This is a genomic window from Paraburkholderia sp. EG287B (genome assembly GCF_040965595.1).
Classification (GTDB): domain Bacteria; phylum Pseudomonadota; class Gammaproteobacteria; order Burkholderiales; family Burkholderiaceae; genus Paraburkholderia.
In genome coordinates this window covers 1-461,373 of the sequence record NZ_JBFRCG010000003.1, presented here as the reverse complement: position 1 = coordinate 461,373, position 461,373 = coordinate 1, and the positions used below count along the sequence as shown (strand labels likewise).

General features: G+C 64.9%; 389 protein-coding genes and 9 pseudogenes (1 of these 398 only partly in view). 214 read left to right on the top strand and 184 right to left on the bottom strand.

Annotation, left to right across the window (positions count from 1 at the left end; genetic code table 11):
• The 6 genes from AB4Y40_RS07320 to AB4Y40_RS07295 all read left to right on the top strand — a co-directional run.
• A protein-coding gene (locus AB4Y40_RS07320) for a toluene monooxygenase (protein ID WP_368687076.1) crosses the window boundary here: on the top strand, positions 1-1,263 show its 3' portion. The gene continues 243 nt to the left of window position 1, outside the view; the window shows 1,263 of its 1,506 coding nt (coding positions 244-1,506); the start codon falls outside the window, past its left edge; its stop codon occupies positions 1,261-1,263.
• 1 nt (position 1,264) lies between these two features.
• Positions 1,265-1,555 (top strand): toluene-4-monooxygenase system B family protein, encoded by a 291-nt coding sequence (locus AB4Y40_RS07315; protein ID WP_368687075.1) that lies wholly within the window; start codon positions 1,265-1,267, stop codon positions 1,553-1,555.
• A gap of 12 nt (positions 1,556-1,567) precedes the next feature.
• Positions 1,568-1,855: an MmoB/DmpM family protein gene (locus AB4Y40_RS07310; protein ID WP_368687074.1), complete on the top strand. Its 288-nt coding sequence runs from the start codon at positions 1,568-1,570 to the stop codon at positions 1,853-1,855.
• Between the two features lie 45 nt (positions 1,856-1,900).
• Entirely contained in the window at positions 1,901-3,928 is a 2,028-nt protein-coding gene (locus AB4Y40_RS07305; protein WP_368687073.1) for an AraC family transcriptional regulator N-terminal domain-containing protein, read from the top strand.
• Positions 3,928-4,251, top strand: coding sequence for a Rieske (2Fe-2S) protein (locus AB4Y40_RS07300; RefSeq protein ID WP_368687072.1), 324 nt, complete (start codon positions 3,928-3,930; stop codon positions 4,249-4,251). Before AB4Y40_RS07305 ends, AB4Y40_RS07300 begins: the two co-directional genes overlap by 1 nt.
• 310 nt (positions 4,252-4,561) lie before the next feature.
• Positions 4,562-6,109 (top strand): winged helix-turn-helix domain-containing protein, encoded by a 1,548-nt coding sequence (locus AB4Y40_RS07295; protein WP_368687071.1) that lies wholly within the window; start codon positions 4,562-4,564, stop codon positions 6,107-6,109.
• Here the strand turns inward: AB4Y40_RS07295 and AB4Y40_RS07290 are convergent.
• Positions 6,094-6,279 (bottom strand): hypothetical protein, encoded by a 186-nt coding sequence (locus AB4Y40_RS07290; protein ID WP_368687070.1) that lies wholly within the window; start codon positions 6,277-6,279, stop codon positions 6,094-6,096. The genes AB4Y40_RS07295 and AB4Y40_RS07290 overlap by 16 nt on opposite strands.
• 130 nt (positions 6,280-6,409) lie before the next feature.
• On the bottom strand, positions 6,410-6,601 hold the full coding sequence (locus AB4Y40_RS07285; RefSeq protein WP_368687069.1) for a hypothetical protein: 192 nt from the start codon (positions 6,599-6,601) through the stop codon (positions 6,410-6,412).
• 213 nt (positions 6,602-6,814) lie between these two features.
• On the opposite strand from AB4Y40_RS07285, the gene AB4Y40_RS07280 reads away from it, so the two are divergent.
• Entirely contained in the window at positions 6,815-7,609 is a 795-nt protein-coding gene (locus AB4Y40_RS07280; RefSeq protein ID WP_368687068.1) for an SDR family NAD(P)-dependent oxidoreductase, read from the top strand.
• Between the two features lie 27 nt (positions 7,610-7,636).
• On the opposite strand, the gene AB4Y40_RS07275 is transcribed toward AB4Y40_RS07280, so the two are convergent.
• The gene (locus AB4Y40_RS07275; protein WP_368687067.1) at positions 7,637-8,110 is read right to left on the bottom strand and encodes a hypothetical protein; all 474 of its coding nucleotides are present in this window, start codon (positions 8,108-8,110) and stop codon (positions 7,637-7,639) included.
• Between the two features lie 260 nt (positions 8,111-8,370).
• Here AB4Y40_RS07275 and AB4Y40_RS07270 point away from each other — a divergent pair, with 260 nt between their 5' ends.
• Positions 8,371-9,591: an MFS transporter gene (locus tag AB4Y40_RS07270; protein ID WP_368687066.1), complete on the top strand. Its 1,221-nt coding sequence runs from the start codon at positions 8,371-8,373 to the stop codon at positions 9,589-9,591.
• A gap of 29 nt (positions 9,592-9,620) precedes the next feature.
• On the opposite strand, the gene AB4Y40_RS07265 is transcribed toward AB4Y40_RS07270, so the two are convergent.
• Positions 9,621-10,010 (bottom strand): response regulator transcription factor, encoded by a 390-nt coding sequence (locus AB4Y40_RS07265; protein ID WP_368687065.1) that lies wholly within the window; start codon positions 10,008-10,010, stop codon positions 9,621-9,623.
• A 253-nt stretch (positions 10,011-10,263) separates the two neighbouring features.
• Between AB4Y40_RS07265 and AB4Y40_RS07260 the strand changes: the two genes are divergently transcribed.
• The 4 genes from AB4Y40_RS07260 to AB4Y40_RS07245 all read left to right on the top strand — a co-directional run bounded on the left by AB4Y40_RS07260 (position 10,264) and on the right by AB4Y40_RS07245 (position 13,408).
• Positions 10,264-10,935: a response regulator transcription factor gene (locus AB4Y40_RS07260; RefSeq protein WP_368687064.1), complete on the top strand. Its 672-nt coding sequence runs from the start codon at positions 10,264-10,266 to the stop codon at positions 10,933-10,935.
• A gap of 191 nt (positions 10,936-11,126) precedes the next feature.
• Positions 11,127-12,143 (top strand): aldo/keto reductase, encoded by a 1,017-nt coding sequence (locus AB4Y40_RS07255; RefSeq protein ID WP_368687063.1) that lies wholly within the window; start codon positions 11,127-11,129, stop codon positions 12,141-12,143.
• Between the two features lie 9 nt (positions 12,144-12,152).
• Entirely contained in the window at positions 12,153-12,572 is a 420-nt protein-coding gene (locus AB4Y40_RS07250; protein ID WP_368687062.1) for an SRPBCC family protein, read from the top strand.
• 155 nt (positions 12,573-12,727) lie between these two features.
• Positions 12,728-13,408 carry a response regulator transcription factor gene (locus AB4Y40_RS07245; protein WP_368687061.1) on the top strand — a complete coding sequence of 227 codons (681 nt, stop codon included), beginning with the start codon at positions 12,728-12,730 and terminating at the stop codon, positions 13,406-13,408.
• Between the two features lie 51 nt (positions 13,409-13,459).
• Here AB4Y40_RS07245 and AB4Y40_RS07240 read toward each other — a convergent pair whose 3' ends face one another.
• On the bottom strand, positions 13,460-13,810 hold the full coding sequence (locus tag AB4Y40_RS07240; protein ID WP_368687060.1) for a BON domain-containing protein: 351 nt from the start codon (positions 13,808-13,810) through the stop codon (positions 13,460-13,462).
• 334 nt (positions 13,811-14,144) lie between these two features.
• Between AB4Y40_RS07240 and AB4Y40_RS07235 the strand changes: the two genes are divergently transcribed.
• Both AB4Y40_RS07235 and AB4Y40_RS07230 read left to right on the top strand, forming a co-directional pair.
• The gene (locus tag AB4Y40_RS07235) at positions 14,145-14,927 is read left to right on the top strand and encodes an enoyl-CoA hydratase/isomerase family protein (protein WP_368687059.1); all 783 of its coding nucleotides are present in this window, start codon (positions 14,145-14,147) and stop codon (positions 14,925-14,927) included.
• Between the two features lie 44 nt (positions 14,928-14,971).
• Positions 14,972-15,271 carry a putative quinol monooxygenase gene (locus AB4Y40_RS07230; RefSeq protein WP_368687058.1) on the top strand — a complete coding sequence of 100 codons (300 nt, stop codon included), beginning with the start codon at positions 14,972-14,974 and terminating at the stop codon, positions 15,269-15,271.
• A gap of 28 nt (positions 15,272-15,299) precedes the next feature.
• On the opposite strand, the gene AB4Y40_RS07225 is transcribed toward AB4Y40_RS07230, so the two are convergent.
• Entirely contained in the window at positions 15,300-16,406 is a 1,107-nt protein-coding gene (locus tag AB4Y40_RS07225) for an NADH:flavin oxidoreductase/NADH oxidase (RefSeq protein WP_368687057.1), read from the bottom strand.
• A 553-nt stretch (positions 16,407-16,959) separates the two neighbouring features.
• Here AB4Y40_RS07225 and AB4Y40_RS07220 point away from each other — a divergent pair.
• The 5 genes from AB4Y40_RS07220 (at position 16,960) to AB4Y40_RS07200 (ending at position 24,579) form a co-directional block, all read left to right on the top strand.
• Positions 16,960-17,865: a LysR family transcriptional regulator gene (locus AB4Y40_RS07220; protein ID WP_368687056.1), complete on the top strand. Its 906-nt coding sequence runs from the start codon at positions 16,960-16,962 to the stop codon at positions 17,863-17,865.
• A gap of 14 nt (positions 17,866-17,879) precedes the next feature.
• Positions 17,880-19,343 (top strand): mechanosensitive ion channel domain-containing protein, encoded by a 1,464-nt coding sequence (locus AB4Y40_RS07215; RefSeq protein ID WP_368687055.1) that lies wholly within the window; start codon positions 17,880-17,882, stop codon positions 19,341-19,343.
• A gap of 135 nt (positions 19,344-19,478) precedes the next feature.
• Positions 19,479-19,898, top strand: coding sequence for a heme-binding protein (locus tag AB4Y40_RS07210; protein ID WP_368687054.1), 420 nt, complete (start codon positions 19,479-19,481; stop codon positions 19,896-19,898).
• A 25-nt stretch (positions 19,899-19,923) separates the two neighbouring features.
• Complete coding sequence (locus tag AB4Y40_RS07205; protein ID WP_368687053.1) at positions 19,924-21,645, top strand: FAD-dependent oxidoreductase; 1,722 nt, start codon at positions 19,924-19,926, stop codon at positions 21,643-21,645.
• 48 nt (positions 21,646-21,693) lie between these two features.
• The gene (locus tag AB4Y40_RS07200) at positions 21,694-24,579 is read left to right on the top strand and encodes a winged helix-turn-helix domain-containing protein (RefSeq protein ID WP_368687052.1); all 2,886 of its coding nucleotides are present in this window, start codon (positions 21,694-21,696) and stop codon (positions 24,577-24,579) included.
• Positions 24,580-24,605: 26 nt separating this feature from the next.
• Here the strand turns inward: AB4Y40_RS07200 and AB4Y40_RS07195 are convergent, their stop codons facing one another.
• The gene (locus AB4Y40_RS07195) at positions 24,606-25,538 is read right to left on the bottom strand and encodes a helix-turn-helix domain-containing protein (RefSeq protein ID WP_368687051.1); all 933 of its coding nucleotides are present in this window, start codon (positions 25,536-25,538) and stop codon (positions 24,606-24,608) included.
• Positions 25,539-25,776: 238 nt separating this feature from the next.
• Between AB4Y40_RS07195 and fdnG the strand changes: the two are divergent.
• The 3 genes and pseudogenes from fdnG (at position 25,777) to AB4Y40_RS07180 (ending at position 30,414) form a co-directional block, all read left to right on the top strand.
• Positions 25,777-28,844: pseudogene (gene fdnG, locus AB4Y40_RS07190) on the top strand (formate dehydrogenase-N subunit alpha).
• A gap of 9 nt (positions 28,845-28,853) precedes the next feature.
• Positions 28,854-29,777 (top strand): formate dehydrogenase subunit beta, encoded by a 924-nt coding sequence (fdxH, locus tag AB4Y40_RS07185; RefSeq protein WP_368687050.1) that lies wholly within the window; start codon positions 28,854-28,856, stop codon positions 29,775-29,777.
• Entirely contained in the window at positions 29,764-30,414 is a 651-nt protein-coding gene (locus AB4Y40_RS07180; protein ID WP_368687049.1) for a formate dehydrogenase subunit gamma, read from the top strand. The genes fdxH and AB4Y40_RS07180 overlap by 14 nt, the downstream gene beginning before the upstream one ends.
• 18 nt (positions 30,415-30,432) lie before the next feature.
• On the opposite strand, the gene AB4Y40_RS07175 is transcribed toward AB4Y40_RS07180, so the two are convergent.
• The 4 genes from AB4Y40_RS07175 to AB4Y40_RS07160 form a co-directional block, all read right to left on the bottom strand.
• Positions 30,433-30,573, bottom strand: a complete 141-nt coding sequence (locus tag AB4Y40_RS07175; protein WP_368687048.1) for a hypothetical protein — start codon at positions 30,571-30,573, stop codon at positions 30,433-30,435.
• Positions 30,574-30,587: 14 nt separating this feature from the next.
• The gene (gene cydB / locus AB4Y40_RS07170; protein WP_368687047.1) at positions 30,588-31,586 is read right to left on the bottom strand and encodes a cytochrome d ubiquinol oxidase subunit II; all 999 of its coding nucleotides are present in this window, start codon (positions 31,584-31,586) and stop codon (positions 30,588-30,590) included.
• 42 nt (positions 31,587-31,628) lie between these two features.
• Positions 31,629-33,023, bottom strand: a complete 1,395-nt coding sequence (locus tag AB4Y40_RS07165) for a cytochrome ubiquinol oxidase subunit I (RefSeq protein WP_368687046.1) — start codon at positions 33,021-33,023, stop codon at positions 31,629-31,631.
• A 216-nt stretch (positions 33,024-33,239) separates the two neighbouring features.
• On the bottom strand, positions 33,240-33,611 hold the full coding sequence (locus tag AB4Y40_RS07160) for a response regulator transcription factor (protein ID WP_368687045.1): 372 nt from the start codon (positions 33,609-33,611) through the stop codon (positions 33,240-33,242).
• A 408-nt stretch (positions 33,612-34,019) separates the two neighbouring features.
• Here AB4Y40_RS07160 and AB4Y40_RS07155 point away from each other — a divergent pair, with 408 nt between their 5' ends.
• The 10 genes from AB4Y40_RS07155 (at position 34,020) to AB4Y40_RS07110 (ending at position 51,065) form a co-directional block, all read left to right on the top strand.
• Positions 34,020-34,496 (top strand): DUF3331 domain-containing protein, encoded by a 477-nt coding sequence (locus AB4Y40_RS07155; RefSeq protein WP_368687044.1) that lies wholly within the window; start codon positions 34,020-34,022, stop codon positions 34,494-34,496.
• Between the two features lie 230 nt (positions 34,497-34,726).
• Positions 34,727-36,880 carry an FUSC family protein gene (locus AB4Y40_RS07150; protein ID WP_368687043.1) on the top strand — a complete coding sequence of 718 codons (2,154 nt, stop codon included), beginning with the start codon at positions 34,727-34,729 and terminating at the stop codon, positions 36,878-36,880.
• Positions 36,877-38,379 carry an efflux transporter outer membrane subunit gene (locus AB4Y40_RS07145; RefSeq protein WP_368687042.1) on the top strand — a complete coding sequence of 501 codons (1,503 nt, stop codon included), beginning with the start codon at positions 36,877-36,879 and terminating at the stop codon, positions 38,377-38,379. Before AB4Y40_RS07150 ends, AB4Y40_RS07145 begins: the two co-directional genes overlap by 4 nt.
• On the top strand, positions 38,363-38,566 hold the full coding sequence (locus tag AB4Y40_RS07140) for a DUF1656 domain-containing protein (RefSeq protein ID WP_368687041.1): 204 nt from the start codon (positions 38,363-38,365) through the stop codon (positions 38,564-38,566). The genes AB4Y40_RS07145 and AB4Y40_RS07140 overlap by 17 nt, the downstream gene beginning before the upstream one ends.
• Before the next feature lie 42 nt (positions 38,567-38,608).
• Positions 38,609-39,571 (top strand): biotin/lipoyl-binding protein, encoded by a 963-nt coding sequence (locus AB4Y40_RS07135; protein ID WP_368687040.1) that lies wholly within the window; start codon positions 38,609-38,611, stop codon positions 39,569-39,571.
• Between the two features lie 128 nt (positions 39,572-39,699).
• Positions 39,700-41,133 (top strand): aldehyde dehydrogenase family protein, encoded by a 1,434-nt coding sequence (locus tag AB4Y40_RS07130; protein WP_368687039.1) that lies wholly within the window; start codon positions 39,700-39,702, stop codon positions 41,131-41,133.
• Positions 41,134-41,178: 45 nt separating this feature from the next.
• The gene (locus tag AB4Y40_RS07125) at positions 41,179-41,655 is read left to right on the top strand and encodes a (2Fe-2S)-binding protein (RefSeq protein ID WP_368687038.1); all 477 of its coding nucleotides are present in this window, start codon (positions 41,179-41,181) and stop codon (positions 41,653-41,655) included.
• Positions 41,636-43,873, top strand: coding sequence for a molybdopterin cofactor-binding domain-containing protein (locus AB4Y40_RS07120; RefSeq protein WP_368687037.1), 2,238 nt, complete (start codon positions 41,636-41,638; stop codon positions 43,871-43,873). Before AB4Y40_RS07125 ends, AB4Y40_RS07120 begins: the two co-directional genes overlap by 20 nt.
• Positions 43,874-43,946: 73 nt before the next feature.
• The gene (locus tag AB4Y40_RS07115) at positions 43,947-45,179 is read left to right on the top strand and encodes a cytochrome c (protein ID WP_368687120.1); all 1,233 of its coding nucleotides are present in this window, start codon (positions 43,947-43,949) and stop codon (positions 45,177-45,179) included.
• 348 nt (positions 45,180-45,527) lie between these two features.
• Positions 45,528-51,065 carry an AAA family ATPase gene (locus AB4Y40_RS07110; protein WP_368687036.1) on the top strand — a complete coding sequence of 1,846 codons (5,538 nt, stop codon included), beginning with the start codon at positions 45,528-45,530 and terminating at the stop codon, positions 51,063-51,065.
• Between the two features lie 32 nt (positions 51,066-51,097).
• On the opposite strand, the gene AB4Y40_RS07105 is transcribed toward AB4Y40_RS07110, so the two are convergent.
• Positions 51,098-51,694, bottom strand: coding sequence for a cytochrome b (locus AB4Y40_RS07105; protein ID WP_368687035.1), 597 nt, complete (start codon positions 51,692-51,694; stop codon positions 51,098-51,100).
• Positions 51,691-52,752 carry a catalase family peroxidase gene (locus AB4Y40_RS07100; RefSeq protein ID WP_368687034.1) on the bottom strand — a complete coding sequence of 354 codons (1,062 nt, stop codon included), beginning with the start codon at positions 52,750-52,752 and terminating at the stop codon, positions 51,691-51,693. Before AB4Y40_RS07100 ends, AB4Y40_RS07105 begins: the two co-directional genes overlap by 4 nt.
• 230 nt (positions 52,753-52,982) lie before the next feature.
• Between AB4Y40_RS07100 and AB4Y40_RS07095 the strand changes: the two genes are divergently transcribed.
• On the top strand, positions 52,983-53,360 hold the full coding sequence (locus AB4Y40_RS07095; protein WP_368687033.1) for a BON domain-containing protein: 378 nt from the start codon (positions 52,983-52,985) through the stop codon (positions 53,358-53,360).
• A 105-nt stretch (positions 53,361-53,465) separates the two neighbouring features.
• On the opposite strand, the gene AB4Y40_RS07090 is transcribed toward AB4Y40_RS07095, so the two are convergent.
• Positions 53,466-54,155, bottom strand: a complete 690-nt coding sequence (locus AB4Y40_RS07090) for a type 1 glutamine amidotransferase domain-containing protein (protein ID WP_368687032.1) — start codon at positions 54,153-54,155, stop codon at positions 53,466-53,468.
• A gap of 121 nt (positions 54,156-54,276) precedes the next feature.
• On the bottom strand, positions 54,277-54,912 hold the full coding sequence (locus AB4Y40_RS07085) for an SDR family oxidoreductase (RefSeq protein ID WP_368687031.1): 636 nt from the start codon (positions 54,910-54,912) through the stop codon (positions 54,277-54,279).
• A gap of 188 nt (positions 54,913-55,100) precedes the next feature.
• Between AB4Y40_RS07085 and AB4Y40_RS07080 the strand changes: the two genes are divergently transcribed.
• The gene (locus AB4Y40_RS07080) at positions 55,101-55,370 is read left to right on the top strand and encodes a hypothetical protein (protein ID WP_368687030.1); all 270 of its coding nucleotides are present in this window, start codon (positions 55,101-55,103) and stop codon (positions 55,368-55,370) included.
• Positions 55,371-55,423: 53 nt separating this feature from the next.
• A complete protein-coding gene (katG, locus tag AB4Y40_RS07075) occupies positions 55,424-57,688 on the top strand; it encodes a catalase/peroxidase HPI (RefSeq protein WP_368687029.1) in 2,265 nt (754 codons plus the stop codon).
• Positions 57,689-57,728: 40 nt separating this feature from the next.
• Here the strand turns inward: katG and AB4Y40_RS07070 are convergent, their stop codons facing one another.
• From AB4Y40_RS07070 to AB4Y40_RS07055, 4 genes are read right to left on the bottom strand one after another with little or no spacing between them, the layout of a single operon-like run.
• Positions 57,729-58,892 carry a response regulator gene (locus AB4Y40_RS07070; protein ID WP_368687028.1) on the bottom strand — a complete coding sequence of 388 codons (1,164 nt, stop codon included), beginning with the start codon at positions 58,890-58,892 and terminating at the stop codon, positions 57,729-57,731.
• Positions 58,880-61,879: a PAS domain S-box protein gene (locus AB4Y40_RS07065; protein WP_368687027.1), complete on the bottom strand. Its 3,000-nt coding sequence runs from the start codon at positions 61,877-61,879 to the stop codon at positions 58,880-58,882. Before AB4Y40_RS07065 ends, AB4Y40_RS07070 begins: the two co-directional genes overlap by 13 nt.
• A 12-nt stretch (positions 61,880-61,891) precedes the next feature.
• Positions 61,892-66,892 carry an AAA family ATPase gene (locus tag AB4Y40_RS07060; protein ID WP_368687026.1) on the bottom strand — a complete coding sequence of 1,667 codons (5,001 nt, stop codon included), beginning with the start codon at positions 66,890-66,892 and terminating at the stop codon, positions 61,892-61,894.
• Positions 66,893-66,921: 29 nt separating this feature from the next.
• Positions 66,922-67,602, bottom strand: a complete 681-nt coding sequence (locus tag AB4Y40_RS07055) for a response regulator transcription factor (RefSeq protein ID WP_368687025.1) — start codon at positions 67,600-67,602, stop codon at positions 66,922-66,924.
• A gap of 445 nt (positions 67,603-68,047) precedes the next feature.
• Between AB4Y40_RS07055 and AB4Y40_RS07050 the strand changes: the two genes are divergently transcribed.
• From AB4Y40_RS07050 to AB4Y40_RS07010, 9 genes are all read left to right on the top strand, one after another.
• Positions 68,048-69,502: a winged helix-turn-helix domain-containing protein gene (locus AB4Y40_RS07050; protein WP_368687024.1), complete on the top strand. Its 1,455-nt coding sequence runs from the start codon at positions 68,048-68,050 to the stop codon at positions 69,500-69,502.
• 51 nt (positions 69,503-69,553) lie between these two features.
• On the top strand, positions 69,554-71,101 hold the full coding sequence (locus tag AB4Y40_RS07045) for an ATP-binding protein (RefSeq protein WP_368687023.1): 1,548 nt from the start codon (positions 69,554-69,556) through the stop codon (positions 71,099-71,101).
• 150 nt (positions 71,102-71,251) lie between these two features.
• Positions 71,252-72,682 (top strand): NAD-dependent succinate-semialdehyde dehydrogenase, encoded by a 1,431-nt coding sequence (locus tag AB4Y40_RS07040; RefSeq protein WP_368687022.1) that lies wholly within the window; start codon positions 71,252-71,254, stop codon positions 72,680-72,682.
• Between the two features lie 264 nt (positions 72,683-72,946).
• Positions 72,947-73,753: an alpha/beta fold hydrolase gene (locus AB4Y40_RS07035; protein WP_368687119.1), complete on the top strand. Its 807-nt coding sequence runs from the start codon at positions 72,947-72,949 to the stop codon at positions 73,751-73,753.
• A 171-nt stretch (positions 73,754-73,924) separates the two neighbouring features.
• The gene (locus AB4Y40_RS07030; RefSeq protein WP_368687021.1) at positions 73,925-74,818 is read left to right on the top strand and encodes a LysR family transcriptional regulator; all 894 of its coding nucleotides are present in this window, start codon (positions 73,925-73,927) and stop codon (positions 74,816-74,818) included.
• A gap of 344 nt (positions 74,819-75,162) precedes the next feature.
• Complete coding sequence (locus tag AB4Y40_RS07025) at positions 75,163-76,011, top strand: oxidoreductase (protein WP_368687020.1); 849 nt, start codon at positions 75,163-75,165, stop codon at positions 76,009-76,011.
• 198 nt (positions 76,012-76,209) lie between these two features.
• Positions 76,210-77,715, top strand: coding sequence for a class II fumarate hydratase (locus tag AB4Y40_RS07020; RefSeq protein ID WP_368687019.1), 1,506 nt, complete (start codon positions 76,210-76,212; stop codon positions 77,713-77,715).
• A gap of 208 nt (positions 77,716-77,923) precedes the next feature.
• Entirely contained in the window at positions 77,924-79,936 is a 2,013-nt protein-coding gene (locus AB4Y40_RS07015) for an FUSC family protein (RefSeq protein ID WP_368687018.1), read from the top strand.
• Between the two features lie 110 nt (positions 79,937-80,046).
• The gene (locus AB4Y40_RS07010; protein ID WP_368687017.1) at positions 80,047-80,799 is read left to right on the top strand and encodes a phosphate/phosphite/phosphonate ABC transporter substrate-binding protein; all 753 of its coding nucleotides are present in this window, start codon (positions 80,047-80,049) and stop codon (positions 80,797-80,799) included.
• 43 nt (positions 80,800-80,842) lie between these two features.
• Here the strand turns inward: AB4Y40_RS07010 and AB4Y40_RS07005 are convergent, their stop codons facing one another.
• Positions 80,843-81,565, bottom strand: coding sequence for an enoyl-CoA hydratase/isomerase family protein (locus AB4Y40_RS07005; protein ID WP_368687016.1), 723 nt, complete (start codon positions 81,563-81,565; stop codon positions 80,843-80,845).
• 505 nt (positions 81,566-82,070) lie between these two features.
• Here AB4Y40_RS07005 and AB4Y40_RS07000 point away from each other — a divergent pair.
• The 7 genes from AB4Y40_RS07000 (at position 82,071) to AB4Y40_RS06970 (ending at position 90,535) form a co-directional block, all read left to right on the top strand.
• Positions 82,071-83,954, top strand: coding sequence for an ABC transporter permease subunit (locus AB4Y40_RS07000; protein WP_368687015.1), 1,884 nt, complete (start codon positions 82,071-82,073; stop codon positions 83,952-83,954).
• A 62-nt stretch (positions 83,955-84,016) separates the two neighbouring features.
• Complete coding sequence (locus AB4Y40_RS06995; RefSeq protein WP_368687014.1) at positions 84,017-85,300, top strand: sugar ABC transporter substrate-binding protein; 1,284 nt, start codon at positions 84,017-84,019, stop codon at positions 85,298-85,300.
• A 43-nt stretch (positions 85,301-85,343) separates the two neighbouring features.
• Positions 85,344-86,780 (top strand): alpha-glucosidase/alpha-galactosidase, encoded by a 1,437-nt coding sequence (locus AB4Y40_RS06990; RefSeq protein WP_368687013.1) that lies wholly within the window; start codon positions 85,344-85,346, stop codon positions 86,778-86,780.
• 64 nt (positions 86,781-86,844) lie between these two features.
• Positions 86,845-87,912, top strand: a complete 1,068-nt coding sequence (locus AB4Y40_RS06985) for a LacI family DNA-binding transcriptional regulator (RefSeq protein WP_368687012.1) — start codon at positions 86,845-86,847, stop codon at positions 87,910-87,912.
• 532 nt (positions 87,913-88,444) lie between these two features.
• Positions 88,445-89,212: an H-NS family nucleoid-associated regulatory protein gene (locus AB4Y40_RS06980; protein WP_368687011.1), complete on the top strand. Its 768-nt coding sequence runs from the start codon at positions 88,445-88,447 to the stop codon at positions 89,210-89,212.
• Positions 89,213-89,283: 71 nt separating this feature from the next.
• Complete coding sequence (locus AB4Y40_RS06975) at positions 89,284-89,928, top strand: DUF429 domain-containing protein (RefSeq protein WP_368687010.1); 645 nt, start codon at positions 89,284-89,286, stop codon at positions 89,926-89,928.
• A gap of 91 nt (positions 89,929-90,019) precedes the next feature.
• Complete coding sequence (locus AB4Y40_RS06970) at positions 90,020-90,535, top strand: gamma-glutamylcyclotransferase family protein (protein WP_368687009.1); 516 nt, start codon at positions 90,020-90,022, stop codon at positions 90,533-90,535.
• A 35-nt stretch (positions 90,536-90,570) separates the two neighbouring features.
• Here AB4Y40_RS06970 and AB4Y40_RS06965 read toward each other — a convergent pair whose 3' ends face one another.
• Both AB4Y40_RS06965 and AB4Y40_RS06960 read right to left on the bottom strand, forming a co-directional pair.
• Positions 90,571-90,756, bottom strand: coding sequence for a hypothetical protein (locus AB4Y40_RS06965; protein WP_368687008.1), 186 nt, complete (start codon positions 90,754-90,756; stop codon positions 90,571-90,573).
• A 248-nt stretch (positions 90,757-91,004) separates the two neighbouring features.
• Complete coding sequence (locus AB4Y40_RS06960; protein ID WP_368687007.1) at positions 91,005-91,790, bottom strand: IclR family transcriptional regulator; 786 nt, start codon at positions 91,788-91,790, stop codon at positions 91,005-91,007.
• 188 nt (positions 91,791-91,978) lie between these two features.
• Between AB4Y40_RS06960 and AB4Y40_RS06955 the strand changes: the two genes are divergently transcribed.
• From AB4Y40_RS06955 to AB4Y40_RS06925, 7 genes are all read left to right on the top strand, one after another.
• Entirely contained in the window at positions 91,979-93,262 is a 1,284-nt protein-coding gene (locus AB4Y40_RS06955; RefSeq protein WP_368687118.1) for an MFS transporter, read from the top strand.
• Positions 93,263-93,266: 4 nt separating this feature from the next.
• A complete protein-coding gene (locus tag AB4Y40_RS06950; RefSeq protein WP_368687006.1) occupies positions 93,267-93,713 on the top strand; it encodes a type II 3-dehydroquinate dehydratase in 447 nt (148 codons plus the stop codon).
• Positions 93,714-93,854: 141 nt separating this feature from the next.
• Positions 93,855-94,715 carry a MurR/RpiR family transcriptional regulator gene (locus tag AB4Y40_RS06945; RefSeq protein ID WP_368687005.1) on the top strand — a complete coding sequence of 287 codons (861 nt, stop codon included), beginning with the start codon at positions 93,855-93,857 and terminating at the stop codon, positions 94,713-94,715.
• A gap of 201 nt (positions 94,716-94,916) precedes the next feature.
• Positions 94,917-95,996 carry a C45 family autoproteolytic acyltransferase/hydolase gene (locus AB4Y40_RS06940; RefSeq protein ID WP_368687004.1) on the top strand — a complete coding sequence of 360 codons (1,080 nt, stop codon included), beginning with the start codon at positions 94,917-94,919 and terminating at the stop codon, positions 95,994-95,996.
• Between the two features lie 28 nt (positions 95,997-96,024).
• Entirely contained in the window at positions 96,025-97,371 is a 1,347-nt protein-coding gene (locus AB4Y40_RS06935; protein ID WP_368687003.1) for an aspartate aminotransferase family protein, read from the top strand.
• 100 nt (positions 97,372-97,471) lie between these two features.
• A complete protein-coding gene (locus tag AB4Y40_RS06930; RefSeq protein WP_368687002.1) occupies positions 97,472-98,038 on the top strand; it encodes a carboxymuconolactone decarboxylase family protein in 567 nt (188 codons plus the stop codon).
• Positions 98,039-98,655: 617 nt separating this feature from the next.
• Positions 98,656-98,943, top strand: a complete 288-nt coding sequence (locus AB4Y40_RS06925; protein WP_368687001.1) for a YodC family protein — start codon at positions 98,656-98,658, stop codon at positions 98,941-98,943.
• A gap of 116 nt (positions 98,944-99,059) precedes the next feature.
• Here the strand turns inward: AB4Y40_RS06925 and AB4Y40_RS06920 are convergent, their stop codons facing one another.
• Complete coding sequence (locus AB4Y40_RS06920) at positions 99,060-99,692, bottom strand: LysE family translocator (protein ID WP_368687000.1); 633 nt, start codon at positions 99,690-99,692, stop codon at positions 99,060-99,062.
• A 201-nt stretch (positions 99,693-99,893) separates the two neighbouring features.
• Complete coding sequence (locus tag AB4Y40_RS06915) at positions 99,894-100,214, bottom strand: superinfection immunity protein (protein WP_342920880.1); 321 nt, start codon at positions 100,212-100,214, stop codon at positions 99,894-99,896.
• Positions 100,215-100,385: 171 nt separating this feature from the next.
• Here AB4Y40_RS06915 and AB4Y40_RS06910 point away from each other — a divergent pair, with 171 nt between their 5' ends.
• Positions 100,386-101,846: a M20 family metallopeptidase gene (locus tag AB4Y40_RS06910; protein WP_368686999.1), complete on the top strand. Its 1,461-nt coding sequence runs from the start codon at positions 100,386-100,388 to the stop codon at positions 101,844-101,846.
• A gap of 15 nt (positions 101,847-101,861) precedes the next feature.
• Here the strand turns inward: AB4Y40_RS06910 and AB4Y40_RS06905 are convergent, their stop codons facing one another.
• Entirely contained in the window at positions 101,862-102,347 is a 486-nt protein-coding gene (locus tag AB4Y40_RS06905; protein WP_342920878.1) for a Cd(II)/Pb(II)-responsive transcriptional regulator, read from the bottom strand.
• An 82-nt stretch (positions 102,348-102,429) separates the two neighbouring features.
• Here AB4Y40_RS06905 and AB4Y40_RS06900 point away from each other — a divergent pair, with 82 nt between their 5' ends.
• Positions 102,430-104,991, top strand: coding sequence for a heavy metal translocating P-type ATPase (locus AB4Y40_RS06900; RefSeq protein ID WP_368686998.1), 2,562 nt, complete (start codon positions 102,430-102,432; stop codon positions 104,989-104,991).
• A gap of 33 nt (positions 104,992-105,024) precedes the next feature.
• On the opposite strand, the gene AB4Y40_RS06895 is transcribed toward AB4Y40_RS06900, so the two are convergent.
• Complete coding sequence (locus tag AB4Y40_RS06895) at positions 105,025-109,623, bottom strand: DEAD/DEAH box helicase (RefSeq protein ID WP_368686997.1); 4,599 nt, start codon at positions 109,621-109,623, stop codon at positions 105,025-105,027.
• Between the two features lie 242 nt (positions 109,624-109,865).
• On the opposite strand from AB4Y40_RS06895, the gene AB4Y40_RS06890 reads away from it, so the two are divergent.
• Positions 109,866-110,918, top strand: a complete 1,053-nt coding sequence (locus AB4Y40_RS06890) for an aldo/keto reductase (RefSeq protein WP_368686996.1) — start codon at positions 109,866-109,868, stop codon at positions 110,916-110,918.
• A gap of 96 nt (positions 110,919-111,014) precedes the next feature.
• Here AB4Y40_RS06890 and AB4Y40_RS06885 read toward each other — a convergent pair whose 3' ends face one another.
• Entirely contained in the window at positions 111,015-111,362 is a 348-nt protein-coding gene (locus AB4Y40_RS06885) for a BON domain-containing protein (protein ID WP_368686995.1), read from the bottom strand.
• 338 nt (positions 111,363-111,700) lie between these two features.
• Between AB4Y40_RS06885 and AB4Y40_RS06880 the strand changes: the two genes are divergently transcribed.
• Positions 111,701-113,233 carry an RNA polymerase factor sigma-54 gene (locus AB4Y40_RS06880; protein WP_368686994.1) on the top strand — a complete coding sequence of 511 codons (1,533 nt, stop codon included), beginning with the start codon at positions 111,701-111,703 and terminating at the stop codon, positions 113,231-113,233.
• A gap of 183 nt (positions 113,234-113,416) precedes the next feature.
• A pseudogene (locus AB4Y40_RS06875) lies at positions 113,417-113,944 on the top strand (TetR/AcrR family transcriptional regulator); the annotation flags it as partial.
• 41 nt (positions 113,945-113,985) lie between these two features.
• On the opposite strand, the gene AB4Y40_RS06870 reads toward AB4Y40_RS06875, so the two are convergent.
• Both AB4Y40_RS06870 and AB4Y40_RS06865 read right to left on the bottom strand, forming a co-directional pair.
• The gene (locus tag AB4Y40_RS06870; RefSeq protein WP_368686993.1) at positions 113,986-115,272 is read right to left on the bottom strand and encodes a cation:proton antiporter; all 1,287 of its coding nucleotides are present in this window, start codon (positions 115,270-115,272) and stop codon (positions 113,986-113,988) included.
• 177 nt (positions 115,273-115,449) lie between these two features.
• Positions 115,450-116,277 carry a DUF72 domain-containing protein gene (locus AB4Y40_RS06865; protein WP_368686992.1) on the bottom strand — a complete coding sequence of 276 codons (828 nt, stop codon included), beginning with the start codon at positions 116,275-116,277 and terminating at the stop codon, positions 115,450-115,452.
• 184 nt (positions 116,278-116,461) lie between these two features.
• On the opposite strand from AB4Y40_RS06865, the gene AB4Y40_RS06860 reads away from it, so the two are divergent.
• Positions 116,462-116,866, top strand: coding sequence for a transposase (locus AB4Y40_RS06860; RefSeq protein WP_342920871.1), 405 nt, complete (start codon positions 116,462-116,464; stop codon positions 116,864-116,866).
• Positions 116,867-116,914: 48 nt separating this feature from the next.
• Here the strand turns inward: AB4Y40_RS06860 and AB4Y40_RS06855 are convergent, their stop codons facing one another.
• Positions 116,915-118,588 (bottom strand): AAA family ATPase, encoded by a 1,674-nt coding sequence (locus AB4Y40_RS06855; RefSeq protein ID WP_368687117.1) that lies wholly within the window; start codon positions 118,586-118,588, stop codon positions 116,915-116,917.
• Between the two features lie 204 nt (positions 118,589-118,792).
• Here AB4Y40_RS06855 and AB4Y40_RS06850 point away from each other — a divergent pair, with 204 nt between their 5' ends.
• A complete protein-coding gene (locus tag AB4Y40_RS06850; RefSeq protein ID WP_368686991.1) occupies positions 118,793-119,770 on the top strand; it encodes an acetyltransferase in 978 nt (325 codons plus the stop codon).
• A 16-nt stretch (positions 119,771-119,786) separates the two neighbouring features.
• On the opposite strand, the gene AB4Y40_RS06845 is transcribed toward AB4Y40_RS06850, so the two are convergent.
• Positions 119,787-122,222 carry a phosphoketolase gene (locus AB4Y40_RS06845; protein WP_368686990.1) on the bottom strand — a complete coding sequence of 812 codons (2,436 nt, stop codon included), beginning with the start codon at positions 122,220-122,222 and terminating at the stop codon, positions 119,787-119,789.
• Positions 122,223-122,548: 326 nt separating this feature from the next.
• On the opposite strand from AB4Y40_RS06845, the gene AB4Y40_RS06840 reads away from it, so the two are divergent.
• The 8 genes from AB4Y40_RS06840 to AB4Y40_RS06805 all read left to right on the top strand — a co-directional run bounded on the left by AB4Y40_RS06840 (position 122,549) and on the right by AB4Y40_RS06805 (position 128,514).
• Positions 122,549-123,535 carry a zinc-dependent alcohol dehydrogenase family protein gene (locus tag AB4Y40_RS06840; protein ID WP_368686989.1) on the top strand — a complete coding sequence of 329 codons (987 nt, stop codon included), beginning with the start codon at positions 122,549-122,551 and terminating at the stop codon, positions 123,533-123,535.
• A gap of 155 nt (positions 123,536-123,690) precedes the next feature.
• Complete coding sequence (locus AB4Y40_RS06835; protein WP_368686988.1) at positions 123,691-124,152, top strand: universal stress protein; 462 nt, start codon at positions 123,691-123,693, stop codon at positions 124,150-124,152.
• A gap of 389 nt (positions 124,153-124,541) precedes the next feature.
• Positions 124,542-125,093 (top strand): hypothetical protein, encoded by a 552-nt coding sequence (locus AB4Y40_RS06830; protein ID WP_368686987.1) that lies wholly within the window; start codon positions 124,542-124,544, stop codon positions 125,091-125,093.
• Positions 125,083-125,829 carry an acetoacetyl-CoA reductase gene (gene phbB / locus AB4Y40_RS06825; protein ID WP_368686986.1) on the top strand — a complete coding sequence of 249 codons (747 nt, stop codon included), beginning with the start codon at positions 125,083-125,085 and terminating at the stop codon, positions 125,827-125,829. The genes AB4Y40_RS06830 and phbB overlap by 11 nt, the downstream gene beginning before the upstream one ends.
• A 252-nt stretch (positions 125,830-126,081) precedes the next feature.
• Positions 126,082-126,513: an Hsp20/alpha crystallin family protein gene (locus AB4Y40_RS06820; RefSeq protein WP_368686985.1), complete on the top strand. Its 432-nt coding sequence runs from the start codon at positions 126,082-126,084 to the stop codon at positions 126,511-126,513.
• A gap of 236 nt (positions 126,514-126,749) precedes the next feature.
• Entirely contained in the window at positions 126,750-126,962 is a 213-nt protein-coding gene (locus AB4Y40_RS06815; protein WP_368686984.1) for a hypothetical protein, read from the top strand.
• Positions 126,963-127,120: 158 nt separating this feature from the next.
• Entirely contained in the window at positions 127,121-127,282 is a 162-nt protein-coding gene (locus AB4Y40_RS06810; RefSeq protein ID WP_368686983.1) for a hypothetical protein, read from the top strand.
• Positions 127,283-127,524: 242 nt separating this feature from the next.
• Positions 127,525-128,514 (top strand): hypothetical protein, encoded by a 990-nt coding sequence (locus tag AB4Y40_RS06805; RefSeq protein ID WP_368686982.1) that lies wholly within the window; start codon positions 127,525-127,527, stop codon positions 128,512-128,514.
• A gap of 68 nt (positions 128,515-128,582) precedes the next feature.
• On the opposite strand, the gene AB4Y40_RS06800 is transcribed toward AB4Y40_RS06805, so the two are convergent.
• Positions 128,583-129,401, bottom strand: a complete 819-nt coding sequence (locus AB4Y40_RS06800; RefSeq protein ID WP_368686981.1) for an SH3 domain-containing protein — start codon at positions 129,399-129,401, stop codon at positions 128,583-128,585.
• Between the two features lie 281 nt (positions 129,402-129,682).
• On the opposite strand from AB4Y40_RS06800, the gene AB4Y40_RS06795 reads away from it, so the two are divergent.
• Complete coding sequence (locus AB4Y40_RS06795; protein ID WP_133186864.1) at positions 129,683-131,005, top strand: TIGR00366 family protein; 1,323 nt, start codon at positions 129,683-129,685, stop codon at positions 131,003-131,005.
• Between the two features lie 40 nt (positions 131,006-131,045).
• Here the strand turns inward: AB4Y40_RS06795 and AB4Y40_RS06790 are convergent, their stop codons facing one another.
• Positions 131,046-131,417, bottom strand: coding sequence for a DUF488 domain-containing protein (locus AB4Y40_RS06790; protein WP_368687116.1), 372 nt, complete (start codon positions 131,415-131,417; stop codon positions 131,046-131,048).
• A gap of 42 nt (positions 131,418-131,459) precedes the next feature.
• A pseudogene (locus tag AB4Y40_RS06785) lies at positions 131,460-132,059 on the bottom strand (uracil-DNA glycosylase family protein); the annotation flags it as partial.
• Positions 132,060-132,270: 211 nt separating this feature from the next.
• Between AB4Y40_RS06785 and AB4Y40_RS06780 the strand changes: the two are divergent.
• From AB4Y40_RS06780 to dld, 5 genes are all read left to right on the top strand, one after another.
• Positions 132,271-133,329 carry a patatin-like phospholipase family protein gene (locus AB4Y40_RS06780; RefSeq protein ID WP_368686980.1) on the top strand — a complete coding sequence of 353 codons (1,059 nt, stop codon included), beginning with the start codon at positions 132,271-132,273 and terminating at the stop codon, positions 133,327-133,329.
• Complete coding sequence (locus tag AB4Y40_RS06775) at positions 133,326-134,813, top strand: GntP family permease (protein ID WP_368686979.1); 1,488 nt, start codon at positions 133,326-133,328, stop codon at positions 134,811-134,813. The genes AB4Y40_RS06780 and AB4Y40_RS06775 overlap by 4 nt, the downstream gene beginning before the upstream one ends.
• Before the next feature lie 91 nt (positions 134,814-134,904).
• Entirely contained in the window at positions 134,905-136,449 is a 1,545-nt protein-coding gene (hpnR, locus tag AB4Y40_RS06770; RefSeq protein ID WP_368686978.1) for a hopanoid C-3 methylase HpnR, read from the top strand.
• 116 nt (positions 136,450-136,565) lie between these two features.
• Positions 136,566-137,465 carry a LysR substrate-binding domain-containing protein gene (locus tag AB4Y40_RS06765; RefSeq protein WP_368686977.1) on the top strand — a complete coding sequence of 300 codons (900 nt, stop codon included), beginning with the start codon at positions 136,566-136,568 and terminating at the stop codon, positions 137,463-137,465.
• A gap of 124 nt (positions 137,466-137,589) precedes the next feature.
• Positions 137,590-139,332 carry a D-lactate dehydrogenase gene (gene dld / locus AB4Y40_RS06760; RefSeq protein WP_368686976.1) on the top strand — a complete coding sequence of 581 codons (1,743 nt, stop codon included), beginning with the start codon at positions 137,590-137,592 and terminating at the stop codon, positions 139,330-139,332.
• Positions 139,333-139,409: 77 nt separating this feature from the next.
• Here dld and AB4Y40_RS06755 read toward each other — a convergent pair whose 3' ends face one another.
• The 5 genes from AB4Y40_RS06755 to AB4Y40_RS06735 all read right to left on the bottom strand — a co-directional run bounded on the left by AB4Y40_RS06755 (position 139,410) and on the right by AB4Y40_RS06735 (position 143,877).
• The gene (locus AB4Y40_RS06755; RefSeq protein ID WP_368686975.1) at positions 139,410-140,177 is read right to left on the bottom strand and encodes a DUF4410 domain-containing protein; all 768 of its coding nucleotides are present in this window, start codon (positions 140,175-140,177) and stop codon (positions 139,410-139,412) included.
• Positions 140,178-140,362: 185 nt separating this feature from the next.
• On the bottom strand, positions 140,363-141,760 hold the full coding sequence (locus tag AB4Y40_RS06750) for an ATP-binding protein (protein WP_368686974.1): 1,398 nt from the start codon (positions 141,758-141,760) through the stop codon (positions 140,363-140,365).
• Positions 141,760-142,473 (bottom strand): response regulator, encoded by a 714-nt coding sequence (locus AB4Y40_RS06745; protein ID WP_342920852.1) that lies wholly within the window; start codon positions 142,471-142,473, stop codon positions 141,760-141,762. The genes AB4Y40_RS06750 and AB4Y40_RS06745 overlap by 1 nt, the downstream gene beginning before the upstream one ends.
• Positions 142,474-142,489: 16 nt before the next feature.
• Positions 142,490-142,795, bottom strand: a complete 306-nt coding sequence (locus AB4Y40_RS06740) for a hypothetical protein (RefSeq protein WP_028203600.1) — start codon at positions 142,793-142,795, stop codon at positions 142,490-142,492.
• Between the two features lie 101 nt (positions 142,796-142,896).
• Positions 142,897-143,877 carry a hypothetical protein gene (locus AB4Y40_RS06735; protein ID WP_368686973.1) on the bottom strand — a complete coding sequence of 327 codons (981 nt, stop codon included), beginning with the start codon at positions 143,875-143,877 and terminating at the stop codon, positions 142,897-142,899.
• A 332-nt stretch (positions 143,878-144,209) separates the two neighbouring features.
• Here AB4Y40_RS06735 and AB4Y40_RS06730 point away from each other — a divergent pair, with 332 nt between their 5' ends.
• The gene (locus tag AB4Y40_RS06730) at positions 144,210-145,151 is read left to right on the top strand and encodes a sterol desaturase family protein (protein WP_368686972.1); all 942 of its coding nucleotides are present in this window, start codon (positions 144,210-144,212) and stop codon (positions 145,149-145,151) included.
• A 101-nt stretch (positions 145,152-145,252) separates the two neighbouring features.
• Positions 145,253-145,963, top strand: coding sequence for an SDR family NAD(P)-dependent oxidoreductase (locus AB4Y40_RS06725; protein ID WP_368686971.1), 711 nt, complete (start codon positions 145,253-145,255; stop codon positions 145,961-145,963).
• A gap of 99 nt (positions 145,964-146,062) precedes the next feature.
• On the opposite strand, the gene AB4Y40_RS06720 is transcribed toward AB4Y40_RS06725, so the two are convergent.
• The 4 genes from AB4Y40_RS06720 to AB4Y40_RS06705 all read right to left on the bottom strand — a co-directional run bounded on the left by AB4Y40_RS06720 (position 146,063) and on the right by AB4Y40_RS06705 (position 151,039).
• Positions 146,063-146,434, bottom strand: a complete 372-nt coding sequence (locus tag AB4Y40_RS06720; protein ID WP_368686970.1) for a lipoprotein — start codon at positions 146,432-146,434, stop codon at positions 146,063-146,065.
• A 116-nt stretch (positions 146,435-146,550) separates the two neighbouring features.
• A complete protein-coding gene (locus AB4Y40_RS06715) occupies positions 146,551-148,068 on the bottom strand; it encodes a PepSY-associated TM helix domain-containing protein (protein ID WP_368686969.1) in 1,518 nt (505 codons plus the stop codon).
• Positions 148,069-148,169: 101 nt separating this feature from the next.
• Positions 148,170-150,566: a TonB-dependent receptor gene (locus AB4Y40_RS06710; protein WP_368686968.1), complete on the bottom strand. Its 2,397-nt coding sequence runs from the start codon at positions 150,564-150,566 to the stop codon at positions 148,170-148,172.
• Positions 150,567-150,667: 101 nt separating this feature from the next.
• Positions 150,668-151,039, bottom strand: coding sequence for a DUF2946 domain-containing protein (locus tag AB4Y40_RS06705; protein ID WP_368686967.1), 372 nt, complete (start codon positions 151,037-151,039; stop codon positions 150,668-150,670).
• Between the two features lie 374 nt (positions 151,040-151,413).
• Here AB4Y40_RS06705 and AB4Y40_RS06700 point away from each other — a divergent pair, with 374 nt between their 5' ends.
• Both AB4Y40_RS06700 and AB4Y40_RS06695 read left to right on the top strand, forming a co-directional pair.
• Entirely contained in the window at positions 151,414-152,004 is a 591-nt protein-coding gene (locus AB4Y40_RS06700) for a YSC84-related protein (RefSeq protein ID WP_368686966.1), read from the top strand.
• Between the two features lie 48 nt (positions 152,005-152,052).
• Positions 152,053-152,490 carry an acyl-CoA thioesterase gene (locus AB4Y40_RS06695; protein ID WP_368686965.1) on the top strand — a complete coding sequence of 146 codons (438 nt, stop codon included), beginning with the start codon at positions 152,053-152,055 and terminating at the stop codon, positions 152,488-152,490.
• Positions 152,491-152,514: 24 nt separating this feature from the next.
• Here AB4Y40_RS06695 and surE read toward each other — a convergent pair whose 3' ends face one another.
• Positions 152,515-153,303, bottom strand: coding sequence for a 5'/3'-nucleotidase SurE (gene surE / locus AB4Y40_RS06690; protein ID WP_368686964.1), 789 nt, complete (start codon positions 153,301-153,303; stop codon positions 152,515-152,517).
• A 174-nt stretch (positions 153,304-153,477) separates the two neighbouring features.
• Here surE and ydiK point away from each other — a divergent pair, with 174 nt between their 5' ends.
• Entirely contained in the window at positions 153,478-154,560 is a 1,083-nt protein-coding gene (ydiK, locus tag AB4Y40_RS06685; RefSeq protein ID WP_342920906.1) for an AI-2E family transporter YdiK, read from the top strand.
• Between the two features lie 200 nt (positions 154,561-154,760).
• On the top strand, positions 154,761-157,451 hold the full coding sequence (locus AB4Y40_RS06680; RefSeq protein ID WP_368686963.1) for an ATP-dependent Clp protease ATP-binding subunit: 2,691 nt from the start codon (positions 154,761-154,763) through the stop codon (positions 157,449-157,451).
• Between the two features lie 37 nt (positions 157,452-157,488).
• On the opposite strand, the gene AB4Y40_RS06675 is transcribed toward AB4Y40_RS06680, so the two are convergent.
• The 9 genes from AB4Y40_RS06675 to AB4Y40_RS06635 all read right to left on the bottom strand — a co-directional run bounded on the left by AB4Y40_RS06675 (position 157,489) and on the right by AB4Y40_RS06635 (position 167,158).
• Positions 157,489-158,724, bottom strand: a complete 1,236-nt coding sequence (locus AB4Y40_RS06675; protein ID WP_368686962.1) for a type II toxin-antitoxin system HipA family toxin — start codon at positions 158,722-158,724, stop codon at positions 157,489-157,491.
• Positions 158,721-158,999 carry a helix-turn-helix domain-containing protein gene (locus tag AB4Y40_RS06670; protein WP_368686961.1) on the bottom strand — a complete coding sequence of 93 codons (279 nt, stop codon included), beginning with the start codon at positions 158,997-158,999 and terminating at the stop codon, positions 158,721-158,723. Before AB4Y40_RS06670 ends, AB4Y40_RS06675 begins: the two co-directional genes overlap by 4 nt.
• Positions 159,000-159,217: 218 nt before the next feature.
• Complete coding sequence (locus AB4Y40_RS06665; protein ID WP_368686960.1) at positions 159,218-160,855, bottom strand: AMP-binding protein; 1,638 nt, start codon at positions 160,853-160,855, stop codon at positions 159,218-159,220.
• A gap of 63 nt (positions 160,856-160,918) precedes the next feature.
• On the bottom strand, positions 160,919-161,335 hold the full coding sequence (locus AB4Y40_RS06660; RefSeq protein ID WP_368686959.1) for a RidA family protein: 417 nt from the start codon (positions 161,333-161,335) through the stop codon (positions 160,919-160,921).
• A 41-nt stretch (positions 161,336-161,376) separates the two neighbouring features.
• Positions 161,377-162,564: an acyl-CoA dehydrogenase family protein gene (locus AB4Y40_RS06655; protein WP_368686958.1), complete on the bottom strand. Its 1,188-nt coding sequence runs from the start codon at positions 162,562-162,564 to the stop codon at positions 161,377-161,379.
• Position 162,565: 1 nt separating this feature from the next.
• On the bottom strand, positions 162,566-163,420 hold the full coding sequence (locus AB4Y40_RS06650; RefSeq protein ID WP_368686957.1) for an enoyl-CoA hydratase family protein: 855 nt from the start codon (positions 163,418-163,420) through the stop codon (positions 162,566-162,568).
• Positions 163,421-163,455: 35 nt separating this feature from the next.
• Entirely contained in the window at positions 163,456-164,019 is a 564-nt protein-coding gene (locus tag AB4Y40_RS06645) for a MarR family winged helix-turn-helix transcriptional regulator (RefSeq protein WP_368686956.1), read from the bottom strand.
• A complete protein-coding gene (locus AB4Y40_RS06640; protein ID WP_368686955.1) occupies positions 164,016-164,795 on the bottom strand; it encodes an SDR family NAD(P)-dependent oxidoreductase in 780 nt (259 codons plus the stop codon). Before AB4Y40_RS06640 ends, AB4Y40_RS06645 begins: the two co-directional genes overlap by 4 nt.
• A 2-nt stretch (positions 164,796-164,797) precedes the next feature.
• Positions 164,798-167,158: a bifunctional salicylyl-CoA 5-hydroxylase/oxidoreductase gene (locus AB4Y40_RS06635; RefSeq protein WP_368686954.1), complete on the bottom strand. Its 2,361-nt coding sequence runs from the start codon at positions 167,156-167,158 to the stop codon at positions 164,798-164,800.
• A 572-nt stretch (positions 167,159-167,730) separates the two neighbouring features.
• Between AB4Y40_RS06635 and AB4Y40_RS06630 the strand changes: the two genes are divergently transcribed.
• Complete coding sequence (locus AB4Y40_RS06630) at positions 167,731-168,819, top strand: OpgC domain-containing protein (protein ID WP_368686953.1); 1,089 nt, start codon at positions 167,731-167,733, stop codon at positions 168,817-168,819.
• A gap of 33 nt (positions 168,820-168,852) precedes the next feature.
• Here AB4Y40_RS06630 and AB4Y40_RS06625 read toward each other — a convergent pair whose 3' ends face one another.
• The gene (locus AB4Y40_RS06625; protein ID WP_368686952.1) at positions 168,853-169,629 is read right to left on the bottom strand and encodes an SDR family oxidoreductase; all 777 of its coding nucleotides are present in this window, start codon (positions 169,627-169,629) and stop codon (positions 168,853-168,855) included.
• 211 nt (positions 169,630-169,840) lie between these two features.
• On the opposite strand from AB4Y40_RS06625, the gene AB4Y40_RS06620 reads away from it, so the two are divergent.
• Positions 169,841-170,803 (top strand): ProQ/FINO family protein, encoded by a 963-nt coding sequence (locus AB4Y40_RS06620; protein ID WP_368686951.1) that lies wholly within the window; start codon positions 169,841-169,843, stop codon positions 170,801-170,803.
• A 216-nt stretch (positions 170,804-171,019) separates the two neighbouring features.
• Here the strand turns inward: AB4Y40_RS06620 and AB4Y40_RS06615 are convergent, their stop codons facing one another.
• The 3 genes from AB4Y40_RS06615 to AB4Y40_RS06605 all read right to left on the bottom strand — a co-directional run bounded on the left by AB4Y40_RS06615 (position 171,020) and on the right by AB4Y40_RS06605 (position 174,394).
• Positions 171,020-171,757 carry a transglycosylase SLT domain-containing protein gene (locus AB4Y40_RS06615; RefSeq protein ID WP_368686950.1) on the bottom strand — a complete coding sequence of 246 codons (738 nt, stop codon included), beginning with the start codon at positions 171,755-171,757 and terminating at the stop codon, positions 171,020-171,022.
• A 148-nt stretch (positions 171,758-171,905) separates the two neighbouring features.
• A complete protein-coding gene (locus tag AB4Y40_RS06610) occupies positions 171,906-172,802 on the bottom strand; it encodes a fructose bisphosphate aldolase (protein ID WP_368686949.1) in 897 nt (298 codons plus the stop codon).
• Between the two features lie 197 nt (positions 172,803-172,999).
• Positions 173,000-174,394, bottom strand: a complete 1,395-nt coding sequence (locus tag AB4Y40_RS06605) for a PLP-dependent aminotransferase family protein (RefSeq protein WP_368686948.1) — start codon at positions 174,392-174,394, stop codon at positions 173,000-173,002.
• Between the two features lie 171 nt (positions 174,395-174,565).
• Between AB4Y40_RS06605 and cyoA the strand changes: the two genes are divergently transcribed.
• From cyoA to AB4Y40_RS06580, 5 genes are all read left to right on the top strand, one after another.
• Entirely contained in the window at positions 174,566-175,588 is a 1,023-nt protein-coding gene (gene cyoA / locus AB4Y40_RS06600; protein WP_368686947.1) for a ubiquinol oxidase subunit II, read from the top strand.
• A 7-nt stretch (positions 175,589-175,595) separates the two neighbouring features.
• On the top strand, positions 175,596-177,605 hold the full coding sequence (cyoB, locus tag AB4Y40_RS06595; protein WP_368686946.1) for a cytochrome o ubiquinol oxidase subunit I: 2,010 nt from the start codon (positions 175,596-175,598) through the stop codon (positions 177,603-177,605).
• A 3-nt stretch (positions 177,606-177,608) separates the two neighbouring features.
• Positions 177,609-178,214 (top strand): cytochrome o ubiquinol oxidase subunit III, encoded by a 606-nt coding sequence (gene cyoC / locus AB4Y40_RS06590; RefSeq protein WP_368686945.1) that lies wholly within the window; start codon positions 177,609-177,611, stop codon positions 178,212-178,214.
• Entirely contained in the window at positions 178,211-178,585 is a 375-nt protein-coding gene (gene cyoD / locus AB4Y40_RS06585) for a cytochrome o ubiquinol oxidase subunit IV (protein ID WP_368686944.1), read from the top strand. The genes cyoC and cyoD overlap by 4 nt, the downstream gene beginning before the upstream one ends.
• A gap of 107 nt (positions 178,586-178,692) precedes the next feature.
• Positions 178,693-178,890 carry a CsbD family protein gene (locus tag AB4Y40_RS06580; protein ID WP_368686943.1) on the top strand — a complete coding sequence of 66 codons (198 nt, stop codon included), beginning with the start codon at positions 178,693-178,695 and terminating at the stop codon, positions 178,888-178,890.
• Between the two features lie 89 nt (positions 178,891-178,979).
• On the opposite strand, the gene AB4Y40_RS06575 is transcribed toward AB4Y40_RS06580, so the two are convergent.
• Positions 178,980-179,450, bottom strand: coding sequence for a PaaI family thioesterase (locus AB4Y40_RS06575; protein ID WP_368686942.1), 471 nt, complete (start codon positions 179,448-179,450; stop codon positions 178,980-178,982).
• Positions 179,451-179,466: 16 nt separating this feature from the next.
• Entirely contained in the window at positions 179,467-182,211 is a 2,745-nt protein-coding gene (locus AB4Y40_RS06570) for a LuxR C-terminal-related transcriptional regulator (RefSeq protein WP_368686941.1), read from the bottom strand.
• A 352-nt stretch (positions 182,212-182,563) separates the two neighbouring features.
• Between AB4Y40_RS06570 and AB4Y40_RS06565 the strand changes: the two genes are divergently transcribed.
• The 15 genes from AB4Y40_RS06565 to AB4Y40_RS06495 all read left to right on the top strand — a co-directional run bounded on the left by AB4Y40_RS06565 (position 182,564) and on the right by AB4Y40_RS06495 (position 199,135).
• Positions 182,564-184,120, top strand: a complete 1,557-nt coding sequence (locus AB4Y40_RS06565; RefSeq protein ID WP_368686940.1) for a long-chain-fatty-acid--CoA ligase — start codon at positions 182,564-182,566, stop codon at positions 184,118-184,120.
• 62 nt (positions 184,121-184,182) lie between these two features.
• Positions 184,183-185,367 (top strand): lipid-transfer protein, encoded by a 1,185-nt coding sequence (locus AB4Y40_RS06560; protein ID WP_368686939.1) that lies wholly within the window; start codon positions 184,183-184,185, stop codon positions 185,365-185,367.
• 14 nt (positions 185,368-185,381) lie between these two features.
• Positions 185,382-185,828, top strand: a complete 447-nt coding sequence (locus tag AB4Y40_RS06555; RefSeq protein ID WP_368686938.1) for a MaoC family dehydratase N-terminal domain-containing protein — start codon at positions 185,382-185,384, stop codon at positions 185,826-185,828.
• Positions 185,829-185,847: 19 nt separating this feature from the next.
• A complete protein-coding gene (locus AB4Y40_RS06550) occupies positions 185,848-186,264 on the top strand; it encodes a MaoC family dehydratase (protein ID WP_368686937.1) in 417 nt (138 codons plus the stop codon).
• A 32-nt stretch (positions 186,265-186,296) separates the two neighbouring features.
• On the top strand, positions 186,297-187,127 hold the full coding sequence (locus tag AB4Y40_RS06545; protein WP_368686936.1) for an SDR family NAD(P)-dependent oxidoreductase: 831 nt from the start codon (positions 186,297-186,299) through the stop codon (positions 187,125-187,127).
• 28 nt (positions 187,128-187,155) lie between these two features.
• Entirely contained in the window at positions 187,156-188,304 is a 1,149-nt protein-coding gene (locus tag AB4Y40_RS06540) for an acyl-CoA dehydrogenase family protein (RefSeq protein ID WP_368686935.1), read from the top strand.
• 22 nt (positions 188,305-188,326) lie between these two features.
• On the top strand, positions 188,327-189,523 hold the full coding sequence (locus AB4Y40_RS06535; protein ID WP_368686934.1) for an acyl-CoA dehydrogenase family protein: 1,197 nt from the start codon (positions 188,327-188,329) through the stop codon (positions 189,521-189,523).
• Positions 189,524-189,532: 9 nt separating this feature from the next.
• Complete coding sequence (locus tag AB4Y40_RS06530; protein ID WP_368686933.1) at positions 189,533-190,666, top strand: acyl-CoA dehydrogenase family protein; 1,134 nt, start codon at positions 189,533-189,535, stop codon at positions 190,664-190,666.
• Positions 190,667-190,729: 63 nt separating this feature from the next.
• Complete coding sequence (locus AB4Y40_RS06525; protein ID WP_368686932.1) at positions 190,730-191,518, top strand: enoyl-CoA hydratase/isomerase family protein; 789 nt, start codon at positions 190,730-190,732, stop codon at positions 191,516-191,518.
• A 179-nt stretch (positions 191,519-191,697) separates the two neighbouring features.
• Positions 191,698-192,594 (top strand): TauD/TfdA dioxygenase family protein, encoded by an 897-nt coding sequence (locus AB4Y40_RS06520; protein WP_368686931.1) that lies wholly within the window; start codon positions 191,698-191,700, stop codon positions 192,592-192,594.
• Between the two features lie 48 nt (positions 192,595-192,642).
• Positions 192,643-194,073 carry an aldehyde dehydrogenase family protein gene (locus tag AB4Y40_RS06515; protein ID WP_368686930.1) on the top strand — a complete coding sequence of 477 codons (1,431 nt, stop codon included), beginning with the start codon at positions 192,643-192,645 and terminating at the stop codon, positions 194,071-194,073.
• A complete protein-coding gene (locus tag AB4Y40_RS06510; RefSeq protein ID WP_368686929.1) occupies positions 194,070-195,725 on the top strand; it encodes a GMC family oxidoreductase in 1,656 nt (551 codons plus the stop codon). The genes AB4Y40_RS06515 and AB4Y40_RS06510 overlap by 4 nt, the downstream gene beginning before the upstream one ends.
• A gap of 91 nt (positions 195,726-195,816) precedes the next feature.
• Positions 195,817-197,100, top strand: a complete 1,284-nt coding sequence (locus tag AB4Y40_RS06505; RefSeq protein ID WP_368686928.1) for an MFS transporter — start codon at positions 195,817-195,819, stop codon at positions 197,098-197,100.
• A 112-nt stretch (positions 197,101-197,212) separates the two neighbouring features.
• Positions 197,213-198,334 carry a porin gene (locus AB4Y40_RS06500; RefSeq protein ID WP_368686927.1) on the top strand — a complete coding sequence of 374 codons (1,122 nt, stop codon included), beginning with the start codon at positions 197,213-197,215 and terminating at the stop codon, positions 198,332-198,334.
• Between the two features lie 183 nt (positions 198,335-198,517).
• Positions 198,518-199,135, top strand: coding sequence for a histidine phosphatase family protein (locus AB4Y40_RS06495; protein ID WP_368686926.1), 618 nt, complete (start codon positions 198,518-198,520; stop codon positions 199,133-199,135).
• A gap of 20 nt (positions 199,136-199,155) precedes the next feature.
• Here AB4Y40_RS06495 and AB4Y40_RS06490 read toward each other — a convergent pair whose 3' ends face one another.
• Positions 199,156-200,235, bottom strand: a complete 1,080-nt coding sequence (locus AB4Y40_RS06490) for a serine hydrolase (RefSeq protein ID WP_368686925.1) — start codon at positions 200,233-200,235, stop codon at positions 199,156-199,158.
• A 207-nt stretch (positions 200,236-200,442) separates the two neighbouring features.
• Between AB4Y40_RS06490 and AB4Y40_RS06485 the strand changes: the two genes are divergently transcribed.
• The 10 genes from AB4Y40_RS06485 (at position 200,443) to AB4Y40_RS06440 (ending at position 210,669) form a co-directional block, all read left to right on the top strand.
• Entirely contained in the window at positions 200,443-201,123 is a 681-nt protein-coding gene (locus tag AB4Y40_RS06485) for a MarC family protein (protein WP_368686924.1), read from the top strand.
• Positions 201,124-201,249: 126 nt separating this feature from the next.
• Entirely contained in the window at positions 201,250-201,963 is a 714-nt protein-coding gene (locus AB4Y40_RS06480; protein WP_368686923.1) for a GntR family transcriptional regulator, read from the top strand.
• Positions 201,964-201,999: 36 nt separating this feature from the next.
• Positions 202,000-203,259: an S-methyl-5-thioribose kinase gene (mtnK, locus tag AB4Y40_RS06475; protein WP_368686922.1), complete on the top strand. Its 1,260-nt coding sequence runs from the start codon at positions 202,000-202,002 to the stop codon at positions 203,257-203,259.
• 60 nt (positions 203,260-203,319) lie between these two features.
• Positions 203,320-204,396, top strand: coding sequence for an S-methyl-5-thioribose-1-phosphate isomerase (mtnA, locus tag AB4Y40_RS06470; protein ID WP_368686921.1), 1,077 nt, complete (start codon positions 203,320-203,322; stop codon positions 204,394-204,396).
• A gap of 71 nt (positions 204,397-204,467) precedes the next feature.
• Complete coding sequence (locus tag AB4Y40_RS06465; RefSeq protein WP_368687115.1) at positions 204,468-205,103, top strand: class II aldolase/adducin family protein; 636 nt, start codon at positions 204,468-204,470, stop codon at positions 205,101-205,103.
• A gap of 124 nt (positions 205,104-205,227) precedes the next feature.
• A complete protein-coding gene (locus AB4Y40_RS06460; RefSeq protein WP_368686920.1) occupies positions 205,228-206,343 on the top strand; it encodes a sugar ABC transporter substrate-binding protein in 1,116 nt (371 codons plus the stop codon).
• An 82-nt stretch (positions 206,344-206,425) separates the two neighbouring features.
• On the top strand, positions 206,426-207,964 hold the full coding sequence (locus tag AB4Y40_RS06455; protein ID WP_368687114.1) for a sugar ABC transporter ATP-binding protein: 1,539 nt from the start codon (positions 206,426-206,428) through the stop codon (positions 207,962-207,964).
• Entirely contained in the window at positions 207,961-208,965 is a 1,005-nt protein-coding gene (locus AB4Y40_RS06450) for an ABC transporter permease (RefSeq protein WP_368686919.1), read from the top strand. The genes AB4Y40_RS06455 and AB4Y40_RS06450 overlap by 4 nt, the downstream gene beginning before the upstream one ends.
• A gap of 58 nt (positions 208,966-209,023) precedes the next feature.
• Positions 209,024-210,052 (top strand): dihydroxyacetone kinase subunit DhaK, encoded by a 1,029-nt coding sequence (locus tag AB4Y40_RS06445; RefSeq protein WP_368686918.1) that lies wholly within the window; start codon positions 209,024-209,026, stop codon positions 210,050-210,052.
• Positions 210,049-210,669, top strand: a complete 621-nt coding sequence (locus AB4Y40_RS06440) for a DAK2 domain-containing protein (protein WP_368686917.1) — start codon at positions 210,049-210,051, stop codon at positions 210,667-210,669. Before AB4Y40_RS06445 ends, AB4Y40_RS06440 begins: the two co-directional genes overlap by 4 nt.
• 10 nt (positions 210,670-210,679) lie before the next feature.
• Here the strand turns inward: AB4Y40_RS06440 and chrA are convergent, their stop codons facing one another.
• Entirely contained in the window at positions 210,680-211,915 is a 1,236-nt protein-coding gene (gene chrA, locus AB4Y40_RS06435) for a chromate efflux transporter (protein WP_368686916.1), read from the bottom strand.
• Positions 211,916-212,242: 327 nt separating this feature from the next.
• Here chrA and bfr point away from each other — a divergent pair, with 327 nt between their 5' ends.
• The 3 genes and pseudogenes from bfr to AB4Y40_RS06420 all read left to right on the top strand — a co-directional run bounded on the left by bfr (position 212,243) and on the right by AB4Y40_RS06420 (position 214,881).
• Complete coding sequence (gene bfr / locus AB4Y40_RS06430) at positions 212,243-212,719, top strand: bacterioferritin (RefSeq protein ID WP_368686915.1); 477 nt, start codon at positions 212,243-212,245, stop codon at positions 212,717-212,719.
• A gap of 141 nt (positions 212,720-212,860) precedes the next feature.
• A pseudogene (locus AB4Y40_RS06425) lies at positions 212,861-213,022 on the top strand (LysR family transcriptional regulator); the annotation flags it as partial.
• Between the two features lie 242 nt (positions 213,023-213,264).
• Positions 213,265-214,881 (top strand): hypothetical protein, encoded by a 1,617-nt coding sequence (locus AB4Y40_RS06420; RefSeq protein ID WP_368686914.1) that lies wholly within the window; start codon positions 213,265-213,267, stop codon positions 214,879-214,881.
• Between the two features lie 123 nt (positions 214,882-215,004).
• On the opposite strand, the gene AB4Y40_RS06415 is transcribed toward AB4Y40_RS06420, so the two are convergent.
• Positions 215,005-215,625 carry an FMN-dependent NADH-azoreductase gene (locus AB4Y40_RS06415; RefSeq protein WP_368686913.1) on the bottom strand — a complete coding sequence of 207 codons (621 nt, stop codon included), beginning with the start codon at positions 215,623-215,625 and terminating at the stop codon, positions 215,005-215,007.
• Positions 215,626-215,734: 109 nt separating this feature from the next.
• Here AB4Y40_RS06415 and AB4Y40_RS06410 point away from each other — a divergent pair, with 109 nt between their 5' ends.
• Positions 215,735-216,169 carry a winged helix-turn-helix transcriptional regulator gene (locus AB4Y40_RS06410; RefSeq protein ID WP_368686912.1) on the top strand — a complete coding sequence of 145 codons (435 nt, stop codon included), beginning with the start codon at positions 215,735-215,737 and terminating at the stop codon, positions 216,167-216,169.
• A gap of 13 nt (positions 216,170-216,182) precedes the next feature.
• Here the strand turns inward: AB4Y40_RS06410 and AB4Y40_RS06405 are convergent, their stop codons facing one another.
• On the bottom strand, positions 216,183-216,581 hold the full coding sequence (locus tag AB4Y40_RS06405; RefSeq protein WP_368687113.1) for a nuclear transport factor 2 family protein: 399 nt from the start codon (positions 216,579-216,581) through the stop codon (positions 216,183-216,185).
• A gap of 81 nt (positions 216,582-216,662) precedes the next feature.
• On the opposite strand from AB4Y40_RS06405, the gene AB4Y40_RS06400 reads away from it, so the two are divergent.
• The gene (locus AB4Y40_RS06400; RefSeq protein ID WP_368686911.1) at positions 216,663-217,622 is read left to right on the top strand and encodes a LysR substrate-binding domain-containing protein; all 960 of its coding nucleotides are present in this window, start codon (positions 216,663-216,665) and stop codon (positions 217,620-217,622) included.
• Positions 217,623-217,659: 37 nt separating this feature from the next.
• Here AB4Y40_RS06400 and AB4Y40_RS06395 read toward each other — a convergent pair whose 3' ends face one another.
• A complete protein-coding gene (locus tag AB4Y40_RS06395) occupies positions 217,660-219,366 on the bottom strand; it encodes a phage integrase family protein (protein ID WP_368686910.1) in 1,707 nt (568 codons plus the stop codon).
• Positions 219,367-219,695: 329 nt separating this feature from the next.
• On the opposite strand from AB4Y40_RS06395, the gene AB4Y40_RS06390 reads away from it, so the two are divergent.
• Positions 219,696-220,880, top strand: coding sequence for a porin (locus AB4Y40_RS06390; protein ID WP_368686909.1), 1,185 nt, complete (start codon positions 219,696-219,698; stop codon positions 220,878-220,880).
• 16 nt (positions 220,881-220,896) lie between these two features.
• Here AB4Y40_RS06390 and AB4Y40_RS06385 read toward each other — a convergent pair whose 3' ends face one another.
• Positions 220,897-221,940, bottom strand: a complete 1,044-nt coding sequence (locus AB4Y40_RS06385) for a LacI family DNA-binding transcriptional regulator (RefSeq protein WP_368686908.1) — start codon at positions 221,938-221,940, stop codon at positions 220,897-220,899.
• Between the two features lie 415 nt (positions 221,941-222,355).
• Here AB4Y40_RS06385 and AB4Y40_RS06380 point away from each other — a divergent pair, with 415 nt between their 5' ends.
• From AB4Y40_RS06380 to AB4Y40_RS06325, 12 genes are all read left to right on the top strand, one after another.
• Positions 222,356-223,270, top strand: coding sequence for a LysR family transcriptional regulator (locus AB4Y40_RS06380; protein ID WP_368686907.1), 915 nt, complete (start codon positions 222,356-222,358; stop codon positions 223,268-223,270).
• Between the two features lie 142 nt (positions 223,271-223,412).
• A complete protein-coding gene (locus tag AB4Y40_RS06375; RefSeq protein WP_368686906.1) occupies positions 223,413-224,336 on the top strand; it encodes an intradiol ring-cleavage dioxygenase in 924 nt (307 codons plus the stop codon).
• Positions 224,337-224,414: 78 nt separating this feature from the next.
• Complete coding sequence (locus tag AB4Y40_RS06370) at positions 224,415-225,296, top strand: sugar phosphate isomerase/epimerase family protein (protein ID WP_368686905.1); 882 nt, start codon at positions 224,415-224,417, stop codon at positions 225,294-225,296.
• Positions 225,297-225,346: 50 nt separating this feature from the next.
• Entirely contained in the window at positions 225,347-226,339 is a 993-nt protein-coding gene (iolG, locus tag AB4Y40_RS06365; RefSeq protein ID WP_368686904.1) for an inositol 2-dehydrogenase, read from the top strand.
• A 24-nt stretch (positions 226,340-226,363) separates the two neighbouring features.
• Positions 226,364-227,452 carry a Gfo/Idh/MocA family protein gene (locus AB4Y40_RS06360; protein WP_368686903.1) on the top strand — a complete coding sequence of 363 codons (1,089 nt, stop codon included), beginning with the start codon at positions 226,364-226,366 and terminating at the stop codon, positions 227,450-227,452.
• Positions 227,453-227,537: 85 nt separating this feature from the next.
• Positions 227,538-228,608, top strand: a complete 1,071-nt coding sequence (gene chvE, locus AB4Y40_RS06355) for a multiple monosaccharide ABC transporter substrate-binding protein (RefSeq protein WP_368686902.1) — start codon at positions 227,538-227,540, stop codon at positions 228,606-228,608.
• Positions 228,609-228,702: 94 nt separating this feature from the next.
• Entirely contained in the window at positions 228,703-230,232 is a 1,530-nt protein-coding gene (gene mmsA, locus AB4Y40_RS06350) for a multiple monosaccharide ABC transporter ATP-binding protein (RefSeq protein ID WP_368686901.1), read from the top strand.
• 1 nt (position 230,233) lies between these two features.
• On the top strand, positions 230,234-231,442 hold the full coding sequence (gene mmsB / locus AB4Y40_RS06345; RefSeq protein ID WP_368686900.1) for a multiple monosaccharide ABC transporter permease: 1,209 nt from the start codon (positions 230,234-230,236) through the stop codon (positions 231,440-231,442).
• 88 nt (positions 231,443-231,530) lie between these two features.
• A complete protein-coding gene (locus AB4Y40_RS06340; RefSeq protein ID WP_368686899.1) occupies positions 231,531-231,827 on the top strand; it encodes a Dabb family protein in 297 nt (98 codons plus the stop codon).
• Positions 231,828-231,864: 37 nt separating this feature from the next.
• On the top strand, positions 231,865-232,926 hold the full coding sequence (locus AB4Y40_RS06335) for a maleylacetate reductase (RefSeq protein ID WP_368686898.1): 1,062 nt from the start codon (positions 231,865-231,867) through the stop codon (positions 232,924-232,926).
• 168 nt (positions 232,927-233,094) lie between these two features.
• Positions 233,095-233,310 carry a hypothetical protein gene (locus AB4Y40_RS06330; protein WP_368686897.1) on the top strand — a complete coding sequence of 72 codons (216 nt, stop codon included), beginning with the start codon at positions 233,095-233,097 and terminating at the stop codon, positions 233,308-233,310.
• A gap of 157 nt (positions 233,311-233,467) precedes the next feature.
• The gene (locus AB4Y40_RS06325) at positions 233,468-233,653 is read left to right on the top strand and encodes a hypothetical protein (RefSeq protein WP_368686896.1); all 186 of its coding nucleotides are present in this window, start codon (positions 233,468-233,470) and stop codon (positions 233,651-233,653) included.
• 65 nt (positions 233,654-233,718) lie between these two features.
• Here the strand turns inward: AB4Y40_RS06325 and AB4Y40_RS06320 are convergent, their stop codons facing one another.
• Complete coding sequence (locus AB4Y40_RS06320) at positions 233,719-234,321, bottom strand: phosphatase PAP2 family protein (RefSeq protein ID WP_368686895.1); 603 nt, start codon at positions 234,319-234,321, stop codon at positions 233,719-233,721.
• Between the two features lie 321 nt (positions 234,322-234,642).
• On the opposite strand from AB4Y40_RS06320, the gene bktB reads away from it, so the two are divergent.
• Complete coding sequence (bktB, locus tag AB4Y40_RS06315; protein WP_368686894.1) at positions 234,643-235,830, top strand: beta-ketothiolase BktB; 1,188 nt, start codon at positions 234,643-234,645, stop codon at positions 235,828-235,830.
• Between the two features lie 34 nt (positions 235,831-235,864).
• Positions 235,865-236,716, top strand: a complete 852-nt coding sequence (locus AB4Y40_RS06310) for a 3-hydroxybutyryl-CoA dehydrogenase (protein WP_368686893.1) — start codon at positions 235,865-235,867, stop codon at positions 236,714-236,716.
• A gap of 303 nt (positions 236,717-237,019) precedes the next feature.
• Here AB4Y40_RS06310 and AB4Y40_RS06305 read toward each other — a convergent pair whose 3' ends face one another.
• The 3 genes from AB4Y40_RS06305 to AB4Y40_RS06295 are packed head-to-tail and all read right to left on the bottom strand — an operon-like array spanning position 237,020 to position 243,031.
• Entirely contained in the window at positions 237,020-238,513 is a 1,494-nt protein-coding gene (locus AB4Y40_RS06305; RefSeq protein ID WP_368686892.1) for an efflux transporter outer membrane subunit, read from the bottom strand.
• A 1-nt stretch (position 238,514) separates the two neighbouring features.
• A complete protein-coding gene (locus tag AB4Y40_RS06300) occupies positions 238,515-241,733 on the bottom strand; it encodes an efflux RND transporter permease subunit (RefSeq protein ID WP_368686891.1) in 3,219 nt (1,072 codons plus the stop codon).
• 11 nt (positions 241,734-241,744) lie between these two features.
• The gene (locus AB4Y40_RS06295; RefSeq protein WP_368686890.1) at positions 241,745-243,031 is read right to left on the bottom strand and encodes an efflux RND transporter periplasmic adaptor subunit; all 1,287 of its coding nucleotides are present in this window, start codon (positions 243,029-243,031) and stop codon (positions 241,745-241,747) included.
• An 882-nt stretch (positions 243,032-243,913) separates the two neighbouring features.
• On the opposite strand from AB4Y40_RS06295, the gene AB4Y40_RS06290 reads away from it, so the two are divergent.
• Genes AB4Y40_RS06290 through AB4Y40_RS06270 form a run of 5 tightly spaced genes read left to right on the top strand, consistent with a single transcriptional unit; the run spans position 243,914 to position 248,852 of the window.
• Positions 243,914-244,891: a LysR family transcriptional regulator gene (locus tag AB4Y40_RS06290; RefSeq protein WP_368686889.1), complete on the top strand. Its 978-nt coding sequence runs from the start codon at positions 243,914-243,916 to the stop codon at positions 244,889-244,891.
• Complete coding sequence (locus AB4Y40_RS06285) at positions 244,891-246,360, top strand: NAD(P)-binding domain-containing protein (protein ID WP_368686888.1); 1,470 nt, start codon at positions 244,891-244,893, stop codon at positions 246,358-246,360. Before AB4Y40_RS06290 ends, AB4Y40_RS06285 begins: the two co-directional genes overlap by 1 nt.
• Before the next feature lie 32 nt (positions 246,361-246,392).
• Complete coding sequence (locus tag AB4Y40_RS06280; RefSeq protein WP_368686887.1) at positions 246,393-246,905, top strand: CMD domain-containing protein; 513 nt, start codon at positions 246,393-246,395, stop codon at positions 246,903-246,905.
• On the top strand, positions 246,902-247,501 hold the full coding sequence (locus AB4Y40_RS06275; protein ID WP_368686886.1) for a peroxidase-related enzyme: 600 nt from the start codon (positions 246,902-246,904) through the stop codon (positions 247,499-247,501). The genes AB4Y40_RS06280 and AB4Y40_RS06275 overlap by 4 nt, the downstream gene beginning before the upstream one ends.
• Positions 247,502-247,547: 46 nt before the next feature.
• On the top strand, positions 247,548-248,852 hold the full coding sequence (locus AB4Y40_RS06270) for an MFS transporter (RefSeq protein ID WP_368686885.1): 1,305 nt from the start codon (positions 247,548-247,550) through the stop codon (positions 248,850-248,852).
• A 78-nt stretch (positions 248,853-248,930) separates the two neighbouring features.
• Here the strand turns inward: AB4Y40_RS06270 and AB4Y40_RS06265 are convergent.
• From AB4Y40_RS06265 to AB4Y40_RS06245, 5 genes and pseudogenes are all read right to left on the bottom strand, one after another.
• Positions 248,931-249,272 (bottom strand): annotated as a pseudogene (locus AB4Y40_RS06265) (septal ring lytic transglycosylase RlpA family protein); the annotation flags it as partial.
• Positions 249,273-249,593: 321 nt separating this feature from the next.
• Positions 249,594-249,899 (bottom strand): DUF4148 domain-containing protein, encoded by a 306-nt coding sequence (locus AB4Y40_RS06260; protein WP_368686884.1) that lies wholly within the window; start codon positions 249,897-249,899, stop codon positions 249,594-249,596.
• Positions 249,900-250,003: 104 nt separating this feature from the next.
• Positions 250,004-250,252: a hypothetical protein gene (locus AB4Y40_RS06255; protein ID WP_368686883.1), complete on the bottom strand. Its 249-nt coding sequence runs from the start codon at positions 250,250-250,252 to the stop codon at positions 250,004-250,006.
• A 55-nt stretch (positions 250,253-250,307) separates the two neighbouring features.
• The gene (locus tag AB4Y40_RS06250) at positions 250,308-250,508 is read right to left on the bottom strand and encodes a hypothetical protein (RefSeq protein ID WP_368686882.1); all 201 of its coding nucleotides are present in this window, start codon (positions 250,506-250,508) and stop codon (positions 250,308-250,310) included.
• 321 nt (positions 250,509-250,829) lie between these two features.
• Positions 250,830-252,413 (bottom strand): tetratricopeptide repeat protein, encoded by a 1,584-nt coding sequence (locus tag AB4Y40_RS06245; protein WP_368686881.1) that lies wholly within the window; start codon positions 252,411-252,413, stop codon positions 250,830-250,832.
• A 451-nt stretch (positions 252,414-252,864) separates the two neighbouring features.
• Between AB4Y40_RS06245 and AB4Y40_RS06240 the strand changes: the two genes are divergently transcribed.
• Entirely contained in the window at positions 252,865-253,998 is a 1,134-nt protein-coding gene (locus AB4Y40_RS06240; RefSeq protein ID WP_368686880.1) for a porin, read from the top strand.
• Here the strand turns inward: AB4Y40_RS06240 and AB4Y40_RS06235 are convergent.
• The 6 genes from AB4Y40_RS06235 to AB4Y40_RS06210 form a co-directional block, all read right to left on the bottom strand.
• Positions 253,928-254,371: a zinc-ribbon domain-containing protein gene (locus AB4Y40_RS06235; RefSeq protein ID WP_368686879.1), complete on the bottom strand. Its 444-nt coding sequence runs from the start codon at positions 254,369-254,371 to the stop codon at positions 253,928-253,930. The two genes, AB4Y40_RS06240 and AB4Y40_RS06235, sit on opposite strands and share 71 nt — an antisense overlap.
• Before the next feature lie 50 nt (positions 254,372-254,421).
• A complete protein-coding gene (locus AB4Y40_RS06230) occupies positions 254,422-255,147 on the bottom strand; it encodes a haloacid dehalogenase type II (RefSeq protein WP_368686878.1) in 726 nt (241 codons plus the stop codon).
• Between the two features lie 133 nt (positions 255,148-255,280).
• Entirely contained in the window at positions 255,281-256,993 is a 1,713-nt protein-coding gene (locus tag AB4Y40_RS06225) for a dipeptide ABC transporter ATP-binding protein (RefSeq protein ID WP_368686877.1), read from the bottom strand.
• Between the two features lie 9 nt (positions 256,994-257,002).
• Entirely contained in the window at positions 257,003-257,980 is a 978-nt protein-coding gene (locus AB4Y40_RS06220) for an ABC transporter permease (RefSeq protein WP_368686876.1), read from the bottom strand.
• Positions 257,981-257,993: 13 nt separating this feature from the next.
• Positions 257,994-258,974, bottom strand: a complete 981-nt coding sequence (locus tag AB4Y40_RS06215; protein WP_368687112.1) for an ABC transporter permease — start codon at positions 258,972-258,974, stop codon at positions 257,994-257,996.
• A 32-nt stretch (positions 258,975-259,006) separates the two neighbouring features.
• On the bottom strand, positions 259,007-260,608 hold the full coding sequence (locus AB4Y40_RS06210; protein WP_368686875.1) for an ABC transporter substrate-binding protein: 1,602 nt from the start codon (positions 260,606-260,608) through the stop codon (positions 259,007-259,009).
• Positions 260,609-260,918: 310 nt separating this feature from the next.
• Here AB4Y40_RS06210 and AB4Y40_RS06205 point away from each other — a divergent pair, with 310 nt between their 5' ends.
• Complete coding sequence (locus tag AB4Y40_RS06205; protein ID WP_368687111.1) at positions 260,919-262,103, top strand: LLM class flavin-dependent oxidoreductase; 1,185 nt, start codon at positions 260,919-260,921, stop codon at positions 262,101-262,103.
• Positions 262,104-262,147: 44 nt separating this feature from the next.
• Here the strand turns inward: AB4Y40_RS06205 and AB4Y40_RS06200 are convergent, their stop codons facing one another.
• The gene (locus tag AB4Y40_RS06200; protein ID WP_368686874.1) at positions 262,148-263,500 is read right to left on the bottom strand and encodes an LLM class flavin-dependent oxidoreductase; all 1,353 of its coding nucleotides are present in this window, start codon (positions 263,498-263,500) and stop codon (positions 262,148-262,150) included.
• Between the two features lie 28 nt (positions 263,501-263,528).
• On the bottom strand, positions 263,529-264,764 hold the full coding sequence (locus AB4Y40_RS06195; RefSeq protein ID WP_368686873.1) for an acyl-CoA dehydrogenase family protein: 1,236 nt from the start codon (positions 264,762-264,764) through the stop codon (positions 263,529-263,531).
• A 322-nt stretch (positions 264,765-265,086) separates the two neighbouring features.
• Here AB4Y40_RS06195 and AB4Y40_RS06190 point away from each other — a divergent pair, with 322 nt between their 5' ends.
• Genes AB4Y40_RS06190 through AB4Y40_RS06175 form a run of 4 tightly spaced genes read left to right on the top strand, consistent with a single transcriptional unit; the run spans position 265,087 to position 270,125 of the window.
• Positions 265,087-266,151 carry an ABC transporter substrate-binding protein gene (locus AB4Y40_RS06190; protein ID WP_368686872.1) on the top strand — a complete coding sequence of 355 codons (1,065 nt, stop codon included), beginning with the start codon at positions 265,087-265,089 and terminating at the stop codon, positions 266,149-266,151.
• 56 nt (positions 266,152-266,207) lie between these two features.
• Positions 266,208-267,803 (top strand): ABC transporter substrate-binding protein, encoded by a 1,596-nt coding sequence (locus AB4Y40_RS06185; protein WP_368686871.1) that lies wholly within the window; start codon positions 266,208-266,210, stop codon positions 267,801-267,803.
• Positions 267,804-267,845: 42 nt separating this feature from the next.
• On the top strand, positions 267,846-268,910 hold the full coding sequence (locus AB4Y40_RS06180; protein WP_368687110.1) for an aldo/keto reductase: 1,065 nt from the start codon (positions 267,846-267,848) through the stop codon (positions 268,908-268,910).
• 18 nt (positions 268,911-268,928) lie between these two features.
• The gene (locus AB4Y40_RS06175; protein WP_368686870.1) at positions 268,929-270,125 is read left to right on the top strand and encodes an acyl-CoA dehydrogenase family protein; all 1,197 of its coding nucleotides are present in this window, start codon (positions 268,929-268,931) and stop codon (positions 270,123-270,125) included.
• A 57-nt stretch (positions 270,126-270,182) separates the two neighbouring features.
• Here the strand turns inward: AB4Y40_RS06175 and AB4Y40_RS06170 are convergent, their stop codons facing one another.
• Positions 270,183-271,145 (bottom strand): sulfonate ABC transporter substrate-binding protein, encoded by a 963-nt coding sequence (locus AB4Y40_RS06170; RefSeq protein ID WP_368686869.1) that lies wholly within the window; start codon positions 271,143-271,145, stop codon positions 270,183-270,185.
• 217 nt (positions 271,146-271,362) lie between these two features.
• Here AB4Y40_RS06170 and AB4Y40_RS06165 point away from each other — a divergent pair.
• The 4 genes and pseudogenes from AB4Y40_RS06165 to AB4Y40_RS06150 all read left to right on the top strand — a co-directional run.
• Positions 271,363-271,968 (top strand): annotated as a pseudogene (locus tag AB4Y40_RS06165) (MetQ/NlpA family ABC transporter substrate-binding protein); the annotation flags it as partial.
• A 62-nt stretch (positions 271,969-272,030) separates the two neighbouring features.
• Entirely contained in the window at positions 272,031-273,260 is a 1,230-nt protein-coding gene (locus AB4Y40_RS06160; protein ID WP_368686868.1) for a porin, read from the top strand.
• A gap of 141 nt (positions 273,261-273,401) precedes the next feature.
• On the top strand, positions 273,402-274,577 hold the full coding sequence (locus tag AB4Y40_RS06155) for a fumarylacetoacetate hydrolase family protein (protein ID WP_368686867.1): 1,176 nt from the start codon (positions 273,402-273,404) through the stop codon (positions 274,575-274,577).
• 17 nt (positions 274,578-274,594) lie between these two features.
• Positions 274,595-276,040, top strand: coding sequence for an aldehyde dehydrogenase (NADP(+)) (locus AB4Y40_RS06150; RefSeq protein ID WP_368686866.1), 1,446 nt, complete (start codon positions 274,595-274,597; stop codon positions 276,038-276,040).
• Between the two features lie 89 nt (positions 276,041-276,129).
• Here the strand turns inward: AB4Y40_RS06150 and AB4Y40_RS06145 are convergent, their stop codons facing one another.
• From AB4Y40_RS06145 to AB4Y40_RS06095, 11 genes are all read right to left on the bottom strand, one after another.
• Positions 276,130-277,503, bottom strand: a complete 1,374-nt coding sequence (locus AB4Y40_RS06145) for an MFS transporter (protein ID WP_368686865.1) — start codon at positions 277,501-277,503, stop codon at positions 276,130-276,132.
• 38 nt (positions 277,504-277,541) lie between these two features.
• Entirely contained in the window at positions 277,542-279,002 is a 1,461-nt protein-coding gene (locus AB4Y40_RS06140) for an NAD-dependent succinate-semialdehyde dehydrogenase (RefSeq protein WP_368686864.1), read from the bottom strand.
• Between the two features lie 79 nt (positions 279,003-279,081).
• Positions 279,082-279,789, bottom strand: a complete 708-nt coding sequence (locus AB4Y40_RS06135; protein ID WP_368686863.1) for a GntR family transcriptional regulator — start codon at positions 279,787-279,789, stop codon at positions 279,082-279,084.
• 11 nt (positions 279,790-279,800) lie between these two features.
• Complete coding sequence (locus AB4Y40_RS06130) at positions 279,801-280,889, bottom strand: ABC transporter ATP-binding protein (protein ID WP_368686862.1); 1,089 nt, start codon at positions 280,887-280,889, stop codon at positions 279,801-279,803.
• Between the two features lie 16 nt (positions 280,890-280,905).
• Positions 280,906-281,700, bottom strand: a complete 795-nt coding sequence (locus AB4Y40_RS06125; RefSeq protein ID WP_368686861.1) for an ABC transporter permease — start codon at positions 281,698-281,700, stop codon at positions 280,906-280,908.
• Position 281,701: 1 nt separating this feature from the next.
• A complete protein-coding gene (locus AB4Y40_RS06120) occupies positions 281,702-282,586 on the bottom strand; it encodes an ABC transporter permease (protein ID WP_368686860.1) in 885 nt (294 codons plus the stop codon).
• 40 nt (positions 282,587-282,626) lie between these two features.
• Positions 282,627-283,658, bottom strand: a complete 1,032-nt coding sequence (locus tag AB4Y40_RS06115; protein ID WP_368686859.1) for an ABC transporter substrate-binding protein — start codon at positions 283,656-283,658, stop codon at positions 282,627-282,629.
• 93 nt (positions 283,659-283,751) lie between these two features.
• Positions 283,752-284,720, bottom strand: a complete 969-nt coding sequence (locus tag AB4Y40_RS06110) for a flavin reductase family protein (RefSeq protein WP_368686858.1) — start codon at positions 284,718-284,720, stop codon at positions 283,752-283,754.
• Positions 284,713-285,603 (bottom strand): alpha/beta fold hydrolase, encoded by an 891-nt coding sequence (locus tag AB4Y40_RS06105; protein ID WP_368686857.1) that lies wholly within the window; start codon positions 285,601-285,603, stop codon positions 284,713-284,715. Before AB4Y40_RS06105 ends, AB4Y40_RS06110 begins: the two co-directional genes overlap by 8 nt.
• 246 nt (positions 285,604-285,849) lie before the next feature.
• Positions 285,850-286,536 carry a GntR family transcriptional regulator gene (locus AB4Y40_RS06100; protein ID WP_254354726.1) on the bottom strand — a complete coding sequence of 229 codons (687 nt, stop codon included), beginning with the start codon at positions 286,534-286,536 and terminating at the stop codon, positions 285,850-285,852.
• A 138-nt stretch (positions 286,537-286,674) separates the two neighbouring features.
• Positions 286,675-286,965 (bottom strand): DUF1330 domain-containing protein, encoded by a 291-nt coding sequence (locus AB4Y40_RS06095; RefSeq protein ID WP_368686856.1) that lies wholly within the window; start codon positions 286,963-286,965, stop codon positions 286,675-286,677.
• 156 nt (positions 286,966-287,121) lie between these two features.
• On the opposite strand from AB4Y40_RS06095, the gene AB4Y40_RS06090 reads away from it, so the two are divergent.
• The 6 genes from AB4Y40_RS06090 to AB4Y40_RS06065 all read left to right on the top strand — a co-directional run bounded on the left by AB4Y40_RS06090 (position 287,122) and on the right by AB4Y40_RS06065 (position 293,520).
• A complete protein-coding gene (locus AB4Y40_RS06090) occupies positions 287,122-287,724 on the top strand; it encodes an amino acid synthesis family protein (RefSeq protein WP_368686855.1) in 603 nt (200 codons plus the stop codon).
• On the top strand, positions 287,693-288,511 hold the full coding sequence (locus AB4Y40_RS06085) for an alpha/beta fold hydrolase (protein ID WP_368686854.1): 819 nt from the start codon (positions 287,693-287,695) through the stop codon (positions 288,509-288,511). The genes AB4Y40_RS06090 and AB4Y40_RS06085 overlap by 32 nt, the downstream gene beginning before the upstream one ends.
• Position 288,512: 1 nt before the next feature.
• On the top strand, positions 288,513-289,472 hold the full coding sequence (locus tag AB4Y40_RS06080; RefSeq protein ID WP_368686853.1) for a flavin reductase: 960 nt from the start codon (positions 288,513-288,515) through the stop codon (positions 289,470-289,472).
• An 11-nt stretch (positions 289,473-289,483) separates the two neighbouring features.
• Positions 289,484-290,521, top strand: a complete 1,038-nt coding sequence (locus AB4Y40_RS06075; protein ID WP_368686852.1) for an LLM class flavin-dependent oxidoreductase — start codon at positions 289,484-289,486, stop codon at positions 290,519-290,521.
• A 12-nt stretch (positions 290,522-290,533) separates the two neighbouring features.
• Entirely contained in the window at positions 290,534-292,003 is a 1,470-nt protein-coding gene (locus AB4Y40_RS06070) for an aldehyde dehydrogenase (RefSeq protein ID WP_368686851.1), read from the top strand.
• 104 nt (positions 292,004-292,107) lie between these two features.
• Complete coding sequence (locus AB4Y40_RS06065) at positions 292,108-293,520, top strand: cytosine permease (protein WP_368686850.1); 1,413 nt, start codon at positions 292,108-292,110, stop codon at positions 293,518-293,520.
• An 81-nt stretch (positions 293,521-293,601) separates the two neighbouring features.
• Here the strand turns inward: AB4Y40_RS06065 and AB4Y40_RS06060 are convergent, their stop codons facing one another.
• The 4 genes from AB4Y40_RS06060 to AB4Y40_RS06045 all read right to left on the bottom strand — a co-directional run bounded on the left by AB4Y40_RS06060 (position 293,602) and on the right by AB4Y40_RS06045 (position 298,082).
• Positions 293,602-294,543 carry an ABC transporter substrate-binding protein gene (locus AB4Y40_RS06060; RefSeq protein WP_368686849.1) on the bottom strand — a complete coding sequence of 314 codons (942 nt, stop codon included), beginning with the start codon at positions 294,541-294,543 and terminating at the stop codon, positions 293,602-293,604.
• A gap of 91 nt (positions 294,544-294,634) precedes the next feature.
• A complete protein-coding gene (locus AB4Y40_RS06055; RefSeq protein ID WP_368686848.1) occupies positions 294,635-295,663 on the bottom strand; it encodes an ABC transporter permease in 1,029 nt (342 codons plus the stop codon).
• A 19-nt stretch (positions 295,664-295,682) separates the two neighbouring features.
• Positions 295,683-297,194 carry a sugar ABC transporter ATP-binding protein gene (locus tag AB4Y40_RS06050; RefSeq protein ID WP_368686847.1) on the bottom strand — a complete coding sequence of 504 codons (1,512 nt, stop codon included), beginning with the start codon at positions 297,192-297,194 and terminating at the stop codon, positions 295,683-295,685.
• A gap of 126 nt (positions 297,195-297,320) precedes the next feature.
• A complete protein-coding gene (locus AB4Y40_RS06045; protein ID WP_324158346.1) occupies positions 297,321-298,082 on the bottom strand; it encodes a GntR family transcriptional regulator in 762 nt (253 codons plus the stop codon).
• Positions 298,083-298,168: 86 nt separating this feature from the next.
• On the opposite strand from AB4Y40_RS06045, the gene AB4Y40_RS06040 reads away from it, so the two are divergent.
• Entirely contained in the window at positions 298,169-299,467 is a 1,299-nt protein-coding gene (locus AB4Y40_RS06040) for an L-fuconate dehydratase (RefSeq protein ID WP_368686846.1), read from the top strand.
• Positions 299,468-299,594: 127 nt separating this feature from the next.
• On the opposite strand, the gene tssA is transcribed toward AB4Y40_RS06040, so the two are convergent.
• The 5 genes from tssA to AB4Y40_RS06015 all read right to left on the bottom strand — a co-directional run bounded on the left by tssA (position 299,595) and on the right by AB4Y40_RS06015 (position 307,665).
• Positions 299,595-300,710, bottom strand: a complete 1,116-nt coding sequence (gene tssA / locus AB4Y40_RS06035) for a type VI secretion system protein TssA (RefSeq protein ID WP_368686845.1) — start codon at positions 300,708-300,710, stop codon at positions 299,595-299,597.
• Positions 300,707-304,642: a type VI secretion system protein gene (locus AB4Y40_RS06030; RefSeq protein WP_368686844.1), complete on the bottom strand. Its 3,936-nt coding sequence runs from the start codon at positions 304,640-304,642 to the stop codon at positions 300,707-300,709. The genes tssA and AB4Y40_RS06030 overlap by 4 nt, the downstream gene beginning before the upstream one ends.
• Positions 304,639-305,709, bottom strand: a complete 1,071-nt coding sequence (locus AB4Y40_RS06025; RefSeq protein WP_368686843.1) for a DotU family type IV/VI secretion system protein — start codon at positions 305,707-305,709, stop codon at positions 304,639-304,641. The genes AB4Y40_RS06030 and AB4Y40_RS06025 overlap by 4 nt, the downstream gene beginning before the upstream one ends.
• Entirely contained in the window at positions 305,702-307,069 is a 1,368-nt protein-coding gene (gene tssK / locus AB4Y40_RS06020; protein ID WP_368686842.1) for a type VI secretion system baseplate subunit TssK, read from the bottom strand. The genes AB4Y40_RS06025 and tssK overlap by 8 nt, the downstream gene beginning before the upstream one ends.
• A gap of 101 nt (positions 307,070-307,170) precedes the next feature.
• Complete coding sequence (locus tag AB4Y40_RS06015; RefSeq protein ID WP_368686841.1) at positions 307,171-307,665, bottom strand: hypothetical protein; 495 nt, start codon at positions 307,663-307,665, stop codon at positions 307,171-307,173.
• A 548-nt stretch (positions 307,666-308,213) separates the two neighbouring features.
• Here AB4Y40_RS06015 and tssB point away from each other — a divergent pair.
• The 11 genes from tssB to AB4Y40_RS05960 all read left to right on the top strand — a co-directional run bounded on the left by tssB (position 308,214) and on the right by AB4Y40_RS05960 (position 321,781).
• A complete protein-coding gene (gene tssB / locus AB4Y40_RS06010) occupies positions 308,214-308,789 on the top strand; it encodes a type VI secretion system contractile sheath small subunit (RefSeq protein ID WP_342925147.1) in 576 nt (191 codons plus the stop codon).
• Positions 308,790-308,810: 21 nt separating this feature from the next.
• The gene (gene tssC, locus AB4Y40_RS06005; protein WP_069267983.1) at positions 308,811-310,286 is read left to right on the top strand and encodes a type VI secretion system contractile sheath large subunit; all 1,476 of its coding nucleotides are present in this window, start codon (positions 308,811-308,813) and stop codon (positions 310,284-310,286) included.
• A gap of 133 nt (positions 310,287-310,419) precedes the next feature.
• Complete coding sequence (locus tag AB4Y40_RS06000) at positions 310,420-310,926, top strand: Hcp family type VI secretion system effector (RefSeq protein ID WP_342925146.1); 507 nt, start codon at positions 310,420-310,422, stop codon at positions 310,924-310,926.
• 12 nt (positions 310,927-310,938) lie between these two features.
• Positions 310,939-311,433, top strand: coding sequence for a type VI secretion system baseplate subunit TssE (gene tssE, locus AB4Y40_RS05995; RefSeq protein ID WP_368686840.1), 495 nt, complete (start codon positions 310,939-310,941; stop codon positions 311,431-311,433).
• Positions 311,417-313,204 carry a type VI secretion system baseplate subunit TssF gene (gene tssF / locus AB4Y40_RS05990; RefSeq protein ID WP_368686839.1) on the top strand — a complete coding sequence of 596 codons (1,788 nt, stop codon included), beginning with the start codon at positions 311,417-311,419 and terminating at the stop codon, positions 313,202-313,204. The genes tssE and tssF overlap by 17 nt, the downstream gene beginning before the upstream one ends.
• The gene (gene tssG / locus AB4Y40_RS05985; protein WP_368686838.1) at positions 313,168-314,289 is read left to right on the top strand and encodes a type VI secretion system baseplate subunit TssG; all 1,122 of its coding nucleotides are present in this window, start codon (positions 313,168-313,170) and stop codon (positions 314,287-314,289) included. Before tssF ends, tssG begins: the two co-directional genes overlap by 37 nt.
• Positions 314,286-316,952 (top strand): type VI secretion system ATPase TssH, encoded by a 2,667-nt coding sequence (gene tssH / locus AB4Y40_RS05980; RefSeq protein WP_368686837.1) that lies wholly within the window; start codon positions 314,286-314,288, stop codon positions 316,950-316,952. The genes tssG and tssH overlap by 4 nt, the downstream gene beginning before the upstream one ends.
• A 49-nt stretch (positions 316,953-317,001) precedes the next feature.
• A complete protein-coding gene (locus AB4Y40_RS05975) occupies positions 317,002-318,990 on the top strand; it encodes a type VI secretion system Vgr family protein (protein ID WP_368686836.1) in 1,989 nt (662 codons plus the stop codon).
• Positions 318,991-318,997: 7 nt separating this feature from the next.
• Positions 318,998-319,543, top strand: coding sequence for a toxin-antitoxin system YwqK family antitoxin (locus AB4Y40_RS05970; RefSeq protein WP_368686835.1), 546 nt, complete (start codon positions 318,998-319,000; stop codon positions 319,541-319,543).
• A gap of 33 nt (positions 319,544-319,576) precedes the next feature.
• On the top strand, positions 319,577-319,972 hold the full coding sequence (locus AB4Y40_RS05965) for a DUF4280 domain-containing protein (protein WP_368686834.1): 396 nt from the start codon (positions 319,577-319,579) through the stop codon (positions 319,970-319,972).
• A 237-nt stretch (positions 319,973-320,209) separates the two neighbouring features.
• The gene (locus AB4Y40_RS05960) at positions 320,210-321,781 is read left to right on the top strand and encodes an alpha/beta hydrolase family protein (RefSeq protein WP_368686833.1); all 1,572 of its coding nucleotides are present in this window, start codon (positions 320,210-320,212) and stop codon (positions 321,779-321,781) included.
• A gap of 195 nt (positions 321,782-321,976) precedes the next feature.
• Here AB4Y40_RS05960 and AB4Y40_RS05955 read toward each other — a convergent pair whose 3' ends face one another.
• Entirely contained in the window at positions 321,977-323,434 is a 1,458-nt protein-coding gene (locus AB4Y40_RS05955) for a Bd3614 family nucleic acid deaminase (RefSeq protein WP_368686832.1), read from the bottom strand.
• A 405-nt stretch (positions 323,435-323,839) separates the two neighbouring features.
• Between AB4Y40_RS05955 and AB4Y40_RS05950 the strand changes: the two genes are divergently transcribed.
• The 3 genes from AB4Y40_RS05950 to AB4Y40_RS05940 all read left to right on the top strand — a co-directional run bounded on the left by AB4Y40_RS05950 (position 323,840) and on the right by AB4Y40_RS05940 (position 325,383).
• A complete protein-coding gene (locus tag AB4Y40_RS05950) occupies positions 323,840-324,256 on the top strand; it encodes a hypothetical protein (RefSeq protein WP_368686831.1) in 417 nt (138 codons plus the stop codon).
• Positions 324,253-324,822, top strand: coding sequence for a MerR family transcriptional regulator (locus AB4Y40_RS05945; RefSeq protein WP_368686830.1), 570 nt, complete (start codon positions 324,253-324,255; stop codon positions 324,820-324,822). The genes AB4Y40_RS05950 and AB4Y40_RS05945 overlap by 4 nt, the downstream gene beginning before the upstream one ends.
• A gap of 141 nt (positions 324,823-324,963) precedes the next feature.
• Positions 324,964-325,383 (top strand): ester cyclase, encoded by a 420-nt coding sequence (locus AB4Y40_RS05940; protein ID WP_368686829.1) that lies wholly within the window; start codon positions 324,964-324,966, stop codon positions 325,381-325,383.
• Between the two features lie 70 nt (positions 325,384-325,453).
• Here the strand turns inward: AB4Y40_RS05940 and AB4Y40_RS05935 are convergent, their stop codons facing one another.
• Entirely contained in the window at positions 325,454-326,722 is a 1,269-nt protein-coding gene (locus tag AB4Y40_RS05935) for an NAD(P)/FAD-dependent oxidoreductase (protein ID WP_368686828.1), read from the bottom strand.
• Between the two features lie 182 nt (positions 326,723-326,904).
• Between AB4Y40_RS05935 and AB4Y40_RS05930 the strand changes: the two genes are divergently transcribed.
• Complete coding sequence (locus tag AB4Y40_RS05930) at positions 326,905-327,642, top strand: class I SAM-dependent methyltransferase (protein WP_368686827.1); 738 nt, start codon at positions 326,905-326,907, stop codon at positions 327,640-327,642.
• 52 nt (positions 327,643-327,694) lie between these two features.
• Here AB4Y40_RS05930 and AB4Y40_RS05925 read toward each other — a convergent pair whose 3' ends face one another.
• The 18 genes from AB4Y40_RS05925 to AB4Y40_RS05840 form a co-directional block, all read right to left on the bottom strand.
• Complete coding sequence (locus tag AB4Y40_RS05925) at positions 327,695-328,135, bottom strand: excinuclease ABC subunit A (protein ID WP_368686826.1); 441 nt, start codon at positions 328,133-328,135, stop codon at positions 327,695-327,697.
• Between the two features lie 17 nt (positions 328,136-328,152).
• On the bottom strand, positions 328,153-328,608 hold the full coding sequence (locus AB4Y40_RS05920; protein WP_368686825.1) for a signal peptidase: 456 nt from the start codon (positions 328,606-328,608) through the stop codon (positions 328,153-328,155).
• A 35-nt stretch (positions 328,609-328,643) separates the two neighbouring features.
• A complete protein-coding gene (locus AB4Y40_RS05915) occupies positions 328,644-329,888 on the bottom strand; it encodes a beta-ketoacyl synthase N-terminal-like domain-containing protein (RefSeq protein WP_368686824.1) in 1,245 nt (414 codons plus the stop codon).
• 2 nt (positions 329,889-329,890) lie between these two features.
• Complete coding sequence (locus AB4Y40_RS05910) at positions 329,891-331,117, bottom strand: beta-ketoacyl-ACP synthase (protein ID WP_368686823.1); 1,227 nt, start codon at positions 331,115-331,117, stop codon at positions 329,891-329,893.
• Positions 331,117-331,842 (bottom strand): 3-ketoacyl-ACP reductase FabG2, encoded by a 726-nt coding sequence (locus AB4Y40_RS05905; RefSeq protein ID WP_368686822.1) that lies wholly within the window; start codon positions 331,840-331,842, stop codon positions 331,117-331,119. Before AB4Y40_RS05905 ends, AB4Y40_RS05910 begins: the two co-directional genes overlap by 1 nt.
• Entirely contained in the window at positions 331,839-332,324 is a 486-nt protein-coding gene (locus tag AB4Y40_RS05900) for a hotdog family protein (RefSeq protein ID WP_368686821.1), read from the bottom strand. The genes AB4Y40_RS05905 and AB4Y40_RS05900 overlap by 4 nt, the downstream gene beginning before the upstream one ends.
• Before the next feature lie 9 nt (positions 332,325-332,333).
• On the bottom strand, positions 332,334-333,515 hold the full coding sequence (locus AB4Y40_RS05895; RefSeq protein ID WP_368687109.1) for a beta-ketoacyl-[acyl-carrier-protein] synthase family protein: 1,182 nt from the start codon (positions 333,513-333,515) through the stop codon (positions 332,334-332,336).
• Complete coding sequence (locus AB4Y40_RS05890; RefSeq protein ID WP_368686820.1) at positions 333,512-335,923, bottom strand: MMPL family transporter; 2,412 nt, start codon at positions 335,921-335,923, stop codon at positions 333,512-333,514. Before AB4Y40_RS05890 ends, AB4Y40_RS05895 begins: the two co-directional genes overlap by 4 nt.
• Positions 335,923-336,609, bottom strand: coding sequence for an outer membrane lipoprotein carrier protein LolA (locus AB4Y40_RS05885; RefSeq protein ID WP_368686819.1), 687 nt, complete (start codon positions 336,607-336,609; stop codon positions 335,923-335,925). Before AB4Y40_RS05885 ends, AB4Y40_RS05890 begins: the two co-directional genes overlap by 1 nt.
• Positions 336,597-337,037, bottom strand: coding sequence for an acyl-CoA thioesterase (locus AB4Y40_RS05880; RefSeq protein ID WP_368686818.1), 441 nt, complete (start codon positions 337,035-337,037; stop codon positions 336,597-336,599). Before AB4Y40_RS05880 ends, AB4Y40_RS05885 begins: the two co-directional genes overlap by 13 nt.
• Positions 337,034-338,611, bottom strand: a complete 1,578-nt coding sequence (hutH, locus tag AB4Y40_RS05875; RefSeq protein ID WP_368686817.1) for a histidine ammonia-lyase — start codon at positions 338,609-338,611, stop codon at positions 337,034-337,036. Before hutH (AB4Y40_RS05875) ends, AB4Y40_RS05880 begins: the two co-directional genes overlap by 4 nt.
• Positions 338,598-340,307, bottom strand: a complete 1,710-nt coding sequence (locus tag AB4Y40_RS05870) for a glycosyltransferase (RefSeq protein WP_368686816.1) — start codon at positions 340,305-340,307, stop codon at positions 338,598-338,600. Before AB4Y40_RS05870 ends, hutH (AB4Y40_RS05875) begins: the two co-directional genes overlap by 14 nt.
• The gene (locus AB4Y40_RS05865; protein WP_368686815.1) at positions 340,304-342,019 is read right to left on the bottom strand and encodes an AMP-binding protein; all 1,716 of its coding nucleotides are present in this window, start codon (positions 342,017-342,019) and stop codon (positions 340,304-340,306) included. Before AB4Y40_RS05865 ends, AB4Y40_RS05870 begins: the two co-directional genes overlap by 4 nt.
• On the bottom strand, positions 342,016-342,615 hold the full coding sequence (locus AB4Y40_RS05860; RefSeq protein WP_368687108.1) for a hypothetical protein: 600 nt from the start codon (positions 342,613-342,615) through the stop codon (positions 342,016-342,018). Before AB4Y40_RS05860 ends, AB4Y40_RS05865 begins: the two co-directional genes overlap by 4 nt.
• 65 nt (positions 342,616-342,680) lie before the next feature.
• Positions 342,681-342,932, bottom strand: a complete 252-nt coding sequence (locus tag AB4Y40_RS05855) for an acyl carrier protein (RefSeq protein WP_028208535.1) — start codon at positions 342,930-342,932, stop codon at positions 342,681-342,683.
• Positions 342,933-342,935: 3 nt separating this feature from the next.
• Positions 342,936-343,235: a phosphopantetheine-binding protein gene (locus AB4Y40_RS05850; protein ID WP_028212563.1), complete on the bottom strand. Its 300-nt coding sequence runs from the start codon at positions 343,233-343,235 to the stop codon at positions 342,936-342,938.
• Positions 343,210-344,004, bottom strand: coding sequence for a lysophospholipid acyltransferase family protein (locus tag AB4Y40_RS05845; RefSeq protein WP_368686814.1), 795 nt, complete (start codon positions 344,002-344,004; stop codon positions 343,210-343,212). The genes AB4Y40_RS05850 and AB4Y40_RS05845 overlap by 26 nt, the downstream gene beginning before the upstream one ends.
• Positions 343,988-344,689, bottom strand: a complete 702-nt coding sequence (locus tag AB4Y40_RS05840; protein WP_368686813.1) for a beta-ketoacyl synthase chain length factor — start codon at positions 344,687-344,689, stop codon at positions 343,988-343,990. Before AB4Y40_RS05840 ends, AB4Y40_RS05845 begins: the two co-directional genes overlap by 17 nt.
• 420 nt (positions 344,690-345,109) lie before the next feature.
• Between AB4Y40_RS05840 and AB4Y40_RS05835 the strand changes: the two genes are divergently transcribed.
• Positions 345,110-345,709: a LysE family translocator gene (locus AB4Y40_RS05835; RefSeq protein WP_368686812.1), complete on the top strand. Its 600-nt coding sequence runs from the start codon at positions 345,110-345,112 to the stop codon at positions 345,707-345,709.
• Between the two features lie 10 nt (positions 345,710-345,719).
• Here the strand turns inward: AB4Y40_RS05835 and AB4Y40_RS05830 are convergent, their stop codons facing one another.
• Positions 345,720-346,238, bottom strand: a complete 519-nt coding sequence (locus AB4Y40_RS05830; RefSeq protein ID WP_368686811.1) for a hypothetical protein — start codon at positions 346,236-346,238, stop codon at positions 345,720-345,722.
• Between the two features lie 250 nt (positions 346,239-346,488).
• On the opposite strand from AB4Y40_RS05830, the gene purU reads away from it, so the two are divergent.
• Positions 346,489-347,370 (top strand): formyltetrahydrofolate deformylase, encoded by an 882-nt coding sequence (purU, locus tag AB4Y40_RS05825; RefSeq protein WP_368686810.1) that lies wholly within the window; start codon positions 346,489-346,491, stop codon positions 347,368-347,370.
• A gap of 16 nt (positions 347,371-347,386) precedes the next feature.
• On the opposite strand, the gene AB4Y40_RS05820 is transcribed toward purU, so the two are convergent.
• Positions 347,387-347,647, bottom strand: a complete 261-nt coding sequence (locus AB4Y40_RS05820) for a hypothetical protein (RefSeq protein WP_368686809.1) — start codon at positions 347,645-347,647, stop codon at positions 347,387-347,389.
• Positions 347,648-347,883: 236 nt separating this feature from the next.
• On the opposite strand from AB4Y40_RS05820, the gene AB4Y40_RS05815 reads away from it, so the two are divergent.
• Positions 347,884-348,993 (top strand): GlxA family transcriptional regulator, encoded by a 1,110-nt coding sequence (locus AB4Y40_RS05815; RefSeq protein ID WP_368686808.1) that lies wholly within the window; start codon positions 347,884-347,886, stop codon positions 348,991-348,993.
• Between the two features lie 40 nt (positions 348,994-349,033).
• Here the strand turns inward: AB4Y40_RS05815 and AB4Y40_RS05810 are convergent, their stop codons facing one another.
• The 13 genes from AB4Y40_RS05810 to AB4Y40_RS05750 all read right to left on the bottom strand — a co-directional run bounded on the left by AB4Y40_RS05810 (position 349,034) and on the right by AB4Y40_RS05750 (position 364,781).
• Complete coding sequence (locus tag AB4Y40_RS05810) at positions 349,034-350,026, bottom strand: GlxA family transcriptional regulator (RefSeq protein ID WP_368686807.1); 993 nt, start codon at positions 350,024-350,026, stop codon at positions 349,034-349,036.
• Positions 350,027-350,070: 44 nt separating this feature from the next.
• Entirely contained in the window at positions 350,071-350,967 is an 897-nt protein-coding gene (choW, locus tag AB4Y40_RS05805) for a choline ABC transporter permease subunit (RefSeq protein WP_368686806.1), read from the bottom strand.
• Positions 350,960-352,132 carry a glycine betaine/L-proline ABC transporter ATP-binding protein gene (locus tag AB4Y40_RS05800; protein WP_368686805.1) on the bottom strand — a complete coding sequence of 391 codons (1,173 nt, stop codon included), beginning with the start codon at positions 352,130-352,132 and terminating at the stop codon, positions 350,960-350,962. The genes choW and AB4Y40_RS05800 overlap by 8 nt, the downstream gene beginning before the upstream one ends.
• A 229-nt stretch (positions 352,133-352,361) precedes the next feature.
• Positions 352,362-353,222: a glycine betaine ABC transporter substrate-binding protein gene (locus AB4Y40_RS05795; RefSeq protein ID WP_368686804.1), complete on the bottom strand. Its 861-nt coding sequence runs from the start codon at positions 353,220-353,222 to the stop codon at positions 352,362-352,364.
• Between the two features lie 112 nt (positions 353,223-353,334).
• On the bottom strand, positions 353,335-354,480 hold the full coding sequence (locus tag AB4Y40_RS05790; RefSeq protein WP_368686803.1) for a 2Fe-2S iron-sulfur cluster-binding protein: 1,146 nt from the start codon (positions 354,478-354,480) through the stop codon (positions 353,335-353,337).
• 35 nt (positions 354,481-354,515) lie between these two features.
• Positions 354,516-355,757, bottom strand: a complete 1,242-nt coding sequence (locus AB4Y40_RS05785) for an aromatic ring-hydroxylating dioxygenase subunit alpha (protein ID WP_368686802.1) — start codon at positions 355,755-355,757, stop codon at positions 354,516-354,518.
• 49 nt (positions 355,758-355,806) lie between these two features.
• A complete protein-coding gene (locus tag AB4Y40_RS05780) occupies positions 355,807-356,619 on the bottom strand; it encodes an electron transfer flavoprotein subunit beta/FixA family protein (protein WP_368686801.1) in 813 nt (270 codons plus the stop codon).
• Positions 356,616-357,785 (bottom strand): FAD-binding protein, encoded by a 1,170-nt coding sequence (locus AB4Y40_RS05775; RefSeq protein WP_368686800.1) that lies wholly within the window; start codon positions 357,783-357,785, stop codon positions 356,616-356,618. The genes AB4Y40_RS05780 and AB4Y40_RS05775 overlap by 4 nt, the downstream gene beginning before the upstream one ends.
• 4 nt (positions 357,786-357,789) lie before the next feature.
• The gene (locus AB4Y40_RS05770; protein WP_368686799.1) at positions 357,790-359,718 is read right to left on the bottom strand and encodes a (Fe-S)-binding protein; all 1,929 of its coding nucleotides are present in this window, start codon (positions 359,716-359,718) and stop codon (positions 357,790-357,792) included.
• A 3-nt stretch (positions 359,719-359,721) separates the two neighbouring features.
• Complete coding sequence (locus tag AB4Y40_RS05765) at positions 359,722-361,785, bottom strand: FAD-dependent oxidoreductase (RefSeq protein WP_368686798.1); 2,064 nt, start codon at positions 361,783-361,785, stop codon at positions 359,722-359,724.
• 63 nt (positions 361,786-361,848) lie between these two features.
• The gene (locus AB4Y40_RS05760) at positions 361,849-362,382 is read right to left on the bottom strand and encodes a DUF5943 domain-containing protein (RefSeq protein ID WP_368686797.1); all 534 of its coding nucleotides are present in this window, start codon (positions 362,380-362,382) and stop codon (positions 361,849-361,851) included.
• A 93-nt stretch (positions 362,383-362,475) separates the two neighbouring features.
• Positions 362,476-363,447, bottom strand: coding sequence for a dipeptidase (locus AB4Y40_RS05755; protein WP_368686796.1), 972 nt, complete (start codon positions 363,445-363,447; stop codon positions 362,476-362,478).
• 50 nt (positions 363,448-363,497) lie between these two features.
• The gene (locus AB4Y40_RS05750; protein WP_368686795.1) at positions 363,498-364,781 is read right to left on the bottom strand and encodes a serine hydroxymethyltransferase; all 1,284 of its coding nucleotides are present in this window, start codon (positions 364,779-364,781) and stop codon (positions 363,498-363,500) included.
• 455 nt (positions 364,782-365,236) lie between these two features.
• On the opposite strand from AB4Y40_RS05750, the gene AB4Y40_RS05745 reads away from it, so the two are divergent.
• Positions 365,237-366,265, top strand: coding sequence for a GlxA family transcriptional regulator (locus AB4Y40_RS05745; protein ID WP_368686794.1), 1,029 nt, complete (start codon positions 365,237-365,239; stop codon positions 366,263-366,265).
• A 571-nt stretch (positions 366,266-366,836) separates the two neighbouring features.
• Here AB4Y40_RS05745 and fdhA read toward each other — a convergent pair.
• The 8 genes from fdhA to AB4Y40_RS05705 form a co-directional block, all read right to left on the bottom strand.
• On the bottom strand, positions 366,837-368,033 hold the full coding sequence (fdhA, locus tag AB4Y40_RS05740) for a formaldehyde dehydrogenase, glutathione-independent (protein WP_368686793.1): 1,197 nt from the start codon (positions 368,031-368,033) through the stop codon (positions 366,837-366,839).
• Between the two features lie 175 nt (positions 368,034-368,208).
• Entirely contained in the window at positions 368,209-368,706 is a 498-nt protein-coding gene (locus AB4Y40_RS05735; protein ID WP_368686792.1) for a dihydroneopterin aldolase, read from the bottom strand.
• Positions 368,703-369,338 (bottom strand): sarcosine oxidase subunit gamma, encoded by a 636-nt coding sequence (locus AB4Y40_RS05730; protein ID WP_368686791.1) that lies wholly within the window; start codon positions 369,336-369,338, stop codon positions 368,703-368,705. Before AB4Y40_RS05730 ends, AB4Y40_RS05735 begins: the two co-directional genes overlap by 4 nt.
• Positions 369,328-372,336 (bottom strand): sarcosine oxidase subunit alpha family protein, encoded by a 3,009-nt coding sequence (locus tag AB4Y40_RS05725; protein WP_368686790.1) that lies wholly within the window; start codon positions 372,334-372,336, stop codon positions 369,328-369,330. The genes AB4Y40_RS05730 and AB4Y40_RS05725 overlap by 11 nt, the downstream gene beginning before the upstream one ends.
• Positions 372,333-372,635: a sarcosine oxidase subunit delta gene (locus tag AB4Y40_RS05720; protein ID WP_368686789.1), complete on the bottom strand. Its 303-nt coding sequence runs from the start codon at positions 372,633-372,635 to the stop codon at positions 372,333-372,335. The genes AB4Y40_RS05725 and AB4Y40_RS05720 overlap by 4 nt, the downstream gene beginning before the upstream one ends.
• A gap of 68 nt (positions 372,636-372,703) precedes the next feature.
• The gene (locus tag AB4Y40_RS05715; RefSeq protein ID WP_042260300.1) at positions 372,704-373,948 is read right to left on the bottom strand and encodes a sarcosine oxidase subunit beta family protein; all 1,245 of its coding nucleotides are present in this window, start codon (positions 373,946-373,948) and stop codon (positions 372,704-372,706) included.
• Positions 373,949-373,986: 38 nt separating this feature from the next.
• Positions 373,987-375,372 carry an L-serine ammonia-lyase gene (locus AB4Y40_RS05710; RefSeq protein WP_368686788.1) on the bottom strand — a complete coding sequence of 462 codons (1,386 nt, stop codon included), beginning with the start codon at positions 375,370-375,372 and terminating at the stop codon, positions 373,987-373,989.
• Between the two features lie 203 nt (positions 375,373-375,575).
• Complete coding sequence (locus tag AB4Y40_RS05705) at positions 375,576-376,718, bottom strand: porin (protein WP_368686787.1); 1,143 nt, start codon at positions 376,716-376,718, stop codon at positions 375,576-375,578.
• Positions 376,719-377,064: 346 nt separating this feature from the next.
• On the opposite strand from AB4Y40_RS05705, the gene betI reads away from it, so the two are divergent.
• Genes betI through betA form a run of 3 tightly spaced genes read left to right on the top strand, consistent with a single transcriptional unit; the run spans position 377,065 to position 380,913 of the window.
• A complete protein-coding gene (gene betI / locus AB4Y40_RS05700; RefSeq protein WP_368686786.1) occupies positions 377,065-377,679 on the top strand; it encodes a transcriptional regulator BetI in 615 nt (204 codons plus the stop codon).
• 19 nt (positions 377,680-377,698) lie between these two features.
• Complete coding sequence (betB, locus tag AB4Y40_RS05695; protein WP_368686785.1) at positions 377,699-379,168, top strand: betaine-aldehyde dehydrogenase; 1,470 nt, start codon at positions 377,699-377,701, stop codon at positions 379,166-379,168.
• Between the two features lie 11 nt (positions 379,169-379,179).
• On the top strand, positions 379,180-380,913 hold the full coding sequence (gene betA, locus AB4Y40_RS05690) for a choline dehydrogenase (protein ID WP_368686784.1): 1,734 nt from the start codon (positions 379,180-379,182) through the stop codon (positions 380,911-380,913).
• Positions 380,914-381,096: 183 nt separating this feature from the next.
• Here betA and AB4Y40_RS05685 read toward each other — a convergent pair.
• The 3 genes and pseudogenes from AB4Y40_RS05685 to AB4Y40_RS05675 all read right to left on the bottom strand — a co-directional run.
• Positions 381,097-382,668, bottom strand: a pseudogene (locus tag AB4Y40_RS05685) (APC family permease); the annotation flags it as partial.
• Positions 382,669-382,842: 174 nt separating this feature from the next.
• Positions 382,843-383,724: pseudogene (locus AB4Y40_RS05680) on the bottom strand (choline ABC transporter substrate-binding protein); the annotation flags it as partial.
• A gap of 317 nt (positions 383,725-384,041) precedes the next feature.
• Positions 384,042-384,950: a LysR family transcriptional regulator gene (locus AB4Y40_RS05675; RefSeq protein WP_368686783.1), complete on the bottom strand. Its 909-nt coding sequence runs from the start codon at positions 384,948-384,950 to the stop codon at positions 384,042-384,044.
• A 150-nt stretch (positions 384,951-385,100) separates the two neighbouring features.
• On the opposite strand from AB4Y40_RS05675, the gene metE reads away from it, so the two are divergent.
• Positions 385,101-387,395, top strand: coding sequence for a 5-methyltetrahydropteroyltriglutamate--homocysteine S-methyltransferase (gene metE / locus AB4Y40_RS05670; RefSeq protein WP_368686782.1), 2,295 nt, complete (start codon positions 385,101-385,103; stop codon positions 387,393-387,395).
• A gap of 71 nt (positions 387,396-387,466) precedes the next feature.
• Here the strand turns inward: metE and AB4Y40_RS05665 are convergent, their stop codons facing one another.
• Both AB4Y40_RS05665 and AB4Y40_RS05660 read right to left on the bottom strand, forming a co-directional pair.
• Entirely contained in the window at positions 387,467-389,140 is a 1,674-nt protein-coding gene (locus AB4Y40_RS05665) for a class I adenylate-forming enzyme family protein (protein ID WP_368686781.1), read from the bottom strand.
• Between the two features lie 10 nt (positions 389,141-389,150).
• Positions 389,151-390,479, bottom strand: coding sequence for an MFS transporter (locus tag AB4Y40_RS05660; protein ID WP_368686780.1), 1,329 nt, complete (start codon positions 390,477-390,479; stop codon positions 389,151-389,153).
• 409 nt (positions 390,480-390,888) lie between these two features.
• Between AB4Y40_RS05660 and AB4Y40_RS05655 the strand changes: the two genes are divergently transcribed.
• The gene (locus AB4Y40_RS05655; protein WP_133184567.1) at positions 390,889-391,458 is read left to right on the top strand and encodes a DUF4142 domain-containing protein; all 570 of its coding nucleotides are present in this window, start codon (positions 390,889-390,891) and stop codon (positions 391,456-391,458) included.
• 54 nt (positions 391,459-391,512) lie between these two features.
• Here AB4Y40_RS05655 and AB4Y40_RS05650 read toward each other — a convergent pair whose 3' ends face one another.
• Positions 391,513-392,112, bottom strand: coding sequence for a TMEM175 family protein (locus AB4Y40_RS05650; protein ID WP_342923474.1), 600 nt, complete (start codon positions 392,110-392,112; stop codon positions 391,513-391,515).
• A gap of 174 nt (positions 392,113-392,286) precedes the next feature.
• On the opposite strand from AB4Y40_RS05650, the gene AB4Y40_RS05645 reads away from it, so the two are divergent.
• Positions 392,287-392,982: a cytochrome b/b6 domain-containing protein gene (locus AB4Y40_RS05645; RefSeq protein ID WP_368686779.1), complete on the top strand. Its 696-nt coding sequence runs from the start codon at positions 392,287-392,289 to the stop codon at positions 392,980-392,982.
• Between the two features lie 91 nt (positions 392,983-393,073).
• Entirely contained in the window at positions 393,074-393,325 is a 252-nt protein-coding gene (locus AB4Y40_RS05640) for an H-NS family nucleoid-associated regulatory protein (protein WP_368686778.1), read from the top strand.
• A gap of 108 nt (positions 393,326-393,433) precedes the next feature.
• Here the strand turns inward: AB4Y40_RS05640 and kdgD are convergent, their stop codons facing one another.
• The 4 genes from kdgD to AB4Y40_RS05620 form a co-directional block, all read right to left on the bottom strand.
• Positions 393,434-394,351, bottom strand: a complete 918-nt coding sequence (gene kdgD / locus AB4Y40_RS05635) for a 5-dehydro-4-deoxyglucarate dehydratase (RefSeq protein ID WP_368686777.1) — start codon at positions 394,349-394,351, stop codon at positions 393,434-393,436.
• A 51-nt stretch (positions 394,352-394,402) separates the two neighbouring features.
• Positions 394,403-395,752, bottom strand: coding sequence for a glucarate dehydratase (gudD, locus tag AB4Y40_RS05630; protein ID WP_368686776.1), 1,350 nt, complete (start codon positions 395,750-395,752; stop codon positions 394,403-394,405).
• Positions 395,753-395,817: 65 nt separating this feature from the next.
• Complete coding sequence (locus AB4Y40_RS05625; RefSeq protein WP_368686775.1) at positions 395,818-396,906, bottom strand: lactonase family protein; 1,089 nt, start codon at positions 396,904-396,906, stop codon at positions 395,818-395,820.
• 39 nt (positions 396,907-396,945) lie between these two features.
• Complete coding sequence (locus AB4Y40_RS05620; RefSeq protein WP_368686774.1) at positions 396,946-398,277, bottom strand: MFS transporter; 1,332 nt, start codon at positions 398,275-398,277, stop codon at positions 396,946-396,948.
• A gap of 269 nt (positions 398,278-398,546) precedes the next feature.
• Here AB4Y40_RS05620 and AB4Y40_RS05615 point away from each other — a divergent pair, with 269 nt between their 5' ends.
• Positions 398,547-400,130, top strand: coding sequence for an aldehyde dehydrogenase (NADP(+)) (locus AB4Y40_RS05615; protein ID WP_368686773.1), 1,584 nt, complete (start codon positions 398,547-398,549; stop codon positions 400,128-400,130).
• An 87-nt stretch (positions 400,131-400,217) separates the two neighbouring features.
• Here the strand turns inward: AB4Y40_RS05615 and AB4Y40_RS05610 are convergent, their stop codons facing one another.
• The gene (locus AB4Y40_RS05610) at positions 400,218-400,958 is read right to left on the bottom strand and encodes a FadR/GntR family transcriptional regulator (protein ID WP_368686772.1); all 741 of its coding nucleotides are present in this window, start codon (positions 400,956-400,958) and stop codon (positions 400,218-400,220) included.
• Between the two features lie 527 nt (positions 400,959-401,485).
• Between AB4Y40_RS05610 and AB4Y40_RS05605 the strand changes: the two genes are divergently transcribed.
• The 8 genes from AB4Y40_RS05605 to AB4Y40_RS05570 all read left to right on the top strand — a co-directional run bounded on the left by AB4Y40_RS05605 (position 401,486) and on the right by AB4Y40_RS05570 (position 407,528).
• Positions 401,486-402,091: a cytochrome c gene (locus AB4Y40_RS05605; RefSeq protein WP_368687107.1), complete on the top strand. Its 606-nt coding sequence runs from the start codon at positions 401,486-401,488 to the stop codon at positions 402,089-402,091.
• Positions 402,092-402,185: 94 nt separating this feature from the next.
• Positions 402,186-403,469: a cytochrome c gene (locus tag AB4Y40_RS05600; protein ID WP_368687106.1), complete on the top strand. Its 1,284-nt coding sequence runs from the start codon at positions 402,186-402,188 to the stop codon at positions 403,467-403,469.
• A gap of 7 nt (positions 403,470-403,476) precedes the next feature.
• The gene (locus AB4Y40_RS05595; RefSeq protein ID WP_368686771.1) at positions 403,477-403,659 is read left to right on the top strand and encodes a hypothetical protein; all 183 of its coding nucleotides are present in this window, start codon (positions 403,477-403,479) and stop codon (positions 403,657-403,659) included.
• A 28-nt stretch (positions 403,660-403,687) separates the two neighbouring features.
• Entirely contained in the window at positions 403,688-404,263 is a 576-nt protein-coding gene (locus AB4Y40_RS05590; protein WP_368686770.1) for a cytochrome C oxidase subunit II, read from the top strand.
• Complete coding sequence (locus tag AB4Y40_RS05585; RefSeq protein ID WP_368686769.1) at positions 404,253-405,878, top strand: cbb3-type cytochrome c oxidase subunit I; 1,626 nt, start codon at positions 404,253-404,255, stop codon at positions 405,876-405,878. Before AB4Y40_RS05590 ends, AB4Y40_RS05585 begins: the two co-directional genes overlap by 11 nt.
• On the top strand, positions 405,875-406,672 hold the full coding sequence (locus tag AB4Y40_RS05580) for a cytochrome c (protein ID WP_368686768.1): 798 nt from the start codon (positions 405,875-405,877) through the stop codon (positions 406,670-406,672). The genes AB4Y40_RS05585 and AB4Y40_RS05580 overlap by 4 nt, the downstream gene beginning before the upstream one ends.
• A gap of 79 nt (positions 406,673-406,751) precedes the next feature.
• Entirely contained in the window at positions 406,752-407,180 is a 429-nt protein-coding gene (locus tag AB4Y40_RS05575; RefSeq protein WP_042260258.1) for an OsmC family protein, read from the top strand.
• Between the two features lie 9 nt (positions 407,181-407,189).
• On the top strand, positions 407,190-407,528 hold the full coding sequence (locus AB4Y40_RS05570) for a cupin domain-containing protein (protein WP_254315481.1): 339 nt from the start codon (positions 407,190-407,192) through the stop codon (positions 407,526-407,528).
• A 93-nt stretch (positions 407,529-407,621) separates the two neighbouring features.
• Here AB4Y40_RS05570 and AB4Y40_RS05565 read toward each other — a convergent pair whose 3' ends face one another.
• The gene (locus AB4Y40_RS05565; protein ID WP_368686767.1) at positions 407,622-409,055 is read right to left on the bottom strand and encodes a cytochrome-c peroxidase; all 1,434 of its coding nucleotides are present in this window, start codon (positions 409,053-409,055) and stop codon (positions 407,622-407,624) included.
• Between the two features lie 618 nt (positions 409,056-409,673).
• Here AB4Y40_RS05565 and AB4Y40_RS05560 point away from each other — a divergent pair.
• A complete protein-coding gene (locus AB4Y40_RS05560; protein ID WP_368686766.1) occupies positions 409,674-409,931 on the top strand; it encodes a hypothetical protein in 258 nt (85 codons plus the stop codon).
• Positions 409,932-410,037: 106 nt separating this feature from the next.
• On the opposite strand, the gene AB4Y40_RS05555 is transcribed toward AB4Y40_RS05560, so the two are convergent.
• The 3 genes from AB4Y40_RS05555 to AB4Y40_RS05545 all read right to left on the bottom strand — a co-directional run bounded on the left by AB4Y40_RS05555 (position 410,038) and on the right by AB4Y40_RS05545 (position 413,514).
• Complete coding sequence (locus tag AB4Y40_RS05555; RefSeq protein WP_368686765.1) at positions 410,038-411,372, bottom strand: multidrug efflux MFS transporter; 1,335 nt, start codon at positions 411,370-411,372, stop codon at positions 410,038-410,040.
• A gap of 179 nt (positions 411,373-411,551) precedes the next feature.
• Positions 411,552-411,956 carry a DUF302 domain-containing protein gene (locus AB4Y40_RS05550; RefSeq protein ID WP_368686764.1) on the bottom strand — a complete coding sequence of 135 codons (405 nt, stop codon included), beginning with the start codon at positions 411,954-411,956 and terminating at the stop codon, positions 411,552-411,554.
• A 106-nt stretch (positions 411,957-412,062) separates the two neighbouring features.
• Entirely contained in the window at positions 412,063-413,514 is a 1,452-nt protein-coding gene (locus AB4Y40_RS05545) for an MFS transporter (RefSeq protein WP_368686763.1), read from the bottom strand.
• A gap of 142 nt (positions 413,515-413,656) precedes the next feature.
• Here AB4Y40_RS05545 and AB4Y40_RS05540 point away from each other — a divergent pair, with 142 nt between their 5' ends.
• Positions 413,657-414,391 (top strand): ArsR/SmtB family transcription factor, encoded by a 735-nt coding sequence (locus AB4Y40_RS05540; protein WP_368686762.1) that lies wholly within the window; start codon positions 413,657-413,659, stop codon positions 414,389-414,391.
• Positions 414,392-414,405: 14 nt separating this feature from the next.
• Here the strand turns inward: AB4Y40_RS05540 and AB4Y40_RS05535 are convergent.
• Positions 414,406-414,609 (bottom strand): annotated as a pseudogene (locus AB4Y40_RS05535) (amidohydrolase); the annotation flags it as partial.
• A 366-nt stretch (positions 414,610-414,975) separates the two neighbouring features.
• Here AB4Y40_RS05535 and AB4Y40_RS05530 point away from each other — a divergent pair.
• From AB4Y40_RS05530 to hutC, 6 genes are all read left to right on the top strand, one after another.
• On the top strand, positions 414,976-415,827 hold the full coding sequence (locus AB4Y40_RS05530; protein ID WP_368686761.1) for a transporter substrate-binding domain-containing protein: 852 nt from the start codon (positions 414,976-414,978) through the stop codon (positions 415,825-415,827).
• A 71-nt stretch (positions 415,828-415,898) separates the two neighbouring features.
• Positions 415,899-416,630 carry an ABC transporter permease gene (locus AB4Y40_RS05525; RefSeq protein WP_368686760.1) on the top strand — a complete coding sequence of 244 codons (732 nt, stop codon included), beginning with the start codon at positions 415,899-415,901 and terminating at the stop codon, positions 416,628-416,630.
• A 17-nt stretch (positions 416,631-416,647) separates the two neighbouring features.
• The gene (locus AB4Y40_RS05520) at positions 416,648-417,394 is read left to right on the top strand and encodes an ABC transporter permease (protein ID WP_368686759.1); all 747 of its coding nucleotides are present in this window, start codon (positions 416,648-416,650) and stop codon (positions 417,392-417,394) included.
• Between the two features lie 25 nt (positions 417,395-417,419).
• On the top strand, positions 417,420-418,211 hold the full coding sequence (locus AB4Y40_RS05515) for an ABC transporter ATP-binding protein (protein ID WP_368686758.1): 792 nt from the start codon (positions 417,420-417,422) through the stop codon (positions 418,209-418,211).
• Between the two features lie 19 nt (positions 418,212-418,230).
• Positions 418,231-419,844, top strand: coding sequence for a histidine ammonia-lyase (hutH, locus tag AB4Y40_RS05510; RefSeq protein ID WP_368686757.1), 1,614 nt, complete (start codon positions 418,231-418,233; stop codon positions 419,842-419,844).
• Between the two features lie 13 nt (positions 419,845-419,857).
• Positions 419,858-420,607: a histidine utilization repressor gene (hutC, locus tag AB4Y40_RS05505; protein WP_368686756.1), complete on the top strand. Its 750-nt coding sequence runs from the start codon at positions 419,858-419,860 to the stop codon at positions 420,605-420,607.
• A 116-nt stretch (positions 420,608-420,723) separates the two neighbouring features.
• Here the strand turns inward: hutC and AB4Y40_RS05500 are convergent, their stop codons facing one another.
• Positions 420,724-421,845, bottom strand: a complete 1,122-nt coding sequence (locus AB4Y40_RS05500; RefSeq protein ID WP_368686755.1) for a 4-hydroxyphenylpyruvate dioxygenase family protein — start codon at positions 421,843-421,845, stop codon at positions 420,724-420,726.
• 326 nt (positions 421,846-422,171) lie between these two features.
• On the opposite strand from AB4Y40_RS05500, the gene shiA reads away from it, so the two are divergent.
• Complete coding sequence (shiA, locus tag AB4Y40_RS05495) at positions 422,172-423,485, top strand: shikimate transporter (protein ID WP_368686754.1); 1,314 nt, start codon at positions 422,172-422,174, stop codon at positions 423,483-423,485.
• A 97-nt stretch (positions 423,486-423,582) separates the two neighbouring features.
• On the top strand, positions 423,583-424,353 hold the full coding sequence (locus AB4Y40_RS05490) for an IclR family transcriptional regulator C-terminal domain-containing protein (RefSeq protein ID WP_133184545.1): 771 nt from the start codon (positions 423,583-423,585) through the stop codon (positions 424,351-424,353).
• Between the two features lie 20 nt (positions 424,354-424,373).
• On the opposite strand, the gene AB4Y40_RS05485 is transcribed toward AB4Y40_RS05490, so the two are convergent.
• The 4 genes from AB4Y40_RS05485 to AB4Y40_RS05470 all read right to left on the bottom strand — a co-directional run bounded on the left by AB4Y40_RS05485 (position 424,374) and on the right by AB4Y40_RS05470 (position 428,747).
• Positions 424,374-425,225 (bottom strand): mechanosensitive ion channel family protein, encoded by an 852-nt coding sequence (locus AB4Y40_RS05485; RefSeq protein WP_368686753.1) that lies wholly within the window; start codon positions 425,223-425,225, stop codon positions 424,374-424,376.
• Positions 425,226-425,413: 188 nt separating this feature from the next.
• On the bottom strand, positions 425,414-426,775 hold the full coding sequence (gene arcA, locus AB4Y40_RS05480) for an arginine deiminase (protein ID WP_368686752.1): 1,362 nt from the start codon (positions 426,773-426,775) through the stop codon (positions 425,414-425,416).
• Between the two features lie 21 nt (positions 426,776-426,796).
• Complete coding sequence (locus tag AB4Y40_RS05475) at positions 426,797-428,221, bottom strand: basic amino acid/polyamine antiporter (protein WP_368686751.1); 1,425 nt, start codon at positions 428,219-428,221, stop codon at positions 426,797-426,799.
• A 64-nt stretch (positions 428,222-428,285) separates the two neighbouring features.
• A complete protein-coding gene (locus AB4Y40_RS05470; RefSeq protein ID WP_324159259.1) occupies positions 428,286-428,747 on the bottom strand; it encodes a hypothetical protein in 462 nt (153 codons plus the stop codon).
• 294 nt (positions 428,748-429,041) lie between these two features.
• Here AB4Y40_RS05470 and AB4Y40_RS05465 point away from each other — a divergent pair, with 294 nt between their 5' ends.
• Together AB4Y40_RS05465 and AB4Y40_RS05460 are read left to right on the top strand one after the other, a co-directional pair.
• A complete protein-coding gene (locus AB4Y40_RS05465; protein WP_368686750.1) occupies positions 429,042-430,457 on the top strand; it encodes a basic amino acid/polyamine antiporter in 1,416 nt (471 codons plus the stop codon).
• An 89-nt stretch (positions 430,458-430,546) separates the two neighbouring features.
• Positions 430,547-431,503, top strand: a complete 957-nt coding sequence (locus tag AB4Y40_RS05460) for a cation diffusion facilitator family transporter (protein WP_368686749.1) — start codon at positions 430,547-430,549, stop codon at positions 431,501-431,503.
• Between the two features lie 97 nt (positions 431,504-431,600).
• Here the strand turns inward: AB4Y40_RS05460 and AB4Y40_RS05455 are convergent, their stop codons facing one another.
• From AB4Y40_RS05455 to AB4Y40_RS05395, 13 genes are all read right to left on the bottom strand, one after another.
• A complete protein-coding gene (locus AB4Y40_RS05455) occupies positions 431,601-432,383 on the bottom strand; it encodes a hypothetical protein (RefSeq protein WP_368687105.1) in 783 nt (260 codons plus the stop codon).
• A gap of 209 nt (positions 432,384-432,592) precedes the next feature.
• Positions 432,593-434,164 (bottom strand): alpha/beta hydrolase, encoded by a 1,572-nt coding sequence (locus AB4Y40_RS05450; protein ID WP_368687104.1) that lies wholly within the window; start codon positions 434,162-434,164, stop codon positions 432,593-432,595.
• A 114-nt stretch (positions 434,165-434,278) separates the two neighbouring features.
• Positions 434,279-435,745, bottom strand: coding sequence for an efflux transporter outer membrane subunit (locus AB4Y40_RS05445; RefSeq protein WP_368686748.1), 1,467 nt, complete (start codon positions 435,743-435,745; stop codon positions 434,279-434,281).
• A 70-nt stretch (positions 435,746-435,815) separates the two neighbouring features.
• The gene (locus AB4Y40_RS05440) at positions 435,816-437,456 is read right to left on the bottom strand and encodes a proton-conducting transporter membrane subunit (RefSeq protein WP_368686747.1); all 1,641 of its coding nucleotides are present in this window, start codon (positions 437,454-437,456) and stop codon (positions 435,816-435,818) included.
• Positions 437,453-438,967, bottom strand: coding sequence for a complex I subunit 5 family protein (locus AB4Y40_RS05435; RefSeq protein WP_368686746.1), 1,515 nt, complete (start codon positions 438,965-438,967; stop codon positions 437,453-437,455). The genes AB4Y40_RS05440 and AB4Y40_RS05435 overlap by 4 nt, the downstream gene beginning before the upstream one ends.
• Positions 438,964-439,314 carry an NADH-quinone oxidoreductase subunit K gene (locus AB4Y40_RS05430; RefSeq protein ID WP_133184712.1) on the bottom strand — a complete coding sequence of 117 codons (351 nt, stop codon included), beginning with the start codon at positions 439,312-439,314 and terminating at the stop codon, positions 438,964-438,966. The genes AB4Y40_RS05435 and AB4Y40_RS05430 overlap by 4 nt, the downstream gene beginning before the upstream one ends.
• A complete protein-coding gene (locus AB4Y40_RS05425) occupies positions 439,311-440,255 on the bottom strand; it encodes a hydrogenase subunit MbhD domain-containing protein (protein WP_368686745.1) in 945 nt (314 codons plus the stop codon). Before AB4Y40_RS05425 ends, AB4Y40_RS05430 begins: the two co-directional genes overlap by 4 nt.
• Entirely contained in the window at positions 440,252-440,545 is a 294-nt protein-coding gene (gene mnhG, locus AB4Y40_RS05420) for a monovalent cation/H(+) antiporter subunit G (RefSeq protein ID WP_368686744.1), read from the bottom strand. The genes AB4Y40_RS05425 and mnhG overlap by 4 nt, the downstream gene beginning before the upstream one ends.
• Positions 440,542-440,826: a monovalent cation/H+ antiporter complex subunit F gene (locus tag AB4Y40_RS05415; protein WP_368686743.1), complete on the bottom strand. Its 285-nt coding sequence runs from the start codon at positions 440,824-440,826 to the stop codon at positions 440,542-440,544. The genes mnhG and AB4Y40_RS05415 overlap by 4 nt, the downstream gene beginning before the upstream one ends.
• Entirely contained in the window at positions 440,819-441,346 is a 528-nt protein-coding gene (locus AB4Y40_RS05410) for a Na+/H+ antiporter subunit E (protein ID WP_368686742.1), read from the bottom strand. Before AB4Y40_RS05410 ends, AB4Y40_RS05415 begins: the two co-directional genes overlap by 8 nt.
• 83 nt (positions 441,347-441,429) lie before the next feature.
• Positions 441,430-444,507 (bottom strand): efflux RND transporter permease subunit, encoded by a 3,078-nt coding sequence (locus tag AB4Y40_RS05405; RefSeq protein ID WP_368686741.1) that lies wholly within the window; start codon positions 444,505-444,507, stop codon positions 441,430-441,432.
• Entirely contained in the window at positions 444,504-445,598 is a 1,095-nt protein-coding gene (locus AB4Y40_RS05400; RefSeq protein WP_368686740.1) for an efflux RND transporter periplasmic adaptor subunit, read from the bottom strand. Before AB4Y40_RS05400 ends, AB4Y40_RS05405 begins: the two co-directional genes overlap by 4 nt.
• 157 nt (positions 445,599-445,755) lie before the next feature.
• On the bottom strand, positions 445,756-446,217 hold the full coding sequence (locus AB4Y40_RS05395) for a hypothetical protein (protein ID WP_368686739.1): 462 nt from the start codon (positions 446,215-446,217) through the stop codon (positions 445,756-445,758).
• 641 nt (positions 446,218-446,858) lie between these two features.
• Here AB4Y40_RS05395 and AB4Y40_RS05390 point away from each other — a divergent pair.
• The 5 genes from AB4Y40_RS05390 (at position 446,859) to AB4Y40_RS05370 (ending at position 454,163) form a co-directional block, all read left to right on the top strand.
• Entirely contained in the window at positions 446,859-447,659 is an 801-nt protein-coding gene (locus AB4Y40_RS05390; RefSeq protein ID WP_368686738.1) for a TrkA family potassium uptake protein, read from the top strand.
• Positions 447,656-449,389: a SulP family inorganic anion transporter gene (locus AB4Y40_RS05385; RefSeq protein ID WP_368686737.1), complete on the top strand. Its 1,734-nt coding sequence runs from the start codon at positions 447,656-447,658 to the stop codon at positions 449,387-449,389. The genes AB4Y40_RS05390 and AB4Y40_RS05385 overlap by 4 nt, the downstream gene beginning before the upstream one ends.
• 55 nt (positions 449,390-449,444) lie before the next feature.
• Positions 449,445-450,899: a DUF2252 domain-containing protein gene (locus AB4Y40_RS05380; protein WP_368686736.1), complete on the top strand. Its 1,455-nt coding sequence runs from the start codon at positions 449,445-449,447 to the stop codon at positions 450,897-450,899.
• A gap of 198 nt (positions 450,900-451,097) precedes the next feature.
• Positions 451,098-451,715, top strand: coding sequence for a LysE family translocator (locus AB4Y40_RS05375; protein ID WP_321931129.1), 618 nt, complete (start codon positions 451,098-451,100; stop codon positions 451,713-451,715).
• A gap of 72 nt (positions 451,716-451,787) precedes the next feature.
• A complete protein-coding gene (locus AB4Y40_RS05370; RefSeq protein ID WP_368686735.1) occupies positions 451,788-454,163 on the top strand; it encodes a DNA polymerase II in 2,376 nt (791 codons plus the stop codon).
• 18 nt (positions 454,164-454,181) lie between these two features.
• Here AB4Y40_RS05370 and AB4Y40_RS05365 read toward each other — a convergent pair whose 3' ends face one another.
• The gene (locus AB4Y40_RS05365; RefSeq protein ID WP_368687103.1) at positions 454,182-455,585 is read right to left on the bottom strand and encodes a PLP-dependent aminotransferase family protein; all 1,404 of its coding nucleotides are present in this window, start codon (positions 455,583-455,585) and stop codon (positions 454,182-454,184) included.
• A 172-nt stretch (positions 455,586-455,757) separates the two neighbouring features.
• On the opposite strand from AB4Y40_RS05365, the gene AB4Y40_RS05360 reads away from it, so the two are divergent.
• The 3 genes from AB4Y40_RS05360 to AB4Y40_RS05350 all read left to right on the top strand — a co-directional run bounded on the left by AB4Y40_RS05360 (position 455,758) and on the right by AB4Y40_RS05350 (position 458,673).
• Positions 455,758-457,086 (top strand): aspartate aminotransferase family protein, encoded by a 1,329-nt coding sequence (locus AB4Y40_RS05360; protein ID WP_368686734.1) that lies wholly within the window; start codon positions 455,758-455,760, stop codon positions 457,084-457,086.
• A 226-nt stretch (positions 457,087-457,312) separates the two neighbouring features.
• Positions 457,313-457,561 (top strand): hypothetical protein, encoded by a 249-nt coding sequence (locus AB4Y40_RS05355; protein WP_368686733.1) that lies wholly within the window; start codon positions 457,313-457,315, stop codon positions 457,559-457,561.
• A 44-nt stretch (positions 457,562-457,605) separates the two neighbouring features.
• Positions 457,606-458,673: an NAD(P)/FAD-dependent oxidoreductase gene (locus AB4Y40_RS05350; protein WP_368686732.1), complete on the top strand. Its 1,068-nt coding sequence runs from the start codon at positions 457,606-457,608 to the stop codon at positions 458,671-458,673.
• Positions 458,674-458,710: 37 nt separating this feature from the next.
• On the opposite strand, the gene pcaC is transcribed toward AB4Y40_RS05350, so the two are convergent.
• The 3 genes from pcaC to AB4Y40_RS05335 are packed head-to-tail and all read right to left on the bottom strand — an operon-like array spanning position 458,711 to position 461,285.
• Positions 458,711-459,100 (bottom strand): 4-carboxymuconolactone decarboxylase, encoded by a 390-nt coding sequence (gene pcaC, locus AB4Y40_RS05345; RefSeq protein WP_028206361.1) that lies wholly within the window; start codon positions 459,098-459,100, stop codon positions 458,711-458,713.
• Positions 459,100-459,888, bottom strand: a complete 789-nt coding sequence (gene pcaD / locus AB4Y40_RS05340) for a 3-oxoadipate enol-lactonase (protein WP_133184727.1) — start codon at positions 459,886-459,888, stop codon at positions 459,100-459,102. The genes pcaC and pcaD overlap by 1 nt, the downstream gene beginning before the upstream one ends.
• Before the next feature lie 29 nt (positions 459,889-459,917).
• Positions 459,918-461,285 (bottom strand): 3-carboxy-cis,cis-muconate cycloisomerase, encoded by a 1,368-nt coding sequence (locus tag AB4Y40_RS05335; protein ID WP_368687102.1) that lies wholly within the window; start codon positions 461,283-461,285, stop codon positions 459,918-459,920.
• Between the last annotated feature and the right edge of the window lie 88 nt (positions 461,286-461,373).

Here is a 461,373-nt window from a genome sequence, read left to right as displayed (position 1 = left end):
TTCGAGCGGCTCGACGAGGGCTGGAAGTCGGTTTCGAAGATTCACTACGGTGCCGTCTCGCTGATCGAATACCTGGCAGTGCTCGCGGAATTGCGCATGGCGCGTTTCGGTCTGGCGCCGGCGTGGCGGCAGATGGCGATGTTCGGTGCGCTCGATGAAATTCGCCACGCCCAGCTCGACTTGCTGTTCGCCCACGAATTCATCAGCCGGGACCAGCAATACGACTGGGCGCTCAAGGCCTATCACACCGACGAATGGGTGGCCGTAGCCGGGCGGGCGGCGTTCGACGGCATGATGGTGAATCCGAGCGCGGTCGATATTGCCATTCAATTGCCGTTTACGTTCGAAACGGCATTCACCAACGTTCAGTTCATCGGCTTGGCGGTCGATGCGCTCAGTTCCGCCGACATCAATTTTGCAAACATGATTTCGTCCGTGCAGACGGACGAGGCGCGCCACGCGCAGCAGGGGCATCCGACGATCGAAATCCTGATGCGGCACGATCCGAAACGGGCGCAGTGGCTGATCGACAAGACGTTCTGGATCAGCGCGCGGCTTTTCGCGGTGATCAGCGGGATCTGTATGGATTACTACACGCCGCTCGAGCACCGGAAACTGTCGTACAAAGAGTTCATGGAAGAGTGGGTCGTCAATCAGTATCAGCGCACCTTGCAGGAATACGGTTTGAAGCGGCCCTGGTTCTGGCAGGAATTCATCGATGGGCTCGACGTGTGGCACCACTCGCTGCAGATGGGAATCTGGTTCTGGCGTCCCACAGTCTGGTGGAAGCCGCAGGGTGGGGTGAGCGAAGACGAACGGGCATGGCTGCGCGAAAAGTACCCGCGCTGGGAAAAGGAATTCGGCCCGGGCTGGGACACGATCATTGCAAACATCAATAGCGGGCAGGAAGAAAAAACGCTGCCGAAAACGCTACCCTGGCTGTGCAACTGCTGCCATCTGCCTATCGGGACGGCGGGCGCGCCCAATAACGACCGGTATCCGGTGCGCAGCTATCCGCTCGAACACAATGGCTACACCTACCATTTCTGCTCGAAACCGTGCCGGCAGATCTGGTGGGAAGACAAGGACACCATTCACCAGAAGACGGTGGTCGAGCGGCTTCTGGGTGGAGAGGTGCAGCCGCAAACGCTCACAGGCGTTCTCGATTACATGGGGCTCACGCCCGAGGTGATGGGGAAGGATGCAAAGAATTATGCGTGGGCGTACTCGTATCGTGACGATAAAACCGCGCAGCAGGCCTGATATGGATACAACCCGCACAAGCGGCGCAACCAGCAATGCGGAGCCTGCTACCCTGGCGATCAACGCGCTGTTCATTGGCGACATCGTTACCCAGCTCGTTTTCGTGCGTGATACGGACACGATCGCGGAGGTCGCCGAGAAGGTCGCCGCACACTCGGTCGGTATCCGGGTGCCGCGCAGGGACGCGCCGATGGTCGTCTATTTCAACGGCGTCGCGTTGCCGATGAGCGAGACGGTCGCGGGCGCCGGTATCGATGCGCTGCAATGCCTGACGGTGCGCTACGCGGAGTGAGTGGAGCGGAACATGACGCACTCAGCGAACCTCGTAGGACCCGTGCTGCGCATGGTCGACGACGTCGACGCCGTGGTGCGCGCCATCGTGGAGGACAACCCCGATCGGGAAGTCGAACTGGTCGATCGCGGCGCGTACATCAGGGTGCAGGCGGAAGGGTTTCTTCGCGTGAGCCGGGATACGATCGAGCGGCAGGTCGGAAGGCCGTACCAGATGCGCGAACTGGAGCAGATGCTCGCTTCGTTTGCCGGGCGCATCGAGACGACGTCGGACGAGGTGACATGGCAGTACACGGTCTGATGTCGAAGGCGTAACGCATGGGCGCAGAACATAAGGACGCTGATAATGGACGACTCCGCCTCGAATGCGAAAGCGAAACCGTTGCGCACATGGAGCGTGTTCGGCGAGATTCGCCGCGTGCCGAGCGAATACGAAATCGTCACGCACGAAGTGAATTACACGCTGCGCAAGCGCCGTACGGCAGCCTTCGAGTTGAACCCGACGACGCCGGCCAACATGTGGTACTTGACGTACCGGGACAAGTCGCCGGTGCAGGTTCCGGAGTGGAACGAATTTCGCGACCCGGACGAAATGACGTATCGCAAGTACGTAACGACCCAGGACGAACAGGAAAGCGTCATGAAAGGTGTGCTCGACCAATACGAGCGCACGGCGCATGACAGCGACGTCTCGGCGCGCTGGCTGGACACGCTGGCACATGTGCTCATCCCCACCCGTTACCCGGTTCACGGACTGCAGATGACGCAAGCCTACCTGGGCACGATCGCGCCTTCGTCGTACATCACGAATTGCGCTGCGTTCGCGGCCGGCGACCTGTTGCGGCGCGGCTCCCTCATTGCGTACCGCACGCGCCAGCTGCAACTGGCCCGTCCCGACGTGCATGTGCTGGTCGACGCGCGACGCATCTGGGAGGCAGACCTGGGTTGGCAGCCCGCGAGGAAGGCTCTGGAAACCGCGCTGATCACCTACGATTGGGCCGAGTGCCTGACCGCGGTGAATCTCGTGTTGCGCCCGGCGCTCGACGAAGTTCTGCTGGCGCAACTCGCAATCGTTGCGCGCAAGAATCGCGACGACCTGACCTGGCTGCTTCTCACGAACCTGGCGAGGGACTCGGCTCGCGCCGCGCGCTGGAGTTGCGCGCTTGCGCGTTTCGCCATTGCGCGCAACCCCGATAACGTCGGCAGTTTCGCGCGTTGGGTCAAAAAATGGCGCGGCCGCGCCGAGGATGCCGCCGGCGGCCTCGCGACCTTGCTCACCAGCGTATCGTCGCCGGGGCAGGAAGAGTTGAAGACGCTCGAGGCGGCCCGCAATGCCATTGCGGCGTCGCTCGAGGCGGCCGGCATTACCGAAGACATGGAGAAAACCGTCGTTGCCGCGAACACCTCCGCGAAACCATCGGCCGCGCCGCAATACATGGCGCCCCTGCTCAGCGACCCGCTGATCGCACTGTTCGAAAAATACGCCGTGGCGCCCGGCGCCAATCCGTGCCGCTGGACCGGGCTCACTTTCTACCGCTTCGAAAGTCCGGTGGCGCCACACTGGGACCAGACGGCCTCGCTGGCATTCTGCATCGTCGCGCAGGGACGCAAACGCGTGACGATCAACGGACGCAGATACTTTTTCGACCCCGCAAACTATTTTCTGATCAATCGGGCGACACGCTTGCAGGCCGAGATTCTCGAAGGCTCGCCCGCGCAACCGTTTCTGTCGATGATCTTGCAGATCCCGGCGGCGGCAGTCGCCGAAGTGCTGATCGAAAGCCTGCCTGGGCTGGAAGCGCAGGCAGGTGCGGATGTTGAGGAAGAAGAAGCCTACGTCTCGAAATTCGATGGCGACCTGCGCGACGCGGTCATCCGCTTTCTGAAGACGCTCGACGACGATAGCGAACGCCGCCTGCTCGGACCGCTGTTTCTGCGCGAGATCGTGTTCCGGCTGCTGCGTCAGGACCAGGCGCCGCGCCTCGTGACCGCGGCACTGTACGGAAAAACGTCGCGCAAGGTGTTCGCTGCGATTCGCTACATGCAGACTGAGTTCAACAAATCGATCACCATCGACGACATCGCCCGTGCGGTGGGGGCGAGCACGTCGACGCTCGCCCATTCGTTCAAGGAGATCATCGGTGTCTCGCCGTATCACTTTCTCAAGCAGTTGAGGCTCGAGCGCGCACGCGTGTTGATGATTCGCGAGGGCTGGGGCGTGAGCGAAGCCGCCGCCCGCACCGGCTATGCGAGTCCGTCGCATTTCGTGAAGGCATTTACCAGCTATTTTGGCGAGGCGCCGAGCCAGTACGCGAACCAGTTTCGCGGCAAGCCGACGCTCAATGTGATGGAGACGACCCAACCGGGGACGTAATGGAGCAGGACCCCTCCTGGATCGACGTGATGGACGCCGACGACCTCTGGATCGGCGAGATGGTCGCCGTGGAGTCCGCGCTCGGTCCGCTGCTGATGATCAATATCGACGGTGCGGTGCACGCGTATGAGAACCGTTGCCCCCACAGGGGCGGCCGGCTCAGCGACGGTGAATTCGCCAATGGCGTCATTGTGTGCCCGAATCACCGGTGGGAGTTTTGCGCACTTAGCGGCCGCGGGATCAACCCCACCGGCCAGCAATTGAACCCGCATCGGGTGCGGATCGTGGGCGGCCGCATCCTGGTTGCATCGGGCCAGTCGTAAATTCTTCAGTTCAATTGCCCTGACGCGGCGCGGCATGCATGCGCGCCCCACGTGTCAGCCGTTCCTCCTGAACCCAGCGTTGTCCTGATACGCCTTCACCGGCATTCAGCCGCCGAGGCGTCGAATCCTGCGAGATTCGCGTCAATTCCTGCAAATGGCAGGCGGCGCGCTGTACGCGCCGGAGACGCTTGCCTTCAATGAAGGCAAGCCGGGCAGGCGGCGAGACGTTGATCCGCTTTGCCGGCGCGTGTTTTTTTGCGACTCAGGAGGGCGCCATGCGTTGCCGGTCATTCCCTGGCGGTTTGCTGCCATGAAACCGCGCCCGACCGCTTCGACCCGTTCGCCGGGCGCCGCGGGGTCCTTCTCGTTCGGACCGTTCCGCTTGATTCCTGGGCAGCAACTGCTGCTCGAAGATGGCGCGCCCGTACATATCGGCAGCCGCGCGCTGCTACTTCTCACGGCGTTGGTCGAGAATGCGGGCGAGCTGGTCAGCAAGAGCGACCTGATTGCGCGCGCGTGGCCTGACGCCGTGGTCGACGAGGGCAATCTCAAGGTCCATATCGCAGCGCTTCGCAAGGCGCTTGGAGACGGCCTGCGCGGAAACCGGTATCTCGCCACGATCAGCGGACGCGGTTACACCTTCGTGGCCCCGGTCGAGTACGTCGAGCACAAGGTGTCGGCGCGGCGCAACGGAGCGGCTCAGGCCGCCTCCCGTCTGCCGGCAATACCGACCAACACGATCGGCCGCGCAGACGCGATCGAGAGGCTTGGCGATGCCTTGCCGCGTCAACGCCTCGTGACGGTGGTCGGCCCCGGCGGCATCGGCAAGACGGCCGTGGCGCTGTGCGCGGCGCAAGGCGCGCGCGAGAACTATGCGCACGGCGTGAGCTTCGTCGATCTCGGGCCGGTCGCGGAACCGGGCGCGTTCTTTGCCACCGTTGCGGGTGCGCTCGGTCTGATCATTCGCAGTACCGATAAACAGCCGGCAATCATGGCGCATCTACGCGAGCGGCAGATGCTGATCGTGCTCGACACCTGCGAACATGTGATCGACGAGGCGGCGTTGTTCGTGGAGCAGGTGATGCGCGGCGCACCGAATGTCGCGGTCTTGGCGACGAGCCGTCAATCGCTTCGTGCCAGCGGCGAGTATTTGCACCGGCTGCTGCCGTTGCCGAGTCCACCCGACGCGGTTGGGCTCACGGCGTCGGAGGCGTTGACGTTCTCGGCTGTCCAGCTGTTCGTCGATCGCGCCGCGGCGGGCCAGCAGGGATTCGCGCTCAACGACGAGAATGCGCCGATCGTTGGCGAAATCTGCCGGAATCTGGACGGGCTGCCTCTCGCGATCGAGCTGGTCGCGACGCGCTTCGATGCATTCGGTCTGCGCGGATTGTCCTTGCTGCTCGACGACAACAGACGGCTATTGAATCAGAGCCGGCGTACGACGTTGTTGCGTCACCGGACGCTCGCCGCCGCGCTCGAATGGAGCTACGAGCTGTTGCCGAGAGTGGAGCGTACGATACTGCGGCGCCTTTCCTTGTTTGCCGGCCCATTTACGCTCGAAGCGGCGAGCGCGCTCGCAGAAGATGGAGAAATCACCGCGAGCGATGTGATTGGCGGCGTGGCCCAGCTCGTCGAAAAATCGCTCCTGTCAGCCGACGTGAGCGGCTCGACCACCCGATATCGTTTGCTCAATACCACGCGCGCCTATGCGCTGCAAAAACTTGCCGATGGCGGTGAACTGGAGCAGATCACGCGGCGCTACGCCGAACGGCTTCCCGGCTTGTTCGCGCCGGCCGAGGCAAAAACCGGCATGCAGGCACGCAGGAAGTCGCGCGCGAACGGTCAGCGAAAGCAGTGAGTCTGGGTCGCGGGGGATTGCGCCGGCGGATCGCCGCCGCCTTGCGCCTGCGCCGCTTGCCGGGCGGCGAGCCGCGCCTCGGCCGCCTCGATGTTGAGAGGGAAGCGAAGATCGGACGCCTGGGTGGGCCAAAAGCCTTCGCTTTCCAGGTCATAGAGATGCTGCAGCACCTCGGCTCGCGTGCATGGCCCTGGCGCCTGTTGCGCGAGGGACACGGCGGGCGAGAGTCCCAGTTCGACGGCGATTATCGTGAGAATACGTAGATCCATATCGCTGAACCCGCCGTATAGTCCGAAGCCGCTAACTTCCGCTGAACAGGTTGCAGTAGCTGTGCGGACCCACGCATTCGCTATTGCCTGGTGTATTCCCGTTCTGCATTTGTTGCATACCCGGTGACCCGCTCTGGGAATCGTTTGCCGGCATGGTGGATTGCGCCTGAGCAAGTGCAGGCACCAGCAGGACAAAAAGAATGGTTGCTTTCACGAGCTTCATGTTCACACTCCTCGAGTGGCTTGAATCACGGCAAGGCCATCTTCGCATTGCCTGCCCGTCGCGGCTTTCCGGAAAGCGCTGGGAATTGCGGCTTTGCCCGAATCGGCGCATACCCCCTCTCTGACAAATCGGTTGGCACGTCTTAATATCGAGCACATGGTTTGCGTAGGCAGTCGACGCGCGTTTCGCGCCAATGTTTTCATGGAGGTCGAGATGAATATCGATTTGAGCGGCAAGAGTGCGGTGGTCAGCGGGTCCAGTTCCGGTATCGGGCTCGCCATTGCAACGGGGCTCGCTGCAAGCGGCGCACTGACGATCGTGAATGGACGCAAACAGCACGCAGTGGAGAGCGCCATCGCGCGTATCAAAGCCAGCGTGCCGGACGCGAACGTGCGCGGCGTGGCGTGCGATCTCGGCACGCTCGAAGGCGTCACTGCGTTTATCGAGCAGGTGCCCGAAACGGACATCCTCGTGAACAACCTCGGCTTCTTCGGGCCCGGCGATATCCTCAGCACCGCGGACGCGGAATGGGAGCGCTACTTCCAGGTCAACGTGATGTCGGGCGTGCGTATGACGCGCGCCTATCTCGACGGCATGATGCGCCGGCGCTGGGGCAGAATCGTGTTCATTTCGTCGGAATCGGGACTGGCGATTCCGCCCGACATGCTCGCATACGGATTCACGAAAACGGCCCAGTTGAGCATTTCGCGCGGCGTCGCCAAGTTCGCCGCCAATAGCGGCGTGACGGTGAACGCGGTGTTGCCCGGGCCGACGCTCTCGGAAGGCGCGCTCGAGATGGTCGCCGAGAGCGCGAGAGCACAAGGCAAGACGCCGGACCAGGTGCTCAACGAATTCGTCATCAATACGCGCGGTTCGTCGATTATCCGGCGCGCCGCGACGACCGAAGAAGTGGCCAATATGGTCGTCTACGTCTGCTCGCAGCAGGCTTCGGCCACGACGGGCGCTGCACTGAAAGTGGAAGGCGGGATCGTCGATACGATTGCCTGACGCACACGCGAGCAGGCATAGCCGGGCCTACCTCATCCGCCAGGGCGGTTCGGCTTCTTCGACCGTGCTGTCCGGACGGAAATAGTCGAACGCGAGCGAGGCCAGCGCAGCCGTCTTGAGGACGGTTTCAACCAGCGAGAGGCAAAAGAACCACGGCGAAAGCGAGTACATGCGCGGCAGCGCCATGGCGATGACGATGATGCTCACGGCACAGCAAAACGAAAACACGGCGAGCGCGAGATGGGCGCGGCGCAGTGTCCAGATCACGATGACGGTGAGGATCAGCTTGGCGACGAGTAACGCCGCGACCGGAAGAACCTCGGTCTCGCCTGCGAGTTCCCAGCGGGTTTCGAAGAGCGCCCACAGCCAGACCATGACGATCGATGTCTTCGACATCGTTCCCAGCGCAAGGCGATCGGGCACGGTGGTTTCACTCGTATCGATATCGGCAAAGGAGTGCGGGAATTCCGCGTGTGCAAAGTAACTGTCTTCGGCTTTCATGACAACCTCAACGACTTCGGGTAGAACACGATCGACTACGCGAAGCCAGTATGGAGGCGGTGTGGCAAGTGTTCTTTCTCGATGAACGCGCAAATTGCGCAGAAAAACGGGCGACGCGCGCCCGGCATGGAGGCGCGAAGCCATACGCAGCGGAGCTACCTTTTTTAACCGAAATTTACTGTCATTTCACCGGCACGGTTTCTAAGCTTTGAGGAACTGCGGCGCGGCGATAGAGGCCGAGATCGGCCGTGGGATTTGCCATGCATGAAAAAGCGTACGCGGCGGAGTGCGAAGCCGTTGAAATCCATTGCACGAAGGAGTCGGAGGCAAACAAGCGTGGCCGCACGCTGTTCGCTCTTGCGCTCGGGAGCTTTTGCATCGGCACCTCGGAGTTCGCGAGCATGGGCATTCTGCAGCTCTTCGCGTCGGACCTCGATATCGGTATTCCGCGCGCGACACATGCGGTCACGGCCTATGCGTTTGGCGTCGTCATTGGCGCACCGGTATTGACGTTGGCGGCGGCAAGGCTGAACCGTCGCACGCTCCTGCTGATTTTGATGGCGGTGTTCGCCGCGGGCAATCTGCTTTCCGCCGCGGCGACCCATATCGGCATGCTCGCCGTTGCCCGCTTCATCAGCGGTTTGCCACAAGGCGCGTATTTCGGCGCGGGCGCTTTTGTGGCGTCGTATATCGTTGGGCCCGGCGCGTCGGGCAAGGCGTTTGCATTCGTGATGACCGGGCTGACGATAGCGACGATCTTCGGCTCGCCGCTCGCGACGTTCCTCGGGCAGACACTGGGCTGGCGGGACACGTATATCGCCGTCGGCGTGCTGGCGCTGCTCGCGTTTGCCGCGTTGTGGGCCTGGCTGCCGGTGAACGACGCGTTGAATGGCGGCTCGTTGAGGCAGGAGCTTGGCGCGCTGCGCAAGCCGTCGGTCTGGGTCATGATGAGCGTCGCCGCGCTGGGCGTCGGCAGTATTTTCGCGGTCTACACGTTTATTGGCCCCTTCGTGACCGACGTCGCCAGGTTGCACGCGTCGGCAATTCCGGTTGCGCTGGCGCTCTTCGGTATCGGCATGACGCTGGGCAATGCCGCGGGAGGACACATAGCCGACAAGCACGACGCGCTGGGGCTGTTATTGGGCTTCGGTTCTGCGCTCGTCGTCCTGGCGCTGCTGGCGCTGTTCGGCCACTCGGTGTGGGTGCTGATGCTTTCGCTGTTCGGCGTCGGCGCGACCATGATGGGTGCCATTCCGACCATCCAGGTCCGCCTTACCCGCCTCGCGCCTGAAGCATCGACGCTGATGGGGGCAATGAATCTCGCCTCGCTGAACGTCGCGAATGCGCTTGGCGCCTGGGCCGGGGCGCTGGCGATCGGCGCCGGCTGGGGCCTCCTGTCCGCGGTTTGGGCGGGGTTTGCATTGACGCTCGCGGGACTGCTGGTGTTCGCGTTCGCGTTTGGCGCGCGCCGCCTCGGTTGAATGACGTGAACTAAAGAAGGCGCGGCGCTTCAATCCGCGCGTGGAGACCTCGCTTTATCAAGCGCACATTTGACGCTCCTTGCGACGATATCGAAGTCCGTGGGTTTGGGCAGGTAGGCCAGCGCGCCGTTGGCGAGGACAGCGGCTTCGTCGCGTGCGGTGGGATAGCCCGTGAGGAAGATGGTGGGAGGCGCGTAGCCGTTGGCCAGCAGGCAGGCGTGCATTTCGATGCCCGACATGCCCGGCATACTGACGTCGCTGATGAGGCAGTGGGTTTGGCTGATGGCGCCGGAATCCAGAAATGCGGCCGCGGATTCGAACGTCAGGACTTCCCAACCCATCGAGCGGATGGCGCTCGCCGTTGCCACGCGCATGGATTCGTCGTCTTCGACTATGGAAACAAGGGCGACAGGCGTCACGGTGTGCCCCCAACGGGAAACAGAAGATCTGCCTCGTAGACTAGTCCGACAAACGACTTTCGATAACCATACGTTCGTATAATATCGGCTGACTTCTGGCCGTTTTGGAGGTTTGGCGCGCTGCTACAATGGAATCGGGGTGGAGTCGTCGGTCCTTAATCGTTTTCTAACGTATGCAGCGTGCGGCGAGCGGTGCAACCGCCTGCCCCGACACGCGAGCGTCGTGACGCCCGAGGGAAGTCGGATGACTATCATGGCCAGGTCGACTACAGCGGATAACAGCGGCACGCCAGGGCCGTCGGTTGTCTATGTGATCGACGACGACGAGGAAATGAGACTCGCGCTAGGCGGCCTGCTTCGCTCGGTTGGACATCGCGTAGAGCTTTTCGATTCGCCGCACGCGTTCGTCAATTTCGCGCGCGACGACGTGCCGAGCTGCCTCATTCTCGACGTGAGGCTGAAGGGAGAAAACGGGCTCGCGTTCCAGCGTTCGATAGCGAAAATCGCGCCGCATATTCCCATCCTGTTCATCTCCGGTTATGCCGACGTCGAGATGTCGGTCAAGGCGATGAAAGCGGGAGCGGTGGACTTCTTCACGAAGCCGTTTCGCGAGCAGGACATGCTCGATGCGGTGGCGCAAGCGCTCATGCGCGACGCCGAGCGCCTCACTTCGGATTCCGCCTTGGCCGAACTGCGCCAACGCTTCGAAGCGCTGACACCGAAAGAGCACGAAGTGCTGGAGTTCGTGCTGGCCGGTCTGCTGAACAAGCAGATCGCCGAGGAAATGCATGTCAGCGAGATCACGGTGAAATTGCATCGCGGACAGGTCATGCGCAAGATGGGCATTCATTCGGTGGTCGATCTTGTCCGCCAGGCGCAAATGCTGGGCGTGGTGCCTCGCACGCCAACACGCCGCCGCTCATAGCGCTCGTTTGTCTGGCCCATGGCGCCGATTCACGCACGCGCCAGAAAAAATTTCCGGCGTTAAACGAAAGTATTAGACAGCAGCGCTTTCCATGTCGCGTCCCAGCCGCTCGTATGGCTGGTATTGCGAGCGCCTGGGCGGTATCGTTCGGACAACTACAAGGGAGACTCATACCAGACTGGGAGTCAGACATGAGTATTCGAAGCAGTTTGTTGAACGGTCCGCTGGGATTCGGCGCCGCCCCGCTCGGGAACATGTTCCGCAATATTCCCGAGGAAGAAGCGCTGGAAACGGTCGAGTCGGCGTGGCAGCAGGGGGTGCGCTATTTCGATACCGCACCGTTTTACGGCGCGGGGCTTTCCGAGTTGCGTATCGGCAAGGCGCTGTCGAAGCACAAGCGCGACGACTATATTCTCAGCACCAAGGTCGGCCGCCTGATTCTCGATGAAGTCGAAACCGGCAAGCGGGAATTCGGCGAAAAGGGCGGACTGTTCGAGTTCGCATTGCCGAACAAGATTCTCTACGACTATTCCGAGCGCGGCACCATGCAATCGCTCGAAGACAGCATGAAACGGCTTCAGGTCGATCGCATCGATTTCGTCTGGGTCCACGATATCGCGCAGGACTTTCATGGCGACGCGTGGCTCAAGGAATTCGAAGTGGCGCACACCGGCGCATTTCGCGCTTTGTCGAAGCTGCTCGACGAGGGCGTCATCAAGGGCTGGGGCCTCGGTGTGAATCGCGTCGAACCGATCGAGCTGACGCTCGGGCTCGCGGATGCGAAGCCCAATGGCATGCTGGTGGCGGGGCGCTATACGCTGCTGGATCACGAAGTCGCGCTGCAGCGGTTGATGCCCGCTGCGCTCGCGAAAGGGGTCGATATTGTCGTGGGTGGCCCGTATAGCTCGGGCGTGCTGGCCGGCGGCGCGCATTTCGAATATCAGAAGGCTTCACCGGAAATCCTCGCCAAGGTCGCGCGCATCCAGGCGCTCGCGCAGCGCTACGCGATTCCGGTCAAGGCAGCGGCCCTGCAGTTCGTGCTTGCGCATCCCGCCACGGCCGCAGTCATACCGGGCGCGAGCCGGCCCGAGCGTATCGCGGAAGACGTCGCCGCGCTGAAGGTGCGGATTCCCGATGACTTCTGGCGCGAAATGCGGGAGCAGGGCCTGGTCTCGCCGCTGGCGCCGTTACCCATCGACCGCAAGTAGGGGGACATCATGGCGGATGCTTTCGCAGCGCTCGACGTCGCGTTGCCGGCCGCAACGGTCTGGCAATTGATAGGCGGGTTCGGTTCCTTGCCCGACTGGTTGCCTTATATTCCGGAGAGCGAATTGACCGATGGCGGCCGTGTGCGTCATCTCTCCAATCCCGACGGCGATCCGATTGTCGAGCGCATGCTGTCGTTCAGCGAGGCTTCGCGCAGCTACAGCTATGCAATCCTGAAAGCGCCCTTTCCCGTGACCGATTATGTTTCGACACTGAGCGTGGTGGAGCAGGGCGCAACGGCGTGTCGCGTCGAGTGGTCGGGCAAGTTTGTGCCGGTTGGCGTGACGGAGCAGGAAGCGTCGCGTCTTTTCGCGCAGATCTATGAAGACGGACTCGACGCGCTCAAGGCGCGATTGGCAAAGCAGACGTGATACCGGCACGTACGGTTTAAATAACTATCTTCATACCGATGCGCCGTATTCGAGTCGTGTGGCGCCTCACTGATTCGATCGCGCTAATGGGTTCGCATGGCGGTGGCGATAACGCCGGTATATATTAGCTTTGTCGAATCCTTTGGGGCACTTCAGTGAGCGATAAGCATGCTGTCACCCGCAGCGGTGAGGCGCCAACGGTCTTCCTGGTCGACGACGACGACGACGTCAGGGAGTCGCTCGAGCAACTGCTAAGGTCGGTGGGAATGAAGGCCAGTGCGTTCTCACGCGGCGAGGCGTTGATCGATGCGTTCGAAAGCGGCACCATTCGCAGTCCCGCGTGTATCGTGCTGGACGTGCGCCTGCGCGGTGCGAGCGGACTGATGGTGCAGCAGGCGCTTTCGCAGCGTGGCATCGCGCATCCCGTCATTTTCATCACGGGGCATGGCGACATCGTGATGACGGTGAAAGCCATGAAGGCCGGCGCAGTCAATTTCCTCACCAAACCCGTTCGCGACCAGGATCTGCTCGAAGCGATAGCGGAAGCCGTCGATCTCGATCGGCGAAGGATCGAGGATGTCGCGGCGGCGCAGGACGTCAAGAGCCGCTGGCTCGAACTGACGCCGCGGCAGAGACAGGTCATGCATTGCGTCGCCTGTGGCGCATCGAATCGCGAGATCGCCGACGAGTTGGGCATCACGGAGATCACGGTGAAGATCTATCGCGGCGAGGGCATGCGACGCCTCGGAACCAAGACCCTCAGCGAGTTCCTCTCCAAGGCGGAGATGCTCGGAATCATCGACGGGGCGTCGCACGATCTGCTCGGCGCCAATTGACGGACCCGGGGCGGCGCATCCTGCCGCCGCCCCGCCACCGAACGATGCATATCAGTGGCCGGCTTCGCGCATTCGCACGTTGTTGGTCACGTTCGATACGCCCGGTACGGTAGCGGCAGCCGTGCCGGCGAGCTGGATCTGATCCTCGTCCGGTACCGTGCCGTCGAGCGTGATCTTGCCGCTGCGCGCGACGACGATGATGCCGCCCGCGTCGAGATCCCTGGTCTTCGTGAGCGTGCGCCTCACCTGGTTTTCGAGTTGGCGATTCTGGGCCCGGATGGTCTTCTTGCTGACCGTTGTCGATGGGGGTGCCGACGCGTCGGTTTGAGCCAATGACGGGGCGATAGCCAGAGCGGAAGTGACCGTCAACGCCACGATGGGCAAAAGCTTGCGTAAGAACATCGCTGTGCTCCTTGGAAGAAAGAGGGGTCACGCCGCGTGAGAATGGCGTCTGAACGTCGCCCTCCAGAAGCATTTTCATCTGCTTCGTTTCCCGAAGTCTTTCCCAATCGCACCGTATTTTAAGCGGCGTATCACTTTCGATCGCTCTCGCGCCAGCCGACCGCGATACTACGACGCTTTACTACTTTTAACTTCCCGTCCCGGTGCGCGGGTGGCATATTGGGCTCAACACCCGGCGTTCAGTTGGTCATTCGGCTTGCCCATCCATTCGCGATGGATACGGACTATTCAAACGATTCGAACTATTCGGCATGCAGACGCGAGAGGCAGATTCATGATCCAGATCGTTCACCCGGCGCAAATCTTGCTCAGCAAGCTCGATGGCTTTCGCCTGGAATTCACGGAATCGAATGCTCGTGCCGATATCGTGTTGCACCGGCCGCCGCTCAATATCGTGAACCTGGAACAGCGCGAACAATTGCGTGTGGTTTTCGAGGCGCTGGACGAAGACCCCCGTGTGCGCGTGATCGTGCTTCGCTCGGCGGGCGAGCATTTTTCGGGGGGCGGTGATCTCGGCGGACTCGTCGAAGCCTCCGCGGAGCGCATTGCGCGGCTGGCGTGGAGCGTAGCTGCGCCAGCGCGCTGCGGCAAGCCCGTGATCGCCGCGAATCGCGGCTACTGTTTTGGGGTGGGGTTCGAGCTGTCGCTGGCCTGCGATTTTCGTCTTGCAACGGAAACGACACTGTATGCGTTGTCGGAGCAGAGACTCGGCGAGTTGCCGGGATCGGGCGGCTCGGCGCGGCTCCAGAAAATGGTGGGAACGAGCCGTACCAAGGATATCGTGATGCGTTCGCGCCAGATTCCCGGACCGCAGGCTTATGACTGGGGCATTGCGACCGAGTTCGTGCCCGATAGCGATCTGGAGAGCGCCACCGACGAGATGGTGTCCGAACTGCTCGCGTGCTCGCCGTCGGCGCAGCGCGCTGCGAAGCGCCTCCTGAACGCCATCGACGACACGTCGCTTTCGATGGGGATCGCGCTCGATGGCCATCTCAACGGAAGGCTGCACGAGCCTGGCGAGTACCGGGAAAGAATGGAAGCGTTCGGCGAGCAGTGATGGCCGGTCGCCGCATTTGCCCAGTGATTCTCGAGGTCCAGCTTATGAAGATCAGCGTTTTCGCGAGCATCGTCCCCAAGCCGGAGCATGTTGAGGACGTCGAGGAAGAATTGCTCAGGATGGTGAGCGCGTCGCGCAAGGAGCCCGGCAACCTGCGCTACGACCTTTATCGCATTTCGGAAGGGCCAACGAGCTTCCATTTATTCGAGACTTACGACGGTCCTGCCGCAATGGATGCGCACCGGGCGAGCGCGCACTATCAGAACTATCGCGCCAAGGTCGTGAACTGGCTGCTTTCGACACCCGATGTCAAGGTGCTGACCGCCGTCGAAGCCGCCAGTTAACGATATGGTCCGCGGATAGGGTCCGCGCTCACTCGCTTTCGAAGAGGTCTCTGAAGCGGCGAGGCTGTGAGCGCAAATAGGGCTTCGGCGCGCGCACATGGGCACCGAGGTCCGCTGCGGCATGCCAGGGCCAGCGCGGGTCGTAGAGTATCGCGCGGGCCAGCGCGATGAAATCGGCGTCTCCCGTCGACACGATGGCATCGGCCTGCTCGAAGCCCGTGATCAATCCAACCGCGACCACCCGCATCGAAACCGTTTCTTTGACCGCACGCGCGAGCGGCACCTGGTAGTTGGGTCCCACTGGAATCTTCTGGTCGGGGTGCAGGCCGCCGCTCGTCACGTGGATGGCGTCACACCCGCGCGCTTCGAGCGCCGCGGCAAATGCGATGGTCTGCTCGATATCCCAGCCGCCTTCGACCCAATCGGTGCCCGATACGCGCACGGTGACCGGTTTATTGCGGGGAAAGGCTTCGCGAACCTCGTCGAAGACTTCGAGCGGAAATCGCATGCGGTTTTCGAGCGAGCCGCCGTATTCGTCGGTGCGCCGGTTGGAGAGCGGCGAAAGGAACTGATGCAGAAGGTAGCCGTGGCCGATATGCAGCTGAATCAGGTCGATGCCGATGCGATGTGCGCGATGCGTCGCGGCGACAAAGGCGTTGCGCACACGGCGCAGCCCTTCATGATCGAGTTCGACTGGTGGAACGTAGTTTTCTGCGTACGCCACCGGCGAGGGCGCTTCGGTTTGCCAGCCGAGCGCGTGGTCGGGCGGAAATTGAGCGGGCTTTTTCCACGGCACCTCCGTTGAGGCCTTACGCCCGGCATGACTCAGCTGAATGCCGACGGGGACGTCCGAGCAGTGCCGGATTGCCTCCAGCGTGCGCCGCATCGCGGCTTCCGTCTGGTCGTCGTAGAGCCCCACATCGGCGTAGGTGATACGGCCTTCGGGCACAACGGCCGTCGCTTCGATGGTGAGCAGCGCGGCGCCGGAGATGGCCAGGTGGCCCAGATGCACGACATGCCAGTCGTTCATGCATCCGTGCTTTGCGGAGTACTGGCACATCGGCGCGATGATGATGCGGTTTGCCAACTCGAGATTGCCAACTCTCAGCGGCATGAACAAGGCAGGGTTCGCCAAGATGGCCTCCGTACGCGTAGACGTGAATCAGGCAGGGACCAGGATAATGCGGCGCGTGACCGTCGCATAGCCCTACGATGGGCTCGATGCGCTCGCACAATCCGTATCAGGCTTATACCAAGGTTTAGGGTGCCGCCGATGCGGGTTTTTCGAGGCGGCCGCGACGATGGTCGATTCGTTCGCCGCACGCGGCGACGCTTCCCATACGAACGTATAGTGCCTGCACGGAGGGCGGCGATTGACGTATGCCATGGTAGCGTGGACTTGCGTGCAGCGGACGACTACTCTGGAATCGTCGTGAAGAGCGCCGGCATGGGGCTCACGCGGCGGGTCTTCTGGAGTCAGTGAACATGTATCAGTATGAGCAAGTGACGTTACACAACTGGATCATCGTTTGCAGCGATGCGTATATGGAATTTACCTTCGTCCCGTGGCTCGGTCGAAATGTCTATCGGCGCACCGTCGATTACCGGGACGTCTGCCTGCAATAGCCGACGTATTCACCGCATGAAAAAGATTGGACAGGTCATGGCGCAGCCTGCATGTCATTCCAATGAAAGCCACCTCTGAGGATCTCGCCATCTTCGTCAGCGTTGTCGAATCGGGTTCGATTACAGCGGCGTCGCAAATCCTTGGGCTTGCCCCCTCGGCGGTCAGCCGTACGCTGTCGAAGCTCGAAGAGAAGGTCGGCGCGACCCTGCTCAACCGCACGACGCGCCGCATGCATCTCACCGAGGAAGGCGCGTTCTACCTCGGCCATGCGCGGGAAATTCTGCACCGCATGGAAGATCTCGAAGAGCGTCTCACATGGCGCCTGCAAGCGCCGGTGGGAAGGTTGCGCATCAATGCGGCGTCCGCTTTCATGCTGCATGCGATCGTGCCGCACATCGGGGAATTCCGCCGCATTTATCCCGACATCGAACTCCAGCTCAACACGAGCGAATTCAATATCGACCTGTTGGCCGAGAGCACCGATATCGCGATTCGCGTCGGCGCATTGAGCGATTCGACGCTGCGCGCGCGGCCGTTGGGCGCGGTGCAAATGCAGGTGGTGGCCAGCCCCGAATACCTCGTTCGCCATGGCGAACCCGCGACTGTTCAGGGCCTGGCTGGCCACTTGCTGATCGGCTTCACGGAGCGCGAGTGCCGCAACGTCTGGCCCATGCGCAGCGCCGACGGAAAGTGTCTCCAGGTGCGTCCTGCCTTGAGCGCCTCGAGCGGCGAGACGATCCGTCAACTGGCGCTGGCGGGGCAGGGTATCGCCTGTCTTGCCAACTTCATGACCGCGCAGGACATCGCCGCCGGCCGCCTCGTGAAACTGACGTTCGAGGCCCTAAACAACGAGCTGCAACCGGTGCACGCGGTGTTCTACCGCAACCTGACGCTCTCCATCCGCATTCAGTGCTTTCTCGACTTCATTCAGTCGCGCCTGAAAAACACGCTCATTGCGCTCGACTGACCCTGGGAGCTCGTGTGGACAATCCGCTGATCTTCGGCTTTGCGCTGGTGGCCATCGACGTCGCGCTGTGGCGCAGCGCCGTGCCGCGCAACGAAGTGGCGAGACTCCTCACGCGGCTGTGCATCTATGGGGCGCTGAGTGCGCTGCTGTTCAGTTCGGGGCTGAGTCCTTTTTTCCAGCCGCCGTTCGAAGGCTCGCGCGCGCTGCATGTGGCGGGCGCGGTGCTCGAGATCATCTGGTGGCTGACCGGCGCGCGCCTCCTGAGCGTCGTGCTCGACACGCTGTTCCTGCCGGAGACGTGGCGCCGTCAACGGCTCTTCGAAGACGTATTCGGCGCGGTCGCGTTTCTTGCCGCCGTGGTCGCCTCGCTGGCCTTCGTTCTCGAACTGCCGGTGCGTGGTCTCGTTGCCACGTCTGGCGCGCTCGCGATCGTTCTGGGCCTCGCGATCCAGAGTACGCTCAGCGACGTCTTTGCGGGCATCGTGATCAATACCACCGAGCCATATGAAGTCGGCAACTGGGTTTCCATCGACGGCGTGGAAGGCAAGGTGCTGGAGATGAACTGGCGCGCAACGCATTTACTGACCGGGCAAGGCGACGTCATCATCGTGCCGAACGCCGTGGCCGCGAAGGCGAAGATCACCAACAGCAGCCGCCCCGCGGCGCTGCACGGCCTGACCATCACGCTCGAAATCACGCCCGAGGCGCGGCCCGGTGTCGTACTCGATGCGCTCCGTCTCGCGCTCGAGGGCGTGCGCGCGGTGCTCGCCGAGCCGGCGCCGTCGGTGCTCGTGAAGGGGGCCAGCGTCCAGTCGCTCTCGTACGAAGTGACCGCCTTTGTCGACGACATGGGCAAGAAAGCCGCGGTGTCCAACGAGCTTTACGATCTTTGCTATCGCCACCTCGCTGCGGCCGGGGTCGATCTCAGAGCCCCCGGCGCTTCCCGCCCGCGCGACCCGACGGCGGGCGCAGGCGATGGACGCATTGACGTGCTGCGCCGCGTCCAGCTATTTGCCGCGTTGCCGCTCGAAGAACTCGCGCGGCTCGCACAAGCGCTGTCCTGCCACGCCTACGAAGCGGGCGAGGTGCTGATCACGTCGGGCAGCGTGTCCGACGCGCTCATGATCGTCGATTCCGGCGTGCTCTCAGCGGTTGCCAGCAAGGGCGAGGAACAGATCGAGGTCGCACGGTTCGGGCCGGGCGAGACGTGCGGCGAAGATGGCTTGCTTGCAGGACTGGCGGCACGCATGACGGTCACGGCCCTCACGAATGGCGTGATCTATCGCGCGAAAAAAGATGCGCTGACGCCCCTCTTCAAGAACTACCCGCACATCGTCCAGTCGATGTGCGGACTGCTTTCGCGTCGTCAACAGACGCTCGACAGGATGGGTACGTCCAAGCCTGCCGCCCAATCGGAAGAGTCGTTCTTTCAATGGCTGATCGACAGAGTCCGCGAGTTGCACGACCTGACGTTTTGAGTCCCGCAACGCGGCATCGGCGTATTCCCGTAGCAAGGTCTTTTGCGAACTCGCATGGCATTCGACGCGTTTCAGCCTGTTTGATTATCGTTAGCAGTGCGTCACACGAGACGGTACGGATAATCGAGGGGCGACATGCCACGATCCTACGATAGCCTCACGCTGGACGATGCGAAGAAGATGGTTGGCGCCGCGGAGGCGCGAGCCACGAGCCTTGGCATCGCGTACAACATCGCGGTGGTCGACGCGGGCGGACATCTGATCGCGTTTCTTCGCCAGGACGGCGCGCTGATCGGCAGCATCGATCTTGCGATCGACAAGGCGGCGACCGCCCGGATCTTCGACACGGCGACCGCCGATCTGGCGACGCTCGCACAGTCGGGCAAGCCGCTCTACGGCATACAGGAATCCAACGCCGGCAAGGTGGTGATCTTCGGCGGTGGCATTCCAATCGTTTTCAAAGGCAATGTCATTGGCGCGGTGGGCACGAGTGCGGGAACCGTCGAGCAGGACATCGAGGTTGCCGAGGCGGCGCTCGCCGCGCTCGACTTCTGAACGCGCATGGCGAAATGAGGCATCGATGGAAAACGACCAACCGGAATCGACTCGCCCGACGGATGCCGATGCGCCGATCTCGGTGCTGTCGAGCCCGCAGGAGCAGATGTTTCCGCTGCTGCTGGAGCGCGAAATAGAAAGGGCGCGCGCGTTCGGCACGGTGATGCAGTGGCGGGCCGGCGAGCTGATGTTCTCGATGGGACACCCTGCACCGGGCCTCGTCGTCATGCTCGAAGGGCATGTGCGCGTGATCCGGCGCGACGCGCTGGGCCGCGTCCATCGCACCTTCGAGTATCGTGCGCGTCAGTTCATGGGAGAGATCGCCCAGCTGTTCGACCATCCATGCCTTGGCGACGGCGTCGTCGTCGAAGACACGACCGCCATCGTGATTCAGTCGGAGGATCTGCGCCGGCTGCTGGTCATGGAGGCCGAACTGGGCGAGAAGATCATGCGCGCGCTGATTCTGCGGCGCGTCGGCTTGATCGAGCGCGGCAGCGGCCCCGTGTTGATCGGCGAACCGACCGACGCCCGCCTGATTGCGCTGCAGGATCTGCTCAGACGAAACTCGTATCCGTATTCGCTGATCGACGCGCGCGAAGATCCCGAAACCGTGTCGCTGCTTCAACGCATCTCGGCAACCGAGGCCGATTTCCCGGTCGTCGTCTGTCCGGACGGCACGGTGCTGCGCGCACCGGATGAGGGTGAGCTTGCGACGCGTCTAGGCTGGCTGCCCGATTTCGACCCCGGGCATGTCTACGACGTGCTCATCGTCGGTGCCGGGCCCGCCGGGCTCGCGACAGCCGTGTACGCGGCTTCCGAGGGTTTGTCGGTGGCGATGTTCGATAGCTGGGGCCCCGGAGGTCAGGCCGGCACGAGTGCCCGGATCGAGAACTATCTGGGCTTTCCGGCCGGCATTTCCGGCGAAGCGTTGACCGGCCGGGCCTTCATGCAGGCACAGAAGTTCGGCGTCCATATTTCGATTCCGACGCGCGTCACTTCGCTTTGTTGCGATGGCGTCCCGCTCGCGGTGGAACTCGACGGCGGCAAGCGCATTGCTTCGCATACCATCGTGATTGCCTGTGGCGCCGTCTACGCGAAACCGGACATAGAAGGCCTCGAGCGCTTGACGGGGCGGGGCGTGTTCTTCGGATCGTCGCCGGTCGAAGCGAAACTGTGTCAGGGGCTGGAAGTCGTGGTCGTGGGCGGCGGTAATTCCTCCGGACAAGGTGTGGTGTATCTGGCGTCTCATGCCCGGCATGTGCACCTCATCGTGCGCGATCACAGTCTTGCGGAGCATATGTCGCAGTACCTGATCGACCGGATCGCCCGGCTACCCAACGTGACGCTCCATACCGACACGCAAGTGACCTCCCTCGCCGAGGACGATGGTGGGCTCGCCGGTGTCAGGTGCGAAGGCGCGCAAGGTGAACTTTCATTCAGCGTACGGCATCTCTTTCTCTTCACCGGCGCACAGCCGAACACCCAATGGCTCGACGCGTGCAGCATCAGGACCGACGCCAAAGGCTTCGTGCTGACGGGAGCCGAGGCGCATGGCGCGCGCGACGAAGGCGGCCACACCCTAGAAACGAGCGTAAGCGGCGTGTTTGCGATCGGCGACGTGCGCTCGGGGTCGACCAAGCGCGTGTCGGCCGCGGTCGGCGAGGGCGCGGGCGTGGTGCCGCAAATCCACGGCGTTTTGCCCGAGCGGCAAGCGCGCGCGCAGGAGGCGATCCGGCGGGTCGTGTGACCATGCTGGTATATTGGCTGGTGTCAGCCAGATATCAGGTGAAGCGTGGTGGCCAATCATCCGGATGCCGCGGGCGAAGCCTTTCTGTTCGGCGCTTTCGAGCTCATACCCGCGCAGCGGACGCTGTTCAATGGCGGCAGTGCGGTGCGGGTGGGAAACCGCGCGCTGGAGATTCTCGTTGCGCTCGTGGAGCGTGGCGGCGAACTGGTCACGAAGCAGGAATTGATGGCGCAGGCCTGGCCGAACACCGTGGTCGAGGAAAGCAACCTCAAGGTGCAAATCGCCGCGTTGCGAAAGGCGCTAGGCGAAGGCCCGCACGATCAGCGTTATCTAACGACGGTGGTGGGCCGCGGCTATCGCTTCGTCGCGCCGGTGAAACGGGTATGGCCCGCGCCGGATGAGCCGCCTGACGGCGCAGAGCCTCGCCTCGGCAACCCTGTCCCGCAGGCGCTGGTGCGCACCCTCGGGCGCGCGTCCGACATTCAGGCGCTGCTTAAGCCCTTGCTCGACGCGCGGCTCGTGACCGTTGCGGGTCCGGGCGGAATCGGCAAGACGACGGTGGCGCTGGCGCTCGCGCGGCAAATGGCCGAAGCGGGCGAGCACGAGGTCTGGTTCGTCGACCTCTCCACGATTGCCGACGCGCATCTCGTGCCCAATGTCGTCGCGGCGGCGTTGGGACTGGCCGTGCATTCGAACGACGTCGCCTCGGCGCTGGCGAGCTATTTCGCGCTGCGCGAGCGCCCACAGCTCGTCGTGCTCGACAGTTGCGAGCACGTCATCGAAGCCGCCTGCGCCATCGTCGAGCGTCTCGTTTGCGCCTCGCCGCGGGTGCTGGTGCTCGCCACCAGCCGCGAGCCACTGGCGGCGGCCGGCGAGCACGTGTACCGCCTCGAGCCGCTAGCCAGCCCGCCTGCCACCGAGGGGCTGACCGCAGACGTTGCGCTGCGCTATCCGGCGGTGCAACTGTTCATGGAGCGTGCGAGCGCGAGGCGCGGCGACTTCGAACTCCACGATGACGACGCCCCCGTGGTCGGCGAAATTTGCCGGCGGCTCGACGGCATCGCGCTCGCGATCGAACTCGCGGCCACGCGTCTCGATGCATTCGGCGTGCGCGAATTGCTGGGCCTGCTCGACGACCGCTTTTTCGCGCTCGGGCAGGGGCGGCGCACGGCCCCCGAGCGGCACCGGACGCTGGCCGCGATGCTGGACTGGAGTCATCAATTGCTGCCCGCGGTCGAGCGCGTCGTCTTGCGGCGCGTGGGGATATTCGCGGGCAGCTTCATGCTGCGCTCGGCCGAAGCGGTGGCGGCCGGAGACGGCATTTCCGGCCGCGACGCGATCGACGCGATGGCGAGCCTCGTGGCGAAGTCGATGGTTACCGCGGACGTACGCGGCGAAACCGTGCACTACCGGCTGCTCGACTCGACGCGCGACTATGCGCGCGGCAAGCTTGCCGACGCGGGCGAACTGGACACCGTCGCGCGCCGTCACGCCGGACATTTTCTCGACATGTACGCACGCGCAGAGGATCAATGGAGCACGCAGCCGGAACGCGGCTGGGTGGAGGAGCATTTGCGCGCGATCGACGACGTGCGCGCGGCGCTCGACTGGGCGTTTGCGGCACGTGCGGAGGCCGGGCTTGGCGCGGCGCTCACGGTAGCGGCCATCCCGGCGTGGCTGCGCCTGTCGTCGCTCGAGGAATGCCGCAAGCGCGTGCAGCAGGCGTTGTCGGGCATCGACGGCGGCTCGCCCGCATTCGAGCGCTATCGCATGAAGCTTCATACGGCGCTGGCTGCAGCGGCCATGTACACGTGCGGCGTGATTCCCGAGGTCGACGCCGCGTGGAGAACGGCATTGACGATTGCGCGAGCGCTCGATGACAAGGAATATCAGTTGCGCGCATTGTTTGCCGGCTGTTGCGCGCTGGTGTATGCCGGCAAGAACCGCGCAGCCGACGCACTGCTCGAAAATTTCCGCTTCGTGGCGCAGGCATCGGGCAACGCCGTCGCGCTTTCGGATGGCGACAGGCTCACCGCGTTCACCTGGCATCACATGGGCAAGCAGGCGGAAACGCGCGAACATCTCGAGCGCGTGCTGAGCCGCCACCTCGCGCCGCTTCAGCGGCCGCAACTCTCGCCAATCCACGTCGACTGGCGCAACGGCTCCAGAACCATCCTGTCCAACGTGTTGTGGCTTCAGGGCCTGGCCGATCAGGCGCTGCGGCTGGAACACGAAGCAAGAAGCGACGCGCAGGCCAGCGGCCATCCGTTGACGCTCGGCTATGTGCTCGCGCTTGCATCGGTGCCGATCGCCCTGCAGGTGGGGGATCTGGTCGCGGCGCGAGCCCATCTCAAGCGTTTGCAGGACCACCTCGCAAAGCATGGGCTCGTCATATTCGAAGCGATGGCATGTTGCCTGCACGGCGCCGTGCTGATCGAGTACGGCGAGCCGTCCGGTCTGCCGATACTGCGTGCCGGGCTGGAGCAGTACAGGCGCGAGCATATCGGTCTGCGCTATGCGATGTACGCGGGAATCTACGCGCGCGGGCTGCGGGCGTTGGGGCGCAACGTGGAAGCGCGCGCGGTCGTCGAGGAAGCATTGGATTGGGCGAACGCGCACGACGAGTTGTGGTGCATGCCGGAGCTGTTGCGCATCAAGGGAGAAATACTCGAAGAGACCGACGCGCTCGATATGCTGGGCCTGTCTGAGAGCCTGTATCAGCAGGCAATCGAGCTTTCCTGTCAGCAAGGCGCACTGTCCTGGGCGCTGCGCGCGGCAACCAGCCTCGCTCGACTGGGCCACAGGCTTGGCAAGACGCATCACGCCCAAACCGTGCTGGTTTCCGTCTATGAGCAATTCACCGAGGGGTTCGAGACGGCGGACCTCAAGGCGGCGCAAGCGAAGCTGGACGGTCCGCGCAGAAGCCACGTGTAGCGTGTCAGCGTGCCGGGCGTGGCGCGTCATGCCACGTTGGCAAGTTCACGCGCTCCCAGGCGCACCGTCGCCCCGTGCTTGCCGCGCCAGCGATGCGGCGTATCGTCGACGTGGCGTCGAAACACGGTGGTGAAGTGCGCCTGCGTACGGAATCCCACGCTAAAAGCAATATCGGCGACCGTCGACTTCGTGGTGGCGAGCAGCGTTTGGGCGTGTTCGATGCGTCTGCGAAGGATGAACGTATGCGGCGAGGTGCCCGTTGCGGCGCGAAAGCGCGCCGCAAAGTGCATGGGCGACAGACCGACCGCCGCACCCAGTTCGGCCGACGTCATGCTCTGGTCGATACGCTGGTCGATGAAATCGATTGCCATCTTCACGCGCCACGCTTCGAGCGGCGAGACAGAGGGCGCACGAGCGGGTTTGATGGTGGCGCGCAGGACCATGATTTCGAGCAGGCGCGCGAGAATGGACAACATGATGCCGTCCGCGTAAAACGTGCTCGTGGAAGATTTGCCGTGAATCGCGCGCAACAGCGTGCCGGTCAGCTTGAAGACCACCGGATCGCGAAGATGCTGCGGCTCGGACAAAAGGGAATCGATATCCGGCACCTCGTCGTTGTCGAGCCACTCGGTGAGCCAGTATGGCGGGACATGAAGATGCAGGAAGTCGCTCGGCGTCGCGAAACGCGCATCGATCTGGGACCCGGCGGGGATCACGAGCACCGCGCCTCGATCGACGACGCCGTCATGAAATGACTCGCCGTCTATCGCCAGCGTCAGGAGCGACTGGTTCAGACAAAGCGCGACGAGAATGCACTGGCTGTCGATGCGCGTGCCCCATGCCTTGGGCGTCGCGCTCGTCCAGCGCAGCACTTCGGGAAGATCGAGGCCGCGATCCGGTTCACACGATATGGTTTCCGATGACCTCGCATACTGGCCGATGAGAAGTGGCGCGTTCATGGATCTCTCCTCCGTGTCCGTGCGGGAACCTGTCTGCAAGATATCGCGTGGCGGTCGGCGCGGGTAGTCTACGGGGGTATGGGCCGGCACCGAGGAACCCCCGCAGTATTAAACGAAGGTATAGGAAAGCACCGAATTAAAAAAAGCGTGCGTTCAGAAAATACGCGGGGACGGGTATCGGGAACAATGACTTGTGTCGTGCCTTCGTGCGGCCACGAGCAGATCCTCGGGGGAGTCCATGGATAACCTGACCCGTCGCCAGTTCCTCAAGCTCACTGCAACTACGTTGGCGAGTTCGAGTCTCGCACTCACCGGGTTTTCGCCCGCCACCGCGCTGGCGGAGGTGCGCCAATACAAGCTCATGCGCACCACGGAGGTGAGAAACACCTGCACGTACTGTTCGGTAGGCTGCGGGATCCTGATGTACGCGCTCGGCGACAACGCCAAAAACGCCAAAGGCAGCATCATCCATATCGAAGGCGACCCCGACCACCCTGTCAATCGCGGCACGCTATGTCCGAAGGGTGCGAGTCTCCTCGACATCGTGCACAGCGAAGCGCGGCTCAAACTGCCCGAATACCGCGCGGCGGGATCGGACAAGTGGGTGCCCATCTCCTGGAACGACGCGTTCGATCGTATCGCCGCGCTGATGAAAGCCGACCGCGACGCGAATTTCATTCATCGAACGGATGAGGGAAAAGTCGTCAACCGTTGGACCACCACAGGATTTCTTGCCGCTTCGGCCGCGAGCAACGAGGCCGGCTATCTGACCCACAAGGTCGTGCGCAGCCTGGGGATGCTCGCATTCGACAACCAGGCGCGTGTCTGACACGGCCCGACGGTGGCAGGTCTTGCCCCGACGTTCGGCCGCGGTTCGATGACGAATCACTGGGTGGATATCCGCAATGCCGATGTCATTCTGGTCATGGGCGGCAATGCGGCCGAGGCGCATCCGTGTGGATTCAAATGGGTGGTCGAAGCGAAGGCGCATCGCGGCGCACAGCTCGTGGTGGTCGATCCACGCTTTACGCGCACCGCTTCGGTGGCGGACTACTATGCGCCGATCCGCACCGGAACCGATATCGCTTTTCTGGGCGGCGTCATCAACTACCTGCTGACGAACGACAAGATCCAGCACGAATATGTGACGCACTACACCGATCTCAGCTTCATCGTGAGGGAGGACTTTGCGTTCGCTAACGGGCTCTATTCGGGCTACGACGCCGGCAAGCGATCGTATGACAAGAGCACCTGGGAATACGAGCTCGACGAAGCCGGCTTCGTGAAGACCGACGCCACGCTCGCGCATCCGCGCTGTGTCTATCAGTTGATGAAAGGGCACTTCTCCCGTTACACGCCGCAGATGGTGGAAAGAATCTGCGGCACACCGCAGGAGAAGTTCGTGCACGTTTGCGAAATCCTCGCCAGCACGGCGGTGCCCAATCGGGCCGGGACGCTGCTGTATGCGCTCGGCTGGACGCATCACTCGATCGGCTCGCAGATCATCCGCACGGGCGCCATGGTCCAGCTGCTGCTGGGCAACATCGGCATCTCGGGCGGCGGCGTGAACGCCTTGCGCGGCCACTCCAATATCCAGGGGTTGACCGACCTGGGACTGTTGAGCGAGATGCTGCCCGGTTACATGGTGTTGCCGTGGGAAGACGAACAGGACTATGAAACGTATATCGAGCGCCATGCGCTGAAGCCGCTGCGTCCCAATCAATTGAGCTATTACCAGAATTACCGGGCCTTTTTCGTCAGCATGATGAAGTCCTGGTGGGGCGACGCCGCGACGAAGGAAAACAACTGGGCTTACGACTATCTGCCGAAACCGGATAAGACCTATGACCTGATTCAAAACGTCGAGTCGATGAGCCAGGGAAAGATGACGGGCTACGTCTGCCAGGGCTTCAACATGATTGCTTCGGCGCCGAACAAGGCCAAGGTCTTCGAGGGGCTGTGCAAGCTCAAGTGGCTCGTCGTCATGGACCCGCTCGCCACGGAAACGTCGGAATACTGGAAGGACTTTGGCGACTATCACAAGGCCGATCCGGCGCAGATCCAGACCGAGGTGTTCCGGCTGCCGACCACCTGTTTTGCGGAAGAAGACGGTTCGGTGGTCAGTTCCTCGCGCGTGCTTCAGTGGCACTGGAAGGGCGCCGAGCCGCCCGGCGACGCGCTCGGCGATGCCGAGATCATGTCGAACATCTTCGTGCGCATGCGCGAGCGGTATCGCAACGAAGGCGGAGCGTACGCCGACCCGATACTGAAGCTCAGCTGGCCCTATGCGGACCCGCAAAGCCCCACGCCCGAGGAACTGGCCAAAGAGTACAACGGGGCGGCGCTGTCGGACCTTGGCGATCCGCACAACGCCGGCGCGATGGTCGTGAAGGCCGGCCAGCAACTCTCGGGCTTTCGCAGCTTCGCGACGATGGCAGTACCGCAAGCGGATGCTGGATCTTTTGCGGCGCGTGGACGGAGGCGGGAAACATGATGGCCCGCCGCGACAATAGCGATCCCACCGGTATCGGGCAGTCGCTCGGCTGGGCATGGGCGTGGCCCGAGAATCGAAGAATCCTCTATAACCGGGCTTCCTGCGACCTGAATGGACAACCGTTCGATCCGAGCCGGACGATCCTCAAATGGAATGGGCGCCAATGGAGCGGCGCGGATATCGCCGACTACAAGGAAGACGAAGCGCCCTCGCTTGGCATGGGGCCGTTCATCATGAACCCGGAGGGCGTGGCGCGCTTTTTCGCACGGCGGCAGATGAACGAAGGACCGTTCCCCGAGCACTACGAGCCCTTCGAAACGCCCGTTGGTTTCAATCCGCTGCATCCGGACCATCCCGACGTCACGAACAATCCGGTTGCGCGCGTATTCGCGCGTGACAGAAGGGATTTCGGCACGGCCGCCGAGTATCCGTATACGGCCACGACGTACCGGTTGACCGAGCATTTCCACTTCTGGACCAAGCATGCGCGCCTGAACGCCATCATCCAGCCGGCGCAATTCGTCGAGATCGGCGATGAACTCGCCGATGAACTGCGGATTGTTTCGGGCGATAGCGTGAAGGTGTCGTCGAAGCGCGGTTACATCGTTGCGGTCGCCCTCGTGACGAAGCGCATCCGGCCGCTCATGGTGGATGGCAAAAAAGTTCACACGGTAGGCGTGCCGCTGCATTGGGGCTATAAGGGGCTCGCCAAACCCGGCTATCTCGCCAATACGCTGACGCCATCGGTCGGCGACGCCAATACGCAGACGCCCGAATTCAAGTCTTTCCTCGTCAAGGTCGAAAAGGTATGAGGTGCAAACGTGTCCCTGCAATCACTGGATATCAGGCGGCTGTCCGCCACGACAGTGCCACCGCCCGGCGACCGGGTTCCTGTTACCGGCACGGTGGCCAAGCTGATCGACGTTTCGAAATGCATCGGGTGCAAGGCATGTCAGACCGCCTGCATGGAGTGGAACGACCTGAGAGACGAGATTGGCGAGAACGTCGGAGTCTACGACAACCCGCGTGATCTTTCGGAGCACTCCTGGACCGTCATGCGCTTCACGGAATATGTGAATCCCAAGGGCGATCTGGAGTGGCTCATCCGCAAGGATGGCTGCATGCACTGCGAGGATCCCGGGTGTCTCAAGGCCTGCCCGTCGCCGGGCGCCATCGTGCAGTACACGAACGGCATCGTCGACTTTCATGAAGAGAATTGCATTGGCTGTGGCTACTGCATAGCCGGATGTCCGTTCAATATTCCGAGGCTCTCGAAGACCGACCACCGCATGTACAAGTGCACGCTCTGCTCGGATCGAGTTGCGGTGGGGCAGGAGCCTGCCTGCTCGAAGACCTGCCCGACCGGGGCGATCATGTTCGGCACCAAGGAAGACATGAAGGCGCAGGCCGCCGATCGAATCGTGGACTTGAAGCGGCGCGGTTTCGAAAACGCAGGACTCTATGATCCGGCCGCGGTCGGCGGTACGCACGTCATGTATGTCCTCCATCACGCGGATCAGCCTTCTCTCTATCACGGTCTGCCCGACCGGCCCCGCATCGATCCGCTCGTCATGGTATGGAAGAGTGTTGCCAAGCCACTGGCGCTGGCGGTGCTGTTTCTCACGCTGCTGACGACCTTTTTTCACTACATCCGGATCGGGCCGAACCGGGTGCACGAGTCCGACGAGGAAGCGGCGCGTGCTGATATAGAGGCCAGCCAGGAGGCAAAAGATGAACAGCACTAATCGTAGGCCCGATCTCCTGATCGAGCGTTATAACGCCAACGAACGCACCATCCACTGGATCACGGCGCTGAGTTTCGTCCTGCTCGCGTTGTCGGGGCTTGCGCTGTTTCATCCGGCCATGTTCTGGCTTTCGGCGCTGTTCGGCGGCGGCCAGTGGATGAGAATCCTGCATCCGTTCATCGGCCTCGTGATGTTTTCGGCGTTCTCTTGCCTTGCGATGCGCTACTGGCGCCACAACCTCATCGAACTCAGCGACATTCAATGGCTTCTGCGCATTTTGCAGATTCTCCAGAACCGCGACGAAGGACTGCCCGAGGTGGCCCGCTACAACGGCGGCCAGAAGATGCTGTTCTGGACGCTGTTGCCCTCCATGATCGCGCTGCTGGTGTCGGGCATCGTCATCTGGCGGCGCTATTTCTCGGTGTACTTCGCCATTGACGTCCTGCGCTTCGCCGCACTGGTTCATTCGCTCGTTGCGTTCGTCCTGATCCTGGCGATCATGGTGCATATCTACGCCGGAATCTGGATCGACGGCACGCTCGGTGCGATGCTTCACGGCTATGTCACGCCGGGGTGGGCGAGAAAGCACCACCCGCGGTGGTTCCGGTCGGTGATCAAGTCACAGCATCTGAAGTGATCGAACGTTCAGCCGCCATCAACGCTGCAACGCCACGACAAGAAAATGAAAGGGCATGGCGAGCAGGACGGTAAAAACGAAGCCGAGCAGCCAGAGTATGGCGAACCACGTCATACGCTTGCCGAGGGTGGTCTGCTCTTCGTGCGGGGTATCCGACATGGTTCTCTCCTCCGTCAATGATACTGGCTGCCTTGCTGGACCTTGCCGCGAAATACCCAGTAGCCCGCCGTCGTATACACGACAATGATCGGGATGATGATCACGGCGCCGACGAGCGCAAATACCTGGCTCGACCGCGGTGAAGCGGCCTGCCACAACGTCACGGAACGGGGAATCGCATACGGCCAGATGCTGATCAGCAGGCCAAGGTAGCCGAGAAGAATCAGGGCATTGCAAAGCAGGAACGGTGCGAAATCGGAGCGTCTCTTGACTGCTCGGTACATGGCGACCGCCGTCACCGCAACGAGAATCGGGACCGGGTAAAGGCTATAGCGGAATGAGGAACTGAACCATCGCGCGGCGACTTCGGCGTCCGTGAGCGGCGTCCAGATGCTCACGGCGACGATGAACGCCAGCAACGCGAGCGTCATGGGCCAAACGATGCCAAACAGGCTGTCCTGCAGATCGCCCTCGGTCTTCATGACGAGGTAGGTGGCGCCCTGCAGCGCATAGGTGACCATGAGGCCCATGCCGGTGAGGAAGCTGAAGGGGGACACCCAGAAGAACGGGTCCCCCGAGAAAACGCCGTCTTTCACGGGAATGCCCTGCAGGTAGGAACCGAGGATCACACCCTGGAAGAATGCGGCGCCGGCGGACCCGCAGATGAAGGCGAGACTCCAGAGGTTTTTCGTCCGGTTGGCCTTGCCGCGCAGCTCGAATGAGACGCCGCGAAAAATCAGGCACACGAGCATGAAGATGATCGGCAAATAAAGCCCCGAGAGCGTGACGGCATAGACCATGGGGAAGGCGGCGAACAACGCCGCGCCGCCCAAGACGAGCCACGTCTCATTGCCGTCCCATACGGGGGCGATGCTGTGCATCAGCATGCCGCGGATCGTGTCGGAGGGGAAGAACGGGAAAATCATCCCGATGCCCAGATCGAACCCGTCGAGGACGATATACATGAAAAGACCAATGGCGATAATGGTTGCCCAGACTACGGTGACATCCATGGCAGGCTCCTGAAGGATTGCGCATCTGGCGTGGCATTACGGCTATTCGGTGGCCGCGGCAAGCGGACGGCGGCCGCCCACGCCGGGGTGCTCCGCGACTTTGGCGGGCGCCGCGGGTTCGCTTTCCAGAGGCGGACCGGCGTAGATGAGCTTGAGGATGTAATAGACACCCGTGCCGAAGACGAGCACATACACCATGAAGAACACCAGCAGGGAAACGCCCGCGCTTTGGGAGGTCAAAGGCGAGACGGCATCTCTGGTTCGCAATACGCCGAATACGACCCAGGGCTGGCGGCCCGCTTCGGTGGTGATCCAGCCGGCAATCAGGGAGACGATACCCATTGGGCCCATGATGACGGTGAGCCACTGGTAGGCGCGAAACTCGAAGAGTCTTTCGCCGCGTCGAAGGAGCGCGCCTACGAGCGCCGTCAGGATCATCAGTACGCCAAGCCCCGCCATGATCCGGAACGTCCAGAAAATCAGGCTCGAATTCGGGCGGTCTTCTTTGGGAAATTCCTTGAGCCCGCGAATTTCGCCGTCCCAGCTATGCGTGAGGATCAGGCTGCCGAGATGGGGAATCCGGATCGCGTAGCGCGTCACTTCCGCGTTCATGTCGGGAAAGCCGATCAGATTGAGCGCCGTGCCGCCTTTTTCCGTTTCCCATAGTCCTTCGATCGCGGCGATCTTGACGGGCTGATAGCGACGGGTGTTCAAGCCATGCTGGTCGCCGACAAAGGCCTGTATCGGGGCGAGCAAGAGGAGCAGCCAGAGCGCCATCGAATACATGGTCTTGACTTCGGGGTCGCGCCGCCCGTGCAGAAGATGCCACCCCCCTGTCCCGGCAACGACCAGCGCAGCGACGATAAACGCCGCGATCGTCATGTGCGCGAGGCGATAAGGAAACGACGGATTGAAAATGACGGCGAGCCAGTCCACGGGAACGACATGACCGTCTTCGATCCTGAATCCCTGTGGGGTTTGCATCCAGCTGTTGGACGCCAGAATCCAGAACGTGGAGATGAGCGTGCCGATGGCGACGAGCAGCGTGGCCGCAAAGTGAGCCTTCGCGCCCACCTTTTCCCAACCGAACAGCATGATGCCCAGAAATCCGGCTTCGAGAAAGAACGCGGTCATCACCTCGTAGGTGAGAAGCGGACCGGTAATCGGGCCGGCAAAGCGCGAGAAACCCGCCCAGTTCGTGCCGAACTGATAGGCCATGACGACACCCGAAACGACACCCATGCCGAAGCCGACGGCGAATATCTTCGCCCAATACATCGACAATGCCTTGTAATGCGGCTTTCCTGTTTTCAGATAGCACGCCTCGAGGACCGCAAGGAAACTCGCGAGGCCGATACTGAGCGCGGGAAAAATGATATGGACGGATACGGTGAAGGCAAACTGAAGCCGTGACAGATCGAGCGCATTGGCATCCATCGTGAGCCCCTTCTAGCAGGATGAGCGGACCGCATCCGGTCCGACATCAGCACACTAGCGCGCCACGACAGCGTTGGGAACACTACCGCGGTATGCGACATGCGGCACGCAATGCCACTGACCTATACCGTCGTATAGGGATGAAGCGCAACTGACGTGAAAACGAGGGATGGCACAAGGCGATGGCACGAAGCGATCGAAGTGACAAGCGGGATTTCAGGCCTTGCCGACCGCCTGTCGAACCTTCTCGAGTATGACGCTCGAGTCGACCGGCTTCTCGAGATAGGCCAGCGCGCCGTTGGCGAGCGCGACGGATTCGTCCTGCGCGGTTGGATAAGCGGTAATGAAGATGGTTGGCGGTGCATTGCCTTGCGAGCGCAACAGCGCATGCATTTCCAGGCCCGACATGCCCGGCATGGTGACGTCCGAGATGAGGCACCGTGTTTTGCGCACGGCGCCTGAACGGAGGAACGCGTCGGCTGAGTCGAAAGTCAAGACTTCCCATCCCATGGCTCGAATGAGACTCTCGATTGATTCCCGAACCGACTCGTCGTCCTCGACTATCGAGACAAGAGCGACTTGAGTCACGCGATCCCTCGGACGGACTGCCCAGGCGGAGTGCGGCAGTCCAGCAGGTTGTTAGACTTTCGCATTGCAGAATAGTCCGGCATAAGGGGCGCGGTAACCATACGAAGGTATAAAAGTGCACGAGGCATTGGCCATTGCTTTCAGTCAGCCGACTCGAAGGTGACAAGGCTCCTGTGGGTTGAAAGCGCCGTGCGCAAGCACTGTGCCCCCGATGAGTATGTAAGCGTTATTTACATCGGGGCTATTGGAGCCAGTCTAAAGCGTTCCTCCAGCACAGAATTAAACGAAGGTATAGGGTTGCGGAAAATTCATGCGCGCGGCACAACCCTTTGTAGGGCTGTCTCGTCGCGACGATCGGCGATACCTTGGTGACACGCCGGACCGGTTCATCGAACCGGCTCGCAGGATGTGATTGCCGAGAGCAAGGAGGCGCCGATGTTGACCAACACAAACTTCGTCGATCCCTGGATTCGCACGATAGGTCTGCTGTCCATACCGGGGACTTCGGAAATCGTCGACGTGGAGCCTGTTCCTGTTGTGAAATGCCGGCACGGCGCGGAAGCCAATGTTTCGGACTGGCGTCCATTCGTGCGTATCATCGACCGGCCAAGCGCACACTCGATGACGATCGACTGGCGCGATCCGACCAAATGCTGCTACCGGGAGCAGCTGTGGGTGGCCGCGCATTCGCGGGTGAGCGGCCGTTGCGCGATGAGCGGCAAGTCGATCGCACCAGGCGACGAGATCTTTCGTCCGCGCCCCACGAGACCGGCACCGAGGAACGTTGGCGCGATGATCCTCGCTTCGGCCGTGGACGCCTGCTACCCGTACGGTTCGCAGGAGGAATGGAACGTAGAAGCCTCCGCATTGACGGCATTACGTTAAAAGGAGATTTGCCTTCAGGTCGTCAATGAATGGCAATCTTTCCATTCCGATGCACAGGGTGGCGCAATTGATCGGTCGGCAGTCACGAATCGCCGTGGCTCCAGAATATTCCTCGCCATTTCACGAAAGAGGCAGCCCGTTGATCGCGCTAATATAAATGCCAGAACGATTCCGAACGATCGAGTGGAGGAGTCGTATGACGCGCGGTTGACGGGTGAGGTCAAGCGGACATGATGACGACCTGGGAGGGCTTGCGCAAAGAATTTGCCGACGTGTACGGCGACGAGCTGCCGCGTATCGTGCACGCGTTCAAGGCTGCGCTGGCCGTGATCATCAGTATGCTGATATGCATGCGGCTCGAACTACGCGCGCCCGGCACGGCCATGGTTTCGGCGGTCATCGTGATGTTCCATCAACAAAGCGGAATGGTGATCGCGCGCGCGTTTTATCGGACCCTGGGCATCATCTGCGGATGCTTTGCCGGACTGATACTGATCATTCTGTTCGCGCAGCAGCCCGTGCTTTTCCTGGGCGGTCTCGCCATCTGGGTCGGGCTCTTCGTCGCGGGGGCTTCCTACTACAAGAACTATCAGTCGTACGGCTTCGTGTTGTCCGGCTATGCCGCGTGTATTACCACGGTGCCCGAGTGGTCGACGCCTTACGACGTGACATACAACATCATCTATACGATCAGCGAAGTGCTCATTGGCGTGGCGAGTGGCAGCGTCGTGAGTGCGCTGGTGTTTCCGCAGCGGGTCGTGCCCGCGCTCACGAAATGGCGTGCCAACGCGATGACGCTCCTGTTGAACTCGCTGCGCGGCGCGGTGAGCGGCGAGCCTGGGTATGAACCGGTTGAAACCTGCCTGAAGCTGGTTCGCGAGAGCGCAACGATGGAGGGACTGCGCACGGCTGCCGTGTTTGAAGAGCCGGAAATGCGTTTGCGCGACGAAGGACTGCTGGAGCTGGACAAGACATTTCTCGGTGTCGTCACGCGCATCTTTTCTGTTTTCCGTGCGCGGCGCAACTCGGCGAGTCCAGGCGATGCGCTTCGCCCGACGATCGACGCGATCTTCGGCAAGGTGGCGAATGTCATTGCAAACGAGAATGCGGCGTGCCTGGAAACGGCGAGCGGGCTTCAACGCATGATCGAGAGATTGAGCGCACTGGAGGCCTCGTTGCTGCTCTACCTCGACCGCAGGACGAACGGCAGCGAACAGCAGGACGAATCCGCTTACGAGTCCGTTGCGATGGTCGCGGCCGAGGCCTGGTCGGCGGTCGTGGCGCTGCGACTGTTCTGCAATACCTGCAAGGTGCTGCTCGACCCGCCGAGAGTGCGGCTCACGCAGCCCGTTGCCGAAGCGGTCGCGTTCATTCGCAGCGTTCCGCTGCATACGAGCGGCTTCACCGCGGCCATAGCGGGCGTACGCGCGGCGCTGGCGGTGGCGGTCGTCGGATACGCGTGGGTGCTCTCGGGATGGGACAACGGCTATAGCGCGGTCGTGGCGGCAGGCATTACCAGCGGATTCTTTTCACTGAGCCCGACACCTGCCGTGGCGAGCTGGCAAGTCTTTGTCGGTTGCCTGATCGCGTGGATCGTCGGCTTTGGCGTGAACTTCTTCGTGATGCCCGCATTGGGCGACGTCACGCTGTTCGCGCTCTGTCTCGGCATCGTGCTGTTTCTGGGGAGCTACGTCAACACCTTCCCGCGCGTCGCGCTGTTTGGCGCCGGTTTCAACATCTACTTCTGCTACGTGCTGACGCCGACGAACGTCGCCGTCTACAACCCGCCTTATATTCTCGACCGCGGCTTCGGCCTGCTCATCGGCATCGGTGTTTCCGCCGTGGCGTTTTCCCTCGTGGTCTCACGCGAAGGCGCCTGGATGGCGAGCCGTAACGCGACGCGGATTCGCTCGATCGTGGAGCGGGCGGCAAGCGATCCCGTCGATACGAATGACGCCGTGCAGGTGGGAATCGCGATGCGCGACCTGATCATGCATATTTCGACGATGCCCCACGTCACGCCGACCGAACTGCAGCGCGCCACGAGTTGGGCCTTCGACCAGCTATGGCTCGTCAACACGTTGATGAAGGTGCGCAACCTCGAATTCACGCAGCCGGATCGGCTTCCGGCGGCGTGGGCCGACGCGCAGGCCGAATGGCTCAGCGCGATGGAGCGGCTGGCGCAACGCGCCGATGCCGAATCGGTCGAAGCGGCGCTCGCGGCGATCCGGCGGGCATTGAGCGCGCTGGCCGGTCCCCCTGGCGATCCGGCGTCGGACGAAGGCCGCGCGATACTGAAGATGCGTGCGCGGCTCTATTCGACCTGGGCCGCGCTGACCGACCAACTGCCGCGCCTCGGGGCAGCCACGGCGACCGAGTCATGAGAGCCCGCGCGGTTTCCGGTGCTGGTGCGTTCGCGCTGCGTGTCGTGTCGTCGATCGCGCTCGCGGTGCTCGCGGGCTGCATCGACGGTGCGGGAATCAAGCCCGAGGCGTCGTATATCGATCCCGCCGGCGTGGACGCGGGCAGCGCCATGCGCACCGCGGTCAGCGATGCGAACTGGCCCACGAGCGACTGGTGGCTCGGCTGGCGCGACCCGCAGCTCGACATGCTGATGCAGCGGGCCGGGAAGGGCAGCCCGACGCTCGCGATCGTGAGATCACGTGTCACCGCCGCGATCTGGCAGGCGCGCGCGGCGCATGCGGAAGAACTGCCCGACATCGAAGCCGAGGGCCATTTTGCCCGCACGCGCTTCCCGCGCTACGCGACCCCTTCGCCGCCCGGCGGCACCACGGTCTGGAACAATGCCGCGGCGGTCACGCTTTCCTGGGACCTCGACTTCTGGGGCAAGAATCGCGCAATCGAGCAAGGCGCACTCAATCACGTGCAGGCTTCGGTGGCCGACGTACAGTTTGCCAAAGTCGAACTCGAAGCGGCCGTTGCACGCACCTATACGCGTTTCGCGCTTCAGGAAGCACTGCTCGCGGTCTATCGGTCGATCAACGAGGAACAGGCGCGCAACCTGGATATCGCAGTCAAGCGCCGCGCGGCCGGCATTAGCGGCGAGATCGACGCGAGTCAGGCGAAAGCACAATACGAAGCGGGCCGCACCGACATCGCACGCACGCTGAACGAAATCGCGCTTGCGCGATTACAGATTGCGTATCTGGTCGGCGAGGGGCCGGGTTTCGGCGATCAACTGAAGGCGCCGACGCTGCCGGACAACGTCGCCACGGCGCTGCCTTCGGCCTTGCCCGCGGAATTAATCGGGCATCGTGCCGATGTCGTGGCGCAACGGTGGCGAGCCGCGGAAGCCGCGAAAAACATCGATGCCGCGCACGCGGACTTTTATCCCAACATCGACCTGGTCGCCAGTGCCTCGCTCGCGTCATTGGCGCCATTCGGCGGATTCTTCAACTTCATCAATAGCGACGCGGTCGGGCATAGCGTTGGCATTGCCGGGTCCTTGCCGATTTTCGACGCGGGCCGCCGGCGCGCCAATTTCGGCGTGGCGAACGCCGAATACGACGACGCGGTGCTCAAATACAACGACACGGTGTTGTCCGCCATGCAGAGCGTCGCTCAGGACGTGACGTCGCTGCAGTCGCTCGACGTTCAGCAGCAATCGGCCGAAGCGGCGTGGCAATCGTCGCGGCGCGCCTACGCTCTCGCGGTCAGTGGCTATCGAGGGGGCATCACCGAATATCTCGACGTGCTGGTGGCGCAAAAGATCATGCTCGAGCAGGAGCGCGATCTCACGCTGATCCATGCGCAACGCGTCGACGAATGGGTGTTGCTGATGAAAGACCTGGGCGGAGGCGCGCAGATCAACGCGTTTCCGGCCGGCGCCAAGGCAGGGGAAAGCGATGCCCGTGGAAATTGACCTGTACGGTTTTTTTGCGCCCACGCTGCTGCTCGTGTTTTTGGGGAGCGTCGTCGTATTCGTGGCGCTGGACATGTTTCTGGCGAAGGTCGGTGCCTATCAGTTCGCGTGGCATCCGGGCCTGTTCCGGGTTGCGGTCTTCGTCGCGCTGTTTTGCGGTGCGGCGCTGATCGTGCAGCGAACGTAGATACCGATGCCCCAGGGCCGCCGCATGAAAACGAGGCGATAGATGAACAAGCCGTATTTCATACGCTTTGCGACCACGTTCATCGTGGTCGTGATTGCGCTCGTGCTCATGCATGCGATCTGGGATCGCTATATGTATTCGCCGTGGACGCGAGACGGCCGCGTGCGGGCAAACGTCATCAATCTGTCGACCGACGTTTCGGGCATCGTGAAGGAAGTTCGGGTCAAGGACAACGAATGGGTTCACAAGGGCGACGTGCTCTACGTGCTCGATCCGGACCGCTTCGTCTATGCGCTGCAGCAGGCCGATGCCGATGTCGCGCGCGCGCAGGCGCAGCTGCTGCAGTCCGAGTCGCTTTCGAATGCGAGCCAGTACGAACTGAAGATGCGCAAGGATCAGGCGGCGAGGCGCGAGAAGCTCTCAGCCGATGTCGTATCGGAAGAATTGCGTTCGGACTACGCCTGGCAGTCGCAGCAGTCCCAATCCACGCTCGATGCGGCGCGCGCCGCGCATGCGGCCGCCGAGGCGAGCCTCAAGGCCGCGCTCGTGCGCCGCGAGACCGCACGGCTCGACCTCGAAAGAGGCAGCGTGCGGGCGCCGACGGATGGCTACATCACGAACCTGAACCTGTTCCCAGGGGACTTCGCCACGGCGGGTGTCGCGCGCATGGCCATGATCGATTCCCATTCGTTCTGGGTGTACGGCTATTTCGAAGAAACGAAGATACAGGGCGTTCAGGTCGGCGACCATGCGATTGTCCGGCTGCTGGGCGCGAAGGTGGACATCGACGGGCATGTCGATAGCATCGCGAGCGGCATCGTGGATCGCGACAATCCCACGGGGCAGAGCGAACTGCTTGCGAACGTGGACCCGGTGTTTACCTGGATTCGCCTCGCCCAACGCGTACCCGTGCGGATTCATCTGGATAACGTGCCGCGCAACGTTCATCTCGCGATGGGCATGACTTGCACGATTACGCTCAGCACGGCAAAGCAGGCCGGATGACGCGAGCGTGGCGGCGCTTCGCGTCCCGTCCTCGTGGAGAGCGGACAAATTGCGTGTCTTCGAAAAAGACGCTCATGCGGCCGGTGGCTATGCTGGATCCGGTCGCCTTGAAAGAAGGAGAGCGCGTCATGTTGCAGGAGAGCTACCCGTACTACCTCGCGAACGAGGCAGTCGCCGCGAATACCGATCTGGAGGTGACGGACAAGTTCAGCGGCGAAGTCGCCACGCGCGTTGCGCTGGCCGACGCGAAAACGATCGACAAGGCCATCGGCTTCGCCGAAGCGGCAATGCCCGAGATGCGCACGTTTGCCCCCTATAGGCGTCAAGCCGTGCTCGAGCACTGCGTGGCGCGCTTTCGCGAGCGCGCCGAAGAAATGGCGGTGGCGCTGTGTATCGAGGCAGGCAAGCCGATCAAGGATTCGCGTGGCGAGGTGAGCCGCCTGATCGACACGTTCAAGGTCGCGGCGGAAGAGTCGGTGCGAATCGGCGGCGAAATCATCAATCTCGAGATTTCGCAGCGTGCGAAGGGATACCAGGGCTATGTGAAGCGGGTTCCCATCGGTCCGTGCTCGTTTGTCTCGCCGTTCAATTTCCCGCTGAACCTCGCCGCCCACAAGGTGGCGCCGGCGCTGGCCTGCGGCGTTCCGTTCGTGTTGAAGCCCGCGAGCCGCACGCCCATCGGCGCGCTCATCATCGGCGAGATCATGGCGGAAACCGATCTGCCCAAGGGCGCGTTCTCGATTCTTCCCGCCCATCGCGACGGCGCCGATCTCTTCACGACGGACGAGCGTTTCAAGCTGCTTTCGTTCACGGGTTCGCCGGGAGTGGGTTGGGAATTGAAGGCGAAAGCGGGCAAGAAGAAGGTGGTGCTGGAACTGGGCGGTAATGCGGCCGTGATCGTCGATGGCGATCAGCGGGAGAAACTCGACTATGTCGTCGAGCGCCTCGCATTCGGCGCGTTTTATCAGTCGGGCCAAAGCTGCATTCACGTGCAGCGGATTCTCGTGCACGCTTCGCTATATGACGAATTGCGCGAGAGGCTGATTGCAAAAACGAAATCGCTCAAGGCGGGAGACCCCAAGGACGAGGCCACTTTCGTCGGCCCGATGATATCGGTGTCTGAGTCGCGCCGTCTCGCGGGCTGGATGGAAAGCGCGGTGGCGGCGGGCGCATCCATCATCGCGGGCGGGAAGGTGGCAGGCGCGATGTTCGAGGCGACACTCGTCGAGAACGTCGGGCGCGACACCGATCTCTACCGGAAGGAAGCGTTCGGGCCCGTGGCCATCCTCGAAAAATTCGACGATTTCGAAAAAGCGCTCGTCACGGTCAACGACAGTGATTTCGGCCTGCAGGCAGGCGTGTTTACCGATTCGCTCTCGCACGCGCACCGCGCATGGGATGAACTGGATGTGGGCGGTGTGGTCATCAACGACATCTCGTCCTTCCGCGTCGACAACATGCCGTATGGCGGCGTGAAAGATTCGGGCATCGGGCGCGAAGGCGTGCGTTACGCGATCGAGGATATGACGGAGCTGCGTTTGATGGTCATGAAGCAGGGCTAGGCGCCAGGCATCGATTGCGCCGGAACGCACTGATCAGGAGTCTTGATGGTAACGCTTGAAGTCAACGGTCAACCGCATACCGTGGACGCGCCGCCCGACATGCCTGTGCTGTGGGTGTTGCGCGACCTCGTCGGGCTCACGGGCACCAAGTTCGGCTGCGGAATCGCGCAGTGCGGCGCCTGCACCATCCATGTCGATGGCGTCGCGGTCCGCTCGTGCGTCTTTCCCGTCGGGGCCGTGGGCGAGCGCAAGATCACGACCATCGAGGCAGTGGGCGAGACACCCGCGGGAAAGCGGATTCAGGCCGCGTGGCGCACGCTCGATGTGGTTCAGTGCGGCTATTGCCAGCCGGGGCAGGTGATGCAGGCGGCGTCGCTGCTCGCGCAGAACGCCAACCCGAGCGACGCCGATATCGACGCGGCGATGGCGGGCAATATCTGCCGTTGCGGCACCTATAACCGCATTCGCGCGGCGATCAAACAGGCGGTCAAGGGGGCGGGACGTGTCGCAGGGACTCCTTGATGCGCAAAATGGCGAACCGCGCGACGAAGCGCTAACGGGCCTTACCCGCAGGGCTTTTCTGAAGTTCGGAGCGAGCGTAGCGGTGCTCGGCAGTGGCGGGCTGATTCTCGGTTTCAGTTTGCCCGCGCGCAGCGAGGGCGACGTACGCAAGACGGTGATTGGCGGCGACGGCATCGAGACGGCGCAGGGCGGTGTGCTGGCGCCGAATGCGTTCGTGCAGATCGACACGTCGGGCAAGGTGACGCTCATTGTCCCGAAGGTCGAAATGGGACAGGGCGTGTACACCTCGATCCCGATGCTGATCGCAGAAGAACTCGAAGTCCCGCTCGACAGCGTCACGCTCGACCACGCGCCGCCCAATGAGAAGCTGTTCTTCGACCCGTTGCTAGGCGGTCAGTTGACGGGTGGATCGACGTCGATCCGCTACGCGTGGGAACCGATGCGGCGCGCCGGCGCCACGGCGCGCACACTGCTCGTCAACGCCGCCGCGCAGCAGTGGCAGGTCGACCCCGCGACGTGTCACGCGCAGAACGGCCAGGTCGTTCACGCCGCCACGAATCGCACGCTCGCCTATGGCCAACTCACGGAAGCCGCCGGCAAGCTGCCGGTGCCGGGCGACGTCAAGCTGAAGGACCCGAAAGACTTCAAGCTCATCGGCACGACGGCGCGACGGCTCGACTCGCCCGAAAAGGTGGACGGCAGCGCGATGTTCGGGCTGGATGTGCGGCTGCCCGGCATGGTGTACGCGGTGATCGTCAACTGCCCCGTGTTCGGCGGAAAGCTCGCCGCGGTGGACGATAGCGCGGCCAGGAAGATCCCCGGCGTTCGCCAGGTCGTCAAGATCGACAATGGCGTGGCCGTGGTCGGCGACCATACCTGGGCGGCCAAGCGCGGCGCGGCGGCGTTGAAGATCGGTTGGGACGAAGGGGCGGGCGCGTCGGTGTCGATCAAGACGATCGTCGACGATCTGGAGCGCGCTTCACAGGGCGAAGGCGCCGTCGCGCGCAAGGAAGGCGACGTGGACCGTGCATTCGCAGGCGCGAAGACGCGTGTGGATGCGGTCTATCGACAGCCGTTCCTTGCGCACGCGACCATGGAGCCGATGAATTGCACGGTGCACGTGCAGCAGGATAGCTGCGATATCTGGGTCGGTACGCAGGTCCCGACACGCGCGCGCGACGCCGGCGCGAAGATCACCGGACTGCCGGCGGACAAAGTCGTGGTGCACAACTTTCTGCTCGGCGGCGGATTCGGGCGGCGGCTCGAGGTGGATGGCGTGACCCAGGCGGTGAAAGTCGCGAAGCAGGTGGACGCGCCCGTCAAGGTGACGTGGACGCGCGAAGAGGACATCCAGCACGACATGTACCGCCCGTACTACTACGACCGTATTTCGGCGGGTCTCGACGAGCATGGCAAACCGGTGGCCTGGCGGCATCGCATTGCCGGATCGTCGATCCTTGCGCGATTCGCGCCTTCGACGATCAAGAACGGCGTCGACCCTGATGCGGTGGAAGTGGCGGCCGCGCTTCCCTACGACTTGCCGAATCAGCTGGTCGACTACGTGCGGCAAGAGCCGGATGCGGTCCCGACTGCATTCTGGCGAGGTGTCGGCCCGACGCGCGGTACGTTCGTCGTCGAAAGCTTTGTCGATGAGCTTGCGGTCCAGACCAAAACCGATCCCGTGCAGTATCGCCGCGATCTGCTCGGCAAGTCGCCGCGCGCGCTGAACGTGCTCGACATCGCCGCCCGGCTTTCGGGTTGGGGAAGCGCATTACCGAAGGGCCAGGGGCGAGGCGTTTCCGTCATGCACGCCTTTGGCAGCTATCTGTCGATGGTCGCCGAAGTCACGGTCGAGCAGGGTGAGGTGCGCGTGAATCGTGTCGTGTGCGCCGTGGATTGCGGGATGTTCGTCAATCCGAACACGGTGGAGGCGCAGATTCAGGGCGGCGTGATCTTCGCCATCACGGGCGCGCTGTACAGCGAGGTGACGATCGAACGGGGACGCGTGCTGCAAAGCAATTTTACGGACTACCGGATACTGCGCATTCACGAGGCGCCCGAAATTCTCGTGCATATCGTCAAGAGCGGCGAAGCGCCTGGCGGAATCGGCGAGCCCGGCACGTCGGCGGCGATGCCCGCTATCGCTAATGCAATTTATGCGGCAACCGGCAAGCGTTTGCGCGATCTGCCGGTGGGCAGGCAGTTGCAGCCCGTATAGACGGAGGCCAACAGTGAGAACGGCGTTGAAGGCATTCGTCCGCTATTGCGCACTGGCCGTGTTGACGGTTCCGATGGTTTCGAGCCTCGCTCGCGCGGATGACGCGGCACTGATCCAGCGTGGCGAATATCTCGCGAAGGTGGGCGATTGCGTAGCCTGCCACCTGACGCAACATGGCAAGCCGTTCGTGGGCGGGCTGAAAATGATGACGCCGATGGGCGCCATCTATTCGACCAACATCACGCCCGATCCCGATACCGGCATTGGCCGCTACAGTGAGGCGGACTTCGCGCGCGCCTTGCGTGAAGGCGTGGCGAGAGACGGCCACAATCTGTATCCGGCCATGCCTTACCCCTCCTATGCGAAGGTCAGCGATAGCGATGTGCACGCGCTCTATGCCTACTTCATGAAAGGCGTTGCCCCCGTGAAGCAGGCGAATCGCGCGTCGGATATCAAATGGCCGTTGAACATGAGATGGCCGCTCATGTTCTGGAATATGGTGTTCCTGCACAAGGGCGCGTATGAGGACAAGGCGGGCAAGGATGACGCCTGGAATCGCGGGGCCTATCTGGTTCAAGGGCTCGGACACTGCGGATCGTGCCATACGCCACGCGGCGTCGGCTTTCAGGAAAAGGCGCTCGACGAGAGCGGCAGCGTCTATTTGACGGGCGCGCCCGTGGATCACTGGTTCGCTTCGAATCTCACGGGAGACCACAACGCCGGTTTGGGCCGCTGGTCGGAAGCGGACATCGCGCAGTTCCTGAAAACAGGGGCGAATCTGCACGCGGCCGCATTCGGTTCGATGACGAGCGTGATCAACCATAGCAGCCAGGCGATGTCCGATGCCGACCTCGCGGCGATTTCGCGCTATCTGAAATCGCTGCCCGCGGCGGGCGGATCGGGCGGTCCTGACTATGCCTACGACGCCAAAGCGACGAAGGTGTCGCTCGGGCGCCCGGCAAACGACGCCGGCGCGCGCGTCTATACGGCCTTCTGCATGCATTGTCACGGCCCGGACGGAAGAGGGTTTCCACCGCTGCTGGCGCCGCTTGCCGGCAACCCGAACGTACTGGCAGCCCAGCCGCTTTCCCTGATCAACGTGACCTTGAATGGCACGGAAGACATCATCATCGGCGGTGTACCCGCGCCATACCCGATGCCCAGATTCGCGGACGTGCTCGACGACGAGCAGATCGCCAATGTTCTGACCTTTATACGCAGCGGCTGGAATAACGGGGCGCCGCCCGTATCCCCGCGCGAAGTGGAAAAGCTGCGTCTGCAAACAGCGAAAGGTTCGGCGCAATAGCAGGCAATCGCCAGCACGGCAACACGGCCGTCATTCCTCCAGACGGCCGCGCCATTTCCGGAATCCCGAAGCGGAACGCCCGAAAAGCACGGCATCGGGTTGTCGTGTATAACGTCGATACCTCTAGACCTGTCCTTCCTGTGACGCGCGCCCTCAGGCGTCTGTCTCCTCGATGTCCTCATGCTTGGCGCCCCAATTGTTCACGGAAAATGCTGGGCGCAGCCAGCCGTTTGGTCGTCGCCAAACATGCTATTGGCATAGACTGAAGCAGGGCATCGAGTTAATACGGCAAGGCGCGGTTATTTGAATTGCCGATGCATTTCGCCGGCTTCCTGGGAGTATCAGTCGATGCGATTGGCCCCTTGGCCCGACGCTAAGTCTGTCGAATCGGTTCAAGCCGCGTGGAATGATGGCGCCTATGTCGTCTGCCGCGGCAAACGGCGAGTGGATGATGACACGCGCGAACCCGTGCTGATAGTGTGCCCCGCGCGCAATCAGTCAAACCGCGAGGTGGCGGGTCGCCTCGCGCACGAATATGCGCTTGCCGACAAGCTCGACTGCCCCGCCGCGGCGCGCCCACTGCAACTGCTGGACGAGCAGGGGCAGACGATGCTGGTGCTCGAAGACGCTGGCGACGAGCCGCTCGAAACGCTTGCCGTTCCCGTGACGCCGGTCGAATTTCTGCGCCTTGCCGTGACCATCGCGAATGCACTGGGCAAAGTGCATGCAAGGGGGATTGTCCACCGCGATATCAATCCACGCCATATCTTGCTGAACAGAGTGAATGGAGCGGTGCGTTTCACGGGCTTTGGCATCGCATCGGTGGTTCAGCGCGAACGCCAGTTGCCGGTGCCTCCGGAATTCATCGCGGGAACGCTCGCTTTCATGGCGCCCGAGCAGACCGGGCGGATGAACCGGTCGATCGATTCGCGCAGCGATCTCTATGCGCTGGGCGTGCTGTTCTACTGGTTGTTGACGGGGCAGTTGCCGTTCAGTGCAACCGATCCGATGGAACTCGTGCATTGCCATATCGCGCGGCAGCCTCTTTCGCCGGCCGATCTCGTGCCGTCGCTCGCTCAGCCGGTTTCGGCAATCGTCATGAAGTTGCTGGCCAAGACCGCCGAAGACCGATATCAAACGGCGGCCGGCATTGTCCACGATCTGCGGCGCTGCCTCGCGCATTGGGAAACGCACGGGCAGATTGCGAGCTTCGCGCTTGCGCAATTCGACATGCCCGATCAATTGCTGATACCGGAAACGCTCTATGGCCGCAGTGCGGAAGTCGCCGCACTCCTCGCCGCGTTCGAACGTGTGTCGAAGGAAGGGCGCAGCGAACTCGTGCTCGTGGCCGGTTACTCGGGCGTCGGGAAATCTGCGGTCGTCAACGAATTGCACAAGGCCCTCGTGCCCAGACGAGGGCTGTTTCTCGCCGGGAAGTTCGACCAGTTTGCGCGTGATATTCCCTACGCGTCGCTCGCCATGGCGTTTCGCTCGGGCGTTCGATTGCTGTTGGGCAACAGTGAAAACGAACTTGCGGTGTGGCGCGAGAAATTTCGACGCGCACTGGGCCCCAATGGTCAATTGATCGTCGATCTGGTGCCTGAACTGGCCATGATCATCGGCGAGCAATTGCCCGTGCCGCTGCTGGCGGCACAGGATGCGCGAAGGCGCTTCCATCTCGTCTTTCGCCGCTTCATTTCCGTGTTCGCGCGCCCCGAGCACCCACTGACGATTTTTATCGACGATCTGCAATGGCTCGATATTGCGACGCTCGATTTCCTCGAAGACCTCGTCGTGCAAGGCGACACCGAGCACCTGCTGGTGGTGGGCGCATACCGGAACAACGAGGTGGGTACGGAGCATCCGCTCGCACAGAAAATGGAGGCGATCCGCGCGTCGGGCGCGCCTGTCCGCGACATCGTGCTCGCACCGCTCGCGAATCTGCACCTCGAACAACTCGTGTGCGATGCGTTGCATTGCCCCACCACACGCGCCGTGCCGCTGGCCCGCTTGCTGCACAAGAAGACCGGGGGCAATCCTTTTTTCACGCTCCAGTTTCTTTCGGCGCTCGCGGATGAGGGCTTGCTGACGTTCGATCACGTCGCCAGCCGATGGTCATGGGATCTGCAGCAGATTCATGCCAAAGGCTACACGGAGAACGTCGTCGCGCTGATGCTGGACAAGCTGGGCCGGCTGCCCGAGCGCACCCAGGTCGTCCTGAAGCAGTTTGCCTGTATCGGCAATGCCGCGAACGTTGCGCTGCTCGAGACGGTCTGCGAGTTGCCGGATGAGGCAATACGCGAAGCGCTGGCGCCCGCGGTGCAGGCGGGACTGGTCCTTTGCGCCGGCGGCGCCTATCGCTTTCTTCACGACAGGGTGCAGGAAGCCGCGTACACGCTCGTTGACGAACCGGCGCGACCGTCGATGCATTTGCGCATCGGCAGGCGACTGCTCGACAACACGCCGCCGGCGAATCGCGAAGACGCCATTTTTGACATCGTCAGCCAGTTCAATCGCGCCACGCGGCAACTCGAAGGGCGCGCGGAACGCGAGCAGGTGGCGCAACTCAATCTCATGGCGGCGCAACGCGCAAAGGCCGCGACGGCGTTCGATGCCGCGCTTGCCTACCTTGGCGTCGGCCGGTCGCTGTTGACGGACGCCGACTGGATCGCTAACTACGACCTGCTTTTCGCCATCGAATATCGGCTCGCCGAGTGCGAACTGCTGAGCACGAAGACGCATTCGGCGCAGGCGCGGCTCTCCGGGCTCGTGCGGCGTGCGAGAACCAGGCATCATGCTGCGATGGTGACGCGGCTGCGCATCACGCTCTACACGACGCTGGACCAGAGCGGGCGCAGCGTCGAGATCTGCCTGCAATATCTGCGGGAAGGCGGAACGGACTGGTCGCCTCATCCCGACGAAAAGGCGGTCCGGTGCGAATTCGAGCGGATCGCCGCGCTGCTTGGCGCGCGGGAGATCGAGGACCTGATCGATTTGCCGTTGCTCGACGATCCCGAAGTGCAGGATACGCTCGACGTGTTGACGGAAATCGTGACGCCGGCGTTCTTCACCGACCAGCATCTCTGCGCATTGGTCCTGTGCCGGATGGTCAACCTGAGCCTCGAATACGGCAATAGCGACGCGTCCTGCTATGCGTACGTGTGGCTCGCGACGTATGCCGGTCCGGTTTTCGATCAATACGAGGCCGGCTATCGCTTTGGCCGCCTCGGCCTCGATCTGGTGGAGAAAAAACACCTCACGAAGTACCGGGCCCGCACCTATACCTCGTTCGGCAATATCGTGGTGCCCTGGGCGCGTCACGTCCTCGAAGGACGCGAACCGATCCGGCGGGCGCTCGAGATGGCGAACGAAAGCGGCGACCTGACTTATACGCTGTATATCCTCTGCGATCTGACTCAGAATCTCGTTTCGGTCGGGGACAATCTCGAAGACGTGCAGAGCGAAGTGGACAGGGCGGTGGCGATTTCCGAACGCGTCCGGTTCCAGCTCGTCACGGACATGCTCGTCACGTATCGGGGGCTCGTGAGGACCCTGCGCGGGGAGACCGGACGCTTTGGCTCGTTCGATGACGCGCAATTCGACGAGGCGGCGTTCGAAAACCATTTGCGCAGCTCCCCGACCCTGGCGCTCCCCGCGTTCGACTACTGGACGCGCAAATTGCAGGCGAGATATCTCGCCGACGAATTTGCCGAGGCGCTCGCTGCGGAACAACACGCCGAAAAGGTGTTGTGGGTCGCGACTTCGCAGTTCGAAACGGCGGAGTTTCACTTCTACGGCGCGCTCAGTCATGCGGCCTGCTGGAGCGAAGCGGACATGCCGGAGCGGCAGGCGCATGTCGATGCGATCCGTGCTCACCTGGCCCATCTCGAGAAATGGGCTTCGCATTGCCCGCAGAATTTCGGGAACCGCGCGGCGCTCGTGGGTGCGGAAATGGCGCGCATTCGTGGGGACATTGCGCGAGCGGAACCGCTTTACGATCTTGCGATCCGCTCTGCGCGCGAGAACGGCTTCGTCCATAACGAGGCCGTAGCGTGTCAGGCGGCCGCGCGCTTCTACGCTGCGCGCGGGCTGGCGGAAATTGGCGATATGTATCTGGGGAACGCGCGGCGGGCGTTCGCGCGATGGGGCGCGAAAGGCAAGGTTCGGCAACTCGACACCTTGCATCCGCGCCTCGAGCAGCCCAATCCGCCTTACTCGGTGGTCAGCAGCATGGAAGCGTCTGTCGAGCATCTCGATCTCGCCACGGTCATCAGGGTCTCGAAGGCGATTTCGAGCGAGATCGTGCTCGACAACCTGATTCAGACGGTGATGCGCACGGCCGTCGAACACGCGGGCGCGGACCGCGGACTGTTGATCGTCGCAAGCGACGCCGCTTTTCATATCGAGGCCGAAGCGACGACGGGCGACGGGGTGATCGCGGTCAGTCTGGAAAAGTCGACCGTGGAGAGCGGGCGCTTGCCCGTATCGATATTCCAGTATGTGACCAGGACGCGCGAGAACGTCATCATTCACGACGCGAATGCCCGGCACGACTTTTCATCGGATCGATATTTTCTGGAACGCCATACGCACTCGGTGGCCTGCATGCCTTTGCTGCACCAGGGCAAACCGATTGCCTTGCTCTACCTCGAAAACAATCTCGCCACCAGCGTGTTCACCGCGAGCCGGGTGGCCGTGCTGAAGCTGCTGGCTTCCCAGGCGGCGATTTCGTTCGAGAATTCCCGCCTGTATCGCGATCTCGCGGAGCGCGAGGCGAAAATTCGCCGTCTTGTCGATGCGAATATCGTGGGCGTCTTTATCTGGGATTTCGTGGGCCCGATTTACGAAGCTAACGAGGCGTTTCTGCGCATGATCGGTTACAGCAAGGACGATCTTGCGGCGGGGCTCGTCGACTGCACGCGGATTACGCCCGACGAGTGGCATGAGCAGGACCTGGCGGCCATTGCCGAATTGAGAAAGAAGGGTGTGCTGCCGCCGATCGAGAAAGAGTATATCCGCGCCGACGGCAGCCGCGTCGCGGTGCTGCTCGGTGCGGCGATGTTCAGCAGTTCACCGGAGCAGGTGGTGGCGTTCGTCGTCGACCTCACGGAGCGCAAACGCGCCGAGGCGGACGCAAGGAGCCATGAGCAGCGCTCGCACGAAATCGAAATGGAGCTGACCCACGCGAACCGTGTTGCCTCGCTGGGGCATCTCACCGCTTCGATCAGTCATGAGATCACGCAGCCTATTGCGTCGGCGGTGTTCAATGCGCAAGCCGCCACGCACTGGCTGGACGCAAGCCCGCCCAATCTGGGCGAGGTGCGTGCGGCTATCGCGCGCGTCGTTAAGAACGGCACGCGCGCCAATGATGTGATTCGACGGATCAGGGCGCTCGTCAAAAAGCAGCTGGCGAAGCAGGAGCTATTTCTGGTCAACGATGCAATTCGCGAGGTCATCGTGCTGACGCGCGGCGAAGCGTCGAAACACCATGTTACGTTGCACGAACACCTGGAGGCGGATGTGCCGACGGTGGAGGGTGACCGCGTCCAGATTCAGCAGGTCGTCATGAATCTGATCATCAACGCGGTCGAGGCGATGAGCGATTGCGCCGACGGCGTGCGGCAACTGACGATCGCCACACGCGCCGGCGACGCCAACACCGTACGGATAACGGTAAGCGATACGGGGCCGGGCATTGGCGAAGCGGATGCCGAACGGCTGTTCGAACCGTTCTTCACCACGAAGGCTGCAGGCATGGGGATGGGCCTGTCGATCTGCCGATCCATCGTCGAAGCGCATGGCGGCACGTTGCAGGTCCATGCGAACGCGCCCACGGGCGCCGTATTCGAGTTCGAATTGCCAGGCGTCGATTACGGCGTGCCGTGACCCCCTCGGGCATGCCGGTGTGCCGCCGTGACCTAGTTGCGGCTGGAGGTCTTGCCGGCGACGAGGCCGTTATCGACTGGCATGCCCGAAACGGTGTCGCCCCACGGCGCCATGGCTTCGAATACGCCGTCGCGCCGGATCAGCGCGTGCAAAAGCGCGGCAGCGATATGAGCGACGATAATGAAGAAGAACAGTAGCGCGAGAAATTTGTGCGAATTCCAGAACAGCGTGTGCAATGTGTCGCTGTGCGGCGCAATGGGGGGCAAGTGCACGCCGGCAACCACCACCGGATAGTCCCCGGCGGACAGCATGCTCCAGCCGAGCAGCGGCAACGCGATCATCAAAACATAGAAGGCAAGATGCGAGAGATGCGCGGCGAGCTTCATGACGGGCGGCATCCCGGCGGGCAACGGCGGCGCGCCTTTTACCAGTCTTACCGCAAGGCGAATCAGGGCGAGCACGAGAATCAGAATGCCGAGCGGCTTGTGGATGGAAAGCAGCGTGAGATGATCGGGGCGTATGGTGGACACCATCCCCACGCCGATGAACAGCATGGCGAGAATCGCAAGCGCCATGAGCCAGTGGAGCAGGCGCTGCAGCGCCGAGAATCGTTGGCCGGTCGGGTTCATTGTGCGACTCCTGCCGCGGCGGCATGGGGATAATCGCCGGCTTCGGCGGTCCTTCTGTTGAACGACACGGAATACGCGGCCGAGCGTGCCGCAGGGAACGGATCGTCCGAGACATGCATACCGGGTGGAAGCACCGTCGGGTCGAAGTTGAGATCGCGGCACGGGCCATCGGCTTCCGGCTCGATCGCTTGCACGACCAGGGTGCCAGCTGAAATCCTGCGGCGATCGTCGGGCCACGCCTTGCTCGGATCGGCGCTCGGGTCGCCGGGATTGGCGACGGTGACGATCATCGTCCATCGTTGCGGCGCATTGGCTACGCGCTGGACGATATCCGCGTCGAGAAAATTGGGCCCGCGCTGCTTCAACTGGTCGGCAGTGAGCAGTTCAGGCTTCGCAGAAGGCACGAAGGACCAGCGCACCGTGCTGTCCTGCCCGGCCGTATTGGTAAACACAAAGCTGTCGAGGCTGTTGAACTGCTCTTCGGCAAACGAGGACGTCATCGGCGTTTTCGTGAGCCACGCGCCGAACGCGGGGAACTCCGGGTGAGCCGCTATGAACTGCTTCATCGCGTCGGGGTCGTCCTTCTTTCCCAACGCCTGCAGCAACGCATAGAACGCCTCGGGCGTCGACACCGCGAAGAACGGCGCATCGATCATCGCCGAGCGCCACTCGCTGCCGTCGGGCGCGACGACGCGCAGGCCGAGCCCGCGCACGCGAACCGCCGCATCCGCCGCCTTGGGATCGGGGGAGCCGAGATTGAAACGCCCGGTCACGGGATAGGTGCCGGCAACGAACATCGGCGCCTTCGAAACGGACGCCGCTGCGCCACTGGACTCGAAAACGCCCGTGAAGCAGATCCCCTTGGCGTGATTTCGTCGGAATCCGGGCGCCGCTCCACCGGGCGGCGCGAGCGCGTCGATGAGTTTGGCCGGCGTCAGCCGGCCGGGAGAAAGCCAGCCCGCCGTGAAGCAAAACGCGATGACGAGCACCACAGCGACAAGCACGATGATGACGAGCGAACGTGTTTGTGAGCGCGCGGTATTCGGCTTGGTATCCATCTGGCTCTCCCGACCAACAAATCGGTGATGTCTGCTCGCAGGTTAGGCGCTTCCCCGAAACGGCGCCGCGCTCAGTGCGCCTGTGCAAAACGTGCGAACAGGAAATATCGGGCACTACCGTTCATCCCCGCAATCCCTCGTATGTTTTCGAAAGAACCTCGATGACGTGCGGCGTAGTATCAACGCGGATTCATCTGGATTTCGTTTCACCCAACAATGGAGGTGCCGCGATGAAGTTTCAAACGGTAATGACCGGGTGTTTCGCACTGCTGTTTTCGTCGATGGTTTTTGCGCAGAACGCGGTCGAGTCGTCGGGTATGGTGGGCGCCGAGGCGAATGGCGATGCTGTGCAGAAGGCATCAAGCAAGTCATCCGCGCGCGAGGCGAATCGTCAGTTCGCACGCACCGTGCAGCGCGCGATCTATAAGGACCGCGCCCTTGGCGAGGCGGACATCATCGTTTTTGCCAATGCGGGAACGGGCAAGGTGGTGCTCGTCGGGCTGATCAACGATCCGACCCAGGAGCGCACCGCGATCGATGCGGCGCGTCAGGTTGCGGGGGTCACGGGCGTCACGAGCAAACTCAGTCTGCACGAGGAAGGGAATTGACGAGCGTTTGCGCCTTTGCGCTTGATCGATTCCGAATCTGGTTCGAATCGCTCTTGGCTGTGCGTGGTGGCCTTGGGCTTTTCGAACCAGTTTATTTTGCTGGGCCTATTTGTTCATGCTGTCCAACTTCTTCAGCAAGGCGTGAGCGCCTGGCCCCGAAGATGCCGGATTTTGCCCCGTGATGAGCAGCCCGGCTTCGAGAACGTACGGCTGCCAGTCTGCGACGCTCGAATAATTGCCGCCCTTTGCCTTGAGTTCGTCTTCCACGAGAAATGGCACGACGTGTGTCAAACCGACCGCCGCTTCTTCGGAATTGGAAAAGCCTGTCACCGGCTTGCCTTTGACCATCGGTTCACCGTCCGCCCCCTTGACGTGACGCAGCACGCCGGGCGCATGGCAGACGAGCGCGACGGGCTTGCCTGCGCCTATCGTGCGCTCGATGAGCGAGATCGAATCCGCGTCTTCGGCGAGATCCCACATCGGACCGTGACCACCCGGGTAGAAAACGGCGTCGAACGCGTCGTGGGCAACGTCCTTGAGTATCGCGGTGCTTGCGAGCGCCGCTTTCGCACTGGCGTCGGCCTCGAAGCGGCGAGTCATGTCGGTCTGGTTCGCGGGTTCGTTGCTCTTGGGATCGAGCGGCGCCGCGCCGCCCTTGGGCGACGCCAGCGTCAGTTCCACGTTCGCGTCCTTGAACACGTAGTACGGCGCGGCCAGTTCCTCCAGCCAGAAGCCCGTCTTGCGGCCCGTATTGCCCAGTTGGTCGTGCGACGTCAGGACTACCAGAATCTTCATGACTTTCTCCTTGCCCGGTGGCGGGCGCTGAGGGGACATCGAGGAGATCTCATTGTGACTTGGGAGTGCCTGTCGTTGCTTCCGTAAAACGAGGCGTTATTTCGCTTTTGCACTGAAGTCGTCAAACCGCGGCGAGTGCGCTGGCGATCGGATCCTTGCCGCCCGCGAAGCCGATGACCTTGCGCGAGAGGCCCGCCTTGAGCGCTTCGACGACGACCTCGGCAACGTCTTCGCGCGCCACCGGGGCGTGCGGCGATCCCACGTCCGAGACGATCTGGATCGTGCCGACGCCGGGCTCCACGCTCAGCTGGCCGGGCCGCAATACGACGTACTCCAGGGCGCTGGCAATCACGTAGTCGTCGGACGCCTGTTTCATTTCGGCGTAATGGCGCAGCGCATCCGGCGCGCGTTTCGGATCGAACGCCAGCAACGCGCTGACGACGAGAAAGCGATGCACGCCTCGCTGCGTCGCGTAGTTCGCCGCGTGAATGACCGCGTCGCGGTCGATCTGACGCTCCTGATCCGCGCCTTCGGTTTCGGCGGAACCGGCGGAATAGACCACGGCGTCGATTCCCTCGAAAGCCTGCGAGAAGTCGCTATCGAGGTCCGCGATTGCCGTATCGGCGCCGAGGCGGTGGAATTCGTCGGCTTTGGCAGCGTTGCGTATCAGCGCCCGAAAAGGGATGGCTGCAGCGTGCAGCTTTTGCGCGACCGACCGGCCGGTGCGACCGCTCGCGCCGATAAGCAAGACCTTCATGACGCTCTCCTGGGGTTCATGGTCAGTTCCCGCAGTCTAGTCCGATCCGCGTTTCGCCGTTGCACGGGCGTTGCGCGGTTATCGATCTGCATGGCTTGCCGATCCGAACTGTACGCAGGGGGTGTTGCGCCAACTGCTTTAGATTCCAGCGGGACAGCCCACACTTTCCGGAATCTCAGAGTGCCGACATGAAGTTGCGACGTTCCATCGTGGCCGTGAGCGTGACGCTGGCATGCGCCGCAGGACCGGTTCGAGCGTATTCCGTCACGAGCTATGAGGCGCTCGGCGCGAGCCGGGTCGAGGCGTGCGCCACGGCGAAGAAAGACGCCGAATCTGCGACGGATGAGCAAGCCCACGGGCGCCTGGAGAGCGTCGGCACCTGTCAATGCAGTCACGAGAGCGACCCGAAGGCGTCGGGCCAATGGCGATGTCTCGTCGAAGCGATTCGCAGCAAATAGGGCATGTCGCCGGAAAACCGGCGCATCAATCTGGACCCGCAAGGAGGTAGCGCATGTCAACCGATGCAACGTGTCCGTTCACCCATGCGGCGGGAGACGGGACCAACAATCTCGAATGGTGGCCGCATCGGCTTAGGCTGGATCTGTTGAGCCAGCACTCGAGCCGATCGAACCCGTTGGGACCTGATTTCAGTTATGCCGCCGCCTTCGGGAAGCTCGACTTCGCGGCGCTAAAGAAGGACCTCGCTGCGCTCATGACCGACTCACAGGCCTGGTGGCCCGCCGACTTCGGCCACTACGGACCGTTCTTCATCCGCATGGCGTGGCACGGCGCCGGCACGTACCGCACGGGTGACGGTCGCGGCGGCGCTGGGCGCGGCCAGCAGCGTTTCGCGCCGCTCAATAGCTGGCCGGACAACGCGAACCTCGACAAGGCGCGACGTCTGCTTTGGCCGATCAAGCAGAAATACGGCCAGAACATTTCCTGGGCCGATCTGCTGATCCTGACCGGCAACGTTGCGCTCGAAACCATGGGCTTCAAGACGTTCGGCTACGGTGCGGGCCGCGAGGATACGTGGGAGCCCGACGAGGACGTCTATTGGGGAAGCGAAAAGACCTGGCTCGGCGGGGACCTGCGTTATGGCAAGGGCGCTGCCCCGCGGGACGACAGCAAAGACGGCGTGGTCGTGGCCGACGCGGCTATCCACGGCGAGGAAGCGACCCGCGCGGCGAGCGGGCGACAACTGGAAGATCCGCTTGCCGCCGTACAGATGGGTCTGATCTACGTGAACCCCGAGGGACCGGAGGGCAACCCCGACCCGGTGGCCGCGGCGCACGACGTACGCGAAACCTTTGCGCGCATGGCGATGAACGACGAGGAAACAGTCGCGCTGATCGCAGGCGGCCACTCGTTCGGAAAGACCCATGGGGCCGCGCCGGCCAGCCATGTCGGTCCCGAACCGGAAGCGGCGAGTCTCGAGAACCAGGGCCTGGGCTGGAAGAACAGCTTCGGCACCGGCAACGCCGCCGACACGATCACGAGCGGTCTGGAAGTCACGTGGACGGGCACGCCAACGCAATGGGGCATGGGCTTCTTCATGAACCTGTTCGGCTACGAGTGGGAACTGACGAAGAGCCCGGCCGGCGCGCATCAATGGGTCGCGAAGCACGCGAGCGCCATGATTCCCCACGCGCACGACCCGTCGAAGAAGCTGTTGCCGACCTTGCTCACTACGGACCTCTCGCTGCGCTTCGATCCGGCGTACGAGAAAATTTCGCGTCACTTCATGGAGAACCCCGATCGGTTCGCAGATGCGTTCGCGCGCGCCTGGTTCAAGCTCACGCATCGCGATATGGGGCCGCGCGCGCGTTATCTCGGACCGGAGGTGCCGACCGAACAACTGATCTGGCAGGACCCGATTCCGGCTGTCGACCACGAACTCGTCGACGAGAACGACATCGCCGTGCTCAAGCAGAAGTTAGCGGACTCGGGGCTCTCTGTTTCGCAACTGGTTTCGACGGCCTGGGCGTCCGCGTCGGTGTTTCGTGGCTCGGACAAGCGCGGCGGCGCCAATGGTGCGCGCATCCGTCTCGCACCGCAAAAGGACTGGGCCGCGAATCAACCTGCGCAGCTGGCGCAAGTGCTGGAATCGCTCGAAGCCATTCAGCGCGCATTCAACGACGCGCAGGCCGGCGGCAAGAAAATATCGTTGGCAGACCTGATCGTGCTGGCGGGCGGCGCGGGCATCGAACGGGCGGCGCAAGACGCTGGCCACCATGTCACCGTGCCGTTCGCGCCGGGCCGCATGGACGCCTCGCAGGCGCAAACCGATGCGCACGCGTTCGAAGCACTGGAGCCGTACGCCGACGGGTTCCGCAACTTCCTGAGGGGAACATGCAGCGTACCTGCCGAGCACCTGCTGATCGACAAGGCGCAATTGCTCACGTTGAGCGCACCGGAGATGACCGTGCTGATCGGCGGCCTGCGCGTGCTGAACGTGCATTCGGGAGCGGAAGCTCACGGCGTGTTCACCGGGAGACCGCAGACGCTGACCAACGATTTCTTCCGCAATCTGCTCGACATGAATACGGAATGGACGCCACGTTCGCCCGCGCGGGATGTCTTCGAAGGGCGTGATCGCAAGACGGGCGCGCTGAAATGGACCGGCACACGCGTCGATCTCGTCTTCGGTTCGAATGCGCAATTGCGCGCGCTATGCGAAGTCTATGCAAGCGACGACGGGCAGGAAATGTTCGTGCGCGATTTTGTGGCCGCGTGGGCGAAGGTCATGAACCTCGACCGTTTCGATCTGGCATGATCGGCCGCGAGACGCCGGGCCTCGTCGCGCTAAGCGCGGATCACTCCACTCTTCGCACCGTCATGGTGGCAGCGAGGCCCGGATTGTTGTCGGCGAATACCAGCGCGCCTTGATGGAGCGTGGCGACGGCCTTGACGAGCGCGAGCCCCAGGCCGACGCCAGGCGTCCCTCTGCTGCGGTCGCCCCGATAGAAGCGTTCGGTGACTCTGGAGCGCTCGGCGACGGGGATGCCGGGGCCGTCGTCGGCAACCGTAATCTCGATCGAGTCCGGGGTCTCGCCGAGTGAAACCGCGACCTCGCCGCTTTCCTGCGCGAACTTGAGGGCGTTGTCGATGAGATTCCCGATCGCCTGCGCCATCAACAGCGGATCGACGACGGCCATCAGCTCGCCTTGCTTGCGCAAATGGAGCGCGAGCGATATGCCGCGCAACTCCGCGACGGGCTGATAGAACTCGACCGCATCGGAAACGATGGCGGTCAGGTCGGCTTCGACAAACCCCGAGCGGCGCACGCCGGCGTCGATCTCGGCGAGGCGCAGCAGCGCATTGAAGATGCCGATGACACGGTCGACGTCGGCGACGGCCACTTCGAGCTGATTCAACGTCTCGTCGTCGCCTTTCTTTTTGAGTCCGAGCATCAGGATTTCGAGTCGCGAGCGCAGCTCGGCAAGCGGCGTGCGCAGGTCGTGTGCGATGGCGTTCGAGACGTGCTTGACCGCGCCGAGCACTTCGAGCAAGGCATCCTGCGCGCGAATGCGTGTCTTGATCTCCTCTTCGAGCCGCACGTTCTGCTCCTGCTGCGTGCGTTGCAGTGCGCGAAGCTTGAGATGAGTCTGCACGCGAACGGCGACTTCCTCCATCTGCAGCGGCTTGGTGACGAAGTCCATCGCGCCCACGCGAAAGCCGTTGATCTTGTCCTCGGTCTGCGACAACGACGTCATGAAGATGACGGGAATATCGCGTGTGACCGGATTCTCCTTGAGCGCGCGGCAGGTTTGAAATCCGTCGAGCCCCGGCATGATGACATCGAGCAGGATGAGATCGGGCTTGACAATTTCGGCGCGGCGCAGCGCCTCCTGGCCGTCACGCGCCACCGCCGCGCGCAGACCTTCGGCTTCGAGCGTTTCGACGACGAGACCCAGATTCGCCGCGGTGTCGTCCACGACGAGCACCACGGGAGCGTCATCGCTCTTTATTTCTCCCATTGTCCTTTCCCTTCACCGTTGAGATAGCGTTCAATCAAGGAAAGCAAGGCCTGCGATTCATAGGTCATCGCGAGCTGCCGCAAACGCGCGGCGAATGGTTCGTATCGCTGGTTCAGTGCCACGAGGTGATCGGCGTGCCGATGGATATCGCGCATGGAGCCCAGCAATGCGTAACGGTGCAACTGCGCGAGTTCGCTTTGAGGCGGCACGACGATCGGCTGGGCCGGCTGCTCCGGGTGGCCCGCCTTGTCGGATTGCGACGCGGCTTGCTGGAGTGTCATGCCGAGCAAACCGGCGATCGACTGGAGCAGTTGGGCCAGATCGATCGGTTTGTCGAGGAAGAGACTCGCGCCCGCCTCGATATTGGCGCGCGCGTTTTGTTCGGATGCGTCGGCGGAGACGACGATAACGGGCATGGCCGCGAGATCGACTGACTTGCGCAGGTTGCGCAGCACTTCAATGCCGCCCATCACGGGCATGACCGTGTCGAGGATCATCAGATCCGGTTTGTGCGAGACGATTTTTTCGAGCGCGTCGCGTCCGTCCGTGCTTTCGATCACGTCGAAGCCCGTGCGTTCCAGCACGTCGGCGAGCAGGCGCCGGTTGGTCGCCACGTCGTCGACGAGGAGAATGCGCCGTCCTGCGCCGTCCAGACGGCCGCTTTCAAGGCTCGTTGCGCGCGCATCGACCTCCAGTGCGGAAGCGGGCGCTGCAAGTTCAAACCAGAACGTGCTGCCTTCTCCCACGGTGCTCGTCACATAGATCTCGCCGCCCATCATGCGCACGAGCTGCCGGCTGATCGCGAGACCGAGCCCCGCGCCGCCGGTGCGCCGCACATGATCGCCCGCCTGCTCGAACGGTTGAAAGATCGCCTCCAGCCGATCGGCGCTGATGCCGACGCCGGTATCATGCACGTCGAAGCGCAGCCGGTCGGCTTCGCCGCGCCTCACGGAAAGCCGGATTGCCCCGCGATCGGTGAATTTGACCGCATTGGCGAGCAGATTGAGCAGCACCTGCCGCAGACGGCGTTCGTCCACGCGCACCACGGCGGGCAGGTCCAGCGCCGGAACGTAGTCGAGCACGAGATTCTTCTGTTGCGCGCGCACGCCGACGATCTCGGCGATGGTTTCGAGAAATGCGCCCAGCGACACGTCTGTCACCTGAAGCTCCAGCTTGCCTGCGCCAAGACGGGTGAAGTCGAGAATATCGTTGATGAGCGTGAGCAGATGGTGGCCGCTCTGTTCGATCACGCCGACGCCGGCCAGTTGCCGCGCATCGAGCCCTGAATCACGCGACAGCATCTGCGCATAGCCCAAAATGCCATTCAGCGGCGTGCGCAGTTCATGGCTGATGTTCGCAAGGAACTGGTCCTTGGCCCGGTTGGCGGATTCCGCGGCTTCCTTGGCAACCCGCACCGTTTCTTCGAGCGCCTTGCGCGCCGAAATATCCTGGATGATGGCGATAACGTGACTGGGCTCGCTGGCTGTGCCGTGCTGAAGCGCGAGCGAGAGGCTAACCCAGATCAGTGCCTCGTCGGCGTTCACGAGGGGCACTTCTTCCGAGTAATGGGCGATTTTCCCTCCCGTCAACAGGTGGAATTTCTCCTCGCTGGCGTCCCGATACTCCACGTGAACGAGCGCGTGCAGCCGCATGTGCTGCAGTGTGTCCCGCTCGCGGCCGACGATCTCGCACGCGCGCTGATTGACGCGCAGAAAGCGGCCGTCCAGATCGCAGTGCGCGACGCCCACGGCGGCGTTTTCGAACGTGCCGCGAAAGCGCTCCTCGCTGGCGCGCAGCGCCTGCTCGGTCTGCTTGAGCTGCGTGATGTCCACGATGCTGCCGACGAAGCGCACCGGCTTGCCGCTCGCATCGTGCCGCGCGGTGCCGCGAACCAGCACCCATCGGTCGGTACCGTCGCGATGCCGCAGCCGGTTCTCGATTTCGAATATGCCATGACTGTCCGCGAGAAATGTCGCCATGGCGCGGTCGGTGCTCGCGCGATGGTCGGGATGCAGAACGCTCATGTAGGCTTCATAGTCGAGACGCGCCTGTGGCGTCCCGAAGCCGAGCCATTCGTAGATATTCGAAAAGCGCGCAAAGCCCCGCTTGTAGTCGCCTTCAGGCATGTCGATTTCCCACACGCCCACGTTCGACCCGTACATCGCCATTTCGAGCCGGGCATTCGTCTCGCGCAGAATCCCGGCTTCCTCGGCGCGGCGCTTTTGCGTCACGTCGCGAAACACGATGACGACGCCGATGGTCTCGCCGCGTTCGTCGGTCATGGGCGTGCCGGTGCTTTCGACCGGTATTTCGCTGCCGTTGGGCGTGAGCAGGATGGCGCGCGCCGGCAGCCCGCTCTCGCGGTCGTCGCGCAGCGCCGCCGCCATCGGGTCCGCAATCGGGGCGCGCGTGAGTTCGTCGAGCAGGCGGAACACTCCGGCGAGCGGCCGCCCGGCCGCTTCTTCGCGTCGCCACCCGACCAGCGCCTCGCCTGCCGGGTTCACGAAGGTCACGAGCCCGGCCGCGTCCGTTGCGATCACACCGTCGCCGATGCTCGAAAGCGTGACGGCGTAGCGTTGCTCGCTCTCGCGCAGGCGCCGTTCGGCGCGATATTTGTAGAGCGCCATCTCCACGACGGTGCGCAGCTGGATGTCGTCGAACGGCTTGAGCACGTAGCCGAACGGCTCCGCCTGGGTGGCGCGCTGAACGGTTTCGTCGTCGGCGTAGGCGGTGAGAAACACCACCGGCACGTCGCACAGTTCGCGAATCCGGCGCGCCGCGTCGATACCGTCGAGCTTGCCTTCGAGCCGCACGTCCATGAGCACCAGTTCGGGCGCGAGGCCGTTCTGCGCCTGCGCCACGAGCGCAACCGCTTCTTCGCCGCTCACCGCGCTGCCGACCACGCGGTAGCCGCTGCGGGTCAGTTGCTGTGCGATGTCTCGCGCAACAATCCGGTCATCCTCGACGATCAAGATTCGTGCGGTCATGGCGAGTGTCGATCAGGGTTCGGCGGCGTCGAAATGAATCGTGAATGTGGTGCCCTGCTGCTGGCTGACGTCCACGCTGCCGCGCAACTGCAGCACGAGATCGTGCACGAGCCGCAGGCCGAGCGTTTCGTCGCGCTCGAAAGAGAATTCCGGCGCGAGTCCCACGCCGTCGTCTGCCACGCGCAATTCGCAGCGATGACCGTCCAGCGCGCGCAGGCCGATGTTGAGCACGCCGCCGCGCTGAGCGGGGAAAGCATGCTTGAGCGCGTTGGAGACGAGTTCGTTGATGATGAGGCCGCACGAGACGGCGCGATTCATGTCGAGCTGGACGTCGTCGACGGCGATCTGCATGTCGACGCCCAGCCGTCCCATGTCGTAGACACGCGCAAGGTGACCGCATAGCGTTTTCACGTGGACCGTCATCGGAATGCGCGCGAAGTTGCCCGCGCGGTACAGGTTTTCGTGAACCATGGCCATCGAGCGCACGCGATTGCGGCTGTCCGCGAACAGCTCGGCGACGGCCTTGTCCTCGACGCGTTCCGCCTGCAGGTTCAGCAGGCTGCTGATGAGCTGCAGATTGTTTTTGACGCGATGATGCACTTCGTGCAGCAGGGCATCCTTTTCGGCGAGCAGCGTCTGCTTTTCTTCGAGCGACGCGTTTTCGAGCGAGATCGCCGCCTGCGAGGCAAGCAGCCTGAGCACGGCGAGCCTTGCCGGCGTGAATGCGCCGGGCGCGAGTTCGTTTTCCAGGTACAGCACGCCTATCAGTTTCGACTGCTTGACGAGCGGCAGCGAGAGCACCGAGCGCGAACGGTTGGCGACGAAATATTCATCGGCATAGAAGGCTTCATCCGCCGAAGCATCGTCGATCAGCACCTGGCGGCGCATCCTGATGCTTTCATGGAGCACCGCCTCGGCCAGATCCTGCGGCGAGACCGGCTTGCGCTCGATGCTCACGTCCGTGCCCTGGCGCGTCGCCACGGCCACGGCTTCGATCCACAGCTTTTCCTCGCGCGGCAGAACGAGCAGGGCGCGCCGTGCCCCGGCGTGTTCGAGCATGATGGTCATCAGCGTATGGATCAGGCGGCCGGGAACGAGCTCGGCCGAGATCGCCTGAGAGGCCTTCATGACGGTGTCGACGTCGATATGGCCGGCTACGGTGTCCGGAGTCGGTCCGTATGCCGCCTGCTCGCGAAGCAGCTCGGGATAGCGCCTGTCGAGTTCTTTTACCCGCGTAATCGCCCCCCAGCGCAGCCAGTCGAGCCGCGCATTGCGCAGATACATGCCGGCAATGGTCGTGAAGCCGCGCTCCAGGTAGAACATCGCGGCAATGTCCTGGGCGAGCGCCTCGTTGTGGACGAAACCATATTCGCGTGCGAGCCGGATGGCTTCTTCGTAGCAGCCCATTGCTTCGAAATCGCGGCCTTGGAGCCGGGCGATTTCGCCTCGCACCAGGGCCGCGCGGCTACCGAAATTACTCGGGCAGTGCCTGGCCCACAGTTCGAGTTGATAGTGGTGTGCCGCAAGTTTCTCCAGATTCTCCGCTTGCGCGTCGCCTTGGGCTTCGGCGTGCCAGCGTGCGCGCGTGAGCGCGGCGAAGAACTGGAATTCGGCCATTTCGAAATGCCCGGAGGACGTCCACAAAAGCGGCGCTGCCTTGTTGCCGGCATCCATCGCACTCCGGATGTCGCCGGCCAGATAGCGCGCCTGCTGCTTGCGTATCCAGTACCAGCAGGCGGCGATTGCGAGGCTCGGGTCGCTTTCGAGGCGCCGTTCGAACGCATCGTCGCAGAAGGGACCGTGTTCGTCGCCGGAATCGGCCGTGCCCGCGCGCAGCGAACGGATCAAGGCCAGTTGCGCGGTGATGATATCGACGATCAGGCCGAACTTTGCCGCCTGGACGATCTGCAGGCGCCGTATTGCCTCCTGTTCCACCTCGCCTAGCGACTCGCCGGCGGCGAGCAGCGTGGTGACCGTGCAGCAGCTGCTAAAGCCGATATAGGTCAGGTCGCCGGCTTCGCTCGCGGCTTCGAAGGCGAGGCGCAGCAGCGGAATGCCCGTGCGGATGGGCTTGGTCCACGGCGTGACGTGATAGGCGAAACACATGTAGACGCGCGCCTTGAACCGGTCGAGCCCGCGCTTGTCGACGAGCGCGAGCCCGAGCTGGCCAAAGCGGTAGCCGGCGTCGTAATCGTCGAATAGCGGTCCCGCAACCATGCCGAGATAGGCATAGCCGAGCGATGAAGCGTCGCTGTTGCCATGCGCGAGGCTCAGATTCGCCATGCGGCAAAGCACGAGGCAGACGAGATTCTCGTCGCTGAAGAAGGCCGGCGGCAACACGGCCGTGAGCACGTTCATCGTCGCGGTCATTTCCGTGTCGCCGAGCAACGGAAGATCGACGAGCGCTTCGATCGGTGCGTTGGCGATGCCATCGAGAAGCCGGTCGTATTCCTCGCGCGCGGCGCTGCGGCCGGGATGCGCGACCCAGTCGATACCGACATGCCGCAAATAGCTCAGACAGGTTTCGACAGCCACGTTGACCTGATCGAGCGCGGTATAGAGCGTGATGCGCAGGAACGTGATGGCTGCGCGGTCGCATAGGGTGCGTGCGCGCTGATCGAGCATCGCGAGCCGCTCCTTGCTGCTTTCCGTGGCACCGGTCAGGAATTCGCATTCGGCGCGCTGCGTTTCCAGCAGAAACTTGCGCGCGTAGTGATGATCCCATTCATCTTCGCCCAGCAGTTCGCTGCCGACGGAAAGGTAGGTGAGCGCCGAGCCGTACGCCGATGAGGCGCGAGCGCGTCGCCCGGCCTCGAGGTTGAAATCGACGACCCGTTCGCGCTCCTGCGAGGTATCGATGAGCGCGAGGACGCGGTTGTACTGGTTGACGATTTCGAAGACGTCACGCTCCTCGTCGGTTGGCGCCTGCGCGGCGAGAATGCGGCCGATGCGCAAATGGGCGCGCGCGCGCTCGTCCTCGTGAATCAGATCGTAGGTCGCTTCGTGCACCCGGTCATGCACGAAAGCGAAACCATCGCGGCGGCGATAAAGCAAACCCGCTTCCACGCCGCCGGCGAGTGTCGCCTCCACATCGGACCCGGTCATGCCGCTGATGCGCGCGAGCAGCGCAGAACTCGCGCGGCCGCCCAGGCAGGCGAACTGCGTGAGCAGTTGCTGGGTTGGCGCCGGTAGCCGTTCGATCTTTTCCACCATCAGATCGACGATGCTTTGCGCGAAGCTGGCCGCGCGCAACCGGTCGCTGTCCCAAAGCCAGATGCGGCGTTCGCGATCGAACACGAGATGATGCTCGTCGCTCAGGAACTTCAGGAACTGCACGACGTAGAACGGATTGCCTCCCGTTCGTTCGAAGACCAGTTTGCTCAAGTCGCGCAGTTCGGCACGCGTGGTCTTGAGCGCGTCGCCGATCAGTCGCGAAACGTCGTCGAATTGCAGCGGCGCGAGCATGATTTCATCGACATGCGTCCCGGTCTGCCGGATGGAATCGATCGACTGTCTCAGAGGATGCGTGAATCCTACCTCGTTGTCCCGATACGCACCGACCAGCAGCACATTTCGCACGTCGGACTCGCATAGTCGTTCGAGCAAGGCGAGCGTGGCGGCATCGCTCCACTGCAGGTCGTCGAGAAACAGCACGAGTGGCCGCCCTTCATGCGGAAACGCGCCGATGAAGCGCGTAAAGACGGCGAGAAAGCGCGTGCGCGCGTCCTGGGGCGGAAGCTCCTGAACCGGCGCCTGCGGCCCGATGATCTGTTCGAGTTCGGGAATCAGGCTGGTCATGAGCACGCCGTTTGCGCCGAGCGCGTCGACGAGACGCGCGCGCAAGCCTTCGCGCGCGGCGGGACTGCCGTCGATCACCTGCCGGATCAGGTCCTGGAATGCTTGCGCGAGCGTGGCGTAGGGAATATCGCGCTTGTAGCGCTCGAACTTGCCGGACGCGAACCATCCGCGCGAGCTGGACGCCGACGTCGCGCGCAGGCTGTTGACGAGCGTCGACTTGCCAATTCCCGAATAGCCGGACACGAGCGCAAGCACGATCTCCTTGTGCCGGACTACTCGGCTCAACGCCGCTTCGAGCATTTCGACCTGCTTTTCGCGGCCGTAAAGCCTAAACGGATAGTGCAACTGATCGGGCGAATCGGCCGCGCCCAGCTCGAACGATTCGATGCGGCCTGACTGGCGCCAGGCGTCGAGGCAACAGCGCAGATCATGCGCGAGCCCCTCTGCGGTCTGGTAACGCTGTGCGGCGTCCTTGGCCAGCAAGCGCGCAATGATGTTGCCAACCGGGTCGGGCACGGCGGCGCCCATGCATTCGGAAACGGGGATGGGCATTTGCGCGGTGTGACAATGCAGCCATTCCGAAGGCGAGCTGGCGCGATAGGGCAATTGACCCGTGAGCATTTCATGGAAGACCACGCCCAGCGAATAAAGATCGGCGCGCGAGTCGGACCATCGGTTCATCAGGCCCGTGCGTTCGGGAGAAAGATAGGCGAGCGCTTCGCTCGCGAGCATGGGCAGATTGCGTACGGGGCGCTCGCGCGGCTCGGGGGAAACGAGGCCGAGACCGGTTAGGGCGACTTCCTGCGTCTGCTCATCGAGAAGGATGTTGCCCGGCCGGATGTCGTTGTGCGTGAGCCCACGGTCGTGCAGCGTGCAGAGCGCCGCGGCGAGATTGGTCGCGACGGCGAGAAAACGTTCGAGCGGAAACGGGCCTTTGAGCGCGGTGCGCAAGGGGATGCCGCCGGGATCCTCCAGCACGAGCGTTACGCTGCCATGGTCTTGCAGCAGCGAATGCGGCATGGCAACACGCGCGTCCTGAAGCGCGGCGCGCATCCGGTAGGCGCGTTCGAGACGCTCCTGGCTTTCGGGCAGCGGCCGGTAGGCGGACAGCGTAACGGTGAGCCAGCTCTGGCTTTCCCCATGGCTGCGCAGGCGCGAGAGGACGAACTGGCCGTCGTCGCTCAGGTTCGTTCGATCGTAGTCCGTCAGCCTCATGGTTGCGCCCTCGCGAGAGACGCCTCGATTCAAGGATTGGCCGTCAGCATGTAACCCGCATTGCGGACCGTTCGGAGCATGGAGCGCTCATAACCGGTATCGATCTTCTGTCGCAGCTTGCTCACGTGCACGTCGATGACATTGGTTTGCGGATCGAAATGGTATTCCCAGATGTTTTCGAGCAGCATCGTGCGCGTCACGACCTGTTCGGCGTGGCGCATCAAATACTCGAGCAGCTTGAACTCGCGAGGCTTGAGGACGAGCGCCTTGCCGTCGCGTGTGACCTTGCGCGAGAGAAGGTCCATGCAGAGTTCCCCGACTTTCAGGGTCGTATCAAAGTGATTGTCCTGGCTGCGCCGCGCCAACGCCTCCAACCGCGCCACGACTTCGCCAAAGGAAAACGGTTTCACGACGTAGTCGTCGCCGCCCGCCTTCAGGCCGCGAATGCGTTCGTCCACTTCGTCGAGTGCGCTCAGGATCAGCACCGGGACCTTGTTGCCCGACGCGCGCAGCGCCGCAACGATGCCGAGCCCGTCGATGCCGCCGGGAAGCATGCGGTCGAGAATGATGGCGTCGTAAGCCTCCCCGATTGCGAGTGCCATGCCATCGCGGCCATTGTCCGCCCAGTCGACGACATGGCCGGTTTCGTGCAAGCCCTTCTTCAGGAAGCCTGCCACCTGCTGATTGTCTTCGACCAGGAGAATTTTCATGTCCATTACTCGCGGTCAGCGCAACGAGCGCCAGACGCGCGCTGTCACACAGACCACTGAAGCACGGCGGGCGGGCGCCCGGAATCCTGCCGCTTCGGCCACTTATTATCGCGCGCAGCACGCGGGTGAGGCTTCGACCGCAGATTAAATTTTTTTAACGTAGCCGCCTCGCCGGACCAAACTCGCGCGGCTACTGAGATGCGAAAAGGTTGAGATGTCGCCTTAAATAAGATTAACGTTTCGGCCACCTTCTGCATAGCTGCGCCGGCCTAACATGGCAGCGTGATTTTTTCCGTGTAGCGCCATGAGCCAGATCGTCCTTACGTGCCAGGCAGAGGAAGCGGCGGGCGCGCCTTCAGAATGGCGTGCGCCTTGTGTTCAACCTGCTTTCGAAATCCTAACGATTGATGGCGCGACGCGTGAGCTCTCGCTTGCTGAGGGAACTATGCGTCATGAGGCAAGCCGCGCGAGCGCAGTATTCGATTCGGTGTTTGAATTCGGACGGTTTACTTTCATGCCGGCGCGGCGGCTGCTGCTCGACGGCGAATCGCGCGTGCGGATTGGAAGCCGTGCCCTCGAGCTATTGGCGGTGCTGGTGGAGCATGCCGGTGAAGTCGTGACGAGGCAGGAGTTGATGGCCCGCGCCTGGCCGAGGTCCGTCGTGGACGAGGGCAATCTCAAGGTTCAAATCGCCGCCTTGCGCAAGGCGCTCGGAGAAACGAGCCTCGGTGAAAGCTATCTGGCGACGGTCGTGGGGCTGGGTTATCGGTTAGTGGCGCCCGTGAGAGCGAGGACGCCTCTCGCGGACACCGCGCGGCCCCGCGAACGCCAGGGCGCCGCGCACAACGTGCCCGCCGGCCTCATGCGGCTGGTGGGCCGCACGGCGGACATCGTAGCCATTCTCGCGCGGCTGCCGTGTACGCGCATCATGACGGTGACGGGCGAGGGCGGCGTCGGCAAGACCAGCGTCGCGCTGGCGGTCGCCCGATCGATCGTTGAAACGTCCCACTACGACGTTTGGTACGTCGACCTTTCCGCGCTTGCGGACCCGCGCCTGGTGCCGTGCGCGATCGCGACCGCGGTTGGCTTGACCGCGCATTCAAGCGATATCGCCTCGGCGCTCTCGACCTACCTTTGCGCGCGCAGCCGTCCGCAGTGGCTCGTGCTCGACAACTGCGAACATGTCGTCGAAGCCGCGTCGGCCATCGCAGGGCGGCTGGTCACGGCGGCGCCGCGCATGCGAATTCTCGCCACGAGCCGCGAACCGCTTCGTGCGACCGGAGAAAAAGTGTACAGGCTCGCGCCGCTCGGGAGTCCGGTCGAATCGGCGGGGCTCAGCGCGAACGAAGCGCTTCAGTACCCGGCAATCCAGCTCTTTGCGGAGCGGGCGGCGGCTCGCTGCAGCGACTTCGCGCTGGGTGACGACAACGCGCCCGTGGTCGCCGAAATCTGCCGCCGGCTCGATGGCATTCCGCTGGCGATCGGACTGGCGGCGGCGCGTCTCGATGCATTTTGCGTTCGCGAACTGCTGGCCCAGCTCGACGACCGTTTCATTGCGCTCGGCAGCGGTCAGCGTACGGGCGCGCAGCGGCACAGGAGCTTGCTGGCGACGCTCGACTGGAGCCATCAATCGCTGACCGAAGTCGAGCGTCTCGTCTTGCGGCGCCTCGGCGTGTTCGCCGGCGCGTTCAGCCTCGATTCGGCCATTACGGTTGCGGCCGACGAGGAAGCTCGGGCGTCGCGAGTCAGCGCCGCGCTGGCGAGCCTGGTCGAGAAGTCATGGGTAACGGTCGAACAGGACGGCGACTACGTGCGCTACCGGCTATTGGAGACGACGCGCCATTACGCCCGCCGCAAGCTCGCCGAGGCAGGCGAGATCGACCTGATAGCGCGGCGATAGGCATTGAGACGGGCTGTTGAGCATTCCAGGGTGACAGTAGCTGGGGCGAAAATGAATGTGCTGCTCGCGGTAGACAATGTTCGCGTTGCCCGTCATCTCGAGGCTGGGTTGCTCAAGGCCGGCCATTGCGTGGAATTCGCCGAAACCGGGCGCAAGCGAATCTTTCTCGCTGCCATTGAAACCTACGATGCGATCATCTGGAACCGGAACCTGCCCGGCACGGTTGCCGGAATCGGTGTGGTCTCGACACTGCGGAGTTCGAGCAGCGAGATACCGATTCTTCTGATCAGTGAGCCGGCGTCCGCAAGCGAGCGCGCACGAGATCCAGGCGAAGGCGCGGCCGGGCGCGATGACGATCCGGCGCAGTTTGCGGAATTGCTCGCGTGGCTCGATGTATTGATCGGGTCGTCGCGCGGCCGTCTGCCTGAAGCCGGGCGACGCTCCGGGAGTTTGCGCGCCGGGAATCGGGAGGGGATACACGTGCAAGCGCGGCTGGAGGAGATCGAATCCATGCTTGCTCAAGTGCAGAGACTGAGCGAGACGGAAAGTTGGTGGTGGAATATTGAAACCGGTGAAATAAGCCCCGCTCTGAAAATCGGGGCAATGCTCAGACTCGTCGCGAAAGGGACGCCAAAACAAACGATCAGCGGCTTGCTGGACGCCATGCATTCAGACGACAGGCCACGGGTTTCAGCGGTGATTTCCGGGGCGATAGAGAAGCGACAGGATTTCGACGTGCAGTTCAGAGTCGTTGACGAGGATGCAATACGATACTTTCGTACCGTCGGCGAGGGGCGACGAAGCGAAAGCGGTGACCTGTACTACCTGTGCAGCAGCATGGACGTGACCGGGCGAGAGTGGCGCAAGGAAGCCCTGCGCCGCGCCGAGGCGGAGATTGCGCACCTGGCGCGGGTGCATGCGCTCGGCAAGGTTACGTCGTCCATCGTGCATGAAGTGAATCAGCCGCTTTCCGCCATCGTGACCTACGGGACCGCGGCATTGCACTGGCTGCACCGCGATCAGCCGGATGTCGATGAGGCAAGCATTGCCATGAACAGAATCATCCGCGATGCCACTCGCGCCAGGGACGTCATTGCGCGCATACGCCGGCTCTCGAAGAACGGACTGCCGCAGAAGACCCGATTTTCGATCACGGAGGTTATCGAAGAGACGCTGACCCTGCTCGCCCGCGACCTTCACACGAGACACATCACGATCGATTACGCCGTCTCGCATGCACTGCCAGAGGTCTCGGGCGATCGCGTGCAGATCCAGCAAGTCCTGATCAACCTCATTCTGAATGCCATCGAGTCACTCGAAGCGGTTCATACGCAGATGCGGGCGATCACCGTTTCGGCAGAGGCGGTGAACGCGGGTCAACTGCGTGTGGTCGTGCGCGACAACGGACCGGGCGTCGCCCCCGACGCCAGAGAGCGGCTGTTCGAGCCATTTTTTTCGACCAAGGACGAAGGCATTGGCATGGGGCTGTCGATCTGCCGTTCGATCATTCAGGCGCACGACGGCGCACTGGCCTTGCTGTCGACGCAAGAGCCCGGTGCGGCATTCGAATTCGTGTTGCCTGTTACGCAAACCGCTTGAGCGAAGGGTATATCGGGCGCTTGCGCATTTTCCCGTGCGCTTTGAAAAGCGCCCGGAAGACACTGGACGTAACATGCTCTGGGCCGGGCGCGCGGCGCGCCAGGGCATGTGCGCGCATGCGTGAATATGAGCGGCAATCGGGAAAGTTGCGTGTTCAACGTTATCGTGGAGACGACGATGAAGAGTGACGTGGCGGCACTGGAGGACGCATCGGTATCGCGCAATCCGGCAACGGGCGAGGTCATCATGACCTACCCGCTTCAGCGGCCTGACGAAGTCGAGCAGATGCTGGCGGAGAATGCGGCCGCTGCGAGGCGCTGGCGCGCCACGACGCTGACGGAACGCGTCACCTGCTACCGGCAGCTCGCGTCGACACTGCGTGAAAGACTCGAACCGCTGGCGCTGCTGGCGACGAGCGAGATGGGCAAGACGATCGGCGCCGCGCGTGCCGAGGTCGAAAAGTGCGCGGCGGCGGTGGACTGGTTCAGCGAACACGGTCCCGCGATTCTGGCCGACGAACCCGCGCCCGTGGATACCGGCGATCGCGTGTACGTGTCCTTTCTGCCGATCGGCACGGTGCTCGGCGTGATGCCGTGGAACTTCCCGTATTGGCAGGTCATGCGCGCAGCGGCGCCCATCATGCTGTCGGGCAACGGGTTTATCCTCAAGCACGCGCCGAACGTCATGGGCTGTGCATATGCGCTTCAGCAAGCCTTCGAGGCGAGCGGATTTCCGAAGGGTGCATTCGGCATCCTGCACGTCGGCAACGAGAGGGTGGCGCGGGTGATCGAAGACCCGCGCACCTCAGCCGTGACGGTGACGGGCAGCATGCGGGCAGGGTCCGCGGTGGCGTCGATCGCGGGCAAGGCGCTCAAGAAGAGTCTCCTCGAACTCGGCGGCGCCGATGCGTTCATCGTGCTCGCGGACGCCGATCTCGACCGTGCAGTGGAAGTCGGCATCGAGGCGCGTTTTCAGAATGCGGGGCAGGTATGCCTCGCCGCGAAGCGGTTTATCCTGGAGCGGCCGATTGCGGAAGCCTTCACGCGCAAATACGTCGCCGCTGCCTCAAGAGTCAAGGCCGGCAATCCACTCGATCCCGCCACGACGATCGGGCCGATCGCGCGCAGCGATCTTCGTGACGGCGTGCATGACCAGGTCGTCAGAACGATTGCGAGCGGCGCGGCAGTGCTGATTGGCGGCAGGATGATCGAAGGCCCGGGCTTTTTCTACGAGGCCACCGTGCTGGGCGACGTCGCGCCGGGAATGGCCGCGTTCGACGAGGAGATCTTCGGACCCGTCGCCGCGCTCACGGTGGCGGACGATCTGGAGGACGCGATCCGTCTCGCCAATATGAGCGACTACGGGCTGAGCGGCAATCTGTGGACGTCGGACACCGCGAAGGCGAGTGAGATCGCCAGACGGCTCGAAACCGGTGGCGTGTTCGTGAATGGATTTAGCGCTTCGAATCCGCGCCTTCCGGTGGGGGGCGTGAAAAAGAGCGGATATGGGCGGGAACTCTCGCATTTCGGATTGCGCGAATTCGTCAATGCGCAGGGCGTCTGGGTCAAGAAGGTGCCGTGAATAAAATGCGTGCGTTGCCGAAAGAACGATAACGTTTGCCTCGATACCATGATGGTGTGTTGGTCGCCTCAACCATCGTCCTGAAGAAAAGGGGAAATCGTGGCTACATCAAGCGCAAACCATTCATCGGATCGCCGGCACGTGTTGACCGCGGGAGCGGGCGCGGCGGTCGCGGCAATTGCGGCGCCGGCCGTTGCCATGGCAGAAGCGACCGTCGGCAACGGTCACACGCACGCGGCTTCCCGCCATGCCGCCGACTCGGTCATGGCCAAAGACGGCACGCGAATTTTCTTCAAGGATTGGGGCAGCGGCACGCCGGTGGTGCTTTCGCACGGCTGGCCGCTCGACGCGGACGCATGGGATGCCCAGATGCTGTTCCTCGTGCACAACGGCTACCGCGTGGTCGCGCACGATCGCCGCGGCCACGGGCGCTCTGGCCAGTCTGCGTCGGGCAACGACGTGGACACCTACGCCGACGATCTCGCAACCGTGGTCAACGCACTCGACCTTAAGGGGGCGACGCTCGTCGGCCACTCGATGGGCGGCGGCGAGGTCGCTCGCTATATCGGTCGCCACGGAACGTCGCGGGTGGCCAAGGCCGTGCTGATCAGCGCCGTCGTGCCATACATGGTCAAGACCGACAACAATCCGGACGGCTTGCCTGAGTCCGCATTCGACGGCATCCGCAAGAACCTGACAGGCAACCGGTCCGTGTTCTTCAAGAACCTGGCGCTGGCTTTTTACGGCTTCAACCGGCCCAATGCAAAAGTCGAGCAAGGCACCATCGACGAATTCTGGCGCGAGGCGATGGGCGGATCGATCCTGGCACAATATCAATGCGTCAAGCAGTTCGAGGTGGATTACACCGGGGACCTGAAGAAGTTCGATGTGCCGACGCTGGTCCTTCACGGCGACGACGACCAACTCGTGCCGGTCGACGTTGCAGGGCGGATGACGGCGAAAATCGTGAAGAATGCAACCTTGAAGGTTTATCCGGGTGGGTCGCACGGCATGTGCACGACGGAGGCCGACAAGGTCAATGCCGATCTGCTCGCCTTCTTGCAAGGCTGATCCACGCTTTCCTCGATTGTGCGAATGCGTTGCATGACGCATTCGCACTCCTGCTTGACGAGCGTATGAGGGAATCGCGTGCGCGGTCGGTCCGGGACGCCACTCGACACCACTCAAAGGCGTGATAAAAAGGGTGCATAATTTGCAGCGTTTATCCCATCAAATCGCGCAATGAACGGTTCGGATCTTTCCGCTCTCTCGCTGTTTGCCCGTGTTGCCGAGCAACAAAGCTTTAGCGCCGCCGCGCAGGCACTCGGTATCTCCAACTCCGTCGCAAGCTACACGATCCGGCGACTGGAGGACCAACTCGGCACGAAACTCTTCAATCGCACCACGCGAAGCGTCAGCCTGACCGAAGCGGGCAGCGAATTTCTGAAGCGAATCCAGCCCTTGATGGAGCAACTCGATCTCGCATTCAACGAGGTTGGCCGCGCATCCAGCGGCACGATGGGCACGCTGCGGCTGAACGTGCTGAGAGCGTCGATCGCGCTCGTCATCGCGCCGGTGTTAAAGGATTTCCTCAATGCCTACCCGGACATAAAAATCGACGTGATATCCGATAACAGTCTCGTCGATATCGCCAGCAAGGGCTACGACGCCGGCATTCGCTACGATCATGTTTTGGCGCTGGACATGGTGGCGGTGCCGATCGTCTCCAATATGCGCTTCTGCGTTGTGGCGTCGCCCGAATATCTGCGCGGCAAGACGCTGCCCGCGCATCCGCGCGATCTGCTCAAGCACGACTGCATCAACTACCGGAGCGCCGACACAGCGGCCCTCTATCGCTGGGAATTCGAAAAAGACAGAGAGAAGATCAGCATTGCCGTAACGGGACGCGTGGCGACCAACGATAACGATCTCCTGCTACAGGCCGCGCTCGATGGCCTTGGGTTCGGCTACCTCCAGCACCGTCTCGTGGAGCCGTACCTGAATACGGGCCGGCTCGTGAATGTGCTGGACGAATGGATCCCGCGCGGTGCGCTATACCTCTACTACTACAATCCAAACGGCTTGCCGCGCAAGCTGAGGGTCTTCATCGACTTCGTGCGTGAGCGTCTGAAATAAGGCGATGCAAAGGGCGCAGCCGATAGCACCAGGCGCACCCTGCGCCCGTATCGCGTGATTCTTCCGTCGATGATTCCCGACAAACCCAGTTCATTGCGAAAGACGGCCGAGGCATGCGGGTCTGATAATTCCGCGTGTTGCCCATTGCACCTCGAGCCGCGCATTATGCGAATTCATCGCATAGCGCATTCGGATTGTGCAGCTTTTTGATCAGCAAGCGAACTCCTACACTGCGACGCCATGCCGGAGTGAAACAGCATCCGGCGCGAGGAGCTGGCGGCTTGCACGCCCCGAAAGTCCTGCGTTATCACGAAGCATCAGCACGTCTTTTTTAGGGATCTACCATGTCATCATCAAACACCCCCGTCTGGTTTATCACAGGTTGTTCGACTGGCCTTGGACGCGCGCTCGCCACGCTGATCGTCAAGCGAGGCTGGCGTGCCGTTGTCACGGCTCGCGACGTCGCGAGCGTGGCCGACATCGTGAGCGGCACGGAGGACCGCGCCGTGGCGCTTGCGCTCGATGTCACGAAGCCGGCCGAGATCGAAGCGGCTGTCGCGGCAGCGCGCGAGAAATTTGGCCGTATCGACGTGCTCGTGAACAATGCCGGCTACGGCTATCAGAGCACGGCTGAGGAAGGCGTGGAAGCCGAGATTCGTGCACAATTCGACGCCAACGTATTCGGCCTCTTTGCGATGACCCGCGCGGTGCTGCCGCTCATGCGCGCTCAACGCAGCGGCAACATCATCAACATCAGCTCGGTGGCCGGCCTGATCGGCTTTCCGGGGTCGGGCTACTACGCTGCCTCCAAGCACGCGGTGGAGGGCTGGTCGGATTCGCTGCGCGCGGAACTGGAGCCGCTTGGCATTGGCGTGACGTGCGTGGAGCCCGGTCCGTTCCGCACCGACTGGGCGGGCCGCTCGCTGCGCCAGACGCTGACCCGGATCGACGATTACGCGGAAACGGCCGGCAAGCGCCACACCGGCACGAAGCAGACGAGCGGCACGCAACCGGGCGACCCGGTGGCGGCCGGCGAAGCGATGATTTCCATCGCGCGCAACACAGAAGCGCCGCGTCATCTGGTGCTGGGCGCATGGGGCTTCAATACGGTCGTCGATTACCTGCAGAAGCTCACGAAGGATATCGAAAGCCAACGCGATTTGAGCTTCTCGGCCGACTTCGACAGCAATTAACGCATCATGGTTGACAGGGGGCCGCCGCGAATCCGGATGGTGATCGGATTCGCAGTGGCCCTTGCCGCATTCGCATACCAGAATTGACTCCCGCAAAGCGATCGACCTTGAATTCCAGTGCGTTTCAGGAAGATCGACGCGCGAAACGGCCCCATACTTTCCTCGACAGGGTGGGTAGCACCCATAAGAGGCAAGCAAATGAACCGCAGACAAATGATGCAAACGACGCTCCTCGCATCGCTTGCCGTGGGTGGCAGTTCCGCGTGGGCATCGGCCGAGGGCGCGGAGCAAGCGGAGCCCGCCGCGGGCTTTCGTGAGGAAAGCGATAGCCTTGGCGTCGTCAATGTACCGGCAGACAAACTGTGGGGCGCACAAACCCAACGCTCGCTTCAGCATTTCAGCATCGGCGACGATCTGATTCCGCGTGAAATGATCATCACCTACGCGATCCTGAAAAAGGCGGCGGCCAACGTCAATTTCAAGGAACAACGGCTGGGTGCGACTCAGCGCGATCTCATCGTCAAGGTCTGCGACGAGATACTCGCCGGCCAGCATCACGACATGTTTCCGCTGCACGTATGGATGACCGGCAGCGGTACGCAGTTCAACATGAACGTCAACGAGGTGATCTCGAATCGGTGCTGTCAACTCGCCGGCACGCCGCTCGGCAGCAAGACACCCGTGCATCCGAACGATCATGTGAACATGTCGCAGTCGTCGAACGATTCGTTTCCGAGCGCCATGTACATGGCGGCGGCAATCAACGTCAAGGAGCGGCTCGCGCCGACCGTTACCGCACTGCGCGACGCGATTGGAGTAAAAGCGGTCGCCTGGAAGGACATCGTCAAGATCGGGCGCACGCATATGCAGGACGCGACTCCGATCACGCTGGGTCAGGAGTGGTCCGGCTACGAGGGTATGCTCACCGACAACCTGGAGCGGCTCGACGATGCCCTAAAGGGCGTCTATCGCCTTGCGCTCGGCGGCACGGCGGTTGGCACAGGCCTGAATTCCACGCCCGAATTCGCGGGTGCCGCCGCTGCCGAGATTGCCCGCCTGACGAATCTTCCGTTCGTCACGGCCCCGAACAAGTTCACCGTGCAAGGCGCGCACGATGCGCTCATCCATCTGTCGGGCACGATGCGCACGCTCGCGTGCTCCCTCTACAAGATCGCCAACGACATTCGGCTGATGTCGTGCGGGCCGCGCGCCGGATTCGCAGAACTGATCATTCCGGAGAACGAGCCGGGCTCGTCGATCATGCCGGGCAAGGTCAACCCTACGCAGGCCGAGGCGCTCGCGATGGTCGCAACGCAAGTGATCGGCGACGATGTGGCAACGGGGATCGGGGGCGCAAGCGGCTATCTGGAGATGAACGTCTACAAGCCGCTGATCATCTTCGACATCATGCATTCCATCGCCATCGTGAGTGACTCATGCACGAACTTCCGCAAGTTCCTCGTGGAAGGGACGAAGCCGAACCTGGCGAAAATCCAGCAAGATGTCGACCGCTCGCTGATGCTCGTGACGGCGCTTTCGCCGGTGATCGGCTATGACAAGTCGTCGAAGATCGCGCACTATGCGTACGACAACGATCTCACGCTCAAGCAGGCCGCCTTGAAACTCGGCTATGTGACCGAAGCGCAATTCGACCAGATCGTCGATCCGCGGAAAATGGTCAAGCCGTACGTTGCGCATCAATAGATTGCCGATCGCGGTTAAGGTCTGCAGGGCCCACACGCCACCTGGCAGCCGCACGCGCGCACGAATGGCGCGGCTATCCGTGCTACGCTAGGCGCGCTTCGAAAGCGCGCGAGCGCGCCGGGCTGCCGTTTCCCGATGGCGCGCGCAAAGTCATCGCTTCGAAGGGGTCGTGCCATCCAGTTCCACGTCTGCATAAAGCGAAGGCGTCATGGACAACCTTGCCAGGCTGGTGTCGATCGTCAGTCGCCGGACTTCCAGGGCGGAAGGCCATGTCTTTGCCGTCACGCCCGAGCGCGTGGCGATTGCGGAGGGCGTACGTGCCGCCCTGGCGATGGCGCCGATGCTGGCCGCGGCAATGCTGCTGGCACGACCCGAAGTCGCGCTGGGTGCCGTTGCGGCTTTCTGGAATTGCCTGTGCGATCCCCAAGGCGAGAAAGCCGCACGCCTCAAAGCGATGGGCACCTTCACGATCCTGGGGGGCATCGTCATGCCGCTCGCTGCCTACACGGCGAGCTGGGGCTATATCGCGAGCCTCGTCACGTTGTTCGTCCTGGTCTTTCTGTGCGGACTGGCGCGATCCTACAAACCGGCTCTCGGGCCGATGCCCACGCAGGCAGGTCTCGTTGCCTCGCTCGCCGTCGTGATTGGGGTTGCGTTGGCCAGACCTTTGCCCGGCGCGCTCGAGCTGGCCGGATATTTCCTGCTTGGTTCCGTCTGGACCATGCTGTTTTGCGTCTTCCTCTGGCCGATTCCGTTCCGGCAGTCCGCCAATCTGATGCTGTCGACGATCTTCGGAAGACTGGAGCTCATGGCCGGCTTTTTGCTCGCGCTGGATCCGCTCCCAGGTATGAATGTCGCCGGGTGGGAGGAGTTCGATACCGTGCACCGCCGGGGCGTACGTATGTCGATCGAACGGGGAAGGGCATTGGCGGCGCTCGACACCAGCAGTGGATCGCGCCTCGGGGCGTATATCGATACGGCGGCCAGAATCTTTTCTGCGTTGATTGCCCTCGGTCATTCCCGGCGCATTTCCGAGGCGGCCCTCAGCGCGAAATCGCGGCAGCTGCTGCAAGGACTGCAGGAGGTGCTTCAGGGGTTGAGCGCCCATGCCCTGCTGGATCGTCCGCTGCCCGATGCGCTGGTCATGCAGTCGAACGCGCTCGTGCGCCAGGTTGCCGGTCAGGACGAGATGGCAGCACGTTCCGTGACGTTTGCGGCGAGTGCCATTGTCCGCCTCGCCGAGGGCGGCTTCGCCTCAGTCGCCGGCAGCAAGGCGTCTCCGGTCGCCGAAGCGCGTACCCGCCAGATCGTGGACTCGCTGGTTTGGCGCCACGCCCTGAGAGTTGCGATGGCAACCGTGGTCGCTTTTGTCATCGGCACCTGGCTGAACGTCGCGCTCGCCTATTGGGGCGCGCTCGCGGCCATCATCGTGACACAACCGATTTCCTCCAACACCTGGCTGCGCGTTCTGGAGAGAGCGATCGGCAGCCTCCTTGGCGGACTGATTGCCGCGGCACTTCTGGCGACGTTGCCGGGTCCGGGCGCCGTCCTCGTCGCCATTCTGCCGCTTGCCGCTGCGGCCATTGCCTCGAGGCTGGTGAGCTACGGCTTGTTCGTGGTCTTTCTTTGCCCCATGTTCATGCTGGTTTCCAACTTCATTCACCCGACTGGCGGTTTGATTGCTGCACGCTTTTTCAATGAAATCATTGGCGCCGTCGTGGGCGTGGCAGCCAGCTTCCTCCTGTGGCCCGAGCGGAGCAGCGACACGCTTACCGCAGCCGTTTCCGCGGCGATTTCTGCCAACATGCGCTTCGCGTCGGCCGCGCTGCGGCTGGACGCTGGCGCGGCAAGCACGCTGGATGACCTGCAACGAGATGCCGGACTCGCGAGCACTCGCCTGGAAGCGGCACGAGAGCGCATGCTGCTGGAGGGACGTTGGCGAGCCGCGTGGCTCGAGCGCCTGCGGGACGTCATCGTGGCCTTGCGTTCGGTTTGCGGTGCTGCCGCGGTGCTCGAGGTCCTGCGGGAAGGGGACCCCGGCGCGCTTGATCGCCAAAGAGCTGACGGCTACGACGCGATGACCGTTCAGCTGCTGCACGCGCTGGCTTCCCGGGCCACCTGGCCGTTGCCGGCGGCTCAACCGGCCGGCGTTGCCGAAGACGACCTCGGGCAGGCAACCCGTAACTTGATAAGCGCTTTCAATGCCTACGTTTCCAGATAGCTGGGAAACGTGCAGTTCGACAAAAAGCATATTGTTTTCGTCATCGCTACTTTGCCGATCCACATAGAATGACTTCGGCCTCATGTCTTCGCACAGGAAAGGGGGTAGCCATGGCAAAGCAGAATCTGACGTTTCTTCTGAACAGGAATCTGGATTTTCCCGTTGCCGCGGAACCCTGGACAAGTCTGTTGTCAGAGGCAGGCATGAATGCCGAGGTGACGACGGACATTCCGGAGATGAACCGGCTGCTCGAGGCGGGCAGCCCGAATATGGCCTATGTTCCAGGGGCGGGTTTCTGCGTGATGATGCGAAAGGGTAATCCGCACTATCGCGGACTCGTCATCGCAACATCGAAGTTCTCCGGTCAACCGGCTCAACGCACGCTGCTTGTGGTGCGTCACGACGATCAGGCAAATACGCTCGACGACCTTGAAGGATCGACGTACGGATACCTGAACCGGTCCTGTTCTTCCAGTTTCTTTCCGCCTGCCATCATGTTGAACGAGAAAGGAAAGAAGCTTGAAACCTTCTTCGAACTCAAGCAGGTTGCGGGATGGCAGGACCGGGTCGATGCGGTTGTCGCGAAGTCCGTTCGCGCAACGATGATTCTGGAAGACGTATGGAAGATGACACCCGCGAACGTGCAGACGACGAAGGTCATCGGCCAATATGATACTTGCGTACCCGCGGTTCTGATCGTCCGCAAGGATCTCAGTCCGGACGTCGCGACAACATTTCGGGAACATCTCTTGAGCTACATGCCGGACTGGAAAAACGTCTACGGGGCGTTCCGGCCATTTTATTTCGCCGATATCCAGACCTTTTACCACCAGGTTTGCCAGCTGCCTGACGATGAGGTTTGATTGGCGTGACGTCGGGGCCGAAGGCAAGACGGTTGATGCACCGCTAACCGTGCTGCTCGAGCGCAAATCCGGGCGAGAACTGTGCGGCCTCGACGCTGTTCAATAGTTTCTTCGCTGCGCGCTGCCGATCGGACGGCAGCTCGAGCAGCTCTCCAACCAATGCATTCGTTGCGTCTTCGAGTTCGCTGTCCATCGCGAATTCAGTGGCAATGCCCCAGTCATAGGCCTGCACCCCACATATCAGTCGGGAGCGCATGACGATGTCCTTTGTACGCCCGGTGCCGATCAAGCCACGCAGGCACGCCGCGCTTTCGAAGCCGACGACCCGGCCCGTGGTTTGCTCGGGAAGTCCGTAAAGTGTCGTTTCCGTGGCGAGCCGAAGGTCGCACGCAAGAGACAACTCGAACGCCGCGCCGAAGCAGTAGCCCCTGTTAGCGGCAATGACCGGCTTGTTGCAACGCGATGGTGAGCTTAGCGCCCACGCGAGCCGCGACTCTTGGTCTGTCGATACGTCAATACATTCGTGCTTGAAGTTCCCGCTGGAGAAGTGTTCGCCCGCGCCGCGCAGCACGATCACGCGGACGGCCGCGTCAGCGTCCAGAGTCTCGAATACGTGACGTATCTGCTCGCATTGCTTGAGGGACATCCGGTTGAAGGGCGACCGGTCGAGAACGATTTCGGCACTTGAGTTCTTCGGACTGAATTCGACGCGGAAGCCGTCGAACCGGGTTGGCAATCCGGGTGCCTGAAAGGCAAGCGTCGTCATGGTTTCCTCAGATGCTAAACCGCCCATCCTCGAGCGACGTATTCATATGAACATGCGAGGTGCTACCGGAATACCGGTGCGAATTCCGCTGATGGCGCGCTACAAGTGCGTAACACTCAATACCAATCTAACACGAGTTAGTCAATTTTCAACCGTGAAGTCACTATGAGTGAAAATCAGAAGATTTTGAGCGATTCAGCCTTGAAATCGCGAGCGACGAGCAATCGGCAATAGATCTTCACGCGGACCTGCGGTATTTCCTTCCTCGCGTCGCGAGCCGACTTCGCGAGGTTTGCAAATGACGCGCCCCAAACCGGACCGGCCCAAACTTCGCCTCCTCGTGCCGTTGACCTCTACCGCTCGCCGTACTTGAATGTTCCTCGCGAATTGGCTAGCCTGAATGCAGGCCTCGTCAGGAAGGCCACGTTTATGCACGGACGCACGAAGGCGTCTTTTTTTGCATCCAGGGCTAACGCGCGTTAGCCCTGCGATCTTCAGGAATGCCATGGCAACGGCTCCGGCAACAAGCGGTCGGTCGCTGATAGCAACCGTGCGTCCATCCACGCGGCAGCGCAACGGGGAAGCGCTCACGGCGTGGATGATGATCCTGCCTTCGCTGATCGGTCTCGTCGTGTTTTATCTGGTGCCAACGGTGAGGGCCATAGGTGTCAGCGCAACCGACTGGAACCTCATGTCTGCACCACGCGGCGTCGGACTGGATAACTATCGCGCAATGCTCACCGATGGCGAATTCTGGCACGCACTGATTCTGTCCGCATACTATGTGATCCTGAATATTCCGCTGCAGACCGCGTTCGGACTGCTGCTCGCCGTGCTGATGGACCGTCTATGTGGAGCGATTGCAATCCGCGCGATCGTGCTGTTGCCATTTCTTCTCTCCAATGTGCTCGTCGCGCTGATTTGGGTATGGCTTCTCGACCCAATGCTCGGTTGGATCAATGCGTTGCTCGGGGCAATCGGCCTTGCAAACCGGTCATTCTTCGGCTCACCGGTCGAGGCGCTCGCCACAGTCGCGGCCGTCAATACGTGGCGATATACAGGCATGGTCGCGTTGCTGTTTCTGGCCGGCATGCAGCGCATTCCCCGCTGCCTTTACGAGGCAGCAATACTGGATGGCGCCGGCGAATGGCAGCTGTTTCGCAGAATTACGGTTCCGCTGCTGCGGCCCGTGATGTTGTTCGTGATCGTTACGAGCATGACCGGTGCGTTCCAGATCTTCGACACGGTCGCCGTGGCGACCCATGGCGGGCCGGCCAGCTCGACGCGCGTGATCGTCTACTACATCTACGAAAACGCGTTCAGGTTCCACAGGATGGGCTATGCGTGCGCCATGTCGATCGCATTGCTGTCCATCATGGCCGTGTACACCGTGGTGCAGATGCGGCTTTTTCGTGCAAGCGAGTCTGAGCTTGCTCTCTTGAGTTCCGATCTCGGCGCGCTCGATCACGCGGTCGCTGAGCCAACACACGTACGGCATATCAGCATGGGGCGAGTGCTTGCCTGGTGTGTGCTCGCGGCGATGATCGCAGTGACGGTGGTTCCGCTCCTGATGGTCCTGCGCACCGCGCTGACACCGCCCACTGATGTGTATACGTCAACGGGAAAATGGTTGTCGCCGGCATTCACGCTGGAGAACTTTCGTCGCGCCCTTGGATGGGTGAACGACGACGTCGCGCTTGCCGATGGGGGATCGGGCGGCAACATCGATTTCCTGAGAGCGTTGCTGAATTCGGCGATCTTTACGGGGCTGATCGTCATCGGTCAGGTCGTGTTCAGCGCCATGGCCGGCTATGCTTTCGCGCGCTTGCGTTTCCGGGCGCGCGAGCCGTTGTTTGCACTGTTCCTCGTCTCCTTGATGCTGCCGAATATCGTTCTGTTCATTCCAAACTTCATTCTGATCAAGGAACTAGGTTGGCTCAACACCTATGCAGGCATGGTGGCGCCGTTTTTTCTTGTATGGGCGTTCGCGATCTTCTTTCTCCGCCAGGCATTCTTGTCGATTCCTCGCGACTTGGAGGAGGCAGCGCTGCTCGATGGGGCATCGCAGTGGATGATATTCTGGCGCATCGTGCTTCCGGTCAGTTGGGCGCCGATTGCGACCGTCGCGATTCTATCGGCCGTCAACGCCTGGAATGAATTCCTTTGGCCGTTCATCGTGGCGAACGCCGACGACATGCAGGTACTGACCGTTGCCTTGCAGGCGTTCAAGTCGCAAGCGCCCCAGGGCGCTCCCGACTGGACCGGCCTGATGGCTGCCGCATGTCTGGCCGCTCTTCCGATGCTTGCCTTGTTGATTGCTTTCGGGCGCTATGTGGTCGACAGGCCGGCGGCAAAGAATGAGTGGCTTCGAGTCCGGACGCGCATATGAAGATTCCTTCGTTCCGCAGCAGGCGATATCCGATCCCGCAGGTCGTTGCGGTGTTTACCGCGATGGCCACGGCGATCGTCGCGCATGCGGCTGGCACCGTCGAAATCAGGTACGCGCTCTGGGATGCGAATCAGCGACCTGCCTATCAGGCGTGCGCCACGCAGTTCGAGAAAGAGAACCCCGGAATCCATATCAGGATCTCGCAAGTCGGATGGTCCGACTATTGGACGGTGCTCACGACGCAGTTCGTGTCAGGCACGGCGCCCGATGTATTCGCCAATCACTTGATGAAATATCCAGAGATGGTCACCAATGGGCAACTCGTCGATCTGGCTCCGTACATCCAGCGCGACAAGGTCGCGACTGGCGGTTTCTATCCCGCATTGCTGTTGAACTGGTCGAGGAACGGACATCAATACGGCTTGCCGAAGGACTGGGATACCGTAGCGCTGGTCTACAACAAGCAGATGTTCAAGGATGCGGGCATCGACCCGGCAGCGATCTCGGGCTGGACATGGAATGACCGGGACGGCGGTACATTCGGGAAGGCAATCGCGCGGCTGACGATCGACGCCAACGGCAATCGCGGAGATTCGAAGCAGTTCGACGCGCAGCACGTCAAGGTGCGCGGGTATCAGATCGGACGGGCGGGCGGCATGATGGGGCAGACCGAATGGAGCGCGTTCGCGGTGTCCGAAGGCTTCAAATATAACGATGGCCCCTGGACCACTCACTACTATTACGACGATCCGCGTCTGGCGCGCACGCTAGATTGGATCGTAGGCCTGATGAAAAAGGGCTATTCGGCACCTTTCGACGAAGCCAGCAAGCTGGGAAGTTCGGCCATGCTTGCCGCGGGGAAGGTGGCAATGGTGAGCGACGGCTCGTGGATGGTCAACTGGTACGCGCAGAACGCGAAGTTCGAGGTCGGATACGCGGTGCTACCCAAAGGTCCGGCCGCGCGCGCGACCATGTTCAACGGGCTGGCGGACTCGATCTGGAGCGGCAGTGCGCATCGGGAAGAGTCGTGGAAGTGGGTCAGGTTCCTGGGTTCCGCGACTTGCCAGAAGATCGTTGCACAGACTGGCGTCGTGTTTCCGGCAATACAGGGCCTCGACCGGATCACGGTCGACGTTCACGCGAAACGCAATATCGACACCCAGGCCTTCCTCGATATGAGGCAGGCAACGACCTACCAGCCTCCCGTCGCAACGGGTGCCGCGCAGATCGACGCGATCATGGATGCGACCATCGAATCCATTTTTTTGGGCCGCGCCGACGCCGCCACAGCGCTCAAAGAGGCCAATGAGAAGGTTAACGCGGTCGCGCGACACCAGGGCGATTGAGTCACGCGCGCTCACCCAGGCGCACACAACGGAGTAGACGTGCATGCCATCGAGACAGCCAGTCAAGATCGCCTTGATCGGAGCGGGTAGCACGGTATTCGCGCGCAATCTGCTCGGCGACATTTTCAGCTATCCGGAACTCGCGGACGCGAGCATTGCCCTGCACGATATCGATGAGCGCCGGTTGGAACTCTCAGCGCTCGTTGCGAGCAGGGTGGCGGGACAATTGCAGGCGAGTCCCCAGATTGTGGCGACGACCGATCGCGCACGCGCGCTCGATGGCGCCGACTACGTGCTGAATCTGATTCAGGTAGGCGGCTATAAGCCAGCCACCGTGATCGACTTCGAGATTCCGAAGCGCTACGGACTCGAGCAAACGATCGGTGACACGATCGGCATCGGCGGGATCATGCGAGGGCTGCGCACCATTCCGGTAATGCTCGAATTGCTCGCAGAGATGGAGCGCGTCTGTCCCCATGCCTTGCATCTGAACTACGTGAATCCCATGGCGATCGTGTGTTGGGCGATGAACCGCGCGTCGTCGATCCGCACGATCGGGCTATGTCATAGCGTGCAGGCCACCGCGGCGGAGCTCGCGAAGGACATCGACGTGCCGTTCGATGAGGTCCGCTACACGTGCGCCGGCATCAATCACATGGCGTTCTTCCTGACCTTTGGGCGGCGCGGCGAAGATCTCTATCCTGCGCTGCATCGGGTGCGAGCGGAAGGGCGTGTCCCCGACTCAAATCGCGTCCGATACGAGATGCTTCATCGGCTCGGCTATTTTCCGACGGAGTCGAGCGAACATTTCAGCGAATATGTGCCGTGGTTCATCAAGCGCGGACGCGATGACCTGCTCGAGAGGTTCAATATTCCAGTGGACGAATATCCCGGCCGCTGCGAGGTCTATGAAGCTTCGAGGGAGTGCCTGGAACGAGAACTTCGTGAGCCGGGGTCGCAGGACCCGGAGGGCTTGCGAGCCACGTTACTCGCGCAGCGGTTCAAGGTCATGGACAAGCGTCATGATGATGCGGTGGCGCGTCTCGAAGGTCTGCGCACGATGACGCGCTCGCAGGAATTCGGGGCGACGATTATCCACTCGATAGCGTCCGGCACGCGCAACGTGATCTATGGCAATGTGCCCAATACCGCGCTCATCGATAACTTGCCGCAGGGATGCTGCGTCGAGGTCCCCTGTCTCGTCGATGCGAATGGCGTGCAACCGACCCATATCGGGGCCTTGCCGCCCCAGCTTGCTGCATTGATGCGCACGAATATTGGCGTGCAGGAATTGACGGTCGAGGCAGCGCTCACGGGACGCCGCGATCACGTTTATCATGCCGCGATGCTGGATCCGCATACGGCGGCGGAACTGGATGTCGACCAGATCGTCGCGCTGGTCGACGATTTGCTCGACGCGCATCGCGACTGGCTTCCTCTGAGTCTGTCGAGGCGCGTGCATGGCGGAGTCGGGAACTGATGCGCAAGTTCAGCGCAACGCATTCGTGCGTGCGCCGTGCGCCGCCCCGGTTGTGCATATAAAAATGAGCCCGAAAATCACCACAACGAGAGTCACAAGCAGCCAGGTCGCAAAGCTAGCGGGCGTCTCGCGCACAACTGTCTCATTTGTTCTCAACGATGTCCCGCACATGGGAATCAGCGAGGAGACGCGCGAACGCGTGCTGAACGCTGCCCGTCAGTTGGGCTATGTGCCAAACGCGGCTGCGCGTTCGCTGGTGAGCGGCGCAACCCGCACTGTGGCGCTCGTGACGCCGCATAGCGAACACCTGAGGGTCGATGCGTTCATTCCACGCATGCTTGCGGGCGTGAACGACACCTGTCACGCGCACGGATACAAGGTGATATTCGAGCCGATCATCGAGACGGGACGTTCGGGTGGCAGCTTCATCGAGCTGGTCGACAGCCGCCGTATCGACGGACTCATTGCCATCAATACGCCGCGCTCCGATGATGTCCATCTCGCGCGTCTCGCGTCCGAAGGCTTTCCGCTTGTGGTCTTCGGATCGAAGCTTGCCGAACACGCGAACATCTATAGCATCGACGTCGACATGCGCGAAGCCTCGCGCGTCGCAACGCGGCATCTTCTCGCGCTTGGGCACAAGCGAGTCGCCTACCTCGGGTTTGCGTCCGATGAGTACCACGGGGTCACGGAGCGCCTCTACGGATATCGCGACGCCATGCGGGAGTTCGGTCTCGGCCTGGAAGGCGAGTGTGTCGGATTCGCGAACTTCAACGCACAAAGCGGTTACGACGCCATGAACGCAATGCTCGAGCGCGGTCCATCCTTCACCGCACTGTTTGCAGGCAACGACACCGTCGCATTCGGTGCGATGGCCGCATTGCGCAAGGCTGGCTTACGCATACCTGATGACGTTGCCGTCGTCGGATATGACGATATTCCACTGGCCGCTTTTGCGACGCCGCCACTGACGACAATGCGGACGTCGCCTTATGAGCAGGCATGCGAGGCATCTAGCCTGCTGATACGCCTTATGGCTGGCGAACGACCCGACGAGTTGCATTCGATGATGGCGGTTCCGCTTATCGTGCGCGAGTCTTGCGGCAGCAGAATTGGACAGGCGTCGCCCTGACGCGGCATTCGCAGCACTCGTCTATTCTGCGCGCACTTTGAAGGCAGGACAATCGCACCGGGCGCGAGCGGTGCGGCCTTCATCATGCTCATCGGCCACACAAGGCACTGTATGTTTAGACAGTATCCTGCCGAACGCGGCCGCGCCGCTAACTTCCTTCAGCAAATAGCAGATAGAAGACGTAGTTGTCTCGTGCCAACGGGATTTGCGTCGCCCGTTGCACGCAACAGGTCGCCGACCAATCTCCGATGGTTTGTCGCGAGTATGAGGTATCGCGAGAGCCTATTGATATTCCTATGGTCAATTCGTGTACCCGCCCGCCTTCGCATAACGAGTAAGAGCACGCTGAATTGAAGTGAAGGGGCGAAAAACGCGATGGCACTTCCACGCCGACAGTCAGACAACTTATCGATCTTGAAATAGAAAGTAATGTTTCTCACTGCCTAGCGCAAACTAATTCGACACCAAATGTTGTATTCGTCGTCCGATGTGGCATAGTGGAAAAAACTAACTTATCAAAGGAATTCCACGAATGGCTACGCTCCAATCGATTCAGGCAAGAATCGCAAAGCTGCAGGCTCAAGCAGAATCGCTGGCCACAACGAAATCGTCGGCGGTACTCGAGAAGATTCGCGGCCTGATGGACAAGCATGCAGTGACGGTCGCCGACATTGAGGCATTTGTCGGCAAACGGCGCGGCCGCAAGCCGGGAAAGACGGTCGCCGCGAAGCAGGGCTCGTCGGCAGCGAAATATCGCGATCCCAAAACCGGCGCGACCTGGACCGGCCACGGTCGTGCTCCCGCGTGGATTGCAAATGCAAAGGACCGCAGCAAGTTTCTGATTGCAGGCGCGGCGCCGAAATCGGCCGCTGCTGTGAAAGCGCCTAAGGCAGGTAACTATGTGCGCGGACCGCAGCCGCCGAAATATCGCGACCCGAAAACCGGCGCGACGTGGTCCGGTCGTGGCATCGCACCGGCATGGCTCGCCGGCGCGAAGGACCGGTCGAAGTTTTTGATCGAAAAGGCTGAGCCTGCAGCGAAGACGGCCAAGGCGCCGGCAGCGAAGAAAGCCGCTGCAAAAAAGAACGCTGCAACGAAAAAGGCCGCTGTCAAGAAGGTGTCTGTGAAGGCGGCGGCATCGCCGGCACGGAAAGCTGCGCCGAAGAACGGCGCAGCGGCGAAATCACCGGTCGTCCGAAAAGGCCGTGCGCCGAAGCTCGTGGTGAAAGCACCGGCGCCCGTCGAAGCTGCTGCGCCTGCGGCGGCCACTGAAGCTGTGAGCACGGCCGCTGCGGCCTGAGTGGCACGCGCCGGGCTCCGGAAGCCTGCTTCCAGCCCGGTTCAGCGCTTGTTACTCGTGGCGGGGACCGCGTGAACACACGGACGGTTGCTGGCATCGACGTGGGCGGTGACAAGAAGGGCTGCCATCTGGTCATTCTGGAGGGCAGCCGTGCTTTCCGGCCTGCCGACACGAAAACCCCACAGGAGATGCTGCAAGCGTGCCTAGAGTATGACGTCCAGGCCGTCGGGATCGACGCGCCTTGCCAATGGGGTGTCGAAGGCGAAGGGCGGCGTGCGGAACGCGAGCTTGCGCATCAACGCATCTTTTCCTTTGCCACGCCAACCCGAAAGCGGGCCGACGAGAACCCGGGTGGCTTCTACCGGTGGATGTTCAACGGAGAAGCCATTTACCAGGCCTTTTCTTCCGCCTATCCGCTGCTGTCATCTCGCGATTTCCAGGGCGGGCGTGTCAGCTTCGAAACGTTTCCCCATGCCGTGACCTGTGCCCTCCGCGGCAAAGCGGGGACGTCTGCGAAGGAGAAGCGCCGGCAGCGGCCTGAAGTCCTGGAAAGCGCTATGATCGACGCCTCTGGCTTGAAATCGATCGACGACTTCGACGCCGCGCTGTGTGCGCTGACCGCGAGATACCTGGTCGAGGGGCGCACATTTGCTTACGGCGACGTGGACGGTGGTTACATTCATGTTCCGATTCCGCTTTCGTTGAACACGTATTGACGCGAATACCGTGCCGCCGTGTGGGAAGGCGTTGCAGGTGGCTTGCCGTGCGTTATGTCCCACTGCAGTTGTCGCGAGGGCAATCCCAGCTATGCACTCGAGCAGCGAATTTACCTATTTCGCGTACGGCTCCAACATGTCGGTACGACGCCTCGTCGTGAGGCTGCCGTCAGCGAGGGTCGTCACCACGGGGTTCGTGACAGGCTACAAACTCGCGTTCGACAAATTGAGCAAGAAGGACGGCTCGGGAAAATGCGATTGTGAGCACACGGGAAACGTCGGTGACAGAGTCTATGGCGTCATTTTCTCGGTCGTGCGTGGCGAACGGGAGGCGCTCGACACATTCGAAGGAGCGGGCAAGGGTTACGAGCCTTTGAGTGTCCGGGTCGAAACCTCGACCGGCGGAGTGTATGCACTGACCTACGTCGCTACGAAAAAGCAGCCCGGCCTTCAGCCCTACCATTGGTACAAGCAGCATGTATTGGTGGGCGCAAGGGAGGCGAATTTGCCTGAAGACTACGTGCGAGCCATCGAGGCAATTCACTCTATCGACGATCCTGATTCAGCCCGAAGCGAGACGGAGCTTCGGGCTTACTCCGCGACTTGACGGCTCGCGACGACACTACCGCGGCAAACACCAGTTCACCGACTGAGGTTTTGCCAAAAAGCCGTCGCTTTTGCCACCCCGGCGCTGAGGAAGTTGTCGGTGGCGGTTTGGTCCAGATTCCCGTTCGCATCCCTCGTATAGGAATCCATGAGGTCGTTGAACACCTGGCTTGCGCTCTTGATACTCGTGCTCACGCCCTCGACAAACTCAGTCAGCGACACCTGACCATCGTCGGATGTGTCGAAGCTCCTGAAAAGCTGCTTTGCGGCGTCGGCCGCTACGCCGGCTCGTGAGAGTTGGGCCTGAGTTCAGACTGCTTGCAGATGACACGGACATAGCAGGATCCTTTGGCAGTGAATTGATATTGGATAGGGCAGGAAGCTGCATGCCGACGCTGGTACCCGGCTGTATTGCGGTTGCACTTCAGTGCGACTTTAGATTTTTTAAATATTGACTGAATTCCGCGTTCTCATCCCTTTCCGAGCGGCGGCCGATGTGAGAATCCCGCCATATTGCTCAACTGGGCCAACTCATTGGCCGCCTCGCGTAGCAGTCCCGAGTACTGGTGAATTTTCCCGGTCGTTAGTCGTACCCGAGGACCGGCCAGGCTGATGACGCCGACGCAGCGCGTACCGCTCACCACGGGCGTCGCCACTGCCGACATGCGAGGGGCAAACACCTCGTCGATCATCGCGTAGCCGCGCACGCGCGCCGCATGCACGAAACCGAGCAGCGCTTTGAGCGTCGTCGGCGCATTGGGTCCGAACTCATTCGGCTGTCCGAAGCCTTGCTTCAAGACGAGCGCCGCCGCCTGTTCATCGGTCATCGTCATGAGCCATGCGTGTCCGGTCGCCGTGCAGGAAAGTTGTGCCGCCTGGCCCATGTCGGGATCGTAGCGAAAGCCGGTGCGTTGTCCGTCCGCCTTGCCGACCCAGATGATCGCTTCGCCATCCACCAGCGACAGCCGCGCGAGTTCGCCCGTCTGTGCAGCCACGCGTTCGATGATCGGCTGGGCGATATCAGCGATGCCCGTGAGGCTCAGGAATTCGAGTCCGTTCGACGTCATGCGCATTGTCAGGATGTAGCGGCTGTGATCGACCCGTTGCCTGACATACCCGCTTTCAACGAGTTCGGCGAGCAGGCGGTGGCAGGTGCTGCGCGGCAGCGACAAGGCATCGGCAATGGCCACGAGGCCCGCACCTTCGCCTTGCGACGCCAGCAAATCGAGAATTCTCAGGCCGTTTCTAAGCGACATCTTTCGCCAATATCCATATTATGAAATGCAGTTCCGGTGCGGAACGCCTCGCCTGTAGAGCACAAACAATAGCACCTGTTCGTCGCCAGAAACGAACGCTACGACATATCGAGAATTCAGGAGACAACATGTCATTTTTTGCTGATTCGAACCTCGCCGCGGAAGGACGGTCTGCGCAGGCTCACTTGATGGCGCGTCGGGCGGTAGCGGGGGCAACCGTCGGTACAGCGCTCGAATGGTTCGACTTCGCGCTGTATGGCGTGGTCGCGGCCACGATCTTTCCCAAGCTGTTTTTCCCGTCGCTCGACCCGACGGCTTCGCTGCTCGCGTCGCTGGCAAGTTTCTGGGCAGGATTGGCCGCCCGCCCGCTCGGCGCGGTGATCTGCGGGATGCTCGGTGACCGTTGGGGACGCCGCAAACTGATGCTGATCACCGTATCGGTGATGGGCGCGTCGTCGTTCCTGATGGGCTTGCTGCCCACTTACCACCAGGTTGGCATCCTCGCGCCGACGCTGCTGGTGTCGCTGCGCATCATTCAAGGTTTCGCGCTGGGCGGCGAATCGACGGGCGCGCAACTGATGGCGGTGGAGCATGCCTCTGCTAACCGACGCGGCTGGTATTCAGGTCTGCTTGGCATCTGTTCGCCACTCAGCCAGATGCTCGCCAACTTTTCGCTCTTTACGCTGGCCGCGTTGCTTTCATCGGACGACTTCGATACCTGGGGCTGGCGAGTGCCGTTTCTCGCGAGCTTCGTTCTGGTGCTACTCGGCATCTACATCCGCAGGAAGGTGAGCGAGACACCGGCGTTCGAGGCGCTCAAGAGGACTGGCGCATCCACGCGCGCCGCCAATCCGCTCGGCACCGTCTTCAAATATCACTGGCGCACCGCGCTTCGCCTGACGCTGTTCTTCTGCGGCCCGGCCGCACTGTTTTATCTGATCGTGGTCTTCTCGCTCAGCTACCTGACGAAACACCTCGGCGTACCTAAGCAGACCGGTTTCATGCTGTTGATGGTGGCGAATGTCTGCGCCATCGTGGGCGCGCTGGCGGGCGGCTATCTGAGCGATCGGATCGGACGCAAACGTGCGCTGATGATCGGTTCGACCTGCACGCTGATCTGCTGCCTGATTTACTTTCCAATCCTCAACCACAACTCGATCGCGATGACGATGGCAGTCATGGGCGCGTTCCTCGGCTTCACGCAGTTCCAGAGCGGCATCCAGCCAGTCTGGTTCGCCGAGTCATTCCCGACCGAGGCGCGCTACACAGGGTCGGCACTGTCGTATTCGGGAGCCAACCTGCTCACCGGCGGCCCGATGCCTATCGTCGCCGTGGCGCTGCTCAATGCCTTTCACGGTTCCCCGTGGGCCATCGTAGCGGTCTGCGGCTCGCTGAACCTGATCTCCTTCCTGGCGATCGCAATGTCCCGGGAAACCAAGGACACGGTCCTCGAACGCTCTTCTACACACTGACACCATGACGCGCAAACTCTACATCCTCAATGGTTCCAACCTGAACATGCTGGGCGCGAGGGAGCCTCATCTTTATGGCAGCACTACGCTGAAGGACATCGAACAGAATTGCCTCGCGCTGGCCGACGCGCTCAAGTTCGACTGCGTATTTCGTCAAACGAACAGCGAAAGCGAGTTGATCGACTGGATTCAGGAAGCATTCCTGCAGGACGCCGCGCTGATTATCAATCCGGCCGGCTTTTCATTCGGTCGCATTCCGGTGCTCGACGCAGTCAAGCTCATCCGCCGGCCAGTCGTGGAATTGCATATCACCAATATTCATCAACGCTCGGAGGAATATCGTCACTCGACGATTTCGGTGGCGGCCACAGCGGTAATTTGCGGGGCGGGAGCGAACGGATACTTGCTGGCGATCCGCGCGATCGACGATCTGTGGGGTAAGCAGACTTGAGCCGGCTCCTCCATTTATGAAGTACGCGGGCTCCTCGATGGAGCCCGCTTCGGTCGGCATGCGCCACATCATCTGTCCCGACTTGCAACATCCGGCAACACCGGTGGTAACATTTGTTGTCACCCACTGCCCGAGCGACGCATGCCAGACAGTTTCGACCAGCTCGCCGCGGTGATCCGCGCGCGTTTCTCCGACTTGAGCCCGCAGTTCCAGACCGGCGCTGCCTTCCTGCTCGACCATCCCGACGAAGTGGCCGTCTCGTCCATGCGCAAAGTGGCCGAGCGCGCCCGGGTGCAGCCCGCTTCGCTCGTGCGGCTTTCCCAGCAACTGGGCTTTCCGGGCTGGAACGAGCTGCGGGACCTGTTCGTCGCGCGCGTGCGCACGCGGCCGGAGCCGCTTTCCTCGCGGGCCCGCTCGCTCGTGGCGGGCCATGCGAAGGACGGCCTGGCGCGCGACCTGCTCGTTGCGCAACAGCACAATCTGGAGGCGAGCGCCGCGCACAACACCCGCTCGATGGTCGAGGCGGCGCGCGTGTTGCGCCGCGCGAAGCACGTGCACGTGGCGGGCTTTCGCTCGTGCTATGCGGTGGCGTTCGGGCTCGTCTACGGTTACCGGCTGTTCCGGCCTTCGGTTTCCTTGCTGGGCGGCGAGGCGGGCACGCTGGAGATGCAGTTGCTCGGCATCGAGCGCGACAGCGCAACGATTGTTGTCAGCTTCGCACCGTATTCGGTCGAGGCGGTGCGCGTGGCCGAGGCCGCGCTCGCCAAAGGCAGCCGCCTGATCGCGATTACCGACAGCGCCGTCTCGCCCATTGCGCTGAACGCCGACAAGGCGCTGATCTTCACGCACGAAAGCCCGTCGTTTTTCCCTTCGCTCGTCGCTGCGACAGCGTTGGCCGAGTCGCTCGTCGCCCATCTGCTGGCGCTCGAAGGCTCGGGCGCGATCGCGCAGCTCGAACAGGCCGAGCGTTCCCTGAATGCACGCGGCGCTTACGTGCCCTGAGCGCCGCACCGGCATTTCCGCGCCGTTTCACGCCGGTTTTCCCGCAGCTGGATGCCGTTGTGAGAAGGCATCCGGTTTTGTCTCGCCCGTATCTATCGCATTTGTTGTAACCGATATTTAAATTGACAACATATGTTGTTGAGGCGTATAAAGCGCACTATAGGAAGAGGTAGGCCCATCGGTAGCAAAAGCGAGAAACAGATGCAGGAACTCAAGACATTCCGGGGCGCGGCCCTCAGCGCGGCCGGCTCGCCCGAGGCGATCGGCCGGCAGCTAGGCGCACACGTGAAGCCGATGTTTGCGGGCTACATGGCGCAAAGCAGCGCCTGGCAGGCGGTGAGCCGCTGGCGCGGCAGTGCGTTCGCGCAGCAGCTCCGCGCCGCAGCCGTGCGGCATTTCCCGGCCTACGTCGCGGAAATCGACGCAATGGCGCAGGCGCTCGACTGGTCCGCGGACGACCTGTTCCTCTGGAATTGCCGCGGCGAGCTGATCCACAACGCGCCGGACGGCTGCACGACGCTTGCATCGTGCACGCCGGGCGCGGGCCTCATTGCGCACAACGAAGACGGCGACCCCTGGCTGCATGGCCGCTGCAGCGTGGTCGAGGTCGAACCTGAAGGAAAGCCCGGTTTCGTGAGCTTCTACTACCCAGGTTCGCTGCCGGGGCATACCTTCGCAGCTACGCGCGCGGGACTTGCGCAAGCGATCAACAACGTGCGCATCCGCGAGCCGCGCGTGGGCGTGCCGCGCATGATTCTGGCGCGCGCCGTGCTCGATTGCGCGACCCTGGAAGAAGCGCTCGCGCTGCTGCGCGACACGCCGCGCGCGAGCGGCTTCCACCACACGATCGGCGGGACCGACGAGGCGGGCGAGGTGCGTGTGGTTAGCGTCGAAGCGACCGCGCAGCGCGCTTCGATGCGCGAAGTGAGCGCGCCCTCGGGCCACGCGAATCACCTCATCCACACGGGCTGCGAGCGCGAGGCGCAGATCGTCACCGACTCGTCGCGCGATCGCCAGACCCGTCTCGCCGAACTGTTACCCGCGCTTGGCGCGCAGCCCGACGGCGCAGCTTTCGTGCAGGTGCTGCAGGATCGGGCGGGCGCCGGCCTGCCGATCTTCCGCGACGACCCGCACGACCCCGACGACGAGAACACGCTCGCCACCGCCTGCATGCGCATCGAGCCGCGCGGCGTGGCGTTCGACGTCTGGCAGGGCGGCGAGCGCGTGCTCGGCCGTTTTATCGATTCGAACGCGCGCCATGTGGACGGCGCAACCCGCTAATCATTCACGGACTTCATCGAGGACCCATATGACCAAGGTGTTTCACCGGATGCCAAAGCAAACCTTGCCCGTCGCGGTGGCGGGCGAAGGCATCGAAATCATCGATTCGACCGGCAAGCGCTACATCGACGCAAGCGGCGGCGCCGCGGTTTCATGCCTCGGCCACAGCAACCAGCGCGTGATCGACGCGATCAAGCGTCAGGCGCAGCAACTGCCGTACGCGCACACCTCGTTCTTCACGACCGAGGGCTCGGAGCAACTCGCCGATCACCTCATCGCCGCGGCGCCCAAGGGGCTCGACCATGTGTACTTCGTGTCGGGCGGTTCGGAGGCGATCGAGGCCGCGCTCAAACTCGCGCGCCAGTACTTCGTGGAGAAGGGGGAGCTTGCGCGCCGCCACTTCATCGCGCGCCGGCAGAGCTATCACGGCAACACGCTCGGGGCGCTCGCGATCGGCGGCAATGCGTGGCGCCGCGAGCCGTTCCTGCCGATCCTGATCGAATCGCATCACGTGAGCCCTTGCTTTGCGTACCGAGAGCGCCACGAAGGCGAGACCGACGAGGCCTATGCGCAGCGCCTCGCCGATGAACTCGAGCAGAAGATTCTCGAACTCGGTTCCGAAACGGTTGCGGCCTTCGTCGCGGAGACCGTGGTGGGCGCAACGGCCGGCGCGGTGCCGCCCGTGCGCGAGTACTTCCGCAAGATCCGCGCGGTGTGCGACCGCTACGGCGTGCTGCTGATCCTCGACGAGATCATGTCGGGCATGGGCCGCACCGGCTATCTGTTCGCCTGCGAGGAGGACGGCGTTGCGCCGGATCTGCTGACGATCGCGAAGGGCCTGGGCGCAGGCTACCAGCCGATCGGCGCGACGCTCGTGAGCCAGCGCATCTACGAGACGATCGTGGGCGGCAGCGGCTACTTCCAGCACGGCCACACCTATATTGGCCACGCCACGGCGTGCGCGGCGGCGCTCGAAGTGCAGCGCGTGATCGCCGAAGAGAAGCTGCTCGACAACGTGCTCGCCCGTGGCGAACAACTGCGCGCGCGTCTGCGCGAGCGTTATGCGGACCATCCGTACGTCGGCGACGTGCGCGGCCGCGGCCTGTTCGTGGGCGTCGAGCTGGTGAAGGACCGCGCCACGAAGGCGACCTTCGACCCGGCGCTGAAGCTGCACGCGGCGATCAAACGCGAGGCGTTCGCGCGCGGCCTGATGGTCTATCCGATGGGCGGCACCGTGGACGGGCGCAACGGCGATCACGTGCTGCTCGCGCCGCCTTTCATCTGCACGGAGCAGAACATCGACACGATCGTCGAGCGGCTCGCCGCCGCGGTCGACGGTGCGCTCGACGCAACGGGCGTGGCGCGCCCGGCATAAGCTTCACCGTATGGGATTGAAGTGCAACTAACTGTCCGCCGCTAGCGGCGACCGCAAACGGTCGCGCGCGGCCGGCCATGACCTCCAACGGAGTCCACCCATGACGCAAAACCCGACCTCGCGGCTTCCCGCATTCGACGCTGCCCAGGCTTCGCCGGAACAGAAGGCGGTGCTGGACGAGATTCTTTCCGGTCCGCGCGGCAACCTCAACGGCCCGTTCCTCAGCTGGATCCACAGCCCGGAACTGGCGCAGCATGCGCAGCGCCTTGGGGCGTTCTGCCGCTACCAGACGGGCCTGTCGCTGCGCCTCTCAGAACTGGCGATTCTCGTCACGGCCGCACGCTGGCAGGCGCAGGCCGAGTGGTACATCCACTATCCCATCGCGCTGAAGGCGGGCGTGCCCGAGGCGCTGGCCGAGCAGATCCGCACGGGCGCCACGCCCCGGTTCGACGAGCCCGACGACGCGCTGATCTACGCGTTCACGACCGAGCTGTACGACACGAAGCGTGTGTCCGACGCGACCTATGCACGCGCCGTCGAGCGCTTTGGCCACGCAACCACGATCAACCTGGTCGGGCTGCTTGGCTACTACGCGCTCGTCGCGATGACGCTCAACGTCTTCGGCATGCGCGCGGAAGGCCAGACGACCTTGCCGTTTGCCGAATGAGCGCGTCCTGACCGCGTCCTGCTCACGCGCTGCCCCATCCGGTTTTGCCGGATGGGGTTCTTTTGCACCGCACTGCAATTCCATTTAAGTGACAACCGTATTTCAAGTGCATAAATTTTGAGGTCATCCGGTAAAACATGAGGATTTGCCCGCAGAGGAACAGTTGAGTGCGGCGTGAGCGGATTAATCGAACGGACGGTTTATTGGTGCAGAAAACGTTTCCACTCGCTCTGGCCGGGCTTACGGTTTATGGACGAAATCGTTAATGCAGCCTCCGCGTGCCATGTTTATTGCCGCTGCATTGCGGTATTTTGTGGCTATGGATTCGAAATAATATGACTGTTTCGTGGGAAACCTTGCCCGGTAGCTTTTGCCAGCCGTGTACGGCTTTCCGCGTAAATTGTGCGGAACGGGATTAAGCGGGGGTTTCGCTGTGCGTCGAATAACAGGGTTTTCAGCAGGTTTAATGGAAACCACTTGCACGCATTAATTCGAGTTGTTAGTCTTGCCAAACTTATTAATGACCGCCCCATTCTCATTATCGAAAGGGCGGGAGGGAGCCGGGGGCTAACCCGCCCGGTTTTTTTCTCTGTGCGACATTTTTAACGGGGAACATCATGCTTGATACGACCATCGACGTAGCCGAAAAGCCGCTCGCTGCCATGGCCGGAATTGGCGACGTTGTCACCCTGAAATCGGGCGGTCCGCGTATGACCGTCATGTATGCCGGCCCGGTTGGCTTTGCCAGCGGTCACTGGCTGATCTGCCAGTGGTTCGACGAGCAAGGCGAACTGCGCCAGGACATGTTCGCTCAGGACATGGTGCAGCTCGAACCGCGCTCGATTCCCGCGGCATTCGTCAAGATGCGCAACCCGGCTGGCGGAAGGGCCCTCGGCGGGTTCTGAAGCGGAGGCCAGACTGCCCTGCGCACACGCACACGCACACGCGTCGCGGGCGTGCCAGCCAGGGACGAAGACGGACGAAGACTAGCGGCCGGGCCAGATGCGCCCGGCCGTTTGCTTTAGCGCTGGCCTTCGGCGGCGATACGCACGGCGAGTCCGGCCAGCACCGTACCCATGAGCCAGCGCTGAAGCTTGAGCCAGCCCGGCCGGTCGCCGAGAAACGTTGCAATCGTACCCGCCGTCATCGCCACGGCGGCATTCACGCTGATCGAAAGCGCGATCTGCACGCTGCCGAGCACGATGGACTGCGCGAGCACGCTGCCGTGATGCGGGTCGATGAACTGCGGCAGCAGCGACAAATACAGAATGGCGATTTTCGGATTCAGCAGGTTCGTGACGAAGCCCATCAGAAAGAGCTTGCGCGGGCGGTCGGCGGGCAGCTCGCGCACCTGGAACGGCGAGCGGCCGCCGGGCTTGAGCGCCTGCCATGCGAGGCAGAACAGGTAGAGCGCACCGCCCAGGCGCAGCGCGTCGTAGGCGAACGGCACGGCCATGAGCAATGCGGTAATGCCGAAGGCGGCGCACAGCATGTAGAACACGAAGCCGAGCGCGACTCCGCCCAGGGAGATCAGACCCGCCTTGCGGCCCTGGCAGATCGAGCGCGAGATCAGGTAGATCATGTTCGGTCCGGGCGTGAGCGCCATGCCGAGTGCGACGGCGGCAAAGGCGAGCAGCGGGGCGGCGTGTGGCATGACGGGGCTCCGTGTTGAGGGTTGCTGTCAGGTGTGAGGGTGACTCGAGCGACGGGCGCAGGCCGGTGCGCTTCAGCGTCATCTAGCGCGATCAAAACGGCCTGGCCAACGCAGCTAGATTCCCGGTGATTATTTCATGCGACGGCGGCGCTTGCGCGCCATGGCCTGCAGCGTTGGCCAAACGGACAAGCGGGAACGGCCTCAATGCGAGGAGCGCTTGCTCTCGGCGGCGCGGGTTTCGCGCGCCTGGACCCGATCGTCGAGCCGGCGCGAGAAGAGCAGCATGCCCAGCCGGCGGTTGCGGACCCGGGTCTGGCCGCCGAGATCCTTCGGCGGATTCGGTTGCAGCGCCCAGAAGAACGCCAGCAGCCAGCCGAGCAGCGTCCAGCCGAGCACGGCATTGAAGACTGCGATGACCAGCAGGTCGTGACGCTGGCGCCTGTCGGCGATCAGCGCTGGGAGAAAGTAGAGCGCGACCACCGCTGCGAGAACGACGATCTCGAAGAGGGAACGGCTCACCATAGTTCCAATCTCCAGAAAAAGGGCGGAATATGCCCGATTCGTCATTGTCGCGCGGATTGGCCCTGAGCGCACGCCATGCCCTGGCCGGACGGCCGACACCGGGCGCGAGGGGTGTCGGCGAGCGGGGGTTCGGGTCTATCATCGGGTTTTTCATCGCTGGGAACCCACACCATGATCTCCGACCCCTCCGAGGCCACCCGCCAACTCGACCACGACGAACTGCGCGCCTTCGTCGAACGCAAATGGCATGACGAGATCGTGCCCGCGTTGACCGACTACATCGCGGTGCCCGCCAAGAGTCCGGCATTCGACCCGCAGTGGGCCCAGCATGGCTACCTCGAGCGCGTCGTGCAGGATGCCGCGAAGTGGGCGGAACAGCAGCCGGTGCGCGGCCTGAAGCTGGAGATCGTGCGCCTGCCCAATCGCACGCCGGTGATTTTCTTCGAGGCGCCCGCCACGCGCTCGGGTAGCAGTGAGACGGTCGTGCTCTACGGCCACCTCGACAAGCAGCCTGAATTCGCGGGCTGGCGCAACGACCTCGGCCCCTGGACGCCGAAGCTCGAAGACGGCCGCCTCTACGGTCGCGGCGGGGCTGACGACGGCTATGCGATCTACGCGAGCGTCACGGCGCTCGCCGCGCTCGACGCGCAAGGCATCGAGCGTCCGCGCTGCGTGGGTCTCATCGAAACCTGCGAGGAGTCGGGCAGCTACGACCTGCTGCCTTATGTCGATGCGCTGCGCGAGCGGCTCGGCAACGTCGGCCTCGTCGTGTGTCTCGATTCGGGCGCGGGCAACTACGACCAGCTCTGGCTGACCACGTCGCTGCGCGGGCTCGTGGCGGGCGACCTCGAAGTCGAAGTGCTCGAGGAGGGCATTCACTCGGGCTCCTACGGCGGCATTGCGCCGTCCAGTTTCCGCGTGATGCGGCAGCTCTTCGAGCGTCTCGAAGACGCCGCGAGCGGCACGCTGCTGCCCAAGGGTTTCCATTGCGCGATTCCCTCGCAGCGCCTGAGCGAAGCCGAGGCCACGGCGAAGATCCTTGGCGAAAGCGTCTGGAAGACCATGCCTTGGGCGTGCGGCCAGGACGGCCGCCGCGTGCTGCCCACCACCACGGACCCGCAGCAGGCACTGCTCGATTCCACATGGCGGCCCTCGCTTTCGGTCACGGGCGCGGCGGGCCTGCCGGCACTGGCCGACGCCGGCAACGTGCTGCGGCCGCGCACGGCATTCAAGCTCTCGCTGCGCCTGCCGCCGCTAGTCGAGGCTTCGAAGGCCGTCGCCGAACTGAAGGCGCTGCTCGAACTCGATCCGCCGTATAACGCCAAGGTCACCTTCAAGCCTGACGCGGGCGCAGCCAACGGCTGGAGCGCACCGGAACTCGCCCCGTGGCTCACCGAAGCACTCAACGCCGCCTCGCGCACGCATTTCGGCGCGGACTGCGCTTATCTCGGCCAGGGCGGCACGATCCCGCTCATGAACGTGCTGCAGGCTGGGTTTCCCAAGTCGCAGTTCATGGTGTGCGGCGTGCTCGGCCCGAAGTCCAACGCGCACGGGCCGAACGAGTTCCTGCATGTGCCCTACGCGAAGAAGCTCACGGCCACGGTGGCCGAAGTGATCGCCGCCGCGCCGTGAGTCGCCCTTGAGCGGCTAGTGGCGGTGAGGGGCGGGCGCGCCGTCTGCGGGCGGCGCGTCCTGTGCGGCGTGCCCGTCGCCATGGCATGAACAGCTTTCGTCATCGATAGGCTGTTCGAGACTCTTCATGATCCCGCACTCCGCGCTGCTGCTCTGGTGGGCATGGCAGCTCTCGCGCAGCGTTCGTAACTGCTGCTCGAGCACGCGCATCGCTTCGATCTGCTGATGAATGCGCTCGATCTGGCTGTCGATCAATTCGTTGACCTCGTCGCAGGGCTGGCTCGGGTCGGCCTGGAAGCGGCGCAGCATGCGGATGTCCGCGAGCCCGATGCCCAGCGACCGGCAATGGCGGATGAAGTTGAGCTGCGCGGCGTGCACGGCCGTGTAGCTGCGGTATCCGTTGGTTTCGCGTGCGGGCTCGTCCAGCAGGCCTTCGCGCTCGTAAAAGCGCACCGTTTCGACATCGCAGTGCGCGCAGCGCGCCAGTTCACCAATTCGCATGGTCGCGGCTCTCCCAAATGACTTGACCCTGTAGTGGCTACAGGCTGTTCAATGATTGTGTCACTTTTGGGAGAAACCGGCTATGAACCAGAGCTACGTGTCGCGGCTCGGCATTGCGCAGCGCCTGCGCGCGCGTGATGAGGAGCGGACGGCGGGCGGTGCGCACGGGGCTGGCGGCGTGGGTAGCGTGGGTGGCGTGGGCGGCGGTCACGGGCATGCCCATGCCCCGGATCAAGGGCACGCTCATGATCATGCCCACGGCCACGAGCATGCCCATAGCCACGGCTATGACCACGCCCACGACCATGCGCATGCCGGGTCGAAAGACCACGCTCACAGCTGCTGTCACGGCGGCGCGGCACACAGCACGCCACCGCAAAACCGGCGCGACACGGCTCCGGCGCCCGAAGGCACGCGCCGCGCACGCTGGCGCATCGAAAACATGGATTGTCCGACCGAAGAGCGTCTGATCCGCAACCGGCTCGAACCCATGCCGGGCGTCGTGCGCCTCGACTTCGACCTGCTCGCGCGCGAACTGACCGTGCATCATCGGCTCGACGACACTCAGCCTGTCGTGGCCGCGCTGCGCGCGCTCGACATGGCGCCGCGTGCGCTGGACGATAGCACGGCCGCGCAAGCCGCCCCGCCTGGGTCTGTCGGTCTCGCGCTGCGCCAGAAGCTGCTGCTGGCGGCGAGCGGCGTGGCAGCCGCAGGCGCCGAGGTGCTCGCCTGGAGCACCGGCCGGGAAACCAGTCCGCTTGTACTCGCCTGCGCAGTCATCTCGATCGTTTGCGCGGGTCTGCCCACGCTGCGCAAGGGCTGGATCGCATTGCGCAATTTCACGATCAACATCTATTTCCTGATGTCGCTTGCGTTGATCGGGGCCGTTGCGATCGGCAAGTGGCCCGAAGCGGCAATGGTGGTCTTCCTGTTCGCCCTCGCGGAGGAAATCGAGGCGCTTTCGCTCGAGCGCGCCCGTCAGGCGATCCGCGCGCTCACCGCACTCGCGCCTGAGACCGCCGAAGTCTGGCAAGCCGGCGATGTCGCACCCGGACAAGGCGAATGGCGCGAGTCCGCGGTGGGCGATGTGGCGGTCGGCAGCCGGATTCGCGTGCGCACCGGCCAGCGCGTGCCGCTCGACGCGCGCGTGATCGCCGGCCGGGCCGCGCTCGATCAGGCGCCGATCACGGGCGAAAGCCTGCCTGTCGACAAGGAGACCGGCGCGGCACTTTACGCGGGCAGCATCGTCGTCGATGGCGTGGTCGAGGCGCTCGTCACCGCGGCCGCGAAGGACAGCACGCTCGCGCGCATCGCCGCGGCGGTGCAGGAGGCGCAGGCGCAGCGCGCGCCCACGCAGCGCTTCGTCGACCAGTTCGCGCGCTACTACACGCCGGCCGTGGTCGGGCTCGCCGTGGTGCTGGCGCTGGCCGGGCCGCTCGTGTTTGGCGGCGCGTGGAGTGCGTGGCTCTACAAGGCGCTCGTGCTGCTCGTGATCGCCTGCCCGTGCGCGCTCGTCGTCTCGACGCCGGTGACGGTCGTGAGCGGCCTCGCCGCCGCCGCGCGCCACGGCATGCTCGTGAAGGGCGGCGTGTGGCTCGAGCGCGGTCGGCTGCTCAAGGCCGTCGCGCTCGACAAGACCGGCACGCTCACGCGCGGCGAGCCTGTCCTGACCGATGCGCTCGCGGCGCCGGTTCGAGCGCTGGTCAGCGCAGGGGAGTCCAGCGAAGCGCCGCTGTCGGCGCAAGCAGCACTGCGCATCGCCGCGAGCCTGGACGAGGCCAGCACGCACCCGGTCGCTCGCGCAGTGGTCGCGGGCTGGCGGGCGCGTGAGCCGGATGCGCGCCTGCTTGCGGTCGATCAGTTCGCGGTGCTGAACGGTCGCGGCGTGCAAGGCCGCATCGACGGCACGCTCTGGCGCCTCGGCAATCACCGGCTGGTGGAGGAGCTGGGTTTGTGCTCGCCCGAACTCGAAGCGCAGCTGGCAGCGCTGGAACTGGCGGGCAAGACGGCGATCGTGCTGTGCGCGCCGCACGAGGCCGTCGCCGTGTTCGCCGTGGCCGACGCGCTGCGTACCGAAAGCGCACCGGCCGTGCGCGCGTTGCGCGCGCTCGGCGTGACGCCCGTCATGCTGACCGGCGACAACGCGTCGACCGCGCGGGCGATCGCCGATCAACTCGGCATCGACGACGCGCGCGGCAATCTGCTGCCGCAGGACAAGCAGGACGCGGTCGCCGCGCTCTCGAAGCAGTACGGCATGGCGGCAATGGTCGGCGACGGCGTGAACGACGCGCCCGCGCTCGCGCGCGCCGACATCGGCTTCGCGATGGGCGCGGCGGGCACCGCGACCGCGCTCGAAACCGCCGACGTCGCGATCATGGATGACGATCCGCGCAAGATCGCCGCGTTCATCGGCCTCTCGCGCAAGACCGCGGGCGTGCTCAAGCAGAACATCGCGCTTGCGCTCGGCATCAAGGCCGTGTTTCTCGTGCTCGCGATGGCGGGCGAGGCCACGCTCTGGATGGCCGTGTTCGCCGACGTGGGTGCGAGCCTGCTCGTCGTGGCGAACGGTCTGCGCGTGCGACGGCATTTCGACGGCACGCGCAACGTCACGAAGCCTTCCGTGCACGCAGCACAACGCAACTAACAGCCAGTCCAGCGCGCACCCGCCCAGCGCGCCTCACCAGGGCTTGGCGAGCCGCGCGCGGAGTTCGGCGCGCGTGCTCTCGTCGAATTCGCCGAGAAAGCCGAAACGGCCGGCAATCAGGGTGGCGACCGGCACGCCGTCGCGGAACACGATGCGGTTGCCGGCGAGCGCGGGCACCTTTTCGCCAGGCAGCAGCGTGCCGAGGAGATTGAGCGGATCGGCGGCACTCACGCAAACGAGCGCGCCGCTTTCGCCTTGCGCTGCTGCGCGCCGCCGCACATCGCGCAGCAGCGCCACGGCTTCGGGCAGCGCGAACTGTTCGCCCGAAATCCCGGTGACGAAGCGTCCGCCTCGCACCTCGCCGCGCGCCTCCATGCGATGCAGCACGCGCAGCAGGTCGCGCCAGGGCGGCAGCCAAGCCGCCTCGCGTCCGAGCAGGTGCCAGCTGATCACGCCATAACGGCGCAGCAGCACGTTGGCGACGTGCTCCAGCAATTCCGGGGCGACGGGCGGGCGGCGCGCGGCGCTGGCGGTCGTTTGCCTTGCACGCGCAAGCGCCGGCGAGCGCAGGCCCGCTGCTGCGTGCGAAGTCGAGTCAGCCAGTGCCGTCGCGACGAGCGCTGCTTCATCGTCCAGATCCGAAAGCGGAGCGACCGACGCATCGGCCGATGCATTGGCCAGCGCAACTCGCCGCAGCGTCGCCCAGCGCCCCGCGTCGGCCATGCCGCCCGCGAGCGGCCCAAAGCCGCGCGGCCGGCGTCGGCCGTGATGCGCGCTGCGCTGCGCGGCCGGTTTCACGAGCGCGCGCAGCCCGGCAAAGCTGTCCGCGTTGACGAGGCCCGCCGCCACCAGTTCGCCAAGCGCGTTCTCCAGCTCGACGCCGAGCAGGTGCGCGTCGGCGGCCAGTTCGTCGAAGAACATCGCACCGTGCCGCAGCAGCGCCTCGTAGACGCGCTGCGCGCGCGCCGACAGGCCGGCCGTGTCGGTCGTTTCGACGAGCGCCATCCAGCGCGCCAGCTCGCGCCGCGCGAGCAGCACGACCGGCGTGCTGCGCACCGTCGAAGCGGCCGCCGCGCGCGCGGGCAGCCGTGCCCAGGCGAGCCGCCCCGAGCGGCACAGCTCGTCGAGCAGCATGGGCGTGTAATCGTCGATGCGTGCCGGCAGGAGTTCGTCCTCCCACGCGAGCGCCGAGGCTTCCCAGCCTTCGAGCTGGTCGAGCACGGCGGCCAGCGCGTCGCGGCCCGAGCCGCGCGTACCGGGCGCCACGCGCTGCCATTCGAACAGGAAGCGCATGAAGTCGTGACGCTCGACCGGCTCGATTTCGCGCCGCAGCTTGCGCACCGTGTAGCGGTGGATGCGCGCGAGCAGATGGCGTTCGCACCATTCCTCCTGGCCGCCGCCCATCGCTTGCGGCGTGAAGCGTCCGCGCATCACGGTGCCTTCGGTTTCGAGGCGCGTGAGCGCGAGCGCCGCCACGCTCGCCTCCAGCGCGAGCGGCCGCGCCACCTGAGCGACGGTGAGTGGTCCGAAGCCCGACAGGCGTGCGCGCACGATCTCGACGAGCGCTGCGTCCTCCGTCCACGTCTCCGCGTATTCAGGCGGCGGCGTGAGCGGCGGCTCGCACCGCGCCTGCGGGTAGATGGCCTGCACGCAGGCTAGCCGCTCGATGCCCACCCACAACGCGTCGTGGTCCGCAACGGGCAGCCGCGTCGCGCGGCCCGCCGCCGCCAGACCGGCGAGCCATGCGAGCCACTTCGGCTCGTGCTGCGCCTCGCTTTCGGCCAGCGCGCCGAGGCTCGTGAGCGCGTCGTGCATTTCGTCGGCGTCGCGCACTTGCGGCCACGCTTCTTCGCGCACACTCGCAATCGCTTCGGGGTCCAGCGCGCCGAGATCATCGGTGGATTCGGGGTCGCTCCAGCGCCGCGACAGCACGGCTTGGGTGCGGCGTTCTTCGATCGGGGCGTCGTCGAGGAACGCATACGGGCGCGCGGTGAGGATTTCGGCAGCGAGCGGCGAGGGCGTGGGCAGTTCGCGCACTACGAGCTTCAGGTCGCCCGCCTCGATGCGCCGCAGCAGCGCGATCCATGCTTCGGTATCCATAGCATCGTGCAGGCAGTCGTCGAGCGTCTGGTCGACAAGCGGATGGCGCGGCACTTCGCGCTCGCCCGCGATGTTTTCGACGCACGCCACCTGGTCGGGAAACACGGCCGCGAGCAGGTCTTCGCTGCGCATGCGCTGGATCTGCGGCGGCGTCTTGCGCCCGCCGGTCTGACGCGGCAGCGCGAGCGACGTGGTCGCATTCCAGCGCCAGCGCACGCCGAACAGCGGCGCATCGAGCAGCGCCTGCACGAGCAGATGCTCCGCGGAATTCGAATGGAGATAGCGCCACACCTCGTCGAGCGCGAAGCTGTGCGCGCCGGTGAGCGAGAGGATGATGGCGTCCTCGGTCGCGGCGGCCTGCAGCTCGAAGTTGAACTGGCGGCAAAAACGCTTGCGCAGCGCGAGACCCCACGCGCGATTCAGGCGGCTGCCGAACGGCGTGTGGATCACGAGCTGCGTGCCGCCGGCCTCGTCGAAGAAGCGCTCCATGACGAGCGTGTCCTGGGTGGGCAGCACCGTGAGCGCGGCGCGGGCGCGTGCGAGATATTCGACGATCTGGCGCGCGGCGGCATCGTCGATCTCGAGCGAAGCGGCGAGTGCCGCCGTAGCGCGATCGACCACGGCGGGCGAAGCTGCGTCATCCGTCGCGCCAGCGTTCGCGCTCGCGTCGATCAGCGCGGCTTCCACCTGCTTGCGCAGCCGCGAAATCGCGAACGAAAGCTCGTCGCTGCGGCCCGGCGCCTCGCCGAGCCAGAACGGGATGTTGGGCGGCTGCCCCTGGGCGTCTTCCACGCGCACGCGGCCCGCCTCGATGCGCAGGATCCGGTACGACGCGTTGCCGAGCTGGAACACGTCGCCCGCGAGGCTTTCGACGGCGAAGTCCTCGTTGACGGTGCCGATCTGCACGCCCTGCGGTTCGAGCAGCACCGAGTAGTCGGCGTTGTCGGGAATCGTGCCGCCCGACGTGAGCGCGACGAGCCGCGCGCCGCGCCGCGCACGCAGCGTATGGCTCACCACGTCGCGATGCAGGTAGGCGGCGCGCGGCCCGTGGCGGCTCGTGTAGCCTTCGGCGAGCATGCGCAGCACGGCGTCGAACTGCGCGCGCTCGAGCATCGACCACGGCGTGGCGCGCCGCACGAGCGCGTAGAGCGCGTCTTCTTCCCAGGCCTCGCAGGCAACCTCCGCGACGAGCTGCTGCGCGAGCACATCGAGCGGCGCCTGCGGCAGCGCGAGGCGATCGAGTTCGCCGCGCCGCACGCTATCGAGCAGCGCCGCACATTCGATCAGGTCATCGCGCGAGGTGGGGAAGATCCGTCCCTTCGGCACTCCGCCGACCTGGTGGCCCGAGCGCCCGACGCGCTGCAGGAAGCCCGCGATCGAGCGCGGCGAGCCGATCTGGCACACGAGATCGACGTCGCCGATATCGATGCCCAGTTCGAGCGACGCCGTCGCCACGAGCACGCGCAGATCGCCGCTCTTGAGCCGCTGTTCGGCGAGAAAGCGATGCTCGCGCGCGAGGCTGCCGTGGTGCGCGGCCACGGCTTCGGCGCCCAGACGGTCGGTGAGATGGCGCGCCACGCGCTCGGCCATGCGGCGCGTGTTGACGAACACGAGCGTCGTGCGGTGCAGGGCGACGAGTTCGGCCATGCGGTCGTACACGCGTTCCCACACGTCGTTCGCCATTACGGCTTCGAGCGGCACGGGCGGTATTTCTATCGCAAGGTCGCGCGTGCGCGTATGGCCCACGTCGACGATCTCGCACGCGGGCGGGTTCGCGTCCGGATCCTGCGCCGCGTCGCCCATGCCCACCAGAAAGCGCGCGACGGTTTCGATCGGCTTTTGCGTGGCCGACAGCCCGATGCGCAGCAGCCGCGAGCCGCACAACGCATCGAGCCGCTCGAGGCTCAGCGCGAGATGGCCGCCGCGTTTGTTGCCGGCGAGCGCATGAATCTCGTCGACGATCACGCTGCGCGCGCTCGCCAGCATGCGGCGGCCCGATTCGGAGCCGAGCAGCACATAGAGCGACTCGGGCGTCGTGACGAGAATGTGCGGTGCACGTTTTCTGAGCGCCGCGCGCTCGGGCTGCGGCGTGTCGCCGGTGCGCACCGCGGTACGGATTTCGACCGGCGGCAAGCCAAGCCGCACGAGTTCCTCGCCGATGCCTTCGAGCGGCCGTTCGAGATTGAGGCGGATGTCGTTGGAGAGCGCCTTGAGCGGCGAGACATAGACCACGAGCGTCGTGTCGGGCAGCGCGCCGCCATGCGCGAGGCCCTCGCGCACCAGTTCGTCGAGCGCGGCGAGAAAGGCGGTGAGGGTCTTGCCCGAGCCGGTCGGGGCGGCCACCAGCGTCGCGCGCCGGCTCGCGATGAGCGGCCATGTGGCGCGCTGCGCGGCAGTGGGCGCGTCGAAGCTGCGCCGGAACCAGCCGGCCACGGCCGGATGAAAGCGCGCGAGCACGTCGACTGGCTCGCCGTCGCGATTGGCGGCGGCTCGAGGGGCGTGCGGATCGGATACGGGCGAAGGCGTTGTCATGCGGGCGGTGTGCGGCAAAAAAAGCGGCAGAGGCGGCGGCATTGCACGTCTGCCAGTCTCGCAGCTTTCGTGCGCGTCTGCCTGACGCGGGGCGGTCCGGGTGCGGGCGTGGCAGGGCGTAAGCAGGCATGTACGGCCGTCTTGCGGCGTTTCAAGCCGTGGCGGCCGTCCGGCAGGCGCGTCGCGAACGCAGTATCCTCGCCGCGTTGGACTTTCCCTCGAACCCACGACGGAGTCACACCATGCGTTACAACCCACTGGGCCGCACCGGCCTGTTCGTTTCGGAACTTTGCCTCGGCACGATGACCTTCGGCGGCGGCGCCGGCATCTGGAACCAGATCGGCGATCTCCAGCAGTCCGACGCCGAACGGCTCGTTGGCCGCGCGCTGGACGCTGGCGTCAATTTCATCGATACCGCCGACGTCTACTCGCAAGGCGTTTCCGAGCAGATCACCGGCCAGGCGCTCAGGAACCTCAAGATCCCGCGCGAGCAGGTGGTGATCGCGACCAAGGTGTTCGGCGAAATGGGCTCGTCGCCGAACGAACGCGGCGCCACGCGCTATCACATCATGGACGGCGTGAAGGCGAGCCTGAAGCGCTTGCAGCTCGACCACATCGACCTCTATCAGATTCACGCCTTCGACCCCGTCACCCCGATCGAGGAAACGGTGCGCGCGCTCGATACGCTCGTGCAGCAGGGGCACGTGCGCTACGCCGGCGTTTCGAACTGGGCGGCCTGGCAGATCGTGAAGGCGCTCGGCATTGCGCAGCGCGAAGGGCTCGCGCGCTTCGAGTCGCTGCAGGCCTACTACACGATCGCCGGGCGCGATCTCGAACGCGAGCTCGTGCCGATGCTGGAGAGCGAGGGGCTCGCCCTGATGGTCTGGAGTCCGCTCGCGGGTGGGCTCCTGAGCGGCAAGTACGGGCGCGACCAGCAAGGCGAGGCGGGCAGCCGCCGCACGACCTTCGATTTTCCGCCCGTGAACCGCGAGCGCGCATGGGACTGCGTGGACGCGATGCGGCCGATCGCGCAGGCCAAAGGCGTGTCGGTCGCGCAGATCGCGCTTGCGTGGCTGTTGCATCAGAAGGCGGTGACATCGGTGATCATCGGCGCGAAACGCGTGGACCAGCTCGACGACAATATCGCCGCGACGAAAGTGAAGCTCAGCGTCGAGGAGCTAGGCGTGCTGGGCGAGGCGAGCGGGTTGCCCGCGGAGTATCCGGGCTGGATGCTCGCGCGTCAGGGCGAGCAGCGGCGCGTGCAACTCCGGCAATCGCAGCAGGAAGAGGATTGACGGCGGGAATGAAGCTGAAATGAAAAGCGCCGGCGGTGGAAGCCGCCGGCGCGGTCTGGCCTGAAACTGGCTCGATCCGGTTGCCCGGCCGATCGGTCAGCTCGCCGCCGAGACCTTCAGATGGTTCTTCACCGAGGTCACGCCCGAGACGCCTTCCACGACCTGCCTGGCGTTATCGCGGTCCTCGGCGCTCGGCACGGTGCCGGTGAGCGAGACCACACCCTTACGCGTCTTCACGTGGATGTGCTCGGACTTCACGTTCTTCGCGCCGAGCAGTTCGGCCTTGACCTTGGTCGTGATGGTTGCGTCGTCGACGTGCTGGCCCATGGACTCCGAACTGGCCGCGGGTGCGGCGCTGTTCGTCGTGGTCTGCGCACCGGCGAGAAGTGCGAACGTCATGCAGGCGGCGCCAGCCGCGGTCTTGAGGATCAGGATGCGCTTCATGGCTACTCCCTTTCTGGTTGTGGTCGCAGCTTCCCTCCGCAAGGTGCGTGCCTCGCCGCGTCCGTGCTCGCTGCGCGCGCCGTTGAAAGCCTGCTGGAAGCCGTCTGCGTAGTCCACTATGCCGGTTCGCCGCCGCTTCACGCGGCCACCGTTTTCCCGACCGGCACGCGCAAAAATTTTTCCGCACCGTTGTAAAAATCTCCACGGTGGGGTCGGAAAAGAGGCTCGCGCAGTATGCGTTGCAAGTGCCGATCCCGTTTCAAAACAGTGCGTTGTAAAAACTGGCATGGCTGTTGCATGAGGGGCGTTACCACTCAATTCAACAAAACGGGATTGCCATGCCTTCCATCGCGTTACACGCGCGCCAGCATCTGGCGCTCACGCCGCGTCTTCAGCAGGCGGTAAGGCTGTTGCAACTGTCGTCGCTCGAATTCCAGCAGGAGCTGCGCGAGGCGCTCGACACCAATCCGTTCCTCGAATATGTCCCGCCCGCCTCGGAGACCGGCGAGGCCGCCGAAGCGGCCGACGGCGCGGCGGGCATCGGCTCCGCGGCGGCGCCCGCGGCCGAAGCCCCTGCCATGGCGACCGAAGGCGCGGGCGAGTCCGGCCTCGATGCCGGCATGGGGCAGGAAACGTCCCCTTACGCCGAGAATTCGTACGCCGAGGCCAGCTACAACGACGAAGGCTCGGGCTATACCGCCGAGATGCCGACGCCTGGCGCGTTGCGCACGTCGAGCTATCGCGGCGGCGAGGACGGCGATTCCGAGGCCTCCGACTGGGTGCGCGTGCCGATCACGCTGCGCGAGCAGCTGCACGAGGCGCTGCGCCTCTCGCCGCTCGATGACCTCGACCGGATCGCAACGCAGATCGTGATCGAGGCGCTCGACGACGACGGCTACCTGCGCCAGGATCTCGCCGAACTCGCCGACGTGGAGGGCGCGGGCGACACGCTCGACGAGGACCGTCTGCGTGTGGCGTTGCGCGTGGTGCAAACGCTCGATCGCCCCGGCATCGGTGCGCGTTCGCTCTCCGAATGCCTCGTGCTTCAGCTAGAGGCGATGCCGCACGACACCCCGCATCGCGAACTGGCCCTGCAGATCGTCTCGCAGCATCTCGAACGCCTCGCGCGCCGCGAGCACGGGGAGCTGCAGCGCCAGCTCGGCTGCGACGCTGCCTCGCTGCAGGCCGCGAGTGCGCTCGTACGCCGCCTCGATCCGAAACCGGGCAACCACTATGGGCGCGCGGACGGCGGCTACGTCATTCCCGACGTGATCGTGCGCCAGGTGCGCGGCAAGTGGGTGGTCAGCGTGAACCCGGCCATCGAGCCGCGCGCGCGCATCCACAAGCTCTATGCGGAAATGTTCGCGCGCTCGGATCAGACGAGCCGCTCGCCGCTCGCCCAGCAACTGCAGGAAGCGCGCTGGCTGATCCGCAACGCGCACAAGCGCTGCGAGACGATCCTGCGCGTGGGCGAGTGCATCGTCGCGCGTCAGAAGGCGTTTTTCCAGTACGGCGAAATCGCGTTGCGGCCGATGCTGCTGCGCGACGTCGCCGACGAACTGGGCCTGCACGAGTCGACCGTCTCGCGCGCCACGGGCAACAAGTACATGGCCACGCCGCGCGGCATCTTCGAGTTCAAGCGCTTCTTCCCGCGCGAGCTGGAAACGCGTACGGGCGGCACCTGCTCGGCGGCTGCGGTGCGCGCGCTCATCAAGGAAATGATCGACGCCGAAGATCCGCGCGACCCGCTTTCCGACGTCATCCTTACGCAGGAACTCGAAAAGCAGGGCGTGCAGGTGGCGCGCCGCACGGTCACGAAGTATCGGCAGATGATGAAGTTGCCGGCCGCGGAAATGCGCCGGCAGATTTGAGGCGCGCGGTTTCATCGGCGTGCCGGAAGACGGGGGAAGGTCAGCGGCGCGTGACCGGCGTAACGGGACGTGTGGCAGCGCGTGGGCTGCACGTTGCGTTACGCGCGCCGCTTCAATGCGACACTTCAAGGCGATTTCCGGCGGGCGCGCCGAGGGCGGATAAAATGCGAGCCATTGCCCACCATGACCCAGACGCCCCGCGGCCGAAGCCGCCCCGCGCCGCTCGACGCGCGCAAGCGGCCCGCGCAGCGCCGTTCCGCCGCCACGGTTGACGCGATCTTCGAAGCCGCCGCCCGCATTCTCGAAAGCGCGGGCCTCGCCGGCTACACCACGAACGCCATCGCGGCGCGCGCGGGCGTGAGCGTCGGCTCGCTCTATCAATATTTCCCGAATCGCGACGCGCTGACCGCCGCCTTGATCGAGCGCGAGAGCGCGCCGCTCCTTGCCGAGGTCGAGGCCGCCGCCGCGGCGTCGAGCTGTGAGGCGGCGTTGCTCAGGCTGATTCGCGCGGCGGTCGCGCACCAGATGCGACGCCCGGAGCTGGCGCGACTGCTCGATTTCGAGGAGCGGCGCGTGCCGCTCGACGAGCGCGACGCGCGCGTGGGCGAGCGCATCCACGCGGCGCTCGTCGGCGCGTTCGGACGCCCCGACGCGCCGGCCATCGACGACTTGCAGACCGCCGCGCTCGACGTGATCGCCATCGTGCGCGGCCATGCCTGCCTGCGTGCGCGGTCGGGGCGAAGCGCCGCGCGTCAGCCGGAAGTGTGTGGCGCGATGCCGAGCCAGCGCGCCACCCGCCCCAACGTGAGGCCGTTGCAGAGCAGATTCAGCAGCACGAAGGCAGCGGCCATGGCGGCCGCGAACGCGCGGGTGTCGGGCGATAGCGCGTCGTTGCGCGCGACGCAGATCGCGAGCGTGAGCGTGACCGGCCCGCGCACGCCGCCCCACGCGATCAACCATTGATGCGCGCGCGGCAACGGCTTGCAGATGCCAAAGCGGCTCAGCAGCGGCACGAAGATCGTCAGGATGCCGAAGCGGCTCAGGGTGGCGGCCAGCAGCGCGAGCCCGAGCGGGAGGGCGTCGCGCAGATGCAGCTTGTGCACCAGACCGGGCACGCGCGCAGACGCGAGCAGAAAGACAGCGGCGGAGGCGATGCCAGCCTGGTACGCCCAAAGCTGGCGAAACAGCCCCTGGCTCGCGGCGGGCTGGCGTGTTCGCATGAGCTGGCTGGCCGCGAGGCCCGCGCACACCACGGCGGCCACGCCGGAAACGTGAAGCCCGTGTTCCGCGGCCGGATAGAGCAGCGTGGGCAGCGCGAGCGAGAGCGCGTACTCGGAAAAAGGCAGGCTACGCAGCGCGCTCGACGTCGCGACGAAAAGCGCTCCCGCGAGCGCCCCGAACGCACAGCCGCCGACGAGCGAAACGAGGAAGCCTGCGAGCGGATAGCCGTGCGTGTGCGCAGCGGACGGCGTGAGGATCAGCGCGCCAGTGAGGAGCGTGGAGATGCTGATGGCGGCGGCATCGTTGAGCAGGCTTTCGCCCTCGACCAGCCGGATCAGGCGGTCGGGCGCGCCGCTGTTGCGAAACAGCGCGATCACGGTGGACGGATCCGTCGTGCTGACGATGGCGCCGAGCAGCAGGCACACGATCAGGCTCTCGCCGCTGCTGATCCACGTGGCGAGGCCAACGGCTGTCGCGGCGGCCACCACGGCGCCGATCGCGAGCAACAGGATGGGCGCGAGATCGGCAAGCAGTCCGCGCGTATCGACCTGCAACGCCGCTTCGAAGAGGATGGGCGGCAGGAAGATCCAGAGATAGGCCTCGGGCGGAAGCGATGGCGTGAGCAACGGGACGACGCTCGCAGCGGTGAAGCCGGGCGCGACGTGGCCCAGGGCGAGGTAGCCGGCGCCGAGCAGGACGCCGGCGCTGGTCAGGCCGAACGAATCGGAGAGGCGAAAGCGCTGTGCAGCGGCATGGCAGAGCGCGATGATGAGGAGCAGGATACCGGCGCGGATGGTGAATTCGATTGCGGTTTGCAAAGGCAGGACACTCCGTGGTGCGGTTGGGCGGCGGGAGCGACAGTGCCCGCAACGCATCGATTCAGTATCCCGCTGCGTTGCAAGATTGCATGTTGATACATATCAACTCGCAGCTGACGAAGTCATGACGGCGGCGTTACGGTCTTTTACGTGTCGGATGAGATGCGCCGTGCGCGGCTAGCTCGCGCCGACGCGCTCGATCAGCGCCATGGCTGCCGCCGGGTTGCGCTCCTTGAAGCCGCTGATGACGTAGAGATACACGTCCCGGCCGGCCTTGGCGGCGAGCGGCTTTGCGTAGGTGGCGAGGTCGTCGGGGGTATCACCGTGCGACCACGCGAGCGCGCGCTTCGCCCAGAGGTCGAGGTCGGCGGGAGCGTAGCCCTGCGGGTGGCCCTGCACGGTTCCCATGATGCGGGCATAGACGAACGGGGCGCTCGTGTCGCCGATCAGCGGGTAGCTGGAATCGCCGCTGATGACGATCGCCGCCTTGTGCTTGCGCGCGAGCGCGACGAATTCCGGCGTGCAGAAGCTCTCGTCGCGCACTTCGAGCGCATGGCGCAGCGGGCGGCCTTCGGCTTCGTCCGGCAGCAGTTCGAGAAATCGTGCGTAGTCCTCGGGATCGAAGCGCTTGCCTGGCGTGATCTGCCAGTTGATCGGCCCGAGCTTGTCGCGCAGGTTCAACACGCCGCCGCTCAGGAAGCGCTCGATCGTGACCCCGGCTTCGGCCAGCACGCGGCGATTCATTGCGAAGCGCGGGGCCTTCAGCGAGAACACGAAGTCGTCGGGTGTTTCGTCGTGCCAGCGCGTGAAGCTTTCCGGGCGCTGCGCGCCGTAGTACGTACTGTTGATTTCCAGCGTCGAGAGATGACGGCTCGCATATTCGAGCTCGCGGCGCTGCGCAAGGCCGTCGGGATAGAACGCGCCACGCCACGGCGCATAGATCCAGCCGCCCACGCCGACGCGTATCCGGCCGTGCCGGGCTTTTGAAGTGGATGAGGGCGCCATGGGAAATCCGTCATCGAAGCCGGGATGGCGCAGTGTAGCGCAGCACCGGCCACGGCCGCTGGTTAGCGTGCCGATTCCGAACCGGCGAGTTCATCTCGATTTTTAGGCATAGTCCGATATTTTCTTGTGCGTTGTGAGGCTACTTTAGTCCTGTTGTGTCAGATAACTTTACAGGGACCATCAGATGTCTTCCCGCATATCTCCGGAACTTACCGATGCGCAGTGGCGCAGCATCGCGCCCATGTTTCACGAAATCCGCGTTGACGGTCGCCGCCGCGGGCGCCCGGCGCACAATCCTCGTCACGTTTTCGCGGGCATCCTTTGGGTACTGGCCACCGGCTCGGTCTGGTCGAAATTGCCCGAGCAGTATCCCGATTTCCGCACCTGCCATCGCCGCTTCAAGCTGTGGTTCGACGCCGGTCTCGTGCATCACGCCATGGAGCGACTGCACGGCGAGGAAGGCCTCGCCCTGTGCGCGGCCATGGCGGCACGCATGCAGCCTTGGCGCGCGCCGGCCGGCCGCAAGCCGCGCTTTCCGGTGGCGTCCTCGCTGCGCTGGCCGCTCGCGCGGCCTTTCGTGGAGCGATAAGCGGGCACGGCGCCGCCTTCTGCGGCGGATCATCAGTCCGCCGCAGCTTCAGATCTCCCCATCCTCCGCACCCATGCGTGCGAACAGCGGCGCCCACCACGGCTCGCGCGAGAACGCCCCGATTTCCACGTCGGTATTGAGATCAACGGTGCGCTGCCGTTCGCGCGCATCGAGTGGATCCGCTTGCGCCAATTGTGCGGCGAGCACGTCGGCCCCGGCGTCGGAAGCGTCGCGTGGCCCGCGGGCGCGAACGTTCACACGTTCGGCGAGCCGCGCTTGCGGCGCGTGAAAGTTCAGGATCAGCATTGGCCGGTTCAGCTCACGCGCGAGCGCTGCGAAACGCGCGCGATGCGTTGCCTTGAGAAACGTCGCGTCGACTAGCGCCGTGTAGCCCGCGTTCAGCACGTCGCGCACGTGGGCGACGAGGCGTTCGTAATGCGCGTCGACTGCGGTTTGCGTGTAGGCGCTTGCCGGCAGCGCCTCGAGCGAGGGCGGCGCGAAGGGCTCGAGCCGCTTGCGTTCGAGATCGCTCGACACGCGGATCGCCCCGCTCAATTCGGCGAACGCGCGGCTTGCCACCGACTTTCCCGATCCCGAAAAGCCGTGGCAGAGCAGAAGCCAGGGCGCGGGCTTGCGCACGGCGCGCGCTTCGCCGGCCGCGAGCGCCAGGTAGCGCGTGGCGGCGCCTGCGCCCGCTTGCGCGTCGGACCGCGCGCGCGATCCCGCCTTGAGCATCGCGACCAAAGCCCGCACCAGCGCGCGATAGACGATATTGAGCCGCAACGCCGCGAGCCCGGCGAAATCGCCCGTCGCTTCGAGGTAGCGATTGAGCAGACGGTGGGCATAGGCGGCGTGGCCGTGCGCGCGCAGATCCATCAGCAGGAACGCAAGATCGCAGGTCACGTCGATCCAGCGCAGTTCGTCGCTGAACTCGATGCAATCGAACATCAGCGCGTGTCGCCCGTAGCGCACGATGTTGTCGAGATGCAGGTCGCCGTGGCAGGCGCGCACGAATCCGTCCGCGCGGCGGGCGTCGAGGTGCGGCGCGAGGCGTGCGAGTTCGCTTTCGCAAGTCGCGCGCAACGCGGCGCTTGCCACCGCGTGTGCCGTGCGCGGATCCGCTTCGAGGGGCGCGAGTGCCGCGAGCACCTGGTCGCGCAGCAGGGCTGCCGAGCCGAGGCGCGCCGCGGGCGCCATCGGTCCGCGTCCGGCCCGGCGCGCATGCCGATGGCTCGCGGCGAGGCTGGTTGCGGCCGCATCGATATCGGCCGTGCCCAGTTCGCCGTGCGCGAGCAGGTTCGAATACAGCAGACGCTGGTCGAAGCGGCGCATACGCACCGCATAGTCGATGACTCTGGCGTTGCCGCGCACGCCGCGCCTGGGCCTGAGCCTGCAACGACGGCCATCAAAAAATAGCTCGCCCGTGTCGCGATAAATCGGTCCCGCGAAGGGCGCATTCAGACGAATCTCTGCTTCGCAGCAGCGGAGTCGGGCATCGAGCCGCACAAAATTGACGAAGCCGAAATCGACGGGCTTCATGATCTTGTACGCATACCGCCCGGCGAGATACACCACGGAAATATGCGTTTCGATGCGCACGATGCGCCCGGCCGGGTGCGCATACGTGGAGGCACGCGAGAGCGCGGCGTCCACGAGGCGACTGTGGCGGCGCGCCGTGCGCTGACGGTTGAGGACATGGTGTGAGATCGGCGTGTCGGACATCGGCGTGGCTATCGTGGGAATGGAGGGATACGGGGCGATACGCGTCGGAACCAGCATACCGCGAGCCAGCGCGGGAAGACCGTCGCGCGGCATGTCAAGGCTTGATCGAAGCGATCTGCGTGGGCATCGGCGTCTCGTACCTTTTGTGCAATCCGGGGAGGCTGCGCGATACTGTCAAGTTCAACCCAACGGAATTCCGGAGACATGGCGCATTTCGACGTATTCAATGGCGACGCAGACGGTATCTGCGCGCTGCATCAACTGCGGCTCGCAAGGCCGCGCGAGGCGACGCTCATCACCGGCGCGAAGCGCGACATCGCGCTCGTCGAGCGCGTGCCCGCCCAGCCGGGCGATTCGCTCACGGTTCTCGACATTTCGTTCGACGTGAATCGCAAGGCGCTCACCGCGCTGCTCGCGAAGGACGTCGCGGTCGAATATTTCGACCATCACCACGCGGGCGACCTGCCTGTGAACAGGAATCTCGTCGCGCACATCGACACGACGGCGCAGGTCTGCACGAGCGTGCTCGTCGACCGCCATCTCGCCGGCCGCTACCGGCCGTGGGCGATCGCGGCGGCCTGGGGCGACAACCTGCCCGACACTGCGCAGGCGCTTGCCCAGCAGGCCGGGCTCGATGCCGCGCAGGCCGGGCAGCTGCGCGAGCTTGGCGAGTCGATCAACTACAACGCTTACGGCGACTGCGTCGAAGATCTCATGATCGCGCCGCTCGATCTGTACGCGGCGATGAAGCCCTATGCCGACCCGTTCGATTTCATCGCCTCGGAGCCCATCGTCGGACAGCTCGCCCGTTGCCGTCACGGCGATCTCGAACTGGCCCAGGCGATCGCACCGCTCGTCGCGCTCCAGTACGGCAGCGTTTGCGTGTTGCCCGACGAGCCGTGGGCGCGCCGCGTGCGCGGCGTGTTCGCCAACGTGCTCGCCAACGAGGAACCCTCGCGCGCGCACGCGGTGCTGAGCGTGAACGCGGACGGCAACTACGCGGTGAGCGTGCGCGCGCCGCTCACGGAACCGCGCGGCGCGGATGAACTCTGCCGCGCGTTCCCCGGCGGAAACGGCCGGGTGGGCGCGGCGGGCATCGATTGTCTCGAATCGAACCGGCTCGACGCGTTCGTCACCGCGTTCGCGCGCGTGTTTGGGCGTACGAAGCCGGCTGCGACCTGAGCGGCGCAAGGCGCAACTACGCCGTGTCGCCCGAACCCTGCGCGCCGCGCGCCGCCGGCCAGCGCCAGTTACGGATTTCGGGCATGTCGTCGCCGTACTCGTCCACGTAGCGGCGGTGCGCGGCCAGCTTGTCGTGCAGCGTCTGACGCAGGTGCGCCGCGCGCTGCGCGAGTCCGTCCACACGGTCGATCACGGCTTCGCACAGGTGAAAGCGGTCGAGCCGGTTGAGCACCGTCATGTCGAACGGCGTGGTCGTCGTGCCTTCCTCGATGAAGCCGTGCACGTGAATGTTCGCGTGATTGGCGCGCCGGTAGGTGAGCTTGTGGATCAGCGTCGGATAGCTGTGGTGCGCGAAGATCACCGGCTTGTCGGTCGTGAAGAGCGCGTTGAAATCGGCGTCGGGCAGACCGTGCGGGTGACGGTCGGCGGGTTGGAGCGTCATCAGGTCCACCACGTTCACCACGCGGATCTTCAGGTCGGGCAGGCAGGTGCGCAGCAGATCCACGGCGGCCAGCGTCTCCATGGTCGGGACGTCGCCAGCGCAGGCCATCACCACGTCGGGCTCGCCGTCGTCGTCGTTGCTCGCCCATTGCCAGATGCCGATACCGTCCGCGCAGTGGCGAATGGCGGCGTCCATGTCGAGCCATTGCGCCTGCGGCTGCTTGCCCGCCACGATGATGTTGATGCGGTTCCAGGTGCGCAGCACATGGTCCGTCACGGCGAGCAGCGTGTTGGCGTCGGGCGGCAGATACACGCGCACCGTGTCCGACTTCTTGTTCACCGCATAGTCGATGAAGCCCGGGTCCTGATGGCTGAAGCCGTTATGGTCCTGGCGCCACACGTGCGAGGTGAGCAGATAGTTGAGCGAGGGCAGTGGGCGCCGCCACGGAATCTCGCGGATCACCTGCAGCCACTTCGCGTGCTGGTTGAACATCGAATCGATGATGTGGATGAACGCCTCGTAGCACGACATGAAACCGTGGCGGCCCGTGAGCAGATAGCCTTCCAGCCAGCCCTGACAGGTGTGCTCGGAGAGGATTTCCATCACGCGGCCGTTGGTGGCGAGCTGGACGTCGTCGGGCGTGACTTCCGCGAGCCACGTGCGCGACGTCACATCGAATACATCGCTCCAGCGGTTCGACGCGGTTTCGTCGGGGCCGAAGATGCGGAAGTTGCGGGTGGCGTCGTTCACGCGCATCACTTCGCGCAGGAACGCGCCCATCACGCGCGTGGCTTCGGCGTCCACCTGACCGGGTGCGGGCACCGCCACGGCGTGGTGCTCGAAGGGCGGCACGCGCAACTCGCGCACGCGGCCGCCGCCGTTCGAACGCGGGTTCGCGCTCATGCGCTTTTCGCCTTGCGGCGCGAGCGCGGCGATGTCGGGCACGAGGCGGCCTTGCGCGTCGAACAGTTCCTCGGGCTTGTAGCTGCGCATCCAGCCTTCGAGCAGCGCGAGGTGCCCCGGCTTCGAGATGTTGGCGAGCGGCACCTGGTGCGAGCGCCACGAGCCTTCGGTCTTCTGGCCATCCACGGTTTTCGGGCCCGTCCAGCCCTTGGGCGTGCGCATGACGATCATCGGCCAGCGCGGGCGCACATAGCCGGGCGGCAGGTTGCCGTGTTCGTCCGCGAGTTCGCGCGCAGTCTTCTGGATGCGCGCGATGTCGTCGAACGCGGTGTCGAGCGCGGCGGCCATCAGGCGATGCGCGACGTCCGGCTCCTCGGCCTCCACGAAAATCGGCTCGTGGCCGTAGCCCTTCATCAGCGAGGCGAGTTCGTCGTCGCCGATACGCGCGAGCACGGTCGGCCCCGCGATCTTGTAGCCGTTCAGATGGAGGATGGGTAGCACCGCGCCGTCGGTGGCGGGATTGAGGAACTTGTTCGAGTGCCAGGCAGTGGCGAGCGGGCCCGTCTCGGCTTCGCCGTCGCCCACCACGCAGGCGACGATCAGATCCGGGTTGTCGAACACCGCGCCGTAGGCGTGCGAGAGCGCGTAGCCGAGTTCGCCGCCTTCGTGGATCGACCCCGGCGTTTGCGGTGCGACGTGGCTCGGGATGCCGCCCGGAAAACTGAACTGCTTGAAGAGCGCGGCCATGCCTTCGACGTCGAGCGGCACGTTCGGCCAGGTTTCGCTGTAGGTGCCTTCGAGCCAGGTGTTCGCGACGACAGCGGGGCCGCCGTGGCCCGGCCCCGCGAGAAACAGCACGTCGAGATCGCGCGCGTTGATGATACGGTTCAGGTGCGTGTACAGAAAGTTCAGGCCCGGCGTGGTGCCCCAGTGGCCGAGCAGGCGCGGCTTCACGTGCGCGAGCTGCAGCGGCTCGCGCAACAGCGGATTGGCGAGCAGATAAATCTGGCCAACCGAGAGATAGTTGGCCGCGCGCCACCAGGCGTCCATGCGGCGCAGCAGGTCGTCGGAGAGCGGCGGGTAGGCAGGGGTGTCGGTGGCGTTCATGCGGAGCTCCGGTTGCGCGGCGGCGGAAGGCGGACCGAGGCGGACTGCGTGCGCGACGCGGCGGTGCGCGTGGCGCGAGCGTGCGGCCCTCACGGCGGACGGACTCCGCGCGCGAGGCCGGGCGGCGGCCCTCGTGTCCTGTGGGATTCGTCTTATGGTGCCACGATCGCGCGGCACGCCACGCGTGGATGTCCTGTGGCGGCGTGTCGCATCGCGGTAGCTGCGCCGCAGCGCGCAATGCACGACAGCCCGCGGTCCGATTGCATAACATGCTTTTATGGTGATCGATGCGGCGGGTCCGCCGCGTTCCGGCGAGGAGGAAAGCGATGCGGGCAATGCTGTTCGACGGCGAGAATCCGCGGCTGCGCGAAGCCGATCTACCCGATCCGGTGCCGAGCGCGGGCGAACTGCTGATCGACGTGCGCGCGTGCGGCGTGTGCCGCACCGACCTGCACGTCGTGGACGGCGATCTCGCTCAGCCGAAAAAGCCGCTCATTCCCGGCCACGAGATCGTCGGCACGGTGGCGGCGCTCGGGGCCGGCGTGACGGGTTTCGCGCCCGGCGACCGCGTGGGCGTGCCGTGGCTCGGGCACACCTGTGGCCATTGCCGTTTCTGCGCCGACGGGCGCGAGAATCTCTGCGACGCGCCCGGCTTCACGGGCTACACGATCGACGGCGGCTATGCCACGCGCACCGTCGCCGACGCCCGCTTCTGCTTCCATCTGCCGCGCCAGTACAGCGACGTCGAGGCCGCGCCGCTCCTCTGCGCGGGACTCATCGGCTATCGCTCGCTCGCGATGGCGGGCGATGCACGGCGCATCGGCATCTACGGCTTCGGCGCGGCGGCGCATATCGTCGCGCAGGTCGCCCGCCACCAGGGGCGCACGGTATACGCGTTCACGCGTCCGGGCGATGCGGCGGCGCAGCAGTTCGCGCGGCGCCTCGGTGCGACGTGGGCGGGCGGCAGCGACGAGCGCGCGCCCGAGGAACTCGACGCGGCACTGCTGTTCGCGCCGGTCGGCGCGCTCGTGCCCGCCGCGCTACGGGCGCTGACGAAGGGCGGCACGGTCGTGTGCGGCGGCATCCATATGAGCGACATTCCCTCGTTTCCTTACGCATGGCTGTGGGAAGAGCGGCGCATCGTCTCGGTGGCGAATCTCACGCGCGAGGACGGCACGACCTTCATGGCGATCGCCGCGCGGCGCAAGCTCGAAATCGAGACCACGCCGTACCCGCTCACGCGCGCGAACGAGGCGCTGGCCGATTTGCGCGAGGGACGGCTCACGGGCGCGGCGGTGTTGACGATGCGCTGAGCCGGTCGGGTGGATCACGCTGCCGACGCAGCAGAGACAACGGGTCGCACTGGCCGGGGCGCGCATCCGTACCCAAATGCGCTACAACGAACTTTATCTAGATAGCGCGCGCCGGGAGCCGGTGCGCAACATGGGCAAGGCCCGGGAGGTCCACGATGTACAAGCAGATTCTGGTAGCGGTCGATGGCAGCCGCAGCGGCCGGCGCGCGCTCGATGAGGCCGTGAAGATCGCGAAAGCGACGGGCGGCGCCGTTCAGGCGCTGTGTGTCGTGCGGCATCCGGCGCGGCTCGTGGACGTGAGTTCGGGCTTCGCCGAAGAACAGGCGCGCCATTCGGCGGAAAACGACGCGGCAACGGCGGCGCTCGAAGAAGCAAAACAGGTGTTCGCCCAGGCTCAGGTGCCGGGCACCACGCGCGCAGCCGATTCGAGCGGCGAGGAGATCGCCGCCGTGATCTCGCGCATCGCCGCCGAGGACGGCGCGGACCTCGTCGTGATGGGCACGCGCGGCTTGTCAGGCATGAAGCGCATCTTGCTCGGCAGCGTGGCCGAATCGTTCCTGCGCATGGCGGACCGGCCGGTGATGCTGGTGCGCGCCGAAGAGGCGCCGGCCGCCTGACCGGGGCACCCGGGTCCACCGGCCGGTTCGCGTCGAGGGCGCGATCGGCCGGGCAGCGTTCCCGCCCTTACAGTCCGTCGCGAAATACCCGCAATGACAAGCCTGGTTTTGACTCGCTGCGCATCAGCTATCTCGAAATGTGACATCGATCAAGCGACAAATCGCCCATTCGGCGCGCGGGCGCCCGTCTTACTGCCTATGATGTTGGCTTGAGCCGGCTGTCTTGCGAACACACGGCACTCCGAAGCATCCCGTTCCCCATCGTCGCGCGTGAAGCGCTTTTATTTCGCTCGCCGCAGCCCGCGTCCCGTCGCGGTCCACCGCGGTCCCTTTGGCAGCAAACGCATCCGGCCGCGCCGGGCGAAAGCTACATAAGGAGGAGATTGACCATGGCAACCGCTTCCCATCCCTCATTCGACGCCGCCTCGCTCGGCAACGCGATGGGCGCCTCGTTCGACACTTACCGTACCAACACGTCGGCCGCGCTGCGCTTGCTCGCCGGGCAGCAGCAGTGGCGCGAGCAGATGTTGAAGCTGGAGCAGCGCCGCATCGCGCGCGACCGCGAGGCGGTCGAAGGCCTGCTCGAATCGTTGCGCACCGCGCGCGACTGGACCGATTTCGCGGTAGCCACGCAATCGGTATGGCGCAACTATCTCGGCGCCAGCACCACGCTCTGGCAAGAGGGCGTCGCGGCGGCGATGCAGGGCGCGAGCACGTGGTCCGACAGTGCACGCGACTTCACGCAGCAGTGGCAGGAGGCCTGCGCGGGCGCGCAAGCCAGCGCTTCCAAGGTGCCGGGCGCGTTGCCGATGCGCGAGTGGATGAACGCCTTCGAGCGCGCGATGAGCAGCGCCCCCAATGGCGCCGCGCATCCGGGCAAGGCGGCGGGCGCAGGCCGTGCGCAGGGCGCGAGCGCGGGAGGAGGCCAGCATGGCCACTAAGCGCGTTGCTTTCGTCACGGGCGGCATGGGCGGACTCGGCGAGGCGATCAGCCGGCGCCTGCACGACGCGGGCATGACCGTCGCCGTCTCGTGCTCGGCGGCGAACACGCGCGCCGATGCCTGGCTTGCCGCCGAACGCGCGGCGGGCCGCGACTTCGGCTGCCACCAGATGAACGTCGCCGACTGCGATGCCTGCGAGCGCGCGGCGCAGCAGGCACTCGACGATCTCGGCCAGGTGGACGTGCTCATCAACAACGCGGGCATTACGTGCGACCGCAGCTTCGTGAAGATGTCGAAAGCCGATTGGGATTCGGTAATGCGCACCGATCTCGACGCGCTCTTCAACGTGACGAAGCCGTTCCTGCCCGGCATGATCGCGCGCGGCTTCGGGCGCATCATCAATATCGGCTCGGTCAACGGCTCGCGCGGCGCTTTCGGCCAGACCAACTATTCGGCGGCGAAGGCAGGCGTGCATGGCTTCACGAAGGCGCTCGCACTGGAAGTGGCGAAGAAGGGCGTGACGGTGAACACCGTGTCGCCGGGCTATCTCGCCACGCAAATGGTGGAAGCCGTGCCGCAAGACGTGCTGGACGCGCGCATCCTCCCGCAGATTCCGGTAGGCCGTCTCGGCCAGCCGAACGAGGTTGCGGCACTGGTGGCGTTCCTCTGTTCGGACGACGCGGCGTTCATCACCGGCGCCGATATCGCGATCAACGGCGGCATGCATATGCAATGACGCGCCGCGCTGCGATGCAAATATTTCGCGTGCGGCGAAAAAAAGGGGCTTGCAAACACGCGAGGTGCCTTCATGTTGGAACGGTAAGCGGCAGCGACCGCGCCGCGCGAGCGGCGCGCTTCGTTGCCGGCGATTCTCCGTCGTTGGCCGCAGAGAAGTCGTGCATCTGCGCCATCTGACAGTGAATTTAGGAATCCGATGCAACGTCGTCGTTGCGTCGACACGAAAATCGTTCAGCCCATGGAGGCATCAATGAGCACTATCTCGCGTTACGATCCGTTTTCGATGGAAGGTGTGCCCGATCTGTTTCACGGGCTGTTCCGGCCGTTGCGTGCCACGAGCGGCGTGGAAGGGCAGGTGGCGAGTATCCGCATCGACGTGACGGAAGACGAGGCCGGTTTCACGGTGAAGGCCGAAATGCCCGGCGTCGACCGGAAAGATATCGACGTGAAAATCGATGGCAATCTCGTGTCGATTGCCGCGAAAGTCGAGCGCGGCAGCGAGCTGAAGGAAGGTGAGCGCGTGGTGCGTCGCGAGCGTTATGCGGGCAGCGTGAGCCGCGCGTTCACGCTCGCCGCGGAAATCGACGATGCAAAGGCGAGCGCGCAATACAAGGATGGCGTGCTGACGCTGACGCTACCGAAGCGGGCCGCAGGCGCCAGTAAGCGCCTCGAAATCAACTAAGGCTCAAGAGGCGTTGAGCGGGCGGCGCGCAGGCTGCATATCGTGCAGCTGCGCGCCGCTTTCTTGCTTCAGACACCGGCGCGTAACACAGCGAAACACGACTGTAGCGAAACTGTACGATTGACTCGCTATGCTGGGATGACTCAAGCCCACGGCCCTTCGGTCGATTGCTTTTCGGGCAGGTGGCTGGAATCGGTGCTTACGCTTCGATTCAGGCCAACAACTGGAGAGACCTGATGCTCAGTCACCACGAACTAGCGACCTTGCTGCTGATCCGTGATGCGGACGCGCCGATGCAGATGCTCGATTCCGATTTCCTGGCGCTGCAGCGCTATCGTCTCGTCGAAATGGACGAGGCTGCCGGCGACCCCACGCTGCGCCTCACCACCCGAGGTCGCGAACTGCTGCGGCGCCTCACACACGACGAGGGTGGCGAGCCGACTATGTGAGCGGCCGCCGTGCCCGGTCCTGCGCAGCAAGGCGTGTCAAGAGCGTTTCATCGAGCGCTACGCCCGTTACATCCGTGTAATACGCTGCGGAACACTCTGCGATACAGTGCTGGCTTTTGATTCCCACCCACGCTGTTTTCAGACGCAAGAGCCGAGTCATGAACGCCGTTACCAAGCCCGCTGTCCGCCTGTTCGCCCTGATTGCGTGCGCCGCGCTGTTCGCGCCGCTCGCCGCCGTCGCCCAACCGTACCACCACGAAGTGTGCCACGTCGAGCACGTTCACCATCACGCTGAGCGCGTCTGCCATCACGTGCGCTGATATTGCGCCGAGCGCGAAGCTGACTGCAGGAAAACGCCGCACTTTTTGTGCGGCGTTTCTTTTTTATTCATGTAATTAGGATGGCGAAATAAATATCGGAAGTTTGTTCTGCGTCATCCCGTAATTAATTGAAAGAGTGGGTTCACACAAAAAATGTCACGGCGCGGTATGCTCCGCGTTCCGTTGCATACGTTTTCCTTGCAGCGAGTCACGTCATCCCAACCGCAAGGCCAACGCACGCAATGAAGAACATCACGTCGCTAGCCGCAGCCGGTGTTGTCGGCAGCGCGCTCGCCATGGCTTCGGGGTCGGTTTGTGCGCAGGAATTCACGCTCTACACAGGGCCGCTCAAAAGCGGCGCCGATCACACCTATTCGTGGCAAATGGATTACACGGAGGGTTTCGGCCAGTATTTTGCCGGCAGCATTGCGTGGTTGAACGAAGGCCATATTCCGAACCATCACCGCGACGGCCAGGCGATCCAGGCGTGGGCGCGTTTGCCGCTCGCGCAGCGCCGCTTCGTGTTCGCGCTGGGTGTCGGGCCGTATCGCTATTTCGATACCGAGGCCGCGTCGCAGGGCCAGGGCTGGTCCGATACGCACGGCTGGGGCGTGCTCTACAGTGCGCGCGCCACGTGGTACTCCACGCATCGCTGGACGGCGAACCTGCAGCTCAACCGCGTGCAGGTGTCGCGCGGCCCATCGACGACATCGCTCATGCTAGGCGTGGGCTATCAGCTCGACGCGCCTGACACGCCCGGCCCGCGCGATTTCGCGTTGCCGCGCACGCAGAAGGTGACGAACAACGAGATCACGCTGATGGCGGGCGAGACGATCCTCAACAGCCTCGAATCGCAGACATCGGCGGCCGAGGCAATCGAGTACCGGCGCGGCATCAATTCCTTTCTCGACGCGACGGTGGGGTATCTGCACGAGGGCAATGGCATCTCGGCGCGACGCGATGGCGCGACCGCGCAGCTGTGGCTCACGCGCGCGTTCTTCGACGAGCGTCTCACGCTCGGGTTCGGCGCGGGCCTCTACGCGGCGATCCATCACGGTGAGCATCCCGACGAGCGTGATACCGGCGACGGGATTCTCTCGGGACTCGTCTCCATCTCGGCGTCCTATCGCTTCACGCAGCACTGGGCTGCGCGCGTCACGTGGAACCGCGTGGTCACGCGCTATAGCCGCGATACGGACGTGATCCTGGGTGGTATCGGCTACCGGTTCTGAGCGATGGTGATGTGGCCGGCGCGGGCATGCCGTGGTTTGGCATGGACTTGCTCGCGCGCGTCGCGACGTTAGCTACCCTGAGGCGGACGGCCACCACCACCGCCACCACCAGGCCCGCCGCCACCACCGCCACCACCACCGCCGCCACCACCAGGCCCGCCACCACCAGGCCCGCCCCCACTGCCCTGTGGTCGATTACTCCCGCCGCCGGACGGCCGCCCGCCGCCTTGCCCCTGCGGCCGGCCGCCGCCTTGCCCAGGCGGACGAGCATTGCCTTGTCCCGGCGGCCGCGCGTTCGCTTGACCGGGTGGCCGCGCGTTGTTGTTGCCGGGGCCTGCGCCGGGTGGCCGGTTTCCCTGGCCGGCATTGTTGTTGGGCGGACGATTCCCGCCGCCCTGGTTAGGCGGCCGTGCGCCGCCGGGCGGACGACCGACGGGCGGACGCGGCCGCACGGGCGGCGGCGGCACGGGCCGCGGCCCTGGATGGCGCGACCAGCGCGATTGATTGGAGTACCAGGGCCGGTCGCGGTAGTGCATGCCCCAGTACGCGCCGAGCGAGAACGTCACGATGGGCAGACCGATGCGCGGGCCATAGTTCATCACCGGCACGCGCTGTCCTTGCCACGGATAGCTGATGAAGGTGCCGTAGACCCAGCCGCGCAGGCCCGGAAAACCGATGTCGCACCAGCTGAAGCCGGCGACGCAGCCCCATACCGTTACCGCCACGCCACCCGGAATCTGGGCGACGATAGGAAAGTCGGCCGCAGGTCCTGCGTAGATGTTGACGGTCTGATTCGTGAATGCCTGCGACTGGGCGTGCGCGGGCGGCGAAGCCACGAACAGGCCGGCTAGCGCGGCGAGCACGACACCGAGAAACTGCTTGCGCATTGCTGCCTCCAGCTGGGTGGAATCACCCGGACATTTATTGAGATAGCAACCATAACGGTAGCAGATAAGACTTTTAGGGCGCGCCCAAGCATGTAACGGCTTATTTCGTGGGGGCGCACAATCACCGGTCAGGCGCGCGTTCGGCGCACATTCGGCGCACATTCGGAAATTCGCCGGCGTGGCGCACGCATTGTGCCGCGCTGTGCAAAAATCGCGGCCTCGGTTCGCAAAGAAGAAAACAGGCGACCGGTTCCGTATCAGCAGACGAGGAGCAGACCACCGTGATTCAGCGTATTTCCCAATTCTTTACCGGCGTAGTGCATCGGATCCTGCCGGATCCGCTCATCTTCGCCATCCTCCTCACCGTCGTGACCTTCGTGCTGGCGTTCGCGCTCACGCCGCAGCCGCCCGAAGCGCTCGTCTTGATGTGGGGTTCGGGCTTCTGGAACCTGCTCGCGTTCGCGATGCAGATGGTCCTGATTCTCGTGACCGGCCACGCGCTCGCCAGCTCCGGCCCGGTCAAGCGCATGCTGGTGGCGCTGGCGAGTTGCGCGCGCACGCCGGCCCAGGGCGTGATGCTGGTTGCATTCGTGGGTGCGATCGCTTGCGCGATCAACTGGGGCTTCGGCCTCGTGCTCGGCGCGATGTTCTCGCGCGAAGTGGCGCGGCGCGTGCGCGGCGCGGACTACCGGTTGCTCGTCGCCGCCGCGTACATGGGCTTTCTCACGTGGCACGGCGGCCTTTCCGGCTCGGTGCCGCTCGTCGCGGCTACGAAGGGCAACCCCATGGAAAAGGCCGTCGGCCTGATCCCTGTCTCGCAGACCATCTTCACGGGCTATAACGCGTTCATCACGATCGGCCTGATCGTGCTGCTGCCGATTCTCGTGCGTCTCATGATGCCGAAGCCCGAAGATGTCGTCTCGGTCGACCCCGCGCTGCTCGAAGATCCGCCGAGCGTCGAGCGCAAGCTCGGCCCCGACGCGACCTTCGCCGAGCGCATCGAGGAAAGCCGGGGGCTTTCGCTGCTGGTGGCGGCGCTGTGCTTCGTGTTTCTCGGCTTCCGCTTTCACACGAAGGGCTTCGCGCTCGACATCGATACCGTGAACCTCGTGTTCCTCGCGGCGGGCCTCGTGCTGCACAAGACGCCGATGGCCTACGCACGCGCCGTGGCCGGTGCCGCGAAGGGCGCCTCGGGCATCATGATCCAGTTCCCGTTCTACGCCGGCATTCAGGCGCTCATGGACCACTCGGGTCTCGCGGGCGTCATTACGAAGTGGTTCGTCGATATCGCGAACGTGCACACGTTTCCGCTGCTCGTATTTCTCAGCTCGGCGGTGATCAACTTCGCGGTGCCTTCGGGCGGTGGCCACTGGGTCGTGCAGGGGCCGTTCGTGATGCCGGCGGCGCAGGCGCTGGGCGCGGACCTCGGCAAGTCGGCGATGGCGATCGCTTACGGCGAGGCGTGGACCAACATGGCCCAGCCGTTCTGGGCGCTGCCCGCGCTCGCGATCGCAGGCCTCGGCGTGCGCGACATCATGGGTTACTGCGTGACTACGCTGCTGTTCTCGGGCGTGGTATTCGTCGCGGGGATGTATCTCTTCTGAGCGTCGAGCGTGAAACGGACGGCGCCTGCGCGCCGTCCGCTCATTTGTGCTTCACGTACTTCGCCAGATACTCGCGCAGCACGATCGCGTGATTGCGCTGGGTGTCATGGGAGCCATAGAGCAGGGTGATGTGCCCGTTCGCGGCCGCTTCGGCGAGCGGACGCCAGGCGTCGGGATTGGCGTTCAGCTCGGCCAGATAGCGCTTTTTGAATTCGGTCCACTGCTCCGGGTCCTTGTGGAACCATTGGCGCAATTCGGTGCTCGGCGCCACCTCCTTCAGCCATTCCACGTTCGCGAGTTTTTCCTTGCTCAGGCCGCGCGGCCACAGCCGGTCCACCAGATAGCAGTGGTGTCCGTCCCCGGGCAGCGGTTCGTAGACACGCTGGATATCGATTGCCGGTTTCGTCGTCATCGTCGGCTCCTTTTTAGTGGTGTGCGCGTGGCGGCCCGCGGGTGCCAGCAGTGCTTTTACGCGCTCCTGCAGTGCGGGCAGGACGTCGAGTTCGAACCACGGGTGGCGCTTGAACCATGCCTGATTGCGTGGCGACGGATGCGGCAGCGGCACGAAATTGGGTGCGTAGTCGCGCCAGGCCGCGACCGTCTCGGTGAGCGAGCCGCGGCGCTCGCTGCCCAGAAAATAGCGCTGGGCATACTGGCCGACGAGCAGGGTCAGGCGCACGCCACGCAACTGCTTGACGAGCCGCGCGTGCCACAGTGGGGCGCATTCCGGGCGCGGCGGGTTGTCTCCGCCGCCGCCGCGGCCGGGGTAGCAAAAGCCCATCGGCACGAGCGCGACCTGAGCGGCGTCGTAGAACGTTTCGCTGTCGATGCCGAGCCACGCGCGCAGCCGTTTGCCGCTCGCGTCGTCCCACGGCACGCCCGAGGCATGGACCTTGGCGCCCGGCGCCTGGCCGACGATCAGCAGGCTTGCCGTATCGCTCGCCTGCAGCACAGGGCGCGGCCCCAGCGGCAGCGCGTCGGCGCAGGCATGGCAGGCGCGGATTTCGGCGAGCAGTTCGGGAAGCGGGCTCGAGAGCGAAAGCGGCCCCCGCAGCGGATGGACATTCGACACAGCAAGGCGGGAAAGCGTGACGGGAGATCCAGTCTACCAAACGCCCTGGTGCGCCGCTGCGACCCGCCCGCGGCGTGCCGGCCGCAGCGCGATGCCAGCGCGCGTGAACCAGATTGCGCGCTGCGTCATTCTCGTGCGGCCGTTTACGCTTTTCCTGTAATCTCGCCCGTGGTCTGTCTGCAACGGAGCCGCAATGCCTGCCGAAGCCGAGACGTCAACCCGCACGACCCGCACCGAGCCCTTGCTCGTCGATCTCGCGCTGCAAGGCGGCGGCTCCCATGGCGCATACACATGGGGCGTGCTGGACCGCCTGCTCGAAGAGCCGTGGCTGCAGATCGAAGGCATTTCGGGCACCTCGGCGGGCGCGATGAACGCCGCCGTACTCGCGAGCGGCCATGCGCTGGGTGGCGCAGCCGGCGCGCGCGAGGCGCTCGAACGCTTCTGGCGCCGCGTGGCCGACGCCGCGCGCTTCAGCCCGTTCCGGCGCGGCCCCGTCGACATCCTGCTCGGGCGCTGGACGCTCGATCATTCGCCCGTGTTCGTCGCGCTCGACATGATGGCGCGCGTCGTCTCCCCGTATGACCTGAATCCGGGGCGGGTGAACCCGTTGCGCACGATCCTTGCCGACACGATCGACTTCGACGCGTTGCGCCGCTCGCGCATCAAACTCTTCGTCACGGCGACGCGGGTTTCGAACGGCCAGGCGCGCGTGTTCCGCAACGCCGACCTCACACCCGACGCGCTGCTCGCGTCGGCCTGCCTGCCCACGCTGTTCCAGGCCGTCGAGATAGACGGCGAACCCTACTGGGACGGCGGTTACGCGGGCAATCCCACGATTACGCCGCTGATTCGCGAGACCGATTCGGACGACACGATCCTCGTGCAGGTGAACCCCGTGGAACGCGCGGGCACGCCGCGCTCGGCGCGCGACATCATCAACCGCGTGAACGAGATCGCATTCAACTCGCCGCTAATCAAGGAGCTGCGCATGATGGCGCTGCTGCACAAGGTCGCCGACGCAGGCAGCGAGGAGGGCCGCCGCTGGGCGCATATGCGCCTGCATCGCGTGCATAGCGCGAAGCTCGTCACGCTGGGCTCGTCGTCGAAGCTCAACGCCGAGTGGTCGTTCATCACGATGCTGCGCGACGAAGGCCGCCGCACCGCCGATGAATTTCTCGCGCAGCATGGCGCGCAGATCGGCGAGACGTCCACGTTCAATTTCGAAGCGCTGCTCGAAGGGGTGCTGCAATGAGCGCGGGCACGCTCGTTATCGGCCTCGGGGGCATGCTCGCGAGTCTCGCGCTGCTGATCTGGCTCGCGTATCGCGGCTGGAGCGTGCTGCTGCTCGCGCCGCTGTGCGCCATGCTGGCCGCGCTCATTTCCGGCGAGCCGGTGCTCGCGCATTGGACGCAAACATTCATGTCGAGCACGGGCCGATTTCTCGCCCAGTTCTTCCCGCTCTTCCTGCTCGGCTCGCTGTTCGGCAAGCTGATGGAAGACAGCGGTTCGGTGGATGCCGTGGCGCGCCTCATGATCGACAAGCTCGGCACGCGCCACGCACTCGTGGCCGTGGTGCTGGGCGGCGCGCTCGTCACCTATGGCGGCGTGAGCCTGTTCGTCGCGTTCTTCGTGCTCGCCCCCATGGCGCAGGCGCTGTTTCGCTCCGCCGATATCCCGCGCCGCCTGATGCCCGCTGCGATCATGCTCGGCACGGCGACCTTCACGATGTCGGCGCTGCCCGGCACGCCCGCGCTGCAAAACGCCATTCCGATGCCGTTCTTCGGCACGACGCCGTTCGCGGCGCCGGGCCTTGGCGTGATCGCGAGCTTCGTGATGGCGGGCTTCGGCCTCTGGTGGCTCGGGCGCGCGGCGGCGGCGGCGCGGCGCAACGGCGAGGGCTTCGTCGAGCCCGACAACGGCGGCGCCGATGACGAAGAGCGTGGCAAGTCCTCGCTCGTGCGCGAGCGCGCGACCCTCGCACAAGCCTTCGATCCCGCCGAGATCGGCGGCGCTGCTGTGCCGGACCATGCCGGGCCGCCGTCGCCCTTCGCCGCGCTCGCGCCGCTCGTGGTCGTCGTGGGGATGAACTTCGTGATGAACGTCGTGGTGTTTCCGCGCATCGACGCCTCGTATCTCGCCGAACCGCGCTGGGGTGCGACCACGCTTTCGGCGGTGGCGGGCGTGTGGGGGGTCTCGGTTGCGCTCGCGCTCGGCATCATCGTGCTGGTGGCACTCAATCGCGGGCGGCTCGGCGCGCTGCGCGAAAGCGTCGATGCGGGTGCCAACGCGTCGGTGTTGCCCGTGCTGAGTGTGGGCAGCCTCGTGGGCTACGGCGCCGTGATCGCCGCATTGCCCGCGTTCGGGGCCGTGCGCGACTGGGTGCTCGGCATCGGCGGCGGCCCGCTCGTCTCGCTCGCCGTGGCCACCAACCTGCTAGCCGGGCTCACGGGCTCGGCCTCGGGCGGGTTGACCATTGCGCTCGACGCGCTCGGCGGCACCTACATGCAGCTCGCCGCCCAGCATGGCATCGATCCCGCGTTGCTGCACCGCGTGGCCGTGATGTCGTCGGGCACGCTCGACAGTCTGCCGCACAACGGCGCCGTCGTCACGCTGCTGGCCGTGTGCGGCTCGACGCATCGCGAAAGCTACCGCGACCTCGTGGTGGTGAGCATCGTCGGCGCGCTCATCGCGCTCGGCGTGGTGATCGTGCTTGGTTCGCTGTTCGGCAGTTTCTGAACATCGTTCCTGCGCGAGACACGCCGCGGCGCAGCGATCCGCCAACGCGCGTAGACTCTCGCGAAGCGGCGGCCCTTCGCAAGGAGGCTTCATGAAATTGCTTGCTGTCCACCCGAGCGGACTGATGTACACGCGCGTGTTCCTGCGGCTCGAGCCGCTGGGTCTCGAATCCGTGGCCGGCACGGCGCGCGATGCGGGTCATGACGTGCGCCTGCTCGATCTGCAGGTCGAGACACACCGCGACCTCATGCGCATGGTGCGTGACTGGCAGCCCGAGGCGCTCTGCTTCTCGGGCAACTATCTGGCCAACATTCCCGAGATCATCGACCTGTCGAAGGCCGTGAAGGCCGCGCTGCCCTCGTGTTTCGTCTTCGTCGGGGGCCACAGCGTGTCGTTCACCGCGCACGATCTGCTGCGCCATGCCGAAGGCGCGATCGATTGCGTGCTGCGCGGCGAGGGCGAAGCTTCGGTCAACGAACTGCTCGAAGCGGTGTCGCGCGGCACCGACCTGCTCGCGGTGCCCGGCGTCCTCACGAGCCACGGATCGGGGCCGCCGCCGGGCTTCGTCGAGAATCTCGATCCGGTGCGGCCCGCGCGCGACCTGCTGCGCCATCGCCGCAAGTATTTCATCGGCACGCTCGATCCTTGCGCCTCCATCGAGTTCGCGCGTGGCTGCCCGTGGGACTGCACGTTCTGCAGCGCATGGACGTTCTACGGACGCAGCTACCGCACGCGCAGCCCCGAAGTCGTCGTGGACGAACTGGCGTCGCTGCGCGAGCCGGGCGTGTTCATCGTCGACGATGTGGCGTTCGTGCACGCCGAACACGGCATGGCGATCGGCGAGGCGATCAAGCGGCGTGGCATCGACAAGCGCTACTACCTGGAAACGCGTGGCGACGTGCTTCTGCGCAACAAGGACGTGTTCCGCCTGTGGCAGTCCATTGGCCTGAAGTACATGTTCCTCGGTCTGGAGGCGATCGACGAGGAGGGACTCAAGGCGTTTCGCAAACGGATCAGCCTCGACCGGAATTTCGAGGCGCTCGAGTTTGCGCGTTCGTTGGGGATTACCGTCGCGATCAATCTGATCGCCGATCCGGACTGGGACCGCGAACGCTTCGAGACGATCCGCCAGTGGTGCCTGGAGATTCCCGAGATCGTCAATATCAGCGTGAATACGCCGTATCCGGGCACGGAGAACTGGCAGCGCGAGGCGCGGCGCCTCACGAGCCTCGACTATCGTCTTTATGACATCCAGCACGCCGTCGTGCCGACGAAGCTTCCGCTGCCCGAGTTCTACGCGGAACTCGTGCGCACGCAGCAGGTGCTCAATCGCAAGCACATGGGCTGGACCGCGCTGCGCGGCGCGGCGGGGCAGGCCACGCATCTGCTGTTGCATGGCCAGACCAATTTCGTGCGCATGCTGTGGCGCTTCAACTCGGTGTTCAATCCGCGCCTGCAGATGGCCGACCACGCGCGCGAGGTCCACTACGAGATGACGCCGCCTCCCGGCATGAGCGGGGCGACGCAGGTCGATATGAAGACCGTCTACATCCATGGTCCCTCCGGCCGCAAGGGCCGCAAGATCGACGACGCCACAGAGAAGTTCGTCGACGAGACGCGCATGGGTCTCGGCTGATTTTTAGGCCGGCGCCGTCTTGACGCATACCGGTTGCGCACGCGTCCTGCTGTCGGGATTGGACGCGCGCGCGTAGCGGGTTCACAATCCACCGGTTGCATCAAGACGAAAACGATATGGAATTCCGGCAACTACGCTACTTTCTCGCCGTCGCGGAGTATCTGCATTTCAGCGAGGCGGCAGCCTTTCTCGGCATGGCGCAGCCGCCGCTCAGCCAGCAGATCCTCAAGCTCGAAAAGGAAATCGGCACGCGGCTCTTCATTCGCCACTCGCGGCGCGTGGAGTTGACCGCGGCCGGGCGGCTCTTTCGCGAGCGCGCGCAACGCCTCATCGACGACGCGGATCTGGCGCTCGCCGAGGCGCAAAACGCGGGGCGTGGCGAGACCGGCAGGCTCGTGCTCGGCTTCGCGGGATCCACGGTGTTTCATCCGCTCGTTGCGACCGTGCTGCAGCGCTTTCGCAGCGCGTATCCCGGTGTCGTGATCGGGTGCGAGGAGAGCAACAGTTCGGTGCTGCTGGAACGCGTGAGCGAAGCGAAGGTGGATGCCGCCTTCGTGCGCCTGCCGCTCGATTGCCGCGGCCTCGCCACGCAGGCGCTCGTGGAAGAGGACGTCCTCGCCGTGCTGCCGCCGCGCCATCGCCTCGCGCGCCGCCGCCGCCTCGATCTCGGCGATCTCGCGGGCGACCCGCTGATCCTCTTCCCACGCCCGATCGGCCCCGATCTCTACGACTCGATCATCAGCGCGTGTCACGCGGCGGGCCTCAATCCCGTGATCAGCATGGAATCGCCGCAGATTTCCTCGACCGTCAACATGGCGGCGGCGGGATTCGGCGTCACGCTCATTCCTTCTTCGATGCGCCAGATCCAGGCCAAGGGCGTGACCTACCACGACCTCAAGGGCGGTACGCTGCACACGACCATCGCGCTCGTGCACCGTCCGCGCGAAAAGGCGCCCACGGTGCAGAACTTCGTGCGCGTCGTGCGCGATGCGGCGCGGCATGCGCCGCAGGGCTGATTCGGCGGGTTCAAGGGTCGATCCATATCTTTTTCGTCTTGATCGTGCGTGGTCGCGATATTGGACGTAATGGATCGCGGGTTCTATCCTTCCGCGATCATCGTTTTCCGCAGGAGCCGTTCGCATGTCCATCACGCACCCAAGCGCCGCTCGCGAGCCGCTTGTCGCGTCGTTGCGCGCCGTCGTCGGCCGCCAGCACGTGCTGACCGGCGCCGAAGCCACGCGGCGCTACCGCAAGGGTTTTCGCTTTGGCGATGGGAAGGTGGCGGCGGTCGTGCGGCCAGGCACGCTCGTCGAGCAGTGGCGGGTGCTGCAGGCTTGCGTCGCCGCGAACGCGATCGTCATCTCGCAGGCTTCGAACACGGGCCTCACGGGCGGCTCCACGCCCGACGGCAACGACTACGACCGCGAGGTCGTGATCGTGAGCATGACGCGCATGCGCAAGGTCTACGTGATCGACGGCGGCAAGCAGGTGGTCTGCCTGCCGGGCTCGACGCTCGACCAGCTGGAGCAGACGCTCAAGCCGCTCGGGCGCGAACCGCATTCGGTCATTGGCTCCTCATGTCTCGGTGCATCGGTCGTGGGCGGCGTGTGCAACAACTCGGGCGGCTCGCTCGTGCGGCGCGGCCCGGCCTATACGGAAATGTCCGCGTTTGCACAGGTCGATGCAGAGGGGCGTCTTACGCTCGTGAATCATCTCGGCATCCGGCTTGGCGAGACGCCGGAAGCGGTGCTCGGCCGCCTCGATCGCGGCGAGCTGCCCGAAGCCGATATCCTCCACGACGCGGGCGCGGCTTCCGACCACCGTTACGCGGATCACGTGCGCGACATCGAAGCGGACACGCCTGCGCGCTACAACGCCGACCCGCTTCGTCTGCACGAAGCGGCGGGCTCGGCGGGCAAGGTCATGGTGTTCGCGGTGCGGCTCGACACGTTTCCCATCGAGCGCGGTGCGAAGGTGTTCTACATCGGCACGAACGAAACAGCTGAGCTGACCGACCTGCGCCGCGACATGCTCGGCAAGTTCTCGAAGCTGCCGATCGCGGGCGAATACATCCATCGGGACGCCTTCGATATCGCCGAGCGCTACGGCAAGGACATGTTCCTCCTGATCCAGCATCTCGGTACGCGGCGCCTGCCCGCGCTGTTCGCCTTCAAGAGCCGCTGCGACGCGTTGTTCGAGCGGCTGCCGTTCTTTCCCGCGCATTTCACCGACCGCGTGGCGCAGGCCGTGAGCCAGTGGTTTCCGGGCCATCTGCCCGCGCGGCTCAAGGACTACCGGCAGCGCTACGAACATCATTTGATGCTCAAGGTATCGGCCGATATGGTGGACGAAACGCGTGCTTACCTGAACACGTTTTTCGGCGTGGCGAGCGGCGACTTTTTCGAATGTACCGACGAGGAGGGCAGCAAGGCGTTTCTCCATCGTTTCGCGGCGGCGGGCGCGGCGGTGCGCTATCGCGCGGTGCATGGCGACGAAGTGGAGGATATCGTCGCGCTCGATATTGCGCTGCGCCGCAACGATCGCGACTGGTTCGAGCGACTGCCCGAGGCCGTGGAAAAGCCCATCGCGATCAAGCTCTATTACGGGCATTTCTTTTGCCATGTGTTTCATCAGGACTACATCGTGCGCAAGGGCAATGACTGCCTCGCACTGGAACACGAGATGTGGAAGCTGCTCGACGCGCGCGGCGCCGAATATCCCGCTGAGCACAATGTCGGCCATCTCTACGATGCGAAGCCCGCGCTGAAGTCGTTCTACGAAACGCTCGATCCGTGCAACTGCTTCAATCCGGGGATCGGCCATACGTCGAAGTTCGCGCGCTATCGTGAGCCTCAGGCGCAGCGCGAGCCGCTGGCCCAGTAAACAAAAAGACGGCGGCGGTATCGAACCGTCGCCGTAAAGGGCACGTACCCTCGCGCAGCGCTGCGCGCTTCCCCCTGTTAGCTCTTCGTCGTCGTTGCCATCCAGCCGTTCTGCGTGCTGATCTGCGTGATTTCCTTCGCGATCGAGCGGGCCAGCTTGCGGGCATCCGACGAGAGCGTGTCGCGCTTCGCCTCCGAGGCGCCGTGCAGACCGCCGCCCACCACCGCCGCCGTCGCCACATGGCCGGCCGCCGCGCCCACGCCCGCCGTCTCCGCCATGCCAGGCATATGGCCGCTATCGGCCTTCGTCTGGAAGCTCAGGAGCGGTTGCGGTTCGCCGCCGTTAGCGGGCTGGAACAGCACCGCGATCGTCGCGCCCACTTCGCTCTTGCCCGCGCCCAGACCGATCAGCATGCGGCGGCGGCTGCTGCCCGCGTCCATCGTGTCGATGCGGCCTTCCACGATCAGCGCGTTGCGGCCGGCGGGCGCGGGACCGTCCATGCGCACGGCGGGCAGGCCCATCTTCTGAAGTTCGCTCACGAGTTGATCGGCGAGATGCTCGCGCGTTTGCAGCGCGGCCTGCTGTTGCTGCTGCGCCGACGACTCGCCGCTCGTCATCGTCTTGAGCTTGTGCAGCATGCCGGTGCTGTCGAGCTTCACCTGGTCGGCGGCGGCGTCGAACGTGTAGACGTAGACGACGTCGGCGTGCAGTTGCGGCAGCGGTCCGTTCGTCTGCACGACCGGCGCAGCCGATGCGCAGCCGCTCGCAAACAGCGCGCCGGCGAGGAAGGTGGCGCCCGTGATGCGCTTGGCCTTGTTGACGAGGAAGTTGATGATCGTTTGCATGTCGATGTCCTTTTGCCTGAAAGAGTGTCTCGTGCCGATACTCGCAAATCATTCAGGATGGCGAACTATCGACTATGGTGCTTCGGCGTCTGGGCTTCGGTTTGTTCTGCTCCGTTGCTCAGGCTCAGGCGCAAGTATGGGGGGAAGGGCGCGCGAAATCCACGCGCAAATTATGTCGAGTCATGTCATGCGTGCGCGGCCGGCGGCGCGCCGTTCTGGCTCGATGGGGGACGGTTCAGCGGCAGGCGTACGACGGCTTCGAGGCCGCCGCCTTCGCGGTCGCGGAACGTGAGCGAGCCGCCGTGCAGCCGCGCGATCCGCTCGACGATGGCAAGCCCGAGGCCCGAGCCGCCCGAATGCGTACGGGCGTTCGCGCCGCGGCTGAAGGGCAATTTGAGGCGCTCCAGTTCCTCGGCGCGGATGCCGTTGCCGCGGTCGGCAACGATCACGCAGGCGGCGTCGCCGTCGCGCCACGTGCGAATCGTCAGACCTGTGCGTCCGTAGTTCACGGCGTTCTGCATGAGATTCATCAGCAGACGCATAACGGCGATCGGCCGGAACGCGAATACGGGCAACTCGCCCTCGTCGAAATCGAATTCATGGCCGAGCCCTGCGAAGTCGGCGACGAGCTGGCCCGCGAGCGCGTTGAGGTCGCCCGCTTGCGGCGCTTCGCGCTCGCCGCTGCCGGCGTAGTCCATGAACTGCTGGAGGATCGTGTCGATCTGGTCCAGATAGCTCTCGGACGAGGCCACGAGCGCGTCGTTGCTGCCGCGCGGCAGCGCCATCGCAATCGCGAGGCGCAGTTTCGTGAGCGGCGTGCGGATGTCATGCGAGACGCCGGCCAGCATCAGCGCGCGCGTGGCCTCGGCCTGCTTCAGCGCTTCGGTCATCTGGTTGAAGGCGCGGCTCACCTGGGCGATTTCGGTCGGGCCGTCGGTCGGCAGCGGCGGCGGCGTTTCGCCGGCACTCACGCGCCGTGCCGCGCGCGCGAGCTTGCGCAGCGGCCGGTTGATGTGGCGCTGCAACAGGTAGCCGGTGAGCGCGGCGAGCAGCGCGAGGGCGGCGGAGAGGATCAACGCCGTGGTGATGCCGCTCGCGCGCGCGTCGGCGGTGACCGGCAGGGCGATCCAGACCGGTTCGCCTGCTGCGTGAAGGCGGATCCACAGGCGCTCCTGCGCGCCTTCGCCATCCGCTGCGGGTTCGGTCTCGTCGTGGCGCGCGTCCCAGCGCACCAGCAGCTCGGGCGGCAGATGGCTTTGCAGCGCTTCGACGAACACGTCGCGCTGCCAGGTGCGGAAAAAGTCGACGAGGCTCGGATGGGTTTCGGCGGGCGCTTGCGGCGGCGCCGCACGGCGCGCATCGAACCGCGCGGCCGCCGCGCGCCCTGCGTCGGGCGGCATGGAAGCGAGCGTGGTATCGAGCAGCTTGACGTAGTCGGCGAAGATGATCGAGGCGCGCTCGATGCGCGGGCGCTGCACGTAGTGCAGCAGCACAATGAGCGAGCAGATCTGCGAGAGCGCGACGAGCGCCACCAGCAGCGCGATGTTGCGCGAGAGCAGCGAGCGCGGCAGGCGCAAGCGCATTACGCTTCGACGCCGGCCACCAGCATGTAGCCGATGCCCCAGACGGTCTTGATGAAGCGCGGCTTGGCGGGATCGTCCTCGACGATCTGGCGCAGGCGCAGGATCTGCACGTCCACGCTGCGGTCGAGCGCGCTGTGGTCGCGCCCGCGCGCGCGGGCGAGCAGATTCTCGCGGCTCACGGCGCGGTTCGGCGAGGAGCCGAGCGCGTGCAGCAGCAGCATCTGCGCCGAGTGGACCTCGATGGGCGCGCCGTCGCGGTAGAGCGTTTGTTTGCCAACGTCGAACTGAAAGTCGCCGAAGCGCAGCATTTGCGAGGTGACCGTGGGTTCGCCCGAGGCCATCTTCTGGCGGCGCAGCAGCGCGCGAATGCGCGCGACCAGCTCGTCGGGAAGAAACGGCTTGGCGAGGTAGTCGTCGGCGCCGGTTTCGAGGCCGATCACCTTGTCGGCGGCATCGCCCTTCGCGGTGAGCATGAGGATCGGCAGCGTCTGGCCTTCGGCGCGCAGGCGGCGGCACACCGTGAGGCCGTCTTCGGGTTCCATCATCAGATCGAGCACGAGGAGGTCGTAGGGCTCGCGCTGGAGCAGGCGGTCGAGGCGCTTGCCGTCGGCGACGGCGCGCACCTCGAAACCCTGGCTCGTGAGAAAGCGCTGCAGCATGTTGCGCAGTTCGGCTTCGTCGTCGAGCACGATGATCCTGTTTGCCTGCTCCATGTGAGGCCTCCGGCGTTCATCGGGCTGCTGCGCGCGCTCGCATGAAGTCCTCGATCTGCGCGAGGGTGACGAAGCCGGCCTTTTGCGTGTCGATTTCGTCGAAGTGCTGCGCGACCTTCGGCATGCCCGCCTGCGCCTGTTCGCGCGTGAGCTTGCCGTCGTGCGTCGTGTTCGCGGCGGCGAAGCGCCCTTGCAGCTGCGCCATCATGCGTTCGACGCGGGCGCTGTCGCCTGAGCCGCCCGGCAAGGCCTGAGCCGATGCCGGCACGCAAACCGCTGCTGAAACGATACACAAAACGAGGGCAGCAATCATCTTCTTCATGGTGTTCTCCGTGAGGTGGCCGACGTAGCGGCCGGCCGGTTGATCAAGCGAAAGAGGCGGGCGGCTGCGGGTCATGCGAATGCGCAGCCGCCGGTGATGGTTCAGGCCCAGTGGGCGGGGACCCACACGCGGCCGACCCAGTGGCCGGGAACCCACACGGCGGGGCGCGGGGCGATGTACACGGCGCGCGGCAGCGGCTGGCCCACGTAGACGACCTTGGGTGCCGGCGGCGCCACGTAGACGACCTTGGGTGCAGCCGGCGCGACGTAGACGGTCTTCGGTGCGGGAGGCGCGACATAAACCGTCTGCGGTGCAGGTGCGGGCGCGACGACCACCGTCTTTGGGGCGGGCGGCGGCGGGGCGACATACACCGTGGTGCTGGGCGGCGGCGGCGTGACGACGACCGGCGCGGGCACAGAAGCCGGGGCGCCCACGACGGCGACCGTCGTCGTGCCCGTGGTCGTGACCGTGCCGGTGGTCACCGTGCCCCCGTGGACGACGGTCGTGCCGCTGCCCGTGGTCACCACGCCGGTGCCGACGCCGGTGGCGCTGCCCGAGTGGTAGACGCTGCCGCCCTGCGAGCCGGTGACGGTGCCCGAGCGATTGCACGTGTTGCCCGCGCAGTTCGTGGACGCCGAGTGCCCGTAGGTGTTGCCGTTGCCCGTCGTGACCGTGCCCGTCGACGAGTACTGGCCCGGCGCTGTGCGCGTCACGCTGCCCGAGGTGCTCGCGCTGCGGCCATCCGAGCCGTTGAGCGAGCCGGTGTGCGAGCAGGTGCCGCCCGCGCAGCTCGTATCGCCCGAATGCTGGACCGAGCGGCCGTTCGGGCCGTAGGCCGTGCCGCTGTTGCTGAACTGGCCCGGTGCGGTGCGCGTGACGGAGCCGCTGTTGGTGGCGACGCCGCCCCAGGGACCGGCTACGCCGCCCGCATGCGAGCAGGTGCCGCCGCTGCAGGAACCGTAGTGCGCGCCGTTGTACGTGCCGTGCGGCGTGTACGCCGTACCGTGGCCGGACCAGCCGGCGAAGGCGGGGGCGCTGGCGAAGCCGATGAGCGCGGCGACGACGAGGGGGAGCGTTTTCATCAGAGGTCCTTGCGGTTCGTTTCGGGGGGCACGCTGCGGCGTGTCAGCGGAACGAACTATAGGGCTGGGCCCGGCGCAAGTCGCGTCATAAACCATGTCACGGTGTTACACGTCGCGCGGCCTCTGGCGCGACCGCCCCGCGCGTGCGGCGCGGCAGGCGTATTGGCGTGTTTCGCGCACCGCGCGCGTGACATACCCCGACATACTTTGCGCGTGGCTTTTCCCGCTGCGCGCCACTACAGTGCCCTTCATCCGACGCGCCGCCGCGACTCCTGCGTGCCACACGCGTCTTTCTTCACCGCGCAAGACGCGCCTATTGCACACGATCCATCATGCTCACCACAGGAAAACTCGCGTTTTATGTCACGCTGTTCGTCGTTGCCGTCTCGCTGATCGAGGCATGCGTGCTCACCTTCAGGAAACGCCGCGAAGCAGCGGGCGATGCCGCGTTCGATTGGTCTGAAGTTTGGCTCTCGCTCGCCGACCTCGCGGGCCGCAAGCTTCTCGCGTTCCTGCCGCTTTCGCTCGCCGCGCCGATCCTGGATTTCGCGTGGGAGCATCGCCTCTTCACGCTGAATATCGACACGGTTGCGCTCGTGCTGCTGGTCTTCATCGGCCAGGAGTTCTGCTATTACTGGTATCACCGCGCGTCGCACCGCATCCGCTTTTTCTGGGCCACGCATGCCGTGCACCATTCGCCGAACCAGTTGACGCTTTCGTCTGCGTACCGGCTAGGGTGGACCGGCAAACTCACCGGCCCGGCCATGTTCTTCGCGCCGCTCGTGTGGCTCGGCGTGCGGCCCGAAGTCGTGCTCGCCATCCTCTCGCTCAACCTGCTCTACCAGTTCTGGCTGCACAACACGTGGATCCCGAAGCTCGGCTGGCTCGAGTACGTGTTCAACACGCCGTCCAACCACCGCGTGCACCATGCCTCGAACGTCGACTATCTCGATGCGAACTATGGCGGAGTCCTGATCATTTTCGACCGCCTGTTCGGCACCTATGTGCCGGAGCGCGCCGAAGAGCCTTGCCGCTACGGGCTCGTGACGCCCGTGCGCTCGCGCAATCCGTTCGTCGTCGAACTGGAACACTGGGCGACGCTCGCACGCGACGTCGTGATGGCAAAGGACATCTGGACCGCCGTGCGCTATGTTTTCCTGCCGCCGGGCTGGCGCGCAGACGGCGGCGGTGACACCACGGAGAACCTGCGCAAGCAGCACGCGCTAGCCACGGTACGCACGGATGCCCGGCGCGGACGCCCGAGCGCGGGTTGATGGAAGGCCGCGCCTCGCGTAACGTGACGCCAGCGGCGCCCGGACCGATCGCGCGGGCCGCATCGAATTCAGGTTAGTGAAGCAACGAGAGGAACAAGCGCATGGAAAACGGATTGAACGGCAAGGTCGTCGCAGTGACGGGTGGCTTCGGCAGCCTGGGTTTGGCGACGGCGCAATTGCTGGCCGAGCGCGGCGCCCGCGTGGCGCTGATCGGCCGCGGCGCGGCCCCCGATGCGGCGGCGCTGCCCGCCGCGCTCGCGGGCGCGCTGTGCATGGGCGGCGTCGATCTCGTCGACGCGAACGCGGCCCAGACCGCGTTCGGCACGTTGCACGGGAAGCTGGGCGGGCTCGACGCGCTCGTCAATGTGGCGGGCGCGTTCCGGTGGGAGACCATCGGCGACGGCGACGCGCGCACGTGGGACCTGATGTTCGATCTGAACGTGAAGACGGCGCTCAACGCCTCGAAGGCCGCGCTGCCTCAGCTCGTACAGAGCGGCACGGGGCGTGTGGTCAACATCGGCGCGGGCGCGGGAGCCAAGGCGGGGCTCGGCATGGGCGCGTATTCGGCGTCGAAGGCGGGCGTGGCACGCTTGACGGAAGCGCTTGCGGAAGAACTGAAGGACAAGGGTGTGACGGTGAACGCGATTTTGCCGAGCATCATCGACACGCCGCCAAACCGTGCCGACATGCCGGACGCCGATTTCACGCGCTGGGTGCAGCCGCGCGAGATCGCGACGGTCATTGCGTTTTTGCTGGGTGCGGACGCGCAGGCCATTACGGGGGCGCTGATTCCCGTGAACGGGCGCGTGTAAGCGGGGCGCTGCGCTTGCGCGCACGGCGCGGGGGCCGCTTCAACAGAGCGGTCCCACCGTGATCGCGCGGTGGGACCGCGGTGGGACCGCGGTGGTCCGTCAATGGCCGTGGCCGCCGCCGGCTCCCATGCCACCGCCGCCGCCTTGCCACGTGCCGCCACCGCCTCCATGCCAGCCGCCACCGCCGTGCCCACCGCCTCCGTGCCAGCCGCCACCGTGCCAGCCGCCGCCATGGCCGCCGTGCCAGCCATGGTGATAGCAGCATCCGCCGCCACCGCCCCAGATGGCGACGCCGCCATAGCCGCCGCCGAAATAGCCGGGGTAGTAGTCGTAACCGTAGGCGTACGGATAGCCTGAGTAGTAGGGGTAGCCGTAGTCATAGCCGTCGTACCCGGGGTAGCCGGGATAGGGCGCGACCGCGCAGCCCGCGAGCACCGCGGCCGCGCCCAGCGCCGAAATTAGCCGCCTCACGATAATCTCCGCATATATACGTTTGAAACCGTTTGGCGCAGCCAGGTTCAGACGCAATTGTGTCCGCAGATTACCGCAGGGCCGCCGCGGCCGCTGATGCCGCAAGACGGCAGCTTCTAGGCGCGCCGGAAGGCTGTGCGGTCGAACAGCCAGACCGCCACGAGCGTCGCGCCCATCAGCGGAAACACGATGCCGAGCAGCACGAGAGCGGTCTTCCAGGCGCGCAGCGGCGGCGCGGCGCGCTCGCGTGGCGGCGCGGTCAGCGTCGATGCGCCCTTTGCGCGCGCGGGACGGCGCATCCACCACATCACGAAGCCGGTCACTGCGAGCGCGCCGAGGCCCAGCGAGATCGCCGCGCAGATCAGCTGGTTCGCGAGGCCGAAGTAGCGGCCCATGTGCAGCGACGTGCCATAGGAAATGGCCTGCGAGACTGCGCCGTAATCGTCATAGCGAATGTCGCGGAGCACGGCGCCGCTGTACTGGTCGATATACACCGTGCGCTCCGCTTTCGGATCGGGCGGAAAGTACGAGACCGTGTAGACGCCATCGGGCGTGGCGGGCAGCACGATGTCGTAGCCGTCGCGCACGCCGAGATCGCGCATCTGGGCGACGACCTGAGCGAGCGTCCAGTGTTGCGGTGCTCCGGACGCGTCGGGCGAGTGCGGCACCGGAACCGCACCGACGGCCCAGGGCACGAGCGGCAGCGGCATGTCGTCCATCACCATGCCCGGCATCGACGCCATGTCGTGGCCCGCGTGCTCTCCGCCGTGTTCCTGTCCGCCGGCGTGGCTTGCGGGCGGATTCGCCGCTGCGCCGCTAGCTGCTGCGGTCGCGGCAGCTAGCGGCGCACCCGGCAAGGCCGACTTCACCCCGAGGCCGCCGCCCCACGCGCCGCGCGGCGCGCCGAGGCTCGCGCGGGTGGCGAGCGCCTTGAACTGCTTGCCCCACGAGCCCGTCCACGGCAGGCCGCTCAGCACGAACGCGAGCGCGCCCACGGCGAGCCAGATGCCGACGCTCGCGTGCACGCTCTTCCAGAACGGTCGTCCGCGCGCTCCGCAGCGAGGCAGCAGCGCGGCGCGCCACGACGCGCCCGCGCCCGGCCACCAGAGCGCGATGCCCGTGGCGATCATGACGAGCGTCCAGCAGGCGGCCAGCTCCATGAGCAGTTCGCCGGGCTTGCCGAGCAGGAGCTTGCGATGCAGCATGCGATCGACCTGCATGAAGCGGCGATCGACGTCGAGCGTGCCGAGCACCGCACCATCGTAAGGATTCACGTAGACGCTCTCTTTGGTCCCGCCGGGCAGCGCGAACACGAATTCGGCGCTGCGCGCGGGATTCGACTCGACGTGCGCGCGCAGCGCCCGCGCCTCTGGCGGCAGCGCGGCGCGTGCGCGGGCCAGCAGGGCATCCACGGGCAGGCGCGGTGTCGCCGCCGGCGCGACCACTAGCCGATGCGGGTAAAGCAGCGGTTCGATCTGCGGCTGGAAGCAGTAGATCGTGCCCGTAATGGCGAGCACGAGCAGCAAGGGCATGACGAAGAGGCCAGCGTAAAAATGCCAGCGCCACAGCGTGCGGTAGCCGGGCTGCACCGCGCGGGCAGGCGGTGCGCTGACCGGGGCGGATATCGTGGACATCGGGGACTCCTTGTCGAGCCGGCACGGCTCGAGTACATGGATGATTCAGACGAAAACGCGGACGGAAATGCGAACGGAAGCGAAGGCCGCGAGCGAGCCGCTCAAATGCCGAGCTTCGCTTCGACGTAGTACGTGCGGCCGGGATACGGGTGATAGACGAAGTAGCGCGCGTCGAACAGGTTGTCGATGCCCACGCCGATCTCGCTCTTCTTCGTCGGCCGGAAGGTGTACTTCACGTCGGCGACCGTGTAGGTGCTCGTGCCGCCGAATACGTTCGGGTTCGTGTCGGTGTTCGTGAGCGTGTTGTACTGGCGCCCCGAGTAGCGCGCGGCGAGCGTGAGCGCGGAGCGCGCGTCGAACCGGTAGGTCGCGACGAGATTCGCGCGCCACAGCGGAATGCGGTAGAAGTACTTGCCGACGCTCGCCGGATTCTGCGCGTTCTCCAGAATCTTCGACTGCGTATACGCCACGCTCGCCGCGAGATCGAGCCCGCGCACGATGACGTCTTCTCCCTGATAGCTCGTTTCCACGCCGCGCGAGCGCACCCGGCCGATGTTCTGGAAGTTCGTGACGTTCGGAATGACCGTCGTATCGGTCTGGCTGAAGATCGTGTTTTTTACGTCGTCCTGAAAGAGCGTCAGGCGGAACAGGCCGTTCCAGTGCGCCCATTCGGCGCTCACTTCCTTCGAGAGATCGTCCTCGGGGCGCAGGTTCGGATTGTTGTTGACGATGGACGAGCCGTTCACCTGCCCCTGGAACAACTCGCTCACGGTCGGGAAGCGGTAGGCGCGCGCAATCGATGCGCGCAGCGTGAGGTCGTCGGTCACATCGAACGAGAGCGAAGCCTTCGGCGAGAAGTGATGGTCGCCCACGTTCGCATACGGCACGTTCACGCCGCCGAGCGCCTGATAGCCGTCGAAGGCGCGCCAGTTTTCGTAGCGCACGCCGTACACGAGCTTCCAGCGCGGCAGGAAGCGCCAGGCGTCCTGTGCGTAGAGCGCCTGGGTTTCGGTCTTGCCGGCGAAGGCGTTGGCGAAACTGTTCGCGCCGCCGTCGCGCCACGCGAGCGTGTTGTACGTGCGGTTGTCGATAGCGTAGTCGTCGTAGTGATAGCCGAAGGTGAGCCAGTGGGCGGCGAGCCCGGCGTCGGGCGTGGCGGGTGTCCACGTCGCCTTGAGGTCGAGCGTCTTCCAGCCGGTGCCGTCGCCGAGCGTCATGACGCCGGGGCCGTTGCCGGGTCCGCCCGCATTCGCCGTGCGTGCCACGCTGTTGCTTACGTCGTAGTACGAGGCAATGGCCTCCGCGTTCCAGCCGGTGGCCTGATGCGTGCGCAGTGTCGCGCCATACAGCCAGTTTTCGCTCCAGCCGCGGCTCGGTGCGAACGCGGCCGCGGGAATGGTGTACTCGTAGCCATTGATCGACACCTTGCCGCTGTACACGGGGTTGCCGTTCGCGTCGTACAGGAAGGTCGAGGTGGCGTTGTTGTAGGTCTGGTGCCAGTAGCCGAGCGTCACGCCGCCTTGCACGGTGGGCGTGAAGTCGTACTGCATGCGCAGCTTGAACTGGTCCTGCACCGTGTGCTGCATGCCTTCGCCGTTCACGCCGAGCACGACCGTGGGCGTGTTGGTCTGATTGTTGTAGAAGTACGCGCCACGCACGGGCACGTCGCCCGGTTGCGCTGGCTTCGTCGACTGCGCAAGCGTGGCGAACTGCAGCGGCTGGCTCGTGTTCTCCAGGTGGTTCACGCCAAGCAGATACGAGAACTTGCCGATGCGGTCGCCGATCGAAGCGCTCATCTCGCTGCCGTTGAAGTTCTGGTTTACGCCGAAGAGGCTGAAATGCTGGGTGAACGCCTTCACGTCCGCGTTCGCTTCGAACGCCTTCGGCATGCGCGTGGTGATGAGCACGGTGGCGCCGAGCGAGTTGCCGGGATAGAGCGCGGAATACGGCCCATAGATCACATCCACCTGCTGGATCTGGTCGGGGAACACCATCGACCAGCGCGGCGGAAAACTGTAGCTGTTGCCGAGCAGGTTCGAGAGCAGCAGGCCGTCTGCGTAGACGAGGCCGCGCGCGCTTTGCGTATTGCTCGTGCCGCGCACGGCGATGATCGAGTTCAGATCGCCCACGTAGCGCTTGCGTACGGCGAGATTGGGCAGGTACTTGAGCACGTCCTCGGTGTTGACGACGTTCCAGTTCGAGAACTGCGCGGGCGTGACGGTTTCCACCGTCGCCGGCAGGTTGGGGTCGACGGCGGGCGCCACGGCGCTGGCAGAGGTGGCGCTGACCTTGACGGTGGGCAGCGTCGCGGACGAGGCGGCATCGGCGGGTTGTGCCTCGGCAGTCTGGGCCGCATGAACGGCGATGGGAGCAACGAGAGGCAGCGGCAAGACGCGCGGCAGCATGGCGAGCGCGAGGCGCCCGGCGTGCCGCAGCGCGCGCGGCGTTGCACGTCCGCGCGAGCGAACGCCAGCGCCACGCGTGGTGAGCGTGGACATTAGGTGCTTTCCTGAAAACGGGAATCGAGCAGCCGCGCGCGGCGTGCGTGCTCGTTGCGCACGCAATCAGATTGCGATCGGCCGGCCGGTGAAGGCGTAACTCAGGAAAGGACGGGTGGGGCGCGCGGCCTGCCCGAAGGGTAGGCGCCTAAGGGGAGGTCGTGGGTGACGGGCGGCGCGATCGTCTCGCGCGCGAGCACGAGGGCGGCAAGCGGTGTGGGCGCGGCGACCGAAGCCATCGCCACATGATGCTCGAGCAGATGGCAGTACCCGCAGGCGCCGAATGCATCGTCGTGCGAAAGATGCGGCGCGCTACCGGCCTGCGCCGGCTGCATGGCCGAGCAGAGCGTGGCGTCCGGCTCGTGCGCATGCTGCGCGGCGACGAGCTGGCTCACGAGCGGCGCAAGCACGATGAGCCACATGGCGACGAGGCCAAGCCATGCGGTCAGCAGTGAATGCTTGCGAGAATTCATGAGAATGAGAATGATTGCGCGGCGGAGTCTAACACGGCCTTTCGCGTTTGCCCACGCGGGGCCGTAGCCCTGATAGCGGCAATCAGCGCGGTGCGATGTCGCGGCCGCGGCCGCTGTTGCGTTGCATCGAAACGCCCGCGGCTGGGGATTTCCTTACATCTTCGCGCGAACTCGATGCCCGCTGCATGGTCCTATACCCCCAAGGATGAGCGGTCATGGCCGCCGCAGGCGGCCGGGTGCCCACGCGCCGGATTGCGGGTTTGCCCCGGCGACGGCCATGCGCGCTATCCTGTAGCGCTTTGCGCGCGGCCCGGACGTCCACGATCGGGCCGGCGCGGGCACCCGAAGCCCCATTTGCACAGGAAAACCACGCAATGCGCCGACGTCAATTTCTTCTCAGCTCCAGTGCCGCTCTCGCCGCCAGCGGCCTCGCGCTTGCCGGCTGCACGACCACGCCGCTCGGCACGCAGAACAACGCTTCGCAAAACACGGCGAAGCGCAATTCGATCGACGCGGGCGTCGACGCCACGCTCTCGCGCCTCTTCAGCACGGTGAGCGGCTCGCAGGAGCTGGTCTCGAAGGCGAGCGGCGTGCTCGTTTTTCCGCAGGTGCTTTCGGCAGGCTTCTGGATCGGCGGTCAGTACGGCACCGGCGCGCTGCGCGTGGATGGCCGCACGACGGGCTACTACAGCACCATTGCGGGCTCGTTCGGCCTGCAGATCGGCGCGCAGTCCAAGGCCATCATCTTCGCGTTCATGAACCCGGTCGCGCTCAACGATTTCACGAGCAGCCAGGGCTGGTCGGCAGGCGCGGACGCCACGGTTGCGCTCGTTACGGTGGGCGCGAACGGCAACGTCGATACCTCGACCGCGACGAGCCCCGTGGAAGCGTTCGTGCTGACCAACGCGGGCCTCATGGCCGGGGTGTCGCTGGAAGGCGTGAAGGTGTCGCGGCTCGTCATTTGACGGTGCCGCGCGCAGTTACGAGTTGGCATGGAAGGAGACACACGCATAATGGCGACGCCCACCTACCGCCGCAAACACAAGATTCACTTCTCGGAGTGCGATCCCGCCGGGATCGTGTTCTATCCGCAGTATTTCGTCCTCTTCAACGATCTCGTCGAGTCGTGGATCGACGAGTTGTTGCCGCAGGAGGGCTATCACGGCGTGATAGGCGCTCGCCGCGTGGGCATGCCGACCGTGCGGCTCGAAGTGGATTTCAAGGCGGTCAGCAAGATGGGCGACGAGGTCTGGCTCTCGCTCGACGTCGAGCGCCTGGGCGGGGCGTCGCTCACGCTCGCGTGGGCCTGCACGGGCGTGGACGGCGTGCTGCGGATGGCGGCACGCCAGACCATCGTGACCACCTCGCTCGACACCCACAAGTCGATTGGGATTCCTGATGACATCCGCGACGCGATCGCGCGGGCGATGACGGCCGCCGCGCGCGACTGATCGCGACGGGTCATCGAGCCATGGTCAGGCGGCCGCGCCCAGCGCCGCCTGCAACGTGACGAACGTCTTTTCGTCGGTGCGCTCGAAATGCAGCGGCGTGACCGAAACGCGGCCGGAGTTCACCACGGCCGTTTCGCTGTCGGGCCCGTTTTCGCGCGGGCCGCGGTTGAAGCGCAGCCAGTGGTAGTCCATGCCGCGCGGGTCGATCTGCGGCACGACGTCGATGCCCTGCACGAGCCCGACGCCCTGGCGCGTGACCGTGAGCGGGCCCGCGGCGCTCGCATCGATATCGGGGAAATTCACGTTCAGGCAGACCGGTGCGTCATGCGCCACGGCGGCGAGGCGGCGAATCACGTCCGGCGCGAGCGCGCGGGCGGTGTCCCAGCGCACTTGCTCGCGGTCGCGGAAGGTCTGGCTCAAGGCGATGGACGGCAGGCCGAGCAACAGGCCCGTCATGGCTGCGCCCACCGTGCCCGAGAACATCGTCTCCACGCCGAGGTTGCCGCCGCGGTTGATGCCCGAGAGCACGAGCGAAGGGCGCACGTCGCCCATGAACTGGCGCACCGCCATCACCACGCAGTCGCCCGGCGTGCCGAGCACGCCGAAGCGCCGCGCGCCGCGCCGGCTCACGCGCAGCGGCGTATGCAGGCTGATCGAGTGCGAGGTCCCGCTCTGGTCGTGTTCGGGCGCGACGACCCAGACTTCGTGCGCGAGTTCGGCGGCCACGGCTTCGAGCACGGCGAGGCCGGGCGCGTCGATGCCGTCGTCGTTGGTGAGGAGCACGCAGGGCAGTTTCGTATCGGTTGCGGTCATGGCTGGCTCTTCTTCGTTGCAGGTCGGGGAAAGGGCCATTATTCCAGAGTGCGTTGCGGGCGGCAGGCGTGCGGAACCTTTTTAAACGGATTCGTAGCCTATCCGATATAGACTAGCGCGTCGGCGCCGTGAGGCGCGCCCTGCCGTGAGGAGAAGTACGTGAAGCCGCAAGCCATGCCGGACCTTGCCCGCATCCTGTTCGTTGTTGCCATACTCTGCGCGCTGACGATCGGCAGCCTCTACGTCATGCGCCCGTTCCTGCCGGGGCTGATCTGGGCCACGACCATCGTCGTCGCGACCTGGCCCGCCATGAAAGCCATCGAGCGGCGCTGCGGCAACCGCCGCTGGCTCGCCACGCTCATCATGCTGCTGATCCTCCTGGTCGTGATCGTGCTGCCGCTCTATGAAGCCATCTCGACGCTCGCGGTCCACGGCGGCGAGATCATGGAGCTGATCCGCAAGCTGCCCGACTATGCGTTGACCGCGCCGCCTCAGTGGGTCAGCGACATTCCCGTGGTTGGCTCGCGCATTGCCGCCAAGTGGCAGGAGTTTTCGGACGCCGGCCCAGGCGGCCTGCTCGCGCAGCTCGAACCGTATGTTTCGATCGCGGCGCACTGGCTGATCGGCCACGCCGCTTCGGTGGGCGTGTTCGTCATGCACATGTTCATCACCGTCATCATCACGGGCATTCTGTACAGCAACGGCGAGCAGGCCGCCGACTACGTCACGCGCTTCGCCATGCGCGTGGCGCCCGCTTACGGCGAGCAGGCCGTCAAGCTCGCGGGCGCTTCGGTGCGCGCAGTGGCGCTCGGCATCGTCGTGACGGCGGTCCTGCAGTCGGCGCTCGGCGGCATCGGCCTGTGGGTGGCCGGTGTGCCGGGCGCGGGCGTGCTCACGGCCGTGATGCTGATGCTGTGTCTCGCGCAGATCGGCCCGACGCTGCCGCTGCTCGGCGGCGTGATCTGGCTGTTCGTGCACGACGCGCACATTGCGGGCAGCCTGCTCGCGGTGTGGTCGGTGATGGTGGCCATGCTCGACAACCTCGTGCGGCCGGTGCTGATCCGGCGCGGCGTCAATCTGCCGATGCTGCTGATTCTCTCCGGCGTGCTCGGCGGCCTGTTCGCCTTCGGCATCGTCGGGCTCTTCATCGGGCCGGTGATCCTCGCCGTTTCGTCCACCTTGCTGAGCGCCTGGATACGCGACCCGGCGGCGCAGGTCCGCGGGGCGTCCAGTTCGGCTGCCCAGCAGGACGTTTGACGCCGCGCACGTAACGCCATCGATTAGCAAACGTCTCCTCTTGCCGACGCGCAGTTCGATTCGACGTTACGATGACGTCTGAACTTCGCTTCGGCATTCGTTAGAGCATTCATGCGGCACTCGCGTGGGCATGCCTCGTGCCATTCCTGGTCGCGGGCAGCGCAGCCGCGCGCGCCGCGCATCGCTTCCAAGGAGACGAAATGGCTCAGTTCAACTGCGATATCTGCGGCGTGCGCCCCGCTACGGTGCGGGTCGCCGTGTTGCAGGACGGCAGGCGGCGTTTTCTCGATGTCTGCGACTATCACTACGCGCAACTCACGCGACATCAACGCACCTTGAGCCCGCTGGAGGCGCTGTTTCGTGCCTCGCAACAGGCGGACGGCGCTGACGACGCCGGCGGCCCGGCGGCCGAACCCGCGCCACAGGCCATGGAAGCGGGCGACGGCGCCATCGTCGAGCGCTATTTCAGCGACGTGGCGCGTGAATTGCTCCAGCGCGCGGCGGAGCGGGCGGTGCAGTTCGGGCGGCGCGAGGTCGACACCGAGCATCTGCTTTACGAACTCGCGGGCAATGATGCGGGCGCGGCGATCCTCAAGCGTCTCGGCATTCAGCCCGACGATGTGCGCGCGTTCATCGACGCCAACGCGCAGAAGCGCGAAGGCGCGCCCGCGCCCGAGGACGGCCGCATCGGCGTCTCGCCGCGCCTGAAGGGCGCGCTCGACCGCGCCTTTCTCGTCTCGCGCGAACTGGGTCACAGCTACGTCGCGCCCGAGCATCTGCTCTTCGGGCTCACGCAGGTGCCGGAAAGTTTTGCGGGCCATCTGCTGGGCCGCTACGGCGTGACGCCCCAGAAGGTGCTGCAGCGGCTCGTGGAGGCCCAGGGCGACAAACGCGAGCGTCCTGCCGCGAAGGGGCCGAGCGCGACGCCGCAACTCGACCAGTACAGCCGCGATCTCACCTCGCTCGCGAGCGAGGGCAAGCTCGACCCCGTGATCGGCCGCTCGAGCGAGATCGAGACCGTGGTGGAAGTGCTGGCGCGCCGGCGCAAGAACAATCCGGTGCTGATCGGCGAACCGGGGGTGGGCAAGACCGCGATCGCCGAAGGCCTCGCGCAACGCATGCTCAACGGCGACGTGCCCGAATCGCTGCGCGGGCGGCGGCTCGTCGAGCTGAACGTCAACGGGCTGATCGCGGGCGCGAAGTATCGCGGCGAATTCGAAGAGCGCGTGAAGGGCGTGATGGAGGAAATCTCGGCGCAGCGCGAAAGCCTCGTGCTGTTCATCGACGAAGTGCACATGATCGTCGGCGCGGGCCAGGGCGGCGGCGAGGGCGGGCTCGACATCGCCAATGTTTTCAAGCCCGCGATGGCGCGCGGCGAGCTGAACCTGATCGGCGCCACGACGCTCTCCGAGTACCAGAAGTACATCGAGAAAGACGCGGCGCTCGAGCGGCGCTTTCAGCCCGTGTTCGTCTCCGAACCGAGCGTCGATCAGACGATCAACATCCTGCGCGGCTTGCGCGACAAGCTCGAAGTGCATCACCACGTGACCATTCGCGACGACGCGCTCGTGTCGGCGGCCGAGCTGTCGGACCGCTACGTGATGGGGCGCTTCCTGCCCGACAAGGCCATCGACCTGGTCGACCAGGCGGCGGCGCGCGTGCATCTTTCGGCCACCTCGCGGCCAGCGGCAATCCTCGAACTCGAAGCGGAGCTGGCGCAGCTGCGTCGCGAGCAGGACTACGCGGCGACGCGCAAGAACTTCGAGCGCGCCCATACGCTGGACGAGCCGATCGCCGACAAGGAAAAGGCACTCGCGCAGGCCACCAACGATTGGAAAGGGCAGCTCGGCACCGTGACCTCCGACGTGACGAGCGAAGACGTCGCGGAGATCGTCTCGAAGCTCACGGGCGTGCCGGTCACGCAACTGACCGCCGAGGAGCGCACGCGGCTGCTCGAAATGGAACAGCGGCTGCATGAGCGCGTGATCGGCCAGGAGCAGGCCATCGTCGCGGTCAGCGACGCGGTGCGCCGTTCGCGCGCCGGGCTGCGGCGCGGCCGGCGGCCCACGGCGGTCTTCCTGTTCCTCGGACCGACCGGCGTCGGCAAGACGGAGCTTGCGAAGGCACTGGCCGAAGTGGTGTTCGGCGACGAAGACGCCATCGTGCGCATCGACATGAGCGAGTACATGGAGCGCCACGCCGTGTCGCGGCTGATCGGCTCGCCGCCGGGTTACGTCGGCTATGACGAAGGCGGCCAGTTGACCGAGAAAGTGCGCCGTCGCCCCTATTGCGTGATCCTGCTCGACGAAATCGAGAAAGCGCACGCCGACGTCTACAACGTGCTGCTGCAGGTGTTCGACGACGGCCGGCTCACCGACGGTAAGGGGCGCGTGGTCGACTTCAGCAATACGGTCGTGATCGCGACGAGCAATCTCGGCTCCGACGTGGTCTCGGGGCAAAAGCGCTCGGGGCCGGGTTTCCTCTCGAGCGCCGAAGGGTCGATGCAGGGCGCCGTGATGGGCGAGCTGCGGCAGCATTTCCGGCCCGAGTTCCTGAATCGCATCGACGAGATCATCATGTTCCAGCCGCTCACCAGCGACGAGCTGCGCGCGATCGTGCGGCTGCAGCTCGAACAGGTCCGGCGCATGGCGCGCAGCCAGGACATCGAGCTGACGTTCGACGACAGCGTGATCGATTACCTCGCGGCGGAGGGGTATCGGCCGGAATTCGGCGCGCGCGAGTTGAAGCGCAAGATGCAGCAGGCGGTGGAGAACGAACTCGCGAAGGAAATGCTCAAGGGCGGCGTGAAAGAGGGCGCCAAAGTCGTATGCCGTTACGACGCGGCGGGCAAACGCATGGCGTTCGCGTTGCAGGGGGCGGCCGAAAGCTGACGCGGGCGGCCGGGCGTGGTTGCCCGTGCTCGCGCGCCTAGCGCACCAGCTTCGGGCGCGAGACGGGTTTGACTCCCGGACGTTCGACGGCCCGCCGGATCCTGGCGAGCAGGTCGCCCTCGTGGAATCGCCGGTCCTCGGCGAAGCGCTCGGCGACCGTGAGATAGGCGCCGTGCAGGCGGCTCATGATGTCCTCGCCTTCGGACTGCCGCAGGCCGAGGCGCCGGGCGAAGGCATGGAGCTCCGCCGGCAGCGGGAAGGTCTTGCTCCGGTTGAGGTTGAGCGCCATGCGCCCGTCGAGATCCGGATAGATGTCCGTGCAGACCACGTCGAACACCGGAGCGAGCCGGCGCGGACCGGTCGGGTCGATATAGAGGATTCCCAGGTTCTTCATGTGCGCATCGCCGTCGCGCAACAGGCACGAGAGGGCGATGCGCTCGAACAGGCGGCGTTTCTGCGCCGGGTCCGAGCGCGTATAGATGTCCACCGCCTTGGCGATCATCTCGTAGCTGCCCTCGTATTTCGCCTTGCCGGTGAGCACGCTCATGTCCTCGAAGCCGATGGGCATGCCGTCCGGCTCGCGATCGAAGCGCGACATGACGAACAGCTTGCCGTCTTCGGAAAGCCAGAAGTCGGGGACTTCGAGTGCCGCCTCTTTCGCCACCGACATGCAGAAGTATTCGTTGCGCGCGAGCCCGGGGAAATCGTCGCCTTCGGCCTTCACGATCACCGTGCGCAGGGGCAGTGCCGTGTGCTCGGCGGGACGCGCGGCGGCTTCGTGGGCGAGCGGAACGACCGCCTTCGGCTGTACGCCGGAGATGCCCGAGCCGAGCGCGTAGCGGTCGATCAGGCGCTCGAACAAACGGCCCGACGGCGAGGAAAGCAATTCGTCCAGACGTTCGCCGTCGCTCTGCGGCACCCGTTCTCCCGGCACGGAATAGGTGAGCCGCCCGATCTGATTGGTGCCGGCGAGAAAGAGCAGAAACATGTCGCTGGGCGCGCCGTAACGCGCGAGCCGCTCCTCGATGACGAAGCGCAGGTAGCCCTCTGGCCGGTTCATCGCGAAGATGCCCATCAGGTCGCCGCTCGCATAACTCTGGCGCCGCACCGGCATGGTGAGCGAGACGGCTGCCGTGTCCGGCGCGTCGCCGTAATTGAAGACGAAGCGGCTTTCGCGCGCGAGCAGACCGCTCGGTCCCTGCGGCGTATGGACTTCCAGGTTGCGGATTTCGCGCAGGAGCCTTTCGAGGTCGAATGCGGCGCTGGCAGTCATTCGTCGTCCCTGAATATGTCGTTCAGGTCCTCGAGGATGACGGTATCCATGGGGCGCAGCACGACTTCATAGCCGAGCGCGTTCACGAGACGGCAGAGTTCGCGTACGCCGACGTTGCCTGCGTGTTCGGCGTTCGTGACGGTGCGGCGGGCGACGCCCGCCTGCTCGGCCAGGGCCTGCTGGGTCAGCTTGCGCTCGCGGCGCGTCGCGCGCAGGCCTTCTGCCAGGCGCTCGACGTTGGAGATCGAGAGGTTCGCGGAGTTTTTGCGCATCATGGTGCGCATTATAGGTCGTTATTGGGCAATTTGCGCATAATTCTGCGCATCAAGACGACCGGGGCTTCGCGATGGTAAATGCGCGCAATTTTGCGCAAAGCGGCGGCTGAAACGCCGATATGCGCATGATTTTGCGCAAATCAGCGTTTCCAGGGCCGCGATACGTGATCGTTAAGAATTCAACGGTTTACGTAGTAGTTCTTTCCCCGCGCACCGCTTCACATCGACCGCAACGCCGAGCGCTTGAGCTTGCCGGTCTCGGTGCGTGGCAGTGCGTCGATAAAGGCGATCAGGCGTGGATATTTGTACGCCGCCACCGCGTTCTTCACGAAGTTCTGCAACTCGGCGACCAGGGCGTCGCCGGCGCTGAAGCCCGGGCGCAAGACGACGAACGCCTTCACCACCTGGCCGCGCACTTCGTCGGGCACGCCCGTTACGCCGCACTCGGCCACGGCGGGGTGCTGCATGAGCACTGTCTCGACTTCGGGCCCCGCGATGTTGTAGCCCGACGAAACGATCATGTCGTCGGAGCGGGCCTGATAGAACACGTAGCCGTCGGCGTCGATCGATACGGCGTCACCGGGCAGGTTCCAGCCGCCGCGCACGAACACGGCCTGGCGCTCGTCGGAGAGATAGCGGCAGCCGGTCGGGCCACGCACGGCGAGATTGCCCGTCACGCCGGGCGGCACCGGCTGCAGGTCATTGTCCAGCGCCTGCACGACGTAGCCGGGCACCGCGCGGCCGATCGAGCCGGGGCGCACGTCAGCGCCCGCGGACGACACGAAGATATGGATCAGCTCGGTGCCGCCAATGCCGTCGATCATCTCGATGCCCGTCGCCTCGCGCCATAGTTCGCGGGTGGCCTGCGGCAGCGCCTCCCCGGCGGAGACCGTCTTGCGCAGGCTGGTCAGGTCGTACTGCGTGACGAGCGCCGCCATCTGCCGGTAGAACGTGGGCGCGGTAAAGACGATGGTCGCGTGAAAGCGCTGGATCGTGTCGAGCAGCAGCGCCGGCGTGAGTTTTTCGATCAGCACCGTCGACGCGCCGACGCGCAGCGGGAAACACAGCAGCCCGCCCAGCCCGAACGTGAACGCGAGCGGCGGCGTGCCGCAGAACACGTCCTCGGCCGTGGGCTTCAGGATGTGACGCGGGAACAGATCGCACATGGCGATCACGTCGCGGTGAAAGTGCATGCAGCCCTTGGGCATGCCCGTCGTGCCGCTCGTGAAGGCGATCAGGCAGACGTCGTCGCTGGCCGTGTCGCAGGCCGTGAAGTCGACGGGCTTGTCTGCCGCGAGCGCTTCCAGCGTGCCTGGCGCCGTGTCGTGAAAGTAGCAGACCTGCTTGATGCCTTCGCAAAAGAATTCGTCGGCGGGGTCCATGCAGCGCGCGAGTTCTTCAGTGAGCCGCACGTCGCACAGCGCCGCGCAAACCTGCGCCTTGTCCGCAATCTGCTTGAGCTCCTTCGCGCGCAGGAGCGGCATGGTGGGAATCACCACGAGGCCAGCCTTGAGCGACGCGAGAAACGCCACCGCCATTTGCAGCGTATTTGGCCCGCGCAACAGGACGCGGTTGCCCGGCTGCAGCCCCATGTCTTCCACCAGCGCGCGGGCGCTGCGATTGACGAGCGCGAGCAGTTCGGCATACGTGGTGGCTTGCGGCTTGCCGTCGATGTCCGACCAGATCGCCGGGCGCTCGCCGTGCCCGGCCTCGATCGCGCGGTCCAGCAACTCGACCGCGCAATTCATGCGCGCGGGGTAGGCGACGTCGGGATTGTCGAGCAGCATGTCGGGCCACTGCGACTCGGGCGGCAGATGATCGCGCGCGAACGTATCGACATGGGCGGTGGGTTGCATGGCGTCTCCGGCTGTCTGTATGAGCTGATCGTGCTGTTGCGTGGGCGGCGGGTTATCGGCGCGTTATCGGCGCGTGAGACGCGCGTCATCGGGAATCACGGCGGTCGCTTCGATTTCCACCTTTGCGTCGTCTTCCATGAGCGCCACCACCTGCACCGCGCTCATGGCGATGTCGTAGTCGCCGATCAGCTCGCGAAACGCGGCGCCAATTTCCTTCAGCGATGCCAGGTACTCCTTCTTGTCGGTGACGTACCAGGTCATGCGCACGAGGTGCTCGGGCCTGCCGCCCGCGGTGTCGAGAACGGCGACGATATTGCGCAGCGCCTGCACGGCCTGCGCGCCGAATTCGCGGCTCGTGAAGCGCGCGTTCTCGTCCCAGCCGATCTGGCCGGCGATATAGACCTGCGTGCCGGCAGCGGCGACGCCGTTGGCATAACCGCGCGGCTTGACCCAGCCTGCGGGAAGAAGGGCTTGTTTCATGTTTCGTCCGGTTCCGTAGAGAAGCGTCGCGCAGTACGCGCTTACGCGGCGTTGTATGCCTTGAGCAAATCACGTCCGACGATGAGCTGCTGCACCTCGGTCGCGCCTTCGTAAATGCGCAGCGAGCGAATCTCGCGATAGAGCGACTCGACGACGTTGCCGCTTTGCACGCCCATGCCGCCCCAGAGTTGCACGGCCGCATCGATCACCTGCTGCGCGCCTTCGCTTGCCTGCCACTTCGCCATGGCGGCTTCGCGCGTCACGCTTTCGCCCTGGTCGCGCAGCCACGCGGCGCGATAGACGAGCAGTGCGCTGCTGTCGATGGTGAGCGCCATCTGTGCGAGCTTGGCCTGGGTCAGCTGAAAATCGCCGAGCGTCTGGCCGAACATCTTGCGCGAAGCGGCGCGCGCGAGTCCTTCGGCCATCGCGCGACGCGCGAAGCCGAGCGAAGCCGCGGCAACCGAGGTGCGGAAAATATCGAGCGTGCGCATGGCGATCTTGAAACCTTCGCCCGGCGCGCCGAGCATCTGGCTGCGCTTCACGCGCGCGCCGGTGAAGCGCAGGCGCGCGAGCGGATGCGGTGCGATCACGTCGATGCGTTCGGCGATTTCGAGCCCGGGGGTGCCGGCATCGACCACGAACGCGCTGATGCCGCGCGAGCCCGGCGCCTCGCCGGTGCGGGCGAACACCACGTAGAAGTCGGCGATGCCGCCGTTCGAGATCCACGTTTTTTCGCCGTCGAGCACGTAGTCGTCGCCCTCGGCCCGTGCGGCGAGCGCCATCGCGGCGACGTCGGAGCCCGCTTCGGGTTCGGAGAGCGCAAACGCGGCGATGGCTTCGCCGCGCGCGACGCGCGGCAGATAGCGCGACTTTTGCGCGTCGTCGCCGGCCAGCGAGATGGCGCCGGAGCCGAGGCCCTGCATGGCGAGCGCGAAGTCGGCGAGACCCGAGTGCTTCGCGAGCGTTTCGCGCAACAGGCAGACGGCGCGTGTGTCGATCGTGTCGCCATGGCCGCCGTAAGCGGTGCCGCCCACGCCGTAGCGCAGCCAGCCGGCTTCGCCGAGCTTGCGCACGAGCGCGCGGCAGGTCGCATCGACGTCGTCGTGCGGCACGTGCGCGAGATGCTCGCGCGCCCACGCTTCGATTGCCGCGCCGAGCGCGCGATGGCGATCTTCGAAGAACGGCCACGCGAGCGCGTCGTGGAGATTGGTTTCAACGGCAGCGCTCAATTCAGTCTCCTTCGAAAACCGGACGCGTTTTGGCCGCGAACGCCTCATAGGCGCGGCCGAAATCGCGCGTGGCCATGCAGATCGCCTGCGCCTGCGCTTCGGACTCGATGGCCTCGTCGATGCTCATGGTCCATTCCTGATGCAGCATCGTCTTGGTGATGCCGTGCGCAAAGGTCGGGCCGGACGCGAGATCGGCGGCGAGTTTCTGTGCCTCGGCGAGCAGCATTTCGGGCTCGCAGATGCGGTTGTAGAAGCCCCATGCGTGGCCTTCTTCTCCGCTCGCGGAGCGGCCCGTGTAAAGCAGTTCGGCCGCGCGGCCCTGACCGATGATGCGTGGCAGGATCGCGCACGCGCCCATGTCGCAGCCCGCGAGCCCCACGCGTGTGAAGAGGAACGCGAGCTTGCTGCGCGCGGTGGCGTAGCGCATGTCGGAGGCCATGGCGAGAATCGCGCCCGCGCCGGCGCAGACGCCGTCCACGGCGGCGATGATCGGCTGCGGGCAGTGGCGCATGGCTTTTACGAGGTCGCCCGTCATGCGCGTGAACATCAGCAGTTCGGGCATCGGCAGATCGATGAGCGGCGCGATGATATCGTGCACGTCGCCGCCCGAGCAGAAGTTTTCGCCCGCGCCATGCAGCACGATGGCCTTCACGTCCGTCGCATAGGCGAGCTGACGAAACAGATCGCGCAGTTCTGCATACGATTCGAACGTGAGCGGATTCTTGCGTTCGGGGCGGTTCAGCGTGATGGTCGCCACGCGGCCTTGCACCGACCAGCCGAAGTGTTGCGCCTCATAACCGGCGAGCGTGACGCGGTTGCCCGCGAAGAGCGCTTCGGCGCTGGAACGTGTCGTCAAGATAGGTCTCCCGGATCTTTGCAATTGCAGTGTGTTCAGCTTTCGAGGCCGCTGCGCAGATGTTGTTTGAGCTTGCCGAGCCGCTCGTGCATCTTCGACTTCTCGTCGAGCGAGAGGCCGCCGAACAGCTCCACCACCCATTGCTCGTGCGCGGCCGCCATGCGGTCGAAGAGGGCGCGGCCCTCGGGCGTGAGGCGCACCACGAAGGCGCGCCGGTCGTCGGGGGCGACGTCGCGCACGACGAGGCCTTCCTTTTCGAGCTGATCGGTAATGCCCGTGACGTTGCCGCCCGTCACCATCAGGCGGCGCGAGAGTTCCGTCATGCGCAGACCTTCCGGGTGGCGCTCGAGCTGCGCCATCAGGTCGAAGCGCGGCAGCGTCGTATCGAACTCGACGCGCAGGCGGCGGCGCAGCTCGGCCTGCACGAGGTTCGTCGTGGTGAGCAGGCGCAGCCACAGGCGCAGTCCCATGTGGCTGTCGGCGCCCGTGCTCATTTCCATGTCGACGACATTCTCCGCCGGCTTTTCGACGCCCTTGCGCGGCGCTTTCGTTGCGGCCTTCGCGGTGGCGTTCTTGCGCGTGGATGCGGGCGATGTCATGTGATTTCTCCACCGGAAACGGATATGGACTGGCCCGTGATCGCGGACGATCCAGGCGCGCACAGCCACAGCACGGCGTTGGCGACTTCTTCCGGCATGACGAAACGCTGCTGCGGGTTGTGGCGCACGAGGATGCTGCGCGCTTCGGCTTCGCTGCGCGAAGTCTTGCGCGTGATCTGTTCGAGCGACGCCTGCAGCAGTTCTGTTTCCGTGTAGCCGGGGCACACGGCGTTCACGGTCACGCCCTGCGTGGCCACTTCGAGCGCGAGCGCGCGCGTCATGCCGATCACGCCATGTTTCGAGGCGCAATAGGCGGCGACATACGGGTAGCCGACCTGACCTGCCGTGCTCGCCACATTGACGATGCGTCCGGCCTTGCGCGCGAGCATGCCGGGCAGCACCGCGCGCGTGCACAGGAACGCGCCGGTGAGATTCACGTCGAGCATGCGTTTCCACAGCGCGAGGTCGGTTTGCGCGAACGGCGCGGCCTGAGCCTGGCCCGCGTTGTTGACGAGGGTATCGACGGCGCCGAGCGTTTCCGCCGCACGCGCGAACGCCGCGTTCACGGCTTCTTCGTCGGTGATATCGACGCTCACGCAAGCCACGTTCTCGCCGCCGCCGAGCGCGGCACGTTGGGCGTCGAGCCGCGCGGCGTCACGGCCCATCAGCGTGACACGCGCGCCCGCATGCAGGAGCGCGGCGGCCGTCGCCGCGCCGATGCCGCTGCCGCCGCCGGTCACGACGGCATGACGATCGTTCAGGATTGCCTGGTTCATGCTCACACGGTTCCTTCTGCGCGTTGCGCACGCTCGATCGGCGACAGGCCGGCCGCGGCTGCCGCTGCGGCGCGTTCGCGCTCGATGTTGCGTTCGAGTTGGGTCTTGGCCGCCATGTACTGGTTCGGCCACTTGATGTCGAGGTAGCCGATGCGCGCGGCTTCGGTGAGCGTCCACGAGGGGTTGGCCAGGTGCGGCCGCGCCACGGCGCACAGGTCGGCGCGCCCGGCCGCGATGATGCCGTTCACGTGATCCGCCTCGGAAATCGCCCCGACGGCGATCGTCGCGATGCCCGCTTCGTTGCGGATGCGGTCGGCGAAGGGCGTCTGGAACATGCGGCCGAAGACGGGCTTTTCTTCCTTGCTTACCTGGCCCGACGAAACGTCGATCATGTCCGCGCCTGCCGCCTTGAACGCGCGCGCGATTTCGATGGCGTCGTCGGGCGTGTTGCCGCCTTCGACCCAGTCGTGTGCCGAGACGCGCACCGAGATCGGCTTGTCTTCCGGCCAGACCGCGCGCATCGCCTTGAAAACTTCGAGCGGATAACGCAGACGGTTTTCGAGCGAGCCGCCGTACTCGTCGGTGCGCTGGTTCGTGAGCGGCGAAAGGAAGCTGGAAAGCAGATAGCCGTGCGCGCAGTGCAATTCGAGCCAGTCGAAGCCCGCTTCGTCTGCCATTTGCGTGGCTCGCACGAATTGCGCCTCGATGTCGCGCAGTTCCTCGGTGCTCGCTTCGTGCGACCACTGGCTCACGCCGCGCAGATATTGCTGCGGCGACGCGGAGACGAGCGGCCAGTTGCCCTCGTCGAGCGGCTGGTCGATGCCTTCCCATGCCACGCGCGTCGAGCCCTTGGCGCCGGAATGGCCGAGCTGCATGCCGATTTTCGCGTCCGAGTTCGCATGCACGAAATCGACGATGCGCTTCCACGCCTGCAGATGCTCGGGCGCATACATGCCGGGGCAGGCGGGCGTGATGCGGGCCTCGGGCGAGACGCAGGTCATCTCGGTCATTACGAGGGCGGCGCCGCCCATGGCGCGCGCGCCCAGATGCATGAGGTGATAGTCGCCGGCTACGCCGTCATGGGCGGAGTACTGCGCCATCGGCGAGACGATCACGCGGTTTTTCAACGTCACGCCGCGCACGGTATAGGGCGTGAACATCGGCGGCACGGCGCGCGCCTCGCCACCCGCGCGCTGCGCGAGCCACGTTTCGAAGCCGGACAGATAATGCGCGTCGCGCTCGCGCAGATTTTCGTGCGAGATGCGCTGCGAGCGCGTGAGCAGCGAATAGGCGAACTGCTCCGGATCGAACGTCGCGTAGCGGTCCACGTGCTCGAACCACTCCGTGGAATTGCGCGCGGCGTTCTGAATGCGCAGGACGTCCACGCTACGCACGTTGGTGTAGTGCGTGAGCGCCGCGCGCAGATCGCCGGGGTGCGCTTCCATGCTGTTGGCGAGTTCAATCGCGTCTTCGAGCGCGAGCTTCGTGCCCGAGCCGATCGAGAAGTGCGCGGTGTGCGCCGCATCGCCCATCAGCACGACAGGCGTTTGCTTGCCGTCGGCCGCGGTTTTCCAGTGCACCCATTCGCGATTGACCACGCGCGGAAAGCGGATCCATTGCGACGAGCCGCGCAGATGCGACGCATTCGAGCGCAACGCGTGGCCGTGGAGATAGCGCGCGAACAGCTTCTCGCAGAATGCGATGCTGTCTTCCTTGCTCATGGTGTCGAGGCCGGCTGCGCGCCACACGGGATCGGGCGTTTCGACGATGAACGTCGAGGTGTTGTCGTCGAACCGGTAGGCGTGCGCCTGGAACCAGCCCCATTCGGTTTCCTCGAACGCGAACGTGAACGCGTCGAAGAGTTTCGACGTGCCGAGCCACACAAAGCGGCAATTGCGCAAATCGATATCGGGCTGATAGGTGGCGGCGTACTTCTGGCGCGTGGCGCTGTTCAGGCCGTCGCTCGCGATGATGAGATCCGCCTGGGTGACGTCGTCGTCGGTGATCTGCGATTCGAACACGAGCTTCACGCCGAGCGCTTCGCAGCGCGCCTGCAGGATGTTGAGCAGGCGCTTGCGGCCTATACCGCAGAAGCCATGGCCCGACGAGCGGATCGCGCTGCCGCGAAAGTGAATCTCGATGTCGTCCCAATGATTGAAGGCGTCGAGAATCTCGTCCGCGCTTTCGGGGTCGGCCGCGCGCAGGTTGCCCAGCGTCTGGTCCGAGAACACCACGCCCCAGCCGAACGTGTCGTACGGGCGGTTCCGTTCGATTACGGTGATTTCGTAGTCGGGGTGACGGCGCTTCATCAAAAGGCCGAAATAGAGGCCCGCGGGCCCGCCACCCATGCAAACAATGCGCATGCTCGCTCCTCCGTTCAGTCTGCAAGCTCAATGTAGGTCCAATTACTTTAGGTGTCAAGTAATTCGCGTGCGAGGGCGGGATGACCCTGGGCGCGGCGGCGAAACTTCGGACGATTTGCGGAACCCTCGGCGCGGCCCGGCGTCAACTCGCCATGACGCGAGTAAAGGGAACATGCAGGCTTTCGCGCGCCTTTCCAGGCGCGACGGCCGAAATGCCGCGACGGTGCAGACGTGAAGCCACAGGATGTGGCACCAGAAACGGGCGGCTGCTGATTCGATGTGCATGGCGCGCACCGTCCGGGCGTGCGCGCGCGACTGCGTGCAAGCGTGACGCGGGCGAAATGCTTACCATGGGTTACGCAGGCCCATTTCGCGTCGAGCTGGCATTAAAGTCGCATGGTGAGGCCGCACTTTCGCACAGCCTTTTACGGGACCCTTTCATGCGTTGTGCGTGCAGCGACGAATCGATCAGGCATCCTTACAAAACGACTCCTGAAGCCTGACAGCTTCATCGAATCGAAGTCGCGCACCCCTGCAATCGTAATCTTCGACACGAACGGGAGTCGTCACCAATGAGTCAGACAGCGAAGCGATCGATCGAAATCGACTTTTTCCGAGGTTTCGCATTGATTTCCATCGCGCTCGATCACATTCCTTCCAGCGTGCTTTCGCATGCGATGCTGCACAACTTCGCGTTCTGCGACTCCGCCGAGGTTTTCGTGTTCGTGAGCGGCTATGTATGCGCAGCGAGTTGGCTCGCCATCGCCGGACGAAAGGGCGAGGGCGCGGCCAACCGGCGCTTCTGGCGCCGCGGGCGCGAGATCTACGCCGCCTACCTGTGCACGGCTGCGCTCATGCTGCTGTCGGGCGCGGCCGCGGTGATGCTGCGGGTGGATTCGCCTCTGGTCGCAGAGTCGGGTTATCTGCGCTTCGCTGCGCAGCCGTTCACGATGCTCGCGAATATCGCGGTGTTTCGCGACCAGCCCTATCTGGCCGGCGTGCTGCCCATGTACATCGTGCTCGTGATGCTCTTGCCATTCGTGATGCCGCTTGCGCGCCGCTCGCCCGATCTCGTGCTCGTGAGCAGTTTCGTGCTGTGGTTCGGCGGGTGCTGGCTCGCCGGTTATTTGCCGACCGCGCCCGGCGCCATCTGGCCGTTCAACCCGTTTGCCTGGCAGGCCATGTTCATGCTGGGCCTGCAGTGCCGCATCTATCCGGTGTCGCGCGCGTTCCAGGTCTCGTGGGCGGGCCGCGCCTTGACGGCGTTCGCGCTGGTGCTCGTCGTCACGTTTGCGTTCATCCAGTTGTTCGCCGATCTGGACCCTCAGCCTGGCTACATGAAACAGAATCTCGCGAGCGTGCGCATCGTGAACTTCGCCGCCGTGGCCTGGCTCGCCGCGCAGGCTGTGCGCAAGGGCTGGATAGCATGGCTTGCGCAGCGGCTGCCGGCCGTCGTCAACGTGGGGCAGCAGGGCCTCGTCTGTTTCGTGGGGGGCGCGGTGGCTTCGAACGTCATCGACACGCTGCTGCGTGCAACACACGTCACCGCTTCCTTGCCTGCACGGCTCGCGGGCGATGTGCTCGCGGTCGGCGCATTGCTCGTGCTTGCGGGTGGTGTGCGGCGCCTGAAAGCGGTACGGCCGCGCGTCGCGCTTACGTGAGGCGCGACGGCGACGATTCAATGCACGACACGCTCACGCCTTGACGAGTTCGCGCACGTCGGTGACGGGCACCGATCCGAATGCCTCGCTCAATGCATAGTCGATCAATTGCTGCGCGGCAGCTTCGGGCGTGGACAGCAAACCATTCTGCTTGAGCTGTTCGAAGCGCTCGCGCATCGGGAACTGGTCGACGCGCGTCACACGGATCGCCTCCTGCATGCCGGTGTCGATCACACCCGGCGCGATGCTGCAAATGCGCACGCCGGCGGGCGCGTCGAGGGCGACGGCGCGCGCGTGGTGGTCGAGCGCGGCCTTGGTCGCGCAATACACGCTCCAGCCCGCATACGCGTTGCGCGCGGCGCCGCTCGAAATATGCACGATGCGGCGCGACGCGTTCGCGCCGAGCGCGGGCGTGGCGGCGAGCGCATTCGCGAGCATCAGCGGCGCTGCCACGTTGAGCGTCACGGCGCGCGCGATGGCGAGCGGGTCCTGCGCGCCGAGCGGGGCAATCGGCTCGACGGTGCCCGCGTTGTTGAAGAGCAGTACGCACTGCGCGCCGTGCGCGAACGCATCGAGCGCGTCGCCCGCCAGCCAGCGCTCGAGTGCGGCAGGATCGGCGAGGTCCACGACGGCCTGGGCGAACCGTTCCGGATGGCGGGAAACCAGTTCCGCATGCGTGCCACGGCCGAGGCCGAGCACCTCGATGTCCCGTTGCAGCAGCGATTGCGCGAGCGCCGCGCCCAGTCCGCGCGTATGGCCGGTCACGATGGCGCGCAGGGTGGAACGGGGGGCGGATGTCGAAATCGTCATGGTGTCGTAATGAAAAAAAGGATGCGATCCTTGCATGCGCAAGGTGTGGATGCATGAAATTCGGGGGATTTTGCCGCGCGCCGCGTGGATTCGCGGTGTGGCGCGGCACACGATGGCGGACGCGAAACCGGCCGCAACAATTGATTGCCCGGTTGGATCGGCCGTGTTTTCGGTATCATAGCGTCCGGTTCCATATGGAAGAGATCTGGACGTGAAAGCCGCATCGCAACAACGCCGTACCCTGAGCTTCAAGGAAGGTCTTCTTGAGATCAAGAAGAGCATGGGGGGCGGCTCAGGCCAGCCGGCCGAAGAACAGGCGCAAAAATCGCAAGGCAAGCCCGCTCACAAGGGCACGAAGAGCCATGGCGGCTCGCACGCCCCGAAGGGCCCGCGTGCGCCGAGAGAGGGTTCGGCGGCTGCTGGCGCAGCCGGCGGCAAGGACGAGCGTGCGCGCTCGCGCCACGGCCGGCCTCAGGGCGCGCGAGCGCAGGAGCAGAATCAAGGCGAGCAGGGGCAGCGCGCGCAGCAGCCGCGCCGGCCGCAGCAGCCGAAGCCGGCCCGCGGGCCTGAGGCGGGCGAGCGTTCCGGGCAGCAGCAACGCCGCCGTCCGGCGCGTCCCCAGCAGCCGCCGGCCGCGAATCTGAGCGAGGCCGAAAAGGCGCGCATCGAGCGCAATCGCCAGCTCAACACGGTCTGGAACGTGTTCGCGAAGCACTACCCGGCGTTCCGCGACCGTTTGCCGCTCAAGATCGGCGTGGCTGAGGATCTCGTCGCGCGTCACCCCGAGTACGAGCGCACGATGATCGTCGCCGTGCTCAAGCGCCATGTGAACCATCCGCGCTATCACGAGCGTGTGGCCGCAGGCGGCTCGCGCTACGAACTCGACGGCACGGCCTCGGAAGGCCCGGGCATCGATCCGTCACACGTCGGCCGCGCGAATGCGGCGCTTGCGCGTCAGAAGGCCAAGGCCGAGGCGCAAGCCAAGGCGCGCGAAGAGGGCAAGACCCAGCCCGAGGCCAAGGCCAAGGCACAGCCCGACGCCAAGGCCGAGGCGAAGACCGAACCCGCGCCCCAGCCCGAAGCCCAGGGCGTCGAGCCGCAAGCGCCGTCCAACGTGCCGGAAGTCGCGGTCCAGCAACCGGAAAACGGCGAGACGCCCGCAAGCGGCGCCTGAGCCCGCGCGCCGGAAGTTTCCCTTTCGAGAAACGCCCCTCTCTCGGCATTGCCGTGAGAGGGGCGTTCGCACGTCTGGCGGGCGCGCTGTCGATCGATGCGCGCGCAACCTTCGGCGCGCGCCGACCTCTTCGTATTGTGATCCCGGATGCTTTCGATGCGCATCGCATGGCCGCCGATCCCAAGCAGGGCAGCCTGAGCGAAGCAGGAAACGGTGTTAGCGCGGGTTGGCCGACGCGGCGTTTTGCACGGCGGCCTGCGCGGAGGCCGCCGATGTCGCGGAGGGTGCTGCAGCGGGTGCGGAGGCGCCGATCGCGGCCGTTGCCGCCGCCGCCGCAAAGGCGGAGGCCGCCGAAGCCGCCAGCCCGACGCTCGCCGGCGCATCGCTCGCGGCAGGCGCGCTAGCGGTGTCGAGCACCCGGCTGAACTCCACGGCGCGCGTGCGGATCTTTTCCGCATAGGCCTTCGAGCCCCCATAGTTCTTCATCGCGGCGTTGAGGTCGCCGCCGGCGGCCCGCTGGTAGCCATAGAGGATCGACGAGCCCACGTCGATGTTGACCTCGGGGTCGGTGAGATCCTTGTTGTGCAGGAGATTGCGATGCGCCGACGGCACGACCTGCATGAGTCCGGTTGCGCCATTCGCGCCGTGTGCCTTCTCGCGAAAGCGCGACTCGATCGAGATGATCGCGAGCAGTACCGCAGGCGGCAGCGAATACTTCTCGGCGGCGCCCGTGACGGCTTGCGAGATTTGCGCGGCTTTCCCTTTCGCGATACCGAACTTTTGCGTGAGGTATTTCGAAACCGCGCTGGACATGGCGCTGGAACTTGCGGGAGCAACCTCACCCGCAGCCGATGCGCTGACGATGTCGCTAGCGGGCGCCTGCTGCTGCGCCTGCGCGGCCGCGGTTTGCACGAGGCCCGGCAACAGGACGAGCAGGCAGAGTAACTGCCTCATGGCCGGTGCATAGGAGAAAAAGAAGGCGCAAGTATAACCGGCCCCGATTAATGAGGCCGGCTGCACGTCATCCCGTTTTCACATCCCAGACCGGTGCCGGGGCCGGGCGTTGCGCCCGGCGCGGCTTGAGGCAGGGTTCAGGCCGGGTTCAGTCCTTCTGCACCGAGGCCTTCCAGATTTCGTCGATGCTCGTGGCGAGCGCGGCGTCGAACTCGGCGTCGCTCATCGACTTCGTGAGGTCGTTGATGAGCGCGCGCGAAAAGCTGGCAATCATGCGATGGTTTTTGGCGAGACGCTCGCACGCGTCAGTGCGCGAATAGCCGCCCGAGAGCGCCACCACGCGCACCACCTGCGGATGTTCGATGAGCGGCAGATAGAAGTCGGGCGTGTCGGGAATCGTGAGCTTGATCATCACGTTCTGCGAGGCGGGCAGCGCGTCGAGCCCCTTGAGCAGTTCGTCGCGCAACAGCTTCTCGGCCTTGGCCTTGTCGGGGGCCTTGATCGAGACTTCGGGCTCGAGAATCGGCACGAGTCCGTGCGCGGAGATCTGCGCGCCGAATGCGAACTGCTGTGCGGCGATCGAAGCGATGCCGGAAGGCGAGGCGTGCTCGATCACCGAGCGCATCTTGGTGCCGAAAATGCCGGCCTTCACCGCGCGCTCGAGCAGGGCGTCGAGGCCCGGGATCGGCTTCATCAGGCGCACGCCGTCGGATTCGGCCTCCAGCCCCTTGTCGACCTTGAGGAACGGCACGACGCCACGCTCGTTCCAGAGGAACTCGGGCACGGGCTTGCCTTGCGCCTGGCCGTCCATGGTCGCCTCGAACAGGATCGCGCCGATCACCTTCTCGCCCGTGAACGCGGGGGCGCTGACGATGCGCACCCGCATTTCGTGGATCAGGCGGAACATTTCGGCGTCGCCGCTATACGCGCTTTCGGGGATGCCGTACTGGCGCAGCGCGCCAGGCGTCGAACCGCCGCTCTGGTCCAGCGCGGCGATGAAGCCCGGTTTGTCGCGCATCTGCGCCAGCATTTGCTCGTTTGCCATCGTCGTATCTCCCATATTTGGGGCGCCCTTGCGGGCGCGGTTACTCGAATCCGGTCGCCGCCTGCTGCGACGAGTGTACTTGCGCCGCTGCGCCGCGTCTTTGCCATTATGTGGGCATGGCCGCGCAGCCGCGCTGAAGCAGGGAAACGATAAACCGCAGCAATTGCGGTGCCAGGGGGAGCGCACGGCAAGCGCCGTCACACGATGACTTGCGCCTGCGCGCTGCGGTCGTTCGCGAGCAGCGCCGAGAGCTTGCGCAGCGCGGCCTGCAATTGTTCGCGCCCGCCCGTCGCGCCCAGCGAAATGCGGATCGCGTTCGCGGTTTCCGGGCCTTGCTGGAACGCCGTGGAGGGCGCCACGGCGAGGCCCTCGGTGCTCGCGGCCGCGGCCAGTTCGCGCGCCTGCCAGTAGCGCGGCAACGCGTACCAGAGGTGAATGCCCGCGCCCGCCGACGATCCCAGCGTGTGCGCCGCGATGCGCTGGCGCTCGCGCGCTTCGGCCTTCACGTCCGCGAAGATCTGCTCGGCCACGCCGTCCTCGATCCAGTGGGTGGCGAGCGCGTTGGTGAGCGGCGCGGCCATCAGCGAGAACGTGCGCAGCGCGGTCACGAGGCGTGTGCGCGCCTCTTTGTCGGGCAGCGCGAGATAGGCCGTGCGCAGGCCGGGCGAGAGCGTCTTGGAAAGCGTCGCGAGATAGCAGACCTGAGCGGGTGCGAGCCGGGCAAACGGCGCGGGCGCGTCGGGCGCGAAACGCCAGTAAGGATCGTCTTCGACGATCAGCGCCCCGCAACGCTGCGCCACCCGCAGGATTTCGAGCCGGCGGGCCTCCGGCATGGTCGCCGTCGTCGGGTTCTGCAACGTGGGGTTCACGTAGATGAGCCGGGCCGCGTGGTCGCGGCACGCCGCTTCGAGCGCGTCGGGGCGCATGCCGTGGGCGTCGACGGCAACGGGGGCGATGCGGCGGCCCAGTTGCGCTGCCGCGTGCGGCAGGCCCGGATAGAGCAGCGGCTCGGCGAGGATGACCTCGCCCGGTTGCGTGAAGGCGAGGATCAGCGCGGCCAGCGCCGCCTGCGCGCCGGGACAGACCACCACGCGATCGGGCGCGACGTGGCCGAGCATGGGCTGCAGCCACTTCGCGCCCGCCTGCCAGTCGGCGCGGCCGCCGCCGCCCATGTGGTAGGTCATCAGCAGATCGGCGTCGCTGCGCACCAGCACGCGCGCCATGCCTTCACGCAGCAGCGCGTTCATGTCGAGGCCGGCGGGCGCGGGCGGGATGTTCATGCTGAGGTCCACGCGCTGGAGCAGCTCGGCGCGCGGCGCGGCAATGAAGGTGCCGAGCGGCCCGCGCGCCTCGATCAGCCCGCGCCGCCGGGCTTCGTTGAAGCCGCGCGTGACGGTGGTCAGATCGACCGCAAGCAGGGTGGCGAGACTGCGCTGCGCGGGCACGCGCTCGCCGGGGTGCAGTGTGCCGTGCGCCACCGCGGCTTCGATGAAATCGGCGAGCCGCAAGTAGCGCGGGCCGTTGCCGGACTGCATCGCCGTGGCCCATGCGTTGATCTCTCCGGCGCTTTCGGCAGGTTGGTCGTGTGTCATTCTGTCGCGGATGTATGCGTCATGTCTTACTCTAGCATGCGTGCATGAAGCGCGTAAATCCATACATATAGGCTATGTATGGCTTCTGCGGCGGCCTCCGAGGCCGCTCGTGCGGCAGCAGAGTGAGCACGTATGGATGGGTTTGCGCGAACGTCAACCTTGGAACCAGACATGCGCAATCCAGACCCTCGCTCGGGGCGGGCCGCTACGGCCGGCCCGCCTTCTTCATCACGTCCACCCCTCATTACCCGCTTTCTGCGCCGCGCCGCCCTCGTCGCGGCGGGTGCCCCGCTAGTGCTGCTCAGCGGCTGCAACATGGCGCTGTTCGCCCCGAAGGGCGACATCGGCGTGCAGGAAAAGAACCTGATCCTGATCGCGCTCGGCCTGATGCTGCTCGTCGTGATCCCCGTGATCGTACTCACGCTGTGGTTCGCGTGGCGTTATCGCGCGTCCAACACGAACGCGACTTACGCGCCGCGCTGGTCGCATTCCACGGCCATCGAAGTGGTGGTGTGGACGATCCCCTGCGTGATCGTGCTCACGCTCGCCGTGCTGATCTGGCGCACGACGCACTCGCTCGACCCGTATCGCCCGATCGAATCGCAAACGAAGCCCGTGCGCGTGGACGTGGTCGCGCTCAACTGGAAGTGGCTCTTCATCTACCCGGACTACGGCGTGGCGTCCGTGAACCAGCTCGCGATCCCCGTGGATACGCCCGTTGAGTTCAACCTCACCGCCGAGTCGCTGATGAACTCGTTCTTCATCCCGCAACTGGGCAGCCAGGTTTATGCGATGCCGGCCATGCAGACGAAGCTGCACCTCATCGCGAACGAGCCCGGCATTTATGCGGGCCGCTCGGCGGCATTCAGCGGCCCGGGCTTCTCCGACATGCATTTCGAAACGCTGGCCAAGAGCCGCGCCGACTTCGACGCCTGGATCGCGCAGGCGAAGGCGTCGCCCACGATGCTGAGCCGCGCCGCCTACGAACAGCTCGCGTTGCCCGGCGAGAAGGCCCCGGTGACGCTCTATTCGAACGTCGCACCGGGCCTGTTCGACGGCGTGGTCGGCAAATACATGCGCGACGTGCACGGCAACCCGATTTGCGGCACGGTCCCCACGGCCCCCAGCGCAGTCCCCGGCACAGGCGCCCCGGCGCTCACGCTCAACCGTAGTGCCATTCTGGCAGCGGAGTAATCACACCATGTTCGGAAAACTCACGCTCGACGCCGTTCCCTGGCACGAGCCGATCATCATGGGCACGGGCGCCGTCGTGGCGCTCGGCGGCCTCGCCTTGCTCGCCGCGATCACGATCGCGGGCAAGTGGGGCTATCTGTGGCGCGAGTGGATCACGTCGGTCGATCACAAGCGCATCGGTGTCATGTACATCATTTTCGCCGTCATCATGCTGCTGCGCGGCTTCGCCGACGCGATCATGATGCGCGCGCAACAGGCGCTCGCGTATGGCGACGCCGCGGGCTACCTGCCGCCGCATCACTACGACCAGATCTTCACGGCGCACGGCGTCATCATGATCTTCTTCGTGGCCACGCCGCTCATTCTCGGTTTGATGAACGTAGTCGTGCCGCTGCAGATCGGCGCGCGCGACGTGGCCTATCCGTTCGTCAACTCGCTCTCCTTCTGGCTTTCGGTGGTGGGCGGGGTGCTCGTGATGGTGTCCATGTTCGTGGGCGATTTCGCGGCCACGGGCTGGGTGGCGTATCCGCCGCTTTCGGAGCTCGGCTACAGCCCGACCGTCGGTATGGATTACTACATATGGTCGCTGCAGCTATCGGGCCTCGGCACCACGCTCTCGGGCATCAACTTCATCGTCACGATCCTGCGCATGCGCGCGCCGGGCATGAAGATGATGCAGATGCCGGTGTTCGTGTGGACGGCGTTCATCACCAACATCCTGATCGTCGCGGTTTTCCCGGTGCTCACCGCCACGCTCGCGCTGCTCACGATGGACCGCTACTTCGACATGCACTTCTTCACGAACGAGCTGGGCGGCAACGCGATGATGTACATCAACCTGATCTGGGTCTGGGGTCACCCGGAGGTGTACATCCTCATCCTGCCTGCGTTCGGTGCGTACTCGGAAATCATTGCGACGTTCTCGGGCAAGCCGCTGTTCGGCTACAAGTCGATGGTCTATGCCACGTCGTCGATCGGCATTCTCTCGTTCTTCGTGTGGCTGCATCACTTCTTCACGATGGGTTCGGGCGCGAACGTCAACGCGTTCTTCGGCATCATGACCACGGTCATTTCGATCCCGACCGGCGTGAAGCTCTTCAACTGGCTCTTCACGATGTATCGCGGCCGCATCCGCTATCACAGCGCCACGCTCTGGACCATCGGCTTCATGGTGACGTTCGCCGTGGGCGGCATGACCGGCGTGCTGCTGGCCGTGCCGGGCGCGGACTTCGTGCTGCACAACTCGCTGTTTCTCGTTGCGCACTTCCATAACGTGATCATCGGCGGGGTGGTGTTCGGCTGTCTTGCGGGCGTGAGCTTCTGGTTCCCGAAGGTGTTCGGTTTCACGCTCAACGAGTTCTGGGGCAAGGTGTCGTTCTGGTGCTGGCTGATCGGCTACTGGCTCGCGTTCACGCCGCTCTATATTCTCGGCTTCGAAGGCATGACGCGGCGCATGAATCACTATGAGGTGGCCGAGTGGCATCCGTGGCTCGTGGTGGCGCTCGTGGGCGCCGTGTTCGTGGGCCTCGGCATTCTCTCGTTCATCGTGCAGATCGCGGTGAGCCTGCGCGATCGTGAAGCCAACCGCGACGTGACCGGCGACCCGTGGGATGGCCGCAGCCTCGAATGGTCGACCGCTTCGCCCGCGCCGTTCTACAACTTCGCCGTGCTGCCGGAGATCACCTCGATGGAGCAGCACTGGGACAACAAGGAAGCGGGCCGCGCCTACGTGCAGCCGGCGAAGTACGAGGACATCCATATGCCGCGCAATACGGGCGCGGGCTTCATCATCGCCGCGTTCAGCCTGTTGTTCGGCTTTGCGATCGTGTGGCACATGTGGGCGTTCGCGGCGGTGGGCCTGATCGGCATGATCGCCACGTTCATCGCGCGCACCTACAACCAGGACGTGGATTACTGGGTGCCGGCCGCCGAGGTCGAGCGCATCGAGAACGCGCGCTTCAGGCAACTCGGCATCCGGCGTTTCGATCAATCCGAGCACATCGAGGAGATGGCATAAACCATGGCTCACGCTGCTACTACTCACGCCCATGGTCATGGTCACGATCACGACGACAGCACCAGGACCACGCTGGGCTTCTGGATCTACCTGATGAGCGACTGCCTCATCTTCGCGACGCTCTTCGCCACGTTCGGCGTGCTCGCGAATGCGACGGCAGGCGGTCCGGGCGCAAGGGAACTGTTCGAACTGCCCTACGTGCTGGGCGAAACGCTGCTGCTGCTTGCGAGCAGCGTCACCTTCGGCATGGCCATGCTGAATCTCTACGCGCAGCGGCGCGGCCAGGTGATCGTGTGGCTCGCCATCACGTTCCTGTTCGGCGCGGGCTTCGTCGCGATGGAGGTGAACGAGTTCGCCAAGCTCATCGCCGATGGAGCGGGGCCCGGCACGAGCGCCTACCTTTCGGCGTACTTCACGCTGGTGGGCACGCACGGCCTGCACGTCACGGCGGGTCTGTTGTGGATCGCGATCATGATGCACCAGACCTTCAAGTTCGGTCTGACCGGCACGGTCCGCCGCCGTCTCGCCTGCCTGAGCCTCTTCTGGCACTTTCTCGATCTCGTGTGGATCTGTGTATTTACGTTCGTTTACCTGCGGGGTTTCCTGTGAGCCAGTCCCATGCCACTCACCACGCTGTGCATGACGCGTCGCACGGCAGTTTCAAGGGCTACATGATCGGCACGGTGCTCTCGCTCGTGCTGACGCTCGCGTCGTTCGGCGTGGTGATGTTTCGAGTCGTTTCGCCGGCCTTCGGGCTTGCTGCCATCGTCGTGCTCTGCATCGCGCAGCTCGTCGTGCAACTCGTGTATTTCCTGCATATCGGTACGTCGCGCAGCCAGCGCGCCAACACGGGCATCTTCATCTGCACGGCGTTCCTGATCGCGGTGATCGTCGGGCTTTCGCTGTGGGTCATGCACAACGCGAACGTCAACATGATGCCCACGCAGATCTCGATCGACCGCGCCATGGCGCACGACTGACGCGTCAGGTTGCGTCCCTCAATACACGCGCGCCTGGCACCTTGGGCACAGTGCATGCGCTACAGGAAGCGTCGCGACACACCGTCGCTTTTACGTGGAGTGTGACCATGAACAAGGACCAGGTGAAGGGCACGGCTGAAAAGATGAAGGGCAAGGTCAATGAGGCCGTGGGCCGCGCAACCGACAACCCGGCGCGCGAAGTGAAGGGGGATGTCCAGCAGGAAGCTGGCCAGACACGCAAGGACGTCGGTGACATGAAGGAGGCCGCAAAGGATATGGCGAAGGACGTGAAGCGCCATCACTGATCAACGATGGCTAACCTGCAGCGCCGCCGCCTCGAAAGGGGCGGCGGCGTCATGCTGTCCGCACGTGGCGTGTCGCGAGAGCCCGGCGCTCAGGCCGGCGGGTTCAGCACCGCGAAGGTCGCGTTGGCCTTGAGCACGCAGCGCTCGTCCACCATCAGGCGACAGGTGGCAAAGCGCAGACGCGCGCCCATTTTGTCGAGCGCCACGTGCGCTTCCAGCCAGTCGCCGGGACGCACAGAACCGAGGTAATCGAGGCCCAGATGCGCCGTGACCGCCGGGCGTTCGCGTCCCGCCGCGCGTATCATGGCCGCGCCAATGGCGGTGTCGGCGAGCGTGGCCAGCATGCCGCCGTGCGCGATGTCCAGATTGTTCAAATGGCGCTCGCCCACGCGCGTGCCGATCACGCAGCGGGCTTCGTCGAAGTAAAGCGTGCCGAACTGGCCCATATAGCCCGTGCGGAACGGCAACGCCACGAAGCCGGGCGGCGGGGCGTCGTCGTTTTTGATAGTTGCGTTCGCAACTTCCACCGATATCTCGTTCGCTTGCAGGCGATCGTTCATTGTCCGGGTTCCACAATCAGGGAATCAGTCCTTTCGCTCGGCCGATGGCGACTGCCTGGGTACGATTGCCCGCGCCGAGCTTGGCGTTGATCTTGCGAAGATGCGACTTTACCGTCAGCTCGGAGACGAACAGCTTCTCCGCGATCACGCGGTTGCGGTGGCCTGCCGAAAGCATTTTTAGCACGTCCAGTTCGCGCGCCGTGAGCGCGTCGGCGGGAGAGTCCGCGGCGTAGGGCGAGAGATCGGCGCCAACGGTCGTCGAGTCCGCCATGTGCGCGTGGGAGGGCGCCACGCCGTCGAGCAGCTGCGCGACGAACGCGGGCACCACGCCAAGCGAGCCGATCTGCGTGGGGCCGCGCTCGGCCCAGGCGCCAAGCAGGCGCATCAATGCTTCACCTTCATCGATGAACGCGCGCACGAAGCCTTCGTGGCTCGCCATGCGCAGCGCTTCCGTGAGCGTGTCGAAGGCGGCCGTGCGCTCGCCGTTGCCGTCGAGCGCGAGTGCGAGCAAGACGCGCAACTTCAGCGCGCGCCAATGACGCCGCCGCGCGATCGCCTGCGCGAGGGCTTCGTTCAACGCCGCGCACGCCGTGGCGTAGCGTCCCTGCGCGATATCGAGGCGGCAGCGCGCGATCACCGGTTCGTCGATCTCGCTCGAGTGATAGGAAACCCCGGGGCGCGCCCAGTCCGCGTGCAGCGTGGCCGCGCGCAGCGCCTGCTCGGCGGCGTCGAAGCGGCCTTCGAGCGTGGCGACGCGCGCTCGCTCGAGCCATGCGGCACTCACGGCGCGGTCCGATTCGACTGCGCGGCCCAACTGTTCGAGTTCGGCGAGCAGGCGCAACCACTGCTCGACGTTGCCTTCGAGGCGCGCCGCGCGCGCCGAGAGCACATGCGTGGCGATCAGCCCGTCGGTCACGCCCACGCGCTTGGCGCGCGGCAGCGCGTCGGCGAGCAGATGCGTCATTTCGTCGAGCGCGTTTTTTTCGTAGAGCGCGAGCGAGCGCACGCCGTCCACGCTGGTGCGGCCGCCGCCCGAGTCCACCGAGCGGTTCGCCGTGGCGTTGGCCGCCGAAATCTCGAGCCGCGCCAGCGCCGTGCCTAGCCGGCCCTGCACCAGATCGATGATCCCTTCGATGGTTTCCGACATCGTGCGCATCACGACATACGGATGGTCGTGGGTGCGCCGCAACGCACGCGAGAGCACGCCGCGCGCCTCGTCGTAGCGATCGGTGCAGACGTAGCTGAACGCGAGCGAATTCGTGAGGCTGTAGAACGAGAAGTTCGCACGGTCCGGCAGGCGGTCGAGCAGGGCGGCGCTCGTTTGCGCGCATGCCTCGACCTGGTCGGTGATCGCGAGCAGCACGCCGCGAATCGCTTCGGCCACGAGCGCGACGCTGTCCTGGTTGGGCTGCCCGAGGCTGCCCTCGACAATGCTCTGCGTCGTGCGCATGGCGTCCGCATAGCGGTGGTTCAGGAGCAGCACCCATGCATAGGTGAGGCCGACGTCGGGCCGCATGGCGAGCCGCCCGGCGCCGATGCGGTCGAGCCAGCGCATCAACAGGCGCAGCCGGCCGCTGCCGAGCAATGCCCGCGAGTGGTCCGCGATTTCGGCGAGCGCACCGGCTTCGTCGCCCGCGTCGAGCAGATGGTCGATGGCGGGCACGGGGCGTTGCGCGTCGAGATACCAGCGCGCGGCCGCGCTGTGCACTTCGCGTTCACGTTCCGGCTGCGCTGCCCGCAGCCGATGCTGCAGGAAGCTCCCGAACAGCCGGTGATAGCGATACCAGCTGCGCTCGCCGTCGAGCGGCACGAGAAACAGATTGGCGCGCTCCAGATAGTCCAGCATCTCGCGGCTGTCGTTGCGTCCGGTGGCGGCGTCGCAGAGCGCGGCGCAGAACTGCGGCAGCGCGCTCGTCTCCAGCAGGAACGAGCGGCACGCTTCGGATTGCCGGGCGAGGATGTCCTCGGCGAGATATTCCGCGAGTTCGAGGTTCGTGCCCGAAAACGACGCCACGAAGGCCGCATGGTCGGTGCGCGTGCGCAGCGAGAGCGTGGCCAGGTAAATGGCGGTGGCCCAGCCTTCGGTGCAGCGATGCAGCGTGGCGATATCGGCGTCGCGCAGCGGCAGCGCGCATTTCTCGCGGATGAACGCGCCCGCCTCCGCGAGCGTGAAGCGCAGCGCTGCGGGATTGATGTCGAGCAGCTCGCCGCGCGCGCGGATGCGCCCGATGCCGAGTTCGGGCGTCACGCGCGAGGCGGCCACGAGCGGGTTGCCGGGCGGCAGGGCGGCGATCAGGTCCTGCATGAAAGCGAGCACGCTGGGGCTCTGGACCGACTCGAAGTCGTCGAGCAGGATGGCGAGCGGCTTGCCGTGCGCCGCCACGCGCTCGATCAGGCTCGACGCGAACGTGTCCGGATCGAGCGTGAGCGCGCGCGGCGTGCGTGTGCCGGGCAACGCGGCATCGAGATGCAGCAGGAAGCGCCCGAAGTCGTTGTCGGCGGCGTCGAGGCGCAGCCACGCCACTTCGCGGCGATGGGCGCGGCAGTGCACGGCGTATTGCTGCAGGAGCGTGGTCTTGCCGAAGCCCGCCGATGCGCGGATCAGCACGAGCCGCGCCGTGTGGGCGCCTGCAATCGTCTCGATCAGTTGCGGGCGCAACAGATGTGACGGGCTGTCGGCGGGCGGCGTCAGCTTCGACGCGACGATCCCGCGGGGAGGATTCTGATGGCCGCTTGCGGCGTGGGCATCGACGATGTTCACTGGCGCTGTTTCCTTCTGCGGCGCGCGCGGCGGCGCGCCCTGCGGGTCCGCGGGCCGCGCGGATTAGCCGGCGTCGGACCTGTCTCACTCGGGTCGTTATTGCTGGGGCGAGGGGTCGCGCCCTATTTTCACGTTATTGGTGCAACCATGAGGCTATTGTTCCATAGCGGCCGGCCGGCGTCGTACTCCTTTCGAACGATTCGCCCGCCCGTCCTAAAATCCTCCCTTCGGCTCAGGACAGCAGGCCGGCATGCGCCTAAAGTGACATCGACTTCACGGCATCCGCGCCACGATCGACCAACCGGCGATCAACCGGCACAGCCAGAACGACACAAAGAAGCCCGGAGACACCATGTACCTCACACAAGGCCTGCATCGCTGCTTGCAGCAACACCCGGCGGAAATCGCGATCCGCTTCGGCGAGCGCACGCGGACTTTCGCGCAGCTGGGCGCGCGCGTGGCGCGGCTGGCCGGCGCGCTCCAGTCGCTCGGCATGGGCGCGGGCGACCGCGTGGGCATGCTCGCGCTCAATTCCGATCGCTACCTCGAATACATGCTCGGCGTGTGGTGGGGCGGCGGCGTGCTCAACCCCGTGAATATCCGCTGGAGTGTGCCCGAGATCGTCTACTCGCTCGACGACTGCGACACGCGCATCCTGCTGGTAGACGACCACTTCCTGCCGCTCGCCGGGGACATCGCGGCGAGCGCTGCGCGTCGCCCGATGCTCGTCTACACCGGCGAGCGTGACGCACCGTCCGGCATGCTCGCTTACGAGGCGCTGATCGCCGAAGCGCAACCTGTGGCAGACGCGTTTCGCGGCGGCAACGATCTCGCGACCATCATGTACACGGGCGGCACGACGGGCCGGCCCAAGGGCGTGATGCAGTCGCACCTGAACCTGTGGTCGTCGGCGATTTCGCGTATGGCGGAGTTCCGCGACTACGCGCACACCGTTTCGCTGCATGCGGCACCGCTTTTCCACACGGCCGCGATGGCGCGCGCGGTGGGCCAATTCGTGGCTGGCGACACGCACGTGGTGCTGCCCACGTTCGAGCCGCGCGCGGTGCTCGAAACGATCGAGCGCGACCGCGTGGACGAGCTCCTGCTCGTGCCGACCATGTTGCAGGCCGTGCTGGAGCACCCTGACTTCAAGCGGTTCGATCTTTCTTCGCTCAGGCGCATCTATTACGGCGCGTCGCCGATCGCCGCGGGCGTGCTCGACGCCGCGCTCGCGGCGCTGCCCGGCATCGCATTCTTTCACGCCTACGGTCTCACGGAGGCGTCGCCCGTGGTGTCGGTCAATCCGCCCGCGAATCACGGCCCCGAAGGGCGTGCTAGCGGCCTCTACCGCTCGGCCGGGCGTGCGGGGTTCGGCGTGACCGTCAAGATCGTCGACGATAATGGCGTGGAAGTGCCGCGCAATACCGTGGGCGAAATCGCCGTGCGCGGCGCCAACGTCATGCTCGGCTACTGGAACAAGCCCGAAGAAACCCGCGAGACGCTGCGCGACGGCTGGCTGCACACCGGCGACGGCGCCTACATGGACGAAAACGGCTACCTCTTCATCGTCGACCGCATGAAGGACATGATCGTGACGGGCGGCGAGAACGTCTATTCCGCCGAAGTCGAGAACGTGCTCTCGCGCCATCCCGCCGTTGCGCAATGCGCCGTGATCGGCGTTCCCGATGCGCGCTGGGGCGAAGCCGTGCACGCCGTGGTCGTCGCGCGCAGCGGCAGCGACGTGGACGAAGCCGCGCTGCGCGAGCATTGCCGCCAGTTCATCGCCGGCTACAAGTGCCCGAAGAGCATCGAGTTTCGCGAGGCGCTGCCGCTGTCGGCCGCCGGCAAGATTCTCAAGCGCGATCTGCGCGCGCCGTACTGGCAGAGCCAGTCCCGAGAGGTGGGCTGATCCGCACCGGTGGGTATCGTCATCCTTAACTTCCTGCAGTCTCACTTATTCAGGTATCCAAAATGAGCAACAAGGTTGTGGTAGCCGGCGTCGGCATGATTCCTTTCACCAAGCCCGGCGCGAGCGACGACTACGCCACGATGGGCGCCAATGCCGCGAAGGCGGCGCTCGCCGATGCGCGCATCGACTATGCGCTCGTCGAGCAGGCCTATGTCGGCTACGTGTTCGGCGATTCGACCTCCGGGCAGGCCGCCATCTATGGCGTGGGCCTCACCGGCATTCCGGTCGTGAACGTCAACAACAACTGCGCGACGGGTTCCACCGCGCTCTTCCTCGCGCGCCAGGCCGTGGAAAGCGGGGCCGTGGAATGCGCCATCGCGCTCGGCTTCGAGCAGATGGTGCCCGGCGCACTCAAGGGCGCGTACACCGACCGCCCCACGCCGATGGAGCGCTTCGTCAAGACCATGCTCGACGTGCAGGGCTTCGACGAAACCGCGCCGCGCGCCGCGCAATTCTTCGGCGGCGGTGGCCGCGCCTACATGAAGGAATACGACATCAAGCCGGAAACGTTCGGGCGTATTTCCGTGAAGGCGCGCCAGCACGCCGCGCGCAACCCCTTCGCCGTGTTTCGCAACACCGTGACGCTCGAAGAGGTGATGGCTTCGCCCGCCGTCTTCGATCCGCTCACGCGCTTGCAGTGCTGCCCGCCCACCTGCGGCGCGGCTGCGGCGATCGTGTGCTCCGAAGCGTTCGCGAAGCAGCACGGACTCGACACGCGCGTGGTCATCAAGGCCCAGGCGATGACGACGGACCGTAACAGCACGTTCGACGAAGGCGACATGCGCAAGGTGGTGGGCTACGACATGACGCGCGCCGCCGCGCAACAGGTGTATGAAAAGGCGGGCGTCGGTCCCGAAGACATTCAGGTCGTCGAACTGCACGACTGCTTCACGGCGAACGAATTGATCACCTATGAAGGGCTCGGCCTCACCCCCGAAGGCACGGCGGAGAAGTTCATTCTCGACGGCGACAACACCTATGGCGGCCGTGTCGTCACGAACCCCTCTGGCGGCCTGCTTTCGAAGGGCCATCCGCTGGGCGCAACGGGTCTCGCGCAATGCACCGAACTCGTGTGGCAACTGCGCGGACAGGCGCAGGACCGCCAGGTCGCCGGTGCGCGCTTCGGCCTCCAGCACAACCTCGGACTCGGCGGCGCGTGCGTGGTCACGCTCTACGAGCGCCAGTAACGCGAGGCCCGACGATGATCGACAAAAGCCATATCGGCGCACTGATCTCGCGCCACACGGCGCTCGTCGAGGCGGGCCGCCTGCGCTTCTTCGCGAAGGCGACCGGCCAGACGGACCGCCGTTACGTCGACGACGAGGCCGCGAGGGAAGCCGGCTATCCCGCGCTGCCCGTGCCGCCCACGTTCCTGTTCTGCCTCGAAATGGAATCGCCCAATCCGCGCGCGACCGTCGAGCGCCTGAATATCGACATCGGCCGCGTGCTGCACGGCGAGCAGCGCTTCCGCTATCACCGCATGGCGTTTGCGGGCGAACGCCTCGCATTCGAAACGCGCATCGCGGACATCTACGGCAAGAAGGGCGGCGCACTGGAATTCGTCGTGCGCGAAACGCGTGTGACGAACGCACAGGACGACGCGCCCGTTGCAGACCTGCGCAGCGTGATCGTCGTGCGCAACGGCTGATAGAAAAGCAGGAGCCATCATGCAATCGATTCGTTTGAACGACCTCGCCGTAGGCAGCGCGTTGCCGCCGTTCGCCGCGCCGCCGCTCACGCGCCTCACGCTCGCGCTTTACGCGGGCGCTTCCGGCGACCACAACCCGATTCACGTCGATCTGGACTTCGCGCGCCGCGCCGGCATGCCCGACGTGTTCGCGCACGGCATGCTGTCCATGGCGTATCTGGGGCGCCTGCTCACGAACTGGGTGCCGCAGCAGGCCATCCGCGAGTTCTCGGTGCGCTTCGCGGCGATTACGCACGTGGGCGACGCCATTACCTGCAGCGGCGTCGTCACCGAGCGTGACGAGGCCGCACGCACCGTCAAAGTCGCGCTCACCACGCGCGACGCACAAGGCGAAATCAAGCTCTCAGGCTCGGCGCTCGTCGCGCTCGACGCCTGAACGATCCATCACACACACGGAGTAGACAGAAGATGAGCAAGCTGGTTGGCAAGGTCGCCATCGTATCGGGTTCGGGCCGCGGCATCGGCCGGGAAATCGCACTGAAGCTCGCGGGCGAAGGCGCGGCAGTCGTGGTGAACGATCTGGACGCCGAACCCGCGCAGAGCGTGGTGGCCGAGATCATCGCGGCGGGCGGCAAGGCCGTGGCGTGCACGGGCAGCGTGACGGACGCGGACTTCGGCACGCGCTTCGTCGGCACGGCGCTCAGGGAATTCGGGCGTCTCGACGTCATCGTCAACAACGCGGGCTACACGTGGGACAACGTGATCCAGAAGATGAGCGACGAGCAGTGGAACGCCATTATTGACGTGCACGTGAGCGCGCCGTTCCGCATCCTGCGCGCCGCCGCCGACTACTTCCGCGAAAGCGCGAAGGCCGAAGCCGATGCGGGCCAGGAAGTGTTCCGCAAGGTCGTGAACATCTCTTCCGTTTCGGGCGTGATGGGCAACGCGGGCCAGGCGAACTATTCGGCCGCGAAAGCCGCGATCAACGGCCTCACGAAGGCGCTCGCGAAAGAGTGGGGCCGCTACAAAGTCAACGTGAACAGCGTGGCGTTCGGCCTCGTCAAGACGCGCCTCACCGAGGCGGTGGCGGGCGAGGGCAACAGCTCGACCATCGACATCGCGGGCCAGGCCATCAAGGTGGGCGTCAACGCGCAGCTCATGAAGAACATCGAGGCGATGATTCCCATCGGCCGCGGCGGCACGCCGGAAGAAGCGGCGGGCGCAGTGTATCTCATGTGCATTCCCGAATCGAACTACGTGACGGGGCAGGTGCTGGTGGTCGGCGGCGGCCGTCCGTAATACGTGGCTCGCGAGGAAGGAGTCGAACATGGCTGAATACCGCAGTCCGTGGATCACGGACGATCTCGTGCTGTTCCAGGACTCGATCCGCAAGTTCATCGAGCGCGAACTCGTGCCACACGAGGAGCGCTGGTGGAAGCAGCAGCACGTGGACCGCGAGGTGTGGCGCAAGGCCGGCGAATTCGGCATGCTCTGCGCGAGCATTCCCGAGGAATACGGCGGCGGCGGCGGCACCTTCGCGCATGAGGCCATCATCGCGCTCGAGCAGTCGCGCGCGATGGTGTCGAGCCTCGGCACGAACGTGCATAGCGGCATCGTCGCGCACTACATCCTGCGCTACGGCACCGAGGAGCAAAAGCGCAGGTGGCTGCCGAAAATGGCGAGCGGCGAGCGCGTGGCGGCGATCGCGATGTCCGAGCCGGGCGCGGGATCGGACCTCAAGAGCATCAAAACGCGTGCCGTGCGTGACGGCGATCACTTTGTCATCAACGGTTCGAAGACCTTTATTTCGAACGGCCTGCTCGCCGACCTGATCTGCGTGGTCGTCAAGACGGACCCGGCGCAGGGCGCGAAAGGCGTGTCGATCGTCGTCGTGGAGACCGACGATCTGCCCGGCTTCCGGCGCGGACGCGTACTCGAAAAGATGGGCCAGAAGGGCCAGGACACCGCCGAGCTGTTCTTCGACGATGTGCGCGTGCCGTGTGCCAACCTGCTCGGCACGGAAGAGGGCAAAGGCTTCTATCAGCTGATGCAGCAGTTGCCTCAGGAACGCATGATCATCGCGCTCGGCGCGCTGAGCGCGATGGAAAAGGCGCTCGATGTGACCACGGCCTACGTGCGCGAGCGCAAGGTGTTCGGCATGAGCCTGCTGGACATGCAGAACACGCGTTTCAAGCTCGCCGAGTGCAAGACCCACGCGACCATTGCGCGTACCTTCATCGACGACTGCATGGCGAAGGTGCTGCGCGGCGAACTCGACGCCGAAACGGCCGCGATGGCGAAATGGTGGTGCACGCAACGCAGTTGCGAAATCATCGACGAATGCCTGCAACTGCACGGCGGCTACGGCTACATGATGGAGTATCCGATCGCGCGGCTCTACGTGAATGCGCGCGTGAGCAAGATCTTCGGCGGCTCCAACGAGATCATGAAGGAACTGATCGCCCGCACGCTGTAACGTCGCTACTTGGGAGCACCAGATGGATTTGCGTTATACCGAAGCGGAACAGGCGTTCCGCGAAGAAGTGCGGGCGTTCGTGCGGGAGAACCTGCCTGCCGATATCCGCGAGAAAGTGCTCGCGCACCAGCGGGTGGAGAAGGACGACTACGTGCGCTGGCACCGCATCCTCAATGCGCATGGCTGGGGTGCGCCCACCTGGCCCAAGTCATGCGGCGGTACGGGCTGGAACGCGCTGCAGCGCCTGATCTTCGAGATCGAGACGCTCGGCGCGGGCGCGCCGCGACTGTTGCCGTTCGGCCTCACGATGATCGGCCCGGTGCTCATGAAGTACGCGAGCCCGCAGATGCAGGCGCGCTTTCTGCCGCGCATTCCGAACCTCGACGACTTCTGGTGCCAGGGTTATTCCGAACCCGGTTCGGGTTCCGACCTCGCCTCGCTGAAAACGCGCGCCGTGCGCAAGGGCGACAAGTACATCGTGAACGGCCAGAAAACGTGGACCACGATGGCGCATTTCGCGGACTGGATCTTCTGCCTCGTGAGAACGGATTCCGAAGCGAAGCCGCAGGAAGGCATTTCGATGCTGCTGGTCGACATGAAATCGCCGGGCGTCACGGTCCGGCCGATCGTCACGCTCGACGGCGGCCACGACGTGAACGAGACATGGTTCGAGGACGTGGAAGTGCCCGTGGAAAATCTCGTGGGCGAGGAGAACCGCGGCTGGACCTACGCGAAGTATCTGCTCGGGCACGAGCGCACGGCGATTGCGGGCATCGGCCATTGCTATCGCGAGTTGCGGCAGTTGAAACATTACGCGGCACAGGCCGCGGACGGCAAGGGCGGCCGCATGCTCGACGACGCGCGCATGCGCGACAAGATCGCCCGCCTCGAAATGAACCTCATGGCGCTGGAAATGCTGCTGCTGCGCGTGGCGACGGCAGATGGCGGGCGCGGTCCCGGCCCCGAGGCATCGATCGTGAAGATTCGCGGCTCGGAACTGCAGCAGGACATCTCCATGCTTCAGCAGGAAGTGGCCGGGCCGCACGGCTGGCCCTACGCGCCGCAATGGCTCGAACCCGGCGCCCATGCCCCCGTGAGCGGGCCGCAATGGGCGGCGCCCGCTGCGTCCACCTATTTCGACATGCGCAAGACCTCGATTTACGGGGGCGCGACCGAGGTGCAGAAGAACATCATCGCGAAGATGATCATCGGCTTTTAGGACACGCACATGGACTTCACGTATAGCGAAGAGCAGCAAATGCTCGCGGATAGCCTGCGCCGTTTCGTCGAAAGCGAATACACGTTCGCGCGACGGCGCCGGCGCGCGCGCGAGGGCGCGAGCTTCGATCGCGCCATCTGGACACGGCTTGCGGAAATGGGCGTGCTCGGCCTCACGGCGCCCGCCGAATACGGCGGGTTCGGCGAAGGCGCGGCGAGCCGGCTCGTGGTGCAGCGCGAACTGGGCCGGGCGCTGGTGCTCGAACCGATCGTCCCGTGCAGCGTGATGGCGACCGCGATACTCGCGGCATACGCCAGCGCCGCGCAGCAGGACCACTGGCTGGGCGCGATCGCCACGGGGCAGCAGGTCGTCGTGCCGGCGTTCGCGGAAACCGCGTCGCGCTACCGGCTCGATGCGGTCGTCACACGCGCGACGCCCGTTGGGCGCGGCTACGTGCTCGACGGCGCGAAAGCACTGGTCTGGCATGGCGAGGCTGCGGATGCGTTCATCGTCAGCGCACGCGTGGGTGACGCGGCCACCGGTGACATCGCGCTCTTCCTCGTCCCGCGCGATAGCCGGGGCGTGAGCGTGGCCGGCTATCCGACCATGGACGGCCAGCGCGCCGCCGACGTATCGTTCGAGGCGGTCGCAGTGGGCGCGGAAGCCCTGATCGGCGTGCCCGGCGCAGGCGTGGCCGCGCTCGGGCACGGCGTGGACTGCGGGATCGCGGCGCTCTGCGCGGAAGCGGCCGGCGCGATGGAGCGCCTGATCGAGATCACCGGCGAGTATTTGCGCACGCGCCGCCAGTTCGGCCAGCCGCTCGCCACGTTCCAGGCGCTACAGCATCGCATGGCGGACATGCTCGTGCACAAGGAGCTGGCGCTTTCCATGGCCTACGTCGCCGCGCAAGCGCTGGACGAACCCGAAACGCGCAAGCGCCGCCGCATGCTCGCCGCCGCGAAAGTGACCGTCGCCGAGGCGGGACGCTTCGTTGGCCAGCAGGCGGTGCAACTCCACGGTGGCATGGGCATGACCGACGAGCTGGAAGTGGGCGACTATTTCAAGCGGCTGACGATGTTCGATCCGCTCCTCGGCGACACCGACCATCATCTCGCAAGCTACGTCGAGGCGATGGAAGACTGAGCCCCACGCACCGCCCCGCATCATGCGGGGCGGTTCTTTTACGGACGTTCGATTTTTCCGAAAATGATCAGGACTACCATTGAAAAAGGTATCGCCACGCTGACGCTCGACAACCCGGAGCGCAAGAACGCCCTGAGCGCTGCGGCGCTCGCCGCATTCGCGGATGCCATCGAAGCATTGCGCCGCGACGCCACGGTGCGCGCGTTGATTCTGACCGGCGCAGGCGGCGAGTTTTGCTCGGGCGGCGACGTCAGCGCGATGCAAGGGCCCGCCGATACGGCCGCCGTGCGCCGCCGCATGATCGAGAGCCAGCGGCCGTGCGCGGCGCTGGCGACGTTCGACAAGCCGGTGATCGCAGCGGTGGATGGCGTGGCGTACGGCGCGGGCTTCAGCATTGCGTTGATGGCCGATTTCATCGTCGCGAGCGAGCGCGCGCGCTTTTGCCTCGCGTTCGCGCGCATGGGCCTCGTGCCCGATCTGGGCGCGCTGCATACGCTGCCGCGCATCATCGGCGCGCAACGCACGCGCGAACTCGTCTATTCGGCCCGCGAGTTGCCTGCGCTCGAGGCGCAGGCGTTGGGCATCGTGCTGGAGGTGGTGCCCGCCGATGCGCTGGGCGCGAGAGCGCACGAACTGGCGCTCGCCATGAGCGCGCAATCGCCGGACGCGTTCGCGATGACCAAGCGTTTGCTCGCGCAGACGTTCGAACGCGACTTCGGCGCACTCCTCGACGCGGAGGCGGGCGCCCAGGCCATTGCGTTGACCTCGCCGTATCTGCGCGAGGCCGCGGCGCGCTTTGCGCGCAAGGAAGCCCCGTTGTTCCGCTGGCCGCGCAACGATCGCGAAGCCTGAGCGCACGATCGAAGGGAGGAGCCGCGGGGCAAACCCTTGCTCCGTTCGAAGCAGCGCGGAACACTTCAACGCGTCCCGCCGCTTCCTGCTTTAGGACCACGACAGCTGTTTGTGTCCGCCTTAAGTTAACACCCATCGGAACAGCCGACCCAGCCGGCGCCGAATCTAGGAGACAAGACATGACGAACGCGATCGCCACGCCCGAGGCGAACCCGACCCCTGCGCATGCGCACTTTACGCTCGACCCTGTTTCGCCCGCCATCGGTGCGGAAGTGAACGGCATCGACCTGCGCGAAACGCTGGACGACACCACCGTCGCCGCGCTGCGCGCCGCGCTCGTGCAGCACAAGGTGCTGTTCTTCCGCGACCAGGACATCACGCCCGCGCAGCACGTGGCGCTTGCACGCCGGTTTGGCCAGCTCGAAGTGCATCCCGTGTTTCCGCATCACGCCGACCATCCCGAACTCGTCCTGCTGGGCGGCACGCAGGCTTCGAAGGCGCGCGAGAACATCTATCACTCGGACGTGTCCTGGCGCGAGATTCCCTCGATGGCGTCGATGCTGCGTTGCGTGGAATGCCCGCGCAGCGGCGGCGACACGATCTGGGTGAACATGGAGAAGGCCTATGCGGAGCTGCCCCAGGCCGTGAAAGCGCAACTCGCCGGCCTCGAAGCCGTGCATGACATCATGCCGTCATTCGGCTCGCGCATGTCGGCCGAAGAACGCGGGGCAAATCGCGTGAAATTCCCCGCCGTGATTCATCCTGTGGTCCGCACGCATCCGGAAAGCGGCGAAAAGATCCTGTACGTGAACGAAGGCTTCACGACCCATCTCGCCAACTTTCTGAGCACGGGCACGTTTCGCGTGGGCTTCGATTTCCGCTACGGCGAACTCGAGTTGCTCCAGTATCTGTTTCGCCAGGCCGCCATTCCCGAGTACCAGGTTCGGCTGCGGTGGGCGCCCAACACCATCGCGTTCTGGGACAACCGCTCGACCCAGCACTACGCGATCCAGGACTATTTCCCGGCCGTGCGGCGCATGATGCGCGCAACGATCATCGGCGACAAGCCGTTCTGACGCCTCGCGCATTTCACTGCACATCTCAATCGACAGGAATCGTTACCCGTGCACAAGATCGATCAGTACTACATAGGCGGCCAGTGGGTCGCGCCCGCGCCAGGCGCAAGTATTCATGAGATGGTGTGCCCTGTCACGGAGGCGGTGGTGGGAACGGTGCTCCTCGGCACGCACGCCGATGTCGAGCGCGCCGTGGCCGCGGCGCGCGCCGCGTGGCCCGCGTGGTCGGGCACGAGTGTCGCGAGCCGCGTGGCGCTGCTCACGCGCATCATCGAGCGCTATACCGCGCGCTATGACGAACTTGCGCGTGCAGTGAGCACGGAAATCGGCGCGCCGATCAAGTTGAGCCACGAACTGCAGGCGCGCGTGGGCCTCGCGCAGCTGCAGAGCGTGCGCGCCGCACTGGAGTCGTTCGAATTCAGCGAGCGGCGCGGCTCGACCGAGATCGTGCGCGAAGCCGTGGGCGTGGTCGCACTCATCACGCCGTGGAACTGGCCGCTCAACCAGATCGCGGCGAAGGTCGCGCCGGCGCTTGCGGCGGGCTGCACGGTCGTGGTCAAGCCTTCGGAGATTGCGCCGCTCGACGCGCGTCTGTTCGCAGAGATACTCGACGAGGCGGGCGTGCCGCCCGGCGTATTCAACCTGGTCTACGGCGACGGCGCGACAGTGGGCGCGGCACTGTCCGGCCATCCCGACATCGACATGGTGTCGATCACGGGCTCGACGCGAGCGGGCGCGCAGGTCGCCTCGAGCGCGGCGGGCACGGTCAAGCGCGTGGCGCAGGAACTGGGCGGCAAGTCGCCGAGCCTCATCTTCGAAGACGCCGATCTGCCGACCGCGGTGAAGGCGAGCGTGCTGGCCTGCATGCTGAATTCGGGGCAAACCTGTATCGCGCCCACGCGCTTGCTCGTACAACGCAGCCAGTACGATGCGGCCATCGAAGTCGCCTGCGCGGCGGTCAACGCGCTGAAGGTCGGCGATCCGGCCGCCGCGGACACGATCCTCGGCCCGATTTCCAATCGTGCCCAGTACGAGAAAGTCCAGCGGATGATCGCGATCGGCATCGAAGAGGGGGCGCGTCTCGTGGCGGGCGGCGAGGGCAGGCCCGCTCACCTGTCACGCGGTTTCTTCGCGCGGCCCACCGTGTTCGCCGACGTGCGCAACGACATGACGATCGCGCGTGAAGAGATCTTCGGTCCGGTGCTCGCCATCCTTCCGTTCGATACGGAGGAAGAGGCCGTCACGATCGCGAACGACACGCCGTATGGCCTCGCCGCTTACGTGTGGTCCGGCGACGCGGCGTGCGTTCGTCGCGTAGCGGCACGGCTTCGCGCGGGCAGCGTGCAGATCAACGGCGCGAAGATGGATCTCGCGGCGCCGTTCGGCGGCAGGAAGGCGTCCGGCAATGGGCGGGAGCACGGCGCGTATGGTCTCGCCGAGTTCCTCGAATACAAGCAGATCACGGGCTGCGCGGCATGAACCGACCCGCACAGGAATTCGACTACGTCGTGATCGGCGCGGGGTCGGCGGGTTGCGCAATTGCCGCGCGCCTTGCCGAAAGCGCGGGCCCGAGCGTCGCGCTCATCGAAGCGGGACCGAGCGATCACCACTACACGGTGTGGGCCCCGCTCGGTATCGCGGTGACGGTGCCGCGCGAAGGGCCACGCAACTACGCGTTTCATACCGAGCCGCAAGCCGGCTTGCTCGGCCGCCGCTCGTATCAGCCGCGAGGGCGGGGTCTCGGCGGCAGTTCGTCGATCAACGGCATGGTCTACATTCGCGGGCATCGCGCGGACTTCGACGCGTGGGCGAACGCGGGCTGTACCGGCTGGAGCTACGAAGACGTGCTGCCGTATTTCCGCCGCAGCGAGTCGAACGAGCGTTGCGCCGGTCGTGACGACGATCGCTTTCACGGTGCGCGTGGCCCGTTGCATGTGAACGAATTGCGCTCGCCCAATCCGTTCTCGCAGCACTTTATCGCAGCGGCATTGCAGGCGGGCCTGAAGCCGAACCCCGACTTCAATGGCTTGGACCAGGAGGGCGTCGGCCTCTATCAGGTCACGCAACGCGACGGCGAACGCTGGAACACGGCACGCGCCTGGCTGCACGGCGGGTATCGCGGCGACACGGCGCACAACGGCGGCCGCGAATGGCTCACGGTGCTGACCGGGGCGCGGGCGCAGCGCATCGTGTTCGAAGGGGGACGCGCCGCGGCAGTCGAGATATGGCGTGACGGCGTTGTGCAAACCGTGCGAGTGCGCCGCGAGATCGTGGTGAGCGCGGGAGCGTTTCATTCCCCGCAGCTGCTCATGGCTTCGGGCGTCGGACCGGCGGCGCATCTGCGCGAATTCGGCATCGAGGTCGTGTATGACGCGCCGCAGGTGGGCCAGAATCTGCAGGACCATCTGGACATCATCGTGAACAAGCAGGTCGCGTCGACCGAGCTGTTCGGGCGCTCCATGCCCGGCCTGATGCGGCTCGCCCGCGAGATTCACCGCTACCGGCGCAAGCGCACGGGCATGGTCACGTCGAACCTCGCCGAGGCGGGCGCATTCGTGCGGAGTGCGCCGGGTCTCGCGGCACCCGACCTGCAACTGCATTTCGTGCCCGCGATGCTCGGCAACCGCGGCGAAGGCAAGCCGCCGCGCGGGCACGGCTATTCGTGCCACGCCTGCGTGCTGCGGCCGCACAGCCGCGGCGCGGTGACGTTGCGCTCGCCTCACATGCACGATACCCCGTCGATCGACCCGCGTTTTCTCGCCGACGAACGCGACATGGCAGGCATGGTCGCGGGCGTGAAGCTGGTGCGCCGGATCTTCGCGCAGGACGCGCTCGCGCGCCATGGCGGCCGCGAATTGTTCACGGACGACATCGCGCGGGAGACGGAGGGCGATGAGGCGATCCGCGCATTCGTGCGCCGCAACGCCGACACGGTGTACCACCCGGTGGGCACCTGCCGCATGGGCGCCGACACGCAATCGGTCGTCGATCCGCAGTTGCGCGTGCGCGGGGTGACGGGACTACGCGTCGTGGACGCGTCGATCATGCCGACACTTGTGAGCGGAAATACCAATGCCGCTGCAATCATGATCGCGGAAAAGGCGGCGGACTTGATGCGCACCGGCATGTAGACGGCGCCTGTCGTTACGCTTTCTGTTGCTTCCTAGTTGATTCGGATAACGAATCGATACGCGCCGCGTTAGAACCCCGAGGTCAAGACTCATGCTTCAGATCGAACAACCCGTGGCCGCGACACACGCTGTGCGTGCGCGTAACGGCTGGGCCACGGTCGCCGCGCTGTTTCTGTTCATGGCGCTCAATTTCGCCGATAAAGCCGTAGTCGGCCTGGTCGCGGTGCCGATGATGCGGGACATGGGATTGAGCCCGGCGCAGCTTGGCATCGTCGGCAGCGCATTTTTCGTGCTGTTCGCCGTGTCGGCCATCGGCGTGGGCTGGATCGCGGACCGCCTCGATCCCACGTGGCTGCTCGCCGGGCTTGCGCTCGTCTGGGTGGCCGCGCAGTTGCCGATGATCTGGCCAGCAAGCTTCGCGACGCTCGTGCTGTGCCGCATCGTGCTGGGTGCGGGCGAAGGTCCCGCATTGCCGCTCGCGATGCACGTGACGTATGAGGCCTTCGACGACCGGCGACGCAGCCTGCCCACGTTGATCGTGCAGCTCGGCGCGACGGCGGGGCTCGTGCTGGCCGGGCCCGCGTTGACCTACGTCGAGCAGCGCTGGCACTGGCGCGCCACGTTCCTCGCACTCGGCGTAGCCGGCGTGGCGTGGGTCGCGCTATGGCTCGCGGTGCGGTTTGCGGGGGCGCCACGCATGCGCGTTCGGGCGGCGGCCGCCCCGCGCGCCGTCACGCCCGGCTGGCGTGTGTTGCGCTCGCACTTCGGCAGCGCCACGGTGCTGACCGTCCTGTTCCAGTCGTTCGCGGGCTATGCGGTCGTCGCCTGCGGCATCACGTGGATGCCCGTTTATTTCCGCCTCGGGCTGGGCATGCCCCCCGCGCGTGCAGGGTGGCTGTTCGGTCTGCAGGTGCTTTTGCAGGTGCCGGTGGGGTTCGCGCTGGCCACGCTCTCGCACGCGCTGCTCAGGCGCAGCGTCTCGACGCGCATCGCGCGAGGCGTGCTCGTGAGCGCGTGCTGCACGGTCGGCGGGATCTTGCTGTGTGTCTCGTTTGCATCGTGGCCGCCGCTCACGAAGGTGGCGCTGGTGGGCCTGGCCTGCGCATTCGCCACGCAGGCGTTCACGTTCGGGCCGCAACTCGTGGCCGAAGTCGTGCCGGGCGCGAACCGCGCAGCCATGCTCTCGACCGTTCATGCGCTCGCGACGACGGCCGGCTTGTTCGCGCCGGCGCTCATGGGACATCTCGTCACTTCGACGGCGGGCCCACGCGGCTACGAAGCGGGTTTCGGCGCAATGGGCGCGCTGCTCGCCGTAGCGGGCGTGGCGGGCTTTCTCTGGCTGCAGCCCGCAAAGGAGGGCCGTGGGGCGCGCTGAGGTTCGCGTACCCGATTCAACCGGAAGCTTTATTGGGCCGGGTTCTTTGGTAATTCGCAGTGCGATCCATTCCGCCAACGAGCGGATACCGACAACAGAAGAGGAGACATGCATGCGTTTGAAGCTGATTAGCCAGGGTGTGATGGGCGCGACGTTCGCAATGGCCGCGAGCGCCGCCTGCGCCCAGACGAGTGTGACGCTCTACGGTGTGGCCGACACGTTCTTCCAGTACCTGAACAACGGCGGCACCGCGTCGGTTTCCCAGCGCAGCGGCGGTTCGACGGGCTCGATGTTCGGCCTGAAGGGTTCCGAAGACCTCGGCAACGGGTTCAAGGCCAATTTCGTGCTCGAAAACGGCTTCAACCTCAACAACGGCACGGGTTTTGCGGACACGACCGCCTTGTTCTATCGCCAGGCGTGGGTCGGCGTGGCACACGGCGATTACGGCGCGCTCACGTTCGGCAGGCAGTACCAGCCGAGCTTCCGGGCCGTCTACCCGAGCGATCCGTTTCGCGCCAACGAGGTGCTTTCGCCGCTTTCGGCCGCCGTGCTCGCGACCGATCGCAATACGCTCTCCACGCAGTACGCCGCGGGCCGCACGAGCAACTCGATCCTGTATGTCTCGCCGAAACTGGCCGGATTCCAGCTCAACGCCATGTATGGTTTCGCTGCGACCGTCACGCAGCCGGTGCCGGCGACCACGGGCAATATTCTCGACGTTTCCGCGACCTATACCGGCTATGGCCTCTTCGTCGGCCTGGCCTACATGAACGAACATGCGGGCACGGAAACCGTGCCCGGCCTGCCGGCCGCCCTTACGCTCGTGGGCACGGAGCATTACACGGCGGCGCTTGCCTACCGTATCGGCATTGTCAACCTGCAGGCGAATTATTCCTATGCGAGGCCGAAGACACCGCCCGCGCATTCGCTCGCGGCCGCGCTCGGCTCCGCGCATGCGTACAACGTGACGGAGGTTGGCGCGACGATTCAGGCCACCTCGTTCGACGCGATCCAGATCGCCGGCATTCAGCGCAACATTCACGGCGTCAACGACGAAACGCTCGGCATCGAACTGGGCTACGATCGGCAGATCTCGAAGCGCACGAGCCTTTACGCGCGCGCGGGGTATCTGAAGAACCACGGCCAGGCGATGATGAGCTGGCCCGGCATTTCGGTTACGGCCCCGCAATCGTCGCAAACGCTTGCCGTGCTCGGTATCTCGCATCTTTTCTGAAGCCGGTTACTGCGGACTCCAAATGAATGAGGAAGCGGCGCGGCATGACAGCCTCGTCGCTTTCGATATGCCTTCATTTTGCCATGTGGAACAACAGGGTAGCGGCACGGCCAGATGCCCCCAAAACAGGTATGCTGCGGACATCCCGCGTGTCCCGCGCGGGGCACGAACGTGGAGTTCCCGATGTGTGCCAATCCTGCCAGTGTGTCCTCCGGACTGCGCGAAGTCTGGTTGATCCGTCATGGTGAAACGGAATGGAGCCTCTCCGGGCAGCACACCGGCCGCACCGATATCGCGCTCACCGGGCACGGGCGCGAGCAGGCGCGCTCGCTGGCGCCGTCGCTCGCCGCACAGCACTTCGACGCGGTGCTATGCAGCCCGATGGCGCGCGCCATCGAGACGTGCCAGCTTGCGGGCCTCGGCGACGAGATGACGATTTCGGCCGACCTGCACGAGTGGGACTACGGGATTTACGAAGGTCTCAAGACAGCGGAGATCCGCAAGACCGAACCCGACTGGAGCGTGTGGCATTCGCCCATCGCGCATGGCGAGGATCTCGCGCGGGTTCAGACGCGCGCCGCGGCGGTGATCGAGGGGCTGCTGGCGATGCGGGGCCGCGTGGCGCTCTTTTCGCACGCGCATTTCCTGCGCGCGTTGGGGGGCTGCTGGGCTTCCGGTTCGGCGGCGCTCGGCGAGCATCTGTATCTCGACACGGCTTCGGTCAGCATTCTCGGCTTCGACCACGAAAGCCGCGCCATCCGCCGCTGGAATGCGCTCGGCGAGCGCAGGGCGTTGATGTGAAGACGCCCTGTCGTGCTCGCTCAGCGCAAGGAGCACGACAGCCAGTGCGCGATTCGCACGCCGTCCAGGCGCGAACCCTCGGGCGTGGCGCTCCCTAGCATCGTGACGATCACGGGCCGCCGGCCGTGCACCATCACGCGCATCACCATATTGTGGCCGGACTCGTTGATGAAGCCGGTTTTCTGCACGCTCGCGCGCACCTGGCCGTAGCGCACCAGCCGATTGCTGTTCACATACAGCAACTGCCCGCGGCCAGTGGGCACGCGTTCCTGATGGTCGATCGAATAGCGGCGAATCAGCGAGTAGCCGTTGGCTGCGCGCACCAGGCTCGCCAGCTCGCGCGCGGTTGAGACGTTCTGCGGCGAGAGCCCCGTCGCGTTGACGAAATGCGTGTGCTTCATGCCGAGACGCTGCGCTTTCGCGTTCATTGCCGCGATGAACGCAGCCTGCCCGCCCGGATAGTCGCGGCTGAGCGCCGAAGCCGCACGGTTTTCCGAGGACATCAGCGCAACGTGCAGCATGTTCGCGCGGGTGAGCGAGGCTCCCACGCCGAGGCGCGAATGCGTGAACTTGAGCGTGTCGAGATCGGCGGTCGTGACCGAAAGCCGCTGTTGCAGCGGCGCATGCGCGCTATCGAGCCAGACGATGGCCGTCATGAGCTTCGACACCGATGCGATGGGCGCCACCGTGTCGGCATGGCGCGCGTAGAGCGGCGTGTGGGTGTTTTCGTCGACGACGTAGATCGCATGCGAAAAGAGCTGCTTGCGCGAGGCCGGCGTAAAGCCGCAGCGGGCGAGCAGGCGAGGGGCGTGCGCGCTTTTGGCGCTCGCGTGCGCGGCGTGATGCGGCGCCGGCGGCGGGCCGTGTCTGGGCTTCGCGCGTTTGGTGCGGCGCTTCGTCCCGGAGAGCTTGGTGGAGGGCGCATCAGCGGGCATCGAACGGTGCGCGGGCTTGGTCTTGTGCGCGACTTTCTTTTTCCTTTTGGGCGTGGCGTGAACGGTTCTTTCCGCCGCGGTGTGATGAGCGGCTGCATGGGCGCAGACCGGAGCCGCGCCGGCCGCGAGGCCCGCGACGATCAGGGCGAGCAGGCTGGACAGCAATCGAAGTCGGGAAGCGAAAGGCATCGACAGATGGGCTTGTACGTTGGGTCTGCGCGGCGCGCGTCGAGATTCTGGCGGCATTGTTCGAGCCGCATCGGCCGATGAAGTTCCATTCCGGTTCCATAATCGTCACCCAGTGGGACCATCGTCGTATTGAACGGGCGGCGAGCGGGTCCGTATACTCCGTGATGCCAAGGGGGAACAGGGATGCTCAATCAACTCTCCGACACCTTCCTGCTCGTCTTCGCAGGACTCTTTCCCGTTATCAATCCGCCCGCGGCGGGGTTCATCGTACTGAGCATGCTGCCGCATGCGACGGCCAGCGAACGCGCATTTCTCGCGCGGATCATCGCCATCAACAGCCTGTTCATTCTGCTCGGGGCGCTGCTGATGGGCGCCTATGTGCTCTCGTTCTTCGGCATATCGATACCCGTGTTGCGGGTGGCGGGCGGGCTGGTCATCGCGTTCGCCGGCTGGAACCTGCTGCACAAATCGCCCGATGGCGCGGAGGCGGCACAATCGCAGGCGCCGCCGGATTCGGCGCGCCAGGCGACGCTGCGCGCCATGGCGTTTTATCCGCTCACGCTGCCGGTTACCGTTGGACCGGGTTCGATCGCGGTCGCGATTGCGCTGGGCACGGGCCGGCCACGCGGTCACGTGCAACTCGTCAATGTCGTCGGCGTGCTGCTCGCCTTGATCGTTCTTTGCGGCTGCATCTATCTCTGTGTGCGTTTCGCGGGGCACGTCGGCAAGCGGCTCGGACCGGTCGGGACGGAAGTGCTCATGCGCCTGCTCGCCTTTGTGCTGCTGTGCATCGGCCTGCAGATCCTGTGGCTCGGGATCGAGGATCTGCTCGAGTCGGTGCCGCTTTCGGTGAGCGTCAAATAGCGCAGCGCGCCGCCGCAGCCCTCGCCATGTTGCGCCGCATGAAAGGGAAAACCACGAGCCCATAACATCAGACGTCTGATGTAGATTGAAGCGCAACGTAGCCAACCCACGCAAACTTGCGAAGCCATGCGCCTGAGCGTCGATCAGTCGATGTGCGAGCGAATCCAGGATTCGCTGCTGGAAATGATCCGCGAGCGCTCGCTCAAGCCGGGCGATCAAATCCCCCCGGAGCCGGAGCTTTGCGAGCTGTTGCGCGTGGGCCGCTCCAGCTTGCGCGAGGCGGTCGCGCAGATGATTTCGCACGGTCTTCTCACGCGCGTGCACGGTAAGGGGACCTTCGTCAGACAAATCACGCTCAAGCTGCAAGGCGGTCTGGATGATCTGATGTCTGTGACGGACATGATACGCAGTGTCGGTGCGGTGCCTTCCACGAGCCGTCTGCAGGTGAGGACGATCGCGGCTTCCGGCAGCCTCGCGCAAAAGCTCGGCCTCGCCGAAGGCGATCCGTGCGTGCGCTTCGAACGCGTGCGGCGTGCCGACGATGCGATCGCCGCTTACTGCATCGACATCGTGCCCAAGGCGCTGCTCGAAGGGCAGGAGCTGGGCGAGTCGCTGTTCGGCACGCTGGAGCGGGCGGGCGTGCGGCTCTCCCACACCCATAGTTCGATCCAGCCGACCGTTCTCACGCCGCGGGATTTGCCGGAACTGCAGGAGAGCATCGGCATGTTCCTGCTGATCGACGAAGTGGATTTCGACGAGACCGGCCGCGCGGTCTGCTACAGCAACGACTATTACAACGCCAGCATTTTCAAGTTCGATCTCGTGCGCAAGCGACGTTAGGCGGGCCGGCGGCCCATTTCCGGACAGGAAGAACGTATGCACTTCGAAGCTTTCAGTTCTGCCGAATTGACCGACTATCTGCTCGGCGTTCCGGCCGTTTGCGCAAGGCTTGGCGACGACAGGGAATTGCAGGTCGTCGAAGTGGGCGACGGCAATCTGAACTACGTCTACTTCGTGAGCAGCACGCGCGACCCGCGCCTGAGCGTCGTGGTGAAACAGGCGCCGCCGTACCTGCGACTGGTCGGTGAAGCATGGCCCTTGCCGCGCGAGCGCATGGAGCGCGAAGTGGCGGCGTTGCGCCGCTTCGGCGCGCTGTGCCCGGAACACGTGCCGAGCGTCTTCCACGCGGATAGCGAGAAGTTCCTGATGGTGATGCAGCGGCTCGATTCGCATCGTGTGCTGCGCGGGGGGCTGATCGACGGCATCGTGTATCCGCGGCTCGCCGATCACATCTCCACGTTTCTGGCCCGCACGCTCTTTCACGGCTCCGATCTCTATCTTGCGCCGGATGCCAAGAAAGCGGCCGTAGGCGGCGACATCAACACCGAATTGTGCAAGATTACCGAGGAACTCGTCTTCACGTTTCCGTTCGAAGATCATCCCTCGAATGTCTACAGCCCCGCGCTGCCCGCGGCTGCGATCGAACGGCTGCGCACGCACGAGCCGCTGAGGCTCGCGGCAGGCGAGATGAAGTGGGCCTTCATGAATCATGCGGAAACGCTCGTGCACGGCGACCTGCATACGGGCTCGATCATGGCGAACGAGCACGAGACGTATGTGATCGACCCCGAGTTCGCGTTCTATGGGCCGATGGGCTTCGACACGGGCGCGTTCATTGCGAACCTGCTGCTCGCGTATTACGCGCGCGACTGGCACGACCGCGAGGCGAGACGCGACCCGGCAGCCTACCAAGGCTGGCTGCTCGAGCAGGTGGAGGCCGTGTGGAACGCCTTCGCGCAAAAGTTCGGGCAGATCTGGCGGCTGCACGAGCGCGAGACCGGCCACGCGTATATCGGCGGCCCGGCGGGCACGCGTGCGGCTCAGGCCTTCCGCGACGATTTCATCAATCGCCTCTTCGCCGATACGCTCGGTTTTGCGGGCTGCAAGATGATCCGCCGCATCGTCGGCATGGCGAAGGTGGCGGAAATTACGGGCATCAAGGACGACGCGGTGCGCGCGCGTGTGGAAGTGCGCTGCCTGAAGCTCGCCGAAGCGCTGCTGGTACGGCGCCGCGAGCTGCCGTCGATCGAGGCGGTCACGGCGCTGGCCGCACAGGTGCTCACCGAATTGGTTTAAACGAATACAGGCTGCCGCATGAGCGGCAGCGCCCGGACAACCGGCATCGACGGAGAACGTATGACGTTGCAGGCGCAGCAATCGAGTCTTCCGCCCACCATCGAGTGGCGCGACGACACCCTTTATCTGCTCGACCAGACGCGTTTGCCGCGCGAATGCGTGGTCGAGGCCGTGGACAGTGTCGAGGCGGTCTGGCGCGCGATCCACGAGTTGCGCGTTCGCGGCGCACCGGCGATCGGCGTCGCGGCCGCCTATGGCCTGTGTGTAGCGATGCGGCACGAGCCAACCGGATCGCGCGATACGTTCCTCGCGCGTCTCGCAGCGCACGCCGCGTATCTGGACAGCGCGCGGCCCACCGCGGTGAATTTGCGCTGGGCGCTCGAGCGGATGCTCTCACACGCACGCGCGGAGTCCGGCGCGACGGGCGCGACATTATATGAAACGCTCGTTGCCGAGGCGAAGCGTATTCATCAAGAGGATATCGGGTTGTGCGCGCGCATCGGCGAAGCCGGGCGCTCGCTGATCGCGCCCGGCAGCGGCGTGCTCACGCACTGCAATGCCGGTGCGCTGGCCACGGCGGGCATCGGCACGGCGACCGCGCCGCTCTATTGCGCGCATCGCGACGGCGTGGCGTTTCGCGTCTATGCGGACGAGACGCGACCGCTCCTGCAAGGCGCGCGGCTCACCGCTTACGAACTGCAGCAGGCGGGGCTCGACGTCACGCTGATCACCGACAGCATGGCGCCGACCCTGATGGCCCAAGGGCTCATCGACCTCGTGATCGTCGGCACGGATCGCGTGGCCGCGAACGGCGACGTCGCGAACAAGATCGGCACGCTCGGCGTGGCGATCGCGGCGAAGCACTTCGGCATTCCCTTTTATGTGGCGTGTCCCTCGTCGACGCTGGATCTGCGCACCGCCAGCGGCGCGGACATCGAGATCGAGGAGCGCGGCGCGGCGGAGGTGACGCATCTCGCGGGGCAACGCACCGCGCCCGAGGGCATTCAGGTGCGCAACCCTGCGTTCGATGTCACGCCCCATACGCTCGTGACCGGCATCGTGACGGAGCGGGGCATCGTGCGCGCGCCCTTCGAGGCAAGTCTTGCCGCGCTGTTCGCTACCGGAGCGGCAGCGTGAGCGGCGCAAGCGAAGGCCGCCGTGCGGGCGAGACGGCGGAACGCGCGCGCGACGCGCGCGCGGAAACCGAAATGCGCCAGCAGATCGTCGATACCGCGCGCGAGATGGAGCGCCTCGGCATCAATCAGGGCACCTCGGGCAACGTGAGCGCGCGCTGGCATGACGGACTCCTGGTGACCCCGAGTGGTGTGCCGAGCGCCGCGCTCACGCGCGAGCGCATCGTCTGGATGCCGCTCGACGTGCGCGACGACGATCCGCTCTTCGAAGCGCAACGCCCCTCGTCGGAGTGGCGTTTTCATCGCGACATCCTGCGTGCGCGCGCTGACGTGAACGCCGTGGTCCATACGCATTCGCAGGCCGCGACGGCGCTCGCGATTCACAGTCGCGGCATACCCGCGCATCACTACATGGTGGCCGCGGCGGGCGGCAATTCGATTCGCTGCGCGCCGTATGCGACCTTCGGCAGCCAGGCGCTCTCCGATCACGCGCTCGAAGCGCTGGACGAGCGGCTCGCGTGCCTGCTCGCGCATCACGGCGTCATCGCGCTCGGCCGCGATCTCGCGCGGGCGTTGTGGCTGGCAAACGAAGTGGAGGTGCTCGCCAGGCAGTATTTGCTGGCCTGCCAGCTCGGCGAGCCGCCGCTGCTTTCCGACGCGCAAATGGAGGAAGTCATCGAGAAGTTCAAGGGCTACGGCCCGCGCAGGTAATACCCGCGCGCTCGCGTCCAGGCAGTCGTTGCAATGCAAGGCACACGCGGTACAAACGATTACGCAGTCGGTTGGCGGTTCGCAGGTCAGTCAAAAACCAGCAGATCAAAAACAGGAGACGGTGATGGCGTGGAGTTCAGCAGGGTTCGACAGATGGGTGGCGCGCAGCGCGCGCATGGGAGCCACGGCCGGCGTGACGATGTTCGCCGCCGCGGCGATGCTGGCAGGCTGCTCGAAGAGCGAGTCGCCCTCGACCACGGCGGCCGCGTCCGACGCCGCCGCCGCGAGTGCGCCGGCGCAGGCAGCGGCTGCGGCCCCGGCAGTCACGAAGATCAAGGTTGGCTTCTCGATCGCCACGCTCAATAACGCGTTCTTCGTCGGCCTGAAGAACGGTGTGGAGCGCGGCGCGGATAAGCAGGGCTTCGATCTCGTGCAAACGAACGCGAACGGCGACGCACAGCAGCAGGTCAACGACACGCTCAATCTGCTGAGCCAGGGCGTGCAGGCGATCGTGCTCAATCCGATCGATTCGAAGGCGATTATCCCGGCGGTCGAGAAGGCCAATTCGATGAACGTGCCGGTCTTCATGCTCGACCGGGGTTCGGACGGCGGCAAGGTGACCTCGTTCGTCGCTTCGGACAACGTAGCGCTCGGCGCCGCCGGCGCGAAGTGGATCGCCGACCAGTTGAGCAAGCGTTATGGCTCGCCCAAGGGCAACGTGGTCGATCTGATCGGCCTGATCGGCACCACGGCGGCGACCGATCGCGAGAAGGGCTTCTCGGAAGAGATCGCGAAGTATCCCGACATCAAGGTCGTCGCGCGCCAGGAAGGCGGCTTCGACCAGGAGAAGTCGCTCAACGCGATGACGAGCATTCTGCAGAAGTATCCGCAGATCGACGCGGTATTCGGCGCGAACGACGACAACACGGTGGGCGCGGAAAAGGCCATCGACAATGCGGGCCGCTACAAGCCGCTCGGCGACCCCGGCCACATCATGGTGATCGGCGCGGACGGCACGGCGCAGGCGCTTTCGGCGATCCGCGCGGGCAAGCAGGACGCGACGATCTCGCAGAACCCGATCGGCATGTCCGCCAAGGCGATGACGTTCATCACCGACTACGAGGCGAAGAAGGACGTGCCCGCGAACTACGCGTGGCCGACCTATCTGATCGACAAGTCGAACATCGATTCGGACGGCGCGAAGCAATACGGTCTGTGGGCGCTCGAAGTCAAGCAGTAACGGGCGGTCCTAAGCGCCGGGCGCGCGCGACGCGTGCGCCGGCGCCCGGGATGAACGGATGAAACGCGAATCAGGTTCGGCAATGGACGTATCGCAGCAGGAGAACACCAGCGCGGGCGGCCGCCCAGGCGCGCCGCCGCTGTTGCGCATGAACGGCATCGTGAAGAGCTTTCCCGGCGTGAAGGCGCTGCGGGGCGTGAACCTCGAGTTGCATGCGGGGCACGTGATGGCGATCGTCGGCGAGAATGGCGCGGGCAAGTCGTCGCTCATCAAGACGCTCTCCGGGGCTTACGAGCCGGACGAAGGCACGATCGAGATCGACGGCGTACGCCTCGCGCGCGGCACCCAGGCCGCGATCGACGCGGGCGTGGCCGTGATCTATCAGGAGCTTTCGCTCGTCAACGACATGACGGTGGCCGAAAACCTCTTTCTTGGCCGCATGCCGCGGCGCTACGGCCTCGTCGATCATCGCAGCGCCAACGCCATGGCGCGCGAGGCGCTGGCTCAGGTCGGGCTGGAAGGCGTGCCGCCCGCCATGCGCCTGGGCGATCTGCCGCTCAACAAACGCCAGCTCGTGGAGGTCGCCAAGGCGCTCGCGCGCGACGCGCGCATTCTCGTGATGGACGAGCCCACGGCCGCGCTTCAGCATCACGACATCGAGCATCTCTACGCCGTCGTGCGGCGACTGCGTGCGGCGGGCATGGGCATTATCTTCATTTCGCATCATCTCGAAGAGGTCTTCGAACTGGCCGATTCGGCCGTGGTGATGCGCGACGGCGCGACGGTCGGCGCGCGGCCCATGTCGGAATGGAACGAACCTGCGCTCGTGCAGGCGATGGTCGCGCGCAATCTCGACTCGTTCTATCCGTGGGAGGCGCGGCCCTACGGCGACGTCGTGCTGGAAGCGCACAACTTGGCGAGCGCGCCCGTGCTGCGCGACGCGAGCTTCAGCATTCGCGCAGGCGAGATCGTGGGCATTGGCGGCATTGCGGGCGCGGGGCGCACCGAGCTTCTGAAGACGCTTTGCGGGGCGCTGCCGCTTACCCGTGGCGAACTGAGGCTGCGCGGGCGCAGGCTCGCGCTGCGCTCGCCCGCGCAAGGCATGCGCGCGGGCATTGTCTACACCGCCGAGGACCGCAAGCTCGAAGGGCTCGTGCTCGACGCGAGCATCGAAGAGAACGTCGCGCTTTCGAGCTTGCGGGCGCTGGTGCGCGGCGGCTTCGTGAGCGCGGCGAGAAAGCGCCGGCTCGCGCGCGAGGCAGTCGAGCGCTTCGCGGTGCGCGCGCCCTCGGTCACGTCGCTCACCGGCAATCTTTCGGGCGGCAATCAGCAGAAGGTGATTCTCGGGCGCGCGAGCGCGACGTCGCCGGCCGTGATCCTGCTCGACGAGCCCACGCGCGGCATCGACGTCGGCGCGAAGACCGAGATCTATGCGCATATCGTCGCGATGGCGCGCGCGGGCGCGGCCGTCGTGCTCGTGAGCTCAGAACTGCCCGAGCTGCTCGGCATGTCGGACCGCGTGCTCGTGATGTATCGCGGCAGCATCGTCGGCGAAGTCGCGCGCGAGCACGCCAGCTCGGAGACGATCATTCAATGGGCTACCACCGGAGTTGCAGCATGACGTCCACCACGGTTCGACCGCGCGAAGAAACACCAACGCTGCAACAGCGCGTGCTGCGTCAGTTGCGCAGCGGCCTCGGGCCCCTCATTGCGGCGCTCGTGCTGATCTGCATCGCGCTCTCGCTCGCGTCGCCCGAATTTCTCACCACGAGCACGCTCACCAACATCATGGTGCAGGTGTCCGTGGTCGGCATCGCGGCCGTGGGCGGCACGTTCGTGATCATCACCTCGGGCATCGACCTCTCCGTGGGCTCGCTCGTCGCGCTGAGCGGCATGGTGGCCGCGACCGTCATGGCCGGCGCGAGCCCGGACGCCGTCGGGCTCGGCGTAGCAGGGCTCGTGATCGCGCTCGTCACCGGCGCGGCGGTGGGCGCACTCAACGGCTTCGGCATTGCGTGGCTGCGGCTCGTGCCGTTCATCGTCACGCTCGCGATGATGGCAATGGGGCGCGGCCTCACGCTCGCGATTTCGGACGGGCGCACGAAATTCGACTTTCCCGCCGTGTTTACCGCGTTCGGCGCGAAGACGTTTGCGGGCCTGCCCGCGCCGATGCTCGTGATGCTGGCCGTATTCGTCATTGGCCATGTATTGCTGCGCAAGACCGAATTCGGCCACCAGGTGTTCGCCGTGGGCGGCAACAAGGAAGCGGCGCGCCTCGCGGGCATTCCGGTGAGCCGCGTGATCTTTCTCACCTACATGTTCGCGGGTGTGACCGCGGCCATTGCGGGCATCGTGCTCGCGGGGCGGCTCAACTCGGCGTTGCCATCGGCGGCCAACGGGCTGGAGCTGCAGGTGATCGCAGGCGTCGTGATCGGCGGCACCTCGCTCGCGGGCGGGCGCGGCTCGATCGTCGGCACCTTCATTGGCGTGGTGCTGATCGGCGTGATCAATGTCGGACTTTCGCTGCTCGGCGTCAATCCGTTCTGGACGCAATTCATCCAGGGCGGCGTGATTCTCGCGGCCGTTTTGCTCGACGCGCTGAGCCAACGGCGCAAGCTTTGAACGGAGAAGTCAACGTGAGCGGTGGAGCGAAGGCCACCCATTACTGGAGACGCGACACGTGAAAAAGATCATTAATCATCCTGATCATTTTGTCGACGAGATGATCGACGCCTTGTTGCTCGCCCATCCGGGCTGGCTCAAGCCGGTCACGGCCGACCGCCGCGCGCTCGTGCGTGCCGACGCGCCGAACGCGGGCAAGGTCGGCATCGTGACGGGCGGCGGCTCCGGGCACCTGCCGGGCTTTCTCGGCTACGTGGGCAAGGGGCTCGCGAGCGGCGTGGCGGTGGGCAACGTGTTTTCGTCGCCGTCGTCGGAGCAGATCTACGAGGCCACCAAGGCGGTGCACGGCGGCGCGGGCGTGCTCTACCTGTACGGCAACTACGGCGGCGACGTCTTCAACTTCGATCTCGCCGCGGACCTGGCCGAGGCGGACGGCATCGAGACCCGCACCGTGCTCGTCGCCGACGACGTCGCCTCCGCGCCGCCCGAGCGGGCCTCGGATCGCCGCGGCGTGGCGGGCATGGTGTTCGGCTTCAAGTGCGCGGGCGCGGCGGCCGAACGCGGCGACACGCTTGACGAAGTCGCGCGCATTGCCGCGAAGGCAAACGGCGCGACTCGCACGATGGGCGTGGGCCTTTCGCCGACGATCCTGCCGGCGGCCGGCAAGCCCACCTTCACGCTGCCCGATGGCGAGATGGAGATCGGCATCGGCATTCATGGCGAGCCGGGCACGCACCGCGGCAAGCTGGAGAGCGCGGATGCCATCGCCGAACGGCTTGCGGGCGCGATCCTCGGCGACTTGCAGGCGACGGCGGGGTCGAGCGTGGCGCTGCTCGTCAACGGACTCGGCGCGACGCCGCTCGAAGAACTGTATCTGCTGTACCGGCGCGCCGCGCAGGCTGTTGCCGCCGCGGGGCTGCGCGTGGCGCGCGCCTATGTGGGCGAGTACGTGACGAGCCTCGAAATGGCGGGCGCCTCGATTTCCGTGATGCAGCTCGACGAGGAACTCGACACGCTGCTCGATGCGCCGGTGCGCTCGCCGTTCTGGCGCGAAGGATGGCGCGTGGACGAGGGAGGTGCGCGATGAGCCTCTCGGTCAGCGAAGTCAGGGAACGGCTCATCGGCGCATTGAACGCGATGCCCGCCGGCGCGGAAGAACTGCGCGAACTCGACGCCGCGCTCGGCGACGGCGACCTGGGCGTCACCGTGAAGGCGGGCTCGCTCGCGGCAGCCGATGCCATTGCGAAGCTGCCGCCCGACGCGGCGCTGGGCGACGTGCTGATCGCCACGGGCAAGGCGTTTTCGACGGCCAACCCTTCGACGTTCGGCGCGCTCGTGGGCGGCGGCCTGCTCGCCGCGGCGAAGACCGTGGCGGGCAGCCAGGTTGCGGGCCGGGGCGAAGCGCTCGCCATGGGGCGCGCGGTGGCCGCGCGCATCGCCGAGCGGGGCAAGTCGCAGCTCGGCGACAAGACGGTGCTCGATGCACTCGTGCCGAGCCTCGATACGCTCGAGGCGTTCGAATCGGGCGTCGAGGAGCGCGCGCTCCTCGACGCGATGATCGACACGGCGGAGCGACAGGTGCGCGCCACCGCTGCGTTGCAGTCGAAAAAAGGACGCGCGGCGTGGGTGCAGGAACGCAGCATCGGTCACGCCGATCCCGGCGCGACGGCGTGGCTCAGGTTTCTTCAAGCCTGGCGAGGATGAGCCTCGCCACTCAGCGAAGCAGCATTTCGGCCACGCCAGCCGCCGCCGAGAAGACGACGACAACGAGCGGCGGCACCTTCCAGCGCGTGAGCAAAAAGAAGCCGATGACCGCAACCGCAAAGTCGATCCGTGACTGGACCGCGCTCGTCCACACCGGCGAATAGAGCGCCATGGCGAGCAGCCCGACCACGGCTGCATTCACGCCCGCCAGCATCGCCGCCATGGAGGGATGGGCGCGAAGCGCTTGCCAGTAGGGCAGCGCGGCGAGCACGAGAAGCAGGCCCGGCAGGAAGATGCCTGCCAGCGCCACGCAGGCGCCCAGCGCATGACTGGATGGACCGCTCATGATCCATCCAAGAAAAGCCGCGAACGTAAAGAGCGGGCCGGGCACGGCCTGGGCGGCTCCGTAGCCCGCAAGAAAGTCGTTCGGCGAGACCCAGCCCGTTGCCACGGTCTCACGCTGCAGCAACGGCAGCACCACGTGACCGCCGCCGAACACGAGGGCGCCCGAACGGTAGAAAGCGTCGAACACGTGGACGGTGTGCGTCGTATCGAATGCGGCAAGCGCCGGCAGCCCAAAAAGCAGGGCGCCAAAGAGGACGAGCGCGAACAGGCCGGCAGTACGCGATATGCGGAACTCCAGTGCATGCTGACGCGTACCGGCGATGGTTCCCGCAGTCGTGGACCGGCACAGCACGATACCGAGCGCGGCGCCCAGCACGATGACGATCAACTGTGCATACGCCGTCGTCATGACCGCAAGAAGCACGACCGCAACGAGTGCAATGCCGGCGCGGCGGTGGTCGGGACACAGGCGGCGCGCCATGTCCCAGACGGCTTGCGCGACGACGGCAACGGCGACGAGTTTCAGTCCGTGAATCAGCCCGCTTCCCACGGGGCCGCCGAGTTCAGGCGCGATGATGGCAAAGGCGATCAATAGCGCGACGGATGGCAACGTGAAGCCGCACCAGGCGGCCAGGCCCCCTGGCCAGCCGGCGCGCAGCAGCCCGATCGAAAAACCGGTCTGACTACTGGCGGGACCCGGGAGAAACTGGCAGAGACCGACCAGATCCGTGAAGGTTTCGTCGTCGAGCCAGCGGCGCCGGTCGACGAACTCGCGACGGAAGTAGCCGATATGGGCAATGGGGCCGCCAAAGGACGTCAGGCCCAGTTTCAGAAAGACCCACAGCACTTCGAACACGGAGCCCGCACGGTCCGGCTCTGACGTCGACATATCTGTTTCCATGGATATTCTGTCGTAAGGAATGCGAACATCGGTTGAGGCTGCCGCGATCATACCCGATCTGCCGGCGCGATTGCAGGCCGGGAAGCTTTCGCTGGGCGCGCGCGTGACAGGCAGGCACGCACGAGCGTGACCAGTTCCCACCTTGCGCTGGTCCAGTTGTTCGCAAACTACAGACGGCCACCAGGCGGCTTAAAGCGTCATTCCTCTGCGTATATTGGACCGACAAAACCGCGGAATTCTTCTCATTGATGCTCTCGTTCGTGCGCTGCGCGCGTCAAATGTCTATGCTCGTTGTAATTGTCCCGACACGTCGTCCCGGAGGGAGTGATGCAAGCCGATCCGAAAGTTATTGAATATCTCAATGCGGAACTCAAGAACGAGCTGACGGCGATTAATCAGTATTTTTTGCACGCACGACTTTACGGACACTGGGGGCTCGCAGGACTCGGCAAACATGAATACGACGAGTCGATCGAGGAGATGAAGCATGCGGACAAGCTGATCGAGCGAATTCTCATGCTCGACGGCCTGCCCAATCTGCAGGACCTTGGCAAACTTCTGATCGGCGAAGACGTTCGCGAAGTGCTCGAGTGCGACCTCAAGCTCGAACGCACGGCGCAGGCACAGTGCAAGGAAGCCATAGCGTACTGCGAATCCGTGCGGGACTTCGTGTCACGGGAAATTTTCGTCGAGATCCTGGACGACACCGAGGATCACATCGACTGGCTGGAAATCCAGCTCGGGTTGATCGACAAGATCGGCCTTGAAAACTATCAGCAATCGGCGATGGGCTCGGCCAGCTGAGACGCGATCCGGCGTGGGCGTTTCCTTCCGGGCGTACGGTGCCAGCGTGAATGACTGGCGCTGATCAATGCCGCGCCCACGATTGTTCACGATGCTTGGGCAAGTGCCGAATCGGCATCCGACGTTTTCTGCCTTCCCACCATGGAACTCCGGCATCTCCGCTATTTCATTGCTGTCGCCGAATTGCGCAGCGTACGCGCGGCGTCTGAACAATTGCACGTGACGCAGCCCGCTATCTCGCGGCAAGTCCAGAGTCTCGAGGAGGCCGTCGGCGTGGCGTTGTTCGAACGAACGCCACGCGGGAAAGATACATACGCACAGGGAGGTCTCCACGTAAGCTGGGCCACTTCACGCCGAAACGATCCGGTCCAGCCGAGTCCGGTTGTAAATGCAACATTCCTGTTAGCGAATCCCATCAAGTTTGAAAGGCGGCAGCAATCAATTCTTCATTCAGGATATCTAAAGTCGCAGCGTCGTACCCACGTTGTGTCATGCAGAGAACCAGAAGACTAAACCGATTTCTTCATAATATTGGGAGTCTGTACATGCAAATAATTTTCCTGCGGCCCGCGATTGCCCTCACCCTGATCGCCGCCGGCGTGGCTACACAAGCGGCCCATGCAAGCCAGTTCCAGCCCGGCAACCTGGTTGTCAGCCGCGGTGTTTACGACAATCTGTCGAGCAACGTGCAACCCGGCACCGTGCTGCCGCCGAATTGCTCGAGCACGCAAGGCGGCTGCGCGGCAGCAACCGGCGCGACGAACGACGGTACCTTTCCGTATGTGTTCAACAACGCGATCTATGACTCGAGCTTCGGCCTCACTGCACGAGCCTTCCTTGACCAGATCACGCCGGACGGCCGACTCGTCAACACGCTCGAGGTACCGAACAGCATGAATCCGGGCCAGGGTGGCGACCAGATGGTGACGAGCTTCTCGTCGAAATCGGAAATGGCGCTGAACCTGTCGACGGACGGCAAGTACCTGACGTTCATGGGCTACGTCGCCCCGGTCAACGCGATCGATGTGTCCAACTCGAACACGCCGGGTGCGATCGATCCGACCAACCCGGTCGGCGAGAACGTCTATCGGGCCGTGGCGCGTGTCGATGAAAACGGCCAGTTCAAGTTCACGGAAACCAACGCGTACAGCGGGAATAATGGCCGTGCCGCGATCCTCAACGACAGCAACGGCCAGAACATCATCTACACGGCCGGCAACGCAGGCAACGGCGGGAACCCGCAGCCCAACGGCATCGTGCTCGGCGCCGGCGCGCAGGTGATGGACGGATCGAGCCAGCACGAAGCGCAGCAAACGCCGGGCACGCCGACGCCCATCGGCAGCTTTTCCGTTACCGAACTCGGTGACAAGGCCGACAAGATCGGCAAGGACGACAACTTCCGCGGCCTGACGATCTACAACAACGTGCTGTACTACACGAAGGGCAGCGGCGGCAACGGCGTCAACACCGTGTACTTCCTCGATACGACGGGTACCGCATGCCCGAACGGCGTGGGCGTGCCGGCGCCGAATGCGAAACTGCCGACCCAACCGCTCACGTATAACGCCGCCACGCTGCAGGCCAATGGCCTGCCGAGCAACATGTGCGTGCTTCGCGGCTTCCCGACGACGTCGAACAAGACGACGAATCCGACGCACTTCCCCTTCGGCCTGTGGTTCGCTGATGCGAATACGCTGTATGTAGCAGACGAAGGCGACGGCTACGCGGGCGGCTCCGATCTGTACACGCATGCAGCCGCACAGCAGCTCGCCGGCTTGCAGAAGTGGGTGTACAACGCGACGACGCAGACCTGGACGCTGGCGTACACGTTGCAGAGCGGCTTGGACCTCGGCAAATCGTACACGGTGAACGGCTATCCGACCGGGGCGAACCAGGCAACCAGTCTGCCGTGGGCGCCGGCAACCGACGGCCTGCGCAACCTGACGGGCCAGGTCGAGGGTGACGGTACCGTGATGTTGTGGGCGATCACGTCGACTGTCAGTGGCAGCGGCGACCAAGGTGCGGACCCGAACAAGCTGGTGGCAATCCGCGACTTGCTGAAGAACACGACCAATCCAGGCAACCAGGAACAGTTCGTCACGGTGCGTAGCGCAGGGTTTGCAGAAGTATTGCGCGGCGTTTCGTTCACGCCGACGCACTAAAGCCGGCATCGGGCGCGTGTCGGCCCTGGCTTGAAGGGAGGGCGGCCCGGAACTTCCGGGCCGCCCTGCGGGCGACATAGGTGGGCGACAGAAGAGGGCGATCGTCTTTGTGTCGCAACGGAATCAAACAGCCTCTGTCAGCAGCGATTGCACAGCCGTTTCGGCGTTAGCGATTGCCGTTTTCGCCGCTTCCGGTCCATAAGCGACGCCTTCCACGCGTAGATGCTCGACGTCGGTCAGCCCGATGAAGCCCAGAAGGTGCTTCAGGTAGCCTGACTGGTAGTCCAGCGGCGCGTAGGGACCATCCGAGAAAACGCCACCGGCTGCAGTGAACAAATAGACCTTCTTACCCGTCAGCAGGCCTGCTACGCCGCTGCTGTCGTACTTGAAGGTCACGCCAGGCCAGGTCACGTAATCGAACCATGCTTTGAGTTGCGTGGGCGGTCCGAAATTGATCATGCCCGAGCCGATCACGACGGTGTCGGCGGCGGCCAGCTCGCCAATAAGGGCTTCTGCTACGCCGACTGCCTCTGCCTGCGCCGGACTCCGTGCATCTGGCGCAAGCGTGCGACCGACGACGTAGGATTCGTCGATATGGGCCAGCGGATCGGCATAGAGATCGCGAATGCTCAGTGTGCTGCCTGGGCGCTGCTCGCGGAGTCTTTGGGCGAACTCACTGGCGATTCTCGTCGACAGGCTGTCGGCACCGCGAGGGCTCGAAGTGAGCAGCAGGATGTGGCTCATGTTGGCTCCATGGTATATAACAGGAACTAGGTAACGATCTGGTTGTTGATTACCTAACCATACGCAGGATGGTATTGTTCCTGTCCTGGCTCCACAAGAAGGCACATGCATGTCACTGAGTCACACTGATCTCCCCAGGGAGATGCCCGAACCCGACGCCGGTGGCTGTAAGGCCACCCGTGAACTCCTCGATCGGATCGGCGACAAATGGAGCCTCTACATCATCGCCACGCTGGCCAGCGAGCCGCGGCGCTTCAATGAACTGAAGCGGAAAATCGACGGCATCTCGCAACGTATGCTGACGCTGACGTTACGCGGGCTTGAACGCGACGGGCTGGTGACCCGCACGATGTATGCGACGATTCCGCCGCGTGTCGATTACGCACTGACCGAAATGGGGCGCACGTTGCTGGAGCCGGTGGTGGCGCTGGTCAACTGGGCGAACAACAACGAGTCGGCCATTGCTGAAGCGCATCGACGCTTCGACGAGGAACCCGAACCGGATCGCTTTTCACCGCAGGGCGTTGTTTACCAGCGACGCTGACTCGACGGCCGGCCTACGCGTATTTGTCGCCTACCGTGTTGCGAATGGGATGCGTGTCGTAGACGATGGTCATCTTCTCGATGCGGCCGCTTTCGTCGAATTCGAATACATCGACACACTCGAATTTCACCGCGGAGCCGTCTTTCAGCCCCCAGTCGTAGACGAAATAACCGGTCGCACGTCGCGCTCCCGTTGTGCTGACGCAGATGTCAATGGGGCTGATCCGGCTTGCTCCCGACGCGGCATTCACCTTTGCAAAGAAAGGCGCGGGGTGCATCCAGCCGAGAAAGGGCGAAAATATCTGGGCGTCCGGCGTGAACAACGCACAGATTGCAGCGACGTCGCCGCGCTCCAGTTCGCTCAGGTAGGTGCGAATCTGCCGCGTGTATAGTGCTTCCAGTGATGAACCCACATTCTTTCTCCGAGCGTATGTTGACAGGTCTGCCCGCACGAAGGAACGCGGGTCTGACGCAGCCACGATAGCGACGCAGCGATGACCGAACAATCGAATAATTCGCAACCCGGGTATGCGGATCGTGCATATCCTCTGGCTGAACTTACGCGCGCGTTACCGCCACTGGCTGCATACCAGGCATTCGTCGCCGCGGCAGAACTTGGCAGCATCAGCAAGGCCGCTAACCATCTATGTCGAACGCAGGGAGCAGTAAGCCGGCAGGTCCAGCAACTGGAAGACCACTATCGATGTGCGCTGTTCGTGCGCCATGCGTCAGGGCTGACGCTGACAGCCGAGGGAAACGCTCTGCTGACAGTGGCGATCAACCTGCTTACGCAACTGGCTCGACACGCAGACGTTCTCTCTCAATCCGCGGCGGTTCTCCCCCTGCGGCTGCCGTCCACGTTTGCGATTCGCTGGTTGCTGCCGCGACTGTCCGCGATCAATCTCGCGCTGCCCCGGACAGAATTGCGCATCTATACATCGGCAGACGATACGCCGGACTTCACTACGCCCGATGTCGACGCCATGGTCGTGCGGGGAGCCGGACATTGGGCGGGCATGGACGCGCTACCGTTGTTTCAGGAGCGCCTGACGCCGATGTGCACGAGCGAACTGGCCGCATCGCTGAAATCCGTAGCGGATCTTGCGCGGGTCAGATTGCTCCATCCGGGACGCGGTCACGGAGAGTGGCGATGCTGGCTCGATCATGTTGGCGCGACCGGGATCGACACCAATGACGGACTCGTCCTTGATACCCTCGAATTAACGCTCACCGCAGCGGAGCAGGGGCACGGCGTCGCAATCGGCGACCCTCGGATGGCGCAGGAGCGCCTCGAGACGGGGGCACTCGTCATGCCGTTCAGCGAGGTTGCGCGAAATGGCCTGGGCTATTTCCTCGTCTATCCCTCGCAACGCGCCGCACAAACCAGGATTCGCGCACTTGCTGACGTCTTGACCCGGCTCGCGCAAGAAGACCCGACGACGCCGGCCCAATAAGCGGCTGCCAAGTCGCTTGCTCCTGCTGAACGTGGATTCATTTCGCTTTGCCAAACGCATCCGCGATCTGCCGCGCGCGCTTGACCTCGTCGCTGTGCAGATAGATCGAGGTGGTCGAAACAGAAGCGTGCCGCAAGTTGTCGCGCACCGTGGTCAGCTCCGCGCCGCGCCCGAGCGCGTGCGTGGCGTGTGTGTGGCGCATCCAGTGCGGACTCGCGCGGCGCAGCTTTTCCGCAAGCGGCGCGTGATCGGCCTCGATGGCTTTGGCGGCCAGCAGGAAGAAGCGCCGCAGCACCCCCCACAAACGCACGCTGCTGATCGCGGCTTCGCTGTCGGCCTCGAGACTGCCGATGACCGGAGTCGCCGGATTCCAGCGCACGGACACGACAGGCAAGTCGCGTTCGGCCAGATAGTGCGCGAGCGCCTCCCACGCGAGCGGCGGCAAGGCGACGCGCGCGAGCTTCTTTCCCTTGCCCGTCACGCGCAGCCAATGATCTCCGCGTGCGTCCGTCTCGACGTGCCCGAGCGTGGCGCCGACCAGCTCGCTCGCGCGCAGGCCGGTCGCATAGCCGAAATCGAGCAGGAAACGCAGCCGCTGTGCCGCCGGCGCTGACCAGCCGTACGACCACTCGAGGCCGTCTGCGATCGTGCGCACGAGCGCCCATTCCCCTTCGCTGAATGCGTGCGAGGTGTCGAGCGCCTGCGCGCCGCTCGCGCCGCGCACTTTCACGCCGGAAAACGGATTGGCGAGCACGTAGCGCTGCTCGATGAGCCAACGGAACAGCGCGCCGAGGATCGACAACGCATGCGCGACCGAGCGCGCCGAGAGGCTGCCGTTGAACGGCCGCCAGTCCGGCGAGGTGCGCGCCCGCACGGGGCCGACCCAGCGACCGCGCGGGGAGGGATGGCGCAGGAACGCGCGGTAGGCAATGGCGTCCTCGGTCGAGAGCGACGAGAGCGCGCGGCCACGCTCGACGATCGCCCAGAGGATCAGGCGTTCGGCTTCCTTCCGGTAGGTACGCTGGGTGGCGGGCGATTCGTGCAGAGCGAGCCAGGTCTGGACGGCTTCATAGTCGTTCGACGCGTCCAGCGTGCAGGTCGCGCGCGGCGCACGGAACGTGCCCTCGGAGCCGTCGACTTCGTGCGGCAGCTTCAGGGACTCCCACGGTGCGATGTCGCCGCGCTGGCTCGCGGCGATGAGCGCTCGCGCCTTTTCCGTGAGTGCCGGCCAGGCCGCAAAGAACGCCTCGATCGCGCGGGCGCTCGCCATCCCGAGGCCCGGCACCGCTTTCCACCACTGGCGGCGGCGCGGGATACGCACGGTCAGGTCGGCGAGCGTGGTGACGCCGTGCGCGTACAGCACCCGCACGGCACGCGGCGCAAACCACTGTGCGATGTCGTCGGCGATCTGGGGTTCGGGAGGGCGGGCGGTGCGCAGGCTGTCGATTGCCTGCGCGACGGCCTTGGCGTGCCGCTCGCGTTCCTCCACCGGGTGCTCGAACAACGCCACCAGATCGTCGCGATGCGCCGCGCGCGCGAGGGCGACGAGCCTGCGCCGGATGCGCCCGAGCACGCCACGCGCCGACTTCCCGTCGCCGAGCGCCGAGGGGAGATAACGCTCGACGGCGGGCCGCACGGCGAGGCCTGCATACCACGCGCGCAGCATGGCGAGTTCGTCGGCGTCGGGGAACCCGGCCGGTTCGGCGGAAGCGGGGGCTGGAAGGGGGGCGTGACGCGTTTTCATGTAACGAAGTTTAGCGTAGAAATAAGTAGCTAGTGATAAGAAGGATTATCTTTATGGCGGCCATCTACGCCTCGCAATCCTGACTCGCCCTGTGCGCCTGATCTCGCTATCCCGCATTTTCCCGATTTCCGGGAAATAGATTTCTCTTCTGGCTCTGTCTCACAGCGCGCGTCGAATCTAAACTCTGCCAAAAATTGATCTCGGATGCGGCCAAGCCACCGACCTCGGACGCATCGCGTCGTATTTTCATTGTCCGCGTAAGGGTTTGGCATCCGGTCCATCGATGCTGTAAATCACTGAAATTAATTCAGGAAAACTAAGGAGACGAGATGAAAAAAGCATTGTTGGGGATGGTGGCGGCTACGGCAGCGGTATCGGCAAGCGCGCAAAGCAGTGTGACGCTGTACGGGATTGTCGACAATGGACTCGTGTACGAGACCGGCCTGCCGAACGGGAACAAATTCGGTGCGCAGAGCGGGGGGTGGGCACAGTCGCGCTTCGGGCTGAAGGGGGCCGAGGATCTTGGCGGCGGGACGAGGGCGATCTTCCAGCTGGAGTCGCGTCTGAATACGCAAAACGGCAGCTTTGCGAACGGTAGCTTCTTCGAGGGACAGGCGACAGTGGGTATGCAGAACGACACATGGGGGCAGGTGAAGCTCGGCAACATGGGCTCGGCCGAACTGAGCCAGTACTCAGGCGACGTCGACCCGCAGCAGACCAAGAAGTATTCGATCGGCACGCTGGTTCGCGGGCGGATTTTTTCTCAGGCGGCCAACGGCGTCGAGTATCTGTCGCCGAAGCTTGCGGGTTTCATTCTTCAAGGCCAGTACGACCTGACCAATTCGCCGAAGTGGAATGAAGGCAACCCCGGTAGCGCGCCGGGCCAACTGGGAACGTCGACGGGCCTGGGCAGTGCGCAGGGCCGTTCGGATGCGATCAAGCTTTCGTACCAGCGAGGTGGGTTGTTCTGGCAGGCAACGTACGACGAAGTCCGCGATCCCAACGGGCAGTTCAGCAACGTGTACCTGACCTCGCGCTCGATACTTACCGGCGCGACGTACGCGTTCGGCCCAGTCGTGGCGTATATCGGCTACCAGCATCTCAGTGCGCCCGATGCATCGAACGAAGGCTATTTCGGCACGGCCACGCCGACGGCACTTCCGGCCGGGACGTCATTGCCGACCGCCGTCAACCACGAATGGATTGGTGCAATCTGGAACAGCACGCCGGCGCTGGCGATTTCGGGAGCGGTGTACCACGCAAACGCCAACCATGGAAATGGCAACGCTACGCTGTTCACGCTGGGTGCCAATTACTCGCTGTCGAAACGCACGCTGCTCTATACCGAACTCGGCTACGTGCGCAACAGCTCGACGTCGAACCTGGGACTCAATGGCGGCCTCTATGGCGCCAATACCAACTTCGACCCAGTGAGCAGCGCCGCATCGACCACCAATCCGAACTATGGGAAGAGTCAGTTCGGCGTGATTGCCGGCCTCGCCACCCAGTTCTAGCGGGCGGACTCATCGTCTATCGTCGGAATCGCGCTGCGATGTGGGCAGGGATATTTTCGGGCGTGACAACGACGACCGACGACGACTGCGAGACTGCCGTTGCCGGCAACATTTTGTGGAAGTGCATGATGTGCTGGCAAGCGGAGCGCATGTCTTGCCGGAGTTCGTGATGCAGAATTGCCTGGATCTTGCCTTCGCGCAGCAACTCGACGTTATCCCGGTCGATGTCGTGACCGATAAAGCACTTCGGTGCAATCCCTAGCGCCTCGAGAGCCCGCAGAATGGCACGATTTCCGCCGCCCATCGAGTAGACCGCCACAACGTCGGATTGCCCCTTAAGTGCAGCCTTGACCAGATTTTCCGTTGGCGCGTCGAGGCCGTGGCCACCGCTGGCATCGATCAACGACAGTTTGGGATGATGGATTCGCAGCGCACGGCGAAAGCTGATTTCGCGTTCCTCTTCGCCTCTGAAGCGCTCGTCGCTCATGGTGATCAATACGTTACCGGACCGGGTGCCAAGCCATTGGACGAGAAGGTAAGCGGCGGTGGCGCCGGCGACCCGATTATCGAGGCCAGCGTATGCAATGCGGCCGGAAAGAGGAATATCGGTGAACGTCGTGACGACAGGAATGCCGGATCGTTTGAGGTCGGCAATGGTGTCCGAGATTTCCGGTACATCGCGTGCCTTCAGGAAAACGCCGTGGCTACCTCGATCAGCAATGGAACGAAGCGCCTCCACGACCTCGGTCGTGGTCATCGTCTCCTGCATAAGAAAGCGCGGACGGAAAATCGCGGGATGCAGCGTCGGTATCTCTGCCTCCAGCGCTTCCTTGATTTCATCGGCGAAACGGTTGGGGGCTTCGACGACCACGTCGACGATCAGTTTTCGTCCGGCGGGGAGCGAATAGAGTTCCTGTTTCTCGAGTTCCTTGATGGCTTGTTCTACACGCTTTTTTGTTTGCTCGCGGACGCTGCCGCGATTGTTGACGACGCGGTCAACGGTGGCGACGCCGACGCCGGCCTGCAGGGCTATTTCCTTGATGAGAAATCGGTGGGTCACGACAGATGTCTCATGAATGATGTTTTTTCGATGCCTTCCGGATATCGCGATGCATCGTCAGCGCACTTTGATAGCGCGGATTGCGCTGCGCCGTCGCGGTTAGCGTCACGCGATGGGCAAGGCGTGCGTCGTGGCATCGATCGTCGGCCTGGCCAGAAAATCTCGTTACGAATGAAGCAGATACTGGCCGACCGTTGCATAGGATAGCGCGAAGTGGCCTCCAGAACCGCCGATTTTTTCGCTCGGGTTATCCCTGATTTTGATGGATTTCTGATGGATTTTTGCTGCATCACGGATAGCTTGCTTGCCCTATCCTTTGGTCACGAATGGCGCACGCGAGGCAGCCGTCCGGCAACCGGAGTTCGCGCGCATGAAACCGCGCTGAACACTCGAGCCTCCTGGATGGTGTGGGAAGATGGACCAGTTTAAGGAAGTCCAGCTGTTCGTCGAGGTCGCCGAGACCGGCAGTATCAGTCGGGCGGCGGAGGCGGTCGAGCTGTCGATATCTGCCGCGAGCCGGTATCTCATTTCGCTCGAGGCTCGCCTCGGCGTGCAACTCGTGCGACGGACGACGCGCAACCTCTTCCTCACGGAAGCGGGCGCCGAGTTTCATCGACGCTGCAAATCGATCCTTGCGGACCTTGGCGAAGCCGAACTGGTCGTCAAGGACGCGACGGCTCGCCCGAGCGGCCTGTTGAGGGTGACGGCGTCGCTGTCGTTTTGCATGCTGCATATCGCACCGATGCTGCCGGAATTCACGGCGCGTTATCCGGACATCACGGTCGACGTGGTCGCGGCGAATCGCTACTACGACATTATCGAAAACGGCATCGACGTCGCGATTCGAACCAAGGTTCTCGAGCCCGATAGCAACATCACGGTGCGTCGCCTCGCGGCGACACGTCGGGTTCTCGCCGCCGCGCCCGATTACCTTGCAGCGAACGGCTCGCCGCGCTTTCCTGCCGAACTCGGCAAGCACAAGGTGCTGAACTACGGCCTCGCCGACAATCCCCGCGACCTCGCGTTTCAACGCGACGGCGAGTGCGTCTGCGTGAAAGTGAAACCGTTGCTCGAATCCAATGACGGCCAGATATTGAGGGTTGCCGCGCTCGACGGCATGGGCATACTCGTCCAGCCCAAATACATCATTTACGACGACATCAAAGCGGGCCGCCTCCTGCCGGTTCTCGACGACTGGGATCTGCCTCGTCTCACGATGAACATCGCTTTCCAGACGCGTTCGCACATGCCCGTGAAGGTTCGGCTGTTCATTGAGGCGCTTGCAGAGCGCTTCAGGAAGAACGAATTCGAGCGGCTATGGACAGAGTAACCATGGCTCCTCGTCGGCTCGTGCGTAGCAACGCAGTTTCCTGCGAGACGCGAAAGAGATTCCCTTTTCAGCTCTGTTTTGCCGCCAATAGCGAAGATAGACTTCCTTCAAAGCAGTAGAGAAACACTGAAGGAGACATTCCATGCAAGAGGCAACAGCCACCGTTTCGCACTCCCGTTCTGCGTACTTCGACGAGGCACAGTCTGCGGATATCGTGAACGGACGTATGGGGCAGGGCATCGATCCTCGTCTCGAGCAAGTCATGTCCGTGCTGGTCAAGCATCTTCACGCCGCGGTGAAGGAAATCGAACCGACGCACGAAGAATGGTTCGCCGCGGTTCGCTTTCTCACCGAGACCGGCCAGATATGCAATGCGTGGCGGCAGGAGTACATTCTGCTGTCCGATATTCTCGGCGTTTCGATGCTGGTCGATGCCATCAACCATCGCCGCCCGACCGGCGCGACGCCGAATACGATTCTCGGCCCGTTCTATGTGGCGAACGCACCGGAGTACGAGAATGGCGCGAACATCTGCCTCGACGGCAAGGGCGAGCCGCTCGTCGTTGCCGGGCGTGTGACCGATCTTGCCGGCAAGCCGATTGCGGATGCGAAGCTCGAAGTCTGGCAGACGAACGACGACGGCTTCTACGATGTCCAGCAAAAGGGCATCCAGCCCGACTCGAATCTGCGCGGCGTGTTCACTTCGGATCACGACGGCGGCTACTCGTTCAAGTCGGTCAAGCCGCGCCACTATCCGATTCCTTCCGATGGCCCCGTCGGCAAGCTCCTCGGCGCGATGGGACGCCACCCGAACCGGGCAGCCCATCTGCATTTCATCGTGACCGCGCCCGGCTACGAGTCTGTTATCACGCACATCTTCACGCCGGATTGCCCGTATCTCCCAGAAGACGCGGTGTTCGGCGTCAAGAGCGAACTCATCGCCGATTTCAGGAAGGTCGAAGACCGGGAAACCGCACAGCGGGTTGGGCTCGAAGCCCCGTTCTGGTCGGTGACGTGGGACTTCGCTCTCGCACCTGCCACGAAGCCCGCACACGTTATTGCGTAATGCCTGTTCACGACCGCGCGGCACGCATCGAGGCGCGCCGATGAACACCTCAACTACCTGAGTGACTGGACACTGGAAATGAGCACGAAAACCAAGGAGCTGCTGGCCGCCTACTGGACGCTGGCTGGCGATGTCTACCCCGGCGCCCCGACGGAAGTCAGTCCGTACCCGCTGCGCGATCGCGCGGAAGCTGCGTCGCGCGCGGGTTGGCGCGGCATGGGTCTCATCCTCGACGACCTCGAGTACAGCGTCGAGCAAAACGGGATCTCGGGCGCGAGGAAGATTCTCGACGATACAGGCATGAAGTACTTCGAGCTTGAAATCCTGATGGACTGGTATCTCGATGGCGAAGCGCGTGTCAAGTCGGACCATTTCCGTCGCCGTGTCATCGAACTGGGCGCCGAGCTAGGCATGCGTAACCTGAAAGTCGGTGCCAATCCTTTCGACGAAACCCCGACCAATTTTCCGCGCATGACGGAAGCGTTCGCGAAGTTGTGCGAAGACGTGGCGACGGTCGGTGCGACTGTCGCGATCGAGTTCATGCCTTTCTCAGTCATCCGAAATATTGGCGATGCATTGAAGATCGCTGAAGGCGCCAATCAGCCTAATGGCGGGTTGATGGTCGATCACTGGCACGTTGCCCGTTTCGGCAGCCCCTATGGCGAGGTCGCCCAAATTCCGGCGCGCTTCATCAAGGGCGTGGAGCTGGACGATGTCGCCGCGCAGATTCAAGGGACGCTGCTGGACGACTCGACCTTCAACCGCAAGCTGTGCGGTGAAGGGGCCGCCGACTGCCGCGCGTTTGTCGAGGCGCTCGAGCAAGCCGGTTGCGACCTGCCGTACTACGGCGTCGAACTGATTTCGGAGCCGTTCCGCAAGCTGCCGCTCGATCAGATGGCAAAGCGCGCTTACGACACCACCATCGCCCAGTTTTCGACCACGGCGGGCGCTTCGGCCTGACGCGACCATCACGCAACCATCGCTCAAACCCGACATCTCTGGAGACAAACATGATTCGTATCGCTGTTCTCGGCGCGGGCCGGATTGGCCGCATTCACGCAGGCAACGCAGCCGCGATTCCGAACGCGAGGCTCGTCGTCGTCGCCGACCCGGTGGCGGCAGCGGCCAACTCGCTCGCTGAACGCCTGGGCTGCGAAGCGTCGACCGACTGCATGGCCGTTCTGCAACGCAGCGATGTCGACGCCGTGGTGATCGGCACGCCGACCGATACCCACATCACGTTCATGCTGGAAGCCGTGGCGCGCGGCAAGGCTGTGCTCTGCGAAAAGCCCATCGATCTCGACATGGAGAAGTCGCTGGCCGCGGCCCGCGAAGTCGAGCGTCTGCGGGGACGTGTGATGCTCGCCTTCAACCGCCGCTTCGATCCGACCTCCCAGGCGTTCCGCAAGGCGATCGACGCCGGCGAGGTGGGCGAAGTCCGCCAGGTCGTCATTTCGAGCCGCGACCCTGGTATGCCCCCACGCGACTACGTCGAGCATTCGGGCGGCATTTTCCGCGACATGGTGATTCACGACCTCGACATGGCCCGCTGGCTGCTCGGCGAGGAGCCGGTGGAAGTGATGGCGCTGGCGAGCCGCCTCGTTGACACGTCGCTCGCCGAACTGGGCGACTTCGACACCGTCATGGTGCAATTGCGTACGGCGTCCGGCAAGCAATGCCATATCAACTGCTGCCGCGAAGCCGTCTATGGGTACGACCAGCGCATGGAAGTGTCGGGCTCGAGAGGCATGCTCCTGCAGGAAAACCTGCGTCCTTCGACCATCCGCCGCTGGACCAGGGAAGCGACCGACGTGCGCGAGCCGCTGCTCAACTTCTTCCTCGAACGCTACGTTGAGGCTTACAAAGGCGAGTTGCAGGCGTTCGTCGACGCGCTGAACAACGACACGCCGCTGCCGACCTCGGTCGACGACGGCCTCAAGGCACTGCGTCTCGCCGAATGCGCACTCGAGTCCGCGACGTCCGGTAAAGCGGTCAAGTTCTAACGATACAGCTGGAGGAGATCTGTCATGACGCGAAACATTCGCCCTGGAGAAACGGTAGGCGTTGCCTGCCTCGGTATCACGCACCCGCACACGTCCGGGCGCGTCAAGGCGATTCAACGTCGAAGCGATGCGAAGATGCTCGGCGCCTGGGACACCAGCCCGTTGCTGAAGCCGTTCGTCGACGCGCTCGGACTCGAGGCTCGCACAAAAGAGGACATTCTGGCCGACGAGAATGTGCACGTGGTCTTCGTGCACTCGAAAAGCGACAAGATGGCCGATCTCGCCATCGAGGCGCTCGAAGCCGGCAAGGCCGTGCTGTGCGAGAAGCCCGCAGGACGCAGTTCGGAAGACGCGCGGCGTATCGTGCAGGCCGTCGAACGCACGGGCGGGCTCTTTCAGGTGGGCTACTGCTGGCGCTTTGCGCCATCGGTCGACGTCATGCAGGCAGCCCTGAAAAGCGGGCGCCTCGGCAAGGTCGTCCAGGTGCGCGCGCACGGCGGCTGCTCGCACGATGAAGCCGGCACCGCGCACATGACGCAGCCCGGCGATATCGGCGGCGCCGTGTTCGTGATCGGCTGCCACCTGGTGGACCGCATCCTGCTCCACTTCGGCACGCCCCGGTCGGTCAACGCGCGTATCACGAAGTTTCCGAATTTCCACGGCGACGAGTCGCGCGAAGATGCCGCTGGCGCGGTGCTCAACTACGAAGACAAGATCGTGACCATCGACTTCATGTCGTGGGACGTGCTGCCGTGGACGGAGAGCTGGGACATCACGGCATACGGCACCGAAGGGATCATGTCTTCGCGCTCGCTGCCGGCAAGCTACAAGATCTACGACGCAGGCAAGGGCGCGTACCCGGAAGGCTGGACCGAGTGGCAGGAAACGAGCTTCCCCGAAATCTGGGCCACGAAGAAGACCGAGTACTCGCCGGACATTGCGGAAATCGGCAACCCGGTGTACTTCGACCGGGAATCGAACGCTTTCTTCGGGGCGCTGCGCAACGGAACCCCATCGGTCGTTCCCGCTGCACAGGCCTACAACATCAGCCGTGTCATCGAGGCCATGTTCGCCTCCTCGAAACAGGCTGGGGCAGAAGTGTTTATCGAGTAAGGCGAGACTGGCCCCGGGCACGGGGCCAGTCTTCAAGTGAATCGTATTTGCCAATAACTACGTAGTACTAAGTCAGGAGACGGAGATGAGCATCATCAAGCGTGTTGTGGTTGCAGTGACTTTCAGCATCGGGTTCGCTGCGATGTCGACGTCCTCGTACGCCGGGGACAAGGGAGTCATCGGTATCTCGCTGCCTGACAAGACCGAGTCGCGTTGGCTGACCGACGGCAAGAGCATGGTCGACGCACTGAAGGCGAAAGGCTACACGGCCGACTTGCAGTACGCGAACTACGACGTGCCGACGCAGGTCAATCAGGTCGAAAACATGCTGGCGAAAGGCGTGAAAGCGCTGGTGATTGCGCCGATCGACGGCAAGACCTTCTCCGACGCATTGGCCTATGCGCAGAAGAAGCACATCAAGGTCATTTCGTACGATCGCCTGATTAGCCAGACGAAGGACGTCGACTACTACGCCACGTTCGACAACTACGGCGTCGGCGTGCTGCAGGCGCAAAGCATCCTCGATGCGTGGAAAAAGAAGGGCAGCAAGACGCCCTGGAACATCGAGGTCTTCGGCGGCTCGTCGGACGACAACAACGCGCACATGATCTATGCCGGCGGTATGTCGGTGCTCAAGCCGTATATCGACAGCGGCAAGTTCGTGATTCGCAGCAAGCAGGAAGCATTCGAAAAAATCGCGACCCGCAACTGGGACGGCGCGACGGCCCAGTCGCGGATGGACAACCTGCTGAGCGCCTTCTACGGCAAGGACCATCTCGATGCGGTCTGGACCCCCAATGACGCGATCGCGATCGGCGTGATTTCGTCCCTCAAGGGCGTGGGCTACGGCTCCGCACAGGCGCCGATGCCCGTGGTGACCGGCCAGGATGCCGACATCCAGAACGTGAAGGCCATTGTTCGCGGCGACCAGACCACGACCGTGTTCAAGGATACGCGCAAGCTGGCGAGCATTACCGCCGACATGGTCGACGACGCGCTCACCGGCAAGACGGTCCCCGTGAACGACACGAAAAGCTACAACAACGGCGCGAAGGTCGTTCCCACCTATCTGGTGAAGCCGGTGCTCGTCGACAAGGAAAGCGTGCAACCCCTGCTCGTCAACAGCGGTTACTACACGCCGGCGCAGATCAAGTAATGGCGGTGTTGTCGCTCAGCGCGCCGTGACCGTTGGAAGGCGTAACGGCGCGCTGGTGTCGTGCATCGAGCTCGAGAGATATGAGGATACGGAGATGGACACGATTCTGGAGATGAACGGCATCCAGAAGGCGTTCGGCCAGGTGAAGGCCCTGAACAACGTCAATCTGAAGGTCAGAAAAGGCGAAATTCACGCCATCTGCGGTGAGAACGGCGCGGGCAAGTCGACGCTGATGAAGATTCTGAGCGGCGTCTATGCGCACGGTTCGTATGCGGGTTCCGTGATGTATGAAGGGGAAGAGCGCGCGTTCTCCGACATCACGGACAGCGAGGAGGTGGGCATCATCATCATCCATCAGGAACTTGCGCTCGTTCCCATGCTGTCCATTACCGAGAACATTTTTCTGGGCAACGAGCAGTCCCGTCGCGGCGTGATCGACTGGCAAGGTTCCCGCGCCCGCGCGAAGGCGCTGCTGGAGAAGGTTGGACTGACCGATTCCCCGGATACCCCAGTTGGTACCCTCGGAATCGGCAAGCAGCAACTCGTGGAAATCGCCAAGGCGTTGTCGAAGGAGGTGCGCCTGCTCATTCTGGACGAGCCCACGGCGAGCCTGAACGAGAAGGACAGCGACACACTGCTCAAGCTATTGCTGGACCTGAAAGCACGTGGCGTCACCTCGATCATCATCTCGCACAAGCTCAACGAAATTTCTCGGGTCGCAGACAGCATTACGGTCATCCGCGACGGGTCGACCGTTGACGAACTCGATTGTCGTGCGGAAACCGTTAGCGAGGACCGCATCATCAAGGCCATGGTCGGCCGCGAGATGTCCGATCGCTATCCGAAGCGAACGCCGGACATCGGCGAGGTGATCTTCGAGGTCAAGGATTGGCGTGTCCGGCATCCCACCCAGCGTGACCGGGAAGTCATCAAGGGTGTCAACCTGAAGGCGCGTGCGGGCGAAATCGTGGGTATCGCCGGGTTGATGGGTTCGGGCCGAACCGAGCTGGCCATGAGCGTGTTCGGACGCGCCTTCGGGCAAGACATTGGCGGCTCGGTCCACCTTCATGGGAAGGCGGTCGATGTCTCTTCCGTCAGGAAGGCCATCAACGCGGGCCTGGCCTACGTGACCGAGGACCGCAAGGGCAACGGGCTGCTTCTCGATGACGATATCCAGACCAACATTTCTCTGGCGAATCTCGCGGGCGTGTCGAAATACGGTGTCGTGAACGAGCACGAGGAAGTCACCGTTGCGTCCGACTTCCTGAAGAAGTTGCGAATCCGCGCGCAAGGGGTTTCGCACGTGGTCGGCAACCTGTCCGGCGGCAATCAGCAGAAGGTCGTGTTGAGCAAGTGGCTGTTCTCTGAGCCCGATGTCCTCATTCTCGACGAGCCCACGCGCGGCATCGACGTGGGAGCGAAGTACGAAATCTACAGCATCATCAATCAGGCGGTTGCGGCGGGTAAGTGCGTGGTCATGATTTCTTCGGAGATGCCCGAGCTGCTTGGCATGTGCGACCGCGTCTATGTCATGAACGAAGGCCGCTTCGTCGGCGAGTTCACGTCGGAAGAAGTCTCGCAGGAAAAAATCATGCGGGCAATCATGCGAAATGGAGGCATCTGAAATGCGTAAAGCTCTCTCGCCTGCGGCTCATCAGGAGGCCGAGGTCAAGAAAAGTGAAATCATCGACGTGATCAGGCGCGGCGCCAGCGAATACGGGCTGCTTTTCTCGCTGATCGTCATCATGATTTTCTTTCAGTTTGCGACGGGCGGCGTGCTCATGGAGCCGCTGAACCTGACGAATCTCGTGCTGCAAAACAGCTACATCGTCATCATGGCGCTCGGCATGCTGATGGTGATCGTGGCGGGCCATATCGACCTGTCGGTCGGCTCGACGGCCGGACTGGTCGGCGCCCTCGCAGCCGTGTTGATGGTGCAGTTCAACGTCAACTACGTTGTGGCCACCATCATCTGTATCGCGACTGGCGCGCTGATTGGCGCCGTGCAGGGTTACTGGATTGCATTCTGGCGCATGCCGTCGTTCATCGTGACGCTGGCCGGGATGCTGGTGTTTCGCGGCTTGACCAATCTGGTGCTTCAGGGCCAGTCGATCGGTCCGTTCCCGGATAGCTTCGCAGCGGTCAGCTCGGGTTTCATTCCTGACATTTTCCGCGGGCAGGACCTTCATGTTACGTCGATTGTGCTTGGCGTTCTGGTCGGCGCCGCTTTCTTCGCGATCGAGCTTCGTCATCGCGCGAGTGCGGCGAAGCACGGGGTGGAAAAGGGTTCGTTCCCGATGTTCGTGGCAAAGAACGTCGTGCTGACCGCCCTGATCGTCTATTTTTGCTACCTGCTCGCGTCCTACCGCGGGTTGCCGACCGTGCTCGTCATCATGGGCGTGCTGATCGGGCTGTACACGTTCGTCATGAACCGTACGACCATCGGGCGCCGTGTGTACGCGGTCGGTGGCAATGCGAAAGCCGCTCGGCTCTCCGGCGTTAGCGTGCCGGCCGTCAGCTTTCTCACGTTCGTCAACATGGGTGTGCTTGCCGCGCTCGCGGGCATCATTTTCGCAGCGCGTCTGAATAGCGGCACGCCGAAGGCCGGCACCGGTTTCGAACTGGACGTGATCGCTGCGTGCTTTATCGGCGGTGCATCCGCTTCCGGCGGTGTCGGCAAGGTAGTCGGAGCCGTTGTGGGTGCATTCATCATGGGCGTGATGAACAACGGCATGTCGATCATGGGTATCGGCGTCGACTATCAGCAGGTGATCAAGGGCGTCGTGCTGCTCGCGGCCGTATTCGTGGACGTGTACAACAAAAACAAGGCGTAACGACTCTATACGGCGAACCGCTGTTCCAGGTACCAGATCGTGTCTCGAACAGCGGTCCTGTTCGTAAGCAGTATTCATGGAAATGAAAATGATCAAGCATATCGTGATGTGGAACGTTCGCGGCGAGACGCATGAGGAAAAGAAAGCGACGGCGAATTTCGTCAAGCGCGCATTCGAGAGCCTGAGCGGGAAAATCCCGGGGCTCACGAAGCTCGAGGTCGGGCTGGATGTCAGCGCCGTTGACTATGCCTGCGACGTTGTCCTGTATACGGAGTTCGATTGCCAGGCGTCGCTCGAAGCCTATGCATCGCATCCTGAACATTTGCGCGTGAAGCAGGTCCTGGGCGATGTTCGTGTCGCTCGCTACCAGGTCGACTACATTTAAGCGGGCTTGCCGTCCGACGACAAGGGAAGCAGATCTCATGTATGAGTTCACCTACACAACGCAGGCGTCGAGAGTCGTATTTGGTGCTGGAAGCATGAAACTGATCCAGCAGGAAGTCGAGACGTTGGGCGCCCGCCGCGCATTGATTCTTTGTACCCCCGAGCAGAAAGCGCAAGCCGAGGTGGTTTCATCTCTCCTCGGTCCGTCTAGCGCAGGCGTTTTCGACGGTGCGCAAATGCACGTTCCCATCGAGAACGCTCGCCGAGCGCGGGAACACGCGAAGACTGTGGAAGCAGACTGCGCGGTCGCGATCGGCGGTGGTTCGACGATCGGCCTCGGCAAGGCGATCGCGCTCGAATCGTCATTGCCGATCATCGCGATACCGACGACCTACGCGGGCTCGGAGATGACGCCGATATACGGCATCACCGAGAACGGTCTGAAGCGAACCGGGCGCGACGCCAGGGTGTTGCCGAAGACCGTGTTGTACGACCCGGAGTTGACGATTGGGCTCCCCGTTCAACTCTCGATTGTGAGCGGATTGAATGCGATCGCTCACGCCGCCGAAGGACTCTACGCAAAAGACGGAAATCCTGTCATGTCATTGATGGCCGAGGAGGGCATTCGTTCGCTCGCGGATGGCCTTCGTGCAGTGAGGAAGAGCAGCAAGGATGTATCGGCGCGCGGTGACTGCCTGTATGGCGCATGGTTCTGTGGCATGGTGCTCGGTAACGTGGGTATGGCCCTCCATCACAAACTGTGCCATACCCTGGGGGGAACATTCAACCTGCCTCATGCGGAAACGCATGCGATAGTCTTGCCCCACGCGCTCGCGTACAACGGCACGGTTGCCGCAGAGGCCATGAGTCGGATCGCGAGGGCACTGAACGTGAATTCCGCAGCCGACGGTCTCTATGCGCTAAACCGGGAACTCGGGGTGCCGCGAGGCCTTCGCGATATCGGTTTGAAGGAAACCGATCTTGATCATGCCTGCGAGGTGGCATTGTCGAACCCCTACTGGAATCCGCGGCCGATCGAGGGGAAGCCGCTTAGAGCGCTCCTGCAGCGTGCCTGGGAGGGGGCTCGTCCTGCAGCGTAGTGTGGCGTCCATGACGGCGGCGCAGCCGGATATCACCATTTCTCGCGCCGCCTATACTCTGACTGACCATCTTCACATTGCCTTCACGCTGAACAGAGGTTGTTAGCGAACGTCGATCAAGATCCCTCTCCGAGTCAAGGTTCGACCTCCGTCAAAAGGGAGATTCCAATGTCTGCAAACACGGCGATTGAAGTTCCCGACGACCCGGCGGATGGCGGCAAAAACGATGAATTTGTCGATGCCGTCGCGCGATCGAATGTTCAGGGTGCGATAGCCGCTATCCGCAGTGGGAGTCCGATTCTGTCCGATCTGGAAACGAAAGGGAACGTGAAGATGGTGGGCTCGATGTATGACATTCGAAACGGCAAGCTAACGTTCCTGTGAGAATTCGAAGCCCATTCGCAAGCAAAGCGCGGCTATTGTGAGTTGCGTGTATTTTCGATTTCCCGATATCAATAACGAAAGAGAACGACACTGTTACGCACCTCACTGAAGGTAATAAAGATAGGTTCGCGGCACCCTGATCCTGACGCTCGATTCGATGTTCCGCATCGCGTCGAATCCGTTCTTTCCTTATTTGCTGCAGCGTATCGATGAATGCATGGGCGCAACGCCGCCGTCGGTCGTGAAGTCTCCGCCGCGCACCCATGAAACCGCTGCTGGGACGCCTGACAATTTCTCTGATGACCTGAATGCACTCGAACAGGTTGGGGCCGATGAGCCTTAGACCAGAGTGCTTCAAAAGAATAGTCTGGCAGCCGCAGGCGTTGAGACGCGCTTGACGAGGGCTCACTACGGCCGTAGCCACCGCAGGCTGATCGGCACAGCGAGAACCTTCCTGTACAGCGCGATCAACGCGCCGGTCACCGCCATGCCCGCGAGGCGCCAGATCGGGCTGCCAATCATGCAGGCCAGCCAGGCGACGATCGCCGCGCCGATCATGTCGAAAGGCCAGTGCACGCCGACAAAGATGCGAGCCCAGGCAACGGCGATATCGACGAACAAGGCGAGCAAGCCGATTCCCCGCTTCCCGCCGTACAGGAAGGTGAACGAGACTGCGGAAAGCAGCGTCACATGATCGCTAGGAAACGAAGAATCGGGAGCATGGGCGAGAAACGTATAGCCGGTTGCGCTAGCGAAAGGGCGGGGGTGGTACCACGCCAGGCCGATCAGCTGGTTGATGCCGAGGGCCAGCAAGCCGGCAAAACAGGCGCGCACGGCCAACGCGCGGCGCTCGTCTGAGCCTGTCAACCATAGTGCCGCCAGCATGGCCGGGACCAGCAGGATCGCATCGTCCGCGATCAGCGTGCCCGCAGCAATGAGCCAATGCGGCGTTGCGGGTGTGGCATTGAGTGCGAGAAAAATGGTTCGGTTCAATGTTTCGACTGCATCCATAGGGGCCCTCTTTATTCACGCCCGTTCTTGCCTCACCGCTGGAAGGCGGTCCCGGTTGTGTTGTCAGAGGCGATTCTACGCACCGGCCCCTTAACGAAACCTTAACAGGGGCGACTGGAATCCACCGTCGGGCCGCGTGGACGGCATGACATGGCCAGTTTTGTCAGTATGTCGTCCGGTTTGATCAGTCTGTCCGGCGCCTGTTGGCGCTAGGATTGCCACGGCGCGCCCTGGGGACTTCCTGAACAGGTCGGGGCCAGGCGTAGAAACAGGCTGCGCCGCCGCTTCGCAGGCGGCAAAACAGATAAGTGAGGAATCCATATGAGCAGGGAAGTCGTGGTGGTGGGCGGTGTGCGGACCGCGATCGGAAAATTCGGCGGCAGCCTGAAAGACGTGCCGCCAACCGAACTCGGTTCAATCGTCGTGCGCGAACTGCTCGCGCGAAGCCGCGTCGAGGCAAAGGACGTGGGGCATGTGGTGTTCGGCAATGTGATCGCCACCGAGCCGCGGGATTTTTACCTGTCTCGAGTCGCCGCGATCAACGCCGGCATTCCTGAATCGACGCCTGCGTTCAACGTCAACCGGCTGTGCGGTTCGGGCCTGCAGGCAATCGTTTCGGCTGCCCAGACCATTCTGCTCGGCGATGCTGACGTGGCGATCGGCGCTGGCGCCGAGAACATGAGCCGCGCGCCGTACATCACGACCGAGGCGCGCTTCGGCGCACGCATGGGCGACGCGCGCCTCATCGACATGATGCTGGGTGCGCTCAACGATCCGTTCCACACCGTGCCGATGGGCGTGACGGCCGAAAACGTCGCGGGCCGTTACGGCATCACGCGCGAGCAGCAGGACAACCTCGCGCTCGAGTCGCATCGTCGAGCGGCGCGAGCGATCGCAGAGGGCCGGTTCGCCAGCCAGATCGTGCCGGTCAAGCGCACGGTGAAAGGGCGCGAGACCGTCTTCGACACCGACGAACATTTGCGCCACGATGCAACGATCGACGACTTCGCGAAGCTCAAGCCAGTATTCGCGAAGGAGAACGGTACGGTCACGGCGGGCAATGCTTCCGGCATCAACGACGCGGGCGCGGCCGTCCTGCTGATGTCGCGCGCAGCGGCCGAGGCACGCGGCCTCGCGCCGATGGCGAAACTCGTGGCATATGCACACGCGGGCGTCGATCCGCTTTACATGGGTATCGGCCCGGTGCCGGCTACGCGTCTTGCGTTGCAACGCGCGGGACTGTCCGTCGCGGACCTCGATGTGATCGAGTCGAACGAGGCGTTTGCCGCCCAGGCGTGCGCGGTCACGCAGGAACTGGGCCTGGACCCTGAAAAGGTGAACCCCAACGGCTCGGGTATTTCGCTTGGCCATCCCATTGGCGCGACTGGCGCACTGATCGCCGTGAAAGCGCTGCACGAACTCAAGCGCGTTGGCGGCCGTTACGCGCTCGTCACGATGTGCATTGGCGGCGGGCAGGGCATCGCCGCCATTTTCGAAAACGTCCAGTAAATTGTGTGCGCCTTCGGGCGCACCATATAAAGCCATGCAAATCGACACATTGGGAATCGTGGGCGCCGGGACGATGGGTTCCGGCATCGCGCAGGTCGCCGCGCTCGCTGGTCTGCGCGTGATCGTGGTCGACGTCAGCGAGGCCGCGCTCGACAGGGGGCTCACCGCGCTGAAGGGAAGCCTCGACCGGCTCATCGCGAAAGACAAGCTGGACGCGGTGGCGAGCGATGCCGCGCTCGCGCGCATCGAGACGTGCACCGATTATCAGCGGCTCGGTGCTGCCGGGCTGATCATCGAAGCCGCCACTGAAAACCTCGATCTGAAGCTGCGCATCCTGAAGCAGATTGAAACGGTCGCGCGTCCCGACGCCATTCTCGCTTCCAATACGTCTTCAATCTCGATCACCACGCTTGGCGCCGCGCTTGCCGACCCGTCGCGTCTCGTCGGCATGCATTTCTTCAATCCGGTGCCGTTGATGCCGCTCGTTGAAATCATCCGGGGCCTCGAAACCGGTAGCGCCGCGGCGGAGACGGTCCACGAACTGACGCTGCGGCTCGGCAAGTCGCCGATCAACGTGCGCAATTCGCCGGGCTTCGTGGTCAACCGCATTCTCGTGCCGATGATCAACGAGGCTTTCTTCCTGCTCGCCGAAGGCGTCGCGCCAGCCGAGGATATCGATACCGGCATGCGTCTCGGCGCGAATCAGCCGATTGGGCCGCTGGCGCTTGCCGACCTGGTTGGGCTCGACGTGGTGCTTTCGGTCATGGACGTCTTTTACAAGGACTTTGGCGATTCGAAATACCGCGCGTGCCCGCTGCTTCGTGAACTGGTGGCCGCCGGACGTCTGGGTCGGAAGACTGGGCGCGGGGTTTATCGTTACGGCTAGAAAGATCGTGGCTGAGGTTCCGCGGGCGGCCAGCCCGCGGGCCTTGAACGTCATTGTCGAGATCGAATGCGGTGATTATTGATGTTTGCGAACATCATAAAACTGCGATAATTTGCATTATGTTAAATAAAAGATAGCCACGTTTCCAGCACGCGCTCCTCTCGATCCGCCTCCCTCAGCGCCCCTCATCCGTTTGCTGGCCAACGACACCCGCCATCACACGCCAGCGGTCGCTTTCCAGAACGGTCTGTGCGTCGATGCGCCTGAACATAGTCGGGGGCGGCGCGCACGAGCCCCCGAGCGTCATTGCGGCACCTGCGCAACGGGTTCCGCCGTAGCGGGCTGCGCCGGCGGCGGACCGCTCGCCGGTTGCGGCACGCTCATCTGCTCCGCCTGCACGACCCACCCGCCGCCCATCGCCATGTAGAGGTTGACGAGGTTCGTCAGCGTCGCGGCCCGGGTCTGGGTTTGCTGCAGTTCCGCGTTGAACAGATTGCGCTCGGCATCGAGCACCTCCAGGTAGCTCGTATAGCCGCCCTCGTAGCGTAGCCGCGCAAGCCGCAGATACTTGCGCAGGTATTCGACCTGCTGGCTCTGGATCTCGAACTGCTCGCGTGACTTTTGCACCGAGACCAACACGTCGTCGACCTGCTGGAACGCCACCTTGATCGCATTTTCGTAGGCGAACAGCGCCTCCTGCTGACGCGCCTCGGCCTGCTTGTTCTGGCCGTAGATATTGCCGCCCGTGAAGATCGGCATCACTGCCGAGCCGGCGAACGTCCACACCCGCGCAGGTCCCGTGAAGAGATTGGAGAACTGCGTGCTCACCGAGCCGAACAGCCCCGTGAGCGAGATCTGCGGGAAATACAGCGCGCGCGCCGCGCCAATCAGCGCATTTTGTGCGACCAGATTCTGCTCGGCCTGCAGCAGGTCGGGCCGGCGTTCGAGCAGGTCCGACGGCACGCCCGCAGGCACAGTGGGCGTCGAGAGATCCACCAACGCACGGCCGCGCAGGATCGGCTCCGGATTGCTGCCGAGCAGCACCGAGAGCGCGTCTTCCTGCTGTGCGATCTGCTGCTCGAATTGCGGGATGGTCGCCTTCGTCGCCGCATAGTCGGACTGGCTCTGTGCAAGCTCCATATCCGAGGTTTGGCCGAACTGCTGGCGCAGCGTGAACACGTGCACGGAATCGGCACGGCTCACGGTTGTGCTCTGTGCGATTTCGAGCTGCGCGTCGAGGCTGCGCAGCGTGATATAGGACGTCGCGACCGACGCGACGAGCGTCAGAATCGTCGCGCGTCGGCTTTGTTCGGCCACGTTCACGTTGGCGCGCGCCGCCTCGGTTTCGCGCCGCACCTGGCCAAACAGGTCGATGGTCCAGAAGGCCGACACACTCGCCTGGTACTCGTTGAAGACCGGCGAGACGCCGGCCGGTATCGGCGTCGGCCCGTTCTGCGACGCGCGCTCGCGCGCCGCGCTGAAACCTGCGCTCGCTTGCGGGAACAGTGCCGAACGCGTGCTCACGAACTGGCCCATGAACTCGTCGACACGCGCGGCCGCCTGTTTCACGTTGAGGTTGTTCTCGAGCGCGGTCTTCACCAGGTCGTTCAGCACCGGGTCGTCGAACTGCTCCCACCACCTGGTGTTGGCAACGTCGGCCACGTCCGGGTACGCAAACCGGTACGTTGCCGGCACGTCCACTTTCGGCCGCTCGTAGTTGGGGCCGAGCAGACAGCCATTCAGCAAGCCGATCAGCACGACTGGCGCGGCGACGCGCGTGAAAGCTGCGGCGCGCATATCAGTCGCCCTCGTGCCGCGCGGACGGCGTGACGGTCGGCGAGCCAGGGCCGCCCGAGGCCGGTGGCGGCGTCCCGCTATCCGGCGTGGGCGTTTCCTTGTCGCCGCCCTTGCGCGAGCCAAGCGACTCGATCCCCCAGTAGAACATCGGAATGAAGAACACGGCGATCGCCGTCGCACCCAGCATCCCGCCGATCACGCCGGTGCCGATCGAATGGCGGCTGTTTTGCGAGGCGCCCAGTGCAATGGCGAGCGGCACACAGCCGAGGATGAACGCAAGCGACGTCATCACGATCGGCCGCAGACGCTCTTCCGCGGCGACGAGCGCGGCGTCGTACGGCGTCTTGCCGCTCTCCCGGTTCAGGACCGCGAACTCGAAGATCAGGATCGCGTTCTTCGCGGCGAGCGCGATCAGCATGGTCAGCCCGATCTGGAAGTACACGTCGTTGTTCAGGCCGCGCAGCAGGATCGCGAGCAGCGCGCCGAACAGGGCGAATGGCACCGCCATGAGCACGCCGAGTGGCAGCGACCACTTCTCGTATTGCGCGGCGAGGATCAGGAACACCATGACGATCCCGAACACGAACACGAGCCCCCCGGTCGAGCCCGACTTGATCTCCTCGAACGCCTCCCCGCTCCACCCGACGGCGTAGCCCGGCGGCATCTGCGCGGCGAGTTCCTTCAAGGTGCCGATCACCTGGCCCGAGCTGTAGCCCGGCGCCGCGTTCGCCGTAATCTTCACCGCCGGGAAGTTGTTGAAGCGCGTGATCAGATCGGGTCCCGTGACGTACTTGTAAGTCATCACTGCCTTGATCGGCACCATGTTGTTCGAGCGGCTGCGCACGTAGATCTGGTCGAGGTCGGCGGGCGTGAGCCGGTAGTGCGGATCGGCCTGAACGATCACCTGCCAGAGCCGCGCGTCCTTGTTGAACTGCGACACGTAGAGCGAGCCGAACATCGTCTGCATCGCGCTGTACACCTCTTCGACCGGCACGCCGAGCGTCTCCGCCTGGTCGCGGTCGACGTTCACGAGCAACTGCTGCGAACTCGCGTTGAACGTCGAGGTCACGCCGGTCAGCTCGGGGCGCGCCCTCGCCTTCGCCATCAAGTCCTGCACGACGCCCGCGAGCTGCTGAATCGAGCCGTCTCCGTGACTTTCGATCCACATCTCGCTGCCGCCCGTCGTACCGAGACCCGGAATGGACGGCGGATTCACCGGGATGACGAGGCCTTCCTGAATTTTCGAGAGGGTTTCGTAAGCCTTGATCAGCACCGCGCGTGCGTTTTGCTCCCTGATGTTCGAGAACTTGTACCGTTCGTCGAAACCCCTTAGGCCCACGAAGAACGTGCCCGCGTTGTTCTTGTTCTGGCTGTCCAGCAAGCTGAAGCCGTTCACGATCGTGATGCTGCTGACCGCGGGCTGCTTCATGAAATAGTCGGTGACCTTGTCGCCCACGTCCGCGGTCCGGTCGAGGCTCGCCGCGTCGGGCATGACGATCGCGCCGAGCAGATAGCCCTGGTCCTCGGGCGGCAGGAAGGCGCCAGGGATCGATTTCGCCATCATGACGGCGAGCACGATCACGGCACCGAAAACAAGGAGGCCCAGCACGTAGCGCCGGATCATGAACTGCACGGCGCGCCCGTAGCCGGCCGTCATGCGCTCGAACTGATGGTCGAACCACCGGAAGAAGCCCTTTTTCTCATGGTGCGTGGGCTTGAGCAGGATGGCGGCGAGCGCAGGCGAGAGCGTGAGCGCGACGATGCCCGAGAACACCACCGAGATCGCAATCGTGATCGCGAACTGCTTGTACAACTGTCCGGTGATGCCGCCGAGGAACGCAACCGGCACGAACACGGCGCACATGACGAGCACGATCGCGATGACCGGACCCGACACCTCGTCCATCGCCCGCTTGGCCGCGTCTTTCGGACTGAGCTTGAAGACCGTCATGTTGCGCTCGACGTTCTCGATCACGACGATCGCGTCGTCCACGACGATGCCGATGGCGAGCACCATCCCGAACAACGTCAGCATGTTGATCGAAAAGCCCAGCGCCGCCATCCCCATCGCCGTGCCGACGATCGACACCGGGACGGCCAGCACCGGAATGAGCGTCGCGCGCAGGCTCTGCAGAAACACGTACACGACGATCACCACCAGCACGAGCGCTTCGAAGAACGTATGGACGACGTCGGCGATCGACGCACGCGTGAACTCCGTCGTGTCCATCGCGACCTGATAGTCGAGCCCTTCAGGAAACGAAGTCTTGAGCTCCGCGAGCGTCTCGCGCACCTGCTTCGAGACGTCGAGCGCATTCGCGCCCGGCTGCTGGTAGACCGCGATGATCGTCGCCGGCTTGCCCTGGTAGGTGGTGCGGTTCGAATAGCTCTTCTGGCCAAGCTCGGCCCGGCCGATGTCTTTCAGGCGGACGATCGCGGCGCCGTTGCTCGCTGCGCGGATGATGATGTTGTCGAACTCGGCGGGCGTCGCGAGCCGCCCGGTGGTGGTCACCGCGAACGACTGCTCGACCGGGTTGCCGGTTGGCGCCTGGCCGACGGTGCCGACCGCGAACTGCTGGTTCTGGGCGCGTACGGCGTTCTGCACGTCGCCGGCGGTGATGCCGAGCTGCGCCATGCGATCGGGCTTCAACCAGATCCGCATCGCATAGTCGGGAGTGCCAAAGATCGATGACTGGTTCGCACCCGGAATCCGCTTGATCGTGTCGAGCACGTAGACGTTCGCGTAGTTCGCGATATAGGTCGGATCGAAGCGCTCGTCCGGCGAGTAGATCGCGATCACCATCATGAAGGCGTTCGACTTTTTCTGGACCTGCACGCCCTGCGACTGCACCTGCTGCGGCAGTTGCGGCAGCGCGAGGTTCACGCGGTTCTGTACGTCGACCTGGGCAAGCTCGGGGTTGGTGCCGATCCCGAAGAACACGTTGAGCGTGTAGTTGCCGGTCGACGAGCCGGACGAATACATGTAGATCATGTTGTCCGCACCGTTGACCTGCTGCTCGATCGGCGCGGCCACGTTGTTCGCCACGACGTCCGCGCTGGCCCCCGGGTAGGTCGCGGAGACCGTGATCTGCGGCGGTGTGACGTCCGGATACTGCGCGATGGGCAGCGCGAGCATCGTCAACGCGCCGCCGAGCGTGATCACGATCGAGATGACGGACGCGAAGATGGGCCGGTCGATGCAGAAGTGCGAGATGTTCATCGAGTCGCCCCTTACTGCGACGCGGCACTGGTTTTGGCCGGCGCCGTCGCTCGCTCGCCCCCGCTCACCTGTGGCGCCGACGCGCCGCCCTTCTCCACGACCGTCTTGCCGCCGGTCTGCGTCGAGGGGAGCGTTCCGGCGATCTTGAGCGGCACGTCGGCCACGACGCGGATCGCGCCGTCCACCACGATGCGCTCGCCGGCCTTCAGGCCATCGTTGATGAACCAGTTGTCGCCGTTCCAGTCGCCGACGTCGACCACTCGCTGTTTGGCCTTCGACTCGTTGTCCACGACCCAGACGAAGTGGCTCTTCGCGCCCTGCAGCACCGCCCGTTGCGGTACGAGGATCGCATTCGGCCGCGTGGCGCCCGACACGCGCGCGCGCACGAACTGCCCCGGCCGCAACGTCCCCTTCGGGTTCGCGAGCGAGGCCCGCACGAGGAACGTGCCCGTGTCGGTGCTGAACGCCGGATTCGCGAAGCTGATGGTGCCGTGCTGCGGAAACTCCGTGCCGTCGGCGAGGATCACGGCCACCACGAATTCGCTGTGCGGCGGGAACAGCAGCTTGCCCGCCGCAATCTCGTCCTGAAAGTGGAGCATTTCGTTTTCGGAAATGCTGAAGTTCACCCAGATCGGATCGAGCTGATAGACAAAGGTAAGGAGACCCGATGAATTGGCGATCAGATAGCTGCCGTCCTGTTGTCTTGCATAGCTCGCGAGGCCATCCAGGGGCGACTTGATCGTCGTGTAACCGAGGTTGAGTTCCGCCGTCTCCACCTGCCCTTGCGCCGAAATCACCGCGGCCTGGGCCTGCTTCTCGTTGCCGACTGCATCGTCGAGATCCTTCTGGCTCAATGCCTGTTGCGCGGCGAGCGGCTTGACGCGGGCAAGATTCTGCTGCGCTACCGTGAGCCGCGCCTGCTGCTGCGCAAGCTCGCCCCGCGCCGTCTGCAGCGCAGCCTGAAACGGCTTCGGATCCATCAGGAACATCGTCTGGCCGGCCTTCACCTTGTCGCCTTCGGAGTACGTCCGCCGGTCGAGAAAGCCGTCCACGCGCGCACGAATTTCGACTTCACGCGAACTCTGCGTCTGCGCGGTGAACTCGAGCTGGACCGGGGTGTCCTGAGCCGTGACCGTCATCACCGTGACTTCCGGTGCGCCGAGCGCCGGCGGCCCCGATGCCTTCTTGCAGCCGGCGAAGAGCGTCAGCGCAATAGCGACGAAGATCAGCGGCAGGCGGTCCCGGCGTGCCGCAACGCGGGGTAACGGTCGATGCTCGGGAAAAAACGGTCCGCTCATGAATGGCCTCCCGCAACGCGCCGGATCTGCGCATCGCCCCGGTACGCGCGCGCCATGGTCACCACTGCGTTGCCCGCTTACTGTTCGCGATACGGATCGCCAAGACTCTGCACACTACGCAAGACGCGGCGCCGGCCGAGACAGGACGGGGCCAGCCGACTTGCCGCGCCCGGACGATTGCTCACGCCGGTTATGACTTCCTCGATACAACGCGCCCCGATGAATTGCGCGAACACCGGAATGATTTTCTTGTTCTCTGGCTGGGGTGCCGCGCATACGGCGCGCTCGAAAGCGCCACCGGACGCCGCACGGCGCTTTGGTATCGGCGCCGTAGGGTCACGGCACTCGTAGTCGTGAAGTTTGGTAGCCGTCCAGGGCAAAAACAATGAGACTTTGGTCCGATATCCCGCTGAGCACGCCTTTTGCTGTTCGCGGCGAGGATGCAGCGGTTGCCAGGGCAACCGCCACGCGGCAAGCCGAGCTCGGGGTGCCGGCGCAAACCGGCTATGGGACTTTGCTCAACCGTTGAAGTTGAACGCCACGCGGGGAGCGTGGCCGGACGCCGTCAATTGCAACCGTGACTATTCGCTGTCCGATAACAGGTGGTGCCGCCGGGCCCACGCGCGACGCCTTTTCCGTTCGCCGTAGAGTGTAGGACGCGCGTTCAGCGAAGACCACCGCCCAGTACCACCGCCTCTTCATCCGGACACACTTGAGAACCGGTGGCCGAGTCTTGCCGTGCACATCATCACGAGAACCGTGGCGTTAGGGGAAACCCCTCTTCCGGAATAACGATATAAAGATCAATTATTTGAAAAACACATTCTTACAGCGTCAGAATGTGAAATACGCATTCTTGTGCATCCCAACATCAACCGGAAGATGGAACTACGCCAGCTCGAAGCCTTCGCCGCAGTGATCACGACCGGCAGCGTCACCGCCGCTGGACGCCTGCTGGGGCGCTCGCAGCCAGCTATCACGCGGCTGATCCAGGAGCTCGAAACCGAGGTCGGCTACGCGCTGTTCACGCGCAACGGCCCGCGCGTCACGCCGACCGAGCAAGGCATCCTGCTCTACGAGGATGTCGAGCACGTGCTGACGGGCGTGCAACAGATACACAAGCGAGCTGGCGAAATCGGCCGCGGCGAAAGCCGCCCGCTGCGCATTGCGGCAACCTCGGCGCTCGCCGCCGGCCTCGTGCCCGTCGCGCTCGCGCGCACCGATCTCGCCGTCACCGCGCAGACGATCCAGCTGCGCAGCCTGCCCCCCGAACAGGTCGTGCACGATGTCCTCACCGGTGCGGCCGACATCGGCGTGGCGAGCCTGCCGCTCGAACATCGCGGCGTGGTCGTGCACTGGATCGGACAATCCGCGTGCGTTGCGGCGCTGCGCGACGACGATCCGCTCGCCCGCTCCGAGCGGCTGCCGCTGTCGGCCTGCGAGGGCCGGCGCGTCGTCACGATGCAGAACCCGTATCGCCTGCGCCGCCGGCTCGATCACGCGTTCGCGCAGGCCGATGTGTCGCCGGCGGGACTCATCGAGACGAATTCGTCGATGAACGCGCTGACCGCGGTTCGCGCCGGCCTCGGCATCTCGGTGCTCGAACCGGTCACGGCCTATGGCATGCCGCTCGCCGGCGTCGCGATCCGTCCGATCGACGCCGACATTCCGTACTTCTTCGGCGTGATCTCGCGCGACGCCATCGCGCTGCCCCCCATCGCCGTGACGCTCATCGACGCGCTCGCCGACGCCGCCCGCGCCGTGCTGCCCGATTTTGCGCTGCGCGCGAGCGCCGAGCACGCCCAAGTCCTGCAGTCGCTGTACGGCGACCTGCCCGCCACCAACGAATCGTTGCCGTAATGAATCCGACCACCCCATCGTGTGCAGGCCTCGCCGCGCTCGAAGCCCGTTTGCGCGAGGATCTCGCGTGGCTCGAACTGCCCGCGAAGCGCTGGATCCCCGCACACACCCTCGAAGGCCGCCCCGTGATCGACGTGGCGATCGTGGGCGGCGGCATGGCCGGGCTTGCGCTGGCCGCCGCGCTCGGTCATCTCGGCATCGACGCCGTCATCTACGATCAGTCGCCGCGCGGTTTCGAAGGCCCATGGGCCACCACCGCACGCATGGAAACACTACGGTCTCCGAAGCAGCTGACGGGCCCAGCGCTCGGCCTGCCCTCGCTCACGTTCCGCGCGTGGTTCGAAGCGCAGTTCGGCGGGCAGGCGTGGGACGCGCTCGACAAGATCCCGCGCCTGCAATGGATGGACTATCTGCGCTGGTATCGCGACGTGCTCGAGATCGACGTGCGCAACGAACACCGGGTCACCGCGATCACGCCGGGCGCGCACGGCAGCGTCGCGCTGTCCGTCACGAGCGCCGCCGGCAGCGAGACCGTCCATGCGCGCCACGTCGTCCTCGCGACGGGCCGCGACGGCCTGGGCGGCCCTTCGTTGCCGGCATTCGTGCGCGATCTGCCGCGCCGTTTCTACGCCCATTCGTCCGATGTCCTGGACTATGGCACGCTGCGCGGCAAGCGCGTCGGCGTGATCGGCGCGGGCGCATCGGCGATGGACAGCGCGGCCACCGCGCTCGAAGCGGGTGCGGCCTCGGTCGATCTGCTGATCCGCCGCGCGGACATTCCGCGCATCAACAAAGGCAAAGGTGCGGGCAATCCGGGCCTCACGCACGGCCATGTCGCGCTGTCCGACGACTGGAAGTGGCGCATCCGCCACTACATCAACGTGCAGCAGGTGCCGCCGCCACGCGGCAGTACGCTGCGCGTGTCGCGCCACGCCAACGCCCGCTTCAACCTCGGTGCGCCGATCACCAGCATCGAACAGGTAGACGACGGACTCATCGTCAGTACGCCGAAAGGCGACTTCGCACTGGACTTCCTCGTGTTCGCAACGGGCTTTCGCATCGATCTGGCGAGCCGCCCCGAACTCGCGCCGTTTGCTCGCCACGTGCGTGCGTGGAAAGACCGCTTTGCGACGCCCGCCGGCGACGACGACACCGAGCTTGCCGATTCGCCCGACCTCGGACCGGTGTTCGAATTCCAGGAAAAGACGCCCGGCGCGTGCCCCGGACTCGAACGCATCCACTGCTTTTGCGCGCCCGCAACGCTCTCGCATGGCGCGCTGTCGGGCGATATTCCGGCGGTCAGCGAAGGCGCGAAGCGGCTCGCACAGGGGCTTGCCGCGACCTTCTATCGCGAGGATGTCGAATTGCATTACGCCAACATGGCGGCCTTCGCCGAGCCGGAAATCGAAGGCGACGAATGGACGCCCGCGCCACCGCCTCCGGCCCTCGCCGAGCGCGAAGCGAAATGAGCGCGTGAATCTGCAGTTTTCCGGAGTTGACCATGACATACGACACTGACGACATCGTCGATCGCGTTGCCGGGCTGGCGCCCGACTCGGCCACGCATGCGTTGCGGCACCAGCGCGCCAAAGTGGTGGAAGCGACGCAGGGCAGCTACGACGCGCTGTTCGACCCCACGCTGGAAGGCCTCACGCTGGTCGAGCGGCTGCTCGTCGCGCTCTACGCGAGCCGCCTCGCGACCTCCCCGGCGCTCGCGGCCCATTACCGCGCCGAACTGGCCGCTCACGCAGTCGCGGCGGCGACGCTCGCCGCCGTGGAAACGGGCGCGCCCGAGGATCTCGCTGCGCCGCGCCTGCGCGCGATCCTCGCGTTCACGCGCACGCTGATCGAGAATCCGGTCGCCGGCGACAAGGCCGCGCTGCAGACGCTGCCCGCCGCCGGCCTGACGACGCCGGCCGTCGTCGCGCTCGCACAGCTGATCGCCTTTCTGTCGTACCAGACGCGCCTCGTCGCGGGTCTGCAAGCCCTCAAATTGCTGGAGCGCGCATCATGAGCGACATCATCCGATCGCACGGCTTCACGAACGAATCGCTCGAATGGGACGCGTGGCTCGACGTCGTCGACCTCGACCAGGCCACCACGGGTCAGATCGCCGTTCTCGAGGAAAGCCACCCCAAGGCAAAAGTCTCGGACTACTACCGGTTTCTCGTCCATCAGCCCGAAATCCTGCGGCAGCGCTCCGCCGCGTTCAACGCGATCATGTACGCGCCCGGCGGCTTGCCTCGCGCGGAACGCGAACTCTCGACCACCGTGGTTTCGCGGCTCAACGGCTGTGTGTATTGCGCGTCGGTGCACGCCCAGCGTTTCGAGCAGCTCGCCAGGCGCAACGACGTGATCCGCCAGGTGTTCGCCGATCCTCACAGCGCCGGCACGACAAAGCGCGAAGAGGCGATCGCCCGCTTCTCGGCCGCACTGACCGAGCACCCGGACGAGATCGAGGCGGCCCAGTTGCAGGCATTGCGCGAGGCCGGTCTAACCGACGCCGAAATGCTCGACCTGATCCATTCGATTGCCATATTCGCGTGGGCGAACCGCCTGATGCTCAATCTCGGCGAACCCGTGTTTCCCGAGCCGGCACCCGCCCTCTGACCGACCAACGCTGCACCTCCCTTCAACCAATACCCGGGGATAGCCGATGGGCACTCAACCTGGCATCAAGCCTGTCATCGTGGCCGCCGTGCTGGCCAATGCGATGGAGTGGTTCGACTTCACCATCTTCGCCGCGATGACGCCGATCATCAGCAAGCTGTTCTTTCCGGCCTCGCACGGCGCGGCGGGCGCGGATTTGAACGCGATCCTGCTGACCACGGCCCTGTTCGGCGCGGGTTTCTTCATGCGGCCCGTGGGCGGCGTGCTGCTCGGTCTCTACGGCGACACATATGGCCGCAAGGCGGCCATGACGCTCGGCATGGGCATCATGGCGCTGGCCGCCGCGATCATGACCTTCGCGCCGACCTATGCCACGGCCGGTCTCGCCGCACCGTTCCTGATGCTCGCGGCCCGACTGCTGCAAGGATTTTCGATCGGCGGTGAATTCGGCACCTCGACGGCGTTCCTGATCGAACTGGCGCCGCCGAATCGCACCGGCTTCTACGGTTCGTGGCAGATGAGCGGACAACTCATGTCGACGATGCTGGGCGCCGCGCTCGGCATGGTGGTCACGCAGGTGTTCACGCCCGGGCAGCAACTCGCGGGCGCCTGGCGCATCCCGTTCGCGGTGGGCCTGCTCATCGCGCCGCTGACCATCTACCTGCGCCGCCACGCGAGCGAAACCTATGCGCGCATCCACGCGACGCCGCACGCCCGCGCGAAGGAGGCGGCCGCCGTCAAGCGCGGACTGTCCGACTACCTGATCGGGATGGGCATGGTGGTGGCGAGCACCGTCACGTTCTACGTCACGTTCGGCTATACCGTCACCTATGCGAAGCAGGTGCTCAAGCTGCCCGTTTCGGAAAGCTTCATGGTGCAAATGATCGCGGCCATCGTCATGCTGATCGTCACGCCGATCGCGGGCGCGCTATCCGACCGCTACGACCGCAAGACGCTGCTGGTCGGCTCGCTGGGCGCCTACCTGGTGGCGATCTATCCGCTCTATGCGTGGATCGTGGCGGCGCCGTCCGTCTCGCGGCTGCTGGTCGCGCAGATCGTGATCGGCGTGGTGAGTGCGACCTTCCTCGGCGTCTATTGCACGACGCTTGCCGAGATGTTCCCCAAGCGCACGCGCGCGACCTCGCTCGCGGTGGTCAATAACGTCGTCGTCCTGATCTTTGGCGGCTTTGCGCAGACGTTCGTGACCTGGCTCATCATGCTCACGGGCTCGCCGCTGGCGCCGGTGCTCTATGTGATGATCGGCATCGCGCTCAGTCTCGTGGCCGTTGTGGCGCTGAAGCCGGGTCATTTCAGGCGGGGCAGTGCAAGCGCCGCGCAAACCACCGGGTGAGGCGCGGGCTCTTCCTGGTTGAAGGGGGGAAGTCGAGGATCTGGAGACTGGAGCATGCCGTGACGCGGCCCCCTCACGTCACCTTCCTGTCGTCAGGATTCCGTCGCCGTCGGATTCCGTCTGTGCGCTCGACGCGTTGCCTACCCGTTCGATCTGCACTTGCATCGACCGTGCGTCGGTCAGCCCCAGCGCTCTCGCCGCGGCATAAGAGAGATCGATGATCCGGCCTTTCACGTAAGGGCCGCGATCGTTGATGCGCACCACGACCGTCTTCCCGGTCGCCACCGATCTGACGCGCACATAGCTGCCGAGCGGCAAGGTTCGATGGGCCGCCGTGAATGCGCCGGTGTTGAAGCGTTCTCCGTTTGCGGTCTCATGGCCCTGGAACTTCTCCGCATACCAGGATGCCTCGCCGGATTGCACCACCTCGTGCCGCATATGACAGGATTCGCCCTTGCACGCGGCTTGCCGGGACGCCATCTGTCCGCACGCTGTGAATAACGCACAGATTGCGAAAACGCTCAAATAGCGCAGTGATGGCGTCATGAACCACATGTCAGTCAATGAGCGATGGCTCAACGTTTTCAAAGGTGCGTAGCATACCGCGTTCCCGGTCGATATAAAATCCTGGCAAGTTTTCGGGTTTCATGCAATGGGCTCGTCAGTCCGGCCCTCATTTCGCGGCAGGCCCCGAAAAGAGCCCCTCTCGATGCTGAGGAAGGGGCTCGTCGACACCATGAGTTACTGACCGAAGTAAATCGGCTTCATGCTGTCACCGGCGGCGGGTGCACCGGACGTCGACGTACTGCCTGCCATCCCGCCGTAACCGCTCGCGCCGTTCTGCGCGGCCACGCGGGCTTCGGCCGCCTGGATGTCGGCTGGATAGTTGGTGTTGTCGCCATCGCCTGGGCGGTAGCCGGCCTGTTCGAGCTGAACCAGTTCGGCGCGGACCTGCTCAGGCGTCACGGCGCTGTTCGATTGTGCGAACGAGACGACCGGAGCAGCCATGACGGTGAGGATAACGAAGGTTTGACCAAGAGATTTCATGATGAGGTTCCTCTAACGATTGCCACGTAGGGTGCGACAAGCTTGAACCGATGCGCAGGTTCAATACGCTCCCGCAAATTTTCCCGCGCCCCCGCTGGCCTCCATTACTTGATGGAGGCGTGATTCCCCGTTCGTTGTGTCCGCCACGTTTTTGTTTGCACTGCCCAGCGGCCTGTGTCGAATCCACCCGAAGCGCAGGCCGCACCGTGGGTCCGCTGCCACCATGCGTGGTGATCGAAATTGCGCAGAAAATCGGCGCGGCGGCGCTCACGGAGGTAGTGCGCCGTCACGCCGGCCACAGCGATCGCAAGCACGATCGTGCCGGCAGCCATACCCAGCCAGGTTGGGTCCACGTCAGCCTCCCCAGTTACGCCGCAGCGCTCGCGCGCTTCATGTGTCGCTGGACGCTCAGCCGTGGTAGTAGCCGTCGCCGACCGAGTTTTCCAGCACGCCGTCCACATACACGCCAACGGGGTCGCCGTCGGCGGACGTGAGCAGCGAGCCGGGATGCTGGCCGATGATCTTGATCCGGCCGCCCTGGAACCTGGCCATTTCCCGGTGATCGAGTTCCACCGACTTGTGAAGGTCGCGGATGGTGAGCGTGGTCATGATGGGTCTCCTTGAGCAGGACGGTTGCAGGAACGGCCAGGCGGCAAGCCGCTGGCAGCACGCCATGCAGATGTCATGCCAACCGGGAGCGCTCCGCGCGGCGCCCTTCCCCCCGTGCATCGCGACGATGCGAGTTTGGGCGCGACCATCACCTGGCCGGTCGATGTTGGGCGATCGCCAACAGGCCGACCGCGTCGCGCGGCAGCCGGCCGGTTGTGATCGTTCGGGGGTTGTCCTGGCTGGGGCGGGAATACCGCGCCGGACCGCTGGCGGGCATGCTGGTCGGCAAACGCCCGACCGGCATACCGCGTTCATGGTGATCTAGCGCGCGGCGATCTGCGTATCGAGCGCCGTGCGCATTGCGCTCACCACGTCGGCCCATTCGCCGCGGCGCGTTTGGCGGAACAGACGCGCATTGGCGTACCACGGGCTGTCGTCGCGATTCAACTGCCAGCGCCAGTCCGGCGTGAACGGCAGGGCAATCCATACGGGCTTGCCGAGCGCACCCGCCAGATGCGCGACCGCCGTATCGACCGCGATCACCAGATCGAGTTGCGCGACGAGCGACGCCGTCGCCGAAAAGGTCGTGAGGCGCGGGCCGGCGTCGATCAGCCGCCCGCGCTGCACGAGTTCGTCCATGCATGCGCGGTCGCGCTCGCGCAGCTCTTTTTGCAGCGACACGAAGCGCACATCGGCGTCGAACAGCGGCTGAAGTTCCGCAAGCGGCATCGAGCGATTGCGGTCGTTCACGTGCGTCGTGCTGCCCGACCAGACGAGGCCCACACGCAGCCGCCGATCGCCATCGTCACCGGTGCCGATCACATCGGACCACGACGCAAGCGCGGCAGCGTCGGCGTCCGCATCGAGATACGCGCCCGACGTCACGAAATCCGCTTCGCGCAGCGCGAGCGCGTGCGGCAGGCTCAACATCGGCACGTGGTAGTCGAACGCAGGCAGCGCGGACGAATCGCCGATGACGCTCGCCGCGCCCGCCACATTCTGCAGCAACGGCAGCAGCACGTCCTGCACGCGCACGATCACGTTTGCGCCCTTCGCATGCAGGCGGTCGACGAAGCGCGCGAACTGCAGCGTGTCGCCGAGACCTTGTTCCGCGTGCACGAGCACGGTCTTGCCCGCGAGCGGCTGGCCCTTCCATTGCGTCGCGTCGGGGAAATCGTGCGTCATCGTGCCGTCGCGCCAGCGCCATTCGTATTCGCGCCAGCCGTGCTCGAATTCGCCGAGCAGCAGATTGGTCTGCGCGCGATTGGTGCGCGCCCCCGCGTCGTTCGTGTCGATCGACAAGGCCTTCTTGAACTGGCGCAGCGCGTCGTCGAAGCGATGCAGGTCGCGCAACGCGACGCCGAGATTCACGTAGGCGGCGACGAAATTCGGCTTGAGTTCGATTGCCCGCCGGTACGCGTCGAGTTCCTCGTCGTAACGGCCCAGCTCGCCGAGCAGCGTGCCGCGGTTGTAGTGCACTTCCGGCGAACGCGGATAGCGGCGCGCCAGGCGCGCGAGATACACGAGCGCGGCCTCGGCCTCCTCCAGCTGGATGAGCGACATGGCCGCGCCGTGGAGCGCATCGGCGTGATCGGGCGCGAGCGCCAGCAGGCGCTCGTAGAGCGCGACGGCCTGGGTGTGACACTGCCCGAGCTGGCAAATGCGTGCGGCCTGCTGCAACTGCTCCGGAGGCGTCGCGGCCGGTTGTGCCGCGCGCCACGCGAATTCGGCGGCGCCCGCGTAATCCTCGCGCGTAGCGTAGACGAAGGACATCGCTTCCAGCGCGCCCGCGTGCTCGGGATGCGCTTGCAGGATCGATTGCAGGTCGTGCTCCGCGGCGTCGATGCGGCCGGCGGTGAAATGCTGCTTCGCCTGGGCGAGCAGCGCGACGATGGTGTCAGTCATGGGAACGCCGGGCGCTCGCGCCCGAATGCATGGATAAGGACTCGAGGCCGCATTTTACCTCAGCCGTGTCCGCGCGGTTTCGTCGCTCCACGTTGCCGGGAATCATGATAGCGAACGGCGCAGTCGATCTGAAACGTGGAACAACGTGTATTTCTTCGCGTTATTCATTCACGGTAATAATCAATAATATTGATCGCTAAATGTTTCCCGGAATTACGAGAAAAATGCGAGAAATCGCGCGTTTATACCCGCGCATGGTCGTGCGGAAAGTCCCTTGTTTTACCGGATATTTCAATTCATCAGGCTCGGGATGTAATAGTCTGGAACAGGTAAGGCAATGTTAGCCAATAATCGTGGCACGCATGCCACAACTTCTGAAAATCATTCCGGATATCGCGTTATGCTCCGCGCTCGCTCGCTTTCGAGTGAATAACAAAGCAATGGAGTTACGATGAAAAAGTACACCCTTTCCGCCCTCGCAGTCGCTGCCGCCTCTTTCGCCAGCGCCGCACACGCACAAAGCTCGGTCACGCTTTACGGTTTGATTGACGCGGGCGTCCTGTACACGAGCAACCAGTCGGGCAGCTCGAACGTGCAACAGTCGAGCGGCGCGCTCAACGGCAACCGTTGGGGCCTGCGCGGTAGCGAAGACCTGGGCGGCGGCCTCAAGACGATTTTCGTGCTCGAGAGCGGCTTCAGCATCTCGACGGGCGCGGCGAAGCAAGGTAGCCGCATGTTCGGCCGCCAGGCGTTCATCGGCCTTTCGAGCGACCGCGCCGGCGCGGTCACGCTGGGTCGCCAGTACGACAGCGTGGTCGACAACCTGGGCGGACTGTCGCTGAACGGCACGCAGTACGGCGGCACGCTCGCCGCGCACCCGTACGACAACGACAACCTCAACAACTCGTTCCGCGTGAGCAATTCGCTCAAGTACCAGAGCGTGAACTACGGCGGCCTCAAGTTCAATGCGCTGTACGGCTTCTCGAACGCCGCCGGCGGCTTCGCGAACAACCGCGCCTACAGCGTCGGCGCCACGTACTCGTTCGGCGGCCTCAAGGCAGGTGCGGGCTATCTTCAGCTGAACAACTCGGGTTCGACCATCAACAGCAGCGGCGCGGTCAGCGACGACGCGACCTTCACCGCATCGCGTCAGCGCACCTATGGCGCCGGCCTGAACTACGCCTTCGGCGCGGCCAACGTGGGCTTCGTGTTCACGCAAACGCAGCTGAGCAATCTCACGGCCATCAACTCGTCGAACGCGGGTGCGACGACTTCGTTCGCCGGCAACAGCGCGCGCTTCAGCAACTTTGAACTCAATGGCCGTTATGCGTTCACGCCTGCAATCACCGTGTCGGGCGCTTATACGTACACGGACGCGAGCCTGGACGGCGTGAATCCGAAGTTCCATCAGGTCACGCTGCAGGGCGACTACGCGCTTTCGAAGCGCACCGACCTGTATGCAGAAGCCGCGTATCAGCGTGTCGTGGATGGCGAGGGCAAGATCCACGCGGACATCATGGGCGTTTCCGCGTCGGATTCGAACTCGCAAGCCGTGGCGACCGTGGGTATCCGCCATCGCTTCTAACGCGACGATCGCTCGCAACGTGAGCGCCGCGCCAGCGGCGCTCTGAGCACGGGCAGGCAGACGCTTCGGTGTCTGCCTGCCCGTGTGCTTTCGCGCTACGCCGCGCCGGCGCGCAAACAGAGGCGATTATCGCGCCGCCAGGCTCGACGCCGCACGAAGTTCGAGCGATCTGGCACCCCGGCGGCGAGCCGTTGCGAGGGCTTCGTTGAAACTCGCCTGAGCCGCATCGCGCTGCGCGCCCGCCACGGAGGAAAGAGTGCGAAGGCGTGTAATCGGCAGGAGAGCGCAGCGGCGTATGAGCGACGATGGTGCCGCACTGCTCGCAAAATCTGGCGCCCTCGCGGCATTCGAAGCCACAATTTGTGCAGCGCATATGGCCCCTGATCTCGAGAGACGCCCTCCATGGCAACTACCATTAAAAGCTCAATCGATCGAGGCATCAAGCCGACTCGCAAGCTCATTCAAGTCGTCCACCACGAAATCCCACGCCTGTTCCGCCTGCAGGTCCGTTTTCTGATCGGGACCGTGCTCGGTCGGGCGCACGACGAAAGCGGTCGAAAGCCCGAGCCGGCGCGCCGCGGCCAGGTCGCCGTTATGCGCCGCGACGAGACACAGTTCGGCGGGCGCGAGACCCAGAATGTCGGCCGTCTCGGTGTACACCTGTGGCGAGGGCTTGTAAGCGCGCACCACTTCGGCGCCGAGAATGGCGTCCCATGGCAGGCCGGCGCGCCTCGCGATATCCACCATGAGCCGGATGTTGCCGTTCGACAACGGGGCGATGATGAAGCGACGTTTCAGGCGATTCAGCGCCTCGACCGAATCAGGCCATGGATCGAGGCGATGCCAGGCCAGGTTGAGTTCGTCGATCCCGGCGTCCGTCACGCCGGCTATACCGCTTTGCGCCAGCACCTTCACGAGGTTCTCGCGATGCAGAACGTCGAGGCGCACGTAGGGCCTGCGTCCGCTGCGGATGTCCTCCATGGAAGGCGAATATTCGCGTCGCCAGGCGTCGGCGAACGCGAACGCGTCGAGGTGCGGAGCGTGGCGCTGCAGAAAAGCGGCGGCCTCCCTCGCGACGCCGCTTCGCCAGTCAACGACGGTGCCGAAGACGTCGAATACAAGGGCTTTGATTTCGGTACGGTTCGTCATAGGGGCCAGAATCGGGAGTGGATCGGAGCACGGCATGGTGAGCCGCCTCGGCCCGGCGGCCAAGGCGGCGCAATACACATTGAAGCACTCAAACCGGATTCGCGTTGACTGTTGCGCCACTACCCTGCGCCTCTCAGGCCGCTTCGGCCTCCTGCTCTCGCCCTGGAATCGCGGCGAGCAGCGCACGCGTATACGGGTGGCGCGGCGCTCGCCAGATGTCCTGATGGTCGCCGCTTTCGACGATCTTGCCCTGTTGCATCACGTGCACACGGTCGGCGATGTAGCGCACGACCGAAAGATCGTGCGAGATGAAGAGCATGGACAGCCCCAGCTCGCGCTTGAGTTCGACGAGCAGATTGAGGATTTGCGCCTGGATCGAGACGTCCAGCGCCGATACCGGCTCGTCGCAGATCAGCAATGCGGGTTCGAGCACGAGCGCGCGCGCAATGCCGATGCGCTGACGCTGTCCACCCGAGAATTCGTGTGGAAAACGCGCGAGCGCCGCCGCGGGAAGGCCCACGCGTTCGAGCACCGAGCGCACACGCATACGGCGCGCCGCCGCGTCGCCAACCCCGTTCACGGCCAGCACGGTTTCGAGAATATCGCCTATCGTGCGGCGCGGGTTCAGCGATGCATAGGGATCCTGAAAGACCATCTGCACCTGGCGCCGCAATGGCCGCAACGCGCGCTCGCCGAGCGGGACGAGTTCGGTGCCGTCAAGCGCGATCGCGCCGCCCGCAACCGGCACGAGGCGCATGATCGCGCGCGAAAGCGTGGACTTGCCGCAGCCCGACTCGCCCACGAGCCCGACCGACTCGCCGCGGCCGATATCGAACGAGACGCCGTCGACGGCGTGCAGCGCCGGCGCGCCATGGCGCTGCGGGTACGCCACGCGCAGGTCGCGCACCGCGAGCAGCGGCGCGGCGTCCGTCGCCTGAAGGTTCGAAGCCGTACGCTCCGGCACCCTGCGCGGCACCACCGCGAAGCCCGCCTCCTCGCCGGCCCGATCCACGCGATTGGCCGGTGCCGTGTGGCGGATTTCCGGCAAGGTCCACGCGCGGTAGTGCAGATCATCGGCGAGGTTGAGCGAAGCGCCCAGCAGCCCTCGCGTATAGGCGTGGCGCGGGCGCGCGAAGAGCTCCGCCGTCGGCGCTTCCTCGACCTTGCGCCCGGCCAGCATCACCGCCACGCGGTCCGCATGATCGGCCACGACGCCCAGGTCGTGCGTGATCAGCAGGAGCGACATCGACAGCTCGCGGCGCAGCGCGTCGAGCAGTTCGAGAATGCGCGCCTGGATCGTGACGTCGAGCGCGGTGGTCGGTTCGTCGGCGATCAGCAGACGCGGGCGGCACGCCACGGCCATCGCAATCATCACGCGCTGTCGCTGGCCGCCCGATAGCTCGTGCGGATAGTCGTCGAAGCGGCGCTGCGGCTCGGCAATGCGCACGAGATCGAGCAGTTCGACGGCGCGCGCGCGAGCGGCCCGGCGTGACAGCGCTTCGTGCTGGCGCAGCGTCTCCACGATCTGCGCGCCCACGCAGAGCACGGGATTCAGCGAGGTCATCGGCTCCTGAAAGATCATCGAGATCTGTTGGCCGCGCAACTCGCGCACCGCCCTCGGCGGCAGGCCCAGCAGCTCGCGCCCTTCGAAGCGCACGCTACCCGTGACGCGTCCCGGCTCGGGAACGAGCTGCATAAGCGAGAGCGCCGTGGCGGACTTGCCGCTGCCCGACTCGCCCACCAGCGCGAGCGTCTCGCCCGCCGCGATGTCGAAGCTCACGCCGCGCACCGCTTCGTGCGCCCCGAAACTCACGCGCAGATCGCGCACTTCAAGCAGTTGGCTCACGTGGCACCTTTAGGGGCGTTGCCGCTGGCGCGGATTGAGGGCTTCGGTCAGGCCGTCGCCAAGCAGATTGAGGGCGAGCACCGCGAGCACGATGGCGGCGCCGGGAATCGCCGTGAGATACCACGCCGTGCGCAGCGAATCGCGTCCCGCACCGATCATCGCCCCCCAGCTCATGACATTGGGGTCGCCCATGCCGAGGAACGACAGCGACGATTCGATCAGGATCGCGCTCGCCACCATCACCGAAGCCGTGACGATCACGGGCGGCAGCGCATTGGGCAGGATTTCGCCGAAGATGATGCGCGTGTTGCTGAACCCCTGGCTGCGCGCCGCGAGCACGAAGTCCGAGCGCCGCAGCGTGCGGAATCCCGCGCGCACGATCCGCGCGACCGTGGGCCACGAGGCGATGCCGATGGCGAGCGCGATCACCACCACGTTGGGCCGCCCGATCGCCACGAGCACGATCACGAGCAGAAAGGACGGTACGGTCTGGAACAGCTCGGTGAGACGCACCAGCGCGTCGTCGACGAGGCCGCCGAAATAGCCGCCGATGGCGCCCACGAGTGTGCCGATCACGAGTCCGATGCCGGCCGAGGCGGCGCCGATCAGCAGCGAAACGCGCGCGCCATGCGCGATGCCGGCCGCTACGTCGCGCCCCAGCGAATCGGTGCCCAGCCGGAATTGCGGGTCGCTGCCCGGCCATTCGAACGGCCCGCCCACCATGTCGAGCGGGTCGCCCGGGTAGAGGCGCGGCGCGAGCACGGCGAGCACGACGAATGCCGCGAGCAGCGCCAGGCCGGCGCAGGCCGAAGGGTTGCGCAGCAGCGCGCGCCAGAAGGCGTGCCCGGCGCGCCGTGTGGGTGCACGGTCGCGCTCGGCGTCGCGGCGGCCGAGCAGCGCGAACGTCAACTGACGCCGCCAAGGCGAACCCTGGCGCGCGGCTGCACGTCGTGCGTCAACCGGCAGATCCGGCGATTCGAAACTCATTAAGATTCCTCCGTTAGCCTACGCGCGGATCGAGCCACGCCTGCAGCAGATCGACCACGACGTTCGCGACGATGACGAGCAGCGACGACAGCAGCAGTACACCCAGCAGCACGCTGAAGTCGCGCGCCAGCACCGCGTCGAGCGCCAGGCGGCCGAGCCCCGGCCAGCTGAATACCGTCTCCGTCACCGCCGCGCCGCCAAGCAGCGTGCCGAAATGCAGCCCCACGAGCGTGGTGAGCGGCATCAGCGCGTTACGCAGCACGTGGCGCAACGTCACGCGCCACGGATGCAGACCTTTGGCCTGCGCCGTGCGCACGAAGTCCTGGCGCTGCACTTCGATCATTGCGGCACGCGTAATGCGTGCGTAGATCGCGACGAAGAAGGTGGCGAGCGTCGCCGCGGGCAGCAACACGTGCCGCGCAACGTCGGCGACGTACGCGAGGCCGTGCAGGTCCGCACCGATCGTGACGTTGCCGCCGCTCGGCAGCCACCCGAGCCGAACCGCGAACAGGATGATGGCGAGCAGGCCGATCCAGAAACCAGGCGTCGAATAGAACAGCAGCGCGAACACCGACAGCACGCGGTCGGGCCACTTGCCGGCCCAGTGCGCCATCACGGCGCCGAGCACCACGCCGGCGACGAGCGCGAGCGTGAGCGCCACGCCCATCAGCAGCAAGGTGTTGGGCAAGCGCGAAAGGATCAGCTGCATCACAGGCATGTCGTAGCGTGGCGAATAGCCAAGACTGAAATGCGCGAGATGCTTCAGATACGTCCCGAGTTGCACGAGCAAGGGCTGGTCGAGCCCGAACTTCGCGCGCAGCATCGTCATCGTTTCCGTCGTCGCAGAGCCGGCTTCGCCGGCAATCACGTCGGCGGCGTCGCCCGGCATCAGCTTGAGCAGGAAGAAGTTGAGGATCACGATGCCCAGCACCGTCGGCAGCGCTTGCCAGGCGGTGCGGCGCAGGATCGTTTGCCAGCGGGCGCTGCGGCTCATCATCGGGCTCCTTCGAGGGTTGCGATGCGCGCTCAGGCGCTCAGCCAGACGTCGGCGAAGTTGCCCTCCAGGCCCTGCGCGCTCACCGTGTGATCGTGCACGCGCCGGTTGGCGAGCGTGACCATGCGCGGCGCGACGAGATTGAGGATCGGCAGGTCGCGGTACACGGTCTGCTGGAACTGTTTGTAGAGGCTCACGCGGCGGCTTTCGTCGATTTCGACCGACGCCGCTTCCAGCAGGCGGTCCGCTTCCGCGCTGCTGTAATGCGGCGCATTCGAGAACGGCACGCCGGGGCGGATATTTTTCGACCAGTACAGGCGCTGCACGCCCACGGCCGGATCGAACAGCGTGTTGACGCCGATGCTCGTGAAATCGAACTGGCGGTCGGCGTAGACACGCTTGAGGAATGACGGCAGATCCTGCGAGCGCACCGTGACATCGATGCCCACGCGCGCGAGCGCCGATTTCACGTAGCCGGCCTGGCGCTGGTACATATCGCCGTACGGCAGGTAGTCGTGCGTCAGCCTGAAGCGTATGCCATCCGCGCCGCGCGGCTTGCCTGCCGCGTCGAGCAGCGCCTCGGCCGCATGCGGGTCGAACGCATAGGGCGTGATCTGCGCATCGTGATACGGCGAGGCGGGCGTAATGGGCGTGGGCGAGACATCCGCATAACCGTAGGCCACGGTCTTTTGCACGACCTGCGCATTGATTGCGTGCGCGATGGCCTGGCGCACGCGCGGGTCCTTCAGCACCGGATGATCGAGATTGAAGTCGATCTCGGCCAAAGGCTCGAGGAAGCGATAGCCGCGCGTTTCGGTCACGAGCTGTGGCAATTGCGTGAGGCGCGGCAAGTCGGTGAGCGGCACGGGGTTCTCGCCGCCCAGATCGAGCGCGCCGGTTTCGAACGCCGCCGAGCGCGCGGCCGGATCGGGAATGACCTTGTAGACGAGCGCGTCGATATACGGCTTGCCCGCGTCCCAGTAGTCGGGATTGCGCTCGTAGACGATGCTCGCGCCGCGCGTCCACGACTTGAAGCGAAACGGCCCGGTGCCAATCGGCGCGTTGTTGTGCGGGTTCGTGAGCGGATCGCCCGTGGCGTACAGATGCTTCGGCACCATCGGCGACTCGCCCGCGGAAAGCGCCTTGAGCAGAAATGGCGCGGGCTTCGACAGTTCGATGATGGCCGTGCTCGCGTCGGGCGTCTGCACCTTCGTCACGTTCGCAAAGGTACTGCGTCCACGCGGGTGAATCGCTTTGAGCAAATCGACCGAGAACGCAACGTCCGCGGAAGTGAACGGCTGGCCATCGTGCCAGCGCACGTTCTGCCGCAGTTTGAACGTGTAGCGCAGACCGTCGGGGCTCACGCTCCAGGCGGTGGCCAGTTGCGGTTGGGGCTGCAGGTCGAAGTCATAAGCAAGGAGTCCTTCCAGCACCTTCGAGCTTGCGGCGAGCGCGGGTCCCGTGGTCTGGAAGATCGACACCAGCACGGGCGGCTCAGGATTGATCAGCACGTTCAACGTGCCGCCGCGTTTGCGCGCGATGGCGCCCTGGGCGCGGGCAAGCACGGGCAACCCCGCGGCTGCGGCTGCCGCGCCGCCTGCAATGAGAAATTCACGACGGGTCAAACGTGACATGCTGATGCGTTCCGATATCTATGAGGCTACGAGCGGCTAAACGTTGCGATCTGCGAGAGCCGGGAAATTCGCGCCGTGGCGACAGTGCTGCAATCGTAGCAACGGCCTCCTCGTGCGCTAACCAAGCGATGCTGCTATTCATATGACCTGCCGCGTCGAAGCTGAAGCGCGACAACGCAATTGGAAAGCAGAAAAGCTTCTTTGTTATTCGCGCGCCGCACGTGTTTAATCGGTGGATTGACCGATCGACCAGCACGGCGCCAGGCGCCGCAACGAACTTCCAGGGGTGCCTGTCTTGAGTGAAATTCCCGTGGCCGAGCCGCGCGCTCCTTCCGTGGCATCGACGCCCTTTGTGCCCGTAACGTCTCCCACTGCCTTTTCCGATAGCCCCGTGGCGCGCGCATTCGCGCAGCCGCTCATGCTGGGGCTGTTCCTGCCGATTCAGGCTGGCGGATGGAGCGCATCGACGCTGCCGCGCGGCACGGACTGGTCGTTCGACTACAACGCCGCACTCGTGCAGACGTGCGAAGCGCTCGGGTTCGATCTCGTCTTCGCCCTGTCGCAATGGCTGCCGAAAGGCGGCTATGGCGGCGTGTTCGACGGCCATGCGCTCGACTCGTTCATGACGCTCGCGGCGCTGACCGCGCGCACCGAGCGCATCATCCTGGCCGCCACGACCCATGTGCTCTACGGGCCATGGCACCCGCTGCACTTCGCGAAGTTCACGGCCACGCTCGACCACATCTCGCGCGGACGCTGGGGCATCAACGTGGTCACGGGGCACCGCGCCGTCGAGCACGAGATGTTTGGCTGGAACCGCATCGAGCACGACCGGCGCTATGAGATGGCCGCCGAATTCCTCGACGCCGTGCAGCAATTGTGGGCGCAACCGGACGACTTCAGTTTCGAGCCGGAACTTTCGGGCTGGCGCCTGCAAGGCGCGTACGTCACCCCCAAGCCGCGCTATGGGCGCCCGCTCCTCATCAATGCGACGGGCTCCGACGCGGGGATCGACTTCGCCGCGCGCTACTCCGACGTGGTGTTCATCACGAGCCCGGCGGGACCGCAGATCGATCGCGCGCTCGAAGCGCTGCCCGCGCACACCGCGCGTGTGAAGGCTGCGGCGCGCGCGTATGGGCGCGAGGTGCGCACGCTGATCAATCCGATGGTGATCTGTCGCGAGACGTCCGCCGAGGCTCGCGCCTATCACGACGCCATCATCGCGCACGCCGATGAGGGAAGCTTTCACCGCTTCGACAGCGACGCACATGCCTGGCGCGGCGGTTTCGAAGATCGTGCGAAGGCCGCCTCACGCGCGGTGGGCGGCAACATCGCGATCGTGGGCTCGCCTGAAGAGGTGGCCGACAAGATCATCGAGCTTCACGCGGCAGGCGTCGACGGCGTGCAACTGAGTTTCTACGATTTTCAGCCCGACCTCGACTTTTTCGGCGAGCGCGTGTTGCCTTTGCTCCACGAAGCTGGCTTGCGCCGCTGAATGGTGAAGTCGCGGCGCCTGAAGCGCGCCGCGTAAGCCCCACCTCAGGCGCGCTGAAGCTCCGAGCCGATCGCAGCCGCGCCCACGCCCGGCCGCTCGAGCCCGAGATGCGAGCGCAACGTATTGCCTTCGTATCCGGTTCGAAAGAGCCCACGCCGTTGCAGGATCGGCACCACGCCGTTCACGAACGCCTCCAGCCCGTCCGGCAGCGCGTCTGGCATGAGGTTGAAGCCGTCGGCGGCCTCGCCCTTGAACCAGTGCTCGATATCGTCGGCGATCTGCTCCGGTGTGCCGACGATCACACGATGCCCACCACCGCCCGCGAGCGCGCGGATCAACTCGCGCACCGTATGGCCGCCACGCCGCGCCTCGGCGATCGTGGCCTGAAAGAACGTGTGATTGCCGTTGCCGCCGTTGGGTAGCGCGAGGTCCTCCGGCAGGCGCGCATCGAGGTCGAGCTGATCGGGCGACAGGCCCAGCGTGCCGGCCAGGCGCGTGAGACTGTAGCGCCACGGAATCTGCTCGACGAGTTCGTCGCGGCGCCGCAGCGCCTCGGCCTCGGTCGCGCCGATAATGGTCGTGAGGCCCGCGAGCACCTGCACGCCCTGCGTGCGCCCGTATGCCGAAGCGCGCGCGTTGAGGTCGCGCCGGTACGCCACCGATTCCTCGAACGATTGCGAAGCGGAAAATACGGCCTCGGCGTGTCGCGCCGCGAGATCGCGGCCATCCCCCGATCCGCCCGCCTGCACGAGCACAGGATGACCTTGTGGCGCACGCGGAAGATTCAGCGGCCCCTGCACCCTGAAAAAGCGGCCATCATGTTCGACAGGCCGCACCTTCGTCGCGTCGATGAAACGGCCGCTCGCCTTGTCGCCGATGAAGGCGTCGTCGTCCCAGCTATCCCAGAGCGCCTTCACGAGTTCCGTGAACTCAGCGGCCCGCGCATAGCGCTGCGCGTGATCGGGCACCGTGTCGTGGCCGAAATTGCGCGCCGACGGCAAATCGGCCGTCGTCACGACGTTCCAGCCCGCACGGCCACGACTGACATGATCGAGCGTGGCGAAGCGGCGCGCGATGTTGTAGGGCTCGTTGTAGCTCGTCGAGGCCGTGCCGATCACGCCGATATGCGTGGTCGCCGCCGCAATGCTGGCCATCAGCACCGTGGGCTCGAGCGCCGTGATCGGACGGAAGTCGATCTGGTCGATGATCGCCGCATTGTCGGCGAGAAAGACCGCATCGAACTTCGCGCTTTCGGCAAGTTGCGCGACCCGTACATAGTGCGCCACGTCCACGAATGCGCGAGGATCGGCACCGGCGAGACGCCACGCCGAGGGCACGAAGCCCGAATGCAGGATATTGACGTTCAAATGCAGGCGGCGCGACGAAGTTCGGCTCATCTTTTGGACACTCCCTGGATCATCGGTTTCAGAACACGCGGCCTTCGGTGAGGTGCGTCGTCACGCCGTTCAAGGCGTAGTCGCCCACGACGCGCGCCTTGTGCAGCAGCGGGTTGTGACTGAAGATCGTGCGCAGGTTGCGCCAGTGCCGGTCGAAATTGTGCGCACGCGAAGTGGCCGAAGCCCCGCCGGCTTCGAACAGGCGCTCGGCGGCTTCCAGCGCCAGCTTGCTCACCACGAGCTGCGTGCGCGCCGTCGCCAGTGCGCCTTCCAGCACGAGCTGATCGGCGTCCGGCGCACCCGCGCGGATCGCCTGCGCCGACCGATCGAGCGTGCGGGCGTTCTCGTGCACCAGCGCGTCGATCGCATGGCTGTGCGCGGTGAGCGTGCCGACGACCTGCTGAATGAAGGCGTCCTCGCGCGCGGAGGGCGCCGTGCTGTGCAATACGGGACGCCCATGCTCCAGCACGTAGCGCCTCGCGTCCGCGACCACGTTGCGAACGATGCCCGCGGCCACCGCCACGAGGTGAAGTTGCCGCAGCGCGCCGCCATGACGGCCGGCGAGCGTAGCCAGGCCGCGTTCCGTGATCTCGTCGGCGCGCACCAGCAGATTCTCGAACATGAGACTGCCGCTCGCCGTCATGCGCTGCCCCATGCCGTCCCAGTCGTCGAGCACCGTGAGCCCTTCGCGCCGCACCGGCACGATCGCCACCACGGGCTGGCCCTCGTCGTTGAGCACGCTCAAGCGCGCGTAGTCGGAAAAGGCCGTGCCCGTCGAATAGTATTTGCGGCCGTCGAGCCGGTAATGCTCGCCGTCGCGCCTGAGCGCCGTGGTGTATTCGCCGGGGCGCGACGTCCCCAGCTCGGTCGAGGCGCCGCCGAAAATGGCGCCGTCGATCACGCGCTGGATCTGCAAATCGTTGAATGGCGTGCGCGCCGACAGCAACAGCGCTTCGGTCTGATCGTAGTGAATGCGCAGCGCGTGGGCGAGATTGCTGTCGGCCGCGGCCAGCGTGGCGATCACGTCGAATTCGTCAGCGAGCGAGCCGCCCAGGCCGCCCCATTCCACCGGCAGCCTGAGGCGACCCAGCCCCGAGCGCCGGAACGCGTCGAAGCCCTCGAATGGCAATTCGCGGCGCCCTTCGCGTGCTGCTGCGTCTTTGCCGATTTCATTGGCGAGCGATGGCAAGTCTGCGAGCGCATCCTGCAACGACAAACTGGCTGCGCGCGCGCACACCGGAAGTTGAGTGGGAAGAGCGGACATTGCGTTTTCCTTTTTGTCAGGCCCGCGAATTATTTCGATTCCCGGGCGGCCACGAGGCGTTTTGCCAAAGGGAAAAGTATAGGGAGCGCATTGCGCGCGACTAAACACCGAATTCGCATGTTGTTATTCGCATCTCTGCGTTGGCCTGCAGTTCGCGCAATCGGACAGCGCGAAATTGCGACCAAAGCAAATCACCTTCGCGCGTGGACCTATTTCACGATTCGTTCTTTGACCTCGTGGCAAGCGCTTGCCGATAATCGACTGCTCCATGCCGTCCGCGCAGAAGTTCTGCGCGATGCCTGTTCGCGACCGAGGAATCTTCATGACGCTGCTCTGGTACACCCGTTGCCCTGCGCCGACGCCATTCGGCATTGCCGCGCAGCAAGGATTGCTGCAGGCCGAATTCGCTGCCGACGGCATCGAAGTGAAGGCATTGCAGGACGCCGACGACCCGGCCATCCGCCGCTCGCATTTCACGCATACGCAGCCGTGGTCGTTTCGTCAGGGCGGCAACATTCCGGCGCTATGGGCGCGGGCGCAAGGCAGCGATACACGGCTCATCGGCGTGAGCTGGGTCGACGAGTTTCAGGCGCTCATCACGCTCGATCCGCACCTCACGCCCACGCGCGCCTCGCTCTCGGGGCGTCGATTCGGATTACCGATCAATACCGCCGCTGGGGTCGTCGATTTCCATCGCGCCACGGCTTTGCGCGGCTTTCATACGCTGCTCGAAGCCATCGGCGTCTCGCCAGCCGAGGTCGAACTCGTCGATCTGCCGCATGCACCCCGTGGCCTCGCCCACGCAAAACCGGACGAATCCGCGCCGCTCGGCGAATGGCTCGATGCGCAGCGCGCTCACGAGTTTTCCCGAGAGGCCGCGGCGCTGCTGCGCGGCGAAGCCGACGTGGTGTTCGTGAAGGGCGCGACCGGACTCGACATTGCCAACGTGCTCGGCGCGCGCGTGCTGGTCGACATCAGCGCGCATCCCGACCGGCGTGCGCACGCGAACAACGGTACGCCGCGCCCGCTCACGGTCGATGCGCAACTCCTGCGCGAGCGTCCCGACCTCGTCGAACGCGTGCTCGCGCGCACGCTCGACGTGGCCGCGTGGGCCGGCGCGCATCCCGGCGACGTCACGCGCTATGTCGCCCGCGAAGTGCGGACTGCCGAGCACTGGGTGACGCGCGCCTATGGCGCGGGCCTGCACCGGCAACTCGCGATCGGACTCGACGCCGGGGCGCTCGACGCGCTCGCGCACTTCAAGCGCTTTCTCTTCGAGCACGGCTTTATCGCGGCCGATTTCGACTTCGCGCAATGGGTCGATCCGGCGCCGCTCGAGGCGGCGCTGGCCCGCCGCGCGGAGCGTGCCGGCGTGCTCGCAGGATAACCAAAGCGGCGCTGCCTGCCAGCGTCCATTTCCTCTTATCGTCTGTTGCCGAACCGATGATCGCTCACCTCCTGCGCACGGCGCCACGCCGGTTCGTTCTCATGCTCCTCGTCATGGCGAGCGTGGCCGCTCACGTTGCCGCGCACGCGCAAACGCGCGGCGGCACGCTCAATTTCGTGGTGACGCCGGAGCCTACTGCGCTCGTGGATGTCGCCACAACGGCCGTGAATGTCCTCAAGGTCAGCCCGAAAGTGATCGAAGGCTTGCTCGACTACGACTTCGATCTGAAGCCCAAGCCGCTGCTCGCCACCTCATGGGAGATCGAGGATGCCGGCCGCCGCTATGTGTTTCATCTGCGGCACGGTGTGAAATGGCACGACGGTGCGCCGTTTACTTCAGCCGACGTTGCATGGTCGATCGAGACGCTGCGACGGGTGCATCCGCGGGCGCGCACCACGTTCGCGAACGTGACCGCGATCGCTACGCCAGACCCCTATACGGTCGTGCTCACGCTCAGCGAGCCCACGCCGTGGCTGATACGCGCGTTCTCGGCTTCGGAAACGCCGATCCTGCCGAAGCACCTCTACGAGGGCAAGGACGTGCTCGCCAATCCGGCCAACAACGCGCCCATCGGCACCGGACCGTTTCGCTTTGTCAAGTGGGTGCGCGGCAGCTACATCGAATATGCGCGCAATGACGACTACTGGAACGTCGGCAAGCCGCATCTGGACCGCATCATCGTGAAGATCATCGCCGACCCGGCCGCGCGCGCGGTGGCGTTCGAGGACGGCTCGGTCGATCTCGGCGGCGATACGCCCGTGCCGCTCGCCGACCTCGACCGCCTCAAAGCCAATCCGAAGCTCGGCATCGACACACGCGGCTACGAGTTTCAGGCGGGCGTGGCGCGCATCGAGTTCAATCTCGACAATCCAGTGCTCAAGACCTTGAAGGTTCGAGAGGCGATTGCCTCGGCGATCGATCGCGAAGTGATCCGCAGGGTCATCTACTACGGCTACGCGACGGCCACGGCGAGTCCGTTGATGCCGTCGAACCCCTACTATGACGCGGCACCCGCGCCCTACCCGTTCGACATTGCGCGCGCCAACCGCCTGCTCGACGAGGCCGGTTATCCGCGCAAGGCGGACGGCACACGCTTCGCGCTCACGCTCGACCCGCTGCCCATCGGCGACCTGCCCGCGCGCACGGGCGAGTACATCAAGTCGGCGCTCGCCCGCGTGGGGATCGCGGTGACGATCCGCAATCAGGATCTCGCGGCCTATTTGAAGCGCGTCTATACCGACCGGCAATTCGATTTCACTGTAAATGGCATGAGCAATCTGTTCGATCCGGTGGTGGGCGTGGCGCGTTTGTACACGAGCGACAACTTCCGCCCCGGCGTGCCCTTCACCAACGGCTCGCACTACAGCAACCCGCAAATCGACGGCCTGTTTGCGCAAGCCGAGCGAGAAAGCGATGAAACGAAGCGCAAGCAGCAGTTCGCGCAGATCCAGCGCATTCTGGAGCACGATCTGCCCGACCTGAATCTCGTCTCGCCGCAGTGGGTGACGCTCGCCTCGAAGCGCGTGCACGACCACTCCATTTCACCCGACGGCTTGGCAGCGAGTTTCGCCGACGTCTGGCTGTCACGATGAGCGCGCTCGCGTCGCACTGTTTGAATGACTCAAGGAACCTACATGGAATACCGGCAACTGGGCCACAGCGGCCTGAAAATGTCCACGCTGACGCTCGGCACGATGATGTTCGGCGGACCAACCGACGACGCCACGGCCGAACGCATCATCGGCGCCGCGCAGGAGCAAGGCGTGAATTCAATCGATACCGCCGACGTCTACCACCAGGGCGAGTCCGAGCGCGTGGTGGGCCGGCATATCGCCCGCCAACGCGACCGCTGGGTGCTCGCCACGAAGTTTGGCAACCCCGTCGGCAATCCCGTTGGCAACACGCGCGATATCAACGCGGCCGGTGCGGCGCGCAAGCACGTGATCCGCGCGGTCGAAGCGAGCCTCGCGCGGCTCGATACCGATTATCTGGACCTCGTGTATCTGCATCGCGAGGACCATCACACGCCAGTCGAGGAAACCGTGCGCGCGCTCGGCGACCTGATCACGGCCGGCAAGCTGCGGCACTACGGGCTCTCGAATCATCGCGCCTGGCGGATTGCCGAGTTCAGCCGCGTGGCCGATTTGCTGGGCGTGCCGCGGCCCGTTGCCAGCCAGCCGCTCTACAACCTTGCCAATCGCCAGGTCGAGGCAGAGCAGTTGAGCGCGGCGTGGCACTATGGCCTTGGCGTGATCTCGTACAGCCCGCTCGCGCGGGGCGTGCTGACCGGCAAATACGAGCCCGGTGCCCAGCCCGGCGCCGACACGCGCGCGGGGCGCCAGGACCGCCGCCTGAGCGAGACCGAATGGCGCGCGGAAACGATCGAGCTTGCGCGGCGCGTGGAGGCGCATGCAAAGGCGCGCAACCTCACCGCCGCGCAGTTCGCGCTGGCCTGGGTGCTCAATAGCCGCTATATCACTTCGGCGATCGCGGGGCCGCGCACCGAAGCGCAATGGCGCGACTATCTGCCCGCGCTGCAGTATCGCCTCGATGAGGATGACGAAGCATTCGTCGACTCGCTGGTAGCAAGCGGCCATCCTTCGACACCGGGGTTCAACGACCCCGGCCACCCGTTCTTCGGTCGTCTCGTGCGCCATGGCGCTACGCAAGACCCGCGTGCGCCGGCCGGCGAACGCTAATTAGCCAGGGAGTGCCCCGTGAACGCATTCACTCCGGACGCCGCGCTCGCGCGCGACGAGGACCAGGCCGCCGCGCTGATCGAGCGCGCGGCGCGGCTCGGCCGCGCGTTTGCCGCGCTCGCCGACGAGCATGATCGCAATGCCACTGCGCCGTTCGAGCAATTCCGCGCGTTGCGCGAAGCGGCCCTGCTGCGCGCGAATATTGCCCGCAGCGACGGCGGCTTCGGCGCGGGGCTCGCGGTGGCGCGCGCGATCGTCGCCGAGATCGCCTATGGCGATCCATCGGTCGCGCTCATTCTCTCGATGCACTACAGCCAGCACGCCATGATCGTGCACGACGCGCGCGAGCAAACGGGAAACTGGCCCGCAGCGCTCGCGCAGCGCCTCACGCGGGCGAGCGTGGAAGGCCGCGCGCTCGTCAACGCGGCCCAGGTCGAACCCGCGCTCGGTTCGCCCTCGCACGGCGGCCTGCCAGACACGCTCGCGCGCCGCGAAGGCGCCTCGTGGCGCATCACGGGACACAAACTCTATGTGACGGGCGCCCCCCTGCTCACGTGGATCAACGTGCTTGCCCGCACCGACGAACCCGAGCCGCGTCTCGGCCATTTTCTCGTGCCCCGCGAGGCGGCGGGCGTGCGCATCCTGGAGACGTGGGACCCACTCGGCATGCGCGCGAGCGCGAGCCACGATGTGGTGTTCACGGACGTGGCGATTTCCGCGGACGATGTGGTCGGCTTGAGGCCGGCCCATCTCGGCGTGCAGCGCGATCCGCACGCCACGGCGTGGTACTTCAGTCTGGTCGGAACGGTCTACGACGGCGCGGCGCGGGCGGCGCGCGACTGGCTGCTCGCCTTCCTCAGCGAGCGCAAGCCCGCTGCGCTAGGCGGTGCGGCGCTCGCCACCGTTCCGATCGTGCAGGAAAGCGTGGGACGCATCGAGATGCTGCTGGCGAGCAACGACTGGCTGCTGCGCACCCACGCCGACGCGATCGACTCAGGCACGGCGCCTGCCGAGCTGTCTGCCGTCGTCAAGCACAACGTGGTGGACAATGCGATACAGGCCGTGGATATCGCGCTCGAACTCGCGGGCAATCACGGGATTGCGCGGCACAACCCTCTCGAGCGCCATCACCGCAACGTGCAGTGCGCGCGCATTCACGCGCCGTCCAACAGCTTGCTGCGCACCATGGCGGCGCGCCGCGCGCTGGGCTTGTGAAGTGTGAGAAAACCCCGGCGCGCAGGAGCGGCCGGGGCTGATGAAAAAGTCGTCGCGCTAAACGATTCCCGGCGCGGCCGCTTCGAGCACGTTCACGCGCTTCGGAATCAGCTTGAGGTCGAAAAAGGTATTGGCGATCTGCTGCTGCTCGGCGAGGATGGCCTTCGTGATCGGCCCGGTGCCGAATTGCACGCGCCCGATCACCTCGCTGACCACGTCGTTCGGCAAGCCCCACACCTGCGCGAGCTGGGCGGCGAGCGCGGCCCGGTTGGCCTGCCCCCACTGATCGATCTGGCTCAATTCGTCGATGAGGATCTTGATGACATCCGGGTTTTGTTTCGCGTAGCTGAGCGACGAAAAATAGTAGGCGCGGTTGCCGACCACGCCGCTCGCATCGGCGAGAATGCGCGCATCGAGGGTCTTCTGCGCGGCGGCGAGAAACGGATCCCAGATCACCCACGCATCGATGGCGCCGCGCTCGAACGCCGCTCGTGCGTCCGCGGGCGCGAGGAACACGACTTTCACGTCGCCATACTGAAGGTTGTGCGCCTGCAGCAGCTTGACGAGGAAATAGTGGACGTTGCTGCCGCGATTGAGCGCGATGGTCTTGCCCTTGAGATCCGCCACGCTGCGAATGGCCGAAGCGTGCGGCACGAGCACCGCTTCCGCTTGCGGCCGCGGCACCGTGGCCGCGACATAAGCGAGCGGCGCACCGGCCGCCTGGGCGAAGATGGGGGGCGCCTCGCCCACGTCGCCAAAGTCGATCGAGCCTACGTTGAGGGCTTCGAGTTGCACCGGGCCTGCAGCGAACTCTGTCCACGTGACCGCGACACCAAGGGGAGCCAGCCGCTTCTCCAGCGTTCCACGCCCTTTCAGCAGACTTAGATAACCCTTCTGATTCCCTACGCGCAGCGTACGCGATGCACTGGCCGCGCGCGCGGGTAACGCGCCGAGCACCGGCAAGGCGGCGAGCGCAGCGGCTCCGGCAGAGATTCGAATGAAGTTGCGGCGTGTGTTCATGCGTGGAAGCCTCGGCAATCTATTAGAAAGAAGTCGATGTTATAAGCCGCGCGGCGGCGTGAAAACCATCAAATCCTGCGCTTCTAATTCCCGCCAAAGATAACCGCGCCGCTTCGTAATCCATGCGGGCAGCCGATATGTAAATCTCGATTAAATATTGGCCGCCCGCGAAAGGCCCAACCATAATCGGCCTTTCCAAAACACGAAGACATTCATCATGCGATATCGATTAGTTATCCAGATATTATTTTCAACTATCGCGCTGTTCGTGCTGCAGTCGCCGGCTGTCTATGCTGCCGACAACGCCGCGCACGTGTTGCGAGTCGGCTTTGTGCCCGGACCATACGCCGACGAATTTCGCGAAGGCGTCGAGCCGCAGCTCAAGCGCAAGGGTTACACGGTCCAGTACGTGAACTTCAGCACTGGGCTTGAAGCGAACCAGGCCGTGTGGCACGGCGAAATTGCCGCCGACGTGATGCAGCACAGCGTCTATCTGAAGGCGTACAACGACCGGAACGGCACCGACCTTGCCGGTGTCGTGCAAGTGCCGACGCCCCCCATGGGCCTCTACTCGACCCGCCACCATTCGCTCTCCGAGGTGAAGGCCGGCGCAACGGTTGCTGTGCCAAACGACCCCGTCAACCTCGAACGCGCGCTCAAGATTCTTCAGGCGATCGGCTGGATCCGCATTCGCGAGAATCCCAATCCCGTGGATGTTTCGGAGCGTGATGTGGTCGCGAATCCTGCCGGCATTCGCATCGTCCCGCTCGAAACCGCACAGGCGCCGCGTGCGCTCGAAGACGTCGATTTCGCGGCCATCCGCATTAACGCGTTCGATGTTTCCGATGCCTTAGCCTCGACCACGGCTTGACCACGCCCACCACCATGAAAAAAACACTTCTCGCGCTCACTACCATCACACTGTCGCCCGTCGCCGCCTATGCCCAAAGCAGCGTCACGCTCTACGGGATCGTCACGGGCAACGTGACCTACACGAACAACGTGCAGACGGCGGCAACGCCTGCCGGCGGCAGGCCCACCGGCGGCGGCCAGGTCGCCCAGTTCGACAGCGGCACCTCGGGCCCGAGTTCGAGCCGCTGGGGCCTGAAAGGCATCGAGGATCTGGGCGGCAGCGTGAAGACGCTGTTCGTGCTCGAAAGCGGCTTCAGCGTCAGCAACGGCACGCTCGGCCAGGGCGGCACCCTGTTCGGCCGTCAGGCGTGGATCGGGGTCACCGCGCCCAACTACGGCACCGCATCGCTCGGGCGCCAGTCCGACGCCGCGGTGGACTATGTGTCGCCGCTGCTCTACGCCTGGTATTTCGGCAACCTCGCGATCCATCCGGCCGACTATGACAACCTGAATTTCACGCACCGCATCAACAACGCGATCAAGTACAGTTCGGACTCCTTTGGGGGATTCCGGTTCGGCGCGCTCTACAGCCTGGGCGGGATAGCCGGCAACTTCACGCAGAACCAGTACTGGTCCGCGGGCTTCAGCTATACCGGGCCGAGCGTTGCGGTCGCGGCGTCGATCATCAACGCGCGCAATCCGAACACTTCGCTCTATGGCACGAACGCGAATGCGAGCGCGACCGGCAACAATCTCGGCTCCGCCGGGTCCGCCACGACGCCGGCATCGAACCCGTCGATCTCGGGATTCGCGTCCGCCCGCACGCAGCAGACGGTCGCCGTGGCCTCGACCTGGACGATCGGCTCGGCCATTCTGGGCCTCGCCTGGTCCAACACGCAATACCGCGATCTCGGCGCCACCGCCGCGCTGAACACGCAGAACTATCACGGCACGGCCTCGTTCAATACGCTGGGGGCGAGCGTGCGCTACCAGGTCACGCCGTTCCTGCGCGTCGGCACCTCGTTCGATTACACGAACGGCGGCAACCTGAACGGAACGGGCGGCGCGCGCTACGAGCAGTGGAATCTGGGCGCAGGCTACTCGCTTTCGAAAGCCACCGAACTGTATGCAACGGCTGCGTACCAGCATGCAAGCGGCGTCGACTCGTGGGGCCGCCAGGCGGTCGCGGACATCGGCTATCTCTCGCCCTCGACGACCTCGAATCAGGTTGCGGTGTCGGCCGGCATCAAGCACCTGTTCTAACCCGCATTCCGGGCCGCCGCCGGATCAATTCGACCGGGGTGGGCCATCGTCCAGCCAGTTGGACAAAGAGGCGTTCCTTTGGACGCGCACGCGCATCCGCCCTACGATGCGTGTCGCCACGCTCAATCCGGAACGCCCGCCATGTCCTCAACATCCGCTTATCTCCCGCACGATCTCGATAACGCGCTGCTCGTCGGCCGCGTCTGGCGGCCCACCCCGGAGGGCGACGGACCCTGCGTGGTCGTCGTGCGCGGCGGCATGGTCTTCGATATTTCGGAGGTGGCGCCCACCACGGCCGACTTGTTCGAATACGACGATCTGCTCGATGTCGTGCGCCATACGCCAGGCGAGCCGCTCGGCACGGCCGAGGCGCTGCTCGAACACAGCTTCGCGGGCGATCGCCCCGCGGATCGCCCCTGGCTGCTCGCGCCCTGTGACCTGCAGGCGATCAAGGCGTGTGGCGTGACGTTCGCCGTGAGTCTTCTGGAACGCGTGATCGAAGAACAGGCCGGCGGCGATCCCGCCAAAGCGCAGGACGTGCGCACCGAAATCACGAAGCTGATCGGCGCCGATCTTTCGAAAATCAAGCCGGGGTCCGAGGCTGCGATCAAACTGAAGGAAGAACTTCAGCGCCGTGGTGCGTGGTCGCAATACATGGAAGTCGGCATCGGTCCGGACGCCGAGGTGTTCTCGAAGTCCCAGCCGATGTCCTCGGTGGGCTTCGGCGCCGATATCGGCCTGCATCCCGCCTCGGCGTGGAATAACCCCGAGCCCGAGGTCGTGCTCGCGGTCAACAGCCGCGGCGAGGTGGTCGGGGCGACGCTCGGCAACGACGTCAATCTGCGCGATATCGAAGGACGCTCCGCGCTGCTGCTCGGCAAATGCAAGGACAACAACGGCTCGTGCGCGATCGGTCCGTTCATTCGTCTGTTCGACGAAGGCTTCACGCTCGATACGGTTCGCGCCACCAGCGTCTCGCTGCGCGTGGAAGGCACCGACGACGGCTTCCTGCTCGAGGGCGTGAGCCATATGCAGGAAATCAGCCGCGATCCGCTCGATCTCGTTTCGCAGGCATGGGGCCGCCACCATCAGTACCCGGACGGTTTCATGCTGTTCCTCGGCACCATGTTCTCGCCGATCAAGGACCGCGACGCGCCCGGCGGCGGCTTCACGCATCACCTCGGCGACCGCGTCACGATCAGCGCACCGCCGCTTGGCGCCATCGTCAACACCGTGCGCCTTTGCACCGAAATCGAACCGTGGACCTTCGGCGTGCGCGCCCTTTATACCAATCTCGCCGAGCGCGGTCTTTTTTAATCTGGAGTGAATTCGTAATGCAGACAGAAAACAACGCGCCGTTCGCGCGAATCGACGAAGCCGCCGCGCTCGCACATGAAGCCCAGGCCCTTTATGGCGCGGCTTCGCGTGCCGTGCGCAGCGCCCTGCTGCGCGGCCTCGCCGACGCGCTCGAGCGCGACGCCGCCCAACTCGTCGCCATCGCCGACGAAGAAACCTCGCTTGGCGCCGCACGCTTGAACGGCGAACTCGCACGCACCGCGTTTCAGTTGCGCGGCTTTGCCGAGCGTGTGGAAGCGGGCATCGCCAATCGCCACGTCGACGACGCGGCCGTGCCCGGCGCGCCGCCCGCGGGCCGTCCGCACCTCACACGCGTGCAACTGCCGCTCGGGCCGGTTGCCATGTTCTCGGCGAGCAATTTCCCGTTCGCGTTCTCGGTGCTCGGCGGCGATACGGCCTCGGCACTCGCTGCAGGCTGCACGGTGATCGTCAAGCCGCACTCGGGCCATCCCGAACTGTCGCGCCGCGTGCATGCGCTCGCCGCGAGCGTGCTGCGCGAGCAGGGCCTGCCCGAAGGCGTGATCGCGTTCGTCGATCAGGCGTCGCGCGAAGCGGCCGTCCATCTCGTCGGCCACGCCGATGTCGCGGCGGTGGCGTTCACGGGTTCGTATCAGGGCGGCGTGGCCCTGTGGCGCGCGGCCAATGCGCGTCGCCGGCCGATTCCGTTTTATGGCGAACTCGGCTCGATCAATCCGCTCGTCGTGCTGCCGCAAGCCCTTGCCGAAGGCGTCGACACGCCTGCCGCCACCCTCGCCGCCTCGATCACGATGGGCTGCGGGCAGTTCTGCACGAGCCCGGGGTTGATCGTCGTGCGCGATGACGAAAATGGCGAGCGCTTCGCAGAGGCGCTGGCGCAAGCGTTGTCCGCACAAAAGCCGCATGCCATGCTCACGTCCGCCATGCGCCACGGTTTTGAAAGCGCCGCCGCGCATATCGCGAGCCAGGCGCGCGTGCGCGTGCGTCTCGCCGCGCCGGCACACGACGAAGGAGCCGCAGCGCCGGCGCCGCGTCTGTTCGAAACCGACGCGCAGACGTTCGTCGCCAACGCGGCGCTGCACGAAGAAATGTTCGGCCCGGCCGCGCTGATCGTGAAGGTGCGTGACGAAGCGCAGACGCTCGACGTGCTCGCCGCGGTGGAAGGTTCGCTCACGGTGACGCTGTGGGGCGCGCAGGCCGATACGCCGGAAAATCGCGCACTCGCAACGGCCGCACAACGTATCGCGGGTCGCGTGCTGTTTGGCAGCGTGCCGACGGGCGTTGCCGTGTGCGATGCGCAGCAGCACGGCGGCCCGTGGCCCGCTTCGACGCAGCCGCAAACCACCTCGGTCGGTTATGCCGCGATCGAGCGCTTCCTGCGTCCCGTTGCGTTGCAGGATGCGCCGCAGTGGGCGATTGACGCGACGAGCGGCACGGCATCGGCATAAGGCAAGGCGCAACGCGCACGATTGAAGCGGTAAAAAAAGCGGAGACCGGATATTGAACCCGGTCTCCGCTTTTTGCTTTCGGCATTGGGTTACTCGCTGCCTGCAGCGTGCCTGGGAACGGCGAGCACAGCAAGCGCGGCTGCGAGGCCCGCGACCGCAAATGCGTAGAAATTCCACGGCAGCGGTGCGCCCGCTTGTGCCAGCGCGCCGCCGATCAACGGCCCGGCGATGGCGCCGAAGCGCCCGATGCCTAGCGCCCAGCCAATGCCCGTCGCCCGGTTGCGGGGCGGATAGTAGCGCGTGATATACGCGCCAAGCAGCATCGTGTTGCCGATCGTGCCCACCCCGGCAATGCCCACGAGCACATAGGTTTGCAGCGTGCCATGGGCGAACGGCAGCGCACACAGGCTGGCTGCCGCAAGCAGGTAAAGGACGCTGACCACGGCTTTCGAACCCAGGCGGTCGGCTACCGCGCCGCCAAGCAGCGAGCCCAATGCCGCCGTTGAATTGAGCGTGACCAGCAATGTGAGGCTCGATCCGAGCGGGAAGCCGGCCTTGCGCATCAGTTGCGGCAGCCAGGTGCTCAGGCCGTAGAGCAGGAGCAAGCCCATGAACATCGCGATCCAGAACGCCAGGGTGGCGCGCACGTTGGATGCGTCGAACAGCGCGCAAATCGGCGCGGCTTTCCCGGCATTTGCAGCGTGCACGGCCCTCGCACCCGCTTCGTTCTCGAGCGCCGAATGTCGAATGCCGAGCGCTCGCGCGACGCTGCGCGCCTCCTCCAAGCGGTTCCTCGCCAGCAGGAACTCCAGCGACTCCGGCAAATGGCGCGCCGCGAGCACCACGAGGATGAGCGGCGCAGCGCCTACGCCGAACAGCAATCGCCAGCCGTGCGTGGGCAACCAGTGCATCGCGAGCAGCGCGACCAGAATGCCGCCCAGCGAATATCCCGTGTAAATCAAGGCGTAGTTGAAAGAACGGCGGCCCGGCGGCGAGTATTCGACTGTGAGCGCCGCGGCGGTCGGCACGACGCCGCCAAGCCCGAGTCCGCCCACGATCCGCGCGACGACGAACCAGGCTGGCGTCGGCGCGAGCGCTGCGGCCGCCATCATCGCGGAGAAGAGCGCCGCGCTGCCGAGCAGCATGCGACGCCGGCCGATCATGTCGCTGAGCGTGCCCGCGCCCATTGCGCCGATCATCATGCCCGCCAGCGAGCAGCTTGCGATCGCGCCCAGCTGCAGCGCCGACAAGGACCAGTCGGTGCCATGCGTGAGCATGGGCAGCACGGCCCCGTAAATGGCGACGTCATAGCCTTCGGCAAGGATCATCGCGAGGCAGATCGCGACGACCCGCACCGTCACGCGAGTGGGTATCGCAATGGTCGCGGTATCGAGGCGGTGCCCCGCTTCGCTTTGCGTGCGATCCAGCCTGACCTCGGCGCTGCTCGATGACGGCGTATTCATGGCGGCGTGTCCCCTCTTTTATTGTGTGAATCCGGCGATCAAACGGCCATGCACAGGTACTTGATGACGAGATAGTCATCGATGCCGTAGTGCGACCCTTCGCGGCCCAGACCCGATTGCTTCACGCCGCCAAACGGCGCCACCTCGTTCGAGATCAAGCCGGTATTGATGCCCACCATGCCGTATTCGAGCTGCTCGGCCACGCGCCAGATGCGGCCGATATCGCGGCTGTAGAAGTAGGCGGCGAGTCCGAACTCCGTGTCGTTGGCGAGCTTGACGACTTCTTCGTCGCTCGAGAAACGGAACAGCGGCGCGAGCGGGCCGAACGTCTCCTCTCTCGCCACATCCATTTGCGCGGTGGCGCCGGTCAGCACCGTGGGCTCGAAAAAACCGTGACCGAGCGCGTGGCGCTTTCCGCCCGTGGCGAGCGTTGCGCCTTTGCCCACTGCATCGGCGATATGCGCCTCGACCTTCCTGACCGCCGCCTCGTTGATCAGCGGTCCAAGCGTGACGCCGCCCTCCGTGCCGTGCCCGACCTTTAGCCCTTTCACGGCCGTCGCCAGCTTCGCGGCGAACGCGTCGTAAACCCGCTCATGTACATAGAAGCGATTCGTGCAGACGCACGTTTGCCCGTTGTTGCGATACTTCGAGGCGATGGCGCCTTCCACCGCGGCATCGAGATCGGCGTCGTCGAACACGATGAACGGCGCGTTGCCGCCGAGTTCGAGCGTCACCTTTTTCACCGTGGTCGCGCTTTGCGCCATCAGCAATCGCCCCACCCCCGTCGAACCGGTAAAAGAGAGCTTGCGAACCACCGGACTGCCGGTCATCGCGCCGCCAATCGCCTTGGGGTCGCCCGTGACGACGTTGAGCACGCCCTTGGGCACGCCGGCGCGCTCCGCCAGCACCGCGAGTGCGAGTGCCGAGAACGGCGTGGCTTCCGCAGGCTTTACGACGATCGGGCAGCCTGCCGCGAACGCCGGGCCCACCTTGCGGGTAATCATGGCCGTGGGGAAATTCCACGGCGTGATGGCGGCGCAAACGCCGATCGGCTCCTTGATGACCACGAGCCGCTTGTCCGAAGCGGGCGTCGCGAGCGTGTCGCCCGCCACGCGCTTGCCTTCCTCGGCGAACCATTCGATGAACGACGCGCCATAGGCGATCTCGCCTTTCGCTTCCGCGAGCGGCTTGCCCTGCTCCGCGGTCAGGATCAACGCGAGATCGTCGGCGTGCTCGATCATCAGGTCGTACCAGCGGCGCATGACCGCCGCCCGCTCCTTGGCGGTGCGTGCTCGCCATGCCGGCCACGCGGCATTGGCCGCCTCGATGGCCCGCGTCGTTTCGGCTTCTCCCATCAAAGGCACGCTGCCGAGGGCAGCGCCCGTCGCCGGGTCGAACACGTCGAAGCTCGCGCCCGAGTCGGCGGGGCACCATTGCCCATCGATATAAGCTTGATGGCGCAACAGCGCCGCGTCCTTCAACAGGGTCTTCAATTCCACGTGATTTTCCTTCGATGCAAGAACAAAGTTGGTGGCGCGCTCCAGAGCGCGCGCCAATAATCAGTACAGCCAGGCTGCGTTATCCCGCCTGACGCCACGACGCGTGCTCGTGCCCTTCCGCCAGCAGCTTGCGCGCGATCTCGGCCACTCTGTCCACGTGCGCGATCGCGGCCTCACGTGCGGCGACCGCGTTTCCGGCTTGAATGGCGCTCAGGATGCGGTGCATTTCATCGACGGCCTGGCGGCCGCGGTCATCGGAAGCGATCGTCAGGGCTCGCAAGCGGTTGATGCGCGCCGTCAACGACTGCACGATCTCCCAGGCCACGCGCTTTTGACCGGCAATGAACACGCGCTCGTAGAAGGCCGTGGTGAGCGCCCTCACGGCCGGATGGTCCTGCGCTTCGAAGGCGGCCTGGATCCGGTCGATGAAGCCGGCGAGATCCGCGACGATGCGCTCGTCGGCATGCTGTGCGCACGCCATGGCGGCTTCGCCTTCGAGCAGCGCGCGTATTTCGTAGATCTCCGCCGCCGTCTCGAAGTCGAGCACGGCGACGATCGGCCCCTGGTTCGGAATCGAGTCGACCAGACCCTCCGTTTCCAGATGCCGCAATACCTCCCGCACCACGGTGCGGCTCACGCCGAGAATCTCGCAGAGCGAGCGCTCGACCAGCCGCTCGCCCGGATGAAAATGCGCCTCCAGAATGGCCGTGCGCATTTTTTCGAGCGCGAGTTCCCGCAAGGTTGCCGTAGGGCGTTCGACCCGCAGCGATGGCAGTGCGTCACTCATGGCAGCCGCCGTCAGGCTTGCGCGAACAGGCGCACATCGCGCGCGTCCCAGTCGACGAGCGCCTGCGTGCCGATCATGATGCCGCCGTCGTGGCGATGCGCCGCCGGCATGCGGATCGAAATCTCCTGCTGCCAGGGCGTCGCCACCGCGTAGTGCATCGCGTCGCCGAGATAGGTGACGTCGCGCACGGTCACGGGCAAGCCGGTCGTACCGTTCGCGCCTTGCAGCGAGCTGATGCGCATCTGCTCCGGGCGGATCATCACCGTGCCGTCGTCGCCGGCGGCGAGTGACGGATTGAAGGCGTCCGAGGCGATTTCATGGCCATTCGGGAACACGCCGTTCATACGGCCTTCGCTGCTCTTCGTCACCTTCACAGGCAGGAAATTCGAATTGCCGATGAAGCTCGCGACAAAGCGCGAAGCCGGGTTCGCGTAAAGCTCCTCGCCCGTGCCGACCTGCTCGATGCGGCCTTTGTTGAATACGGCGATGCGGTCGGAAAGGCGCAGCGCTTCCTCCTGGTCGTGTGTGACGTAGAGGATCGTCACGCCCGTTTCCTGGTGAATGCGGCGCAATTCGAGCTGGATTTCCTCGCGCAGCTTCTTGTCGAGTGCGGAGAGCGGTTCGTCCATCAGCAGCACGGGCGGATCGTAGGCCAGCGCGCGCGCAATCGCCACGCGTTGCTGCTGGCCGCCCGAGAGCTGTGCGGGCATGCGGTCGCGGCACTCGGACAGATGCACGAGCTTGAGCATCTTCTCCACTTTCGCCTTGACTTCGGCTTCGGGGCGGCGGCGCACGCGCAGCGGAAACGCCACGTTCTCGCCCACCGTGAGATGCGGAAACAGCGTATAGCGCTGAAACACCATGCCGATGTTGCGCTTGTTGGGCGCCACCGCCAGCAGCGGCTTGCCGTCGAGCAGCACGCGCCCTTCCGTGGGCTCCTGGAAGCCCGCGACGATATAGAGCGTCGTGCTCTTGCCCGACCCCGACGGTCCAAGGAACGTCATGAATTCGCCCTTGCGCACATCGAGCGACACCTGGTCGATGGCGACGACGTCGTCGTAGGTCTTGCGCAGGCGCTGGATTTGCAGGAATGCAGTCATGGCTTGTTTACCTCGGTTAGCGGCCGCGGCGCACGAGAGCGCCCGCCAGCATCAATAACGTTGTCAACGCGACGAGCAGCGAAGACGCCGCGGCAACGACAGGCGTGAGGTCCTGGCGCAGCGTGGCCCAGATCCGCACGGGCAGCGTCTGCAGCGTCGGGCTCGACATGAAGATGGACACGACCACCTCGTCCCACGAAGCGAGGAACGAAAAGATCGCCGCGGCGTAGAGCCCGAGCCGGATGGCCGGCAGCGTCACTTTCAGCTTCACCATGAACGGCGAGGCGCCGCAAATGAGCGCTGCATCTTCCAGCGACGTGTCGAAGCTCGCGAGCGAATTGCTGATCGAGATGATCGAGAACGGCAACGCGATGATCAGGTGGCCGATCACGAAGCCCGTCATCGTGCCGTTCATGCCGATGCGCAGGAAGAACGCATAGAGCGCGACGGCGAGCACCACGACCGGCAGCACCATCGGCGTGATGAAGAACGCCTGCACCGCGCCGCGCCCGCGAAACTTGCCGCGTACGAGCGCAAGCGAAGCGAGAAAGCCGATCGCGACGGAGAGCACTGTGACGATCACGGCGAGCTTCGCGCTCGTGATCAGCGAGTCGATCCAGCCCGCATCGGTGAAGAGTTGCCGGTACCACTCGAGCGTCCAGCCCGGCGCCGGAAAGATGAGCCACTGCGAATCGCCGAAAGAAAGCGCGACGATAAAGACGATGGGCAGCAGGAGAAAGAGCGCGACGGCCCCGCCCACGGCCAGCAACATCCAGCGCAGCGCGCCCAGGCGATCGAAATCGAGCAACATGTCAGCGCCCTCCGAGGCTTGCGCGCGCATGGCGCGTGAAGCGCAGTTGCAGCGCATAGAGCGAAAGCGTCACGGCGAGCAGCACGAATGCGGCGGCGCCGGCGAGGCCCCAGTTCAAGAGTTCCTGCACGAGCTGCGCAATGAGTTCCGCGAGCATCATGTACGAGGGGCCGCCCAGCAGCGCGGGCGTGACGAAGTAGCCCAGCGCCATCACGAACACCATGAGCGCGCCCGAGGCCACGCCCGGCATGGCGAGCGGCACGAGAATGCGCCAGAAGGCCTGCCAGCGGCTCGCACCGCACACGGCGGCGGCGCGCAGCGTCGACGGGTCGATGCTGCGCAGCGTGGCGTGCAGCGGCATCACGAGAAACGGCAGCATGATGTAAGCCATGCCGATCGTCACGCCCGTGAGATTGTTGACGAGCGAGAGCGGCTCATGGATCACGCCGATCGCCATCAGCATGCGGTTGATCGGTCCCGTTTCCTGCAGCAGCACCATCCACGCGAAGGTCCGTGCGAGCAGGTTGGTCCACATCGACAGCAGCAGGATCGCGAAGAACACGGCGCTGACCTTGCGCGGCGCGATGGCGAGCAGCCATGCCATCGGAAAGCCCACGAGCAGCGTGACGAGCGTCACGACCGTCGCCACGAGAAACGTATTGCCGAACACGCGCAAATACGTGGTCGAGCCGAGCAACTGCTGGTAGTTGTGCAGACCCGGCGTCGGCTCCAGCACGCTACGCAGCAGCAGCGAGAGCACCGGCAGCAGGAAGAAGATCACGAGCAGCAGCATGGCGGGCGTCAGCAGCCGCATGCTGCGCCAGTCGCGCCGTTTGCGCGTGGCCGTCGCGGCCGGGTGCGCGACGGTACTCAATACGTTGGGCATGATGTTTCCTTTTGAACCGGTTCGCGACCTCGGGACTCGCTTACTTCGATTGCCACGCGTACCAGCGCTTCGCAATCGCATCGCGGTTCTCGGCCCAGTACTTCATGTCGAGATTGATCTGCGATGCCTTGTATTGATCGGGCAGCGTCTTCGCCATGGCCGGCGACATCAGCGCGGCCGACTTCACGTTGATCGGCGCGTAACCCGTATCGGCCGCGAATTTGGCCTGGGCCTGCGGGCTCGTCGCCGCGGCGAGATACTTCATCGCCGCATCGCGGTGCTTCGCGCCCTTCGGGATCACGAGCATGTCGGCGGCGGTGAGGTTCTGGTTCCACGAAATGCCGACGGGCACGCCGGTTTGCGCGAGCGCGTGCAGGCGGCCGTTCCAGAACATGCCGATCGGCGCCTCGCCCGAAGCGAGCAGCTGCTGCGACTGCGCACCGCCGCTCCACCACACGATGTCGCTCTTGATCGTGTCGAGCTTCTTGAACGCGCGGTCGAGGTCGAGCGGATAGAGCTTGTTCGGCGGCACGCCGTCGGCGAGCAGCGCGATTTCGAGCACGCCCGGCGCCGACCACTTGTAGAACGTGCGCTTGCCGGGGAAGCGCTTGGTGTCGAACAGGTCCGCCCACGTTTGCGGCTGCGCGCCCGTGTATTTCGCCTTGTTGTAGCCGAGCACGAACGAGTAGTAGAAGCTGCCCACCGCGGCCTGCGACGCGAAGCGCGGGTCCAGTTCGTCCTTCTTTACCACCGAGTAGTCGATCGGCTCGATCAGGCCGGCCTTCTGCGCGGCATAGGCGAAGTCGCCTTCCACGTCCACGACGTCCCAGCTCACGTTGCCGCTGTCGACCATCGCCTTGAGCTTGCCGTAGTCGGTCGGGCCGTCCATCAGCACGGTGATGCCGCTTGCCTGCGTGAACGGCTGCGCCCAATCCTTCTGTTGCGACGATTGCGTGGTACCGCCCCAGCTCGTGAAGACGATGGGGTCCGCGGCCAGTGCCGGCGCGGCTGCGAGTGTCGCTGCGCAGGCTACGAACATCGGCGCGATAAACGAGGTGCTTCTGCTGCTCATGGCTGTCTCCGGAATACGGTTGGTTGTCGCTTCGTCAGGCCGGCTGCGGGAAAACGCGACGGCTTCTTCATGGTTGTGTTCTGTGTCTTGCCATCAATGCGCGAGGGCGAGCGGCTGTACGGTGCCGGCTTCGCTGTCGCCCACGTAAATGCCGAATGCGTCCTGCTTGCGTTCGCGCACATAGCGTTCGAGCATCGAGCGCACGGCGTCATCGCTCACTTCGTCCCAGGGGATCTGCGAGAGCGGCACGATGCGGATGCTGCTGTCGAGCCAGGGCGAGCCGTTGTGAATCACGCGGCCGCGGTAATAGATGTGCTCGCCCGGCCCTTTGCCGCTGCCGTCTTCGAACACGGCGAAGAGAAAGTCGAGATGCGCGCGCAGGCCGAGCTTCGCGAGCACGCCGCGCAGGCTCGCCGCGTCGCTGGCCGGTTCGAGCCTGACGCCCGTTGGCAACGCCACGCCATTCGGCGTGTCGATCAGCACGAGGCCGTCGCGATGCTCGAGAATCGCGCCCACTTTCGCGCGCACGCCGGCTGCGGCCAGCGCATCCTGCGAGAGGCTGAAGTTCACGTACGCGCCGCGGCAGTAGCCAAGCGGCGTCGAGCTCGTTTGCACGAAGTCCACCACGCGGCCGATCAGGATGATGTGGTCGCCCGCGTCCACGACTTCATGCGTCGTGCAGTCGAAGCTCGCCGCCGCGCCGTCCATCACGGGCGCACCGGTTCTGCGTGTGCTCCAGGGCACCTGCGCGAACTTGTCGGCGGCCTTCGAGGCGAACACGCCCGACACCTGCTGCTGGTCTTCGGCGAGCACGCTCACGGCGAAGCGGCGCGTTTGCGAGAACACGGCATAGCTCGACGCCGTCTTCGCGATGCACACCAGAATGAGCGGCGGGTCGAGCGATACCGAGGTGAACGAGTTGGCCGTGAAGCCGCGCGGCGAGCCGTCGGGCTGGATCGTCGTGACGACGGTCACGCCCGTCACGAACGCGCCCAGCGCGCGGCGAAATTCGGCGCTATCGAAAGCCGGTTGCGCGGGATGGGCAGTCATCAGCTCAGCCATGGCGTTCTCCTGTGTTTGCTGCGGTATTGGCTACCTGCGTCGCCGATGCCTCGGCGAGGAACGCAAGCAGGCTTGCATTGACGCGTTCCGGGTCGGTCATGTTCATCATGTGGCGCGCGTTCGCAATGACTTCCGCGCGCGCGCGGGGCGCGACCGCCGCCATCGCGTGCGACATCTGCCCGCTCGAATTCGGATCGCACTCGCCGGTGAGGAAGAGCGCGGGTACCGCGAGACTCGCGAGACGTCCCACGTGCGCGTCGTCCGAAGAGGCGAAAAGGCGGTAGGTGCGCGCGTAGCCCACGGGATCGACGGCAAGCAGCAGCGCCCGCACCGCCTGCGCCGCCTGGGTCAGATGCCCCGGAATCGGGTCGCCGAACCAGCGCGAGAGCGTCGCGTCCACGCCGCTCGCGGCAGGCGCGTCGCCAAGACTGGCCGCGCGCGTCATCACCGCTTCGCGCTGCGCCGGCGTGCGATCGTACACCGCGTTCAGCGCAACCACGCTCAACGTGCGCGGCGCATTGAGCAGCGCGAATTCGAGCGCCACGAGCGCGCCCATCGAATGCCCCACGACGTGCGCGCGCTCGACCTGGATGGCGTCGAGCAGCGCTTCGAGTTGCGCGGCGTATTCGTCGAGCGTGGGCTGTGCGCTCGGCAGCGCGCTCTCGCCGTGACCCAGCATGTCGTAGGCGACGACGCGAAACGATTCGGACAACGCATCGATCTGCGGCGCCCACACGCTCTGGTTCATGCCCACGCCATGGATCAGCACCACGGTTTCGCACGCGGCGCCCGATGACGGCGCGTACACGCTGTAGCACGTGCCCGCGGTTCGACCGCGCTGGGCGCGCGAGACGGCATGTTCGGAGGCGAAAGCTGGCTTCATGGAATTCAGGCTCCATCCGGCGACTCGGGCGGTACGGAAAGCCGCCGGAGATCGCGTTCGATGAGATTATGGTATGCCATCTTATGGCCCACAACAAACTATTGCGTATTATGGAATACCATGAGATCACGTACGGGCGCGCTGGCACGTTTTGGGCCGCGCCTGATCCACCTGAATTGAGCAGACAAAAGAAAAGGCCGCCGGCGTATGCCGGCGGCCTTTCAGCCTGGCGAGCTAGCTAAAGCCTCAGGCGTCGCCGAGCCCCTCGTTCTGCTGGGCGAGCGCCGAGAGCGCCAGTTCGGAAACCCGCTTGATATGCGCGAACGACGCCGCGGAGGCCGCTTCGCCGTCGCGCCGCTCGATGGCGTCGAGCAGCAGGTTCATCTCGCGATTGGAGTCGCCGCCGCGCCCCGGCATCGCGATGGTCAAGGCACGCAAGCGGTTGATGCGCGCGTTGAGCGTCTTGACGACCGTGAGCGACACCTGCTTGTTGGCGGCTTCGAACAGCGTTTCATAGAAGCGCTCGGTGTGCTCCACCACGCGCGGCAGGTCGCGCTTTTCGAACGCGTCCTCGATGATCGCGCGGACCGCGCGCAGCTGCTGCACGACTTCGGGCGTGGCGTTCTCGGCGCAGGCCCGGGCGGCGTTGGCTTCGAGCAGCCCGCGCAACTCGTAGATCTCGCCCACTTGCGCGGGATCGAGGCGCGCCACGATCGGCCCCTGGCGCGCGACGATCTCGACCAGCCCCTCGGTCTCGAGATGCCGGAGCACCTCGCGCACCACCGTGCGGCTCACGCCAAGCTCGTCGCACAGCGTGCGTTCGACGAGCCGCGTGCCCGGCCGGAAATACCCCTGGACTATCGCGCCGCGCAGTTTGTCGAGCGTGAGCTCACGCAGGGTCTTGGCATTGCGATCGATTTTGAGGTCTTGCATAGGCGGCAACAGGAGAAGGACGAAAGTCCACGCACGAAGGCACGGACATGGAATGCCATATTATGACGCAACTGACGTCCAGCTTTCCTTCTGCCTGCCCTTTTGCCCCCGCTTTTTGCACCGGCCGCACCGGCCTGGTCAGCCCTCCAGCCCCTCGACGATCGCGATCTGCGCCACGCAATGGCCATCGCGCTTCGCCTTGGCCGCCTGATATTCCGGCGAGTGATAGCAGTCGAGCGCCGTTTGCATGTCGGGGAACTGGATCACGACGTGCCGCGCGAACGACTCGCCTTCCAGCACTTGCGCCGCGCCGCCGCGCGCGAGGAAGACGGCGCCGAACTTCTTGAACGCCAGCGGGGCGATGTCCGTGTAGTCCTTGTACTTGGCGGGGTCCAGCACGGTCACATGGGCAATCCAGTAAGCAGTCATCTCTCCTCCTCGTTTTCCATCGTCGGATTCATATCGAAAAAGCGGCAATCCCTTGGCAGACGGGGCTCGCCGCATGCCATCGGGTTAACACCCATGGCATGCCGTAACATGGTATACCAAAATGCTTCACACAATCAACGTACGAAGGAAGTTGCCATGAGCCTGATTCGCAAATCCATCCTCCATGTCGAGAACGTCTTCGTAGACGGCGACAAGGCCGCTGCGAAGCCGCTGAAGATGATCGGCGCGGTCGCGGTGATCAAGAACCCGTGGGCGGGCCGCGGTTACGTGGAAGACCTCTCGCCCGAGATTCGCGCAATCGCGCCGCAACTGAGCGAGCACCTCACGAAGCTCATCATCGACGAAGCCGGTTCGGGCGAAGCGGTCGAAGCGTTCGGCAAGAGCGCCATCGTCGGTCTTGCGGGCGAACTGGAGCATGCGTCCGCGCTCATCCACACGCTGCACTTCGGCAATATCTATCGCTCGGCAGTGGGCGCGAAGTCGTATCTCGCGTTCAACAACACGCGTGGCCCGGCCAATGCACCGCTGCTCATCCCGATGATGGACAAGAACGACGAAGGCCGCCGCTCGCACTACCTCACGCTGCAGTTCTCGATTGCCGACGCGCCGGCCGCCGACGAACTCGTGGTCGCCATCGGCGCCGCAACGGGTGGCCGTCCGCATCACCGCATTGGCGACCGCTACCAAGACCTCGCAGAGCTCGGAAATGACGTCAAGAACCCTGCAGCTGTCAAATAAGCGCGTCGCTCACTATCTGGAGCAAGGCGCGGGCGAACCGCTCGTCCTGATTCACGGCGTGGGCATGCAGGCGAGCGCGTGGTATCCACAGATCGAAGACCTCTCGGCCGAATTCCGCGTGATCTCGGTCGACATGCCGGGCCACGGTCGAAGCGATGCGCTCGAAGCGGGCGCCGGCCTACCGCAGTTCGTTGAGTGGGCAACGCATCTCATCGAGGCGCTCGATGCGGGCCCCGTCAATCTGGCGGGACACTCGATGGGGTCGCTGATCGCGGCGGGCGTCGCGGTCACGCGCCCCGATCTGGTCAGGCGTGTGGCAGTCCTGAACGGTGTGTACCGGCGCACCGAGCAGGCACGCGAGGCCGTGCTGCAGCGTGCGGCCGAGCTGCGCTCGGGCACCATCGACGTGGATACGCCGCTGCGGCGCTGGTTCAACGCCGAGGAAGCGCAGCAAGTGGCGGCGCAAAAGGTCGAGTCGTGGCTGAAGTCGGTGAACCTCGCGGGCTACGCCACGGCCTATACGGCGTTTGCGGGCGGCGACGACGTGTATGCCGACGGCTGGCAGACGATTCGCTGCCCTGCCCTCGTCCTGACCGGCTCGGACGACCCGAACTCGACGCCGGAGATGGCGAGACAAATGGCGCAAGCCGCGCACAACGGCACGGCCGTGGTGATCGAAAACGAACGCCACATGGTGAACCTGACCGCGCCTGACGAAGTCAACCGCGCGCTGCGGGCCTGGTTGCAAACGGAGCCGCAGGCGGAAAACCACGAAGTGGAAGTGTGAAATGAGCCAAGACACGAGCCAGGTAGTTAACCCGCAAGCCGCGAAGATCAACACGCGCGAGTTGCGCGACGCGTTCGGCGCGTTCATGACGGGCGTGACGATCGTGACGACCTCGACGGACGACGGCAAGCCGCTCGGCTTCACCGCCAATTCGTTTTCGTCCGTTTCGCTCGACCCCGCTTTGCTGCTGGTGAGCATTGCGAAGACGTCGGGCAATTACCAGACGTTTTCCACCGCCGGCCACTTCGCCATCAACATCCTCGCGGAAGGGCAAAGGGATTTGTCCAATACGTTCGCGCGGCCGAGCGACGACCGCTTCGCCAACCTGAACTGGCAATTGAGCGCCAACCGCAACCCGCTGATCGGCGACGTGAGCGCCTGGTTCGACTGCACGACGCACGCCGTGATCGACGCCGGCGATCACGCGCTCATCGTCGGCCGGGTCGAGGCGTTTCATTCGGCAGGCTTCGCGGGCCTCGGCTACTACCGGGGCGGTTATTTCACGCCGGCGAAGGTATCGGCGGAAGTCATCGCGGGCCCGAAGGTCATCGTGAGCGCGATCATCGCGCGCGAGGACAAGGTGCTCCTCGTGAAGACCGCCGACGGCAAATGGGCACTGCCTTCGAAAGAGATCGGCAAGGAAGGCGCCGACAAGGCGCTCGCCGAGATCTTCACGAAGTATCAGCCCGACGCATCGGCAAGCTTCATCTATTCGGTCTACAACAATACCGAAACTCATTACCAGTACATCTCGTTCCTGTGCAGCGCACCGGACGAACTCGCCGCGGCGGGCGACGCCTCGGCCCAGTTCGTGAGCCTGGAAGACGTGCAAACGCAAGCGTTCCAGGACAGCGCGCTCGCCAGCATGCTCCAGCGCTACCGCAAGGAAAGCGAATTGAAGAGCTACGGGATGTACTTCGGCGACCATAGCAACGGCACAGTCCGCCCGCTTCATTCCTGAAAGGTTCCATCATGCGATTTTCCCTTTTCGTTCACATGGAGCGCGTCTCCGACCAGACCAGTCAGAAGCAGTTGTATGACGAAATGGTCGAGCTGTGCCAGATCGCCGATCGCGGCGGCATGCATGCGATCTGGACCGGCGAGCACCACGCCATGGACTTCACGATCGCGCCCAATCCGTTCCTCAACATTGCGGACCTCGCCAACAAGACGAAGCACGTGAGACTCGGCACGGGCACGGTCATTGCGCCCTTCTGGCACCCGATCAAGCTCGCCGGCGAAGCCGCGATGACCGACATCATCTCGAATGGCCGTCTGGATCTGGGCATCGCGCGAGGCGCATACTCGTTCGAGTACGAACGCCTGATGCCAGGGCTCGACGCGTGGGGCGCAGGCCAGCGCATGCGCGAACTCATTCCGGCCGTGAAAAAGCTGTGGGAAGGCGATTACGCGCACGAAGGCGAGTTCTGGAAATTCCCCGCGACCACCTCGTCGCCGTTGCCGCTGCAGCGCCCGCATCCGCCGATCTGGGTGGCCGCGCGCGACCCGAACAGCCACGAATTTGCCGTGTCCAACGGTTGCAACGTGCAGGTCACGCCGCTGCATTTTGGCGACGAAGAGGTCGAGAAGCTCGTCGGCCACTTCAACGCCGCCTGCGAGAAGTTCAGCAACGTGCCGCGCCCGCAGATCATGCTGCTGCGTCACACGTATGTGGCGAGCAGCGAAGACGACGCGCAGGTCGCCGCCGACGAGGTGAACACGTTCTACAACTACTTCGGCGCGTGGTTCAAGAACGAGCGGCCCGTGAGCCGCGGCATGATCAAGCCGCTCACGAAGGAAGAGATCGCCGCTCATCCGTTCTACACGCCCGAGGCGATGCGCAAGAACAACGTCATCGGCACGCCCGAGGAAGTGATCGGGCGTCTGCGGGCCTACGAGAAACTGGGCTTCGACGAGTACTCGTTCTGGATCGATACCGGCATGAGCTTCGAACGCAAGAAGGCGTCACTCGAGCGCATGATCAACGACGTCATGCCTGCATTCAGGTAAGGGGCGGATTCCATGGATTTTCATTTTCAGCTGTATATCGACGGCCAGTTCGAAGCGGGCGCCGCGACGTTCGGCAGCGTGAACCCGGCCACGGGCAACGTGTGGGCGCACATGCCCGAAGCGCGCACGGAGCAGGTCAACCGTGCCGTCGAGGCGGCCAACCGCGCGCTGACCGATTCCGCGTGGGCCGGCCTCACCGCCTCGGCGCGCGGCAAGCTGTTGCACAAGCTGGCCGGGCTCGTCGAAAAGGCTGCGCCGCGTCTCGCTGAAATTGAAACGAACGACACCGGCAAGATCATTCGCGAGACGTCGAGCCAGATCGCCTACGTGGCCGAGTACTACCGCTACTACGCCGGGATTGCCGACAAGATCGAAGGCAGCCATATTCCCGTCGATAAACCGGATATGCAGGTCTGGCTCGAAAGGCAGCCCGTCGGCGTGGTCGCCGCCATCGTTCCATGGAATAGCCAGTTGTTCCTTTCCGCCGTGAAGGTCGGGCCGGCGCTCGCCGCCGGCTGCACGGTCGTCCTGAAGGCTTCCGAGGAAGCGCCCGGCCCGCTGCTCGAATTCGCGAGGCTCGTGCACGAGGCCGGATTTCCGCCGGGCGTCGTCAACGTGATCACCGGCTTCGGGCCGGAATGCGGCGCGGTGCTCAGCAGCCATCCCAGGGTCGACAAGGTCGCCTTCACGGGCGGCCCCGAAACCGCGCGGCATATCCTCAGGAACACCTCGAACAATCTGGCCAAGGTCTCGCTCGAACTGGGCGGCAAGTCGCCGTTCATCGTGTTCGCCGACACCGATATCCAGAGCGCGGTGAATGCGCAAGTCGCGGCGATTTTCGCGGCAAGCGGCCAAAGCTGCGTGGCGGGCTCGCGTCTCCTGATCGAGGCGTCCGTCAAGGAGCAGTTCCTCGAGTTGCTCGTCGAGCGCGTCTCGCGCATTCGCGTAGGCTCACCCAACGAGATGACGACGGAATACGGGCCGCTCTGCACCGAAAGGCAACTGCGCAACATCGAGAAGATCGTCGCGAGTTCCGTGAGCCAGGGCGCAAAGGTGCTCGCCGGCGGCAAGGCGCTGGAGCGCGACGGCTACTACTACGCGCCGACGATTCTGGACTGCACGGGCGTGAGCCACGCGGACAGCATCACGACGGAGTTGTTCGGCCCCGTGCTTTCGGTGGATACGTTCTCTTCCGAACAGGAAGCCATCGAGAAGGCGAACAGCACCGCCTACGGACTCGCCGCGGGCATCTTCACCACCAACCTCACTCGCGCACATCGCGTTTCGCGGCGCGTGCGTTCGGGGATCGTCTGGATCAACACCTATCGGGCAGTGTCGCCGCTCGTGCCGTTCGGCGGCTTCGGGCTTTCCGGGCACGGCCGCGAGGGCGGCATGGCTGCCGCGCTCGAATACACGACGACGAAGTCCGTGTGGCTGCGTACCTCGGACGAGCCGATCAGCGATCCGTTCGTGATGCGCTGATCTCATCCCGCTGTATCGATTCAAGACTGCTGCAAAGCCGTTCAAGGCGATGCCGCGCCACTTTGGTGGCGTGGCTAGGCCTGTGCAATAAAGATGGAGACACTATGAAAAACCCGGCGAACGACAACAGCGTTCTGACCATTGAAAGCAACTCGATCGAGTATGTCGCTCCCGAGCATCGGCATGGCAAGCCAGCCGATCTGTTCACGTTGTGGTTCTGCACGAATGTCGCGCCGCTTGCGGTGATATCCGGCGCGACTTCGGTGCTGGTTTTTCACCTCGACGTGATGAGCGCGATTCTCGCCATCGTCGCCGGGCAATTCTTCGGCGCCATTTTCCACGCCCTCACCTCTGCGCAAGGCCCGCTCGTCGGCGTGCCGCAGATGATTCAAAGCCGCGCGCAATTCGGCCGCTATGGCTCGCTGCTCGTGGTCAGCTTCACCACGCTGATCTATCTGGGCTTCTTCGTCTCGAACATCATCCTCGCGGGCAAGACGCTCCACACCGCCGCGCCCGCGGTGCCCGTGCCGGTAGGCACGGTGCTCGGCGCGATTCTCGCGACGCTCGTCGGCGTGATCGGCTATCACTTCATTCACCGCTTCAACAAGATTGGCGCGTGGTTCATGGGCGGCGCGCTCCTGATCGGCATGATCATGATGGCGCCCGGCCTCGACGCGCAGATCCTGCAGCAGGGCCATTTCGACGTGTCGAACTGGTTCGCGATGTTCGGACTGTGCGCCGTCTGGCAGATCAGCTTCGCGCCCTATACGTCCGATTATTCGCGCTACCTGCCGACCTCGGCGGGCTTTGCGAAGACTTTCGCGTTCACGTATTTCGGCACCTCGCTCGGCACGATCTTCGCGTTTCTCTTCGGCGTGCTCGCGGTCAGCACCGGCCATTCCACCGACGCCATGCAGGCCATCCGCACGCAAACGGGCGTGTTCGGCTACGTGCTGATCTTCCTCTTCCTCGTCAACATCATTGGCCACAACGGCATGAATCTGTATGGCGGGGTGTTGTCGTTCATTACCGCCGCGCAGACCTTCCGCCCCGACTGGGTGCCGGGCCGCACCGTGCGCGTCGTCTTTTCGACCGCCCTGCTGGTCGCCTCTACCGTCACGGCGTTGTGGGCCTCCAGCAATTTCATCGCGATCTTCCTGACGGCGATCTTTGCCATGCGCATCGTGCTCGCGCCCTGGGTCGCGATCAATCTGGTCGACTTCTATCTGATCAATAACCGGCGCTATCGCGTCGCGGAAATCGTCAGCAGCCACGGCGGCGTGTATGGGGCCTTCAACGTCAAGGCCATCGCCATCTACCTCTTCGGCATTGCGGTGCAGGTGCCGTTCATGGCGGAAAGCTTTTTCCACGGCCCGCTGGCATCGATCGTCGGCGACGCCGATGTCTCGTGGATGGTCGGCCTCGTCGCGACCGCGCTGACCTACTACGTGTTCGCTTCGAAAGACGGTTCGCGTTCCTCCCGGCGCTCGCCGGCAGGGGCGGCGGTTTCCGAGTGAAGCGCGCGGCAGACGCGCAAAACGAAAAGGAAGCGCTGCGGCTCTTCCTTTCGTCCTGCACATGACTCACACCCATACAAGTCAGTCGTAAAGCACCGCCGCGATCTTCGGGTCGCTCATATTGGTCTTGTCGTACCAATAGAAGCCCGTGTCGATCTTCTTGGGCAGCGTTTCGCCCTTCAACGCCTTCGCCGCGGAATCGACGACGCACTTGCCGATGCCGACCGGATTCTGCGTGATCGCGCCCGCCATCAGGCCGGACATGATGGCCTCCTTCTGCTCCTTGCCGGAGTCGTAGCCGATCAGCACCAGCTTCTTGCCCGACTCCTTCACGCCGATCGCCGCGCCTTCCGCCGAGCCTTCATTGGCGCCGAAAATGCCCTTGAGGTTCGGGTTCGCCTGAATCATGGCCTTGGCGATTTCCGCCGACTTCAGGTGGTCGCCCGCGCCGTACTGCACGGAAACGATCTTGATGCCCGGGTGCTTCGTCTTCATCTCGTTGAGGAAGCCGTCGCGCCGGTCGATACCCGTGCGGCTGGTCTGGTCATGCACGATCACGCCGACTTCGCCGGAATTGCCGATCATTTCCGCCATCTTGTCGGCGGCGAGCGCGGCGGCGGCGAGGTTGTCCGTGGCGCAGGTCGTGAGCGGAATATCGCTGTCGACGCCCGAGTCGAACGCGATCACGGGGATCTTGCTCGACTGCGCGCGTTTGAGCAGCGGAACGGCGGCCTTGCTGTCGAGCGCGGCGATGCCGAGCGCCTGCGGTTTCTTGGCAAGCGCGGCCGAAAGCATGTCGATCTGCTTGTCGACCATGGCCTCGGTTTCAGGGCCTTCGAACGTGATCCTGACGTTGTTCGCCTTCGCCGACTGTTCCGCGCCGGATTTCACGGCTTGCCAGAACTGATGTTGAAAGCCCTTCGAAATGATCGGAATATAGGGTTCCTCAGCATAGGCCAAGCTGGACGCGCCCACGAGCGCGCCCACTCCGATGACGGCACTGATCAGTTTTCTTTTCAACATGACATTTCTCCTCCTAAGGTGGGCCATAGACCTCCAGCCGTTGAGGGAGCCTTGTTTTACTCCCCGTTCTTTTCCTGCTTCTTTCGTCTCCCTATTGACTCTTCTTGCGACGCAGAATATCCGCGTAAACCGCGAGGATGATGATGAGACCCGTCACCACGATCTGCCATTCCTGCGCCACCGACATGATGCGCAGGCCGTTGGTCAGCACGCTCATGATGAACGCGCCGATGATGGTGCCGAGTATCGTGCCCGAGCCGCCGCTCAGCGACGTACCGCCGATCACCACCGCCGCGATGGCTTCCAGCTCGTAGCCCTGGCCGAGCGCCGGTTGCGCCGAGTTCAGGCGCGACGCGATCAGGAGCCCTGCAATGCCGCAAATCGCGCCGCCGAGGCCATAAATCGCGATCTTCCAGCGATCGACGTTCACGCCCGAGAGCCGCACGGCCTCTTCGTTGCTGCCGAGCGCGAACGTATAGCGCCCGAGCGCGGTGCGGTTCAGCGTGATCGAACTCACGATGGCGAGCACGAACAGGATCAGCACGGCGTTCGGTACGGGCACGCTGGGCAGGAAATAGCCGATCAGCGAGTCCTGCGAAATCATGTAGAAGTTTTCGGTGTCGTTGAAATAGATCGGCTTGTCGGACGAGACGACGAGCGAAAGGCCCTTGAGCAGCAGCATCATGCCGAGCGTGGCGATGAACGGCGGGATCTTCATCTTCGCCGTGAGCGTGCCCGAAATGGTTCCGCACACCGCCCCCGTGCCGATTGCGGCGAGCACGCCGATCCACATCGGCAAATGCCAGTAGGTCAGAAACACGCCGCAAATCACCGCCGTAAAGGTCATCAGCGTGCCGACCGACAAGTCGATGCCGCCCGTGATGATGACGAACGTGCTGGCAATGGCGAGCACGCCGTTCACGGCGGTCGCCTGCAGAATGCCGAGGATATTGTCCATCTGCATGAAGGCAGGCGAAGCGAAGCTGAAAAAGATCAGCAGCAGGATCAGGCTCGCGAACGCGAGCATTTTCTGCAGCGCAGTGGGCGAGAAAATGCGCGCCTTCAAGCCGGACGACCGTTTCTGGTCGGCCAGCGCCGCAGTATCCGATTGCATAGTCATGGATTCGACCTCTTGAGGCTCATGCCGCTTGCAGGGTTTCGCGCTGGGTCGCGAGATGCATGATGCGCTCCTGGGTCGCCTCGCTGGCGGAGAGTTCGCCAGTGATACGGCCTTCGCACATCACTACGATCCGGTCGCTCATGCGCAGGATTTCCGGAAGTTCCGACGAGATCATCACGATCGCCTTGCCTTGTTCGGCGAGCGCGCGCAACAGCTTGTAGATCTCGCTTTTCGCGCCGACGTCGATGCCGCGCGTGGGCTCGTCGAAGAAAAGCACGTCGCAGTCACGCTCCAGCCACTTCGCAATGACGATCTTCTGCTGGTTGCCGCCCGACAGCAGACGCACCGGCTGCGTGGCCGAAGGCGTGCGAATGGCGAGCAGACTGATGAAATGCGCCGCCCTCTTGCGGATTTGCACGCGGCGCAGAAACACGTTCAGCGAAAGGAATTTGCCGAGATTGGACATCACGATGTTCGATTCGACGTCCATGCCGGTCGCGAGACCAAAGCGCTTGCGGTCCTCGGAGAGATAGCCGATGCTGTGCGCGACCGCGTCGCTCGGCGTTTTGATCGATACCTTCGCGCCTTTCACGAAGACGTCGCCAGATTCGACCGGGTCCGCGCCGAACACGGCGCGCGCGACCTCGGTGCGGCCCGCGCCCATGAGCCCCGCAAAGCCCAGTATTTCGCCTTTGCGCAACCTGAAGCTCACATCCCGCACGAGCGGGCCCGCGTTCAGATGCTTCACTTCGAGCGCAACTTCGCCCTGGTGCGCCGGACCCGGGTACGGGGCGACATCGGCGAGCGTTCTGCCGACCATCATGCCGATGATGGCCTGCACGCTCGTATCGGCGGCGGCGACGGTGGCGACATACTCGCCGTCGCGCAGCACGGTGACGCGATCGGCGATCTGCTTGAGCTCATCCATCTTGTGCGAGATGTAGACGATCCCCGCGCCCCGCTCTTTCAACTGGCGAATGATGCGGAAAAGCTCGGCGATTTCCGCGTCGTTGAGCGCGGAAGTCGGCTCGTCCATGATCAGCACGCGCGAATCGAACGACAGCGCCTTGGCGATCTCGACCATCTGCTGGCTCGCGACCGTAAGTGAGCCGACCACCTTACGCGGGTCGAGCTGCACATGCATGCGGGCGAGAATCGCGCGGGCCTGCGCATTGAGCTTGTCTTCGTCGAGAAAGAGCCCGAGACGTCCGCGCGGTTCGCGGCCGATGAACATGTTCTGCGCGACGGTCAAATGATTCATCAGCTGGAGTTCCTGATGAATGATGCCGACGCCCGCGGCCTGGGCCTCGCCCGGACTCGCGAACGCTACGGGCTGGCCGTCGTAGAGAATGTCGCCTGAATCTCGCGTATACACGCCCGCTAGAATCTTCATCAAGGTCGACTTGCCCGCGCCGTTCTCGCCCATCAGCGCGTGCACCTCGCCCGCCATGAGCTCGAATTGCACTTCGTGAAGCGCTCTCACGCCGGGAAAACTCTTGCTCAGCTTGTTGACGGAGATGAGCGGCGTCATGGCGCTGATCCGCGAAGAAAAGCCAGACACATTACCGGGGCCTCTTGATTGCGTGCGCGGCGTGGCTTGCAGCGCTGCACAAAGGGGTTGAAGGACGGGGCGTTGCTCGACGTAAGGTTAACGGGCTCAAGGTGCAAAGAGATCCGGCCGTTCTTTCGCGGACCGGCGCAATTCCTCGATCACCTGATCGAGATGGTCGTGCATTGCTTTTGCCGCTGCGTCGGCACGGCCGGCGCGAATGGCCTCGAAGATCCGTTCGTGCTCGTCGAGCGTGTGCACGAGACGCTCGGGACTGGCCAGCAATTGCCTCGCGCGGTCCAGCGCGTTGCGCGACACCGCGACGATCTCTTTCACGCGCGGCAGGTTTACCGCGTCGAGCAGGATTTCATGAAACGCCAGATCGAGCTCATGAAACTCGAGACGCTGTCCACTGCCGGCGATCTTGCGCTGCTCGTCTAGATTGGCTGCCAGTGCGTCGATCGTGGCGCGGTCCTTCATGCGCGCGACGCCGCGCACCGTCTCGACTTCGAGCGCGCTGCGAATGAACAGATGCTGGCGAATATCGTCTAGCGCGATCGGTTTGACGCGCGTGCCGCGCTGCGGCAAAACCTCGACGAGACCCGCATGCGCGAGCTTCGCCAGCGCGGCGGAAACCGGAAAGCGCGACACGCCCATGCGTTCGCAGACCGCCATCTTGTCGATCATCATTCCGGGTTCCAGCGCGAGCGTCACGATTGCTTCTCTCAGTGCGTGCTCGACGGCATCGGTCAGGCTGCCGCGCTCGCCGCCCCTAATTTTTTGCAGTGCGACATAAGGATTGCCGGCGACACTCGCCACTTCGGATGAAGAGTTCACGGCGCGCTTGATTTTGAGAAGACATGCTAGCATGCTAGGTAGCAGATTCAACGTTGTCAACGCGTGCAAACGCCTGGTTTTCCCCTACCCGAAAGCCGTCCCTTTAGAAGGGAGTTCGAATGACCACGATCAGCAGCCTGTCCGTTCGCGATATCCGCTTTCCCACTTCGCGTTCGCTCGACGGTTCCGACGCCATGAACGCCGCGCCGGACTACTCCGCCACTTACGTCACGCTCGAAACCGATTCTCCAGACCAATTCACGGGGCACGGGCTCACGTTCACCATCGGGCGCGGCAATGAAATCTGCGTGACGGCGGTCAATGCGCTGGTGCCGCTCATCGTCGGCAAGCGGCTCGAAGACATTACCGCGAACATGGGCGCCTTTTGGCGCGCGTTCACTTCGGATAGCCAGTTGCGCTGGATCGGGCCGGACAAGGGCGCGATTCATCTGGCTACGGCGGCGGTCGTGAATGCGGTGTGGGACCTGTGGGCCAAATCGGTTGGCAAGCCTGTATGGAAACTGCTCGCGGACATGAGTCCCGAGGAACTCGTGCGCTGCCTCGATTTTCGCTACGTGACCGATGCGATCACGCCTTACGAAGCGTTGGCCATCCTGCATCGCCACGCGAAGACCAAGGGCGCGCGCGAAGCGGAAATGCTCGCGCAGGGCTATCCCGCCTATACGACCTCGGCCGGCTGGCTGGGCTACGACGACGACAAGATCCGGCGCCTCGCGCGGGAAGGCGTCGCGCTGGGCTGGACGCATTTCAAGCAGAAAGTGGGCGGCAATCTCGACGAGGACGTGCGGCGCGCACGCATTCTGCGCGAGGAGATCGGCGAGAACTTGAAGCTGATGATGGACGCCAACCAGGTGTGGGATGTGGACGAAGCGGTGGCGAACATGCGGCGGCTCGCGGAGTTCGATCCGTGGTGGATCGAGGAGCCGACGAGCCCCGACGATATTCTCGGCCATGCGGAGATTCGCCGGCGGTTGGGGGCGATTGGGGTTGCCACTGGCGAGCATTGTCACAATCGTGTGATGTTCAAGCAGTTGTTGCAGGCGCAGGCGATCGATTTTTGTCAGGTGGATGCCTGTCGGTTAGGGGGACTTAACGAAGTCATCGTCGTGCTGCTGATGGCGGCGAAGTTTGGTGTGCCCGTTTGTCCCCATGCCGGTGGCGTTGGGCTGTGTGAGTATGTGCAGCATATTTCGCTGTTCGATTATTTGTGTGTTTCGGCTTCGCTCGAGAATCGGGTTCTCGAGTATGTGGATCATTTGCATGAGCATTTTGTTGATCCTGTTGTGATTCGGAATGGGCGGTATATGCCGCCGCAGAAGCCTGGGTATAGCATTGAGATGATCGCTGGATCGCTTGATAAGTATCATTTCCCTGAGGGGGAGGCCTGGCGGGGTTAAAGGCCACCTTGGCCTTTCCTTGTTTTCGCGTCGGTATGCAGGCGTTGCCCCTGTGCGGAGCAGCCTGCATACCGACGCGAAAACAAGCATGCCCAGTCGGTGTCAGAAAAAAACAAAAAAAACACACCTACGTTTCGCCGCCCTCAGGCAGCAACCCAAGCGCCGCCCCCAACGCCCTGCCCCGCTCACCGGCCATCAGTTCAGCGAGCAGCTCGGGCAACGGCTTCCCACCCCAGTCAAGCGCCCGTTTGAGCATATATGGCACAGGACTATGCGGCTCATAGCGCATGAGGTACTCGGCAACAATGGCGAGCAACCGATACGCCTCATCACGCGACTGCGGCGCATCGAGCCTCCTCGGCCCAGCCGGCTCCAGCACCGCACCCGCCGCAGCCACCTGACCCGCTGCAGGCTCGACCGCCGCCGGCTCCTGAATCGTTGCGACTTCAACCATCGGTACGTCCTCCCACTCGGGATGCGTCGTGAGCCAGTCACGCAGCACACTCTCCATGCGCTCCAACGTCTCCAGCAGCGCTCCGAACGACGGCGCCTCCGCGCCGAGCCGCTGTGTGCACCACGCATCGAGTTTCGCGATGGGCGCGCGAGCGGCACGCAGCGCCTGCAACTGATCGCGCAACGCGGCAGGCTCCGCCGCATGCGCGGCCTGAGCCAACGCCAGCGCCACGCGTGCGGCCTCCTCGCGTTTCGCGGCCGGCACATCCTTGCGGTCCTTCACCGCCACCGCCTCGCGCTGCGCACCCTGCCAGCGCGCAAGCGTCAACGCAGATCCATCAGGCCCCGCGCACAACGCGATCCGCCCGCCAAGCAAGGTCGGATACTGCTGCGCAACCCACGCGAGCGGCGCAGCCCGAAAGCCCAGGTCGCCGTCGCGCGGCAACGGATGAATGTCGTCCCAATAGCGCGCACACAATTCGCTCAGCAGGGCGAAGCAATCCGGCAAGGCAACACATCCGTATCGATGCAGCCAGCTCTCGCCGAGCCATGCGGCGAGCGTCAAGTCCTTGCTACGGCGCGCGAGGAGGTCCTCACAGCCCGCTTCGACAGCGGCCCAGTCGGCGACCTTGAGCGTGGTTTGCCAGATGCCCGCGGGCAACGCCGGATCGTCCTCGCGGCGCGCCGCCTTGATCGCGTCGAAGGCGGCGTCGTGCAGCAGCGAGACGCCGGCCGGCGTGCCGCCCGGTATCGGTTGAACGAGTGCTTCGATGTCGAATGCCGGGTTCATCCGCGCCCCGCCTGGGTGCTCGACGGATCCGGTCCATAGGTGACCGCAGGCGTGCCGTATGCGCTGTAGCCCGGCGCCGCGTACGGCAGGTCGGGCCACGCGAGCGCCGTTTTCGACGCGCCCGTCATGCCCACCCGCATGAACATGCGCGCCGTCTGCGTGCCGCCGTTGCGGTCGCGCACCGGCACGTTCAGCACCATGCGCGCGTTGCCCGCGCCCGTGCCGGTATCCACGCCGTCGTCCGGCACCGCGTGCAGGCGCACGAGGCGTAATAGCGCCCACGTGTCGTTTGCCGCCCATGTGGCCGCTTCGCCGTCGACCGAGAGCGTCGGCTGCGACGCGTCCTGCATGGGCCGCCACGGGCCGTCCTTCGCCCAGCGCAGGCTCAGCGCGGCAGGCTGGCCCGGCGCCCAGCGCAGCGGCGTGCCCGCCGTGGCGGGCCAGGCGAGCGTCTGGCTGCCGCTTGCCAGCGACCACTGGATCACCTGGTCCGCACCGGCTTCGTCGGCGCGATCGATGCGCCAATCGACCGCCACGTCCACGCCCACGAGCGCCCCGTCCGCACCGCGCGCCACCAGCGCGTCGAGCCACGGTTTCGCGCGCGCGAGCTTCGCCAGAAACTGCTGCGCGCCCGCTTGCGGGCCGCCGCTCGCGGCCGCGGCGCTCATGCCGCGTTGCGCGTCCGCGAGCTTCGCGTCGAGCAGCGCGACGAAGGCCGCCGTCTGCCGCAGGTCGGCGGCCTGCGCGTTCGCATCCGCGGAGAACGGAAAGCGGCCGGCCAGGTAGCGTGCGAAATAGTTGCGCAGCTGTTCGTAGGCCTCGCCGCCGGTGCCGATCTGCAGCCGGTAGCAGCGCTCTCGCGCCGATGAGACGAGCCGCATGCCCGCGCTCGCGACGATGTCGCCCGAGCCCGGCACGTCCACCTGCGCGAGCGAGGCGCTGCAGGTGTCGAGGTCCATCTTGTCGAGCTGGTTGGAGATGATCGACGGCACCGCCACCAGCGCGCTCGCCGGGCTGCGCGCGCGGTATTGCGCGAGGTCCGCGAAGAGCGCCTTCCAGCGCGCCACGAGCCGTGCGTCGGCGGTGGAAAGCGGCGGGTTCTGTGTGCTCAGCCAGTCGAGCGCGCTCGACGCGAGCGTGGCCGTGTCCGCCACCGCGCTCGACTGCGCGGCAAGGTAGGTTTGCAGCGCTTCGGGCGTGGCGGCGCCGAATGCGCGCATCGAACCGCCGGCGTTGCCGTTCCACGCCGAAAAGTCGCCGCGCAGCGGCCGAAACGGTTCCAGCGATTGCAACTGGACATCGGTCGAGCGCAGCACGTCCAGCGCGGCGTCGCTCACGCGCAGGGCAACGGCTTGCGCAAGATCCGCGCGGCCGAGCGAGTCGAACGCTTCCACGAGATCGGTCGCGTTCTTGCGCAGCATGTCGAAGGACGCGCCTTGCGTCTGCGGCGCGTAGGCGACGTTGCGCGCCCCGCCCGCCGATGTTGCCGCTGTCGCAACGGGTGCCGACAGCGCGGCCACCATGCTGTGCACGGTCGCGTTGCCGGCCGCGGCGAGCAGCGCGCCGCGCCACGCTTCGGGCGCCTGCGCGAGAAGTCCGGCGGAGTATTGCTTGTAGGCGGGCAGGATCGCCAGTGCGCGCTGCGCCGAGTCGGCATCCACACCGCGAATTTCGGCCGTCGCATTGCCTTCGCCCGCGACGAACGACTGGCCGAGCAGCGTGCGCAACGCGTCGCGCAGCGGCAGCAGGTCCGGTGCCAGTTGCAGCCCTGTGGTGGGATTGGAGGCCAGCACGCCAGGCAGGTTGCCGCTTGCGAGCCACCGCGCCGCGAACGCGCTTTGTTCGCTCTGTTCGTGATCCAGCACGCTCGCCACCGGCGTCGCGCCGATCAGGCGCAGCCCCTTCGCGGTGTCGAAGGTCGCCGTGAGTCCCGGCACGAGTTCCTGGCCGTGCGTGCCCGCCCAGCCGTGGTCCGCGGTGTCGACCTGGGTTGCGAGCGTGTCGATGCGCGTGGCCAGTTCGGAGAGCGACGCGGTGGTCGGCACGGCACCGGGTGCCTTGAGATCGGCGAGCATGGCCTGGATTTGCGCGGCGTTCGTCGTGAGCGAGGAGTCCTGATAAATGGCGTCGAACCAGCGATCGAAGGTTTCCTCGAAGCACACGCTCGCCCGCGCGTGCGCGGCGCGCGCCTCGGTGCCGTCGAACGACAGCTCGCCGCCTTCCACCGCGGTCGCGCGCACGGCGTCGTCCAGCCCCGTACGGTCGGCCACGTGATCGGGCGAAAAGCTCACGCCCACCGCGCCGCGCATGAGTTGCGCAAGCATGACGGTGTTGCCCGAATCGCGTTCCACCAGCTCGTTGTAGTTCGTGATCAGCCGCTCGGTCTGCGCCGCGTTGGTGACGAGCCGTGTGCCCTGGGTGTACTCGGGCAGGTCCTGGGGGCGCCGCGCGGCGGCCGCGAGGCTCGCGTTGTCGCCCGACCCGGTGGCGCCGTCACAGTTCAGTTCGGCGAGACGGCTGACGAGCCGCGCGCGCAGCGGTGTGAACACGAGCCCGCTCAACACGTGGTATTGCGCGTCGTCGAGCCGGCGGCGCAGGCCGAAATACGAGAGCGGCATGAACGGCGTGGCGAGCTGCCAGCGCGGCACCTTGACGAAGGCGTTCGCGGCGCTGCCCAGCGCGTTCGCCGCCGCCGTTTCGCTGCTGCTCGCGCCCGCTTCGTGCCAGGCGACGCTGGCAAGCGCGAGCGCATCGTAGCTGCTCGCGAGCGCCCGTGCATCGCTGCGCACGTGCCAGGTCGTCACGCCGAGGCCCACGCACCAGCACACGCCCAGCGCGATCGCCGCGAACGTGGCGATGCGGTAGCGCCGCATGCGCAGCGCGAGCACGCGCGGAATGGCGAGTGCGAGTCCCTGCCCCGGCATCAGCAGGTCGTGCCAGAGACGCGACGCGAAGGCCGGCGCGGCGCGCGCCTCGCTGCGCGCCGCGTTCGTGATGGCGGGCTCCTCGCGCTCCTGTGCTTGCGGCATCGCTCCGACGCACCAGATGCCGCGCATGAGCGGCGCGGTGCCGTCGGCGGCGCCGCGCAAGGTGGGCTCGATGTGCTCGCGCAACGGCTCGCGCAGGGTGTCGAGGCGTTGAGGCAGCAGGAACACGTCGCCGTCCAGCGCGCCGTCGAGCGTGCCCATTTCGGTGACCGTCGCCGCGAGCGCGCGGCTCATGTCGGCGAAGGCTTCGTCTACCCACGCGGGTTCGAAGGCGCGCCGCGGTGCATACGGCGAGGCCCAGCCCAGCGGCGTCTCGATGCGCTCACGGCGCAGACGGGTCGCGAGCGCATCGAAGCCCGGCAGCGCGTCGCAGCCCGTCACCACCACGTAGAGCGGCAGCATCTGGCCCAGTTGACGCTGCAGCGCGAGCACCGTGCGCGAGGCTTCGAGCGCTGCGTCGGTGTCCGCGCGCGCGGTTCCGTTTTCGTCGACGAGCGTATCGAGCGCGATCACCCACACGAGCGCGTCGAGCGGTCGGCCCGGCCGGTTGCGCAGCAAACCGCGCAGCAAACGCCCGCCGGTCGAGCCGCGCCGGCGCTCGGCGGCCGCCCGCGCGCCGAGCGAGTCGCCGGGCTCCGCGATCAGGATGCCTTCGGCGTCGTGCCAGAGCCTGCCGAACCACGCCGGCTCGCCAACGGGCGAGAGACGCCAGCTGAGCGCCAGCGCGTCGAGCGCCGCGGGTGCGCCCGTGGCCAGCACGCGCGGCACCGAGTACGGATCGCGCACGCCCATCGCGTTGTGCGCCGTGCGCATCATGGCGGAGAAGTTGCGCAGCGGCCGGCGTTCGTCGCGCCCGCGCAGCCAGCGCACGACGAGCACGGCCGCGAGCCCCACGATCAACAGCGCGATGAGGACGATCAGGACGACTACGAGTGTGGTCGTCATGGCCGTGCTCCGCGTGGCTTGTCGTCAGGGCGGTCTTCGCTGTCTTCGCCGGCTTCGTCGGCGTTCTGCGCGCTCACCGTGACGATGCGCCGTGCCGCGAGCGCGAGCGTGGCGGGCGGCGCAGCAGCGACCGTCGGCCCCGCTGGGATGTCCTGAGTCCGCGGCATCGCCTGCACATCGGCGGGCGGAGGCGCTGGCCGCAGCCTGCGCACCGTCCGTGCGCGCGGCAGCACCATGCCCGTGGTGCTCGTATGGCTCGCCTGCGCGGGACGCCCTTGCGCCATCGACACCGTCTCGAACTGTTCGAGCGATGGCCGCACGGGCGCCGTCGCGTAGAGCCACAGCAGCTGCGAGATGCCGAGCAGCACCGCGAATCCGCCGCCCACGAACAGCGCGAGGCGTGCGCGGTCTGGAAACATCTGCGTGAGCGGACGGGTTTCGCGCGGCGCCAGCGCGGCGCGTTCGAGCGGCGCGCCGAGCCGGTCGGGCTCGGGGTCGCGCTGCATGGCGAACGCGAACAGCGCGTGGCGCAACTGATCGTGACGCAAGGCGCCCGCCTCGCCGCGCAGGCGGCCTCGAAAGCCTAGCGTGAGGCAGGCGAGATAGACGTTGGCGAGATCGCGCTGCGCCGGATCGCGCTGCGCGAGCAAGGTTTCGATGGCGGCCGGAATGCGCTCGCCCGCCGCGCGCGTGCCAAAAATACGCGCTTCGAGCGGATGCGTTTCCCACGCGCTCGCGCCATTCCACGCCGAAAACAGCAGCAATTCGTCGAGCAGCGCGACATAGGCGTACTGCGCGGCGGCGATGTCCGCTTCGCCGGCCGCGCCGGTCCAGGCCATCGCGTCGCGCGCGAGCTTGCGTGTGGCGGACTGCAGCTGCGTGGCGAGCGCGTCGGCATCGCGCTGGGGATCGGCGGACGTCTCTGTGCTCGCGGCGTTGGCGGCGCTGGCTGCAGTCGCCGCCAGTGCGACCGCGCGCAGGCGCGCGTTCTCCGCGAACGCGAACGCCACGACGAACGCGCGCATGAGCGGCAGGCGCTCGTCATTCGGGTCGCTGGGATCAAGCATGATCGGCTCCCGGCTGGCGTGCGTCGTCGGCGGCGTCGCCCGTGGGCGTGAAGAGTTGCACGGCCCAGGGCGCGCGGCCCGGCACGGTCGTGCGGACCTCGATGCACAACGGCTGCGCGCGGTCGAACCACGCATCCTCCACGGCCACCGCGAAGAGCGTCGTGTCGTCGCCCGTCGCATAGGCTGCGCGCTCCTCGCGCGCGAGCCGCCGGCGCGCGAGGCCGCGCATGCGCTGGCGCGCGAGCGTGGGCACGTAGGGCCGCGACGCGACGACGGCATGATCGAGCCACACGCTCGCGTCGTGCTCGCCCGCGTCGGGCGGCATGCGCAAACCGATCACGAGTTCACGCGCCACGTTGCCGCCGCTCTCGAACGGCGGCGCGATCCAGAAGCTGCCGCCCTCCTCGGTGAACGCGCGCACGCGATACCCCTGACGAATGGTCGCGAGCGCTTCGTCCGCCCACGCGAGCAGCGGATCGAACGACGCGAGCAGCGCCATGTAATCGAACGTCGCGAAGGCAGGCACGCCGCGCGCGGGCCGCAGCGCCGCGAGCGCGCCCGTCATGCCCGCAACGGCGCGGTACAGTTCGGCGGGATGCGCGATGCCGGTGACGAGCGTCGCCTCCACTTCGGGCAGGCGGCTCCAGAGCGCGCAAAGCTGGCGCTCGATCTGGACGGAATCGTCGCGCTCTTCCGCGCGTTGCGCCGCCTGCAGACGCCCCGCCAGGAACACGCATTTTTCGCGCACGCGCAGCAGCAGCTGCATCACACGTTGACCGAGCACCGAGTCGGCGCGCACGAACGGACAAGGCGGCGCATAGTCCGCAATCGCCACGCCGCCGCCCTGCTGCCGCACGCGCATGAGCGGCAAGCGGTCGAATTCGTGACGGCCGAGGTCCGTCATGAGATGCAGGCGCGGCGTCCACGTCGTGATCGAAGCCGGCTCGCCGCCCGAGACGAGATCGGGAACGTCGGGACTCTCGCGCTGGGTGTAGCGCCCGGCCTGCGGATCGAGTTGCCCGCCGCGATACAGCGGCGGCACCGCGAGATAGATCGTGACCTCCTCGTCCGGCGCGCTGAACGCGTGGCTCACGTCGATTTCCAGCACGGGATCGTGCGGCGTGTGGCGGATCGCGAGGCCATCGGCCAGGATTGCCTCCAGCGCGCTGATGCGCACGAGCCCCTGGGCGAGCCCGGCGGCGTCGTGCTCCAGCGAGAGCACGCCCCAGTAGTGCGCGCGCGCGGCGCCGGCGAGCAACGCGGCATGCCCCGCCGCGTGCAGCGCCTGGGTCTGGAAATGCTGCGGCAGCAAGGGCATGCCGTCGAACCAGCAGACCGGATCGGGAAACGAAGTTCGCATGATGTGTTTGCTTTCTATTGCTAAACGTTTCGTCGCTCAGTGTTGCCGCGCCGCTGCGTGACACCGTCGTGTGACACCGTGGCGTCACACGGTCTCGTTGCTCAATGCGCCGCCTGCACGCTCAGATCCTGGTCGCCGAGCAGCAGCAGCGCGTGAGCGGGCCCCGTGTCGAGCCTCACGCGGTGCGCGCCCGGTGTCTGGTAGTCGGCAAACACCACCACGCCTGCGCCCCGCTTGCCGCCAAACGGAAACGGCGCCGCCGCGACCTGCTGGCCCGGCACGACTTCGAACGACACGATCGTGATGTCCTCGGGATGATCGCGGCGCCATTGATCGCGCTGCGCGAACCACTTCGCCGAAGGCAGGCCGAGCAATGCGTCGAGCAGTTGCTGATTGCGCACGAGCACGGCGTCCACGGCAATGGGCGTGTCCTGATTCGCCTGAGTGGAAACGGCAATGGCCAGGGTATCTACCTGTACCTTGGGCAGCGACGAACACGCCGCGAGCACCTGCGCGAGCGCGAACGCCAGCGCGGCGGCACGCCAGCCGTACGGCTTCGCGGCGCGCGACGCGCCGGCGAATAACGTGGTGATCACTGCGCCATCCCCATTGTGTGCGTCGCCTCTTGTCCGCGATGCCTCCTGCCCGCGCGCAGGAGAGTCCATGCTAGTTCGTATTTCTAATCAAGACGCATGTTCTGCTGCGCAAGCTGTTTCGCGCGTAGTCTACAAGCGCCCCACACGACATTGCAATAACGATTTTTTACTCGATCAATTCAAAAACAATGCGTAAATAAACTTGAAAGGAAATGAGTCTATGCGCCGTAAATATACTTTGAAATTCCGCGTTTACTGTCCTAAAGTCGTGACCGTCTATCTTCACGACGTGCGCGACGAAGGACAAGTTGAAGCCGCACGCAGCGCGAACGCTTGACGCCGTGAATGCTCTCGTCTGACGAATCCGGGGCATGCTTTAGCTGTGTTTTTTCTGAAGGACCGGGAATGCACCTGGCAATCGTTTAATTACGTTTTGCGGGGCATTGTCGTCTTAAAGAAAATGCATCCTGAAAAGGGCAGATTGACGACAAACGCGCATCTCTCCCGTTACACAATGCAATAGAAGAACGACCGCCACCGAGGTGACCATGGCCGACAGTACCCAGCACTGGTTCGAACGGAACCGACCGCCGCGTGTCCAGATCACGTACGACGTCGAAACGGGCAATGCCATCGAAAAGCGCGAGCTGCCGCTCGTCGTGGGCATTCTTGCCGACCTGTCCGGCAAGCCTGTCGAGCCGTTGCCGAAAATGACGGAGCGCCGCTTCGTCGACATCGACCGCGACAATTTCAACGACGTGATGAAGTCGATCGGGCCGCGCGCGACGCTGCAGGTCGACAACACGCTCGCCGCCGACGGCAGCAAGATCAACGTCGAGCTGAAGTTCGAGCACATCGACGACTTCGATCCTGTGAGCATCGTCCAGCAGATCGGCCCGCTCAAACAGCTCTACGACGCGCGGCTGCGCCTGCGCGACCTCCTCACCAAGCTCGACGGCAACGACGAACTGGACAAGCTGCTCCAGGAAGTGGTGCATGACCCGAAGGGGCTGAGCGAAATCCGTTCGGCGCACCCGCAGGACACGCCGACAGCGCAGCTGCCGCCGCCCGCGGGCGACGCCGCTGCACCCGCCAGCCCTTCCAGTGACACGCCGGCCAGCTAAGCCCAACGCGAGGAGACGATCATGTCCGACATTCAGGCCGCCGCGACCGCGCAGGCGGGTACGGTCACGCTGCTCGACCGCATCGTGCACGAAGGACGCATGGCGCAATACGAGGAGCAGCAGCAGCACGCGCGCGAGCTGCTCGCCGAGTTCGCGCTGCAGGTGCTCGACAAGAACATGACCATCAGCCGCGACACCGTGGCGATGATCAACGATCACATCCGCAAGATCGACGAGCTGATCAGCGAGCAGCTCAACGAAGTGCTGCATCACCCCGACATGCAGGCGCTGGAGTCGTCGTGGCGCGGGCTGCACTTTCTCGTGAAGGGCTCCGAAACGGGCACGCGCCTGAAACTGCGCCTCCTGAACGCTTCGAAGAAAGACCTGCAAAACGATCTCGAGAAGGCCATCGACGTCGACACGAGCGCGCTCTTCAAGAAGATCTACGAGGAGGAATACGGCACGTTCGGCGGTTTTCCGTTCAGCGTGCTGGTAGGCGACTACTACTTCACGCGCCAGACGCCCGACGTGAGCCTGCTCGAGAAGCTCGCCTCTGTGGCTGCCGCCGCGCACGCGCCGTTCATTTCGGCGGCGCACCCGCAGCTGTTCGACATGTCGAGCTTCACGGAGCTGGGCGTGCCGCGCGATCTCTCCAAGGTCTTCGAGACCATCGACATGGCCCGCTGGCGCGAATTCCGCAAGAGCGAAGACTCGCGCTATGTCGCGCTCACGCTCCCGCACATCCTGATGCGGCGTCCTTATCATCCGGACAGCAATCCGGTGGAAGGCATGAACTTCTTCGAGGATGTGGACGGCACCGACCACTCGAAGTATCTGTGGGGCAACTCCGCCTACGCGCTGGCGCAGCGCATCACCAACGCGTTCGCACAGTACAGCTGGTGCGCCGCGATTCGCGGCGTGGAAGGCGGCGGCGCGGTCGAGCGCTTGCCGGACCATATCTTCCAGACGGCTTCGGGCGACAAGGCCATGAAGTGCCCCACGGAAGTGGCGATCACCGACCGCCGCGAAAAGGAGCTCGACTCGCTCGGCTTCATTGCGCTCGTGCACAAGAAGAACGAAGGGCTCGCGGTGTTCTTCGGCGGCCAGACGGCCTGCAAGCCGGCGCTCTACAACACGCCCGAGGCCACCGCGAACGCGCGCATTTCCGCCATGCTGCCGTATATCCTCGCGGCGTCGCGCTTTGCGCACTACATCAAGGCGATCATGCGCGACAAGGTCGGCAGCTTCATGACGCGCGATAACGTGCGTGCCTATCTCAACACGTGGATTGCCGACTACGTGCTCGTGAACGACAACGCGCCACAGGAAATCAAGGCCCAGTATCCGCTGCGCGAGGCGCGCGTGGACGTGACAGATGTGCCGGGCAAGCCCGGCGCGTATCGCGCGACGGTGTTCCTGCGGCCGCACTTCCAGCTCGAGGAACTCACCGCCTCGATCCGGCTCGTGGCGACGCTGCCGCCGCCGGCAGCCGCCTGATCCACCCGCAGAAGAAAGCGATTCGATGAACAAACGACGGCCAGGCGGCGCGTGAGCGCCCCTGGTCCCTGAACGCGCCTGGCGCCGCGCACGCGGCCCGCGCGGTTCTCTACTGCTTCGGGAGCAGCAAACCATGGATTCGATCATTCTCGACCTGGGCAGCGACATCAAAGGCGAGTGCACGCTCGAAGGCTATGCCGACAAGATCGAGTTGATGTCGTACAGCCACAATGTGGCGATGCAGGTCACCAACGACGTCAGCAACTCGGAGCGCACGTCGGGCAAGCCCCATCTCGGCGAATTCACCGTGACGAAGTTCGTCGACGTCGCCACGCCCACGCTCAACGAATATTGCTGCTCCGGCAAGGCCATTGCGAGCGCGACCATCGTGGTGGGCCGCAACGCCGCCGAAAGCGACGGCAAGATCATGCCGTTCATCACCTATACGCTGAACAATGTCGTGCTGAGCAACGTGAGCGTGTCGGGCGGCGCGGGTGGCAAGCCCGTGGAAACCCTCTCGCTGAACTTCACGAAGATCAAGTGGGAACTCACCGCGCAGAAGGACGACGCCACCAAGGAAGGCACGGCGGCCACGACGTGGGACCTGGCCGCGAACAAGGTCGTGAAGGCGGCAGCCTAGCGCGCACCGCCTATGGCGAACGTCCGCGCCTTCATCGCGATCGCGCCCATGCCGCTCTTCGAGCGGCTGGCCGACGACGCGCCCTTCGACGCGCACGAGTCCGTCGACGAACTCGCCGCGCGCACACTGGACGCGGCCGGCTTGCGCGCGTCGGTGCGCGCCGAGTTGCTGCGCCTTCTCAACACGCGCCGCGGCACGCCCCGCCTGCCGCGCGCGCCGGACGTCCTGCTCTACGGCCTGCCCGACTGGAGCGGCCAAAGCGCGGCCCGCGCGGAAGATCGGGCGGTGATCGAGCGTGAGGTGGCCGAGGCGATCCGCGCCTTCGAGCCGCGCCTTCGCAACCCGCGCGTGAAAATCGAAGCGGACGCCGCCGCGCCATGGCGTCTGTGCCTGCGCATTCGGGGAACGCTGCGCGGCAGCGACGGCGTGGAGCACGTCGTCACCTACGTCGCCGGGCAGGACGGCGAAACGCAGTCCATCGGGATCGTCGATGAACGACTCGCTTGATGCGCAACTGCTCGACTACTACCAGCGCGAGCTGACTTATCTGCGCCGCGCGAGCGAAGGCTTTGCGCAGCGGTATCCGAAGATCGCCCGGCGGCTCGAACTCGGCCCTGGCGAGAGCGCCGACCCGAACGTCGAGCGCCTGATCGAAAGCTTCGCCGTGCTAACCGCCCGCATCCAGCGCACGCTCGACGACGAATACACCACGCTCACGGACGGCCTTCTCGAACAGTTCTATCCCTACGCGTCGCGGCCCGTGCCCTCCATGACGATCGTGCAGTTCGAGCCGGACTCCACGCAAGGCAGCATCGCCGCGGGGTATCGCGTGCCGCGCGATACGCCCCTCATGCACGTGGACGCGAGCGGCGCGACGATCCAATGGCGCACGTGCAGCGACGTCACGCTCTGGCCGATCACCCTCGCCGCCGCCCAGTTGCTCGACGCCGAGGAAGCCCAGGCGCTCACCGGCAACGCGTCGCTGCAATCGGCGCTGCGGCTCACGCTGCGGGGCATCGGTCCGCACAAGCTGGGCACACTGCCGATCGAGCGCCTGCGCGTGCGCCTCACGGGGTCGCCCGTCACCTCCGCCGCGCTCTACGACCTGCTCGGCGCGCACAGCGCCGCCACCTGGCTGCAGGCGCCAGACGGTACCTTGCGCGCGCAACGCGGCCTGCCCTCCCCGGTTGGCTTCGACGAGGAAGACGCGCTGCTGCCGCTAGAAGACGGCGCGCATCCGGCCTGCCGTCTGCTGGTCGAGTACTTCGCCTTTCCCGAGAAGTTCGCGTTCTTCGATCTGCCGTTCAAGCCGCCTGCCGATGCACTCGACAGCCTCGATCTCGTGATCGGTTTCACGGCGGCCCCGCGCGGACGCTTCACGTTGCACACCCAGGATATCCAGCTCGGCTGCGCGAGCGCGCTCAATCTGTTCGCGCGCACCTCCGAACCGTTGCGGCCCGACGGCACGGCGCGCGAAATGCGCGTGAGTCCCGACGCGCACCGCGAATCGAGCACCGAGATCTACGCCGTGCGCAACGTGCGCGCCGTGGCGGGCCGCACGGTGACGGACGTGCCGCCCTGGTACGGCTCGATGCATGGCGCGGATTCGGCTGTGTACTGGTACGCGCGGCGCGTGAGCGGGCTGCATCCGTCGCGACCCGGCAGCGACGTCATGCTCACGTTCGTCGATACGCGCTTCAGTCCCGCCGCGCCCGCGGCGCGCACGCTCACCGCGGACCTGTTGTGCACCAATCGTCATCTGGCCCACCGGCTCGCGCCGGGCGCCGCGCTGTCGTTCGAAGTGCCGGGCCCGGTGGCGAGCGTGCGCATTGCGCATCGGCCCACGCCGCAGATCGTGGCCGCGCTCGACGGCACGTCGCGCTGGCGCCTCGTGTCGCAACTCGTGCTCAATCACACGTCGATCGTGGAAGGTCCGCAGGCGCTGCAGTCGCTGCGCGAAATGCTGATGCTCCACAATCTCGGCGCGCATGCCCCCTCGCAGCGCCAGATCGCGGGGCTCGTGGCCGTGTCGAGCGAACCGATCGTCGCGCATGTCGGCACGGACCGCTGGCGCGGTTGGCGCAACGGACTCGGCGTGCGGATCGAACTCGACGAAGCGAGCTTCGTGGGCGCGAGCACCGTGCTCTTTTCCGGCGTGCTCGCGCAATTCTTCTCGCTCTATGCGAGCGTCAACCGTTTCGTACAGACCTCGCTCGTGCGCGACGGTCGGGAGATCCGCACATGGCGGCCGACGATGGGCAGCCCGCTCGTTCTCTGACGCAGCGGCTGTTCGACGAACCGCACGCGTTCGAATTCACGCAGGCCGTGCGCCTGCTCGAGCTGTTGCAGCCGCACGCGCAGCCGCTCGGCACCGGGCTCGACCCCGGCCAGGAAGCGCTCGCGTTGAGCGGCAATCTTTCTCCCGCGTTTCCGGCCAGCGCGCTCGGGCCCTTGCGGCGCGGCTTGCCGCGCTCGCTCGCTTTTGCGCCCCAGCCGGGCGAACAACCATCCGCGCATGCGGGACCGCCCCAGCTCCAGGTCAACGCGTTCGCGCTGGGCGGCCCGAACGGCCCCTTGCCCGGTGCCTGGCAGGAATGGCTGCAGGACCGCCTGCGCCGCAAGGACCGCTCGGCGGCGGCGTTTCTCGACATCTTCCAGCATCGGCTGCTGGCGCTGCTCTATCGTGCGCAGCGCAAGTACCGCAGCGCCGAGCCGCTGCCCGCCACGACGCAGCGCTCGGCCGATGTCGTGCTGCGCGCGCTCACGGGCAACGCCTCGCTGAACTCACGCGCGTTTTACAACCGCGCGGCGCGGGAAGCGGCAGCGCCGCCCGAGCCGCTCGACCTGCGCGCCGTGCTGGCGCGCGCGGGCCTCTTCGCGAACCGCCGGCGTTCGCTCGCCGGTTTTGACGTCATGGTGCTCCATCATTTCCGTGTGCACGTGCGCTCGACGCCGTTCGCAGGCGGCTGGCGCACACTGCCTCCGGCGAGCCGCACGGCGATCGGCTCTGGTGGACGCAACCGGCGGCTCGGCCAGGACGCCGTTGCGGGCACGAGGATCTGGGACGAACACCACGGCATACGCGTGCGGCTGGGTCCGCTCAGGCGTGCGCAGTACGAAGCCTTCTTGCCCGGCGCGCCCGCTCACGAAGCACTGCAAACGCTCGCCTCCGAATGGTTCGGCGCCGAACTCAAGGTGCATCTCGAACTGCAGCTCGCCGCGGGCGAACTGCCGCGCGCGCGCCTCTCGCGGCACGCGCCGCTGAGGCTCGGCTGGACCGCTTGGGCCGGCGCGGCTGAAACGGCACCCGCGCGCCTCACGCGCCTCGCACCCGAAGACGTTCCGGGGCGTACCGGGCCGTGACGCTCGATCTCAAGACGCTCGTTGCGCGCCTCGAGCGCGAGCCGCGCGAAGCCCTCGAACGCGCCGCGCAGCAATGCCTGCGCGAAACACATTTCGTGGTCGAAATCGAACACTGGCTGCTCGCGCTCGCCGAACCCGAGGGCGGCGATTTCGCGTGCGTGCTGCCTCACTTCGGCGTGGACCGCGCCGCGCTCTGCGCCGAGATCCGCATGGCGATCGCGCGCTTCAGGCGCGGCAACACGGGTATGCCGTCGTTCTCGCCCGACCTGCTCGTGTGGCTCCAGGACGCGCTCGTGCAATCCACCGTCGTGCTCCAGCAGCCGCGCGTGCGCGCGGCGACGCTGCTCATCGCCCTGCTCGAAAACGACGCGCTGCGCGCACGCGCCGTGCATGGGGCGCCCATGCTGCTTCGCGTGGCGAGCGCCGCCTTGCGCGCCAATTTCTCCGATTGGCTCGCCCCCATCGAGGCGGCCGCATCGCTTGCGCCGCTGACTCCGGTCGCGCCCCTCGAGCCGGCCACAGACGATAACGCGCCCCTTCCCGCGTTCGCGGGTGCGCTTGCGTCCGCGACGCCAGCGCCCGCCCTGCTCGACCAATACACGCTCGACCTCACCGCCGAAGCGCGGGCCGGACGCATCGACCCGATCATCGGACGCAATGCGGAGATTCGCCAGACGCTCGACATCCTGTTGCGGCGGCGACAGAACAACCCCCTGCTTGTGGGCGCGCCGGGCGTGGGCAAAACGGCCGTGGTCGAAGGTCTCGCGCTGCGCATCGCGGCGGGCGACGTGCCGCCGCCGCTTGCCGAGGTCTCGCTGCGCATGCTCGATCTCGCGCTGCTGCAGGCGGGAGCTGGCCTGAAAGGCGAGTTCGAGCGGCGCCTGCGCGCGGTGATCGATGAAGCGCGGCACTCGCCACGACCGGTGGTGCTCTTCATCGACGAGGCCCATACGATGATCGGCGCAGGCGGCGCAGAAGGCGGCAGCGACGCCGCCAATCTGCTCAAGCCCGCCCTTGCGCGCGGCGAGCTGCGCACGATCGCGGCCACGACGTGGCTCGAATACAAGAAGTACTTCGAGCGCGACCCCGCGCTCGCGCGGCGCTTCCAGCTCGTGCAGATCGAAGCCCCAGACGAACCCACGGCCATCGCCATGCTGCGCGCGCTCGCGCAAAAATTCGAGGCGCACCACAACGTGACGATCCTCGACGCCGCCATCGTCGATGCGGTGAAACTCTCGCATCGGTACATCTCCGCGCGCCAGTTGCCCGACAAGGCGATTGCCGTGCTCGACACCGCATGCGCGCGCGTGGCGCTGGCGCAGCACGACACGCCGCCGCAACTCGAAGCGGCCAGGCACCGGCAGCGCGCGCTCGACGACGAACTGCTGCGCCTGCGCACGGAAACGGTGCTCGGCGCGAATCACACGCAGCGCCTCGCCGCGCTCGAAGCGGAACATGCGCACAACGCCACGCTCGTCGAGACGCTGGAGGCGCGCTGGCGTGACGAGGCCGCTACCGTGCGCGAGATTCTCGCGGTGCGCGCGCGCCTGGCCGCTCTCGACGCGGCGCCTCGCGATGCCTTCAACGACGGCGCGCAGGAATCGCCAGATAGCGCGGACGCAAGCGAGAACGAAAACGAGAACAACGAGGCCGCCGACCCGCGCGAAGACCTCGCCGCCGAACTGGCGCGTCTCGAAAGCGGGCTCGAAGCGATACGCGACGACGACCCCATGGTGCCGGTTTGCGTGGACTCGAAGACCATCGCCGCCGTGATCGCGAGCTGGACCGGCATTCCCGTGGGCAAGATGCTCGCCGACGAAGCCCACGCCGTGCGCACGCTCAAGGGCCGTCTCGCGCAGCGCATCGTGGGGCAAGACGCGGCGCTCGACCGCATCGCCATGCGCATCCAGGCGTGGCGCGCGGGACTGGCCGACCCGTTGCGCCCGGTAGGCGTATTCCTGCTCGTGGGGCCGACTGGCGTGGGCAAGACCGAGACGGCCTACGCGCTTGCGGATGCGCTCTACGGCGGCGAGCGCAATCTCATCGTCATCGACCTCGCCGCGTATCAGGAAGCGCACGCGGTCTCGCAGCTGCGCGGCGCGCCGCCGGGCTATGTGGGCTATGCGAGCGGCGGCCAGCTCACCGAGGCGGTGCGCAGGCGCCCTTATAGCGTCGTGCTGCTCGACGAGATCGAAAAGGCGCATGTCGACGTGCTCGAAGCGTTCTACAACGTCTTCGACAAGGGCGTGATGGAGGACGGCACCGGGCTCGTGGTGGATTTTCGCAACACCGTGATCCTCGCCACCAGCAACGTGGGCGCCGAACTGCTTCTCAATACGCCTGCCGCAACGCTCGCCACCGACGCCTTCGCGCGGCGGCTGCATGAAGAACTGCTGCACGCGTTTCGCCCGGCGTTTCTCGCGCGCATGACCGCCGTGCCTTATGCGGCGCTCGACGACACGGTGCTGCGCGCCATCATCGAAAAGAAGCTCGAACAACTGCGCACGCGCTACCGCGACGCGACGGGCAAACAGTTCGCCTTCGACAGCAGGATCATCGACGCCGTGCTCGCGCGCTGCCGCGCCGCGGGCGGTGCCCGCGAGATCGACAACGTGCTCATGAACGAGCTGGTCGGCACGCTCGCGCAGTGGGCGCTCGAATGACGATGCACGGGCCCCGCCACACTGCCTTCCACTCGACACCATTCCCGCGATGAACCGCCCCATTTCCGCCGATACCGATGCGCGCATCAGCCTCACGGGCAGCGCGTTCAGCACGCTCTTTCCCGCCCGCTTCGAGGCGCGCGAGGCGCTGGACGCTCCCACCACGCTGACGCTGCACGCCCACGGCGGATTGCCGCCGCCCGCACCCTCGGGCATGACGGGCAACCATGCAACGCTCTCGCTCGCATGGGGCGAGTCGCCTCGGCTCATCGACACCGTTTGCACGCGCGCCGCGCAGTTGCCCTCGACGATAGACGCCAGCCACTTCACCCTGGAACTGCGTTCGTGGTTGTGGCTGCTCACGCTCTCGCGAAACAACCGCATCTTTCAGGGCAAGAACGCCCAGGAGATCATCCAGGCCGTATTCGGTGGGCACAGCTTGACGGACTACTCGTTCTCCGTCACGGGCACGGCGGCGACGCGCGAATGGTGCGTGCAGTACGCGGAGTCCGACTTCGCGTTCGTGAGCCGCCTTTGCGAAGAAGAAGGCTGGTTCTATTTCTTCCGCCACGATACGGGCAGCCATACGCTCGTCATTGCCGACAGCAACGACGCCTTCACGCCCTTGCCCGGCGACGCGACACTGCATTACACAGGTGGCACGAGCGGCGCGCGCGAGTCGACGCAGATCGTCCATTGCGAGGTCGTCGAAGAGACGGCCACCGGGCTCTTCTCGCATACCGACTACGCGTGGGAGACGCCGACCGCACAGCTCTATTCGCAGGCACAGGCGGCATCGAACGGACACAGCGTGTACGAGTATCCGGGGCGCTACGCCACCAGCGGCGATGGCTCCACGCTCTCCAAACACCGCGTGGACGCGCTGCGTGCACCCACCCGGATCCTCATTGGCGAAAGCGATTGCCGCGCGCTCGCGCCGGGCTGCCGCTTTACGCTGGCAGATCACGAATCGAGCGATGCCAACATCGAATGGGTCGTGCGCAGCGTGACCCACGAAGCCGATCACAACCGCTATCGCAACCGCTTCGAGGCGTTTCCGTTCGCAACGACATGGCGGCCCGCGCGCACGACGCCGCGCCCCTTCATGCCGACGCAGACCGCGACGGTGGTGGGCAAGAGCGGCGAGGAATTGTGGACGGATCAGTACGGCCGCGTGAAGGTTCAGTTTCACTGGGACCGCGACGGCCAGAACGACGAACAGAGTTCGTGCTGGATTCGCGTGGCGCAGCCTTGGGCGAGCAAGCGCTTCGGCATGCAGTTCATGCCGCGCGTGGGCGACGAAGTCGTGGTGACCTTTATCAACGGCGATCCGGACCGCCCGCTGATCACAGGAAGCGTGTACAACGGCGCAAATCTGCCGCCCTACACGCTGCCCGACAACCAGACGCAGTCCGGCATCAAGACGAATACCTCGAAAGGCGGCAACGGCTTCAACGAACTGCGTTTCGAAGACAAGCAGGACAGCGAGGAAATCTTCCTGCAGGCGCAAAAGGACCTCAACGCCAAGGTGATCAACGACGCCACGTGGACCATAGACCACAACGAAACGAGCACGATCAAGAACGACCGCGCGCATACGGTCAAGGAAGGCAACGACACGCTCACGGTCGAACAGGGCAACCGCACCACGACGGTCAAGACCGGCGACGAAACCGTCGACATCAAGGGCGCACGCACCGTGAAAGCCGGTGGCAACGAGACGCGCACGGTGGGCGGCAACCTCGATCAGACCGTGACGGGCAACATGACGCTCACCGTGGACGGCAACCTCACCATCAAGGTGAGCGGCACGCTAACGCTGCAGAGCACGGGCAATCTCACGGCGAAGAGCGACGCGTCGCTCACGAACCAGGCCGGCGTGTCGCTCACGAATCAGGCCGGGACGTCGCTGACCAACAAGTCGGACGGCACACTTTCGAACGAGGCGCAGAGCGTGACGAACAAGGGCGCCGTGCAGCAGACGGTGGACGGAGGCGGCATGCTGGTGGTCAAGGGCGGCATTGTGAAGATCAATTGAGGCGAGCATGGAGACGATCCAGCCGGTCACGATAGAACGCGACGACACGCGCATAGAAGGCGCGACGCTGGGCGGCGCGCTACACGGCCCCGTGCGCATCGAGTCGGAAGGACGTCCCGTCGCGATGATGCGTTACGCGAATGGCGTGCTCAGCGGCCCGGCCACCTATTGCTATCCGGAGGGTAACCCCTCGGCGCAGGTGCAGTACGCGCACGGAAAGCTCGACGGCAAGGCGCTTTTCTACCACCCCGATGGAAAGGTCCAGCGCGAGGCGCACTACGCCAACGGTGTGCTGCACGGCGTTTCGCGCACCTGGCTGGCCGACGGCACGCTGCTCGAAGAAGCGCATTACCGCAACGGCAAGCTGCATGGCATCTTGCAGCGCTTCCATCCGAATGGCTGCCTGGCGCTACGGCAGCCGTTCAACGCCGGAAAGCCGCTCGAAGCGGCGAAACGCTATACCGACGACAACCGCCCGCTAGCGGCGGACGGCAAGCCGCTGCCGCGCTGGAAGCAATGGTGGCAGTCGCTGGCTAATCCGTCTTCGGCCTGATTCTGGCGCTGGCAACGCATAAGGAGGTACACGATGACCAGTCCGCAAGTCTGCGCCGGCGCCACATTGCAATGCTCGTTTGGCGGCGCGCCGGGCACGCTCAACGTTCTGCCCGTCAATCGCGTGCTCGTGAGCGGTGCGCCCGCCGCGACGATTGCGGACTCGATTCCGATCGCCAATATCACACCGTTCGCGCTGTGCCAAAGCCCGGCGAATCCTACGGTGATCGCCGCGACTGCCGCGGCGCTGGGTGTATTCACGCCGATGCCCTGCGTTCCGGCTACACCGTCGCCGTGGATTCCGGGCGGCGCGCCCACTGTGACGCTGGGCGCCATGCCGGCGCTGGACGCTCAAGGTACGCTCGTTTGTATTTGGGGCGGCGTAATCAAAGTGGTGCAGCCGGGGCAAGTGACTACGCTTGTGCCGTAGCAGTGGCTACCTTTTGAAACGCGGAATCGAATATCGTGGAGCTTGCAGATGTTTAATTACATCAGCCCACACGACTCTGGCAAGCGCCAGTGCGAATTCTTCATCAAGCACTTCACTGGAAAATTGTTCCCACAACCAGTGGCAAATGCCGAATTCGTTTACCTATACTCGTTTGACTCTGCAAGGCAGCCCCATTTTCCGAACACCAACAAAACGGAGCGTGAAATGCGAGGAGCGATGCTTAAGACGAGTTGGGTGCTGCTGACTTTCCTTCTGTCGAGTGCCAGTGTTGTCGCGCAGGCGGGTTCGACCTGCAGCGGATTGAGTTGCTTTTTCCGCGGTCAGCTAGTCGAGCAGAGAACGAGCCTGCGCCTGAGCGCAAGCGACTTCACGAAACTGCTAAACACGAACGCAACGGGCCAGCAATTACTGCAAGTTGCCGGCACACCGCGCTGCGATATCGAAATCAAGTACTTCCGCTACCTCACGATAGGCGGCGCGGGCGAACCCACCATGTCGAGCGCCGCGCTGATGATCCCTGGCGGTAGCGCGTCCTGTACGGGGCCGCGTCCCCTCATGCTGTACGCGCACGGCACCACGACCTACCGCAACTACAACATCGCCGACATCACCCAAACTGACCCGGCCAACGGCGACGGTGCGGGCGAAGGCATTGCCGTGGCGGCGATCTACGCGGCGCAAGGTTATCTCGTCGTGGCCAGCAACTATGCTGGCTACGCGGGCTCCCCCTTGCCGTACCACCCCTATCTGAACGGCGACCAGCAATCCGCCGATGTGATCGATTCGTTGCGCGCGGCCCGCTTCGCCATGGCCCTACCGGATCCGGGAAACAAGACGCGTGAGAACGGCAAGCTGTTCGTCACCGGATATTCGCAGGGCGGCTACGTGGCACTCGCCACCCACCGCGCGCTGCAGGCGGCCGGCATCAACGTCACCGCTTCCGCGCCTGGCTCGGGTCCCTATGCGCTGGGCGCAATGGCCGATGCTCTCGTCCAGGGCGAGGTCGACCTCGGCTCGACGATCTTTACGGTGCTGGTGACCACGAGCTACCAGCATGCATACGGCAATATCTATCGCAAACCAGGCGACTTTTTCGAGGCGGCCTACGCCCCCGGCATCGAGAACCTGTTGCCGAGCGTCATGTCCACGGATACGTTGTTCGCCAAAGGCAAACTGCCCGCAACGCAGCTGTTCAGCAGCACGCCGCCCGCGCCGCAGTTCGCCTCGTTGACGCCGCCTCTTGCGCCGCCGCTGGCGCCTGCTGAATTGACCCCGCTCTTCGCGTTGGGATTCGGCACCGCGAATCTCGTGCGCAACGCTTATCGTCTGAGCATGCTCGAAGACGCCATCGCCAATCCGGACGGCGCGTTTCCCACGCCGACCGCCGCGATGGCCCCCGCTGCCAGTCCGGCCCAGCCGCTGCGCCAGGCGTTCAGGCGCAACGATCTGCGTAACTGGGTGCCGCACTCGCCCGTGCTGCTATGCGGCGGCCACCTCGACCCGATGGTGTTCTTTTTCAATGCGGCGATCGAGCAGGCCTACTGGAAAAACGCCAACGTCGCGCCGGGCCTGACGAGCGTGCTCGACGTCGATTCCACGCCTGGCGCGAACGATCCGTTTGCCGCGGTGAAAGCGGGCTTCGCTCAGGCCAAGGCATCGGTCGCCGCGCAGGCGGTTCAGGGTGGTGCAACGGATGGTGGAGAATCTGCCGTGCTCCAGGTCTACCACGCTGACATCGTCGCGCCGTTCTGCATGGTCGCTGCGCGCGGGTTCTTCGGCAATTTTTAGTTTGCTGCTGCGATCAAGCCCGCATGTGAGCATGGCGGTCACGTTTGCCACTCTTTGACTGACACGCCATGCTTCGAGAAGCTTACGCAAGCCCTCCGGGCGTTCGAGCGCGATGTCGTGCCGGGGCAGGAGTACCGAGAAGACTTCGAACTGGCTCGGATGGCGAGCAGCGCGTTTCTGACGATGACAACCGCTTCATTTAATCAAACCACCAACCTTGATTTTCTTGATCAACGCAATCCCACGCTGAAGAATTGCTGTTTCGCCCTCATCACCCACCCTGGCATCCAGAAGTTCCTGCAGACTGTCCAGGTTGTACTTGAACAATTGCTTCGGCGCTGGATTGTTTCGCAGGAAGGTGGTGACCCCTTTGCGGCGCGGGCCATCCTCTGCGTGATGCGCTTCCAGCCAATCACCGGCGGTCGGCATGCGTCCCAACTGAGCCTGGGTACTACTCATCCATCTGGCAAACGCAAAGGGGCGCATGACATCGTCAGGCGCAATTCCGCGGCTGCCGGGATGCGGGTTGGGCACTTCGGCCAGTGAAGGAAAACGCTTCGGGACGTTTTCTGGCGACATGGAGTTCGCGTATTTACGCAGCTCTGGAATCTCGATGATCGGCTTTTGAACAATGGGCAACACGGCAGTCAATCTTTGGATCGAGCCATTTTTCTTGCGATCTAATGCACTTTTCTGAATGCGAGGGTCCATATGCCCGACCACGACCGGCACATTGGTTCCGACCGTCGTAATCAGCCCCGCGCACATATGGCAGGGCGCCAAGGTGGAATAGATGCGCACGCCATCCGGCAATTTGCTGGCGTTGTTCTTGGCCAGATACGCAAGCACCATGCTGGTTTCCGCATGGAAGCAGCCGTTCAGGCGATTGATATTCACGCCCCATCCCAGAATAATATCGGTGTTGCTCACCATAATGGCAGCCACATTATGTCCCTGCTGCAGCGCGGTCCGGCTATCCGGCAATGCCGCCCCAGCCAGTGCATAGGCAACCTTCATCCACAAATTGTCTTTCTTGCTTGGCTCGGTCACGTACGTGCCAGTTTGAACCGGCACGCAATCAATCATCCGCGCGAGCATGCTTTTCTCATTCACGTCGCTAACTCGTGAATTATAGACATATCGGCATCTCTTGATTTGATCATAGATGTCGTACGCACCCCTCGTCAGGTCAACTTTTGGAGAATTGAATAAATTAATCCATTTTCTTAACGCGTCAGAAGAGGTTGGAAATGTCTCCAGCCTTGCTTTCTCGTCCCACCATTTTGGCAAGTTGATTCGTTGAGAAATCTGGAAATCACCGTCACCGCCTAATGCAAATGAATCAGTAATACCATCGTCCGTCGGGCGTACGAATTTTGCGTTGAATCCGTCCAGATAAACGATGCTGCGAACGTTTCGCTGCCAACCCAGCCCCAAACACATCTCAGTCGGCACATAGGTTGTGTAGATATCGCAACCGGAAGAGCGGTCGAAATTGTGCAACAAATTGACGATGGCTTTTTCATGCGCTTGATTGCCAACAACGCCGATCGCTATTACTTGATTATTCGATACGAGAAGGGCTACATCCTTTCCACCTTCGTTTTCTTTATCGCGCAACGCCATTGCCAGAAAGAAGTAATGAATATTCATCTCGATCCTCTTCCAGTGGCCAGTTTTTCCCGTCTGCGGCGCACGCCGGGAATTATCGCTGCGTCAGAAGTGTAGACCATGAATTGCTTGCACCCAAGGTCCAGGAACGCCTGGTTGCAGACGGTGCGAAATATCCATGTGGGAATTCGACGATATCCAATTCGGATAGTCACGCGGCCGAAAAGCAACCGGGAAGCGTGGACGAATTCGGGTGAGTGTTTGGCTATTCAAGTTGTACTTTATGCCTCTCACATACATTCGTCCCCTTACGAACTCACGGCATCCAGGCAGGAATCGGAGTGCGATCGTTCGTTACAACAAATCCCCCAACACCTCCGCTTGACCCGACTACCGTAGTCACCTTCACGATCGATACCCTGTTCAACAGACAGGGTATCGATCGAAATGGAAACCGCCCGCGATCTCACCGACGACGCCTTCCTCGAAGCCTTTCTCGCCTGCCGGTTGCCACCGGGCGCTTTCAATCATCGCAATCATCTGCGCGTGGCGTGGATACACCTGCAGCGCTTTCCGCTGGACGAGGCGATCGAGCGCACCTGTGCCGGTATCGCGCAATACGCCGCGCATCTCGGTGCGCCGGGCCAATACCACCGTACAATCACGGAAACGCTGATCCGGCTCATGGCGCATGCGGGCGCATCGGATCCATTGCGCTCGTTCGATGAGTTCCTCGCGCGCGCACCGGCTTTTTCCGGCGATTGCCGCGCGCTTGTCGCCGCGTACTATTCTTCCGATAAGCTGAACCGGCCGGAAGCGCGCGTGTTCTTTCTCTCACCCGATAGACTTCCCTTGCCGTCATGACACGTCTCACTCGTCTCACTCTAGGGCGACTGGCACGCGAGTCGGGACTCTCGCGTTCCTCGCTCCTGCACTACGAAACGCTGGGCTTGCTCGTGCCGATCGCACGCAGCACCGCGGGATACCGCCTGTACGACGAGACACAACAAGAACGCCTGCGTGCGATTTGCGCCTACCGGGCCGCCGGGCTGCCATTGGCCGCAATACGCGACGTACTTGCGAGCGAGGGCAATGCAGCCGCACAGATCCTCGAAACGCATTTGATGGCATTGACGGCGGAAATCGCGCGTCTCAAGCAGCGTCAGAATGCGATTGCCACGTTGCTCGCACAACCATCGTTTCGTCGGCGAGGAAAGAAGCGTGGCAAAGACGCGTGGGTTGCGATGCTGCGTAGCGCCGGCTTCGACGAAGCAGAGATGGACAAGTGGCATGCAGGGTTCGAGGCAGAAAACCCCGACTCGCATGCAGCGTTTCTGGTTTCGCTCGGGCTGACGCCCGAAGAGGTGAAGGCCATCCGCCGGCGCGCGAAGCTCACAGGCAACGCAGCCATCAGCCATGTGGCCTGGTGAAGGTCATTGAGCGTCAAAGTCCCGAATGTGCGCCACCGCACGTTCTCGCGCGACTCCAACGCACGTCGTTGCGCTTGCCCGCGTACTCTGCAGCAATCGGCTTTCGTTTACCACTCTCGCCAACCAGGAGCCATTCATTCCATGCACGAAACAAGCGATATGGTTCGCGCGTTCATCGAGGAAGTCCTGAATCAAGGGCAGATCGACGCCGCAGAGCGGTTTTTCTGGGAAGACATGGTCGAGCAGGTGCCGTTCCCCGGCCAGGGTCCCGGTGTCGAGGGCCTCAAGGATGTCGTACGTGCAATGCGAGCGGCGTTCCCGGACATGCATTGGCGCGTCGAGGAACAACTCACAGAAGGCGACCGCGTGCTGACCCGCTTCGAATGGATGGGCACGCACAGGGGAGCGTTCCTCGGCGTGGACGCGACGGGACGCTCCGTCAAGGTCTGGGGCATGGTCATCGACCGCTTTCAGGACGGCAGGATCAAGGAAACCCGCCTCATCATGGACACGCTCGGGCTGATGATTCAGCTAGGCGCGGTTCGCCCACCGGGCCAGTAAAACCGCGAAAGCCGGGTTGGTCCTGCGACCCTCCGCAGGCGCCAACCCGACAAGCGCCCCTCTTCGCCCGTTACAACGACAGCTTGCACGCCTCATGCAGCGACGTGAGTCTGCGCACGGGCTCCGCTACATAAGGGTTGCTCTCGTCCCACGCGTAGCCCGCCAACACCGAGCTAATCATCCGACGGATCAAGGGCGTCTGGCGCGGGTAGTAAATGATGTCCTGCAGTTCGCCCGTGTACCAGCGCTCGACGAACGCGCGGAACGTGTCGATCCCCTTGCGCAGCGGCACGTCGTATTCGGCCTGCCAGTCCACGGCCGCGCCGTCGAGCAACCGCTCGAGCACCTTCACGGCCAGGTGCGCCGAACGCAGCGCGATGGTGACGCCCGAAGAAAACACCGGATCGAGGAACTCGCCCGCGTTGCCGAGCAGCGCGAAGCCCGGGCCATGCAATCGTTCGACGTTGGCCGAATAGCCACCGATCTGGTTCACGGGCATGAGAAACGGCGCGTCGCCGATCAGGCGGTTCAGTGTCGGCTCCTCGCGAATGAGCGCGCGCAGCCGCGCCTCGCGTTCCGCTTGCGGCACGTCGAGGAAAGCGGCATCGGCAACACAGCCCACCGACGAGCGGCCGCCCGCGAGCGGGATCATCCAGAACCACACATCGCGATGCTCGGGGTGCGTCGCGATGCAAATCTTGTTGCGATCGAAGGCGTCAAGCGGCAGCCCGTCGCGCACGTGGCTGAAGATCGCGGCACGCGTCGGCATACCGGTGGGCGCCTCCAGATTCAGGAGGCGCGGCAGCACGCGGCCGAAGCCGCTCGCGTCGAGTACGAAACGCGCGTGCACTTCATAGCGCGCCTGGTTTTCGTCGATCACCTCCAGCACCGGCGCATCGCCCGTGCGCATGCCCGTCACCGTGTGGCCGAAGCGCACTTCGGCGCCCTGCTTCGCGGCGCAGCCGATCAACAGATCGTCGAACTTCGCGCGCTCGACCTGGTAGGTCGTGCCCCAGCCCTCTGAGTGTTTGTCGCGGAAGTCGTACGACGATACCTCGTCGCGCCACACGAAATGCGCGCCATTCTTGTACTGAAAGCCGGCCTCCACCACCGCCTGCAGCATGCCGGCCTCTTCGAGGTACGCCATGCTTTGCGGCAAGAGGCTCTCGCCAATCGAAAAGCGCGGGAAATGCTGGCGCTCCAGCACGAGCACCGAGCGTCCGGCCTTGCGCAATAGGGCCGCAGCGACTGCGCCCGAGGGGCCCGCGCCGATGATCGCCACGTCGACGGTTTCGCGTCGCGTGGACGGCGTAACTGCTTCTCCAATGCTCTTTTCCATAGTCCTTTCCCTTCTCTACGTCCTGACGCGCTCTGTTACGTCCTGTCACGTCCTGTTACGACTGTATGCCCAATGCAAGCGCACTGCGCTGCGCGAAACCGTGATTCTGACACCCCGCGCCCCGCCCTTGCATTTACAATGCCGATTCTCGTCCACGACCGCATTCGCAACGGATAAAAAATATGTCGGTTTCCGAATCAAATTACGTCCCGTTCGTACCGGAAACGGCCTTCGGCATCTGGTTTCTGCGCACCCATACGTGGGAGCATCATGTGCTGCGCGTGGCGATCAACGACCTCAAGCGCCTCGTGGACGTGCCGTTGCCCGACGCGCCCGAAATCGTCGATGTCGGCTGCGGTCAGGGCAAGTCGTTTCGCCTGCTGGCCGAGGCTTTCCGCCCGCGCCGCATCGTCGGGATCGACTATCACGAGGCGTCGCTAGAACTGGCGGCGCGTGCCGCACGCACCTGCCAGGACAAATTGCAGACGCAAACCGCGTTCGAACTGCTGCACGGCGACTGCGCGAGCCTGCCGCTATCCACGGCCAGCGCGGACATCGTCTTCTGTCACCAGACTTTCCATCATCTCGTCGAGCAGGAACGCGCGCTCGCGGAATTCCACCGCGTGCTCAAGCCGGGCGGCGTGCTGCTGTTCGCCGAATCCACCGAGGCTTATATCCGCTCGTGGGTCATCCGCCTGCTGTTCCGCCACCCCATGCACGTGCAGAAGAGCGCCAACGGCTACCTCGAAATGATCCGCACGGCGGGTTTCCACTTTTCGGAGCGCAATGTTTCGCTGCCCTATCTGTGGTGGAGCCGTGCGGCCGATTTCGGTCTCTTCGAGCGCCTCGGCCTGCATCATCCCAAGCCTGGGAAACGGCGCGAAACCCTGGTCAACGTAGCCGCCGTGAAGGCGGCATGAAGGCGGCATGAAGGCGGCGTGAGCCGGGTCGCCCGCCGCCCCCTGCCGCGGGTTACTTGCCGCCCTTGAGGGTCACCACGTCGCCGACGAGCGCCACGCCGGCGATCATTGCGCCCGCGCCACACGTGAATTCGGTGGCGCTTTCGCGCAGTTCGTTCTTGTAGTTGCTCTTGATGTTGATGACCGCGTTGCCGCCTTCCTTGCGCGCGCGTTCCTGCAACTCCTGCACGGCCGAAAGGAACACGTGCTGGCAGGCCGCTTCGTCGCTCTTGCCAAGCGCGTTCGTCTTCTTGTTCGTGGAGAACTGGCCCAGCGTTTTCTTCACCGCCGGATGCGGCTGGCCCGCAAAGTACAACGCAATGTCGTCGCTCACCTTGCCGGGCTCGCTCTGGAGCGCGACATCCACGGAATAGGTGTCGACCGTATTGCGTGCGTAGGCTTGCGGCGCCGCGAAAGCCGCGCACAGCGCGGCGAACATCCACAGTTTCTTCATTGCTTTTCTCCGTTGGTTCAGTTTGCCTGCAGCTCCACGAGGTCGCCCGTGACAGCGATGGCCGCCGCGCTCTGGCTCACGCCGCAGGTGTATTCGGTGGCCGAGCCGGTTTCGTTGCCGTGAAAGCGCGTGGTCACGTTGATGACGGCGTTGGCGCCCTTGTTGTGGGCGTCCGCGCGCAGCTTGTCGAGTGCCATGGCGAGCACCTTGTTGCAGCTGGCCTCGGCGCCGTCGGTCGCGCGGGCGACACGCAGGGAGTGCGAGGCATCACCCACGTGGCGCACCACTTCCGGATGCGGCTGCGCACCGAAATACACTGCGATTTTTGCGGCGGGGTCCACGCTGGACGCGGCTTTTGCCGTCGAGAGAGAAGCGACGGGCTGGATCGGCAGCGTGAGGCGCTCCGATCCGCAAGCGGCCAACGTCAGGCTGACGATCGCGGCCGTGCTCAGCGTGAGGCAAGTCTTTTTCATTGGAATCCTCATTATTTTCAGGGTTGCCCGAAACTTCAGACTGCATTCCAGGCGCGAAACACCAGGCTGGCGCAACTGCCGCCGAACCCGAATGAAACCGACATCGCCGTCTCGATGCGCGCGTCGCGCGTTTCACGCACGAGCGGCATGCCGGCGGCCGCCGCATCGAGCGCTTCGATGCCCACGGCGCCCGCAATCCGGCGATCGCGCATCATCAGCAGCGTGTAGATGGCTTCGTGCGCACCGCACGCGCCGAGCGGATGACCGCTGAGCGCCTTCGTCGACGAGAACGCGGGCACTTCGTCGCCAAACACGGCGCGCAACGCGAGCAGTTCCTCGATATCGCCCGAGGGCGTCGAAGGCGCATGGGTGTTGATGTAGTCCGGGCGGCAGCCGGCCTCGCCGAGCGCCTCGCGCATTGCGCGCGCAATGCCGCCCGCTTGCGGCGCGACCATCTGCGCACCGTCGGTGCCATGACCGTAGCCGGTCAGCTCCGCGTAGATGCGTGCGTTGCGCGCTCGCGCATGCGCGAGCGATTCGAGCACGAGGATGCCGGCACCCGAGCCGATCACAAAGCCGTCACGCTGCGCGTCATAGGGCCTCGACGCTCGTTCCGGCGTGTCGTTGAAGCCGCGCGAGAGTGCGCCCATCGCGTCGAACATCAGCGTCATGTTGTCGTGCAAGCCTTCGGCGCCACCCGCGAGCACGATGTCCTGGTGGCCTGTCTGGATCAGTTGCAGGGCCTGGCCGATCGCGAGCGCCGAAGTCGTGCACGCCGACGAAGGCGAGTACGTGACGCCTTCCATTCCGAACACGTGCGCAAGATTCGCCGATGTCGTGCTGCTCATCGCTTGCGGCACCGTATAGGGCGGCACGCGGTCGATACCGCGCGCGTTCGCGCTTTCCATGGCCGTGTCGTACGCCGACATCGTGCCGACGCCCGAGCCCACCACGGCGCCGGCCCGAGGCGTGCGCAGCGTATGCGCGTCGAGATCCGCATCCACAATGGCGCTGCGCGCGGCGTGGCAGGCAAAGCGCGCCGTGTCGCCCATGAAGCGTTCTGCCTTGCGCTCGAACGGCGTTTCGCCCGCAACCGTTGCCACCGCCGCCACCTGGCTCGCGAAGCCGCGCTCGCGCCACGCCTGAACGCGCGTGATGCCGCCGCGTCCATCGCGCAGGCGCGAGGAAACGCCGTCGAGCGTATTGCCGAGGCACGAGACGATGCCCATGCCCGTCACGACGACGCGCTGCAAGCCGCCCGCTGATGTCGATGTCCGCATGCTCAACGCGCGCGCCGGAAGATCAGCGACGTGTTCACGCCGCCAAACGCGAAGTTGTTGCTCATCACGTATTCGGCGTCTATCGTGCGCGCCTCGCCCCGGATGTAGTCGAGCGGCGCGCAGGCCGGATCGACTTCGGTCAAGTTGAGCGTGGGCGCGTACCAGTTGCGCTTCATCATCTCGATCGTCCACCACGCCTCGATCGCGCCACAGGCGCCGAGCGTATGGCCGATATAGCTCTTGAGCGAGCTGATCGGCATGCGCGCACCGAAGGTCTCCGCCGTAGCCTGACTTTCGGCCACGTCGCCGCGATCCGTGGAGGTGCCGTGCGCATTCACATACGCGATCGCTTCGGGGGCCAACTGCGCGTCGGCGAGCGCCTGGCGCATCGCGACCGCCATCGTCGCCGCCGTGGGCTGCGTGATATGCGCGCCGTCCGAATTGCAGCCGAAGCCCACCACTTCCGCATGAATGCGCGCGCCGCGCGCCACGGCATGCTCATATTCTTCGAGCACGAGCGTCGCCGCGCCCTCGCCCACCACGAGCCCGTCGCGCGCGGCATCGAACGGACGTGGCGTGAGTTGCGGCTCGTCGTTGCGCGTGCTCGTGGCGTAGAGCATGTCGAACACCGCTACGCCGGGCCCCGAGAGTTCCTCGGCGCCACCGGCGAGCATCAGCGTCTGCTTGCCGTTCGCGATCATCTCGTACGCGTAGCCAATGGCCTGGCTGCCCGAAGCGCACGCGCACGACGTCGGCACGATGCGCCCCTTGAGGTCCCAGAAGAGGCTCACGTTCACGGCCGTGGTGTGCGGCATCATCTGCACGTAGCTGTTCGACGTCACGTCGCTCATCGAGCCCGTTTCGAGCATCTTGCCGAACGCGCGCACCGGCTCGACCGAACCGGCCGATGAACCATACGCCACGCCCATGCGGCCATCCTTGATCGACGGATCGTCGAGCAGGCCCGCGTCGGCCAGCGCGTGTTCGCTCGCGCGCACTGCGTAGAGGGAGACCGGGCCCATCGAACGCGTTTTCTTGCGCGGGTAATCATCAGGCGCAGCGAACGCCGGCAGGGGGCACGCAAGGCGCGTATGCAGCGCCTCGATATAGTCCCAATCGTGCACGCGCTTGACGGCGTTGACGCCGCGCTTGAGCGCGGCTTCGACCTGCGCCCACTGATCGCCGAGTGCGGTCACGCCGCCCATGCCGGTAATGACGACGCGTTTCATCAGACCATCCCGCCGTTGACGCCGATGACCTGGCGCGTGACATAGGAAGCCGCGTCGGACATCAGAAAACCGACCACGGCCGCGACTTCGGCGGGCTGCCCCACGCGATTCATCGGCACGGCCTTGAGCGCGTGTTCGAGCGGTACGTCGTCGAGCATGCCCGTATCGACGAGCCCGGGCGCGACGCTGTTGACCGTGATGTTGCGCGTGGCCAGTTCGACCGCGAGCGCTTTCGTTGCGCCAATCAGCCCGGCCTTCGCAGCGCTGTAATTGACCTGCCCGCGATTGCCCGTCACGCCCGACACCGAGGCGACCGTCACGATGCGGCCGCCCTTGCGCGCACGCACCATCGGCATGACGAGCGGATGCACGACGTTGTAGAACGCATCGAGGCCCGTTTCGAGCACGATGTCCCAATCTTCGTCGGTCAGTGCGGGGAACGCGGCGTCGCGCGTCACGCCCGCGCAGCAGACGATGCCGTAGTAGGCGCCGTGCGCCGCCACGTCGTCTTCGAGCGCCGCGCGGCATGCGGCGCGGTCGCGCACGTCGAACTGCAGCACGCTGGCCGTGCCGCCCTGTGCGACGATGCCCGCGGTGACGGCATCCGCTTCGTTGCGGCCCGTGCGGCAATGCACGGTGACGGCAAAGCCGTCCGCGGCGAGATGATAGGCGATCGCGCGACCAATGCCGCGGCTCGCGCCGGTGACGAGAACACGCCGGCTCATGATCTGGAATTCTCCTCGATGAAAGTCTGAAAATCGCGCGGCTGGTACACCTTCACGGTGGCCTCGGCCAATGGTTTGTCATCCTGACTGATGGTGCAGCCGTACGCGCCGTGGCCTTCTTCGCTGCGCAGCAGTTCGTTGACCGTCACGCTGAGCGGTCCGCCGCCGGCGAACGCGCCCTGCGCCGCCTCATAGCGGCGCGTGCCGAGCAGTACGCCTGGGCGCGCGGGCTTGCCTTCGCGCATCGACAGCAGGCCGACGTGAGCGGCGATCGCCTGCGCCATCAGTTCGATGCCGATCCACGCGGGCATCGCGCCCTGCTCGTCGGCATACCATGCATCGGCGTGCACCCTGGCCAGCGCCGTGAGCGATTCGTCGCTGCATGCGGCGACCGAGTCGAGCAGCAGCATCGTGCCGCGGTGCGGGATGATCGCCTCGATCGGCGGGAACGCATCCGTCGAGGAGGAAAGAACGGAATTCATTGGCCTCGATCATCGTCCGAGTATGAGTGAAACGTTGCTGCCGCCAAACGCGAATGAGTTGCTCATCACGTATTGGCGCACCCCGTTGCGCGGCAAATGCCGCCCGTCTTGAACCAGGTCGAGCGCGGGCAGCGCCGGATCGGCTTCCCCATCCCACAGATGACGCGGCAGCGCGACGTCGTCGCGAGCGAGCGTGAGCCACGCGAGCCCCAGTTCGCTCGCGCCTGCCGCGCCGAGCGTATGACCCGTGAGCGGCTTCGTGCCGCTCGCGGCCACGCCGTCGGGAAACACGCGCGCCATGAGATGCGCTTCCATCTGGTCGTTCTTGATCGTGGCCGTTGCGTGCAGGTTGACGTAGCCGATCGCGGCCGCGCCGATGCCCGCATCGGCGAGCGCCGCGCGCAATGCGAGTTCGCCACCCGCGCCCTGCGGGTCGGGGGCGGATATGTGGTGGGCGTCGCTCGACTCGCCCGCGCCCGCGAGCATCACCGGCCCTTCCTCGCGGCTCATCAGGAACACCGCCGCGCCCTCGCCGATGTTGATGCCGCGACGCTGTGCGCTCATCGGGTTGGTCCGTACGGGGCTCGTCGATTCGAGCGAGGCGAAGCCTTGCACCGTGAGTTCGCAAAGCGAATCGACGCCGCCCACGACGACGGCATCGCACAGGTTCGCGCGCAGCAGACGGCGCGCGGCGGCGAACGCCTTGGCGCTCGAGGTGCATGCCGTGGAGATCGTATACGCCGGGCCGCGCAGATCGAGCGCCGCGGCGGCGAACGGCGCGGCCGTGCCGATCTCCATCTGGCGGTAGTCGAACGTCGAAGCGGCGTCTTGCTGCACCGGCTGCGTGAACGTCGCTTCCACGGCGCTGATGCCCGACGTGCTCGTCCCCAGCACGACGCCGATACGGCCCGCGCCGAAGCGCTCGCGCGCGGCTTCGATGGCGGGTCGGATCTGCGCCAGTGCGGCGAGCAGAAGCCGGTTGTTGCGGCAGTCGTAGCAGGCGAGCGACGCGGGCGGCGCAAGGTCGAGCGGCGCCTTCACGCTGCCCGCGAAAGCCGTGCCGGTGCGCGTCGCGATCGGCCCCATGCCGGGCGCCTCGCCGCGCGCGAGCGCTGCGACGATCGCAGGTACGTCGTCGCCGAGCGCATTGACCATGCCGAGCGCGTGCAAATAGACAGGGAGCGCCATCAGGCCTTTCTCCGGTGATTCGTGGGCATGCCGATCGGCGCGAGCATGACGGACACCATGATGCCGAGCGACAGTGTGGCGCCGAAGCTTTTCAGCGCGGGCATGGAACTCATGCCGAGCATGCCGAACGAGAGCAGCGTGGTCGCGGCGGACAGCAGCACACCGGTCCATACCGCGCCGCGATCGGTGGCAGCGCGCGTCGCGCCTTCGCGCAGAAAGACGGCGTAGTTCGCGCCGACGCCGAGCACGAGCATTAGTGCCAGCATGTTGAAGAGATTGATGCGCACATGCGCATAGCCGAATGCGGCCAGCGTGACGCCGATGGCGAGCCACACCGGCAGCGCGACCGCGATGGCCCCGCGCCAGCCGTAGCGGAACATCAGCAGCGCGAGCACGAGCGTGAGCGCGCCCGCGAGCCAGATCGCACCATCCTGCCGGTACACGCCAAAGAGCCGCGATACGCTCGCGGCCTTGTCGACGAAGCTCACACCGGGCAGCGCGTGCGCGACGTCGAGCAGCGCGGGCGCATTCGCAGCGGACACGCCCTGCGGAATCACGATCGCCGCGAATGCGCCGGGTGTGCTCACGGATCGCCCGAGCCACAGGTGGCGGAACGGCTGCGACCAGGGTTCGGCAAGCCATCCGTCCACGTGCAGCACGGCAGCGCCCGAGTGCGCCCCGGCATCGAGCCACGTTTGCGCCACCTCGTCACGAAAGCCCGCCGCGCCCAGCAGCGTGCGCAAGGCGGCGGGATCGGCGAACACATGTGCGCCGAGCAACGCGCGATCGGCCCGCTGCCGTGCTTCGGACGGCACGAACGACGTGACCGATTGCCAGCCGCTCAGCGCGGACGCGCCCGTGAGCATGCCGAGCCGCGCGCACAACGCCTCGGTGCGCTCGAGCACGGCCTCGGGCGACGCGCCGCGCACGACGAAGAACTGCGCGCTGTTGTCGACGCCCACGGCGCTCGACACCACGCGCTCCTGCGCGACGAGCGCCGGGTCCCGCTGGATCAGCAGATGAATGTCGTCGTCGCTGCGCAGTTGCAGCCACCCCGGCACGGCTACGACCAGGAGAGCGAGCGCGACGCCCCAGGCGCGACGGCCGCCGATCAGCGCCTGCCATTTCGCGAGCGAGCCCGCGGCCACGGCGAAGAGCGTTTGGGGACTGCGGCGCGCGGGCTGCGTCATGAGGCTCGGCAACAGCCAGATGACCGAAGCGAAAGCGGTGAAGATGCCGACGATGGCGAAGCACGCGATCTGCCTGAGCGCCGGAAACGGCGCGAACGTCAGGATGGCGTAGCCAAGCAGGCTCGTGCTGAGCGCCACCGTGAGCGCGGGCAGCACTTCCCGCGCGCCGCGCCGCGCATCCCAGCCGTGCCGCGTGCCCAGGTAGACGACGAAGTACTGAATGGAGTAATCGACCGCCTCGCCGATCAGGCTCGCGCCGAACACGAGCGTCAGCAGATGCAGTTTGCCGAAGACGAGCATCGTGGCCGCGAGCGCGCACACGATGCCGAGCGCCGTGGAAACGAAGCCCAGCAGGATCAGCCGCGGCGAGCGGAAGATCCACAGCATCAGCAGCGCGATGCCCACCGCCGAAACGATGCCGATCACATGGACGTCGCGCTCCGAGGCGCGCCGCGCAGACTCGGCATAGAACACGGCGCCCGTGCGCGCGAGCGTGACGTCCGGCCACGACGCCTTGAGCGCCATTTCGCCGTGCGCGACGGCCAGCAGCACGCCTCGCTGAACATCGGATTCGTAGGCTGATCCAGGCAGCGTGCCGATCACGAGCACGCTCGTAGTGTCAGCGCGATGCGCAACGAGGAAACCGTCCTCGACGGTGAGATTCGATGCCGCGAGCGGCAGCCCCGCGAGCCAGTGCTGAAGCCAGCCGAAGGGATCGTCGGCGAGCGCCGTTGCGAGACCCGCGTCCGGCAGTCCATAGAGGCGCTCGGCGAGCGCGCCGCGCAGCGTTTCGGTGCTCCCGGAGGCAAGCGCACGGTCTTGCGCCGTGAGCAGGCCAAAGCGATATGGCAGGTAGAAACGCGTGATGCGCCCGAGGTCGAACGGCGGGACTTGCGCCGTCACCGAAGCGAACGCGTGACTTGCGCTGAGCACCGCGCCCAGTTGCTGCGCCGCAGCTTTCGCGTGCGCCGCGTCGCGGCTCGACACGAGCAGCACGGCGCGGTTGCCGAGCGCGCCCGCGAGCTGGTCCACGGCCTCTTCGGCCACGGGGTCCGCTTCGGTTGCGGGCAGCAGCGCGAGCAGGTTGGTCTGCAGGGGCGTCGGTCCCGCAAAGCGCCAGGCGCAATACAGCGCCGCCGTAAGGGCCAGCAGCAGCCACGCGGCCCGCAGCGTCCACTGCCGCCGCGACTGGGTTGCGGTGCGAAGCTCGGAGGAACTCACTATGGCGTTCCGAAAAGCTTCTGGTCGGCGGGCGTCAGTTCGGACACCTGCGCGCTGCCGCTAAAGTCGTATTGCGTGACGTCGCCGTTGGCGAACGTGATGCGCAAGCTGTGCAGGAAGTCGCCGCCTTCCATCTCGATGCCGCGCAGCGCCTGCGCGATCTGCGGCTGGCGCGGCACGAGGCGCATCTGCCATTGCGAAGGCGTGCCGCGTGCCGTCACGTCGAATTGCGAGTACAGCCCGCTCAGGTCGCCGCCCAGCATCGCCCGCATCATCTTCGCGATCTCCGCCGCACCACGTGCGCCCTGCGCACCGCTGTTCCGGGTGCGCTGATCAGGTTGACCGTTGGCATCGATCACGGTGACGCCGCTGTCGCGCATGATCCACGTTTTCCTGTACGGCGTTTCGACCTGCCAGATCACGCCGTGCTCGCGAAAGAACAGCAGCGAGCCCGTGCTGACGAGCGGGGCTTTCATCGCGGCAAGCGTCTGCGTTTGCGTGAAATGCGCACGCACGCCGTTCGCGCGCGCAAGACGCGCCGCGATCTGCGAGACGAGTGCCGCGTCGCCGGCGTTCGCGCCAGTGCTCACGTTCACGGGCGCCGTCGCGGCCCGCGCCGGCATCCACACCGACTGAAGCGCAAGCAGTGCGGCCACCGCCGCCGCGTATCGTTTCAACGCGCCCATGCACGCTCCAGCTTTTCGAGCACGACAGGCGGCGAGACGAACTGCAGCTCCTGCGTGGCGGCGTTCACTGCGACCTGGATCGTGTAGCCCTTCGTGAGCCGCGTACGCGAATCGCGATCGTAGATTTCGTAGCCGATTTTCAGGCGATTTTCGTACTCGAGCAGGTGTGCGCACACCTCGAGCTGCTGCCCATAAATAGCGGGCCGCACATACTTCAAATGCGCTTCGACCACGGGCCACACAAAGCCCGACGCCTGCATCTCGCGATAGTCGTAGTCGAACTTGCGCAGCAGCGCCGCGCGGCCGAACTCGAAATACTTCAGATAGTGGCCGTGCCAGCAGACGTTCATCGCGTCCACGTCGTGGAACGGCACTTCCACGTTCGCGCTCGCGCTCAACACCGGCACCACCTTGCGCGCCTCGCTCATGGCCTGCCCTCCGCGTTCTGCCCGAGGAAGTCGCCTGCTGCGATGCGCTCCGTCATGGCACGGAGTTCGTGTTCGAGCGCGCGGTCCTCGTCGACGAATGGCGACGTCGCGGCCACGTCTTCCATGAACGCGGCAAGCGGCTCGGGAATCACCGTCGCGGCGTTGCCGCGCAGACGCAGGCGCGCGGCCTGCACCGTGGCGAGCGCGTGAGCGGCCGCGACCTGCTCGGTCAGTTGCAGCACGCGCAAGCAGTCGCGCGCCGCGATCGTCCCCATGCTCACCTTGTCCTGGTTGTGCGCCTCCGTCGAGCGGGAGAACACGCTCGCGGGCATCGTGTGCTTGAGCGCCTCCGCCGTCCACGCCGACGACGAAATCTGCACGGCCTTGAAGCCGTGATTGATCGGCGCGCGCGCACTCGGCGCGCCCGTGAGGTTGCGCGGCAGGCCGTTGTTGAACTTGTCGTCGACGAGCAAGGCGAACTGGCGATCCATCAGATCGGCAAGATTCGCCACGGCCGTCTTGAGGCCGTCCATGGCGAACGCGATATGGCCACCGTAGAAGTTGCCGCCGTGCAGCACGCGCTCGCCGTCGGGATCGATCAGCGGATTGTCGTTGGCGCTGTTCAGTTCGTTCTCGATGTCGCGGCGCATCCACGTGAGCGCGTCGTTCGCCACGCCGATCACGTGCGGCGCGCAGCGGATCGAATAGCGGTCCTGCAGCCGGTGGCCCGGCGTGTCCGGACGGCGGGCCAGGTCGGCGCGGATCCAGGCCGCCGCCTCGCCCTGCCCCGCGTGCGGCTTGGCTTCGAAGATGAACGCGTCGAAATGCGCGGCGCGCCCGTCGAGCGCCACCGTGGCGAGCGCGGTGAGACGTGCGGCCAGGCGCGCGAGCTGCGCCGCGCGCGTGAACGCGAGACAGGCGAGGCCCGTCATGACCGCCGTGCCGTTCATCAGCGCGAGGCCTTCCTTGGGCGCGAGCGTGAGCGGTTCGCGGCCTAGCGCGAGCCACGCGTCGCGCGCCTCGCACGGCGCGCCGCGAAACTGCACGCCGCGCTCGCCGACCAGCGCCGCCGCGACATACGAAAGCGGCGTGAGGTCGCCGCTTGCGCCCACCGAGCCTTCGGCGGGAATGCGCGGCAACACGCGATGATTAATGAGATCGGCGAGGCGTTCGAGCAGCACCGGGCGCACGCCCGAAAGCCCGAACGCCAGCGAATTCAGACGCGCGGCGATCACGGCGAGCGCCGAGGCGTCGTCGAGATACTCGCCCATGCCGCAGCCGTGATAACGCGTGAGCTGCAGCGGCAGGGCCTCGACGAGCGCCATCGGCACGTCGACGACGCAGGCATCGCCGTAGCCCGTATTGACGCCGTACACGGTCGCACCGGCGGCGAGATGCCGGCGCAAGAACTCCGCGCCGCGCGCGATGCGTTCGCGCCAGGCCGGGTCGTCGTTGAGCCGCACGGCGGCCTCCCCGCGCGCAACCGCCACGACGTCCTCGATCGTCAAATGGCGGCCGCCGACTACCACGGCATCCGCGTCGACTCCGGCATCCTTCAGGTCAGTCTCGGCCATTCGCTCCCCCACTGGGGCGCGCCCAGAAATCGTAGAAGTTGAACCATTGGTACGGCGCCTTGCGGCAATAGTGTTCGAGGCGCGACGCAAAGCGCTGCGCCCATGCCGCTATATGCTCGGCGCGGCCACGCCGCGGCAGATCGATGCGCTCGGCAAACGGCTCGAAGTAGAGCCGGTAGCCCGCGTGCTCTTTCAGGCAGAACAACAGATAAACGGGGCACGCAAGCGCGTGCGCCAATACATAGGGGCCCTGGGCAAACGCGGCTGTCTCGCCGAGGAATTGCGCTTCGGTGGTACGGCCGGTTTCGCGCGCAGGCGTGCGGTCGCCGACGATGACGAGCAGCTCGCCGCGCTCGATGCGCTCCTGCATCATCAGCGCCGTCTGCGGGCCGAAGTCGCTCACCGGCACGAGATGCTGCGCGAAATCGTGATGGGCGGAAGCCAGCACGCTGTTGAAGCGTTTCGCGTGCTCCGTGTAGACGATGGCCGTCACCTTCGTTTGCGCGCCGCGCACGGCCAGCGCCCGCGCCATTTCGAGGTTGCCGTGGTGCGAGCCGATCACCAGCGCGCCGCGGCCGCTCGCGATCAACGCGTCGAACGCGCGTGGGTCGTCGATCTCCACGTCGGCCTCACCGACGCGGCCTGTCCAGGCGGCCAGCTTGTCGAAGCCCGATTGCGCGAACGAGAGCATATGGCGATAGGCCGTGAACCAACCCGGACGCGGCGTCTCGCGTTCCGGCGAGCACTGGCGCAGCCGGTCGAAATAGCGTCGCGAAGCGTCGCGTGCGGGGCGGCCCGTGACCAGGAAGTAAGCGACGATGGGGTGCAGCCAGAGCGCGGTGAAGCGCCGTCCGAACAGGCCGCAGCTCCAGGCGAGCAACGCCATGCCGAGCCGGCTGCCGCGTTCGGCCGTGCGCCACCACGGGTCGTTGCCGTCGCCCGCCTCCGTGCGCCGCGGCAGGGCCTTGTGCGCGAGCAGCAGCGGCAGACGCGCGAGCATGCCCGCGACGAGCCGCGTATGGCTGCAGCTGATACGCACGTTGTCCCACAGCACGTCGAAATGCGAGACGCCGTCGGCCGCGTAGGTGACGGCGGTCGGAATCGAGACGAACGCCACGCGCCGCCAGTGCAGGCGCACGAGAATCTCGATGTCGAAGTCCATGCGCTCGGGCAGCTTCACGCTGTCGATCAGCGCACACGCGAGGTCGAGCGGATAGAGGCGAAAGCCGCACATCGAATCGCGGATCGCGAACGAGAGCGTCTCGATCCAGACCCATACGTGGGTCAGATAGCGTCCGTAGAGGCGCGCTTTCGGCACGCTCTCGTCGTAGACGGGCTGGCCGATCACGACCGCGCGCGGATTCGCCTGCGCGGCGGCGAGAAAGCGCGGGACGTCCGCGGCGTCGTGCTGGCCGTCGGCGTCGATTTGCAGCGCGTGCGTATAGCCGGCGTCGCGCGCGGCGCGCAGCCCCGCCATCACCGCCGCGCCCTTGCCGCCGTTCACGGGCAGGCGCCGTAGCGTGAGCTTGCCGGCGTAGCGGCGCGCGAGGTCCGCCAGCACCTGCTGGGTGGCTTCGTCGCTGCCGTCGTCCACGACGATGAGCGGCAGGCCGTGGACGATCAGGTTCGCCACGGTGCCGCCGATCGCGTCCTTGTGGTTGTAGATCGGAATGACGATACAGGCCGCGAGGCTCATGCGGGCTCCCTGTACACGAAGGCGCCGGACGCGCAGTCGCGCTCACCGACGCGCCACGCGAACGCTACGCGCCGGCGCGCGGCGTCGTGCTTGAGCACGAGCTTAAGCAGCACGCCCGGCGGCACCGGCATGGTGAATTTCAGTTGATCGATCGAGGCGAGCGCGCGCACGCCGGGCACCCAGTCGCGCGTGAACCGCATCGCCCAGTCCACCTGCACGACGCCCGGCAGAATCGGCAGGCCCGGAAAGTGGCCCGTGAAATGAACGAGCGTGTGCGGCACGCGCAGTTCGAATGACCGCCCTTCTGCGTCGTCCCATTGCGCGAGCAGCTCGAACCCTTCTGCGCTGGCCGCAAACGCGCGGGCAACCGCTTGCGCCTGCACCTTACCGCGCGAGTCGACTGGCAGCGCGCAGTGAATGCGCCAGTGGCGCGGCAGGACGACCGTGTCGAACCAGGCGGCGAGATGGCGGCGCAATGCTCTCAGGAGCAGAACGCGGCCGTCGCGGCGCAGCGTTTCGCGGCCCTCCGCGGTGAGTACCACGAGCGCGCCAATGCGCTCGCGCGAGCCGCCTTCGAGCAGTACGGTCCTCACTTCGGCAACGCCGGGATGCAGCAGCAGTTTGCTCTCCATCTCGCTGAGCGACACACGCTTGCCGTCGAGCTTGACCACGCGGTCGAGACGCCCTTGCAGCACAAAGCGGCCGTGCTCGTCGAACGCGGCCCTGTCGTCGGTGCGATGCCAGCCGTCGTGGCCGAGATGCGGCGAGCGCACTTCGAGCGCGCCGCCCTCGTTCGCTGCGCCCGCGCGCACGGCGATGCCCGGCATGGGCGTCCACGCTTGCGCTTCGTCTTGTCTGCGCCAGGCGATGCCGCCCGTCTCCGTGCTGCCGTAGATCTCCAGCGGCGCGGCACCGAACGTGGCGGCGTATTGCTTCGCGGTGTCGAGCGGCAGCGGGCCGCCCGACGAGAAGAACGCGCGCGGCTGCGGGGCGAGTGTCGCGAACCCCGGCAGATCGGGCCAGCGCGAGAGCTGCGCAGGCGTCGAGACGACGACGGTCGCGTCGCACTGCGCCGAACATTCGGCAATCCGCGCCTGCAATTGCGCCGGGTCGGCACAGGTCGCGCGGGCGAACGGCCTGCCCGCGGCCAGCGGCCAGAAGACGCGGAACAGCAGCCCGTAAATGTGGTGATGCGGCACGCTCGCGAGCACGGCCGAGTCGCCCAGCAGTGCACCCCACGCGGCTTCCAGCGTATGCACTTCGGCGTCGAACTGCGCGAGCGTCTTGTGGACGGGCTTCGGCGCACCGCTGCTGCCCGACGTGAACAACGTGAGCATCGCATTCGCGTCGATCGCCATGCCGGGCTCGACGGGTTGAACAGCGGCCGTATCGGCGCACCACGCGGCAAGCTCGTCTTCGTCGAGCACCGCGTCGTACGCGTCGCTCAGTTCGGCGAGGTAGCCCGGCGTCGCGTTCGCCGGAATCACGGGCACCTTGCCTGCAACAAGCAGTCCGAACAAAGTGCAGGCGAATAGATACGGGTCGTCGCTCCATAGCGCGAAGCGCAGGCCCGGCCGCGTGCGCATGCGCGCCGCAATGCCAAGCGCATGCGCACGGAACATAGCGAAATCCGTTACGTTGGCGCCATCGACGCAAACCACGCTGCGCGGCTCGCGGCAACGCGCCACGAGAAGCTCGTGCAATGCGATCACACCGCCTCCCGTCGCGCAGCACGCGGCAGCATGATCCATTTACGCCAGACGAACTCGCCGGCGAGCAGTGCGCCGATGATCACATACGCGAGCATGCCGTTGTAGAGCGACCAGGCGCGAGCAGGCCAGGCGAGCGCCGTCCAGGCGGAAAACATACTGTTCAAAGCGAAAAAAACACACCAGAGTTGCGTGACGCGGCGCGTATAGCGCACGATGTGCGCGGGCGGATCGGCATAGGTCAGACGTGCGAATTTTTCGATCATCGACGGCCCCTTCACGAGGGTCGCGCCGAAGGCGACGAGCAGCCCGAGATTCACGAGCGAAGGATACAGGCGCATGAGCCGTTCGCTATTGGTGATGACGATGGCCACCGAGGCGACATTGAGCATGACGGCCACGGCCCAGTCCACCGGCGTGAGCTTGCGCAGGGTGGCGGCGAGCGCGCCCGTGCCGGCCACGCGCTGCATCCAGAGCAGCAGGAGCAGCAACAAGCCCACGAAGCGCGGCGAATCCCAGCGCCACGCGCAGAGGATCACGACCGGGTAGGCGAGACCGGCGAGCAGCTTCCATTTGCTGCGCGCCCTGCCGCCTGCCACGTTGCTCTCACCTGCCGCGGCAGGCTCAGCCGGGCCGGGCCCGCGAAGAGCCGTCACGAATGGCCTCAAGCCTGGGTCACGAGCAGCGACTCGACCGCGGCGATCACGTCGCCTACCGTGCGCACCTGCTTGAACTCTTCCGGCTTGATGCGGCGGCCCGTCATTTCCTGGAGCTTGATGGCCAGATCGACCGCGTCGATGCTGTCCAGATCCAGTTCCTCGAACAGGTGCGCCTCCGGCGTGACGCGCGCCGGATCGATATCGAAGTTCTCGTGAAAGATCTCGCGGATACGGTCGAGAATTTCAGCTTCGTTCATGATTCAATCCCCTTTCCCTGCAGTGGCTTCCAGCGCCTCGTTTTCGTTTGCGTGGCCCGCGACGAGCGCCGCGAGCGTATTGATCGACCGGAAGTAGCCGCGCACGTTTTCGTCGTCGGCGTTGATGGTCAGTTGATAGCGCTGGCGCAGCACGATGCCGATCTCCAGCGCGTCGATCGAGTCGAGCCCCACGCCGTCGGTGTCGAACAGCGGCGCGTCGTCGTCGATATCGGCGGGCGTGAGATGCTCGAGATCGAGCGCCTCGATCAGGAGCCGCTTAATTTCCAGTTTTAAAGTATCCATAGTCAAACAGGTGCTGTGTGATTTGCGCCTCGATGGTGCGCGTGACGTTGCGCGCGGCGAGTGCGGAAGGCATGTCGCGCGGCGCGAGCGGCTGGACGCCGATGGGTGCCAGCACGTTCACGGTCATGCGGAAGGGTCGCTGCGGAACGTGATACCAGCGCATCTGCTTGGTGAAGGCGGCCGGATCGCAGTGCATGAGCACGGGCAGAACCGGCGCGCCGGCCTCGAGCGCCGTATGCGCGAAGCCGCGCGAGAACGCGTGCAGGCGATTCGGCGCCGGGCTGCGCGAGCCTTCGGGAAAAATGATCATGCTGTAGCCGTTCGCCAGTTGGCGCGCGCAGTCCTGCACGAAGCCTGCGGGATCGGCGTTGCTCACGTACTCGGCCGCCCGCACGATGCCCCAGAAGCACGGGTTGCGCCAGTGCGCGTTTTTCACGACGCAACAGGCGGAAGGCGTGAGCGCGAGCAGCACGACCACGTCGAGGTAGGTGGGATGGTTCGCGACGACGATGGCGGGTGCGCCCGAGCGCAGCGCGTTCGCGCCGGCCACGTCGAGCGTCATGACGCCCGCGCGCTGCAAGGCGGCCACGAGCGAGCGGAAAAACCAGTGGATGACGATAGTGACCGCGCGTTGCCGCGAAGCGCGATGCGGCCAGACCGCCGCGAGCGGAAATACGATGACCGAGAACAGCAGCCCGCACGCGCCGAACATCGCGAAGCTGAAGCCGGTGGCGAATAGGCGCCAGCCGTAGTCAAGCCGAGCCGACATGCCAGCTCCATTGCCATGTGCCGCCGCCGCCCTGCCACGCGGCGCTTGCGCCGCCGCTCAGGCAGTGATGCAGCGCTTCGCTTTGCGTAGCGAATGCGCGTGCCGCCGCGGCCGGGCCCGGCTTGTCTTCCGTGATGGAGCACGCGAGCCGGCCTTGCGCAGCCGCGCTCGCATCGAGCAGCAGCGCGAACGCGCCGCGCTGCACTTCCTGCTCGACCGCGCCGTAGCGCGCGTCGGCGGGTTCGTCGGCGTAGACGATCAATACGGGGCTTGCGGGGTCTTCCGTATGCAGCGCGTGGCCTTCGAGCAGCGCGTAGCCCAGCGTCTGCGCGCCTGCCGAGAGGGCCGTCGCCGGCGAACGGTCGCCCCGCACGATGCCGAACAGCCCCGTCATCGCGTTGAGCACGGAAAGGCTGAACGCGTTCGGCGAAACCGGTTTGCTTGTCTCGATGTCGCGCAGAATGTCCGTCGTGCGGCGCAACTCGCCGTGCCGCGATGCGAAAACCACGCGTGTCCTGGCTTGCGCATCGACGCAGTCGCCGGCCACCTTCAGCGCCATCCGCGAAAGCGCGCTCAGCCGGCGGCGCATCATCGGATCGACGAACGCAACCTCAGGCAGACTTTCCGATACGGAAGACCAGAAGGACCAACGCACCACGGGCATGGTCCACGACAAATCGGGCATAGGGGTTGACGATAACGGCGGCCGCAGCGTGCGGGCTCTCGGCCCCGAACGGCGTATGTTTATTCTTCCTCGGCCCGCAAATATTCTGGACAGAGTTCTCGTGCGTACTTTAACGGCGTGATTCGCGGATTATTTAGGGCGAACCATGAAATATTTCGAAATGATTTGTTACGCATCAATAGATGCATTGAAATCAATAATTTATGCGCGCGACGTAAGCGCGCATCTGCCAAAGCATATGCCGCTCTCAGCATGTCGAATATCGGCCAACGGTTTAGCGCCCCGGACACGGCTGAAATAGGCAGTTACCGAGGTAAGCCGTAGAATGCGGGCGCCGCGCGGCAGTTTTAGTCACTGTCCGCCATGACACCCTACAGTCAGCTTCCAATAATCCGAACCCACTATCCCCCAGTCGCCCTCATGCTTTCCCTCTCCACCGTCGGGCTGATGGTCTCGGGCTGCGCGATCGTGCTGCTCATGCCGGGGCCGACCAACACCCTGCTCGCCGCCGCCGGTTTGCGGCAGGGTTTGCGGCGCTCCGCGCATCTGACCGTCGCCGAACTGGCCGGCTACCTGGTGTCGATTACCGTCTGGGGGTTGTGCTTCACCCATGCGTCGCATTCGCTGGGCTGGCTGCCGAAGGTGCTGCGTGTGGCCAGCAGCCTCTATCTGGCGTGGCTCGCCTTGCGCCTCTGGTTCACGGCCAACTCGATCGAGACCTCGGCCGGGGGTGTGGTCAGCACGCGCACGCTGTTCAGCGCCACGGTGCTCAACCCCAAGGCCATTTTGTTCGCCGGCTCGATTTTTCCGCCCGCGGCGTTCGCGAGCGTGGTCACGTGGCTCCAGGCCATGGCGATCTTCGCGGTCCTGCTGATTCCCATTGGCCTGACGTGGATCGCCATTGGCGCCGCGCCGCGCAACGGCCGTGCGCCGTTCATTCGTCCCGCGTTCTTCCAGCGTTGCGCGTCCATCGTGGTGGGCGCGTTCTCCGTGTCGCTCATGTGGGCGCTCGCGCACTGACGCTATCGCGTCATTCCCAGGCTCGCGCGACTTGCGGCGAAACGAGTTCGGCAACGCTGCACCAGCGGCTGCCAGCCGTTCCAGCCAGGCGCTGCAGCGCCTCGGCGTCGTTCACGGCGCATTCCACCGGAAACGACCTGGCCGCGTAGGCGGCTAGCCAGAGGGTCCGCATCACGCCGTCCGTGAACGCAACGTACGGTACGGCTGCGCTCGCCGGGCAACTGACTTCTGCAAGCGGCACCGGGTCTTCCTCGCCGAAGCTGAAACCCTCGGCCGCCAGTTCGAAGCGCGGGTCGGCACGCCATGTCTGCGGATTGCCGTTGGCGAGCCCGGCGTACTCGCCGCACGGATCGTCCCGCCAGAGCCTCAAGAAGCGCGCGCAGTCCACTTCGACCACGGCCCGTTCCTCGTTGCCATAGTTCGAGCGGCTCACCGACATATACACGTCGGCGACCGAGGTGCGCACGCGAAAAAGCGCGGCACGCTGCCCGTTCAACGCCCGCGCCTGCAGCCCCAGATGACTCTCCATCTCCGCTCCCGTTTCGTCGCAGCCCCATGCTTGCCGGAGAAAAAAGCGCGGGATAGCAGGAATGCGACAGCGCGAGGGGCAAAAGTGACCCTCTTCATTTTGGCGCCGGGTTGGCGTATTCATTCTCGCGATACAGCGCGTGGGTTCTATGTGCCGCACGCCGATTGGTGGCTTACTTGCGCCATCAAGCCAGCGCCCCCGCACGACGCGCAAGATGCAGCGGGCGCACCACGACACGAGGAGAACGCGCATGCCCACCGAAGACCCGCAGCACCGCTACGTGCTCACGCTGTCCTGCCCCGCCGCTGCCGGGCAGGTCGCCGCGGTCGCCGGCTTTCTCGACGCGCACCGCGGCTATATCGACGAGCTCACGGTCTTCGACGACGACATCAGCACGCGCTTCTTCCTGCGCTGCGTCTTTCACGAGGTCGTGCAGGCCGGCGCGGGCGAGCGCTTCGATCTGGCGGGCCTGCGGGACGAGTTCGCCAGTGTCGCGCGCAAACACGACATGACCTGGGCCATTCACGACCTGCGGGTGCGTCCCAAAGTGCTCATCATGGTGTCGAAGCTCGAGCACTGCCTCGCCGACCTGCTGTTTCGCTGGCGCATGGGCGAGTTGCAGATGGACATTGCGGGCATTGCCTCGAATCACCGCGATTTCGAACCGCTCGCCAGGCAGCACGGCCTGCCGTTTCACTATCTGCCCGTCACGCCGGAAACGCGGCGTGAACAGGAGGCCGCCATCCTCGACCTGTTCGATTCGACCGGTTCGGAGCTGCTGATTCTCGCGCGCTACATGCAGATTCTTTCCGACGAAACGAGCCAGAAACTCGCGGGCCGCGCCATCAACATCCACCATTCCTTCCTGCCCGGCTTCAAGGGCGCGCGGCCCTATCATCAGGCGCACGTGCGCGGGGTCAAGCTGATCGGCGCGACGGCGCACTTCGTCACCGACGATCTCGACGAAGGCCCGATCATCGAGCAGGAGGTGCAACGGGTCGACCACTCGCTGAACCCCGAGCGTCTGCTGGCCGTCGGGCGCGACGTCGAGTGCGTGACGCTTGCGCGCGCCGTGCGGGTGTTTCTCGAGCGGCGGGTCTTCATCAACGACGGCCGCACCGTCGTGCTGTGAGCAAGCGCCCGGGCGTTCACGCCGCCATGCTGTGGCGGCGCTGCGCCTGCGCCACCAGCGCCGCGAACGCCCCCTCGCTCATCCGGCTCGCCACGCGCTCTGCATAGTCGTGATGTCGCCGCGCGAGCGGCGCGCCCACGCAACGCGCCTGCAGATAACGCAGCAGCCCGATACGACCGTGCCCGCGCGCCATGCTCTGCTCCAGCAGGGCGAGCGCGGCTTCGGCATCGCCGTGACAGGCGCGTTTGTTGAGTTCGACGGTTGCGGTGCGCGGCATGACAGCGGGCCTCGTGGATGGGTGCGGCGTGGGGCGTGTGCCCGCTCACGAGTTGACCAAAGCGGCGGCGGCGGCGCTAGAACGAACGCGCCAGGGCGGCGGAACCGCCCCGCCATGCGGCGTGTATTCCTTCAAGATTTCGCTTTTGCGAAGATCGATGGCGGAAATCGACAAGCGCCTCGGGGCCATATCGGGGAAGCTTGGCTGAAACCGCATCGCCGCTTACCTGTTCCTCCATGTCCGACACCCTCGCCACCGCCGTTTCCATCGACGCCGCTCCCAAGGAGCGCATCCGTTTCGGCATCGTGCTGCTGCCGAACTTCACGCTGACCGCGTTCTCCGGTTTCGTCGACATGCTGCGTCTGTCCGCCGACGAAGGCGACTACAGCAAGCCCGTGCGCTGCTCGTGGCGCGTGATCGGCGAAACGCTTGCGCCCGTGCGTGCGAGTTGCGGCATCCAGATCGCGCCTTGGGAAACCTTTGCCGACGCCGAACCGGTCGACTATCTCGTGGTCGTGGGCGGACTGCTGCACTCCGGCCCGCACGCCAGCGAAGCCACGCTGCAGTACATCCGCCGCGCGGCTGGCGGCGAGACGACGGTTGTCGGGATCTGCACGGGCGTTTTCGCGCTGATGCGCGCCGGCGTGCTCGACGGTCATCGGATATGCGTGAGCTGGTTCCACTATTGGGACTTCATCGAGCGCTTCCCCAACGTCAATGCCGACGCCATCGTCGCCGACCGTCTGTTCGCGATCGACCGGCGCCGCATTACTTGCTCGGGCGGCCGCGCGTCGATCGACGTCGCCGCCGCCATCTTGCTGCGCCACTTCGATCACGCGACGGTGCAGAAGGCGTTGCGCATCTTGCTGGTCGGCGAAATGCAAAAAGGCAATGCGCCCCAACCTCACCCGCCCGGCCTCGAGCCCGCCACGCACCCGAAGGTCAAGCGCGCCGTCCTGTTGATGGAGCAGCAAGTCGGCCGCAACGTGCCGCTGGAGGAACTGGCCTGCAAGCTGAACCTCTCGGCGCGGCAGCTCGAACGCCTCTTCAAGGCGGAAACGGGGAAGAGTCCGCGCGCGTTTGCCAATGCGTTGCGTCTGCGGACCGCCGCGTGGCTACTTACGAGTTCGGATCGAACCGTTGCCGATATTGCTTCGAGTTGCGGGTTTTCGGATGCTTCGCATCTTGGGCGTGAGTTTCGTAAGCAGTTCGGCGTGCCGCCGGTTATGTTTCGTGCGCAGCGTAGCGGGCAGGATTCGGTGCAGTTGGCGGAGCTTGATGCGCTTTTGCGGGGGGGTGCTGCGCTTGCCGGGGTCGAGGCTGCTGTCGGTGGTTCGTTGCACTAACGGTTCTCGGGAGGATGGCCGCCAAAAAAGAAAAAAACAATCACTCAGCGCCGCGCCGCTCATGACTAGGCGCATGCCCAAACTGCACCCGATACGCCTTACTAAAATGGCAGGGTGAATTAAACCCACAAATAGCGGTCACACGAGAAATCGAAGTATCGGTCGTCCGCAACAGCTCCCGCGCGCGCTTGAGCCGCAACGTCAAGTAATAATGCGTCGGCGAGACATTAAGATAGGCCTTGAACATCCGCTGCAAATGCCGCTGCGAAAGCCGAACGAGCCGCGCGAGTTCCTCCAGCGAGAGAGGCTCCTTGATATTCGCCTCCATCAACCGCACGACCTCCACCAGCTCCGCACGCGAAAACCCCACACGCGCATCCACGGGAATAGGCTGCAGATCCGACGAGCCGCGAATCCGCTCGAGAATGAACTGTTCGGACACCTTGGCAGCAAGACTCTGACCAAGTCGCGCGCCAACGAGTTCGAGCATCAGATCGAGCGGCGCGGTGCCGCCCGTGCAAGTGAGCCGGTCGCGATCGACCACGAACAGTTCATCGGCGAAACGCACGCGCGGAAACTCCTCGTGCAGAACCGTGAGATCCTCCCAATGCACGGCGCAGCGATAACCGTCCAGCAACCCGCTCGCCATCAGCGCGTAAGCACCGGTGCAGATGCCGCCGAGCGGCACGCCCCGCTGCGCCACCATGGCGAGCGTCGCCCGCACGCCCTCGCTCATGATCTCGCGTATGCGTATGCCGCCGCACACGATCAGCACGTCGGGCAGGCACGCCGGGTCGAGCGCCTGCGCGGGGCGCACCGTGATGCCGTTGCTTGCGCGGGCCGGTGCGCCGTCGAGCGAGTAGATCGACCAGCGGTAATGCTCCGCGCGCCCCACGTAGTTCGCCATGCGCAGAACCTCGACCGCACTCGAAAACGCGATCATCGAAAAGTTCTGCAACGTCAGGAAACCGAAATTCCGGAGAGACGATGCCGTGCGCGTCTCGGGCTCGGGCACGGCGATGTCGGTCGTCACATTGCGCTCCTCGGGAAACGCGGTTGATCGTGTTATTCCAGCGCTTACGCCTCGACGACTGCGGGACGCACGCGCATCAGTTGCTTGAGTCCCGAGAACAGCGGCGCTTTCACGGCGCCCGGCGCCCGGCCAAAGCTCTCAGTAATGCGGTCGAGGATGATGGCGAGCAGCACGACGGAAAGCCCGCTTTCGAAACCGAGGCCAATATCCAGCCGCTGAATACTCGCGAGCACGTCGTTGCCAAGACCGCCCGCGCCCACCATCGAAGCGATGATGACCATCGAAAGCGCCATCATGATGGTCTGGTTCACGCCCTGCATGATGGACGGCAGCGCGTTGGGAAACTGCACCTTGTACAGCAGCTGCCATGGCGTGCAGCCGAACGCCTGCCCTGCTTCGACGATCTCGCGGTTCACGTGCTTGATGCCGAGGCTCGTGAGGCGAACCGCGGGCGGCATGGCGAAGATCACGGTCGACAGAATGCCCGGCACGCGGCCAAGGCCGAACAGCATCGCGGCGGGAATCAGATAGACGAACGCGGGCATGGTCTGCATCAGGTCGAGGATGGGCCGCACGATCGTATGCACGACTTTGCTCTTCGCCGTCCAGATACCAAGCGGAATACCGATCACGAGGCTGATCACCGTCGACGAGAGCGTGAGGCCGAGCGTCACGACGGTCTGATCCCAGAAGCCGGTTGCGTAGATCAGCAATAGCGAGCAGGTAGCGAAGATCGCGAAGCGCCAGCCCACGCGCCACAGGCCGATTGCGATGAAGAACGCCATGAGCGCCCACATGGGGATGGCCTGCAAGCCGTGCTCCACGAGTGCGGCGAAGCCCTCGATGGCCTTGCCGACGGCGTCGAAGCTGTTGGCGTCGTGGTCGAGCAGATAGTGAACCGACTGATCGACCCACTGGCCGACGGGAATGATCTCAGACATGAGCGGCACCTCGATTACGCGTAATGACCTTCAGGACGGCAGCCTGATCGATGGAACCGCAATAGCGGCCCTCGTCGTCGACCACGGGCAGCGCCGTCGTGTTCGCACACACGCGCGAGACCACCTGCTCCAGCGGCGTGCCAAGCTTGATGCACTCGACTTTCTTCAGCGACGGCTGCGCGGCGCCGATCGCATCGCGCGTGACGCAACCGCTGATGCGGCGCTGGGCGTCCAGCACGAACGCGTAATCGGCGCTGCCGTTGAGCGACGAGGCTACGCTCTTCGCATCGAGCGTGCGGATGAGCGGCACCGCCTCGCGCTGCATGAGGTCGCCGGCGGTGAGATAGCGGCTCGTGTCCACGCCGTCGAAGAACGCGCGCACATAGTCATCGGCAGGATTGCTGATGATTTCCTGCGGTGTGCCGATCTGCACGATGCGTCCGCCTTCCATGATCGCGATACGGCTGCCAATGCGCAGCGCCTCTTCGAGGTCGTGCGAAACGAACATGATCGTGCGGCGCTGCTCTTTTTGCAGTTGTAGCAGCACGTTCTGCATTTCCTTGCGCTTGAGCGGATCGAGCGCGGAGAACGCTTCGTCCATGATCATGAGCGAGGGATTCACCGCGAGCGCGCGAGCGAGCCCCACGCGCTGCTGCATGCCGCCCGACAGCTCGGCGGGCAGCTTCTGCGCAAACGGCGCGAGGCCGACCTGTTCCAGCACGGCCAGCGCGCGCCGCTCGCGCTCCTTGCGGCCCACGCCCGCCACTTCGAGGCCGAACGCGGCATTCGCGAGCACGCTGCGCTGCGGCATGAGCGCGAACGACTGGAACACCATGCTCATGTCGGTGCGGCGCAGCGAGACTAGTTCCGAGCGCCGCACGGCCGCAATATCGCGCCCGTCGATGACGACCTTGCCGGCGGTGGGTTCCACGAGCCGGTTGATGAGCCGGATCAGCGTGGACTTGCCCGAGCCGGAGAGGCCCATCAGCACGAAAATCTCGCCCTCATGCACCTCGAACGACGCATTGTTCACGCCGAGCACATAGCCGGTCTTCGCGAACAGCTCGTCTTTCGTCGCGCCCTTCGCAAGCAGCTCACGGGCAAGCTTCGGGTTGGGCCCGAATACCTTGCATAATCCATCGACCACGATCTTGGGGGATTTCATCGACTCCGTCTCCTCGAACGGCAGGCGCCGGCCCGCACGGTATGTCTACATGGTTGCCAGAAAAATCCCTGCCGGGATGGCGAATTGCGACAGACGCTTACGTAAAGGCGACACGGCGCCGCATCAGAAAATTACATGCTGCATATGCACAATCGCGCCGCGCGCGGCCCGTGATGGGCGCTGATCTGGCGGGGCCGCTGCAGGCCCCCTGCCGTTTTATTGTTTGCGATTACTGCGTGCCCGCCCAGGCATTCACGCGGTCGCCATGCGCGGCGATCCACGTATCGGCGGCGGCGTCGGGCTTCTCGCCGTTCTGGATCGCGAGCATTACGCTATCGATCTCACCCGGCTTCCACTGGAAGTTCTTCAGGAACGTCACGACCTGCGGAGCCTTCTTCTCGAGTTCGGGGTTGGCCACGTTGTCCACGTGCTCGGCCGCGCCGTACACGTTCTTCGGATCGTCGAGGAAGCGCAGCTTGTACTTGGCGAACATCCAGTGCGGCGTCCAGCCCGTGACGATCACGGGTTTCTTCGACCCCACCGAACGCGCCAGCTCGGCCGTCATCGCGCTGCCCGAACTCGGCATCACGCTGTAGCTGAGGTCGTATTGCTTGACGGCCTCGTCGGTCTTGCGCATCACGCCCGCGCCGGCGTCGATGCCGACGATGCGCCCGCCGAACGCCGACTTGTCCGCGTTCAGATCGGCGATGCTCTTCGCGCTCACGTAGTCGGGCACCACGAGGCCGATCTTCGCGCCGGTGAAGTTCGTGCCGAGGTCGACCACCTTGTCCTTGAATTGCGCCCAGTACGCGCCCTGTGTGACGGGCAGCCAGGCGGAAAGCGTCGCGTCGAGGTCGCCGCGCGCCACGCCCTGCCACATGATGCCCGCGGCCACCGGCACGAGCTGCACCGGATAGCCGTAGCGCTTCTCGATGATGCGCGCGGCCACGTTGGACGTCGCGACGCTGTCGTCCCAGCCTTCGACATAACCGATCTTCAAGGTCGGCTTGCCGTCGGCAAACGCCGGGGCGCTCAAGCTCACCATCGCCGATAACACACCGGTCCAAAAGAGTTTTCCAGCCAGCTTCATGGTCGATCTCCTGTGATATGGGCAAGCGCCCCGTGCCTATGCAGATTCGCCCGCCACAATCTGCCGCTAACGTCGATTTACGACGTGTTCTTGTCGTTGCGCGACGCGCGCGCTATTTGTCGACGACGAGGTCGGACAGCGGCTTCGAGCAGCACAGCAGCGCCATGCCCTGATCGATTTCGCGCTGGCGTATGCCGCCGCTATGCTTCATATCCACTTGCCCGGAAACGAGCTTGACCTTGCAGGTTCCGCACATGCCCTGGCTGCACGAGGAAGCGAGGCGCACGCCGGCCTGGCGCGCAGCATCGAGCACGGTCTGTTGTGCACCGCATTGAATCTCGCGGCGGCTCTTCGCGAAGGTGACCGTGAAGCTGGCGGTTTCGACCGACGATTCCGCCGGCGGCTGTTCCACCGGCGCTTCGGCATCCGCCGTAAGCGTTTCGAATGAAAAACTCTCTTCGTGATAGCGTTCGCGCGCAAAGCCCGCTTCGTCGAGCAGATCGCGCACGGCTTTCATGTAAGGCGCAGGCCCGCAGGTGAAGATCTCGCGCTCCATGAAGTCCGGAGCAATCAACTTCAGGAGCGGCAGCGAGAGAAAGCCTGTCACGCCTGACCAATCGGTGCGCGCGCCCACCCTTTCACAGACGAACGACGTGCGGAAATTCGCGCGGCTCGAAGCGATCAGCTCCAGCTCGCGCGCGAAGATGATGTCGTCGGGCGTGCGGGCGCTGTGCACGAAAACGATATCGCGGTCCTCCGCGAGATCGTGATGCGCGCGGCTCATCGACATCAGCGGTGTGACGCCGGACCCTGCGGAAAGGAACAGATACTTCGGCGCGGGGTGACGCGCACAGGTGAATTCGCCGGCCGGCCCGAGCACGCGCAGCGAAACGCCCGGGCGCAGGTTGTCGTGCAGCCAGTTCGACACCTTGCCGCCCGGCACGCGCTTGACCGTAATGGAAATGGTATGAGGCCGTGCGGGCGACGACGAAATCGTATAGCACCGGTTGATGGCCTCGCCGTCGATCTCGAGTTCGAGCGTGAGGAATTGCCCCGGCTCGAACGAGAACGTGCGGCCCTGCGGCGAGCGCAGGAAAAAGCTCTTCACGTCGTGCGTTTCCTGCCATACGTGGCAGCACACGAGGGTTTCCTCGACCTCGCTCGTCCACCGCTCGGGCAGCGCGCCCCAGAACGCCGGGCGCGTGACCCGGCTGTCGCTGGCGTCGAGTGGATTGAATTGGGCCGCGTCTCGCATCATGTCAAACTCCGCTCTCTCTGCTTTACGCGTGTGCGTTATGCGCCAATCTGCGTGGCGAGGCGGCCGATATACCAGGCCGAAAACTTTTCGACGAGCCCTTCCGTGTACGGCGAATACGGACCCGGTTCATACGCGCTGCTCGTCGCGCCGCGCTGCGAATACTCCACGAGCGTGCGGTCCTGGTTGTTGGTCGCGTTCCACACGGCGGTGAGGTTCTCCACGTCGTAATCGATGCCTTCGCGCGCGTCCTTGTGAACGAGCCAGCGCGTGCGCACGAGCGTTTCGCCGGCGGACAGCGGAATCACGGAAAACGACACGATGTGGTCGCTCATGAAGTGATGCCACGAATTCGGCTGCGTCCAGAACGAGAGGCCACCGAGATCGGCCGTGCGGAATTCGCCGAGCAGCTTCTTCGAGGCGACCTTCGCGTCCAGCGTTTGCGACTCGCCGCAGCGGTCGAGCGGCAGACGCTGCGTGCGAAAACCCGTGACATCCAGCAGTTTTTCGACCTCGACCGACGGCAGGTCCATCGCTTCCCACTGCTGCGCGCGCTCGTTGCAGGTGCGCTCGAACGCGTCCATGCCTTCCGCGTTGGCGTCCGTGCGCGCGTAGCCAAAGCCGTATTCGTAGAGCGAGATCGTCAGCTCGGGATGATTCGCCACGCAGTGATAGCACTCGCGGTTGTTTTCCATCACGAGCTTCCAGTTGCCCTTCTCGATGATGTCGACCTGCGCGGCAACTTTGCAGCCCGCCAGGTCGTGCGGCAGCAGGTACGGCTCCATCTCGGCGCGCATGAGTGCGAAGTCGGCGGGCGGCTCTTCGGCCAGACACACGAAGATGAGGCCCGCGAGATTTTCCACATGCACGCTCTTGAGGCTGTGCTTGCAGCGGTCGAACTGCTCGCCCATGTGCTCGGCGAACATCAGCGCGCCCGTGAGGTTGTAGGTCCAGCTGTGATACGGGCACACGATATTGCCCACCGACCCCTTCTCTTCGTTGCACAGACGCGCGCCGCGGTGGCGGCAGACGTTGTGGAACGCGCGCACCTGCATGTCGTCGTCGCGCACGATCAGGATCGAGTCGCCCGCCAGATCGACGGTCACGTAGTCGCCCGGTTCGGGAATCTCCGCTTCCGTGGCGACCTCGATCCAGTGTTGCCGGAAAATCGTCTCCATATCGAGCGCGAAAATCTCCTCGCTCAGGTAGAAGGGCGCCTCGAGGCTGTAACCCGCCTGGCGGCGCTCGATCAGCGCGCGAATCTCTGCCGTTACTTTCATGTGTGCTCCGGATTTTTCATCCCAGTTCGTTGCCGACAGGCCAGCAAAATCAGTAGTCGATGAGTTGATGCTCCCGCAAATACGCGAGGATCACTTGTGCTTTTTCGACCGAACTCCCTTCAATTACGACGTTGCCGCCCCGGCTTTCCGTCGTGGTCGCAGAAAGCATGCGCGCGTGGCCTGAACGCTTTTCCGCCGCGGCCAGCCGCACGGGTTTACGCTCGATCGGGCCGACCGACCATGCGGAAGCTTCGGTCGATTCGGCGGCGCTGACGCACGTTGCGCTCGCGGGCCGCACCGCGCCTGCGCGCAACCGCGCATAGGCGTAACGGGGCTGGGCATTCGCGAGCGGATGCACGGCGATCACCGCGGGCAGCGCCGTCTGCACGCGACGGCGCAGACCCTTGGGCAGAAACTGGCGCACCACGGCGGTGCGCGTCGTGACGTCGACGTCGGTATCGACTGCGCCGCCCACGATCGGCACGCCCAGCGCAGCCGCCACACGGTACGGCAGCATGCCGCTGTCGTGCGCGCCCTCGGCGCGCGTGCCGGTCAGCACGAGGTCGTAGCCGCGCACGCGCTCGGCGAGCACGCGCGCCGCGTCGCCGGAAGGCGCGCAGGCCAGCACCTCGACTTCGTGCGCGCCCAGCGCGAGGTATTCGGCGAGTGCGGGATCGGCGGCGTCGCCTGCGTGCAGCACGTCGAGGCGCGCGCGATGCCGCTCGGCCAGCGTGCGCGCGAGGTCGAGCGCGAGCGCGTCGTTGCGGCTGTAACGCGGCGCGCCGCTCACGGGGTGGCGCCCTACCGAAACGAGCACCGCAATGCGCTCGATTCCACCTTGAGGATCATGGCGTGCGTTCATGCGGCAACTCCTGCAGAATGCGCTTCGTCACGGTTGGCGCTCGCCCCGCCACGCTTTGCGCGTGCGGCTCGCACCTGCTCGATCAGCGCGGCGATCGTGCCTTGCGCGTCGCCGACCACGGTCAAGTTGGCGCGCTTCGCTATCGGCGCGCTGCCGTCGAGATTCACGGCAATCACATGGCGGCAGTCCTTGATGCCCTGCAAGTGCTGCACGGCGCCCGAAATGCCGAACGCGATATACACGCTCGCCTCGACCGTTTTGCCCGTCGCGCCGACCTGCTTGTCGCGCGTGAAGTGGCCGTTGTCCACCGCCACGCGGCTCGCGCCGATCGCCGCGCCGAATGCGCCAGCGAGGCGCCCGAACGCAGCAATGTCGGTCACGCCGTTGCCCGCCGAGACGATGAAATCGGCTTCTTCGAGCGCGACCTGGGCGGCGTCGATGGCTTCGAGCCCGAGGTCCTCGTATGGCGACGCGAGGTCGGTAGCCGGCCGGATGAAATCGCCCGCGAGGCGTTCGCCCGCGCCGACGAAAGGCAGCTTCGCCTCGACGGCGTTCGGCGCGAGCAGGACCACGTCGGGCAGCGAACGCTCGGCCCACGCGCGCTTCGCCTGTTCATACACGCCCACGTGCTTCGCATCGATCTCGACCACGTGGGTCGCCACGCTCGCACCGGCGGCGGCCGCATAGCGGCGGCCGAGGTCGCCGTCGCCGCTGGCGTTGTCGGGCAGGAATACGTGCTTCGGTGCCAGCGCCGCCGCGCAGGCCTGCAGCGCACGCAACGCGCTTTCTGGCGCGAAGGTGCGGCGCTCGAAACCGGGCAGTTCGATCAGCTTGTCCACGCCGAGTGCCCCGGCATCGTCCTTCAGCTCGCCGAACACGAGCAGCGCGACTTCGGTTTGCGCATCGGCCAGCAGCGCGGCGGCGGCAATCGCCTGGCAAGCGTGATCGTCGAGCGCGCCGCGTTCGGCGTGGGCGACGACGAGCAGGACGTGATCCGCATGACTCACCACGCGGCGTGGCTTCGCTGCGCTTGCGTGCGCATGCTGCGCGAGCCACTGCGCATCGCTTGAGTCTGCGCTGCCGGCTTCGCCCAGCGTGATGCGCCTGAGGCCCGCAGCCGTAATGACGAAGGGGCGGCGCGGATCGATTCGTTTGAGGGTATTCATCGATTCACTCCAGCGAGGCGGCCACGAGTTCGGCCACGTCGAGCACGTCGGGGCGCGGGCCCACCACGCCTTCGAGCATCGCCGTGCACTGCGGGCAGGCCACGGCGACGACTTCGGCGTTGACGGCACGCGCGTCGGCGATGCGGATGTCGGGAATGCGCTGCTTGCCGGGGATATCGGTGAGCGGCGCGCCGCCGCCACCGCCGCAGCAGCGTGCGCGCATGCCGTGGCGCTCCATCTCCACGACCTTGATGCCGATGGTCTTGAGCAGCTTGCGGGGCGCTTCGGTCTCGCCGTTGTAGCGGCCCAGATAGCAGGGATCGTGATAGGTCGTGCGCTTTTCCGCGAGCGCCTGCACGGCCTTGGGCGCGATGCGTCCGGTCGCGGCGAGTTCCGCGAGATAGGTCGTGTGATGCAGCACTTCGTAACGCCCGCCAAGCGCGCGGTACTCGTTGCGCAGGCTATGCATGACGTGCGGATCGGCAGTGACGATGCGCGCGAAGTTAAGCGACGCGAGCGTCGTCATCATTTGCTTCGCCATCTGCTGGAATGTGGCTTCGTCGCCGAGGCGGCGCGCTACGTCGCCCGTATCGGTTTCCCGTGCACCCAGCACCGCGTAGTTCACGCCCGCCTTGTTGAGCACCTTCACGAGCGCGCGCAGCGTGCGCTGATAGCGCATGTCGAACGCGCCCTCGCCCGCCACCACGAGGATGTCCACGCGCTTGCCCGGTTGCGCCACGGGCGCGTTGAGATCGACCGACCAGTCGTAGCGCGCCGCCTTGTCGTAGCCGCCCGCCGTGCCCGTTTCGCGCAGATTGGCCAGCACCTCGGGGCCTTTGCCCGGCACCTCGCCGTGCACCAGCGTCTGATTGCGGCGCATATCGACGATGGCGTCCACGTGCTCGATCAGCATCGGGCACTCCTGCACGCAGGCGCGGCAGGTGGTGCAGGACCACAGCGTTTGCGCTTCGATCAGGTTTGAAACGATCGGGCCATTCGGCGCGCCGGCATGCTCGCCGACCTTGATGCCGGGCGTGGGGCTGCCCGCGTAGGCCGCATCGGTGCCGCCCGCCATGCCGACCACGAGATCCTGAATCAGCTTCTTGGGGTTGAGCGGCTGCCCCGAGGCGAACGCGGGGCACGCGGCCTCGCATTTGCCGCACTGCACGCAGGCGTCGAAGCTCAGCAGCTGGTTCCAGCGAAACTCGACGGGTTTCGCCACGCCGTATTCCTGCTGCTCCTCGATGTCGGGGAGTTTCAACGCCGTGGGCGGCGTGGCCGTGCCGTTGCCGGTCCAGCCCTCGCGCGTGGCCGAAAAGCGCTCCTGACGCGGATGGAACGCGAGGTGCAGCAGCCCCGCCACGGCATGCTTCATCGGGCCGCCGCGCGCCGCGCCGAACGTCATCGCGAACGCGCCGACGGCGATCAGCACCGCGCAGAGCACCGCGAAGCCGCCCGACATGGCGCCCGCCGGTACGACCGTGAACAGCGCCACGCCCAGCGCGAACGAACCGAGCAGCCAGGGCAGCGTATTCCAGGGCCCGCGCGAGAGGCGCGCCGGCACCGCCTTCGCGTGACGGCGGCGCCACACGAACACCACGCCGATCAGCATGGCGAGCGCCGCGAGAAAGATCAGCTTGTCGAGCCACGGCGAATAGATCGCGAACCCGTAGTTGATGAACACGAGCGCGAGCGCCGCGATGGCGCCGCCCGCGGTGGCGACGTGCGTCTTGGCGATGTACGGATCGCGCGCGACCACGTGGTGCAGATCGACGAAATAACGCTTCGGGATACTGAACAGCTTGCCGACGCCGACGGAGCCGGGCGCAGCCGCGCGCCCCACCCGCCAGAACGCGGCGCGCTTCGCGACCGCGAACGCGAGCCCCGCCATCGACACCCACAGCAGCGCGGTAATGAGCCAGGTCGGATTCATGGTTCAGAAGTCCTTGGCGAGCCGCAGCGCATCGTAGATCGCGCCGTGAATGTTGTGCAAGGAGATGCAGTCGCCCACGCGGAACAGCAGGAAGCGGCCATTGCCGAGTTCTTCGGAAAGGCACGGCTGCGCTTCGGCCGCGAAGAGCTTGTGCACGTCCACCTGCCCGCGATTGACCGATTCGGGCTTGAGCTTCCAGTACAAGGCGTCGTTGGGCGTGCTGCCGTTTTCGATCACCACCTGGTCAACGGCGCGCTCTTCCTGTTCCTCCGTGTACTCGTTGCGCAGCACGGCGATCTTCTTGCCGTCCTCTTCGTACACACGGTCGAGCCAGTAATTCGGCGTGTGGATCACGCCCTGCGCATAGAGGCGGCGATAGAAAATCGGGAACGTGGTGCCGCCCACGTCGTCGGCGACCTTCACGTCGGGCGTCACGATCTCGACCTTCGAGCCGCGGCCCGAGATGAAATCGGCGACGCCTGCGCCCGCATGTGTGCTCACGCCGTCGTAGACGAGCACGTTCTGCTTCGGTTCGACCTTGCCGCTCAGGATGTCCCACGCGCTCACGGCGAGCCCCTCTTCCACGCCCCAGGCTGGAACCTGCTGCGTGAAGCTCGATCCGCCCGTGGCGAGCACGATGATGTCGGGCTTTTCCGCGAGAATGGTCTTCTCGTCGGCTGTCACTCCAAGGCGGCGATCCACGCCGAGGCGTTTCGTCTCCATGTCGAACCAGCGCACGATGCCCGCCATCTGCTCGCGTTGCGGCGCTTTTGCAGCGAGCAAAATCTGCCCGCCCACGGCGTCGTTCTTCTCGAACAACACGACGTCATGGCCGCGCAGCCGCGCCACGCGCGCGGCCTCCAGGCCAGCTGGGCCCGCGCCGACCACCACGACCTTGCGCTTGGGGCCGCGCGATTTTTCGATCACGTGCGGCATGGTCGCTTCGCGCGACGTTGCCGCGTTCTGCACGCAGAGCACGTCGAGCCCGTTGTACTGGCGGTCGATGCAATAGTTCGCGCCCACGCACTGCTTGATCTCGTCCTCGCGGCCGTCGCGAATCTTGATGACCATGTGCGGGTCGGCGATCTGCGCGCGCGTCATGCCCACGAGATCGACCATGCCGCTCGCCAGCAGACGCTCGGCCTGGCCCGCGTCGCGAATGCTCTGCGCGTGCATGACCGGCAGCTTGACCACCGACTTGATACCTGCCGCGAGATGCACGAACGGCTCCGGCGGCAGCGCCATGGGCGGCATGCAGTTCGCGAGCGTGTTGTGCGTATCCGCGCCGGAGCCGATCACGCCGAGATAATCGATGAGACCCGTCTCCGACATCGCCTGCGCGATTTCCTTGAGTTGCTCGTGATCGAGGCCGTCTTCGTGGAATTCGTCGCCGCACATGCGCAGGCCGACGCAAAAGTCCTTGCCCACCGCTTCGCGCACGGCTTTGAGCACTTCCACGCCAAACCGCAGACGGTTTTCGAGCGAGCCGCCCCATTCGTCGGTGCGGAAGTTCGTGCGCGGGCTCCAGAACTGGTCGATCAGATGCTGGTGCGCGGCGGAGATTTCGATGCCGTCCATGCCCGCGTCCTTCACGCGCTTTGCAGCCGCCGCAAAGTCGCCGATGATGCGGCGGATCTCCTCCACCTCGATGATCTTCGCGTTGCCACGGTGCACGGGCTCGCGTACGCCCGAAGGCGACATCAAATGCGGCCAATGCTCGCCGTGAAAGGCGGAGCGTCGGCCCATATGGGTGGCCTGAATCATGATCTTCGCGCCGTGGCGGTGCATGGCCTCGGCCAGCCGCGCGAGCGGATCGATGATCTTGTCGGTGGCGAGATTCACCGACTTCCACCAGCCCTGGGGACTGTCGATCGACACCGGGCTCGAGCCGCCGCATACGGCCAGGCCCACGCCGCCCTTGGCCTTTTCTTCGTAGTAGCGGATATAGCGGTCGCCCGGCAAGCCGCCCGGCTCCGCGTAGACCTCGGCGTGGGCCGTGCTGACGATGCGGTTGCGCAGCGTGAGCTGATTGAGCGTCAAGGGTTTGAACAGATTGGGGTAGCGCATCGCAGACGACCTCTGGCGTTCGTGTCTTTCGGTGTGACCTGTATTACGGGGGCGCGCGGTCGTTCAGGCGGCGATCGGCGAGACTTCGAATACGCAGTGCGCGTGGCCTTCGGCGGCGCATTGCACTTCTTTCGACTGCGAACGCGGCGCGTGCTTGCCGCCTTCTGTGGTGTCGTTCACCCAGTCCATCGCGCCCGCGAACCAGCCCGCGAACATGTAGCAAAGCTTGCCTTCCTTGCCTGGTTGCGCCAGCACGAACGACGAATGACGCAATTCGATCTTCGCGCGCGCGGTTGCCGGGTCGGCCTCGCGTATCGTGAAGAGGCCCCAGCCGCGCTGCGAAAGACGCTTCAGGTAATGCTCGAACACGTCCATGCCGGCAATGCCGTGCTTTTCGGCTTCCTTCGCGCACCAGTGGTACGCCGACTTGTAGCCGGCCTTGTAGAGAATCTCGGCGTACGCGTCACGGCCGAGCGCCTCTTCCACGGCGGTGTGATTGTTGGTGAAGAAGTGACGCGGCACGTACAGCATCGGCAGCGCGTCCGTGGTCCAGACGCCGGTGGCGGGATCGACATCGATCGGCAGTTGCGGTTGCATTTCGTGGGGCTCCAATGACTCAACGAGCGTTTTTAGTTAGGTTTTCTAAGTGGTAACGATGGCCTTTCCATGCTGCATGGTCAGGCCCGGCGATCAGCTGCCCCAGACTTCGCCGAACACGCGCATCCAGTTCTCGCCCATGACCTTCTTGATGCGCGTTTCGCTCCAGCCGGCCTTTTGCATGGCGGCGGTGAGATTCGGAAATTCGCCGATCGTGCGGATGCCTTCCGGGTTCACGACCTTGCCGAAATTCGTGAGACTGCGATAACGGCCCTTGTCGTGCGTGATCCAGTCGAAGAATTCGGTGCTGTAGCCTTGCGTGAAATCCGTGCCGATGCCCACGCGGTCCTCGCCGATCAGATCGACGACGTACTCGATCGCTTCGAGATAGTCCTCGACCGTCGAATCCGGGCCCTTCTTGAGGAACGGCGCGAACATCGTCACGCCCACGAAGCCGTTCGCGTCGGCAATCTCCTTCAGCTGCTCGTCGGTCTTGTTGCGCGGATGCTCCTTGAGACCCGACGGGCAGCAGTGCGAGTACGTCACCGGCTTTTTCGAGCACCCAATCGCATCCGACGAAGTCTTTCCACCCACGTGCGAAAGATCGACCAGAATCCCCACGCGATTCATTTCCTGGATCACTTCGCGCCCGTAGCCGGAGAGCCCGCCGTCCGGCTCATAGCAGCCCGTGCCGACCAGGTTCTGTGTGTTGTAGCAAAGCTGCACGACGTTCACGCCGAGTTCCTTGAACACCTCGATATAGCCCAGGTTGTCTTCGAACGCATACGAGTTCTGGAAGCCGAAGATGATGCCCGTCTTGTTCTCTTGCTTCGCCCGCAGGATGTCGTCGGTCGTGCGCACGAGCGTGAGGATCTCGCTGTACTCGCGAATCTGCTGCTTCATCTGCGCGATGTTGTCCACCGTCTTCTGGAAGTCCTCCCAGACGGAAACCGTACAGTTGACGGCGGTGACGCCGCCCTTGCGCATGTCTTCGAACACCGAGCGCTCGAACTTCGAAATGTTCAGGCCGTCGATGATGATGCTGTTGTCGTGCAGAGTGCTCATTAGCCGCTCCGAAACTCGCGAATGAAATTGAAAGTCGGTGGTGTGAAGAATCAGGCTTGCGTATAGATCGGGAAGCGCTCGCACAGCGCGAAGATCTCGCGGCGCACGCGCTGCTCGGTGGCGGCGTCGCCTTCGGGATGCACGCCCAGCGCGTCGAACACTTCGAGAATCAGGCGGCCGATCTCGCGGAATTCGTCCACGCCGAAGCCGCGCGTCGTACCGGCCGGCGTGCCGAGGCGAATGCCCGAGGTGACCGTGGGCTTTTCGGCGTCGAACGGAATGCCGTTCTTGTTGCAGGTGATGCCGGCGCGCTCCAGCGCCTGCTCGACCTGATTGCCCTTCAGGCCCTTGGGCCGCAGATCGACGAGCAGCAGATGGTTGTCGGTGCCGCCCGTCACGAGATCGACACCGCCCGCCTTGAGCACTTCGCCCAGCGCCTTCGCATTGGCGAGCACGCTGTCGATATAGGTCTTGAAGCCGGCTTCGAGCGCTTCGCCGAACGCGACCGCCTTGCCCGCGATCACATGCATGAGCGGGCCGCCCTGCAGGCCGGGGAACACGGCCGAGTTGATCTTCTTCGCGATCTCCTCATCGTTGGTCAGCACGAAGCCGCCGCGCGGGCCGCGCAGCGTCTTGTGCGTGGTGGAGGTGACGACGTGCGCGTGCTCGACGGGGTTCTGATGACGCCCTGCCGCGATGATGCCCGCGATATGCGCCATATCCACCATCAGCTTCGCGCCGACCGCGTCGGCGATGGCGCGAAAGCGCGCGAAGTCGAGTGCGCGCGGATATGCGGAAAAGCCCGCGATGATGAGGCTGGGCTTGTGCTGCTGCGCGAGTTCTTCGACCTGGTCGTAATCAATCAGCATGGTTTCGCGGTTCACGCCGTACTGCACGGCGTTGAACCATTTGCCCGAAAGCGCCGGCTTGGCGCCGTGCGTGAGGTGGCCGCCCGCGTCGAGCGACATGCCGAGCACCGTGTCGCCCGGTTTGGCGAGCGCGAGCATGACCGAGCCGTTGGCCTGTGCGCCCGAATGCGGCTGCACGTTGGCGAAGCCGGCGTTGAACAGTTGCTTGATGCGGCTGATGGCAAGCGCTTCCACCTCGTCGGCGAATTCGCAGCCGCCGTAATAGCGCTTGCCCGGATAACCTTCCGCGTACTTGTTGGTCAGCACCGAGCCCTGGGCCTCGAGCACGGCGCGCGACACGATGTTTTCCGACGCGATCATTTCGACCTGCGACTGCTGCCGCTCGAGTTCTTTCAGGATGCTGCTGCGGATTACCGAATCGCGCTGCGCCAGCGTTTGCGAAAAGAAAGGTTGAGTGTTCGACATAGGGCTTCCGTGACGATGAATGAAGGACTTCCTGCAATGCTGGAGGCCCCGTCGCGACTGGCTTCAGAGCGGCTTTGAATCCGCTTGACCGGCTGGGGACCGACGGTTCTATTCTTGTCGTTCGAATTGGCGCTCAACGTCGAAATTCAGACGCGTTCTTTTCCTTTTCCGCCATCCGCGTCCATTTTTCACAAGTGGCTTCGTTAGGGCGCCCGCTAACGGTGCGCCGTGCCCCATGTTTCCCAATCCAAATTATTTATCGTGCATCGCAGTGCACCAATCCCGCACTCTCGTCCTATTTCCCGCGTCCGGCTTTTTTGTCCAGATGACTCAGGGTTTTGCCGCATGGCACACTGGACCCGCCAAATTCGAAAATTGCGGTAGCGTAGCCGGCCCCCCGGCCTCACCGGGCCTCCATTGGGCATCAGGCTACCGATCACAAGGAATCGTCCCCCATGCTGCCGGATCGCACAGCGTCGTTAGCGCACTTCGCGTTCATGCCGCTGCCCGACTTCACGATGATCGCGTTCACGAACGCCATCGAAGTTCTTCGTATGGCTAACTACCTGAGCGGGCAGCCGCTTTACAGGTGGTCGATCATCAGCCCGGAGGGCGGCCCGGTCGCGTCGAGCAACGGGCTTTCCATCGACACCGGCCCGGCCGAATGCGTGGGGAAGCCCGATATCGTGTTCGTCTGCGGGGGCATCGATGTGCAGCGGGCCACTACGCCCGCCCATCTCGCTGCGCTGCGCCGTTTCGCGCGCATGGGTGTGGCGTTGGGCAGCCTGTGCACGGGGACCTATGCGCTGGCGAAGTCTGGGTTGCTGGCGGGGTATGCTTGCGCGATCCATTGGGAAAACATGTCGGCGCTGAAGGAGGAGTTTCCTTCGACGCGTTTTCTCAAGGAGCTCTTCGTCATCGACCGCGACCGCGTGACCTGCACGGGCGGCGTCGCGCCGCTCGACATGATGCTGCACCTCATCACGGCGCGCGTGGGGACTGCGCGCGTGACGCAGATCGCCGAGCAGTTCGTAGTCGAGCATGTGCGCGATACGTCTGCCCAGCAGCGCATGCCGCTCGTCGCGCGGCTCGGGTCCGCGAACAAGTCGCTCTTCGAAGTCATTTCTCTCATGGAGAACAATATCGAGGAGCCGCTTTCGCGTGAAGAGCTCGCGCGGCTTGCGAATATGTCACAGCGGCAGTTGCAGCGGCTCTTTCATGAGCATCTTGGCATGACGCCGACGCATTACTATTTGACGCTGCGGTTGCGGCGGGCGCGTGAACTGCTGCTGCAAACCGATATGTCGATTATGCAGATTACGATGGCCTGCGGGTTTCAGTCGGCTTGTCACTTTAGCAAGAGCTATCGGGATGCTTTTGGGAGTGCGCCTACTGGGGAGCGGAGGAAGCGGGTGGCACCGCTTTCTGGGTTGGATTCGCCTGTCCCGGGCGCTGTTTTACCTGCGCCTGTCGTTCATGTTTGAAACTTGGTTTCGCGGCGGTATGCCAGCGTTGCCCCTGTGCGGGGCGGCACCTACTTTTCTTTGCAGCGGCAAAGAAAAGTAGGCAAAAGAAAGCCGCTCAAACCGCTAATGCCTGCCACCGTTCACATCTCGCCGTAAATGGCGAATGGCTCCGGAGCGTCTGTCACCTTGCACCACCAAAGTGATTGACAAAGGGCTCATTCATCCCGCTGCTCGCTTCGCGCGCTGCGGTTGGGTCTGCATGGGAAACCACGAGGCATTTCAAGCTTCGCGAGAATGCACGCGCACCACAGGGTTTTAGCTATGCCCTTCGGCGCGCGCAGCGCCGCCGGAAGGATGAGCGCCTTGTCACTAACCTGGGTGGTGCGAGGCGACAGACGCTCCGGAGCCATTCACCATTTACGGCGAGATGTGAACCGTGGCAGGCGCTGGCGATTTGAGCGGCTTTCTTTGCCTACTTTCTTTGCCGCTGCAAAGAAAGTAGGTGCCGCCCCGCACAGGGGCAACGCTTGCATACCGACGCGAAAACAAGAAAACCCACAAGAAAACGGCCAAAAGCCAAAACCAAAAGCTAGGCCGCCAACAACCCATGCGGATCAATCACAAACTTCCGCGGCGCGCCCCCATCAAACTTCTTATACCCCGCAGGCGCTTCATCAAGCGAAATAACCGACACATTAACGATCTTGGCGATCGGCAACCGATCAAACAAAATCGCCTGCATGAGATTGCGGTTGTACTTGAGCACGGGCGTTTGCCCCGTATGGAAAGTATGCGACTTGGCCCAGCCAAGCCCGAACCGGATGCTCAGGCTGCCATGCTGCGCGGCCACATCGCGTGCACCTGGATCGTCGGTCACGTACAGCCCAGGAATGCCGATCATCCCCGCGGGCCGCGTGATTTCCATCAGCGAATTGAGCACCGTGGCCGGCGCCTCTTCCGAGTGACCGGAAGCGCCATGCCCGTGGGCTTCAAAACCCACGCAATCCACAGCGCAATCGATTTCCGGCTTGCCGAGAATCTGCTCGATCTGCTCGCCAAGCGTCGCGTCTTTCGACAGATCGACCACTTCGAAACCCATCGCCTTCGCATGCGCAAGCCGTTCGGCATTGATGTCGCCGACGATCGTGCAGGCCGCCCCGAGCAAACGCGCCGAAGCTGCTGCCGCCATCCCCACCGGACCCGCGCCCGCAATATAAACGGTCGAGCCCGGCTTCACGCCCGCCGTGACTGCGCCGTGATAGCCCGTGGGCAGAATATCGGAGAGGCACGTGAGATCGCGGATCTTCGACATCGCCTGATCGCGGTCCGGAAACTTCAGCAGGTTGAAATCGGCATACGGCACGAGGACGTACTCGGCCTGGCCGCCAATCCAGCCGCCCATGTCGACATAGCCGTAAGCACCGCCCGCGCGCGACGGATTCACGTTCAGGCAAACGCCCGTGTGCTGCTCGCGGCACATCGCACAGCGCCCGCACGCCACATTGAACGGCACGGAAACGAGGTCGCCGATCTTCAGCGTTTCGACGTCGTTGCCCACCTCCACCACTTCGCCGGTGATCTCGTGGCCCAGCACGAGACCGACGGGCGCCGTCGTGCGCCCGCGCACCATATGCTGGTCCGAGCCGCAGATATTCGTGCTGACCACCTTCAGAATGACACCATGGCCGATCGAGCGTCCGCTCGGATCGACCATCTTCGGATACGCGATGTTCTGCACCTCGACCTTGCCCGGCCCTTGATACACGACGCCTCGATTACCGCTCATCTCGCTGTCTCCTGTTCGATGCAGCTCGCAACGCTGCTCACTAGATGGCGTTGCCTCGCGCGGACTCCGCGCAAGCCAACGATGCTTCGAGCGTAGCCTGCCCGCCGCATACGACGATGTGCAAAAAGCGACGCGCCCTTGCTTTGCGCCGACATCGGGCTACGCGTCTCGCCTGCTACGGCCGCCCGCCCCCGTCAGCCCGTATCCATTGCCGATAGTCGGCGCGCGTCCAGTCGAGCCCCACGCCCACGCGCCGCGTGCCCGGCCGGATCTTCGGCTTGTGCACCGCGAGCCTGAGCGTTTCCAGCGCGGGCCATTCGCGAAACGAAAACGCCGCCATGTCCGCCACCAGCGTTTCGAGCAGCCGCGTGTGCGGCTTGTGCCCGAGAAAGTCGGCAAGGCGCGTGCAATAGCCGTCGTAGTCGATCCAGTCCCCTGCTTCACCCGTCGCGTTCTTTTCGTGCGGCATGCAGCGATAGCCGAGCTGCGCGTCGATCACGAGCGGCTGCGGGGAACCGTGCTCGTGCGGATAGATGCCGATGCGCGCCGGCACACTCAACGCTTCCACGAATACACTCCAGCCGCGCCCGCGCGGCTCGTCGTGCGCGCCGAGCGCACCGATTGCACCCAGCGCGCCGAGCGCCGGCTCGAACGCGGCATCGACGATCTTCATGGCGCGACCGACGCCGCGGCGTCGACCATCATGCGGCAGAAATAATCGGCGAAACTGCGGCGTACGACGATTTCGAAGCGGTCGTCGCCCGTGGGAATCAGCACGATCGAAGCCTTGAAATACACGCTCTGCGCGCATTGACCCGGCTTGAAGAGACGCGGATGCAGGTCGAGCGGGCAGCCGCGCGAGAGCACGTCGCGCGCTCGCGTGCCCTCGATCTCGATCACCGTGTTGCCGCTGCCGATGTCCACGGCCGCCGCATAGACGTCGCCGAGCACGGCGGTCAGCTTCGCTTCGAGCATGCCGGTTTGCACAGGCGCGAGCGAGCGCACGAGCCATTCGTCGGGTCCGAGCCAGAGCACGTCGTAATGCTCGCTGCGCGCGATGCTGTTCGGCGCTGCAGGCGGCTCGCAGCCCACCACGCTGGCGAACGCCGCGACGAACGCCGGGTCGCTCAATTCGCCGCGCACGTTCACGAGGTCGCGGAACGGCAGCTCGCGCATGGCGAACGCTTTCGAGGCGCGTCCCTCCTGCGCCTTGACCAGATCCGCTGCGCCTACGAGCGGCGACTCCAGGCGCACGCCGACGACGCGCTCCGCGACCGGCAGGGGGTCTTTCGTTTCATTCAACATGCTGACGCACTCCTTCCGTGTCGTAGAAAATCGGGCTCGCGATCTGCGCGCTCACGCGCCGGCCATCGGCCATGGGTATCACCACGCGCTCGCCCATCTTGTTCAAGCCGCCCTTCACGACCGCGAGCGCGATGGAGCGCTGCAGGATCGGGCTGTAATAGCTCGACGTCACATGACCGATCATCGGCGTCGTGCCGTCGGACCGCGCTTGCGCATCGGGCGCGATGATCTGGCCGCCTTCGGGCAGCACGTATTGCGCGTCGTCGGTCAGCAGTCCGACGAACTGCTTGCGGTTTTCCTTCGCCGTGTCCGAGCGCTTGAGCGAGCGGCGGCCGAGGAAGTCCTTCGTCTGCGAGACGAGACCGCCCATGCCGAGGTCGAAAGGCGTGACCGAGCCATCGGTGTCCTGGCCCACGATGATGTAGCCCTTCTCGGCGCGCAGCACGTGCATCGTTTCCGTGCCGTACGGCGTGATGTCGAACTCGGCGCCGGCCTCCATCAGAGCTTCCCAGACGGCGCGGCCTGCGTTGGCCGGCACGTTCACTTCATAGGCCAGCTCGCCCGAGAAGCTGATGCGCATGACGCGCGACTTCACGCCCGCGACCGTGCCGTTGCGATACGACATGAACGGGAACGCGGCGTTGTCGAAGTCGATGTCCTTGCACACCTTCTGCAGCACCTTGCGGCTCTTCGGACCGACCACGGCGAACGTCGCCCAGTGGTCGGTGACGGAAGCCAGACGCACCTTCATGTCGGGCCACTCGGTCTGCAGCCAGCGTTCGAGCCACGTGAGCACGCGCGCCGCGCCGCCCGTGGTGGTCGTCATCATGTAGTGCTGCTCGCCGAGGCGTACCGTCACGCCGTCGTCGAACACCATGCCGTTTTCGTCGAGCATCAGGCCATAACGGCACTTGCCCACTTCGAGCTTGAGCCACGGGTTCGTGTAGACCCAGTTGAGCAGTTTCGCGGCGTCGGGCCCCTGGATGTCGATCTTGCCCAGCGTGGAAGCATCGAGAATGCCGACGCTGTTGCGGACCGCGAGACACTCACGCTTCACGGCCGCGTGCAGATTCTCCCCGCTCTTCGGGTAGTACCACGGGCGCTTCCAGTTGCCCACGTCCTCGAACTCCGCGCCATGCTGCACGTGCCACTCGTGAATGCAGGTCTTGCGGATCGGGTCGAGCATGTCGCCCAGTTCGCGCCCCGCGAACGTGCCGAACGTGACGGGCGTGTAGTTCGGGCGGAACGTCGTCGTGCCCGTTTCGGGAATCGTCTTGCCGAGCGCGCTGGCGAGAATCGCCATGCCGTTGATATTGCCGAGCTTGCCCTGGTCGGTGCCGAAGCCCATCGCCGTGTAGCGCTTCACGTGCTCGACCGATTCGAAGCCTTCGCGCGCGGCGAGCAGAATGTCCGCTGCCGAAACGTCGTTCTGGAAGTCGACGAATTGCTTCGGCCCGCGCGCCGCATCCTTGCGGCTGCCCACCAGCCACAGCGCCTGCAGCGGCGTTTCTTCGACCTCGGCGGCCCTGGGCACCGCGGGCCGCTTGAGCGGGAAGCCGAGCGACTTCGCCGCGTCGATGCCGCCGTCCACACCCTGCGTGAGCGCGCGGGCCAGGCCGAATTCGCCCACCGCCGCGCCAACGCTCACTTCCTCCTGCACGCGCTTGCCCGGCATGAAGCACGCCTTCGCGTCGCTCCAGTGCGCCTTGCCGCCCGACTGCGCGAAGAGGTGCAGGACCGGGCTGAAGCCGCCCGACACGGCGACGAGATCGCATGGGAGCGTGGCCTGCTGCGCGCCAGCTTGCCCGTTCGAGTAGCCCACCACGTCGACTGAACTCACACGCTGCTTGCCATGCGCACAGTTGATGGCCGCGTTGTACATCACCTTCACGCCCTGGCGGCGCGCGGCGGCCTGCAACGCGCCGTTGCCCTGGGCGCGCGCATCGACGACCGTGACGGTCGCGCCGCATGCCTTCAGGTCGAGCGCACAACGGTAGCCCGCGTCGTTGTTCGTGAACACGACCGCATTGCGCCCCGGCAGCACGCCATAGCGATGGATATACGTCGATACCGCCGAGGCCAGCATGATGCCCGGCAGATCGTTGTTGCCGAACACGATGGGACGCTCGTGCGCACCCGTCGCGAGAATCACGCGTTTGGCGCGGATTTTCCACAACAGCTCACGCGTACCCTGGCGCGTGGACACCGGCAGATGCTCCGTCAAACGCTGCGTCACGGTCACGAGATTGTGATCCTGATAGCCGAACGCCGTGCTGCGCGACAGGATCTTCACGTCGGGCATCTGCTTGAGTTCGGCTTCGATCTTCTCGACCCACTGGAGCGCAGAACGGCCATCGATATCGGCCTTGCACGACAGCAGGCTGCCGCCCAGTTCGCGTTGGTCGTCCACCAGGATCACGCGTGCGCCGGTTGCGCCCGCCGTATGCGCCGCCGCGAGACCGGCGGGGCCGCCGCCGACCACGAGCACATCGCAATGCGCGAAGCATTTGTCGTAGCGATCGGCGTCGCGCACTTCGGGCGCCTTGCCGAGACCGGCGGCGTCGCGAATCTTTTCCTCGTACTTCGGCCACCATTTGCGCGGCCACATGAAGGTCTTGTAGTAGAAGCCCGCCGGCAGAAAGCGCGAGAACTTCTGGTTGATCGCCATGCGATCGTTCTCGAGGCTAGGCTCGGCGTTCACGCTCGTCGCCACGAGCCCCTGGTACAGTTCGACTTCGGTCGCGCGCGCATTGGGCACCGTATACGCGCCGCGCTCGAGTTGCACGATGGCGTTCGGCTCGGCCACGTCGGCCGTCATGATGCCGCGCGGGCGATGGTACTTGAAGCTGCGCGCGACGAAATGCACGTCGTTGGCGAGCAGCGCCGAGGCGAGCGTGTCGCCCTGGAAGCCCTGATACGTGCGGCCGTTGAACGTGAAGTTCAGCGGAATCGCGCGGTTCACGCGCCCACCGGCGCCGAGGCGGTTCTTCTGGCTCATCGCTGCGTGCTCCCTTGCTTGTCGCCTTGCGCTTCATTTGCCGCGCCGAAGGTCTCGTAACTCTGAATCTCGTAGGTGACAGTGTCGCGCGTCGCCTTGAACCAGCGGCGGCAGCCCTGCGCGTGCAGCCACTGCTCCTTGTGCACGCCGCGCGGGTTGTGACGCATGAAGAGGTAGTCGCCCCACTCCTCGTCGGTGAGCTTGTCGGTCTCGAGCGGACGCGCGATGTCGGCTTCGCCGCCGCATGTGAACTCGACTTCGGCGCGGGGACCGCACCACGGGCATTCAATGATCAACATGTTTGGATCTCCTGTCGACCAGAGTTGGCGCTTCAGCGCCTTACTCTGGTCCCATGCAACGAAGTTGCCTAGTGCGCGACGGCGGCTGCGCCGTGTTCGTCGATCAGATGGCCGGTATAGAAGCGGTCCAGCGAGAACGGCGCGTTGAGCGGATGCGGTTCGTCCTTCGCAATGGTGTGCGCGAACACCCAGCCCGAGCCCGGGGTCGCCTTGAAGCCGCCGGTGCCCCAGCCGCAGTTGAAATAGAGACCCTTCACGTCGGTCTTGCTGATGATCGGGCAGGCGTCCGGCGAAACGTCGACAATGCCGCCCCACTGCCGGTTCATGCGCACGCGCGAAAACACCGGGAACATTTCGACGATGGCCTGCAGCGTGCCCTCGATGATGTGGAAGCTGCCGCGCTGGCCAAAACCGGTGTACTGGTCCACGCCCGCGCCGATCACGAGATCGCCCTTGTCGGACTGGCTGATATAGGCGTGCACCGCGTTCGACATGATCACGGTGTTCACGACCGGCTTGATCGGCTCCGACACCAGCGCCTGCAGCGGGTGGCTTTCCAGCGGCAGGCGCACGCCGGCCATGTCCGCGAGCGTCGTGGTGTTGCCCGCCGCCACCACGGCAACCTTCTTCGCCTTGATGAAACCCTTCGACGTATCCACACCGGTCACGCGCGCGCCGTCGCGGCGAATGCCCGTCACCTGGCAGTTCTGGATGATGTCCACGCCGTGCTGGTCCGCGCCGCGCGCGAAGCCCCACGCCACGGCGTCGTGGCGCGCCACGCCCGCGCGGCGCTGGATCGAGGCGCCCAGCACGGGGTAGCGGCTGTTCAGGTTGATGGTCGGCTCGATTTCCTTGATCTGCTCGGGCGTGAGGAATTCGGCGTCCACGCCGTTCAGGCGGTTCGCATTCACGCGGCGCTCGGTATCGCGCACGTCCTGCAGCGTATGCGCGAGATTCATCACGCCGCGCTGGCTGAACATCACGTTGTAGTTGAGGTCCTGCGAGAGCCCTTCCCAGAGCTTCATCGCTTTCTCATAGAGCGCGGCCGACTCGTCCCACAGATAGTTCGAGCGCACGATGGTCGTGTTGCGCGCCGTATTCCCGCCGCCGATCCAGCCTTTCTCCAGAATCGCGACGTTCTTCACGCCGTGCTCCTTCGCGAGGTAATAGGCCGTTGCGAGACCATGCCCGCCGCCGCCGACGATCACGACGTCGTACTCCTTCTTCGGCTCCGGGCTTCTCCACTGCCGCTCCCAGTTCTCGTGATACGACAACCCGTTGCGGAACAGACTGAATATCGAATAGCGGCTCATCTCGCGGACCCCTTGTTGCGCGTTACCATTAGCTTCAGTTAGCACTCGATGACGTTCACGGCGAGACCACCGCGCGACGTCTCCTTGTATTTCGTCTTCATGTCGGCACCCGTTTCGCGCATCGTCTTGATGACGTTGTCGAGCGAGACGTAATGCTCGCCGTTGCCCTTGAGCGCCATGCGCGCGGCGTTGATCGCCTTGATCGCGCCCATGGCGTTGCGCTCGATGCAGGGAATCTGCACGAGGCCGCCCACGGGGTCGCAGGTCATGCCGAGGTTGTGTTCCATGCCGATTTCGGCGGCGTTCTCCACCTGGCGCGGCGTGCCGCCCATGACGGCTGCGAGCGCGGCAGCGGCCATGGAGCACGCCACGCCCACTTCGCCCTGACAGCCCACTTCCGCGCCCGAAATCGACGCCGTTTCCTTGTAGATGATGCCGATGGCCGCGGCCGTGAGCAGGAAGTTGGCGATGCCGTCTTCATTCGCGCCCGCCACGAACTTCACGTAGTAGTGCAGCACCGCCGGAATCACGCCCGCCGCGCCGTTGGTGGGCGCCGTGACGACACGGCCGCCCGCCGCGTTCTCTTCGTTCACGGCCATGGCGTAGAGATTGACCCAGTCGAGCATCGAAAGCGGATCGCGCAGCGACTCCTCGGAGCGCGAACGCAGATGCACCGAGAGATCGGCGGCGCGGCGCTTCACGTGCATCGGGCCGGGCAGCTCGCCGTGCATCTTGCAGCCGCGCTCCACGCAGGCGGCCATCGCGCGCCAGATCACGAGCAGCCCTTCGCGCACGTCTTCCGGCGAGCGTGCCGCGCATTCGTTCGCAAGCGTGACTTCGGCGATCGAGCGCCCGCTCTCCTTACACGCGCGCAGCAGGTCGTCACCGGTGCGGAACGGATATGGCACGTCGCGTCCGCTGCGCACACCGTTCACGCGATCGCCGTCGCGGTTCACGACAAAGCCGCCACCCACCGAGTAGTACTCTTTTTCGACGAGCAGTTGCCCGTTTTCGTCGAAGGCCTGAAAACGCATACCGTTCGAGTGCAGCGTGTTCGCGCCGCCCATCGTCTTGCGAAAGAAGCCGATGCACTCCTTTTCGTCGAAGCGGATGGTCTGCTTGCCGAGCAGCACGAGCGTCTTCTCGCGCCGAATGGCAGCGAGGCGCGGCTCGATCTGGTCGGGATCGATCGAGTCGGGCAGGTTGCCTTCGAGGCCGAGCAGCACGGCCTTGTCGGTGCCGTGGCCCTTGCCCGTCGCGCCGAGCGAGCCGTACAGCTCGACTTTGACGCGGCGCACAAAGGCGAGCAGATTGGCGTCCTCGACATGGGACGCGAAGCGGCACGCGGCGACCATCGGGCCGACCGTATGCGAGCTGGACGGACCGATCCCGATCTTGAACAGGTCGAAAACGCTGACGTTCATCTGACTTCCCTTCGCGCTGAGCGCATGGATGAGCTTGGGTGCAAGTAGACCAAAGAGGCCATGGCAGCCGATAGAACAAAAACGCCATCGCCGTTGGACGGCCTCGCCAGCCGGGGCTGCGGGCGACGCTGGCGGACGGTTCGCGAGGGTTTTACTGCGGGTTTTCCCGATGTTTTGCGGCGGAAAAGCACCCGCCTGTCCGCTCAGAACTGATGACGCAAGCCAATGCGCACGTCGGCCTGGGTGGTGGTGGAAGACGGTGTGAAGCTATAGCCGATCACCGCATCCACACCCTGCGAGGCCTTGAGCCAGTCGCCCGAGATGTACACGTCCGTGCGCTTCGAAAGCAGGTAATGCATCCCCGCCGAAAGCTGGTTCCAGTGGTGGCCGTCGAAGTGGGTGTACTGGTAGCCGCCCGCCACGCTGAACGCGGGCGTCACCTGCCAGTTGGCGCCGCCCTCGCCCACCTGCATGTGCTCGCTCTCGCCGAATGCCTTGATCTGCGTGTACGTGAAAGCGCCCATGAGCGTGACGTCGCCGATGGCGTAGCTCGCGCCCGCGCCGAAGGTGGCCTGCTTGTCCACGGGGAACGGCGTCTCCGAGTAGAGCGAACTCACCGCGCCGGTGGCGGGATCGACGCTGACGGTCGGCCTGCCAAAGAACGTGCGCACGCCGATCATGTTGTACGGGTCGAACGCGTAGATGCCCGATGGGTTGTTCAGCTGCGTGTACGCGGTACCCATCGCGAACGGGCCGTTCTGGTACTGCGCGCCCACGCTCCAGGCGCTGCCGGTGTGGAAGTCGCCGGGCGTGTTGCTGAACGAGTACATGCCGCCGAACTGGAAGCCGCCGAACGTGTTCGACATGAACTTCACGGCGTTCGGCAGATGGTCGCCGTTCATGCGGTCGAAGTCGCCCTGGTTGATCGCGTAGCCGCTCGCCCACGCCGTGACGTTGTAGAGGTAGACGAACTCCTGCGTCATGTCGGCCTGATTGCCGAACGTGAGCGTGCCCCAATCGTTCTGGAGTCCGACATAAGCCAGACGGCCGAAAAGCGAGCCGCCGTTGGCAATCTGCCCGTTGCCGAGGTGAAAGCCGCTCTCCAGCTGGAACACGGCCTTCAGGCCGCCGCCGAGATCCTCTGTGCCCTTGAGGCCCCAGCGGTTCGCCTGCGCAATGCCATCGTCGAATTTCACTTGATGCGAGCCGCCCGCATTGCTCACGTAGGTCACGCCCGCGTCGATGATCCCGTACAGGGTGACGCTGCTTTGGGCATGGCTCGCGGTCGAGACAGCGCTCAATGTCACCGCGATGCCGCTCAGTGCCACCGCATTCAGTTTTCTCATGGTGTCGGGTCTCTCTGGTCTGGCGATACAGGTTGTCGGGCCGCGCCGGCAACGCGTGGCGGCTTGCGCGGTGGATCAAAACGTACAAGTCCAAATCTCGCCCGACTTGCGCAGACACGACACGCGCTGGCGCTAACGCGACACGCCAGCGCCGGAAAAACCCCCGTAAAACAGGCGCAATCCGTTATCCGGCGGGCCTCTCGAGGGGTTCCGGCAGCGCGATCATCGGTAATCCGACGCGGACTTTGTAAAATGCGCCGATCCCGCCATTTCTACGTTTTTATTGATTGAACATTCAATAAAAAATACCTAGAGTGGAAACCTCCCCGAATCGCCTGGAATCACCATGCCCAAGATCGGAATGCGCGACGTGCGCCGCGCGCAACTCATCGACGCCACCCTGCAATCGATCGACGAGTCGGGTCTCTCCGGCACGACGCTGGCGACCGTCGCACAGCACGCGAAAATTTCGACTGGCATCGTCAGTCACTATTTCGGCGGCAAGGACGGCCTGCTCGAAGCCACCATGCGCCACGTGCTGCACGACCTTTGGGAGGCCACGGTGCGGCGTCGCCTCGCCGCGAAAGACGAACCGCGTGCGCGTTTGCGCGCCATCGTCGCGGCTAATTTCGACGTCTCGCAGGTGAACGCACCCGTCATGAAGACGTGGCTCGCGTTCTGGGCCGAGAGCATGCATCAGCCCGCACTGCGCCGTCTGCAGCGCGTCAACACGCGGCGGCTGCATTCGAACCTCTGCGCGGAGTTCGAGAAGGTGTTGCCGGGCGCCGCGGCCCGGCGCGCCGCAAGCGGACTCGCCGCCTTGATCGACGGCCTCTGGCTGCGCGGCGCGCTCACGGGCGAACCGTTCGACACGAAGGCCGCGCTGCGCGTGGCCAACGACTACATCGACCTGCTGCTCGAAGCGCGCGCCAAGCCGCGCTCAGGCAAGTCGACCAGATAACCCGGCCCGGAGCCCATCGATGTCCCTCTTTCCCCTGCAACGCCTCTTCATCGACGGCACCTATACCGACGCCACCAGCGGCGAAACGTTCGACACCTACGATCCCGCCACCTGCGCCAGGCTCGCAACGGTCCAGCACGCGAGCGCCGCCGATATCGACCGCGCCGTGCAGTCGGCCCGCAACGGCCAGCGCGTCTGGGCCGCGATGACGGCCATGCAGCGCTCGCGCGTGCTGCGGCGCGCGGTCGAGTTGCTGCGCGAACGCAACGACGAACTCGCGGCGCTCGAAACCAGCGACACCGGCAAGCCGATCGCCGAAACGCGCAGCGTGGACATCGTCACGGGCGCCGACGTAATCGAGTACTACGCGGGCCTCGCGCCTGCGCTCGAAGGCCAGCAGATTCCGCTGCGCGAAAGCTCGTTCGTCTACACGCGGCGCGAGCCGCTGGGCGTCACGGCGGGCATCGGCGCATGGAACTATCCGCTGCAGATCGCCTGCTGGAAATCGGCGCCCGCGCTCGCCGCCGGCAACGCCATGATCTTCAAGCCGAGCGAGATCACCCCGCTTTCGGCCTCGAAGCTCGCCGAGATCTATATCGAGGCCGGCGTGCCGCCCGGCGTCTTCAACGTGGTCCATGGCGACGGCCGCGTGGGCGCCATGCTTAGCGTGCATCCCGGCATCGAGAAGATTTCGTTTACCGGCGGCGTCGAAACGGGCAAGAAGGTCATGGCGGCCGCGGGCGGCTCCACGCTCAAGGAAGTCACGATGGAACTGGGCGGCAAGTCGCCGCTCATCGTCTTCGAAGACGCCGACCTCGAGCGCGCCGCCGATATCGCCGTGACCGCCAACTTCTTCAGCGCGGGCCAGGTGTGCACCAACGCCACGCGCGTGTTCGTCCATCAATCGGTGATTGCCGCGTTCGAGGCTCTCGTGCTCGAACGCGTGAAACGCATCCGCGTGGGCAATCCCGCCGATCCGGCCACCAACTTCGGGCCGCTCGCGAGCGCCGCGCAACTCGACAAGGTGCTCGGCTATATCGAGAGCGGCAAGCGCGAAGGCGCGCGGCTGCTCGCGGGCGGGGCGCGCCTCACGCAGGGCGATTTCGCGCGCGGCCAGTACGTGCAGCCCACCGTGTTCTCCGGCTGCCGTGACGACATGCACATCGTCCAGGAGGAAATCTTCGGGCCGGTGATGAGCATTCTCGCCTTCGCCAACGAAGCCGAAGTGATCGCACGCGCCAACGAATCGCTTTACGGCCTGGCCGCCGGTGTCGTGACCGAAAGCCTCGCGCGCGCGCACCGCGTGATTCATCGGCTCGAAGCCGGCATCTGCTGGATCAACACGTGGGGCGAGTCGCCCGCCGAAATGCCCGTGGGCGGCTACAAGCAGTCGGGCGTGGGCCGCGAAAACGGCATCACCACGCTCGAGCACTACACGCGCCTCAAATCCGTCCAGGTGGAACTGGGACCGTATCAGCCCGTTTTCTGAGGGAGTCCTGCATGGCAGCGCAAGAGTACGACTACATCATCATCGGCGCGGGATCGGCGGGCAATGTGCTTGCCGCGCGCCTCACCGAGGACCGCGACGCGACGGTGCTGCTGCTCGAAGCGGGCGGTCCCGACTACCGCTTCGATTTCCGCACGCAGATGCCCGCGGCGCTCGCCTACCCGTTGCAGGGCCGCCGCTACAACTGGGCCTACGAAACCGATCCCGAGCCGCACATGAACAACCGGCGCATGGAATGCGGGCGCGGCAAGGGGCTGGGTGGCTCGTCGCTCATCAACGGCATGTGCTATATCCGCGGCAATGCGCTCGACTACGACGGCTGGGCCGAGCGCAAAGGGCTCGAGAACTGGAACTATCTGGACTGCCTGCCCTATTTCCGCAAGGCCGAAACGCGCGACGTCGGCGCGAACGACTATCACGGCGGCGAAGGTCCCGTTCACGTGACGACGAGCAAGCCGGGCGTGAACCCGCTGTTCGAGGCAATGATCGAGGCGGGCGTGCAGGCGGGCTATGCGCGCACCGACGACCTCAACGGCTACCGCCAGGAAGGTTTCGGGTCGATGGACCGCACCGTGACCGCAAAAGGCCGGCGCGCGAGCACTGCGCGCGGCTATCTGGATCAGGCAAAGCATCGGCCCAACATCGACATCGTCACGCACGCGGTGACGGACCGCATTCTGTTCAGCGGCAAGCGGGCGTGCGGCGTCGTGTTTCTCGACGGGCCCGCGCGCGTGACCCGCTACGCGCGCCGCGAAGTGCTGCTGTGTGCGGGCGCGATCGCCTCGCCGCAGATCCTGCAGCGCTCGGGCGTCGGTCCCGGTGCATGGCTGCGCGAACTCGACATTCCCGTTGTGCTCGATCTGCCGGGCGTCGGACAGAATCTTCAGGATCACCTGGAAATGTACATGCAGTACGAGTGCAAGGAGCCGGTGTCGCTTTACCCTGCGCTCCTCATGCGCAATCAACCGGCAATTGGCCTTGAATGGATGCTGCGCGGCACCGGCATTGGCGCGAGCAATCATTTCGAGGCGGGCGGCTTCATCCGCACGCGCGACGACGATCCGTGGCCGAACCTTCAGTATCACTTCCTGCCCGTTGCGATCAACTATAACGGCAGCAATGCGATCAAGATGCATGGCTTCCAGGCGCACGTGGGCTCGATGCGCTCGCCGAGCCGCGGGCGCGTGAAGCTGCGCTCGCGCGACCCGCGCCAGCATCCGTCGATTCTCTTCAACTACATGGCCGAGGCGCTCGACTGGCGTGAGTTCCGCGACGCGATTCGCATCACCCGCGAAATCATTGCGCAGCCCGCGCTCGACCGGTTTCGCGGACGCGAGCTGAACCCCGGGGCGGCGCTCAAGAGCGACGCCGAGATCGATGCGTTCGTGCGCAACCGCGCCGAAACCGCCTATCACCCGTCGTGTTCGTGTGCGATGGGCTACGACGACATGGCCGTGGTGGACGGCGAAGGCCGTGTGCATGGACTCGACGGCCTGCGCGTGGTGGACGCGTCGATCATGCCGCGCATCACCACCGGCAACCTCAACGCGCCGACCATCATGATCGCGGAGAAGATCGCGGATCGCATCCGCGGGCGCGAAGCGCTTGCTCGATCGCATGCACCGTATTTCGTGGCGAACGGCGCACCGGCGCGGGGAGCGGATTTACCCGCGGCAGGCGGCACGTCGCATGGGAAGAAAATACGCGCGCATAGCGTGACGCTTTAAGCAACGCTGATGGGCCAGGGTCGGCGCGCGAGGAGTTGCGCGCCGACCCTGGCTTTTTCTTTGGGTTCGTCGCGCATTCAGCGCGTGATCAGTCCAGCAAGAAGCACAGCAACAGTCACAGCAAAAAAACGCGGCACCACGCGAGCGACTGGCCCGCACGATGCCGCCAACACTGAAGTCAACTCAGACCGACGCGGCCAGCCAATGCGAAACGGCTATCGTCAGCCCCGCCGCAACGAGCGCGCCATAAGGCGCAAGATTCAGCCACCGGCTGCGCACCGGTACGCTCACCTCCATATCGAGCGCACTACCCGCCGGAAACCGGCCGCGATCCTGCCAGTAATGGCGGAAAGCAAACACCGGCACGATCAGCAGCATGGCAATGAGGCCATCGCGCAGCGTCCCCTCGCCTTGCAGATTCGCGCCCGCGCCGACGAACACGAGGTTCGCGTAGCCGCACAGCGCACCGAGCGCGAGCAGCCACGTCGGGCAACGAAACGGACGCGCCCACGCGCCGCGGTCCATGCGGTGAATCCAGCCCGACTGCAGGTTGAGGAACACGAACAGCATGTAGCAGACGTTCGAGATCGACAGCACCGTCATATAGTCAGACATCGCGAGCAGGACGAGATTGAAACCCAGATCGGTCCACATCGCCGCCGTCGGCGCGCCGTGCTCGTTCACGCGCGACAGGTAGCGCGGCAGCCAGCCGTCCACCGATGCCTGATAGAGCGTGCGCGACGAACCCATCATCGACGTCATCACGATCAGCAGGATCGAGAGCATCAGCATCACCACCACGGCGTTGCCCATCCAGGCCCCGCCGCCTACCATCGCGGCCATCGCGGTGCCCACCCCGGTACCGTCGCCGATGCGCGGATCGAGCATCATCGCGGTACCCAGCGAGCCCTGAAACGCGAGCGGAACGAGCGTCATCACGACGAGGCAAAGCGCGCCCGACCAGAAGATCGCCCGCGCCGTATCGCGCCGCGGGTCGCGAAACTCGCGCGTATAGCACACCGCCGTTTCGAAGCCGTACGATGCCCAACCCGCCATGAACATCGCGCCCAGCGCCATGACCACGCCCTGCCCGTTCCACGTGCCGAACACCGCCGCGGTGAGATTGCCGTGGGCGTCGTGCCCGAGCGGCAGCAGCGGAAAGAGATGCTTCGCGGGAACATCACCCGTGACGAAGGGTACGAGCCCGACGATCAAAAGCGGCGTGAGCGACGCGATGCCGAGAATCTTCTGCGTTTTTGCGGCCTTCGAAGCGCCGCTGTGCTGAAGCCGGAATGTGACGAGCAGGAACGCTGCGGCGATCAGGAAGGTCGCGTTGATGCGCAGCGTGAGACCCGGCTTGATGAAGTCCAGGTTGGCAAGCGTCCAGTGCCACTGCAGGATGGCCGCCTCGGGCGCGAACAGCGTGGCGAGCGCGTAGTTCGCGGCGAGTCCGCAGCCCAGCGCCAGCATGGGCGACCACGCGAGCCAGTTACACCACACGGAAACCGGCGCGATCATCTTGCTGTAGCGGACCCAGCTGATTGCTCCGTACACCGAAGCACCGCCCGACTTGTGCGGAAAGAGTCCTGAAATCTCGGCGTAAGTGGCGCTTTGCACGAGGCCCATCGTGATCGATGCGATCCAGATGGCCCAGGCCGGCTGGCCAATGGTCGCGCAAACACCGCCAATCGTGAACAACACGCCCGCAGGCACGCCGCTCGTCACCCAAAACGCGTCTTTCCATGTAAGGCCGCGCTGCAGCCCCTGGCCATGACCGCCTCGTGCGGCGCTCTCCTCTGCGCCATGCGTACCGATTCCTGCTTGCTCCATCTGCCTCCTCCTCTTTTGAACGCTAATCAACCAAAATTGCCGCGCAAATAGGGATGTACCGCAGGGTTGTCCGCGGCTTTCGCCGCGGACAACGGCACGTCAGTGCACGCCCAGCGAGGCGCGCACGGCAGGCAGGCCCGGCTTGCCGTCGAGCGTGGTCACGCCGGCGAGCCAGTTGTCGAGCACCTGCGGGTTGCTGCGCAGCCAGTCGGCGGCGGCCTTGTTGGGGTCCTCCTTGTTGGCGATCGGCACCATCAAATGGTTCTCGATGGCGGTCGTGAACTGCAGGTTGGAGACGAACTTCGCCACGTTCGGGCAGCGCGCGGCATAGTCGGGCGGTTCCGCCGTCAGCACGCGCGCCGCGCCGTAGTCAGGCCCGAACACCGCATCGCCGCCGGAGAGATAGTCGATCTTCATCTGCACGTTCATGGGATGCGGCTCCCAGCCGAGGAACACGATCCATTGCTTCTCGCGCACGGCGCGGTTCACCTGCACGAGCATCCCCGCCTCGCTCGATTCGACCAGCTTGAATTTGCCGAGTCCGTACTGGTTCGCGCCGATCATCTTCTGGATCAGCGCGTTGCCGTCGTTGCCGGGTTCGATGCCGTAGATGCGGCCCTGGAGCTTGTCCGCGTATCTGGCGATGTCCTGAAACGATTTGAGGCCGCCCTGGTAGACGTAATCGGGAACGGCGAGCGTATATTTCGCGCCCGTGAGATTGGGCGTCGAGAGCACCTTGATCGAGCCCGACTTCGTGAACGGCTCGATGATCGGGTCCATGGTCGGCGACCAGTAGCCGAGGAACACGTCGATCTGCTTGCTCTTGAGCCCTGCGAACGTGATCGGCACCGAGGCGATCGTCTTGGTCGGCGTATAGCCGAGCGCGCCGAGGATCGTCGACGCCACGCCCGTGGTCGCCGCGATATCGGTCCAGCCCACGTCGGCGAAGCGCACGTCCTTGCACGCGGCGGGATCGGCCGCGTCGGCGCCGGTGCAGAGGATGGCGGCGCACGCGAGCGCGCCTGTCTTAAGCAGGGGGAATCGGCACATCGTCATCTCCTCAGGAATCGAACTGCGTCGCAGGGTCATGAAGGCTCATGACACATGGTTGTCCGGCAAAAAGCCGACCAACGTAGCAATTGCGACGAGCAATTGCGCAGAAGCGACAAGCGATTCCTGTGAAGCCCCCTGAACAGCGGCTTTAAGTTAATTGAACGATCAATATACGAACTTGCGCGGCGTTCCTTTCATTTTAAAAACACAATCCATTGCCGCGGCCTCGCGTGCGCCGCGCGATGTCAGCCGCGCACACGGGGCTGTTGCCAGACTGGGTCGCGTGCGAATTCGACAAACGATTTGAGGTAGTCGACCACGGCGTCGCCTTCGCGCGTGCCGAGAAAGATCTGCTTCGCGATGCCCTGCTTGCCGAGCTTCACGATCGCGAGCGGCATGCGGTCTGCGTATTCTTCCGCGAGCCAGCGCGGCAACGCGGCCACGCCGCGATGGCTCGCGACCATCTGCAGCATGATGTCGGTCGTTTCGATCGTCTTGTGACGGCGCGGCGTGATGCTCGCGGGCCGCAGAAACTGGTTGTAGATATCGAGCCGGTCGGTATCCACGGGATACGTGATGAGCGTTTCGTCGACCAGCTGCTCGGGCTTCACGTAGCGCGCGTTCGCGAGCCGATGGCTTTCCGCGACCACCAGCACCTGCTCGTAGTCGAACACCGGATCGAAACGCAGCCCGGGCCGGTTGAGCGGATCGGGCGTGACCAGCACGTCGATGTCATAGCCGATCAACGCGCCGATGCCGCCAAACTGAAAACGCTGCTTCACGTCCACGTCGACGTCGGGCCAGCGCGCCAGATACGGCGAAACCACCTTGAGCAGCCACTGGTAGCACGGAGCGCATTCCATGCCGATGCGCAGCGTGCCGCGCTCGCCCGCGGCGTACTGCTTCATGCGCTCCTCCGCGAGTTCGAACTGGGGCAGGAGCCGTTCGGCCAGCGAGAGCAGATATTGGCCGGCCTGCGTCGGCCGCAGGCTGCGCCCCTCGCGGTCCCAGATTTGCGTGCCGAGTTGCTGCTCGATCTTCTTGACCGTATGGCTCAACGCCGACTGCGTGAGGAAAAGCGCTTCCGCCGCGGCGGTAAGCGAGCCCTGGCGGGCGACTTCGCGGACGATGACGAGGTGAACGCGTTCGAGCATAGAAAAGGGCAACCCCGCGCCAGGCTGGCGATAGATGAAAGAAACTAATGGATGGATGAAATAATGCCATTTTTCTTCATCCTCGGATACCTCTATCATCGCTGCCACTCTGGATCGTTTTCAGCACTTTCATATCGGATGGCACCGCACATGGTCACCACGCACAATCTCGGCTTTCCGCGCATCGGCGCGAAACGCGAACTCAAATTCGGTCTGGAACGCTACTGGAAGGGCGAATCCTCGCGCGACGAACTGAAGGCGCTCGGCGCGCAACTGCGCGCGCGCCACTGGGACAACCAGAAAGGCCTCGATCTCGTGCCCGCCGGCGACTTCGCGTTCTACGACCAGGTGCTCGACATGAGCTTCACGCTCGGCAACGTGCCCGAGCGCGTGCAGGGCTTCCACGGCGACAAGCTCGACAACTCCTTCCGCGTGGCGCGCGGCCGCTCGGCCGCGGGCGCCGAGGACCATGCCGCTTGCTGCGGCGGCGTCGCCGCCGGCGAAATGACGAAGTGGTTCGACACGAACTATCACTACATCGTCCCCGAATTCACGGCCGATACGCAGTTCAACCTCGACACCTCGCGTCTTTCCGAGCAACTGCGCGAAGCCCGCGAACTGGGCGTGAAAGCCAAGCCGGTGATCATCGGGCCGCTCACGTACCTGTGGCTCGGCAAGGCCAAGGACGACTCGGACAAGCTGGCGCTGCTGCCGCGCATCATGCCCGTGTATCGCGCGCTGCTCGACTACTTCCGCGTGATGGACGTCGAATGGGTGCAGATCGACGAGCCGATTCTCGTGACCGAACTCGTTCCGGCCTGGCGCGCCGCGTTTGCGACGGCCTATGAAGGTTTCGAGCTGCGCAGCGTCAAGCTGCTGCTGGCCACCTACTTCGGTCAGCTGCATGACAATCTCGACCTCGCGTGCTCGCTGCCCGTCGACGGTCTGCATATCGACGCGATCAACGCCCGCGCCGAAGTCGCGCTGGCCGCGCAAAAGCTGCCTGCACAGAGCGTGCTTTCGGTGGGCGCGATCAACGGCCGCAACATCTGGAAGACGGATCTGAACGCCACGCTCGACTGGCTCGAGCCGCTCGCGAGGCAACTGGGCGAGCGCCTCTGGATCGCGCCGTCGTGCTCGCTGCTGCACGTGCCGGTGGATCTCGGGAGCGAAGAAAAGCTCGACGCCGAAATCCGTTCGTGGCTCGCGTTCGCGCTGCAAAAGCTCGACGAAGTGAAGGTGCTCGCCACGGCGCTGAATGCCGGCCGCGACAAGGTTGCGGCCGAACTCGCGGCGAACGCCGCCGCCGTTCAGGCGCGCCGCCAGTCGCCGCGCGTGAACAACCCCGCCGTGAAAGCCGCGATCGCCCGCATCGACGCGCAGCTCGGCAATCGTCAGCACGCTTACGCCGAGCGCGCCGCGAAGCAGGCCGCACGCCTGAAGCTGCCCGCCTTCCCGACCACCACGATCGGCTCGTTCCCGCAAACGGCGGAAATCCGCCAGGCGCGCAGCCAGTTCAAGAGCGGCGCGCTCGACGACGCGGGCTACCAGGCCATCATGCGCGCCGAAATCGAGCGCAGCGTGCGTGAGCAGGAGCAACTGGGTCTCGACGTGCTCGTGCACGGCGAAGCCGAGCGCAACGACATGGTCGAATACTTTGGCGAGCAGCTCGACGGCTACGCGTTCAGCCAGTTCGGCTGGGTGCAGTCGTACGGCTCGCGCTGCGTGAAGCCGCCCATTCTGTTCGGCGACATCAGCCGCCCGAAGGCGATGACGGTGGAGTGGATCACCTACGCGCAGTCGCTCACGAACAAGCCCATGAAGGGCATGCTCACGGGCCCGGTGACGATCCTCAACTGGTCCTTCGTGCGTGACGACCAGCCGCGTTCGGTCTCGTGCTGCCAGCTCGCGCTCGCCATTCGCGAAGAAGTGCTCGACCTGGAGAAGGCCGGCGTGGGCGTGATCCAGATCGACGAGGCCGCGCTGCGCGAAGGTCTGCCGCTGCGCCGTGCGCAATGGGGCGAGTATCTGCGCTGGGCCGTCGAGTCGTTCCGCATCACGGCGAACGGCGTGGAAGACGAAACGCAGATCCACACGCACATGTGCTATTCGGAGTTCAACGACATCATCGCGTCGATCGCCGATATGGATGCGGACGTCATCACGATCGAGACCTCGCGCTCGGACATGGAGCTTCTGGATGCGTTCGACGACTTCAGGTATCCGAACGAAATCGGGCCCGGCGTGTACGACATTCACTCGCCGAACATCCCGACCGAAGCGCACATCGTGCAACTGATGCAGAAGGCCGCCGGGCGCATTCCGGCAGAACGCCTGTGGGTCAACCCGGATTGCGGTCTGAAGACGCGTCAGTGGGCCGAGGTGATCCCGGCATTGACCAACATGGTCGCTGCCGCCAGGACGCTGCGCAGCCAGGTGCAATAAGGCGCCGAAGCGCCCCGAGCCGGTCTCGGGGCGCTTCAGTTTTCGAACTCGTCAAGTTGCTCGCGCAACCATCATCGCAATTCGCGCCGCAAGATCTTCCCCGTAGCTGTCTTCGGTAATTCGTCGCGGAACTCGACGATGCGCGGGTACTTGTACGCAGCCATGCGCGCCTTGCAGAACGCGATCAGTTCCGCCGCGTCGGCCACCGCGCCCGCACGCAGGCTCACTACGGCTTTCACGGTCTCGCCGCGATACGGATCGGGCACGCCTACCACGGCCGCTTCGCGCACGGCAGGATGGCCGTACAGCACGTCTTCCACTTCACGTGGCCAGACCTTGTATCCGGCTGCGTTGATCATGTCCTTCTTGCGGTCGACGAGATAGAACCAGCCCGCTTCGTCCATGAAGCCGACGTCGCCGGTATGGAACCAGCCGCCGCGAAACGCATCGGCCGTCGCCGCCGCGTTGTTCCAGTAGCCGGGCACGACCATCGGTCCGCGGCAGACGATCTCGCCCGTTTCGCCGGCAGCGAGCATGTGACCGTCATCGTCGACGATCGCCGCTTCGGCGCCCGGCACGGGCACGCCCATGGCCAGTGCGCCGCTGCGCGGATCGACGGGCGCCGTCCTCTCTAGCGGCACCATATGCGTGGGCGAATTGGTTTCGGTGAGCCCGTACGCGCCGTGGATCACGTGGCCGAACTTCGCGCGAAACGCCTCCACCACGCTGGGGGCGATGGGCGCGCCGCCCGAATAGATCTTCGTGAGCGTCGCGAGTGGCTCGCGGGTCGCATCGGCGTGATGCAGCAGCGCGATGAACACGGTGATCGCACCGATCGTGAATTCCGCGCGGTGTTCCTCGATGGCGTCGAGTGTGGCTGCCGGGTCGAAGCGGTGCGTGAGGATGAGCGGCGCGCACGTAATCCACGCCGCGCCGATGTGGCCGACCAGGCCGGTAATGTGAAAGAGCGGCGCCACGCCGAGTATCGGGCCGCCTTCGCGCAGGCCGCAGAAATCGCGGTACGTCTGCGCATTGAACGCGAAGTTGCCGTGCGTGCAGATCGCGCCCTTCGGGCGGCCGCTCGTGCCCGAGGTGTAGACGAGCATGGCGGGATCGCTCGCCGCCGGCGCGACCGGCGGCGGCTTGCGCCCTGGTTCAATGGCCTGCGCCGCCTGCAAGAGATCGCGTGTGCCGCCCTCGCCTGCCCCGCTCTCCTCGCGCGGTGCGCCGAACACGCGTGGATCGTCGCGTGTCTGCAGCGCACGCGCGCGCGTCGCGAACACGCGCGGTGCAGCGTTGCCTTCGGCTTCGATGCTCGCCATCACTTCGCGAACGACTTCGCCTTCGAGCGCGGCGTCGCAGATCAGCACGCGCGTTTGCGAATCGTCGAGCAGCAGTTTCAGTTCGCGCGCGCGGTTCATCGGATTGACCGGCACCATCACGGCGCCCGCCTTCCAGATGCCAAGCAAGGCCATCACGAACTGCGGCACGTTCTGCAGATAGAGCGCCACACGGTCGCCGCGCTGCACGCCTTCGTCCAGCAGCAAGCAGGCGATGCGGTCGCTCCACGCGTCGACCGTCTGCCAGTCGAGCCTGCCGTCGAAGTAGAGCAGCGCGCTTTCGTGCGGCGCGCGAGCGAGCGCCGCCGCGAACATGTCGAGACCGTTCGTATAGTCCTGGTGAGGATCCGGCTCGATGCCGGTGTCGTATAGCGCGCGCCAGGGAAAGCGTTCACAGGCGTTCACGTTCGTCTCCTCAAGCCGCGTCCGCCGGCTGGCCTACCGTACTGCGCGCCATGAACCAGTAGAACAGCGCCGCGCAGCCCGCGATCGCGCCGCCCATGATGAACGCCAGCGAATACGATCCCGTACGGTCGACGATAAAGCCCGCCACGACCGGCGAGAACGCCCCGCCGAAATAGCCGCCGAAGTTCTGGATCGCGCTCACGGATGCGACCATCGAAGACGGGGCGATGTCGGCCGCGAGCGCCCACGCGTTGCCGATGGTGGCGGCGATGAACGCCAGCCCCAACGTCATCAGCGCGACGCTCGCGCCTATCGTGCTCGCGAGTGGCAGCGCCGCCGCGCACACGCCCGCGCCGATTGCACCCACCACGATCAGCAAGCGCTTGGCGACCATCGGCGACGCCATGCGGCGATCCACGAGTTTCTTCGCGATCCAGCCCGCGGCGATCTCGCCCGCCGCGCCGCCGAACCACGGAATGCTCGCGTAGATGCCCAGTTGTGCGAACGAAATATGAAAGCGATCGAGCAGGTAGAGCGGCAGGAACACGAGGAAGATATTCCACAGCCAGATCGCGCAGAAGTAGCCGAAGATCATGCCCCACACGCTGCGCGAGGCGAACAGCGCGCGCCAGCGAATGGGGGCAGTGGTGAGCGAACGCTCGTGGCCGCCGCCGCCCGCTTCGATATAGGCGAACTCCTCGCGCGTGAGCCGCTTGCTTTGCACGGGATTGCGATAGAGAAACAGGAACAGCACGGCGAAGACGATGCCGATGGCGCCCGTCACGTGAAAGAGCGAGCGCCAGCCGAAGGCGATCATCAACGCGACGAGCACGGCGGGCGCGAGCGCGGGCCCCCACTTCGACGACGAATCCCAGATGCCAGTAGCGAAGCCGCGTTCCTTGGCGGGAAACCACGCCGCCGTGATCTTCGCGGAGGTGGGCCAGCATGGCGCCTCGCCCACGGCGAGCAGCACGCGCATGACGATGAGGCCCGAGATCGAGCCGACCACGCCGGTGAGCCACGTCGCCACGCTCCACCAGATCATGCCCACTGCATAGGCGCGCTTCGCGCCGAAGCGGTCGATGATCCAGCCCGCCGGCAGCTGCATCACGGCGTAGGTCCAGGCGAACACGGTGCCCAGCAGGCCGATCTGCGTGCGCGTGAGGCCGAGGTCGTGAATCATGCCGGGCGCGGCGATCGCGAGATTCGCGCGATCGAGGTAGTTGATGATGCCGCCGAACAGCAGCCAGATCAGCACGCGCCAGCGAAAATTCGCGGCGGTGGCGGCTGTGGCGGTCGATTGTGTGGTGGATGCGGTTGCAACCAGCTCGTCGTCCATCCTGTCTCCTCCTCGTTGGCCTACGTTCTTATGCGTGCGCCGATGCGCAAGCTCGTGAGACTCAAACCGCGTTCGTGCCCAGATCGTGGGACTTTTCGCTGTAGCAGCAACGACACGCGCGAGGGACATTGTGCGCCGGTTGGCGCGAATGGAAAACGCCGTATTTGCATAAACGCATGACGTCGATGTGAATACGCGGATCGTTATCTCTGCCGCATGCTCTCTTACCAACCGTTACACAAGCGAAGCAATCGTTTCACCTGAACGGCGAGCGACTTCATAGAATTCCTCGGACCGTTGAGCAACAAGGCGCCACGCCACAACGGTCCCGCGCAGAGCCGCACGGAAAGCCGCATGACACCAGGCCCTGCGCGTGCAATCGATACCAACTACGCAGAAAGGAGTTCACATGACTCGCCTCTCGCTTGCCTCGCTCATCGCGGCTTCGGCCGCCAGCCTTTGCGCCGTTACGCTGAGCGCCCATGCGCAGACCCCCGCGCCCACCGCGGCTTCTGCCTCGACTTCGGCCGCACCCGGCAAGCTGCACGAAGCCGACAAGGCCTTCATCGCGGACGGCACACAAACCGTCGCCACGCAGCGCGATGCCGCGCGCATTGCCGACTCGCGCTCGACCGACCGCGAAGTGAAGGCTTTCGCCGAAAAACTGGTGGCCGACTATTCGAAGCTGTCCGACTCGATGCGCGCGGCGAGCCCGCGCGGCGTGGACGTGCCGCGCAACGACCCGGATGCGGCCGTGATCAGCAGCATCAATAACCTGCGCGGCGCGGACTTCGACAAGACGTATATCGAGCAGGTCGCGCTGGCCGGCCAGCAGAAGACGCTCTCGGCATTCCAGGCGGAAATCGCCTCGGGCCGCGACGCGGGCCTCAAGAAGGCCGCCACGGAAGGTCTGCCCGTGATCCAGGCCGACTACGCCAAGGCTCAGGAACTCGCCAAGCGCAAGCACCTGGCAGGCTGATGACGATGTGATGTGCGAAGGGGCCGGCCGCATGCGCGCCGGCCCTGCTGCTGCTTACTCGTCCTTCTTCTCGCCGGCCGCGAGGGCGAGCCGCTCCATGCGTCGATCGGGCACGAGCCAGAGCAACGCCACGCCGAAGTAGAAGATCGCGCCAATGCGAGGATAGTCGAACGCCGCGAGCGCAAACCCCGCCAGATACAGCGGCGGCGAAATCTTGCCCTTCACGTCATTGCCCAGCGCGATGGCCAGCGGGCTTTGCGTGCCGTGATAGCGCACCAGCGTGAATTGCAGCACGACGTAAGCCAGCGCGCAGAGCAGCAGGTTGACGCCGTAGAGCGCGGTCGGCCAGCGCCCGAACTCGTTCTCGCCCATCCAGCCCGTGGTGAACGGCAGCAACGAAAGCCAGAACAGCAGATGCAGGTTGGCCCAGAGCACCGCGCCGTTCACGTGGCGCGCCACCTGCAGCATGTGGTGATGGTTGTTCCAGTAGATCCCCACGTAGATGAAGCTCAACACGTAGCTCAGATAGACCGGCCACAGCGGCGCGAGCGCAGCGAGATCGTCGCCGTGCGGCACCTTGAGTTCCAGCACCATGATGGTGATGATGATGGCGAGCACGCCATCGCTGAATGCTTCGAGTCGGTTCTTTTCCATCTGCGGAATCGGCTTGCAAGGGATGTAAGGCGAGCGGCAAGTATCGCCGAAGTCGCCGCGCGACGCCACGCAGGCGCTGGGGCGGCGCAGGTGCGTATATTGCGCCACACATGGCGTGCGCGTTCCTGGCCTATGATGGCCTTGAGCGCCACGCCCGGCCGCCCGCCTCGAATCATGAACTCCACGACCTCCGCAACCCGCCACCGCCCCGAGCAACCCGAGCGCCGCGTGCCCGTCTGGGACCTGCCCACGCGTCTCTTTCACTGGCTGACCGTCGTGCTCGTGGCGGCTGCTTACGTCACGCAGCGCATGAACTGGATGCAGATGCACGTGCGCCTCGGCGAGACGCTGCTCGCGCTCGTGCTGTTTCGCATCCTGTGGGGCTGCTTCGGCAGCGAGACCGCGCGCTTCTCGCGCTTCGTCGCTTCGCCGCGCAAGGCCGTCGAGCATCTGCGCCATCTGCTGCGGCGCGAGCCCGACGTCCAGGTGGGCCACAACGCGGCCGGCGGCTGGATGGTTCTGCTGCTGCTCGCGCTGCTGCTGGTCGAAACGCTTACCGGTCTCTACGACAACAACGACATCGCCGACGAAGGCCCGCTCAGCGAAATCGTGCCCGCCAAAATCGCCAATGCGATCGCCGGCCTGCACGCGTGGGGCTGGGATCTGCTCGCGGCCGCGGTCGTGCTGCATGTGTGCGCGATTGCCGTCTATGCGCTCGTCAAAGGCCACAATCTGGTCGGCCCGATGGTGAGCGGCAAAAAGCGCCTGCCTGCCTCGGTGCGCGCGCCCGCGCGCGGGTCGCTGTGGCTCGCGGCCTTGCTGATGGGGTTATCGGGCGTCGTGGTGGCGCTGCTCGCCGCGTATCTCTGACTCCGATGCCGGAAATTGCGGTGTAAAGCGCACGCGAAGCCCGCACAACGCGTAAAATCAGCGCCTCGTTTTCACTCGACAAGAATCATCGATGGCTACCTACCGCGAATTGCTCGCCCAGAAGCGCGAACTCGACGAGCGCATTGAAGCGGCGCGCGCCGAAGCGGCGCACGAGGCACTGGCCAACGTGCGCGCGGCAATCGCCGAATTCGGCTTCACGCCCGACGAGGTGTTCGGCAAGCCGCGCCGCGAAAAGACTGCGCGCCGCGCCCGCAAGGCCGAAGGCAATGAAGGCAAAAAGCGCGAGCGCGCCAATCTGGACCTGTTCGGCGACAACGCCTGACCGGCCACCCACGCCCTTCATAAGCAAACAGGGCCGCAAGGGCCCTGTCGCAAGCAGCCATGCTCGCGCACGCCGGCGGGCGCGAGCATGGCGTGAACACCGAACGCGTTACTGCGCGCCGAGCTTCTTGATCAGCACGTCGAGCTGCGCCACCTCCTCCTGCGTGAGGTCGGTGAGCGGCGCGCGCACCGGGCCCGCGTCGCGGCCCACGAGCTTCGCGCCCGCCTTCACGATGCTCACCGCGTAGCCCGCGCGGCGATTGCGAATGGCGAGGTACGGCAGGAAGAATTCGTCGATGAGCTTGCCCACCGTCGCGTGGTCGTCGGCGGCAATCGCGCGGTAGAACTGCATGGCCGTCTTCGGAATGAAGTTGAACACCGCCGACGAATACACGGGCACGCCCAGCGCCTTGTACGCCGCCGCGTAGACTTCGGCCGTGGGCAGGCCGCCCAGGTACGAGAAGCGGTCGCCCAGACGACGGCGGATCGTCACCATCGCCTCGATCTCGCCCACGCCGTCCTTGAAGCCGATGAGGTTCTCGCAGCGGTCCGCGAGCTGCTCGAGCATGTCGGCGTTCAGCTTCGAATTGGCGCGGTTGTAGACGATCACGCCCATCTTCGGCACCGCCTTGCAAACCTGCTCCACGTGCGCGGCAATGCCTTCCTGCGACGCTTCCGTGAGGTAGTGCGGCATCAGCAGAATGCCTTGCGCGCCGTTGCGCCCGGCTTCCTGCGCGTACTCGATGGCCACGCGCGTCGCGCCGCCCGCGCCCGCGAGAATCGGCACCTTGCCCTTGCAGGTTTCGGTGGCCGTCTTGATGACCTGCGAGTATTCGCTCTTCGTGAGCGAGAAGAATTCGCCCGTGCCGCCCGCCGCGAACAGCGCGCTCGCGCCGTACGGGGCCAGCCATTCGAGGCGCTCGGCGTAGGTGCTCGCGCGGAAGTTGCCTTGCGCGTCGAAGTCGGTCACGGGGAACGAAAGCAGGCCTTCGGAGACGATTTGCTTGAGTTCTTGCGGCGTGGTCATGGTCTTGATCCTGTTGCGAAGTCAGTAAAGGTGTTCAGTCGAAGACGGCGTTCAGCGCACGAGGCACGGACGCTTGTTGTCGAATTTCCAGTTGGGAATGAGGTATTGCATGGCGATCGCGTCGTCGCGCGCGCCGAGGCCGTGCTCCTGGTAGAGCGCGTGGGCCTTTTCCAGCTCGTCCATGTCGATCTCGATGCCGAGGCCCGGCTTGTGCGGCACCTGCACCTTGCCGCCCACGATCTGCAGCGGCTCGCGCGTGAGGCGCTGGCCGTCCTGCCAGATCCAGTGCGTGTCGATCGCGGTGATCTTGCCGGGCGCCGCGGCGGCTGCATGCGTGAACATCGCGAGCGAAATGTCGAAGTGGTTGTTCGAGTGCGAGCCCCACGTGAGGCCCCAGTCGTTGCACATCTGCGCCACGCGCACCGAGCCCTGCATGGTCCAGAAGTGCGGGTCGGCGAGCGGAATGTCCACGCTCTGCAGCTGAATCGCGTGGCCCATCTGGCGCCAGTCGGTCGCGATCATGTTGGTGGCCGTGGGCAGGCCGGTGGCGCGGCGGAATTCCGCCATGACTTCGCGGCCCGAATAGCCGTTCTCCGCGCCGCACGGGTCTTCCGCGTAGGCGAGCACGCCGTGCTTGTCGCGGCACAGGCGGATGGCTTCCGCGAGCGACCACGCGCCGTTCGGGTCGAGCGTCACGCGCGCTTCGGGGAAGCGCTCGGCCAGCGCCGTGACCGCTTCCATTTCCGCGTCGCCCGCCAGCACGCCGCCCTTGAGCTTGAAGTCGTTGAAGCCGTAACGCGCTTGCGCGGCTTCGGCCAGACGCACGACGGCCTCCGGCGTCATCGCCTCTTCGGTGCGCAGGCGCTCCCAGTCGTCGCGGCCATCGGCGCCGCTCGCGTAGGCGAGATCGGTCTTGTTGCGATCGCCAATCAAGAACAGGTAGCCGAGCATCTCCACTTCGCTGCGCTGCTGGCCTTCGCCGAGCAGCGCGGCGACTGGCACGTTCAGATGCTGGCCGAGCAGGTCGAGCAACGCGGCTTCGAGCGCCGTGACCGCGTGAATCGTGGTGCGCAGGTCGAAGGTCTGCAGGCCGCGGCCGCCCGAGTCGCGATCGGCGAACTGCTTGCGCACGGTGTTGAGCACCGACTGCATGTTGCCGATGGACTGGCCGACCACGAACGCGCGCGCGTCGTCGAGCGTCTTGCGGATCGCCTCGCCGCCCGGCACTTCGCCGATGCCGGTGTTGCCCGCGCTGTCGCGCAGCAGCACGACGTTGCGCGTGAAGAACGGACCGTGCGCGCCGGAGAGGTTCAGGAGCATGCTGTCGCGGCCCGCCACAGGCACGACGCGCAACTCGGTCACAACGGGCGTGGCGTTCGCTTGAACGGTTTGTGTAGACATGAACGGATTACCTGTAAAAGTGCGGCGCGCTGCGCCCTGACAATCGAAACCTTGGGTTGATGCGGTCAAGCGTTGGCGGCGACGATCTCCACCCAGTTCGCGCCGTGGCCGCCCTCGCCACGCGAGACGGCTGTGAGCGCGCCGCTCGCCGCATCGACCGCGTAGACCGACACGTGTTGCGATTTTTCTCCGCACGCCACGAGAAAACGGCCCGTCGGGTCGATGCGAAAACCGCGCGGCTGCGTCTCGGTCGTGGTCGCGCCCGCGTATTCGAGCGCGCCGTCTTGAGAGACCTGCAGCGTGAGAATCTGGCTCGTCGTGCGCTCGGACACATAGACGAAGCGCCCATCGGGCGAGACGTGGATATCGGCGGCCCAGACGAGCTTCGCGAGCACGGCGGGATCGGGCTGCACAGGGTCCGTGGGGCTCGGGCGCGCAAAGCCGTCGTTCAGATGCGCGAGCACCGGCGCGCGCGGCGAGACGTGCAGCGCCGTTAGCTTGCCCGTGGCCGCGTCGCGCGCGAGCACCGCCACCGTCGCGCGGAATTCGCTCAGCACGTACAACACGTCGCCGCTGGGCGAAAAGCGCAGATGCCGCGGACCGAAGCCCGCGCCGAGATCGACCGCACCGATCTCGACGAGGCGCCCCGCGTCTTCCAGCGCGAACACAAACACGCGGTCGCTGCCGAGCGACGACGCATACGCGAAGCGCCCGTCGGCGGAAACGATCACCGCGTGCGCGTGCTCGATCTCGCCGATCACCTGCAGCGGCGCGCCATTACCGCTCTCGAGATCGTTCGCGCCATACAGGCTCACGCGATGCTCGCCGTACGAGGCGCCCAGCAGGAAACGCCCCTGCGGCTCGGCACACAGATATGCGAGGCTCGATTCGATCGGCGTCTGCACGCGCGGCGCGAGACTGCCGCTTTGCGCGTCGATGGCGTAGTCGTTGATGCGCTTGTCCGCGCCTCGCGTGGCCGCGTAAAGGCGGCGGCGATCGGGCGAGAGCGCCATCGGCATCACGTTGTCCTGCGCGGCCACGCGGGCTTGCGGCGTGAGCGCGCCGTTACGCGCATCGAGATGAAACACGCCAATGTCGCCGTCTTTCGAATTCGCGACGTAGACGAAGAAGCGTTCGGGGTTCGGCTGGCTCATGGTGCGGGTTTCCTTCTCGATTGAGGGTTGCGCGCGGGCTCAGTGCGCACCGCTGCGGACCGGATCGTCGGCGAAAGCGCGGCGCGACGGCTTGTTACGGGCAAGGAACGCGGCGGCGGCGGCAATCAGCGAGGTCACGCCAAGGCCATAGAGGCCGCCCGTAATCGAGCCCGTATGCTGTTGAAGATAGCCGAAGGTGGCCGGCGCGAAGAACCCGCCCAGGTTGCCGAGCGAATTGATGAGCGCGATCACGCCGGCGGCCACGCGGGTGTCGAGATAGCCCTGCGGCATCGGCCAGAACAGCGACGAAGCCGCCTTGAAGCCGATGGCCGAGAAGCAGATCGCCACGAACGAGAACACCGGGTCCGACGAGGTCGAAGCGAACAGGCCACAGGCCGCGATCACGAGTGCGACGGCGAGCCACGCCTGCTGAAAGCGGTACTTCGCCGAGAGCAGCGCGAAGCAGTACATCGCGACGATCGCGATCATCCACGGAATGGCGTTGTAGAGGCCCACCTGGAAGTCGGTCAGGCCACCCATCTTGCGGATGATCGTGGGCAGCCAGAACGTGGCCGCGTAGATCGTGAGCTGAATGGCGAAGTAGAGGAAGCAGAACAGCACGATCTGCGGGTCCTTCAGGAGGCGCAGCACCGGCACGTGCGCGCCCGTGGCGGCTTCGCGCTCGGCCTGCTCGCGCACCATGTAGGTCTCGAGCGCGCCCTGTTCGTCGTTCGTGAGCCAGTGGGCATCGCGAATGCGCGACTTCAGGAACACCCAGCTCACGCCGCACAGCACGATGGAAAAGCCGCCTTCGATCAGGAACATCCACTGCCAGCCCGCGAGACCGAGGCCGCGCACCGACAGCAGCGCGCCCGTGATCGGGCCCGAGAGCACCGACGCGAACGCCGAGCCCGCGAGAAACACGGCCGCCGCCTTGCCGCGTTCCTTCTGCGGCAGCCACTGCGCGAAGTAATAGATCACGCCGGGAAAGAAACCGGCTTCGGCTACGCCCAGCAGAAACCGCAGCACGTAGAACGAGGTGTCGTTGTGCACGAACGCCATGGCGGCGGCCACCACGCCCCACGTGCCCATGATGCGCGTGAGCCACGCGCGTGCGCCATACTTTTGCATGAGGATGTTGGACGGCACCTCGAAGATCGCGTAGCCCACGAAGAACAGCCCCGCGCCGAACCCATACGCCGCCGCCGAAAGGCCGATATCGGCTTGCATGTGCGCGCCGGCGAAACCGACGTTCACACGGTCGATATAGTTCGCGATGAACATGATGAGGAAGAGCGGGAGCACGTGCCGCAGGACCTTGGCGCTGGCTGACTCCAGCAGGTCCTCATAACGGTTGGCGGGGGCGGACATCGGGGTTGTCTCCTTCAGGCGCAGGCAGCGCGCGGATTGGATGCTTCGTGGTACGTTGTCTGATGACATTCTAGGCTTGCGCACCGAGGGAGCCAACGTCGTGTTTACCCTGCTCCGGAACCGGAATCATAACCGATAAAGCTCGAATCTGCGCGCCTGTAGCGGTTCTGGGCTGCTGCAGCCGCCTGCCGCGGGTGGGCGCTGGCGACGATCTGGCGTATGATAGTTGTACGATGACTTAACTCACTGCAACGAGACTCGGAGACGATATGCAAATCACTGGCGACATGCTCATTGGAGGCCGCGCGGTGCGCGGCTCGGAAAAGCCGCTCGCGGCTTTCAATCCCGCCACGGGCGAAGCGATCCCCGCACCGGCCTTCGGCAGCGGCACGGCCGCCGACGTCGACGCCGCCTGCCAGCTCGCCGCCGCGGCGTTCGACGCGTACCGCACGCTACCGCTCGCTGTGCGCGCGGCGTTCCTCGAACGCATCGCCGACGGCATCGCCGCGCTCGGCGACATGCTCACCGAACGCGCCCACGCGGAAACCGGCCTGCCCAAGGCGCGCCTCGAAGGCGAGCGCGGCCGCACCGTCGGTCAACTCAAGTTGTTCGCGCAGGAAGTGCGCCAGGGACTGTGGCTCACGCCCACGCTCGACGCCGCCCTGCCCGAGCGCAAGCCGCTGCCGCGCGCCGACCTGCGTCTGCAGAAAATCGCGCTCGGCCCGGTCGCCGTGTTCGGCGCGAGCAACTTCCCGCTCGCGTTCTCTGTGGCGGGCGGCGACACGGCCGCGGCGCTGGCGGCGGGCTGCCCGGTCATCGTCAAGGCGCACGGCGCGCACCTCGGTACTTCGGAGATGGTCGGCCGCGTGATCCAGCAGGCCGTGCAGGAGATGGGGCTGCCCGAGGGCGTGTTCTCGCTCATCGTCGGCGCGGGGCGCACCGTGGGCGAGGCGCTCGTCGCGCATCCGGCCATCAAGGCCGTCGGCTTCACCGGCTCGCGCGCGGGCGGCACGGCGCTCATGCGCATCGCCGCGAACCGGCCCGAACCCATTCCCGTCTACGCGGAAATGAGCAGCATCAATCCCGTGTTCCTGCTGCCCGAGGCGCTCGCGGCGCGTGGCGCGGCCATCGCACAGGGCTTCGTCGATTCGCTCGTGCTCGGCGCGGGTCAGTTCTGCACGAATCCGGGTCTGGCGATCGGCATCGAGGGCCCGGCGCTCGACCAGTTCGCACAGGCGGCTGCCCAGGCGCTGGGCATCAAGCCCGCGCAGACCATGCTCACAGAGGGCATTCATGCGGCGTATGAAGAAGGCGCGCGGCGCCTCGCCGAAACCCAGGGCGTGAGCGCCCTCGCGCAAGGCCAGAGCGCGAGCGGCCCGAACCAGGCGTTTGCCGCCCTCTTCATGACCGACGCGCAAACCTTCCTCGCGCAGCCCGCCCTCGAAGACGAAGTGTTCGGCCCGGCCTCGACGCTCGTGCGCTGCAAGGACGAAGCCGAACTGCTCGCCGTGGCCGAGCACTTCGCGGGCCAGCTCACCGCGACGATCCAGATGGACCGCACCGACGTGCCCGCCGCGATGCGCCTCGTGCCGATTCTCGAACGCAAGGCCGGCCGCCTGCTCGTGAACGGCTTCCCGACCGGCGTGGAAGTCACGCACGCGATGGTGCACGGCGGCCCGTTTCCGGCCACCTCCGATAGCCGCGCGACCTCGGTGGGCACGAGCGCGATGGAGCGCTTCCTGCGGCCGGTGTGTTATCAGGACTTCCCGGCCGAGCTGCTGCCGCAGGCACTGGCGGACGCCAATCCGCTCGACCTCTGGCGGCGCAAAAACGGCGAGCTGGTGCGAAGCTGAGTTGCCTCATCGGCGCCTTTCGCGCATCGCAAATGAAAACAGCGGCTGTTGGCCGCTGTTTTTCCATGGAGGCGACGCTGGAACGCGCTACGCCTTTTCGCCGGACTCCGCCGCCGCGCGGCGCAGCCGCTCGCGGCTGCTCGACAGATGCATGCGCATGGCCGCGCGTGCGCCATCCGGATCGTGCCGGGCGATAGCGTCGAAAATGCTCTCGTGCTCGCGGTTCACCAGCTCGGCGTAAGCCTGCGGATCGCGATGCGCGATGCCGGCCGAATCGACGCGCCGGCGCGGTATCAGCGCCGCGCCCATCTGCGTGAGGATGTCGACGAAATAGCGGTTGCCCGTGGCGCGCGCCACCGAGATGTGGAATTCGAGGTCGGCGCCCGAGCTGTCGCCGCCCGTGCGGATGACGACGTCGAGTGTGTCGAGCGCGGCGCGCATGCCCGCGAGGTCGCGCTCGCTCGCACGCTGGGCGGCGAGGCCCGCGGCCTCCGTTTCGAGGCTGATGCGCAGCTCCAGCACGGACAGCACATCGTCCAGCGTGCTGGCCGGGACGACGTCGAGATCGAGCGGCTCGCGGCGCGGCTCCAGCACGAAGCTGCCGATGCCGTGACGCGTTTCGATCACCGACATGGCTTGCAGACGCGAGATCGCCTCGCGCACCACCGTGCGGCTCACGCCCAGTTGCGTCATGAGGTTGCTTTCGGTGGGCAGTTTGTCGCCGGGCTTGAGCGCGCGCGTGGCGATCTGCTCGCTGATGAAGTTGACGACCTGCTCGGCGAGATTGCGGCTACGCGCGGCGATGGGCGTGGCAAGCGACTCCGCCATGTGGATCTCCTTGGCTCGATATGCGTGCGTAAGTCGTTCCATTATACGTTGTCGGACAACCGCCGGAAAAGCGCGCGAGCATGCGACTGAGGACATCCTACGACTGCATGATGGGCGCCATCCAGGCAGGCCCGGACACCCCACGAAACCGCGCCGCAAACGATCCTCATTTTATTTCGCATTCCGATGCAATTCGCGCCGTTCCGAGCCGCGGCGGGGAACGCATATCGTTGTGTTAGCAAACATGTCTCGCTGCAATAATCCGGCAGATTTATTTGCACATCCTGGCTGCACAAGTCGTCGTTCTCCGATAATCTCCTCGAAAAGGTGCGCGCCCGGCCGTCTTGCACAATGAGAATCCCCCACGGACGACGCCTCAACTGATATCGAATCGCAACGCGTTTGTGTCGTTACCATCCGCAACGAGGGAATCATTGAGAACCCGCATCGTCCTGATCATCCTTGCGCTCGCGCTGCCATGGGCGCCGCTCCTCGCGGCGCCGCCCGCCGAGCCCGCGCCTGACACGATGCAGGCCCGCGTGATGGGTTGCGCGGCCTGTCACGGCGCACACGGCGAAGGCACCGACAACGACTACTTCCCGCGTCTCGCGGGCAAGCCGGCGGGGTATCTGTTCAACCAGCTCGTCGCCTTCCGCGACGGCGGCCGCAGCTACCCGCCCATGAACTATCTGCTGGCGTATCTGCCCGACGCCTACCTCAAGCAGATCGCGGAATTCTTCTCGCAGCAGCACCCGCCCTATCCGCTGCCCGCCAAACCCACGGTCGATGCAGCCACGCTCGCGCTCGGTAAAACGCTCGTCATGAACGGCGATAGCAAGCGCAACGTCCCGGCCTGCGCAGGCTGCCACGGCGCCTCGCTCACGGGGATGCAGCCGGCCATCCCGGGCCTCGTGGGCCTGCATGCGAACTACATCAGCGCACAGCTCGGCGCGTTCCGCTACGGCACGCGCCGAGCCGCCGCGCCCGACTGCATGCACGACATTGCCACCCGTCTCGCCGACCGCGACATCACCGCGATCGCGGCCTGGCTCTCGTCGCAACCCGCGCCCGCCGATACGACGCCGGCGGCGGCCTCGCCGCTGCCGCTCGCGTGCGGCAGCGTCCACAACTAGCCGGGGCCTCGACGTGCGCAGACTTCGATCCCTTCTCCCGTCGTCGTCAAAGCCGCTCGCGACGCGCCTCTCGCTCGCGGCCGCCACGCTCTGCATGGGCGCCGCGGTCGCGCTCGCGCAAACGGCCGCGCCCAGCGCGAACGCGGCGGACGCGGCGAGCGCCGCCGCGGCGGCAGCCGCGGCCAACGCGAAGCCGCTCGCGCACAACGCCGAACTGATCGCGCGCGGCGAATACCTCGCGCGCGCCGGCGACTGCATTGCATGCCACACGGTGCCTTCCGAGCAGATGTTTGGCGGCGGCCGCCCGATGGAAACGCCGTTCGGCACGCTCTACACGCCGAACATCTCGTCGGACAAGACCTTCGGCATCGGCGCGTGGACCGCCGACGAGTTCTACCGCATGCTGCACGAGGGCAAGTCGCGCGACGGCACGCTGCTCTATCCGGCCATGCCGTTCGCGTCGTACACCAAGGTCACGCGCGCGGACTCGGACGCCATCTTCGCGTACCTGCTCTCCACGCAGCCCGTGCACAAGGAGAACCGCCCGCACGACCTGCGCTTCCCGTATAACAAGCGCGCGCTGCTGCTCGGCTGGCGCACGCTGTTCTTCCGCCAGGGCGAGTTCAAGCCCGACCCGAAGCAGTCCGCCGAATGGAATCGCGGCGCCTATCTCGTGGAAGGCCTCGGCCACTGCACGATGTGCCATACGGCCATCAACGCGCTGGGCGGCAACTCGCCCTCGAAGGCGTTCGAGGGCGGTCTGATTCCCGTGCAGAACTGGTACGCGCCTTCGCTCACCTCGAACAAGGAAGCGGGCCTCGGCGACTGGAGCATCGAGGACATCGTCGATCTGCTGCACGCGGGCGTGTCGAAGCGCGGCGCCGTGTACGGGCCGATGGCCGAAGTGGTCTACGACAGCTTCCAGTACCTCACCGAAGACGACGTGCGCGCCGTGGCCGTCTATCTGAAGTCGCTGCCGGGCCGCAACAACGAGGTCGACAAGTCGCCCAAGAGCACCTTCGTGACGGAGGAAGCCGCCCGCCTCGTGCCGCTCGGCAGGAAGATCTACGAGTCGCAGTGCGCGGTCTGCCACGCCACCGAAGGCCAGGGCAAGCCCCCGCATTTCCCGCCGCTCGCCGACAACCAGTCGATCCAGATGAACTCGGCCGTGAATCCCATCCGCATGGTGCTCAACGGCGGCTATGCGCCAGGCACGCACAAGAACCCCATGCCCTATGGCATGCCGCCCTTCGCGCAGTCGCTCTCCGATGAAGAAGTGGCGGCCGTGGTCACGTATATCCGCACGGCGTGGGGCAATCACGGCACGCCGGTTTCCGAACACGAAGTGAACGCGCTGCGTTCCGCGCCGCTTTTCTGAGGCTGCGATGATCGAAACTCCCGTACCCGAACAACCGGGCGAGCGCCCGCAACACGAACAGGTCGACGAGATCGTGGCCACCGGCCCGGGCGGCGCGCTCGCCCTGGCGGGCATCGCCACGGCGATCGTCGCCGCGCTCTGGTTCATCTTCTACTTCGTCGTGTTCCTGCCGCGCGGCGTCATCCAATAGCTCAGACAGACAAGAAAAGGCCGGCCTCATGTCGAATCCGCTCGATAACCATGCCAGTGCCGAAGTCGCCGCGCGCGTCGAGCGCCGCTGGGCGACGCTCATGGTGGCGTTCGTCTCCCTGCTCGTCGCCGTGGTGGTGTTCACGGGCCTGCACTGGGCCATGATGCCGCCTTCGCGCGTGGAGCTCGTCAATCCGCAAACGCTGCACGTGTCCGGCGAATTCGTCGAGTCGAACCTCGGCAGCGCCGTGGAGACCGACGGCTCCGTGACGGTGCGCATCCTCGCGCAGCAGTACTCGTTCACGCCGCAATGCATCCTCGTCCCGGCGAACACGCCCGTTACCTTCCGCGCGACGAGCGCCGATGTCGTGCACGGCTTTCTCGTCACGGACACCAACCTGAACTCGATGGTCGAGCCGGGCTACATCTCGACGTTCCGCACGACCTTCGACAAACCCTCCGACCACCTCATGCCGTGCCACGAATACTGCGGCACGGGCCACCAGGGCATGTGGGCCCACGTGAAGGTCATCGACCGCGATGCCTTCATGCAGATGGCGAACCAGCCAGGCAATTCAGCGCGGAGACTCAGCTGTGTTAAATAACAAGCGACTCGTACTCGCCCACTTCTGGCTCGCGTTCATCGTCTTCGGCGTGGCGCTGCTGCTCGGCGCGTGGCAGATGTTCGTACGCAGCCCGCTGCATCCGTGGCTCAACGACCCCGAGCTGTACTACCGCTCGGTCACGGAGCACGGCACCGTGATGGGTTACGTGTTTCCCACGCTCATCGCGATGGGCTTCGGCTACGCGGTCAGCGAACTGGCGCTCAAGCGCCCGCTCGTGGGCGTGAAGTGGGCCTGGCTCGGCTTCATCCTGCTCGCGCTCGGCGCCGTCACGGCCTCGGTGCCAGTGGCGCTCGGCCTCGCCTCCGTGCTCTATACGTTCTACCCGCCGATGATCGGCAACGTGTTCTATTACCTCGGCGTCGTGCTCGTCGTGGTGGGCTCGTGGGTCTGGGTCGCGCTGATGGGCATCAACACCGCAAAGTGGAAGCGCGAGAACCGCGGCAAACCGCTGCCGCTCGCCATGTTCGCAACCACGGCGGGCGCCTATCTGTGGGGCTGGACCGCGGTGGGCGCGGCCATCGAAGTGCTGTTCCAGATCCTGCCCGTGGCCTTCGGCTGGCGCAATACGATCGACGCGGGCCTCGCGCGCGTGTTCTTCTCCTGGACCCTGCACGCCATCGTCTACTTCTGGCTCGTGCCCGCCTATATCGCGTACTACACGATCGTCCCGCGCGCGATCGGCGGCCGGCTCTACAGCGACGTGATGGCACGCATCTCGTTCATCCTGTTCCTCGTGGTGGCCATGCCGATCGGGATTCACCACCTGTTCGCCGATCCGCAGGTGGGCTCGGGCTTCAAGTTCGTGCAGTCGGTGTTCACGGCGCTCGTCTCGGTGCCCACGCTCCTCACCGTGTTCACGATCTGCGCGTCGGTCGAGATCGCCGGGCGCCTGCGCGGCGGCAAGGGCCCGTTCGGCTGGATCGCGAAGCTGCCGTGGCAGAACCCGCAAATGCTGGCCGTGGCGTTCTCGTTCGTCATGCTCGGCTTCGGCGGCGCGGGCGGCCTCATCAACATGAGCTACCAGCTCGACCAGTCCGTGCACAACACGCAGTGGATCACGGGCCACTTTCACCTGATCTACGGCGGCGCGATCGTCATCATGTACTTCGCCATCGCCTACGACCTGTGGCCGCAGATCACGGGCCGCGCGCTCAACAACTGGCGCCTCATGCGCTGGCAGCTGTGGCTGTGGTTCATCGGCATGATCGTGACGACCTTCCCGTGGCACCTGGTCGGCCTCATGGGCATGCCGCGCCGCATGGCCTACTACGACTACAGCGACCCGGCGCTCGCGGGCCAGGGCGCGCTCGTGGTGCTCTCGGCCATTGGCGGACTGATCCTCGTGGTCTCGGCGGTGCTGTTCTTTACCGTGCTGCTGCAGGGGCATCGCAGCGAGGCGGCCGCGCCCGAGGAATATCGCTTCAGCAAGCCGGTGCACGAGTCGGCCACGCTGCCGGTGGCGCTCAATAGCTTCGGGCTGTGGGTCGTGCTGATGGTCGCCCTCACGATCACCAATTACGGCTACCCGATCGCGCAACTGCTGGCGACGCCCGAAACGGCCGTGCCCGCGATCCCGATTGGAGCACAGCGATGAGCGACGAACGCCTGTTCTCGTTTCGCAATGTGTGGTTTCGCGCGAGCGTCGGCACGGCCATCGTCGTGTTCGTCGTCTCCGTGCTGATCGGCTTCATCTGGCTGCCTTCCGCCAAGAGCGACCCGTATTTTCAGGGCATCTGGACGGCGATCTGCAGCGCGGCCGGCGTGCCGCGCGACTGGCACCCGGTCGGATCGGCGGTGCCGCCGGGCTACAAGCTGAGCCAGGTCGAACTGACGCCGCACATGCTCGATGGGGCGACGACGCTCTCGGTTGGCCGCGGCGCGACGCTCGCCTTGCGTTGCACGATGTGCCATGGCCCGCGCGGCATCAGCATGGCCAATTCGCCGAATCTGGCGGGCCAGTTCGCCATCGTGGTGTTCAAGGAACTGCACGACTTCCAGACCGGCGCCCGCCAGAACGCGGTGATGTCGCCCATGGCGCGCGATCTGTCCGACGAGGACATGCGCGACCTCGCCGCCTACTACGCCTCGCTGCAGCCGATCGCGCACCTGCATGGCGGCGCGCCCGCCATCGTGGCGCACGGCGCGCCGCTGCGCAATATTCCCGCGTGCGCGTCCTGCCATGGCGGCGTGGACAGCAAGATCGGCAGCCCGTGGCTCGACGGCCTGCCGGCCGCGTACACCAAGGCGCAGTTGCTCGCGTTCGCGAACGGCACGCGCCACAACGACATTTCCGAGCAGATGCGCAATATCGCGCGCAACATGACGCCCGAGGAAATCGACGCGGCCGCCGCCTGGTACGCGGGCGAAACGCCGCCGAAGCAACCCTGAACCCACCCCTGCGGGACTTGCGGCGGTACGCAAATTGCGCGCCCTGCACGTCCTTCATCCAAACTCGCGGAGCGACATCATGCAAAAGACGGCATCGGCAAAATGGCACGGCGGCATCAAGGACGGACAAGGCACGATCTCGACGCAAACCGGCGTGCTCAAGGAAGCGCCGTACGGCTTCGCCTCGCGCTTCGAAGGCGGTCCCGGCACCAACCCCGAGGAGCTGATCGGCGCGGCCCACGCGGGCTGCTTCACGATGGCGTTCTCGCTCTTTCTCACCCAGGCGGGCTTCACGGCCGAGAGCATCGAGACGAAATCGACCGTCACGCTCGACAAGGTGGGCGAAGGCTTCGCCATCACGAGCTGCCAGCTCGACATGACCGCGAAGATTCCGGGCATCGATCAAGCGAAGTTCGACGAGCTCTCGAAGGGCGCCAAGGAAAACTGCCCGGTGTCGAAGCTCTTCGCCAACAACGCGAAGATCACGCTCAACGCGAAGCTCGTTTGAGAGGCTGTCATGGCCATCCCCCATGCCGCGCCGGGTGAGGTCTTCGACGTGCGTCCGCTGGGCGGCGCGCTCAAGAACACGAAGTCGACCACCCTGATCCGCGCGCAGCAACTCGAAGTCATGCGCATCGTGCTGCCCGCGGGCAAGCGCCTGCCCGAGCACAGCGTGCCCGGCGAGATCACGGTGCAGTGCGTGGAAGGCGTGATCCGCTTCTTCGTGAACGGCGACCCGCGCACCATGCACGCCGGCGACATGCTGCTGCTCGGCGGCGGCGAAACGCACGCGCTGGAAGCGCTCGACGATGCCTCCGTGATCGTCACGATTCATCTTGCCCATGGGGACAAGTAGGGCTAGCGCGGCATCCACCACAAAAAAAGGGCGTGTCCCGGCGAATACCGGACACGCCCTTTTACTTGCCCAAGACGGGCTGCCCCGCCCCGCTCATGGCTTCGACGGCAACGGCTCGTCGTTGAGCGTCTTGAGGAACGCGATGATGTCCTGAATGTCGCTTTGCGTCATCGCGGGCTTGTCGCCGAACTTGCGGTCGAACGGCGCATCGGTCACGTCCACGTTCTTCTGGAACTGCGGCGGAATATCGTCGTACTTGTCGATCTTGCCGTCGGGGCCGCGCGGATAGAACTTGCCCGGGTCGGTATTGCGATCGTTGTAGAACGCCATCACGTCGTCGAGGTTGTGATACACGCCGTTATGGAAAAACACCGTGCGCGTGGCCGAATTGCGCAGCGTGGGCGTGAGGAACATGCCGCAGTACTGCGTCTGGTCCTTGAAGTCCGAACGGAACGGGCCGCATACGCCCATATCGAAGAAGTGCGGGTCCTTGTTCTGCGCGAGCTTGTTGTTGCGCGGCACGCCCAGCGCCTCGTACTGGTAGTCCGTGAACATGGGCGGCAGGCCGTCCTTGCCGGGCTTCGAGAGATGGCAGCCCGCGCAGTTCGCCTTGTTCGGGTCGTTGAAGAGGCGCAGGCCGCGCAGTTCCGCTTGCGAGAGGCGCGCATGGCCTTCGAGCCAGCGATCGTACTTACTGTTATACGGGTGGAACGACTGATCTTCCACCTGGTAGCGCGAGATCGCGAACATCGCCTCCGCCACCGCCAGCTTCGGGTCGCTGAAGATCCGCTCGCCGAACAGTTCCGCGAAGTGCTTCGCATACGGCGCTTTTGCGAGCTTCGTCGCCACCTGCTCGATGCTCGTGTTCGCCATTTCCACAGGGTTGAGCAGCGGGCCATACGCTTGCTGCTGCAGCGTGTCGGCGCGGCCGTCCCAGAACAGGCCGCCCTGCGGCACCATCTCCACGGAGGTCGATGCGCCGCCCGCCACCTTCTGCGACTTCACGACGTCGGCGGCGGCGCTGGCCTGCTGGACGACCGTCGGCGCGTCGTCGGCTTCACCCTGGTCGGGACCGATGCTGAAGTTCGGTTGACGGTACAGATACATGAGCGAAGGCGGCGGGCGATAACCCTGCTGGTTCATCGCGAGGCCGCCCATCTGCACGTCGTGCCCGTTGGGAGGCCCGTAGGAACGGCCGGGGCTATGGCACGAAGAACAGGACTGCTGACCGGAGCCCGAGAGCGCCGGATCGAAAAAGAGCTGCTTGCCGAGCTGCGCCATCGCCGAAAGCGGTGCGACTGGCGGGCGCTGCAGCACCACGGGGTGTGGATTCGCGCCCGTCAGGTTCTCGACGACCTCGCCCACGGCATCGGGCACGTCGGCCGGGAACGCCACGGCGTAGGCGCAGAAACCCAGTGCGCCGACCGCGATCACGGCGGCGGCGGCGCGCAGGACGATCCGCGCGGGGCTCGCCGCGCTGCGCGGTTTGGGTGAAGACGGTGTCGGCGAAGTGGAAAGCTCGGACATGATGCGATCTTTCTTTGCGTACTACCACGAAAAGGAAAAGCCGAACGCCGCGAGCAGTTGAGCTCCGCGCCGTCGATCTGATCGACGTCCGGCGTCTGATGTAAGGCGCAATTACATGTTGCATCGCCGAGAAGCGAGCGCATTACAACATCGCAAGATGACTACACGGCGACCGTTTAATTTCCGAATACTTTCAATGATTTTCAAACTCGAAAGAATCTCTGGAGGGGCCGTGTGGACTAGGTTCTGGATACGGCCCCGGATACGGTCCACGCACGGGGGCCGGGATTGAGCCCATTGCACTCCGTGCGGCGCGAGCTATAACTGAAAACACAGTGCGGATGTTCTCTGCGCGCCCGCTCGCCCCTTCTTCTTGCGCCGCGCCGCGCTGTGCCGCCCCCGAATGCGTGGGCGCGCTTCCTTCGTGAGCAGTGAGCTAAGACGTTCGGCAGCCGTGCGCTGCGCGCAGGCATCCCGACTTTCCAGAATGAGTGTGCGGCTTCAGGCTTTGCCTTTTGCTCGCGCGCACCTTCGCCGCGGCGTCACTCCGCCGTTATCCCGCAGTGACTTCGTCGTTGCCGCGAAGGCGCACTCACGAACTCGAGAAAGGAGGTTGATATGACATTACGCCTGGCATTGATCGCCACATGCGTAGCGGCCGTGGCAGCCGTTGCGCCCGGCACGGCGCGCGCGAAGGACGAACCCGTTTCGGAGCAGCGCGCGCATCAGACGATGACCGACGATGCCGATGCTTCGGCTCAGGCCAGCACCGACATGTCGTATGGCGGCACGCCCGATACGCACAGCGCCTCGGGCCATCGCACGGGCAAGATGTGCTGGCCGCGTCCCGACTGCGACGTGTTTTTTGGTCACTGAAACGCGCCCGCTGAACGAGCGCCGATGAGCCCGAGGCGGCGGCGCGCAAGATCCGCCGCCCTCGCCTCTCACACTTTCAACGCCTGCGCGCGGGCGGGTTGCCGCTTTATGCGCGCCGGGCGAAACCCACCGCGCGCCACGTAAACAGCGCCCCCGCCAGCATCAGCAGGCTCGTGCCGAGGAACACGGCGCGCATGCCCAGATGCCCGCCGACGAAGCCGCCGATCAGCGGCCCGAGCACCTGCCCCGCGAATTGCGCCGAGACCGAATAGCCGAGCACGCTGCCCGCGGCAAGATCCGGCGCGTTGTGACGAATCACCGTCGCGATGCACGGCAGCAGCGCCGCGAGCGACACGCCCATGAGAAAGCGCAGCACGACGAGTTGCCAGCCCGCCGTGACGAACGCCTGCGGTACGAGCAGTACCGCCGAGGCCGCCAGCGCCACGACGATCACTTTCGCGTGCCCTGCACGGTCCGCCACGCGCCCAAGCCGCGAAGCGGCGACGATGCTGCCGAGCGCCGCCGCCGACATCGCGAGGCCCGCGACGAACGTCACGCGCGCGGGGTCGTGCACGAGCGTCGCCACGTACACGGTGATGATGGGTTCGATCGACATGTTGGCGAGCATCAGCAGCATGCCCGTCACGAGCATGGCGACGATCGGGCGCTTGTCGGGCAGCGCCGACCAGCCGCCCTTGTGCGCCGCATGCGCTACGCGCGCGGGGCGCGGCGCTTCCTTCACGAACACGCAGGTCGCGATGAAGGCCGCGAAGATCGTTGCGCCCGCCACCCAGAACGTGGCGCGCAGGCCGATGAGCGGCGGCAGCGTGCCACCCAGCAGCGGTCCGATCAGATTGCCGGCCATGATTCCCGACGACAGCACGCCGAGCGCCCACGCCGAGCGGTGACGCGGCGTTTGCGTGGCGACGAGGATGGTCGAGCCCGACGAATAGCCGCCCGCGAAACCCGCGAGCAAACGCAGCGCGACGAGCTGCCAGATATTGCGCGACATGCCGATGAGCGACATCGTGACCGCCATGCCGAGGCTCGCACGCACGAGCATGGGCTTGCGGCCGTAGCGGTCGCCGAGGCGCCCCCACAGGGGAGCGACGAGCGCCGCCGTGAAGAACGTCGCGCTGTACGCAATGCCCGACCACTGCACGATCGCCGCGTGGCCGCGCACGCCCAGTTCCTCCACGTAGAGCGGCAGGAACGGCAGCATCAGCGTCATGGCGACGAGCGTCGTGAACGAACCCACCACGCAGACCGCGAGATTGCGCCGCCAGTGTTGCTCGACTTCGGCGTCGTGCGGGTTTTGGGGTGGTGGTTGCTGCGTGCCGGAAGCGGCAGACGAAGCCGTGGATGAAGCAGTGGAAGTCGAGTCGGACGCCCCGGCGCGATCGCGTGGCGGATCGTCGGGGTCTTCTGCGCGGGAGGTCATCGGCGGATCGAGGCAGCGGCGGGCGACGCGCTTCACCCGCTTGCCGGGCGAAGTCGCAAGGCACCTACGTTAAGCGAAGCGCGCCGCGCGTGTCAATTTTTTAAGCGTCCGCCGAAGATGGGCGCTCAGGCGCCGGCCGGCCGAAGGGACTGGCAAGAGGCGCGCCGTTCGTTTGCCGCTTATTGCACCGCCGTCTGCAGCAGCCCCACGACGCGCTGCAGCGGCACGAGCACTTCGGCGTCGATGCCATAGAGCGGGCCGAGCGTCTGCGAGACGTCGCGATAGTCGAGCCGCGTATGCCCTTCGTTGTCTTCCCAGATCACCATGCGCAGCGGCAACTCCACCGCCGCGTGCGGGTTGGCCGCCATGACGGGCGTCCCCGCCTTCGGATTGCCGAACAGGATGAGGCGCGTGCGGCGCAGGCTGAGCCCGGCGGTCTCGGCGGCTTCGCGCTGGTCGACGTCGGCGAAGATATCCGCACCCGCCTTGGCCAGCGCGGTCTTCAGGCGCGCGATCGTCGTGTCGAAGTCGTGGGCGCTCTTGAGCGCCAGCACGGACGAGGGATGTTGCCCGTATTCGGCCATGACAGACTCCTCCTATGGCGCACGGCCCGCGCGAATGCGCGATGCATGCAACGGCACTTTATCCCAGAATGCACGGCGGATGATCCAGGGCGCACGCGGGCAGGCGTCAGGCGCACGGCTTGCCGGCACGCGTCTTCTTCGCGCCATGCGACCGGGCGCCGTGCGCCGCCTGGTGCGACCACGCACGCCACCACGCCCATGCCGCGCCTGCCGAGAGCACGGCGTCAATCAGCAGATTCACACGCATGCCCGCGCCGATCGATGCGCGCCCCGCGATCATGGCGCCCGCCACGGCCACGCCGAGCGCCGCGCCGGTCTGCCGGGCGGCGTTCAGTACGCCAGCGGCGATGCCCGCGCGGCCCTGATCGACCGTCGCCATGAGCGCCGCCGTGGCCGCCGGCGTAATCAGGCTCGCGGCGAAACCGATGGCCGGCAGCGGCAAGGCCAGCAAGTCGTAGCGCGCCGTCGTGCCGCAAACCGCCGCGCCGAGATAGCCCGCCGCCGCGAGCAGGCAGGCGAGCGCGACGAGCGCGCGCGGTCCGAGCCACGCCACGGCGCGCCGCGACAGCAGACTGCCGAGCGGCACCACCACGGTGAGCGGCAGGAAGGCGAGGCCCGCGCGCAGCGGCGCGTAGCCGCGCTCCTGCTGGAGATAAAGGCTGAGCCCGAACAGCAGACCGTAGAACGTGAACGCCGAAATCATCGAGACCAGCACGGCCGCGCTGAACACGCGCTCGCGGAAGAAGCCGAGCGGCAGCATAGGCTGCGCGCGATGCTTTTCTAGCGCGACGAAGACGATCGCCGCCCCACCCGCCAGCACGAGACCGCCCACGACGAGCGGCGCACACCAGCCGTGCCCGGGCGCCTCGATGATGGCGGCATTGAGCAGCGCCAGCGCCGCGATGGCCGCGGCCTGGCCCGCCAGATCGAGCCGGCGCGGCGCGCCCGGGCGCGGCTGCGGCGCCACGCGCGCGGCCATGGCGATGCCCGCGAGGCACACCGGCACGTTGAGCAGAAAGATGCTGCGCCAGCCGACGAGCCCGATCAGCACGCCGCCCAGCAACGGGCCCGCCGCCATCGCGACGCCGCCGAGCCCGGCCCACACGCCGAAGGCGGCCGCGCGCTCGCGCGCGTTGGCGCATGCGCCGTTGATGAGCGCCATCGAGGCGGGCACGAGCAGGGCCGCGCCCATGCCCTGCAGCACCCGTCCGAGCGTGAGCAGCGCGAGGCTCGGCGCGGCGCCGCACAACGCCGAGGCCGCGGTAAACACCGCGAGCCCGGCCATATAGACCTGGCGCGCGCCGAGCCGGTCGCCGAGCGTGCCGCCCGAAAGCAGCAGGCTCGCGAACGTGAGCGTATAGGCGTTCACGACCCATTGCAGGCCGGCCACGCCGCCCGCAAGACTCGCACCGATGCGCTCCAGCGCGACATTGACGATCGAGGTGTCGAGGATCACCACGACATAACTGATGCTCGTGGCCCAGAGCACCCGGCGTTGCTGTGCGCGGCGGTGCGTCTCGTGCGTGTCGTGTATCTCGTGCGTCTCGTGCATTTGCATAGGCTCTCCCGCTACGCCGGCGCACGTTGGGCGCCGGTCACGAGCCCAGTATCGGTCGCAGGGCAGTGCCGATGCTTCGATGCGTGTCGAAACATGCGATCCTGCTCGCGCGTTACGCTATGCCTATGTTTTGGAGAAACGCATGAATGGCACGAACACGCACCCGAGGGTGTCCGCCACGGCCTTCCTGATCGCCGACCCCGCGCGCGCCGCGATGCTGATGGCGCTCGCCGACGGCCGTGCGCTGCCCGCCGGCGAACTGGCTTACGCGGCCGGCGTGACCGCGCAAACTGCGAGCAGCCATCTGGCGAAGCTGCTGGACGGCGGGCTGCTCGCCGTGGAAAAGGAAGGCCGCCACCGCTACTACCGGCTAGCGGACGCCCAGGTCGCCAGCTTGCTCGAAAACCTCGCGACGGTCGGCGCGCGCGCGCCGGTGCGCCGCAAGCCGCTGGGCCGCGAGGCGCGGGACCTGCGCTTCGCGCGCTGCTGCTACGACCACCTCGCAGGCCAGGTCGGCGTGGCGATCACGGAGCGCCTCACGGATGCGGGGCTCATCACGGCGCAAGCGGACAAACGCTTCGCGGTGACGCCCGCGGGCGAGACGTGGTTCGGCGAACTCGGGCTCGACGTCGCCGCGCTGAAACCGGGGCGCCACGGCATTGCACGCCAATGCCTCGACTGGACCGAGCGCCAGCATCATCTGGCCGGGCCGCTCGGCGTGGCCTTGCTCGCGCTGCTGTGCGAACGCGGCTGGATGCGGCGCACGCGTGCGTCGCGCGCGGTGCAGGTCACGCCGCGCGGCTGGGTCGATCTGCGCGAGCGGCTGGGCCTGACGCCCGAACTGCTGGCCGCCCACGCAGATGATTCGAACGACTAACGAATTGCACCTCGTCACGCGACGAGAAACCGCTGCGCGAGGCGCACCCAGCACGCCGCGCCGAGCGGCAGCACCTGGTCGTTGAAGTCGTAGCCGGGGTTGTGCACCATGCAGCCGCCGAACTCCCCTTCACCGTTGCCGAGCAGCAGGTAGCAACCGGGCGCCGCATTGAGCATCCAGGCGAAGTCCTCGCTGCCGTTCAAGCCCTTGGGCGCCTGCATGATGGAGCCGCCCCGCGAGAATCACGAGCGAGCCCAGCACGCCGGCCTGCGCATAGGTGGGCGCGAGCGAGATGCACAGCGTGCCCGCCACCATCCATGGCGATTCATAGCCCTCGACATGACTAGACAAATTAAAGAGGTACAACAATCACTACGACCGTGCATGCCGCAACGACGTCACGACTTGCCACAGGCATGAATTCATCGCCAATTCACGCCTCTTTACAGGGTTTTCCATGAGTCGGGATTTATGAAATTCTCTTGCGCTCAAATTCTTTTCTCTCCATGCTTGTCTATGCAAGTCGCACGAACGCAAGAACGTCCCCACGGGTCCACGGTACCCACCGACAAAGGAGCATGGTCATGCAGGCGAAGTACACCCGGCTGGCAAAAGCGCTGATTGGCGCAGCACTCGGCGTCACGCTGCTTGGAAGCGGCAGTGCCGGCGCGAAGGAATGGAAAAGCGTGACGATCGCGCTCGACGGCAGCTATGCGCCGTGGAACCTGACACTGCCCGGCGGCAAGCTTGGCGGCTTCGAACCCGAACTCGTCGAAAACCTGTGCGCGCGTGCACAAATCCAGTGCAAGCTCGTCGCCCAGGACTGGGACGGCATGATTCCGGGCCTGCAGGCGGGCAAGTTCGATGTCCTGATGGATGCGATCTCGATCACGCCCGAGCGCGAGAAAATCATTGCGTTCTCGAAGCCCTATGCGGCCACCCCGGCCACCTTCGCCGTGTCCGATCCGAAGATCCTTCCCAAGGGCGGCCCGAACACGACGCCTCTGAAGCTCGACGCCGACTCGCGCAGCAACGCGCCCGCCATCGAGTCGATGCGCAAGGCGCTGAAGGGCAAGACGATCGGCATCCAGTCGGGCACGGTCTACACCGGCTTCATCAACGCCAACTTCAAGGACGTCGCGTCGGTGCGCGTGTACAAGACCGCGCCCGAGCGCGATCTCGATCTCACGAACGGCCGCATCGACGCCACCTTCGACGACGTGACCTACTACACCGCCAACGCCGACAAGTCGCCCGTGGTGATCGCCGGCACGATGATTTCCGGTCCGATCTGGGGACCGGGCGAAGGTCTCGCGTTCCGCAAACAGGACGCCGACCTGAAGGCGAAGTTCGACAGCGCGATCACGGCGGCACTTGCCGACGGCACCGTGAAGAAACTCGCGCTGAAGTGGTTCAAGACCGACGTGACGCCCTAAGCGCCGCATCCTGGCCGCGCGCGACGCGCCTGACGCGCGCCCTCGCTTCCCCACCCGCGTGGATCCCTGCCATGTCTCTGTTATCGCTATTCAACACACTCGGCCTCGGGCCGGACGGCTGGGGTAGCGTTCTGCTCCTCGGCGCGTTGATGACGGTCGTGCTCACGCTTGCCGCATTGGCAATCGGCGCCGTGTTCGGTGCACTCATCGCCGCCGCAAAACTCTCGCGCCTGCGCGTACTGCGCGTGGTCGGCGACTGCTACACGACCGTCTTTCGCGGCGTGCCCGAATTGCTCGTCATCTATCTGTTCTATTTCGGCGGCTCTTCTCTGGTCACCACCGTCGGTCAGTGGTTCGGCGCCGAAGGATTCGTCGGCGTGCCGCCCTTCGCCGTCGGCGCGTTCGCGGTCGGCATGATTTCGGGCGCGTATCAGGCCGAGGTCTATCGCGCCGCCGTGCTCGCCGTTGCACGCGGCGAACTCGAAGCCGCTCGTGCGATCGGCATGCCGACGCTCACGCTGTTTCGCCGCATTCTGATCCCGCAGGTGCTGCGCTACGCGCTGCCCGGCATCGGCAATGTCTGGCAGCTGAGCCTCAAGGACTCCGCGCTGATTTCGGTCACCGGGCTCGCCGAGTTGCTGCGGGCGAGCCAGATCGCAGCGGGCTCGACGCACCAGTACTTCCTCTTCTTCGTCGTCGGCGGTGTGCTCTATCTCGCCATGACGGGTGTGTCGAACCGTGTCTTCGGTCGCGCCGAAGCGGTCGTCGGCCGCTCGTTCAAGCGCAACTTTGCGCGCAACTGATCGGGGAGCGCACACTCATGAATATCGATTTCGCGTTCCTGCTCGACACGATGCGCCAGCTCATCGGCGCCGTGCCGACCACGCTCGGCCTTTTCTTCGCGTCGCTCGTGCTGGGCGGCCTGCTCTCGCTCGTGATCGTCACGATGCGCGTCTCGCCGCACTGGCTGCCGAACCGTTTTGCGCGCGCCTACATTCTCGTATTTCGCGGCTCGCCGCTGCTGATCCAGATGTTCCTCGTCTATTACGGCCTCGGGCAGTTCGGCGTGATTCGCGAAAGCTTTCTGTGGCCCGTGTTGCGCGAACCCTACGTCTGCGCGGTCCTGTCGCTCGCGTTGTGCACGGCGGGATACACGGCCGAGATCATCCGCGGCGGCCTCATGGCGGTGCCCGTCGGGCAAATTGAAGCCGGCTACTCGATCGGCCTTTCCGGCTTCGCCCTGCTGCGCCGGGTGATCGGCCCGATCGCGCTGCGTCAGTGCCTGCCCGCGTATTCGACCGAAGCCGTGTTGCTCGTCAAGTCGACGGCGCTGGCTAGCCTCGTCACGGTTTGGGAAGTGACGGGGGTTGCCCAGCAGATCATTCAGCAGACCTATCGCACCACCGAGGTGTTTACGTGCGCCGCGCTGATCTACCTGTTCCTGAACTTCGTGGTCGTGCGCCTGATCGGCTTCGTCGAGCAACGGCTGTCGCGCCACCTGCGCGCGGCGCCGCCCGCCCCGCGCAAACCCGCCGCGCCGCTCGAAGCCACGCGTGCCGCGTCGTGACCCGCCGCCCTACCTGGAGAGATTGATGAATACGTCAGCACCCATTGCGCTGTCGGTGCGCAACATCCACAAATCGTTCGGTGACCATCACGTGCTCAAGGGCATTTCGCTCGACGCTCACGAGGGCGACGTCATTTCGATTCTCGGCGCGAGCGGCTCGGGCAAGAGCACGTTCCTGCGCTGCCTGAATCTGCTGGAGACGCCGGACGACGGCTCGGTCGCGCTCGCAGGCGAGGAACTCAGGATGAAGCGCCGCAGCGACGGCAAGCTGCAACCGGGCGACCGCCGTCAGGTCGACCGCGTGCGCTCGCAGCTCGGCATGGTGTTTCAGAACTTCAACCTGTGGTCGCACATGACCGTGCTGGAGAACCTGATCGAAGGCCCCATGCGCGTGCTCAAGCGCAGCCGCGCCGAGTCGGTCGAAGAAGCCGAGGCGCTGCTCGCCAAGGTCGGCCTTGCCGACAAGCGCGGCCACTACCCCGCACACCTGTCGGGCGGCCAGCAGCAGCGCGTGGCGATTGCGCGCGCGCTCGCGATGCATCCGAAGGTGATGCTGTTCGACGAGCCGACCTCGGCGCTCGACCCCGAGCTGGTCGGCGAAGTGCTGCGCGTGATGCGCACGCTCGCCGACGAAGGCCGCACGATGCTCGTGGTCACGCACGAGATGGGCTTCGCGCGCCACGTTTCGAATCGCGTGATGTTCCTGCACCAGGGCCAGGTGGATTCGGATGGCACGCCAGACGAGGTATTCGGCGAACTGAAGTCGGACCGCTTCCGCCAGTTCGTGTCGAGCCACCAGGATCGCAACGCTCACTAAACCCGCACCACGCACTCCCATGGCCATCACCCGTACCCAGCATCCACTCGACTGGCGCGCGATCGCTAGCGTCGCCGCAGGCCAGCCGCTGATCCTCGGCGCCGATGCGCAGGCGAACATTCGCAGCGCCCGTGTGCTCGTCGAACAGATCGTCGCGCGCAGCATCCGTGCGTATGGCGTGAACACGGGCGTGGGCGCGCTGTGCGATGTGATCGTCTCGCAAGACGAACAGCACGACCTGTCGCACAACATCCTCATGAGCCACGCAGTGGGCGTGGGCGAGCCGCTAGGCGCAGACGAGACGCGCGCGATCATGGCTGCGGCCATCAACAACTTCGCGCATGGCCACTCGGGGGTGCGCCTCGAAGTCGTCGAGCGTCTTGCCACGCTGCTGGAGGCGAATTGCCTGCCGGAGGTGCCCGCGTTCGGTTCCGTCGGCTATCTGAGCCATATGGCGCACATCGCGCTCGTTTGTGTGGGCGCGGGCCATGTGCGCTGGAACGGCGAGCGCCTCAGCGGCGCGCAAGCCCTGCAGCGGCTCGGCCTGCAGCCCCTGTCGCTCGGCGCGAAGGAGGGCTTGAGCCTCGTGAATGGCACGCCGTGCGTGACCGGGCTCGCGGCGCTCGCGCTTCACCGCGCGGAGCGCCTGCTCGACTGGGCGGACGTCGTGGCCGCAATGAGCTTCGAGAATCTGGGCGGCCAGATCGCGGCGTTCGACACCCGTTCGCTCGCGTTTCGTGTGTCGCCGGGCCTCGCCTGCGTGGGCGAGCGTCTGCGCGCGGCGCTCGCCGGCAGCGCGCTGCTCGAGATCTCGCTCGGGCGGCGCACCCAGGACCCGCTCAGCGTCCGCACGATTCCGCACGTGCATGGCGCCGCGCGAGACACGTTCGCGGCAACGGCCGAAGTCGTGAACCGCGAGCTGGCCTCGGTGACCGACAATCCGATCGTGGCCGGCACGCCGGAGTCGCCGCGGGTGTACTCGCAGGCGCATGCGGTCGGCGCCTCGATCGCGCTCGCCATGGACAGTCTCGCCACCGCGATTGCCCAGGTCGCGGCGATGGCCGAACGCCGCCTCGACCGTCTGGTCAACCCGCTCGTGAGCGGCCTGCCCGCCTTCCTCGCGCACGCATGCGGCACGCGTTCGGGCTTCATGATTGCGCAGTACACGGCCGCGTCGCTGGTCGCGCAGAACCGCCGTGAAGCCGCTCCCGCGAGTCTCGACGGCGGCGTGACATCGGGGCTGCAGGAAGACCATTTGTGCCATGCGACGCCGGCCGCGCTGAAGGCGCTCGCGGTCATCGAGAACAGCAACCGCATTCTCGGCATCGAACTGCTCGCTGCGGCACAAGCCTACGATCTGCAGCCGCTCGACGCGGCGCGCGCGCCCTATACGGACGCGCTCTACGCCAGCGTGCGCGCCACGCTGCCGACCTATCGCGACGACCGCCCGCTCTCCGACGACATGACTTTCGCGTTTCGCCTCGTTGCCGACGCCGCCCCGCCGCCGCTTCCCGGCCCGGCATGTGACGGCGCCGGGACCGTCTCGCGGGAAACGGAGCCAGACATGCCGCCAATCGCGCGCAATATGGCGGCCCCGGCGAGCCGCGCGGTTCCCGGCACTGTCGGCGTCTGAAGCGAGGTCAGGGATGAACGCGCCATCTTCGCTGATCGACAACTCGACGCAATCCGCGACAGCGCACAAGGTCGCTCCAGCGTATGAGCAGATCAAGCGCTACGTGCTCGATCGAATCACGGACGGGACCTGGAAGCCGGGTGAGGCCATTCCGTCGGAGACGGAGCTCGTCAAGGAATTCGGCGTCGCGCGCATGACCGTGTCGCGCGCGCTGCGCGAACTGTCGGCCGAGCATGTGCTCAGACGCGTTCAGGGCGCGGGAACGTTCGTCGCCTCGCGCGACGTCGAATCGACCGTCCTCGAGGTTCGCAACATTGCCGACGAAATCGCCGCGCGGGGTCACCGGCACAGCGCGCGAGTGCTGACGCTCGGCACCAGCTCGAACGATCAGGCGATGGCCGCACTCGAGCTCGGCTGCGGTTCCGTGTTCCATTCGCGTATCGTCCACTACGAGGAAGACGAAGCGATTCTGTACGAGGACCGCTACGTGAACCCCCATGTGTTTCCGGGTTATCTCGAGCAGGACTTCACACGGGAAACACCGAATCACTACATGATGCGGCTCGCGCCGGTTCAACGGGCGGAGTTCCGCATCTACGCGCAAAAACCGGATGCGGACATACGACGCCATCTTTCGATGAATATTGGCGAGCCCTGCCTGCTGATGTGGCGGCGTACGTGGGTCGGCAGCGCCGTGGCGACCGCCGTGGAGCTCTGGCATCCCTCTTCACGTTTTCATCTGGTCGGCAAAGTCTCGACCTAACCCCGGGGGTACCGCGCTCCTTTCCTCGCCGCGTTACGCAAGACAACGGGCGCAGCCGCGAAGTCGCGTGTGGAACGCTGACGTCGCGGACTGCGGGATTTAGCCTTCGCGTTGCTCTACGCTTTGCCCGGCTTCGCGCCCGCCTCGCGCGCCCGCGCGAGCACGTCGAGATTGCCCTCGCCGAAACCGTGGTGGCCGCTGCGCTGCACGACTTCGAAAAAGATCTCGCCGGGATGGCGTTTGACGAAGGTCTGGAAAAAGAGCCGCGGCACGCCGTCGTCGCCAATCTCGCCGTCGATCAGCACATGGCGCTTGCGCAGCGCTTCGAGGTCCACGCCGTGGCCGGGCAAACGCGCATCCACGGTCTCGTAGTAGGCGGGCGGCGGTTCGACGAACTCCACGCCATTGGCCTTGAGCGCATCGACGCTCGCGAGGATGTCGTTGCTCGCAAGCGCGATGTGCTGCACGCCTTCGCCGGGATGCTCGGGCAGATAGTCGTGCAATAGCTGCGTGCGCCGCGTGCCTTCTTCATAAACAGGAATGCGCAGTTCGCCATCGGGCGACACCATCACGCGGGACTCCTCGGACACGTGCCAGTTCGCGTTGATCTCGTGGATCTCGCGGAAATGCAGCAGGTCGCGATAGAAGTCGAGCCATTCCGCAATGCGCCCCGCTCCCACCGTCTGCGTGAGGTGGTCGACGCGCGTGAGACCGGTGCCGCCGTGATCGAGATCGGTATGCGCCGTGGCGACGTCGATGGGCCGGAAGTCGATGTCGAAGATCGAGATGTCGCCCACGCCGCCGCGCTGGCCGCCACGGCCGCGCCAGCGGTCGATGAAATAGAGGTGCGAATCGCCGATGCCCTGGATCGCCGGAATGTGCAGCTCCGCAGGCCCGAGGCGCTCGCCTTCGAACGCCCATGCGCCGAGCGAGATGGCGTGCTCGAAGGCGCGCCTCGCATTGTCGACGCGCACACCGATCGCGCAGATGCCCATGCCGTACTCCTGCGCGTAGCGCGCGGCGAACGAGTCGGGCTCGGCGTTCAGCAGGAAGTTCATCTCGCCCTGGCGGTAGAGCGTGACCGCCTTGCTCACGTGGCGCGCGATCGCCTTGAAGCCGAACTGCTCGAAACGGCGGCCGAGGTCGGCGGGCTCGGGCGCGGCGAACTCGACGAACTCGAGGCCGGCCATGCCGAGCGGGTTGTCCGCCTGCGGCGGAGGATTAGCGGGGCTGGACATGCAATGGGCTCCTGACGCAAGCGCTGAAACGGATACTTCGCTGCCCCCGTTGCAGACTGCGGCGACGCGAATCTGGCAAATGAGGCAGGCCGATTTTAACCAGTTCGTTCATTTAGACGAAGACCGCCGTGCGCGGGCGGTCCACGCGCCATCTCGGTGCAAACCCGCAAAGCGTTCGATAATCGCACGCCGTTGGGCGATAATCGCGCAAAACGGCGCCGCCACGCATTGCCGGACCGCGCGCGCCGCCCTATGCTGCGTCTCACGTTTAGCGCATATCGTGAATATCGCAGCATGGCACATGCGCAACAGTCTGGAGACAACTGATGACCCCAAGCCTCGACACCACCGGCTCGCCCGACGCCGCCCCTCTCGCGCCGTCGCGCAGCCAGGCCCGCAAGGCGGCGCTGGGCAGCTTCGTCGGCGCGGTCGTCGACTGGTACGACTTCCTGCTCTATGGCATCGTCGCCGCGCTGGTGTTCAACGTGGCGTTCTTTCCGCAGGTCGGCAGGACCATGGGCACGCTCGCCGCGTTCGCGACCTTCGGCGTGGGCTTCCTGTTTCGGCCGCTCGGCGGCGTCGTGTTCGGCCACTTCGGCGACCGGCTCGGCCGCAAGCGCATGCTCGTGCTGACCGTCATGATGATGGGCCTGTCCACCGTGGCCATCGGACTCTTGCCGACCTTTGCGACCATCGGCTGGTGGGCGCCCGTGCTGCTCGTCACGATGCGCGCGCTGCAAGGCTTCGCCGTGGGCGGCGAATGGGGCGGCGCCGCGCTGATGGCCGTGGAAAGCGCGCCGCGCGGCAAGAAGGCGTTCTATAGCAGCGGCGTGCAGGTGGGCTACGGCGTGGGCCTCGTGCTCGCCACCGGCCTCGTGGCGCTCCTGAGCCACCTGCTCGGCGACGCGGCGTTCCGCTCGTGGGGCTGGCGTCTGCCGTTCCTCTTCAGCGTCGTGCTCGTGCTCGTGGGCCTGTGGGTACGCTCGAGCATGGACGAGTCGCGCGAGTTCGTCGAGAAGGTCGAGCACGGCCATCGCAAGCTCAAGATGCCGGTGCTCGAAGCGCTCACGCGCCACCCGAAAGCCTTCCTGTATATCGTCGCACTGCGCCTGGCCGAACTCTTCACGATGTATATCGTGACCGCCTTCGCGCTGAGCTATTCGACCAGCAATCTCGGCATGTCGCGCGATCTGTTTCTCGGCATCGGCCTGTTCGTGGGCGCGCTGTCCTGCGTGACGATCCCCTGCTTCGCGTGGCTCGCCGATCGCCTCGGCCTGCGCCGCATCTATCTGATCGGCGCGTTCATCGGCCTCTTGAGCGCCGTGCCGTTCTTCCTCGCGCTCGAAGCACGCGCCACGGTCTGGATCGTGATCTTCTCCGTGATGCTCGCGAACATCGCCCACGACATGGTCGTGAGCGTGCAGCAGCCGCTCTTCACCGAGTTGTTCGGCGCCGAGTACCGCTACAGCGGCGCGGGCGTGGGCTACCAGTTCGCGAGCGTGGTGGGCGGCGGCTTCACACCGTTCATCGCCGTGGCGCTGGTGGGCGTCGGCGGCGGTTCGTGGCACCTCGTCGCCGCGTACCTCGCGATTGGCTGCCTGATCTCGCTGATCGTGGCGGCGCGCATGAAACCGGAGTGAGCAGGAGCCGATCGCTCGCTCGCAAGCCGCAGGCGTTTGGTGCCTGCGGCTTTTTCCATTGTTTTGGCCACCGTGCAGCACAGGGTCTTGCACGCCGATGAAGAAACCGCCACTGGACCGGCGCGACTGGATCGCCGGGCTCGAAAAAGGCCTCGCGATTCTCGAAGCCTTCGACAGCGAGCACGCGCGCATGACGCCCACCCAGGCGGCCGAGCGCACGGGCCTCTCACGCACCGCCGCGCGCCGTTATCTGCTCACGCTCGAATCGCTGGGCTATGTGTACACGGACGGCCGCCTGTACGGCCTCACGCCGCGTGTGCTGCGCGTGGGCTGGTCCTACTTCGATTCGGCGCGCCTGCCGCGCACCGTACAGCCTTATCTGCAGCAACTGAGCGCGACGCTCAACGAATCGGCTTATGTGAGCGTGCTGGACGGCTGGGACCTCGTCGTGATCGCGCGCAATGGCGTGTCGCGCGTGATGACGACGGGTTTCGTGCTAGGCGCGCGCGTGCCCGCGCCGCTCATCTCGCCGGGCGTGGTGCTGCTCGCGCACGAGGCCGATCAGGACGCGGTGTCAGCGTGGCTCGATACGGTCGAGCTGTCGCCCTTCACGCCGCATACCATCACGAGCGGCGCGCGCCTGCGCGAGAAAATCGGGCGCGCCCGTGTGGACGGCTATGCGCTCATCGAGCAGCAGTTGCAGGTGGGCGTGCGCGGCATTGCCGTGCCGCTCAGGAATCGCAACGGCGAGGTGGTCGCCGCACTCAGCACCAACATGCCGATGGGCGAAGAAAGCCCCGAGGCCGCTCTCCAGCGCGTCCTGCCGCATCTGCAGGAAAGCGCGCTCGCCATGCTCAACGTGCTTTAACGCGGTGTTCAAACCACGGCTCACGAGCGCGTGAGCGCCGCATGATCGCCCGTCATGCGCGCGCTGCCCGCGACGGCGAGTCCCGCTGTGGCGAGCGTTTCGCGCGCATGCCCGCGTATATCGTCGACGGCATATTGCGCATCGGCGTTGCGCACCCATGCGCGCACCAGCAGGCGCGCGCCGCCGCCGGACGGGTAGCAGTCCACGGCGACCGTCGGCGCGAGCGTCGCGCCGTTCTGCACGCGCGGTTCGGCGCTCACCATCTCCTTGAGCTTGCCGATCGCCGCGTCCACCTGGTCGCGCCGCGCGAGATCGACCGTGACGTCGATACGCTGCGTGCCGCCGCTGCTGTAGTTGATGACGGGATTGCTCCAGATCTGGCTGTTCGGCACGAAGACGACATTGCCGTCGCCGCGCTCGATGCGCGTGGTGAACAGCCCCACCTCGCACACGATGCCCGCCGCCGCGCCGCTGCCTTCGATCACGTCGCCCGCGCGAAACGGGCGCAGCATCAGCAGCATGATGCCGGCGGCGATGTTTTGCAGCGTGCCTTGCAGTGCCAGGCCGATGGCGAGACCGGCGGCGCCCAGCGCGGCGAGGACGCTAGCCGTGGCGATGCCCACCTCGCTGAGCGCGGCGACGAGCGCAATCACGCGCACGGTCCACGCCGCCATGCCCGCGAGCATCGGCGCGAGCGTGGGATCGGCGTGCGAGTGCGCCAGCATGCTCGCGAACACGTGCGCCACGCGATTGGAAACCCACCAGCCGACCACCAGTATCAGCACGGCGACGATCACATTCATGACGTCGTGCGTCATCGTGGCGAGCAGCGAGGGCTGCAGATGGAAAAGGCGGTTGAGGAAATCGTCCATGATCGGGGATCAGATGGTTGCGATGGGGGCGAGGTGCGCGCATGGCGCACCCCATAGGACCCGGCAGCAGTCTGCATGCCCGTAAGCTTTGAAAGCCTCGGCTTCGCAACCCTTATCGATCCGGCACCATTGCGGCGCGACCAGGCCGCCATTGCTTGCGCCCGCAACGATCTCCTCGCCCTGCGACGCTAGAAGTCCACCGCATCGCGAATGATCGGGCACGTCATGCAATGGCCGCCGCCGCGCCCGCGCCCGAGCTCCGCGCCCACGATGGTCACGACCTCGATGCCGGCCTTGCGCAGCAGCGTGTTCGTATAGGTGTTGCGGTCGTAAGCGAACACCACGCCGGGCGAGGTGCACACGAGGTTCGCGCCGCTGTCCCACTGCGTGCGTTCGCGCTGGTAGTCGTTGCCGCCCGCTTCCACCACGCGCATTTTCTTGATGCCGAGCGCCGCGCTCACCACCTCGACAAAGGACTTTTTCTCCTGACGCAGCTCCACGCCCGCCGGTTGATCGCTGGGCCGGTACGTGAAGGTGCGGGTCTGCGCGAGGAAATCCGGCGCGATCAGCACGCAGTCGCGATCGGCAAACGTGAAGACCGTATCGAGGTGCATGGCCGCGCGAATTTTCGGCATCGCCGCCACGATCACCTGCTCGGCGGCACCCTTCTTGAAGAGCGTGGCGGCGAGCTGGCTGATCGCCTGGCGCGAAGTGCGCTCGCTCATGCCGATCAGCACGGTCTTGTTGCCGATGGGCATGACATCGCCGCCTTCGAGCGTCGCCATGCCGTGGTCTTCCGTGGGGTCGCCCCACCACACGTTGACCTTGCCCGCGAAATCCGGATGAAACTGGTAAATCGCCGCGGCTAGAATCGTTTCCTCGTGCCGCGCGGGCCAGTACAGCGGATTGAGCGTCACGCCGCCGTAAATCCAGCAGGTGGTGTCGCGCGTGTAGATCGTGTTCGGCAGCGGCGGCAGCAGATATTCGGTGGACCCGGCCGCTTCGCGCACGACCTTGAGCGCCGCGCCGCCATGCGATTCGGGGAAATCGTGGATCGAGAGGCCGCCGAGCAAGGTCTCGGCCAGCTTGCGATCGTCGAGCCCTTCCAGATAGCTGCGCAGTTCGTCGATGAACCCCAGCCCGACCTGGTTCGGCACGATCTGGTTGTCGAGAATCCACTTCTTGCCTTCTGGCACGGCAACGGTTTCGGCGAGCAGGTTGTGCATTTCCACGACCTCGACGCCGCGGTCGCGCATCTTCGTGACGAAGTCGAAATGGTCGCGCTTCGCGTTGTCGACCCACAGCACGTCGTCGAACAGCAGCTCGTCGCAATTGCTCGGCGTGAGACGCGAGTGCGCCATGCCGGGCGCACACACCATCACCTTGCGCAGTTGCCCGACCTCCGAGTACACGCCGAGCGGGCGCTCGTCCTTCGCCTTTGTCTTGCCGCCCTTCGCGGCTTTCTCCGCCTTTTCTGCCTTTTCTGCCTTCTCTACCTTCTCTGCCTTTGCGCCCTTGTCACTCTTGCCACCGCCCTTCGCCTTGGACATATCGATCTCCGCTCGTTCTCGTTAGACCGCCATGGTGCCCGTGGCTAGCGCAACGACGCCTACGATGGCCGCGACGGCCGCCACGATGAAAATGACCCAGTCGCTCGTACGCTGGAAAACCTTCAGCTTGCGCTCGCGCCGCGCGAGGAAATACAGCACCGTGCCCGGTGCGTAAAGAATCGCCGACAGCAGGATGAACTTGAGACCGCCGGCAACGATCATGAACAACGTGTAGATCACGGCGACCGAGGCCAGCACGAGATCGCGCTTGCGCTCTTCTGGCCTTACCTCGTAGCTCTCGCCGCGGTTCGAGACCATGAACCCGTAGGCGGCGACGAACAGGTACGGAATCAGCGACATCGAACTCGTGAGGTTGAGCATCAGCGAGAACGCATCGCGCGAAAAATACGTGCTCGCGACCAGCAACTGCACGACGATGTTGGTGATCCAGAGCGCGTTGGCCGGCACGTTGTTGGCGTTCTCGCGCGCGAAAATGGCCGGCATGTCCTGATTGCGTGCCGCCGCGAACATCACCTCGGCGCAGATCAGCGACCACGCCAGATACGCGCCCAGCACGGAAACGATCAGGCCGATGCTCACGAAGATCCCTCCCCACGGACCGACCACGCTTTCGAGCACGGCCGCCATGGAGGGCTGGCGCATGCCCGCCACGTCCCCGCGCGGCAGTACGGCGAAAGGCAGCATGGAAACGAGCACCATGAGCGTGGTCACGCCGGCGAAGCCGAAGATCGTTGCACGCCCCACGTCCGTGCGCTCCTTCGCGTAGCGCGAATACACGCTCGCCCCTTCGATGCCGATGAACACGAACACGGTGACGAACATCGTCGCGCGAATCTGCTGGATGAGGCCGCCCTCCTGCGCCGCGGACTGGATGTTCAGGTGGAAGGTCCCGTATTTGAAGACGAAAAGGAGGATGACGATGAACACCACGATCGGTATGACCTTGGCGAAGGTCACGATGGTGTTGATGAACGCGGCCTGCTTCACGCCGCGCAGAATGAGAAAATGAAACAGCCAGATGCCGATCGACGCGACGACGATGGCCGTGACCGTATTGCCGTCGCCGAAAATCGGGAAAAATGCGCCCAGTGTGGACTTGATCAGCACCCAGTACGAAACGTTGCCGATGCAACTGCCGATCCAGTAACCGAACGCCGAGAGGAAGCCGGGGTAGTCGCCAAAGCCCTCTTTGGCATAGACGAACACACCGGCGTCGAGTTTCGGCTTGCGCTCCGCGAGCGCCTGAAACACGCGCGCGAGCGTGTACATGCCTACGCCCGCCACGAGCCACGCAATCGCCGCACCGACCGGCCCCGTTGCATTGGCGAAGGTCCGCGGCAGAGAAAAGATCCCGGCGCCCACCATGCCCCCGACTACCATCGCGGTCAACTGCACGCGACTCATCTTCTGCTCGGTATCGGCCATCGGTTTCCTCGCTTTTTGTTCGGGACTTCGCTTTATCGACAGACCAGCCACACCTGCGTTCACTTCATCGGGTCACGCGTACCGAGTTGTTGCCCATCAGCACACGCACACGATCACCGGGGACGAACTGCTGATCCGCGTCCTGCACCACCGACATCAGTTGTCCCGAATCCAGACGCACGACGATTTCAAGGCCTTGCCGCTGCGTGACGCGCTGCTCCACGGCATTGCCTGCCGCGCCGCCCAGCACCGCGCCGCCGATGCCCGCTGCAACGGCGCCCGTGCCGCGCCCGATATTGCTGCCAGCCGCGATGCCGCCAAGCGCGCCACCGGTGATCGCGCCGATGCCCGTTGGGCCCGGCTGAATCGTGACGGGCCGCACGGTTTCGACGGTACCCAGTTCGATCACGAACACCTGCTGAGCCTGCGCCGGCGTGAAGACCGAGCCGGAAGTCGGCGCCTCGCAACCGCTAAGCGCAACCGAGACAGCCACGGAGCCAAGAAGTGTTGCAGCGAGATATCGCATGACATTCCCCCCTTAATGCGGCGCATTGCGGATTCGCCAATTCATTCGGCCTGTTTGCTAACGATTCCACGTAAAGTCATTAGCGAACATTTAGCCAAAATGTACCCGGTGAATTGCCTTTTTCCATCCATCCTCCGGACACCTGACGAACATTATGGAATACGATTCGCACATGATGTATTCAACGTGGCATTCGTTCGAGAATCGTTCAGCAATTCAATGTGGCGCGCATTTTTATCCGCGATTTCCCGCGCTCGCATTACGACCGGTCAAAGATCAGAAAAAGGCTCGAACATGAAATCGACGGATGACCAGAAATTGTCGCTGCCGGTCCTGACGGCCATGGTCGTGGGCTCCATGGTCGGCGCCGGCATCTATTCGCTGCCGCGCAACTTCGCGCTCGAAGCAGGCCCCGCGGCCGCCATCATCTCATGGTGCATTGCGGGAGGCGGCATGTATATGCTGGCCCGCGTCTTCCAGCTGCTCGCCGAAATCCGGCCCGACCTCGACTCCGGCATCTTTGCCTATGCACGTGACGGCTTCGGCGGCTACGCCGGCTTTCTCTCCGCGTTCGGCTACTGGATGGCCGGTTGCTTCGGCAATGTCTCTTATTGGGTGCTGATCAAATCCACGCTAGGCGCATTCGTGCCGGCATTTGGAAACGGCAATACGCCGATTGCCATTGCAGTTTCGTCGGTCGGCATATGGGCATTTCACTGGATGCTGCTGCGCGGCATTCAGCAGGCCACGCTCATCAATGCGATTCTTACTGTCGTCAAGATTCTGCCCATTTTCGTTTTTATCGGCATTTTGAGCGTCTATGCGAGCGCGGAGCCATTCACGGACAATCTCGCGGAAAGCGCTCGAGGGCTTGCCCCGCAGGTCAAAGGGACCATGCTCGTGACGGTATTCGTGTTTCTCGGCATTGAAGGCGCAAGCGTCTATTCGCGCTACGCGAAAAAGCGCTCGCACGTGGGCGCCGCCACGATACTCGGCTTCGCCTTCGTGCTGTTGCTGCTCGTGCTCGTGACGCTGCTGCCCTACGCGCATCTCTCGCGCGTGGATATCGCCGTCATGCGGCAACCCTCAATGGCGTCGGTGCTTGGCGCCGTGATCGGCTCGCCTGGCGTCGTGTTCATCGGCGGTGCGCTCATCGTCTCCGTGCTCGGCGCCTACCTCGCATGGTCGCTGATCTGCGCGGAAGTGCTGTATGCCAGCGCGAAGGCGGACGCCATGCCAGCCATTTTCGCGCGCCGCAATGCGCGGCAGCTTCCCACCGCCGCGATCTGGCTCACGAGCGGCGTGGTACAGGCCTTCGTCATCAGCACCTACTGGTCCACCGACGCCTTCTCGCTCATGCTGCGCCTCACGAGCGCCATGGCGCTCATCCCCTACTTTTTCGTGGCGACCTTCGGGCTCAAGGCCATCCGCGCCCTGCCGCAATCGGCCATGAGCGCGCGAACGCGCACGCTGCGCTATGCCACGGCGGGCATCGCCACGATTTATACACTGTTCCTGCTTTACGCTTGCGGACTGGAACTGCTGGTCATGTCCGCGCTGCTCTATGGACCCGGCAGCCTGCTGTACTTGTGGGCGCGCCGCGAGCGTGGCGAGGCGTTTTTTTCCCGGCCCGAGTGGTGCGCGTTTCTCGTGGTGATGAGCGGCGGACTCGTCGCGATCGTCGGGCTGAGCACCTCGGCGTGGCGTTAGCCGCGCGCCACTGCGCCTGCCCGCATCCATCGGCCTCGTGACTGCGCTCGCCGCCATCCAAACGTTCCAAAGTTCGACAGCGAGGAACCATGCCTATCAGCTACGCGCTCCGCAAGGCGCGGCTCGCAGCGGTCGAGCAACGCACGATGAAGGTTTCCATTTACGTCGTGTGCCTCGGTTTCGCGGCCAACGTCGGCTATGGCTTCTTCGTGCAATCCGATACGCTGCTGCTCACCGCCATTTTCTATCTGCTCAATCTCGTGAGTTCCGCGCTTGGATTGCTCGTGGCCACCGTGGTGAGCCGGCCCGCGACGACTCGCTTCGAATATGGGTATTGGTTCCTCGAGCCGCTCGTGAACGGCATAAACGGGCTCATGATGCTGCTCGTTTGCGTTTATGGCTTCGTGAACGGGATTGAGGGGATTCGTTCGGGCGGCCACGTGGTGAATGCGCAAGGCGTCATGCTGATCAGCGCCGCGAGTTGCGTGATCAGCTTTGCCATGGTGGTCTATAAAAAGCGCGCGGCCGCGCAGATCAATTCCAAGCTGCTCAAAACCGACGGCTGGAAATGGATCATGAAATTCTCGTTCAGCGCAGCCACACTACTCGGCTTTTTCGTGTATTCGATATTGCCCGAAAGCCTTCACTATCTATGGGCGCGCTATGTCGACAGTGCAATGACCGCGGGGCTCTCACTGATATTTCTCTCCGCGCCAGTGAAGATCGTGAGCACGAGCTTTGCTGAATTGCTGCACATGAGCCCCGCCGAGAACAATCCGCGTTCGGAGATCCAGATGGCGCTTTCGAAGCTCGAACGCGAACTTGGCATCCTGCGCCATCACACACACGTCATCCAGGCGGGCCGGCGCAATTTTGTCGAAGTCAGCGTGCTCGTCGGCGCTACGTCCACGCTAAGCGATCTCGCCTCGCAGGACGAATTGCGCGAACGCATCTGGGAAACGCTCAGCGCGAATCCGCTGGAAAACCGGCTCGTTGTGCAGATTACCGCGGACCCGCGCTGGGAAGACGGACGCCAGCCTGGATAACGCGCGCCTCGCCAGAGCGCGCTCGAAGAAGGCGAGTATTCCGTGGCGTGTCCGGCTCCATCCTGGCGGCCACCGGAGACTTTGTCATCCGAACACGTCAGCGCGGCGACCGGGAATGGTCGATCGCTCCCGGCTGCGTTGGAACCGTGCCGACAGCAAAGCGCGGTGCCGCGTTCGCCACCAGAATCAGGGCGGCACCGGCCAGGCCGCTCGATACGTGCTTCAGCGCATGCCCCGCGATCACGTGGCGAGTGAGTTCCCACACCTGCCAGTCAAGGCTCTCGAAGAGCTTGGCCACCCCGTAGAAAACGATCACCATCGTCCAGCCGAATACGCTGTCCACCTTGCGTGTGAGCGTCAAGCCGACGATGAACATGAGCCCGCCGAACTGCAGGATCGCGTACGGCCACAGGCTGTTGAGGGCGAGCCAGTACTCGATCGTGCCTAGCGATACGGCAACCAGGATTAGCAACGGTACCCAGCCCACGCGCTGCCCGGTGTGCGACGTCCAGAGCATCGCCAGTATGCCGGCGAAGACGATCGTCATCGGCAGGCGGTCCCAGACGAGCGTCGCGTCGGAAGGTGCCCAGTGATAGTAGGCCGACCCGATTGCGGTTAGCACGAGCCCGAATCCGGCGACTACCATGCCGGGGAATTTTGGCGGCTGCCGCGACGCATTTCGTTTCGCCCAACCGAGGCAGGCGATCCCTACCGCCAGAATGACGAGATTCGACAGCACGTCCGCGGCATGCGGTATCAAGCCCAGCGCGCGTTGGTCCGCGAAGTGGTGATACGACGCCGGCTGCGCCAGCGGCCATAACAGCTGCAACACCGTGCCCACCACGAAGAGCATGATGCTGCCAAGCAGCAATCGGGTCATGTTCACGGTGCTCGTCTCCGGGTATGACGCAACACTCAACAGGCGCTGGTGCTGCACAGGTACATCTGGCCGGCAGGTGGCCGCGGCGGCCCCATGCGAGCTTGCGCACCCTGCCCGTATCATCGGACAAACCAGGCTCGGTAACAAGGTTGGTTCGGTGTCCGGATGCTGTCGAGTCTTCCAGTCGAGTTGCTGTTGCAGCCGTCGGCTTACGGCTCGTCGTAATCATCGCCGGCCCGCTCCAGTTCCCTCAACGCTTCTGCGGGATCCTCCGGCTTCCCGGCAGCGGTCTCATGAGTGCGCCTCGGTGAATCGACAACGGGAGGAGGCATCTTGCCGATGCCCTCGTCGATGCGTTGCAGGAGATACGGGAAGAACGGATTCGATGCAATCCGGAACATCGAGTCGAGCGTCAGAATCAACGTGCCGCGTTCTCCGCGCGGCGCGAGCGTACCAAGGTTGACATTGAAGTTCTCATCGTCGCCCGGCTCGATGCCGTAGAGTGCGTCCGTCACGGGAAATGGAATCGCAACATGCGATAACGAAAAAATGTCCGGAGGATAGTCAATCTCCAAAGGACGAACGTGAGTTGCCACACTGCCGGCATCGACACTGCGTTCGACCGTATGAGCCGAATCCTGTGAGGCATTGGCAACGACCGTGGTGCGATAGTTCTGCGGCCCGATGCGCAGCAGCCGTGTGAGCGCCGAGTAGGACGCGACGCGCAGGAAGGTTCTGAAACTCACGCTGCGGTTCACATCGAACAACACGATTTCACTGCCGTTTGCGGGAAGCTTGTCATACAGCGACGACATGACAGCAGGGGTGCTGACCGTGAAATCGGTAACCGACTGGAACGTCAGCACGGGAGGGAGCGAATTCAACCGATTCTCACGCTCGAGCCTCGTCATCTGCTCCTGGATGGCGCTGGTAAGCAGCCAGGACTGACGCGCTGCGTTTACCGGGAACGAGTTGTATTTGAAGGGGTTGAATTCCGGCACGATGCCGAGCCAGGCGGCCCGCGCGAACGCGGGCAACATCGCGGGTAGTCCCACGAGGCCCGCAAACCGCGCGTAACGAGTGACTCCGATCATCGGCGAAATGAGCACGAGCCGGGTGGGACGCGTGAGCGCGGGGTTCTCGATGGCGTCCATCGCATATTGCAGGGCAAGCGCGCCGCCGTTCGAGAAGCCTATCAGTTCGAGCGGTTTGTCCGGGCCCACGCGCCGGCGCGCTTCGCGAACCGCGAGTCGCGTTGCTGCGGCCCATTCTTGCCATGTGACATGGGTCAGTCCCGCTGGCACGGTACCGTGTCCAGGCAAACGGATGGCGATCGCGACAAAGCCCCGGTCACGATAGTTGCGCGCGATGTGCCGCAAACTGTAGGGCGAGTCCGTCATGCCATGCAGCAGCACCACCGCTCCAACCGGCGGTCCGGGAGGTTCCAGTATGTACGAGCGGTTCCAGTCCTGAGCGAAGTGCTCCGGATAGATCGGTGAGCCTTCGTAGTATCGGTTCGACGGGACACGCTCGGATGCGTCGATCTTTTCGACGACGTTGACGCGCACATCCTCGAAAAGCCGCGACTCCTCCCGCATGTACGCACGCCAGTCGCCGGCGTCTATTTCTTCGACGGTCATCTCCCGCGGCACGTAGGTGTGCCAGGCGGATAGTTCCGGGCCGCGCAGCGAAGACCATGCCCGCAAACCCAATGCGAGTAACGCGAGCACGACCAGTATCGACACGCATATTTTTATTACCTTCAGCGACGTGCGTAGCATGGCTTTTCTCTTGGAAGCAACTTCAAAACACAGAGTGACCTTGAACTTCTTCTGCTGCGTATCCATTCGACCGGATGCTGCGTGATACATGGTCCTATGTCTTTAAAGCCTGTGTCACCTGCCCTGCGAGGCATTGCCCTTTCGGTCGGCGCTCAGGGACACGGGCGTATGCGAATCGGCGATATCGACCCAGCCACCGCCCATGGCCTGATACACGCTGATCACCTGGTTATAGCGCGAGGCCTGCAAGCTGGCGAGGGCAAGCTCGGCGGAGAACAGGTCGTTTTCGGATATCAGCACTTCGAGATAGCCGATCAACCCGTCTTCGAACTTGAGCCGCGAGAACCTCGCATATTCGCGCAACGCATCGACGCGCTGCTGCTGAAGCGCGGTCTGCTCGATGGTCATTTGTGAGCTGACGAGCGCATTATTGGTGTCGTTGAACGCGCCCAGCACCGTCTGCCTGTAGACCAGTTCGGCCTGGCGCTTTTGTGCCTCGGCTGACTGCACCTGGCCACCAATCGCACCCGACGTGAAGATCGGCCCGGTCAGTCCTGCTGCGACCGACCAGAGCGAGGCGGGCCCGGAAAGGAAGTCGCCGAACGCAGTACTGACCGAACCCAGCGCCCCCGTCAGCGAGAGGGTGGGATAGTAAAGCGCACGCGTGGCGCCGACATTCGCATTGGCCGCGACCAGATTCTGTTCGGCCTGCAAAATATCGGGCCGCCGCTCGAGCAATGTCGAAGGCAGATCCGCCGGAATGACAGGAAGCACCAGCTCGCTCACCGACTTGCCTCGCGCAATGGGCCCGGGATTACGTCCCAGCAGAATGGAGATGCCGTTTTCCACGATGGCGATCTGCTGTTTGATGGCCGGTATCGCGGATTGAGCCAGCTTGTACTGCGAGCGCACCTGGGAAAGCTCCGTCTGGGAAACCAGGCCGTCGCGATAGCGCAACTCGAATATGCGTAATGTTTCGCCGAAGTTACTCGCCGTGGCCCGTGCGACTTCGAGTTGCCGGTCGAGCCCGCGCAGCGTGATGTAGCTGGTCGCCACGCCTGTCACCAGCGAAAGCACGACGCCCCGCTGGGCCTGTTCGCTGGCATAGACCTGCGCCTGCGCGGCTTCGGTCAGGCGTCTTACCCGGCCGAACAGGTCGATTTGCCAGGAAGCGGACAGCATGCCCTGATAGAGATTGAAGACGGGATCGAGCAAGGGGGAAAGCGGCGGCATCCCGACCTCGCTGGTCCGGTTGCGGCTCACGTTGGCGCCATAGCCGATCTGCGGGAGACCCTGCGAGCGCGCAGCGCGCAACAAGCCGATAAACTGGTCGATACGCGCCGCTGCGATACGCACGTCCAGATTGCCCTGCAGTGCGGTTTGAATCAGGTCGTTCAACACCGGATCGTCGAATTGCTCCCACCACGCCGTGTCCACGACTTCTTCAGCCGCGGGCAAATCGACCCGCCACGTTGCGGGCACCGCCACCTCGGGGCGACTGTAATCGGGCCCCACGCTAATGCAGCCGGCCAGGCAACTGGTAGCGGCGGCAAATATCGCAGCACGCGTCAGCGTTCTCATGACGTACTCCAGGTTCTGCTGCGACCGCGTCCCGTATGCGCAGGCGGTGCGGTCGGTTGCGCCACACACATCATGCCGCCACCGCGAGCAGGCCGCCGAACAGCAGCGCCGCGAGCAACAGCGTCAGACAGGACACGGCCCATCCGCGCACGAACGCATCCGTACACACGGCAATTCGTGCAGCCCCCGTGCTGCCTCGTTGCAGTCCGCGCAGGAGGCCACCTACATCTCCCACAGGCACGGACGGCACCGTCTTGCCCCATCGGTTCCAGCCAATCGCGAGCGCCGCGCCAACGAGTACCGGCCAGAGTGCCGACCACAACGCCGCGGGAGCCAGGGCCTCGGGTAGCGAGCCTGCCGGGATACGCAGATACAACACCCACGGAACGGCGAGCGAGACCACTACCATTGCCAGCCATGCTCCCCTGAACGGCCCCGGAGCGCGCGCGTTGGAATCGGTCGTGGCCACTGCACCCAGACGCCGCACGAAATGAAGCATCAGCAACGTGGTCGCGGCTGAAGACGCCGCAGCCAACGACGCGGCGAGATCGCCGCCCAGCAGGTCCTTGGCCGCGTACTTGGCCAGTGCGCCGCCCGTCAACGGCAATCCGCCCAGTCCAAGCGCGATGACCGCCGTGGGCAGCAGCACCCATCGCAACGATCCGGCACCCATCAACGCGACCACGCCCACGCCCAGAAACAAAGTGCCTTTGACGAGCAGATGGTGCGCGGCATAGTAGGCGGCTGCCACGACGGTAGCGGGGTCGCCTGCGGCTAGCCCCATGCCGATCACGGCCATCAGGAAGCCCATCTGGCTGACGCTCGAGTACGCAAGCACGACTTTCGGCTGGGACTGGGTGATACCGATCGCTACGCCGTAGAACGCGCCGAACATGCCCAGCGCCGCGAAAGGAATGCCAAAGTGCGGCCATGCGTCGTTGAAAGTAAATGGCAGAAAACGAACCAAGGCGATCACGCTCGCCTTGACCACCGCGCCGCTGAGCACCGCCGCCGCCGGAACAGGCGCCGCGCGATAGGCGTGCGGCATCCAGAAATGCAGCGGCACCATCCCGGCCTTCATGCCGAGGCCAACCAGGAGCAATAGCAGCGTGGCGTTGCGCCAGGGGGAGCCCGGCAAGGCTGCAGCCGCATCGCGAATCAGCAGGCTGCCGCCAGGCGTGGCCTGTGCGAGCAGGACGAATCCTCCCAGCACGAAAGCCTCGGCCAGTAAAGCAACACCAAGATAAAGCGCGCCCGCGTATCGGGCTTCGGGCCCGTCGCCCTGGAGCACCAGCCCGCTGGCGCCGACACTCAACACCGCCAGCATCAGATAGAAGCCAATCAGATCGGCCGTCAGAAACACGCCCACGCTGCCGGTCAAGGCCATGAGCCAGCAGACGACGAACCCATCGATGTCTTCGCGACCGCGTACATATCGTGCGGCATAGATTCCGACGAAGAGCCACAACAGCGCCGCCGTGCCGAGCAACACCGCGCCTGGCGTATCGAGCGCGAAACTGAGGGCGAACCGGCTGTGGCCGAGCATCAGGGTTTCGCTCTGGCTGGCGCCGACGGCCGCGGCCAGCGCGGGCAGCGCAGCGACAGCGAACCATGACGGCAGGCGCCTGCGAACAGGCGCCGACGCACAGAGCAGCAGCATCAGCAATGGCAACCCGACGGCTGCGACGAGCAGAGCTTGGGAGACGTTCATGGCAGCCCCGCTGGCGGCATCACTGTGCGGCCAATCTGGGCCACGTCGACCGGCAGCAGCACGGCGAGGCCAAGCAGGAAAGAACACGTTGCGAGGCCAAGCACGGCGAACTGCTGGAAACGAGGCACCTGCTTTTGCGGCGACCAGCCGGGCGCAGCGGGCTCCATCGCGCGCACCACCACCATGAAAACGTAGACGCTCGTGAGCAGGCCGCCGACCAGCATCACGACCGCCCACCACCATTGCCCCGTCGCGAGTGCCGCCGACATCAGCAGCCACTTGGCCAGAAAGCCCCCGGAAGGCGGCAAGCCGATCAACGTGGCGCCGGCCAGCGCGAAAGCCGTCAGCGTCATGGGCAGGGCGCGCCCTGCACCGCGCAGGTCGGCCAGACGGTCATGCCCCAGCGTGCTATAGATCAGACCGGCCGCGAGGAACATGGCCGCTTTTGCGCTCGCGTGCGATACGGCCTGCAACAGGCCCCCCGTGACGGCTCGAGCGCTTTCGTGCTGCACGGCAAGCGGGAACAGCAGGAACAGATAGCCGATCTGGGCGACCGTCGAGTAAGCGATCAAGAGCTTCAGCCGCACCTGGCGCAGCGCCACCACATTACCGAAGAGGATCGCGAGCGCCCCCAGGCCTGCAAGCAGTTGCGAGCAGGATCCGCTTGCGATGCCGGCGAAGACGTCGACCCACAACCGCACCACCACGAACCACGATCCCTTGATGACCAATGCCGACAGCAGCGCGCTCGCGGCGGCGGGTGCGCCCGCGTGCGCAGGCGGCAACCACAGATGCAGCGGGAACAGCGCGGTTTTGGCAAGCATGCCGGCCGTCATCAACGCCAGCGCGGTCCAGGCTAGCGGCTGCGCCCCGATCCTCGCGGCAAGCAGCGCAATGTCCAGCGTGCCATAGGCGCCATAGAGCAGAAAAACCCCCAGCAAATAAAGCATCGAGCCGATCAGCGCGTACAACAGATAACGCAACGCTGCCTGCAGTGTTTCGGCGCGGCCATCGAGAGACACGAGAGGAACACCCGCAAAAGTCAGCAGTTCGAGCGCGACGTAGAGCGTGAAAATATCTCCGCTCACAAACACCAGATTGAGCGCTCCCCATACCGCCAGCAGCATCAGCCAGAACGCCAGCGGCGCGCGAGCCTCGTTCGTGCCGGACGGCGTGCCGAAGTCGCCATTGGCGTAAATCGCCACCGCCCCCACCACCACGGCAACCACCAGCATCATGCACACCGAGAGGCCGTCGGCGCGGAGCATGACGCCGAGCGGCGGCGCCCAGCCGCCCAGCAGGTAGCGCAATGCGTCGCCCGAAACCAGCAGCCTCGCCGCAATCTCCAGCACGATGCCGAAACCGAAGGCGATCGTCACCCAGGCCACGCGTTGCGCGTGGCGTCCGCCGAGCGCCAACCCCGCCAGCATCCCGGCAAAAGGCAACAACACGACGAGCGTCAGCAGCAGGCCGCCCGGCGTCGATTGCCCCGTGAGCGCCAGCGTCGTCACCTCGCCTCCGTATTGGCGCGCGCCCCGCCCGACGCCGCATCACCGTCCGCCGACAGAGAATTCGAGCCCGTTTCCGCGAACCTGCGCAGCATGAGTCCGACTGCGAGCGCGGAAGCGGCGAACGACACGACAATCGCCGTGATCAATAGCGCCTGCGGCACCGGATCGCCGGACATGCCGGCGCCAGCGCCTCGATGCGCGATCACGGCACAAGCCAGAAAGACGCCATTGCCCGTCAGGTTGAAGGCCAGCACCTTGCGCAAGGGCTGCGGGTTGACGATCAGGCCATAGAGGCCGAGACCCACGAGGGCAGCAGCGGTCAAGCCGAACAACTGCGAGACGTTCATGGGCTCACCTCCGGCCGCTGCGGTGGCCCGACCAGCAGGAGGACCAGGGTCACGGCAAGCGAAGGCAGCAGCGCGGCTTCAATGATGATGATCCACAGCTTCGCCCAGCCATCGGGGTACGCGAGAAACGCTCCCGCCACGACGGCGCCGAGCAGGCCAAGCGCGATGAACAGCGCCGGCCCGAGGATCAGCACGGCGCGCAGCCAGCGCCGGCTGACCGGCGGCGCATCGCGCAAACCGGACATCATGACGAGCAGCCACATGGCGGCAATCACCGTGGCGCCCTGGAATTTGCCGCCCGGATGATCGGCGCCGACCCAGAAAATGTAGATGCCTATCACGACGCCTATCGGCGGCAATACACGCGCGAGATACACCAGAATGTCGTTGGGACTCACCACCTGCGCCAGTCCCGGCCTGCCGCCCCAGCAGCGGTCCGGCGCCAGCGACCAGACGCCGACCACGCCGAACAGCAACACGATGGCTTCCAGCAGCGTGTCGATCGCGCGAAATGACAGCAGGACGGCCGTGATCGGGTTGCCGACGCCAGTCGCCTGAATGTGCCGCGCCACCTCGGGCGCCAGGGTCGGCGCGGGGTCCGGCAAGCTCAACAGGCTAACGGCAATCACGACGGCGACCGCCGTGGCGGCCACGCCTGCCGCGACACGCATCGCGAGGCCCGGCGTTTCGGCCTGGGCCGCCGCTTCAGTTGCCTCGAGCCGCGACGCCGCGCGGATCAGCAGCGCGCCGGTCAGGCCCGCGCCGATCGCCGCTTCGGTCAACGCGACGTCGACAGCACGAAGCACTAGCCAGGCCAGCGTAAGCAGCAGGCCGTAAGGAATGAATCCGGCGACCGCGGCGAACGTATCGCGCACGACGACCGTCCAGAGCGCAAGCCCCAGCAACAGGATGCCGATACCGACGGAGATGGCGGCGATCATGCACGCTCCTCCTGCCGGCGCGCGGCGCGCGCGATGAGCTGCGACACATCGGATGACGTCAGCATCACCAGCAGCCAGACCACGATCAGCTTGAGGGCGATCACGATATGACCGGTCTGTGGCAACAGCCCCAGCACCACCATGCCCAAGCCCAGGTTGTCGGCCTTGGTCAACGCGTGCAGCCGCGTGTACGTGTCCGGGAACCGCAACAGCCCGACAGTACCGGCCACGAAGAAGACAATGCCGGCCAGCATGGCAATGATCGTGAAAATATCGGCTACGGCTTTCATTTCCGGTCCTCTTTCACGATATCGCCCTCTGCCTGACGATCGGCCTTGACGAAGGCGACCGACGCGAACGCCGCCAGCACGGCGAGCGTCAACGCCACATCCACGACAGCCTCGACGCCGCTTGCCGTGCCGACCAGCAGCAACGCCGCGATCCCTCCCGTGCCGAACAGTTGCGCGGCCATCATGCGGTCGGCGCGCGTGGGCCCGCGCAGCACCGACAGCAGGCCCACGGCCACCATCAGCAGCACCAGCGCGCAAACGGCGATGAGCACGTCAGCCATGACGTTCACCGCTGACCAGCGCGCCCGCGAGGCGCCGTTCTTCGTCCGCCAGTTGTTCGTCAGCCCGCTGCGAGGTGTCGAGGCAGTGGTAGACGAGCCCGTCCGCGGTCTCATCTACCGGCAGCGACCCCGGCAAGAGGCTCGTGATGATGGCGAAACCATTGCGCGCCGTTCCCGGCGGAAAACCGACACGATAGACCACGATACCGGGCCGCAAAGGCAGGCGCGGGTCCAACGCGCGGCGCGCCACGTCGATGCCCGCGAGCAGGGACTGCAAGAGGAAATGCGGAACGAATACGAGTAAGGCGCCGAGCCGTACCCTTCCCGCGGCGGGAGGCAGGAGACGCAGGCTCATCTGCGTTGCGACGAGCGTCGCGATCAGGCCGCAGACGAGATCGGCCGGCTTCACGCTCGGCATCAGGATGATCCATAGCGCGAGAAAGCAAACCGCGCGTGTCAGCGCGACGCGCCAGTGCGAACGCCAGTCGAGCAGGAAAGCACGAAGTGTTGGTGAGCTCATGGAAGATGCGCCTCCCCTATCGAAAAAAATCAGCGAGCGCGAAAACGGCGGGCGTCTGCCGGATGGAGTCGGGCCCCGGCGGCTCACGTCGCCCCGTTCGCCATCCCCGAAGACTGCGGCGGCGGCCGGTCTGTTTTGCCAAACACCACCATGTACAGGGCCGGCAGGAACACCAGGGTCAGCAGCGTCGCCACCAGCAAGCCGCCCATGATCGCGAAGGCCATGGCGCCCCAGAACACCGTAGGCGCGATCGGGATCAGGCCAAGCACGGTCGAGATCGAGGTCAACATCATTGGCCGTATGCGCGAAGTGCCCGAAGCGACAACGGCCTCCAGCACGCCCATGCCCTCGTGTCGAAAAGTCTCGATCTGCACGATCAGGATCAGGCCGTTCTTGGCGATCATGCCGATCAACGCGAGAATGCCCAGAATGGCGACGAAACCAAGCGGCCGGTTGAAAACCAGCAGCGCGAGCACCACGCCGATCAGGCCCAATGGCATCACCGAGACCACCATGGCCAGGCGCTTGAAGCTCACCAGCAGCAGCATCATGCTCGTCAGCATCAGCACGATCATCACCGGGACCACGGCAAATACCGAGGCTTGCGAAATCGCGCTTTCCTCGAAGATGCCGCCAGTCGCGACGTGGTAACCCTTGGGCAGCTTCGCATTGAACGCATCGATCTTCGGCGCGAGCGTTGCGACGACTTCGTCGGGCAGCTCGCCATGCATCACGTCGGCGCGCACCGTGAGCGTCGGTACGCGGTTTCGCCGCCATATCAGCGGCGACTCCTGTTCCTCGGTGAACGTCGCGAACTGACTGAGTGGAACCATGCGCCCGCTCGGCGTGGGCACCTGCAGCGTACTCAGTGACTGCACCGTCAGCGGCTGCTCTTCCTGCGCGCGCGCCACGACGTTGACCAGATAGATGTCGTCGCGTATCTGCGTGAGTGGTGTTCCGGTAATGACGGTGTTCATGATGGCGGCCAGCGCGGCGGAACTCACGCCGAGTTGACGCGCTTCATCCTGGTTGATGTGGATGCGGATCTGCCGGGCCGGCTCCATCCAGTCGAAATTGATGTGGCGCGTTCGCTCGTCGGAACCCACGATACCGGCCAGATCGAGTGCGGCCCTGCGCACCTGCGCCGGGTCGGGGCCCGAGACGCGATACTGCAGCGGCCACCCCACCGGCGGTCCCAGTTCCAGCGGCGACACGCGGGCGACGATACCGGGGAACTGTTCGCTCAGTGTCTTCTCCAGTTTCAATTGCAGCCGGTCGCGCGCCTCGAGACTTTTCGCGACCACGATGACCTGTGCGAAAAACGGATTGGGCAACTGAACATTGAGGGTAAGAATGAAGCGCACTGCGCCGCGGCCCACATAGCTGCTGAAGTGATCGACATCGGGATCGCTTTTCAGAATGGCTTCGAGTCGCGCGACCTGGTCCGCGGTCGCGTGGATGGACGCGTTCTGGCGCAAGGTCAGATCCACCGTCAGCTCCGGCCGGTCCGAGGCGGGAAAGAACTGCCGCGGCACGAACCGGACGAGGAAGATCGACAGCACGAACGCCGCGAGCGTGACGGCAATCGTCAACCACCTGAGCCGCAGCGCGCCGCGCAGGAAGCGGTCATAGGCCATCAGCATCTTGCCGGGCTTGCGCGGCTCCTTTTCGGCCTTGGGCGCTTTCAGGATTGCCACACCGACCAGCGGCGAGAAAATCACCGCACCGAACCACGACGCGAGCAGTGCGATGGCGACTACCGCAAAAATAGAAAACGTATATTCGCCGGCCGAACTTTTTGCGAAGCCAATCGGCACGAAACTGGAAATCGACACGAGCGTGCCGATCAGCATTGGCGCGGCCAGCGTACGGTACGCGAACGTCGCCGCCTGATCCTTGCTGTCACCGGCGGCGAGGCGGTTGATCATGGCGTCGACAGTGGTCATGGCGTCGTCGACCAGCAAGGTCAGCGCGATGATCAGCGCGCCCAGCGAGACCCGGTGCAGGTCGATGTGCACGACGTCCATGATCCCGAAGACAATCGCCAGCGTCAGCGGGATAGACAATGCCACTACCGTCCCCGGCCGTATGCCCAGACTCACGAAGCTGCACACCAGGATGATGATGATCGCCTGCCAGAGCGACGCCATGAAGTCGTTGATCGCCACGTCGACGGTATCTGACTGATTGGCGACCAGGAACGGCTCGATGCCAGCAGGCAGGTTCGCGGTGGCGTCGGCCATCTCGGCCTTCAGGTTGCGACCGAGCGCGAGTATGTCGCCCGAATCGCGCATGGCGATCGCGAGGCCGATGGCGGGCTTGCCGTTGACGCGGAACATTGGCTGCGGAGGGTCGGCGAAGCCGCGTCTCACGGTGGCGATGTCGCCGAGGCGTACGATGCGCCCTCCCAGCACGAGGTTGACACTCTCGATGTCGCGTTCGGAATCGAAGGCGCCCGTCACCCTGAAGAACACCCGCTCCTGCCCGGTTTGCAGGACGCCGGTCGGCCTGATGAGATTTTGCGCTCTCAATGCGGCGACGATGGTCGGGTAGTCCAGACGCAAGCCCGCTAGACGGGTGGTCGAGAATTCGATGTAGATCTGTTCGTCCTGAGCGCCCAGGACCTCGATCTTCGAGACGTCCGGCACCAGCAGCAGGCGCGAGCGAATCGCCTCAACGCGATCGCGCAACTCGCGCATGTTGTAGCCGTCGGCGGTGAAGCCGTAGATGATGCCGTAGGTGTCGCCGAAGTCATCGTTGAAGAACGGCCCGAGCGTTCCCGCCGGGAGCGTCTGTCGCATATCGTCCACGTTTTTGCGAACCTGATACCAGACGTCCTGGACTTCGGAGGGTGGCGTGGACTGCAGAAGATCGACGAAGATTGTCGTCTGACCCGCTGTGGTATAGCTGCGTATGCGATCCAGGTGACGGGTCTCCTGCAACGTGCGTTCGAGCCGCTCGGTCACCTGCGAGAGCGTGTCGTCGACGGTGGCCCCCGGCCACGCGGCGGCCACCACCATGGTGCGGAATGTAAAGGCCGGATCTTCGGCGCGCCCCAACCGCAAGAATGACAGGGTTCCCGCAACGAGTGCGGCGATCATCAGGAACACCACCAGGGGGCGCTTCGAAAGCGCCCACTCGGATAGATTCGGGCCAATCACCTGACTGCCTCGGTCCAGTTAATTTTCTGTCCCGGCCGCAATGCCTGCACGCCGGCAGTCACGACCACGTCGCCTGTGTTGAGACCTTGCGACACCTCAACGCGGTCCTCGCCATACGCCTGAAGCTCGACCTCACGCACCGAAACCGTCCCTGTCTTCGTATCGACCACCCAGACCGCCGGCTTTCCTCCTGGCTGGATCAGGGCGCTCGAAGGAATTTCGATGGCCGCGGCGCGCGGGAGCTTCATGTGGCCAATGACCGTACTGCCAAGGCGCATGGCTGCAGGCGGATCGAGAACTTGAACCCGGACCGCAAAGGTTCCGGTCACCGGATCGGCGCGGGGCGATACTTCGCGCACCTTACCAACGGCGGTGACATCGGGGTTGCTGGCAAGCGCGATGACGATGTCGGGACTGGCCGGCGCGACGTCCTTGATCGCGGCGGGCACATCGAATACGGCATCCACCGCGCCCTCGCGAGCGATCTGCACAATCATGCGGCCAGCCGGAACCACCTCGCCCGGCTCCGCTCCACGCGCCGTCACCACGCCGGCTACGTCGGAAACGAGGTCGGTATAGCTCAGCCGGTTCTGCGCGATGTTGACCAGCGACTGCGCCGAATCGACTTGCGACTGGGTGATCTTTGCCATCGCTTCCGACTGTTCGAACGAAGCACGCGACACGGCATGCTCCGCAAGCAGATCGCGCATGCGGGTGAACATGGTGCGCGCTTCCAGGGCTTGTGCCTGCGCGGCGGCCAACTGGGCCCGAGCGGACTGCAGGCTGCTTTCCTCGTTCATCCGGTCAAGCCGCGCCAGCACCTGGCCCGCCCTGACACGGTCCCCGACATCGACGTTGCGGGACGTCATTCTTCCGTCGATACGGAACGATTGATTGATCTCGGCCTGCGCCTGCAATCTTCCGGTCAAGGCGATGGTCGCTCCGGCCTCCTGCTTTTCTATCCTGACGACGCGTACCGGGCGCACTTCCGTCACCGGCGCCTCTTCGCCCTTACGGCAGCCCGCCAACAGTCCGCCCGCCGCCGTTACACACAGCGCACACAGCGTCACGGCCAAATGCAGGGAAACCATTCGACCTGCAGCATGATTCGCAAACACTGGCGTATTCCTCTGGATCCTTGGACAGGTTGCCCGTGTCCACCGTGAAATGGCTTCGCGCCCTGTAGCAGCCCCGCCGGGCGTGCCGGGGGTATCCATCCTCGAGAGATCAACGACACCTGCGCTCACTTCATCGGGTCACGCGTACCGAGTTGTTGCCCATCAGCACACGCACACGATCACCGGGGACGAACTGCTGATCCGCGTCCTGCACCACCGACATCAGTTGTCCCGAATCCAGACGCACGACGATTTCAAGGCCTTGCCGCTGCGTGACGCGCTGCTCCACGGCGTTGCCTGCCGCGCCGCCCAGCACCGCGCCGCCGATGCCCGCTGCAACGGCGCCTGTGCCGCGCCCGATGTTGCTGCCAGCCGCGATGCCGCCAAGCGCGCCGCCAGTGATCGCGCCGATGCCCGTTGGGCCCGGCTGAATCGTGACGGGCCGCACGGTTTCGACGGTACCCAGTTCGATCACGAACACCTGCTGAGCCTGCGCCGGCGTGAAGACCGAGCCGGAAGTCGGCGCCTCGCAACCGGTCAGCGCCACCGAGACAGCCACGGAGCCAAGAAGTGTTGCAGCGAGATATCGCATGACATTCCCCCCTTAATGCGGCGCATTGCAGATTCGCTAATTCATTCGGCCTGTTTGCTAACGATTCCACGCATAATCATTAGCGAACATTCAGCCAATGCGTACGCGGAGAATGGTCTTTTTCCATCCACCCTCCGAATACCTGGCGAACATTATGGAATACGATTCGCACATGACGTTTTCAACGTGGCATTCGTTTCGAAAATGGTTCAGCGATTCAATGTGGCGCGCATTTTTTATCCATCTGCTTCGGCAACGTCTCTTATCTCTCGCGACGAATTTCGAACGCGTCCAGATTGCGCCCCATATTGATCGGGCTATGTCCGGCACGATGCGTCACCTGGAAAGCTCGCGGTCGAGCAGCAACGAATTTGTCAAGGCGAGTTTGTCTGCAGTCGCAGGCCTTCCTGGTTCTTAATCGGCTAACTACTACGACATGCGTCAGCGGCTATAAGGTTTTCTTTTTCCTTCCGATCTGTTTTATCGTCTGAAACAAGTTGCCGCATTGCGTCGTCGCTCACCCGGTTAATACATTGGGCTCCTGATTATTTACTATTGACTACGGGCGCAAAAAGGGAGAGCGTATCCCCTTGGCATCAGGTTCGCTGTTGTCTCGATCAGACCAACAATCCGAGGTAACCATGTGGATCTTCCGTGTCGATGAACCTCGTCTTGGGGTCATCCGTATTCGAGAATGGCGCCGTCGCGCACATCACACAATCGGCCTTCTGGTCATGCTGCTGGGCGGTGCCACCATCGGCCTGATCGCCCTCGATCAGACCAGCCACTCTTTCTCCGACAAACTGTTTACGGCTCTTTGGAACGGAGTCAATCTCATTACGACACTCGGCGCCTTCAGCGAATTCAGTCCGCCTCAAAAGGCCTTCATGCTTCTGGCCATGGTCGCGACACTGCTGATCGGCGGGTTCGCCGTTTCGCGACTCACAGGCATGCTATCGGGCGATGACGTGATGGCTTATCGGGAGAACAGAATCATGGAACGCAAGTTCGAGCAACTCGCCAATCACGTCGTGGTCGTGGGATTCCATTCTCTCGGAGAACGGGTTGCAAACTACCTGCATGAAGCGGGCAACACCGTGCTCGTACTCGTGGGCGATCAGGATCAGGCCAACCGGGCAACGGATTGCGGGCATCTCGTCGTACTCGGCTCGCCGGACGCCTTCGACGACGTGCTCAAGCGTGCGCGACTCGATAGCGCGAAAGCCATGTTCGTCACGACACCCGACAGCAATAACAATCTGGCGATCACCCTGCTGGCCCATACGCTCAACCCGTCGCTCCCCATTGCCGTACCTGGCGAAAACCCCCTGCGAAAAGGGCTGCTGGAGAACGCTGGCGCGACCAACGTCGTCATTGCCGACGACATCATCGCCAAAGCACTGGTCGCCAGGATTACGACTGCAGCGGAGGCCGCACGATGAAGCCCGCCGCTCCTACACCGCACCGCCTGCCTCACCTGCCTTTCCTGCAGGGACTGCTGCCCTTCAATCCCGCGCAACTGCCGCACGACATCATCGCCGGGATCACGCTGGCCGCACTCGGCATTCCCGAAGTGATGGGATACACGAAAATTGCCGGCACGCCCACCGTGACGGGCCTCTATACGATCCTGCTGCCGCTCGTGGCATTCGCGCTCTTTGGTGCGTCGCGACAACTGGTCGTCGCCGCCGACTCGGCCACGGCCGCCATTCTCGCGGGTACCTTGACGGCCGTCGCCGCGCTCGGCAGCAAGGACTATGTCGGCCTCACGAGCACCGTCGCCTTGACGGTCTCGGTGATGCTGGTGATCGCGCGTGTTTTTCGTCTGGGTTTTCTGGCCGACTTTCTTTCCCGCAGCGCGTTGATCGGCTTCCTGACCGGCGTCGGCATCCAGGTCGCGGCAGGCGAGCTTACCGGCCTGATCGGACTCGCCAAGCAAGGGCATGGGCCGTTGATGCAGATCGCGTCCGCGTTGCAACGCGTGGCCCAGGCCAACTATCCGACCACGATGCTCTCGATCGCCGTGCTCGTGGTGATCATCGGCTGCAAGCGCTTCGTGCCGCGCGCACCGGGTGCGCTGATCGCCGTGATCGGCTCCATCGTGGCAAGCGGCGTGTTCAATTTCGCCGGACATGGCATCGCGGTCACGGGCGAAGTGCCGGGTGGACTCCCGTCATTGTTCCTTCCACCGTTGCATATGGGCGCGATCAATCAGGTACTGGTCACGGCCGCCTCGTGCTTCATCGTCATCATTGCCCAGAGCGCAGCAACGGCACGCGCGTACGCCAATCGCTATAACGAAAGGGGCGACGACAACGCCGATATCATCGGGCTCGCGGCCGCCAACGCGGCAGCGGCTTTCACGGGAACCTTCGTCGTGAACGGCAGCCCGACCAAGACCGAGATGCTCGACGACGCGGGCGGCCGCACCCAGGTCGCCCACCTCACGACCGCCGCCATCGTGCTGCTGGTGCTGCTATTTCTCACGAAACCGCTGAGTCTGCTCCCTGCTGCCGTGTTGTCGGCCATCGTCTTCATGATCGGCGTAAAGCTGATCGACGTGAAAGGCATGATCGAACTGTATCGCATGCAGAAGGACGAGCTCGTCGTGGCGTTGCTGACTACGGGCGTCGTCGTATTCGTCGACGTGATGCACGGCATTCTTGCTGCCGTCGTGCTTTCACTGATCGCGCATGCACGCCACAGCTACCGCCTGCGGACCCGGGTGCTGACGCGAGGCCCCGGCGACAGCTGGATCGCGCGACACGTCGAGCCCGATCTGCTCGCCGCACCTGGGATCGTCGTCTACCGTTTCGAAGCCGACCTGTTCTATGCGAACACCGGCCGCTTCACGGAAGAGGTGCTCAAGCTCGTCAACGAAGCGAGTCCGGGGCTGCGCTGGGTGGTGATCGACGCATCGGAGATCAGCAACATCGACTACACGGCAGGCAAGACCTTGATCCAGCTAGGCGGCGAACTCGACAAGCACGGTGTGGGCATAGCCGCGGTCGCCCTCCCCTCGGGCGTCCGACACGAAATCGAGCGGTACAAGGCATTGCGTGTGAGCGGCGTGCATCGCGAGGTCTTTGCAACCGTCGACGCCGCAATCGAGGCACTGCGTGACATTTCGCCGTCTACGTCCTCGACTTCTCAAGACGCCAGGCCGCAATGAAGCGACTGATATGACACAGGTCCGATCCGGTCTTGAATCGACAAAAGGAGTGCTCGTGCCTGATTCCGCTAAAACAAAGCGCGCCGCCCCCGGCGCAGATCTCGCTGACCCGGGTACGCCGGCGCTGCAGGAAGACCCATCCACACTCTTTGCGGGGCGTGGCTCGCTGGCCGATCGCGTCAGACGGGGCAAGACGGCTCGCAAGGAAGTGCCGCGCGAGAAGCTCGCCGAATGCCGGATTGCAGATCGCGATCCCATCGCACTCCTCGACGCTTCCAATGTGGGGCGGGTAGTCGAACTGATACCCATCCGTTATGGACGCATGGTCGCGAGTCCGTTCGCGTTCTATCGCGGTGCGGCGCCGCTCATGGCGCACGATCTGTCGAAGCTGCCGCATTCCAACGTGATCGTGCAACTGGGTGGCGATGCACACCTGGCTAACTTCGGTCTGTTCGCGAGCCCCGAGCGGCGCGTTGTGTTCGGCCCCAACGACTTCGACGAGACGCTGCCTGGACCATTCGACTGGGACGTACGCAGACTGGCGACATCGTTCGTGATCGCTGCGCGCGAGCGCGGCTTTGCCTTGCGTGACCAGCAACGCATCGTGCGCCGGTTGTGCGCAACCTTCCGCCTACGGCTCGCCGACTTCAGCCGCATGGACACGCTCGACGTCTGGTACTGCCAGTTCAAGGCGGCGAGCATGCTGGCCATTGCCGATTCCGTCGAAGAAAGGAACAAGGAACTGGCCGTCATCGAAAAGGCAAGACAACAGTCGTCGCGTACCGTGCTGACTCATGCAACCGAGGTCATCAACGGCAAGCTGCGGATCAAGGATGTCCCGCCGCTCGTGTATCACGTACCGCTGGAGAGCGCGAGTGACAGCAAGCAGTACAACGCGATGGTACGGCGCTTCTTCGCCGACTACCGGCTGACGCTTCCCGACGACAGGCGCGCCCTGTTCGACCGATATGAACTGGTGGATGTCGCCATTCGCGTGGTGGGCATCGGCTCGGTCGGAACGCGTTGCTATGAGGCGCTTTTCATGGCCGACGGCGATTGCCCGCTTTTCCTTCAGCTCAAGGAGGCGCGCGCTTCCGTGCTGGAGGACTACCTGCCGCCGAGCCGCTATCCCAATCATGGTCAACGGGTGGTCAACGGGCAGCGTCTGCTGCAGTCTGCCAGTGACATCTTCCTCGGGTGGTCGAAGATGCGCCACACCGGCAACGACTTCTACGTGAGGCAATTGCGCGACATGAAGGGCGCCTTCGACTTCACGACCTTCGACGTCGAAGATCTCGGCGAGTATGCGGTCTCCTGCGCCCACGCGTTGGCCCATTCGATGGCGAAGGCAGGCGATCCCGCGCTGCTCAGCGGCTATGCGGGCAAGTCGGAGGTGTTCGACGAAGCCATCGTGCGATTCTCGCTCGCCTACGCAGAACAGAACGAGAGAGACTGGGCGGTATTGAAAGCGGCAGTCAAGGCGGGACGCATTCAGGTCATTCGTCAATAGGGTCCGGGCGCTGTTCAGTCCGGCACGTTGGGACGCGCCGCTCCGGCCTGCGCGCCGCTTCCGTCGATGCCACTCAGCCCCTTCACGCCCCCAATCCGTACCGTTCAGCGTCTGCACAACTGTACCGGTACTGTACCGAGCACTATCGATAAACTGGTTCCGTCGATTTTGTTTTCTCTTTCCGGAGCCCCTCGCATCATGCTGCCCGAAATGCTCAGCGCGCTGCCCGCCGGCATGCTCTTCGTCGTGGTCACGACTATCACGCCCGGCCCCAATAACACGATGTTGCTCGCGTCCGGCGTCAACTTCGGTTTTCGTCGCACGGTGCCGCACATTCTGGGCATCAGCGCGGGCGTGGTCGTGCTCATGCTCTCGGTGGGCTTCGGGCTTGGCCAGGTGTTCAGGCACGTCCCGTCGCTCTATACCGTGCTGGAGGTCGCGAGCATTGCGTACCTGCTGTATCTCGCGTGGAAAATCGGCACCTCGGGCGACATCAAGGTGAAGAGCGGCGAGCACCGGCCCATGCGCTTTCACGAAGCCATCGCGTTCCAGTGGGTCAACCCCAAGGCGTGGATGATGGTGCTCACGGCCGCCACCACGATCCGCCTTTCCACGAACTTCGGCACCAACACGATGGCGATGGCCTTCCTGTTCTATGTGATCGGCCTGCCCTGCATCTGTATCTGGGCCGCGTTCGGCACCAGCATGCGGCGCTTTCTGTCGAATCCGCGCCGGCTGCGTGCCTTCAACGTCTTCATGGCGCTATCGCTGCTCGTTTCGCTGTATCCGATGTTCGCGCATTTGCTTCAACATTAAGACGACCCGCCGCCCTTCCCACGTTCAAACGCTACAATCGCAAGCGGGAAACATGGGCGGCGGAGTCACACTTTGTCTGAGTTTGAAGCGGGTTTTATTCTCACCCGCCATTGGCGCGATACGGGCGAACACACCGAGGTCGACTTCTGGCTCGCGACCGACGCGGGGCCGCGCCAGCTGCGCCTGCGCCCCCAGCCCTCTGTCGCATTCGTGCCGGCCGCCCAGGAAGCCGCGGCCCGCGCCGCGCTGAAGGGCGACGCACGCGCCGAGCTACGCCCGCTCAATCTGTGCGACTTCCAGCGCCGCCCGGCGCTGGGGCTCTACTCGCCGCAATATCGCGCCCTGGCCGGGCACGCAAAGCGCCTCGCCAAAGCGGGCGTCGACGTCTACGAAGCCGATATCCAGCCGCCCGAGCGCTACATGATGGAGCGCTTCATCACGGCGCCCGTGCTGTTTCGCGGCGACGCGGGTAGCCCGGATAACAGCGGCGTGCTGCTCGACGGCGAGATGAAGCCCGCCAACGGCTATCGCCCGCAGCTGAAACTGGTGTCGCTCGACATCGAAACGAGCGCCCAGGGCGAGCTTTATTCCATTGCGCTCGAAGGCTGCGGACAACGCCAGGTCTATATGCTCGGTCCCGCAAACGGCGACGCGAGCCAGATCGACTTCGACTTCGAATACTGCGCAAGCCGCGCGCAGATGCTCGAACGCCTCAACGCATGGATGGCGAAGCACGATCCCGACGCGATCATCGGCTGGAATCTCGTGCAGTTCGATCTGCGCGTGTTGCACGCGCACGCCCAGCAAACCGGCGTACCCCTGCGTCTTGGGCGCGGCGGCGAGGTCATGGAGTGGCGCGAGCACGGCATGCGGGAGAATCATTTCTTCGCGGGCGCCGCGGGCCGCCTCATCATCGACGGCATCGAGGCGCTGCGCTCGGCCACCTGGAGCTTTCCGTCGTTCAGCCTCGAATACGTCGCCCAGGCGCTGCTCGGCGAGGGCAAGTCGATCGACAATCCGTATCAGCGCATGGACGAGATCCAGCGCCGCTTCGACGAAGACAAACCCGCGCTGGCCATCTACAACCTCAAGGACTGCGAGCTGGTCACGCGCGTCTTCGAGAAAACCGAACTGATGGCCTTTCTGCTCGAACGCGCATCGGTCACGGGGCTACCCGTGGATCGCAGCGGCGGCTCGGTGGCCGCGTTCACGCATCTGTATCTGCCGAAAATGCATCGGCTCGGCTACGTCGCGCCCAATCTCGGCGACGTGGTGGGCGAAAACAGCCCCGGCGGCTTCGTCATGGACTCGCGCCCCGGCATCTACGATTCGGTGCTCGTGCTCGATTACAAGAGCCTCTACCCCTCGATCATCCGCACCTTCCTGATCGATCCGGTCGGGCTCATCGAAGGGCTGGGCGACCCGAGCGACGAAGCGTCCGTGCCCGGCTTTCTCGGCGCGCGCTTTTCCCGCGAGAAGCACTGTCTGCCGGAAATCGTGCGCCAGGTGTGGGAGGGCCGCGAACATGCGAAGCGGCAGCACAACGCCCCGCTTTCGCAGGCGCTCAAGATCATCATGAACGCATTCTACGGCGTGCTCGGATCGACCGGCTGCCGCTTCTTCGACCCGCGCCTCGCCTCTTCGATCACGATGCGCGGGCACGAGATCATGCGCAGAACCCGTCAGCTCATCGAGGCGCAAGGCTACGACGTGATCTACGGCGACACCGACTCGACCTTCGTCTGGCTCAAGCACGCACACAGCGAAGCCGACGCCACGCGAACCGGCAAGCAACTGGTCGAGCACGTCAATGCCTGGTGGAAGACCGAACTGCAGGAACGCTTCGGTCTCCAAAGCGCTCTGGAGCTGCAGTTCGAACGCCACTACTCGCGCTTTCTCATGCCCACGGTGCGCGGCGCGGAAGAAGGCAGCAAAAAGCGCTACGCCGGCCTCACGCTCGCGAAGAACGGCGGCGAAGAAGTCGTGTTCAAGGGCCTCGAAACCGTGCGCACCGACTGGACGCCGCTCGCGCAGGAATTCCAGCGCGAACTGTACCGGCGCATTTTCCAGCGCGAGCCTTATGTGGATTACATCCGCGACTATGTGCGGCGCACGCTCAACGGCGAACTGGACGACCAGCTCGTCTACCGCAAGCGCCTGCGGCGGCCGCTCGTCGAGTACCAGCGCAACGTGCCGCCGCACGTGCGGGCGGCGCGCGTCGCGGACGAGTTCAATCGCGCGAAAGGCCGTCCGCTCCAGTATCAGAACGGCGGCTGGATCAGCTACGTGATGACGACGGCCGGCCCCGAGCCGCTCGAAACGCTGAGTTCGCCGCTCGATTACGCGTTCTATGTGAGCCGCCAGCTACAGCCGGTTGCGGACGCGATCCTGCCTTTCCTGCGCGAGGATTTCGATACGTTGATGTCGGGGCAGCAGAGTCTGTTTTAGGCATGCGGCATCTCACACTTAGCGTCCGCGCTCGATGAACCGCCACAGCGCATCGTCCGTCGAATACGGCGCGTTGAAGCGAAACCACGCGCTCGGTTCGTCGTCGGGCCTGAAATAGGAGCCCGGCGCGAGCCAGATGCCGTCGCGCAGCGCCGCCGTGGCGATCGCGCCGGCCCGTTCGGGTTCGACGGCAAGGCGCGCCCACACGAACAGCCCCGCGCGCGGCCGGTGGAAGATCTCGAGACCCAGCGCGTCGAGCCGCTCCTCCACGCAGGCATGCGCGGCCTTCAGCCGTTCGTTCACGAGTTCGACATGGCGCGCGTGGCGCCCTTCGAGCAGGACCTTGTCGACCATGCGCTCGATGGTCGCCGACGAGGTGAGCCCCACCGCCATCTTCGCGCGCGCCAGCTCGCGCAGCACGTCGCGCTCGGCGACCACATAGCCGCAACGCAGCGAGGGCGTGACCGTCTTCGAAAAACCGCTGACGTACAGCACGCGCTGCAAGCCTTCCATCGCCGCGAGCAGCGGCGCGCCTGGCGGCGCAAGCTCGCGGCTCACATCGTCCTCGACGACCCACATGCGCTGGCGCTCGGCGATCTGCAGCAAGCGGAAGGCATTGGACATCGCATACGTCGCGCCGGTGGGATTCTGCAGCGTCGTGTTCACGAAGATCGCCTTCGGCTGGTGCGCCGCCACCTGGCGCTCGAGCGCCTCGATGTCAAGCCCGGCCGGCGTGCGCGGCACGCCGTGCACCGTGAGCCCCGCGAGCTTGAGAATCTGCAGCAGATTGCAGTAGCCGGGGTCTTCCACGAGCACCGTATCGCCGGGCCGCAGCAGCGTACGCACGATGAGATCGAGCCCCTGCGTCGCGCCCTGCGTGAGCAGGACGTTCGACACCTCGACAGGCAGCCCCTGGCGGTCCAGCTGCGCCGCGATGCGCTCGCGCAGCGGCGCGTAACCGTACGGGTGCCCGTAGTCGCCAAGCCGCACGGCCGGCACCCGGCTCATGGCGCGCAAGGCGTGCTGCAGGCCGCTTTCGTTGATCCACTCGCCCGGCACCCAGCCGCAGCCCGCCTTGATCGGCACCGAATGATCGGCGAACACGTCGGAGAGCAGCCAGGTCGCCGTCAGCGTGGGCGGCTGCCAGCCCGCCGCGCTCGCCGGCGCCGACCCGTTGCGGGGCGCCACGCGGTAGCCCGAGCCGCGCCGCGCGACGACGAAGCCCATCGACACGAGACGGTTGTACGCCTCGGTCACTGTATAGGTCGACAGTTCGTGCGATTGCGCGAGCTGGCGCACCGAGGGCAAAAGCGCCCCGGCGCGCAGCGTTTGCGCTTCAATCGCGCGCGTGAAGCCTTGCACGAGCTGCTCGACAAGCGTCGTCGTGACGCCGCGGCCGCGCTCCAGTTCGAGTTCGATCATCGGGGAAAGCAAGCGTATAGTGCGAGGGAAAACCCGTACGATTCTGCGCGCCGACCAATACAGTTGGCGAGAATTGTCCAGCACGGTTTGCAGATCAGTATAGAGACTGTCTATGCCGTCGTTCAAGCCTCGGCGCTACAGTTGAGCCAAACCCACCTGAGGAGAAGCACGCATGACTTCGCGCCCCGTCATCGACGATCTCTCGTCGTTCTGGATGCCCTTCACCGCCAATCGCCAGTTCAAGGCCGCGCCGCGCCTGCTCGAATCGGCCAAAGGCATGTACTACCGCACGACCGATGGCCGCGAAGTGCTGGACGGCAGCGCGGGCCTCTGGTGTGTGAACGCGGGCCATGCGCGCGAGGAAATCGTCGCGGCCATCGCCCAGCAGGCCGGTACGCTCGACTTCGCCCCCACGTTCCAGATGGGCCACCCGCTCGCGTTCGAAGCGGCCCAGAAGATCGCCGAAATCATGCCGGCCGGGCTCGACCGGGTGTTCTTCACCAATTCCGGCTCGGAGTCGGTCGACACCGCACTGAAGATCGCGCTCGCCTACCATCGCGCACGCGGCGAAGGCCAGCGCACCAAGCTGATCGGCCGCGAGCGCGGTTATCACGGCGTGGGCTTCGGCGGCATCTCGGTGGGCGGCATCGCGCCGAATCGCAAGGCGTTTTCGGGCCAGCTGCTGCCGGCCGTCGATCATCTGCCGCATACGCATGATCTCGAGCACAACGCGTTCTCGAAGGGCCAGCCGGCCTGGGGCGCCCATCTCGCTGAAGACCTCGAGCGCATCGTCGCGCTGCACGACGCCTCAACCATCGCCGCCGTGATCGTCGAGCCCGTGGCAGGCTCGACCGGCGTGCTGATTCCGCCGCAAGGCTATCTGCAGCGTCTGCGCGAGATCTGCACGAAGCACGGCATCCTGCTGATTTTCGACGAGGTCATCACGGGCTTCGGGCGCCTCGGCAAGGCCACGGCCAGCGAGCATTTCGGCGTGACGCCCGACATCATCACGATGGCCAAGGCGATCAACAATGCCGCCGTGCCGATGGGCGGCGTGGCCGCGAGCCGCACGGTCCACGACACGATCGTGAACAGCGGCGCGCAGGGCGCAATCGAGCTGTTCCACGGCTATACCTATTCGGCGCACCCGCTCGCGGCCGCCGCCGCGATCGCGACGCAGGACCTGTATCGCCGCGAGGGCCTGTTCGAGCGCGCCGGCGCGCTCGCGCCGAAGTTCGAGGCCGCCGCGCATGCGCTGCGCGGCGAGAAGCACGTGAAGGACGTGCGTAATCTCGGCCTCGTCGCGGGCATCGAACTCGACTCGCGCGACGGCGCGCCGGGTGCGCGCGCTTACGAGGTGTTCGTGAAGTGCTTCGAGGCGGGCGTGCTGATCCGCTTCACGGGCGACATTCTCGCGTTCTCGCCGCCGCTCATCGTGACCGAAGAGGAAATCGCACGCCTGTTCGGCACGGTGCGCGACGTGCTCGCCACGGTGCAGTAACACGGCGAGGCGCGAGCTAACGTCTACGCGCGCCTGCTTTCATTTGGTAATCCGCCGCAAGGGCGGCCCGGGCTCGGGCCGCCTTTTCTTTTTTCGGCCGTGGGCGCGCGAGGACCGGGTTCAAGCACAGCGCGCGCCATCGGCGTATCGTTGCCCTATCCGCCATAAGAAACGCGATTGCGGCGAGCGCGCATCGACCGACGTGCGCTGGCCAGGAGGGAATCTCATGAAGATGCCAGTCCGCATCGGCACGCATATAGAGGGCGTCCACTGGATCGCCGAGTATGTGGAAGCGACCCATCAAATCCGCATGTTCCGTGACGGCCGAGTGGTCGACACGATCCCCGCGCCCGCGGCCATGTTCGGCGAAGAGCGCGACGCGGGCTCGGCCAGCGACGCAGCGAGCCGCGCCGAGGAAGCCGCGCTGCTCGCCTGCCTGCGTCGTTACGTAGCCGACGTGCAGCCAGAAGAATAGTAGTCTTGATCATTGTCCCTGCCTCTTGCAAGGAGAGCTCGCCGATGAACGAGCGCAACGATCACTTCCCGCCGCAGCTCATCGAAACCGATGCGCTCATCATCGGTGCCGGGCCGGTGGGCCTTTTCCAGGTGTTCGAACTGGGCCTGATGGAAATCCACGCGCACGTGGTCGATTCGCTGCCGGTGGTGGGCGGCCAGTGCGCCGAACTTTACCCCGACAAGCCGATCTACGACATTCCGGCCGTGCTGATGTGCACCGGGCAACAGCTCGTCGATGCGCTGATGCAGCAGATCGAGCCGTTTGGCGCGACGTTCCATCTCGGCCAGGAAGTGCAAATCGTCGAGCCGCGCGCCGACGGCCGCTTTTTCGTGCAGACGAGCAAGGGGACGCAGTTTCTGGCGAAGACGGTGTTCATCGCGGCGGGCGTGGGCTCGTTTCAACCGCGCACGCTCAAGCTGAGCGGCATCGAGCGATACCGCGACACGCAGCTGTTCTATCGCGTGCGCGATCTCGAGCGCTTTCGCGACAAGGACGTCGTGGTGTGCGGCGGCGGAGATTCGGCGCTCGACTGGGCGCTGCAGCTCGTGGACGTCGCGCAGAGCGTGATTCTGCTGCACCGGCGCGAGGGCTATCGCGCCGCGCCGGCAACGGTCGCGAAGATGCACGCGCTATGCGAGGAATGGCGCATGCAGTCCATCGTCGGCCAGCTGACCGGCTTCGACGACGAAGGCGGCAAGCTCAAGCGCATCAAGGTGACGGGCGGCGACGGCGTCACGCGCTCGCTGGATCTCGACTACCTGCTCGTGTTCTACGGCTTGTCGCCGCAACTCGGGCCGATCGCGCAATGGGGCCTCGAAATAGAACGCAAGCAGTTGCCCGTGGATACGGCGCGCTTCGAGACGAGCGTGCCGGGCATCTTTGCCGTCGGCGATATCAATACTTATCCGGGCAAGAAGAAGCTGATTCTCTCCGGCTTTCACGAAGCCGCGCTCGCTGCGTTCGGCGCGGCGCATCATGTGTTTCCCGAGAAGAAAATCCATCTGCAGTACACGACGACCAGCACGCGCCTGCACAAGGTGCTCGGCGTGGAGTCGCCGGTGTTCGACTGAACGCGGGGCGAGCGCCCGGCGCTTTGTCACCGCGCGATCAGGCCTGCTCGGCGTCCTGCTCGCGGAAGATGCGGTCGGCGAGATGGAACGCCGAGTTCGCCGCCGGCACGCCGCAGTAAATCGCCGTTTGCAGCAGCACTTCCTTGATCTCGTCGCGCGTGACGCCGTTGTTGCGCGCGGCGCGCAGATGCAGCGCCAGTTCTTCGCTGCGGTTGAGCGCGACCATCATCGCGATCGTCAGCAGGCTGCGCGTGTGGCGCGGCAGGCCATCGCGCGTCCAGATCTCGCCCCACGCGTAGCGCGAAATGAAGTTCTGGAATTCCTCGGTCACTTCGGTGCGGTTGGCGAGCGAGCGATCGACGTGCGCGTCGCCCAGCACCGCGCGGCGCACCTTCATGCCGGCTTCGTAGCGGTCTTCGTCGTTCATCACGCCCCCAACAGGAAATCGAGCACGATCTTGTTGTACTCGTCCGCCAACTCGACGTTCGAGATGTGCGCGGCGTTCAGTTCGACATAGCGTGCGCCCGGCACCGATTCGGCCAGTTCGCGCCCTTGTGCGGGCGTCGCGGCCAGATCGTGCGTACCCGAAATCACGAGCGTGCGCGCCTTGATCGACGGCGCCTCGCCGCGCAGGTCGGCGGCGTTGATCGCTTCGCAGTTCGAAGCATAGCCGTCCTTGTCGGTATGCACGAACACGTCGCGCACCTGCGACATCACGAGCGCATTGTTCGCGATGAATTCGGGCGTGTACCAGCGCGGCAGCACGGCTTCGGCGAGCGCGAGCATGCCTTCGCTGCGAGCCTTCGCGGCGCGCGGCACCCACACTTCCGGCGAGCCGATCTTCGCGGCCGTATTGCACAGCACGAGACGATCGATGCGGTTGGCGTAACGCGCGCCGAGGCCGACGCCGGTCAGGCCGCCCATCGAAACCCCGACGAAATGTGCGCGTTCGATGCCGAGCTGATCCATCAGGCCGATCACGTCGCCGGTCAGCTGCTCGATGGTGTACGGGCCCAGCGGCGCCGCCGAGTGGCCGTGGCCGCGCGTGTCGTAGCGCAGCACGCGGAAATGCTTCGTGAACTCGACGATCTGCGGCGTCCACATCGACACGTCGCTACCGAGCGAATTCGACAGAACCACCCATGGCGCCGAATGGTTCTCCGCACCGTCGATGCGGTAGAACAAATGCGTGTCGTTGACGGCTGCGTAAGGCATGCGTGTTACTCCTCGTGTGTCTTCTGTGATCAATGGGACGTGCGCTGCTTGGCTTTCGCTTCATACGACGCGAGCACCGCGTCGACGAACGCGTGCGCCTGCCCCACGTAATTGGCCGGATCGAGCAGCGCCTCGAGGCGCGCTTCGTCCAGGTGCCTCGTCACGGCGGGATCCGCCGCGAGGACTTCGTACAGCGTGCGGCCGCTTTGCACCGCGGATTTCGATGCGCGCTCAACGAGATGATGCGCGTCCAGACGCCCGATCCGGTCGCCGAGCGCGAGCATCACGGCTTCGCCGAGAATGAGGCCGTGCGTGATGTCGAGATTCGCCGCGAGCCGTTCGGGCCGCACTTCGAGTCCGGCCGTGATCTGTTCGATCTGCGCGAGCGCGCCGCCGGCGAGGCGCGCGAGATCGGGCAGCGCATCCCACTCGGCTTGCCAGCCGCCGAGCGCGCGCTCGTGTTCCTGGACCATGCCCGCGAACACCGTCGCGACGAGGCCCGGCGCGCGCGCGGCAGCCGTCAGGACGGCTGCGCAACCCACCGGATTGCGCTTGTGCGGCATGGTCGAGGAACCGCCCTTGCCTGCGGCCGCCGGCTCGCCCAGCTCGCCGATTTCGGTCTGCATCTGCAGGGAGATGTCGCGCGCGATCTTGCCGAGCGTGCCGATGAGCATGCCGAAGAACGACGCGGCTTCGGCAATGCGGTCGCGCTGCGTGTGCCAGGGCAAGGCGGGCAACGCGAGACCGAGTTCCTGCGCGAGCGCGGCGCTCACCGCCGGGGCGGCGTCGCGCAGGCTCGCGAGCGTGCCCGCCGCGCCGCCGAACTGCAGCACGAGCGCGCGCTCGCGCAGCACGATGAGGCGTTCGCGATGGCGCAGTACCGCGTCGAGCCATTGCGCGAACTTCAATCCGAGCGTGATGGGCAGCGCCTGCTGCAGCCACGTGCGCCCGACCGCCGGCGTCGCGCGATGCGTGCGCGCGAGGTCCGCCAGCGTTGCGCAGAGCGCGTCGATGCCGCGCTCGATCAGCGCGAGCGCGTCGCGCAACTGCAGCACGGTGGCCGTGTCGATGATGTCCTGGCTCGTGGCGCCCCAGTGGACGTATTTGGCGGCTTCGGGGTCGGCGGACTTCACGCGCGCCGTGAGCTGCTTGACGAGCGGGATCGCCAGGTTGCCGCCCAGCGCGGCGTCGCGTGCGAGCGCCGGTGCGTCGAGCTGATCCGCCGCACAGGCTTCGACGATCGCGGCCACGGCCGACTGCGGAATCACGCCATGCGCCGCCGAGGCGCGCGCGAGCGCCGCTTCGACGTCCAGCATGCGTTGCAGCGTGGCATTGGGAGACCAGACCGCGTTCATCGGTTCGGTCCCGCAGATCAGGCTCGTGAGGCGTTCAATCATGGAGTGTGGCGGGTGGGAAAAGCGGGCGTTCGGAGACAGCCGGAACGAAGCGGGCGCGGCAACCGTCGACGAAAGCCGACGGTTGCCG

Excerpts from the sequence above, each read along its gene's own strand:
- AB4Y40_RS07045 (WP_368687023.1), top strand. The coding sequence starts at position 69,554 with ATGAATGTGCTGCTCGCGGTAGACAATGTTCGCGTTGCCCGTCATCTC.
- AB4Y40_RS06390 (WP_368686909.1), top strand. The coding sequence starts at position 219,696 with ATGAAAAAAGCATTGTTGGGGATGGTGGCGGCTACGGCAGCGGTATCG.
- AB4Y40_RS05855 (WP_028208535.1), bottom strand. The coding sequence starts at position 342,932 with ATGAACGAAGCTGAAATTCTCGACCGTATCCGCGAGATCTTTCACGAG.
- AB4Y40_RS07285 (WP_368687069.1), bottom strand. The coding sequence starts at position 6,601 with ATGAAGCTCGTGAAAGCAACCATTCTTTTTGTCCTGCTGGTGCCTGCA.
- AB4Y40_RS05520 (WP_368686759.1), top strand. The coding sequence starts at position 416,648 with ATGAATATCGATTTCGCGTTCCTGCTCGACACGATGCGCCAGCTCATC.
- AB4Y40_RS06025 (WP_368686843.1), bottom strand. The coding sequence starts at position 305,709 with ATGCTTGATCCCAGCGACCCGAATGACGAGCGCCTGCCGCTCATGCGC.
- AB4Y40_RS05970 (WP_368686835.1), top strand. The coding sequence starts at position 318,998 with ATGGAGACGATCCAGCCGGTCACGATAGAACGCGACGACACGCGCATA.
- AB4Y40_RS06905 (WP_342920878.1), bottom strand. The coding sequence starts at position 102,347 with ATGCGAATTGGTGAACTGGCGCGCTGCGCGCACTGCGATGTCGAAACG.
- AB4Y40_RS06275 (WP_368686886.1), top strand. The coding sequence starts at position 246,902 with ATGAGCGACATCATCCGATCGCACGGCTTCACGAACGAATCGCTCGAA.
- AB4Y40_RS06245 (WP_368686881.1), bottom strand. The coding sequence starts at position 252,413 with ATGACTGACACCATCGTCGCGCTGCTCGCCCAGGCGAAGCAGCATTTC.
- shiA (WP_368686754.1), top strand. The coding sequence starts at position 422,172 with ATGACCCCAAGCCTCGACACCACCGGCTCGCCCGACGCCGCCCCTCTC.
- AB4Y40_RS05570 (WP_254315481.1), top strand. The coding sequence starts at position 407,190 with ATGGCCATCCCCCATGCCGCGCCGGGTGAGGTCTTCGACGTGCGTCCG.
- AB4Y40_RS07140 (WP_368687041.1), top strand. The coding sequence starts at position 38,363 with ATGCCCGTGGAAATTGACCTGTACGGTTTTTTTGCGCCCACGCTGCTG.
- AB4Y40_RS05775 (WP_368686800.1), bottom strand. The coding sequence starts at position 357,785 with ATGAATACCCTCAAACGAATCGATCCGCGCCGCCCCTTCGTCATTACG.
- tssK (WP_368686842.1), bottom strand. The coding sequence starts at position 307,069 with ATGCGAACTTCGTTTCCCGATCCGGTCTGCTGGTTCGACGGCATGCCC.
- AB4Y40_RS05750 (WP_368686795.1), bottom strand. The coding sequence starts at position 364,781 with ATGTCGAACACTCAACCTTTCTTTTCGCAAACGCTGGCGCAGCGCGAT.
- AB4Y40_RS05840 (WP_368686813.1), bottom strand. The coding sequence starts at position 344,689 with ATGCCCGATTTGTCGTGGACCATGCCCGTGGTGCGTTGGTCCTTCTGG.
- AB4Y40_RS06545 (WP_368686936.1), top strand. The coding sequence starts at position 186,297 with ATGAGCAAGCTGGTTGGCAAGGTCGCCATCGTATCGGGTTCGGGCCGC.
- AB4Y40_RS06460 (WP_368686920.1), top strand. The coding sequence starts at position 205,228 with ATGGCGTGGAGTTCAGCAGGGTTCGACAGATGGGTGGCGCGCAGCGCG.
- AB4Y40_RS06780 (WP_368686980.1), top strand. The coding sequence starts at position 132,271 with ATGCCTGCCGAAGCCGAGACGTCAACCCGCACGACCCGCACCGAGCCC.
- AB4Y40_RS06160 (WP_368686868.1), top strand. The coding sequence starts at position 272,031 with ATGAAAAAAACACTTCTCGCGCTCACTACCATCACACTGTCGCCCGTC.
- AB4Y40_RS05620 (WP_368686774.1), bottom strand. The coding sequence starts at position 398,277 with ATGTCCGCCCCCGCCAACCGTTATGAGGACCTGCTGGAGTCAGCCAGC.
- AB4Y40_RS05920 (WP_368686825.1), bottom strand. The coding sequence starts at position 328,608 with ATGAAAAAGACTTGCCTCACGCTGAGCACGGCCGCGATCGTCAGCCTG.
- AB4Y40_RS05845 (WP_368686814.1), bottom strand. The coding sequence starts at position 344,004 with ATGTCGGCTCGGCTTGACTACGGCTGGCGCCTATTCGCCACCGGCTTC.
- AB4Y40_RS07300 (WP_368687072.1), top strand. The coding sequence starts at position 3,928 with ATGGAGCAGGACCCCTCCTGGATCGACGTGATGGACGCCGACGACCTC.
- tssF (WP_368686839.1), top strand. The coding sequence starts at position 311,417 with ATGAACGACTCGCTTGATGCGCAACTGCTCGACTACTACCAGCGCGAG.
- AB4Y40_RS06000 (WP_342925146.1), top strand. The coding sequence starts at position 310,420 with ATGGATTCGATCATTCTCGACCTGGGCAGCGACATCAAAGGCGAGTGC.
- phbB (WP_368686986.1), top strand. The coding sequence starts at position 125,083 with ATGGCCACTAAGCGCGTTGCTTTCGTCACGGGCGGCATGGGCGGACTC.
- AB4Y40_RS07255 (WP_368687063.1), top strand. The coding sequence starts at position 11,127 with ATGAGTATTCGAAGCAGTTTGTTGAACGGTCCGCTGGGATTCGGCGCC.
- AB4Y40_RS06920 (WP_368687000.1), bottom strand. The coding sequence starts at position 99,692 with ATGCCACACGCCGCCCCGCTGCTCGCCTTTGCCGCCGTCGCACTCGGC.
- AB4Y40_RS06170 (WP_368686869.1), bottom strand. The coding sequence starts at position 271,145 with ATGAACACACGCCGCAACTTCATTCGAATCTCTGCCGGAGCCGCTGCG.
- AB4Y40_RS06190 (WP_368686872.1), top strand. The coding sequence starts at position 265,087 with ATGACGCTGCTCTGGTACACCCGTTGCCCTGCGCCGACGCCATTCGGC.
- AB4Y40_RS06410 (WP_368686912.1), top strand. The coding sequence starts at position 215,735 with ATGTCACTGAGTCACACTGATCTCCCCAGGGAGATGCCCGAACCCGAC.
- AB4Y40_RS05915 (WP_368686824.1), bottom strand. The coding sequence starts at position 329,888 with ATGCGGACATCGACATCAGCGGGCGGCTTGCAGCGCGTCGTCGTGACG.
- AB4Y40_RS06285 (WP_368686888.1), top strand. The coding sequence starts at position 244,891 with ATGAATCCGACCACCCCATCGTGTGCAGGCCTCGCCGCGCTCGAAGCC.
- dld (WP_368686976.1), top strand. The coding sequence starts at position 137,590 with ATGTCCATCACGCACCCAAGCGCCGCTCGCGAGCCGCTTGTCGCGTCG.
- AB4Y40_RS05655 (WP_133184567.1), top strand. The coding sequence starts at position 390,889 with ATGACTCGCCTCTCGCTTGCCTCGCTCATCGCGGCTTCGGCCGCCAGC.
- AB4Y40_RS06985 (WP_368687012.1), top strand. The coding sequence starts at position 86,845 with ATGAGCCCGAAAATCACCACAACGAGAGTCACAAGCAGCCAGGTCGCA.
- AB4Y40_RS06280 (WP_368686887.1), top strand. The coding sequence starts at position 246,393 with ATGACATACGACACTGACGACATCGTCGATCGCGTTGCCGGGCTGGCG.
- AB4Y40_RS05710 (WP_368686788.1), bottom strand. The coding sequence starts at position 375,372 with ATGAACGTCAGCGTTTTCGACCTGTTCAAGATCGGGATCGGTCCGTCC.
- AB4Y40_RS06180 (WP_368687110.1), top strand. The coding sequence starts at position 267,846 with ATGGAATACCGGCAACTGGGCCACAGCGGCCTGAAAATGTCCACGCTG.
- AB4Y40_RS06070 (WP_368686851.1), top strand. The coding sequence starts at position 290,534 with ATGGATTTTCATTTTCAGCTGTATATCGACGGCCAGTTCGAAGCGGGC.
- AB4Y40_RS05470 (WP_324159259.1), bottom strand. The coding sequence starts at position 428,747 with ATGCGATATCTCGCTGCAACACTTCTTGGCTCCGTGGCTGTCTCGGTT.
- AB4Y40_RS06235 (WP_368686879.1), bottom strand. The coding sequence starts at position 254,371 with ATGCGCTGCACAAATTGTGGCTTCGAATGCCGCGAGGGCGCCAGATTT.
- AB4Y40_RS05375 (WP_321931129.1), top strand. The coding sequence starts at position 451,098 with ATGCTGCCCGAAATGCTCAGCGCGCTGCCCGCCGGCATGCTCTTCGTC.
- AB4Y40_RS07110 (WP_368687036.1), top strand. The coding sequence starts at position 45,528 with ATGCGATTGGCCCCTTGGCCCGACGCTAAGTCTGTCGAATCGGTTCAA.
- AB4Y40_RS07025 (WP_368687020.1), top strand. The coding sequence starts at position 75,163 with ATGTCATCATCAAACACCCCCGTCTGGTTTATCACAGGTTGTTCGACT.
- AB4Y40_RS06940 (WP_368687004.1), top strand. The coding sequence starts at position 94,917 with ATGCAGGAACTCAAGACATTCCGGGGCGCGGCCCTCAGCGCGGCCGGC.
- AB4Y40_RS05560 (WP_368686766.1), top strand. The coding sequence starts at position 409,674 with ATGACATTACGCCTGGCATTGATCGCCACATGCGTAGCGGCCGTGGCA.
- hutH (WP_368686817.1), bottom strand. The coding sequence starts at position 338,611 with ATGGCCGAGACTGACCTGAAGGATGCCGGAGTCGACGCGGATGCCGTG.
- AB4Y40_RS05800 (WP_368686805.1), bottom strand. The coding sequence starts at position 352,132 with ATGAAATCCCCCAAGATCGTGGTCGATGGATTATGCAAGGTATTCGGG.
- katG (WP_368687029.1), top strand. The coding sequence starts at position 55,424 with ATGTCAACCGATGCAACGTGTCCGTTCACCCATGCGGCGGGAGACGGG.
- AB4Y40_RS06500 (WP_368686927.1), top strand. The coding sequence starts at position 197,213 with ATGCGTTTGAAGCTGATTAGCCAGGGTGTGATGGGCGCGACGTTCGCA.
- kdgD (WP_368686777.1), bottom strand. The coding sequence starts at position 394,351 with ATGACCACGCCGCAAGAACTCAAGCAAATCGTCTCCGAAGGCCTGCTT.
- AB4Y40_RS05935 (WP_368686828.1), bottom strand. The coding sequence starts at position 326,722 with ATGGAAAAGAGCATTGGAGAAGCAGTTACGCCGTCCACGCGACGCGAA.
- AB4Y40_RS05350 (WP_368686732.1), top strand. The coding sequence starts at position 457,606 with ATGAACGAGCGCAACGATCACTTCCCGCCGCAGCTCATCGAAACCGAT.
- AB4Y40_RS06495 (WP_368686926.1), top strand. The coding sequence starts at position 198,518 with ATGTGTGCCAATCCTGCCAGTGTGTCCTCCGGACTGCGCGAAGTCTGG.
- AB4Y40_RS06195 (WP_368686873.1), bottom strand. The coding sequence starts at position 264,764 with ATGTCCGCTCTTCCCACTCAACTTCCGGTGTGCGCGCGCGCAGCCAGT.
- AB4Y40_RS06880 (WP_368686994.1), top strand. The coding sequence starts at position 111,701 with ATGCCTTCCATCGCGTTACACGCGCGCCAGCATCTGGCGCTCACGCCG.
- AB4Y40_RS05730 (WP_368686791.1), bottom strand. The coding sequence starts at position 369,338 with ATGTTGAATGAAACGAAAGACCCCCTGCCGGTCGCGGAGCGCGTCGTC.
- AB4Y40_RS06520 (WP_368686931.1), top strand. The coding sequence starts at position 191,698 with ATGACGAACGCGATCGCCACGCCCGAGGCGAACCCGACCCCTGCGCAT.
- AB4Y40_RS05905 (WP_368686822.1), bottom strand. The coding sequence starts at position 331,842 with ATGAGCCGGCGTGTTCTCGTCACCGGCGCGAGCCGCGGCATTGGTCGC.
- AB4Y40_RS05760 (WP_368686797.1), bottom strand. The coding sequence starts at position 362,382 with ATGCAACCGCAACTGCCGATCGATGTCGATCCCGCCACCGGCGTCTGG.
- AB4Y40_RS06270 (WP_368686885.1), top strand. The coding sequence starts at position 247,548 with ATGGGCACTCAACCTGGCATCAAGCCTGTCATCGTGGCCGCCGTGCTG.
- AB4Y40_RS07090 (WP_368687032.1), bottom strand. The coding sequence starts at position 54,155 with ATGAAGATTCTGGTAGTCCTGACGTCGCACGACCAACTGGGCAATACG.
- ydiK (WP_342920906.1), top strand. The coding sequence starts at position 153,478 with ATGCCGGACCTTGCCCGCATCCTGTTCGTTGTTGCCATACTCTGCGCG.
- AB4Y40_RS05765 (WP_368686798.1), bottom strand. The coding sequence starts at position 361,785 with ATGCGCTACCCCAATCTGTTCAAACCCTTGACGCTCAATCAGCTCACG.
- AB4Y40_RS05600 (WP_368687106.1), top strand. The coding sequence starts at position 402,186 with ATGGGCGCCGCGGTCGCGCTCGCGCAAACGGCCGCGCCCAGCGCGAAC.
- AB4Y40_RS05415 (WP_368686743.1), bottom strand. The coding sequence starts at position 440,826 with ATGGCTGACGTGCTCATCGCCGTTTGCGCGCTGGTGCTGCTGATGGTG.
- AB4Y40_RS05830 (WP_368686811.1), bottom strand. The coding sequence starts at position 346,238 with ATGGAGAGTCATCTGGGGCTGCAGGCGCGGGCGTTGAACGGGCAGCGT.
- AB4Y40_RS05940 (WP_368686829.1), top strand. The coding sequence starts at position 324,964 with ATGCACGAAACAAGCGATATGGTTCGCGCGTTCATCGAGGAAGTCCTG.
- AB4Y40_RS05930 (WP_368686827.1), top strand. The coding sequence starts at position 326,905 with ATGTCGGTTTCCGAATCAAATTACGTCCCGTTCGTACCGGAAACGGCC.
- AB4Y40_RS06330 (WP_368686897.1), top strand. The coding sequence starts at position 233,095 with ATGTCTGCAAACACGGCGATTGAAGTTCCCGACGACCCGGCGGATGGC.
- AB4Y40_RS06645 (WP_368686956.1), bottom strand. The coding sequence starts at position 164,019 with ATGACATCGCCCGCATCCACGCGCAAGAACGCCACCGCGAAGGCCGCA.
- AB4Y40_RS06775 (WP_368686979.1), top strand. The coding sequence starts at position 133,326 with ATGAGCGCGGGCACGCTCGTTATCGGCCTCGGGGGCATGCTCGCGAGT.
- AB4Y40_RS06700 (WP_368686966.1), top strand. The coding sequence starts at position 151,414 with ATGCGCCGACGTCAATTTCTTCTCAGCTCCAGTGCCGCTCTCGCCGCC.
- AB4Y40_RS06705 (WP_368686967.1), bottom strand. The coding sequence starts at position 151,039 with ATGAATTCTCGCAAGCATTCACTGCTGACCGCATGGCTTGGCCTCGTC.
- betA (WP_368686784.1), top strand. The coding sequence starts at position 379,180 with ATGGCAGCGCAAGAGTACGACTACATCATCATCGGCGCGGGATCGGCG.
- AB4Y40_RS05900 (WP_368686821.1), bottom strand. The coding sequence starts at position 332,324 with ATGAATTCCGTTCTTTCCTCCTCGACGGATGCGTTCCCGCCGATCGAG.
- AB4Y40_RS07125 (WP_368687038.1), top strand. The coding sequence starts at position 41,179 with ATGGTAACGCTTGAAGTCAACGGTCAACCGCATACCGTGGACGCGCCG.
- AB4Y40_RS07310 (WP_368687074.1), top strand. The coding sequence starts at position 1,568 with ATGACGCACTCAGCGAACCTCGTAGGACCCGTGCTGCGCATGGTCGAC.
- AB4Y40_RS05400 (WP_368686740.1), bottom strand. The coding sequence starts at position 445,598 with ATGGTTTCCCTGCATTTGGCCGTGACGCTGTGTGCGCTGTGTGTAACG.
- AB4Y40_RS06885 (WP_368686995.1), bottom strand. The coding sequence starts at position 111,362 with ATGAAGCGCATCCTGATCCTCAAGACCGCGGCTGGCGCCGCCTGCATG.
- pcaC (WP_028206361.1), bottom strand. The coding sequence starts at position 459,100 with ATGAACGACGAAGACCGCTACGAAGCCGGCATGAAGGTGCGCCGCGCG.
- arcA (WP_368686752.1), bottom strand. The coding sequence starts at position 426,775 with ATGTCCAAGGCGAAGGGCGGTGGCAAGAGTGACAAGGGCGCAAAGGCA.
- AB4Y40_RS06440 (WP_368686917.1), top strand. The coding sequence starts at position 210,049 with ATGAGCCTCTCGGTCAGCGAAGTCAGGGAACGGCTCATCGGCGCATTG.
- AB4Y40_RS06680 (WP_368686963.1), top strand. The coding sequence starts at position 154,761 with ATGGCTCAGTTCAACTGCGATATCTGCGGCGTGCGCCCCGCTACGGTG.
- AB4Y40_RS06320 (WP_368686895.1), bottom strand. The coding sequence starts at position 234,321 with ATGGATGCAGTCGAAACATTGAACCGAACCATTTTTCTCGCACTCAAT.
- AB4Y40_RS05595 (WP_368686771.1), top strand. The coding sequence starts at position 403,477 with ATGATCGAAACTCCCGTACCCGAACAACCGGGCGAGCGCCCGCAACAC.
- AB4Y40_RS06565 (WP_368686940.1), top strand. The coding sequence starts at position 182,564 with ATGTACCTCACACAAGGCCTGCATCGCTGCTTGCAGCAACACCCGGCG.
- AB4Y40_RS06845 (WP_368686990.1), bottom strand. The coding sequence starts at position 122,222 with ATGAACGCCACCGACACCCCTGCCTACCCGCCGCTCTCCGACGACCTG.
- AB4Y40_RS06820 (WP_368686985.1), top strand. The coding sequence starts at position 126,082 with ATGAGCACTATCTCGCGTTACGATCCGTTTTCGATGGAAGGTGTGCCC.
- AB4Y40_RS05580 (WP_368686768.1), top strand. The coding sequence starts at position 405,875 with ATGAGCGACGAACGCCTGTTCTCGTTTCGCAATGTGTGGTTTCGCGCG.
- AB4Y40_RS06935 (WP_368687003.1), top strand. The coding sequence starts at position 96,025 with ATGACCAAGGTGTTTCACCGGATGCCAAAGCAAACCTTGCCCGTCGCG.
- AB4Y40_RS06625 (WP_368686952.1), bottom strand. The coding sequence starts at position 169,629 with ATGACGATTTCGACATCCGCCCCCCGTTCCACCCTGCGCGCCATCGTG.
- AB4Y40_RS05460 (WP_368686749.1), top strand. The coding sequence starts at position 430,547 with ATGCCTATCAGCTACGCGCTCCGCAAGGCGCGGCTCGCAGCGGTCGAG.
- iolG (WP_368686904.1), top strand. The coding sequence starts at position 225,347 with ATGATTCGTATCGCTGTTCTCGGCGCGGGCCGGATTGGCCGCATTCAC.
- AB4Y40_RS06380 (WP_368686907.1), top strand. The coding sequence starts at position 222,356 with ATGGACCAGTTTAAGGAAGTCCAGCTGTTCGTCGAGGTCGCCGAGACC.
- tssG (WP_368686838.1), top strand. The coding sequence starts at position 313,168 with ATGGCGGCCGACGATGGGCAGCCCGCTCGTTCTCTGACGCAGCGGCTG.
- AB4Y40_RS06305 (WP_368686892.1), bottom strand. The coding sequence starts at position 238,513 with ATGCGCGCCGCAGCTTTCACGCGCGTCGCCGCGCCAGTCGTGCTGATC.
- AB4Y40_RS06325 (WP_368686896.1), top strand. The coding sequence starts at position 233,468 with ATGTTCCGCATCGCGTCGAATCCGTTCTTTCCTTATTTGCTGCAGCGT.
- AB4Y40_RS05550 (WP_368686764.1), bottom strand. The coding sequence starts at position 411,956 with ATGGCCGAATACGGGCAACATCCCTCGTCCGTGCTGGCGCTCAAGAGC.
- AB4Y40_RS06900 (WP_368686998.1), top strand. The coding sequence starts at position 102,430 with ATGAACCAGAGCTACGTGTCGCGGCTCGGCATTGCGCAGCGCCTGCGC.
- AB4Y40_RS06215 (WP_368687112.1), bottom strand. The coding sequence starts at position 258,974 with ATGAGCCGCAGCGCCCGCTGGCAAACGATCCTGCGCCGCACCGCCTGG.
- AB4Y40_RS06240 (WP_368686880.1), top strand. The coding sequence starts at position 252,865 with ATGAAAAAGTACACCCTTTCCGCCCTCGCAGTCGCTGCCGCCTCTTTC.
- AB4Y40_RS07230 (WP_368687058.1), top strand. The coding sequence starts at position 14,972 with ATGAAGATCAGCGTTTTCGCGAGCATCGTCCCCAAGCCGGAGCATGTT.
- AB4Y40_RS06510 (WP_368686929.1), top strand. The coding sequence starts at position 194,070 with ATGAACCGACCCGCACAGGAATTCGACTACGTCGTGATCGGCGCGGGG.
- AB4Y40_RS06890 (WP_368686996.1), top strand. The coding sequence starts at position 109,866 with ATGCGTTACAACCCACTGGGCCGCACCGGCCTGTTCGTTTCGGAACTT.
- AB4Y40_RS07095 (WP_368687033.1), top strand. The coding sequence starts at position 52,983 with ATGAAGTTTCAAACGGTAATGACCGGGTGTTTCGCACTGCTGTTTTCG.
- AB4Y40_RS07295 (WP_368687071.1), top strand. The coding sequence starts at position 4,562 with ATGAAACCGCGCCCGACCGCTTCGACCCGTTCGCCGGGCGCCGCGGGG.
- AB4Y40_RS07315 (WP_368687075.1), top strand. The coding sequence starts at position 1,265 with ATGGATACAACCCGCACAAGCGGCGCAACCAGCAATGCGGAGCCTGCT.
- mmsB (WP_368686900.1), top strand. The coding sequence starts at position 230,234 with ATGCGTAAAGCTCTCTCGCCTGCGGCTCATCAGGAGGCCGAGGTCAAG.
- AB4Y40_RS05955 (WP_368686832.1), bottom strand. The coding sequence starts at position 323,434 with ATGAATATTCATTACTTCTTTCTGGCAATGGCGTTGCGCGATAAAGAA.
- AB4Y40_RS07005 (WP_368687016.1), bottom strand. The coding sequence starts at position 81,565 with ATGACGACGCTTGCCTTTCAGGCACCCGGATTGCCAACCCGGTTCGAC.
- AB4Y40_RS06675 (WP_368686962.1), bottom strand. The coding sequence starts at position 158,724 with ATGACTGCCAGCGCCGCATTCGACCTCGAAAGGCTCCTGCGCGAAATC.
- AB4Y40_RS06105 (WP_368686857.1), bottom strand. The coding sequence starts at position 285,603 with ATGAAGCCAGCTTTCGCCTCCGAACATGCCGTCTCGCGCGCCCAGCGC.
- AB4Y40_RS06715 (WP_368686969.1), bottom strand. The coding sequence starts at position 148,068 with ATGTCCACGATATCCGCCCCGGTCAGCGCACCGCCTGCCCGCGCGGTG.
- AB4Y40_RS06155 (WP_368686867.1), top strand. The coding sequence starts at position 273,402 with ATGTCCTCAACATCCGCTTATCTCCCGCACGATCTCGATAACGCGCTG.
- AB4Y40_RS06630 (WP_368686953.1), top strand. The coding sequence starts at position 167,731 with ATGAGTCAGACAGCGAAGCGATCGATCGAAATCGACTTTTTCCGAGGT.
- AB4Y40_RS07115 (WP_368687120.1), top strand. The coding sequence starts at position 43,947 with ATGGTTTCGAGCCTCGCTCGCGCGGATGACGCGGCACTGATCCAGCGT.
- AB4Y40_RS05975 (WP_368686836.1), top strand. The coding sequence starts at position 317,002 with ATGAACCGCCCCATTTCCGCCGATACCGATGCGCGCATCAGCCTCACG.
- AB4Y40_RS05395 (WP_368686739.1), bottom strand. The coding sequence starts at position 446,217 with ATGCGATATCTCGCTGCAACACTTCTTGGCTCCGTGGCTGTCTCGGTG.
- AB4Y40_RS05815 (WP_368686808.1), top strand. The coding sequence starts at position 347,884 with ATGTCCGACACCCTCGCCACCGCCGTTTCCATCGACGCCGCTCCCAAG.
- AB4Y40_RS06210 (WP_368686875.1), bottom strand. The coding sequence starts at position 260,608 with ATGTCACGTTTGACCCGTCGTGAATTTCTCATTGCAGGCGGCGCGGCA.
- AB4Y40_RS05925 (WP_368686826.1), bottom strand. The coding sequence starts at position 328,135 with ATGAAGAAACTGTGGATGTTCGCCGCGCTGTGCGCGGCTTTCGCGGCG.
- AB4Y40_RS05950 (WP_368686831.1), top strand. The coding sequence starts at position 323,840 with ATGGAAACCGCCCGCGATCTCACCGACGACGCCTTCCTCGAAGCCTTT.
- AB4Y40_RS05745 (WP_368686794.1), top strand. The coding sequence starts at position 365,237 with ATGCTGCCGGATCGCACAGCGTCGTTAGCGCACTTCGCGTTCATGCCG.
- AB4Y40_RS05945 (WP_368686830.1), top strand. The coding sequence starts at position 324,253 with ATGACACGTCTCACTCGTCTCACTCTAGGGCGACTGGCACGCGAGTCG.
- AB4Y40_RS06230 (WP_368686878.1), bottom strand. The coding sequence starts at position 255,147 with ATGACGAACCGTACCGAAATCAAAGCCCTTGTATTCGACGTCTTCGGC.
- AB4Y40_RS06895 (WP_368686997.1), bottom strand. The coding sequence starts at position 109,623 with ATGACAACGCCTTCGCCCGTATCCGATCCGCACGCCCCTCGAGCCGCC.
- AB4Y40_RS06970 (WP_368687009.1), top strand. The coding sequence starts at position 90,020 with ATGCACTCGAGCAGCGAATTTACCTATTTCGCGTACGGCTCCAACATG.
- fdhA (WP_368686793.1), bottom strand. The coding sequence starts at position 368,033 with ATGAGCGGTAATCGAGGCGTCGTGTATCAAGGGCCGGGCAAGGTCGAG.
- AB4Y40_RS06065 (WP_368686850.1), top strand. The coding sequence starts at position 292,108 with ATGAAAAACCCGGCGAACGACAACAGCGTTCTGACCATTGAAAGCAAC.
- AB4Y40_RS07145 (WP_368687042.1), top strand. The coding sequence starts at position 36,877 with ATGAGAGCCCGCGCGGTTTCCGGTGCTGGTGCGTTCGCGCTGCGTGTC.
- AB4Y40_RS07130 (WP_368687039.1), top strand. The coding sequence starts at position 39,700 with ATGTTGCAGGAGAGCTACCCGTACTACCTCGCGAACGAGGCAGTCGCC.
- AB4Y40_RS05625 (WP_368686775.1), bottom strand. The coding sequence starts at position 396,906 with ATGAGCCAGCCGAACCCCGAACGCTTCTTCGTCTACGTCGCGAATTCG.
- AB4Y40_RS06040 (WP_368686846.1), top strand. The coding sequence starts at position 298,169 with ATGACCACGATCAGCAGCCTGTCCGTTCGCGATATCCGCTTTCCCACT.
- chvE (WP_368686902.1), top strand. The coding sequence starts at position 227,538 with ATGAGCATCATCAAGCGTGTTGTGGTTGCAGTGACTTTCAGCATCGGG.
- AB4Y40_RS06335 (WP_368686898.1), top strand. The coding sequence starts at position 231,865 with ATGTATGAGTTCACCTACACAACGCAGGCGTCGAGAGTCGTATTTGGT.
- AB4Y40_RS06855 (WP_368687117.1), bottom strand. The coding sequence starts at position 118,588 with ATGTCCGACACGCCGATCTCACACCATGTCCTCAACCGTCAGCGCACG.
- AB4Y40_RS05715 (WP_042260300.1), bottom strand. The coding sequence starts at position 373,948 with ATGAGCCGCTATTCGATATTCAGTCTGTTCCGCAACGGGTTGTCGTAT.
- AB4Y40_RS05780 (WP_368686801.1), bottom strand. The coding sequence starts at position 356,619 with ATGAACGCACGCCATGATCCTCAAGGTGGAATCGAGCGCATTGCGGTG.
- AB4Y40_RS06090 (WP_368686855.1), top strand. The coding sequence starts at position 287,122 with ATGAGCCTGATTCGCAAATCCATCCTCCATGTCGAGAACGTCTTCGTA.
- AB4Y40_RS06670 (WP_368686961.1), bottom strand. The coding sequence starts at position 158,999 with ATGATGCGCAAAAACTCCGCGAACCTCTCGATCTCCAACGTCGAGCGC.
- AB4Y40_RS07065 (WP_368687027.1), bottom strand. The coding sequence starts at position 61,879 with ATGACCGCACGAATCTTGATCGTCGAGGATGACCGGATTGTTGCGCGA.
- AB4Y40_RS06815 (WP_368686984.1), top strand. The coding sequence starts at position 126,750 with ATGCTCAGTCACCACGAACTAGCGACCTTGCTGCTGATCCGTGATGCG.
- AB4Y40_RS05885 (WP_368686819.1), bottom strand. The coding sequence starts at position 336,609 with ATGGGCGCGTTGAAACGATACGCGGCGGCGGTGGCCGCACTGCTTGCG.
- AB4Y40_RS06360 (WP_368686903.1), top strand. The coding sequence starts at position 226,364 with ATGACGCGAAACATTCGCCCTGGAGAAACGGTAGGCGTTGCCTGCCTC.
- AB4Y40_RS07035 (WP_368687119.1), top strand. The coding sequence starts at position 72,947 with ATGGCCAAAGACGGCACGCGAATTTTCTTCAAGGATTGGGGCAGCGGC.
- AB4Y40_RS05785 (WP_368686802.1), bottom strand. The coding sequence starts at position 355,757 with ATGAAAGTAACGGCAGAGATTCGCGCGCTGATCGAGCGCCGCCAGGCG.
- AB4Y40_RS05965 (WP_368686834.1), top strand. The coding sequence starts at position 319,577 with ATGACCAGTCCGCAAGTCTGCGCCGGCGCCACATTGCAATGCTCGTTT.
- AB4Y40_RS06810 (WP_368686983.1), top strand. The coding sequence starts at position 127,121 with ATGAACGCCGTTACCAAGCCCGCTGTCCGCCTGTTCGCCCTGATTGCG.
- AB4Y40_RS05820 (WP_368686809.1), bottom strand. The coding sequence starts at position 347,647 with ATGCCGCGCACCGCAACCGTCGAACTCAACAAACGCGCCTGTCACGGC.
- AB4Y40_RS06185 (WP_368686871.1), top strand. The coding sequence starts at position 266,208 with ATGATCGCTCACCTCCTGCGCACGGCGCCACGCCGGTTCGTTCTCATG.
- AB4Y40_RS05555 (WP_368686765.1), bottom strand. The coding sequence starts at position 411,372 with ATGACCTCCCGCGCAGAAGACCCCGACGATCCGCCACGCGATCGCGCC.
- pcaD (WP_133184727.1), bottom strand. The coding sequence starts at position 459,888 with ATGCCTTACGCAGCCGTCAACGACACGCATTTGTTCTACCGCATCGAC.
- AB4Y40_RS06485 (WP_368686924.1), top strand. The coding sequence starts at position 200,443 with ATGCTCAATCAACTCTCCGACACCTTCCTGCTCGTCTTCGCAGGACTC.
- AB4Y40_RS07180 (WP_368687049.1), top strand. The coding sequence starts at position 29,764 with ATGAACAGCACTAATCGTAGGCCCGATCTCCTGATCGAGCGTTATAAC.
- AB4Y40_RS06260 (WP_368686884.1), bottom strand. The coding sequence starts at position 249,899 with ATGAAATCTCTTGGTCAAACCTTCGTTATCCTCACCGTCATGGCTGCT.
- AB4Y40_RS06640 (WP_368686955.1), bottom strand. The coding sequence starts at position 164,795 with ATGAACCAGGCAATCCTGAACGATCGTCATGCCGTCGTGACCGGCGGC.
- AB4Y40_RS05565 (WP_368686767.1), bottom strand. The coding sequence starts at position 409,055 with ATGTCCGAGCTTTCCACTTCGCCGACACCGTCTTCACCCAAACCGCGC.
- AB4Y40_RS06370 (WP_368686905.1), top strand. The coding sequence starts at position 224,415 with ATGAGCACGAAAACCAAGGAGCTGCTGGCCGCCTACTGGACGCTGGCT.
- AB4Y40_RS07000 (WP_368687015.1), top strand. The coding sequence starts at position 82,071 with ATGGCAACGGCTCCGGCAACAAGCGGTCGGTCGCTGATAGCAACCGTG.
- AB4Y40_RS05410 (WP_368686742.1), bottom strand. The coding sequence starts at position 441,346 with ATGAGCTCACCAACACTTCGTGCTTTCCTGCTCGACTGGCGTTCGCAC.
- AB4Y40_RS06740 (WP_028203600.1), bottom strand. The coding sequence starts at position 142,795 with ATGAAGAAGATGATTGCTGCCCTCGTTTTGTGTATCGTTTCAGCAGCG.
- AB4Y40_RS06865 (WP_368686992.1), bottom strand. The coding sequence starts at position 116,277 with ATGGCGCCCTCATCCACTTCAAAAGCCCGGCACGGCCGGATACGCGTC.
- AB4Y40_RS06805 (WP_368686982.1), top strand. The coding sequence starts at position 127,525 with ATGAAGAACATCACGTCGCTAGCCGCAGCCGGTGTTGTCGGCAGCGCG.
- purU (WP_368686810.1), top strand. The coding sequence starts at position 346,489 with ATGCCCACCGAAGACCCGCAGCACCGCTACGTGCTCACGCTGTCCTGC.
- AB4Y40_RS06725 (WP_368686971.1), top strand. The coding sequence starts at position 145,253 with ATGGAAAACGGATTGAACGGCAAGGTCGTCGCAGTGACGGGTGGCTTC.
- AB4Y40_RS05485 (WP_368686753.1), bottom strand. The coding sequence starts at position 425,225 with ATGGACGATTTCCTCAACCGCCTTTTCCATCTGCAGCCCTCGCTGCTC.
- AB4Y40_RS05795 (WP_368686804.1), bottom strand. The coding sequence starts at position 353,222 with ATGAAGCTGGCTGGAAAACTCTTTTGGACCGGTGTGTTATCGGCGATG.
- AB4Y40_RS05425 (WP_368686745.1), bottom strand. The coding sequence starts at position 440,255 with ATGATCGCCGCCATCTCCGTCGGTATCGGCATCCTGTTGCTGGGGCTT.
- AB4Y40_RS05545 (WP_368686763.1), bottom strand. The coding sequence starts at position 413,514 with ATGCAAATGCACGAGACGCACGAGATACACGACACGCACGAGACGCAC.
- AB4Y40_RS06375 (WP_368686906.1), top strand. The coding sequence starts at position 223,413 with ATGCAAGAGGCAACAGCCACCGTTTCGCACTCCCGTTCTGCGTACTTC.
- betI (WP_368686786.1), top strand. The coding sequence starts at position 377,065 with ATGCCCAAGATCGGAATGCGCGACGTGCGCCGCGCGCAACTCATCGAC.
- AB4Y40_RS07175 (WP_368687048.1), bottom strand. The coding sequence starts at position 30,573 with ATGTCGGATACCCCGCACGAAGAGCAGACCACCCTCGGCAAGCGTATG.
- AB4Y40_RS06115 (WP_368686859.1), bottom strand. The coding sequence starts at position 283,658 with ATGAGCAGCAGAAGCACCTCGTTTATCGCGCCGATGTTCGTAGCCTGC.
- chrA (WP_368686916.1), bottom strand. The coding sequence starts at position 211,915 with ATGGAAACAGATATGTCGACGTCAGAGCCGGACCGTGCGGGCTCCGTG.
- AB4Y40_RS06250 (WP_368686882.1), bottom strand. The coding sequence starts at position 250,508 with ATGACCACGCTCACCATCCGCGACCTTCACAAGTCGGTGGAACTCGAT.
- AB4Y40_RS05910 (WP_368686823.1), bottom strand. The coding sequence starts at position 331,117 with ATGAAACGCGTCGTCATTACCGGCATGGGCGGCGTGACCGCACTCGGC.
- AB4Y40_RS05645 (WP_368686779.1), top strand. The coding sequence starts at position 392,287 with ATGAACTCCACGACCTCCGCAACCCGCCACCGCCCCGAGCAACCCGAG.
- AB4Y40_RS07210 (WP_368687054.1), top strand. The coding sequence starts at position 19,479 with ATGCCACGATCCTACGATAGCCTCACGCTGGACGATGCGAAGAAGATG.
- AB4Y40_RS06910 (WP_368686999.1), top strand. The coding sequence starts at position 100,386 with ATGATCTCCGACCCCTCCGAGGCCACCCGCCAACTCGACCACGACGAA.
- AB4Y40_RS06945 (WP_368687005.1), top strand. The coding sequence starts at position 93,855 with ATGCCAGACAGTTTCGACCAGCTCGCCGCGGTGATCCGCGCGCGTTTC.
- AB4Y40_RS07105 (WP_368687035.1), bottom strand. The coding sequence starts at position 51,694 with ATGAACCCGACCGGCCAACGATTCTCGGCGCTGCAGCGCCTGCTCCAC.
- AB4Y40_RS06310 (WP_368686893.1), top strand. The coding sequence starts at position 235,865 with ATGCAAATCGACACATTGGGAATCGTGGGCGCCGGGACGATGGGTTCC.
- AB4Y40_RS06055 (WP_368686848.1), bottom strand. The coding sequence starts at position 295,663 with ATGACTATGCAATCGGATACTGCGGCGCTGGCCGACCAGAAACGGTCG.
- AB4Y40_RS06095 (WP_368686856.1), bottom strand. The coding sequence starts at position 286,965 with ATGACTGCTTACTGGATTGCCCATGTGACCGTGCTGGACCCCGCCAAG.
- AB4Y40_RS05430 (WP_133184712.1), bottom strand. The coding sequence starts at position 439,314 with ATGAACGTCTCGCAGTTGTTCGGCTTGACCGCTGCTGCCCTCGTGGGT.
- AB4Y40_RS07030 (WP_368687021.1), top strand. The coding sequence starts at position 73,925 with ATGAACGGTTCGGATCTTTCCGCTCTCTCGCTGTTTGCCCGTGTTGCC.
- AB4Y40_RS05490 (WP_133184545.1), top strand. The coding sequence starts at position 423,583 with ATGAAGAAACCGCCACTGGACCGGCGCGACTGGATCGCCGGGCTCGAA.
- AB4Y40_RS07060 (WP_368687026.1), bottom strand. The coding sequence starts at position 66,892 with ATGAGGCTGACGGACTACGATCGAACGAACCTGAGCGACGACGGCCAG.
- gudD (WP_368686776.1), bottom strand. The coding sequence starts at position 395,752 with ATGTCTACACAAACCGTTCAAGCGAACGCCACGCCCGTTGTGACCGAG.
- hutC (WP_368686756.1), top strand. The coding sequence starts at position 419,858 with ATGAACGCGCCATCTTCGCTGATCGACAACTCGACGCAATCCGCGACA.
- AB4Y40_RS05705 (WP_368686787.1), bottom strand. The coding sequence starts at position 376,718 with ATGAGAAAACTGAATGCGGTGGCACTGAGCGGCATCGCGGTGACATTG.
- AB4Y40_RS07150 (WP_368687043.1), top strand. The coding sequence starts at position 34,727 with ATGATGACGACCTGGGAGGGCTTGCGCAAAGAATTTGCCGACGTGTAC.
- AB4Y40_RS05440 (WP_368686747.1), bottom strand. The coding sequence starts at position 437,456 with ATGAACGTCTCCCAAGCTCTGCTCGTCGCAGCCGTCGGGTTGCCATTG.
- AB4Y40_RS05850 (WP_028212563.1), bottom strand. The coding sequence starts at position 343,235 with ATGGATACTTTAAAACTGGAAATTAAGCGGCTCCTGATCGAGGCGCTC.
- AB4Y40_RS06295 (WP_368686890.1), bottom strand. The coding sequence starts at position 243,031 with ATGAGCGGACCGTTTTTTCCCGAGCATCGACCGTTACCCCGCGTTGCG.
- AB4Y40_RS05455 (WP_368687105.1), bottom strand. The coding sequence starts at position 432,383 with ATGACCCGATTGCTGCTTGGCAGCATCATGCTCTTCGTGGTGGGCACG.
- AB4Y40_RS06135 (WP_368686863.1), bottom strand. The coding sequence starts at position 279,789 with ATGAGTGACGCACTGCCATCGCTGCGGGTCGAACGCCCTACGGCAACC.
- AB4Y40_RS06560 (WP_368686939.1), top strand. The coding sequence starts at position 184,183 with ATGAGCAACAAGGTTGTGGTAGCCGGCGTCGGCATGATTCCTTTCACC.
- AB4Y40_RS07275 (WP_368687067.1), bottom strand. The coding sequence starts at position 8,110 with ATGAAAGCCGAAGACAGTTACTTTGCACACGCGGAATTCCCGCACTCC.
- AB4Y40_RS06730 (WP_368686972.1), top strand. The coding sequence starts at position 144,210 with ATGCTCACCACAGGAAAACTCGCGTTTTATGTCACGCTGTTCGTCGTT.
- betB (WP_368686785.1), top strand. The coding sequence starts at position 377,699 with ATGTCCCTCTTTCCCCTGCAACGCCTCTTCATCGACGGCACCTATACC.
- AB4Y40_RS06125 (WP_368686861.1), bottom strand. The coding sequence starts at position 281,700 with ATGTTGCTCGATTTCGATCGCCTGGGCGCGCTGCGCTGGATGTTGCTG.
- AB4Y40_RS05675 (WP_368686783.1), bottom strand. The coding sequence starts at position 384,950 with ATGCTCGAACGCGTTCACCTCGTCATCGTCCGCGAAGTCGCCCGCCAG.
- AB4Y40_RS05475 (WP_368686751.1), bottom strand. The coding sequence starts at position 428,221 with ATGGCCGATACCGAGCAGAAGATGAGTCGCGTGCAGTTGACCGCGATG.
- AB4Y40_RS05335 (WP_368687102.1), bottom strand. The coding sequence starts at position 461,285 with ATGATTGAACGCCTCACGAGCCTGATCTGCGGGACCGAACCGATGAAC.
- AB4Y40_RS06085 (WP_368686854.1), top strand. The coding sequence starts at position 287,693 with ATGACGTCAAGAACCCTGCAGCTGTCAAATAAGCGCGTCGCTCACTAT.
- AB4Y40_RS05615 (WP_368686773.1), top strand. The coding sequence starts at position 398,547 with ATGCAAATCACTGGCGACATGCTCATTGGAGGCCGCGCGGTGCGCGGC.
- tssE (WP_368686840.1), top strand. The coding sequence starts at position 310,939 with ATGGCGAACGTCCGCGCCTTCATCGCGATCGCGCCCATGCCGCTCTTC.
- mtnK (WP_368686922.1), top strand. The coding sequence starts at position 202,000 with ATGCACTTCGAAGCTTTCAGTTCTGCCGAATTGACCGACTATCTGCTC.
- AB4Y40_RS05575 (WP_042260258.1), top strand. The coding sequence starts at position 406,752 with ATGCAAAAGACGGCATCGGCAAAATGGCACGGCGGCATCAAGGACGGA.
- AB4Y40_RS06110 (WP_368686858.1), bottom strand. The coding sequence starts at position 284,720 with ATGGCTGAGCTGATGACTGCCCATCCCGCGCAACCGGCTTTCGATAGC.
- AB4Y40_RS07100 (WP_368687034.1), bottom strand. The coding sequence starts at position 52,752 with ATGGATACCAAGCCGAATACCGCGCGCTCACAAACACGTTCGCTCGTC.
- AB4Y40_RS05450 (WP_368687104.1), bottom strand. The coding sequence starts at position 434,164 with ATGCTACGCACGTCGCTGAAGGTAATAAAAATATGCGTGTCGATACTG.
- AB4Y40_RS05360 (WP_368686734.1), top strand. The coding sequence starts at position 455,758 with ATGACTTCGCGCCCCGTCATCGACGATCTCTCGTCGTTCTGGATGCCC.
- AB4Y40_RS06995 (WP_368687014.1), top strand. The coding sequence starts at position 84,017 with ATGGCCACGGCGATCGTCGCGCATGCGGCTGGCACCGTCGAAATCAGG.
- AB4Y40_RS05610 (WP_368686772.1), bottom strand. The coding sequence starts at position 400,958 with ATGGCGGAGTCGCTTGCCACGCCCATCGCCGCGCGTAGCCGCAATCTC.
- AB4Y40_RS05870 (WP_368686816.1), bottom strand. The coding sequence starts at position 340,307 with ATGAGCCTCGCGGCCTGTATCGTCATTCCGATCTACAACCACAAGGAC.
- AB4Y40_RS06930 (WP_368687002.1), top strand. The coding sequence starts at position 97,472 with ATGACGCAAAACCCGACCTCGCGGCTTCCCGCATTCGACGCTGCCCAG.
- AB4Y40_RS06605 (WP_368686948.1), bottom strand. The coding sequence starts at position 174,394 with ATGACACACGACCAACCTGCCGAAAGCGCCGGAGAGATCAACGCATGG.
- AB4Y40_RS07270 (WP_368687066.1), top strand. The coding sequence starts at position 8,371 with ATGCATGAAAAAGCGTACGCGGCGGAGTGCGAAGCCGTTGAAATCCAT.
- AB4Y40_RS05500 (WP_368686755.1), bottom strand. The coding sequence starts at position 421,845 with ATGTCCAGCCCCGCTAATCCTCCGCCGCAGGCGGACAACCCGCTCGGC.
- AB4Y40_RS06145 (WP_368686865.1), bottom strand. The coding sequence starts at position 277,503 with ATGAATACGCCGTCATCGAGCAGCGCCGAGGTCAGGCTGGATCGCACG.
- AB4Y40_RS06755 (WP_368686975.1), bottom strand. The coding sequence starts at position 140,177 with ATGCAAACGATCATCAACTTCCTCGTCAACAAGGCCAAGCGCATCACG.
- AB4Y40_RS06860 (WP_342920871.1), top strand. The coding sequence starts at position 116,462 with ATGTCTTCCCGCATATCTCCGGAACTTACCGATGCGCAGTGGCGCAGC.
- AB4Y40_RS05755 (WP_368686796.1), bottom strand. The coding sequence starts at position 363,447 with ATGAGCACTCTGCACGACAACAGCATCATCATCGACGGCCTGAACATT.
- AB4Y40_RS05385 (WP_368686737.1), top strand. The coding sequence starts at position 447,656 with ATGAAGCCCGCCGCTCCTACACCGCACCGCCTGCCTCACCTGCCTTTC.
- AB4Y40_RS07020 (WP_368687019.1), top strand. The coding sequence starts at position 76,210 with ATGAACCGCAGACAAATGATGCAAACGACGCTCCTCGCATCGCTTGCC.
- hutH (WP_368686757.1), top strand. The coding sequence starts at position 418,231 with ATGGCCATCACCCGTACCCAGCATCCACTCGACTGGCGCGCGATCGCT.
- AB4Y40_RS06050 (WP_368686847.1), bottom strand. The coding sequence starts at position 297,194 with ATGACGCCGCTCATCTCCGTCAACAAGCTGAGCAAGAGTTTTCCCGGC.
- AB4Y40_RS06790 (WP_368687116.1), bottom strand. The coding sequence starts at position 131,417 with ATGACGACGAAACCGGCAATCGATATCCAGCGTGTCTACGAACCGCTG.
- AB4Y40_RS06465 (WP_368687115.1), top strand. The coding sequence starts at position 204,468 with ATGCGCCAGCAGATCGTCGATACCGCGCGCGAGATGGAGCGCCTCGGC.
- AB4Y40_RS06200 (WP_368686874.1), bottom strand. The coding sequence starts at position 263,500 with ATGAGCCGAACTTCGTCGCGCCGCCTGCATTTGAACGTCAATATCCTG.
- AB4Y40_RS06980 (WP_368687011.1), top strand. The coding sequence starts at position 88,445 with ATGGCTACGCTCCAATCGATTCAGGCAAGAATCGCAAAGCTGCAGGCT.
- AB4Y40_RS06635 (WP_368686954.1), bottom strand. The coding sequence starts at position 167,158 with ATGCGCATTGTTTGCATGGGTGGCGGGCCCGCGGGCCTCTATTTCGGC.
- AB4Y40_RS07280 (WP_368687068.1), top strand. The coding sequence starts at position 6,815 with ATGAATATCGATTTGAGCGGCAAGAGTGCGGTGGTCAGCGGGTCCAGT.
- AB4Y40_RS06850 (WP_368686991.1), top strand. The coding sequence starts at position 118,793 with ATGGCGCATTTCGACGTATTCAATGGCGACGCAGACGGTATCTGCGCG.
- cyoA (WP_368686947.1), top strand. The coding sequence starts at position 174,566 with ATGCGCAATCCAGACCCTCGCTCGGGGCGGGCCGCTACGGCCGGCCCG.
- AB4Y40_RS06735 (WP_368686973.1), bottom strand. The coding sequence starts at position 143,877 with ATGAAAACGCTCCCCCTCGTCGTCGCCGCGCTCATCGGCTTCGCCAGC.
- AB4Y40_RS06660 (WP_368686959.1), bottom strand. The coding sequence starts at position 161,335 with ATGAAACAAGCCCTTCTTCCCGCAGGCTGGGTCAAGCCGCGCGGTTAT.
- AB4Y40_RS06960 (WP_368687007.1), bottom strand. The coding sequence starts at position 91,790 with ATGTCGCTTAGAAACGGCCTGAGAATTCTCGATTTGCTGGCGTCGCAA.
- AB4Y40_RS06220 (WP_368686876.1), bottom strand. The coding sequence starts at position 257,980 with ATGAGTTTCGAATCGCCGGATCTGCCGGTTGACGCACGACGTGCAGCC.
- AB4Y40_RS05465 (WP_368686750.1), top strand. The coding sequence starts at position 429,042 with ATGAAATCGACGGATGACCAGAAATTGTCGCTGCCGGTCCTGACGGCC.
- AB4Y40_RS06120 (WP_368686860.1), bottom strand. The coding sequence starts at position 282,586 with ATGCCCAACGTATTGAGTACCGTCGCGCACCCGGCCGCGACGGCCACG.
- AB4Y40_RS05525 (WP_368686760.1), top strand. The coding sequence starts at position 415,899 with ATGTCTCTGTTATCGCTATTCAACACACTCGGCCTCGGGCCGGACGGC.
- AB4Y40_RS07080 (WP_368687030.1), top strand. The coding sequence starts at position 55,101 with ATGAAGTTGCGACGTTCCATCGTGGCCGTGAGCGTGACGCTGGCATGC.
- AB4Y40_RS05540 (WP_368686762.1), top strand. The coding sequence starts at position 413,657 with ATGAATGGCACGAACACGCACCCGAGGGTGTCCGCCACGGCCTTCCTG.
- cydB (WP_368687047.1), bottom strand. The coding sequence starts at position 31,586 with ATGGATGTCACCGTAGTCTGGGCAACCATTATCGCCATTGGTCTTTTC.
- AB4Y40_RS06400 (WP_368686911.1), top strand. The coding sequence starts at position 216,663 with ATGACCGAACAATCGAATAATTCGCAACCCGGGTATGCGGATCGTGCA.
- AB4Y40_RS07055 (WP_368687025.1), bottom strand. The coding sequence starts at position 67,602 with ATGAAAATTCTCCTGGTCGAAGACAATCAGCAGGTGGCAGGCTTCCTG.
- AB4Y40_RS05960 (WP_368686833.1), top strand. The coding sequence starts at position 320,210 with ATGCTTAAGACGAGTTGGGTGCTGCTGACTTTCCTTCTGTCGAGTGCC.
- AB4Y40_RS06950 (WP_368687006.1), top strand. The coding sequence starts at position 93,267 with ATGACGCGCAAACTCTACATCCTCAATGGTTCCAACCTGAACATGCTG.
- AB4Y40_RS06830 (WP_368686987.1), top strand. The coding sequence starts at position 124,542 with ATGGCAACCGCTTCCCATCCCTCATTCGACGCCGCCTCGCTCGGCAAC.
- AB4Y40_RS07195 (WP_368687051.1), bottom strand. The coding sequence starts at position 25,538 with ATGAACGCGCCACTTCTCATCGGCCAGTATGCGAGGTCATCGGAAACC.
- tssB (WP_342925147.1), top strand. The coding sequence starts at position 308,214 with ATGGCCGACAGTACCCAGCACTGGTTCGAACGGAACCGACCGCCGCGT.
- AB4Y40_RS06045 (WP_324158346.1), bottom strand. The coding sequence starts at position 298,082 with ATGCTAGCATGTCTTCTCAAAATCAAGCGCGCCGTGAACTCTTCATCC.
- choW (WP_368686806.1), bottom strand. The coding sequence starts at position 350,967 with ATGTCTGAGATCATTCCCGTCGGCCAGTGGGTCGATCAGTCGGTTCAC.
- AB4Y40_RS05835 (WP_368686812.1), top strand. The coding sequence starts at position 345,110 with ATGCTTTCCCTCTCCACCGTCGGGCTGATGGTCTCGGGCTGCGCGATC.
- AB4Y40_RS06540 (WP_368686935.1), top strand. The coding sequence starts at position 187,156 with ATGGCTGAATACCGCAGTCCGTGGATCACGGACGATCTCGTGCTGTTC.
- AB4Y40_RS06800 (WP_368686981.1), bottom strand. The coding sequence starts at position 129,401 with ATGCGCAAGCAGTTTCTCGGTGTCGTGCTCGCCGCGCTAGCCGGCCTG.
- AB4Y40_RS06535 (WP_368686934.1), top strand. The coding sequence starts at position 188,327 with ATGGATTTGCGTTATACCGAAGCGGAACAGGCGTTCCGCGAAGAAGTG.
- AB4Y40_RS05590 (WP_368686770.1), top strand. The coding sequence starts at position 403,688 with ATGTCGAATCCGCTCGATAACCATGCCAGTGCCGAAGTCGCCGCGCGC.
- AB4Y40_RS07260 (WP_368687064.1), top strand. The coding sequence starts at position 10,264 with ATGGCCAGGTCGACTACAGCGGATAACAGCGGCACGCCAGGGCCGTCG.
- AB4Y40_RS06505 (WP_368686928.1), top strand. The coding sequence starts at position 195,817 with ATGCTTCAGATCGAACAACCCGTGGCCGCGACACACGCTGTGCGTGCG.
- AB4Y40_RS07305 (WP_368687073.1), top strand. The coding sequence starts at position 1,901 with ATGGACGACTCCGCCTCGAATGCGAAAGCGAAACCGTTGCGCACATGG.
- AB4Y40_RS06300 (WP_368686891.1), bottom strand. The coding sequence starts at position 241,733 with ATGAACATCTCGCACTTCTGCATCGACCGGCCCATCTTCGCGTCCGTC.
- AB4Y40_RS05445 (WP_368686748.1), bottom strand. The coding sequence starts at position 435,745 with ATGAGAACGCTGACGCGTGCTGCGATATTTGCCGCCGCTACCAGTTGC.
- AB4Y40_RS05390 (WP_368686738.1), top strand. The coding sequence starts at position 446,859 with ATGTGGATCTTCCGTGTCGATGAACCTCGTCTTGGGGTCATCCGTATT.
- AB4Y40_RS06420 (WP_368686914.1), top strand. The coding sequence starts at position 213,265 with ATGCAAATAATTTTCCTGCGGCCCGCGATTGCCCTCACCCTGATCGCC.
- AB4Y40_RS06615 (WP_368686950.1), bottom strand. The coding sequence starts at position 171,757 with ATGAGGCAGTTACTCTGCCTGCTCGTCCTGTTGCCGGGCCTCGTGCAA.
- AB4Y40_RS07250 (WP_368687062.1), top strand. The coding sequence starts at position 12,153 with ATGGCGGATGCTTTCGCAGCGCTCGACGTCGCGTTGCCGGCCGCAACG.
- AB4Y40_RS06915 (WP_342920880.1), bottom strand. The coding sequence starts at position 100,214 with ATGGTGAGCCGTTCCCTCTTCGAGATCGTCGTTCTCGCAGCGGTGGTC.
- AB4Y40_RS07085 (WP_368687031.1), bottom strand. The coding sequence starts at position 54,912 with ATGAAGGTCTTGCTTATCGGCGCGAGCGGTCGCACCGGCCGGTCGGTC.
- AB4Y40_RS06695 (WP_368686965.1), top strand. The coding sequence starts at position 152,053 with ATGGCGACGCCCACCTACCGCCGCAAACACAAGATTCACTTCTCGGAG.
- AB4Y40_RS06415 (WP_368686913.1), bottom strand. The coding sequence starts at position 215,625 with ATGAGCCACATCCTGCTGCTCACTTCGAGCCCTCGCGGTGCCGACAGC.
- AB4Y40_RS06765 (WP_368686977.1), top strand. The coding sequence starts at position 136,566 with ATGGAATTCCGGCAACTACGCTACTTTCTCGCCGTCGCGGAGTATCTG.
- AB4Y40_RS05530 (WP_368686761.1), top strand. The coding sequence starts at position 414,976 with ATGCAGGCGAAGTACACCCGGCTGGCAAAAGCGCTGATTGGCGCAGCA.
- bktB (WP_368686894.1), top strand. The coding sequence starts at position 234,643 with ATGAGCAGGGAAGTCGTGGTGGTGGGCGGTGTGCGGACCGCGATCGGA.
- mnhG (WP_368686744.1), bottom strand. The coding sequence starts at position 440,545 with ATGAAAGCCGTAGCCGATATTTTCACGATCATTGCCATGCTGGCCGGC.
- AB4Y40_RS07165 (WP_368687046.1), bottom strand. The coding sequence starts at position 33,023 with ATGGATGCCAATGCGCTCGATCTGTCACGGCTTCAGTTTGCCTTCACC.
- AB4Y40_RS06550 (WP_368686937.1), top strand. The coding sequence starts at position 185,848 with ATGCAATCGATTCGTTTGAACGACCTCGCCGTAGGCAGCGCGTTGCCG.
- AB4Y40_RS05355 (WP_368686733.1), top strand. The coding sequence starts at position 457,313 with ATGAAGATGCCAGTCCGCATCGGCACGCATATAGAGGGCGTCCACTGG.
- AB4Y40_RS07010 (WP_368687017.1), top strand. The coding sequence starts at position 80,047 with ATGGCAAAGCAGAATCTGACGTTTCTTCTGAACAGGAATCTGGATTTT.
- AB4Y40_RS07135 (WP_368687040.1), top strand. The coding sequence starts at position 38,609 with ATGAACAAGCCGTATTTCATACGCTTTGCGACCACGTTCATCGTGGTC.
- mtnA (WP_368686921.1), top strand. The coding sequence starts at position 203,320 with ATGACGTTGCAGGCGCAGCAATCGAGTCTTCCGCCCACCATCGAGTGG.
- AB4Y40_RS06530 (WP_368686933.1), top strand. The coding sequence starts at position 189,533 with ATGGACTTCACGTATAGCGAAGAGCAGCAAATGCTCGCGGATAGCCTG.
- AB4Y40_RS06710 (WP_368686968.1), bottom strand. The coding sequence starts at position 150,566 with ATGTCCACGCTCACCACGCGTGGCGCTGGCGTTCGCTCGCGCGGACGT.
- AB4Y40_RS05790 (WP_368686803.1), bottom strand. The coding sequence starts at position 354,480 with ATGATGCGAGACGCGGCCCAATTCAATCCACTCGACGCCAGCGACAGC.
- AB4Y40_RS06080 (WP_368686853.1), top strand. The coding sequence starts at position 288,513 with ATGAGCCAAGACACGAGCCAGGTAGTTAACCCGCAAGCCGCGAAGATC.
- AB4Y40_RS06525 (WP_368686932.1), top strand. The coding sequence starts at position 190,730 with ATGATCAGGACTACCATTGAAAAAGGTATCGCCACGCTGACGCTCGAC.
- AB4Y40_RS05365 (WP_368687103.1), bottom strand. The coding sequence starts at position 455,585 with ATGATCGAACTCGAACTGGAGCGCGGCCGCGGCGTCACGACGACGCTT.
- surE (WP_368686964.1), bottom strand. The coding sequence starts at position 153,303 with ATGACCGCAACCGATACGAAACTGCCCTGCGTGCTCCTCACCAACGAC.
- AB4Y40_RS05770 (WP_368686799.1), bottom strand. The coding sequence starts at position 359,718 with ATGAATCCGACCTGGCTCATTACCGCGCTGCTGTGGGTGTCGATGGCG.
- AB4Y40_RS07050 (WP_368687024.1), top strand. The coding sequence starts at position 68,048 with ATGCGTCATGAGGCAAGCCGCGCGAGCGCAGTATTCGATTCGGTGTTT.
- AB4Y40_RS07240 (WP_368687060.1), bottom strand. The coding sequence starts at position 13,810 with ATGTTCTTACGCAAGCTTTTGCCCATCGTGGCGTTGACGGTCACTTCC.
- AB4Y40_RS06450 (WP_368686919.1), top strand. The coding sequence starts at position 207,961 with ATGACGTCCACCACGGTTCGACCGCGCGAAGAAACACCAACGCTGCAA.
- AB4Y40_RS06455 (WP_368687114.1), top strand. The coding sequence starts at position 206,426 with ATGGACGTATCGCAGCAGGAGAACACCAGCGCGGGCGGCCGCCCAGGC.
- AB4Y40_RS06030 (WP_368686844.1), bottom strand. The coding sequence starts at position 304,642 with ATGACGACCACACTCGTAGTCGTCCTGATCGTCCTCATCGCGCTGTTG.
- AB4Y40_RS07205 (WP_368687053.1), top strand. The coding sequence starts at position 19,924 with ATGGAAAACGACCAACCGGAATCGACTCGCCCGACGGATGCCGATGCG.
- AB4Y40_RS05725 (WP_368686790.1), bottom strand. The coding sequence starts at position 372,336 with ATGAGCCAGAAGAACCGCCTCGGCGCCGGTGGGCGCGTGAACCGCGCG.
- AB4Y40_RS06745 (WP_342920852.1), bottom strand. The coding sequence starts at position 142,473 with ATGGAGCAGGCAAACAGGATCATCGTGCTCGACGACGAAGCCGAACTG.
- AB4Y40_RS05880 (WP_368686818.1), bottom strand. The coding sequence starts at position 337,037 with ATGAGCGAGGCGCGCAAGGTGGTGCCGGTGTTGAGCGCGAGCGCGAAC.
- mmsA (WP_368686901.1), top strand. The coding sequence starts at position 228,703 with ATGGACACGATTCTGGAGATGAACGGCATCCAGAAGGCGTTCGGCCAG.
- AB4Y40_RS05515 (WP_368686758.1), top strand. The coding sequence starts at position 417,420 with ATGAATACGTCAGCACCCATTGCGCTGTCGGTGCGCAACATCCACAAA.
- AB4Y40_RS06130 (WP_368686862.1), bottom strand. The coding sequence starts at position 280,889 with ATGACTGCATTCCTGCAAATCCAGCGCCTGCGCAAGACCTACGACGAC.
- AB4Y40_RS05720 (WP_368686789.1), bottom strand. The coding sequence starts at position 372,635 with ATGTTGATCATTGAATGCCCGTGGTGCGGTCCCCGCGCCGAAGTCGAG.
- AB4Y40_RS06555 (WP_368686938.1), top strand. The coding sequence starts at position 185,382 with ATGATCGACAAAAGCCATATCGGCGCACTGATCTCGCGCCACACGGCG.
- AB4Y40_RS05650 (WP_342923474.1), bottom strand. The coding sequence starts at position 392,112 with ATGGAAAAGAACCGACTCGAAGCATTCAGCGATGGCGTGCTCGCCATC.
- cyoC (WP_368686945.1), top strand. The coding sequence starts at position 177,609 with ATGGCTCACGCTGCTACTACTCACGCCCATGGTCATGGTCACGATCAC.
- AB4Y40_RS06395 (WP_368686910.1), bottom strand. The coding sequence starts at position 219,366 with ATGAAAACGCGTCACGCCCCCCTTCCAGCCCCCGCTTCCGCCGAACCG.
- AB4Y40_RS06750 (WP_368686974.1), bottom strand. The coding sequence starts at position 141,760 with ATGCGCTTGCGCCTGCCGCGCTCGCTGCTCTCGCGCAACATCGCGCTG.
- tssA (WP_368686845.1), bottom strand. The coding sequence starts at position 300,710 with ATGAACCCGGCATTCGACATCGAAGCACTCGTTCAACCGATACCGGGC.
- AB4Y40_RS07015 (WP_368687018.1), top strand. The coding sequence starts at position 77,924 with ATGGACAACCTTGCCAGGCTGGTGTCGATCGTCAGTCGCCGGACTTCC.
- tssC (WP_069267983.1), top strand. The coding sequence starts at position 308,811 with ATGTCCGACATTCAGGCCGCCGCGACCGCGCAGGCGGGTACGGTCACG.
- hpnR (WP_368686978.1), top strand. The coding sequence starts at position 134,905 with ATGAAATTGCTTGCTGTCCACCCGAGCGGACTGATGTACACGCGCGTG.
- AB4Y40_RS06480 (WP_368686923.1), top strand. The coding sequence starts at position 201,250 with ATGCGCCTGAGCGTCGATCAGTCGATGTGCGAGCGAATCCAGGATTCG.
- AB4Y40_RS06150 (WP_368686866.1), top strand. The coding sequence starts at position 274,595 with ATGCAGACAGAAAACAACGCGCCGTTCGCGCGAATCGACGAAGCCGCC.
- metE (WP_368686782.1), top strand. The coding sequence starts at position 385,101 with ATGGTCACCACGCACAATCTCGGCTTTCCGCGCATCGGCGCGAAACGC.
- AB4Y40_RS06340 (WP_368686899.1), top strand. The coding sequence starts at position 231,531 with ATGATCAAGCATATCGTGATGTGGAACGTTCGCGGCGAGACGCATGAG.
- AB4Y40_RS06580 (WP_368686943.1), top strand. The coding sequence starts at position 178,693 with ATGAACAAGGACCAGGTGAAGGGCACGGCTGAAAAGATGAAGGGCAAG.
- AB4Y40_RS07070 (WP_368687028.1), bottom strand. The coding sequence starts at position 58,892 with ATGGGAGAAATAAAGAGCGATGACGCTCCCGTGGTGCTCGTCGTGGAC.
- AB4Y40_RS05640 (WP_368686778.1), top strand. The coding sequence starts at position 393,074 with ATGGCTACCTACCGCGAATTGCTCGCCCAGAAGCGCGAACTCGACGAG.
- AB4Y40_RS06990 (WP_368687013.1), top strand. The coding sequence starts at position 85,344 with ATGCCATCGAGACAGCCAGTCAAGATCGCCTTGATCGGAGCGGGTAGC.
- AB4Y40_RS05735 (WP_368686792.1), bottom strand. The coding sequence starts at position 368,706 with ATGAAGATCGTCGATGCCGCGTTCGAGCCGGCGCTCGGCGCGCTGGGT.
- AB4Y40_RS06840 (WP_368686989.1), top strand. The coding sequence starts at position 122,549 with ATGCGGGCAATGCTGTTCGACGGCGAGAATCCGCGGCTGCGCGAAGCC.
- AB4Y40_RS06665 (WP_368686960.1), bottom strand. The coding sequence starts at position 160,855 with ATGCAACCCACCGCCCATGTCGATACGTTCGCGCGCGATCATCTGCCG.
- AB4Y40_RS06290 (WP_368686889.1), top strand. The coding sequence starts at position 243,914 with ATGGAACTACGCCAGCTCGAAGCCTTCGCCGCAGTGATCACGACCGGC.
- AB4Y40_RS05660 (WP_368686780.1), bottom strand. The coding sequence starts at position 390,479 with ATGGACGACGAGCTGGTTGCAACCGCATCCACCACACAATCGACCGCC.
- AB4Y40_RS05605 (WP_368687107.1), top strand. The coding sequence starts at position 401,486 with ATGCAGGCCCGCGTGATGGGTTGCGCGGCCTGTCACGGCGCACACGGC.
- cyoB (WP_368686946.1), top strand. The coding sequence starts at position 175,596 with ATGTTCGGAAAACTCACGCTCGACGCCGTTCCCTGGCACGAGCCGATC.
- AB4Y40_RS06100 (WP_254354726.1), bottom strand. The coding sequence starts at position 286,536 with ATGCAAGACCTCAAAATCGATCGCAATGCCAAGACCCTGCGTGAGCTC.
- AB4Y40_RS06925 (WP_368687001.1), top strand. The coding sequence starts at position 98,656 with ATGCTTGATACGACCATCGACGTAGCCGAAAAGCCGCTCGCTGCCATG.
- bfr (WP_368686915.1), top strand. The coding sequence starts at position 212,243 with ATGCAAGCCGATCCGAAAGTTATTGAATATCTCAATGCGGAACTCAAG.
- AB4Y40_RS06575 (WP_368686942.1), bottom strand. The coding sequence starts at position 179,450 with ATGAACGATCGCCTGCAAGCGAACGAGATATCGGTGGAAGTTGCGAAC.
- AB4Y40_RS07220 (WP_368687056.1), top strand. The coding sequence starts at position 16,960 with ATGAAAGCCACCTCTGAGGATCTCGCCATCTTCGTCAGCGTTGTCGAA.
- AB4Y40_RS06060 (WP_368686849.1), bottom strand. The coding sequence starts at position 294,543 with ATGTTGAAAAGAAAACTGATCAGTGCCGTCATCGGAGTGGGCGCGCTC.
- AB4Y40_RS06075 (WP_368686852.1), top strand. The coding sequence starts at position 289,484 with ATGCGATTTTCCCTTTTCGTTCACATGGAGCGCGTCTCCGACCAGACC.
- AB4Y40_RS07235 (WP_368687059.1), top strand. The coding sequence starts at position 14,145 with ATGATCCAGATCGTTCACCCGGCGCAAATCTTGCTCAGCAAGCTCGAT.
- AB4Y40_RS06610 (WP_368686949.1), bottom strand. The coding sequence starts at position 172,802 with ATGGCAAACGAGCAAATGCTGGCGCAGATGCGCGACAAACCGGGCTTC.
- AB4Y40_RS06955 (WP_368687118.1), top strand. The coding sequence starts at position 91,979 with ATGGCGCGTCGGGCGGTAGCGGGGGCAACCGTCGGTACAGCGCTCGAA.
- AB4Y40_RS06835 (WP_368686988.1), top strand. The coding sequence starts at position 123,691 with ATGTACAAGCAGATTCTGGTAGCGGTCGATGGCAGCCGCAGCGGCCGG.